The 461,373-nt window shown below is 41.3% G+C and carries 323 protein-coding genes, 1 tRNA gene, 48 pseudogenes and 1 CRISPR repeat array (2 of these 373 only partly in view); of the genes and pseudogenes, 166 read left to right on the top strand and 206 right to left on the bottom strand.

The window, feature by feature from the left end; translation table 11 throughout:
* A protein-coding gene (gene moaC, locus ANSO36C_RS28740; RefSeq protein WP_251957539.1) for a cyclic pyranopterin monophosphate synthase MoaC crosses the window boundary here: on the bottom strand, positions 1-218 show its 5' portion. Its footprint begins 289 nt before the window's first position; the window shows 218 of its 507 coding nt (coding positions 1-218); its start codon is at positions 216-218; its stop codon lies beyond the left edge, outside the window.
* Between the two features lie 34 nt (positions 219-252).
* Between moaC and ANSO36C_RS28735 the strand changes: the two genes are divergently transcribed.
* Positions 253-326, top strand: a tRNA-Arg gene (locus tag ANSO36C_RS28735).
* Between the two features lie 38 nt (positions 327-364).
* On the opposite strand, the pseudogene ANSO36C_RS28730 reads toward ANSO36C_RS28735, so the two are convergent.
* The 3 genes and pseudogenes from ANSO36C_RS28730 to ANSO36C_RS28720 all read right to left on the bottom strand — a co-directional run bounded on the left by ANSO36C_RS28730 (position 365) and on the right by ANSO36C_RS28720 (position 3,634).
* Positions 365-1,613 (bottom strand): annotated as a pseudogene (locus tag ANSO36C_RS28730) (MFS transporter).
* Positions 1,614-1,901: 288 nt separating this feature from the next.
* Entirely contained in the window at positions 1,902-2,915 is a 1,014-nt protein-coding gene (locus ANSO36C_RS28725) for a glycosyltransferase family 2 protein (protein ID WP_251957538.1), read from the bottom strand.
* 14 nt (positions 2,916-2,929) lie between these two features.
* On the bottom strand, positions 2,930-3,634 hold the full coding sequence (locus ANSO36C_RS28720; protein ID WP_251957537.1) for a C40 family peptidase: 705 nt from the start codon (positions 3,632-3,634) through the stop codon (positions 2,930-2,932).
* Between the two features lie 9 nt (positions 3,635-3,643).
* Here ANSO36C_RS28720 and ANSO36C_RS28715 point away from each other — a divergent pair, with 9 nt between their 5' ends.
* Complete coding sequence (locus ANSO36C_RS28715) at positions 3,644-4,576, top strand: serine hydrolase (RefSeq protein ID WP_251957536.1); 933 nt, start codon at positions 3,644-3,646, stop codon at positions 4,574-4,576.
* Between the two features lie 45 nt (positions 4,577-4,621).
* On the opposite strand, the gene ANSO36C_RS35210 is transcribed toward ANSO36C_RS28715, so the two are convergent.
* Together ANSO36C_RS35210 and ANSO36C_RS28705 are read right to left on the bottom strand one after the other, a co-directional pair.
* Entirely contained in the window at positions 4,622-4,864 is a 243-nt protein-coding gene (locus ANSO36C_RS35210; RefSeq protein WP_410174736.1) for a hypothetical protein, read from the bottom strand.
* Positions 4,865-5,015: 151 nt separating this feature from the next.
* Positions 5,016-6,653, bottom strand: coding sequence for a purple acid phosphatase family protein (locus ANSO36C_RS28705; protein WP_251960468.1), 1,638 nt, complete (start codon positions 6,651-6,653; stop codon positions 5,016-5,018).
* 649 nt (positions 6,654-7,302) lie between these two features.
* Between ANSO36C_RS28705 and acsF the strand changes: the two genes are divergently transcribed.
* Genes acsF through ANSO36C_RS28690 form a run of 3 tightly spaced genes read left to right on the top strand, consistent with a single transcriptional unit; the run spans position 7,303 to position 8,816 of the window.
* The gene (gene acsF, locus ANSO36C_RS28700) at positions 7,303-8,379 is read left to right on the top strand and encodes a magnesium-protoporphyrin IX monomethyl ester (oxidative) cyclase (RefSeq protein WP_251957534.1); all 1,077 of its coding nucleotides are present in this window, start codon (positions 7,303-7,305) and stop codon (positions 8,377-8,379) included.
* 47 nt (positions 8,380-8,426) lie between these two features.
* Positions 8,427-8,654 (top strand): hypothetical protein, encoded by a 228-nt coding sequence (locus ANSO36C_RS28695; protein ID WP_251957533.1) that lies wholly within the window; start codon positions 8,427-8,429, stop codon positions 8,652-8,654.
* A 12-nt stretch (positions 8,655-8,666) separates the two neighbouring features.
* A complete protein-coding gene (locus ANSO36C_RS28690; RefSeq protein ID WP_251957532.1) occupies positions 8,667-8,816 on the top strand; it encodes a hypothetical protein in 150 nt (49 codons plus the stop codon).
* Between the two features lie 31 nt (positions 8,817-8,847).
* Here the strand turns inward: ANSO36C_RS28690 and ANSO36C_RS28685 are convergent, their stop codons facing one another.
* The gene (locus tag ANSO36C_RS28685; protein ID WP_190943735.1) at positions 8,848-9,144 is read right to left on the bottom strand and encodes a hypothetical protein; all 297 of its coding nucleotides are present in this window, start codon (positions 9,142-9,144) and stop codon (positions 8,848-8,850) included.
* Positions 9,145-9,294: 150 nt separating this feature from the next.
* On the bottom strand, positions 9,295-10,419 hold the full coding sequence (bchI, locus tag ANSO36C_RS28680; protein WP_251957531.1) for a magnesium chelatase ATPase subunit I: 1,125 nt from the start codon (positions 10,417-10,419) through the stop codon (positions 9,295-9,297).
* Positions 10,420-10,569: 150 nt separating this feature from the next.
* Here bchI and ANSO36C_RS28675 point away from each other — a divergent pair, with 150 nt between their 5' ends.
* The 4 genes and pseudogenes from ANSO36C_RS28675 to ANSO36C_RS28665 all read left to right on the top strand — a co-directional run bounded on the left by ANSO36C_RS28675 (position 10,570) and on the right by ANSO36C_RS28665 (position 16,075).
* Positions 10,570-11,277: a DNA cytosine methyltransferase gene (locus ANSO36C_RS28675; RefSeq protein ID WP_323374529.1), complete on the top strand. Its 708-nt coding sequence runs from the start codon at positions 10,570-10,572 to the stop codon at positions 11,275-11,277.
* Positions 11,278-11,338: 61 nt separating this feature from the next.
* The gene (locus tag ANSO36C_RS34570; protein WP_323374528.1) at positions 11,339-11,587 is read left to right on the top strand and encodes a DNA cytosine methyltransferase; all 249 of its coding nucleotides are present in this window, start codon (positions 11,339-11,341) and stop codon (positions 11,585-11,587) included.
* 478 nt (positions 11,588-12,065) lie between these two features.
* Positions 12,066-13,314 (top strand): annotated as a pseudogene (locus ANSO36C_RS28670) (glycoside hydrolase family 10 protein).
* A 484-nt stretch (positions 13,315-13,798) separates the two neighbouring features.
* Complete coding sequence (locus ANSO36C_RS28665) at positions 13,799-16,075, top strand: DEAD/DEAH box helicase family protein (protein WP_251957530.1); 2,277 nt, start codon at positions 13,799-13,801, stop codon at positions 16,073-16,075.
* 266 nt (positions 16,076-16,341) lie between these two features.
* Here ANSO36C_RS28665 and ANSO36C_RS28660 read toward each other — a convergent pair whose 3' ends face one another.
* Entirely contained in the window at positions 16,342-17,046 is a 705-nt protein-coding gene (locus tag ANSO36C_RS28660; protein WP_251957529.1) for an ATP-dependent Zn protease, read from the bottom strand.
* 179 nt (positions 17,047-17,225) lie between these two features.
* Between ANSO36C_RS28660 and ANSO36C_RS28655 the strand changes: the two genes are divergently transcribed.
* Positions 17,226-17,441, top strand: a complete 216-nt coding sequence (locus tag ANSO36C_RS28655; RefSeq protein WP_251957528.1) for a hypervirulence associated TUDOR domain-containing protein — start codon at positions 17,226-17,228, stop codon at positions 17,439-17,441.
* A gap of 263 nt (positions 17,442-17,704) precedes the next feature.
* Here ANSO36C_RS28655 and ANSO36C_RS28650 read toward each other — a convergent pair whose 3' ends face one another.
* The 9 genes and pseudogenes from ANSO36C_RS28650 to ANSO36C_RS28615 all read right to left on the bottom strand — a co-directional run bounded on the left by ANSO36C_RS28650 (position 17,705) and on the right by ANSO36C_RS28615 (position 26,592).
* Positions 17,705-18,559, bottom strand: a complete 855-nt coding sequence (locus ANSO36C_RS28650) for a CheR family methyltransferase (RefSeq protein WP_251957527.1) — start codon at positions 18,557-18,559, stop codon at positions 17,705-17,707.
* Positions 18,559-19,620, bottom strand: a complete 1,062-nt coding sequence (locus ANSO36C_RS28645; RefSeq protein ID WP_251957526.1) for a protein-glutamate methylesterase/protein-glutamine glutaminase — start codon at positions 19,618-19,620, stop codon at positions 18,559-18,561. The genes ANSO36C_RS28650 and ANSO36C_RS28645 overlap by 1 nt, the downstream gene beginning before the upstream one ends.
* A 140-nt stretch (positions 19,621-19,760) precedes the next feature.
* Positions 19,761-20,093 (bottom strand): P-II family nitrogen regulator, encoded by a 333-nt coding sequence (locus tag ANSO36C_RS28640; RefSeq protein WP_251957525.1) that lies wholly within the window; start codon positions 20,091-20,093, stop codon positions 19,761-19,763.
* A gap of 93 nt (positions 20,094-20,186) precedes the next feature.
* A pseudogene (locus ANSO36C_RS28635) lies at positions 20,187-21,316 on the bottom strand (sodium-dependent bicarbonate transport family permease).
* A gap of 1,287 nt (positions 21,317-22,603) precedes the next feature.
* Entirely contained in the window at positions 22,604-23,908 is a 1,305-nt protein-coding gene (locus ANSO36C_RS28630; RefSeq protein WP_251957524.1) for a methyl-accepting chemotaxis protein, read from the bottom strand.
* Positions 23,909-23,925: 17 nt separating this feature from the next.
* On the bottom strand, positions 23,926-24,396 hold the full coding sequence (locus tag ANSO36C_RS28625; RefSeq protein ID WP_251957523.1) for a chemotaxis protein CheW: 471 nt from the start codon (positions 24,394-24,396) through the stop codon (positions 23,926-23,928).
* Positions 24,389-24,796, bottom strand: a complete 408-nt coding sequence (locus tag ANSO36C_RS28620; protein ID WP_251957522.1) for a chemotaxis protein CheW — start codon at positions 24,794-24,796, stop codon at positions 24,389-24,391. Before ANSO36C_RS28620 ends, ANSO36C_RS28625 begins: the two co-directional genes overlap by 8 nt.
* Before the next feature lie 19 nt (positions 24,797-24,815).
* Positions 24,816-24,947 (bottom strand): hypothetical protein, encoded by a 132-nt coding sequence (locus ANSO36C_RS34015; protein WP_267145343.1) that lies wholly within the window; start codon positions 24,945-24,947, stop codon positions 24,816-24,818.
* The gene (locus ANSO36C_RS28615) at positions 24,931-26,592 is read right to left on the bottom strand and encodes a chemotaxis protein CheA (protein ID WP_251957521.1); all 1,662 of its coding nucleotides are present in this window, start codon (positions 26,590-26,592) and stop codon (positions 24,931-24,933) included. Before ANSO36C_RS28615 ends, ANSO36C_RS34015 begins: the two co-directional genes overlap by 17 nt.
* A 454-nt stretch (positions 26,593-27,046) precedes the next feature.
* Between ANSO36C_RS28615 and ANSO36C_RS28610 the strand changes: the two genes are divergently transcribed.
* The 3 genes and pseudogenes from ANSO36C_RS28610 (at position 27,047) to ANSO36C_RS35205 (ending at position 29,660) form a co-directional block, all read left to right on the top strand.
* Positions 27,047-27,412 carry a response regulator gene (locus tag ANSO36C_RS28610; protein WP_251957520.1) on the top strand — a complete coding sequence of 122 codons (366 nt, stop codon included), beginning with the start codon at positions 27,047-27,049 and terminating at the stop codon, positions 27,410-27,412.
* 6 nt (positions 27,413-27,418) lie between these two features.
* On the top strand, positions 27,419-28,021 hold the full coding sequence (locus ANSO36C_RS28605; RefSeq protein ID WP_251957519.1) for a chemotaxis protein CheX: 603 nt from the start codon (positions 27,419-27,421) through the stop codon (positions 28,019-28,021).
* Between the two features lie 25 nt (positions 28,022-28,046).
* Positions 28,047-29,660, top strand: a pseudogene (locus tag ANSO36C_RS35205) (ATP-binding protein).
* An 18-nt stretch (positions 29,661-29,678) separates the two neighbouring features.
* Here the strand turns inward: ANSO36C_RS35205 and ANSO36C_RS28585 are convergent.
* A complete protein-coding gene (locus tag ANSO36C_RS28585; RefSeq protein WP_251957516.1) occupies positions 29,679-32,246 on the bottom strand; it encodes a dynamin family protein in 2,568 nt (855 codons plus the stop codon).
* Positions 32,247-32,387: 141 nt separating this feature from the next.
* Between ANSO36C_RS28585 and ANSO36C_RS28580 the strand changes: the two genes are divergently transcribed.
* Positions 32,388-33,674 carry a hypothetical protein gene (locus ANSO36C_RS28580; protein WP_251957515.1) on the top strand — a complete coding sequence of 429 codons (1,287 nt, stop codon included), beginning with the start codon at positions 32,388-32,390 and terminating at the stop codon, positions 33,672-33,674.
* A 109-nt stretch (positions 33,675-33,783) separates the two neighbouring features.
* Here ANSO36C_RS28580 and ANSO36C_RS28575 read toward each other — a convergent pair whose 3' ends face one another.
* The 4 genes and pseudogenes from ANSO36C_RS28575 to ANSO36C_RS28560 form a co-directional block, all read right to left on the bottom strand.
* Positions 33,784-35,379 carry an alkaline phosphatase D family protein gene (locus ANSO36C_RS28575; RefSeq protein ID WP_251957514.1) on the bottom strand — a complete coding sequence of 532 codons (1,596 nt, stop codon included), beginning with the start codon at positions 35,377-35,379 and terminating at the stop codon, positions 33,784-33,786.
* Positions 35,380-36,075: 696 nt separating this feature from the next.
* A pseudogene (gene purU, locus ANSO36C_RS28570) lies at positions 36,076-36,931 on the bottom strand (formyltetrahydrofolate deformylase).
* Between the two features lie 20 nt (positions 36,932-36,951).
* Positions 36,952-37,578: a DUF4340 domain-containing protein gene (locus ANSO36C_RS28565; RefSeq protein WP_251957513.1), complete on the bottom strand. Its 627-nt coding sequence runs from the start codon at positions 37,576-37,578 to the stop codon at positions 36,952-36,954.
* A gap of 41 nt (positions 37,579-37,619) precedes the next feature.
* Positions 37,620-39,302, bottom strand: a complete 1,683-nt coding sequence (locus ANSO36C_RS28560; protein ID WP_251960467.1) for a GldG family protein — start codon at positions 39,300-39,302, stop codon at positions 37,620-37,622.
* A 100-nt stretch (positions 39,303-39,402) separates the two neighbouring features.
* Between ANSO36C_RS28560 and ANSO36C_RS28555 the strand changes: the two are divergent.
* Positions 39,403-39,775 (top strand): annotated as a pseudogene (locus ANSO36C_RS28555) (four helix bundle protein).
* A 42-nt stretch (positions 39,776-39,817) separates the two neighbouring features.
* Here ANSO36C_RS28555 and ANSO36C_RS28550 read toward each other — a convergent pair.
* From ANSO36C_RS28550 to ANSO36C_RS28520, 7 genes and pseudogenes are all read right to left on the bottom strand, one after another.
* Entirely contained in the window at positions 39,818-40,630 is an 813-nt protein-coding gene (locus ANSO36C_RS28550) for an ABC transporter permease (RefSeq protein WP_251957511.1), read from the bottom strand.
* Positions 40,631-41,635: an ABC transporter ATP-binding protein gene (locus ANSO36C_RS28545; RefSeq protein ID WP_251957510.1), complete on the bottom strand. Its 1,005-nt coding sequence runs from the start codon at positions 41,633-41,635 to the stop codon at positions 40,631-40,633.
* 188 nt (positions 41,636-41,823) lie between these two features.
* Positions 41,824-42,255, bottom strand: coding sequence for a hypothetical protein (locus ANSO36C_RS28540; protein WP_251957509.1), 432 nt, complete (start codon positions 42,253-42,255; stop codon positions 41,824-41,826).
* Positions 42,256-42,317: 62 nt separating this feature from the next.
* Complete coding sequence (locus ANSO36C_RS28535; protein ID WP_251957508.1) at positions 42,318-43,991, bottom strand: GUN4 domain-containing protein; 1,674 nt, start codon at positions 43,989-43,991, stop codon at positions 42,318-42,320.
* A gap of 604 nt (positions 43,992-44,595) precedes the next feature.
* Positions 44,596-46,332: a diflavin flavoprotein gene (locus ANSO36C_RS28530; RefSeq protein WP_251957507.1), complete on the bottom strand. Its 1,737-nt coding sequence runs from the start codon at positions 46,330-46,332 to the stop codon at positions 44,596-44,598.
* An 80-nt stretch (positions 46,333-46,412) separates the two neighbouring features.
* Positions 46,413-46,925, bottom strand: a complete 513-nt coding sequence (locus tag ANSO36C_RS28525) for a phosphate-starvation-inducible PsiE family protein (protein ID WP_251957506.1) — start codon at positions 46,923-46,925, stop codon at positions 46,413-46,415.
* A gap of 86 nt (positions 46,926-47,011) precedes the next feature.
* Positions 47,012-48,741: pseudogene (locus ANSO36C_RS28520) on the bottom strand (diflavin flavoprotein).
* Between the two features lie 219 nt (positions 48,742-48,960).
* Here ANSO36C_RS28520 and ANSO36C_RS28515 point away from each other — a divergent pair.
* Positions 48,961-49,899: a 1-aminocyclopropane-1-carboxylate deaminase/D-cysteine desulfhydrase gene (locus tag ANSO36C_RS28515; RefSeq protein WP_251957505.1), complete on the top strand. Its 939-nt coding sequence runs from the start codon at positions 48,961-48,963 to the stop codon at positions 49,897-49,899.
* 273 nt (positions 49,900-50,172) lie between these two features.
* On the opposite strand, the pseudogene ANSO36C_RS28510 reads toward ANSO36C_RS28515, so the two are convergent.
* From ANSO36C_RS28510 to bcp, 5 genes and pseudogenes are all read right to left on the bottom strand, one after another.
* Positions 50,173-51,329, bottom strand: a pseudogene (locus ANSO36C_RS28510) (cysteine desulfurase family protein).
* Between the two features lie 5 nt (positions 51,330-51,334).
* On the bottom strand, positions 51,335-51,961 hold the full coding sequence (locus ANSO36C_RS28505) for a restriction endonuclease subunit R (RefSeq protein WP_251957504.1): 627 nt from the start codon (positions 51,959-51,961) through the stop codon (positions 51,335-51,337).
* 145 nt (positions 51,962-52,106) lie between these two features.
* Entirely contained in the window at positions 52,107-52,493 is a 387-nt protein-coding gene (locus ANSO36C_RS28500) for a hypothetical protein (RefSeq protein ID WP_251957503.1), read from the bottom strand.
* Positions 52,494-52,496: 3 nt separating this feature from the next.
* The gene (locus ANSO36C_RS28495; protein WP_251957502.1) at positions 52,497-52,886 is read right to left on the bottom strand and encodes a hypothetical protein; all 390 of its coding nucleotides are present in this window, start codon (positions 52,884-52,886) and stop codon (positions 52,497-52,499) included.
* Positions 52,887-52,949: 63 nt separating this feature from the next.
* Positions 52,950-53,429, bottom strand: coding sequence for a thioredoxin-dependent thiol peroxidase (bcp, locus tag ANSO36C_RS28490; RefSeq protein ID WP_251957501.1), 480 nt, complete (start codon positions 53,427-53,429; stop codon positions 52,950-52,952).
* A 227-nt stretch (positions 53,430-53,656) separates the two neighbouring features.
* Between bcp and ANSO36C_RS28485 the strand changes: the two genes are divergently transcribed.
* The 3 genes from ANSO36C_RS28485 to ANSO36C_RS28475 all read left to right on the top strand — a co-directional run bounded on the left by ANSO36C_RS28485 (position 53,657) and on the right by ANSO36C_RS28475 (position 55,472).
* A complete protein-coding gene (locus ANSO36C_RS28485; protein WP_251957500.1) occupies positions 53,657-54,052 on the top strand; it encodes a hypothetical protein in 396 nt (131 codons plus the stop codon).
* 151 nt (positions 54,053-54,203) lie between these two features.
* A complete protein-coding gene (locus tag ANSO36C_RS28480; RefSeq protein WP_251957499.1) occupies positions 54,204-55,058 on the top strand; it encodes an FAD-binding domain-containing protein in 855 nt (284 codons plus the stop codon).
* 3 nt (positions 55,059-55,061) lie between these two features.
* Entirely contained in the window at positions 55,062-55,472 is a 411-nt protein-coding gene (locus ANSO36C_RS28475; protein WP_251957498.1) for a universal stress protein, read from the top strand.
* A gap of 658 nt (positions 55,473-56,130) precedes the next feature.
* On the opposite strand, the gene ANSO36C_RS28470 is transcribed toward ANSO36C_RS28475, so the two are convergent.
* Genes ANSO36C_RS28470 through ANSO36C_RS34010 form a run of 3 tightly spaced genes read right to left on the bottom strand, consistent with a single transcriptional unit; the run spans position 56,131 to position 57,674 of the window.
* On the bottom strand, positions 56,131-57,189 hold the full coding sequence (locus ANSO36C_RS28470; RefSeq protein ID WP_251957497.1) for a glycerate kinase: 1,059 nt from the start codon (positions 57,187-57,189) through the stop codon (positions 56,131-56,133).
* 30 nt (positions 57,190-57,219) lie between these two features.
* The gene (locus tag ANSO36C_RS28465; RefSeq protein ID WP_251957496.1) at positions 57,220-57,552 is read right to left on the bottom strand and encodes a DUF565 domain-containing protein; all 333 of its coding nucleotides are present in this window, start codon (positions 57,550-57,552) and stop codon (positions 57,220-57,222) included.
* On the bottom strand, positions 57,552-57,674 hold the full coding sequence (locus ANSO36C_RS34010; RefSeq protein WP_267145342.1) for a hypothetical protein: 123 nt from the start codon (positions 57,672-57,674) through the stop codon (positions 57,552-57,554). Before ANSO36C_RS34010 ends, ANSO36C_RS28465 begins: the two co-directional genes overlap by 1 nt.
* Before the next feature lie 571 nt (positions 57,675-58,245).
* Between ANSO36C_RS34010 and ANSO36C_RS28460 the strand changes: the two genes are divergently transcribed.
* Together ANSO36C_RS28460 and ANSO36C_RS28455 are read left to right on the top strand one after the other, a co-directional pair.
* Complete coding sequence (locus ANSO36C_RS28460; protein WP_251957495.1) at positions 58,246-58,878, top strand: hypothetical protein; 633 nt, start codon at positions 58,246-58,248, stop codon at positions 58,876-58,878.
* 134 nt (positions 58,879-59,012) lie between these two features.
* Positions 59,013-60,955: pseudogene (locus ANSO36C_RS28455) on the top strand (ArnT family glycosyltransferase).
* Positions 60,956-61,090: 135 nt separating this feature from the next.
* On the opposite strand, the pseudogene ANSO36C_RS28450 reads toward ANSO36C_RS28455, so the two are convergent.
* A pseudogene (locus ANSO36C_RS28450) lies at positions 61,091-64,334 on the bottom strand (ATP-binding response regulator).
* Between the two features lie 665 nt (positions 64,335-64,999).
* Here ANSO36C_RS28450 and ANSO36C_RS28445 point away from each other — a divergent pair.
* From ANSO36C_RS28445 to ANSO36C_RS28410, 8 genes are all read left to right on the top strand, one after another.
* Positions 65,000-65,581: a circadian clock protein KaiA gene (locus ANSO36C_RS28445; RefSeq protein WP_251957494.1), complete on the top strand. Its 582-nt coding sequence runs from the start codon at positions 65,000-65,002 to the stop codon at positions 65,579-65,581.
* A 104-nt stretch (positions 65,582-65,685) separates the two neighbouring features.
* Positions 65,686-66,000, top strand: coding sequence for a circadian clock protein KaiB (gene kaiB, locus ANSO36C_RS28440; protein WP_251957493.1), 315 nt, complete (start codon positions 65,686-65,688; stop codon positions 65,998-66,000).
* Between the two features lie 80 nt (positions 66,001-66,080).
* Positions 66,081-67,643 carry a circadian clock protein KaiC gene (gene kaiC, locus ANSO36C_RS28435; RefSeq protein ID WP_251957492.1) on the top strand — a complete coding sequence of 521 codons (1,563 nt, stop codon included), beginning with the start codon at positions 66,081-66,083 and terminating at the stop codon, positions 67,641-67,643.
* A 104-nt stretch (positions 67,644-67,747) separates the two neighbouring features.
* Positions 67,748-69,931, top strand: a complete 2,184-nt coding sequence (locus ANSO36C_RS28430) for a TolC family protein (RefSeq protein WP_251957491.1) — start codon at positions 67,748-67,750, stop codon at positions 69,929-69,931.
* A gap of 334 nt (positions 69,932-70,265) precedes the next feature.
* On the top strand, positions 70,266-70,643 hold the full coding sequence (locus tag ANSO36C_RS28425) for a hypothetical protein (protein ID WP_251957490.1): 378 nt from the start codon (positions 70,266-70,268) through the stop codon (positions 70,641-70,643).
* Between the two features lie 155 nt (positions 70,644-70,798).
* Positions 70,799-71,305 (top strand): hypothetical protein, encoded by a 507-nt coding sequence (locus ANSO36C_RS28420; RefSeq protein ID WP_251957489.1) that lies wholly within the window; start codon positions 70,799-70,801, stop codon positions 71,303-71,305.
* A 3-nt stretch (positions 71,306-71,308) separates the two neighbouring features.
* On the top strand, positions 71,309-71,833 hold the full coding sequence (locus ANSO36C_RS28415; protein ID WP_251957488.1) for a GNAT family N-acetyltransferase: 525 nt from the start codon (positions 71,309-71,311) through the stop codon (positions 71,831-71,833).
* 44 nt (positions 71,834-71,877) lie between these two features.
* Positions 71,878-72,657 (top strand): photosystem II S4 domain protein, encoded by a 780-nt coding sequence (locus ANSO36C_RS28410; protein ID WP_251957487.1) that lies wholly within the window; start codon positions 71,878-71,880, stop codon positions 72,655-72,657.
* A 92-nt stretch (positions 72,658-72,749) separates the two neighbouring features.
* Here the strand turns inward: ANSO36C_RS28410 and ANSO36C_RS28405 are convergent, their stop codons facing one another.
* The 8 genes from ANSO36C_RS28405 to ANSO36C_RS28370 all read right to left on the bottom strand — a co-directional run bounded on the left by ANSO36C_RS28405 (position 72,750) and on the right by ANSO36C_RS28370 (position 79,017).
* Positions 72,750-73,526, bottom strand: coding sequence for an SDR family NAD(P)-dependent oxidoreductase (locus ANSO36C_RS28405; RefSeq protein ID WP_251957486.1), 777 nt, complete (start codon positions 73,524-73,526; stop codon positions 72,750-72,752).
* Positions 73,527-73,680: 154 nt separating this feature from the next.
* Complete coding sequence (locus ANSO36C_RS28400; RefSeq protein WP_251957485.1) at positions 73,681-74,610, bottom strand: class I SAM-dependent methyltransferase; 930 nt, start codon at positions 74,608-74,610, stop codon at positions 73,681-73,683.
* Between the two features lie 189 nt (positions 74,611-74,799).
* Complete coding sequence (locus ANSO36C_RS28395; protein ID WP_251957484.1) at positions 74,800-75,339, bottom strand: hypothetical protein; 540 nt, start codon at positions 75,337-75,339, stop codon at positions 74,800-74,802.
* Between the two features lie 630 nt (positions 75,340-75,969).
* A complete protein-coding gene (locus tag ANSO36C_RS28390) occupies positions 75,970-76,575 on the bottom strand; it encodes an exopolysaccharide biosynthesis protein (RefSeq protein ID WP_251957483.1) in 606 nt (201 codons plus the stop codon).
* Positions 76,576-76,656: 81 nt separating this feature from the next.
* Positions 76,657-77,541 (bottom strand): lipid kinase, encoded by an 885-nt coding sequence (locus ANSO36C_RS28385; protein ID WP_251957482.1) that lies wholly within the window; start codon positions 77,539-77,541, stop codon positions 76,657-76,659.
* A gap of 531 nt (positions 77,542-78,072) precedes the next feature.
* Complete coding sequence (locus ANSO36C_RS28380) at positions 78,073-78,249, bottom strand: hypothetical protein (protein ID WP_251957481.1); 177 nt, start codon at positions 78,247-78,249, stop codon at positions 78,073-78,075.
* A 50-nt stretch (positions 78,250-78,299) separates the two neighbouring features.
* The gene (gene arfB, locus ANSO36C_RS28375) at positions 78,300-78,716 is read right to left on the bottom strand and encodes an alternative ribosome rescue aminoacyl-tRNA hydrolase ArfB (protein WP_190944572.1); all 417 of its coding nucleotides are present in this window, start codon (positions 78,714-78,716) and stop codon (positions 78,300-78,302) included.
* A 46-nt stretch (positions 78,717-78,762) separates the two neighbouring features.
* Positions 78,763-79,017, bottom strand: coding sequence for an RNA-binding S4 domain-containing protein (locus tag ANSO36C_RS28370; protein ID WP_251957480.1), 255 nt, complete (start codon positions 79,015-79,017; stop codon positions 78,763-78,765).
* 414 nt (positions 79,018-79,431) lie between these two features.
* Here ANSO36C_RS28370 and dpdE point away from each other — a divergent pair, with 414 nt between their 5' ends.
* From dpdE to ANSO36C_RS28355, 3 genes and pseudogenes are all read left to right on the top strand, one after another.
* Positions 79,432-82,740 carry a protein DpdE gene (gene dpdE, locus ANSO36C_RS28365; RefSeq protein WP_251957479.1) on the top strand — a complete coding sequence of 1,103 codons (3,309 nt, stop codon included), beginning with the start codon at positions 79,432-79,434 and terminating at the stop codon, positions 82,738-82,740.
* Positions 82,741-83,182: 442 nt separating this feature from the next.
* Positions 83,183-86,816, top strand: a pseudogene (smc, locus tag ANSO36C_RS28360) (chromosome segregation protein SMC).
* 199 nt (positions 86,817-87,015) lie between these two features.
* Positions 87,016-88,017, top strand: a pseudogene (locus tag ANSO36C_RS28355) (PRC-barrel domain-containing protein).
* A 203-nt stretch (positions 88,018-88,220) separates the two neighbouring features.
* Here the strand turns inward: ANSO36C_RS28355 and ANSO36C_RS28350 are convergent.
* A complete protein-coding gene (locus ANSO36C_RS28350; RefSeq protein WP_251957478.1) occupies positions 88,221-90,107 on the bottom strand; it encodes a serine/threonine protein kinase in 1,887 nt (628 codons plus the stop codon).
* Between the two features lie 164 nt (positions 90,108-90,271).
* Here ANSO36C_RS28350 and ANSO36C_RS28345 point away from each other — a divergent pair, with 164 nt between their 5' ends.
* On the top strand, positions 90,272-90,760 hold the full coding sequence (locus tag ANSO36C_RS28345) for a hypothetical protein (RefSeq protein WP_251957477.1): 489 nt from the start codon (positions 90,272-90,274) through the stop codon (positions 90,758-90,760).
* A 132-nt stretch (positions 90,761-90,892) separates the two neighbouring features.
* On the opposite strand, the gene ANSO36C_RS28340 is transcribed toward ANSO36C_RS28345, so the two are convergent.
* From ANSO36C_RS28340 to ANSO36C_RS28325, 4 genes are all read right to left on the bottom strand, one after another.
* On the bottom strand, positions 90,893-92,410 hold the full coding sequence (locus ANSO36C_RS28340) for a transposase (protein ID WP_251957476.1): 1,518 nt from the start codon (positions 92,408-92,410) through the stop codon (positions 90,893-90,895).
* Between the two features lie 214 nt (positions 92,411-92,624).
* Entirely contained in the window at positions 92,625-93,032 is a 408-nt protein-coding gene (locus tag ANSO36C_RS28335) for an HNH endonuclease (protein WP_251957475.1), read from the bottom strand.
* Positions 93,029-93,388 (bottom strand): hypothetical protein, encoded by a 360-nt coding sequence (locus ANSO36C_RS28330; RefSeq protein WP_251957474.1) that lies wholly within the window; start codon positions 93,386-93,388, stop codon positions 93,029-93,031. Before ANSO36C_RS28330 ends, ANSO36C_RS28335 begins: the two co-directional genes overlap by 4 nt.
* A gap of 173 nt (positions 93,389-93,561) precedes the next feature.
* The gene (locus tag ANSO36C_RS28325; RefSeq protein WP_251957473.1) at positions 93,562-93,945 is read right to left on the bottom strand and encodes a hypothetical protein; all 384 of its coding nucleotides are present in this window, start codon (positions 93,943-93,945) and stop codon (positions 93,562-93,564) included.
* 208 nt (positions 93,946-94,153) lie between these two features.
* On the opposite strand from ANSO36C_RS28325, the gene ANSO36C_RS28320 reads away from it, so the two are divergent.
* From ANSO36C_RS28320 to ygfZ, 3 genes are all read left to right on the top strand, one after another.
* Complete coding sequence (locus tag ANSO36C_RS28320; protein ID WP_094347188.1) at positions 94,154-94,441, top strand: type II toxin-antitoxin system Phd/YefM family antitoxin; 288 nt, start codon at positions 94,154-94,156, stop codon at positions 94,439-94,441.
* A gap of 9 nt (positions 94,442-94,450) precedes the next feature.
* The gene (locus ANSO36C_RS28315; protein WP_251957472.1) at positions 94,451-94,780 is read left to right on the top strand and encodes a Txe/YoeB family addiction module toxin; all 330 of its coding nucleotides are present in this window, start codon (positions 94,451-94,453) and stop codon (positions 94,778-94,780) included.
* Between the two features lie 106 nt (positions 94,781-94,886).
* Positions 94,887-95,882: a CAF17-like 4Fe-4S cluster assembly/insertion protein YgfZ gene (gene ygfZ, locus ANSO36C_RS28310; RefSeq protein WP_251957471.1), complete on the top strand. Its 996-nt coding sequence runs from the start codon at positions 94,887-94,889 to the stop codon at positions 95,880-95,882.
* A 5-nt stretch (positions 95,883-95,887) separates the two neighbouring features.
* On the opposite strand, the gene ANSO36C_RS28305 is transcribed toward ygfZ, so the two are convergent.
* From ANSO36C_RS28305 to ANSO36C_RS28290, 4 genes and pseudogenes are all read right to left on the bottom strand, one after another.
* Entirely contained in the window at positions 95,888-96,808 is a 921-nt protein-coding gene (locus ANSO36C_RS28305) for a DUF5331 domain-containing protein (RefSeq protein WP_251957470.1), read from the bottom strand.
* A 55-nt stretch (positions 96,809-96,863) separates the two neighbouring features.
* A complete protein-coding gene (locus ANSO36C_RS28300) occupies positions 96,864-97,196 on the bottom strand; it encodes a (2Fe-2S) ferredoxin domain-containing protein (RefSeq protein ID WP_251957469.1) in 333 nt (110 codons plus the stop codon).
* A gap of 105 nt (positions 97,197-97,301) precedes the next feature.
* Positions 97,302-98,278 (bottom strand): annotated as a pseudogene (locus tag ANSO36C_RS28295) (cysteine synthase A).
* Positions 98,279-98,696: 418 nt separating this feature from the next.
* Positions 98,697-98,969: a hypothetical protein gene (locus ANSO36C_RS28290; RefSeq protein WP_251957468.1), complete on the bottom strand. Its 273-nt coding sequence runs from the start codon at positions 98,967-98,969 to the stop codon at positions 98,697-98,699.
* A gap of 238 nt (positions 98,970-99,207) precedes the next feature.
* On the opposite strand from ANSO36C_RS28290, the gene ANSO36C_RS28285 reads away from it, so the two are divergent.
* The 3 genes from ANSO36C_RS28285 to ANSO36C_RS28275 all read left to right on the top strand — a co-directional run bounded on the left by ANSO36C_RS28285 (position 99,208) and on the right by ANSO36C_RS28275 (position 100,162).
* Positions 99,208-99,426, top strand: a complete 219-nt coding sequence (locus ANSO36C_RS28285; RefSeq protein WP_251957467.1) for a DUF433 domain-containing protein — start codon at positions 99,208-99,210, stop codon at positions 99,424-99,426.
* Between the two features lie 69 nt (positions 99,427-99,495).
* Positions 99,496-99,741 (top strand): type II toxin-antitoxin system VapB family antitoxin, encoded by a 246-nt coding sequence (locus ANSO36C_RS28280; protein WP_251957466.1) that lies wholly within the window; start codon positions 99,496-99,498, stop codon positions 99,739-99,741.
* A gap of 85 nt (positions 99,742-99,826) precedes the next feature.
* Positions 99,827-100,162 carry a type II toxin-antitoxin system VapC family toxin gene (locus ANSO36C_RS28275; RefSeq protein ID WP_323374621.1) on the top strand — a complete coding sequence of 112 codons (336 nt, stop codon included), beginning with the start codon at positions 99,827-99,829 and terminating at the stop codon, positions 100,160-100,162.
* A 46-nt stretch (positions 100,163-100,208) separates the two neighbouring features.
* Here ANSO36C_RS28275 and ANSO36C_RS28270 read toward each other — a convergent pair whose 3' ends face one another.
* The 5 genes from ANSO36C_RS28270 to ANSO36C_RS28250 all read right to left on the bottom strand — a co-directional run bounded on the left by ANSO36C_RS28270 (position 100,209) and on the right by ANSO36C_RS28250 (position 105,000).
* Positions 100,209-100,859, bottom strand: a complete 651-nt coding sequence (locus ANSO36C_RS28270) for a tetratricopeptide repeat protein (protein WP_251957465.1) — start codon at positions 100,857-100,859, stop codon at positions 100,209-100,211.
* Positions 100,860-101,026: 167 nt separating this feature from the next.
* Positions 101,027-101,977 (bottom strand): tetratricopeptide repeat protein, encoded by a 951-nt coding sequence (locus ANSO36C_RS28265; protein WP_251957464.1) that lies wholly within the window; start codon positions 101,975-101,977, stop codon positions 101,027-101,029.
* Positions 101,978-102,121: 144 nt separating this feature from the next.
* A complete protein-coding gene (locus tag ANSO36C_RS28260; protein ID WP_251957463.1) occupies positions 102,122-102,376 on the bottom strand; it encodes a tetratricopeptide repeat protein in 255 nt (84 codons plus the stop codon).
* A 51-nt stretch (positions 102,377-102,427) separates the two neighbouring features.
* On the bottom strand, positions 102,428-102,640 hold the full coding sequence (locus ANSO36C_RS28255) for a hypothetical protein (RefSeq protein WP_251957462.1): 213 nt from the start codon (positions 102,638-102,640) through the stop codon (positions 102,428-102,430).
* A gap of 137 nt (positions 102,641-102,777) precedes the next feature.
* Positions 102,778-105,000, bottom strand: coding sequence for a CHAT domain-containing protein (locus ANSO36C_RS28250; protein ID WP_251957461.1), 2,223 nt, complete (start codon positions 104,998-105,000; stop codon positions 102,778-102,780).
* Positions 105,001-105,086: 86 nt separating this feature from the next.
* Here ANSO36C_RS28250 and ANSO36C_RS34005 point away from each other — a divergent pair, with 86 nt between their 5' ends.
* The 9 genes and pseudogenes from ANSO36C_RS34005 to ANSO36C_RS28210 all read left to right on the top strand — a co-directional run.
* The gene (locus ANSO36C_RS34005; RefSeq protein ID WP_267145341.1) at positions 105,087-105,209 is read left to right on the top strand and encodes a hypothetical protein; all 123 of its coding nucleotides are present in this window, start codon (positions 105,087-105,089) and stop codon (positions 105,207-105,209) included.
* Positions 105,210-105,242: 33 nt separating this feature from the next.
* On the top strand, positions 105,243-105,533 hold the full coding sequence (locus ANSO36C_RS28245) for a hypothetical protein (RefSeq protein WP_251957460.1): 291 nt from the start codon (positions 105,243-105,245) through the stop codon (positions 105,531-105,533).
* Between the two features lie 209 nt (positions 105,534-105,742).
* Positions 105,743-106,036: a hypothetical protein gene (locus tag ANSO36C_RS28240; protein ID WP_323374527.1), complete on the top strand. Its 294-nt coding sequence runs from the start codon at positions 105,743-105,745 to the stop codon at positions 106,034-106,036.
* 203 nt (positions 106,037-106,239) lie between these two features.
* A complete protein-coding gene (locus ANSO36C_RS28235) occupies positions 106,240-106,581 on the top strand; it encodes a DUF3040 domain-containing protein (RefSeq protein ID WP_251957458.1) in 342 nt (113 codons plus the stop codon).
* 16 nt (positions 106,582-106,597) lie between these two features.
* Positions 106,598-108,680 (top strand): annotated as a pseudogene (locus ANSO36C_RS28230) (dynamin family protein).
* Positions 108,681-109,163: 483 nt separating this feature from the next.
* Complete coding sequence (locus tag ANSO36C_RS28225; protein WP_251957457.1) at positions 109,164-111,404, top strand: dynamin family protein; 2,241 nt, start codon at positions 109,164-109,166, stop codon at positions 111,402-111,404.
* A 118-nt stretch (positions 111,405-111,522) separates the two neighbouring features.
* The gene (locus ANSO36C_RS28220) at positions 111,523-112,215 is read left to right on the top strand and encodes a DUF305 domain-containing protein (protein ID WP_251957456.1); all 693 of its coding nucleotides are present in this window, start codon (positions 111,523-111,525) and stop codon (positions 112,213-112,215) included.
* 212 nt (positions 112,216-112,427) lie between these two features.
* A complete protein-coding gene (locus ANSO36C_RS28215; RefSeq protein ID WP_251957455.1) occupies positions 112,428-112,601 on the top strand; it encodes a hypothetical protein in 174 nt (57 codons plus the stop codon).
* 305 nt (positions 112,602-112,906) lie between these two features.
* Positions 112,907-113,355, top strand: a pseudogene (locus tag ANSO36C_RS28210) (rhodanese-like domain-containing protein); the annotation flags it as partial.
* Positions 113,356-113,947: 592 nt separating this feature from the next.
* Here the strand turns inward: ANSO36C_RS28210 and ANSO36C_RS28205 are convergent.
* From ANSO36C_RS28205 to trpB, 4 genes and pseudogenes are all read right to left on the bottom strand, one after another.
* Entirely contained in the window at positions 113,948-114,577 is a 630-nt protein-coding gene (locus ANSO36C_RS28205) for a ribonuclease H-like domain-containing protein (protein ID WP_251960465.1), read from the bottom strand.
* Positions 114,578-114,666: 89 nt separating this feature from the next.
* Positions 114,667-115,224 carry a CAP domain-containing protein gene (locus ANSO36C_RS28200; protein ID WP_251957454.1) on the bottom strand — a complete coding sequence of 186 codons (558 nt, stop codon included), beginning with the start codon at positions 115,222-115,224 and terminating at the stop codon, positions 114,667-114,669.
* Positions 115,225-115,527: 303 nt separating this feature from the next.
* Positions 115,528-116,056, bottom strand: a pseudogene (locus ANSO36C_RS28195) (CAP domain-containing protein).
* Between the two features lie 639 nt (positions 116,057-116,695).
* Complete coding sequence (gene trpB, locus ANSO36C_RS28190; protein ID WP_251957453.1) at positions 116,696-117,931, bottom strand: tryptophan synthase subunit beta; 1,236 nt, start codon at positions 117,929-117,931, stop codon at positions 116,696-116,698.
* 326 nt (positions 117,932-118,257) lie between these two features.
* On the opposite strand from trpB, the gene ANSO36C_RS28185 reads away from it, so the two are divergent.
* Together ANSO36C_RS28185 and ANSO36C_RS28180 are read left to right on the top strand one after the other, a co-directional pair.
* A complete protein-coding gene (locus ANSO36C_RS28185; protein WP_251957452.1) occupies positions 118,258-118,602 on the top strand; it encodes a translation initiation factor in 345 nt (114 codons plus the stop codon).
* 141 nt (positions 118,603-118,743) lie between these two features.
* Entirely contained in the window at positions 118,744-118,902 is a 159-nt protein-coding gene (locus ANSO36C_RS28180) for a YqaE/Pmp3 family membrane protein (protein ID WP_251957451.1), read from the top strand.
* Positions 118,903-119,371: 469 nt separating this feature from the next.
* On the opposite strand, the gene ANSO36C_RS28175 is transcribed toward ANSO36C_RS28180, so the two are convergent.
* The 4 genes and pseudogenes from ANSO36C_RS28175 to lpdA all read right to left on the bottom strand — a co-directional run bounded on the left by ANSO36C_RS28175 (position 119,372) and on the right by lpdA (position 123,374).
* A complete protein-coding gene (locus ANSO36C_RS28175; protein WP_251957450.1) occupies positions 119,372-120,040 on the bottom strand; it encodes a carbonic anhydrase in 669 nt (222 codons plus the stop codon).
* Positions 120,041-120,456: 416 nt separating this feature from the next.
* Positions 120,457-120,708, bottom strand: a complete 252-nt coding sequence (locus ANSO36C_RS28170) for a DUF5340 domain-containing protein (RefSeq protein WP_251960464.1) — start codon at positions 120,706-120,708, stop codon at positions 120,457-120,459.
* A 249-nt stretch (positions 120,709-120,957) separates the two neighbouring features.
* Positions 120,958-121,848, bottom strand: coding sequence for an indole-3-glycerol phosphate synthase TrpC (trpC, locus tag ANSO36C_RS28165; protein ID WP_251957449.1), 891 nt, complete (start codon positions 121,846-121,848; stop codon positions 120,958-120,960).
* Positions 121,849-121,945: 97 nt separating this feature from the next.
* Positions 121,946-123,374 (bottom strand): annotated as a pseudogene (gene lpdA, locus ANSO36C_RS28160) (dihydrolipoyl dehydrogenase).
* A 486-nt stretch (positions 123,375-123,860) separates the two neighbouring features.
* Between lpdA and ANSO36C_RS28155 the strand changes: the two are divergent.
* Positions 123,861-125,636, top strand: coding sequence for an SWIM zinc finger family protein (locus ANSO36C_RS28155; protein ID WP_251957448.1), 1,776 nt, complete (start codon positions 123,861-123,863; stop codon positions 125,634-125,636).
* A 188-nt stretch (positions 125,637-125,824) separates the two neighbouring features.
* Here the strand turns inward: ANSO36C_RS28155 and ANSO36C_RS28150 are convergent, their stop codons facing one another.
* Positions 125,825-126,043, bottom strand: a complete 219-nt coding sequence (locus tag ANSO36C_RS28150; RefSeq protein WP_251957447.1) for a hypothetical protein — start codon at positions 126,041-126,043, stop codon at positions 125,825-125,827.
* A gap of 244 nt (positions 126,044-126,287) precedes the next feature.
* Between ANSO36C_RS28150 and ANSO36C_RS28145 the strand changes: the two genes are divergently transcribed.
* The 3 genes from ANSO36C_RS28145 (at position 126,288) to ANSO36C_RS28135 (ending at position 132,200) form a co-directional block, all read left to right on the top strand.
* Positions 126,288-128,084, top strand: coding sequence for a ShlB/FhaC/HecB family hemolysin secretion/activation protein (locus ANSO36C_RS28145; RefSeq protein ID WP_251957446.1), 1,797 nt, complete (start codon positions 126,288-126,290; stop codon positions 128,082-128,084).
* A 391-nt stretch (positions 128,085-128,475) separates the two neighbouring features.
* Positions 128,476-131,112: an EAL domain-containing protein gene (locus tag ANSO36C_RS28140; protein ID WP_251957445.1), complete on the top strand. Its 2,637-nt coding sequence runs from the start codon at positions 128,476-128,478 to the stop codon at positions 131,110-131,112.
* Positions 131,113-131,279: 167 nt separating this feature from the next.
* Complete coding sequence (locus tag ANSO36C_RS28135) at positions 131,280-132,200, top strand: histone deacetylase family protein (protein ID WP_251957444.1); 921 nt, start codon at positions 131,280-131,282, stop codon at positions 132,198-132,200.
* A 113-nt stretch (positions 132,201-132,313) separates the two neighbouring features.
* Here the strand turns inward: ANSO36C_RS28135 and ANSO36C_RS28130 are convergent, their stop codons facing one another.
* On the bottom strand, positions 132,314-132,703 hold the full coding sequence (locus ANSO36C_RS28130; RefSeq protein WP_251957443.1) for a hypothetical protein: 390 nt from the start codon (positions 132,701-132,703) through the stop codon (positions 132,314-132,316).
* A 917-nt stretch (positions 132,704-133,620) separates the two neighbouring features.
* Between ANSO36C_RS28130 and ANSO36C_RS28125 the strand changes: the two genes are divergently transcribed.
* The gene (locus ANSO36C_RS28125) at positions 133,621-134,406 is read left to right on the top strand and encodes a superoxide dismutase (RefSeq protein WP_323374526.1); all 786 of its coding nucleotides are present in this window, start codon (positions 133,621-133,623) and stop codon (positions 134,404-134,406) included.
* 237 nt (positions 134,407-134,643) lie between these two features.
* On the opposite strand, the gene ANSO36C_RS28120 is transcribed toward ANSO36C_RS28125, so the two are convergent.
* Both ANSO36C_RS28120 and ANSO36C_RS28115 read right to left on the bottom strand, forming a co-directional pair.
* Entirely contained in the window at positions 134,644-135,972 is a 1,329-nt protein-coding gene (locus ANSO36C_RS28120; protein ID WP_251957442.1) for a hypothetical protein, read from the bottom strand.
* 204 nt (positions 135,973-136,176) lie between these two features.
* Positions 136,177-136,818: a hypothetical protein gene (locus tag ANSO36C_RS28115; RefSeq protein WP_251957441.1), complete on the bottom strand. Its 642-nt coding sequence runs from the start codon at positions 136,816-136,818 to the stop codon at positions 136,177-136,179.
* Between the two features lie 976 nt (positions 136,819-137,794).
* Between ANSO36C_RS28115 and ANSO36C_RS28110 the strand changes: the two genes are divergently transcribed.
* The 7 genes and pseudogenes from ANSO36C_RS28110 to ANSO36C_RS28080 all read left to right on the top strand — a co-directional run bounded on the left by ANSO36C_RS28110 (position 137,795) and on the right by ANSO36C_RS28080 (position 145,134).
* Entirely contained in the window at positions 137,795-138,223 is a 429-nt protein-coding gene (locus ANSO36C_RS28110) for a hypothetical protein (RefSeq protein ID WP_251957440.1), read from the top strand.
* A 526-nt stretch (positions 138,224-138,749) separates the two neighbouring features.
* Positions 138,750-140,115, top strand: a pseudogene (locus tag ANSO36C_RS28105) (APC family permease).
* 146 nt (positions 140,116-140,261) lie between these two features.
* Entirely contained in the window at positions 140,262-140,921 is a 660-nt protein-coding gene (locus ANSO36C_RS28100; RefSeq protein WP_251957439.1) for an SAM-dependent methyltransferase, read from the top strand.
* A 295-nt stretch (positions 140,922-141,216) separates the two neighbouring features.
* Entirely contained in the window at positions 141,217-142,026 is an 810-nt protein-coding gene (locus ANSO36C_RS28095) for an SDR family oxidoreductase (RefSeq protein WP_251957438.1), read from the top strand.
* Between the two features lie 346 nt (positions 142,027-142,372).
* Positions 142,373-143,776 carry a glycoside hydrolase 100 family protein gene (locus ANSO36C_RS28090; protein WP_251957437.1) on the top strand — a complete coding sequence of 468 codons (1,404 nt, stop codon included), beginning with the start codon at positions 142,373-142,375 and terminating at the stop codon, positions 143,774-143,776.
* Between the two features lie 353 nt (positions 143,777-144,129).
* The gene (locus ANSO36C_RS28085; RefSeq protein WP_251957436.1) at positions 144,130-144,432 is read left to right on the top strand and encodes a hypothetical protein; all 303 of its coding nucleotides are present in this window, start codon (positions 144,130-144,132) and stop codon (positions 144,430-144,432) included.
* A 228-nt stretch (positions 144,433-144,660) separates the two neighbouring features.
* Positions 144,661-145,134 carry a hypothetical protein gene (locus tag ANSO36C_RS28080; RefSeq protein WP_251957435.1) on the top strand — a complete coding sequence of 158 codons (474 nt, stop codon included), beginning with the start codon at positions 144,661-144,663 and terminating at the stop codon, positions 145,132-145,134.
* Positions 145,135-145,185: 51 nt separating this feature from the next.
* Here ANSO36C_RS28080 and ANSO36C_RS28075 read toward each other — a convergent pair whose 3' ends face one another.
* Positions 145,186-145,362, bottom strand: coding sequence for a hypothetical protein (locus tag ANSO36C_RS28075; protein ID WP_410174648.1), 177 nt, complete (start codon positions 145,360-145,362; stop codon positions 145,186-145,188).
* A gap of 123 nt (positions 145,363-145,485) precedes the next feature.
* Entirely contained in the window at positions 145,486-148,494 is a 3,009-nt protein-coding gene (locus ANSO36C_RS28070) for a UPF0182 family protein (protein ID WP_251957434.1), read from the bottom strand.
* Positions 148,495-148,803: 309 nt separating this feature from the next.
* Between ANSO36C_RS28070 and ANSO36C_RS28065 the strand changes: the two genes are divergently transcribed.
* The 3 genes and pseudogenes from ANSO36C_RS28065 to ANSO36C_RS28055 all read left to right on the top strand — a co-directional run bounded on the left by ANSO36C_RS28065 (position 148,804) and on the right by ANSO36C_RS28055 (position 150,110).
* A complete protein-coding gene (locus tag ANSO36C_RS28065) occupies positions 148,804-149,049 on the top strand; it encodes a type II toxin-antitoxin system Phd/YefM family antitoxin (protein ID WP_251957433.1) in 246 nt (81 codons plus the stop codon).
* A gap of 320 nt (positions 149,050-149,369) precedes the next feature.
* Positions 149,370-149,591 (top strand): annotated as a pseudogene (locus tag ANSO36C_RS28060) (transposase family protein); the annotation flags it as partial.
* 276 nt (positions 149,592-149,867) lie between these two features.
* Complete coding sequence (locus tag ANSO36C_RS28055) at positions 149,868-150,110, top strand: transposase (RefSeq protein ID WP_410174619.1); 243 nt, start codon at positions 149,868-149,870, stop codon at positions 150,108-150,110.
* Positions 150,111-150,368: 258 nt separating this feature from the next.
* Here ANSO36C_RS28055 and chlP read toward each other — a convergent pair whose 3' ends face one another.
* Entirely contained in the window at positions 150,369-151,589 is a 1,221-nt protein-coding gene (gene chlP, locus ANSO36C_RS28050) for a geranylgeranyl reductase (protein ID WP_251957432.1), read from the bottom strand.
* A 297-nt stretch (positions 151,590-151,886) separates the two neighbouring features.
* On the opposite strand from chlP, the gene ANSO36C_RS28045 reads away from it, so the two are divergent.
* A complete protein-coding gene (locus ANSO36C_RS28045) occupies positions 151,887-152,903 on the top strand; it encodes a sulfate/molybdate ABC transporter ATP-binding protein (protein WP_251957431.1) in 1,017 nt (338 codons plus the stop codon).
* 293 nt (positions 152,904-153,196) lie between these two features.
* On the opposite strand, the gene ANSO36C_RS28040 is transcribed toward ANSO36C_RS28045, so the two are convergent.
* Positions 153,197-155,980 carry a M16 family metallopeptidase gene (locus tag ANSO36C_RS28040; RefSeq protein ID WP_251957430.1) on the bottom strand — a complete coding sequence of 928 codons (2,784 nt, stop codon included), beginning with the start codon at positions 155,978-155,980 and terminating at the stop codon, positions 153,197-153,199.
* 400 nt (positions 155,981-156,380) lie between these two features.
* Here ANSO36C_RS28040 and ANSO36C_RS28035 point away from each other — a divergent pair, with 400 nt between their 5' ends.
* The 4 genes from ANSO36C_RS28035 (at position 156,381) to ANSO36C_RS28020 (ending at position 158,502) form a co-directional block, all read left to right on the top strand.
* The gene (locus tag ANSO36C_RS28035) at positions 156,381-156,842 is read left to right on the top strand and encodes a hypothetical protein (protein WP_251957429.1); all 462 of its coding nucleotides are present in this window, start codon (positions 156,381-156,383) and stop codon (positions 156,840-156,842) included.
* Positions 156,843-157,175: 333 nt separating this feature from the next.
* Positions 157,176-157,430 carry a YlcI/YnfO family protein gene (locus ANSO36C_RS28030; protein WP_251957428.1) on the top strand — a complete coding sequence of 85 codons (255 nt, stop codon included), beginning with the start codon at positions 157,176-157,178 and terminating at the stop codon, positions 157,428-157,430.
* Positions 157,423-157,854: a type II toxin-antitoxin system VapC family toxin gene (locus ANSO36C_RS28025; protein ID WP_251957427.1), complete on the top strand. Its 432-nt coding sequence runs from the start codon at positions 157,423-157,425 to the stop codon at positions 157,852-157,854. The genes ANSO36C_RS28030 and ANSO36C_RS28025 overlap by 8 nt, the downstream gene beginning before the upstream one ends.
* A gap of 108 nt (positions 157,855-157,962) precedes the next feature.
* The gene (locus ANSO36C_RS28020) at positions 157,963-158,502 is read left to right on the top strand and encodes a hypothetical protein (protein WP_251957426.1); all 540 of its coding nucleotides are present in this window, start codon (positions 157,963-157,965) and stop codon (positions 158,500-158,502) included.
* Between the two features lie 64 nt (positions 158,503-158,566).
* Here ANSO36C_RS28020 and ANSO36C_RS28015 read toward each other — a convergent pair whose 3' ends face one another.
* Entirely contained in the window at positions 158,567-160,660 is a 2,094-nt protein-coding gene (locus ANSO36C_RS28015; protein WP_251957425.1) for a prolyl oligopeptidase family serine peptidase, read from the bottom strand.
* Positions 160,661-160,934: 274 nt separating this feature from the next.
* On the opposite strand from ANSO36C_RS28015, the gene ANSO36C_RS28010 reads away from it, so the two are divergent.
* Together ANSO36C_RS28010 and ANSO36C_RS28005 are read left to right on the top strand one after the other, a co-directional pair.
* The gene (locus ANSO36C_RS28010; protein WP_251957424.1) at positions 160,935-161,738 is read left to right on the top strand and encodes a phosphatase PAP2 family protein; all 804 of its coding nucleotides are present in this window, start codon (positions 160,935-160,937) and stop codon (positions 161,736-161,738) included.
* A 20-nt stretch (positions 161,739-161,758) separates the two neighbouring features.
* The gene (locus ANSO36C_RS28005) at positions 161,759-162,211 is read left to right on the top strand and encodes a vanadium-dependent haloperoxidase (RefSeq protein WP_251957423.1); all 453 of its coding nucleotides are present in this window, start codon (positions 161,759-161,761) and stop codon (positions 162,209-162,211) included.
* Positions 162,212-162,323: 112 nt separating this feature from the next.
* Here the strand turns inward: ANSO36C_RS28005 and ANSO36C_RS35200 are convergent.
* The 5 genes and pseudogenes from ANSO36C_RS35200 to ANSO36C_RS27965 all read right to left on the bottom strand — a co-directional run bounded on the left by ANSO36C_RS35200 (position 162,324) and on the right by ANSO36C_RS27965 (position 173,429).
* Positions 162,324-168,010: pseudogene (locus tag ANSO36C_RS35200) on the bottom strand (response regulator).
* Between the two features lie 98 nt (positions 168,011-168,108).
* A complete protein-coding gene (locus ANSO36C_RS27980; RefSeq protein ID WP_251957418.1) occupies positions 168,109-171,045 on the bottom strand; it encodes a methyl-accepting chemotaxis protein in 2,937 nt (978 codons plus the stop codon).
* A 14-nt stretch (positions 171,046-171,059) separates the two neighbouring features.
* A complete protein-coding gene (locus ANSO36C_RS27975) occupies positions 171,060-171,590 on the bottom strand; it encodes a chemotaxis protein CheW (protein WP_251957417.1) in 531 nt (176 codons plus the stop codon).
* Between the two features lie 13 nt (positions 171,591-171,603).
* Positions 171,604-171,969, bottom strand: coding sequence for a response regulator transcription factor (locus ANSO36C_RS27970; RefSeq protein WP_069073698.1), 366 nt, complete (start codon positions 171,967-171,969; stop codon positions 171,604-171,606).
* 281 nt (positions 171,970-172,250) lie between these two features.
* Entirely contained in the window at positions 172,251-173,429 is a 1,179-nt protein-coding gene (locus ANSO36C_RS27965) for a response regulator (RefSeq protein ID WP_251957416.1), read from the bottom strand.
* Positions 173,430-173,799: 370 nt separating this feature from the next.
* On the opposite strand from ANSO36C_RS27965, the gene hmpF reads away from it, so the two are divergent.
* Positions 173,800-175,560: a pilus motility taxis protein HmpF gene (gene hmpF / locus ANSO36C_RS27960; RefSeq protein WP_251957415.1), complete on the top strand. Its 1,761-nt coding sequence runs from the start codon at positions 173,800-173,802 to the stop codon at positions 175,558-175,560.
* 38 nt (positions 175,561-175,598) lie between these two features.
* On the opposite strand, the gene ANSO36C_RS27955 is transcribed toward hmpF, so the two are convergent.
* The 4 genes from ANSO36C_RS27955 to ANSO36C_RS27940 all read right to left on the bottom strand — a co-directional run bounded on the left by ANSO36C_RS27955 (position 175,599) and on the right by ANSO36C_RS27940 (position 179,045).
* The gene (locus ANSO36C_RS27955; RefSeq protein WP_251955950.1) at positions 175,599-176,195 is read right to left on the bottom strand and encodes an IS630 family transposase; all 597 of its coding nucleotides are present in this window, start codon (positions 176,193-176,195) and stop codon (positions 175,599-175,601) included.
* Positions 176,153-176,545, bottom strand: a complete 393-nt coding sequence (locus ANSO36C_RS27950) for a helix-turn-helix domain-containing protein (protein WP_251955951.1) — start codon at positions 176,543-176,545, stop codon at positions 176,153-176,155. Before ANSO36C_RS27950 ends, ANSO36C_RS27955 begins: the two co-directional genes overlap by 43 nt.
* Before the next feature lie 308 nt (positions 176,546-176,853).
* A complete protein-coding gene (locus ANSO36C_RS27945) occupies positions 176,854-178,062 on the bottom strand; it encodes a 4-hydroxy-3-methylbut-2-enyl diphosphate reductase (RefSeq protein WP_251957414.1) in 1,209 nt (402 codons plus the stop codon).
* A gap of 116 nt (positions 178,063-178,178) precedes the next feature.
* A complete protein-coding gene (locus tag ANSO36C_RS27940; protein ID WP_251957413.1) occupies positions 178,179-179,045 on the bottom strand; it encodes an SGNH/GDSL hydrolase family protein in 867 nt (288 codons plus the stop codon).
* Between ANSO36C_RS27940 and ANSO36C_RS27935 the strand changes: the two genes are divergently transcribed.
* Entirely contained in the window at positions 178,966-179,154 is a 189-nt protein-coding gene (locus tag ANSO36C_RS27935; RefSeq protein WP_251960496.1) for a hypothetical protein, read from the top strand. The two genes, ANSO36C_RS27940 and ANSO36C_RS27935, sit on opposite strands and share 80 nt — an antisense overlap.
* A 31-nt stretch (positions 179,155-179,185) precedes the next feature.
* Here ANSO36C_RS27935 and ANSO36C_RS27930 read toward each other — a convergent pair whose 3' ends face one another.
* Positions 179,186-180,568: an ammonium transporter gene (locus tag ANSO36C_RS27930; RefSeq protein WP_410174734.1), complete on the bottom strand. Its 1,383-nt coding sequence runs from the start codon at positions 180,566-180,568 to the stop codon at positions 179,186-179,188.
* A gap of 578 nt (positions 180,569-181,146) precedes the next feature.
* Positions 181,147-181,269: pseudogene (locus tag ANSO36C_RS27925) on the bottom strand (YnfA family protein); the annotation flags it as partial.
* Positions 181,270-181,518: 249 nt separating this feature from the next.
* Here ANSO36C_RS27925 and ANSO36C_RS27905 point away from each other — a divergent pair.
* Positions 181,519-186,236 (top strand): annotated as a pseudogene (locus tag ANSO36C_RS27905) (GAF domain-containing protein).
* 74 nt (positions 186,237-186,310) lie between these two features.
* Here the strand turns inward: ANSO36C_RS27905 and ANSO36C_RS27900 are convergent.
* On the bottom strand, positions 186,311-187,813 hold the full coding sequence (locus ANSO36C_RS27900; protein ID WP_251957408.1) for an acyl--CoA ligase: 1,503 nt from the start codon (positions 187,811-187,813) through the stop codon (positions 186,311-186,313).
* Between the two features lie 347 nt (positions 187,814-188,160).
* Here ANSO36C_RS27900 and ANSO36C_RS27895 point away from each other — a divergent pair.
* A pseudogene (locus tag ANSO36C_RS27895) lies at positions 188,161-188,364 on the top strand (BMP family ABC transporter substrate-binding protein); the annotation flags it as partial.
* Positions 188,365-188,443: 79 nt separating this feature from the next.
* On the opposite strand, the pseudogene ANSO36C_RS27890 reads toward ANSO36C_RS27895, so the two are convergent.
* Positions 188,444-188,904, bottom strand: a pseudogene (locus ANSO36C_RS27890) (hypothetical protein).
* A gap of 231 nt (positions 188,905-189,135) precedes the next feature.
* Here ANSO36C_RS27890 and ANSO36C_RS27885 point away from each other — a divergent pair.
* Positions 189,136-190,980, top strand: a complete 1,845-nt coding sequence (locus ANSO36C_RS27885) for a tetratricopeptide repeat protein (RefSeq protein ID WP_251957407.1) — start codon at positions 189,136-189,138, stop codon at positions 190,978-190,980.
* A gap of 30 nt (positions 190,981-191,010) precedes the next feature.
* Here the strand turns inward: ANSO36C_RS27885 and ANSO36C_RS27880 are convergent, their stop codons facing one another.
* Together ANSO36C_RS27880 and tftA are read right to left on the bottom strand one after the other, a co-directional pair.
* Entirely contained in the window at positions 191,011-193,704 is a 2,694-nt protein-coding gene (locus ANSO36C_RS27880; RefSeq protein ID WP_251957406.1) for a BsuBI/PstI family type II restriction endonuclease, read from the bottom strand.
* A gap of 254 nt (positions 193,705-193,958) precedes the next feature.
* Positions 193,959-195,311, bottom strand: a complete 1,353-nt coding sequence (gene tftA, locus ANSO36C_RS27875) for a hormogonium tapered terminus morphoprotein TftA (RefSeq protein ID WP_251957405.1) — start codon at positions 195,309-195,311, stop codon at positions 193,959-193,961.
* Positions 195,312-195,452: 141 nt separating this feature from the next.
* Between tftA and dnaG the strand changes: the two genes are divergently transcribed.
* Positions 195,453-197,408: a DNA primase gene (gene dnaG / locus ANSO36C_RS27870; RefSeq protein ID WP_251957404.1), complete on the top strand. Its 1,956-nt coding sequence runs from the start codon at positions 195,453-195,455 to the stop codon at positions 197,406-197,408.
* A 9-nt stretch (positions 197,409-197,417) separates the two neighbouring features.
* On the opposite strand, the gene ANSO36C_RS27865 is transcribed toward dnaG, so the two are convergent.
* Positions 197,418-198,044 carry a YdcF family protein gene (locus ANSO36C_RS27865; protein ID WP_251957403.1) on the bottom strand — a complete coding sequence of 209 codons (627 nt, stop codon included), beginning with the start codon at positions 198,042-198,044 and terminating at the stop codon, positions 197,418-197,420.
* A 115-nt stretch (positions 198,045-198,159) separates the two neighbouring features.
* Positions 198,160-199,500, bottom strand: coding sequence for a DEAD/DEAH box helicase (locus tag ANSO36C_RS27860; RefSeq protein WP_251957402.1), 1,341 nt, complete (start codon positions 199,498-199,500; stop codon positions 198,160-198,162).
* A 208-nt stretch (positions 199,501-199,708) separates the two neighbouring features.
* Between ANSO36C_RS27860 and infC the strand changes: the two genes are divergently transcribed.
* The gene (infC, locus tag ANSO36C_RS27855) at positions 199,709-200,224 is read left to right on the top strand and encodes a translation initiation factor IF-3 (RefSeq protein ID WP_251957401.1); all 516 of its coding nucleotides are present in this window, start codon (positions 199,709-199,711) and stop codon (positions 200,222-200,224) included.
* Positions 200,225-200,711: 487 nt separating this feature from the next.
* On the opposite strand, the gene ANSO36C_RS35195 is transcribed toward infC, so the two are convergent.
* Positions 200,712-200,813 (bottom strand): helix-turn-helix domain-containing protein, encoded by a 102-nt coding sequence (locus tag ANSO36C_RS35195; RefSeq protein WP_410174732.1) that lies wholly within the window; start codon positions 200,811-200,813, stop codon positions 200,712-200,714.
* Positions 200,814-201,213: 400 nt separating this feature from the next.
* On the opposite strand from ANSO36C_RS35195, the gene ANSO36C_RS27850 reads away from it, so the two are divergent.
* Positions 201,214-201,372, top strand: coding sequence for a hypothetical protein (locus ANSO36C_RS27850; RefSeq protein WP_251957400.1), 159 nt, complete (start codon positions 201,214-201,216; stop codon positions 201,370-201,372).
* A gap of 200 nt (positions 201,373-201,572) precedes the next feature.
* Entirely contained in the window at positions 201,573-202,817 is a 1,245-nt protein-coding gene (locus tag ANSO36C_RS27845) for an RNA-guided endonuclease InsQ/TnpB family protein (protein WP_251957399.1), read from the top strand.
* 35 nt (positions 202,818-202,852) lie between these two features.
* Here ANSO36C_RS27845 and ANSO36C_RS27840 read toward each other — a convergent pair whose 3' ends face one another.
* Positions 202,853-203,467 carry a TetR/AcrR family transcriptional regulator gene (locus tag ANSO36C_RS27840; RefSeq protein WP_251957398.1) on the bottom strand — a complete coding sequence of 205 codons (615 nt, stop codon included), beginning with the start codon at positions 203,465-203,467 and terminating at the stop codon, positions 202,853-202,855.
* 297 nt (positions 203,468-203,764) lie between these two features.
* Between ANSO36C_RS27840 and ANSO36C_RS27835 the strand changes: the two genes are divergently transcribed.
* The 4 genes and pseudogenes from ANSO36C_RS27835 to ANSO36C_RS27820 all read left to right on the top strand — a co-directional run bounded on the left by ANSO36C_RS27835 (position 203,765) and on the right by ANSO36C_RS27820 (position 207,616).
* Positions 203,765-205,072 (top strand): HlyD family efflux transporter periplasmic adaptor subunit, encoded by a 1,308-nt coding sequence (locus ANSO36C_RS27835; protein WP_251957397.1) that lies wholly within the window; start codon positions 203,765-203,767, stop codon positions 205,070-205,072.
* A gap of 133 nt (positions 205,073-205,205) precedes the next feature.
* Positions 205,206-206,382 (top strand): annotated as a pseudogene (devC, locus tag ANSO36C_RS27830) (ABC transporter permease DevC).
* An 88-nt stretch (positions 206,383-206,470) separates the two neighbouring features.
* Positions 206,471-207,181 (top strand): DevA family ABC transporter ATP-binding protein, encoded by a 711-nt coding sequence (locus tag ANSO36C_RS27825; RefSeq protein ID WP_251957396.1) that lies wholly within the window; start codon positions 206,471-206,473, stop codon positions 207,179-207,181.
* Between the two features lie 36 nt (positions 207,182-207,217).
* On the top strand, positions 207,218-207,616 hold the full coding sequence (locus ANSO36C_RS27820) for a nuclease A inhibitor family protein (RefSeq protein ID WP_251957395.1): 399 nt from the start codon (positions 207,218-207,220) through the stop codon (positions 207,614-207,616).
* Positions 207,617-207,719: 103 nt separating this feature from the next.
* Here ANSO36C_RS27820 and ANSO36C_RS27815 read toward each other — a convergent pair whose 3' ends face one another.
* Positions 207,720-208,553: a DNA/RNA non-specific endonuclease gene (locus ANSO36C_RS27815; protein WP_251957394.1), complete on the bottom strand. Its 834-nt coding sequence runs from the start codon at positions 208,551-208,553 to the stop codon at positions 207,720-207,722.
* 392 nt (positions 208,554-208,945) lie between these two features.
* On the opposite strand from ANSO36C_RS27815, the gene ANSO36C_RS27810 reads away from it, so the two are divergent.
* From ANSO36C_RS27810 to ANSO36C_RS27800, 3 genes and pseudogenes are all read left to right on the top strand, one after another.
* The gene (locus ANSO36C_RS27810; RefSeq protein ID WP_251960460.1) at positions 208,946-210,142 is read left to right on the top strand and encodes an ABC exporter membrane fusion protein; all 1,197 of its coding nucleotides are present in this window, start codon (positions 208,946-208,948) and stop codon (positions 210,140-210,142) included.
* Positions 210,143-210,230: 88 nt separating this feature from the next.
* Positions 210,231-211,405: pseudogene (gene devC, locus ANSO36C_RS27805) on the top strand (ABC transporter permease DevC).
* Between the two features lie 81 nt (positions 211,406-211,486).
* The gene (locus ANSO36C_RS27800) at positions 211,487-212,224 is read left to right on the top strand and encodes a DevA family ABC transporter ATP-binding protein (RefSeq protein WP_251957393.1); all 738 of its coding nucleotides are present in this window, start codon (positions 211,487-211,489) and stop codon (positions 212,222-212,224) included.
* 413 nt (positions 212,225-212,637) lie between these two features.
* On the opposite strand, the gene ANSO36C_RS27795 is transcribed toward ANSO36C_RS27800, so the two are convergent.
* From ANSO36C_RS27795 to ANSO36C_RS27780, 4 genes are all read right to left on the bottom strand, one after another.
* Positions 212,638-213,312: a DUF642 domain-containing protein gene (locus tag ANSO36C_RS27795; RefSeq protein WP_251957392.1), complete on the bottom strand. Its 675-nt coding sequence runs from the start codon at positions 213,310-213,312 to the stop codon at positions 212,638-212,640.
* A gap of 263 nt (positions 213,313-213,575) precedes the next feature.
* On the bottom strand, positions 213,576-214,151 hold the full coding sequence (locus tag ANSO36C_RS27790; protein WP_251957391.1) for a DUF642 domain-containing protein: 576 nt from the start codon (positions 214,149-214,151) through the stop codon (positions 213,576-213,578).
* A gap of 62 nt (positions 214,152-214,213) precedes the next feature.
* Positions 214,214-215,020, bottom strand: coding sequence for a molybdate ABC transporter substrate-binding protein (gene modA / locus ANSO36C_RS27785; protein WP_251957390.1), 807 nt, complete (start codon positions 215,018-215,020; stop codon positions 214,214-214,216).
* Positions 215,021-215,962: 942 nt separating this feature from the next.
* Entirely contained in the window at positions 215,963-216,043 is an 81-nt protein-coding gene (locus ANSO36C_RS27780; protein ID WP_251960459.1) for a transposase family protein, read from the bottom strand.
* 100 nt (positions 216,044-216,143) lie between these two features.
* On the opposite strand from ANSO36C_RS27780, the gene ANSO36C_RS35190 reads away from it, so the two are divergent.
* From ANSO36C_RS35190 to ANSO36C_RS27660, 27 genes and pseudogenes are all read left to right on the top strand, one after another.
* Positions 216,144-227,093: a non-ribosomal peptide synthetase gene (locus ANSO36C_RS35190; protein ID WP_410174647.1), complete on the top strand. Its 10,950-nt coding sequence runs from the start codon at positions 216,144-216,146 to the stop codon at positions 227,091-227,093.
* A gap of 92 nt (positions 227,094-227,185) precedes the next feature.
* Positions 227,186-227,368, top strand: coding sequence for a hypothetical protein (locus ANSO36C_RS35185; protein WP_410174646.1), 183 nt, complete (start codon positions 227,186-227,188; stop codon positions 227,366-227,368).
* Positions 227,352-228,332, top strand: a complete 981-nt coding sequence (locus ANSO36C_RS35180) for an AMP-binding protein (protein ID WP_410174645.1) — start codon at positions 227,352-227,354, stop codon at positions 228,330-228,332. Before ANSO36C_RS35185 ends, ANSO36C_RS35180 begins: the two co-directional genes overlap by 17 nt.
* Positions 228,333-228,359: 27 nt before the next feature.
* Positions 228,360-232,307 carry an amino acid adenylation domain-containing protein gene (locus ANSO36C_RS35175; RefSeq protein WP_410174644.1) on the top strand — a complete coding sequence of 1,316 codons (3,948 nt, stop codon included), beginning with the start codon at positions 228,360-228,362 and terminating at the stop codon, positions 232,305-232,307.
* A 33-nt stretch (positions 232,308-232,340) separates the two neighbouring features.
* Positions 232,341-236,769 (top strand): annotated as a pseudogene (locus ANSO36C_RS35330) (amino acid adenylation domain-containing protein); the annotation flags it as partial.
* Positions 236,770-236,941: 172 nt separating this feature from the next.
* Positions 236,942-241,171: an amino acid adenylation domain-containing protein gene (locus tag ANSO36C_RS27760; RefSeq protein WP_251957388.1), complete on the top strand. Its 4,230-nt coding sequence runs from the start codon at positions 236,942-236,944 to the stop codon at positions 241,169-241,171.
* Between the two features lie 196 nt (positions 241,172-241,367).
* Positions 241,368-241,613, top strand: a complete 246-nt coding sequence (locus tag ANSO36C_RS27755; RefSeq protein WP_251957387.1) for a class I SAM-dependent methyltransferase — start codon at positions 241,368-241,370, stop codon at positions 241,611-241,613.
* Positions 241,582-242,013: a methyltransferase domain-containing protein gene (locus ANSO36C_RS27750; protein WP_251957386.1), complete on the top strand. Its 432-nt coding sequence runs from the start codon at positions 241,582-241,584 to the stop codon at positions 242,011-242,013. The genes ANSO36C_RS27755 and ANSO36C_RS27750 overlap by 32 nt, the downstream gene beginning before the upstream one ends.
* A gap of 160 nt (positions 242,014-242,173) precedes the next feature.
* Positions 242,174-242,911 (top strand): SDR family oxidoreductase, encoded by a 738-nt coding sequence (locus ANSO36C_RS27745; RefSeq protein WP_251957385.1) that lies wholly within the window; start codon positions 242,174-242,176, stop codon positions 242,909-242,911.
* A 107-nt stretch (positions 242,912-243,018) separates the two neighbouring features.
* Positions 243,019-245,040, top strand: a complete 2,022-nt coding sequence (locus tag ANSO36C_RS27740; RefSeq protein WP_251957384.1) for an ABC transporter ATP-binding protein/permease — start codon at positions 243,019-243,021, stop codon at positions 245,038-245,040.
* 50 nt (positions 245,041-245,090) lie between these two features.
* A complete protein-coding gene (locus ANSO36C_RS27735) occupies positions 245,091-246,218 on the top strand; it encodes a DUF6014 family protein (RefSeq protein WP_251957383.1) in 1,128 nt (375 codons plus the stop codon).
* Positions 246,219-246,390: 172 nt separating this feature from the next.
* Positions 246,391-246,981, top strand: a complete 591-nt coding sequence (locus ANSO36C_RS27730; protein ID WP_251957382.1) for a hypothetical protein — start codon at positions 246,391-246,393, stop codon at positions 246,979-246,981.
* Positions 246,920-247,183, top strand: coding sequence for a hypothetical protein (locus ANSO36C_RS27725; protein ID WP_251957381.1), 264 nt, complete (start codon positions 246,920-246,922; stop codon positions 247,181-247,183). The genes ANSO36C_RS27730 and ANSO36C_RS27725 overlap by 62 nt, the downstream gene beginning before the upstream one ends.
* 432 nt (positions 247,184-247,615) lie before the next feature.
* Complete coding sequence (locus tag ANSO36C_RS27720) at positions 247,616-247,993, top strand: alcohol dehydrogenase catalytic domain-containing protein (protein ID WP_251957380.1); 378 nt, start codon at positions 247,616-247,618, stop codon at positions 247,991-247,993.
* Positions 247,968-248,723, top strand: a complete 756-nt coding sequence (locus tag ANSO36C_RS27715; RefSeq protein WP_251957379.1) for a zinc-binding dehydrogenase — start codon at positions 247,968-247,970, stop codon at positions 248,721-248,723. The genes ANSO36C_RS27720 and ANSO36C_RS27715 overlap by 26 nt, the downstream gene beginning before the upstream one ends.
* 38 nt (positions 248,724-248,761) lie before the next feature.
* Complete coding sequence (locus ANSO36C_RS27710; RefSeq protein ID WP_251957378.1) at positions 248,762-249,028, top strand: pyrroline-5-carboxylate reductase family protein; 267 nt, start codon at positions 248,762-248,764, stop codon at positions 249,026-249,028.
* Positions 249,009-249,584, top strand: a complete 576-nt coding sequence (locus tag ANSO36C_RS27705) for a pyrroline-5-carboxylate reductase family protein (protein ID WP_251957377.1) — start codon at positions 249,009-249,011, stop codon at positions 249,582-249,584. The genes ANSO36C_RS27710 and ANSO36C_RS27705 overlap by 20 nt, the downstream gene beginning before the upstream one ends.
* A 384-nt stretch (positions 249,585-249,968) precedes the next feature.
* A complete protein-coding gene (locus ANSO36C_RS27700; protein WP_251957376.1) occupies positions 249,969-250,748 on the top strand; it encodes a 2OG-Fe(II) oxygenase family protein in 780 nt (259 codons plus the stop codon).
* A 271-nt stretch (positions 250,749-251,019) separates the two neighbouring features.
* Positions 251,020-251,745, top strand: coding sequence for an alanine--tRNA ligase-related protein (locus tag ANSO36C_RS27695; RefSeq protein ID WP_251957375.1), 726 nt, complete (start codon positions 251,020-251,022; stop codon positions 251,743-251,745).
* 238 nt (positions 251,746-251,983) lie between these two features.
* Positions 251,984-252,118, top strand: coding sequence for a microviridin/marinostatin family tricyclic proteinase inhibitor (locus ANSO36C_RS27690; RefSeq protein WP_251957374.1), 135 nt, complete (start codon positions 251,984-251,986; stop codon positions 252,116-252,118).
* Between the two features lie 267 nt (positions 252,119-252,385).
* Positions 252,386-253,377: pseudogene (locus ANSO36C_RS27685) on the top strand (MvdC family ATP-grasp ribosomal peptide maturase).
* A 78-nt stretch (positions 253,378-253,455) separates the two neighbouring features.
* Positions 253,456-254,430, top strand: a complete 975-nt coding sequence (locus tag ANSO36C_RS27680; RefSeq protein ID WP_251957373.1) for an MvdD family ATP-grasp ribosomal peptide maturase — start codon at positions 253,456-253,458, stop codon at positions 254,428-254,430.
* 131 nt (positions 254,431-254,561) lie between these two features.
* Entirely contained in the window at positions 254,562-256,670 is a 2,109-nt protein-coding gene (locus ANSO36C_RS27675; protein WP_251957372.1) for a patatin-like phospholipase family protein, read from the top strand.
* 129 nt (positions 256,671-256,799) lie between these two features.
* Positions 256,800-257,198: a hypothetical protein gene (locus ANSO36C_RS27670; protein WP_323374524.1), complete on the top strand. Its 399-nt coding sequence runs from the start codon at positions 256,800-256,802 to the stop codon at positions 257,196-257,198.
* 271 nt (positions 257,199-257,469) lie between these two features.
* Positions 257,470-259,491, top strand: a pseudogene (locus tag ANSO36C_RS27665) (ABC transporter ATP-binding protein/permease).
* Positions 259,492-259,723: 232 nt separating this feature from the next.
* Positions 259,724-259,879, top strand: a complete 156-nt coding sequence (locus ANSO36C_RS34565) for a rhodanese-like domain-containing protein (protein ID WP_323374523.1) — start codon at positions 259,724-259,726, stop codon at positions 259,877-259,879.
* A 266-nt stretch (positions 259,880-260,145) separates the two neighbouring features.
* Positions 260,146-261,271, top strand: a pseudogene (locus ANSO36C_RS27660) (site-2 protease family protein).
* Positions 261,272-261,324: 53 nt separating this feature from the next.
* On the opposite strand, the pseudogene ANSO36C_RS35150 reads toward ANSO36C_RS27660, so the two are convergent.
* The 6 genes and pseudogenes from ANSO36C_RS35150 to ANSO36C_RS27630 form a co-directional block, all read right to left on the bottom strand.
* Positions 261,325-262,088 (bottom strand): annotated as a pseudogene (locus tag ANSO36C_RS35150) (choice-of-anchor K domain-containing protein).
* Positions 262,089-262,683: 595 nt separating this feature from the next.
* Positions 262,684-264,890 (bottom strand): annotated as a pseudogene (locus ANSO36C_RS27655) (tetratricopeptide repeat protein).
* Positions 264,891-265,266: 376 nt separating this feature from the next.
* Positions 265,267-265,446 carry a photosystem II assembly protein Psb34 gene (gene psb34, locus ANSO36C_RS27650; RefSeq protein ID WP_251957371.1) on the bottom strand — a complete coding sequence of 60 codons (180 nt, stop codon included), beginning with the start codon at positions 265,444-265,446 and terminating at the stop codon, positions 265,267-265,269.
* Between the two features lie 195 nt (positions 265,447-265,641).
* On the bottom strand, positions 265,642-267,630 hold the full coding sequence (thiO, locus tag ANSO36C_RS34560; RefSeq protein ID WP_323374522.1) for a glycine oxidase ThiO: 1,989 nt from the start codon (positions 267,628-267,630) through the stop codon (positions 265,642-265,644).
* A gap of 112 nt (positions 267,631-267,742) precedes the next feature.
* Entirely contained in the window at positions 267,743-268,138 is a 396-nt protein-coding gene (locus ANSO36C_RS27635; protein WP_251957370.1) for a hypothetical protein, read from the bottom strand.
* A gap of 16 nt (positions 268,139-268,154) precedes the next feature.
* A complete protein-coding gene (locus tag ANSO36C_RS27630; RefSeq protein WP_251957369.1) occupies positions 268,155-268,493 on the bottom strand; it encodes a 2Fe-2S iron-sulfur cluster-binding protein in 339 nt (112 codons plus the stop codon).
* A gap of 75 nt (positions 268,494-268,568) precedes the next feature.
* On the opposite strand from ANSO36C_RS27630, the gene cimA reads away from it, so the two are divergent.
* On the top strand, positions 268,569-270,260 hold the full coding sequence (cimA, locus tag ANSO36C_RS27625; RefSeq protein ID WP_251957368.1) for a citramalate synthase: 1,692 nt from the start codon (positions 268,569-268,571) through the stop codon (positions 270,258-270,260).
* Between the two features lie 198 nt (positions 270,261-270,458).
* Here cimA and ANSO36C_RS27620 read toward each other — a convergent pair whose 3' ends face one another.
* A complete protein-coding gene (locus tag ANSO36C_RS27620) occupies positions 270,459-271,784 on the bottom strand; it encodes a hypothetical protein (RefSeq protein ID WP_251957367.1) in 1,326 nt (441 codons plus the stop codon).
* Positions 271,785-271,932: 148 nt separating this feature from the next.
* Here ANSO36C_RS27620 and ANSO36C_RS27615 point away from each other — a divergent pair, with 148 nt between their 5' ends.
* Positions 271,933-272,490 carry a 3'-5' exoribonuclease gene (locus ANSO36C_RS27615; RefSeq protein ID WP_251957366.1) on the top strand — a complete coding sequence of 186 codons (558 nt, stop codon included), beginning with the start codon at positions 271,933-271,935 and terminating at the stop codon, positions 272,488-272,490.
* Positions 272,491-272,581: 91 nt separating this feature from the next.
* Here ANSO36C_RS27615 and ANSO36C_RS27610 read toward each other — a convergent pair whose 3' ends face one another.
* Entirely contained in the window at positions 272,582-273,838 is a 1,257-nt protein-coding gene (locus ANSO36C_RS27610; RefSeq protein ID WP_251957365.1) for a hypothetical protein, read from the bottom strand.
* Between the two features lie 1,045 nt (positions 273,839-274,883).
* On the bottom strand, positions 274,884-275,117 hold the full coding sequence (locus tag ANSO36C_RS27605; protein ID WP_251957364.1) for a hypothetical protein: 234 nt from the start codon (positions 275,115-275,117) through the stop codon (positions 274,884-274,886).
* A gap of 160 nt (positions 275,118-275,277) precedes the next feature.
* Between ANSO36C_RS27605 and ANSO36C_RS27600 the strand changes: the two genes are divergently transcribed.
* On the top strand, positions 275,278-277,416 hold the full coding sequence (locus ANSO36C_RS27600; protein WP_251957363.1) for an NAD(P)/FAD-dependent oxidoreductase: 2,139 nt from the start codon (positions 275,278-275,280) through the stop codon (positions 277,414-277,416).
* Between the two features lie 36 nt (positions 277,417-277,452).
* Here ANSO36C_RS27600 and ANSO36C_RS27595 read toward each other — a convergent pair whose 3' ends face one another.
* Positions 277,453-278,976 (bottom strand): hypothetical protein, encoded by a 1,524-nt coding sequence (locus ANSO36C_RS27595; protein WP_251957362.1) that lies wholly within the window; start codon positions 278,974-278,976, stop codon positions 277,453-277,455.
* Between the two features lie 1,367 nt (positions 278,977-280,343).
* Here ANSO36C_RS27595 and ANSO36C_RS27590 point away from each other — a divergent pair.
* Together ANSO36C_RS27590 and ANSO36C_RS27585 are read left to right on the top strand one after the other, a co-directional pair.
* The gene (locus ANSO36C_RS27590) at positions 280,344-281,129 is read left to right on the top strand and encodes a cupin domain-containing protein (protein ID WP_251957361.1); all 786 of its coding nucleotides are present in this window, start codon (positions 280,344-280,346) and stop codon (positions 281,127-281,129) included.
* 68 nt (positions 281,130-281,197) lie between these two features.
* The gene (locus tag ANSO36C_RS27585) at positions 281,198-282,256 is read left to right on the top strand and encodes a threonine aldolase family protein (protein ID WP_251957360.1); all 1,059 of its coding nucleotides are present in this window, start codon (positions 281,198-281,200) and stop codon (positions 282,254-282,256) included.
* A 62-nt stretch (positions 282,257-282,318) separates the two neighbouring features.
* On the opposite strand, the gene ANSO36C_RS27580 is transcribed toward ANSO36C_RS27585, so the two are convergent.
* From ANSO36C_RS27580 to ANSO36C_RS27555, 6 genes are all read right to left on the bottom strand, one after another.
* Entirely contained in the window at positions 282,319-283,818 is a 1,500-nt protein-coding gene (locus tag ANSO36C_RS27580; protein WP_251957359.1) for an Ig-like domain-containing domain, read from the bottom strand.
* Positions 283,819-283,871: 53 nt separating this feature from the next.
* Complete coding sequence (locus ANSO36C_RS27575; protein WP_251957358.1) at positions 283,872-284,645, bottom strand: TIGR03943 family putative permease subunit; 774 nt, start codon at positions 284,643-284,645, stop codon at positions 283,872-283,874.
* A gap of 55 nt (positions 284,646-284,700) precedes the next feature.
* Positions 284,701-285,756: a permease gene (locus ANSO36C_RS27570; RefSeq protein ID WP_251957357.1), complete on the bottom strand. Its 1,056-nt coding sequence runs from the start codon at positions 285,754-285,756 to the stop codon at positions 284,701-284,703.
* Between the two features lie 773 nt (positions 285,757-286,529).
* On the bottom strand, positions 286,530-287,537 hold the full coding sequence (locus ANSO36C_RS27565) for a WD40 repeat domain-containing protein (protein ID WP_410174731.1): 1,008 nt from the start codon (positions 287,535-287,537) through the stop codon (positions 286,530-286,532).
* Positions 287,538-287,673: 136 nt separating this feature from the next.
* Positions 287,674-287,967, bottom strand: a complete 294-nt coding sequence (locus ANSO36C_RS27560; RefSeq protein ID WP_251957355.1) for a hypothetical protein — start codon at positions 287,965-287,967, stop codon at positions 287,674-287,676.
* Between the two features lie 354 nt (positions 287,968-288,321).
* Positions 288,322-288,492, bottom strand: coding sequence for a hypothetical protein (locus tag ANSO36C_RS27555; protein WP_251957354.1), 171 nt, complete (start codon positions 288,490-288,492; stop codon positions 288,322-288,324).
* Positions 288,493-288,903: 411 nt separating this feature from the next.
* On the opposite strand from ANSO36C_RS27555, the gene ald reads away from it, so the two are divergent.
* Positions 288,904-289,995, top strand: a complete 1,092-nt coding sequence (gene ald, locus ANSO36C_RS27550) for an alanine dehydrogenase (protein WP_251957353.1) — start codon at positions 288,904-288,906, stop codon at positions 289,993-289,995.
* Positions 289,996-290,297: 302 nt separating this feature from the next.
* Positions 290,298-291,628: direct repeats of the CRISPR family, unit length 37 nt; unit sequence ATTGCAATTCAATAAAATCCCTATTAGGGATTGAAAC.
* 36 nt (positions 291,629-291,664) lie between these two features.
* On the opposite strand, the gene ANSO36C_RS27545 is transcribed toward ald, so the two are convergent.
* The 4 genes from ANSO36C_RS27545 to ANSO36C_RS27530 form a co-directional block, all read right to left on the bottom strand.
* Positions 291,665-292,219, bottom strand: a complete 555-nt coding sequence (locus ANSO36C_RS27545) for a Uma2 family endonuclease (protein ID WP_251957352.1) — start codon at positions 292,217-292,219, stop codon at positions 291,665-291,667.
* 31 nt (positions 292,220-292,250) lie between these two features.
* The gene (dusB, locus tag ANSO36C_RS27540; protein ID WP_251957351.1) at positions 292,251-293,306 is read right to left on the bottom strand and encodes a tRNA dihydrouridine synthase DusB; all 1,056 of its coding nucleotides are present in this window, start codon (positions 293,304-293,306) and stop codon (positions 292,251-292,253) included.
* 77 nt (positions 293,307-293,383) lie between these two features.
* A complete protein-coding gene (locus ANSO36C_RS27535) occupies positions 293,384-294,229 on the bottom strand; it encodes an Rpn family recombination-promoting nuclease/putative transposase (RefSeq protein ID WP_251957350.1) in 846 nt (281 codons plus the stop codon).
* A gap of 121 nt (positions 294,230-294,350) precedes the next feature.
* Positions 294,351-295,208 carry an acyl-CoA desaturase gene (locus ANSO36C_RS27530; protein WP_251957349.1) on the bottom strand — a complete coding sequence of 286 codons (858 nt, stop codon included), beginning with the start codon at positions 295,206-295,208 and terminating at the stop codon, positions 294,351-294,353.
* A gap of 172 nt (positions 295,209-295,380) precedes the next feature.
* On the opposite strand from ANSO36C_RS27530, the gene ANSO36C_RS27525 reads away from it, so the two are divergent.
* Complete coding sequence (locus tag ANSO36C_RS27525; RefSeq protein ID WP_251957348.1) at positions 295,381-296,610, top strand: TetR family transcriptional regulator; 1,230 nt, start codon at positions 295,381-295,383, stop codon at positions 296,608-296,610.
* A gap of 85 nt (positions 296,611-296,695) precedes the next feature.
* On the opposite strand, the gene ANSO36C_RS27520 is transcribed toward ANSO36C_RS27525, so the two are convergent.
* Positions 296,696-297,118, bottom strand: coding sequence for a hypothetical protein (locus tag ANSO36C_RS27520; protein WP_251957347.1), 423 nt, complete (start codon positions 297,116-297,118; stop codon positions 296,696-296,698).
* A gap of 123 nt (positions 297,119-297,241) precedes the next feature.
* Between ANSO36C_RS27520 and ANSO36C_RS27515 the strand changes: the two genes are divergently transcribed.
* Positions 297,242-297,622 carry a coiled-coil domain-containing protein gene (locus ANSO36C_RS27515; RefSeq protein ID WP_251957346.1) on the top strand — a complete coding sequence of 127 codons (381 nt, stop codon included), beginning with the start codon at positions 297,242-297,244 and terminating at the stop codon, positions 297,620-297,622.
* A 311-nt stretch (positions 297,623-297,933) separates the two neighbouring features.
* Here the strand turns inward: ANSO36C_RS27515 and ANSO36C_RS27510 are convergent, their stop codons facing one another.
* Positions 297,934-298,860: an AraC family transcriptional regulator gene (locus ANSO36C_RS27510; protein WP_251957345.1), complete on the bottom strand. Its 927-nt coding sequence runs from the start codon at positions 298,858-298,860 to the stop codon at positions 297,934-297,936.
* A 240-nt stretch (positions 298,861-299,100) separates the two neighbouring features.
* On the opposite strand from ANSO36C_RS27510, the gene ANSO36C_RS27505 reads away from it, so the two are divergent.
* Genes ANSO36C_RS27505 through ANSO36C_RS27490 form a run of 4 tightly spaced genes read left to right on the top strand, consistent with a single transcriptional unit; the run spans position 299,101 to position 302,075 of the window.
* Positions 299,101-300,177, top strand: coding sequence for an alpha/beta hydrolase (locus tag ANSO36C_RS27505; RefSeq protein WP_251957344.1), 1,077 nt, complete (start codon positions 299,101-299,103; stop codon positions 300,175-300,177).
* Between the two features lie 46 nt (positions 300,178-300,223).
* A complete protein-coding gene (locus ANSO36C_RS27500; protein WP_251957343.1) occupies positions 300,224-300,724 on the top strand; it encodes a cyclophilin-like fold protein in 501 nt (166 codons plus the stop codon).
* A 19-nt stretch (positions 300,725-300,743) separates the two neighbouring features.
* Positions 300,744-301,259 (top strand): (R)-mandelonitrile lyase, encoded by a 516-nt coding sequence (locus ANSO36C_RS27495; protein WP_251957342.1) that lies wholly within the window; start codon positions 300,744-300,746, stop codon positions 301,257-301,259.
* A gap of 45 nt (positions 301,260-301,304) precedes the next feature.
* Positions 301,305-302,075 (top strand): SDR family oxidoreductase, encoded by a 771-nt coding sequence (locus tag ANSO36C_RS27490; protein WP_251957341.1) that lies wholly within the window; start codon positions 301,305-301,307, stop codon positions 302,073-302,075.
* A 398-nt stretch (positions 302,076-302,473) separates the two neighbouring features.
* Here the strand turns inward: ANSO36C_RS27490 and ANSO36C_RS27485 are convergent, their stop codons facing one another.
* The 5 genes from ANSO36C_RS27485 to ANSO36C_RS27470 form a co-directional block, all read right to left on the bottom strand.
* Positions 302,474-302,824 (bottom strand): DUF5615 family PIN-like protein, encoded by a 351-nt coding sequence (locus ANSO36C_RS27485; protein WP_251957340.1) that lies wholly within the window; start codon positions 302,822-302,824, stop codon positions 302,474-302,476.
* A 3-nt stretch (positions 302,825-302,827) separates the two neighbouring features.
* Complete coding sequence (locus ANSO36C_RS27480) at positions 302,828-303,172, bottom strand: DUF433 domain-containing protein (protein WP_251957339.1); 345 nt, start codon at positions 303,170-303,172, stop codon at positions 302,828-302,830.
* 75 nt (positions 303,173-303,247) lie between these two features.
* Complete coding sequence (locus tag ANSO36C_RS34000; protein WP_267145340.1) at positions 303,248-303,370, bottom strand: PIN domain-containing protein; 123 nt, start codon at positions 303,368-303,370, stop codon at positions 303,248-303,250.
* 10 nt (positions 303,371-303,380) lie between these two features.
* Positions 303,381-303,674, bottom strand: coding sequence for a hypothetical protein (locus ANSO36C_RS27475; protein WP_251957338.1), 294 nt, complete (start codon positions 303,672-303,674; stop codon positions 303,381-303,383).
* A 95-nt stretch (positions 303,675-303,769) separates the two neighbouring features.
* Positions 303,770-305,650 (bottom strand): DUF1565 domain-containing protein, encoded by a 1,881-nt coding sequence (locus ANSO36C_RS27470; RefSeq protein ID WP_251957337.1) that lies wholly within the window; start codon positions 305,648-305,650, stop codon positions 303,770-303,772.
* A 419-nt stretch (positions 305,651-306,069) separates the two neighbouring features.
* On the opposite strand from ANSO36C_RS27470, the gene pqqA reads away from it, so the two are divergent.
* From pqqA to pqqE, 5 genes are all read left to right on the top strand, one after another.
* On the top strand, positions 306,070-306,261 hold the full coding sequence (gene pqqA / locus ANSO36C_RS27465) for a pyrroloquinoline quinone precursor peptide PqqA (RefSeq protein WP_251957336.1): 192 nt from the start codon (positions 306,070-306,072) through the stop codon (positions 306,259-306,261).
* 55 nt (positions 306,262-306,316) lie between these two features.
* Complete coding sequence (pqqB, locus tag ANSO36C_RS27460; RefSeq protein WP_251957335.1) at positions 306,317-307,222, top strand: pyrroloquinoline quinone biosynthesis protein PqqB; 906 nt, start codon at positions 306,317-306,319, stop codon at positions 307,220-307,222.
* 21 nt (positions 307,223-307,243) lie between these two features.
* A complete protein-coding gene (gene pqqC / locus ANSO36C_RS27455) occupies positions 307,244-307,972 on the top strand; it encodes a pyrroloquinoline-quinone synthase PqqC (RefSeq protein ID WP_251957334.1) in 729 nt (242 codons plus the stop codon).
* A gap of 72 nt (positions 307,973-308,044) precedes the next feature.
* Positions 308,045-308,350 (top strand): pyrroloquinoline quinone biosynthesis peptide chaperone PqqD, encoded by a 306-nt coding sequence (pqqD, locus tag ANSO36C_RS27450; protein WP_251957333.1) that lies wholly within the window; start codon positions 308,045-308,047, stop codon positions 308,348-308,350.
* Positions 308,351-308,525: 175 nt separating this feature from the next.
* A complete protein-coding gene (gene pqqE / locus ANSO36C_RS27445; protein WP_251957332.1) occupies positions 308,526-309,623 on the top strand; it encodes a pyrroloquinoline quinone biosynthesis protein PqqE in 1,098 nt (365 codons plus the stop codon).
* Positions 309,624-309,931: 308 nt separating this feature from the next.
* On the opposite strand, the gene ANSO36C_RS27440 is transcribed toward pqqE, so the two are convergent.
* Positions 309,932-311,071 (bottom strand): glycosyltransferase family 4 protein, encoded by a 1,140-nt coding sequence (locus tag ANSO36C_RS27440; protein ID WP_251957331.1) that lies wholly within the window; start codon positions 311,069-311,071, stop codon positions 309,932-309,934.
* 63 nt (positions 311,072-311,134) lie between these two features.
* Positions 311,135-312,301, bottom strand: coding sequence for a glycosyltransferase family 4 protein (locus ANSO36C_RS27435; RefSeq protein WP_251957330.1), 1,167 nt, complete (start codon positions 312,299-312,301; stop codon positions 311,135-311,137).
* A 543-nt stretch (positions 312,302-312,844) separates the two neighbouring features.
* On the opposite strand from ANSO36C_RS27435, the gene ANSO36C_RS27430 reads away from it, so the two are divergent.
* Complete coding sequence (locus tag ANSO36C_RS27430; RefSeq protein ID WP_251957329.1) at positions 312,845-315,226, top strand: NHL repeat-containing protein; 2,382 nt, start codon at positions 312,845-312,847, stop codon at positions 315,224-315,226.
* A gap of 333 nt (positions 315,227-315,559) precedes the next feature.
* Here the strand turns inward: ANSO36C_RS27430 and ANSO36C_RS27425 are convergent, their stop codons facing one another.
* Entirely contained in the window at positions 315,560-315,766 is a 207-nt protein-coding gene (locus ANSO36C_RS27425) for a potassium-transporting ATPase subunit F (protein WP_251960456.1), read from the bottom strand.
* 902 nt (positions 315,767-316,668) lie between these two features.
* On the opposite strand from ANSO36C_RS27425, the gene ANSO36C_RS27420 reads away from it, so the two are divergent.
* Both ANSO36C_RS27420 and ANSO36C_RS27415 read left to right on the top strand, forming a co-directional pair.
* Positions 316,669-318,081 carry a sensor histidine kinase gene (locus ANSO36C_RS27420; RefSeq protein WP_251957328.1) on the top strand — a complete coding sequence of 471 codons (1,413 nt, stop codon included), beginning with the start codon at positions 316,669-316,671 and terminating at the stop codon, positions 318,079-318,081.
* 82 nt (positions 318,082-318,163) lie between these two features.
* The gene (locus tag ANSO36C_RS27415) at positions 318,164-318,955 is read left to right on the top strand and encodes a response regulator transcription factor (protein WP_251957327.1); all 792 of its coding nucleotides are present in this window, start codon (positions 318,164-318,166) and stop codon (positions 318,953-318,955) included.
* A gap of 228 nt (positions 318,956-319,183) precedes the next feature.
* Here ANSO36C_RS27415 and ANSO36C_RS27410 read toward each other — a convergent pair whose 3' ends face one another.
* Positions 319,184-320,416 carry a S8 family peptidase gene (locus ANSO36C_RS27410; protein ID WP_251957326.1) on the bottom strand — a complete coding sequence of 411 codons (1,233 nt, stop codon included), beginning with the start codon at positions 320,414-320,416 and terminating at the stop codon, positions 319,184-319,186.
* Positions 320,417-320,629: 213 nt separating this feature from the next.
* Positions 320,630-321,028, bottom strand: coding sequence for a Nif11-like leader peptide family natural product precursor (locus tag ANSO36C_RS27405; protein ID WP_251957325.1), 399 nt, complete (start codon positions 321,026-321,028; stop codon positions 320,630-320,632).
* A 597-nt stretch (positions 321,029-321,625) separates the two neighbouring features.
* On the opposite strand from ANSO36C_RS27405, the gene ANSO36C_RS27400 reads away from it, so the two are divergent.
* The 5 genes from ANSO36C_RS27400 to ANSO36C_RS27380 all read left to right on the top strand — a co-directional run bounded on the left by ANSO36C_RS27400 (position 321,626) and on the right by ANSO36C_RS27380 (position 327,106).
* Positions 321,626-323,329 (top strand): Nif11-like leader peptide family RiPP precursor, encoded by a 1,704-nt coding sequence (locus tag ANSO36C_RS27400; RefSeq protein ID WP_251957324.1) that lies wholly within the window; start codon positions 321,626-321,628, stop codon positions 323,327-323,329.
* A 36-nt stretch (positions 323,330-323,365) separates the two neighbouring features.
* On the top strand, positions 323,366-324,199 hold the full coding sequence (locus ANSO36C_RS27395) for a MinD/ParA family ATP-binding protein (RefSeq protein ID WP_251957323.1): 834 nt from the start codon (positions 323,366-323,368) through the stop codon (positions 324,197-324,199).
* A complete protein-coding gene (locus ANSO36C_RS27390) occupies positions 324,196-325,404 on the top strand; it encodes a DUF7005 family protein (protein WP_251957322.1) in 1,209 nt (402 codons plus the stop codon). The genes ANSO36C_RS27395 and ANSO36C_RS27390 overlap by 4 nt, the downstream gene beginning before the upstream one ends.
* A 3-nt stretch (positions 325,405-325,407) precedes the next feature.
* The gene (locus tag ANSO36C_RS27385) at positions 325,408-326,490 is read left to right on the top strand and encodes a cyclic nucleotide-binding domain-containing protein (RefSeq protein ID WP_251957321.1); all 1,083 of its coding nucleotides are present in this window, start codon (positions 325,408-325,410) and stop codon (positions 326,488-326,490) included.
* A gap of 205 nt (positions 326,491-326,695) precedes the next feature.
* On the top strand, positions 326,696-327,106 hold the full coding sequence (locus ANSO36C_RS27380; protein WP_251957320.1) for a hypothetical protein: 411 nt from the start codon (positions 326,696-326,698) through the stop codon (positions 327,104-327,106).
* A 10-nt stretch (positions 327,107-327,116) separates the two neighbouring features.
* Here the strand turns inward: ANSO36C_RS27380 and ANSO36C_RS27375 are convergent, their stop codons facing one another.
* Positions 327,117-327,797, bottom strand: a complete 681-nt coding sequence (locus tag ANSO36C_RS27375; protein ID WP_251957319.1) for an SDR family oxidoreductase — start codon at positions 327,795-327,797, stop codon at positions 327,117-327,119.
* Positions 327,798-328,290: 493 nt separating this feature from the next.
* Here ANSO36C_RS27375 and ANSO36C_RS27370 point away from each other — a divergent pair, with 493 nt between their 5' ends.
* The 4 genes from ANSO36C_RS27370 (at position 328,291) to ANSO36C_RS27355 (ending at position 335,380) form a co-directional block, all read left to right on the top strand.
* Positions 328,291-328,545, top strand: coding sequence for a hypothetical protein (locus ANSO36C_RS27370; protein ID WP_251957318.1), 255 nt, complete (start codon positions 328,291-328,293; stop codon positions 328,543-328,545).
* Between the two features lie 217 nt (positions 328,546-328,762).
* Positions 328,763-330,208, top strand: coding sequence for an NHLP bacteriocin system secretion protein (locus ANSO36C_RS27365; RefSeq protein WP_251957317.1), 1,446 nt, complete (start codon positions 328,763-328,765; stop codon positions 330,206-330,208).
* Positions 330,195-332,435 (top strand): NHLP family bacteriocin export ABC transporter peptidase/permease/ATPase subunit, encoded by a 2,241-nt coding sequence (locus ANSO36C_RS27360; protein WP_251957316.1) that lies wholly within the window; start codon positions 330,195-330,197, stop codon positions 332,433-332,435. Before ANSO36C_RS27365 ends, ANSO36C_RS27360 begins: the two co-directional genes overlap by 14 nt.
* Before the next feature lie 2 nt (positions 332,436-332,437).
* The gene (locus ANSO36C_RS27355; protein ID WP_251957315.1) at positions 332,438-335,380 is read left to right on the top strand and encodes an NHLP bacteriocin export ABC transporter permease/ATPase subunit; all 2,943 of its coding nucleotides are present in this window, start codon (positions 332,438-332,440) and stop codon (positions 335,378-335,380) included.
* 464 nt (positions 335,381-335,844) lie between these two features.
* Here ANSO36C_RS27355 and ANSO36C_RS27350 read toward each other — a convergent pair whose 3' ends face one another.
* The 3 genes from ANSO36C_RS27350 to ANSO36C_RS33995 form a co-directional block, all read right to left on the bottom strand.
* Positions 335,845-336,750, bottom strand: a complete 906-nt coding sequence (locus ANSO36C_RS27350) for an amino acid ABC transporter substrate-binding protein (protein ID WP_251957314.1) — start codon at positions 336,748-336,750, stop codon at positions 335,845-335,847.
* Between the two features lie 230 nt (positions 336,751-336,980).
* Complete coding sequence (gene hisC / locus ANSO36C_RS27345) at positions 336,981-338,042, bottom strand: histidinol-phosphate transaminase (protein WP_251957313.1); 1,062 nt, start codon at positions 338,040-338,042, stop codon at positions 336,981-336,983.
* A 208-nt stretch (positions 338,043-338,250) separates the two neighbouring features.
* Positions 338,251-338,385, bottom strand: coding sequence for a hypothetical protein (locus ANSO36C_RS33995; RefSeq protein ID WP_267145339.1), 135 nt, complete (start codon positions 338,383-338,385; stop codon positions 338,251-338,253).
* Between the two features lie 238 nt (positions 338,386-338,623).
* Between ANSO36C_RS33995 and ANSO36C_RS27340 the strand changes: the two genes are divergently transcribed.
* A complete protein-coding gene (locus ANSO36C_RS27340) occupies positions 338,624-338,875 on the top strand; it encodes a hypothetical protein (protein WP_251957312.1) in 252 nt (83 codons plus the stop codon).
* 232 nt (positions 338,876-339,107) lie between these two features.
* Here ANSO36C_RS27340 and aroF read toward each other — a convergent pair whose 3' ends face one another.
* From aroF to ANSO36C_RS27315, 5 genes and pseudogenes are all read right to left on the bottom strand, one after another.
* Entirely contained in the window at positions 339,108-340,166 is a 1,059-nt protein-coding gene (gene aroF, locus ANSO36C_RS27335; RefSeq protein ID WP_251957311.1) for a 3-deoxy-7-phosphoheptulonate synthase, read from the bottom strand.
* A 271-nt stretch (positions 340,167-340,437) separates the two neighbouring features.
* Positions 340,438-340,908 carry a PAM68 family protein gene (locus ANSO36C_RS27330; protein ID WP_251957310.1) on the bottom strand — a complete coding sequence of 157 codons (471 nt, stop codon included), beginning with the start codon at positions 340,906-340,908 and terminating at the stop codon, positions 340,438-340,440.
* Positions 340,909-340,919: 11 nt separating this feature from the next.
* Positions 340,920-341,189, bottom strand: a complete 270-nt coding sequence (gene rpsO / locus ANSO36C_RS27325; RefSeq protein WP_041565894.1) for a 30S ribosomal protein S15 — start codon at positions 341,187-341,189, stop codon at positions 340,920-340,922.
* A gap of 496 nt (positions 341,190-341,685) precedes the next feature.
* Positions 341,686-342,455: pseudogene (locus ANSO36C_RS27320) on the bottom strand (circadian clock KaiB family protein).
* A 170-nt stretch (positions 342,456-342,625) separates the two neighbouring features.
* Positions 342,626-343,900 carry a type IV pilus twitching motility protein PilT gene (locus ANSO36C_RS27315; RefSeq protein WP_251957309.1) on the bottom strand — a complete coding sequence of 425 codons (1,275 nt, stop codon included), beginning with the start codon at positions 343,898-343,900 and terminating at the stop codon, positions 342,626-342,628.
* 732 nt (positions 343,901-344,632) lie between these two features.
* On the opposite strand from ANSO36C_RS27315, the gene ANSO36C_RS27310 reads away from it, so the two are divergent.
* The gene (locus tag ANSO36C_RS27310; RefSeq protein WP_251957308.1) at positions 344,633-345,004 is read left to right on the top strand and encodes a hypothetical protein; all 372 of its coding nucleotides are present in this window, start codon (positions 344,633-344,635) and stop codon (positions 345,002-345,004) included.
* Positions 345,005-345,276: 272 nt separating this feature from the next.
* Positions 345,277-346,389 carry a non-hydrolyzing UDP-N-acetylglucosamine 2-epimerase gene (gene wecB / locus ANSO36C_RS27305; protein WP_251957307.1) on the top strand — a complete coding sequence of 371 codons (1,113 nt, stop codon included), beginning with the start codon at positions 345,277-345,279 and terminating at the stop codon, positions 346,387-346,389.
* 129 nt (positions 346,390-346,518) lie between these two features.
* On the opposite strand, the gene ANSO36C_RS27300 is transcribed toward wecB, so the two are convergent.
* The 5 genes and pseudogenes from ANSO36C_RS27300 to folK all read right to left on the bottom strand — a co-directional run bounded on the left by ANSO36C_RS27300 (position 346,519) and on the right by folK (position 349,509).
* Complete coding sequence (locus tag ANSO36C_RS27300) at positions 346,519-347,109, bottom strand: peptidoglycan-binding domain-containing protein (protein WP_251957306.1); 591 nt, start codon at positions 347,107-347,109, stop codon at positions 346,519-346,521.
* Positions 347,110-347,620: 511 nt separating this feature from the next.
* A pseudogene (locus ANSO36C_RS35325) lies at positions 347,621-347,771 on the bottom strand (IS701 family transposase); the annotation flags it as partial.
* Positions 347,772-348,047: 276 nt separating this feature from the next.
* The gene (locus ANSO36C_RS27290; protein ID WP_251957305.1) at positions 348,048-348,272 is read right to left on the bottom strand and encodes a hypothetical protein; all 225 of its coding nucleotides are present in this window, start codon (positions 348,270-348,272) and stop codon (positions 348,048-348,050) included.
* A gap of 103 nt (positions 348,273-348,375) precedes the next feature.
* Positions 348,376-348,924 (bottom strand): NUDIX hydrolase, encoded by a 549-nt coding sequence (locus ANSO36C_RS27285; protein WP_251957304.1) that lies wholly within the window; start codon positions 348,922-348,924, stop codon positions 348,376-348,378.
* 69 nt (positions 348,925-348,993) lie between these two features.
* Positions 348,994-349,509 carry a 2-amino-4-hydroxy-6-hydroxymethyldihydropteridine diphosphokinase gene (folK, locus tag ANSO36C_RS27280; RefSeq protein WP_251960455.1) on the bottom strand — a complete coding sequence of 172 codons (516 nt, stop codon included), beginning with the start codon at positions 349,507-349,509 and terminating at the stop codon, positions 348,994-348,996.
* A 267-nt stretch (positions 349,510-349,776) separates the two neighbouring features.
* Between folK and ANSO36C_RS27275 the strand changes: the two are divergent.
* Together ANSO36C_RS27275 and psb35 are read left to right on the top strand one after the other, a co-directional pair.
* A pseudogene (locus tag ANSO36C_RS27275) lies at positions 349,777-352,143 on the top strand (transglycosylase domain-containing protein).
* A gap of 182 nt (positions 352,144-352,325) precedes the next feature.
* Positions 352,326-352,553 (top strand): photosystem II assembly protein Psb35, encoded by a 228-nt coding sequence (gene psb35, locus ANSO36C_RS27270; protein WP_251957303.1) that lies wholly within the window; start codon positions 352,326-352,328, stop codon positions 352,551-352,553.
* Between the two features lie 111 nt (positions 352,554-352,664).
* Here the strand turns inward: psb35 and ANSO36C_RS27265 are convergent.
* The 5 genes and pseudogenes from ANSO36C_RS27265 to ANSO36C_RS27245 all read right to left on the bottom strand — a co-directional run bounded on the left by ANSO36C_RS27265 (position 352,665) and on the right by ANSO36C_RS27245 (position 359,022).
* Positions 352,665-353,087 (bottom strand): annotated as a pseudogene (locus ANSO36C_RS27265) (tellurite resistance TerB family protein).
* A gap of 57 nt (positions 353,088-353,144) precedes the next feature.
* Positions 353,145-354,580, bottom strand: a pseudogene (locus ANSO36C_RS27260) (16S rRNA (cytosine(967)-C(5))-methyltransferase).
* A 92-nt stretch (positions 354,581-354,672) separates the two neighbouring features.
* Entirely contained in the window at positions 354,673-356,127 is a 1,455-nt protein-coding gene (locus tag ANSO36C_RS27255) for a glycoside hydrolase 100 family protein (RefSeq protein ID WP_251960454.1), read from the bottom strand.
* A 731-nt stretch (positions 356,128-356,858) separates the two neighbouring features.
* A complete protein-coding gene (locus tag ANSO36C_RS27250; RefSeq protein WP_251957302.1) occupies positions 356,859-357,251 on the bottom strand; it encodes a PspA/IM30 family protein in 393 nt (130 codons plus the stop codon).
* Between the two features lie 419 nt (positions 357,252-357,670).
* Positions 357,671-359,022 (bottom strand): annotated as a pseudogene (locus ANSO36C_RS27245) (NAD(P)/FAD-dependent oxidoreductase).
* 235 nt (positions 359,023-359,257) lie between these two features.
* Here ANSO36C_RS27245 and ANSO36C_RS27240 point away from each other — a divergent pair.
* Positions 359,258-359,482, top strand: coding sequence for an MOSC domain-containing protein (locus ANSO36C_RS27240; protein WP_251957301.1), 225 nt, complete (start codon positions 359,258-359,260; stop codon positions 359,480-359,482).
* Here the strand turns inward: ANSO36C_RS27240 and ANSO36C_RS27235 are convergent.
* The 30 genes and pseudogenes from ANSO36C_RS27235 to ANSO36C_RS27085 all read right to left on the bottom strand — a co-directional run bounded on the left by ANSO36C_RS27235 (position 359,418) and on the right by ANSO36C_RS27085 (position 418,068).
* Positions 359,418-359,633, bottom strand: a complete 216-nt coding sequence (locus tag ANSO36C_RS27235) for an MbtH family protein (RefSeq protein ID WP_251957300.1) — start codon at positions 359,631-359,633, stop codon at positions 359,418-359,420. The genes ANSO36C_RS27240 and ANSO36C_RS27235 overlap by 65 nt on opposite strands.
* A 71-nt stretch (positions 359,634-359,704) precedes the next feature.
* On the bottom strand, positions 359,705-361,156 hold the full coding sequence (locus tag ANSO36C_RS27230) for an aspartate aminotransferase family protein (protein ID WP_251957299.1): 1,452 nt from the start codon (positions 361,154-361,156) through the stop codon (positions 359,705-359,707).
* 26 nt (positions 361,157-361,182) lie between these two features.
* Positions 361,183-361,317 (bottom strand): hypothetical protein, encoded by a 135-nt coding sequence (locus tag ANSO36C_RS33990; protein WP_267145338.1) that lies wholly within the window; start codon positions 361,315-361,317, stop codon positions 361,183-361,185.
* Between the two features lie 56 nt (positions 361,318-361,373).
* Positions 361,374-361,505 carry a hypothetical protein gene (locus tag ANSO36C_RS33985; RefSeq protein WP_267145337.1) on the bottom strand — a complete coding sequence of 44 codons (132 nt, stop codon included), beginning with the start codon at positions 361,503-361,505 and terminating at the stop codon, positions 361,374-361,376.
* A 141-nt stretch (positions 361,506-361,646) separates the two neighbouring features.
* Entirely contained in the window at positions 361,647-361,814 is a 168-nt protein-coding gene (locus ANSO36C_RS27225; protein WP_251957298.1) for a hypothetical protein, read from the bottom strand.
* 18 nt (positions 361,815-361,832) lie between these two features.
* Positions 361,833-361,916, bottom strand: a pseudogene (locus ANSO36C_RS27220) (hypothetical protein); the annotation flags it as partial.
* A 44-nt stretch (positions 361,917-361,960) separates the two neighbouring features.
* Complete coding sequence (locus tag ANSO36C_RS27215) at positions 361,961-362,260, bottom strand: SDR family oxidoreductase (RefSeq protein ID WP_251957297.1); 300 nt, start codon at positions 362,258-362,260, stop codon at positions 361,961-361,963.
* Complete coding sequence (locus ANSO36C_RS27210; protein WP_251957296.1) at positions 362,220-363,587, bottom strand: SDR family oxidoreductase; 1,368 nt, start codon at positions 363,585-363,587, stop codon at positions 362,220-362,222. Before ANSO36C_RS27210 ends, ANSO36C_RS27215 begins: the two co-directional genes overlap by 41 nt.
* A complete protein-coding gene (locus ANSO36C_RS27205; protein ID WP_251957295.1) occupies positions 363,577-363,942 on the bottom strand; it encodes an AMP-binding protein in 366 nt (121 codons plus the stop codon). Before ANSO36C_RS27205 ends, ANSO36C_RS27210 begins: the two co-directional genes overlap by 11 nt.
* Complete coding sequence (locus ANSO36C_RS27200; protein ID WP_251957294.1) at positions 363,894-364,505, bottom strand: AMP-binding protein; 612 nt, start codon at positions 364,503-364,505, stop codon at positions 363,894-363,896. Before ANSO36C_RS27200 ends, ANSO36C_RS27205 begins: the two co-directional genes overlap by 49 nt.
* A 265-nt stretch (positions 364,506-364,770) precedes the next feature.
* Positions 364,771-365,781 carry a condensation domain-containing protein gene (locus ANSO36C_RS27195; RefSeq protein WP_251957293.1) on the bottom strand — a complete coding sequence of 337 codons (1,011 nt, stop codon included), beginning with the start codon at positions 365,779-365,781 and terminating at the stop codon, positions 364,771-364,773.
* 13 nt (positions 365,782-365,794) lie between these two features.
* Positions 365,795-374,748 (bottom strand): annotated as a pseudogene (locus ANSO36C_RS35145) (amino acid adenylation domain-containing protein).
* 19 nt (positions 374,749-374,767) lie between these two features.
* Positions 374,768-375,829: a TauD/TfdA family dioxygenase gene (locus ANSO36C_RS27175; RefSeq protein ID WP_251957286.1), complete on the bottom strand. Its 1,062-nt coding sequence runs from the start codon at positions 375,827-375,829 to the stop codon at positions 374,768-374,770.
* A gap of 17 nt (positions 375,830-375,846) precedes the next feature.
* A pseudogene (locus ANSO36C_RS35320) lies at positions 375,847-377,217 on the bottom strand (condensation domain-containing protein); the annotation flags it as partial.
* A 75-nt stretch (positions 377,218-377,292) separates the two neighbouring features.
* A pseudogene (locus tag ANSO36C_RS35315) lies at positions 377,293-385,066 on the bottom strand (amino acid adenylation domain-containing protein); the annotation flags it as partial.
* Positions 385,067-385,252: 186 nt separating this feature from the next.
* A pseudogene (locus ANSO36C_RS27155) lies at positions 385,253-388,473 on the bottom strand (non-ribosomal peptide synthetase); the annotation flags it as partial.
* Positions 388,474-388,532: 59 nt separating this feature from the next.
* Positions 388,533-389,600 (bottom strand): HAD-IIIC family phosphatase, encoded by a 1,068-nt coding sequence (locus ANSO36C_RS27150; RefSeq protein WP_251957282.1) that lies wholly within the window; start codon positions 389,598-389,600, stop codon positions 388,533-388,535.
* Positions 389,601-389,672: 72 nt separating this feature from the next.
* The gene (locus ANSO36C_RS27145) at positions 389,673-390,857 is read right to left on the bottom strand and encodes an acyl-CoA dehydrogenase family protein (RefSeq protein WP_251957281.1); all 1,185 of its coding nucleotides are present in this window, start codon (positions 390,855-390,857) and stop codon (positions 389,673-389,675) included.
* Between the two features lie 23 nt (positions 390,858-390,880).
* Positions 390,881-391,126, bottom strand: a complete 246-nt coding sequence (locus ANSO36C_RS27140) for an acyl carrier protein (RefSeq protein WP_251957279.1) — start codon at positions 391,124-391,126, stop codon at positions 390,881-390,883.
* A 19-nt stretch (positions 391,127-391,145) separates the two neighbouring features.
* A complete protein-coding gene (locus tag ANSO36C_RS27135; RefSeq protein WP_251957278.1) occupies positions 391,146-392,000 on the bottom strand; it encodes a 3-hydroxyacyl-CoA dehydrogenase family protein in 855 nt (284 codons plus the stop codon).
* A 141-nt stretch (positions 392,001-392,141) separates the two neighbouring features.
* On the bottom strand, positions 392,142-396,422 hold the full coding sequence (locus tag ANSO36C_RS27130; RefSeq protein ID WP_251957277.1) for a type I polyketide synthase: 4,281 nt from the start codon (positions 396,420-396,422) through the stop codon (positions 392,142-392,144).
* A pseudogene (locus ANSO36C_RS27125) lies at positions 396,412-401,113 on the bottom strand (beta-ketoacyl synthase N-terminal-like domain-containing protein). The gene ANSO36C_RS27130 and the pseudogene ANSO36C_RS27125 overlap by 11 nt, the downstream one beginning before the upstream one ends.
* Positions 401,106-406,484, bottom strand: coding sequence for a non-ribosomal peptide synthetase (locus tag ANSO36C_RS27120; protein ID WP_251957276.1), 5,379 nt, complete (start codon positions 406,482-406,484; stop codon positions 401,106-401,108). Before ANSO36C_RS27120 ends, ANSO36C_RS27125 begins: the two are co-directional and overlap by 8 nt.
* 1,138 nt (positions 406,485-407,622) lie before the next feature.
* Entirely contained in the window at positions 407,623-408,966 is a 1,344-nt protein-coding gene (locus tag ANSO36C_RS27115) for an MFS transporter (RefSeq protein WP_251957275.1), read from the bottom strand.
* A 553-nt stretch (positions 408,967-409,519) separates the two neighbouring features.
* Positions 409,520-409,918 carry a DUF1636 family protein gene (locus ANSO36C_RS27110; RefSeq protein WP_251957274.1) on the bottom strand — a complete coding sequence of 133 codons (399 nt, stop codon included), beginning with the start codon at positions 409,916-409,918 and terminating at the stop codon, positions 409,520-409,522.
* Positions 409,919-409,922: 4 nt separating this feature from the next.
* Positions 409,923-411,011 (bottom strand): iron-siderophore ABC transporter substrate-binding protein, encoded by a 1,089-nt coding sequence (locus ANSO36C_RS27105; RefSeq protein WP_251957273.1) that lies wholly within the window; start codon positions 411,009-411,011, stop codon positions 409,923-409,925.
* Between the two features lie 24 nt (positions 411,012-411,035).
* On the bottom strand, positions 411,036-413,663 hold the full coding sequence (locus tag ANSO36C_RS27100; RefSeq protein WP_251957272.1) for a TonB-dependent receptor: 2,628 nt from the start codon (positions 413,661-413,663) through the stop codon (positions 411,036-411,038).
* 507 nt (positions 413,664-414,170) lie between these two features.
* Complete coding sequence (locus ANSO36C_RS27095) at positions 414,171-415,385, bottom strand: RNA-guided endonuclease InsQ/TnpB family protein (protein WP_251957271.1); 1,215 nt, start codon at positions 415,383-415,385, stop codon at positions 414,171-414,173.
* Positions 415,386-415,829: 444 nt separating this feature from the next.
* Positions 415,830-417,935, bottom strand: a complete 2,106-nt coding sequence (locus tag ANSO36C_RS27090; RefSeq protein ID WP_251957270.1) for an acylase — start codon at positions 417,933-417,935, stop codon at positions 415,830-415,832.
* Positions 417,925-418,068, bottom strand: coding sequence for a hypothetical protein (locus ANSO36C_RS27085; RefSeq protein WP_251957269.1), 144 nt, complete (start codon positions 418,066-418,068; stop codon positions 417,925-417,927). Before ANSO36C_RS27085 ends, ANSO36C_RS27090 begins: the two co-directional genes overlap by 11 nt.
* 249 nt (positions 418,069-418,317) lie before the next feature.
* Here ANSO36C_RS27085 and ANSO36C_RS27080 point away from each other — a divergent pair, with 249 nt between their 5' ends.
* Genes ANSO36C_RS27080 through ANSO36C_RS27070 form a run of 3 tightly spaced genes read left to right on the top strand, consistent with a single transcriptional unit; the run spans position 418,318 to position 421,226 of the window.
* Entirely contained in the window at positions 418,318-419,349 is a 1,032-nt protein-coding gene (locus tag ANSO36C_RS27080) for a FecCD family ABC transporter permease (protein ID WP_251957268.1), read from the top strand.
* On the top strand, positions 419,346-420,386 hold the full coding sequence (locus ANSO36C_RS27075; RefSeq protein WP_251957267.1) for a FecCD family ABC transporter permease: 1,041 nt from the start codon (positions 419,346-419,348) through the stop codon (positions 420,384-420,386). The genes ANSO36C_RS27080 and ANSO36C_RS27075 overlap by 4 nt, the downstream gene beginning before the upstream one ends.
* Positions 420,387-420,404: 18 nt before the next feature.
* Positions 420,405-421,226 carry an ABC transporter ATP-binding protein gene (locus ANSO36C_RS27070; RefSeq protein WP_251957266.1) on the top strand — a complete coding sequence of 274 codons (822 nt, stop codon included), beginning with the start codon at positions 420,405-420,407 and terminating at the stop codon, positions 421,224-421,226.
* A gap of 179 nt (positions 421,227-421,405) precedes the next feature.
* On the opposite strand, the gene ANSO36C_RS27065 is transcribed toward ANSO36C_RS27070, so the two are convergent.
* The 10 genes and pseudogenes from ANSO36C_RS27065 to lepB form a co-directional block, all read right to left on the bottom strand.
* On the bottom strand, positions 421,406-422,488 hold the full coding sequence (locus ANSO36C_RS27065; RefSeq protein ID WP_251957265.1) for a response regulator: 1,083 nt from the start codon (positions 422,486-422,488) through the stop codon (positions 421,406-421,408).
* Between the two features lie 2,129 nt (positions 422,489-424,617).
* On the bottom strand, positions 424,618-425,106 hold the full coding sequence (locus tag ANSO36C_RS27060) for a hypothetical protein (protein WP_251957263.1): 489 nt from the start codon (positions 425,104-425,106) through the stop codon (positions 424,618-424,620).
* 228 nt (positions 425,107-425,334) lie between these two features.
* Positions 425,335-425,613 (bottom strand): hypothetical protein, encoded by a 279-nt coding sequence (locus ANSO36C_RS27055; RefSeq protein ID WP_251957261.1) that lies wholly within the window; start codon positions 425,611-425,613, stop codon positions 425,335-425,337.
* Between the two features lie 135 nt (positions 425,614-425,748).
* Positions 425,749-426,414: pseudogene (locus tag ANSO36C_RS27050) on the bottom strand (response regulator); the annotation flags it as partial.
* Between the two features lie 373 nt (positions 426,415-426,787).
* Complete coding sequence (locus ANSO36C_RS27045) at positions 426,788-428,623, bottom strand: GGDEF/EAL domain-containing response regulator (protein ID WP_251957259.1); 1,836 nt, start codon at positions 428,621-428,623, stop codon at positions 426,788-426,790.
* A pseudogene (locus ANSO36C_RS27040) lies at positions 428,620-431,109 on the bottom strand (ATP-binding protein); the annotation flags it as partial. The gene ANSO36C_RS27045 and the pseudogene ANSO36C_RS27040, both read right to left, overlap by 4 nt.
* Before the next feature lie 48 nt (positions 431,110-431,157).
* Positions 431,158-432,270, bottom strand: a complete 1,113-nt coding sequence (locus ANSO36C_RS27035) for an IS630 family transposase (RefSeq protein WP_251957257.1) — start codon at positions 432,268-432,270, stop codon at positions 431,158-431,160.
* Positions 432,194-433,420 carry a cache domain-containing protein gene (locus ANSO36C_RS27030; RefSeq protein ID WP_251957256.1) on the bottom strand — a complete coding sequence of 409 codons (1,227 nt, stop codon included), beginning with the start codon at positions 433,418-433,420 and terminating at the stop codon, positions 432,194-432,196. Before ANSO36C_RS27030 ends, ANSO36C_RS27035 begins: the two co-directional genes overlap by 77 nt.
* A gap of 509 nt (positions 433,421-433,929) precedes the next feature.
* On the bottom strand, positions 433,930-434,715 hold the full coding sequence (locus ANSO36C_RS27025; RefSeq protein WP_251960452.1) for an MOSC domain-containing protein: 786 nt from the start codon (positions 434,713-434,715) through the stop codon (positions 433,930-433,932).
* A 188-nt stretch (positions 434,716-434,903) separates the two neighbouring features.
* On the bottom strand, positions 434,904-435,545 hold the full coding sequence (lepB, locus tag ANSO36C_RS27020) for a signal peptidase I (RefSeq protein WP_251957254.1): 642 nt from the start codon (positions 435,543-435,545) through the stop codon (positions 434,904-434,906).
* A gap of 419 nt (positions 435,546-435,964) precedes the next feature.
* Here lepB and ANSO36C_RS27015 point away from each other — a divergent pair, with 419 nt between their 5' ends.
* Complete coding sequence (locus tag ANSO36C_RS27015) at positions 435,965-437,284, top strand: dihydroorotase (RefSeq protein WP_251957252.1); 1,320 nt, start codon at positions 435,965-435,967, stop codon at positions 437,282-437,284.
* A gap of 674 nt (positions 437,285-437,958) precedes the next feature.
* Entirely contained in the window at positions 437,959-439,134 is a 1,176-nt protein-coding gene (locus ANSO36C_RS27010) for a patatin-like phospholipase family protein (RefSeq protein ID WP_251957250.1), read from the top strand.
* A 1,097-nt stretch (positions 439,135-440,231) separates the two neighbouring features.
* On the opposite strand, the pseudogene tsaE reads toward ANSO36C_RS27010, so the two are convergent.
* Positions 440,232-440,686: pseudogene (gene tsaE / locus ANSO36C_RS27005) on the bottom strand (tRNA (adenosine(37)-N6)-threonylcarbamoyltransferase complex ATPase subunit type 1 TsaE).
* A gap of 73 nt (positions 440,687-440,759) precedes the next feature.
* On the bottom strand, positions 440,760-442,124 hold the full coding sequence (locus ANSO36C_RS27000; RefSeq protein WP_251957248.1) for a gluconeogenesis factor YvcK family protein: 1,365 nt from the start codon (positions 442,122-442,124) through the stop codon (positions 440,760-440,762).
* Positions 442,125-442,298: 174 nt separating this feature from the next.
* Between ANSO36C_RS27000 and ruvC the strand changes: the two genes are divergently transcribed.
* Both ruvC and mtnA read left to right on the top strand, forming a co-directional pair.
* On the top strand, positions 442,299-442,790 hold the full coding sequence (gene ruvC / locus ANSO36C_RS26995) for a crossover junction endodeoxyribonuclease RuvC (RefSeq protein ID WP_251960451.1): 492 nt from the start codon (positions 442,299-442,301) through the stop codon (positions 442,788-442,790).
* Positions 442,791-443,126: 336 nt separating this feature from the next.
* A complete protein-coding gene (mtnA, locus tag ANSO36C_RS26990; protein WP_251957246.1) occupies positions 443,127-444,206 on the top strand; it encodes an S-methyl-5-thioribose-1-phosphate isomerase in 1,080 nt (359 codons plus the stop codon).
* Positions 444,207-445,065: 859 nt separating this feature from the next.
* Here the strand turns inward: mtnA and ANSO36C_RS26985 are convergent.
* A complete protein-coding gene (locus ANSO36C_RS26985; RefSeq protein ID WP_251957245.1) occupies positions 445,066-446,487 on the bottom strand; it encodes an NADP-dependent isocitrate dehydrogenase in 1,422 nt (473 codons plus the stop codon).
* Between the two features lie 273 nt (positions 446,488-446,760).
* On the opposite strand from ANSO36C_RS26985, the gene ANSO36C_RS26980 reads away from it, so the two are divergent.
* The 5 genes from ANSO36C_RS26980 (at position 446,761) to ANSO36C_RS26960 (ending at position 451,167) form a co-directional block, all read left to right on the top strand.
* Positions 446,761-447,489: a GUN4 domain-containing protein gene (locus tag ANSO36C_RS26980; RefSeq protein WP_251957243.1), complete on the top strand. Its 729-nt coding sequence runs from the start codon at positions 446,761-446,763 to the stop codon at positions 447,487-447,489.
* Between the two features lie 28 nt (positions 447,490-447,517).
* Positions 447,518-447,688: a type II toxin-antitoxin system HicB family antitoxin gene (locus ANSO36C_RS26975; protein ID WP_251957241.1), complete on the top strand. Its 171-nt coding sequence runs from the start codon at positions 447,518-447,520 to the stop codon at positions 447,686-447,688.
* A 309-nt stretch (positions 447,689-447,997) separates the two neighbouring features.
* Positions 447,998-449,128 (top strand): ABC transporter ATP-binding protein, encoded by a 1,131-nt coding sequence (locus ANSO36C_RS26970; protein ID WP_251957239.1) that lies wholly within the window; start codon positions 447,998-448,000, stop codon positions 449,126-449,128.
* Between the two features lie 201 nt (positions 449,129-449,329).
* Positions 449,330-449,953, top strand: coding sequence for a Uma2 family endonuclease (locus ANSO36C_RS26965; protein WP_251957237.1), 624 nt, complete (start codon positions 449,330-449,332; stop codon positions 449,951-449,953).
* Positions 449,954-450,387: 434 nt separating this feature from the next.
* Positions 450,388-451,167, top strand: a complete 780-nt coding sequence (locus ANSO36C_RS26960; protein WP_323374519.1) for a Fe-Mn family superoxide dismutase — start codon at positions 450,388-450,390, stop codon at positions 451,165-451,167.
* Positions 451,168-451,247: 80 nt separating this feature from the next.
* On the opposite strand, the gene rsmG is transcribed toward ANSO36C_RS26960, so the two are convergent.
* Both rsmG and ANSO36C_RS26950 read right to left on the bottom strand, forming a co-directional pair.
* Positions 451,248-451,982, bottom strand: a complete 735-nt coding sequence (rsmG, locus tag ANSO36C_RS26955) for a 16S rRNA (guanine(527)-N(7))-methyltransferase RsmG (protein WP_251957235.1) — start codon at positions 451,980-451,982, stop codon at positions 451,248-451,250.
* 119 nt (positions 451,983-452,101) lie between these two features.
* Entirely contained in the window at positions 452,102-452,776 is a 675-nt protein-coding gene (locus ANSO36C_RS26950) for an ABC transporter ATP-binding protein (RefSeq protein WP_251957233.1), read from the bottom strand.
* 306 nt (positions 452,777-453,082) lie between these two features.
* Here ANSO36C_RS26950 and ANSO36C_RS26945 point away from each other — a divergent pair, with 306 nt between their 5' ends.
* The 3 genes from ANSO36C_RS26945 (at position 453,083) to ANSO36C_RS26935 (ending at position 455,041) form a co-directional block, all read left to right on the top strand.
* Positions 453,083-454,039 carry a Sll0314/Alr1548 family TPR repeat-containing protein gene (locus ANSO36C_RS26945; RefSeq protein WP_251957231.1) on the top strand — a complete coding sequence of 319 codons (957 nt, stop codon included), beginning with the start codon at positions 453,083-453,085 and terminating at the stop codon, positions 454,037-454,039.
* A gap of 109 nt (positions 454,040-454,148) precedes the next feature.
* On the top strand, positions 454,149-454,601 hold the full coding sequence (locus tag ANSO36C_RS26940; RefSeq protein WP_069070833.1) for a DUF3531 family protein: 453 nt from the start codon (positions 454,149-454,151) through the stop codon (positions 454,599-454,601).
* 8 nt (positions 454,602-454,609) lie between these two features.
* Positions 454,610-455,041: an NUDIX hydrolase gene (locus tag ANSO36C_RS26935; RefSeq protein ID WP_251957229.1), complete on the top strand. Its 432-nt coding sequence runs from the start codon at positions 454,610-454,612 to the stop codon at positions 455,039-455,041.
* A gap of 37 nt (positions 455,042-455,078) precedes the next feature.
* On the opposite strand, the gene ANSO36C_RS26930 is transcribed toward ANSO36C_RS26935, so the two are convergent.
* The gene (locus ANSO36C_RS26930) at positions 455,079-455,258 is read right to left on the bottom strand and encodes a toxin-antitoxin system HicB family antitoxin (RefSeq protein WP_251957227.1); all 180 of its coding nucleotides are present in this window, start codon (positions 455,256-455,258) and stop codon (positions 455,079-455,081) included.
* 71 nt (positions 455,259-455,329) lie between these two features.
* Here ANSO36C_RS26930 and ANSO36C_RS35140 point away from each other — a divergent pair.
* Positions 455,330-456,543, top strand: a pseudogene (locus ANSO36C_RS35140) (ISAzo13 family transposase).
* Between the two features lie 248 nt (positions 456,544-456,791).
* On the opposite strand, the gene ANSO36C_RS26915 reads toward ANSO36C_RS35140, so the two are convergent.
* The 7 genes from ANSO36C_RS26915 to ANSO36C_RS26890 form a co-directional block, all read right to left on the bottom strand.
* Positions 456,792-457,250, bottom strand: coding sequence for a cupin domain-containing protein (locus ANSO36C_RS26915; RefSeq protein ID WP_251957225.1), 459 nt, complete (start codon positions 457,248-457,250; stop codon positions 456,792-456,794).
* A 160-nt stretch (positions 457,251-457,410) separates the two neighbouring features.
* The gene (locus ANSO36C_RS35135; RefSeq protein ID WP_410174639.1) at positions 457,411-457,677 is read right to left on the bottom strand and encodes a DUF4232 domain-containing protein; all 267 of its coding nucleotides are present in this window, start codon (positions 457,675-457,677) and stop codon (positions 457,411-457,413) included.
* A complete protein-coding gene (locus ANSO36C_RS26910; RefSeq protein ID WP_251957223.1) occupies positions 457,677-457,892 on the bottom strand; it encodes a hypothetical protein in 216 nt (71 codons plus the stop codon). Before ANSO36C_RS26910 ends, ANSO36C_RS35135 begins: the two co-directional genes overlap by 1 nt.
* A 2-nt stretch (positions 457,893-457,894) precedes the next feature.
* Positions 457,895-458,593, bottom strand: coding sequence for a DUF4396 domain-containing protein (locus tag ANSO36C_RS26905; protein ID WP_251957222.1), 699 nt, complete (start codon positions 458,591-458,593; stop codon positions 457,895-457,897).
* A gap of 273 nt (positions 458,594-458,866) precedes the next feature.
* Positions 458,867-460,024 carry a glycoside hydrolase family 15 protein gene (locus tag ANSO36C_RS26900; protein ID WP_251957220.1) on the bottom strand — a complete coding sequence of 386 codons (1,158 nt, stop codon included), beginning with the start codon at positions 460,022-460,024 and terminating at the stop codon, positions 458,867-458,869.
* 10 nt (positions 460,025-460,034) lie between these two features.
* Positions 460,035-461,264: a glycoside hydrolase family 15 protein gene (locus ANSO36C_RS26895; protein ID WP_251957218.1), complete on the bottom strand. Its 1,230-nt coding sequence runs from the start codon at positions 461,262-461,264 to the stop codon at positions 460,035-460,037.
* Between the two features lie 50 nt (positions 461,265-461,314).
* Positions 461,315-461,373, bottom strand: the final stretch of a protein-coding gene (locus ANSO36C_RS26890; RefSeq protein WP_251957217.1) for a cation diffusion facilitator family transporter. It continues 880 nt past the right edge of the window; 59 of the gene's 939 nt are visible here — the last part of the coding sequence; its start codon lies off the right edge, out of view; the stop codon is at positions 461,315-461,317.

The raw sequence follows: 461,373 nt of genomic DNA, 5'->3' as shown, positions 1-461,373 counted from the left end.
ATAATCCCAGCCAATCTTGCAGTTGCTAACACATCACCTTTTGGGACATTTCCGGCTTGAATAGCAGCGAAGGTTGTTGGCAGCATTCGCACATTAGCAGCAGCTACTGCTTGGCGGATGGTGGGTGCTTTATCAGACACGTCTACCATTTGCGCTTGTCCGTGTTGATCTAGATGGGTTAAGTTGGCAAAATTAGATGGAAAATTATCTTGCGCCATTTAGTTAGAACGTGTTAATATAAGTTGTCAGTGGGGGTGTGTAGCTCAGTGGACTAGAGCACGTGGCTACGGACCACGGTGTCGGGGGTTCGAATCCCTCCTCGCCCGTATTTGAAAGTTAAGAGTTGAAAGTTAGGAGTGATGAGTTAAATTTCTTCACTCCTAACTTTTAATTTTTTCAAGGCATAAGCATCTGGAGCTAGACCTAGTGCAAAGCGGAAGGAGTTGGATAGGTTTTTGCTCGACTGGGTGAGGAAGAGGACAAGTGCAAGAGAAGTCATCGCAGCACCATAGCCGAACATATCGCGGTAGCCTACAAGTTCGGCGATGATACCCAGAAGAGGAGCAGCGATCGCAATTCCCAGGTCAAGTCCAGCTATACATATAGCAAAAATTTGCCCCCGTTCTTGCGGCTGAGAGCGGTCTGCCATCATGGTGATCATCATGGAGATGAGTGTACCACCACCAGCACCTTCAGCGATTCGCAGCCAGTAAGAAAAACATCGCGCTGTTAGCCTGCCACAGCAGTATTAACGCTAAAACGTAGCAAAAAATACCAAAAGTAATAAATAAACCACGACCGAAGCGATCGCTTGCCTTACCAGCAAATACCCTGATACTAAAACTAGCAATTGCCGCAGCTGTAAAAAACAATCCGCCATTGAAGTCTACATCAGTGGATTTGAGAAATAATGACACAAAAGTATGTACAGCACCAACGGACAAACCAACCAGTAACATAACTATAGTTGGAACTCTTACCTGTGGACTGGCCAAAACTTGCCAAAAATTACGATTATCTGTTTGTTCCCGTGTTTGCACTGGCGGATTTGTGACTTGTACAATCTGTAAGAGAGCGACAAAACCCAATTCGGCACAGAAGAGAAATAATATCCCGTAACCACTTGTAGCTTCCAAATACCCACCCAAGGCGGGGCCAATTGCTAAACCAAGGGGAGTTGCTAAGGTCATGTAACCAATGATTTCGCCACGAGTTTCGGCGGGAGCTAAATCTGCGACTAAGGCACTGTAGCCAGTGGTAAAAGCGGCAACACTAATGCCGTGAAAAATCCGCACCAAGATTAATAACCCAAGAGATTGAGTTGCCAGATAACCAAAGGGTGCGATCGCAGCTACTATCGTACCAATCAACAAGACACTTTTTCGGCCACGTTCATCAGCTAACCGTCCCAACATTGGGCGAGATAGCAATAACCCAATGGCGAAACTGCCCATAACAATCCCAATTTCTTGCTTACTTGCGCCCACATCATCGATGTAAAGCGGTAGTGTTGGTAAGAGCAAAGACAAGCTCGACCAGAATAATAAACCTGCCGTAAATAAAACAAGCAGGTTGCTTCGTAGTTCGGCGTCAAAGGTATTAAATGCTTTCAAGGTAGATGCAATTTAAATAGTTTTTTGTCCTTTGTCATTTGTCATTTGTTTAGAGTCAATCAATATTTACTCTTAATTATTTAACTGACTTTTCACGGCATCTGGAAAACCTCACTTCTATTTCTCTCTCCCAAAAGGAGAGAGACTTTGAATTTCCCCCTTACCGATGCGGTAAGGGGGTTAGGGGGTTAGGTTAATCGTTAGCTTTTCCACATAACCTGAATTGTCAGAACTATTTACTAATGACCAATGACTAATGACGAATGACCAATAACTACTATTGTTACCTTACTTAACATTTTTTGCTACTACCTCTCGCACCCGATAAATAGGCCGTCCTTGGGATTCATGGTATGTACGCATGAGCAATTCTGCTAAAAGACCGAAGCAAAATAACTGCACTCCTGTTACTAAGAGGAGAACTGCTAAAATTAGCAAGGGGCGATTGCCAATCATCTCGCCTAAAGCCAATTTAACAAAAGTCAAGTAAATTCCGATCGCAGTTCCCGAAAACATTGAAATCAAACCCAACAGCCCAAAAACGTGCATCGGGCGGGTGAGAAATTTTTTCATAAACAGGATGGTTAACAAATCCATCAACACGCGGAATGTCCGCCAAATCCCATATTTGCTTTGGCCAAAGCGACGGGCATGATGACGCACTGGCATTTCAGTAATTCTCGCTCCTTCGATATACGCCAAAGCAGGTAAAAATCGATGTAATTCTCCGTAGAGGTTCATATCTGCCAACAGTTCTGCACGATAGGCTTTCAGCGAACAGCCATAATCATGAATATTCACGCTAGTAGTATTACGAATTAGCCAATTGGCAATTTTAGAAGGAAGTAACCGATTTACAGCACCATCTTGGCGTTTTTGCCGCCAACCACTCACCAAATCGTAACCCTCATCCAGCTTTGCTAATAACATAGGGATATCAGCCGGATCATTTTGAAGATCAGCATCTAAAGTAACGATCGCTTTACCGACTGCATAATAAAATCCAGCAGCCATCGCCGCAGTTTGTCCGTAATTACGACGCAAAATCACCGCCTTTAAATCTGTGCGGATTTGCGCCTCCTTCTTGAGAAAATCCCCGGAACCATCTGTAGAACCATCATCTACACAAATGATTTCATAATTTACCTGACTAGACGATAAAGTAGATGCGATCGCTTCTAGTAAAAGCGGCAAACTTTCCACCTCGTTATGTATCGGCACCACCACCGAAACATCTGGAACGATTGCTGAAATCGCCCCATTTTCCCCCATCACCCCTTGTTCAACCAACCCACTCCTCATATTTCTTCGCGCCCTCAGCGTCTCTGTGGTTCGTAACTCTTAAAAACTCTACCAGCACCCCGCACCTGCTGATAGTAAGACTGACTAACAGCATCCCCCTGTTCCGAAAGAACATCAATCCCAATCCCATCTCGTCCCTGATCTTTTCCAGAACTATGGATATAATAACCATCAGCCAAATAAAGCCCGACATGAGTTGCTTTTTGACTAGTTCCAAAAAATACCAGATCCCCGGCTGCTAATTCTGCAATAGTAATTGTTTGAGTGAATCCTTCCTGTTGATAAGCATCTCTAGGTAGCCAAATACCCACCGAAGCAAACGCTGCCTGCATCAACCCAGAACAGTCGTAATTTGGCCCAACCGTACCACCCCAAAGGTAATAATTGGATTGCTGCATCGCTTTTTGGGTAAAGGCGATAACCTCCGCTAGGAGTTTTTTAATTTCAGATTCAGAAAATATTGCAGCCTGATAGGGTAAAGTAGCAGGTTGTAATGAATCAAAATCTGAAACAGATACCCATCCTGGATAGTCATCTTCACATAAATACACCTCAACTGCTAAATTTTGATAATTTGATGTTACCCATAAATGTCGTCCAGAGGCGGCTTGAGTTGCTAAACGCGTACATTCAGGAGAATCATATAAATTCAGGTTAGCGAAACACTGATACTCCCCTGATTTTGGATTTTGGATTTGTGATTTTAAATTAAAGGACATTATTAGAGAATGGTTTTTTTTAATAAAGACGATCAACTGGAAAATCTTGGTAATGGCATTTTAGATGCAGCTTGGACAGCATTTCCGACCTTAGCGCGTAACCAAATTGCCATAACTTGGGTTGTTTACGATCCCCCAGTGCGAGTAAATACTGGTGGGGCGCTGACTCCTAACGCTTTTTGGGATCATCCAGTTCGTGGTTTTACTTATCGTGGTGTTGAGCGGATTTATCCCGCTAGTGTAGTCAAACTATTTTACCTAGTGGCGGTAAACGAATGGCTAGAAAAAGGCATGGCTCAAAACTCCAAGGAGTTGGAGCGAGCCTTGCGGGATATGATTATAGATTCTAGTAACGATGCTACCAGCTTGGTTGTAGATATTTTGACTGGCACTACATCAGGGCCAGAATTACCAATCGGGCCTTTTGAAACCTGGAAATACCAGCGTAATATTGTTAACCGCTATTACCAATCATTGGGTTGGGAAGAATTGCAGACAATTAACGTCTGTCAAAAAACTTGGGGTGATGGCCCTTATGGGCGAGAACGGGCGTTTGTGGGAGAGTTGCTGGAAAATCGCAATATGTTGACAACAAATGCGATCGCTCGGTTACTGCATAGTATTGTAGGTGGAGTAGCGGTTTCAAGTGCGCGATCGCAAGCTATGATGGCTTTACTCAAACGTCCTCTCAACGATTTGCCCACAGACAGAGAGGAAGATCAGGTAACAGGTTTCTTAGGCGGTGGACTGACTGAAAATGCTCAAATTTGGTCAAAGGCAGGTTGGACAAGTCAAGTTCGCCATGATGCCGCGTATATTGAGTTACCAGAACAGCGCCCTTATCTCTTAGTAGTATTTACTGAAGGTAAAGCACAGGCTAAGAGTCAGGCAATTTTGCCCTTTGTTTCTAAACTAGTTGCCGATGCTATTGGCAGTCTATAATCTACTCCTGTGAACTTAAATGAGATAGCTGATTAGAAACCGTGCCTACGCAGGCAAAACCCACCTCCGTGGGTTCAAACCCTCAATTTTTTTAGTACAGCTTTGCGTAAATCGTAGCGTTTTTAATGCAAGGGGACGCGTTGGCATTGTCAGTCGATGCGTTGGCATTGTTAGTCGATGCGTTGGCATTGTTAGTCGATGCGTTGGCATTGTTAGTCGATGCGTTGGCATTGTTAGTCGATGCGTTGGCATTGTTAGTCGATGCGTTGGCATTGTCAGTCGATGCATTGGCATTGTCAGTCGATGCATTGGCATTGTCAGTCGATGCGTTGGCATTGCCAAATTTAATTCGCTACGAATTAATGAAATGCTGTACTTAGTCAGCAGAGGCGGACTTTGTTTGTGTAGCCGCGAATTCCATTCGCTTTGGTTATTTCAACTATTTCAACTTAAATTCGTCAAACTTCAATACTTCCGAATCAGGCTTACGAGTATCAAAGCGATAACTACTTATCGTACCCGCCCCCGTATCAAAGATACTGAAAACCGTAATATCATTACTCGCAATGTAAGGCATCGGCTTTCCATCTTCGCCCAGCAAAGGGGAAATTGTTGGTACTATCGGTTCTAAACCATTGGGATCACCAACATTAACATAATCCTCTTGATATCCTATTGGTACTTCTCGCTTTCTATCACCCCAAGCAGCACCGTAAGTATTACCTACATTAGATGTTTCTAGAAAGTGCATTCCACTGGGACTAACAAAGCGGTTCCACAAATGGGAATGTCCATAAAATACCAATTGCACATTAGCTGCTTCAAGTATTGGGACAACATCACGAATAATATAATCTGCGTCTTTAGGATATTCGTAACGCACTGCTTTGATATTATTATCATCCCGTTCAATTATCTGTACTGGTTCTGTATAAGCAGGAACTATATTATCACCCAAAGTATGGGGTGGATGATGGAACATCACAACTTTGTATTTTGCTTGTTGAAACTCAGGGCTGTTGAGTTCTGCCTCTAGCCAATTATACTGCTTGCTGCCTTTAGCAATTGGCTCATAAATTACCTGTCCATAACCCCAATTTTCAAGATTATTTAAATCCTTTTCAGCTTCTCGATATCTACCCTTATTCTTTCCATTTAAGCTGGGAGTCCGCCACATATTCGTAGCGTACAGTACCACCAAACGCACATCACCAAAAGTAACTGCATAATACCTTTTTCCACCCTCTTTACTTTTTGGTAAAGAAAAAATTTCTTCGTAAGTATTAGTATTAAAGGAATTATCTATTAAGTTGTCCTGGTAGATTTTTTGGGCAGCGACACGGGGGAACGTATCATCAAATTCATCATTTAAACTTCCCATTCTGGCAAATCGCCCCATAACCTCATGATTGCCAATACAAGTAAACATGGGTGCGTGTTGAATTATTTGTCCGCCAGTGTAGATTGTCTTTACCCCGTCGTGCGTCATTTCATATTTAGCACGACCTTGTAAACCGGGAAATAACGCACCACCACTATTATCATCAAACCATTCTGAGGCGCGATCGCTAATATTAATTAAATCACCGGCAAACCACACCCCATCAACTCGTCCAACTGTTTCTACCACCTTTTGCAGATTTGCAGATGTCATCGGTTTTAACTGATGATCTGAGGTGAGTAAAATTTTTAGTGGTGTATCTAACTTAGGAGTAGCTGCGAGGGTAAAAACATCACTGCTAACACTCTCGTTGTCTTCTCGGACACTCGTAACCCGATAGTTTACCCGCACACCAGGAGTTAACCCAGTTACCTCAGCCTCATGTCGCCAAATATCACGCAGGACGGGTTTTTGATAAATTTGGCCGTCTTTGGTTTGGTTTGCAACTTTTGACTCTTGATCTTCACGCGTGCGAGTCAGTTTGGTAATATTTGCTTTAGCGGTTTGTTTGAAATTTTCCCCGTAAGTTACTGTATGATTAACACCAGCAAACTCAGTAAACCAAACTACTTGCACTGAGGTTTCAGTTGGCAATTGCAAAAATGGGTCGGTGAGCAGTTGGGGTGCTGATGTCATAATTGTTAGCCCAAATGAACGCACAATTAACAAAGTAAAGCATATAACAAGCACAAGCGCAGCTACTGAGGAGATTTTACGGCGGCTTAAGCGTCTGAGCATGAGTAATATACCAAGTTTCTAGGGTATTCACCGACTGAAGGCAATTTTATTATTAGCCATTTCTGCGGACAGGGTTAAAAATTTTCAATGATTATCATCACTAGGAAGTGAACATTTAATTTCCTGAAAGTTCTATGTAATTGCGGTTTTGGTTCATTCTACGCTTAATTCAGGCTTGTCAATATTCAGACTCGTTGCCCTGATTTGACTGCCAATATTGAATTGTTGTTGCAACTCTTAATGTTTTACTTATTAGTTTCTAACCCGCACCTTGGTAGACTGAACTTTATACAATTGGATTATTGTGGGCTGTTATCGGCTTGCCAAAGCATTATTTTTGGCTTTCTGGTTAGACAGTCCAGTCTTCGGAGTTCCCCACGAGGAACTGCCCTTAGTGTAAGGATGAGCCAGCGTGGTCTTTTGACGCAAAAGCGAGAGCGCAGCGTTAGTGAGTCCGCGGGCGACTGGCAAATCCGAAGGGTAGCGACGTAAGAACGTCACCCGAAGAGTTTACTTAAGATAATAAAGACGAAAGAGCAATCCAGACATGGTAGATTCCCTCAAAAAACCAGGCTTTGAAGAAATCCGGCCAGGGATTAAAGTCCCAGCGAAAGAAACCCTGTTAACACCTCGGTTTTATACTACCGATTTTGATGAAATGGCGCGGATGGATATCTCCGTCAACGAAGACGAGTTACAAGCCATTCTCGAAGAGTTCCGCACTGACTACAACCGCCATCACTTTGTTCGGGATGCCGAGTTTGAACAATCCTGGGATCATATTGACGGGGAAACTCGCAAGTTGTTTGTTGAATTTCTAGAACGTTCCTGTACGGCAGAGTTTTCCGGCTTTTTGCTGTATAAAGAACTTGGCCGTCGCTTGAAAGGAAAAAGCCCCGTCTTGGCAGAGTGCTTTAACCTGATGTCACGGGATGAAGCACGTCACGCTGGCTTTTTGAACAAAGCTTTGTCGGACTTTAATCTCTCCCTAGATTTAGGGTTTTTGACAAAGAGCCGCAGTTATACCTTCTTTAAACCGAAATTCATCTTCTACGCTACTTATCTTTCTGAGAAGATCGGTTATTGGCGCTATATCACCATTTATCGCCATTTAGAAGCACATCCCGAAGACCGGGTTTATCCAATCTTCCGGTTCTTTGAGAACTGGTGTCAGGATGAAAACCGTCACGGCGATTTCTTTGATGCGATCATGAAATCTCAGCCGCAAATGTTGAATGATTGGAAAGCACGGCTGTGGAGTCGGTTCTTCCTGTTGTCGGTGTTTGCGACAATGTATCTTAATGACATCCAACGGAAGGACTTTTATGCCACCCTTGGATTAGATGCGCGAGAATACGACATCCATGTAATTAAGAAGACCAACGAAAACGCAGGTAGAGTGTTCCCACTCATGCTGGATGTAGAGAATCCAGAGTTTTATCGGCGGTTGGATACTTGTATAAGCAATAATGAAAAGTTGGGTGCGATCGCTAACTCCAACACTCCCAAATTCTTGCAATTCTTCCAAAAACTGCCGCTTTACATCTCCAATGGCTTGGAGTTATTACGCCTGTACCTGATAAAACCGATTGATACTGTTTCTACTCACGGGGTAGTTCGTTAAGTTACAGCGTATTTCAGGTAAATGAAGTACACGGGTAGGGGCACAACATGTTGTGCCCCTGCGATTACTTGAGTGAAATTACCGCAGCCTACTTGCGCCTCTATGATTCACGCCGCCTTCCCCAAATTGCCGAAGCAGGTGAAAATAGTCGAGCTTGGCAACATGCGATCGCAGTTGATGATGCTTTAATGTGTTGGTCTGAAATTACACCCGCCTTTATAAATCCATCAGTGGTATCCGTAGCAAAGTCTCGCGTGTGGGAGTTGAGCATCTAGAACGCCTTGAAAATGTCTCTTTGCGGCATCGATTTACGCCGCACACCTGGAAATGAATGGTACTGCTTCGAGGTTAATCCTTCGCCTGGGTTTACTTATTACCAACAGTTTACAGGTCAACCAATTAGTACTGCGATCGCTAATTTGCTGGTAAGTAGGTAGGTGGGAAAATTTATAACTATGTAACGAAAATTTAAAGAGCGTACATTAAGTCAGCAAAACCGTAGAGGCTGATGATGAGTAATAGGGATGCTGTTAGTTGGGTAATTCGCGTCTGGGGTGAGGGGGCGATCGCTTCCCGCACTAAGATGGAAATAGATGCTCCAACTACTAAGCTCAAGCCTAAGATTAAATAGGGTCTTTCAGGTAAAATACTAGCTATTGCCAGCATTGCGATCGCTAATAAGAGCATCAATAATTCTACAAACCTGGGCGGGTTATATTGGCTGGATAGAATAAAGCTGTTGTACCAAAAAGACCAAAATCTCATAGTCAGTGTTGAGTTAAAAGTTATATATTCAGCGCTAAATACTGAGTTAAAAGTTAGTAATTATGAGTTATATACTCAGTGCTGAGTGAGGAATTAAAGTTGTGAATTATAGCTTTGCATTCAAAACTTCTAACTCCTCACTCCTAACTTTTAACTCCTAGCCCCTAATTTTTGACCTGTGCCATTTTTTTGTGCAGTATCACTTTCTGGTAATTCAACACCAAAGACGCGGCTAAAAACTTTGGCGACTTTGTAGCCAGAATCAATCGATTCTAAGGGGTCTTTCCGCAGTCTGTGACGCAAGCATAGTGTGATGACGCGAAGGATATCATCAACTGTAACTTCAGTGCGTCCTTCATAAGCTGTTAAAGCTTTGGCGGCGCGGTTACTAACAATGTCACCCCGCAAACCGTCTACATCCAGTTCTGAGCAGACTTCAGAAATTTTTACCCGCAGATCATAGTCAATTTTTACTTCTGGTAAAAGCTGTTGAGCATTGACAATTTGCTGTTGTAATGCTTCTTGTTGGGGTTTGTAATTTTCGAGAAATACTGGCGGATTTTGGTCAAAATCTGCCCTTTGTTCCACGATTTGCACCCGCAACGCTGGTTCTTTTACCGTGTGAATTTCTGCGTGCATCCCAAAGCGGTCAAGCAGTTGGGGGCGTAGTTCGCCTTCTTCTGGGTTTCCAGAACCCACAAGAACGAAACGTGCTGGGTGACGGATAGAAATGCCTTCTCGTTCTACAGTGTTCCATCCACTGGCGGCGGAGTCGAGTAACACGTCTACAAGGTGGTCATCTAGTAAGTTGACTTCATCTACATAGAGAATGCCTCGGTTTGCCTTTGCCAGTAGTCCTGGTTCAAAAGCTTTGACACCTTCAGATAAAGCTTTCTCGATGTCGATTGTGCCACAAACTCGGTCTTCTGTAGCTCCTAGCGGTAGGTCTACCATTTGGACTTTTTTGTGAGCTACAGGAATTTCTGCCCCTTGTTCTAACAGTTGGCGGACTTCATCGCTCATCAAATCGGGGTCGCTAGGATCACTACTGAATGGGTCATTAGCAACCACAGAAATTTCTGGCAGCAGATCGGCTAGCGCCCGGATAGTTGTGGATTTTCCGGTGCCGCGATCGCCCATAATCATTACACCCCCAATTTTGGGGTCAATCACGTTCAATAACAGCGCCAGTTTCATTTCTTCCTGGCCGACAATTGCCGTAAAAGGAAATACTACGCGACGCGCATTTGTCGTGGATTGAGCAGTTGGACTCACTAAATTACCTTAACAATATTTTTCTTATTACAGTTATTTATTGTGACACAGGTAGGGCATGGAATAGTTTCGTAAATTCAAAAGTTTTATTAAACACATTGTTTTACGTGTACATACTAGAATATTAATCATTAAAAGATATATAAAGAGATGAAAGAAAAATATAAAGATGATAAAAAAAGCTCTTCACTTAGAGTTTTAGACCTTTTTGCTGGTTGTGGAGGCTTATCTTTAGGTTTTCACAATGCTGGTTTTAATATTGTAGCAGCGTTTGATAATTGGAAACCAGCTATAGAGGTTTATCAAAAAAACTTTAACCATCAAATCTTTGATTATGATCTTAGTATTTTGAGGAAAAACTATCAAATCTTTAGAGAGATGCGCCCTGAAATTATTATTGGTGGCCCTCCATGCCAAGATTTTTCTAGTGCCGGAAAGCGTAATGAAGATTTAGGAAGAGGGGATTTAAGTATAATATTTTCGGAGATAGTTACAAGTGTACTTCCTCAATGGTTTTTGATAGAAAATGTAGAATTATTTCGTAAAAGCAATAAATATAAAGAGGTCAGAAAAATATTAAAAGCTGCTGGATATGGTTTAAGCGAAATAGTTTTGGATGCTAGTCTGTGCGGTGTACCTCAAAAGCGAAAAAGATTTTTTTGCTTTGGAGAGTTACAAGGAACAGACGAAAGTCTAGAACCTTACCTCAAAAAAAGGTTAGCAGATAAACCAATGACCATTAGAGATTATCTGGGAAAAAAATTAGAAATTCAATATTATTACAGACATCCAAGAAGTTATCAAAGAAGAGGAATATTCAGTATTGATGAACCCAGCCCAACAGTAAGGAGGAGTTAATCGTCCTATTCCTAAAACTTATAAGAAACACCCTAAAGATCCTGTCCCCGTTACAGAAGAATTGCGCCCATTGACTACAATAGAAAGAAGCTATTTGCAGACTTTCCCGGAAACATTTATTTTTGAAGGCACAAAAACAGACCTGGAACAAATGATCGGAAATGCTGTGCCAGTCAAGCTTGCAGAGTATGTGGCTCAAAGTATCCTTGAATATATTAAGGATAGTTTAAATAAATCTATAATAACTACAGAAAAAACTTATTCAGAATTATTTTTAAATAAAAAAAATGAACAAATAAATATTATATAATTAGTTATTTAAAAAAATATAACTTAGTTATTCAAATAAAAAGTGAGATTCTATTTAATAGTTTAAATTTCCCAAAGTGTTTTTAATTCACTCATTAGTTTAACTCATATTATCAAAGTCTGCATCAAGGTATTAGCGAAACTATAATGCACAAATGATTATCATTCCTATCTATTGATGATTTTATTTTTTGAAGTTCCTAAGTGAGATGGAGTATAACCAATGCCCAATTTCCTATTCTCCGTATCTATATCTATTGGGCACTTAATGGCTACTAGCTGCGTCAAGCATCTTATAACTTCGCTAGGTCTGCTTTAATTTCTTTTTCTGGTGCAAAAGTTCCATAAGCAGGGAACGAAAAACTACCAACTCATTAATCATATAGTAAGCATAAATACTTGTAAACTATATGGTTAGTAGATTCAATTATAAAAACGAGCAATGGCGTGTGTAGGTAGTTAATGCATCACTCAAATCTATGAAATCATCTTTTTTTGTTCAAAGTTGGCGGCGTAGATGCATAGCAGCTTGTCGTCAGATATCGCTCAAGTATCTTTTTCCAATTCTCATTTTTATATCCTTTATTACGGTATTGCTAGTAGACAGTTTCACCCCTGTAATTACCGAAAGTGGTGGCTTCAGTGCGATCGCACAGATGCCCCGTCAAGAAATTCGTGGGGTTTGGATGACCAACAATGATTTTGATACCCTGAAAAATCGCGCCACAGTGCAGGATGCAGTCAGCCAACTACGGCGAATGAACTTCAACACCATCTATCCTGTAGTGTGGAATTCAGGCTATGTGATGCATCCCAGTGCAGTAGCACAACGTGCAGGTATTCAACCTTTTGTCTACAAAGGTTCAGATGGACATGATATTCTCGCAGACCTTATTACTCAAGCCCATCGCAAAGGATTGCTAGTAATTCCCTGGTTTGAATTTGGTTTCATGGCTCCCCCAACCTCGGAACTTGCGCTGAATTACCCGGATTGGTTCACACAAAAGCGCGATGGTAGCCAAACTTCAATCAGTGCGGCTGGTGAGGTTATGTGGCTCAATCCGTTCCTCCCGCAAGTGCAACAGTTCATCACTAATCTAGTGCTAGAAACTGTCACCCAATATGATGCCGATGGCATTCAGTTTGACGATCACATGAAGTTTGCCTCACGAATTTGGCTACGATCAATATACAGTTGCTTTGTACACCAAAGAAACGAAGAATCCTCCCCAACTAATTCCAAGATGCGGCATGGGTAAAGTGGCGGCAGATAAAAATTACGGCGTTCATGGTTAAACTTAATCAAGCTGTGAAGCAGAGAAAACCCCAGGCAATTTTCTCTGTTTCTCCTAATTACTATGATTTTGCTTACAAATTTCACTTGCAAGATTGGCTGGGTTGGATACGGCAAGATATGTGGACGAGTTAATCGTGCAAATTTATCGTCCGGATCTGCAAAGTTTTGTGGCTAATATTTCCCGCGCAGAAATTCAAGAAGCGCAACAAATAATTCCAACTGGAATTGGCATTATGACAGGGTTACGAAATAATCCAGTTCCCATGCAGCAAATTAAGTCTCAGGTGCGGGCTGCTCAAGAACGCGGTTTAGGCGTAACATTCTTTTATTATGAAAGCCTTTGGAATGATGCCTTAGAACCTTTAAATGAGCGACAAGCTGGATTTGCTTCTCTGTTTCCATCTCCCGCACTCCGCGCCAGAGTTGAATAACTTTTCTGTTGAATTTGAGTTCAAGGAAGCTAATGAGATTCACTCTCAGGACTTACGCAAAGTAAATCTTTTCTTGCAAGCGTTGACGTAGTCTCTTGAAGAGAAGCAAAGTAATCTCGTCAAAACAGGGATTGTTTCATTTAGGCTACGTTTCGCTTGCAATTTTTTATGGCTAATGGAATTGCATAGACCCTTTACGACTTGTCATCAAATATCGCCAGTTGTCCTGAAAGGCTCAGATTCCTAAACTTCTTCAAAGAAGCTCGGAATCTTGTTGGACACTAACCTTACTTTCAAAAGTGCAAGCGGCTGAAAAAGTATTTATTCATACATTTATCTCTACATAAATATTCTAGTAATTAGTTAGACAGCACATCAGTTCGGGAATACTGGCAATTAGGGTAATGGATTGCTGCAATCTGTTGAGTCAGAAATAGTTACAGCCTCTCCCTTAAAGCACAGTCTTTCTAGGATTTTAGATATTATGACAACTGTTCAAGTTACATACGCAGGTCTAATCAAAGTAACAAGGGGTGAGGCTCCCAAAGAGCTATACTCCCACCAGAACGAAGCAATCAAAGCACTGAATGAAACTAATAAAAATACCTTTGAAGGCTTGCTAGTTCTACCCACGGGTGGCGGAAAAACGTTAACAGCAGTTCACTGGCTACTACGTAATTTTATCAACAACAAGAAAAAGGTTCTATGGATTGCTCATCGTCATGAATTACTTGACCAAGCACTTGAGACACTTCAACTTAGTGCTTATTCATCATTATTGAGCAATGTATCAGGATTTAGATACCGCATTATCTCAGGTCATCCTAAACACGATCGACCTGTAAACATTCAAAAGACTGATGACATAATCATTGCCAGTAAAGATAGTCTAAACAGTGGGCTTGATCACTTGTTGAAAAACTGGGTCGGTGACTTACACGAAGTTCTTTTGGTTGTAGATGAAGCGCATCATGCGACAGCTAAGACCTATCGTAAATTAATTAATGCTGTCAAAAATGGTTTAAAGAAGCGAGATCATGATAACGGCTTTAAAATGCTAGGGTTAACAGCTACTCCTTTCCGAACAGATGAGAGCGAGAAGGGTCTGCTAAAGTTAGTTTTTCCCGATGATATTATCTTTTCAGAACACCTGAGAACTTTAGTTGCTAGGGGAATCCTTGCTGAACCAATATTTGAAAACCTAGAAACGAAGATAGAAATAAAGCAAAAATTGACAGCCCAAGAAATCAAGGCAATTGAGAATTTTGACAGGCTACCACAAGATATAGCTAAAATAATTGCTGAAGATAGTAAACGTAACAATCAAATTGTTGCTCACTATAAAAAAAATCGAAAAAGATATAAACCTCTTTTAGTCTTTGCTATCGATGTTATACACGCAGTTGCATTGAACAAAGTCTTTAAGGATGAAGGAATTAATTCTGATTTCATTGTAGCAGCAGTCAAAGATTTAACTACAGGTACTACAATTGCTGCAAAAGACAATAAAGAAAAAATACAAAAATTTAGAAATGGAGAGCTTGAGGTATTGATCAATGTAGAAATTTTAACTGAAGGAACGGATTTACCTAATGTACAAACTGTTTTTCTCACACGCCCTACTACATCCACAATACTAATGACACAAATGATTGGTCGGGCTTTGCGAGGGCAAAAAGCAGGTGGTACAGAAAAAGCTTATGTGGTCAGCTTTATTGATGAATGGGAAAACAAAATTAACTGGGTTAACCCGGAAAAGCTTCATGAACAAGACGGTGCAGTATTTCCTGAAAAAGACATTTTATCAAATAATAGAATTGCTCGGCTCATATCTATTGAGATGATTGAAGAATTCGCTCGTATCATGGATGATTCAATTGTTACGACTGGTGTGGAAGAACTAGAGTTTTTAAAGAGAGTTCCTCTTGGAATTTATCGTTTTTCCATTCTTGAACCGTCTGAAGGATATGAGCCTAAACCTACCAACTATGATGTATTGTTATATGACGATACAGAAGATGCATACGACAACTTTGTACATGATTTGAAAATTCTATTTCAAAGTATTGATTTACAAGACAGAGAAATATTGACCGAAGCAGAACTTGAATATCTTTTGCAAACTGCAAAGCAAATTTATTTTCCTAACTATCAAACTTTACTTGGTTATAGAGATGAAGATGTAAAAAATATCTTGCGTTTCTATGCTCAGAATGAAAATGAACAAATACCAGATTTTCTAGCCTTCAGTGAGAGGAGGAAGTGTGATGTATCTATCGTAGCAAGATATATCTACGACAATTCATTAGGCGGTAAAGCAAAGTCTGACTACATCGACTCCCTCTGGAATGATGAAACGTCTTTTTGGCAAGTTTTATTTAGCGACGAAAAGCTATATTTCAGGAAACAGTTGGACATTGAAACTCTTAAGATTGAAGGGCTATACCCTAATGCTGTAGTATCAATACAAAATGTAATTCCTGACACTGTACCAATAGAGAAGTTAACTCTATATGAAATCAAAGAGCGAGATATTGTTGAATACAGAAAAATTAAAAATGCTGTATTCGCCAAGCATACAGATGCAAAAGGGTTTATATCTTGTGCAATCAGCGGAGTTAAAAGCCAGATGCGGAGAGATTTTCAAATCGACCACATTAAACCTATGTCTCAGGGTGGTTTAACTACCATCGATAATTTGCAATTGCTGACACGTAAAGCCCATGTAGAGAAAACCCGTATAGAGAATACAAGACGATAGTCTTCGAGGGATATATCTATATCCGTAAGTAATCTAAATCTTTCTGGTTTGGCAAGTTGAAAATATATGGTGTCACTCAAAAGAGACTTATGACCTTAACCTTGAACTTGCCACCAGAATTAGAATAGTATCTTGCACAAGAAGCTAAACAGCAAGGGCTTTGTGTGGAAACATATACTTTGCAGATTTTGCAAGAATATATTTTGCCGAAAGAGAAACAGTCTAAGTTGATATAGGCTGCTTTTCTTACGCTTCCCCTGCTTGCCTCAATTCATGCCACTGTTCTGCAATGCCTTACTCCCTACTGCTAACTCAGCATGGCAATCTTCTACGGAAGTGCGTTGTCGCATAGCATTAACTAAAGCCTCATAGCTAGACCAATTTTCTTCCAGTAGGGTTTTTGCTTGCAGGGCATGAAACCGCAGTTTTTGCTGATAAGCTGATTCAGAAAAGCCCAAAATTGCCAAGACTCCTATCAGCTTGCTTTTATCATCAGTTCCACCTTCAGCATTCTTAAAAACTAGGGTTTCAGCAGCTATACCCGCCATCCAAAGAGTGCAGTAGCGGTCTAGCATTTGGGCACTGATTTTACCCGCCTCTAATTGAGATGCTAATTCGCCATCATTAAAGCTAACACCGCCTTGTCCAGGTTGCCCCTGTTTCCAGGCTTCCCAAGCGCTGAGTGTGTAGCCGGTAACGGGAATACCCAATAGGTAAGCAACCAAAAAATGTCCTGCTTCGTGGTGGACAATGCGATCGCGGTGTTCACTTGAAAAACCAGCAATCCAATCTAAAAAGATAGTACCACCCTTGCCTTGCAAGCTAAAACTATCTAATGTCGCTATGCTTAAAATGGTGAAGGTAGCGATCGCTGGTACTGCTGGTGATAAATTTAAGAATGGCCCCAGCAGTACTGATAGGGTCATGAGAAAGATAGATATTGCAACTAAGTTTAGGCTAGTCTGGCTCATTGAGAGTTTTTTGAAAATCTGCTTAATCTTTCTTCATTATGAAGCAATCTCTACGATGGGCTACGCCTACCCACAGCTTTTGTATCAAGGTTTTCTCTATCACTAGAATGATGGCTGCTTTTGCAGTCGCAGACATAATGTGACGTTAGTAGGTATAAAACATCAAATAAGAGATGGATATGGCTGAACAATTCAAAAAGGGCGATCGGGTTGAATGGAACACTTCACAAGGCAAGACAACTGGAAAAATAGTAAATAAACTTACTTCGCCTACAGATATTAAAGAACATCATATTGCTGCAAGTGAAGATAACCCTGAGTACTTAGTTGAAAGTGATAAGACAGGAAAACAAGCTGCTCACAAGCCTGATGCTCTGAAGAAAATAGAGGAATAAGTAAGGTAGGCATGATTAAATATAAGATGTCATTGCGAATGAAACAAAGCAATCGCAAAGTCTCTGGATTGCTTCGTTTCACTCGCAATGACTACACATATTTTGCATGATTTGTTAACTTCTAAAAAGGCACAGAGTCAACACCCTAGTCTGAATCCCCCACTGATTTATTCTGACTCCTGTTAGCGGTAGCGGGGCGTTTAGCCCATTCTGACTTCTGAATTCTTCTTCAAATTTGTTTATTTAGTAGGCTAATTTTTACCTCAATCGGCAATTTTGACTTCAGGATTGTGCAATCGATAGCAGATAGCCTTGTCAAATAAAACCCGCTTGAATGATTCATCTAGGCTGATAGTCGTTTCACCACTACCCAAAAACAAGTAGCCATCTGGACTTAATTGCTGCTTGATTTTTTTTAGCAAGGCTTTCTTGGTAACAACATCAAAGTAGATTAAAACATTCCGTAAAAAGATAACGTCAAATTGCGGCAGAGATGACCAAGATTCTAAAAGATTTAACTGACGAAAATCAATCATCTGGCGAATGTGTTTCTTTATTTGCCAGTCAGTATCTAGCTTTTGAAAGTAGCGATCGCAAATATTTTTAGGGAGTCCACGATTTATTTCAAGTTGGTTATAATGCCCTTCGCGGGCACGCGCTAAAACCTTAGTAGAAAAATCAGTTGCAATTAGCCTTACCGACCAATTGGTAAGCATGGGAAAATGTTCATTAATTAGTATGGCGATGCTATAAGGTTCTTGTCCATTAGAGCAGGCAGCACACCAAATGTTGAGCGATCGCTCACTTTCTCGTTGTTTAATTAACTCTGGTAGTACGTATTTTTTCAGTGCTTCAAAAGGGTGGCTATCACGGAAAAATGAGGTTTCGTTAGTGACCAGCGCCTCGATTGTCTGGACGTGAAGACTATTAAATGGGTGAGTTCGCAAGTAAGTAACCAAATCAGCGATAGAAGCTAATCCTGCCGATTCGATAATTGGCTGCAAATGTAACTCTGCTAAATAGGTTTTATCACCAAACAACACAACGCCTGAATGATGATGAACTAACTCCCGAAGATACTCAAAATCAGTAATGCTTACACCCATAATCTGTGTCATTACAGGTCTGAAGGAGGAACTTGATGGAAACGAATTCTATGCATAATTTCATCTGCGATTTGGTTAAGTGGAAGAATTTTATTAGCAAGTCCGGCATTAACGACAAAACTAGGCATTCCCCACACGACGCTAGTAGCTTTGTCTTGTGCAATTACCTGTCCACCCGCCTCGCGTATGCACTGACAGCCATGTAACCCATCTTGCCCCATACCTGTGAGGATAACTGCGATCGCCCCAGCCCCATAAACCTGTGCAACCGATCGCAACAGCACATCGACTGAAGGACGACAAGAATTTTCGGGAGATGCTTGATGGGTGGCAAGTCTAACCCCAGTTTTGTCACGTTGCACAATTAGATGAAAATCTCCTGGGGCAATCCAGGCGTGTCCCGGTTTTAGTATCTGTCCAGGAACCGCTTCATCTATTGGGATTTGACACTTGGCAGCTAATTGTTTAGCTAGTAGTTTCGTAAACATTGGCGGCATGTGTTGCACAATCAAAATCGGCACTGATAAATCTGCTGGAAACTCGTTAAGCACTACAGTCAGAGCATTTGGGCCTCCCGTAGAAACCCCAATTGCCACAACCTCCACCTGGTGTAAGCTGCTACGAACGGGAAAAACAACTGGATGGGTAATTGCACTGGGTGTAAAAAATGCACCAAATACCTTAATTTTGGGAATTAAATCATCCCGAATATGTTGATTTGTTGCCTCTACACTTCCTAAGTTACTAGGTTTTGTGGCATAGTCTGAAGCACCTAAAGAAAGAGCTTCCAGCGTTGCGATCGCTCCCCTGTGTGTAGAGGTACTATACATAATTACTGGTAAGCGTGGATATATTTGTCGGATAGCGGCTAGGGTTTGCAAACCATTCATCTCCGGCATCTCAATATCCAGGATGATCACATCGGGATTAACATAGGGAATTTTGGCAAGAGCAATGCGACCGTTAGCCGCGACTCCTACCACCTCCAGTTCTGGATCGCTAGATAAAATTTTACTTACTCGACTTCGTACTACTACGGCGTCATCGACAATTAGTACCCGGATTTTGGGCATTAGGGATTGGGGACAAGGGGAGTGTTTCCTTTGACCGAGATTATAAACTAACAAACACAGTATATGAAAATGATTTATAGAAATACGGCTACAAAAAACCGGGGTCATGCCCCGGCTTTTTAGGTCTGTGTCGTCTCGATTCAGCAGCCGTCTGGTCCACAGAAACTGTGCCCGTACAGTACCTCCGCGTCACAAATATAGATCATGCCAGCAAAATCGAGGAAAAACTTCACTGCGACCTGATCCGCAATATTCTCGGCCATATCCCTATCCTGGGTGAGCACCTCGAATTTTATATTCGCCGTGGTGTCAGAAACGTTGGGTTGTCCCGACGAGCGCACGTTGCGACTGCCTTTACCGCCAGTTTCCAGAACCGTATAACCGGTTGCCCCGGATTCTTCGATAATATTGGCGATCTTTTTCAGCAAAATCTTTTCCGTGACGATGACGAGCTTTTTGGCTGGCTTGGCCATGTTGCTTACCTCCTTACCGTAATTGATCTTATATATTGAGTCACTTGGTCTGCCGGGTCAAGGGAGCGCTGACAGACCGCGACCCGTCTGGGATTAGCCGCCGCCTATCGCCTGGGCAAGCCCGAGGAAGAGGGGTATTCCCACGCCAATCGCAATGGGTGTACCGATAGCTGTGGAGGCACCGATGTAGGCTGAGGGATTGGCCGACGGAATCCCGGCTCGCAACGTGGGTGGACCTGAGATGTCTGAACTGGAGGAGGCGATGACGGCCAGAACCACTACGCCACCCATGCTGAATCCTGTGGTGTAGTGGGCAATCATACCGAGACCGAAGGCGATGAACCCATGCAGCAGCGGTGCCACTACGCTATACACGACGTACCACTGAGCCACCTTACGTAGTTCGCCAAGTCTTGACCAAGCCTCCATACCCATGACCAGCATCAAGATCGAAAGCAAGCCGCGAAAGGCGGGATCGTAGAAGCTTTTATAGACACTTTCCGGCTGGGCTAATATGCCAATAGCAATGCCGAGCAACATTGCCGATAGGGCAGATCCCTGGAGGCTTTCCTTCACGATCGGCCATATTTTGACCCGATTATCCGCAGACTGTTGCTTGCTGAGATACTCCTGCCGGGTGCTGGGATAATCTTGCTGATCGGGATAATCGCCTGCTGCAACGGTCTGCTTGCTGAGATACTCCTGCTTGCTGAAAGACTCGCCTGCTGCACTACGCTTCTTCTTGTTGAGATAAATGTTGGCTATCACAATCGCAGTTACGAGCGCTGGGATATCCATGAAGGGATAGAGTGCGCCAGCCCATGCCTCGTATTGTATTTTTTGTCCATCCAGTACTGTCAGGGCAGCGGCCATAGTAGAGCCACTCACAGCACCAAACAACCCCCCGGTCGCAATCGCATCTACGGTTTTGACCTTCGGCAGCTTGGCCAACGTATAGCGCGCGATGAATACAATGAGAATTCCTAATGCCATAGCAAACGCTACGGGTAACACCATCTCCGTTAGGTTGGAATTGCGGATCGCCTGACCACCGGTCAGACCGATTTTCATGAGCAGCATGAAGACGATGATCTGAGTAATCGCCTCTGGAATTACCAATTCGCTACCAAGGGCGGCAATGACCATACCACCAATCAGAAGCTGAGTGTTGGGGACTGCAACTGCTTAACGAAGTCCGTTAAAAACGAGGACAAAAAATCCATGAATACCTCCTTCTGCCTCCTCTAAAAAAGAATTGTGATAAGTGAGCTTTAAGAAGTAAGGGTGCAGCGCTTCAACCCTGCGGACAGGTGTTCGCGTAACACCTGTCCGCAGGGGGTTCAAAGATGGCCGCTCTCCGAATGGGGCTGGAAGGTGTCGCTGTACCACAGTAACTTCTATAGATCAATATCTATTAAGACCCAAAATTCTATGTACTTAAGTCAGATCCTTAAATTCGCACAAATTTGCGATCGTTTTACATGAATATGCCAAGTAATTTCAAATTCAAACCATAAGTTTTTCTTTTATTTTCAGAAAACCCGTATATCTCTTGTCAGTGTAAATTGCGATCGCAGAATTTTCTCTATACACGAATATTGCACCGAGGACGGTATGGGATCAGCCAAATCGGAAGAGTTGCATGGACACCACTCTTCTAGCAATGACTGAGCTAATCAATCCACATTTCAGGGGGAGCTGTTGACGGTTCATAAGTCGTGGATGGACTGTAACTGGCGAGGTTAAACCACCCCACCGCCAGTAGGAGACCAAACCCACAGCCCAACAAAAAAGTCCAGGCGTGAGACGAGTCGAGCACGCAGAGCAGGCGGCGATCGCCGCTATATACCTGCACTAGCCAGCCTTCGCTGGTGTTGTCAAATTTTGTCCGCACTTTAGTTGAGTCAAACTTGTTCATTGTGTACGCTCCATGCTGATCGAATGTTTGTGGCGGTGGCGGGCACTTGCGCGCTGCGACGGAAACACCTGTCAGAAATTCACCTGTGAATGGAGAATGTCTCAAGGAGAGAAACTGGGTCGCTCAAACCTGATATTTGATGTCGAACAGAAGGCAGACATCTATGCTTTCGCCTTGAACGATATTCTTAAGTTTATATAAGCTCATCAAGAAATCCATGTGCTTAAGTTTATCTAAAAACTCGCACAAATTTGCGATCGCTTTACATGGATCTGCTAAGTAATTTCAAATTCAAATCATAAGTTTTTCTTTTATTCTCAAAAAACCCGTATATCTCTGGTCAATGTAAATTGTGATCACAGAGTTTTCTCTATACGTTCTCAAAACCCCAGCAATTCTCATTTTGGCAAGAAGCTGTTCAAGCACTGGGAATCTCGGTATTGTAATGACATTTGAGAGATCCAAGATCCAGTTCAAAGACTTTTTAACGGAGATAAAAGGTGGATTCACAAGTATGAAAAACTCCCCTTGTCTCCTTTTCTCCCCTGCTCCTCTGCCCCCCTGCCTCTTCTTCAAGATTAGGGACAAAAAACTAATATTTAAACTGATTGACGACTTTCTGCAAATCTACTGCCATTCGAGATAGTTCTGTGGCTGCTTCTAAGGTATTGCTGGTTCCAGTAGTCGTACTTTGAGTATTTAGTGCCACAATTCCAATACTTTTAGCAATGTCTGATGTTCCTTTGGCTGCCTCAGCCATATTTCGGCCAATTTCATTTGTGGTTGCAGTTTGTTCCTCAATAGCACTGGCGATCGTGCTTTGGAAGTCGTTGATTTGATTGATAATACTAGTAATCTGAGTGATGGCTTGAACGGCGCTTTTTGTATCTGTCTGAATTGCTTCAATTCGCAAGCTTATATCTTCAGTCGCACTTGCCGTTTGTTTGGCTAATTCTTTCACCTCGTTGGCAACTACGGCAAATCCTCTACCTGCATCCCCGGCTCTAGCCGCCTCAATGGTAGCATTGAGTGCTAGCAGGTTTGTTTGCCCTGCGATCGCGGTAATGACTTTAATAACTTTGCCAATTTCGATGCTGCTTTGACCGAGTTTGTTAATTGTCTCGTTCGTGCACTCAGCCGTTTTAACTGCCTCAGTCGTGACCTTTGCTCCTTGGGTAACGGTCTTAGCAATTTCTCGAATGCTAGCATTCATCTCTTCCACAGCAGTCATAACTGTATTAGTATTCTGACTTACCTCTTCAGCAGAGGCAGACGCAGAAGTGGCCTGTTTGGCTGTTTGTTCGGCGTTCTCAGTCATTTCTTTGCTGACTGCGGTTAGTTCTTCTGCGGAAGAGGCGACTGCTGTTGCCACTTCTGTCATCTGTCTAATTGAAGACTTGAGGCTGCTAATCATCTGATTTGCATTATCCGTGAGCTGTTTAAACTCTCCTGCATTGCTTGCCTCAATTTGCTTAGACAAATTTCCTTGAGTGACGGCAAGGCTGACCTCATTAATACCTTTTATCTGCTCTTTTAAATTTGTAGACATCTGATTCAAGTTGCCCTCCGATTCTTTCCAACTCCCATCGGCTCCTTTGACAACGGCTTGAGAACCGAGCTTTCCTTGAATACCAATCTCGGATGCCAAGCGATTAACTTCGTTAGCAAAGTTTTGATTTAAACTCACCAATTCATTAAAAACTGAGACAATTTCACCCAGCTCATTATTTTCATCAGCTAAACGGACAGTAAAATCACCGTTTTTTGCAGCTTTAAGTGCTATTAATAACGCTTGCAATTGCACTTTTATTACACTATCATCGGTCGGTTGCAAATCTGCACTATCTACCAAGGGAGATTTAGAATTGGCTGTTTTTCCAGCCCGATTTGTAGTCATTGCAAAGCGCTCCTGAGTTATTCGATAATCTGATTTGTTAAATTAACATTTAGAATTTTCTCGGCATCTAGAACTAACAGAAATCCCTCTGGGAGGGGGTAAGCTCCTGCTAGCATCTGACGCATTCTACCTTTTAACGTTGCGGGTGGGGGTTGAAAGGTGTTTTGTGCAAACTCTAAAACATCTCCCACATAATCGACCTTTAGACTGACTACTTCATGCTCAGAACACACAATCATATTAAATCCCTGCGGTTCATCTACAAGTTTTGTAATTGATTGTGTCTGCGGTTCGCTCATCTCTAATCGACGCTGCAAATCGATGACAGTAATAATTTGTCCACGTAAATTAATCAACCCACAGATATCTGGTGGTGCTAAAGGTACAGGAGTCGTTGCTTGGGGACGAATCACTTCTTGAACGTGTTGCACGTCAATACCAAAGTAAATTCCTTTGAGGAAAAATGTGCAAATTTGTTGTTCAGCCATGAGTTGCTAATTGCAGCAAATGAGGGTTAGCCATGCGAATTACAGTCTCAATGTCAAGAATTTCTGTGATTTGTCCTTGAATTACAGCACAGAAAAGCACACCAGGTCTACTAGGAATACCTTTAATGCTTAGTGGTTCTTCCACAATATCAAGAATGCGATCGACCACTAGCCCAACGCTGAGTTCTGAGTATGGAGAGACAATAATTATCTGGAGCGTTTCGGCAACTGTCGCCAAAGCCTGATCATTAAAGCGATCGCCAACGCCAAATATCTGATAAAGATCAATCAGTGGCAGAATTTGCCCGTAAGACTGGAAGACATCCTGATTAGCCACTTTTTCGACAGCAGAAGCAAGAATCTCTTCGAGCCGAAATGCGATCGCTAATGGAATGCCCATGCGTGCGCCTTGGCGGCCCTCAAAGAGTAAAATTGTTTGGCGATCGTCTACTTTCCTCTTGGCTATTTACAGCATTTTCGCTCAACAACTGCTTTTTGGCGATTATACCAGTTTGCTTTGCCAGACCGACAACATCAATAATTAATGCCACTGTGCCATCCCCTAAAACAGTAGCTCCTGCAAATTAGGGATAGCGCCTTTAACTGTCTTCCTAAAGGTTTAACTACAATATCTTGGATGTCTTCGATTGTGTCTACAACTAGTCCAAAGCGATAATTATCAACTTGCACAATTACCAGACTGAGTGTTTCTAAATTGCTGGCACTATCGTGTTGGAATACTTCATTGAGATAAATCAAGGGTACAAGATTACCCCGCAAGCGATACACAGGCACATCGTATAATATCTCAATATTATTGAGTGCTTCTAGGCGGACTAACTCTTGTAAACTCGCTTGAGGAATGGCATAATAATTGCCTCCACTGGTGACAATCAATGCTGGAATAATTGCCAGTGTTAGGGGAATCTTGATTTTGAAGGTCGTTCCTTGTCCCTGTTGGCTGTGAATTTCAACCGTTCCGTTAATCTTCTCAATATTACTCTTGACAATATCCATCCCAACCCCTCGCCCGGAAAGATGAGTTACTTGTTCAGCAGTCGAGAAGCCGGATAAAAAAATTAAGTTCATCGCTTCTGACTCGCTCATGGTTGCAGTCTGCACAGCGCTCACTAAACCAAGTTGCTGCGATCGCCCTTTGAGGCGTTCTAAGTTCAAACCACGACCATCATCGCCAATTTCAATATTTACTTTGCCGCTTTCGTGAAAGGCTCTGAGAAATAGCCGTCCTACGCTTGGCTTTCCACAAGCAACCCGTTCGGCTGGTAATTCAATCCCATGATCGATGCAGTTGCGTAGTAAGTGCGTCAAGGGGTCTTTAATTGTTTCAATAATACTTTTGTCTAGTTCAGTCTCTGCCCCCTCCATCTCCACCTCAACTTCTTTCCCGGAAGCGATCGCCAAATCGCGGGTTACGCGAGGGAACTTTTGCCAAATGGAACTAATTGGTTGCAGTCGAGTTTTCATCACCCCTTCCTGCAACTCGGCTGTAAGTAGGCTCAGGTGCTGGCAAGTAGCAGCAAAACCATTATCTTTAAATTTTGTACTAAATCCGATTATCTGATTACGAGCTAAAACGAGTTCACCCACTAGGTTCATCATCTGATCTAGCAGATTAACATTGACTCGGATATAAGCGGATTCTGATGTTGTCGTTGATATTTCTGTGAGTTCGTGATTGAGAGCTTCAACAGACTCACTAGCTGCTGTATCTTTTTGTGGCGTTTGTATATTAACAGCCAATTGAGAGGCTTTTGGAGTCTGTTTAGTTTCTGACAATCGCGTTAAAGTCGCGATCAGTGCAGAATAATCGCGTAGGCGCAGCCCGTCGTAGACATCGCCATCCTGCTTTGTAGCTTGAATTTGAGCCAGAATTTGCCGAATGCTGTCAACTGTTTGTAGTAAAGTACTTATAATGTCAGGGGTGATTGCGATCGTGCGATCGCGCAGACACGAGAGCAAATTCTCTCCAGCATGAGCAAGTGATTCTAAATTAGGAAACGGTAAAAAGCCGCAATTTCCTTTAAGTGTGTGAAGTGAGCGATAAATCCGAACTAATGCTTCTCCATTACCAGATGCTTTTTCTAGCTCAATAATATCGCCTTCAATTTGATTCAAGTTCTCATAGCTTTCAACGAGAAATGCTTCTATATCATCGTCAATTTCATTTAACTCCATTGGCTAATCAAGTAAATTTTTATATATCTTATTTTAATACTAATTTAATATTAAACCTCACCAATCTCTATCTAAAGAAAGATGTTTGTCTTTTCTCAGGCTGAAGACATAATATTTCCCTTAATGATATAGTTATAAGACAAACAATATTGATCAAGATATGTGCAACTTCACATTAAATTGGTATAACCGACATCCACCACATAACAGTTTTGCATTGACTTCGGAAAGAAAAGCTTGAACTAAATTGGATTTTCATTATTATTAATAATTTTAGCTCTACAGCATAGCATTATAGTTTCAGCGAGTTTGATAATTTTTCCGAAACTATCATTTAATTTATATTTGTAAAATTATATTGATTTATTATTTAATGAATTCATTCTAATTAATAATATATGCTAATTAACCCAGATCAAGAATTATTAAGCTAAAGCACAAAAAGGCAAAACTGATGGCAATGGTTTTGATTATCGATGATGCAGCTTTTTCTCGCAGAATGATCCGTAAGTTTCTGCAAATCGATGGCTATGAAATTATAGAAGCAACTAATGGGCGTGAGGGATTGGAAATGGTTTATAACTATAAGCCAAATTGTGTATTAGCGGATCTTCTAATGCCAGATATGAATGGCTTTGAATTTCTGCAAGCTATGCAAGATAAAGAATTAAAAATCCCGACCATTATCATTTCTGCCGATATCCAAGAAGGGGCACGCAATCAAAGTTTTAACTTGGGGGCAGTTAACTTTATTAATAAACCACCAAAAGAAAGTGAATTGCGAAAGGCAGTCCAGGAAGTTCTTAGTATTAAGGAATAAGTTTTTATGAATGTGACAACAGAAGAACTGAATGCCCTAGAAGAGTTAATTAATATTGGAGTCGGTCGAGCGGCAAGTCTACTTAATGAAATGGTAGACTCTCATATTCGTCTGAAAATTCCGGTTGTTAAAGTATTAAGTGCTACCGATGTATATCAAGAATTAATAAAACGATTTCATGATGAGACTTTGTCCTCTGTAAAACTAGGCTTTACAGGCTCTTTTCATGGCACTGCTAGCTTAATTTTTCCAACTGATAGCGCATCAACATTGATTGCAGTGCTTACAGGTGAAGATCCATCGGCTGACCTAGATGCGGTCAAAATTGGCACGTTGAGCGAAATTGGTAATATTGTCATAAATGGGGTAATGGGTTCACTCAGTAATGTGCTAAAAAAGCATATAAACTACACATTGCCCGTTTATTTAGAAGATAACCTTGAAAATTTATTATTATCTGCATACGAGAATGATTCAAAAATATTACTGGCACAAGCCAGTTTCACAATTGAGCGCTTAGAAATTATCGGAGATATTATTTTAATCTTTCTAGTGGGCACTTTTGATGCGCTAATCAATGCAATGAAGGACGAAATGGGAATAATCTAATTAATATAAAAATTTTGAGAAGACAATGAATATAATTGAACAAGCTCAGGAAAAATTTAGCCTTTTAGATAAAATTCCTTTAGGAGCTTTTGTTCTACAGTCAGATTATATTGTTATTTTCTGGAACTCCTGCCTAGAGGAATGGACAAAAATTCCCAGATGTGAGATATTGGGAACTTCTATTCATGAATATTTTCCTCATCTGAATCAGCCTCGTTACGCAGCCGTTTGCACCAAATTTTTCAAGGTGGGCCGCCGACAATTTTTTCTTCTCAACTACATAAATATATTATCCAGTACCTATATCTAAAGATAAATACCGTATTCAACATACAACTGTTACTGCCGTATCTGCATTGGATGAAGATAGATTTTATGCTCTGTTTTCAATTGAAGATTTGACAGATTTAACGTTTTCGAGTTCAGGAATATAAAAACCTCCGCGATCAGGCTCTAGCAATAGCAGAACAACGTCAACAGGCAAAAGTTGCTGCTGAAACAGCAAACCGCATCAAAGATGAATTTTTAGCAATTGTCTCTCATGAACTTCGTTCTCCTCTTAATCCAATTTTGGGCTGGACAAAACTACTCAAAAATCGCTCATTAAACGAAGCTACTACTTTGCGTGCCCTTGATGCAATCCAACGAAATGCTGAACTACAAGCTCAGTTGATTGAAGATTTATTGGATATCTCTCGTATTCTCCAGGGCAAACTAGCACTAAATTTAGAAACGGTTAATCTGATTTTTACTATTGAAGCTGCCTTAGAAACAGTGCAATTAGCAGCAGAAGCAAAGTCTATTCAAGTTAATCTCCATTTGGATACACGAATTGGACAGGTGAAGGGTGATAGTAATCGTATTCAACAAATTATTTGGAATCTGCTCTCTAACGCTATTAAATTCACCCCATCTGGTGGACAAGTCGAAGTCTACTTAGAACAGATTAATTCTGAGGTACAACTGAGAGTTAGTGACACTGGTAAAGGTATTAGTCCTGACTCTATGCCATACGTATTCGAGTATTTCCGTCAGGCAGATAGTACTACAACCCGAACTTTTCGGTGGATTGGGGCTTGGTTTTGGCGATTGTGCGCCAACTTGTGGAGTTACATGGCGGTACAGTTAGGGCAGAGAGCTTAGGAGAAGGACAAGGTGCGACATTTATAGTTAGCCTACCTCTGTTTCACATCTGGAATTAGCAAGGGAAGATGACGATCTATCAAACGGCTCGTATCCATCGTGTATGCTTTATGCTCCATTAGAAGGAATACGTTTGTTAGTTGTAGATGATATGCTGATACGCGTGAGTTTCTGGCCTTTCTATTAGAACAGCAAGGAGCAATCGTGACGATCGCAGCATCTGCCAGTGAAGCATTTACTGCAATTATGGAGTCAAAGCCAGATTTGCTGTTAAGCGATTTAGGTATGCCAGATGTTGACGGTTACACCTTGATCAAAAAGTTACGAGCAATGCCCGCCGATCTAGGTGGAGAAATTCCCGCGATCGCTCTAAGTGCTTACGCCGCAGAAACCACACAAAAACAGGTTTTTACAGCCGGGTTTCAACTCCATATCGCTAAACCAGCCGATCCTGACTAAATTGGTGGCTGCGATCGCAGCCCTTGTTAAGAATTAAAGCCTGTAAAGAAGGCGATTAAACAATAGTGCATTTATTAAGAATTACTTCCAGCCCATTCTGTACCTGCTCAAGTTCTTGGCACTTTTGGTAAATCCACATCTTTTCAGCCTCACGTTGTTCCAGAGTTTCGTTGTGAGCCTTTTCCTGCTGTTCTAGGAGATTTTCGTAAAGTGCGATCGCTTGTGCGATGACTCGACTGGCTGACTCAACTCGGCTATTAAAGACTGAGCCAACAATTTCATCTAACTTCTCCGATAATTTATTCGTTGATTCATCAAATTTTTGAAATCCTAATTCAAAAACTTTTCCTTTTATTTGGTCATTTAGTCCATCAAAATCTAGCATTCCAAAACCAAACGAACCAGCAATTGTAGCAGCTAAACTTGCAACAATTACGGCAATAAATCCAAGCCCTGTAAATACTATTAATCCAGCTGCTAAAGCGGTACCTATCCCAACACCACCACCAATTCCTCCCATACCCATAAAGTCATCATTTATACCGTCAATAGACAGTTTAAGCTGTTCGCTAAAATTTGTTTGGATATTCTGGTCTAGGCTATTAAATTCGCCTTGAATGGCATCTAGTTCATAAGCAATACTAGTGTCTAAGTACTTAATATTTTCTTTTAAAATTACCTCCTTAAGTTTCTTATTTCCCCATTCATCTATTTCTTTTGACAAGTCTCTGATAAATTGATTTGTATAATCTATAATCAGTTTGTCTTGGCTCAAAACCAGATTGTGTTCAGAATTCCAATATTGGCTCTTTTGAGCTATGCGATCGCTTAATCCTTCACGCCATTCATCCCAAGATTCAGCAATTTGCTCAAACACTAATTCTATAAGTTGATCTGCCAATAGATGGATTCTGACATCGCGCCCACTGGCTTCTCCTATTTTTTCTAAAATTTTCTGCTTTTCTGATTCAGAAATTTGAATTTTTCCATCTAAAGTATCCTCTGATTGATGTAGCCCATCTAAACCTTTTTCGATGACTCTATTTATTTGACTAATAGAGTGCTTAATTTTTACTATTCCACTATCAAAGGTCAAAAACTTCTCAAGAGACTGGGTAAAGTTTTGGAAGGCTTTCAAATAGTCATCTTCAGTTCCCTGCAAAATTGCATCCAGTGCAGCTTGAGCAGAAATAAAATGAACGCGGTTTTCACCTGCAACTATAGGCTTTTGACCTTGTACAATTCTTTCGATCCTCTGTTGCACTTGCTCACGTCCCTTTTCGCTACGCACTAAATCTATAAAATTTCCTACTACAAAAAGATTGTTAGCAGGTTGATTTTTATTACCATGATTTAGTTGAGTTCTCACATCCTGGAGTAAGTCGCATTCTACCTGAGTTAGAGGACGTAAGGCATTAGTTAGGAATATCACTGCATCCGTATCCTTCAGTAGTTTTTGAGTAATGGCGGTGCGTTCAGGGTGTTCGTTTAATCCTGGAGAATCTACAATTTCTACCCCACTACTACATAACTCTAAATCAGGATGCTCAAAAACGATTTCATCAATTTCATTATGTGCTAGTTCATCACTCAGACATCCAAGTGCTGCATCTTCTGAAATTGTTGCCTTTAGTTGATATTGCTCAAAAGGAATTTCTTCTTCCCGTCCATCTTTATAACGACAGACTACCCGCTTTTGGGTTCCATATTTTAAAACTGTTACCATACCACTACAAGGAATCTCTCTCACAGGTTGAATTTCTTCACCTAGTAAGGCATTAAGTAAGGTTGATTTTCCTTGGCTAAACTCGCCTAAAACTGCTAACCTAAACTGCTGAGATTTTGCTTTTTGAGATATTTCCTCTACTTCCTTTATCAAAGTGTGAGGCAATAACCCACGATTGCTACAGTCTTGAATTATCTGAAATAGCTGATAACAACAATTGTCTAATTGTTTACGATATTCTTGAAACTTTTTCAATTCTCCGTAAGATATATTTCTGTGTGGTTTAGTTATTTTGTGTTTTGCTTTAGTAGGTAGAGCGGCTAACATATCACTTGCAACCTTAACAAATATAGTATCCAGTTCTTGAAAACGAGCAGGGCTGAGTAAAAAATGTACTTCATCTAAAGCAATAGGCTCCACATTTGTTTGATGAGTAAAACCAGCCTCTAAAACTACTAAATGTTGTGGTTTAATGCCTAAGTGCTTGGCGACTATCTCCAAATACTTTTTCTCGCGTGAATCAATTTCGCCATCAGCAGATGAGATTTCATAGCCAAAGCTAATCAACAAAAGCTTTTCTGACTCTGAAAGTGGAGCCGCCAATGCTAGTAAATTATTAACTTGCTTATAAACTTGATTTTCTTTGACTCCTTTAATCATCAAATGTGTCAACTTACGCACATCACTTTCTGGAATACTAAATCGATAAAGGGTTGTCAGTAAACGTTGCTTTTCTGACTCTGCGACTGTGCCATCTACAAATATCACCCCCAGCAGCACCGTAACTAAATTTGCCAGAAATATCACAGGTGGTGTGAGATTCTTTTGAGTCAGTTTTTGCCCGGTAATCTGCGACAATAGCTCAACACTCTGAGAGTTAACTAGTGAAGTATCCATAAACTATGTAAGGCAATAAGTTTTCAGGCTTAGTATGCCCAGATTTAGACAAAATTTATTAATATACCGAATAAATACGGTTATGTTTACTTTTTTATACCAGTTAGGCTCAAGAAAATTAGCTTTTAGCAACCTAAAAATATGCTGTTCCAATTTCCGTCTGCAATTCAAGCCGGTATTGATGCTGGGAAATATCTACAAGTCTTTAGCAATGGAGTACCCTTGAGCATAGCTAGAGATACAGTTACCGGACAATTTGTAGGCCATGCTATTGGTGCTACAGTCAACAACAGCCCTTTATCTCCACTGATAGCAGTTTCTAATCTAGTCACGAGTGGGGCGCAAATGTATCAAACTCAGCAAGGCTTTACAGCAGTACTGAATGGATTGCAAACTATACAGACTAGCTTGGGTGTGCTGCAAGCAACTACAGCCTTGATTGGTGTGGGAACAATCGCAGGTGTAGCATTAACAGCAGTCAATCTGCACCAAACAATGAAACTAAGAAAAGAAGTAGAGCAAATGAGGCTGGAAGTTAAAAACGGCTTTATTGACTTGAAACAAGCCTTAAAAGACCAAGGAGTAGAAATTAGACAAATAATCGAGCAAGTAGCCCAAGATATCAAATTTGAACAACATCGCACGGCTTTAGTGAGGGCGTATGGAGTGTTTATCCAGGCGATTAACCGCTTCCGTTCAGCGATGCAATTGCAAGATTTCAGCCGGAGAAACGCTGAGATTGATGGCGTGAGGGGAATGTTATTTGCGGCTTTAGCAGATTACAGCAATCCGCATCTATTAGAAGAAACTTGTGCAGCAGGTCAACTACGCAGACTTGAATGTGCTTGGGCAATAGAACAGGCGATTGTTGCAACTTATCAAGTGCAGAATGAGGTTTCAGCAGTGAGCGATCGCCTCATCCTACTCCAAGATAAAATCTGTCAAGATGCTCTCACTGTGATTAATCGCTGCGACTCACATGATGAGCTTGATTTTCTCTTTCCCGAAATTATCCGCATTAAAAATCACGATTTAGCAGTATTGGATTCGTGGCAAAATCATGTTGATTGGATGCGATCGCTTTCTTCATCAGAATTAAAGCTTTTAAGTAGCGCTGATTTTAATAGTTCAGATACTTACAACTCTACAATCAACTTAGCAGAACCGCCAGAACAATTAGTCTATGAGAGTTTAGCCGAAAAGTCTCATTTCTATTCGCTTCGTGACCAGCTGTTATTTCTCTTTGAGCCTGAACTACGTCGAGAGTACGAATTTTATATTAGTGAACAAGCTGGAATTACTGGTTATAAAACATTAGTTACATCTAATTTACAACAGGCATCAGACCTAACTGTTGGTAATCTTTATTACTACTTTAAAATCAGAGATGAATCGAAAGATGAGACAGAGTTAGTTTCAGCTAATTAAAACAGCTACGCGCCCTAAGCGTAGCTTTTACGGCAAACTCTGTTACCACCGTAGGCATCGCATCAAAGGCTGGCAAGTGGAGCCAGCCTGATCTAAAAAAGCCTTGAACCTATTGAACCCGCTCTACTTTTCCCTGATTCGGCAACTCAAACGAGACTGTTGATATGATTGGGGCATTTGGGTTAGGCACAGTCGGCCCAGTCTCTGGGGATGGAGCTAGTAGTCGATAGTCACTACGCCAACGCTCATGATTGAGGTCACAAACAACATAACCGCGTTGTCTACCATTAAAATACTTTATCCACGGACTTTCTGGTAAAGCCTTCTCAATTCGGTCACTAGCGCCAAAGCCTGAAGTAATCGATGTGCCAACAAATTCAGTACCGACTGTAGCAGAGTTAGGGTTATTGTAATCAGCTTTCAGGTCACTTACCCAACTAGAGTGTGTGTCACCAGTAAGGACAACTGGGTTGGCTGGCTGACGTTGAGCAAGGAAGTTGAGAATACGGCTGCGGGCAGCTACATAACCGTCCCAAGCATCAATATTAAAGGCAGTCTCAGGGCCTGCTGTCCAGTCGTGCTGGGTAAAGACAACCTGTTGAGCAAGAACATTCCAGCGTGCCCCAGAGCGCTCTAGATTGCGGAACAACCACTGCTCTTGTTCAGTACCAGTCATAGTGGCATTTGGATCAAAAGCTTCTGCACAGCGTGGTTCAATAGTGTCGTTACAAGGTTGGTCGCTACGATATTGGCGAGTATCGAGAACATTAAATTCAACCAAGTTACCGAAGTTTAAGCGTCGATACAGCTGCATATCAATGCCTCTAGGTTTTGAAAAATCCCGCAGTGGCATGTGTTCGTAGTATACTTGGAAAGCAGCAGCACGACGAGCTAGAAAAGCTTGGCGTGATTGTACTTCGGGGTCTTGAGGGATTTCATCCGCCCAATTATTATCAACTTCGTGGTCGTCCCAAGTGACTATCCAAGGAAATGCAGCATGAGTCTGTTGCAGGCTGGGGTCACTTCTATATTGGGCGTGACGGTTGCGATACTCCTCCAGTGTGACTGGCTCTCCATTACCTTCATGAGGTCGGAGTGCATTGGCTCTCGGCGCTCCCTCGTAAATGTAATCACCGAGGTGAACCACCAAATCTAAATCTTCTTGAGCCATGTTTTTGTAGGCGGCGAAGTATCCTTGCTCCCAGTTTTGACAGGAAGCGAAGGCGAAGCGGAAGCGCTCAACGCGATCGCGCGGGTTAGGAGCAGTACGAGTCCGCCCAATAGGACTGACTTCATTACCTACCCTAAATTGATACCAATACCAACGGGCGGGTTTTAGTCCCTGCACTTCTACATGGACAGAGTGTCCAAATTCTGGGGTAGCCATCTGTGTGCCACTGCGGACAACTTGCTGCATCTTTTCGTCGGTAGCAACCTGCCATTGCACTGGAACATTATATGGTGGCATCCCACCGCCATTGAGTGGATCGGGGGCTAAACGCGTCCACAGCACTACATTATCTGGAAGTGGTTCACCAGAAGCCACACCCAGACTAAAGGGATAATTAGAGAATTTGGGTTGGGCAAGAACTTTGTTAGAGAATTGATTAGCGATCGCAAAACCAGTTAAGGCTCCAGTCCCAATCAAAACTTGTCGCCGTCTCAGCCGACTTGATAGCAAGCGCTCAATATTGAGGTTTTGCATATATTTTCATTATTATCGCGTTGGAATCATAACGAAGTGTAACAGCGCAACTTTAATGCTTATTTGCAATTAGGTTAAGGGTTGATTATTCAAACGCAAACCTAATTGTTTTACCTGAACTAATAGCGCGATTTTTGGATATGCTTGAACGCAGAAAATGCTCCTACAATTCCCAAAAGTAACAGACTAATTGTTGAACTTGTTTCGGGAATAGGTTGTATCTGATCAATAAGCAATCCTGAAATTATTGTTGGTTTGAGCATTTACATAAAAATTTACTGCAAAAACTATCTATACCTTTTTTCTATAACTCAAATTAAAAAGCAGAAGGTTAACAAAGTTTTAATTGAATATTAAAAAATAGTAAATTATCCAAAAAACATCCTTAAGATATAAATATGTTTACTTCTGAGGATTGATGTAATTGGTAAAGTTCTACCTACATAGTTAGGAATATAAATTGATATTTTTTGTGCCGAATAGTTAGAAAATTAAAAATAATTAGTAAGTATCCAGAAAAATATTAATTATTGCCATATCTGCATTTTTTTTAATATCAATTTGCTGAAAGTCAGATTCTTCCCCTTGTTACCGCGCTGGCTCCCCTTAAAAACCAGGGGGAGCCTAATCTGAACCTATTGCGCCTATGCGGACTTTGTTTGTATAGTTACAAATTACATTCGTTTGAATACAAAATCATTCAAAGACTACTGTTCTATTACCATATACCAATACACGATTTTGCAAGTGCGATCGCACCGCTCTTGCTAATACAACTCTTTCCAAATCTTTGCCTTTTCGCACCAAATCATCAACTTCGTCACGGTGACTAACTCGTACTACATCCTGTTCAATAATTGGGCCTGCATCTAAATCAGCCGTGGCGTAATGAGCAGTTGCACCAATAATTTTCACACCACGTTCAAAAGCTCGGTGATAGGGATTTGCGCCGATAAAAGCTGGTAAAAATGAATGATGTATATTAATAATTTGTGGAAATTGACTAATAAAATCTGCACTAACAATTTGCATATATTTCGCCAATACAACTAAATCTATTTTGTACTTGCGTAATAATTCTAATTGTTGGGTTTCTTGTTCTGCTTTATTATCTTTATTGATGGTAATGTGCTGGAAGTCAATATTAAATTGCTCTGCAACTACCTTTAAATTAGAATGGTTGCTAATAATTAAAGGGAATTTCAGCAATAAATTCTTTAGCACGTTGTCGCCAAATTAAATCAAATAGACAATGGTCTTGGCGACTTACCCAAATAGCAATACGTGGTACTGTATCAGAAAAACGTATTTCCCACTTAGCACCTAAAGGTTGAGCAATGGCATTAAATGCAGGTGCAATAAACTCTCGCGGCAAATTGAACCCCTCTAACTGCCATTCAATCCGGGTAAGGAATAACCCAGCAGCAAAATCTGTATGCTGATCTGCATGGATAATATTACCACCATTAGAATAGATGAAATTAGCAAATTTCGCCACCAGCCCCCGTTGATCGGGGCAAGAAATCAGCAATGTTGCTGTCGGATTTGTCATAATATCGCCAGATTTTTTAATTATTTCCTGTTTGTCGGAGTTGGGTTAGGAATTGTGAGCGGAGGAAGTTTTTGACTATTATCTACAGGTTGTTTCCACTCTGATAATTCCCGATTCACGGCATTGGCAAAATCTGTAGATACCAACAGCACGTTTATATTTCCATCGGGTTTTGTAGCCGGGTCAGCTTGAGCATATAAGAAACGACCGTTAAAGTTAGATTTACCCAAAATCAACTGATGGCTTTGTCGGTTTTTCAGGGTAATATTAATAGTTGCTTGGGGTTGATCTAAGGCAAATTCTTTAAGGTCTTTTGGTGGAGTTGAGAGAGTGCGATCGCTATTACCCTTGACTAACAAATCCATTAAATAAGAAACAATAGCATCATTTGCTGGGCCCGATATCGGAGATTTGATTAACCACTTGGGGTTACTACTAGATTCAGGGTTACGTTCCAGATTCAGGGTGAGCTTTCTTGTCTTAACAGTTAAAGACTGCACATCATCTTCTGTAAAAGAGAAAATTTTCTGTTTTTGCTCCTTGATTTCTTCTCGCTGAGTTGCACCTCGAATTTCATAAAAGTAAACAAAACCACCTAAACCCAGCGCTAGGAGTATCAGAATTAAAGTCGTTCTCGGCAATTTCATTTTTAGTCATTTGTTATTTGTCATTGGAACTGAGGGAGATTTTACCGTCGTTTCCACCAAATAATAACTGCGATCGCAAACCCAATTAAAGGTAAAACTAACAAAGACGACAATATCAAAAGATTACTTTGGGTAGTTGTCAGGGTTATTCTACGGTTTTTCGGTTCTTTGGGGCGAATAGAAAGGGGTTGTTGATCCTGTTGACTCAGCCAAGTAACTGAGTTGAGGAATACATCTCCATTCAATTGCTGTTGAAATAAGCCATCGGTGGCGAAATCGGAGTTTCCTAAAACCACTAAGCGGGATTCGGTGGCTGTCTGAGATGAAGGAGCGGGGGAGGCAGGGGGAGCAGGGGAGGCAGAGGGAGCAGGGGAGGCAGGGGGAGTGGGGGAAGCCTTGCTTTGAGCGGTTGGTGATGGTAGGGGTGAAGGTGTCGGTGCAGGTTGGGGAGTGGAAGCAGATTTGGGTGTTTGTTTTCTGCTTAAGGCAACGCCCAAGGTTAGAGGCCCTTTTACGTCTTTATCTGCATTAAATTCCAATTTTTCGCTTTGGAGGTCGCTTTCTGCCCAACTGCTGGGATAGGGTTTGGTTTGTAGCAGTGGAGTAGCCTGAACACCAGGCACAGAGGTAATTTCCAGTGGACGAGCAATCGGGTAAAAAGAATTACCGTTATCGAAATCTTTGGTAATCGGATGTTGTCCGTATTCTGTGACTAAGGGCGTAGCAGGGCCAAGTCCCACGCTTCCGCCAGAGACATCGACTGCTAAACGATTATCCAGACGAACACCCCACTCTTGCAGCAAACTGTCAACTTTGGGATCGGTATTGGGATCAATCATCAGCAGTAAGTTACCACCGCGATTAAGATATTCTTGTAAAGCTTTGACTTCACCCTCAAACAGCCCTCGCTTGGGGCCAGCCACTATCACTACAGCCGCATCTTCAGGAACTTTAGAAGTTTCTCCTAAATTCAGGGGTGATGTTGTGAAATTTTTATCGCCTAATCCCTGAACTGCTTGTGATATTGCACCTTTACCAGGTGAAAGCTGGCGTTCGCCATGACCTTGGAGTAAGTAAACTTTGGCTGTGGTTGAATTTGTTAATTGTTGCAGGCGACTAGTTAATTTGATTTCTGACAAGCGCTCATTTTGATTTACTGTCTGCACTAATTGCCGTTTATCGCCAGATTCTAAATAAACTTCCCCGTCATCTTTGACGCCAAACTTTTCAGCCAATCCTGGCCTAGTTTGGGGGTCGATGTACTCATATTTAAATTTTGAGCTTTGCCGTTGATAATTTTCTAGTAATTCTCGGTCTTGGGGATTTTGGCTAATATCAAACACCCACACTTTAACTGGCTGTGGTAGAACCCTCACCAGTTCCCGTGACTGGGGCGCAAGGGTAAACAATTGAGCCTCTGTTAAGTCTGCCCGCCAGTAGTAGCGAGTTCCCAAAAAGTTAATCAATCCTAAAATTGCCAAGACTGCCAGAGTTGCCACTAAGGCATTAGTGCCAGCTTGGGTAGAACGGCGCTTCCACCAGTTAGTTTGGTAGCTTTGCCATGTTATCCCCAACCCACTAATGACAATTCCCGCAATGAGAAATGCTAATGGAATTAATCCCCATTGTTCGGAGACTAACCCAACTGTTAAGCCGACAGCAATTAGGAACGGGCCCAACCAAAATAGATATTTCCACAGTTTGTTTTTTGCAACTATCTTCATATTATTTGTCATTTGTCATTTGTCTAAAAATAGTGACAAGTAAAAATATATGGGCGAAAATTGATTAACTAAAAAGAAGATAAACAATACAACTCAATAAATGGCGACAAGGCGTTTCCAAGAATTACAGGTTTATCAATTATTCAGAACACTTGGCAGATGACATTTGGGAAATTGTTGAGGGATGGAATTTTTTTGCAAAAGATACTATTTGTAAACAGATTGTTCGTTCAGCAGATAGTATTGGAGCCAATATAGCAGAAGGTGTAGGAAGAGGTAGTTTTCAAGAAAATAGACGTTTTGTCAAAATAGCAAGAGGTTCTTTGAATGAAACTCAACATTGGTTAAGACGAGCTTACACTCGTAATCTTTTAACTACCGAACAGATAAGTGCAATCAAAACAATCATTAACGAACTAGCACCAAAACTAAACTCCTATCTAAACTCAATTGGCAATGTCCCAGATGACTAATAACAAGTGACCAAGGACAAATGACAAATGACAAATGAATGACTATTGCCTTTGAAAGCGTAGTGCATCAATTGATTGAGCTGTGAGAAAGATGCCCAAAAAAATGTAACTGGCGAATAAAATTAACCCGCTAGTATCAAAAATGCCTTGAATGAAAGTGTTGTAATGTTTCAGGAATGACAGATAACCTAATGCTTCGCCCACGGGGCCAGGGATAATTTTGGCGATTAAATCAATGAATAACAACAATAAAATTACTGCAAAGGTAAGAACAGCAGACAAAATTGTACTGTCTGTTAATGAGGAAATAAACATTCCTAAAGATAAAATTGCCCCTGCTAGCAAGATTAATCCAAAATGACCCAGCAAGGGAATTGAGAAAGCCATTGGTGGATTTGATCCACTAATAGCGATCGCTTCAAACACTAGCATGGGTAAAACCATCGTGGCAAAAAATGTTAGCACGCCTAATAATTTACCTACAGCTACTGCCCAATTGGTGATTGGTGAGGTGGCTAACAGTTCTAAAGTGCCGCGCTTGCGTTCTTCGGCATAGAGTCCCATCGAGAGAATTGGCAGGGTAAACAACAATAGCCACCCCATACTATCCAAAAATCCCCGGATAAATTCATAGGGGACATCTATCGGCGGTACTGGCACTCCTAGTTGTTGCCCTTGTGCATCTATTGCCGCGACTGTTACCAAAATGCCATTTGGCCCTAGCAAAATCATTACCAAGAATAACCCCGCCATGAACCAAAATATACCTGCGATCGCATAAGCCAAAGGTGATACAAAATAACTCTGTAACTCTCGGCGATAAATGGCAATAATATTACTCAGCACTACACCCATTTACGCTGTCTCTCCTTCGTTGTCTGCTGCTAAGTCTACCTCAGTATCGAAATTTTTCTCTTCTGTGGTTAGTTGCAAGAATACGTCTTCTAAGGTAGCGTTAACTCGCTTCAGTTCATGCAAACCGAATCCTGCCCGTACTAATGTTGTGGCAATATCTTTTCCTGGTTCTTTTCCCGGTTGCGATATCACCCGCAGGTAAGCGCGATTTTCCTGGGGTTGATGGCCTCCGGTTGTCGGAATTGATTCTATCAAACTCACACCCGCGACTTTTTGCAACACCTGTTTCGCTAAGGCAGCTTCTCCTTCTATTTCTAATTCATATCCTGAACCACCTGTCAACTGAGTCATCAGGTTTTCTGGCGTATTCGTTGCTACAACTTTACCGCGATTAATAATGGCGACGCGGCTACAAGTCATGCTCACTTCTGGCAGAATGTGCGTGGAAAGAATAATTGTGTGAGTCCCAGCGAGACTCTTAATTAAATTCCGCACCTCAATTATTTGCCTGGGATCGAGTCCAACGGTGGGTTCATCCAAAATTATCGCCGGTGGATCGTGGACGATCGCTTGAGCAATTCCTACACGTTGGCGGTATCCTTTAGAGAGTTTGCGAATAATTACTCGCCGCTTATCTTCTAAGTTGCAGCGTTCGATGGCGGCTGTTACCTTGTTGGGGCGATCGCCTGCTGATACTCCCTTAATTTGGGCGACAAAATGCAAGAATCCCTCCACCGTCATGTCTGGATATAACGGCGGTGTTTCCGGTAAATAACCAATTCGTTGGCGTACAGCCAACGAATTTTGATGGACATCATAACCAGCAATCCGCGCATTTCCATTGGTTGCCGGTAAATAACCAGCCAGAATCCGCATGGTTGTGGTTTTACCAGCGCCATTGGGGCCCAACAAACCTAAAATTTCCCCAGGTTCGACGCTAAAAGTGACATCGGTAATTGCTGAGGTAGAGCCGTATATTTTACTTAGATGTTCAACTTCGATCATCGGTATAGTGGCGATCGCAATTTATGAGAATACCCAATAATCTTAGATCACGATATTGGGTATGGGGGATTGGCACTAAGATTAGCCGACGACGGGTAAAGTTCCTGAACGATTACTAAAGTACGGTAAACTAGCAATATATTAAAATTATTTCATCGCCATTGGACAAAACGCTGAAAAATGCCAGGCTAAACATACGTTCCCATAGACCGTTTTAATTTTGTCCCAATAATTGATTCCTCTTGAGCCTTGATAATAAATTTAGAATCATTAATTTCAATGACTTCATAATTTTCTGGCGTAAATATAGAATTTAAAGTAGCTACTATATCTGCAAGAGAAATTTTAAAAGCTAGTGGTATCCTAAAATTAAAAAATGATTTTGGCATACTTCTAACATTTAAATGCAATTTATTTTGTCTTACGTACCATACCCCAGTAAATTTATTACCTGTTAGCAGTTCTTTTGGTTTGGAGAAAAGAAGCATTTGAATCCTGGTTTGCTCATAAGTCATATCATCTTTAAATTCAATAGTAATTTTTTCTGAGAACGTATCAAAACGCCATTTTCCTAAAAGTAAAATTTCTATTTCTATGTCAGAATGCTTGCTATTACTCATGTTTATCCTCAAGATTAACTTGAACTTTCATTTTTGTTATTATTTACAAATGTACAAATAACTTACAGTAAAGTTTCACTACAAATTTTTGTCCGAGAAAAGAATAAGTGCATCTGCCAAACTAACCAAGACTTTACCCGCCAAGCTCCCATTGAAAGGTGTTCTGTAGGAGATTTTGAGGATAAGTCAAAGTTCTGGTGGTCATACTGTAACCATTTAGCTGGTAAGTGTCCCATCGGTGTCATGGGGGACAATTTAAAAGTTAGTTGCTCATAGTTTAACCAGTTTCCCTCTTTTCGCCAACCAAGGCGATCGCCAAGTCTTTTTTCTGTTTCATAATCTACTTGACCACCCATTTCGCTCCAAATAGTTTGCTGAATACTGAAGCCGAAATAACCATAACTATATTGCTCCCAAAGTTGATCGATAATGTGGAGGTCTTGACAAGAAAAGTTATCAATATCTTCCTTATAAACCTCGTTCCAATAATTTTTACTCATAACTTTTAGCATTAACTTAGTAGTTTCAATATCAGCTTCTTTCCACTTATGCTGCGCGAGGAGATCCTGCAATTGGCTATAATCAATATCTTTATTGCTGCGAAATTCTTTTGTAAACGTAAAATTGTTATTACTCAGTCCCATCAATCCTGTTTCTTCAACAGCAGAGGTAGAGACAAACGTTACTTCTGCTACATTTAGCACTTTTGTTTGATCAGTAAGTTGCTTGGATATGTAGTTAGATATTAAATCAATACCCTTATCTAAAAATAGACCATTTTCGTTCAAATCAAAATTATGGATTTGCCAATCTAATAATTGAGATTGAATAAAAGCATCTTTTAATCTGGCTTTTTTATCATAACTTGTCACCATAAAATCGAGAAAATTTTCAGAAATTGCCTCCTTATCTTCAAGGTTAAATAAACTTGACTGATGCTTTAAAATATTATCTCCTAAATTTTTAATATCTCCGACAGTGGCGTAAAAATATTCATCTATTTTCACCACTTCATCTATTAAAGATTGAAAGGGACTAAAGTAGTCTTGTAAAGAATTCTCAAAGTTGATTGCAGTGTGGGCAATTTTTGCTATTTCTTGACGAATTTTATAGGCTTTTCTTTGATATTCGTAAATCTCTTGATTGACTTTTAAATCTTTAACTATCTGCTGAATAATCTCTTTTTGCTTTTTGGTATCTTCTACAAGCTTTTTAATCCCTTCGCCAATCAAGCCGATTTTTTCTAACATTAAAAAGTAAGCATTGCTTAACAATAAAACTGCTTTAAAATTTTCTTGTTTTTCCCATTTTAGCTCCTCAATTACTTTCGAATTATTATAATTTTTTAACTCTAACTTTCTTCTTTCCTCTTCTAAATTTTTTATTTCTAAATATTTTTGTTTGAATAATTTTCTTAAGTCAGTTGTCAGGGTTAACAGAAAATTATGATAGCTGTCCTGATAATTTTCTAGAAAATCAATAATATGGCTATAGTCTTTAATAAATAATTGGATTTCAGCAAAAATTTCTCCTTGGCTAATTTCTTGTTTGTGCTTAATTATCCCGCCAAATTTATGATGATATCGAACACCTTCTTTAATTAAAGTTTGACGTTCTCTAATTTGTTTCTGAATTTTTTTTACCCCGCTATTTTTTAGGACGGGTAATTGATAGGTTTGTTCATAAATTGAAATAGCTTCGTAAGTAATTAGTTGTTTTTGCTGTTTTGTTAGCATTACCTTAATTTTTAAAAGTATGAATAGTTTTTAAGCTCTTACCCACTTTAACACCTTCGGATCTTTGTCATAGCGGTAGGTAAAGCCATCATTAGCAGTAATCGACTTCCCAGTTGAGGTAAAAATAGTAGTAAAAAGATTTTATAAAAAAACAATCTGTGGATACTTGACAAAAAGCTATGTTTTATGTGTTTACATCAATCAACTATAGACATCTTGCAAAAGTAAATTTTGCAAGATGTTGGGGAAAGGTTAAAGGTAAAGGGATAGAATTTCCCCTTTACCTTTAACCTTTCCCCCACTTCTGCAAGAAGTCTTATAAAGCTGGCGCTATAATCCAATACGCTTGGGTTAGGCATTTTTTCTTCTCTCTGTTCCGCGCCAGTTGCTACCCTGCGGGAACGCTAAGAGCGAACAAGTCGGGGAACCCGCCCAACGCACTGGCTTCTCTGTGCCTCTGCGGTAGCCTGCGGCAAGCCGTACCCTTCGGGAAGCAAGCTACGCGTAGCGTCTCGTAGGGAAGCGTCTACGTTAAAAAATTTGACTTTGATAAAGAGTTTTAGCCTTAACCGTATTGCGCTACAATTCCCTTTACTAGTAACTATTAATAATAGCTGCCAGATTTACGATGTTCTAAAGCGGTGACACCATCATTTTCCAACACTTCACCGTGATCGATGACGGCATAAATTAACCATCTATCGCCACATTCAAGCTGATTTTGCACTGTACATTCTAAATAGGCTAATGCCTCATTCAAAACCAAACAACCATTAAGAGCAGTTTTTGTAGCCAGATTTGCAAAGGGGTTATCTCCTAAAGTGCTATGACGAGAAAAATAGCGTCGCACATTTCTTCCTTCTTTGAGGATATTCAACACAAATTTATCACCAGGATGATGCATTAAATCTGCATTCTGTTCTTGGGCGATCGCAATCATAATTCCTGGCGGGTTAAAAGTTGCCTGAGATACCCAAGAAGTTAAAACGCCTTTGTGAGTTTCTTCATCACGAGTTGTCACAACACACAAAGAACCAATAATCCGTCCTACAGCTTGTTCAGTACGATCTACATGGGTTTCTGTCACAACTTGCCGGGAAGAACGCAATTTTTTGCTTTTCTTTAAATTTTGAGCGAAAGAAGCACCTGCTTCTTGACACTGCTGGAGAATCTCAGGAGTTGGGCTGAAACGCACCCGAATTGTTTCAAATCCTAGTTGATAATTAGCATCTTTCAGCTTGCTTTCTAGTAAATCAATTGCCTCGCCACTCCAACCATAAGAACCAAACACCCCTGCTAACTTAGTTTTAGCCGTCGCCGAGAGGACTATTCCTAAAGCTGTTTGAATTTGAGTTGGTGCATGGCCGCCTAAAGTGGGTGAACCGATAATAAAGCCATCGCAGGTTTCGACAATGCGGGTAATTTCTGCCGAGTCTGTTAGTTCACAGTTAACTGACTCTACATTAATTCCATTTTGAATCAAACCTTGAGCGATCGCATTTGCCAAAATTGCTGTATTTCCATAAGCAGAAGCATAAAACAAAGCGACATTCAATTCTTGAGATTTTTGCCCTTGACACCATTGCCGGTAATCATAACTAAAACGACTCAGGCTGTAACGAACAATTGGGCCATGTGCTGGGGCGTAACATCTGGCTGACAAAACCGATATTTTATCTAATGCTGCTTCAACTTGTTTGGCTTGGGGCGCATGGAGACATTCAAAATAGTAACGGCGTTCCGCGTCTAATCCCTTCCAATCTTCATCAAATAAGGTATCTTCGCAAATATGAGCGCCAAAAAGTTTATCTGTGTAGAGAATTTTCGTGGCAGGATCGTAAGTACAAAGCCCATCGGCCCAACGGGGAGTTGGTACGGTGACAAATGATAGAAGATGTCCTTGTCCTAAATCTAGAGTATCTTGCGATCGCACCGCTTGGATACGTGATTCCCATTCGGGGAAGGCAGTTTTTAGAGCGTTGGCGGCGGGACGAGAACAAATTAGAGTAACTTGAGGAACTTGAGAGAGCAATACTTCTAAAGTGGCTCTGCGGTTGGGGTTGATATGACCGAGAACAATATAATCTAAGGTGGTAAAGTCTAGATGTTCTGCAAGTTGCTGAAGGTAAATTTCGGTAAATGATTCACCGGGAGGGTCAATTAAAGCCTTTTTATCAGCTTGAATCAGATAAGAATTTGCCGTAGTTCCCCGTTGGCGGGAATACTCTACCTCAAATTTTAGTCGTTCCCAAGTCCGCGATCGCAAAATCAGAGTATTTTTACCAATTTCAGCAACTTGTACATCTCTTGGATGGCTGGTAGTTAAAGTATTTGCAGACATAATAACCTCTGTTAATCATTGGGAATTGGGGATGGGGCAAAAAGATTCTCCTTCCTAGTACAGACGCGATTAATTGCGTCTTAATGACCATTGTTTTGGATTAATTCAGACTTGGCTCGGCTTCTATAACGTTTAGATACTTCTTGTTCTGGGTCGATACCTTCAAAAGTTGGGGGTAGCCAAACTCGGAGGAAAAGTAGTATTCCTAACACTAATAAAAAGGCGCAAGTTGCTAAAACTTGACTCCAACTTGTTTCTAAAACACCTTTTACAATGACTTCTCGCAAGGCGGAAACGATAGAAACTTCTACAGCTACCCCAATAGATACTCGATGTTCTTGCAGGTAAATAATCAGCAGTCGGAATAACTCAACTAAGATAAGTAAAAAGAGAATATCAGCAGTAACAGCATGAAAATCTAGAGGCGGAAGCAAGGAGAGAAACATATCTCTGACCTGAAGCACCATGAAACTAAATAAACCGATACACAAACAAATCACAATTAAATCTTGGATAAATTCCAAGGTTCGCACAACGCGCCCTCGATTGATTTCGTACATGCTAATCGGGGTATTCTCAGCATTTTTATACATAGTTTTTTGTGACTTTGTAGAGACGCGATGAATCGCGTCTGTGAGGAGACAAGAAAAATGACCAATGATCAATGACAAATGACAAATTAGTAATGATTACCAATTTTGCGGTGATGGGCAGCAGTAAGTGCGTGTAGGTTGGCAACTCTTCCAGTTTGGACTGTGCTATAAATTACCCAATGATCGCCACAATCCATGCGGCTAGTAATTTCACATTCCATGTAAGCTAAAGCTTCAGCTAAAACGGGCGATTCATTTTTTGCTGGATATGTTTTTACTCCAGCAAATCGGTCTGCACCAGGAGCAAAACGCTTTAAGAAATGTTTCATTAATCCTTGATATTTGCCTTCTTCTAAAACATTTAAAACAAAGCGATCGCCAACGTGCATCAAGGATTCAATTGCCCGATCTTTGGACACTGCGATCGCTACTCCTAAAGGCTCAAGACTCGCTTGTGTCACCCACGAAGCAAACATTGCACTCTGAATTTCTCCTTTTTTGGCGGTGATAATATACAATCCTGTACTAATCCGCCCTAAAGCTTTTTCTAGTTCGCTATTGATAGATTTAATCTGTTTTATGGTGCGATCGCGGGTTAACCATTGACCTATATCTGTCCCTGCTTCATCACAAAGTTGTTCTGTTGCTTGGGTAGGAATTTCTTTAACTAAGATAGGTGGAAAGGCTTCAATTAATCCCAGTTCTTGAAACTTATTGCGTAAGGGATAAATTGGTTCATCTTCTCCCCCTCCCGACTCTAATAAACCAATTGCTTGTTTCTTGTGAACGGCAGCTAAAATCGTACTTAAAGCAGCTTGAGCCATCACCGAAGATTGGGCTGGCATTCCAATGATTAAACCAGAAGCTTGTGCAACTAATTCTCGAACTTCTTGAGGCTCGGTACTATTGAGGTCTACTAATTCTACTGCCACACCTGTTTTCGCGCATCCATGAGCTATGGTATGGACTAAATGCTCACTATAACCGTAATCTTCAACATAAAATATAGCCACTAATGTCTCTGTTTTTGCTTGTTCTAAACTCCAGTTTTGATACCTTCCAAGCCATTCAGAAACATAGTTTTGTAATAAAGGGCCATGTCCCGTGGCAACTGTTGCTATTTCTAACTTTTCAATCCGTTTTAAAGCTGTCAAAACAGACCGGGCATTAGGCCCCATGAGGCAATCATAGTAATATTTAAAATCTTCCTCTATTAAAGTAATATTTTCATCATAGGTATGGTCATCACAGTAATGCATTCCAAACACATCACAAGTGTAGAGAGTGGAAGTCTTATGGTCATAAGTCAAGATTGTGTCAGGCCAGTGTAAATTAGGTGCAGAGATAAATTCTAATTCGTGTCCGTTACCTAAATCTAATCGCTCTCCACTTTTCACCTGCATTGATTTAAAAGGCTGGTGAACCATATTTTCCAGAAATTGAATAGCTATTTAGCACCAACAACAGTAATGGAAGGAGCTAACTGTAAAATATCTTTTACTAAGCCACTATGGTCTGGTTCCGTGTGGCTAATAATTAAGTAATCTATCTTAGCTGGATCAATTAATCCCGCCACTACCTCAAGATATAGATCCTCAAACTTGCGGTGAGATGTGTCAACTAAAGCAACTTTTTCTCCTTGAATTAAGAAAGAATTATAGGTTGTGCCATTACGTAAACCAAACTCAATATCAAAACGTTCTCTATCCCAGTCGAGACAACGGATAGCTGTGGTTTGAGGAGCAATTTCAACAGTTTGAATCGTCAAACGTCCTGGATTGGGGATAACTTGAGTAACCTGTGTGACTGCAATCATATTTTTCTCCAACAAAATATTATCTGGAGCAAGTGTTATGTTTCTTATATTTACCTGAAATACTCAATTAGTAAAATGCCAATTTCTAAAGCTAATCATTAGAAAGAGTTATTCTTTATTTTGATTGAGCTACCATTGACGTAATTCAATGTTTATCATTAGTTTTATCTTCAATAATGAACGTGAGAGAATGTCAACTATAAGTTATGATTTTTACGGATGTCGTTAATATTTCTTCCTCCTCCTCTACAGCAAATCAATAGCGAAATTGCCCGGAACGCTGATGTTGATTTGTATGTGCTGCGCCTCGATCTGATGCACCCGTGGGTTAACGGCAATAAGTGGTTCAAGCTGAAATACAACCTTTTGGAGGCCAAGGAGAAATTCACGACGCTGCTTACTTTTGGCGGCGCTTATTCTAATCACATCTATGCAACTGCGGCAGCTGGTAATCTTTTTGGATTCCGTACCATTGGTGTAATTCGTGGTGAGGAGAGGCTACCATTGAATCCCACGCTGAGTTTTGCTGTACAGCAGGGTATGCAGCTTGTGTATCTGAACCGCGAGATGTATCGACAGCGCAACACACCAGCCCTACAAGAATATCTGCAACAACGCTTTGGCGAGGTTTTTATCATTCCCGAAGGTGGAAGTAATTTAAACGGTGTGCGCGGTTGCACAGAGATAGTTAGTAATGCAATTGCATTTGATCATCATATATGCGTAGCTTGCGGTACAGCCACCACACTGGCGGGGATTGCGCTTTCGTTGCATGAAGGACAAAGAGCGATCGCATTTCCCGTACTGAAAAATGGCGCATTTCTTGCACAAGAAATCGAAACTTTATTGACAAATTACCTCGGCTCTGGTTTACCCGCACCATATAATTCTCCCGCTTCTTGGGAATTGGTGTGTGATTACCACTTTGGCGGCTATGCAAAAGTGAACGATGAGTTACTACTATTCAGCCAACAGTTCACACAGGAACATGGCGTACCCCTTGATTACGTATATACCGCCAAAATGTTTTACGGAGTGATGGATTTACTAAAGCAAGGATTTTTTAGTAAAGGCGACTCCTTACTGCTGGTACACACAGGCGGCTTACAAGGCAACGTTGGCATGGAAGAAAGGTTGCAGAGATTTTCTAAAATCTGAGTTGCCACTTAATTAAATATCAGTTACCTTTGTATGGAATTTTACTCAAACGAGTGAAATTGACACGCCAATCTTAAATGGTCAAAACCCGATGCGCTTCCAGAAAATGCCCTAACCATTTTTATTGAAGAAAGGGTAAACCTCTTATTAGAGGCTTTGAGGCTGAAGTTAGACGGGATTGAATTTAAGGTTTTTGATATGGGCGATCGCACAGAGAATATCCATTTATAGAAAAGCGATTTTTCAAAAAAGAGGTATTGCTGGTTTTCATGCTTACCGTTTATTTTGTAAACTTTGAATAGTAGCGATCGCATGCTTCGCCACAATATCAATCTCCTCTTCTGTATTAAACCTGCCAATGCCAAACCTTATTGAGGCATAAGCTAGCTGTTGTGGGTGTCCCAATGCTGTGAGAACATAGGAAGGTGCAGTATGTGCCGACGAGCAAGCAGAACCAGAAGATATTGCCATCACTGGCTGCAATCCTAGCAAAAGTGCCGCTCCATCCACTCCCTCAACACTGATACTCAAGTTTCCCGCCAATCGTTTTTCAGCATTTCCGTTGAGATGAATTCCTTCAACTTGCGAAAGCTGTTCCCACAATCTTTGTCTTAATTGGGTGAGGCGTTGGTTTTCTGTTGTTTGTTCAGCTAAAGCGATTTCTACAGCTTTGCCAAAGCCGACGATTTGCGGTGTATATAATGTACCAGAACGCATCCCCCGTTCATGTCCGCCGCCGTGCTGCTGGGGAGCCAGTTGTACTCTGCGATCGCGTCTGCGGACGTATAACGCTCCAATGCCTTTGGGGCCATATACTTTATGTGCTGTTAGCGACATCAAGTCAATTTCATCGCTTGCACATCTAAGGGAACTTTACCAATAGCTTGGGCAGCATCGGTGTGGAAAATAATGTTGTGTTCATGGCACATTTCCCCAATTTCTGCCAATGGCTGTAACACGCCAATTTCGTTATTTGCAGCCATCACCGATACTAAGATTGTCTCAGGACGGAAAGCTTTTTTTAACTCAGTTAAATCAATCAATCCATCTTTTTGGACAGGGAGAATAGTAATTTCAAAACCGAGAGTTTTTAAATAATTACAAGGGTCAATTACTGCACCATGTTCAGTAGCAACAGTAATAATATGTTGACCTTTTTTAAAATAAGCTTCGGCAACACCTTTAATAGCTAAATTATTTGCTTCTGTTGCACCACTGGTAAAAATAATTTCTGCTGGTGTGGCATTGATTGCTGCTGCTAAAATTTCTCGCGTTTGCTTAATAGCAGCTTCTGTTTCCCAACCATAAACATGACTAATACTTGCTGGGTTGCCAAATTTCTCTGTGAAATAGGGGATCATTGCTGCCAGTACCCGTTCATCTACGGGTGTAGTAGCGTGACAATCAAGGTATATAGGACGAATAAACATAATTATTAACTCAAACTTTGACTCAATTTTTTTAATATGCTTAGAACTTGATACAGTTCACTTTTTCGTTTCAACAGCGTAAACTCATCAGACAAGTCATACTTGGGTATATTTTGTTTAGTCAGTTTTACAAAAATGAAATGACTACCATTTGTTACTAATCCAAAAGTAGGTTTGTCTTGATTAGGATTAGCCAACATATAAACAAGTGCTTGAGGTACGGCTTCTAAAAGAGAAAAGCTAGACCTTTTAGATTCAATTACTAACAACCAGAATTGTTCTTGAATAACTAAAACATCAATTCTACCTCTAATTATTTCTCCTTCATCTTCCGCAGAAATTCTTATTGATTCTTCGCCTCTCATATAAAAAGGCTCATCATAAAATCCAGCTAAATTGAGTAAAGAAGATAAAACTACTAATTTCACCGTTTCTTCTGACAAAGGAGGACGCTTAACTAAGCGGAGAAAATGAAGTTTTATTTTGTCTAAATCTTGCTTTTCTAAATCTGTAATTTCCGGTAAATTTTCAAACCATTCTGTGAAAAATGCCTCATCTTCGGCTAGTTGTAGACTAAATCTTTCTTCCAAATAAGCAAGTCCGACATTTTGTGCTTGGATAAATTGAACCATAATTTATGCAACTTTATATACTATCTAAACAAAACCTATAGGACTCATATTTGATTTTTGAAAAAACTCCGTACACTCAAAAAGTCTTTTTTCCTACTCCCCACTCCCAGCCTACGCAAATAATTTCAGTAATCAAACCGGATTTCTATAGTTCTGTTTGGCATAACCCTAACAATTCTTCTGGTGAGTAGACTCTTTGACTTGTATCATATACAACACAAGACCATTTTTTGGCAAACTGACACGCAAACTCTAGGGCTAGTTGTTCACTTCCTGAAGTTTTGCTGACATCAAGTAGAATGTGAGTTTGAGGTTTAGCTGTAAGCTTCTGGGTTATAAGTTCAATTTCATCAGGATTAAAATTTTTTAATTCAGTGTTATCTAAAACAATCCAAACATGAGTATTGTCTCTAGAAATACGTCCATCATATACATTATCTGGATGTAGTAATACTCCAGAATATTGCAGAAAACTCAAAAATTCTCCCGGTTTAATCTCAGCACTAGAAATTAGGGAAATGGGTTCTGGCATCACTTATGCTCCTAGTATGGATAATAATTCTAATAATTCATCTTGACTGGAAACTACATAACTGCCTGTAGCGATGATATCTTGAGCCGGAGTAAATTTATAATTGGGTGCATAGAGAATAACTGGCTTGTTCAAGGGATTCAAGTCAGAGTTTGATATCAACTTTTGAACTTGCTTTAGCTTCCGAGCAGTTTGGGTTGTTACTTCGATGATAGCGTTGCTGGTTTCCACATCGATTTCACCGACTTCGCCATTTAGTCCCACTGTTTTATTAAAACTAACTAAATTAAACCCTGCCTGGATGATAGCATTGGCAACTTTGCCTTCCAGAACTTTTTGAGGATTGACTGAGTTCAATGCATCGGCGATCGCTTGCTCAAATAAGCTGCTCACATCCTGCTTTATTACTATATGATTTACGTAACATTGCTGTAACTATACCTGCATTCAGCCGCGTTATGTGGCTGCTAATTCCCGTAATTTAGTTAAAACTGCCAGAGCATGACCTTTGGTTTTCACATTTGGCCAAGCATAAGCAATAATTTTATCAGGTGAAATTAAGAAAGTTGAGCGAACAACACCCATATATTCTTTGCCCATAAATTTTTTCAATCGCCAAGCGCCGTAGGCTTCGATCAAAATATGTTCTGGGTCACTTAAAAGGGTGATTGACAAGTTATGTTTGCTGATAAATTTACAATGAGATTTACCCAAATCTGGGCTTACGCCTAAGATTTTCGCTCCCAGTTCGCTGAATTCTTGATACAACTCGGTGAAATCTTTCGCTTCGGTGGTACAACCGGGCGTGTCATCTTTGGGGTAGAAGTAGAGGACAACCCACTGACTGCTGAGGTCATCGAGAGTAACTAAATTGTCATTTTGGTCACGGGTGGAGAAATCTGGCGCTGGTTGTCCAACTTGGGGAATGTTGCTCATGGTAGGGGTGTGAGAGATTGCGTAAGCGAAGCCGTCGTAGACATCGCTTTAGAATTGTACATAAGTTGAGCGATCGCTATTATTTATCACTGTCTAAAATTATTGTTTTATCCCCTTTAACCAGTTATCAGTTACCAGTTATCAGTTATCAGTCAAGAGTGATGTGTTTATATATGCTCTAACAAATTTCCGCCCAACAATTTGTAATTAGACACAAGGAGAAAACGATGAGACAATTTACCCTGTTTACGCTACTGTATCTAGCAACGGGAGTTTGTCTAATGGCGATCGCGCTTCAGTATCCTGAGATAACTCCAAACCTGAAAGCAACTCTCTTATTGAACGCCGGACTGTTATATCTTGTTGCTGTACTCAGTACCTTTAGGTTTTGGCGTCAAGCCGCACGCCAAAGCCAAGGTAGACTGCACCAACAGGCAGCTTGGAAACAGAATTTTGTTGCGATCGCACCCTGGCTTGTAATTGCATTGACGCTCGTCACATCACTCTCTAATCTGCTGGCTAACAATTGGACGACTGAAGCCCTCATGAAAGCATCTTCAGGGCTACCACTTATCTTGCTCAGTGCAGAACAACTCTTTATCAGAAGCCAGTTTCGGCAATAAATCCACAGACAAATCATACATCTTTAAAGTTCTCCCATCCGGTTGAGAGCGATGGTTGTGGCAACCCCTACGATGTATGCTTATATTTATCCGTCATAATAATCACTTAATCTACAAGTATTTTTATTTATTCTCACCCTTCAAAGTTCAAATGTCTAAAGATATGCAACGCGAATTTACCAACCGCGATGAGTTGGTAGCCTACCTCCGCGAACAATTCCCAAGTGTAGCAGAACGCGATGACCACATCAGCGAAACTGTGGGGGGACGCCAAGCAGCAGAAAAGGCACTGCAAAAAGTTGATCCAGTAAGCTACGCCAAAACACGTAATTTCTTCACAGGTGCAGTCACGCGTCTTTCGCCTTATATCCGTTATGGCGTTTTGAGTTTGCGAGAAATTCGAGATTATGTCCTTGAACGGGTACAGCACCAAAATGATGCTACAAAATTAATTAACGAGTTAGGTTGGCGCGATTACTGGCAACGGTTATATGTCAAGTTAGGGGATAAAATCTGGAAAGACCAGGAAGAGTACAAAACTGGTTACACTGTGGCTGAATATGCAGCCGAATTGCCGCAAGATATCAGACAGGGAACCACAGGTAGAGTTTGCATCGACGGTTTTAGCCATGATTTAAAAGAAACTGGCTATCTACATAACCACGCCCGAATGTGGCTAGCAGCTTACATTGTCCATTGGCAGCGTATTCGTTGGCAAGCAGGAGCCAAGTGGTTTCTCGAACACCTTTTAGATGGTGATCCTGCTAGTAATAATATGTCGTGGCAGTGGGTTGCCAGTACGTTTAGTCAGAAACCTTATTTTTTCAACCGTGAAAATTTAGAACGCTACACCAAAGGCATTTATTGCCAGAAATGTCCGCTTTACGGTCATTGTGATTTTGAAGGCAGCTATGAAGAATTAGAACAGCGACTTTTTCCCAAAGGGGAATTTAGCAAACAAGCCAATAGCCAAAGTTGGCAGCGTGGAAAGAAAGGTAAAAAGTGAAGAATGAATAAACCAATTGTTTGGGTACATGGAGACTGCCTCAGTCCAAATAATCCGGCATTACAAAAATACCCTGATGCCCCAGCTATCTGGGTTTGGGACGAGGCTTTGATAGAAGAATGGCAATTGAGTCTTAAACGTCTCGCTTTCATCTACGAATGTTTGCTAGAGTTACCCGTTGTTATTCGTCGTGGCGATGTGGCACAAGAAATTTTAGCTTTTGCTCAAGAACATGATGCCAATTTAGTTGTCACAGCCAATAGTCCCAGTCCCCGGTTTGATGATATCTGTAATCAAATGCAGCCTTCTATAACAGTGGAAGTGCTAGAGGTAGAACCATTTTTTGACTATGACGGCTATATTGACCTGAAACGGTTCTCGCGCTATTGGAAAGTGGCTCAAAATTATGTTTGAGTTGCGATCGCATCCAAAAATGCTTTAGTTAATCTTACTGAAAAGATTCTGGATTTTAAAAAATAAACAGGAGTCAGGAGTCAGAATACAGGAGTCAGAATACTCCACCCATGAAGGGATGGAGTTTTAATTAGGAGGAATATTTTAATTCTTTTCGCGCCACTTGCGGGCAAGGTTTTAAGCCAATATTCAGACGCTCTCTACGAGACGCTAAAAGCGTAGCTTGCTTCCCTGTAAGGGTACGCGTACTCGCTCTAAGCGAAGCATCCCGAAGGGTATACGCTGCGCTATCCGCTTTTTCGGTCAGAATACCCAACTGAATTCTGACTCCTGACTCCTGAATTCTGTTAGATAAGCTAATTACAATGATTGTTGCAACGATTTAAACGTTTCTTATACATGAAGAAGCATTTGTTGCAAAGGATCAAGCAATTGCAGCAACTGTTTATATCTTTCTTAGAAAAACTTAAGTCTTTCTTATACATGGAGAAGCATTTGTTGCAAAGTATGAAGCAATTGCAGCAACTGTTTATATCTTTCTTAGAAAAACTTAAGTCTTTCTTATACATGGAGAAGTATTTGTTGCAAACGTTTTAATTTTGACAACTACTGTTTAATTTTAAAAAGTAGGCATAGGGATTATTGTTGCTAATGACTGTCAGTGAAACAGTTTGGCGCGATCGCAATACACTGCACCAAAGCTATGATCGGCATGGATCTCAATCACTAGATCAACCACTGTTGCATCTTTTACCAACGGCTTAATAAATAATTCTGGGTGAAGCGATCGCCAAAAATAATTGACAAATTGCTCTATCTCTGCATTACTCATCCCCGATTTACCCGCAGCAATCATCTGCTGTTCAGCTTGTTTGCGCCACTCCAACGAACAGCGATAATCAGTTGGATATAGCACAATTAAGCTGTCTAATCGCTCCCACAGTGGTAAATAATTGTGGAGGCGAAAATTTATATCACGGGCAAATGCTTTATCTTCATCTGTGACAATTGGGGGTGGTGCAGTATCAAATAAATCTGGGTCGATTGGTCGCACACCCACAAACCAACCTTCAAATAGTACAATATCTACACCTGTTACTATATCTGAAGTCGTGCGATCGCCAGCGCCTCCAAAAGCAGATTTATCAAAGCGCGGAAACATCACTGAGCTTTGCAACTGGCGGATTTGATCTAGTACATTTAAACCTAAATCTACATCGTGGGTTCCTGGTGGGCCGCGCCAAATCAAGCGGGGATCTTCTTGTGTTAAAAGTAAGCGATCGCTGTAAGTTTTATATAAGTCATCCAAAGATAAACTCCCAGTCCGGTATCCCAATTGATTGAGAATCAAGCTGAGAATTTTGCACATTGTGGTTTTACCAGTGCCTTGTCCTCCCAATATTCCTTGAATCAGAGGGCGTTTTAACTGTTGGCGCTGCGATGCTAGCTTGATTCCCAACGGCAGCCACAAGTCCCATAACACCTGTAACATCTTGTGGGGTTCGAGTTGAAAAGTAGTTTGGCAGAATTGGCTAAAAGCTGGGAAGACAGATTTTAGTAAATGCGATCGCTCTTTTATCACCTCATTGACATTTTCCGGCGTAATCCCAAAAGCTTTAGCCCGTAACCGATCTGCCAGCGCTGCTTCTATTGCTTGCTGCTGCCAAGTTTCCCCCACTCCATCCGTTGCCAAAATTTCGTCCAGCCACAAATTCATAACTTACCTCTCCCTGCCCCCTGCCTCTTCTCACGATCCCAGTTTAAAGGCTTCGAGAAACAGGCCGTAGATGAAACCAACTTTGAGCAGATTTAGTGATTCTACGAAGAGCGATCGCTTGGCGAAAAAGTTCTGACTGTAAAATATCCTACTAGTTACTTCCGTTAATACTACTAAAAAACCAGCGACAAAAATATCTAATTCTGCCCGTTGACCGGCTGTAGTGGACGTTACGTTTGCCAGAAAAAAACCGAACAAAAAACTCATGATTAGCAACGATAGCCGCCGCCAAGGATTTAAAAACCATTGCCCCAAGCGTGTAGCAATGGCATCGAATAAGTTATTGAGACGAGTGTTTTGCATTACAAGGGCTTCTGGGGAAAAGTCATGATATCTTGAGATATATCTATCTTAAGAATGATATTGATTTTAGTATCAGCTTGTTTGTTAATATTGTAGATATCTACTGGAATTCCAGTGTTCATTCAAATTTGCCTATTTTATCATCTTCAAGAGAAGTACATTTTCTTAGAGGATGTTTAGAAAATATAAATATTTAGTTTGATCCCCACAAGCAAGCCTAAAAAAGGGGGAAATTGAAGAAGAATTCAGAACTCAAAATCCAGGAGTCAGAATAAATAAGTCGGGGATTCAGACCCGCGACTGATAGCGTAGCGTTAGCGAGTCATACACAAAACATTGCTGAATTCTGACTCCTGACTCCTGAATTCTGTTCGATAACTCAAAGTGCCTGTTTTTAAAGGGAGCTATTTTGTTACACGGGTTTCCTAACTTGTATCCCTATAGTGAAGCAAGCTACGCCTATCGTCTCCCAACAAGAGAAGGGATTAGCGTGGATTTAGGAGAATATTTAAACATTTGCTACCAAGAATTTTCTAAGCATCCTGTTAAAAGGTGGCTTTTGATCACAATACATTTCCTGTTCCTAATTTTAGGAAAGTCTATATTAGGCTAACTTTTGTGATTGACTTTTGGGATAATAGGCTACTATTTGGTCAAGCCTAAACAAAATATTTATTTCTAATAACTATCAATATGAAATCTTTAGTGTATCGTAACCTCGGTGTTACAGCTTGTTGCTTGGGACTGCTTGTTGCGCTGGTGGGATGCTTGGGAGTTAGCGTATCCTTTGAGTCTACAAACCCAGATACATCTTCACAACTGCCAACAAAAACTCAAGAGTGGGAGATAACTTCGTCTACACCTGTTTTACCTGATAAAGATATTTCTGCTAGTCTATCGAGAGCAACTACCCCAGTCAATCAAATAGAACATAGCAGCCAAGAGAATACTCATCCTGTCTTAGCAAATCGTGATAAATCAGCTAGCAAATCCAAGGATCAAGGGACTTTGCGAATGAGCAATCAAACAAATCAGCCTGTGCGGTTGGCTTTATTGGCGCGAGAGTCGGTATCAAAAGGATCTAGTACTAAACAGACTAATTATGATCTACCAGCACATTGGGATTTTGCTCCCCAAGAAGGTAGTGAGAAAGGACTGATTTTATCCCTACCTCAGAATAATTTAAAGCTGGAGAAGGGAGATATTTTAGTTGCTTTTGCACAAGATGGTTCTCGTCGTTATTGGGGGCCCTATGTTGTCGGCGAAACTCAATTACCTAAATGGAATTCTCAAAACAGAGAATGGCAACTAGTGCTGAGTCCATAGTGCATATTTACTAGTACTGAAGAACTAATAGTCGTGTAGAGTACTGAGGAGAGGAAAATTGTTGAATTGAAACTCCCAAGAACAAAAGATAGATAACCAACGACTATTGATTAGTGAATGTTGACTATTGACAAATGAGAATGAAATTGAGTGTTAAGCACACTGTTGATCAGTGGTTCAACGAAATAGCAAAGAATCCAGCCTTGAGTTTAACTGTATCGATTTTGTGGTTGATAGTAGTTGGCTGGATAGCTTTTGGGTGGAATTTGGGCAATATTGGCTTGATTGATGAGACAGAGCCGCTTTTTGCCGAAGCATCCCGGCAGATGTTCGTCACAGGTGATTGGATTACCCCATTTTTCAATGGTGACACTCGTTTCGATAAACCTGCTTTAATTTACTGGTGTCAAGCGATCGCATATTACATGATCGGGGTGAATGAATGGGCAGTACGTCTTCCTTCAGCGATCGCAGCTTTTGGCTTAGTTTGTTTAGCTTTTTACACCATACAGTGGTATTTGGCTAAAGAAGACGAATTACAGCAAGTCTCACATCCTACTCGCCGCTACTTAATATCTTTTATCGCAGCAGCGCTGATGGCACTCAATCCCGAAACCATTATTTGGGCGAGAGTGGGTGTCTCTGATATGTTGCTCACCGGATGCATAGGATCAGCTTTGTTATGTTTCTTTTTAGGATATGCGAGGGAGCAAGGAGCAGGGGGAGCAGGGGGAGAAAGAATAACCAATGCGCCATCACGCCAGTTGCTTCAACGGAGGGAACCTCCGCAACGCACTGGCTCCCCAATGCCCCATAACCTATTCCCGAATAAGTGGTATTTAGCTTTTTATGTCTTGATTGCTGGCGCAATTTTAACTAAAGGGCCAGTGGGAATTGTTTTACCAGGGCTAATTGTTGCCGTATTTTTGCTTTATGTGGGAAAATTTCGAGAGGTGTTGCGGGAAATGCGCCTTCTCGTGGGTGTATTGATACTTTTAGGTTTATCAGTGCCTTGGTATGTTTTAGTAATTTGGCGTAATGGCTGGAATTATATTAATGCCTTTTTTGGTTATCACAACCTGGAACGCTTTACAGAGGTAGTTAATGGCCATTCAGCACCTTGGTATTTTTACTTTTTAGTAGTGCTGTTGGGTTTTGCACCTTACTCAGTGTATTTACCAGCCTCCATAATTAGACTAAAGTTTTGGCAGCGATCGCATTGGCGATCTGTTGAACGTTTTCAGCAATTTGGCTTATTTGCTTGGTTCTGGTTTGCTAGCATCTTTGGCTTTTTCAGCATTGCTGTCACCAAACTTCCTAGCTATGTATTGCCTTTAATGCCAGCAGCAGCAATCCTGGTAGCCCTGTTGTGTAACGACCTTTTTCCAGATACGGAAACACAGCAAAAAACTCCTGTTTCCGCCACTCCGTCCATCTCCTCGTCTTTTCTGCGAATAAGTGGCTGGTTAAATGTAGTATTTTTATCAGTTTTGGCAACAGCATTGTTTAACATAACCCAGATATTAGGTACTGATCCAGCTATAAGTAACTTTCACGAACTAATTCAAAAATCTGGTTTACCAGTAATCGCAGGTTTAATGTGGCTGGTTTGTGCCATTTTGGTTGCGGGTTTCTTACTCACTCGCCGTTGGAACTACATTATTAGTATTAATTTAATCGGGTTTGTGGCGTTTCTAATTTTTGTTTTAACGCCTGCTTCGTTCTTTATTGATCGAGAACGTCAATTACCCTTAAGGGAATTATCTGGGGTCATTCTAGAAGCAAAAGAACCCAACGAAGAATTGATTATGCTTGGTTTCAAAAAGCCTAGTGTGGTATTTTACAGCCACATCCACGTAAATTATTTAAGATTTCCCAAAGAGGCTATAGAGCATATTGAAAACCAAGCTGCTAAAGGGCTACAACCTCGTTCACTGCTGCTATTGGCTGAACAAAAAAGTTTTTACAAATGGAATTACAACCAGACGATTACAAGAGTATATCCACCAAGGGAGCTTATAACTTGGTTCGAGTTCCTTTTAATAAAAAGAAGAGTGAAAAAATAGATATATCGTAATTGGGAATTGGGAATTGGGAATTGGGCATTGGGAATTGGGCATTGGGCATTGGGAATTGGGAATTGGGAATTGAGCATTGGTATTTTTCCCCCTGCTCCCTGCCACCTGCCCCATGCCCCATGCCCCATTCCCAATTAACATTTGCCATTGTAACCATTGACAGCTAAAGCTTGATTAATCTGGCTTAATAGGTCTTCCATTGATATTGATCGCGGTAATATTTGGGTAGCGATCGCACCAACAACAGTTTCTATTGATTCCAAATCATTCTTCTTCTGCTTGTCTTCCTTATAAACCCCAGGCTGGAAATTGCTTTCTGGGCGATTTAATCGTTGATTGAGTACCAAAATTGGTGGCAACTTTAACGGCGAATCTCCCAATGTTTTTACTGCTTTGAGTACATCTTTGTGGATAGCAGATTCTCCTAAACAAATTAGCAGTAAGTCAACACTTTGGTGGCGAATCTGTTGTAACACTTCTGCCCAACAGGGACTCATTGCCGCTTTAAAGCCTGCTGTTTGTAGGTATTGAATTAAAGCTTGGAACCATTCAGATCCCCGTTCAGCAGTTTCAGTACTAATTGAGCAATTTTTTGCTGTCCGATAACCCTTAACTTGCTTGCGTCTTATCTGGGGAAAATCACGCAGCATTGTCAAATCCACGACCAAAATGTTAGGAGGACAGCAAATACCAGAAGCGATTTGCAGTACTGATAGTAAAGCATCTGTTTTCTCGGCGCGACTGTTGTTATCTTTAGCAAATGGTGTTAAGTAAGGAAATACAGATAGCCCCGGTATCTTAGAAGCGATTAAAGTAGTTGCGACATCGCAAGTAACCAGTGGTATAGCCGCTAAACGTGAATGCCCAATTAGTTGCTTTAAATAAATTTGGGCGGTGGTACTTTCGACATCTAGCAAAATGACATCAAACTGCCACACCCGCGCCAAAAGTTCTGCCTGATCTAGATCATCTACTTCAATCACCCGATGTTCTCGAAGTGAGGGGTGCGGATTGACTGATTCCAACTGGGGATTCACTAACCGGAGAATTCGCAGTGGGGTTTTAGTTGGGATAATTGCGCTGTTGTTTAACCCTAGCTGGGGAACTGCTTGTACAGTACATAATTTTTCGAGAACTGGTGCTAATACCTGATGCTCTACTGGCAAGCTTAAAAAACCATCGGCTCGGTGAGCAAATGCTTGCTCCTTTTCGGCTCCCGTTGCGGTAACAATTACAGATATATGACGGGTTGCAGTGTCAGATTTTAGTAAAGTTAGCACATCCCAGCCTGATAGCAGGGGTAGCAACGGATTCAAAAATATCGCTATTGGTTGCAAGCGCCGAGCTTTTTCGACTGCTTCTGTCCCCGATCGCGCAATCACTACCCGATATCCTAAACTTTTGAGTTGTTCGGTCAAGTCTTCAATATATCGGGCTACTGCTTCGACTACCAACACCAACCTTTGCGAACTAGCAGGATGATGCTGTGTGGTTGTAGTAACTTGCTGACGATCTGTTGTGGGAATTTCCCGTGTAGGTTGATATCGTGTTTCTTCATCTTCTCTGATTCCCATATCAGGTTCAGAAAAGCCTGTTTTTGGCGGACTGGGCGGCAGAAGTAGGGTAAACTGACTACCTTTTCCTTCACGCGATAAGAAACTGACATCTCCTCCGTGGAGACGCGCTAAAGCCCTAGTTAATACCAGCCCCAAACCAGTGCCTTCAAATTGGCGGGTAAGGGGATTTTCTAGTTGTTGGAATTTTTGAAATATTAAGTGTTGTTGATGTTCAGGAATGCCAATGCCTGTATCCCAAACTGTAAAGGCAATCCATCCTTCCCAACGACTTACCCGCAACCCAATTTCGCCAGATATTTCGGTGAATTTAAAGGCGTTGGAAAGTAGGTGTACTAGCATCTGGCGTAAGCGCAACTCATCTGCCACCATCTGATCTAAGCCGAGTTCAATGGAAAGGCAGAATTGAGGAGCAGATGAACGAGCATTTGCAGGTGGTGAGGCAGATGTAGTTTTAGTAGTTTGAGTGTGGATAGCTTTGGCTTCCGCTAGGGCGCGATCGCACACGGCACTAATTTTCACCGGAGTCAGCGTCAACTCCATTTGTCCCGTTTCCATGCGGGTCAAATCTAAAATATCATTCACTACACTCATCAGGTGGCGTCCACTTTGATGAATCAGTCCTGCATAACGGGCTTGACGCTCGTTAAGTTCTCCCAACTGCTGATCTACGAGCAAGCGCGATAACCCCAAAACGGCAGTTAGGGGAGTTTGAGTTCATGACTAATACAAGCTAAAACTCGTCCTTCAACCGATTTAGTTGAATTAAATCGGCATTCTTTGCTGCTAGTTCTTTGCAAAGCTGCTGCTGTTCGGTAACATCAGTAGCTAAAATCAACCACAAATCATTGCTGAGTGCAACTTCTGATTCAGCACTCATCGCTTTCAACTCAGGACTATCTAAGGGAATTTTGGCAAATTGCCAGATTCTCTCCTGACCATTTTGCACTTCGACAACGCAGGTACAAGTACCCACTTGACTATCTAAATAGCATCGGCTGTATACAGCATCACCAGATGCTTCTTGCTGAGTCAGTTCTTGTTCAGCACCATATTCATCCCTACCGCTAGGATGAACCTTGATTGCTCGTTGGCTGACATATTCTGATTTTTCGGAGGGTTTAGGAACAAGTATTGCTTCCACTTGTTGCCTGACTCCTTCTGGATCTTTCAAGGCTCCTAATTGCTGCCACCAGGCGGGATTTCGTGCTAACACCTCGCCAGTACCCGTTTGCAACATCAAAGGCCAAGGCAGTCTCTCGAGCAAGTGTACCAGTGGCTGGTGTCCTAAACAATTGGGGTCATTTGTCCCAGCATTATACTCATGGCGGCGATCGCCAGACGAACTGCGGATGCCTGAACTTTGTAACCCAACGATGCGTTCCTGAGCCAGCGATCGCAACAGGCGTGAACTATCCAGCAGTCCCAAATATCTGCCATCAGAGTCAATCAGCGTCCAATCTAAGTTTTGGTATTTTTCGGTTTGTGGATAGCACAAGTGCAAGCTCAATCGCTCTACAGGCTCAGAAGCTAATATTGTCTGTATTGGCTCAATCAGACCTTGACCCCAAGTAGAGAGCGATTGCTGTAAATTTAAATTTTTATTGTCACTACGTGCTAATAATTTTGGGATTAAACGGGCAGAATACAGCAATCCGATCGGACATTTTTGTTGATTCACTATTACCAAGCGATCGCACTGCTCATGCTCAAAAATATCCAACACCACTGCCAGAGAACTTGTTTGCGGGCAGCTAGGTACGGTTGCCTGAAAGTTATAAAGCGGGTAATCTAGCATTAACATAGGGCTTTTGGGGTCATTCTTCCTGTGGAACCCTCCGGCATTTCCATCTGCCAGTTGATGGTCTTTTCGCCTGAAGTCATATCCTCTAAGAAGACTCATATAAGCAACTCTGGTTATTTCAACGCCATTAAAACAACGGGATTTCCCTTCATAGGCACTTGCTTGCGGACGAGTGCATTTTTTCAAAAGGCGACGTTTCTCATTTCTAACAACTAACCTCACCAGTGTCTTACTGGTATTTAAACTCCTCATCGATAGCGACAGCTAAAACAATTATGGCGCTAAAGATTCGCTTTAGAACCTTGAGGAATTATAATGATTTAGAATGCGACAATCCTTTAAGTTCGTTTAAGTATCTTATCAAGGAGCAACATAAAAAAATCTATCTATTTATTTACATACATAAGATGTGTAAGTAATAAGTTAGCAACTGTGTTTTGCTATGCGGATAAATACTTGATGGACGATCTAAAGACTTACTAAGTCCTACCACTCAGTTGCTGCACTGGGTTGTTGAGTGGCTAGCACTCTCTGTTAACACAGAGCGTTGTTTTGCGGTGTAATCACCAGTATACTGCAAACCCAGTATTACCCTAGAAGCGTTAGCCAAACTTATCCGCCACCTTTCTTGGTCAGGGCGATTAAGGAGAGATATTTAAGAATAAATGTTATTACCGATATTGATTCTGCAACCTGATGTTAAAAAATGCTTAAATAATCCAGTTGACTTAGCCAACCACAAAGGTTTGATTACGTGGGTGTGCAAATTTATGGACGCAATTATTGCCCAATTTCGCTACCTACCTGTTGCTGCAACCACCTCTGGAGAAACCAACTCTTTACCCCATTGGCTGCAAGAAAATCAAAGTAGGGCATACACTAACAAATACCTCTATGTATTTGTCAGTCAGATGCAAAAAAGCCAACAGTATTTTCAGGAGATGACTCCGCCCGAAAGACAAGAATTATTAAAACAGCTTAAATCAGATTATAGCTTAATTCTTATAGATTATTTTACTACAGATAAATCACTAAAAGATAAAATTGATAAATTTATCAATACTATATTTTATGCTAATATTCCTGTGCCCCAAATAATCGAAATTCACATGGAGGTAATTGAAGATTTTTCTAACCAGCTAAAATTAGAAGGAAGGAGCAATGAAGCATTACTTGATTACCGCCTAACGTTGATAGATATCCTAGCTCATCTGTGCGAAGTCTATAGGAGTTCAATTTCTAAATAAATTGAATTTAGCAATATTTCACTTCTAACAAGCTACTGTCATTAGTTACTGTCAATGTGCGTTCTCATCTTGTATTCTTATGCTCATGACTAGACATTAATTATATGAAAAAACCCAAAAAAGCCTACGTTCTCAAGCTTTACGTAGCAGGAAACACCCCTACTTCAGTCCGGGCATTAAAAACACTCAAAGATATTTTAGAACAGGAGTTTGAAGGTGTTTATGCTTTAAAAGTGATCGATGTGTTGAAAAGCCCACAACTGGCAGAAGAAGATAAAATATTGGCGACACCAACATTATCTAAAATTTTGCCTCCACCTGTTCGCAAAATCATCGGCGATCTTTCCGATAGAGAAAGAGTACTGATTGGATTAGATTTGCTTTACGAAGAACTGAGTGAAGAAGATTTTGAAGAGTGAAGTTTTAATTATAATAAAATTAAGTTCGCGGCAAATTTAGTCATAAAAAATAGGTTTTAATACCAATTTATTATCAAGCAATGAATGAAAACGAGCAATTAGAATCAAAACAACTACCGAAAATTGTGGGTGTAGAAAAAATTCGGACGATGATCGAGGGTTTTGACGATATTAGTCATGGTGGTTTACCAATTGGTAGAACTACCTTAATTAGCGGCACTTCCGGTACAGGCAAAACTTTATTCTCTCTTCAATTTCTTTATAACGGTATTACCTACTTTGATGAAGCTGGAGTATTTGTTACCTTTGAAGAATCACCGAGTGATATTATTAAAAATGCCAATATTTTTGGTTGGAACTTGCCACGCCTAATCGAAGAAGGCAAGTTATTTATTCTTGATGCATCTCCCGATCCTGAAGGTCAAGATATCGTTGGTAATTTTGACCTTTCTGCACTTATTGAGCGTTTGCAATATGCCATCCGCAAATATAAAGCTAGACGAATTTCAATTGACTCAATAACAGCAGTATTTCAGCAGTATGAAGCAATGGGAGTAGTGCGACGCGAGATATTTCGCCTAGTAGCACGTCTTAAACTACTGAGTGTCACCACTGTAATTACCACTGAACGCGGTGAAGAATATGGGCCCGTTGCCTCTTTTGGAGTTGAAGAATTTGTTTCCGATAATGTAGTAATTGTTCGCAATGTTTTAGAAGGAGAACGTCGCCGTCGCACAATTGAAATTCTCAAATTGCGTGGCACAACTCACATGAAAGGCGAATATCCCTTCACCATTACGAACGAAGGAGTTAACATCTTTCCATTAGGAGCAATGCGGTTGACTCAACGTTCTTCTAATGTCAGGGTATCTTCTGGGGTCAAAACCTTAGATGAAATGTGTGGTGGTGGTTTCTTTAAAGATTCAATTATTTTAGCCACAGGAGCCACAGGTACTGGTAAAACCCTGTTAGTAAGTAAATTTATTCAAGATAGCTGCCTCAATGGAGAACAAGCAATATTATTTGCTTATGAAGAATCACGCGCCCAACTGTCTCGTAATGCTTCCTCTTGGGGAATCGATTTTGAAGAATTAGAGGAGCAAGGTTTACTCAAAATCATCTGTACTTATCCCGAATCAACTGGTTTAGAAGACCACTTACAAATTATTAAATCAGAAATAGCTGTGTTTAAACCAGCCCGCATTGCCATTGATTCCTTATCAGCACTAGCTAGAGGAGTTAGTAATAATGCATTTCGGCAGTTTGTAATTGGTGTAACAGGTTATGCTAAACAAGAAGAAATTACTGGTTTCTTTACCAACACAACTGACCAATTTCTGGGAGCGCATTCCATTACTGACTCTCATATTTCCACGATAACCGACACAATTCTGATGTTGCAGTACGTAGAAATTCGCGGAGAAATGTCGCGGGCAATTAACGTATTTAAAATGAGAGGCTCTTGGCATGATAAGGGCATTCGTGAGTATAATATTACTGCTGACGGGCCCGATATCAAAGATTCTTTCCGAAACTACGAACGGATTATCAGCGGTGCTCCTACTCGCGTTAGTATCGATGAAAAGGCGGAACTTTCTCGCATTGTTAGACGTTTTGAAGACAAACAGAGTTCCGAACCCTAAATTTAGTATCGTAGTATATTCTTTCCTAAGTTTAGTATCGTGCTATATTCTGTGGTGAAGAAAGGTTTTCTGCCGCTAGATTGATTTTCGTGTGAGGGGATGCGGTGAAAGGACAGCAATTATTTTATAGCTTCTTACCTGGTGTAACGGCAGCAGTCTTAACAACTCAGCCTGCTTGGGCTGGTACTGCGAAACTCACTGGGGTACAACTGGCGTCTTCTCCTAGTGTTTTGACTTCTAATTATGGTCAAGACTTAGTTGTGGATACCATGAATACACAACTGCCTAATGGTGCTGTTAGTGTTCCAACTCTAGAACCTACTTTTGGTTTTACTAAACTGAGTGTGAAGCCTTTAAGTAATAACAGTATTCCAGTATTCACGGCTGAAAATACTGGTGTGCGAATAAAACAACTGCTTAAGAAAGATAAAGGTAGATTTTCCGGTTTGGCACTTAACTCTAATTCTTCCCAACAGTTAGATGTCAGCCGTTCCGCTCAAAATAATCAAAAACAGAGTAATTCAAACCCAAATGGGCAGAAACTAAAGAACGTAGTAGTTCCCGACTACACTTCAAAAACCCCTTCTGTCCAAAAAGAAATTTTGTCTTTGTCTTCTGCACAGCAGCCAGTAGGTCAAAAGACAAATACTGTTACTCAGTTGCAAACATTTTTACAAACTTCAGCCACAGGTGGAGCAGCAAAACTGTTGTCAGCGCAGAGGTGTCCACAGGAATTGGGAAAAAGCAAAACTGACTCCTTGGCTGTGCTACTGACTTCAAATAACTGCTTACAACAAAATGCGATTGGTCGGTTGGCTCAGAGTAATACTACGATTCCAACAGATTCGACACCAACTCCGACTGCGCCGGAAACCGTCACTCCTGTACCAGCAGATTCAGTGCAACCTTCTACTGTGCCGAGAAACGTAACTCCTGCGGCTTCAGGGCCAGTACAAATTCCCGATAATTTGATTCCTAACTCAAATCCCCTACAATTTCCTACCCAACCGGAGGAAGTGAGACTTCAGGGAAATGAGGCGATTACTTTGGCACAAGCTCTGGAGCTAGCACGGCGTAACAACCGGGATTTACAGGTGTCTCTCTTGGAGCTAGAACGCAGTCGTTCTGCTCTACGCGAGGCGCAAGCTGCTTTATTGCCTAGTCTTGATGTCAGTACAGATATTACTCGCAGTCGCTCTGCTGCTGGTCAGCTTCAGTTGGAACAAACAGAACGACAGACGGGTATACCACAGTCAGGAAATGAAGCTAGTACATCTTTTAGTGGTCAAGCACAACTTTCGTATAACATCTATACTTCTGGGAGAGTGCAAGCTGACATCAGAGCAAATGAAGAACAGGTACGTTCCAATGAGTTGGCTGTAGAAGCTCAGTCTGAGACAATCCGTTTGGATGTTGCTACAGACTACTACAATCTGCAACAAAGAGATGAACAAGTACGCATTGCCCAATCGGCTGTGCTGAACTCTGAGGCTAGTTTGCGTGATGCAGAAGCTTTAGAACGAGCTGGGGTTGGTACGCGCTTCGATGTGTTGCGATCGCAGGTGAATTTAGCAAATGCTCAACAAGATTTGACTAATGCTAGATCCCTACAAGCAATTGCCCGTCGTCAATTAGCAACTCGGATAAGTTTGCCGCAAGGGATAAATATTAGTGCCGCAGACCCTGTACAATTAGCTGGTCTTTGGAACCCAACCCTAGAACAAAGTATTGTGCTGGCTTTTCAAAATCGTCCAGAACTACAACAGCAGTTGGCACAACGTAATATCAGCGAACAACGGCGTAGGCAGGCTCTTGGGGAGCTTGGGCCTCAAGTTAGTTTGGTAGCCAGCTACAGCCTACTAGACCAGTTTGATGATAGTGTCAGCGTTACTGATGGTTATTCATTAGGAGTTAGAGCAACCCTAAATTTGTATGATGGAGGAGCCGCCAGAGCAAGGGCAGATCAGCAGCAAGCTAACATTGCGATCGCAGAAACTCAATTTGCTCAACAGCGCAACCAAATTCGGTTTGAAGTAGAACAATCCTATTCTACCCAGCAATCTAGTTTGGAGAATGTTCAAACCGCAAATACCGCTTTAGAACAAGCTAGGGAAGCTCTACGTTTAGCACGTTTGCGATTCCAAGCTGGTGTAGGTACTCAAACTGATGTCATTAACTCTGAAAACGACCTTACAAGAGCTGAAGGTAATCGAGTCACAGCAATTTTGGATTACAACCGTGCTTTAGCTCAGTTACAACGGTCTGTTACCCTCAGAGCATTACGCTAGTGCCCCTTTGGGGAAGTCAAAAGTCAAAAGTCATACATTCAAAAGTCACCATGCTTTAATTTTGGGCTTTCTGGCTGTAATGAAATGGGAAGTTGATTTCCGCCGACCTGTACTTTCAATTAAAAATTCTAAAAGCCTCATTTTTCAATAATTACATTGAATAATGAGGCTTTTAGCATCGGTGCAACGCAGTAGCTCAAGCTTCAAAGAGGGATTTTGGATTCTGAAAGCGCCCGGAAAAACCTATTTGTAACAGGAATTTTGTGAAATGATGTAGCATAACTGAGTGTCCGTAGTTTACAGCCGTAGGCATCGCTCGCCTTTTCAAAGACTCATGACTAAAGTAACATCTCAAGAAATTGCACAGTTTCGCTCTCAATTGGCAGATGATCCTAGCGATATGGAAGCGCTAGATTTGATTGAAGACTGTGATGGAGATTTAGAAGATGCGGCGATGACGCTAGCTATCCGGGCGGGACAGCAACCAGAAAGAGCAAATTCCGAGTGGTTAGATGCCTTAGCTAGAAAATGGCGTGCGGTGATTTGCGAACAACAATATCGGGAAGATTTGCTTACTACTTCACCTCAAAAGATGATGGAACGTCTAAAAGCAACGCCGACGTTTCCGAAAATTTTGGCAACACCAGTTTTAATTTATGTCCTCAAGCAAGGCGTGAACAATTTTTGTGAGCCACTAGATTCGCTAAAGTGATCAGATGTACATTTGACTTGGGCGATGCCTGCGACGGGCTATGCCTACGCTATTTGCAGTTAAATTCAACAGGTCGCGCCAATGCAAGATTGATTCGACCAGGACTGATACGCTGTTAATTAAGGCAAAACTTTTTTTGGACAAATTGTTAAATCATGAATTACCTTGTTGCCGTATTACCAGACCGCATTCAAGCCGAAGCTGCTTACCTAGCTTTAGAAGAAGAAGGCATAAACAGTACTATCTTGGGGAAAGGATATAAAACAGCTGACGAGTTTGGCTTAATTGACCCCAAAGACCAAGCCAAAAAGCAAGCGCAACTAATGGCAACTTGGCTGATACCATTCGGCTTTTTTGCAGGTTTTACCTTCAGCCTGATCACTGGTTTAGATACTTTTGCCTGGGCAGGTGAAGTTGGAAATCACATCGTTGGCGGACTGCTGGGGGCTGCTAGTGGTGCTATGGGTGGTGTGTTTGTTGGTGGTGGAGTCGGTTTACTCGTGGGTAGTGGTGATGCTTTACCCTACCGCAACCGCTTAGATGCAGGTAAATACTTAGTTGCCGTTCAAGGTTCTGAAACTCTAACTCGACAAGCAACCCGAATATTACGTCAGTTTGATCCAGAAAATATCCAAGGTTATGCTGACACAAGTAGCGTTTAATCAATGAATCATAGTTTACACATTACAACACAGAGACTTGAGCTACTTCCCTGTTGTTTGGAAGTAGCGCAAGCGGTGATTGCAAGAAATAAATTAGAAGTAGAGAGGCTTTTAGGGGTAAGGGTTCCTGATGATTGGTATGGATCTGAGGTATTAGATATTTTTCCAATGTATGCTCAGATGCTAATAGATGATCCTTCCCAGTTGGGTTGGGGTGTCTGGTTAATGATTCACATTGGGGATTCTGCTTTAATTGGCGATTTGGGTTTTATTGGCAAACCCGATCAGACAGGAACTGTAGAAATGGGTTATGAGGTGCTATCAGCTTATCGCCAGCAAGGATTTGCTTTTGAAGCAGTAGAAGCATTGGTCGATTTTGCCTTTACTCAGCCAGAACTCAAGAGAATTATCGCTCATTCTCCAGAGGATCATGTTGCCTCAATTCGCATTTTGGAAAAACTGAGAATGCAACAAATTGCTAGGGATGAAAACCTGCTGAAATGGGAATTAAAGTTAGAATCAAGATAGTTTTAGCAGATTAATTCTCAATTCATAACTCATAATTTTTAAGAATGTTGCCACGAGAAGAACTTTTAAAAGGTGTTGAAAATCGAGATAGTGTAGCTCGTGCAATCGATCAAGCGGAGCAAGCCATCAAAACTTGGGAAGTAGTTTTGACTGATTTTCTGTCTCCGCCAGAATTGGTAGAAATTCAACGGGTGTTTAACCGATTGACAGAAGTGCAATTAGTTGCTTGGGGCGGATATCCACAAGCTGAACGCCAAAGAATAGCGATCGCTCGTTCAGAACTTCCCTTAGATCAATCTCAAGTCAGCCTTGTCGCCGTGGAAATTGCTGGTAATTTCCTGTTTGATACCGCCTCTCACCGCGACTTTTTAGGCGCAATGTTGGGGACGGGAATTGTTCGGGAAAAAACGGGGGATGTGATTGTCTTGGGAGAACGAGGGGCGCAGGCGATTGTCGCACCAGAGTTGGTGGAATTTTTGGAAATGAGTTTGAAACAGGTGCGATCGGTTCCTGTAAAAACTCAGCGAATTGAGTTAAGTGAATTAAGGGTTCGGGAACCCAAGAAAAAAGAATTAACTACTGTAGAGGCTTCTTTGCGATTAGATGCGATCGCATCTGCTGGTTTTGGTATGTCTCGCAGCAAAATGGTTGATTTCATCGATGCTGGTGATGTTCGTGTCAATTGGAAGGAAATTACCCAAGCTAGTTCTCAAGTCAAATCAGGTGACTTAATCGCTATTCGCTCTAAAGGACGTTTAGAAGTTGGGGAAATCGCCGTTACTAAAAAAGACCGTTACCGAGTTCAATTAACTAGGTATATGTAATAAACGAAAAGTGAGGAATTAAAAGTTAGGAGTAAGGAGTTTTTAATACACTACTTTCTTTAACTCCAAAGTCCTAACTCTTAAATATATACTTATGCTTTAAAGTGTTTTGCCAGCATATTCAGCAAAAGTTTGCGCGGTACAAGCCGAGATAATTTACTTCTAATTTGAGTGGTAGTATCAGAACTAATTACAGTTGGGTAGCCTTTTTCCAAAGCTTCTAAAGATTCCCAAACTACTTTTTCACAAGAATATACTTTATCTGTACTGCTTGCCAGGGCTGGGGGAAAATTAGCTTCTGCAAAAAAATTTGTTTCTATTGGCCCTGGACAAGTGACTAAAATACGGACACCATATTGACGGTTTTCTGCCCATAGAGCTTCACTAAAGCTGAGAATAAAAGCTTTACTGGCAGCATAAACAGAAAGGTATGGTATCGGTTGAAATGCAGTAATAGAGGATACGTTAATAATACTTCCAGAACGACGTTGCCGCATCAATGGTAAAAATTTATGGGTTAAATCTACCAATGCTAAAATGTTTAATTGTACAATTTTAACTTGTTTTTCTCCATTCCCTTCAGCAAAGTCACCATAATAACCAAAACCAGCATTATTAATTAATAAGTCAATAGTTAATTCCTTTGCTTTTGTAGCATTAAATACACTAGCAGCAGCATTCAGTTCTGTAAGGTCTTTGACTATAACATCTACTTGAATTTTGTGTTGTTCTTGTAGTTGTTTAGCTAATTGAATTAGCTTCTCTTCCGAACGAGCAACGAGTACAAGATTTGTCTTGCGTGCAGCGAGTTCTTGGGCAAAGGCTTTACCAATACCACTAGAGGCACCAGTAATTAAAGCAGTTGGCATTCTACATATTCAGATAGATTTTAATCACCATTAAAATCTTAGCTATACTGGCTATAAGTTTTAACTACCAAAAGTGATATACCCAAAAGAATAAAAGCAGTCTTTATTACTAAAGTATTAATAGAGAAAGCTTCCACGCATAATTTCTTCTTCCTTAAGACTTGACTTTTGGAAACGATGTGAATTCTCCAAATACACCAATATGAGAAACTATTAAGTCTTCTTCATCTGTATATTGAATAGACGAGTCGATTTTTTGTGGTAATACTCTGTCTTTGCACAACCACTCAAATACAAATCTAGAGTCCAAATGCTTAAGGTTAGAAAATATTTGCTTCCATTGGCTTCGTCGAATTCGATTTCCCCACCTTGATTGTAATTCTCTCGAATAGGCTTCCTGTGAATAAACAAAAAAATCAAATGGTCTTTCACTTACATTTTTATGATCCAGTAAATGAATGAGATGGAACATAAAACCATCTTCAGAGAGGCTACTTTCAAGATTTTTTAGAAGTGGTATCACATCATCAACTGGCACATGCTCCAATACAGATTTGGAGAAGATGAAATCTATTTTGTCTTTAGTAGGGATTTTTTGAGATAAATCAATTGGAGCAATGTATTCTATGCCCAACTCTTTTAAGGTTTCTACAGATATTTTTTTTAATGAAAGCAGCTTTTTTAAACGTAAGTGGATAATCTCACGATCTTCAAATGTAGATAAACTATCTAAAATACTCCAACCTACAGACTTAGACACAGCTTGAAAAATATTTTCGGGTTGTAATAACGGGTAGAGATCCGTTGCATAAACTTTTTTTGCTCCCATAAGGTAAAATACTAACGAATGAGTCAGTAACCATCCACTTCCAATTTCAAGACAGATTTTATCACGCAGGACATATTTTCCTTTACCAGACTGAAGCAGATAGAGAGCAACTTCATTCGCACAAATATCAAGCCTTTTGCCCGCAACAGCTAGCTTGTGTGAATGTATTTTATTATATAAAATTTGATATAATCCGAATGACCTAATAATCGATTTAGCTTGTTCATTAAGAAGATTTTTTAAAAAAAACTTCATTTTGTATACCTATTTTAAATTAACTTATTGGGAATTTAAAGACAAGACTATTAAATTTATCAATGAGATCACTTTCTGTATAATAAAACTTTTTTCACTTGGGCGAATTTCTATGGAACGCTGATTTTCGGCGATTGACTCTACAAACGACGAAGAGAAGATTTCACGAATAATTTAGAATTACTATAATTACCATTTTTCAGACCAATAGATAATTTCTGAGGCTGAACTATTAATAGCGACACCGTAGCTATCTCCATGATTCCACTTGAAGCCAGGTCTACCTTTGTCATCTGTGTTTAATACTAATATTTCATAAGTAGCTGGAAAAGATTCCGTTGGAGAGTCACTAGTGTAGAAGAAAGTTGTCGGCACACCGTTAGGTTGGTTTATGTGGTTGTTTGTGTTACCACCTCTATATTTTTGCTTGGCAATGCTTCTGTATTGTGAAAGTAATTTTTCTATCTTGTTTGGTGGCTGTTTCAACCTAATTTGAAAAAATTCGGGAGAGTAAGCAATACGAACGTCTTTGGCATCAGTGGGAATGTCATTAGGAAAATGTTTTACTTGGTCATTATCAGACCATAGCTGATTACGAATTTTTTTGTAACGTGATGTATCAGTTATTATTTTCGGTTCGCTAGTACTACTAAAATTCGTTTTCATAAAAAAACTTCCCCCGACAATACTAAGACTAGCAAGGGCTAATAAAAATTGCGATCGCTTCATCAAGTTAAGTGCTGTCTAACGTTCATAGTGATATACCTAACTAATAAACTAAATTGGTACTATTGCGGATATGACATCAGAGATATTAACAGAAACTTTGTGTATACCGATGGAATTCGGGGTAATTGTAAAATTACTATAAAGCTGGTTAATGATTACTTAGTTAAAAACCGTAGGCTATCCTCATTAATACTAGTACTAGCGTTGTAGCTAACGAGATCAATTCTACAGCCATCCATTTTTTTAATTCTTCCTGATGCAGCAAGAACTAAGACGGATATATAAATAGTAGATGCACCTTAATTAAATCATAGCTTTCAGCTTTTAGCTGAGGGCTTTTTTTTGTTGACAATATTCTTATTCTGCAAAATAAATTTGGATGTAAATCTAATTTGCCCGGATATAGCAATTAATAAAGCGGATATATAAATAGTAGATGCACCTTAATTAAATCATAGCTTTCAACTTTTAGTTGAAGGCTTTTTTATTGCTGATATTTTCTGAGTTTTGTAGAAAATAATTTTGTATAAAACTCAGATATTCCCGGATATAGCAATTAGTAAAGCGGATTAATAAATGGTAGATGCACCCTAATAAATTACAGCCCTCAGCTTTTAGTTGGGGGCTTTTTTATCTAAATATAGATGGCAGTAAACTTGGAGCTAACCACATTGCATAACCAAGAAATCCAAATAGTAAGGTAATCAGGGTAGTAATGCCGTAGCTGATGCAAATTAATAGACCGTCTGATTCGATGGTAGCAACAGTTAAAAGTAAAATACCTATAGTGGGAATGGGATTTGTAAAGGGAATTGGTAATATTAGTAATACTGTTAATAAAGAGATGCAAAACCCATTAATTCGCCAAATTAAAGGATTAGAGGCTATTTTTGGCAATCGGGGACGGGCGATTTTTTGGAAAACTTTGGTAACACGTCCCAAATTTTGCAAAAGTAACTGGGCGAAGGGACGAGGAAATTTGTAGTTAGCAATTCTTTTCGGTAGCCAAGGCGATCGCTTCCCTAAAACCATTTGCACTGACAACAGTAAGCAAGCACCACCAAAAGGGCCAGCTAATCCCGGTGGCATAGGAAATAGAAAGGGCAAAACTAATAATGTAATTACTAGGCTGAACCCTCGTTCTGAAGTTTCTGCCAGAATATCACCTAGAGTCAATGGTTCTTTAGCTAGGCGTTGCAACAGGGACTTTATATCTTGAGAAAATCTCAGATGCATTTGGCGTTAGTTGATGCAAATTCCCAATTTGTAATAGAGGGAGATGGAGGAGAATAACTCTTAACTGTTAACTCTTAACTCCTAATTCCTGAGTTGTGGGGGTACTAAAACAGCTATTGCTTTAGGTATAACCCGAAAATGAGCAGGTGTGTAGGTAGTGATTTCACCATCTGTATTGATAGGGCGTGGTTTACGAGTATGCACCTTTATTTCTTGACCTTGAAGAGAACGTACATTCTCCCAATGTATATGTCGCCCTTGTCGCATTGCGGGTAGCAATAATATAATCTGCCACCAGTGTTTTATCTCCAAGCTATAAAGGTCTAGCCTTTGATCATCTATTGTGGCATCGTCAGCTACTGCCATACCACCACCGTAATAGCGACCGTTACCCACAGCAATTTGTACTGTTTTTACGCGAACTGATTGACCGTTAATCACAATCTCCGCAGTAAAAGGTCTAGCTTCCCAAAGTACTTGTAATGCAGTAGTAGCATAAGCAAATATTCCCCAACGACGTTTGACTTCTTTGGTAAGCCGTTGGGTAATTTTTACACTCAATCCCAGGCTGGCAACATTAAAATAGTGCTTGCCATTTACCCACCCCAAGTCTATGCGGTGCAAATTTCTATATGCGATAATTTTGCAAGCTTCGTTGAGTGAATTCGGGATTCCCAAAGTTCTTGCTAAATCGTTGGCAGTTCCCAGAGGCAAGATTCCTAAGGGCAACTGAGTATCAACTAAAGCATCTACTGCGGCATTGAGAGTGCCATCTCCTCCGCCAATAATTACTAAGTCAATTTGATGCTGATAGCGGAGTATGACTTCAGCAAGATGTTTGGGGTCTTCTGTAAACTCCTCAATTAAATCAAAGTCAAGTTCCTTCAAATATTGAATCGCTTCCGACAGACCCTTTTGCCCTTGGCGGGCATGACGATTTACTAACAGCAGTGCGCGGGAACTCATGGTTAGTACCTTTTGTAGTTGAATATCAATTATTCACATCTATATATTCTGCTTTAAGTTGACTACAAAAAAATGTTTAGGCTGTTATAAACTTTATAAACAATTTCTATTGTTAGCATTTAGTAGATTCTCACTACTAAGTTTATAAATTTTTTATTTAGTTTAGTTCTATTAGTTTTCATTATACTGATTCTAAGAAAATAAAGTTCTTACTCTCTAAATAACTACAATTTAGATATTTTTTATAAAATAGAAAATTACTTAAATATAGCGGTTTCCGTATGAATAAGGTAAAGAAAGAAATAATTAACTACAAATAAATATAGTAGGGGTAAGCTAATCGGTATTCAAATTGCATAATTAGGGCGGACAAGATGCCCACCCCACAGGATATTGAGAAAATTTAGCTTATACATCTGTGTGCCTCTATTGGTGTAGCTCTGAATAGATTGAAAATTGTCTACGCTAATGCGATCGCACCTTGAAAACGGCTTTTTCGTTTAAATCCCTATCTTCATTTGAATTTCGCTATTATGACCCTTTCGGGCCGGTGCCGCCACCAATAAGTGCTTGAAACACGTCCTTTAGTAAAAATAAAAATGCCGCAACTAATAATATGATCATTAAATTAGCAAGGGCGGCAAAAGGAGAGATTATAAACAAAACTAGAAGCGCAAATATAAAAATTTTCAGTAATGTCTTATTCATCTTTTTTCCTCTTTAATAACAGGTTGTACTTTATACAAATAGTTGATTCATCAACAATCTGTCACCTGCCCTCTGTTAGATTTAACCTGTCCGCGCTTACTTTTGTAGTCAAGGCGCTTTCTTTGAGAACTGCGAGTCGGTTTGGTAGGTTTGCGTTTTATTGTGACTACAACTGCGCTTTGAATGAGTTCTTGAAGTCGTTTTAAAGCTGACTCCCGATTGTTCTCTTGACTTCGGTGTTCCTGTGCTTTGATGACAACAACTCCGTCCTGAGTGATGCGTCGATCATTTAGCTTTAAAAGCTGTTCTTTATAATAATCGGGTAATGATGAGGCTGCAATATCGAAGCGCAAGTGAATCGCCGTGGAAACCTTATTTACATTCTGACCTCCTGCTCCTTGCGAGCGAATCGCAGTAAGTTCAATATCAGTCTGTGGGATAATAACTTTGTTGGAAATTTGCAGCATGACTCACAAGGTAAAAAGGAACATTTAAATTTCGAATAAAAATCCTTTACTCGGTTTCTTCGGCAAAATTTATTACTACGTCTTGGTCTTCATTGTTGTTCAAATTCACTTCCAAAGTCTGTCCTTGGATTGTCACTTGATCGCCCGGTACTAGTCGCCGTCCTCGTCGGGTTTCCAGCATACCATTTACTTGGACATCGCCACCTTGAATCATCAGCTTGGCTTGACCTCCAGTTGGTACTATACCCATCAACTTTAAAAACTGATTTAATTTAATTGTGTTGTCTCTGATTTTTTTCATACTAAATAAAACTACATTACCTTAATTGTATCGTGGCGGGCGTTATCAAGGTAAAGGGTGAATCTGTGGCGCTACATTAATCCATACTAAATTAAATTAAACATCAAGTTCTTTGTCGAGTTGAAATGGATATTCTTGAAGAGAAGCCTAACCCCAAACAGATATGCTGATTTTGAAAGCTGCTCAGTCTATCAATCGGAAGATGAATTTATACTCAAAATTCAGTAATTTTAAGTATAAATAGAAATCGGCTGAGTTTAAGTAAGCTTTGTATCTTTACAAAAGCATAGCGATCGCTATGAAAAAAACTGTTATGTCAGTTTATTATCTATAATGTTGATCGGCAAAACTGCCAGATGTAGGTGAACAAACTAGTCTGGAAGGTTCTTTAAGTCTGTTCAGGGGACTGGATCTATGATTAAGCTCGGTTTATTGGTACAGTCCCAGAATAACTATTTGGGTATCGGAAAAGTTACAGAAATATCTGATGCCAACGCGGTGGTTGAGTATTTCTGCTCCATAGGGCAACGTCTTCAAAAAACTTTACCTTTAAATTCTCTCTCTCAAGTCAAGCTTGAACCCCAGGCTCGATGCTATATTAAGTCTCAAACTCAGGATAAATGGATAGTTGGCAGAGTTTTTATCTGGGATGAAGATACAGAGATGTATCAAATTGATTTACCAGATAAGAAAACTGCGATCGCTACTGAAGAAGATATTTACGTTCGTTGCAATTTACCCAACACAGACCCCATCGAAACTCTGGGGATGAAGGGTCACGAAACGCCCTATTTCCACGATAAAAGATTGGCTTTCGTCAAATCGTTGATTAAGCAACGCGCTGTGAGTCGCGGGATGACGGGATTGATTTCGGCAAATATTAATCTTTATCCTCACCAAGTTGAAGTAGTTCGGCGGGTACTGGAAGACCCAATTCAACGCTACTTACTAGCAGACGAGGTGGGACTCGGAAAAACCATCGAAGCGGGTGCGATTCTACGTCAATTTCTTCTGGATGAACCGAAAAAAAATGCGGTGGTATTAGTTCCGCAATATTTGCTCAAGCAGTGGCGGACTGAGTTAGAAAACAAGTTTTACATCTCCCATTTTGGCAAACGGGTAGCGGTGCTGGCAGTTGAAGATATCCATAAAATCAACCTGAAAGCGAAGATAGGCTGCTTAATTTTAGATGAAGCCCATCATATTGCAGCAATGGCGACTTCTAAGGATGCAACAGTGCGCCAGCGTTTTCAGACTTGCAAAGAAATTGCTCATAAAAGCGATCGCTTACTTTTATTATCTGCCACTCCTGTTCTCAATCATGAGCAAGATTTTCTGGCTATGTTGCACTTGCTCGACCCAACAACCTATAAAATTGGTGACATAGCAGGTTTTCGCGCCAAAATTGCCAGCCGTCAGGAAATTGGTAAAGTTCTGCTTTCTTTTAAAGAAGATGCAGAACCTCTGGTTCTCAAAAGTAACTTGCAGCAACTACGAAGTCTCTTTGCTGAGGATGAGTATTTACTGAAGCTGGCCGATGATTTAGAAAATTTACCAGCAAATTCTACCGAACAAGAGCAAATCGTCCAAGCGATTCGCGTCCATGTCAGCGATACCTATCGACTACACCGCCGAATGCTTCGCAACCGTCGCGCTGCGGTGGAAGATGTGATATTTGACCGCAATTTTACGCCCAAAGAAGAGTATGATTTAGATGAGCGATCGCTTGATATTCACGAACTACTCAATCAATGGCGTAGTGTTGCTCCTGATGAAAAAGAATATCAGCGAATTTTTCTGTTGTTATTCTTAGCTGCTGGTACTTGGTTAGGCATTTTAGAGCAGGTAATTACCGCCCGATTAACTGGTAAACCTCATGCTAAACTCATCCAGGAGTTTAAAGAAGATGATATTCGCCTATTAACTACAACCCCCAAATTCTCAGGCGAAGAAGAGATTCTGCAATCCTGCTTAAAAATTATTCGTCAACCTCAAGAAGACGGACAACGGACAGAAAGTTTGAAAACCTTGCTGCTGAATCAGTTAGGTACATACTTCAAAATTCCCGCAAACGTTCGCAAGAATCAAAAGGAATTCATCACCAGGATACAGCAAAGAATTAAAAGACCAATTACTGGCGATATTCTGCCCAAATTTATTGTATTTACCAGTTTTGTGCAAACTTGTGGCGAAATTGTCCGGTATTTATCTGATAGCTTTGGTGCAGAGACAGTAGCCAGCCATCAATTTGGGGAATCACCAGATAAAGTAGAGGAAGGCTTAAATAGGTTCCAGAATAACCCCAACTGCTTTATTTTAGTATGCGATCGCTCTGGAGAAGAAGGGCGTAACCTCCAGTTTGCCGATTGGTTAATTCATTTTGACCTTCCTTGGTCGCCTAATCAATTAGAGCAGAGAATTGGCAGACTTGACCGCATTGGCAGCAAAATTGGCATCCAATCCTGTGCCTTGATTGGCCCCTATTTAGAAGATAGCCCTCACAACGCTTGGTATAAAGTCTTAAAAGATGGGTTTGGTATTTTCCAACAATCAATTGCCAGCCTACAGTTTTATGTAGATGAGAAACTTGCAGAATTAGAAACAGTTTTGTTTCAATCAAGTGCTGTTGGACTATTGGAGATGATTCCGCAAATTCAAGAGCAAATTGAAACGGAAATAGTAAAAATTAGCGAACAAAATACTTTAGATGAAATTGACGCTAATGATGAAATCGCAACCCAATATTTTCAAGATTTAGATAATTATGATGCTTGCCATCTAGAAATTAAACGGGCAATTGAAGGCTGGATTTGCGACGCACTAGGATTTAAGGCGCTCAATAACCCAGATTCATCAGAAATGCGACGTTATCAACCAACAACGCGTACCTTAGTTCCCATAAATGAGCTAAAAAACCGTTTTGCGGAGAGTTATTTAGACCAATTTGGTACTTATAACCGCAGGGTAGCAAATCAGAATTCTGGTGTTAAACTCTTTCGCATTGGTGAAGGGTTCGTAGAATCACTCTGGAACTATATAAACTGGGATGATCGAGGTGAAGCCTTTGCGCTGTGGCGCACTGATGCTTCTTGGGATGCAAAAGAAGGTAAGGAGTGGTTCGGTTTCCAATGCAATTATGTAGTTGAAGCAAATTTAAGAATTGCTAAACAAGTTTTAGTGGATAACAAACTAGATAATTCTCAATTCAAAAACTTGCAGAGGCGTGTTGATGCTCTATTTCCACCAATTATAGAAACTATCTATGTTGATGGTCGTAAGGAGCCAATACGTGTTGTTGAAGATAAAGCGCTCTTAAGTATTTTACAACGTCCATACAAAGATAAAAACAATAATCAAGGACGAGATTACAATTTGGCAAAAGAGCGCTTAGGAATTATTGACGATTTTGTTGACCCTAGTAAATGGCAAAATTTTTGCTATCAAGTGCGTAATACTTCTTCAGAATTACTCGCCAACCGTCCCGATTTTATTGAGTTATGCCAAAGTTGTGCTAAGGTTGCCGAAAAGAAATTAGCCAATAGAGTCGAACAATTACGTCTACGTCTAAATCAGCAAAGTTGGGATCAGGCATTAGCGGAAGAATTGAAGATAGAAACTGCTTTAAATGCAGCGATTTTAGAAGGAATTCGTCAGCCGCTTCTGAGGCTTGATTCTGTCGGTTTCATTATTGTATCAGGGCGATCGCTTGGGCAATTTGAGTGAGCTTATGTGCAGTTAAATAATGTTGGTCACTTTACTAACCCCATCCCTTAAACGGTGTGGGGTTTTTTAGGGCTATTAAATCTTGTACTCGTGCTAAGGGACTTCCAAATAAAAAAACATCCCGAATTTTCTTGTGGGATGGGTGTCCCCACCGGTCCTGGATTTAGGGCGGACGAGACGCTGCGCGTAGCTTGCTTCTCCGTAGGAGTATGCGGTTCGTTTTTCTTCCTTGTACTTTAAATATGATTTAGCGCATCTTCATACAGAATTGATATGAGTATTTTTATTTATTTGGAAGTCCCTTACCCCCTCTACGTCTTTGTGGTAGCCTGTGGCAAGCTGCTACGCGTTTACGAGAATCCTTAATTCTCCTCCTTACCCTCTTGCGAATTCTTAATTAGTTGATACACTTGTTCTTCATTAGCCCAGTGAACCAGCGCCTATGGTGCATATCAAGCGCGTGGAACTTACCAACTTCAAATCCTTCGGTGGCACTACCTCAGTCCCTTTGCTACCGGGGTGTACTGTCATATCTGGGCCAAATGGTTCAGGTAAATCTAATATTCTCGATGCACTGCTATTTTGCCTAGGACTCTCCAGTTCTAAGGGAATGCGAGCCGATCGCTTGCCGGATTTGGTAAATAACACTCAAACGGCTAAAGGACGTGCTTCTATTGAGGCTAGCGTCACAGTAACGTTTGATTTGTCGGATGAAATCTCGTACAAAGACACAAAGGCACACAGGGAGGAAGCAGGGGAGGCAGAGGATGCAGGGGAAGAAAATCCAAAATCCAAAATCCAAAATCCAAAATCGGCAGAGTGGAGTGTTACTAGAAGGCTGCGAGTTACTCACCAAGGTAGTTACACGTCGAATTATTATATCAATGGTGAAGCTTGCACGCTGACAGAGTTGCATGGACAACTAAGTAACCTACGGGTTTATCCTGAAGGCTACAACGTGGTGCTGCAAGGGGATGTCACCAGCATTATCTCGATGAATGCGCGGGAACGGCGGGAAATTATTGATGAATTGGCGGGGGTGGCGGCGTTCGATCGCAAAATCATCCAAGCCAAATCAACTTTAGATGAGGTGAAGGAAAAAGAAGATAGCTGTCGGATTATTGAGACAGAATTAACTGCACAACGCGATCGCCTTTCCCAAGATCGTGCTAAAGCTGAGAAATATCAAAAACTCCGCACGGAATTTCTAGCAAAACAATCGTGGGAAGCTGTTTTATCATGGCGATCGCTACAAGCACAACAAGAAAAGTTAGTTCACGAAATTCAAACAGGCGATCGCAATTCTACCGAACTCACTACCCAACTTACAAACCTAAATTCCCAAATCGTTCAAAAAACAGATCAACTTGAACAACTCAACGCCCATGTAAAAGCATTGGGAGAAGAGGAACTTTTGGCGGTACAATCTACCCTCGCCACCCAAGAAGCAGAACGAAAACAACTCCAACGCCAGCTAACTGAATTAGAAACAGCTTCTCAAGAAACTGCCAAACGTCTAGCTCAAACTCAACAAGATATTCAAAAACACCGTCATTCCCTAGAAGAAATTGCCGAAACCCAGCTTGTAGAGACAGGATTTATCGCGTCTTCCCAGCAACAAAGGAACGAAGCACAGCAAGCTTTAGAAAGTTCCCGCGAAGCAGCCGCAGAAATAGCTTCAGCTTCGGAAGCGTGGGTGCAGCAACAAACGGCATTTAACCGTCAAATTGAAACTCTGCTGCAAACTCTGGAACCGCAACGCACCGAAAAAGCACAACTCACAGAACGCAATAATCAATTACAACAGTTAATCCAAGAACAAACCCAGTTAATTGAACGCGACGAACCGCTATTAGCCCAAAAACAAACTGAGTGTAATCAAATTGAAACGGAATTTAACGCCTCTAGCGAACCCATCCAGAATTTAGCTCAAAATCTCTCAGCTACAGAACAAGAACTGCAAATCCAACAGGAAACTCAAAAGCGGTTACTTTTTGAACAACGAGAAAAACAACGCCAGTTGGATAAAATAGAGGCGCAAGCGCAAGCACAGCAAGAAGTTCAAGGAACCCAAGCTAGTAAAGTAATTTTACAATCGGGAATGCCTGGACTTTGTGGCTTAGTTGTGCAGTTGGGAAAGGTGGAACCTCGTCATCAACTAGCCTTAGAAATGGCTGCTGGTGGACGCTTGGGACATATAGTGGTGGAAGATGATAGTGTAGCCGCCGCAGGGATTGAATTGCTCAAACAGAAGCGTGCAGGGAGAGCAACTTTTTTACCACTGAATAAAATTCACGCTCCCAAATTTACTCAAGATGCGACGCTGCGTTTTGCTAGCGGCTTCGTTAACTACGCTGTTAACTTAGTCGATTGCGATCGCCGTTACAAAGATGTATTTAGCTATGTTTTTGGCAACACTGTCGTATTTTCCAGCCTTGAGGCGGCGCGGAAAAATTTAGGATTATATCGCATCGTTACCTTAGACGGGGAACTCTTAGAAACCAGTGGCGCAATGACTGGTGGTAGTAACACCCAGCGTTCGTCCTTGCGGTTTGGCAATGCGGAAGCGGCGGAATCTGATGAGGCGATCGCTTTAAAAACTCGCTTGGTGGATATTGAGCGAGTTTTAGAGCGTTGTACAGAAGCGATCGCTACTTTGTCAGCCAGAACCAAAAAACTGACGCAAGAACTCACAGAAGCGCGTCAGGCGCGGCGCGAACAGCAGTTGCAATTAGAACAGTTGCAAAAAGATATTAAGAATTTGACAGCGCAATTAGAGGGGACGCGATCGCAACTCGCCCAAAACAACGAAAAGTTAGCCACTGCTCAATCCCGTCTGGAAATTTTAGAGCGGGAATTACCGGGACAAGAAAACCATCTGCAACAATTACGACATGATTTAGCAGAGTTGGAAGCATCCCAAACCCCCAGCGAATGGCAACAAATCCAGGCAACAATTAAAATTCAAGAGCAACAATTACAAACAACGGGAGACAGCGTTACGGGAAGCTGAACAAAAATTAAAAAATTTGGAAAATCAGCAACAGCGTTTGCAAGAGAAAATTCAAGAAGGGGAGGAGCGAATTGCCCAATATCATCGTGAGCAAGAGACGCGAAAAAATCAACTAACTTCTCTGGGCACTCAACACTCAGAACTCAGCACTCTAATTACCGAAACACGGGCAACGCTGAGTCTTATGGAACAAAATTTGGGAGAAGAAAAACAAAAACGCGACGCTACAGAACTGGAAGTGCGATCGCATCTTTTGCGCCAACAACAATTGCAATGGGAAATCCAAAAACTCCAAGAAACCCAAGAGAAGCGGCGGGAGGAACTAATTGCACTGCAAAGCCAGTTGCGGGATATGGGAGCAGAATTACCAAATCCGTTACCGGAAGTTCCACATCAGGTAGATTTGGAGGAATTGCAGAAAGAATTGCGATCGCTTACCAAACGCTTACAGGCAATGGAACCTGTTAATATGCTGGCGTTGGAAGAATACGAACGCACTCAAAACCGTCTCCAAGAACTGACGCAAAAATTAGAGACACTAGAAGGAGAACGCACCGAACTACTTTTGCGGATTGAAAACTTTACCACATTGCGGCAACTTGCCTTTAAAGAAGCGTTCGATGCAGTTAACGAAAACTTTCAATCGATTTTTGCCATCCTTTCCGACGGCGACGGCTTCTTACAACTCGAAAATCCCGAAGATCCCTTTAGCAGTGGGCTAAATTTAGTAGCTCATCCCAAAGGTAAACCTGTACAGCGCCTAGCTTCCATGTCTGGGGGAGAAAAATCACTTACAGCCTTGAGCTTTATCTTTGCCCTGCAACGCTACCGCCCATCGCCCTTTTACGCCTTTGATGAAGTGGATATGTTCTTAGATGGAGCAAACGTAGAACGATTAGCTAGAATGATTAAGCAACAGTCACAACAAGCGCAATTTATAGTTGTGAGTTTGCGTCGTCCGATGATAGAATCAGCCGAACGCACAATTGGCGTTACTCAAGCACGAGGAGCCTACACTCAAGTTTTGGGGATTAAGTTACAATCATCCAATACATCTGCTTGAGTTTTTGTTAATAATAGTGTATAGATAAACCACGTAATGTGCGAGTTTCTCTCAAACCTAACCCCCAAACCCTTCCATACCAGGGAAAGAGAGCAAAAATCAAAACCTCTCTCTCTGTGGACAAGAGGTTTGGAGAGGGGTTCTAAGAATAAGTTGCACATCGCGTTAAACCGGATTCGAGATCAGGACTCGGTATAGAATGACCTCCGAACAGATAATTAGACGTTCCGATATATTAAACACTCAGGTGATTACCCGCGACAACGGCAAGCGGCTAGGCATCATCAGTCAAGTCTGGGTTGATATTGATCAAAGAGAGGTTGTGGCTCTTGGTTTGCGAGACAGCCTGATCTCCATTTCGGGCATACCGCGCTATATGTACCTCAACAACATCAGCCAGATTGGTGATGTCATCTTAGTTATGATAACGAAGATGTCATTGAAGATATTGAAGTTGAATCTCTCAGCAATCTGATTAACTGGGAAGTAATTACAGAAACAGGTGAAGTACTAGGCAAAGTTCGGGGTTTCAAGTTCAACGGTGAAACCGGGAAGCTTAACTCCATAGTCATTGCTTCTTTAGGATTACCCCAAATTCCCGATCAATTTCTGAGTACTTATGAGTTCTCAGTAGATGAAATTGTCAGCACTGGCCCCAATCGGTTGATTGTGTTTGAGGGAGCCGAAGAACGGGTAAATCAGTTGACAACTGGTTTACTAGAGCGTTTAGGTATCGGCAAAGCACCGTGGGAACGCGATGCAGAAGAAGAATACGGCTATACTCCACCCCGCCAAGTTGCGCCAGCCAATCAACTGCCTAGTGGAGTGCCGTTGCAACCACCCAGGCAAAAAGTTCGCGCCCCCGAACCCGTTAGCGCGCGAAGAAGAATGGACAGAAGACTATGTGGAAGAAGAAAGGCCACAGCGTCAGGTAATGAAGGCGCGGCAGTATGAATCTATTCAATACGAAGAAGACGAGGAAGAAGATAACTGGAGCGAAGCAACAGGCAGCGACAGGTATCAACAACCGCAGCCGCTAAAGTATAGATGCCACAGCCCTATAGCAAGCCTTATGTTGATGAATACGATGATTATGACGACGATAGAGGGCGATGCTTGGGAAGATGCGCCGAAGCCAGTGAATATTCCCAAGAAAGTCAAGGAAAGACAGCCAGAATACGAAGAAGAAGGCGGATATTAAGTCCACCCTCAATCCCCTCCTCGCCAGCGAGGAGGGTTTTTTTATCCTAAACAGAATTCAGGATTCAGAAGTCAACGCCAAAGGCATAGTAAACATTTCTTTGTGAGCCTGCGCCAAACCCTTTTAACTTCATACAGAATTGATATTAAAGCAAATCTGCTGACTCGTGTTAGCGCAGCCCATTCTGACTTCTGAATTCTTCTTCAAAAGCCACCGTTAGGAGTTTCTGTAGTGGCAGGTTGGTTAGTATCAGGAAGTTTTTGTTGAGTATTTTTCTGACTATCTTGATTTTCTAATTTAGGTAGTGCCTGTTTTGCCAGATTTTCAGCTGCTTGTTTAAATAATGGTTCTATTTTGTTTCGCCAATATTGAGTATTAGGCAACTTTTCTGGATGGTTTCTATAATCTAAAACTTTATCCCATTTACCATCATCTATTGCTTTATTGATCTCATTAGATAACGCCTCCGCCTTAGCCCAATCTTCCTGCCACTGGGCAATCATTTTGCCAGTCTCTTGGATACCAGAAGCAGCATTTGCCGGAATCGTTCTTAAAAGTGCGATCGCTCCAACTATATCTCCTGAGTCATATTTCTGCCTTGCTTGTTCTATAATATTGGCACTGTTATCAGTAGGCTGCGATCGCTCTGTTTTCTCAGCGTCGTCAGTTGAACCCTCCACCTTTTCTGGTAATGGAGTTACTACATCCCTAGATTTTGGTTTTGCCTTGGGAGTCGGTCGAGTAGCAATTAAGCTACTATCATTTACTGTCTTAATTGCAATACCTTTGTCGCGCAGGCAAGATACCCATTCTCCATTATTGGCTATCACATCCGAGTGTGCCCAAGCCAAGCGTCCAGAGTTAAGTTTAACTTCTATCCAACCCCGTTTTGTTTGTTTGCCAGTCACCTCAAAATTGGTACTATCGCTAACTTTTTGCAAAATATTATCAGAATTAATCGAACTAGGTTCAGAACGAATATTAGAATTTCCGGCAATAACAGCCGAGCATTTGTTTGCCAAGCCAGTATCGTTACCTGTAAGATTTAAAGCGAAATTTTTCACATTTGGATATACATTTGCTACCAAAGCAGCCGCACCACCAGCCAATAATATGCCAATTAATAACGGCCATGGGTCGGATTTATGAGAGTCTTGACGCGCAGGTTTAGCGGGGACAGGATTTGCTGGTGCGACTGCAATCGTTTGCAGCCGAGATACTTGAGGTCTAGATTTAGTGGATTCTTTAGGTGTCGAAAGCACAGGTACAGGATTAATCGCGTCTTGACATGCTTGCAGTGCTTCCGTGGCGTTTTGGTAGCGGTCTTTGAAGTGATAACGTACCATCTTAGATAACACTGCCGCTAGCCGATGGTTCACGGTTACTGAATGCCGCCAGATGATTTCCCCCGTTTCCGGGTCTTCTTGCAATTCTGTTGGCTGTAATCCTGTTAATGCTTGAATGGCAATAATGCCAAGGGAATAGATATCACTGTTGGGGCGGGGTTTACCTTGCCCTTGTTCCGTGGGCATATAGCCAGGAGTGCCAATCACTACTGTAGCAGAGGGCTGTCCGCCCACTGTTACCAGTTGTGTACGCAGTTGTTTCACTGCCCCAAAGTCCACTAAAACTAACTTATTATCTGAAGCACGACGGATGATATTATCCGGTTTGATGTCGCGGTGAATCACACCTTGGCGATGGACAAATTCGAGAATTTGCAGAACTTCTTGCAATAGTTGAATGACTTGGCTTTCACTCCAGCGCTGACTAGATATAAGTTCCTCAGCTAGGGTATGTCCTTCAATATATTCTTGTACTAAATAAAATTCTTGGTTTTCGTCAAAATATGCCAGCAGCCTGGGTATTTGGTCATGATTGCCCAGTTTTTCTAAAGTTTCGGCTTCGCTGTTAAACAAGCGTTTAGCAGTATCAAAAACTCTGGGGTCAGTTCCGGGTTTGAGGTGCTTGACAACGCAGAGAGGATTGCCGGGCCGCCTAGTATCTTGGGCAATGTAGGTTTGACCAAATCCTCCCATTGCGAGGACTCGAATTACTTGGTAACGATGGTCTAGTAGCTTGCCTATCATATTCCCTCCCCAGAGTTATTACCTAATTTTCCAGCTGGTAATAAATATCTCCAAATTTTCTTCAATGAAATCCGCTATCTTGAGAAAAGATTTAGATTAAAAACGCAGCTTTTTAATAAACGCAGACTGTTTATTTTTCTTTATAGTGCCCCTGTTTACTACCGATGCCACCTAAAATAACAAACTCACTTGCATGGCAGCAGGCTGAAATCCTCATGCAACCTGCTTTCATTCGCGTTATCGACAATATCCGCAAGCAGCTTGATGAATCTTCCTGGACGGGAACTTACCACGATGTCTTGATTTGGCCGCCTAGCACCACTGATGAAATCAAAGCACTGGTGACTGAGTTATTGCAAGCAATGGAAACTGCAACACCCCAAGAAGCAGATGAAATCAGAGGAACTCTGGCTCGTCTGCCGATGCCCCATCCAGGATATCATCTACGTTTGCAGCGTCAACAGCAAGAAGCCAGTATCGATTTATGGGAACTGTGTTATCAGGTGTGTTTTTTTGAATACAGCCCACAGAAGGAAGCTGCTGATATTGATACTAGTTTAATTGATGAACTGGGTGAAGTGGATTGGCTGCGTTTGGATGCTAAGGCAAAAGAGTTAGTTGAGCAGGCGTTTGCTAACTTGCCAGAGAGTTGAGAGAATTACGTTGCGATCGCACTTTTAGTAAATGTGCCAAATAAGCGATGTCTGGCAACAAAAAGCATAGCTCTCTACGCAAGTCAAATAAATAGCTTAATGAACCACTCCACGCATTTATAATGCGTGGTTTCAGGCAATCCCAGTAGCTTTTCGCCCAGTATTGGCTATCTGGCTACTAACCCCTGAATCAATGGAGACGCACTCAAAAGAAGGATCAAACTTCTTGCTTTCGGACTCGCCTACTCGACTTGTGCGTTGTTGATATAGCTCCCATGCCTCCATTAAGATTGGTTCCAACCTCTTCCACTCAACTTGAGCAGAATGCAATAAGAGCGTATCTCGATCAACGTATCTTGCCAGAAACGCACTGAACAAATCCCGGTGCATCCTAATCCCTGTTACGTCGTAATGAACACGATCTGACAGGGATTTTTTGTAGCGAGTACCATCTAGATGTGTTTGGGATAACGCTGTTTTCTGACAAGAAAACTTAATAACTAACCCATCAGCATTTTCAGCTTTACGAATCAGTTCTGACATGAAAAACCCAGGACTTTTCGCACCTATAGCTTTTCCGTACCGTTTTTGCCATCCTTTGACAGAAACGTTCTCTGTCTTGATGTGCTTGCCATGCCGTAGTATCTCATTAACTAATCTACGATTTTGAGATTTAATATAGGCAGTTTTGCGTCTTTCTAATTCACGTTTCTTACGTGCTAAACGCAAGTATTTTTGAGATTTGCTCCATTTACATTTACCTTTTTTGATAGTACCTTTCTTTTTGACGACTTTATTACCCTTCTTCGCCAAAGAATCAGGATTATAGTTATCAGGATTAGCGGTACGTCTTGAGCGTTCCATTGAGCGCTGAATAGCCTTTATTTCACGCTCAAATGTAGGAAAACTCTCAGCAAAAGGCAACAGTCCCGCTTGATTTTCTGCAACGAGCGCTACATTAGAAACGTTTAGATCAACCCCGATTGCTCCACTAGAAATATAGTTTTGTGGTTTAACGAATGCTTGTCCTTCACAGACCAACTGTGCAAACCATCTGCGTTTACCGTTTAATTCTCTCCACAGTATGCGTACATATTTGATTAGAGAGTTTAAACCATGAGACAGGATTAAATCATCTTCAGGAACAATGGCATCAAGGACAAAATTACCCCAAACTAATTGGTTGTCTTTCCACCTGATTCCTGTTTTATTACTCTTACCCTCTATTGACCGAAAACGTCTTGGGACTTTGTATCTCACCGATGAGGCGATACCAAACAACACTTTTTCACTAGCAGCAAATGCTCTAGTTGCTAACTTCTGCACAGCAGTAGAATCAATTTTAAGTGCAATCCATTTGGATTCTTTGGCTACTATTGCTGCATAGGAATGAAGGTCATATTCTGAATACCGATACTGTTTCCTTGCTTCCTTGAATGTGTCTGTTCTTGATTTGCCCTTTGGCATCTTTTTCGCTTTTTTATAGGCATCAGAGTTTTTCAATAACTCCATCCGTTTAATTGCTTCATTTAAACAGTTGTTATAAAGTTGTCTACCCGCTTGGAATCTTGCTAACAATTCTCTTTCTTGTTCGCCAGAAACTTTGAGCTTTACTTCTGTTATAAATGATAGAGTTTTACTCTTAGCCAAATAAAATCACCTCCTTTGTACTGTCGATATTGGTACAGTATCAAAGAAGGTGATTATTGTCAATTTGTTATTATTTTTCATAGCTGAATAAATTCAGCTATTCGCTTATATCCCCCACTTAAAAGACGTATGAACTACAAAACTTATTGGTTTTGTAGTTCATACTTGGGGGCTTTACGCATCACACTCGTAAACATGAGGATGAATCGTAAACTTAAGAATACTGACCTCCTAAAATCAACCTGTCCCGTTCTTCTAAGCGCTCTGATTGATTAAATTGGAGAATTTCAACAGTTACTCGCCCAACTGATGTCAATGGTGCAATCTCTGCTCCATTCATCTGAAAGTGATCGCTCCATTTTTGAGTCCTTGGATTGAAAAAGGGTGTTAGTTTCCCTGTTTCAGGATCGATTGACCCTAAATCAGTACCCTTTGCACGATTACAGTATGGACAGGCGAGAGCTAGATTTTCTGCTTCAGTAGTGCCACGATGTTTTTCGGCAATAATATGTTCCATTTCAAAACTAAATAGTGCAGCTCTTTGAGGAAATAAGCAGTACTCACACCTGTGGTTCGCTCGTTCAATTACGAGTTTCCGCAACTGGGCTGATACATAGGTCATGGATTTTGGCGTAATTGCTCGAAGACATGAGCTTTTGCCATACGCACAAGATGTTCTATGGTCAGATAGCGTTCTAGTTCAGCTTCACCTTTGCCTGAAAGTGTTCCTGCTTTACTTTGTGCTAGTAAATCACTTACACGACTTTGGAATTCCGGTGAGGGTCGGATTGCCAGAATTTGTTCTGATGTCGGCTGACTAGCTAACAATCCAATAATCTCTTTCTCGTCGAGAAAATTGCCAGACTGTTCGCTCAATAACTCTTGAAGACCGCGTTCTACTATCTCTTGTAAACGGTCTTGGAACGGCTGTAATTGCTGTCCTAGCTCCTCAGATACCTCAACAGTGATTTGCATCATCTAGCTCTGTTGTTTTTTAAATCAATCTATTAGCTATAAGTCTAGCTACAAATCAATCTATTAGTTGAATTTTATAAGTATCGTGTATAACTAGTTACTACAAGCATCTTGCTAGGTTACTAAGTGCTTCAGTATTTAGATTTACTGTTAAGTTTGTGTTATTTAAATTACCTTTATTCGATAGTTTCGAGGCGAAAACGCTTAAATGCTCTAGCTGCTTCCGGAATTAGCTCAATGTACCAATACCCATTCGTTTCATCTACAAACCAATTAACTATTGCAAGTGCTGGTTGCTCAAATTCACCATCTTTTCCTCCAAAAAATTTGCAAAAACTTGCACCTAAATGACCAATTTGCCCAGAAGAGTCACCATCATATCCCGCAGCTTCAGATAACTCCCAAGTACGTAATCTGCGATTATCTTTCATAAAATAACAATGTTGATACAACTTATTTAAGATGGCTTTATGTCCTAGAGTTAATCCCTCATAAATTGAGTGGAACGCCTCCAGATATTTGTCTTCTGAAGGAATATAACGTTCAGTATCTTTCAACACTTTATTTTTCCCCTTGCGATTTGCCAGAATACCAACATCAACGTTATAACAAATATATTAGTACTAAATATTACTTTAAATATTTTTTTAGATTGATGATCCGTTAAGATTTTATTAGACTTGTATCAAGTCCTCTTGATTAATCATGTTTTCCACATCTGTGCAAAAATCTACCAACAAAGAGTAACAGATAAATTAGGAACAAAAAATGTCTAATAAAACAAACTACACCGAAGCTTGCAATAATTTTGAAAAAATTTACGAAGAGGCAATTAGCACTCGTGAACCTGTAGTTGTTAATCGTGAAGGTGCAGAAAGTGTATCCGTCATACCTACTGCGGAACTTAACAGCATCATAGAGACAGCATATTTGTTCCAGTCACCTGAGAATGCAGCACGTCTTTTAGATGCTTTACAACGTGTTAAGGCTAAGACTAATATGCCCCAAACTATAGACGAGTTGCGTAAAGAGTTCTCGCTGTACGAAGAAGAGTAAATAAATTCAATGTCGGATAATTTAGAACCAGAAGCACCTCCACAATCTAAAGATTATCAAGAGGATAATTTAGAACGCAACCTCGTTTTTGACCGGAGATTTCTGGAAGACCTTACCTACTGGGTAGAGACAAATAGAAAAACTGCACTCCGCGTCTTATCTTTAGTTGAAGAGATTAGGCGGAATCCCTTTCAAGGGACAGGCAATCCTGAAAGATTGAGATACTATGATGCAAATATATGGTCACGCCGAATCACTCAAACTGATCGGATTGTTTACGTGGTAAGCGATGACCGAATTGAGTTTATTCAGGCGCGATACAATTATAGCGATCGCTAATTTCAATGGAATCTTGAAGAAAACCGGAGATGCATTGAAGCCGCAAACGCTTATTTGTTAATATTTCCAGTGCGACAACATTGAAACAGGGCAACTTCTCATCACCATGCCAACATCTACAATTGACGATAAAGACGCAGCAGCTATCCAAGCTGCCAAAGTTGGGGTTGCTATATGCGATCGCACCGCCTGGGGACGTATCAAAGTAGCTGGCGACGATCGCCTCAATTTCTTACACAACCAAAGTACTAACAATTTCCAAATACTCAAGCCAGGACAAGGTTGTGATACAGTTTTTGTCACTTCCACAGCTAGGACAATTGATTTAGCAACCGCCTACGTTAGAGAAGATGCAGTAATCCTGCTAGTTTCACCCAACCGCCGCCAATTTCTCATGGAATGGCTGGATAAATATATTTTCTTTGCCGACAAGGTGGAATTATCTGATATCACAGAAGACACTAACACCTTCAGCCTGATTGGCCCAGGAAGCGACGCTGTTTTAGAAAAGTTAGGTATTGGCGAACTCATCGGACAACCTTACGGAAGTCATAAAGTATACACTATTGCTTCTGCCGAGAGTGTACGGATTGCTGTGGGTAGTGGGTTAGCTGCACCCGGATACACCTTAACTTTCCCCAATACTGACAAAGAAACGGTGTGGAATAAATTGTTAGAAGTTGGGGCGGTAGAAATGAGCGATCGCGCTTGGGATGCTTTGCGAATCTTACAAGGCCGCCCCGCCCCAGATGCGGAACTCACGGATGATTACAATCCTCTGGAAGTTGGCTTGTGGCAAACAATTTCTTTTACTAAAGGTTGCTATATTGGGCAAGAAACTATCGCCCGATTAAACACATATAAAGGTGTAAAACAACACCTTTTGGGTATTCGACTCAGTGCCCCTGTGGAAGTTGGAAGTGCGATCGCAGTTGGAGATGAAAAGGTCGGCAAACTTACCAGCTACACCCAAACGGCTGATGGTTATTTTGGACTAGGTTACATTCGCACCAAAGCGGGTGGCGTGGGGTTGAAAGTTAAAGTGGGAGAAACTGAGGGTGAAGTCATAGAAATCCCGTTTGTTTCTCATGAGTACCCATAACTAATTCAAGTCAAAATATCTTCTTTATTCCTAGCGCCGTAACAAAATTCATCTACCCAAGAAGCTATACTACGGGCATTTGTGGTTGGTAAATTTGCTTTGCTGTTAACATCTTCTGGTTGAATATTCGGTTGTTTACCGTTGCTTTTAACCTCAGTAGTAATTGCTAGCAATCGCCCTGGTTTACCATTACTATTAATCTCAGTAGTAATTGCCAATGATGCGCTCACAGGGATTCGGACAGGTGGCGCGTTACTTTTAACCTCAGTAGCTAATGCCACAGATGGCATAGTTTCGGCTTTGCTGTTAACCTCACTAGTCATTGTCGCCGATCCTCGTGAAGGTAACTGACCAGAGTGCCAGCGTACTGGTTGATGTTCCCTTAGCAAACCAGAGGATGGCGTTTTTGCCGGAGTATCTGGAGCAATTTTAGTTGCAGCTACTACCAACTCAGGTTTGCGTGTGCGAACTACTTCAGTCATAGCTGTAATCGATGGCACAAGTTCATCGGCGCGTGCCAAATTGGAATTTAGAGTCTTGGCAAGAGAATGAGAGGCAATATTGCTGGCAGTTACAACCGATGACAGATGTTTATCCTCAGAATTCTCATCTGGCAACTCGCTTTCAACTTGGCTTATAACTGAATGCTCTGATTTTATTAAACCTAACTCTTGATCAGGATTGAAGTTAAGACCTAAAGCAGCAACTATTTTATCTGGATCATTATTCAGATCCAGCATAAAAGCAAGTATTTCATCAAACTGGGGTTCTAAAACAGACAGTGTTGCCAAAATAAAACCGGACAAAGGACGGCGCAGACCATCGTAAGTGCCCCAAATTCGCATTTTGACCAGCCAGGAAATATTTTGCTCGTAGTGACTCAGCCATTTTTGTTTTAAGGATTGACGCAGCTGTTGGATATTCATGGGATGCCTTACTTCAGTCAACAATATTGCAGAGATTGATATTGAAAATTTGGCTTTATTTCTGGGGATGAAACCGATAATAGAGCATCTGTTGGACTCTTTGACCACCTAACAAATGATTTTCTATCAGTAGAGATACTTCATTGGGTTGAACGCCGCTATACCAGACCATATCGGGTAATACCAGCACCATCGGCCCATTGCCGCATTCTCCTAAACAGCTGCTAGCCGTTACCGTTACACCAGGGATTGGCAAAGTTGTAAAAGCTGCTAAAACCTTGGCTGCACCTTGCTTTTTGCAAGTACGATTTTGACAAACCCGCACACATTTATGAGAAGAGGGTTGGTCTATTGTCGAGAAGTTTGATGGTTGAGTTATGTTTGTCATTTTTAACGAACCGCAGAGACGCAGAGGACACAGAGAAGAAGAGAGGCAGGGGAGGCAGAAGAAATATTGATTCATGCCCAATTCCCAATTCCCAATTCCCCATAACTAATCTATTGAAAGTCCTTTTGAGGCTAGCCATTCAGGGTTGAATATCCGCGACTGATAGCGGGAACCACTATCACATAAGATAGTGACAATGGTATGTCCTGGCCCCAACTGCTTCGCTATGGCAACAGCTGCGCCGATATTAATACCCGTTGAGCCGCCCATTAACAACCCATCTTTTCTTAGCAGTTGGTAAACTACCCGTAAAGCTTCTTGGTCATCGATTTGAATGGCATCATCAGCAGGTGCGCCTTCCCATATTGGCTGTGACACGACCATTACCAATGCCCTTCGGTGATGGAATTTCCTTCTGTATTGAGTTCGCCGGTTTTGACATAGCTATAAAGTGCGCTACCCAGTGGATCGGCAAGAACGCATTTAATCGCTGGATTTTGTTCTTTCAAGTACAACGCGACACCAGCATAAGTACCACCAGTACCAGTTGCAGTTGTCCATGCATCTATTTTACCATCTGTCTGTTTCCAAATTTCTAGCCCTGTGGTTTCATAGTGGGCGCGGCGGTTGGCTAAGTTATCAAACTGATTTGCCCAAATAGCGTTTTCCAACTCAGCAGCGACTCTGCCAGATAGTTTGACGTAGTTATTTGGGTCTTTGTAGGGTACGGCGGGGACGCGACGGACTTCTGCACCTAATGCTATCAGCGCGTCTATTTTTTCTTGTGACTGAGTATCAGGAATAATAATTAGGCATTTGTAGCCTTTGGCGTTGCAAATATGTGCTAGTCCAATGCCAGTATTACCAGCAGTTCCTTCTACAACAGTGCCACCGGGTTTGAGTAAACCTTTCTTTTCTGCATCTTCGATGATGTAAAGTGCGGCGCGGTCTTTGACGGAACCACCAGGATTGAGAAATTCAGCTTTAGCGAGGATTTCACATCCTGTTTCTTCACTGAAACTGTTTAAGCGAATCAAGGGCGTGTTGCCAACAGCGCCAACGAACCCATTTTTAATATCCATTTTGACTATACCTGTGTGAGTATCTATAAAAATTTTGGCTTATCGGGGCGGCATAATTTACAACTGATTTGCCTAAAATCCTATATCGCATTTACCCACTCAGCAATCCAATAATAATCATAGTTGCCTGAGCGATCGCATCTGGCAGTGTGATATTGAGAAATTGCATAAGCTGGTTATATTGTCACCAATTAATTAGTGAAGGTTGAAAACCTCGCCCCTGGTGGGCGAAACAGTCTTTGTATCGCAAGGTAGGTAAAAACCCCACCCCTATTGTCGGGCTTAGTTTAATTGCGAATTGCGAATTGCGAATTGCGAATTGGTTTTATACGTTGTAGTTCGGCTTGGGAGCGCTCATGATATTGGTCCTCTATATCTACAGCAGCATATAAAGGCCCAGTGTCAGCAATTACGGCTCTCAAGGTGTGTTTGGTGGCAATGACTGCAAAAACGTTTGTTCAGCTAGAATTTTATTGTGATTTACTGACGTATCTTTAAATCCGCTTCCCTTGGGTGCAGGAGTTAGGCGTAAACCTTGCTTTTGTGGAGGTAAATAACCACGTTGGCTGAGGAATTCTTCGAGGGCATTTTCTACGATAGCGTTAGCAGGTAAGGAAACTTCTTGATCGCCAATGTAAGCACTGAGAGCATTAGCGATCGCATCTGGCAGTGTAATATTGAGGGATTGCATAAGCTGGTTATATTGTCACCAATTAATTTAAGATTAACGCGATTCCCCACTCGGCAATCCAATAATAATCATAGTTACCTAAGCGATCGCATCTGGCAGAGTGATATTGAAGGGCTGCATAAGCTGGTTACATTGTGAGCGATTAATTTAAGAGTAACGCGATCGCATTTCCCCTTCACCAAGCCGACAAATAATCATACTGTGCAACAATAGCTGTAGCTTAGTCGGAGTAAAAACTATGGACTGGCAACAGTACATTCATTCAGACCCCAAAATTCTGCTGGGTAAGCCGACTGTCAAAGGAACTCGTTTATCTGTAGAGTTCTTATTGGGTTTGTTTGCAGCAGGATGGACAGAACAACAAGTGGTAGAAAACTATCCTACTCTAACTCCAGAAGCATTAAGGGCAGTATTTGTTTTTACAGCAGAGTGTATGCGTGAAGAATCTTTTCTATAAGTATGCAATAAGCTTAAAAAAATTATTCAGATTGCATAAATTGTATTTTACACAACCGAGGACAAAGCGATGACCATTATCACAATAGATGATGAACTAATTAATGAAATTATCGCAGTCAGTCACTATAAAAATCCACAGGAAGCAGTCATTAAAATATTATCTAATTACTTGCAGCAGCAAAAAAAAGAACAGCAAAAAAAAGAACTGCCTTTATTTGAGCGACTACGTTTTATAGACGACGAATCTGCTGAAGATGATATCGCCTCGTTGTTTGAACGTGATAGAGACACAGGTAGGAATTTTGAACTATGACTTATCTAATAGACACCTGTGTAATGTTTGAGTTTGTTAAAAAAGCTCCCAACCCCAAGTTAGTCAATGGTTTAATCAGCAACCGATTGAACAACTATTTTTAAGTAGTATTACTATCGCTGAAATAAAAAAAGGGATTTATAAGATCCAAGACTCACAACCTGAACGATATCAAAAACTAAAAATATGGCTGCAAAGAGTAAAAATTGAATTCACTTCTCATATTTTACCGCTAACCGATGATATTTTAGATAATTGGGCAAAATTTTCTGCAAATGCCGAATTGAAAGGTAAAAAATTAGCTGTAATGGATAGTCTAATTGCCGCAACAGCACATCATAAATTAACTTTAGTTACCCGTAATGTTGATGATTTTAAACTGACACCAGTTAAAATTATGAATCCTTATAGTCTTGTGTAAATTATGACCCCCCAACTCGGTATTGAGCCGAGATATTTGCACTCCCTTACTCCCCCACAACCTGACTGCGCTCAAACACCCACCCATCGCCGACAATCTCCTCTAGACGTTGATTAAGTCGGGGGAAGAAATAATCTGGATCATTTAGCCGTTGCTGAACATACCAATTACCAAACGCTTCCTCTGTTTCAATTCCTTGGGCACTTGCCGCCCCTGATATAATCTTGAAACTATGCTCTTGGAGTTCCTCTAACTGGGGATGACCTTCACCTCGGTAGTTGCAAAAGAACATTGCCGTTGTTCCTAGCAAAGCTTCTAGTTCATCGCCTTGAGGCACTCTATTATATAAAGCACCGATTAACCGAATGGTTTGGGATAAAGGGGCTTGAATCCTCAGCGTTAACCACATTGCTTGAGCTAGATAAACCAAACCGTTGCTTTCATCCGTTAAGCCTAAATTACTCAGAACTGTTACCAAATCACTGTATGCACTTATTTGTGAAAGTGTGGAAACAACTTGTTCGTAGAGTGCGATCGCTTTTGGGATGTCCCCTTGGTCGGCGATTACCAGTGCCATGTTGTTGAGGGTAGTGGCTTTACCTTTGACATCGCCAATCTGCTCAGTTATTTCCAAGGATTGCTCCCAGAGTGCGATCGCTTTTGGGATGTCCCCTTGTTGGTAAATTACTTGTGCCATGTTGACCCAGGGTAGTGGCTTTACCTTGTGACATTGCCAATCTGCTCAGTTATTTCCAAGGATTGCTCCCAAGAGTGCGAACTCGCTTTTGGGATGTCCCCTTGTTGGGCGAATACCCCTGCCATGTTGTTGAGGGTAGTGGCTTTACCTTGACATCGCCAATCTGCTCATCTATTTCCAAGCATTGGCTCCCAGAGTGCGATCGCTTTTGGGATGTCCCCTTGTTGGTAAATTACTTGTGCCATGTTGCCCAGGGTAGTGGCTTTACCTTTGACATCGCCAATCTGCTCAGTTATTTCCAAGGATTGCTCCCAGAGTGCGATCGCTTTTGGGATGTCCCCTTGTTGGGCGATTACCCCTGCCATGTTGTTGAGGGTAGCGGCTTTACCAAAGACATTGCCAATCTGCTCGTTTATTTCCAAGTCTTGCTCCCAGAGTGCGATCGCTTTTGGGATGTCCCCTTGTTGGTAAATTACCTGTGCCATTTTGTTGAGGGTAGTGGCTTTACCAAAGACATTGCCAATCTGCTCGTTTATTTCCAAGGATTGCTCCCAGAGTGCGATCGCTTTTGGGATGTCCCCTTGTTGGGCGAATACCCCTGCCATGTTGTTGAGGGTAGCGGCTTTACCAAAGACATTGCCAATCTGCTCGTTTATTTCCAAGGATTGCTCCCAGAGTGCGATCGCTTTTGGGATGTCCCCTTGGTCGGCAATTACCTGTGCCATATTGTTGAGGGTAGCGGCTTTACCAAAGACATCGCCAATCTGCTCAGTTATTTCCAAGGATTGCTCCCAGAGTGCGATCGCTTTTGGGATGTCCCCTTGGTCGGCGAATTGCAGTGCCATGTTGTTGAAGGTAGTGGCTTTACCTTTGACATCGCCAATCTGCTCCTTTATTTCCAAGGATTGCTCCCAGAGTGCGATCGCTTTTGGGAGCAATCCTTGTTGGGCGAATACCCCTGCCATGTTGTTGAGGGTAGTGGCTTTACCTTTGACATCGCCAATCTGCTCATCTATTTCCAAGGATTGCTCCCAGAGTGCGATCGCTTTTGGGATGTCCCCTTGTTGGGCGAATACCCCTGCCATGTTGTTGAGGGTAGCGGCTTTACGCTTTGACATCGCCAATCTGCTCAAATATTTTTTCAAGTCTTGCTCCCGAGAGTAGCGAGTCGCGTTTTGGGATGTCTCCTTGGTCGGCAATTAACCTGTGCCATGTTGTATGAGGGTAGTGGCTTTACCTTTGACATCGCCAATCTGCTCATACTATTCTCCAAGGATTGCTCCCAGAGTGCGATCGCTTTTTGGGATGTCCCCTTGGTCGGCAATTACCTGTGCCATGTTGTTGAGGGTAGCGGCTTTACCAAAGACATCGCCAATCTGCTCAAATATTTCCACAAGGATTGCTCCCAGAGTGCGGATCGCTTTTGGGATGTCCCCTTGTTGGTAAATTACCTGTGCCATGTTGCCCAGGGTAGTGGCTTTACCTTTGACATCGCCAATCTGCTCATCTATTTCCAAGGATTGGCTCCCAGAGTGCGATCGCTTTTGGGATGTCCCCTTGTTGGGCGATTACTCCTGCCATGTTGTTAGGGTAGCCGCTTTTCTTATTAATTCCTCTTCAGGGCAAAAGTCTAAAGCTTGCTGATAATGAGTAACAGCCTCTTGCACAAAACCCAAAACCGCTTCAGCACGGGCAATGGTTCCCAAGATGCGGTAGTCTTGAAAAACTGCCAGAACTTGCTTACACAAATCAAAAGCTTCCACAAAGCGGGAATTGCTCACCCAATTGTTTGCAATCCTATGCCCAATGCTGACAGCAATTTCCTGTTCTCATTGCCAGTAATCCCAAGCGCACAATTTCCAGTCCTTCTACTTCCGTGCGGTTGTCATTTTCCTCCCACCAAACTTGATGGATTTGCCTAACCGCTTGCTGTTGCGGTTGCTTGCCATTCTTCCTGAATCAACACTGTTTCTAGCAACGATTCTAAAATTGTCGTCACCCGATAATTAGCTGACTGAGTGGGGTGAGTGGTGGCAGACTCAACTAAGCTGAGGCTGACAAACTTTTGCAGAAAAGCAACAGAGGGGGAGATGGCGTTAATGATTTCAACAGTAACGGGCAATTGAAACACACTTAACCGTGCAAGAAACTTTTGTTCTTCCGGTTCTAAAGCATCCAGCAGAGTTTGTGCCAAGATATTTTCGCGGAATTTCTGCTCAGTTGCCTCCAGCCGATTCAATAATTCATCCGCCCCTATTCCTGGTTGCTGAATCACCTCTAACAACCACTTCAGCAACCGGGGATTACCATCAGCAATGTGGATAATCCTCTGAGTTTTTAACTGTTGCCTAACTTCTTTATCTAAGGGAAAGCAGATTTTATCAATATCACTGCTGCTCATCCCTGCCAAAGATTCCAAATGCAGACGATGAGGTGGCAAAGTATCTTCTTTCAAATAGCGACAGGTGACAATCAGGCGACTTTCTGCCCCGTTTTCCTCCAATGCCGCACAAATCGCCCCTAAAATCTCGTAAGCTTCCGCCGTCATCCGCAGTGAGCCATCTTTAACGGGGATATTTTGCTCAAAGTCATCCAGCACCAACAGCAAGGGTTGGTTGTGTTTTTTTTCTATTGCTGCAAAAAAGTTTTGCAACCGTCCTTTCAGAGACACCTTTGGTTCGTTCAAAAGTGCGGGCACATCTGCAAACCGCTCAAACTTATTAGAAAGCTTAGTCAGCAAACCTATCTCATCCAAAGGCCCAATCAACACAACTCGCGCAAAATTATCACGCTGCATCTGCACCCGCGTACATAACCGCGCCGCCAGAGTACTTTTCCCCAGTCCCCCCATCCCGGCAATAAACACGCCGATTTGGTCGCTGGTTTCTTGCAAAGCCTTGAGACATCGTTGCAAAGGTCGTCTGCGTCCGACAAATTCAAAGCGACTGGCAACTTTAACTAGATTATTCTCATCCAGAAATTCTTGCTCTGGCGCTGTAAACGTCAGCCTTTCACGATTTTTTGTTCTCAGAGGTGTCACCAGTTGGTTAATAGGGCGCGTATCCCGATACATCCGCAACAGATGCCAGTCGGTGCATTCTTCGTCAATCATCTTCTGCTGCGCCGCTTTGACTGCTTCTTCAACAGTTGCCCCTGTCGCCAAAGCTTGATAAAGTGCCTGTGCTGCTACAATACCCGTGCGGTCATACACCGGACGCGCCCAACCTAAAACTATACCTGCCCCAGCTTTCACCAACGCTTGCGCCATCGATGGTACTGTCCCTTTATTAGCAACCTGTCCCGTATGACAGCCAGAGAGAAAAGTTACACGCGGCCAGCGTCCCCGAAAGGCTCTAGCTAAATCATTGACGGTAGTAAGTTGTATATTCCCCACTTCATCCTCAGTGATAAAGCAAGGTGTATTATCTGGGAGTGTTGCACCTTTTGGCAGCAAAAAGCTGTAATTTTTGGTGTAAATTATCCCGTGTCCCGTGAGGTGAAAGACATCAAAATAGTCTTCTGGATAGGATTTCACCAAATTAGCCAACTCTGCAATCGAGCCGCTTTCCTCAACAATCAACGCCAAGGGTTGATCCTTAGTTGCTTGCAAAATATTCGCTTCTTCCTGCTCAAACCCTAGTGGCGGAACTCTCGGATCTTCGGGTGAAGTCGCCATAAACAGCAAGCGCAAGGGGCGATTTTGCACGCCAATGATTTGGGTTTGACGCTGCTGCACAGAACGCACTGGTAAAACGGAGATATTTTGACGTTGCAGTAAAAACCCTGCACCATCATGTAGCAATTCCCAAGGCAAATGTGCCAAACCCAAGGCCACCCCTTCTGTTTCTGGGTTCAACCCCTGCGCTTCGCTGGTTTTAATCAAATCTAGATTAATCGTTTGCTCATCCGCCTCATCCAGCGCCTTTCTCAACCAACCTTCTTTACCATCCAGCCATTGATAAAGTTGCCGTCCCAACTGGGTGAGATAGGGTAAATAATCTCGTTGTTGAGCATAGTAATTTTGCTCAGACAAATCAATGAGTGCTGCCAACTCCGTTTTATCCAGGCGACGTGAGCCATAATCACAGCGCAATTCAAAAGTTTGCTGTTGACTGAGGGCGAAGGTAAAATTTAGGGGCATGGCTGACAGCAAGAGTTTCCACAGTAACCTTCACCGTATTATCTCCTTTTTCCCGAAATTCTCGTCAATAAGCTAGTACTAATCGCATGACTGGCGAAGATACTGCACTGATGCGATCGCAGTTCAACTATAATAGGACTTACGCAAAAAGTGCTAAAAACCTTAATTTGTCGAACCGCCAAGAACGCCAAGAACGCCAAGAATCGTAGAGTTTGCGTAAGTCCTATATAAAATCTGGACAGATGGTGGCAAACCTTATTCGTTCAGAACGCAAGTCCATTCTGCCAGAACGCAAGTCTATTCTGTCAGAACGCAAGTCCATTCTGTCACAACACAAGTTCATTCTGTCAGAACGCAAGTCCATTCTGTCAGAACACAAGTCCATTCTGTCAGAACACAAGTCCATTCTGTCAGAACACAAGTCCATTCTGTCAGAACACAAGTCCATTCTGTCAGAACGCAAGTCCATTCTGTCAGAACACAAGTTTATTCTCAACGTTTTCTTGTCTAGCATCGTGCAATTACTGAGCTAGCAATCTAATCTTATTAAAAAAAACACCTATTTTTGCAAACTTTACTGAACCGCTACATTGTCCCATTGAGACACTCTAGAAAGATAAAGTTTAGTAAAAAGCATAGATTGATGCCACGCAAACAAAGAAGCTCTTCCGTGCTAGAAAAAACCGAAAAGAGAGTAATCGGATTTAAATCGATTGATTCCAGTCTTGACTTTGGTAATTCTATGAGTTTAGACAATTTAATCCAGTTAACTGGACAACTCCGCAACCAGATAGACCAGTATAATATGATGCTAACTGCCCTTGATTCGGCAAAGGCAAAAATAGAAACCCTTGAAAAGAGCATTTGCGAAACCTCAGAACGCTTAGTTAGTGGTGTGGTGTTGAAGTATGGCAAAGATAGCCGGGAATACGAAATGACAGGCGGGGTACGCAAAAGCGATCGCATTCGTAAAGCCACCATTACCCGGTTAAAAACCACCGCAGACTCAAGAGCGGCTGCTACACAGACAATGTAATGAGCGATAAGTAGGCATCATTACACCTAATACGGTTTGGATAAGATCCCCCCGCCTGCAGCGACCCCCTTTTTAAGGGGGTAAAGATCAAATCGAAATAGTAATTTTACTGGGGTTTTAAAATATTTACGTGAGTTACGATACAGCATGATTAACGAGTAAATGCTGACATCTTTTCTTAGTCTTAGACGGAGCAGATATCGATGACATCTGAAAGTGTAGGCGAAGCCCGCCGTAGGCATCGCCAAAAAGAACTTGAACACCGAGAACGCACATTACGAGAACGAGAAGTTGAATTACGACTTCGGGAAATGGAAACTGATATCCATGCTACCGACGCGGCTTTTCATCAAACCGTGAAGCATCAACCAGATCAGAAACCTTGGATGAAAAAACTAATTCTGGGTGGAAAGCTGTTTGCTCTTGGTGTGGTAACGCTAGTTGCAGTAAGAATAGCCTCAGTATTGGCTGGGTTTATTATTGTTGGTGCGCTGGGATGGATGTCTTACAAACTATTTTTGGAATCTAAAAAAACCAATCTTTAATTAAGGTGTAATTTTTATGAGTTATCAGGCAACAACTGATAGATTTATCCAAGATTTAGAGCGGGTTGCTCAAGTGCGATCGGAGATGTCTGTATGTTTAAGTAAACTGGCTGAAACAATTAATCAAGCTGAGTTGGCTGGAGATTCTTCATCAGGAAAGCTCAGTTTAGAGCGAGATATTGAAGATATTACAATAGCTAGTAAAAACCTCCGCCAAGGTGTATTTCGCCTTTTGGTATTGGGCGATATGAAGCGGGGAAAAAGTACCTTTCTTAACGCTTTGATTGGTGAAAATTTATTACCGAGCGATGTTAACCCTTGTACAGCAGTTTTAACAGTTTTACGCTATGGGCCAGAAAAGAAAGTCACCATTCATTTTAATGATGGAAAAAGCCCACAACAGCTAGATTTTCAAAACTTTAAATATAAATATACCATTGACCCGGCTGAAGCTAAAAAACTAGAGCAGGAGAAAAAACAAGCCTTTCCTGATGTTGATTATGCAGTAGTTGAGTATCCTTTAACGCTACTAGAAAAGGGAATTGAAATTGTCGATAGTCCAGGATTGAATGATACAGAAGCGCGAAACGAATTATCTTTGGGTTATGTAAATAACTGCCATGCAATTTTGTTTGTGATGAGAGCTTCTCAACCTTGTACCTTGGGTGAGCGTCGCTACCTAGAAAACTATATCAAAGGTCGGGGTTTGACGGTTTTCTTTTTAGTTAACGCTTGGGATCAGGTGCGGGAATCATTGATTGATCCTGATGATGTCGAAGAATTACAAGCATCGGAGAATAGATTACGGCAAGTATTTAACGCCAATTTAGCAGAATATTGTACTGTAGAAGGTCAGAATATTTATGACGAAAGGGTGTTTGAGCTTTCGTCAATTCAAGCACTCAGACGACGGTTGAAGAACCCGCAAGCTGATTTAGACGGGACTGGCTTTCCGAAGTTTATGGAAGCCCTTAATACATTTCTTACCAGAGAACGTGCGATCGCAGAACTTCGTCAAGTCAGAACCTTAGCAAGACAAGCTTGTAACCATACCCGTGAAGCAGTTGCAAGGCGGATACCATTACTCGATCAAGATGTAAATGAATTAAAAAAACGGATTGATTCAGTGGAACCAGAGTTTAACAAACTCACAGGTATTCGAGACGAATTTCAAAAAGAAATTATCAATACCAGAGATACTCAAGCAAGAACTATTTCTGAATCTTTCCGCAGCTACGTTTTAAACTTAGGTAATACCTTTGAAAACGATTTCTTACGCTATCAGCCAGAATTAAATCTGTTTGATTTTCTCAGTCGTGGTAAACGAGAAGCATTTAACACCGCACTGCAAAAAGCCTTTGAGCAATATATTACCGACAAATCTGCGGCTTGGACATTAACTGCTGAAAAAGATATTAACGCAGCTTTTAAAGAACTTTCTCGCAGTGCTGCACAATATGGCGCATCTTACAATCAAATCACAGACCAAATTACAGAAAAGCTCACCGGACAAGACGTAAAGGTACATACCACTACTACAGCTGAAGAAGATAACTCTCCCGGTTGGGCAAAATGGGCAATGGGATTGTTATCACTGTCTAAAGGAAATCTTGCTGGTTTTGCATTAGCCGGCGCTGGATTTGATTGGAAAAATATCTTGTTAAACTACTTCACTGTAATTGGTATTGGCGGCATAATTACAGCAGTGACAGGTGTTTTCCTTGGCCCAATCGGGTTTGCATTGCTAGGTTTAGGAGTCGGATTTTTACAAGCAGATCAAGCGCGTAAAGAGTTAGTTAAAACAGCGAAGAAAGAGTTAGTAAAACATCTACCACAAATTGCACACGAGCAATCTCAGGTTGTATACAGTGCCGTGAAAGAGTGTTTTGATTCTTACGAAAGAGAAGTGGGTAAGCGGATTAACGATGATATTATCTCTCGCAAATCTGAATTAGATAATTTAGTCAAGCAAAAAACAAACCCGTGAAATCAATCGTGAGGGTGAGTTTAACCGCTTAAAAAAATTGCAAGAAGATGTAATATCTCAGTTGCAAAAAATCGAGGCGGCTTATAGCAATCTATTAGCTTACTATAGTTGATTACTTTTGTTTCCAGCTTCTAGCTGGGAATGACCTATTGGGAGGCTCTACCTTCCAATAGTATAAATCAATACGTTTCAGTTAAGCATCTCTTTCTTCTCTCTGTGTTCTCTGCGCCTCTGTGGTTAGTTAAAAAAACTAACTTTGACAAAGAGTTTTAGCCTTAACTGAACCGTATTGAAGTATAAGTAGATAAACATAAATAAATTAAAGTTTGTATAGCAGTTCTAAATCATTTGTAAGAATAAATTAACCGCAGAGACGCAGAGAGCGCAGAGAGAGGAATCAAAGATTTATTTTCACCACTCATTTAGGATTGTTGTAGTAACGGTATTTAGTCTTAATAACGTTTACTATCAGTGATTAATTGCTCATTACGAACTAGGATTTTATTGGATGTTGAATTATGCTTAACTACTTCAGAAAGTGAGGCAGTAGCCCTAATGATTTGCATTACCACGCGGAGCCTGGGAACGAAGAACTATGCAACAACAGTATGAAGGTTATAAGGATTTAGCAGATTCTCTCAAATCTGCATCTGGTTTACTGAATTTAGAACGCAAATCACAACTGCATCAAGATATAATTACCATTTGCAATCATTTAGTTAATCCTAGCTTCCGCATTGCGGTATTTGGCCCTTTTAATCATGGCAAGTCTACCTTATTAAATGCCATGCTAGGAAATCGTACCTTACCAATTGATTTAATCCCCACTACAGGCGCATCGATTTCTGTCAAGTATGGCTCTGATGTGCAAACTCGCATCATGTTGGTAGATGGTACAGAAATCTATCGCAGTGGCACAGAAATTCTACAGCAATTTGCAATTCTTGATGGTAATAGGCAGATGCGAAAAGATGTAGCATCTGTGGAAGTTTTTTGTCCGCATCCCTTCTTAGAAACGGGAGTAGAATTTCTTGATTTACCGGGGACTAATGATAGAGATGAACAAGATAATTTAGTCCGGGAACAACTTTTAGGTGCAGATTTAGTTATCCAATTACTAGATGCACGCAAGTTAATGACTTTAGGTGAGCGGGAAAACTTACGAGATTGGCTATTAGATCGCGGTATTAAAACAGTTATATTTGTTGCTAATTTTCTTAACTTACTTGAACTCGACGAGCAAAAACAAGTCCAAAATCGTCTGCTGTTTGTCGCAGAAAGCTTTCGAGCCGAATTACCTCCAGGTTTTAGTAATTTATATCGCGTTGATGCTTTACCTGCTTTAAGAGCTAGATTAAAAGGTGATGTTGCTGCTGCCAATAGTAGCGGGTTAGCGGCTTTTGAAACAGCTTTGCAAAATATTGTGGGGATTTTGCAACCAAATCGTGGTAGTGTGCGTTTACCAAGAGTGGAAGCGATCGCTTCTCAAATCCAATACTCATTAAAAGCTAAAATTGATCCACTTGCTCTTGAAATAAAATCTTTTGATGATAAACAAAATAGTAAAATTGAAATTAAACAAAAAGCAGCTAACTTAATTTATAAAGGTTTCACTACCAGCATCCAAGAATTACGCGATTGGCTAGAGTTACCCAAGCTATTTACAAAATATCAAGCTGATGCGGCAGTTGCATTGGCAGAAAATAAATTTAAAGATTGGCAAACAAATACTCTTAAAAAAGACCTGAATCAATTACAATTATCTGCTGTAAAATGGCTTTATCAAGCTTACGAGTTTTTCCAAGAAGAACGACCGCAAGATTTAATAATCCCCTTTCCTAGCGAACCACAAGTAATATTACCATCAAAGCCAGGCAATACTGATGATTTGAGCGAACCTGGTTCCATCGCAGTTGGTGGTGGTATTGGTTGGTTATTAGGCGGCCCAGTTGGTGCTGCTGTCGTTGGAAGTATTTCTTATTTGTTAAACAAGAATATTCAAAAACAAGACGAACAATTAGCAAAGGAATCTTATCATCAGGAAGTTGCTAAACTTTGTATAACTGCAATTGAAGATTATTTATCTGTCTTCAGCAGTCAAGGGTTATCTATTTTGACGGAATATGAACAGAAAGCAGAAAAAGTAATTTGTTTTGAATTTAGTCAAGAACCGCTAGAAATTACTAAAAAACGTGAAAGTTTACAACAGTTGCAAAACGGTTTTAATCAGTTATTGCAAGAGTTAGAGAAAGTAAAAATATCCTCAAATTATCAACCTTATAAAGAAATACCTAAATATAGCAACACCAATAGAAAATATTCACCACAGCCAGAGAGAGTTCAAACTTCCCCTAAGAAAGATCCTGGTGTTAAGCAACAACAGGAAAATACTGCTAAGAATACTCAGACAAAGGTAAAATCTGTTTCTCCACCGCCAAAAGCTTCTCCTTCTCCACGGAAAGAAGAGGTGGAGGCGAAATTTCGTGATTGGGAACTCAATGAAGAAATAGCGCGGATGAAAGCAGAGATGCGTAGCCCTAATGCTTCTCGTCAGACATCGCCTAGTTCTCAAACTGGCAAACAGCAAAATTCAACTCAAAGTAACAAAACACCCAACCAACCCAAAAGCCAGACGGAAAAAGATAAGATTACCCGCGCCTATAGCATTTTAGGATTGCAAGCTTATGCTTCTCAGGCTGAGGTAAAGCAGGCTTATCGAACTTTAGTTAAAAAATGGCATCCAGATTTGTTTGTGAATCAACCGCAACTGTTAAAACAAGCACAAGAGAAAATGCACTTAGTTAATGAAGCTTACACAACTTTGAGTGATAAATGAACAACAAGAACCTTTACTTATCAAGGAAGTAGGGGTTCTTTAGATTTCATCCTAATTTCATTTCTGGCTGCAAAACTAAGAAGTAAATATAGAATTAGGAAACTGTTAGGTGAGATTTATGCAACTGCTATCTTTGAGAAATGGCTTTTTGGCGTTAACCTTGAGTGCGATCGCTTCAGCCAGTGCGTTAATTACAGGCTGTAGCAATACTGCTTCCCAGAACCAAAGCCAAACGCCAAAAGAAACCACCACTAATGCTAACGACAAGCAGATGATGAACCACGGTGGCATGAATCACAGCATGGGAATGGATTTAGGCCCAGCCGATGCTAATTTTGATTTACGATTTCTCGACGCTATGACACCGCACCATCAAGGGGCTGTGGAAATGGCTAAAGAAGCGCAGGTGAAATCAAAACGTCCTGAAATCAAAAAATTAGCAGACAATATCATCAAATCGCAAAACCAAGAAATCACTCAGATGAAGCAGTGGCGACAAGCTTGGTATCCCAAGGCGGGAGATAAACCAATGGCTTACAACAGCCAAATGGGCCACATGATGGAAATGTCGTCTGATCAAATGAAAGGCATGATGATGAGTCAAGACTTAGGTGCAGCTGATACGGAATTTGATTTGCGCTTTATCAATGCGATGATTCCTCACCACGAAGGGGCTGTAACTATGGCAAAAGATGTCTTGAATAAGTCTAAGCGCCCTGAAACCAAGCAATTAGCCCAAGAAATTATTAAGGCACAAAATACAGAGATTAAGCAAATGCAGGAGTGGCGAAAAACTTGGTATAACAAGTGATAATATTGCCAAAAATATATCTTTAATATTCAATATTGAGGCTCAGAACTTCAACATCCGAGAACCAAGGGTGAACTATGGTCAGCACAATTCGCAATTCGCAATGACGCTCGCGGACTCGCTACCGCTACGCTAACGCAATTCGCAATTAATGCCCACGGATAAATCCGGAGGCTTGAACCCTGCATTGTTTTAAACTTATCTATCCATAAATGAATTTAGGGGCTTGTACCATCAAGGAAGAATTGGTCAAGTATACCACCAAGTTATCTGCAACCCTTTATATACAGGCTCCTTTACGAAAACAATTAAGAGATATTGCTTATGTAATTCTAAGAGTGCGACAGGAAATTAAGGATACATTATTTAGCGATCGCAGATATTGAAAAGGTACGTAATTCTTGTACTAATAGTTAAAATATTTTTAATTTTTATACTGTTTTAGATAATAAATTTAATAAGTTTAAATTTATTCACAATCCGTTAGAATAATTAAAGATCAAAAATATAAAATTAATAAAAAATCCTATAGTCTAATTTGGCTGTATTTCTAATGGATTAAGTGGTAGAAAATATTTCAATTAGCTACTCTATCTCAGGAGATATTTTGAGTAAATTCAGCCCAGAGAAAGAGCAATTAAATATATTGAGTCCGTTAAATTGCTATTAATATCGTCAGTCAGGAATAATTATGGTTAACAATTTAGTAGGCGGCATCATTCCCCAGAACCACCAATAGAAGCACAATCTGATGCTCATGTGCTGAAGTCTCGTCTAGAATGGGGCGAACCAGCTTTTACAATACTGGATGTGCGCGATCGCAATACCTTCAACGAAGGACACATTATGGGATCAATGGCAATGCCAGTAGATGAATTGGTAAAGCGTGCAGTACCTTCTTTGGATAAAAGCCGTGATATTTATGTTTACGGTGCTAATGAAGAAGAAAGTGCCCAAGCTGCACAGCAACTGCGTTCTAATGGATTTGAGCATGTCTCTCAACTCAAAGGTGGCCTTGCAGCATGGAAGGCGATCGGTGGCCCAACAGAAGGTATTGTTGAATCCAGAACTCCCCCAGGTGCAGATGAATACAATGTAGTAGATCGACTAAAAGCTCATCAAGAACATCAACCAAAGGATGGCATTAGCGCGACGGAAGCCATTAAAAAAGGAGCTAGTAACCTCAAAGAAGGCATTCAAGAAGGAGCTAGTAACCTTAAAGAAGGCATTCAAGAAGGAGCCAGTAATCTCAAAGAAGGGATTCAAGAGGGAGCCAGCAACCTTAAAGAAGGTGGTAATGAATCTCAAACTCCTAGAAATACTGATGATTCCAATATTGGATCTTAGGCAAAAATAATTTACCATCAGAGATTGTAGTAAGGACTTTAGTGCTTAGAAAATAAGAAAGAAAGTCCTCACTACAAACTTGCTTTTCTATGAATTTCAACTTGACAGATTACTAAGGTGGATCGAGTAGGAATAAAAATTTATTTTCCCTACTCCTTAAGGTTTACCGAAGAAGAATTCAGGAGTCAGGAGCCAGAATTCAGAATTGAATTCTGTGCGACTGGTGGAGGAATCATGGTCTAAAGCCCCCGACTTCAGTCGTGGAGGAGAAAAAAGTATTCCTTGCTTGAAAAACCCCTGACTTCTCTACGAGACGCTAAAAGCGAACAGACATTGGGTATTCTGACTCCTGAATTCTGACTTCTGACTCCTTTTCATTAATTGATCAGTGTTCAAACAAATCTTTAAATTGCAACAAATCTAACGAAACTATCGTTGGTAGGAATTCAAAACATTCTTGAGCAATTTGCCAACGTTCTTCTCGCTTCAACATTTCTATAAGCTTTTGCTGCACACTAAGTAAGTAGCGCACATCATTGGCAGCATAACTTAATTGAGCTTCAGATAAACTATCGGCGTTACCCCAATCAGAACTTTGAGAACTTTTATCCAGTTCCACTTGCTCTAACTCTTGCACCACATCTTTGAGTCCGTGGCGATTTGTGTAAGTACGGGCTAACTTACTAGCAATTTTAGTACAAAAAACAGGCTTAACCTGAATCCCTAGATTGGCTCGCAAAGTGGCAAGGTCAAAGCGAGCAAAGTGAAACACTTTTACGACATTCGCCGCTTCTAAGAGTTTTTTTAAGTTTGGGGCATCAGCTTGTCCTTTAGCTATGCGGATTGCAGTCACTTTCCCTTCAAAGTTGCACAACTGGACGAGACACAAGCGATCGCGCAGTGGCAATAATCCCATCGTTTCTGTATCAACTGCGATCGCTGTAGATTCTAAATATTGGCTAAGGGCTGCGTCACTAAGGTCGCGATCGCTCACCTGAAAATCTTGTAATATCATCAATTCTTCAAAAATAATAGCAGTGTCCACCAAACAAAAGTCTTGTCAGACACTACATTATTATTGTGCAAAAAAATCAGAAATTAAATCTACCTAGTACGACTAGTGCGAAAAAAAATTTGTGTCAGGTAGACTTCGCCTTGATTATTCGTAGCAACGCCAATTCCAGTAAGGTTGTAATTTCCTTTAAGATTCTTTAAATGTCCCGGACTCTTGATCCAACCAGTAACAGCTTCCTCGACGGGGTTGCTATATCCCCGATTGAAAGCAACATTTTCCGCAGCACTGTTGTAGCGAATAGGGACAGCTTTGACTCGCCCTTCAAATCCCTGATGGCTAAATGGGGTTTTACCTTTAGCCATATTTTGACTATGAATTCTTGCCTGTCTAGTCACATTTGCATTTAGGGTCAACTTTGGTAGCCCTTTAGAAGCCCGATATCGATTAATTTGCTCAAATACTGATTTTTCTAACTCAGTAGTTTTAAAAGTAGGAGTTGATATTGCAACCTGACTAGAAAAAAGTGACAACAGCTTATTACGGGTGGATGTATTCGTAGAAGTATGATTTGGTATCGGAACAGTCGTTAATCCACTAGCAAGGACAAGCGCACTTAAAGCGATGCCAAAAGCAGTTTGTCGGAACATGGAGAATTGCGTAATGTGTAGAGATATAAGACTTATACTCTACCTCATTGTTCCGAAGATATATACTAGAATACTATTAAGTAATGATGAATTTCGGCAATTTGGCTATATCCTTTATAAAGAACACAAATAATCGTGACTTCAATCGGTCAGCTTCATAAAAATCACGGTTAATTTTGCTAAGAATTTAAGATTTTCATGAATTCATAAAAAAATAATCTAGTAGGGGCGCATGGTTATGCACCCTACTAGTAAGCCACTAATAAGGAATTTGAGAAAAAAGCCTAAATTTCACCAAACCAATTATCGAAGAAAAATTTGTGTTAAAAAGACTTTGCCTTTACTAGTGGTAGCAATACCAATTCCTGTCTTCTCATAATTGCCTTTGATATTGGTAAGATGCCCTGGACTCTTGAGCCAGCCTTGAACAGCTGTCGTCGCCGGATCAGTATATCCCTGGTTGTAAGCGACATTTTTCGGCAGCTGCATTGTATGTAATACCGATTGCTTTAACACGTTCTGTAAATCCAGTATGTCCAAAGGCAACTGTACCATTAGCCATATTCTTGCTGTGAATTCTGGCTTGAGTATCGATGTCAGAATTGCGAGTTAGCTTTGCTAGTCCTTGGGAAACTCTGTAGTTATTAATTTGCGTGAAAACCGATTGTTCTATAGCACTACTGTCGATACTAGATGCTGCAATTTCAACGGTAGTATTTGAGAGATGTGAAGATATCGGCATAAAAGTCGAATTTGTTACAGGAGTAGCGATCGCACTGCTACTGAGAATAATAGTAACTAAAGCAACGCCACCAATTGTTGTTTTTATCATTTCTTTAACGTAACTTTTTTGACAATCTAACTATACTGATGTCAATGTGACAACTTGCTTGTAAGTCTATATATTTCTATTTATACCGTTTTTTGTTCAAAAACTACTAATAAGCTTTTAAATGCTCGATATTACGAAAAAATTGCTCCGTTGGTAAAAAACCGCCCTCTGAGTAAGTGGGTGTGAATAATCAAAGCTTTGTAGTAAGGGGTTCAGCCGTTAAAATAAGACTGAAACTGCTTACACAAGCTAGTTTAATTACCTTTACATTGCTTAATATAGTTTTATTTATTCTTGCCCATTTAATTAGAGCTAGGATTATTCTTTCCACAAAATGGTATCAATTTCTTCAATAAAGCCTCTAAGTAACTAGATTTAGTTAAGGGTTTTTACTTACTAATACATCGTCATACAGACAAGAAAAAGTAAATTAATATACTTTTTTTAGCTAGCGACTGATGAAGCTTTTGCGTAATTATACGTGAAAATTGTGGAGAATTTCATGCAGCAAAATATGAGAAACTACTAAGTCAAATAGACATGGTAGTGAAACCCTTGTAGAGACGTAGCAATACTACATCTTTACAAGGGTTTCGGCTAACGAATAATTAATTTTTGGAGATGTTATTTTACGTAGATTTATGCTGGATCTAATAACTTGGCTACCGTTTGTACATCCTTATCACCACGTCCAGAGCAGTTAATTACAATCCGAGGGCTGTCGGTTAGCTGAGGACAAAGGGTTTCAAGGTAAGCGATCGCATGGGCTGTTTCCAATGCCGGGATAATTCCCTCCAATTTCGACAATCGCTGGAATGCAGCCATTGCCTCTGCATCCGTCACACTATAGTATTCAGCGCGACCAATATCCTTTAAATAGCTATGTTCTGGGCCTACACCAGGATAATCTAACCCGGCACTAATTGAGTGTGCCTCAATAATTTGCCCATCTTCATCTTGCAGCAGATAGCTCATTGCTCCGTGCAATACACCAACTCGTCCTTTTGTCAATGTTGCTGCGTGTTTTTCGGTATTGACACCTTCTCCGGCTGCCTCAACCCCAATGAACCGTATAGAAGACTCATTTATAAATTCATAAAATAATCCCATCGCATTGGAACCACCACCGACACAAGCTAAGAGAATATCAGGCAATACACCCCACTTTTCCATTGCTTGGGCGCGAGTTTCTTGACCGATTACTGCATGAAAATCACGTACCATCATTGGGTAAGGATGGGGCCCTGCTACCGAACCTAGGATATAGTGAGTCGTTTCCACATTTGTCACCCAATCCCGGATTGCTTCAGAAGTGGCATCCTTCAAAGTTCCCGTTCCCGCCTCCACTGGACGCACTTCTGCGCCCATCAGCCGCATTCTGAACACATTTAAAGATTGGCGTTCCATATCATGAACGCCCATGTAAATTACGCATTCCAAGCCAAAACGAGCGCAAACTGTAGCTGTAGCAACTCCGTGTTGTCCAGCACCCGTTTCGGCGATAATTCGCTGTTTACCCATGCGTTTCGCCAGCAATACCTGACCAAGGGCATTATTGATTTTGTGAGCGCCAGTATGATTTAAATCCTCACGTTTTAAGTAAATTTGCGGCCCCGTGCGATCGGGTCGGGCATAATGAGCAGTCAGGCGTTCAGCGAAATACAATGGTGTAGCACGTCCCACATAGTCCCGTAACAACTGCTGTAATTCTGCTTGAAAACCGGGGTCATTGCGGTATTGCTGATAAGCTGTTTCTAATTCAGCAAGGGCAGGCATGAGGGTTTCCGGTACATACTTACCGCCAAAGCGTCCAAAGCGACCTAGCGTATCTGGAACCTGAGCAGTTGAACTTGGAGAGAGGGGAGTGATAGTCACAAGCTGTTTTCGATGAGGAAAAGGATTTAATTATTATAGAAAGTCTGGGGCATATCTGGGGACTTGGGAAGAAACAAGGGAGCAGGGAGTAAGGGAGAAAAGTTTTCTCTCCGTACAGTCCCTCATTTCTAAAAATGGCGTGTTTCAGTCGCGGTCAAATCTCCTTTCTGTTACGGTGATAACTGTTTACTTATTTAATACCCAATCCCCAATCATTTTGAATCCCTGGCAATGGATTTGTGATGTTAGCCTAGAAATTGATATCCCAGCAGAATGGTTGCGTAGAAGTTTTCACTGCCTTTGAAATTTTTATTAACAGACATTTTATGCCTTCTTCAAATCCCAAATCTTCCGACAAAAGCTTTGTCTACCGCGAATTTGGCAACGACAATGCCGCCACAGAAAGACCAGTTCCAGAACTGCCCCCACAACAACAAAATCTCAAAGTACAAGCTTCCCGCAAAGGACGCAAAGGCAAAACCGTCACTGTGATTAGTGGTTTTCAAGCCAAACCCGAAACCTTGGCAGATTTGGTAAAACAGTTGAAAAGTCAGTGCGGCACAGGTGGGACAATTAAAGATAACGAAATTGAAATTCAGGGCGAACACAAGCAGAAAATTGTTGATATTTTGACCAAGCTAGGTTACAAAGCTAAAATTAGCGGGGGCTAATGTTAAGTGTGGTTTAGCGCATCTCAACTGTTATCTAGATTGAGTAAGAAAATGTTATCTTTGAGAAGTACAAATATGCTTGAACAGTGGTGAATAAGTTCGCCAACAAGCTGTATTTTGTGAGATGAACAGGAGGTTCAAATGGATTTAGTTCGGATTCTGTGTGCCGTTTTCGTGCCGCCTTTAGGAGTTTTTTTACAAGTAGGTTTTGGTATAGACTTTTGGATTAATATAGTTTTGACGCTTTTCGGTTACATTCCTGGGATTATTCATGCAGTGTGGATAATTTCTAAGAAGTAATTTTCTTGGGGGTAGGTTAGAGGCTCTGCATCCAGTAATAAATTGAGCCAGAGCCTCTATAAATGCATTACAAAAAATTCTTAAAAAAAAGTATTGGTTTATCTAAACAGAATTCAGGAGTCAGGAGTCAGAATTCAGTATGAATTCTGTACGAGTGGCGGATAGCGCAGCGTAAAGCCTGCGGCATGGCTTCGCTTAGAGCGAGTACTCGATCGTCTGAATAAACGGGTTTAAAACCCCCACCAAATTTTCAATTTGGTGGTCTTAAAGACGCTCGATAGCACAGCGTTAGCGACGCAGGAGCGTCTGACTCCTGAATTCTGACTCCTGAATTCTTCTTCAAAAATTGGACTGAGAAATTACAATATTTCGGGGAGAATAACTAATTATTTGATTCTAAATAAAAATTGTCAAGACAAAATTATATAAAGTCTCTAATGCAGGCTTTTGTGTGTCACTAAATACCCGATTAACTCTCATTTTTTAACATGGCATAGAGTCTAAACTCTAGAAGCAAGGGACAGATATGCAATTGCCATTGTACAGTTGATACCTTCAAATCTTTAATTAATCCAGTGCGTATATCTAGTACCCAGCCATGAACCATAGGTGCTTTTCGCTCATGGAGTACCTGACGCATGATAGAAGTTTGGTAAAGATTTTTCACTTGCGCCACAACATTGATTTCCGCTAAACGATTCAGACGTTCTTCTCTTGTTGGTAAAACATCAATTTCTTCTTGTTTCTCTAAATACAGTTCCCGAATCGGATTTACCCAGTTGTCAAGGATTCCGATGGTTCTCCCTTCTAAGGCGGCCTTAATTCCTCCGCAATCGTAATGACCGCAAACAATAATGTGTTCTACTTTTAGGTGTAAAATTGCGTATTCTAAAACGGCTAAAAAGTTTATATCCGTTAGAGAAATTTGATTGGCAATATTACGATGTACAAATAACTCTCCTGGTTCTGTACGGGTAAACCTTGTTAATGCTAGACGACTATCAGAACACCCGATGTATAGGAAAGGTGGTGTTTGTCCGCCAGATAATTCTTCAAAGTAATTTGGGTCTATAGCTAGTTTTTCGGCAACCCAAGCTTGATTATTTTTGAAGAGTTCATCAATGCTGTTATATTTCATCTTTCGTCAAATTGGAGAGGGAATATCGCGGTTATCGTTTGAATGCAATGCACTCTGACCTCTTTCCCTTGTAGAGAAGTAACTGGGTGTTCGGCCTGTATTTGACTAAACTGAGAACCGCTATATCATCAATATTTTAGCTTATCTAGGACTTACGCAAAATATCTCTCAAACTCTGATTTCTCCGTGTACTCTGCGCCTCTGTGGTAGCCTGCGGCAAGCCGAAGCGTCTACGTTATTTCGTAACTCTTGCGTAAGCCCTATTATCTAAAATTTCCTCTCCATCAAGATGAACTTTTTCCATCTATATTTTATTTTTATAAAAATGACATTTTTTTATACAAGACTTTTCTAATGATGGTAAGCTAACTTAACAAAGATGCCAAATCGGAGGTTGAGATATTAAGTTATCAGCTTCAATCGGAGGTAACAACTTTGTTACCATTATGATGGTTGATTGACCAACGGTGATCAATAGTCACAGAAGAAAACTCGCAAATTTCTTCTAGTCGCTTTTGCTGTACAGCAGCTTTACGGAGAGTAATAATTAGCTGATTCACCTGATGCCGTAAATCTGGATTATCATTTACTGCTAACATGGTTTGTCTTTCTAAAAGTTGAAGTATAAGTTCGTAGTGAATAGGTGAAGGTAGAGGAATTTGCTCCATGAAGTTAAGTTTTGATTTCATATTGGGGATTTCGTATTAGTCAAAGTTTTTCTCTTGTTAATGAATTGTTACATAAGAAATAACTAGTTGCTTATGGCTTTTCTTTGATTAGCAATGAAGATTTGGCAAAGTATTGATGATATTTGATAGCAAATTGCTGCGTATCTACGCATAGTATGCCCAATTAGCCAACTATTGTGTACAGTTAGTTGCCCCCTCTAGGCGAAGAGGCGCAGGGGGGAGGTGTTTTCAGAAATCCTTCGGTAATAAATGGGCGATCGCAGCGCCGGGATCTGGTTGTTTTACCAAAGATTCTCCAATGAGTACAGCAGATGCACCTGCTGTCAGCACCAAGCTCAAATCATCAGGGTTATGTAGTCCTGACTCGCTGACAACAAGGATGTTTTTCTCCTGCAATTGGCTACCCCTTGCAGCTAAAAGTTGGCAAGTAGTTTGCAGGTTAACGGAGAAATCTTCCAAATTGCGATTATTGATTCCGACTAAGCAAACCCCATCTAAGGCTAACACACGGTCAAGTTCTACCAAGCTATGAACTTCAATCAAGGCCGCCATTTTCAGGTTGTTAGCAATTTTGAGAAAGTATTGCAAATCTTGATCGCTCAAGATAGCTGCAATCAACAAAATAGCATCTGCACCCCGAACACGCGCCAAGTACATTTGGTAAGGATAGATTATAAACTCTTTGCATAGTAAAGGCAAATCTACGGCAACCCGAACTTTGGCTAAGTTGTCAAAACTACCTTGAAAGAACTTGACATCTGTTAGCACAGAAAGACAAGTAGCACCACCTTGCTGATAAGATAGGGCGATCGCTACTGGGTCAAAATCTTCTCGGAAAACGCCTTTGCTTGGTGAAGCTTTTTTAACTTCGGCAATCAACGCTGGCTTTGTCTTACCTTGGCGCAAGGCGGCGACAAAATCACGGGTTGGCGGCGCGGAAAGTGCTTGATGTTGCAATTCCCGTAAAGGCATCTTTTCCCGCATCTGCTCAACTTCTACTTCTTTCTGCCAGACAATTTCCTCCAAAATGTTGTTTGGTGCTGAATCAGGTATGGCAGACTGGTAACGCAATATCGATACATCAATAGCTGGGTTAGGTGAACGACGGCGGATTTGCATAATTTGTCATTGGGCATTGGGCATTGGGCATTGGTCATTGGTCATTGGTCATTTGCCCTTGTTTATTGACAAAGGACAAATGACAGAGGACAAATGACTAAATTGCGGCTCGTTTATAAGCTTCGTCTAGTACTTCCGAAAGTGTCGGGTGCGCGTGAACTAGATGTGCGAGACTTTGGACAGATTGACGGTTTGCGATCGCAGCTGACGCTTCATGAATTAAGTCTGAGGCGTGCAGTCCAAAAATGTGAACGCCTAAGACTTCTCCGGTGTCTTTGCGGTATATCACTTTGGCAATACCGTCGGCTTCATTTTCTGCCAACGCTTTGGAATTTCCTTTGAAGTAACTCCTACTTGTGGCAATTTCAAACCCTTCGGTTTGTCCCAATTCCTTAGCTGCTGTTTCTGTTAAACCCACATAGCTGACTTCTGGGTGGGTAAAAGCTGCTGCGGGGATGCTGCGATAGTCTACTATTCTTTCCCTCCCAACTATATTTTCTACGGCGATGATGCCTTGAGCAGAAGCCGCGTGTGCCAACATCATCTTCCCATTAGCGTCGCCAATTGCCCACAGATTTGGTACTACTTCACCAGCTGATAGCACTGCCATGCGATCGTCAACGGGAATAAAATTCCGCCGATCAACTTCCACACCCACAGATTCTAAACCGAGATTTTTGGTCGCTGGGATACGTCCTGTAGCCACCAAGCAAGCATCTACTTCGATGACCTCTACATCTTCTTTGGTTTTGAAATTTGCTAACTCAATCACCACAGGCGAACCTGGGATGACTTTTTTGGCGTATATCCCCACTTTGGTTTCAATATCGCGGGGAGTAATCAACACGCGTTCGGCAAGTTTGGCAATATCGCGGTCAAATCCTGGCATTAACTGATCTAGGGCTTCAATCATGGTGATTTCACAACCCAAAGCTGAGTAAATATCAGAAAATTCCAGCCCGATGTAACCACTGCCAATAATTGCTACCCAGTCTGGTAGCGACTCTAACTTGACACCTTGATCGCTGGTAAAGACAGTTTTGCCGTCTACTTCAATTCCGGGAGGGACAAAAGGAATTGAACCAGGGGAAAGGATGATGTCTTTGGCTGTGATGGTTTTTTTCACCACCGTCTCCAGTAACAGAGACTTTTTGCGCCCCAGCGATTTTTCCCCAACCTCTGATGATATCGACTCCTAGACGTTTAAGGCTATTGGTTAAGTCGCCTTGAATTTTGGAGACGAGATTATCAGCATGATTAGCGATCGCTTGGCGATCAAATTCCACGCTACCAATTTGAATTCCCAGTGACTTGAGGTGGTGGGCATTGCGTAACTCCCGCACACGTCCAGATGCCGCCAGCAGCGCTTTAGAAGGAATACAACCCCGATTAACACAGGTTCCTCCCATATCAGCAGCTTCAATAATCGCTGTTTTCAGACCGCAACTTACGGCGTGTAAGGCTGCACCATGTCCGCCTACACCAGCGCCGATAATTACTAAATCGTAATCAAATCCTTGACTCACGTTAGTTTCCCTGTGTGCTTCGCCTATTTATTCTCAACTTGACCGACAATCAGCGCAACCCCTTTAAGGTTCCGGTATTGCTAACTGAAATTATGATTCACTCACGAATGGCGGAAAGATGGACATTTTCAGTAATTATAGTCAAATCTATATACTTATTTTTTTTTATACTCAAAAAAACTTGGGAGTGGGGAGTGGGGAGAGCAAGGGAAGCAGGGGAAGCAGGGGAAGCAGGAGAAGAAAGAATAACTATTAGGACTTACGCAAAATATCTCTCAAACTCTGATTTCTCCGTGTACTCTGCGCCTCTGTGGTTCGTTATTCCGTAACTCTTGCGTAAGTACTAACTATTAATTATTGCCCAATGCCCAATGCCCAATGCCCCATGCCCCATGCCCAAAACTCTAAATTTCTTTACAGCGCGTCAGCCTAGCACCTAAGCTGGATTTAGGATTCATCCAGAGGATTTACACAGGCGATCGCTCGATGTCTATTCCCCAAATTAGTGAATTTACTATCCGCCGTCATGCTAATGCCAAATCTTTCCAACGGGGCGAGGCATACTATGAGGCTGGTGCTGTCAATGGTGTTACCCAACGTGGTAATGTGCTTCAGGCAGATGTTGCAGGCACTCAAGCTAGACCTTATCATGTCAATCTGAGTTTTGATAGCAGTGGGTTAACCTCAGTCAACTGCACCTGTGCTTACGACTTGGAAGGGTGGTGCAAACACATTGTCGCAACGATGCTTGTCTGTGCCCGTAACCCAGAAAGTATTGAGCAGCGCCCCACCCTAGAACATCTTCTAAATCGCCTAGATTATATCGAAACTCAAAGGCTGCTGCAAGAGTTGGTAGCAGAATACCCGCCACTAATTGAGGCGATTGACCGTCATGTAAGCTGGCTGACGAATCCTGCTGACAACCTAACAACCATAAAATCTGTGCGCCGTAGTACTCTTGATCCGGCTCCCTTCCGGCGGCAAGTACGGCAGATTCTCAAGGATACCGTGCGCTACTTTGAGGAGGGGTACGAAGAAGACCCGATTGGCGAAGATTTGCTGAGTGTGGTACAAGTTGCGGTAGATTTTAGCGAACGGGGAGAGGGTGAAAATGCGATCGCTATTTTGTCAGCAATTACCTCCACCTGTGCGGAAAATTGGGATGATGTTGCCGAATACGGCGCTGAAAATGATGAAATTGTCGGGGAATTAAATAATGCTTGGTGTGAAGCAATTCTCACTACCGAACTCACCCCAGAAGAAAAAGTTGATATCCAAATAAATTTAGAAGCTTGGCAAGATGAGTGGAATGTTGATTTTGGTCTAGTTATGGAGGCTTTACGCCAAGGTTGGGATTATCCACCATTGTTACAAGTTCTCCAAGGTAGTATCACAGAAAGGGGAGCTTGGGAAGAAGATGTGCCAGATTATGCAGATGATTTGGCATTAATTCGCCTGAAAATTCTCGAACGTCAAGAACGTTATCAAGAATACCTTTATTTAGCTGAAGCAGAAGGGCAAACCCAGCAATATCTTACAATGTTAGGGCGTTTGGGCAGGGTAGAAGAAGCAATTGATGCTGCTCAAACTCAGATGAACTCAATGGAAGAAGCCTTTGCCCTAGCAAAAACACTAAGCATTCAGGGGGCATTACAGCAAGCGGTAGATATAGCCCAGAGTGGATTAACTTTACCGGGTAATTGTCAGTACGAATTGGGAATTTGGACAAGTGATTTGGCTGTTGAGTTGGGTAATAGTGAAGCTGCTTTATTAGCCATCAAGGCAGCTTTTCAAGCCAAGCCCTCTTTTGTTGACTACGAAAAAATGAGAGAATTAGCTGGGGAAAACTGGGAAAGTGTAAAAACAGACTTGCTGAGAATTATCCGTACTTCTAGCGGTTGGGGAACAGAATCAACCAAGGTGGATATATTCTTGCATGAGGAGCTAATTGATGATGCAATTGCGATCGCTAGTGAACTCAGTTCTTATCATTCAGAGTTGATTCACCGAGTCATGGATGCTGCTATCCCTCACAATCCTGGTTGGGTAATTGCAAATGCTTGTCGCCGTGCCGAAAAGATTATGGATGCAGGTAAAGCCGAATACTACTACTACGCTGTTGAATGGTTGAAAAAGGCGCGTAATGCTTACTTGGAATCTGGTAAAAAAGCTGACTGGTTAAGTTATCGGGGAAACTTGATGCAAACCCACGCTCGTAAACGTAAATTGATGGGAATGTTTAAGCAAAGGGGTATGGATTAAACCAGATACCAAAGGATTAGAGGCTGAAGAAACTCAATAATGCGTGATTTAGCATTCACAAGAGAGGCTGGAGGCAAATTGCGCAGCGTGTCCTAAGAAGTTGTTTGAAAAGTGTTTCGCTGTGACTTTAGGCACTTTAGATCCCCCCTAACCCCCCTTTTTAAGGCTACAGTGTACACACAAGTCTTTTAAAGTTGCTGTGTAACGTAGGGTGGGTTAATTCTTGTAGGTCGATGCATCAAAGGTGCAGGTTGATGCAACAAAGGTGCAGGTCGATGCAACAAAGGTGCAGGTCGATGCAACAAAGGTGCAGGTCGATGCAACAAAGGTGCAGGTCGATGCAACAAAGGTGCAGGTCGATGCAACAAAGGTGCAGGTCGATGAAACAAAGGTGCAGGTCGATGCAACAAAGGTGCAGATCAAGAGACTTGTGTGTACATCGTAGCCTGTTCCACCTCCGGCCTTCTTCACAAAACTTTCTTTGCCTCAAATACCTATCAATGCTTTTAAGTCTGCAATAACCCAATCATCTAGCTTTCAAATTGATATTTACCCAAAATATCAACTTTAGCGACAAAAGATGAAGTAAGATTCACATCTGAAGCATTTCTCATATAATCCCATACCTACTTACAAAAATAGTCCAGTGCGATGATTGATAAATATCCTCAGAATCTTATAGTGTCCGGCTTACCACTGAGTATGCTTCTATTACTCAGCAGCATATCTTCTAGTCCAGTGAAAGCTCAGGCTGTTGAAACTACACAATTACCAACCAGTAATTTCATCCTGTCACAACAACAACTCCCACAACCACAGGATGTCCAACCCCCCTTACCTTCGCCACGTCCCTCACCTGAACTGCCACAGCCACTCCCCCCACCAGCAGAACTATTGCCACCCTCTGCCCCAACTTCCATACCTGAAGAAACACTCCCTGGCAACTTTCCTCAAACTATTGTTGTTCAACGGTTTGAAGTTGTTGGTAGCACAGTTTTCAGTCCTGAACAGTTAGCCCAAGCCACTGCTGAATTTACCAAACGCCCGATCTCGTTGGCTGAGGTGTATCAAGCACGTTCTAAAATTACTGATCTGTACGTCAAAAATGGTTACATTACTTCTGGTGCTTATATCCCACCTCAAACAATCCGCTCCGGTGTTCTCAAAATTCAGGTGGTCGAAGGTAGACTAGAAGGCATCCAGATAACTGGAACTCGGCGGTTGAATCCAAATTATGTCCGCAGCCGACTTGCAATAGCAACTTCAGCGCCTCTCAATCGCCAGCGTCTACTAGAGGCATTACAACTTTTGCAACTTAATCCTTTAATTGAAAACGTGACTGCGGAACTCTCAGCCGGATCGCAGACTGGCGCGAGTCTCTTAGAAGTTAAAGTCAGCGAAGCAAAAACTTTTAGTAGCGAAATAGTTCTTGATAATGGGCGATCGCCTAGTGTTGGTAGTTTCCGCCGTGGATTACGATTGAATGAAGCCAACTTACTCGGATTAGGAGATGGTCTGAGTCTAGGCTACACCAACACTGATGGTAGCAACACCTTTGACGCTAGTTACACATTGCCTCTTAATCCTCGCAACGGAACGCTTACGTTCAACTATGGCACTACGTCGAGTAATGTCATTGAACGTCCTTTTAGTCTTTTAAAGATTGCATCGGCATCTCGCTACTACGAGTTGACATTCCGCCAGCCTATAATCCAAACTCCCACACAAGAATTCGCTCTTGGTTTAACAGCTTACCGGCGCGAAAGTGATATCTCATCGTTGGTACAGAGATTTGGAGGTCGCGCTTCTGACCTTTCGCCTGGTGCTGATGAACAGGGACGCACTAGGGTATCTGCGTTACGATTTTTTCAAGAATGGACGAGTCGTAATAGCCGTGAAGTCATCGCCCTACGCTCTCAATTCAGTTTGGGCATAGATGTGTTGAATGCCACAGTTAATCAAAATGCTCCCGATAGCCGTTTTTTTGCTTGGCAAGGGCAAGCGCAGTGGGCACGCCTTTTAGCTCCTGAAACCTTATTGTTACTGCGTTTAAATACGCAACTAGCATCTAGAGCACTTCTGCCTATAGAGCAATTTGGCTTAGGTGGGCAGGATAGCGTTCGAGGCTACCGTCAAGATTATCTGTTGACAGATAATGCCACTTTTGTTTCTGCGGAAGTTCAAGTACCGATTCTGCGCTTCCCACAGATAGATAGCACTTTACAGGTTATCCCTTTTGTAGATTTTGGTGTTGGCTGGAATAGTTCTGGTATGGAGAATCCTGACCCTAATACTCTAGCTGCTCTTGGTCTGGGGTTGCGTTGGTCACAGGGCGATCGCTTCACCATTCGTCTTGACTGGGGCATTCCCTTAGTATCTGTTAACTCTAGTGACAGAACATTACAAGACAACGGACTCTATTTTAGTTTACTCTATAATCCTTTTTAAAATTTACAGCTAATGCTAACATCTACACGTATCTTTGGTGGTTCAAGTCTTTTAGCAATAGTTTGAATTTTGAATTCTTAATCTGGGTATCCTAAGAAAGACAAGGTTAGATGATATAGGCAAAGGGACATTTATAAATTATGCATGAGTGGAGGAAACAGCTAGAACTTCTACCGCAAAAACTGATTGAACAATTAGCCATCTCTCTCATTCCAGAAGGTCAATCAGGAAGAGAAGGGCTGGTATGCACCCTCATATAAATTTTGCGATCGCATACGAAGATAAATTTGATTAACTAAATTCTCCTAAAAGTGCAGCCGGAAACTCTGAACTTCAAGGAGTAATATTTTTCAGACTAAAACATAAAAATATGAGAATTTGAGGAACAGCCATGCTAGGAAATGAGCGGGAAAAAATACGCCATCTGTTGGTCATTCAAGACCTGGAAGGGCGGCGAACTGTCCCCTTGCGAGAGACTACTTATTCTCTGGGGCGGCATCCCGCAAACACTATTGTTTTGGCTTCCCGGTCAGTATCAATGCAACACGCAATTTTATTGCGAGTAACTGTTCCTGAGACAGACCAATACGGTTTTCAGATAATTGATGGCAACTACAAGGGAAAAGGAAGTACTAATGGCTTATTTGTAAATGGCAATAAATGCTATTCTCATAACCTCAGGCATGGAGATGTAATTGCTTTTGGTAGTAATAAAGCTCAGGCTAAATATTATGCTATTTCTAACATCTCAGAACAAGTCTTTTCTGAATCTTTTGATGTTGAAGACTTATCTGGTTTCTTCTCAGAGCAAGCCAGTCCTGCCAATCCTTTTCAAACTTTAGCTATCGATCCTAGCTTTGAAGCAGCTAGTGAATCTGCCTTAGCTCGCCTAGCATCTTTCCCTGAACTCATCCCCAATCCAATTATTGAAATGGATTTTGAGGGAACAGTTACTTATCTCAATCCAGCCGCAGCCCTCAAGTTTCCCAAACTTCGGGAAGTTGGTACGCAACATCCTATATTAACAGGGCTTTTGAGTGGAGTTAACAATGTAGAAAAAAGTTCTTTTGTGCGGGAAGTGGAAGTAGGCACAGAAGTTTTTGAACAATCCGTTCTCTACCTTCCTCAAAGTGATTTAATTAGAACTTTTATTATTAGGGATATTACAGAGCAAAAACAAGTCACAGCCGAACTGCGTCAGCGCGATCGCTTGTTACAGGCAGTTGCAGAAGCTGCCAATTACTTGCTAGGAGAAATGAATTTTGAAACTGGTATTGATCTAGCTCTAGCTGTATTAGGTGAAGCTGCACAGGCAGATCGTGCCTATCTTTTTCAGAACCATCTCCACCCTGTTACAAAGGAACTAGCAGTCAGTCTCAGGTTTGAATGGACGCGCTCTTTTGTTACATCTACCCACCAGCATTGGCAAAATCTGCCTTATCAAACTTCTGGATTAGCCCGTTGGTATACTGTTCTCTCTAGCGGCAATGCAATTAGCGAACTCACCCAAAAATTTCCCATCGCCGAACAAGAATTTCTGATTCGAGATGGCATTCAATCCCTTCTTTTAGTGCCTCTCCGTTTGGAAAATGAGTTTTGGGGGTATCTTGGCTTGGCAGACTGCACCTTTGAGCGTCATTGGTCAAGGCACGAAGAATCTACCCTTTTGACCATGGCCGCTAGTATCATTAGTACACAGCAGCGTCAACAAGTAGAAGAAAAGATTCGCTATCAAGCCCTCCATGACGTGCTGACAGGGTTGCCCAATCGCCTACTATTCAATGAACTGCTCAGTAAAACTCTGCCCAACGCCACTCGCAAAGGCGAAAGTTTAGCTGTGATCTTCCTCGACTTGGATCGCTTTAAGGTCATTAATGACACTCTAGGGCACACTCTGGGAGATCAATTGTTACAAAACGTCGCTCAAAGATTAAAAGATTCACTCCGAGGCGGAGACACCATAGCCCGTTGGGGAGGCGATGAGTTCACTATTTTACTCCCGCGAGTCAATGATATTCAAGAAGTAACACAAGTAGCACAGAGAATGTTACAAGCCTTAGAGGATGCTTTTCATCTCCAAGGGCATGAACTTTATGTGACTGCCAGCCTTGGTATTGCCTTGCTTGATCAGAACAGTCCTGATGCTGAAACCCTAATTCAACACGCAGATACCGCTTTATACTACGCCAAAGATAAAGGGCGGAATAACTACCAATACTACAGTGTTTCCCTGAGCGCAAAAAATCCCGAACTCCTGACTTTAGAGAAAAGCTTGCGCTATGCCTTAGAACGCGATGAATTTACAGTTTACTATCAGCCTCGTGTGAATATTGCCACAGGAGAAATTACTGGTATGGAGGCTCTGTTGCGTTGGCAGCACCCAGAGATGGGATTGGTTGCACCCAGTGTCTTTATTCCCCTTGCCGAAGAGAGTGGATTAATTATCCCCATCGGTGAATGGGTGCTGCGGACTGCCTGTAGCCAAAATAAAACCTGGCAAGATGCGGGATTGCAACCGATGACGATCGCAGTCAATCTTTCTCTTAAGCAGTTCCGTCAACCTAAATTGGTGGAGATTATAGCCGAAGTTTTAGCACAAACGGGGCTGGAGGCGCACTTTTTAGAATTAGAAATTACCGAAACCACAGCCATTGAGGATTTAGATTTTACCAGAACAGTGTTAGAGAATTTACAGCAGATGGGTATTCATATCTCCATTGATGACTTTGGCACAGGTCATTCCTCGCTCTCCCGTTTACAACTTTTGCCACTACACAATCTGAAAATAGATAAGTCTTTTATTCAAGATTTGACGCGCGATGTCAAAGTAGCTCATATTATCAAGGCTATAGTTGGCTTGGGACAAAGCTTGGGATTGAAGTTGACAGCCGAAGGGGTAGAGAATGAGGAAGAATTGGAGTTCTTGAAATCTATTAACTGTGAGGATGTACAGGGGTTTTTATTCTACCGCCCGCTTTCTGCCCAAAAAGCAACAGAAATTCTCGAAAGTAAACAACCAACCCTCTAATACAAAAGATAAATATTTTCAAAAAAGATGTAGAAACGTAGCAGTGCTACGGCTCTACAAGGATTCTGGATAACGCATAAATTTCACCAGATGTCAAAGCAAAAACTGTTTGTACCAGTGAGGATACAATAACATTCAGTATCCCTCCTGCTAACCTTTTTCGTTCTATGCTACCAGTCATCTATTCCGATGAATTTTTAGATCACAAGACTGGAAAATACCATCCTGAAAAACCAGAACGCTTGATAGCGATCGCAACTGCCCTAAAAGCAGCTACATTCGCAGATCAAATCACTTGGCGATCGCCTACACCAGCATCAGAACAGCCATCACTGATGTCTATGTTGGTTAAAGCTCATAGCCCAGCTTACATCAAAAAACTTTGGCAAATCGCTTCTAGTGGCGGTGGCCCTTTGGATGGAGATACGCCAGTTTCCCCTCGCAGTTATGATGTGGCATTGTTGGCAGTCAGTGCATGGTTGGATGGAGTTGAAGCTGTATTAAAGTCCGCTAATCCAGCTTTTGTGCTAGCACGTCCCCCAGGACACCACGCAGAAAGTGATGCGGGGATGGGCTTTTGCCTATTTTCTAATGCTGCGATCGCAGCTTTATTTGCCCTAGAACAACCCGGAATTAACCGCGTCGCCATCCTAGATTGGGATGTGCATCATGGTAATGGTACTCAGGCGATCGTTGAAACTGAAGCACGCATCGCCTACTGTTCCCTACATCAATACCCATGCTATCCGGGTACTGGAAGATCAACAGAACGCGGTTTTCATAATAATGTATTAAATTTACCTGTACCCCCTGGTAGTGATATTGCAGTATATCAGCCCCTATTTGAAACACGTGTCGTACCGTTTTTAGCTAGCTTTCAGGCAGATTTATTGATTGTAAGTGCTGGTTATGATGGCAATGCCGCAGATCCTTTGGCAAGTATCAATTTGCAGCCAGAAGACTATGCTTTATTTACTGATTATTGTCTAGGAGTAACTCGTAAAATTCTCTTTGGTTTAGAAGGTGGTTACGACTTTGAGACTCTTTCTCAATCAGTTCTAGCGACGATTGAACGCTGTTTAGTTTAAGCTTTTTATGTATACCATTTCCCGAAATACCTGATACAGATACATAGGCAAGGGTGTACATAAATTCCGATGGATAAATTTTTTACTGAACATCACCTTGATCGTTATCATTTTTAGTCAAGAGAATTTTTAGAAGAGAAATTTTTCTTGTTGGGTGAGTACTCAGAGCAGTTTTTCGCTTCTTCCGTGAGAACGACAGAAGGGTTTACCGCACATTTTAGATAATAATTATGGGAATAAAAGCGACAATTTTTACAGGGGACTTTGTGTGAGTGGCTGATGGAAAAAATTATTTTCTCATCTAACAATGCCCGGATTTTCCGCAATATCAGAAAAAAAAATATCCAACCAACCATAAAGCCAACAGGATATAAAAATATCGCTAGATCAGGGATAGCTAATTCATGTGTTTGTGTTTGCTCATTTTTGGCTTCACTTTGGGTTACTTGATCCCAATTACTATTTGCTGCTACAGTTTTTTGCAATATTTGATTATGATGCATATCTCAGTAGATTGAATTTTAATAGTTACAAGCTTTTAATTATAGGTTTAGCAAAATAAAACTTCGGTTATATCTATCAAGAGTTTTGCTTGTTATTTATAGTTATGTACCCAAGGGAATAAATTAAATAATAGACTTATAAATAAATATTTTTATGGTAGAATGCCCGTAAATATATACTCAAATGTTTCTGGGCGTTAAAGCTATGTCAATTTTGAGTTAAATTTATTCCTAAAACTAGTAGTCTGTCAAGCTCTTTTTGAGGGTTTCTTAGTAAGCAGTTTATTACTTAGAAAATCAGGAGTAAAGTTCTGACTACGAACTTACTTATCCATCTATTTAAACTTAACAAATTACTAGTCTTACTCCATTACAGTTCAGTTAATACCAATTCTTTATGAAGCTGCATAGAATTCGATCCCCCCTAGCCCCCCTTAAAAAGGGGGGAATTGAAAGTCCCCCTTTTTAAGGGGGATTTAGGGGGATCAAGATATGTGCAACTTCACTTTAAATTGGTATAAGGCTAAAACTCTTTATCAAAGTCAAATTTTTAACGTAGATACAAACGCGAGATAATCTCCTAAAGAATCGGCTTGCCGCAGGCTACCGCAGAGGAAACAGAGAAGAGAAAAAATATTTAACTCAAGCGTATTGAGGCTTATTTTTATTTGTTTTGAATGCAATTATTTTTGCATTGCTAAATCATTTAATGAGGGTTTTTGCTAAAAATACGGATTTTTGGGTGTGTGAAGTAGCCTCATATATTGGCTGTGATTAATTCTATGATATTGAGTATTTTTGCTTGAATTACTTGAAAACTAAGGTAAGATATGTATTTAACTGGCATGATTGATCTGCAAAACAACAGTTTATGATCAGCTTACAAGCCAATAATACTGATTTTGAGGCTACAATTTATGATAAAATTTTGGCGAAGAAAAATAGTTTTTTTCTTCACAACAATTGTGTTGACAATTGTGCTAATTTCTCATGAACCAGTACTAGTAGCTGAGGCACAATCTTCTACACCAACACCAACGGCTGCTAGGTCGTTTCCTCCTGTAGCTTATCCTAATAGGTCACTAAGCGCTTTTCCTGCACAGCTACCACCATTACCTTACGCTTATGGAGCATTAGGAAAAGCTATTGATGCTGAAACAATGAAATTGCATTATGAAGCACACCATGCTAGCTATGTCAAGAACTTAAATGATGCATTGAAGCAGTATCCAGATTTGCAAAAAAGGAGCGTTGAAGCTTTACTATTGAACTTGAAAAGCGTACCTGAAAATATCCGCACAAAAGTACGTAATAACGCTGGTGGTCATCTCAACCACACGATTTTTTGGCAACTGATGAGTCCGCAAGGTGGTGGAAAACCATCAGGAGCGATCGCTCAAGAAATTAACAAAACTTTTGGCAGTTTTGATGCCTTTAAACAACAGTTTAATGCAGCAGGTGCTGCTCGTTTCGGCAGTGGCTGGGTTTGGCTAGTACGTAATCCCCAAAATCAACTCCAGATTGTCACTACAGCAAATCAAGATAACCCAATTATGGACGGTTCATATCCGATTATGGGTAATGATTTATGGGAACACGCCTATTACCTAAAATATCGCAACCGTCGGGCTGAGTATTTGAATAATTGGTGGAATGTAGTGAATTGGCCACAGGTTAACAGGCGATCGCAACAGCCTGGTTAATACTATCAATAACGTCAAATCATTCATATAAATCTATATAAAGCTACCTCCATAGGTAGCTTTGTCTTACGTGATGTCTAAATTGAATGGCACTAAATAAGTCCAAAGTGTTGTGTTGCCTCGTTAGGAGCCTCATCTTTCTTGACAAGAGGCAGAGCCTCTTAGAATACATTCCCAGTCTTCAGACTGGGAACGAGGTTACACAAGCCTTTCGGCTTTTATTAGTGCTATTCGGGTCTAAATTCCCTTGTGTAATATAGGACTTATGCCCACTCTACGTATTTTTAAAGACCGATTTTTGGAACGGACTACACATATTAGAACAACTAGCAATAAAAGCGCTTTGATCATTGATGGCTCCACTACCTTCTTGACTTCCGTAGGGGTTTTAGGAGTAACATTACACGGAATCTCAATGATCTGTGTGTGATCAGAACCATTACCGTTGGGAGTCAGATCGCATTCACCTTTGCTGTTGAGAGACAAAGGCGTAGGCGTATCTCTGGAAGAAGCAGATGGTTGGCCTGAAGCACTATCGCCGCTCAATAGTAGGAGCAGAATTAAACCAATACTCCCAACTACCATCATTGGCCAGAGTGGAGATGAATCAGGACTGCCTTGTAGCAAAACATCTCCTACAGAGCCAGGGAAAGTATCAAAACCAATTGTTTCTCCATCCAACGGTACTGGATTGTCACTTAGCAAAATATCTCCAGGGATATCTTCTCCCACCAGATGATTGAATTCTTGTGGAATCGCATTGTTAGGCCGTCCGAGTTCCCCACCATCTTCGGAGTATGGAAAGGATAGTAGTTCAAAAATCCTCTGTTGAAGTTGGTTCCGATCTCCAGAACTCAATGCATTCAAGCCTGTAGAGATTTTATCTAAATAAAAATTTGTCATCTCTGGCGACATACCTAGAGACTCAATTTGCTCCTTAATATTGGAAATTTTTGAGGCTTCTTCAAACAACAATCGTCCGTATGAGAATTTCAAGTCTAGTAATCCATTACGAAGACTGACCGAGTTATTAACTCCTGAGTACGGTGCCCAGAAAAACTGCTTGGTTACAAGTCCCAAACCTTCTACTGGATTGCGACCAAAGTTTTGTCCAAGAAGGTATTGAGAGCTATCCATAATTGCATGGGATTGGTTGCTCCAAAAAGAGGCGTAAGGAACCGCAGAGAGGTTGGGGTTGTTACCGTAAAATCCAGCGAAATTTTGGAAGTTTCTTTCCCCACCGGCTGCTTTTATCAGGAGATTTTGATAGTTAGTCCCACCGTTTAACTCTACTAATCGTTGGATTACCGTTCCAGTTTTATTGCAACTTAGACCAAACCCCACATTACAGCCAGGAATGACTCGCATCTGGCTTAAATTCTGGTTATTGATTTGGTATTGGAGATACTCATACTCCAGTCCTTGTTGGATACCGTAGCGCCCAATATTGAGTTGTGCAAAAGCAGACTGACATGTAGTGATTACTACTGTAATAGACGAGAATGCGATCGCCACCAAGCGAACCGCCTTCAACGCTGCAATTCTTTGAACAATTGATTTAGACAAGATGCACCTCCATTAAACGACAGCAATTTAATTGGGCATTGGGGATTATTCTGCCTCTGCTCCGAATGGCACTAATATAAGTCCAAAGTCTTGTGTAACCTCGTTCCCAGGCTGGAGCCTGGGAACGAGGTTACATAAGCCTTTCGGTTTTTCTTAGTGCCATTCCCCTCTACTCCCTTGTTTCTCCCTTCTTTACCCCACAATTCAACTCTTAGGTAAATAAATGTTGATCGTGATTCCGGTACCTTTAAGATTTCCTGATGAGAGTGTGTGATATAAGACCATAGCCCGGTTTGGTTGGTCAAAAAGAAACCCACGACGTGTAGGTTTGATCTTCCCTTCTTTGACTAAGGAAACGAAGGCTTCTAAATATCTACGTATACCTTGATGGTTATCTTGACTAGTATTGATATGATGCTCAACCAGCATCATAAAGAAGTCCAAGCTACGACTATCTTGCCCTTGAATCAGACTACCCTCATCTAAGAAAGAACTTGCTATAAGCCTGTTATCAACTTGTTTAACCTTAAACAGAGTAAAGTAACGCCCTTCTTTTTTCGGATCGTTCGCATAACAGACCCAAGAACCCTCTTGATTCTGTGTAAAACCCTGTTCAGCAAGGTAAGAAAGCAATGAGTTACTTGCTTTAGTTTGTGGTGGAGGTAATAAATCCTCAATGGGATCTAAAGAGCAAATCCTCTGTGTTATTTTTCGTTGAGGAATAGCAGGAGTCTCCTGGATATTGACGCGTAAGGGCTTGTCATCAGAAATTGCCGTGCTAGACATCGCAGCCAACACAGACACTTGGAGAAAGATAGCTCCAAGTAAACGAACAATGATATTCATGTTTTTCCTGTTACTCTTTTAGATTGTCAATAATCGAGTTGTTACTAAATCAGGATTGATCTAGCAGTCCTAAACCAGTTGTTAAATCTAAGTGTTTGCCTCATTTAGTCGAGGGTAACTTAAGCTTTCAGCAATCAAATAGGACTTTTATATATAGCTAACTAAGCAGGAAGAGAATCAATATCTAAAATAAAACACACAATATTAATGTCTTATTGACAATATAAATTGGGCTTTTTGATATTTTTACATATACAAAAAACTATTGACATTGTGTCAAAACTTTTCTATTTACTATTGTCTATTTTTTTTGCTATTGTATAAGGGCTTTATGCGTTCCTAGCTGGTTATAATGATTCGTAAGAAAGGGCTTTTTTAGCTCTTTACTACCTTATCTAAACAGATATTTAAAAGCTCTGTACTTTGTACATCAGTGCTTTTGGTGATTTTCTGGGTGGCTCGAATAAGTTTTTGTTTTTTTGAGGTAGCACACCTAACTAACTGTTTCAGCATGGTTACAATTTGATGTATAAAATAATATCTCCTGACAGTAAAATAATATTACCATGAGCTTGAGGTATGCAACAGTATTGTGGACAGTTATCAAAGTTGTACACGCTGAAGTGTAACTACCTATTCATGAAATTTCATCCCAAATAGTTGAGAGTCAGGGTCGATCTATTTAGACATTACAAACTAATACTATTGTTCTTAAATTAATATATTTTTGTCTTAAATATAACTTACCACAGAGCTAAGATACGTATAAAAACATACTCTGATCGTTAATCTAAGTTACTAGTTATGCTGTCAAGCTAAAGCTATATATTGTCACGACAAAAGAGGTATGTCCTTCAATTTGCTCTCTAGATAGAGAAATATCCTGAGCAAAGCTGATATTTTTACAAGTTAGAGTGGTAACAATTTTTGAATAAACTTAAAAGATTAACCTGATATTTTTACAAGCTTTGGCAGTATGAACGTGGAATTTTTTAACAGGATTCCTTTAGTGCCTTTAGTATTACTCTGGCTAGCTTACACCCTCTTGGGATGGTATCTTGCTGCTAATCATATTATTTGGTTAGTAGGAGCTTTTGTGGCTGCTATGGTTGTAGCTATAGTGCGAAAGAGTATTTTTTGGTTAGAGCGTTTAGTTCAATTTGGCTCTAGAACTTTAGTTGTCATCTTATTTTTAAGTATATCCATTGCGTTAATAGCAACTTGGTCAATATTATTAAGGCTTTTTCTCATACCCTTAGCTACTACGCTTTTAGCTGATTTGGAAATGCGATTATCTGGTTTCAATAAACTAGATTCATTTTGGATTTTAACAATTTTGGCTGTATTGGGTTTGGTAGTAGGTGAAGTGATAGATATTCTACTTTTTCCCAGCATCAGATATTAAAGAATACAGCAATGTTTGAATTGAATGCCCAAAGTTAATCTAAACTTTTGAGCGATCGCTGTCTTTTGTTTCTAAATTAAAGTAAGCACGATTACCCATTATTAGTCAATCATTCTTTAGACGGCTATAAATCTCACTTGTGGGAGAAGTTTTTTTAAATCATATCCTCTATCGTACTTGGAAAACAATGTTGTCCAAAAAGAGAATTTTGTTTGGGCGATGCCCACGGCGGCAAGCTACGCAACGGAGGCTAATCTTAATCTAACCAGATGGATATTACGATTTGAAGACATATAACTGGTAACTGTCACTTTTCCGTCACATTTATTATTAACCATAGAAGATAGGTAAAACAGTGATTCAAATTCGCCCTCCCAAGGGCTAACTTTTGGTTAGTAGTCTTCAATCCAAAAAGTTTTGCTGGATGGTGCGTTCAAAAACCTGGAGTACATAGATAATACCTCTGTTGAACAAAGACTATGAAACAAAGCCAAAAGTCCCAACTCAACACTAGTAAGGAAGTAATGTGAGTAGACGTAAAGACTACACTTTGCTTGAACAGACAACATCAACTAAAGTAGCAGCACCCAAGCCATCTCTGACATTATCAGACGCAGTGGCTCTGATTGTCGGTATTGTCATCGGGGCGGGGATTTTTCAAACCCCGGCTCTAGTAGCAAGTCAAGCAGGCAGTGAAATTGCTGTAATGTTTCTTTGGCTAATGGGTGGTGTAATATCTCTGGTAGGAGCGCTGTGCTATGCAGAGTTGGCGACTGTCTATCCCGATGTTGGAGGTGTTTACTATTATTTGAAACGTGCATTCGGGCGGGGAGTCGCCTTTTTATTTGCCTGGGCGCGGATGACAGTGATTCAAACTGGTTCCATTGCTCTTTTGGCATTTGTTTTTGGCGATTATGTTTCTCAGATATGGCGGTTAGGTACATTTTCGTCTTCTATTTATGCAGCCATAGCGATCGCACTTTTAACTGCTTTGAACATCATCGGTTTGCAGCAGGGTAAGTGGACACAAAACTTGCTGAGTGTTGCGAAAGTTCTGGGTTTATTACTGGTAGTAATTCTTGGGCTTACCGCCATTCCTAATTCTGCTGCTGCCGCCCCTATAGAATCTGCATCATCAGGAACCTGGGGACTGGCGATGGTGTTTGTGCTACTCTCTTACGGCGGTTGGAATGAAGCGGCTTACATCTCCGCAGAAATTCAGGATGGACGACGTAATATTGTGCGATTCGCTAATGTGGAGTATTGGCATCATCACTGCCATTTACTTACTCATCAATCTGGCTTACCTGCGGGGATTGGGATTAGCAAACATGGCTCAGTCAGAAGCAGTAGCCGCAGATTTAATGCGCTCTCTTTGGGGCGAACCGGGAGCCTTGTTTATCAGTGTATTGATTGCGATCGCTACTTTGGGAGCAACCAACGCCACAATCTTTACCGGAGCGCGTACCAATTTCGCACTGGGGCAGGATTTTTCGCTATTTGGTTTTATGGGACACTGGCAGCAACGTCCTAGCAGTCCTACCTATGCCTTATTATTGCAAGCTGCGATCGCCTTAGCACTGGTTTTTTTAGGCACGCTTACCCGCAAAGGCTTTCAAACAATGGTGGATTACACCGCCCCCATATTTTGGTTCTTCTTCTTGCTTTCCGGCATATCGCTGCTGGTATTGCGAATCCGCGAACCCCACATAGTTCGCCCCTTCCGTGTGCCATTTTATCCTTTAACACCATTACTCTTTTGTGCAGTCTGCGGTTACTTGCTTTATTCCAGCTTGGCTTATACAGGTGTAGGAGCAGTTGCAGGTGTTTTAGTCGTCGCAGCAGGTATCCCTGTGTTGTTCTGGAATAACTATCGCCAACGTAGGACTTAATACAATTTTGGACTTTCGGCTACGCTCAGTCGAACGATTTTGGATTGTGCCGCCTAAGCCTCACACTATAAGCAATTCAAAATTCTATGACTATGAGTTGTTTTTCTAACTACTGACCACAACCTACTGAATCAAGGAGAAAATTCATGAACTTCAAGAAAACTCTGTTTTTACTAGTTACAGGCGTTAGTATTACCAGCTTGGGAATTGCTGGGTGTGCGCCGCAACAGCAAGATTTGGAAGCTGGGACACAACCTTCTACTTTAACGGGTCAGACCGAAACCGAAACACCATCTGCAACAACTCCCACAACTCAACCACAAGAACGCCCCGGCGATGTTCCTTATGTACCTACACCACAGCCAGTGGTAGATGCAATGTTGGAAGTGGCAAAAGTGAATAAAGATGATGTGCTTTACGACCTTGGTAGTGGTAATGGCATAATTGTCAATACTGCGGCACAAAAGTTTGGTACGCGCGGTGTCGGCATAGATATTAACCCCGAACGCATCCAAGAAGCTAATGAAAATGCCAAAAAGGCAGGTGTAACCGATCGCGTTAAGTTTGTCCAACAAGATTTGTTCAACACTGATTTTAGTGAAGCAACAGTAGTTACACTTTACTTATTGCCAGAGGTTAACCTCAAACTCCGTCCCAAGCTATTGAGTCAACTCAAGCCTGGTACTCGCATTGTCTCCCACGCCTTCGATATGGGCGATTGGAAACCAGACCAGACGGTGAATGTAGACGGCAAAACTGTTTACTATTGGGTAGTTCCTGAACAAGTACCAGCGAATTTGCGCTAGAACTAATACCAATTCGTCATGGCTCTCGCGGACTCGCTACCGCTACGCTAACGTAATTCGTAATTAAGAGGCTTCAGATTCAAGTTGAGTTTCCATCTCTTGGATCTGTAGCCTGGTTTTGAAAAATTGCTTTAAGAAATTCAAAATTTCAAAGAAAGCCCTATTTTTAATTTTGAACTCCCTCTCTTGGGGGTTGACAGTATTAATTTCAAATTTTGAATTGTAAAGAATAATCTAAAATCCAAAATTGTCTGACTGATTGCAAATTCAAGCAAAGGCAGCTTAGGGAGAAAATATGATAGGCTTAAAAGGAAAGAATGCTTTAATTACAGGTGCAACTTCAGGTATTGGTCAGGCGATCGCAATCAGACTCGCCGAAGAAGGGTGCAACATCGCCATCAATTACCGCTCATACCCCGAAGATGCGGCAGACACGGAAGAGATGGCATTACAAAAAGCCTGCGGAAATATCGAAACCTGTGGTGTTAAGTCGCTACCGGTTCACGGAGATGTCTCCCAAGAATCAGACATTGTAGAGATGGTCAACACCGTAGTAAAGGAATTTGGCAGTTTAGATATTCTAGTTAACAATGCTGGCATTCAAAAAGAAAGTCCCTCGCACGAAGTCACCACAGCAGACTTTGACCAGGTAATTACAGTCAATCTCCGGGGTGCTTATCTCTGCGCCCGTGAAACTATTAAACACCTCCTGTCTAAAAATCGTCCGGGAGTGATTATTAATATTTCCAGCGTTCACGAAATTATTCCGCGACCCATGTATATCAGTTATTCCATTAGCAAAGGCGGTATGGAAAACCTGACCAAAACTTTAGCATTGGAATATGCAAGCCTTGGTATTCGTGTCAACGCCATTGCCCCCGGAGCAACAGTCACGCCAATAAATCAAGCCTGGACAGATGACCCCGAAAAAAAGGCGATCGTGGAAAGTCACATCCCAATGGGGCGTGCTGGCTCCTCAGAGGAGATGGCAGCCGCAGTAGCTTTTTTAGCTTCGGATGAAGCCGCCTACATCACCGGACAAACATTGTTTGTAGATGGTGGATTAACTTTGTATGCTGACTTCCGAGAATCTTGGTCAGCTTGAAAAAGAGGCAAGGGAGGAGAGAGCAAGGAGCAGGGGGCAGGGAGCAAGGGGGATAGAGCAGAGAGGGGATTCGACACTTCGACCCAATTTTTAGAGAGGCTGCGTTCTGAGCATAGCCTTACCGCAGGCTTTATGGCAGAGCTACGGGCAACGCAAAGCTACGTCACCTGTTTCGTTAGCTTCCCGTAGGATACGAACCAGGTGACGTAGAAATCGGCGACTCAGACGTTCTGCTCTGCTTCATAGCATTTCTTGATGAAGTCATTTCCCCCTGCCCCCTGCCTCTCCGTTGTTGCGTACTTTCCACAATTGAGCCGATACATATTACTAGTGGAATTAAACGCCCATGACTAGCGCGATCGATCAGAACAGTCAACTGGAAGCAGAAGCCTGGGAATTGTTGGAAGAGTCGATAATTTATTACCAGGGAAAACCCATTGGTACTGTAGCTGCCCACGATCCGGAGTCAGATGCACTCAATTATGACCAGTGCTTCCTCCGCGATTTTGTCCCTTCTGCCTTAGTGTTTTTGATGCACGGCAAAGCAGAGATTGTCCGTAACTTCTTAGTAGAAACACTGAAATTACAAAGTCATGAAAAGCAAATAGACTGCTTTGAACCGGGAGCGGGATTAATGCCTGCAAGTTTCAAAGTACACTCCAAAGGGAATGATGAATTTTTGGTCGCTGATTTTGGTGAACTAGCGATCGCTCGTGTTTCCCCAATTGATTCTTGTATGTGGTGGATTCTCCTGCTACGCGCTTATGAAAAAGCTACAGGCGATTTAACCCTAGCGCGTCAGCCAGATTTTCAAGCAGGAATCAAGTTAATTTTGGATCTTTGCTTGGTACATCGCTTTTCCATGTACCCAACAATGTTAGTTCCCGATGGCGCGTTTATGATTGACCGTCGCATGGGAGTCTACGAACATCCTCTAGAAATTCAGGTGTTATTCTATGCATCTCTCAGAGCTGCTACTGAATTGCTTTTACCAGATGGGGATGGCGATAGCTACCTCGGCAAAGTCAATAGACGATTGGGATCTTTGAAATATCATATCCGCAACTATTACTGGCTAGACCTGAAGCGATTGGGGGAAATTTATCGTTACAAGGATAACGAATTTGGTAAAGAAATTGTTAATAAATTCAACATCAACTCAGAATCAATCCCCAGTTGGTTAACCGAGTGGTTGCCCGAAACTGGAGGATATTTAGCGGGAAATCTGGGGCCGGGACGGATAGATTTTCGCTTTTTTGCTCTGGGAAATCTGATGGCAATCTTAGCTTCTTTAGCAAGTGAAACAGAATCTCAAAGCATCATGAATTTATTTTCCCAACGCTGGCAAGACTTGATCGGCTATATGCCTGTTAAAATCTGCTTCCCAGCTTTGGAAGGTTTAGAATGGAGAATTGTTACAGGATGTGATTCTAAGAACAGAGCTTGGTCTTATCACAACGGCGGTAACTGGCCCGTTTTACTATGGTTATTTACCGCAGCGGCCCACAAAGCAGGTCGAACAGAACTTGCCCAAGCAGCAATAGCTATTGCCGAAAGACGTTTATCTAAAGATAAATTCCCGGAATACTACGATGGCAACAATGGTCGTTTAATTGGTAAAGAAGCCAGAATTTATCAAACTTGGAGCATTGCTGGGTTGCTAGCTGCTAAAAAGTTTGTAGAAAATCCAGAGTACTTAGAATTAATCAGTTTTGCAGAGGGTCTTGAAGTCGCAGGCTGTAGTCTGTAGGTACTGAATACCCCAATGGCTTTCGTATCTATCCTACGAGAAGCTAACATAACAGAAGGGGTCGTCACTGAGTTTACCGTGAGCGCAGTCTAACAGCGTAGCCAAAGTGTCGAATCCCCTTTCTGTTCTGTCTCCCTTGCTCCCAGCTAAGAGTTCCCCTGCCTCTTATTGACTGCGATCGCACAGCTTCTTCTCTAAGAGAGACTACGCCAACGAGTTACCTTGCGTCTCACTCCCCTTCTCAAATACCCGATAACTGATACACTATATTGTAAGAGGTATCTGAAGTGTCATACTTAGTAATATCACCAGATAGTCTTTGCAGAATTAACACGTTTTAACGTGTATAAAACATGAAAACTAGTTCAGATTTAATTCCAGAATTTGAAAAACTATTCAGACAGAAATTGCAACTCAATAATTGTAAACTCAGAAAGAAAAGACAAGAAAATAATTATGAAATTGTTACTCCAGCTAAAGATGTCTTTTTGATGTATTGGTCTGAATTCCCAGAAGTTAACTTAATATACCAAGCTGTAGGGGTACGCACTCAACAGACTAGTGTTTATGAACGAGCTATCCGCTCCCACATTAGTTCTAGTCTGAGTAGTATTCAAGAGAGTGCTAGCTCTGAATCGCCATTATTGGTGAACTAACCAATACTTAGATAACATAGATAATATTTACTAAGGGACTTCCAAGAAATAAATTATCCAATCTTGTCGGGTGGGCATCTTGCCCGCCTTGACTGTGGGTTCTCGTGTCGCCCATCCCACAATAAATAGTTGTATATTTTTTTATTTGGGAGTCCCTAAGCTCTCGTCAGTTTTGTTATGTAACTGACGAGAGTTAATCAACAAAAATCTGTTGATCAAGAGATAAAAATGCAATCCGAAAAAAATCAAGATCAAGATCAGCTAGATTATAAAGCCTTGTTAGCTAATGCAAAGCAAGCCTTAAAACTTGAATACCATAAATCAGCCGCTTTAGCGTCCCAACTGCAAACCATCAAAACTCAGTTACAGCAAGTCCAGGCTGAAAACAAAACTCTCAAGGAGAGTGCTTATGAGGATGTAATTAAGCACTTTGAAGCACGTACCCAAGCAGCAGAAGCACTAGCACTAAAAACAGAAGTACGCCAGAGATTCCTTGAAGCCAATGGTTGCCAGGATGATGAGAGCTTCGATAATCTATGGGACAGTATTAAAAATAAGATTCAGATTCAAGACGGTGAAGTGAGAATCGTTGCCCAAAATGGTACTCCTAAGTTCACCTTAACGGGTAGTATGATGACTTTAAGGGATTTTATTCAATCCCTCAAACAAGACCCAATCTTTGGAAAATTCTTCTTGAACTAGAGAGCCAAAGAAAACTTCTGGTTAGAAGTGGGCTAACTTTTGTATAAAAAACTACTCATCTTCATCTCCTGGCGGTCGTTCGCTCTCACTTTGTTGGGCGTTCCACTCCAAAACCATGCGTTCCAACATCTCAGACTGCGTACATTTATTAACATCGGCGTACATTTTAATCAACTGCCTCACTTTAGGACTAATGTGGCGAATCTCTAGTTGGTTACTTTGTACCATGTCGATTAACTTTTAGTGTCTATTACTTATGCTGAACTATTAAACTATGTCTGTTGCAATAAATTTTGTTAATAGCGATCGCTCGCTATCACCTGCTATGTAACTATTTAGTCTTAAACTCGCTTAACTTGGCGGGGCTGCTTCTTCAAAGGGACGGATAATCGCCGGGGCTGGTGTAACCTCTGGTTTAAAAATTGCCTGCAATGCTTGTTCTAATGTTTGTGCCATGACAATCCGGTTTTCGTAAGCTACGACTACCCGCACCAAAGTTGGCAGACTATTCTGTGTGGCTTCTAGATAGATTGGCTCGACATACAGCAGCGATTGCTCAATGGGAATTACTAGTAGATTGCCTTGAATGGCTCTTGAACCCTGGCGATTCCACAGGGAAATTTGTTGAGAAATTACTGGATCTTGGTTAATTCGTGCCTCGATTTGCTCTGGGCCATAAACCAGCCTTTCTTTAGGAAAGGAATATAACAATAATTTACCATAGTTATCACCATCCGATCGCGCCGCTAACCAAGCGATTAAATTAGTCCGTTGTCTGGGAGTGTAGGGTAAAAGCAGAATAAATTCCTCAAACGGTACAGTGGGTAGACTAGTAATTAAATAATACGGCTCTACCGGACGGGCTTCGCTGCCATAGATTTCGTTAGGAATCTGCCACTGATCTTCCCGGTTGTAAAATACCTGGGGGTCGGTCATGTGGTAGGTCATCAACCGCTCAGATTGAATTTTGAAAAAGTCCACAGGATACCGGATATGGCTGCGGAGATTAACAGGCATGGCACTGAGCGGTTTGAAGGTGTTAGGAAATATCCTTGACCAAGTGGCAATGATCGGATCGCTCTTATCGGCAATATAAAAATTAACGCTGCCATTGTAGGCATCAATCACTACCTTGATCGAGTTGCGAATGTAGTTGATACTATCGCTACCAGTGTCTGAGTAAGGATAGTGATCGCTTGTTGTATAGGCATCAACAATCCAGTAAAGATAACTGGGATTGCTTGGTAAATCTTGATTAGCAACAGCAGCTACTAAATACGGGTCGCTGTCAAATTTGAGGAAGGGTGCGATCGCTTGAATACGTTGCTTCACATTTCGTCGGAACAACACCCTTGTCTCAGGCAAAAAGTCCCGTGTGAATAACATTTGCCAATCCTTCAAATACATGGCAAAGAGCCAGCGTCGCCATGCTGAACCGATTTGAACACCACCCAGACCATCATAAGAGTTGTAAACATTGTCACTACCACTGGGATAGTCTAGCTCCCTAACTCTTGTGCCAGTCATTACATAAGTATTGGCTATTTCACCGTAATAAATTCGGGGTTGCCCAATGGGAATACTGTCACGAATGGCTTCACTAGAAGTTGTCAGGGCACTACTATCACCGCTAATATCTTTGACAAAATATTCTGGCAGCCCACCCGCCCCAACTGTATTAACTGGGCTAACAGTGAACCCAAAACCGTGGGTATAAATTAAATGGCGGTTAACCCATGTTTGAGCTTCCTGTGGTACTGCACTATAGTTTAGTTCTCGTCCAGCAATCAGTACCTGCCGCCGTTCTGTTGCTTGAGCTGCTTGCTGCTCCGGTTCTGGCGGTTTTTGCGGGGCTGATGGTTGGCGTGAAGTTACATCTGTTTTCAGAGTATACCGATCAATATCGGCATCGGGGAAGCGATAATAGGGCCGGATTTGTTGCAGTTGACGGTTAGTTTGTAACAGTGGCCGCTGATCCCAAAGGCGAATATTCCGAATTGTCAAGTCATTCTTTTGAATATCAGCTTCAGTTAGTGTTCCTTGGGGGTTGAAGGTTCTGGCATCAATTACCTCTAAATCGAATGCTTGGCGAGTTAAAGCTATAGTTCGCTGAATGTAGGGTTGCTCTCGTTGCAACTCATTAGGTAGGACAATTAAAGATTGCACCACAGCAGGTATAACAACATCAGCTGCTACAACTAGTACTAGATAAACTCCTAATCCGTAAAATACTAAACGACGATACTGAGATTTGGGTTTCCAGAAAAACGTTCGCCAAAGTAGGTAAAAGGCGATCGCTCCTGCCACGATGCACAAGATGGTGTAAGCTGGCAACTGGGTTGTCACATCGGTATAGCTAGCACCATAACTGACTCCACGGGTAGAATACACCAGTTCATAGCGACTCAGCCAATAACTCAGAGCCACTACCAGCATCAACAAGCCACCCATACCGGATAAATGACGCTGCTGCTGGGATGAAAAACCAGGGAAAATCCCTTGACTCAAACTGTCAGCCGACAAGAGATAAGTGAGAGTAACAGCGACAAAACCATACAAACATAATCCCATCAGCCAGAGTTCTAGCAGTTCCCAAAAGGGTAAGGAAAATACGTAAAAGCTGATATCTCGACCAAATAAAGGCTCAGTGCTGTTGAAAAGGGTGGGGTGAAAATATTGCAGCACCTTTGCCCAGTTTTGGAATAGGATGAACCCAAAAATGGGACTGAAGAGAATTGCGATCGCAGTTAATAAAAATTGGGGATAGATTAGAATTGCGATCGCTACTCCCCCAATTAAGCCGAGATACCAGACTTGAGAGGAAATCTGCCTCAACAGTTGCCAAATTGTCTCTGGCCGAAATAGGGCAAGAATGGGTTGACTAACTTTATTAACTGGAGAATGCCAGTAAGAAAGAGCAATTTGACTATAGTGAGCCATCATTAACCCGATCAATAAGCTCAGTACGAAAGCTAGGGGTAATAACCAGCGCAATCTGAATGGTTTAAGGGGTTGCGGCGTAAGTGTCCGGGTTTCGTTGCGTGTTTGATAATGAGGACTGAGAAAATTTTTTAATTCACTGCTCAGTTCTGCTTCCTCACGCCTCACTTCTTCAATCTTCAAAGACTGGGGATATTTTAACCGTTGTGCAAGAGCCAGGTTTAGCAGTAGATAGGCAGCAGTTATCCCAGCTACCACTACCCACAAAACACCACGAGTTACCACCCTCAACAGAAATACTTGGAGGTAGCCGACTTCCTGAAACCAAAAAATCTCTGCTCCCATGCGGGAACCCAGATCCAGGAGCAGCCACAGCCCGAAGAATACAACTAATAGTCTAAAGCCCCATTTCCAATACATTCCGTAGCAGCCAAACTATCTGCAAAGTCAACTTCACTGCATTAAGGAAAGTATTTGGTACTTTCCCAGAAGTTATTACTACTTTCCACAATAGCTGAATTTAGCAGCGCCTCAAAGTTTATAGTGGAAACTAAAATAAATGACCCTTGAATCTCGGATGTTGCGGTTCTGAGCATGAAATTTCGTGTTCAAAGGGATTTGTCGTTAGACATCACTCTTCACTCACCATAGTTTACATACGCACACTCCCTACTTACTTGCATCAGTTCGTAGATAAACTAAAGTAAAGTTATCGTGAGTTACAAAAGCATGATGTCTTCGCTTCCCGTCAACGATGCTCAAAATAATTTACAAGAACTGATAGACCAAGTTGCAGAGCAGGGTAAGCCTGTGATCATTCAGGGCGATCGCGGTAATGCGATTTTGCTGGCGGAAAAAGACTGGTCTGCAATTCAGGAGACTCTTTACTTGTTATCTATACCTGGAATGAGAGAATCTATAAAAGAAGGGCTAGCAACTTCGATCCAAGAATGCGATGAGGAGTTGGATTGGTGAGTCAGCGCAGTGATGGAGAGCCACTTCCGAATTCTGAAGAAGTGAGTTGGAAGTTGGTTTACACAAAACAAGCGCAAAAAGATGCCAAGAAGCAGGGTAAGCGCATCTAATTTTGTAGTTAAAATGACAGATTGTTTTGCACAATTGTGATCTTAAAAAGAAGATTTAAGCATTAAAGACATTCAGTAGTAGGCTAATAATCAAAGCATCTATCTAGCATCAGAGGCAGTCTCATGGCATCAGGTTTAAAATCTTCAAAACCAACGATTAAAACCTCAAAAAAATTGAGTATAGCCAATGCGCTAGCACTAACAGAACAGATGGAATTAATTTTTAGCGAAATAGAAGACCCTCGTGTAGAAAGAACCCGTGTCCATTTGTTAACAGATATTTTAATAATTGCAATACTATCAGTGATTGCAGGAGCCAATGGATGGGAGGACATGGAAAATTATGGATTGAGTAAATACGAATGGTTAGAGCAGTTTTTAGCTTTACCTGAAGGCATTCCAAGCGCAGATACATTCCGACGAGTCTTTGAAGAAGAATCCAGAAGTCAGAATGGGCTAAACGCCCCGCTACCGCTAACAGGAGTCAGAATCAATTAGTGAGGGATTCAGACCCGCCACTAATTGTAGACCACTAAATTTTTAATTTAGCGGGGGTGCAAAAACGCCCTTTATTCATTCGCCACTCGCACAGAATTCAATTCTGTTAGCGGATAGCTAAGGTTTAGCCCATTCTGGCTCCTGACTCCTGAATTCTGCTTTGATAAATTAGGGCAAGCTATCCGTCTCCACTGGGGCGTTGAAAATGGATTGCATTGGAGTTTGGACGTTACGTTCAATGAAGATGCTTGCCGCGTCCGTACTGGTCATGCTCCACAAAACTTGTCGTTCCTGCGACGTATAGCACTTAATGCACTAAATTTAGAGCGCTCGCTCAAGCGTAGTAATCGTCAAAAATCAAATCGAGCTGCTATGGATAACAACTATATGTTGACGATTCTTGCTACTTGTTTATCACACCATCATGATGCTTCAAATGCTTCTTGTCAATAGGGTTTGAGATGCGCTTACCCTGATACCCTTCATGTCGCCCCTTCAGGTAAATACCTCATTACTCATTACTCATTACTTATTTAATTTGGTTCACCGACGTTGACACCAATATTCATGAATTGCCCCTACGACATGGATAAAAATATATGTTGTGGGGTGGGCATCTTGCCCGCCCTGATTAATCAGCGTCCAAGATATCCACCCCACAAACAAAATTGAGTAATTTATTTGTTGGAATTCCCAGTCCTTTGCCCTCAATTAAGGTGCAAGGGCATTACCCCGAATTAGACTACCAATAGTTTTGGCAGTAATTTTCAATTGGGTGATGGGATTAGCTGGGACAACCGTCTTATACAGATAGCTATCGAATGTTAGCCGTTGTACATCGAGGTCATCGCACATTTCCACAAACGCCTCGCGGGTAGCGTCGGAACGATAGAACACGCTTTGCAGAATGTCCAGAACTTTGTAAGTGAGTCCGTATCTTTTATCCCAACGCTTCAGGTAAATCTTGAGGTCGCCTTCTGTAGGAATACGGCTACCACTGTTAGATGTTTCTACAATAGTTTCGGCACACATCCGCCCAGATTTAGCGGCAAAATAAATACCTTCACCAGAAGATTTGGTAACGTAACCAGCAGCATCTCCCACCAAAGCGATGCGACCGACAACACGACGGGGACGGGGATGTTCAGGAATGGGGTGGGCTTCTACTTTGATGATTTTACCGCCTGCTAGCTTCTCAGAAGCACGAGCGCGGATACCAGCTTGTAACTGTTTGATGCTGGCTTTATTGACGTGCATCGTGCCAGTACCGACAGCTACGTGGTCATGTTTGGGGAAAACCCAAGCGTAGAAATCGGTAGAAACGTCATCACCGACATACATTTCGGCGAGGTCGTTATAGTAGGCCATTTTGTCTTCAGGTAAGCGAATCCGCTCTTGGAAAGCGATCGCATAATTGTAATCCCCAGCGTCCATTTCTTTAGCAACGCGAGAATTAGCCCCATCGGCCCCAATAATTAAATCCACTTTCAGAGTTTTGGCAATACCCTGTGATATGCCATCTGTATGGTCAATGTAATGGATGGTATAGGGATCAGTATTGTTTCCTGGTATATCAAGTTTATGAACAGTGGCATTAATTAAATTTGCGCCTAGTTTGGCCGCGCGATCGCGCAAAAAGCCATCCAGTACTTCCCGGCGACACATTCCTATATATTCATCTTCATTTACCAGATTAATATCAACCTCACGATTGGAAGGCGAAATCATTTTCATCTTCCGTACTCGGCGATCGATAATCTCTGGCGGTAAGTCAAATTCACTCACCATACATAGAGGAATTGCACCTCCACAAGGCTTTGCATTGTCTAACTTCCGCTCAAACAGGTAGGTTTCAATCCCAGAGGCTGCCAGTGTTTCTGCGGCAGATGAACCAGCAGGGCCTGACCCAATAACAGCAACCCGTAGTGTCAAAGGTCTTTCTCCCAATCTTCACATTTACCCAGAGCATACTACCACGGTCTTTCTAGTGATTTGGCGGTTTACCTCCAGGTTTCTGCACAAATGCAATATTCCTTAATGTTTCGATACGAATTGGGATGCCTCCTGATTGTGATTTTCTAGATTACAGTGGTGCTGACTGTAGCTTTCTCGATTGCGGCAGTTGCGGTAGCTAAATGTTGTTCATCCATAAATAACGATGTATGGTATATGTAAGACACGGTAATCCTAGAAAGAAACTGTAGATTTAGTTGCAGAGGAACAGCAGCAGTGGGTATAGTAGTTGAGAACGTCTCCAAACAATTCGGGAGTTTCAAGGCAGTTGATGAGGTCAGCCTCGAAATTAAGAGTGGTTCGTTAGTTGCGTTGCTAGGGCCATCAGGATCAGGTAAATCTACGCTACTACGGTTAATTTCCGGTTTAGAAATGCCGGATAGCGGCAAAATCCTGCTTACTGGTAAGGACGCTACATACCAAAGCGTGCAACAGCGAAATATTGGGTTTGTGTTTCAGCACTATGCCCTATTCAAGCATCTGACTGTCAAGCAAAATATTGCCTTTGGCTTAGAAATTCGTAAGGCACAGCCAAAGAAAATTAAAGGGCGGGTAGAACAGTTACTGGAATTGGTGCAATTGACTGGATTAGGCGATCGCTATCCATCACAACTTTCTGGTGGTCAAAGACAACGAGTAGCCTTAGCAAGAGCATTAGCAGTAGAACCTGAAGTGTTACTCCTAGATGAACCCTTTGGCGCGCTCGATGCCAAAGTTCGTAAAGATTTACGAGCATGGCTACGCAACCTCCATGATGAGGTTCATGTTACCACGGTTTTCGTTACCCACGACCAAGAAGAAGCAATGGAAGTCTCCGATGAAGTTGTGGTGATGAATAAAGGGCGCGTGGAACAGGTGGGAACACCAGCAGAAATTTACGATAATCCTGCCACGGCATTTGTGATGAGCTTCATCGGCCCGGTGAATGTGTTACCTAGCAACTCGAAGATTTTTCAAAGTAGCGGGTTTAATGCGCCACACCCGCAAGTATTTTTGCGCCCACAAGATGTCATTTTGGAAACTAGTGCCAACGGTACTACTACACCTGCCACAATAAGCCGATTGATACATTTGGGTTGGGAAATTCAGGTGGAATTAACTTTTGATGATGGACAAGTAATGATGGCGCATTTAACACGCGATCGCTTTAATGACTTAGAGTTAGAACCTCAACAGCGAGTGTATGTTAAGCCGAAGGATGCAAAGTCTTTTCCAGTGTCTTATTCAATTTGAAGGAGCAGGAGCTAAATCATTCGTGAACAATGAGATCCCCGATTTCTTTAAGATGTCGGGGATCTTGTTATTGCGATTTTTACAAATCAAATCGCATTGCTATCTGAGATAAACCTCGTCTATCTTGAAACCTGTAGTTCTTCTCTGATGAAAAGGATTTGCCCTCATCCCCCAACCCCTTCTCCCAGATATGGGAGAAGGGGAGCTACAATTTCAAAGTCCCTCTCCCAGATATGGGAGAGGGATTTAGGGTGAGGGCGAAAACTATGGTTCTCAACTTAGATGAGGTTTAATTAGCTGCCCTTGGTTACACTATCTCCAGGCCCGGCGGTGACAATCACCAGATTTTCCGGCTTGATTAAATCTTCAATTGCCTTTTGCATATCAGCCATAGTCACTGCTTGAATCCTTTGGGGAAACTCTCGGATTTCCGAGCGTGAAAGCCCCAAGACAGCATTATCCAAAATGATACTTGAGACATTGCTGGGATTAGCTAAATCCACAGGATAGCTATTAGTAATTGAGCGTTTTGCTGTGTTGAATTCAGCCTCAGTTACTCCTTGTTCACGCAACTGTTTAAGTAAAGCCAGAGTACTGGCGATCGCTTTTTGGGCATCATCAGGAGCAGTCTGCATTTGAATCAAGAACGGGCCGGGATTGATACCGGCGGCAAAACCACTATATATACCGTAGGTTAAACCTTGGCGATCGCGCACTTCCGTACCCAGGCGGCTTGCTAAGGTATCACCACCCAAAATTTGATTTAGCACTAGTGCCGCATAAAAACGCGGGTCTTTCCGAGAGATGCCGTTGTAACCAATGTAAGTAACAGCCTCAGATTTACCGGGAATTACTTTGTTTAGTTGTGTCAAAGTTTGCGGTAATGCCACGGTCGGTATTTTCAGAACAGGCGGCTTACCCGTGGCTTGCCATTTACCAAACACCTGATTTAGCAAAGCTTTTACCTTAACTGAATCAAAGTCTCCAACTATTGCGATCGTCGTGGTATCCGGTCGGTAATGTGTCTGGTAGAAGTTAAGCAAATCATTACGACTAATAGTCTTTAAACTCTCAGCCGTAGGAAAGCTGTGGAATGGATGATTTTCAGGGTAAATTGCCTGTTGAAATACTTCTCGTCCCAAACCACTAGGATCATCTAGTTTTACTTTCAAACTTGTTAGTGCCCGTTGGCGACTCAGTTCTAACTGATCGGCGGGGAAAGTGGCGTTTTTTAACACATCTGCCAAAGTTTGAATCAATATTGGCAGATTTGCCGAAAGTCCCTCGCCGCTAACATTAACTCCCTCACGACTGGCGCTGAAGTTCAAATCGGCTCCCAGGTCTTCTAAGGTTTTTGCTAGGGTAAGAGCATTTTTAGTCTGCGTTCCATTCATTAAGTTGCTTGCAGTCAGATTCGCTAATCCGGCTTTTTGATTGCCGTCAAATTCAGTACCAGCGTCAATTTGTCCACTTAGGTTAATAGTGGGAAGGTTGCGATCGCGCAAGAGCAAAACCTTCAAACCATTATTTAAAGTAAACTCTTCTGGTAATGATTGTTTATTAGAATCTGTCTCTGATGTAGCAGGTGGCAGATATTTCGCCAGTTCTGCTGGATCTACGGGTTTACCAGGGCTGAAATTTTCTACTGTGCGACCAGAGCCAGCGCTAGAAGCCCCTGGTTGACCATCTGGTTGAGTTGGCTCAAAGAAACCGATGGTTTGTTGAGCCGGATTGAGGTAAGTTTTCGCTGCTTGCTGCACTTGAGCAGGAGTAACTTTAGCGATCGCAGCCAGATACCTTTCAATAAAATGATAATCCCCTGCGATCGTTTGGTTATACCCCAGTTGATTAGCTTGACTAGTGATATCTTGGTTCCCCAAAATATACGAGGCTTGCAGTTGCGTCTTCGCCCGGTTCAACTCTTCTAAGGTGACAGGCTGCTGTTGCAATTTTGCTAAAGATTCCTGGAGTACCTGGGCAATTTTCCCCACCTCTTGACCTGGAGCCGCCGTAGCATTAATTTCATACCAACCCGGTTCAATAAGTTCAGCAGCACCACCACTCACTGAACTAGCGAGTCCAGATTCCACCAAAGCTTGATAAAGCCGAGAACTACGTCCACCGGTGAGAATAGCATCCATCACATCAATTACCGGGACATCAGGATGTTTGATATCTGGCAGAGGATATACCGCTTGCAATAGGGCTGCACTTCCAGGTTGCTTGAGAACAATCGGCACTTTTTTCGCAACAGGGTTAGATAGCGAAGCGTCGGAGGAATTATCAATTGCTCTCCTGATGTTCTTTTTTGCTCGTTGCGATACCTTACCAAAAGTTTCTTTCACAACTTTGAGTACAGGTTCTGTAGCAAAATCCCCGGTAATCACCAACGTGGCATTTTCTGGGCTGTAATAGGTTTGGTAATAATTCCGCACCTGCTCAACCGTGAACTTCTCTACATCGGCTTTTGTGCCTCCCACCGATAAACCATAAGCTCGATTGGGGAAAGCAGCCCTCATCACTGCCCGACTCAGACGATAACCTGGTGAATTTTCGTACCCCTGTAACTCAGAAATCACCACCCGCTTTTCACTTTTGAGTTGCTCAGGCCCAATTAAAGAGTTCTCCATGCGATCGGCTTCTAGAGTCAGCAGTGCTTCTAATTTGTCTCGCTGCACAGTGCCAAAGTAAGCTGTTTCGTCATAACTAGTAAAAGCATTGAACTGGCTACCCAAAGCACTAAACAAACGTCCAAACTGTACTGGACGCTCATTTGTACCTTTGAACATCAAATGTTCTAGCTGGTGAGAAATTCCATTTTCTCCCTTAACCTCGTTGCGTGAACCAACTTTATACCAAACCTGCACACTCACCACTGGAGCGGTATGGACTTCTTTGGTTAGCACCGTTAAGCCGTTTTCCAATACGTTTTTTTGCACACCTTGGGTGAATGACACAGCAGATACAGGTGCGGCGGCTGTCGGTGTTGCAGCATTCGTAAAATTGCCCGACAAAGGCACGATAGTTAAAAGAAGGCTGAGAAAAAATCCTATAAGCATATATGAGCGCCGTTTCATAAGCAATGCAAAATTTCCAATTTTTAAATAAAACCCCAGAGGGTATTTCAAAATTTAAATCTAACTCAAGTTGCTAATTATGGAGAGAACCAGACAAAGATGCAATCAAATCCACTCAAAAGAAATGTGGCAGAGGAAGATCATACATAAACTTATTGCTACATTACTTTTTTCCCCTTTGCATATCTGGGTACATTTGTTAAATCCACCCAAGGGCTATCAGGTTTGCAGATAAAATTTTTACAAAATACTAGAAATTATTGCAAATATATTAACAACTATTGCAATGTGTTCCACTTTACACGAACTTGGGAATATCCACTTTTAAAATTAGTTTAATGCCTGTTTTCATCACATTAGAGCGGGCATCTCTGTCAAACTAGCAATAACTTTTTAAGATATGCAAACAAGAAACTTCATTGGATCATTTACATTAGGTATGCTGTTAACAGCAATACCTGTATTATCAGCTAATGCCTCAGAAGTGATACCGAACTTGTACCAGTTTAAAGGCAAGAATATTAGCATTACTTACTCAACGACCAGCTTTATTGGCCAGCCCCTTTTAACTTATCAAGATAACCAACAGACATTAAGCTTTAGAGGTAATAAGGAGATCCGTAGTGTAGAGACAGAAATTGGTACACTCGTGACTGTGACTATCCATAAGACAGTAGATACTGGCAGCACCTCCTTTACTTTGATCTTACCCCGTGTAAAACTGACCCCAGGCAACGAAGTTAAAATAGTCACTAAGGGAATCACAACAACAAACACTGTGATCCCTAAATTCAATCAGGGACAAACACAAACTTATAAAACAATCCATTTAACTGGTACAGCCCAAGCTGTTGCGTTTTAAACACAAGAGGGGTAATACCATTTTTTTGTGAGGCTGCGCCAAACTCTGTTCAAAAGAAAGCTTGCAGCAGAGATTAAAAGTGACTTTTGGTTTGGCGCATCCTTAATATTACTGTCACCTTTTATTAGTTTAATTAGCGATCGCCTTTTATCTAATTCCGCAAGAAGACTCACGCCATAATCTCTCATTTGGCGGCAAGAGTTTGTAGTTTAAAACAACTGGGTAGACGAACTGTGGTTTGCCATTTTGCGTAAGGAATGACATTGAGCGTCTAGCCCCTGAATATAAAGTGGTTATAATAAATGGTATCAATATTTAGTTGCGCTTATCGCTATGGAACGCGAAGCCCTAACAATTAGGTTTCCGGCTGATTTACTTGTCAAAGCTAAGAAAATTAAGGAAGGTAGCGAATCGTTGAATGATTTGGTAGTTGAGGCTTTAGAACGTGAAGTGAGCCGCCGTAGGAGATGGGCAGCCCATCAACGGATAATTGATCGCAGCGAAATCGTGAAAGCCAAAACAGGTATACAACCAGCCTCTACAGATTTGATTCGCAGCCTCAGAGAGGACGAAGGGCGACGTGACTAGAGTTTTGTGTTTAGATACTAGCGTTTGGATTCCTTATCTTGTACCAGAAGTTTATCAACCCCAGTCCAGAAAACTAGTAACAGAAGTCTTAAGTCTCAGTATACGGTTAGTGGCTCCAGCTTTTGCTTGGGCAGAAGTAGCATCTGTGCTAAGAAAGAAAACCCGTATGGGAGTAATTACAACAGAGGAAGCGCTAGGTTTTTTTGAAGACTTCTGCGAATTGCCTATTGATTACATTGAAGAAGAGGCAATTAGAGCAATAACCTGGAAAATTGCCGATAAATACGGTTTATCTACCCTTTATGATGCCGCCTTTCTTGCTTGCGCCCAGAGTGTGTCTGCGGAGTTTTGGACGGCTGATGCTGCACTGGTTAGACAGCTCATGCCCCGACCTATTTATCTCCGAGAAATAGGAGAAATATAGCAGTATAGGGAAGTTTGATTTTTAATACCTATTAATGCAATGTGGGGAGGATTTCAGGGAATCATATAACTGTAGTTTTCAACTCCTGCTTTCTCAGGTAATTTTTTTATGGTTCAAAGTTTATCTCCAGAAACCCAACTCTCGACACCAAAGAAAGAAACTTCTTTAGAAACAAATGGTAATCATCTAAATATTAAATACCTCAAGCTTGTTAATCATACTGCTAGTGGAAGAAAAGACTGGTCTTACAAAGAATATTGTAAAATTGACGCTTCCTTCTATTTGCATTGGGCAATGAACGAAGACAAGAAGAAAGGATTGAGCGAGGAGGAAATTAATAAGATATTGGCACGAAAAAAAAAGGATGCAAACAAACCAGATGAGCGTGATCGCATTCTCTTGTGCCAAAACCATTACAATCATGGTCATCGTGTAACTCATGTGGTGGAAACAGTTAGCTCCACTGCTGAAAAGGGAGATGAAATGTGGACACGCCTAGTTCGGGTAGTTTGGGTTGTTGCACAAGATCCTTGGGAGAAATATGCGCCAGAGCAAGAAAATGTAATTGGCAACTTTTCATTCAAAGGTGGTAACTTAATCAGTGCTAATGCTTCCTCAATTGTTCTGAATTTAGATGCACTGAAATAATTGAGCTTATGGAAATAATGTGGTGCGTTACCTGCGTTAACGCACCCTAGAAATAAATCAATCCCTAAACTTCAACATTCAAAGTACGCACCAAAAAAGCCCATTTATCTGCGGCTTCTTCGATAATTTTAGCCGTGGGTTTACCCGCACCATGTCCTGCTTTCGTCTCAATTCTAATTAGAACTGGTGCATCACCAGCGTGAGCCTCTTGTAAAGCTGCGGCAAATTTGAAACTATGAGCAGGGACAACGCGATCGTCATGATCGGCTGTGGTAATTAGTGTAGCTGGGTAAGCTGTATCTGGTTTGATATTTTGCAATGGCGAATAAGCATAGAGCGCTGGAAACTCTTCTGGATTATCTGCTGAACCATATTCGGAAGTCCAAGCCCAGCCGATGGTAAATTTGTGGAACCGCAACATATCCATGACGCCGACTGCGGGTAAAGCTGCACCAAATAAATCTGGACGTTGCGTCATACAAGCACCCACCAATAAACCGCCGTTACTACCACCTGCGATCGCTAGCTTCTCAGTCTTAGTATACTTGTTAGCAATCAACCACTCAGCAGCCCCAATAAAATCATCAAAGACATTCTGCTTTTTATCCTTCATTCCTGCTTGATGCCATTCTTCGCCGTATTCTCCACCACCGCGAAGATTAGGCATAGCATAGACACCACCCATCTCCATCCACACCAACAAACTCACAGAAAAACCAGGTGTCATTGAAGCATTAAAACCGCCATAAGCATAGAGGTAAGTAGGGTTATTTTCATCTAATTTAATACCCTTTCTGTGGGTAATAAACATTGGTATTCTAGTACCATCTTTGCTCGGATAAAAGACTTGTTTTCTCTCATAATCATCAGGATTAAAATCTACCTGGGGCTGGCGGAAAACCTCACTTTCTCCTGTCACCAGATTGTAGCGATAAATTGTACCTGGTATGGTAAAGCTGGTAAAGCTATAAAAAGTTTCAGTATCATAACGCTTCCCACCAAAGCCTCCTGCTGAACCAAGTCCAGGTAATTCAACCTCTCGAATAAAAGCACCTTTGAGGTCAAAAATTTTGATTTGACTGTGAGCATCTTTGAGGTAATCAACAACAAACTGATTATTAAGTATACCGACACTTTCTAAAGTTTCCGCAGATTGGGGAATGAGTTCTCGCCAATTTTCTGGTGCAGGGTTTTTCGTGTCAATAGCAATAACCCTTCCCCGTGGTGCATTTAAATCTGTGCGGAAATAAAACACGCTCTCATCATTATCGATAAAGCTGTAATCTGCTTCAAACTGGTTAATTAGTTCTACGACTTCTGCATTAGAGTTAGTCAAATCTTTATAGAAAACTAAATTTTTGGAGTCAGTACCCATCCAAATTGCAATTATTAGATAGCGTCCATCTTCAGTAACGCCACCACTAAAGCCCCATTCTTTTTGGTCAGGACGTTGGTAAATTAGTACATCTTCTGATTGAGGTTTACCTAGCTGATGATAGTAGAGCTTTTGATAATAGTTAACATCTTCTAATTGAGTTTTTTCATTTGGTTCATCGTAGCGACTGTAGAAAAAACCTTGATTATCATCTGTCCAAGATGCGCCAGAAAATTTAATCCACTTCAGGTGGTCTTGGAGGTCTTCACCAGTTTCAACATCGCGTACTTTCCACTCTTGCCAATCAGAACCAGAAGACGATAGACCATAAGCTAAAAGTCTACCATCCTCACTAATAGACAATCCCGAAAGAGCAACAGTGCCATCTTCTGAAAGTTTATTAGGGTCGAGTAAAACTTTGGGTTCATCATCAAGGGTTTTCAAAGTGTAGAGTACACTTTGGTTTTGCAGTCCGTCATTTTTAAAATAAAAGTAGCGTTCGGTGGAACCGTCTTGCAGAGATTCACCTTCTTTAAAAGGGATACCGTATTTTTCATAATCCCAAAGTTTGGTAAGGCGCTGTTTAATTTTTTCCCTAGCAGGGATTTCACCCAGGTAGCCAAAAGTAACTTGATTTTGTGCCTCAATCCAAGTCCTTGTTTCTTCAGAGTCAGGATCTTCTAACCAACGATAAGGATCTGCTACTAAAGTACCGTGGTAGTCATCGACTTGATTACTCTTGTGGCTGGATGGGTAGGTGAGAGGTTTTTCAGAAGGTGGCATAGTCTTAGGTCAAAAGTGCTTCTTTACATACTACAAACATAGACCCAAGACGTGGAGCATACACTGACCAAACTTGCGGGAAAATTCCAATAGGAAAGAGTACCCTCTGGGGTACTAGTAACCAGCAAGCAGTCTCGTTAGGCTTTCAATAAGCAAATAAATTCGCAATCGCGCATTTAATTTGCCTCATTTAGAAGCTGAACCTTTAACTGGTCTACTTCTATTTGGGAAAATCGATATGCAATATCTGATACACAAAAAGTTAAAGGATTTTATGATAGACCAAGTTATCAACTGGAACAATGTATATTTACAAGCAATTCGTGTGAACGGTGGCGCTCCTGGGCCAATTGCCCGTACTGGTGCTATATTACATGCTGCAATTTATGATGCTGTTAATTCTATTGAGAAAACTCACAAACCATACTTAGGAATCATCCCCGCAGCCTTCGGAGCTTCTAAAGAAGCGGCGGCAGTTTACGCTGCCTATACTGTATTGAGTAGCGTCAGTGTTTATCCCAATTCTAAAGAGAAAAGCCAAAGCTTCTTCGACACAGAACTTAAAAAAGCCCGTAAAGAACTTGAAAACAGTGGAGTGTCAATGCAGAGCATTGATGATGGTAAAGAACTTGGCATAGCAGCAGCTCAAGCAATTATCCAAAATCGACAAGGGGACGGTTTTAATGACAACACCCCTTATACTCCTGGAAAGCAGCCTGGTGATTGGCGGCCAACAGGTTCTGGTGATGCAGTGACTCCCAATTGGGGGAAATTAAAACCCTTCTCGCCAACACAGATCAAGAAATTTCGTCCAACTCGACCAGCAGGTTTTGACAACAAGCAAGATTTACTCGCTAGCGTTGAATATGCGGCTCAAGTCAATGAAGTAAAACGGCTTGGTTCTGCTACTTCCACTGAGCGCACTCAAGAGCAAACCGACATTGCTCTGTTTTGGGCGAATGATTTAGATGGAACATACAAGCCACCCGGACACCTTTATACCATAACCCAGATTTTGTCTAAATTGAGAGGGTTGAGCTTTTCCGAAAATGCACGATTGTTTGCGCTTGTGGGTTAGCTTTAGGGGATGCGGCAATCTTGGCTTGGGATGCGAAGTATGACACTAATTTGGACTTGTGGAGACCAGAAAGTGCAATTAAATTGGCAGATACGGACGGAAACTCTGGAACTACTGCCGATCCTACTTGGAGACCTCTGTCACCCAATCTTGATGGTACGCGATTTTCGCCTCCATTCCCGGCTTATATCTCCGGTCACGCAACTTTCGGAGCCACCCATTCTGGAATCCTGCGGAATTTCTTTGGTACGGACAATGTTACTTTCACTGCCACATCTGAAGATCCCGCGGCCAGGGGCAATAATGGCATAAGAATCACACGGACATTCAACAGTTTCTCCTCAGCAGCCTTAGAGAATGGACGCAGCCGTGTTTATCTCGGTGTTCACTATCAATGGGATGCAGATGCGGCTTATGTATCGGGCACAAAATTGGCTGACTTTGTGTTTGAAAACTTACTGACACCTGTTTAATTTTTATTTTCTTTAAAAAAAACATCTTGACTTTTCTGAGACAAGGGGACAAGTTTCCCCTTGTCGTTTTCATTGAGAGCAGCGTTGCAAGATGTTTTTTAAAATCGTGAAACTAAGCATTAGTTGGACTGCTAATCAATTTCTCCCCTTTCAACATCCGCGTCGCAGCTTCGAGGAGAGCTTCTTCGAGATAAGGCTTGGTAAAGTAGCCACTAGCACCGAGTTGAGATGCAATTTGTCTGTGCTTGTCTGCACCCCGCGAGGTGAGCATTGCGATCGGTAAGTGGTTGAGGTTAGAGTCTTTTTGGATACGAGAGAGTAACTCTAGCCCATCGCAACGAGGCATTTCGATGTCGCAAAATACGATATCGCAAGGCAGACCGGAGCGGAGTTTATCCCAAGCTTCCTGACCGTCACGCGCTTGTTCTACGCGATAACCTGCCTTATTAAAGGTTAGAGATAGTAATTCTCGGACTGTAATCGAGTCATCGACAATTAGGACTGTCGGGTCAATCTTCGCAGGAGAAGTATCTGGAGTAGCGTTTTGTTGCCAAGAATTACCACCAAGTTGTCTAGAAATTCGTCCCTGGAAGATGTCAATTATTTCCAGCACGTCAGCAATGGGCATAATGCGACCATCACCCAGAACTGTAGCACCAGCTACACCGATGGGTTTGGGCGCTGGGCCTTCAAATTGTTTAATTACAATTTCTTGTTCGCTCAATACCAGATCAATCTGTAGAGCAATTAGGGTATTTGCCGATCGCACCACAACCACAGAAACCATATCATCATCTCTAGTGCCGCCATAGACATTACCGCGACTGATTTGGCGATTGAAGGTTAAAAGTTCCTTCAGAGGTCGGAATGGTAACACCGTATCGCGCCAGGAAATAAACGATTGCCCATTGTCATCGTGCTGAATATTTTTGACTGGTATATCTAGCGTATCTTCTACACCGTCCATCGGGAAAGCAATCCTGGCTCGATCGGAGACGCAGCAGAGAGCTTTACAAATACTCAGAGTCAGTGGTAAACGAATGGTGAAGGTGGTTCCCTTGCCAATAGCAGAATCGGTGTTAACTGTTCCCCGAATTTCGCTGATCTCGGAACGCACTACGTCCATACCCACGCCACGACCAGAAATTTCATCGGCTTGGTCTTTAATCGTAAAACCAGATTGGAACAGCAGATCGTAGACTTCCAGGCGAGACATGGCTTTTGCTTGCGCTTCTGTAATCATGCCAATTTTCACCGCCTTAGCCTTAACCTTTGCAGAATCTATGCCTGCGCCATCATCACCAACGGAAATGATTGTTTGGTTGCCTTGGTGAAAAGCCCGGATAGTAATGATTCCCACAGGTGGTTTACCAGCAGCCTGCCTCTCTTCTGGCGTTTCAATACCGTGAGCGATCGCATTATTCAGCATGTGAGTCAACGGATCGGTGAGATGATCCAAAATCATCTTGTCAATTAAGGTATCGCCACCTTCGATCACCAACTCTACTTGTTTGCCACACTTGATGGCGTTGTCACGCACTCCACGCCGCCAGCGATCGATTGTTTGGGCAAAAGGCACCATTCGCGCTCTAGTTAATCCCTCTTGTAACTGGGTGGTTACTTGACGGAACTGCCTTGCGACGCGCTCGGTTTCTTCGGTAACAAAATCAATGTCACTAGCCGACTCACGAACTCGCACAATGCGCTCAATCATCTGCTGTGAGAGTGTGTGGAAGGGTGTAAAACGATCCATTTCTAACTCGCTAAAACCCCTGTCGGCGTTGGAATCTGGCGCTTGAAAGCCTGGGTCTTTCTTTTTGCGTCCAGCTAACAAAGAGGCTTCTAATAGCGATCGCTCGTACAACTCTTGCATCCTTGCGCCTACATCCGAGAGTTGTTGCACCTGAATCAGCAAGTTATCTAATGATTGTCGCAGCCGCTCATGATCCTGCTCTAAGGTATTGCGATTAACCACCAACTCCCCAACTAAATTACTCATATCGTCCAGTTGCTTAACTGGAACCTTCATGGTTTCTTCAAATCTCGCAGCCCGACGAGTAGAGGGGCGGGTAGCTTTGGTGGTGTTAGATTTTATCGAGGGTGAATGGGATATTGTTTGATCTGCTTCTGCCAGCAACTTCTCCAAATCACCAAATTCATCTTTTATCGCTGGTGATGGAATGGGATTTTTAGCCAAGACTGGTTGAATTTCCAAGGGCTGGCGTTGGCGTAGCCCATCGTAGACATCGCTGTTGTTATCCGTACCTAGCAATTCTTCCAGGGCAGCAAAATCTACTTCTGGTATCTCCTTAGATTTGGGTATAGGTGCTACTTCTTCTCCTAGTAATGCTTCCAAGTCTGCAAATTCATCTTCTGAAGAAACTTCTTCAATAGTTTCTGTGATTGCCAATTCTTCAGTCGGGGCAATGATAGCATTTTCTGCCTCTGACACTGCTGCAACTTGAGATGTTTCTCCTATATTCCACAATTCGGTTTCTACATCTTCCTGAATAACCGTTTGTGTGAAGTCAATTGCTGCCGTATTTTCTTCTAATTCTTCCTGATTTACTTCTTCTATCAGATCCGTTTCTGTAAATAATAAATCGTTTTCAAAAAGTATATTTTCTGTGAATTCAAAGGTTGTTTCTAAATTATTATCAGTATTTAAAACTTCTGAGCTTGTCTGGTGTGAATCTGAAGTTTCTCCAAAACTGATAGTTTCTGATAGTTCATCCACAGAATTATCTGTGGTATCCATTTGAATATGTGTCGATGTTGCTACATCTTCAAATAGCAGTTGCGGATTTTCATCGAAGGAACCGAATAAATCCTCTGGTTGTGCTTCGGCTGATACCGAATCTGAAGTTTCTCCAAAACTGATAGTTTCTGATAGTTCATCCACAGAATTATCTGTGGTATCCATTTGAATATGTGTCGATGTTGCTACATCTTCAAATAGCAGTTGCGGATTTTCATCGAAGGAACCGAATAAATCCTCTGGTTGTGCTTCGGCTGATACCGAATCTGAAGTTTCTCCAAAACTGATAGTTTCTGATAGTTCATCCACAAAATTATCTGTGGTATCCATTTGAATATGTGTCGATGTTGCTACATCTTCAAATAGCAGTTGTGGATTTTCATCGAAGGAAGCGAACAAATTCTCCTGGTTGTGCATTCGACTGATACCGAATCTGAAGTTTCTCCAAAACTGATAGTTTCTGATAGTTCATCCACAGAATTATCTGTGGTATCCATCTCGAATATAGGTGGATGTTGCTACATCTTCAAACAGCTGCTGCGGATTTTCATCAAAGGCATCTAATGAATTAACTTCCAGAGCAACACTAGATATTTCTGGGGGTTGATTAGTAAATTCTGGAGCAAAATCTAAAGCTTCTGGTTCTTGCGGCTTAATAATTTCTTCTTCTGGATGCTGCACGAACGAAGGACTTTCAACCGTAGAGTCATCATTGATTCCAGGGAAAATTGTTGAGCTACTCAGTGCTAACTCATCAAATAAATCATCTCCAGAATCTGATGAGAATATCAAATCTAGCTGCTCTTCATGCTGGAAATTGATATCAAAATCTTCTTCTAGATCAAAACTGGTTATAGCAGAAGGTATGGACTGCTGATTATCGGCAAAAATGTCATCAGCCGCCGCAGTAAACAAACTCTCATTTAACGCCTTTTCCACATTCTGATCAATTAAGGAATCGAATTCGTCCTTTTCCTCTGTGGTTTCTTGGTTCCAGAAGTTGCTCAGATCATTTTCTGATTGAGAAAAATCAGGTGCTGTTGTCGGAGATGTATCAAATAAATCACCTATTTCTGATTCACTTGTCGGCAGTAGTGTCTGTTCTTCCATTTCAGCAAATAGGTTGTCCAAAGACAAGCCTGTTTGCTGGGGTAATTCTATGTAGTCGCTAGGGGTAATTTCTTCTACCCAATTTGCATTTCTAGTTTCTAAAAATAAGTTATCAAAACTATTTTGTTGATTGGTAGATAGTTCCACACTGGCGAACGGTTCAGTTTCTGGTTGAGTTACTTCACCTATTGACAATAGCTCATCATTATCTATTCCCAGTGTCAACAAATCTTCAACTACACTATTTTTATTTTGGACAATCTCACCAGAAGTCTGGTTTGTATCACTAGGAATATCAATAAATTCTTCTAAAATTTCGGAGTAAGAAGAGTCTAAATTTATATCAAGTTCATTAACATGACTTAACTCTACAGTCGTAGTAGCTATTTGTTGATTTTGCGGTTCCGAATTCTCTTTTTCTAAGAAATTGTCACCAAATAACAAGGATAAATCTTCTGCCGCAGTTGTAATTGTTGGGTGCTGCGCGTTGTTTGTGTCTTCCATCCAAGGAAAGTAAATCGGATAACTCGCCATCAGCAGCCTCAGCATCAGTGTTGCTGAAATCAATTCCAAATTCATCGGTGTCAACAATATCTAAGGTTTCTTCTTGATGCCAGCTTTCATCTAGTTCGGGAGTTTCACCTTCAAATAAATCAGCAAGGCTATTTAACTCAGCTATCCTACCTCTGGGCCATTGGGGTCAAGATTGTTACTGACTGGATGTGCTTCGTCGTGTGTGGTGAAGGTAAGACTAGTATGAGTTGCTGCATTTAGTTGTGTTCTTTGGAACTGAAGAGAGGAGCGATCGCCCTTGACGTTATCGTAGTCAAACGCTTGTGGACTCGCTAACGCTGCGCGATCGCTACTATCTTCGTTTAGATTCAGTTCTTCAGTTGTTTGGGCTAACGCCTCTGTGTTAGCAGATATTGGCTCTGATTCTGTCAAAGCCGCAGACTCTTCATCAAACAAATCAGGCGTAAATTCTAATAACTCAATTTCTGCAACGCTCAAAAGTGCTTCTAGTTGCTGACTAATTGCAATTTCGGCTTCTCTACCTTGCAGAACTAATTCTTGAGCTTGTTTAATTTCGGTAATGACAATTTTAGCTAAAGTCAGATAAGTATTTTCGGGATTAGCGATCGCACTACCTGCTGCTTGACACAAACCACACCACTTAGGCAAATTCCAAGTTTCACCAAGTTTGACTAACTGGTGAACAGCATTGCTGGAGGTTTTGCCGAGTTGAGGGGGTTGTGGTTTGCTTAAACTAATTGCAACATTTCCCGCAGTGTTTGTAACACCTGGGCTTGAAACTCGCCCCAATTATTTTCTTTAACGGTAACTGGCAAACGCTGGGATACTACTAAGTCTGGAGATTCCTGATGGACATCTTCTGCCAAACTGGGAATATCTCGCCGTAGGAATATTTCTGTAAGTGTAGAGACATTATCTACAGAGGTTGTATGTAGTTCTGTTGCGTTAGAACTGCTGGCTACTCCACTCTTTCCTTGTTCTACAAGTAGTTCCAAATGCTGATACAGCCATTGAAAGACTGGCTCAGTTTCTGACATCAAAGTGTTAGCTGCATCTTCGGAAAGACCATAAGTCCCACTCAGATTCTCTAACAGCACTTTTAAGGTATCAGATACACCAAGAAATAAAGACTCTAACTTTTGGTCAATCTGAACCGGATTATCTTTAAGAACTTTGAAACAATCTTCCAGACGGTGCGAGGTATGCTGGATGCTAGTCAATCCAAGCATCGCGGCTCCTCCTTTGATGGAGTGAGCCGCCCGGAAGACCTCACTGATCATTTCCGGGTCGTTCAGGGTACCCTCTAAATTCAGTAAGCCCTGCTCAATGGTATTCAGGTGATCCCTGGCTTCTTCAATAAAGTAACCTAAAATCCGCTGTTGTTGTTCCGGCAGCATAGTTTTTTAGTCAAGAGTCATTAGTCATTAGTTATTAGTCATTAGTCATTGGTCATTGGTCATTAGCAAATAACAAAGGACAAAGGACAAATGACAATTTATCTGGTTTCCATAGTTTCCACTCCGAAACGTTCAACGGAGGCAATCAAGTCACGGGATACACCCACTAAGTGTTGTAGGGCACCTGAAACTCGTTGTGCTTCTTGGGAAGTTTCTTGCGCGGTCAACTCTACTGATTGCATTACATGAGCAACGGCGCGGGAAGTTTCCGTTTGTTCTACAGTGTCGGTAGTAATGGAGCGCACAAGAATATCGATGCGATTCGCCACTTGAATAATGTTTTCGAGCGATCGCTTGGCTTCTTCTGCCAATTTTGTCCCTTTAATTACTTGTTGTGTGCCTTCTTCCATCGCGGTCATTACAGAGCCTGTTTCGCTTTGGATTTGCATCACAATTTGTTCAATTTCCTTAAGCGATTTTGCAGATTTATCTGCTAGCTGGCGCACTTCATCTGCCACGATCGCAAACCCGCGTCCAGCTTCTCCCGCTCTTGCCGCCTCAATACTAGCATTGAGTGCTAACAAGTTTGTTCTGGAAGCAATTTGAGAAATCAACGCCACAATTTTAGAAATTTCTTGCGAAGATTCTGCCAACCGCTTCACTTTGCGAGTGGTTTCGGCAACGGTTTCTCGAATTTCCAAAATCCCTGCTACGGTATTTTCTACTGCTTCGCCACCTTTAAGAGCGATCGTACTAGCATCACGAGCAACGGTTTCAGCTTCCCGCGCCGCCTCTGCTACCCGTTGAATCGAGTCAGTCATTACCTGTACAGAATTTAGCGTCACTGCTAACTCTTCTGCTTGGCGCAAAGCATCACTAGATAAAGCTCTAGCAAAAGTTTCAGAGTTGGTTGCACCTTTTGTTACATCCTTCGCCGCCACTTTTACCTGTTGAACGATATCCCGCAGGTTTTGAATTGTCAAATTAAAGGCATCAGCTACGGCTCCTAGTACATCGGCTGTCACTTCCGCTTGGACTGTTAAATCGCCTCTAGCAGCACCTTCCACATCATCTAAGAGACGGATCACCTGACGTTGGAGGTTTTCTTTGGCTTCCTCTTGTTCATCAGCTTTGCGTTGGGCTTCACTTGTGGTTGTGAAAATTACCCGCGCCATTTCATTAAAGCCCGTGGATAAATGCCCTAATTCATCTTCAGAAAACACTGTAGCTTGAGCATTCAGATTTCCTTGACGTACAGCTTCAAACTGAGCTTGGAGATCGTTAGTTGTGCGCCGAATTTGTTTTAGCGCCAGATTTCCCATGAAGCCTGCGGTCGCAAAACCTGCAATTCCAGCAGCTAGTGACATTGCCCAGCCTGTGTTTCGCACTGTTTCTCGTTGTTGGGGTGGCGAAAATGTGGTGGCAACAAAGCTAACTGTGGCTACAACCAGCGCCGAAACAATGCCCACACTGCCAGCAATTAACCATTGTTTCCGTTCAATGGAAGCATTCTCTAACGGTGCTAACCATCCTTGCTCGATGCTGACGTTGGGTTCTAGTTTCGAGACATCTGTTTGGCTAAAGACTGGAACGGCTTCATGGGAACCAGTCATCGAGAATAGTTCCTCTTCGCGATCGGCTGCATTACTGGGAAAAGCCTCCCCGACTTGAGAGCGTCCAGTCTCACTAGTTTCTGCTGGAACAGAATGCATTGCTAGATCGCCGAAGCTAGCATCTCCTTCGAGCATGTCAAACCCTGGAATATTGCCTAAATCGTCAAATTCCTCAAAGTCATCTAAAAACTCAATATTGCTCTTAGAATTTTCTCCATTCAGTATATTGCTTGAGTCTTCATAAGAGCTTAAACCCTCTGAGCCAAAGGCAGACTCAAATGCTTCCATATCGAAATTTTCATCTTCATCAAAGCTAGTTTGACCGATAGATTCATCTGATTTGAACTGCTTTTCTTTGGGAGGTAAATTCTTACTTAAAGATGAAGAATTATTAGATAAATCCGGCTGAAAAGCTTCATCTGCTTCAATATCTGTTGGTTTTAACCATTTATAGGCTTCGGTTTCAGGCAAATTATCTTGACTGCCATGTTCCAATTTGTTTGTTATTGGCGAATCATTTCTCAGTTCTTCTGCAACAATTAGTAAAGTTTCGTCTCCAAAACGAGATTTTTTATATTCTAAATTCCCAATATTAAGCTCTGGAGACTTTGACTGACTCAATAAATCGGAGAAATTATCCTCGGTATTAAAAGTTTGGGAATTAGAAGACGAAGAATTATTATGGATAGTTGAATTTTCCTGAGAAGAATTTATCTCATTATCTGAAAAAGGACTATTTACTAATGATTCTTCCTGACTATCTTCTGACATATCTTCTTGCCAAAAAACAGGTAACTCTAATTCTGTTTTCTCCTCCCAGTTATTATTTGAGTCTTGTTCCTGCAATTCTTCATTCATGGCGAAAGGATCATCGCCAAAAGCTGTAGAAGAATCTGATGTTTTGACTGTTCCAATACTGTCTTCTGTGGCTATATCAAATGGGCTTTTTGAAGATATCTCCTCAATGCCATTTACAGTTTCTTGATGCTCTCCAAAAAAGTTCAAATCAAGGTTTTCGCTGTCAAACTCCTCACTAGCAGCCAAATCTTCTAATTCTGGTTCGCTATATGCCAGTGCATCAGACATCTCTAAGGAATTTATTTGCTCTTGACTTCCGGATGTATCAACCTGCCCACCGAATGACTGTAGATATTGATTGATATTCTCAATTCCATTATTGGCAAAAGCAATAATTTCTTGATCGTTAGTCAAGCCTAATACCTGTTGATATTCTTCTTTTGCTACATCGTACTGCTGTAAAACATAGTAGATGTGACCCCTTAACAAATGGGAGTTGGGGTCATTTGGTAAATCTTGCACCACTTGGTCAACTAAAGTGGCCGCAACGTCATAATTTCTTTGAACATAGGCGGTCATCGCCTGTTGATATGTTGGCTCGTAATTATCAATACTTGCTGCCATTTCCTCCTCCAATTTCATCCTGCCCACCTAGCACTCCGTACAATTGCCATTTGATCGAGCAGTCGTAGACACTGATTATTTTTAGCACCTAATGACCACTCTCCACGTAAAAAAGGAGCCATCGTATCAGGAACATTAGTTGGTGGCATGAGATTTTGGACATCCAGCCAGTCCATACCACCGATTTCCTCTACTGCTAAACCCACTATTGTGTCTTGCTCTTCAATGGCAATCACCGAAATTTCCGCTCTATCCGTGTTTAATGCACTTGCTTCCCCTAGAAATTGACCCAAATCGGCCACCCAAATAACTCGACCTCGTAAATTTAGAGTACCCAAAAGTAAAGGAGAAGCATTAGGAATCGGGGTGATTCTATCAGGACTTAGTTCAATTACCTCCCGGATGCCAGTTGCTTGTAGTGCAAACTCCTGATGCGAGGGAATGTAAAACCTCAAATGTAACTCACCTTCAGGACTTTCTACTTGTAATTCTGGTCGGAAGTGGTCTTGACCGTTGCCACTTAAAAAGTCCGGTTTGCTGACCATGTTGTTTTTATCCTTATCCTCGCAGCAGTTGTTTGACTGTTCCTACCAACTCGGTTGGTTGAAACGGTTTGGCTATGTAAGCGTCTGCACCCTGCTTCATACCCCAGTAGCGATCAAATTCTTCGCCTTTGGAAGAACACATAACCACAGGGACATTTTGGGTTTTTGGATCGGATTTTAATCGCCGACAAACTTCGTAGCCGTTCATCCGGGGCATAACAATATCCAATACCACTAAATCGGGAGGTGCTATTTGGATTGCCTCCAATGCTTCTAATCCGTCACTGGCATGGGTAACTGTTAGGCCAGTTGCTTTCAGGAGGTCTGTAATCATCTCCCTTTGCGCGATACTGTCTTCCACAATCAGAACTGTACTCATAAATGTCTATTTACCTCCTGATTTAGACGTTCCTAGTTGGAACATTCCCTGATTCCTCCGCAAGTATTAACTGTATAAATTAATTTTATGTCTTCACTATTTTCCCGGAGATTGACGTTTCGCTGAGTTAGCTGACTCTGTGATAACATCTTTTTACTCATCTTTTAGTAGATCAACAAATCTTTGATCTCTTTAATATGCCCCATAGATGAGGAAGATGAGAGAGCAGGAAAGCAGGGTAAGAAAAACTATTAGATTATTTATTGCCCAATGCCCAATTTTCATTGGTTGTTGATATATTTTTCCACGAGCATGAGTAACTCAGTGTCTGTAAAGGGTTTTGTCAAATAATCTGTTGCCCCGACCATCCTAGCTTTGACTCGATCAATAAACCCATCTTTCCCAGTAAGCATGATAATCGGTGTGAGCCGAAATGCTGTGGAATGTCGCAGCATGGCGCAAACCTCGTGCCCTTCCAATTTTGACATGGCAATATCGCATAAAATTAAATCCGGTTTGAGTTGAAAAACCAGACTCAATGCCTCTAAAGGATCGCTGAGAGCGATCGCTTCATAACCTTGTGGTTGTAAGATCGAATTTATAGTCTCACCGATGGCGATCGCATCGTCAATACATACTATCCGCCCCTTTGGTTTTCCCTGCAATTCCCAGGTATCAGTGTGAGTATCTAATTTATCTGTCTCTAAATATACTAGTTGTAGCCAACTTTGTTGCACATAAGGGTATATTGCCTTAGCGACTGTCAAAATGTCTCGGTTGAGATAGCGAGCCAGCTGACGCAATGATGTTTTACCATCAGCCCAATGTTGTAGCCTATTCACGGTTGCTTCTGGCAGGGAAGATTGTAGTTGAACTTTGTCAGATAGTACTGGTAATTGTTCTGGAGACTGAATGTGTGGATACAGCTGCTTCCACTCTTGCAGCTGCTTCGTAATTTTTGCCACAAATGGAGCAATCTCGAAAGTGTTTAATTGCGGGGCAAGTGCGACACCTTGATGGAAAATGAAGTTACCTTGGCATAAACTCAACAGGTCAAAGAGAGTTTCATGCACCAAGCCCTGAATGATACTACCAGCTATCTTTGGGTTGATGATATTCCGCTCCAAAAGCGCCCAAAGATAGGCATACTCTGGCGCGTCGGTGGGTAGTAGGGAAGCAATTTGTTTGTCGGTGAGTCGCGTCTCAACTCGGTAATGACGTAAATAATCGTTAATTCTGGATAAACTACTCTCACCTTCTTGGCAATAGATAATTTGACCATTCAAGAAAAAGACGAACCAAGACTCTTGTTTGGGGCGATAAATGCTTGCTCCCTCTCCACCCAATTTGTTGTGATGATGAGAGCTACTAGCTCTCACCCATAATTGCCCGGTTCGTTGTCCCAACTCAATCAATTGCAGGATACTGCAAATATCAATTTCATTTAAATTTCCCTGCATTTAGCTAAAAAGTACTCCTTAAGTACTCCTGAATTCTGACCTCTTGTTTAAGTATTGATTATGGATTATTGGAAAGATTGTTACTCTATTCTTATTGTCATTAGGCAACACATTAAACTATAAACCTTTATCTTTCGTAATACACTTCGATAAAGCTAGTGTTAACACGGAAGTCATCATCACTGTCATCAGTACAAAATATAAAGGCGCGACTAACTCGCTTTTATAAGTATCAAGACGTAATATCTCGCGTCTATAGTTTTGTCTGTCTTGTTTTCCTAAACTTCGGTTCAGTGAGACAAGTTAACAGAATTATTTAAGATATATCTCAAAACATAAACTTTAAGTGCATCAATAAAGGACTAACGGTGTGCTGTATTTAGCAGAAGTACAAAAACAGAAAGGTGGTTTACTCAGTGGCGGAGCCAAAACCGAACTGAAACTGCTAGCTTGTCAGCGAACTGACCAGAATTGGAGTACTGTGTCGGAAGAAGTGATTGCCGCCGAGGAAGCAAGCAAATTAAATGACGGTGCTTTGGTACTGGTTGAACTGAATCCGAATCGTCAAGTGCAACGGGTTCAAGAAGCTGGGCGTCCGCTAGTCAACATTTTGCAGAATTTTTCCCGCCAATTGGAGAAATTTAAGCTCAAGGAAGATGAAATTGATCAGTGGAAGCAATCGCTGACGTTTCAGGCGCAAGAGTTGAATCGCCGGGAAATGGACATGGAAGTGCGCTCAGAACAGTTGCAACAATTGGAGGAAGAGTTGCAACACCTAGAGGAGCAAAAACAGGAAGTTGACACTTCCCGCCAAGAAATTGAACGATTGCAAACAGAAGTTGAGCGCAACCGCCTAGAATTGGAAGGCGCTTGGGAGCATTTACGAGGTGAGCAGCGTCGCCTAGAAGAACGTCTTGCAGATTTTAAATCAGGAACGGTTTTAGATGAGGAGCAAAGCCGGGTAATGAGTGAGTTACTCGATCGCTTGTCTAGTCGTGTTGTTCCTACAGAAAAGGTTAGAGAACACTTACATCTAGCCTTTGAATTGATCGAAAAGCAGCAAGCGACTCTTACCCCGCACTGGCAAAAATTGGAGGAGCAAAAAATTGCGATCGCACAACAGCAAAAAGAAGTAGAGTTATTGTCACAAACTTTTAGCGATCGCCAAAATGCGTGTCAAGAAGCACAAAATTCTTTAGTTCAGCACACAGCCCAATTGCAAATAAATACAGCAGACTTTAACAGCAAGCAAGAGTATGCTCGGATCATCAAAGAGCAGTTACAAAGTCAAGAGGAGTTATATCAACAGATTCACTCTTTAGCTGCAACATCTGGCGACGTAGTTCTCGGCAAGCAAGCTGATGTGGAGGCTTTGGACAAAATGCCTTTAGAAGAACTACAAAAGATAGTCCAAGACTTGCAGTATAAGTTAGAAATAGATGCGAGCTTTGTTCACGATCAAGAACAAGAACTGAAATATAAACAAGAAGCTATAGAAGAACTGCAAACTAAAATAAATAATGCATCTGACCATGACCACATTAATTTGGAACTGGAACTAACAGATGAAAAAGACCTTTATCAGATGCTAAACTCCAGTTTGGTGGGACAACGCCGCAATATGTTGCAGCATCAGAAATTTCTTAAGCAACACCAAGCTGTATTGCTACGGCGACAAGGACATACTGTTGTTGATGAAGAAGAAGGTAATAAAGTTAATTTAGAACCGATTCTGTTACAAATTGAAAGCCAGCGACAACAATATTCACAAGAAATCCAAAAGCTGGAACGTGAGATTGAGCAGATTCGTTCTGGTATTGAGCTAAATCAGGGAATGATTGATAATCAAACTCACGATCTGGATGAAAAGCGCCAAGAATTGAAAGCGATCGAAGAGAACTTGCTATCTCTAAGAAGAACAACTGCTGAATGCTGTGGTCGGGTGAATCTTTATCAAGAAGCGCTACAACCAATTCAGGATTCTCTAGATGGATTACGGCACAAGCTGCAAGGAATTGGAGAATCTTTGGATCAATTTCAGGAAACTGGTGATTCTCAAGTCCAAGCGATCGCTCAGTTGCGTCATACTCTCCAGAGTTTAATGCCTCAGCCACACTTATTAGCATCTTAACAAGTTTGGAGTTTGGAGTTATACAGCACTTCCCGGTGTTATGAGGTACAATAGCAACAATTAGTAAACCAGTTTTTTAAATGTTGAGGATTCATTAAGTCGAGTGCAACTGAGATTACTGTATCAACCATTTCTGTTGTAGTTGGAGCAAAACTGCGTAAAAAAGATTTGAGTTGTGACCACCATAACTCGATTGGATTAAAATCAGGAGAGTATGAGGATAAACAAATAACTTTCGCACCTACAGCTTCAATCATTGGTACAATTGATGCTAGTTTATGGGCAGGTAAGTTATCCATGACGACTACTGCTCCTGTCCATAAATTAGGCGCTAAAAACTTCTCAATGAATACATCAAATGCTTGGCTATCCATTGAGTTATTCATCGTCATTAACGCCACTACTTTTTTAATACTAATTGCTCCAATTACTGTGACTTTTGCACCTCTATAAAATGGTTTTTGGTCGTAAGCTCTTGTTCCTTGTTGCGAACGCGCATGAGTTCTTGCCAGACCTAATAAAACTCCTGTCTCATCTAGGAATACTAAGTTATCTGGATCTATATCTCTGACCTGTTCCCAATATTCTACTCTTAGTTTTTGAACTCTTTCTGTTGCTGCTTGACTACTCCGCAATGTTTTTTTTTACGATTTAATCCTAATTTTTGTAAGGCACGACACATTGCACTTCGACCTACCCAATTACCAGTTTTGTCTGCAAATAATTCACACAACTCTATCAATGTTGCATCTGGATGTGCTTCAACTAATTCTCTTAACTCTATGTCAGCATTTGTCAGATGACTAAATTGTGGTTTTCCTCGCGGCTTTGGTTGTAAATTTCCTTCAAGTTTTTGTTGTTTTACAAGCTTTTGCACTAAACTCTTTGAGACAGAAAATATGTTAGCTACTTTCCTGATTGAGATATTTTTTTGAATATGTGCTGCAACTATTTTTTCTCGAAGCTCGATAGAGTATGACTTCATTTAAAAGTATTTATATTTTAACCTAGTGTACCTTATAACAGGCGGAAGCGCTGTATCATGTTCGACTTAATGCTTATGTCATTGCGTACCGCCAAGGGCGGAACCCGCAGGGTACGGAGCGCAGCAATCCCAAACCCTTGCGATTGTTTCATTCCACTTCGTTGCATTCGCAATGACATATCGTAAGTGATTTACAGAACATGATATTACAACAGATTGCAACAGGCGTGAGGTACAGATAATTGTAGGGGCACAACGTGTTGTGCCCCTACCCATATACTTCGTTTACCTGAAATACGCTGTAACTGTTAAACCAGCGCTGCTGTTGCTTTCATTGCAAAAATTTTCTCAATCACATCTTCTACTACTTTATCTGGCGTGGAAGCACCAGAAGTAATTCCCACCACAATTTCTCCATCTGGCAACCAGTTTTCTGTAGTTATTAACTGCCCATTTAATTGCCGATGTTCTATGGAATCTCCTGATTTAATCCGTTCAACAGTATCAATATGATAAGAAGGAATTCCCCGCTCAAAAGCAATTTGTTGTAATTGAGTAGTATTCGATGAATTAAACCCACCAATTACTACCATAAAATCTAAATTATGTTCCACTAACTCCAACATTGCATCTTGGCGTTCTTGAGTGGCATCACAAATAGTATTGAAGCTTTGGAAATGCTGATTTAACTCAGTGGGGCCATACTTTTGCAACATAGTCCGCTCAAAAAGCTTGCCGATTTGCTCAGTTTCGTCTTTTAGCATTGTAGTTTGGTTAGCAATACCAACTCTTGCTAAATCTTGATCGGGGTCAAATCCTGCTGAACAAGCCTTAGCAAATTTTGTCAGAAATTCTTCACGGTTGCCACCATTCATAATATAGTCAGCAACATATTGCGCTTCTTGCAAATTCAAGACAATCAAATACTTGCCAGCAAAAGAACTAGTTGCAACTGTTTCCTCGTGCTTATATTTACCGTGAATTATTGATGTATAATCGATTTTTTTGTGCTTTTCTACTGTATTCCAAACTTTAGATACCCAAGGGCAAGTTGTATCAACAATTTTGCAGCCTTTATCGTGAAGTATCTGCATTTCTTGAACGCTAGCCCCAAAAGCGGGTAATATGACTACATCACCAGTTCCAACAACAGAAAAGTCTTTATTCTTTCCTTCAATGGGGATAAATTCGACTTCCATCTCTTGCATTCGCTGATTTACAGAAGGGTTGTGGATAATCTCGTTAGTAATCCAGATATGTTCTTTAGGGAAGTGCTGGCGAGTTTCGTAAGCCATTGCCACAGCGCGTTCTACACCCCAGCAAAAACCAAAGGCTTGTGCTAGTCGGATTGTCACATCACCCCGTTGTAGGGTGTAATTGCGATCGCGAATTTCTTGAATCAAGTTACTCTGATACTCAGACTGCAATTGGGTGGCAACTTCTGCTTGATGACCAAACCCCTTGCGATTGTAATTTTCGGAATGTTGCAGACTGCGCTTAAAAGCTTTTGTATCCATTAGATTTGCCTATTTAAACCACTATTTCTTATTTTCTCGCGCCCAGACGCGATTTATACAATAGTTGTATTCAAAGATATTATCAGAGAGGGTAAAGGGAAAAAGATTTAATGCCTTTATCCTTTACCCTTTAACCTTTTCCCCTCTTTTTCTTGCTGGGGTTTTAATTCGATCTCGCCATAAATCTGCAATGCAGAACGCCAAACTATATAGCCTTCAGGACTTAGGTGTAAGCCATCGGTAGTAAATTCGCGGCGGAGATTTCCTTGCTTGTTGGTAAACAGGGGATATAAATCGAGATATTTGACACCTCTTTTGGTAGATATGCTTTGCAGTTGCTGATTTAACTTGCGAATGCGACTATTGGCAACAGCCAGAAGTTTATCTCGTCCTTTCCAGGTTGCTTCTTGCGCTCCATGTGGCAAAATCGATTGGACAACGATTTGTACTGTGGGATGCGTCTTTCGCAGGTAATTGATAATTTGACGCTGATTATCTAAAATTGCCTCGTCGCTTAACCCGCGAATTAGGTCATTAATACCAATCATTACAAAAATCACCTCTGGCTGGGTGCGGTCAAATATCTGCAATCTTTTCAAAAGACCATTGCTAGTTTCGCCAGAAATTCCTTGATTGAGCCAATTTTTACCTTCGGGTAATAATTCAGGGGGAAACCACAAACTCAGAGAATCTCCCGCCAGAATAGTTAAATGCGGAGGACGTTGGTCTGCGGCGACCTTGGCTTCTTGTTTGAGGATGTCTACCCACTCTTGGTAAGTGAGTTGGTGACGGCGACCCAAATCAGGTGTAGCAATTTGGGGTGAACTGTTCAGGTTGATTGGCTCTGGGGATGTTATTATCCCAAAAAAAGCGGCCAATCTCTGCTGTTGCCAAATTAGCAGAATGACCGCCAACATTAGGATGCCGTTGGTTAACAGCGAAAAAAATGCCCAGATAGGAAAGGTTTTAAAAGAAGTAGACACAACTAGCGAAATTTACCAATTATTTGAATCAAATTTTAACGCTAGCGATCGCAAATCAGCCCAATTTTGGATTTTGAATTTAGGATTTTGGATTGAAAGAAAAATCTAAAATCCAAAATTGAAGGACTCAGCACTCTTTACTAAGTGGGACGATCGCCAAACTCCGAATTGTAACCTTCTTCGCCGTGTTCGTTGATATCCAAACCTTGCAATTCAGCTTCCTCTTTGACTCGTAGCCCGACTGTAGCATCGATAACCTTGAGAATAATCCATGTACCAACACCTGCGATCGCATAAGCAATGGCAATTGCTGCTAGTTCAACTCCCAATTCACCAAAATTACCACGCAGTACTCCGTCTTTACCTGCTCCGTTGACTTGAGTTGTGGCAAAGATTGCGGTTAAAATTGCCCCCACTGTACCACCAACGCCATGCACGGGATAGGTATCTAAAGCATCGTCAATTTGTAGCTTGTGCTTGAAACTCACAGCATAGAAGCAAACAAAAGCGGTGATGAAACCAATTAAAATCGCTGATAGCGGTGTAACAAATCCGGCGGCGGGAGTAATGCCCACCAAACCAGCAACGGCTCCTGTAGCTGCTCCTACGGCTGTTGGTTTACCACGTAAAACCCCTTCCAAAATTAGCCACATCAATGCACCCGCCGCCGCCGCCGTATTGGTGGCAACAAAGGCTGTTGTTGCCACATTTGTGACTAAGTTACCAGAAGTTCCACTAGCAACAGATAGGGCACTGCCAGCATTGAAGCCGAACCAACCAAACCATAGCAACCCAGCACCCAGCAAAATAAAGGGGACATTGTGCGGCGGGCTAAGACGATCAGGATGGGTTTTCCGGGGCCCAAGGACGATCGCTGCTACCAGGGCTGAAACGCCAGAACTAATGTGAACGACTGTACCACCGGCAAAATCGAGGGCACCCAATCCACCATACAAACCTAAAAATCCACCTTTTGCCCAAACCATGTGGGCCAGGGGAGCGTAAATAAAAGTTGACCACAGTAGGACAAACAGCGAATAGGCACGGAAACTCATCCGTTCTGCGATCGCTCCAGAAATTAAGGCTGGGGTGATAATGGCAAACATGGCTTGGTAGATCATGAATGCCTGGTGGGGTATGGTTCCGGCATAAGAGACAACTTCCGGTGGGTTTGACCCTTTGAGATAATCGGTTATCTCAAACCCGACACCATTCAACCCGAACCATTGTAATCCACCGATGAACGGCAACCCTGGCGCAAAAGAGAGACTATAGCCCCACAGAATCCAGGTAACTCCCACGATCGCCATTAACACAAAGCTCATCATCAATGTGTTTAGGATATTGCGCGATCGCACAAATCCACCATAAAAGAACGCCAATCCTGGTGTCATTAATAGCACAAGCGCTGCTGAAATCAGCATAAATGCTGTATCTCCAGTATCAGCAGCAGGCACAGCAGCAGTCGGGGTTTGGGCAATGCTTTCGCCCATCAACGGCCCTGCCAAAAACAGTAGGGTCATAGCCCCAATTATCACAACTTTCTTCAACACTTCTTCTTCCTAAGCGTCAATGGTTTGTATACTTGACTACATTTGATTACTTTTAGTTAGACATTTTTGTCTTTAAAGTTACTTAACCTGAATTTTCTTGAAATGTTAACAAAAATATAATCCTGATTGTAGTTGCCAAGATGCAAATAACGGTGTAAAGATGCAATGGCTACATCTTTTATTTTGAAGAAAAATATTTTATTCAAGCGCGATAACAGTCTGAATTTTTAGTTACCTATTGTTACAAATTATAGATACTTCTGAAAATTGACAATTATTCTAAATTACTGCCAAGAATTATCAGTGAATTTGCACAAATATGCCATGAATTCTTTTGATATCTTCCGCATAAATCCGTAGATATCCGTATGGCTGGCGATCGCAGATTTACTACTAAAAAAAACTCCAACTTTGCGTAAGGTTATTACCTGTTTAAAAGGGAATAATATAAAAGTTCTTTGTCAAAAAAAATATAAACAGGAGTCAGGAGTCAGAATACTCCATCCCTTCATGGGTGGAGTTTTAAAGCGAGAATATTTTAATTCTTTAGCAATTCCCCCTAATATGCCCCACCAGAACGGCTTACCTTCACGCAACCACAACCATATCAGGTAGCCACCCCCGATTTCAAATAAACTAGCCCACAAAAAATACAACACAGACTTAATCATTTGACTGATTCTTTAATAACGTCGAACTCAGTGAAATTACGCTAACGCTTTTAACTAAACTATTGCCATTAATTAAAGTAAGTTTGTTGATGTGGGTACTGGTTAATGGGTGCTGAGGAATAGGAGGAAACAAAATAAGGACTTCTTTTTTAATAATTCTCCCTAACTTCCAATCCCCAGTCCCCATTACCCCTTATTCCCAGAGGGGGCACACCTTCCCCAACCCCAGAATGTAGATAAGGCTTAAGGATGAAAGCACCATTACCTGATAACGAAGCCCAGAGAATTGAGGCGCTTTTGCAATATAAGATTCTCGATACACCATCTGAAGCCGCCTTTGATGACCTCACCCGTTTAGCCTCCTATATTTGTCAGACTCCTGTTGCTTTAATTAGCTTAATTGATACAAATCGCCAGTGGTTTAAGTCAAAAGTCGGTTTCCATGTCCTACAAACACACCGAGATTTTGCATTCTGTGCCCATGCTATTCTCCAGCCTGATGTTTTTGTTGTACCTGATACAACAGATGACGAACGGTTTGCTACCAACCCACTGGTAACATCTGACCCATATATTCGGTTTTATGCCAGTGTACCTCTGATTAACCCTGAGGGATACACGCTAGGAACATTGTGTGTAATTGATTATGTACCACGAGAACTTACTCCAGAACAAGTGGAGGCATTACAAAATTTAGGTCGTCAAGCCATCAAGCAACTAGAATTGCGCCGGAATTTAGCAAATTTGGTACTTGTTACTAAGAAAAGTAAACAGTCGCAAAAGGTACGCAAGCAATTTTTAAAAAAGATAGTAGCAGGTTTTGGTTTGGCTTCGGCAATTTTAGTTTTGATTGGCGTGGTTTCTGATCAAAATATAAGAAAATCTACTAATAATCGCACTACTACAGTAAAAAATACTTATAAAAAAATTAACAGTGTAGAAAAACTACTATCCCAAATAAAAGATGCTGAAATTGCACAAAGTAGTTACGTTTTCACTGAAAAAAAACTTTATCTAAAACCGTATAAAGTAGCACTTATTAACGTCAAGCAAGAAATTGCTAACCTGAAGAGGTTAACAGCAAATCAACCAAACCAACAAAAGCAGATTGCAACGCTTGAATTTCTTATAACAGCTAAACTTGCTCAACTAAAACAGGCTATCGACTTGCGCCAAGACAAGGGATTAGAGATGGCGTTGCAAGTACTAATGAGAAATAATGAACAAAATCTCATGGGTGATATCCGCAAGATGATCAATGAGATGGAAAACGAGGAAAGGGGAAAGACTTCAGCAGCAGTCACAAGCAAAAAAGGCTAGCAATCGGAACACAATTCTGGCACTTGCGATCGCCATAAGCTTAAGTTTTATTGTTCTTGCTGTAGTCTACTACTTGATCTATTCGTGAGTTTATTGAGCGTAAGAGAACAGAAGAAGCCTTAAACCAAGAACGCAATTTTATCTCAGCAGTATTGGATACAACCAGCGCCTTAGTGATAGTTCTCGATTCTCAAGGGCAAATTGTTCGTTTCAATCAAGCTTGTGAACAAACAACAGGTTACTCCTTCGATGAGGTGAGAGGTAGATAGTTTCTGGAACTTGCTCCTACTTTCCTGAAGAGGTGGAGCCGGTCAAAGCAGTTTTTGAGCAATTGGTAACTGATCAACTCCCCAATGAGTACGAAAATTATTGGCTAATGAAGAATGGTAGTCGGCGGCTAATCGCTTGGTCAAACACTATTCTCAAAGACTATGAAGATTGTATTGAATACATTGTTGTTACTGGCACTGATATCACCGATGTCTCCGACGAGCTTCGCTTACGCAAACGCGCCCAAAAGCATTTAACTGCACAATATGCTACACACCCGCGTCTTAGCTGAGTCTGCCACGACGAGCGAAGCTACTCGCCAAATCTTGCAAGGGATCTGCGAGAGTTTGGGATGGGATTTGGGTGAAATTTGGATGGTCGATGAGCAAGTGAATGTGCTGCGTTTGCTCGATATCTGGCATAAAGCATCCCTTGAGATGCAAGAAGAGTTTAAATCACTGAAGCGGCAAACCACCTTTGCGCCAGGAATCGGATTGCCTGGACGGGTTTGGGCGAGTTGTGAACCTGTTTGGATCGCTGATATCGTTAAAGATATTAATTACCCTAATTTTCAAATTTCGGCTCAAGTAGGACTACATGCAGCTTTTGGTTTTCCAATCCGCAGTGGTAATAAAATCCTTGGTGTTATTACCTGCTTCAATTGTGAAATCCAGCAGCTTGACGAAGATTTAGTAAAAACGATGAATTATATCGGTGAGCAAGTGGGGCAATTTATCCAGCGTAAACAAGCTGAAGAAGAAATACAACGCCAAAACTTGCGATCGCAACTATTTACCGAAATCACCCTCAAAATTCGCCAGTCTTTGCAAATCGAAGAAATTCTTCAAACCACTGTCGAGGAGGTACAAAAGATTCTCCAGACTGACCGAGTTTTAATCTATCAGCTTTTGCCAGATGAGTCTGCAACCACCGTCATTGAAGCAGTAGTTTCTGGCTTACCAGCAATTAAAGAGCAAAACATTACCCCCCCCTACTTCCAAGCAGAATATCTACAACAACACTATTTACAGCAGTACCGTCAAGGACAGATTTTAGAGTTGGCTAACTTGGATCTGCTGGAAGTCGAACAAAGCTATCTGGAATTAATGCAACAGTTTGGGGTCAAAGTAAATTTGGTTGTGCCCATTCTTGTCAAAGAAGAAGTTCGCGGTTTGCTGATAGTTCATCAGTGTGACGATTCCCACCATTGGTCTAGTTTTGAAACTCATCTTTTGCGGCAAATAGCCGATCAAGTAGGTATTGCCTTAGCCCAAGCTCACCTATTAGCAGCAGAAACTCGTCAGCGACAAGAACTTGAAATAGCCCGTCGCCAAGCCGAATTAGCTTCTCAGACTAAAAGTGCCTTTTTGGCAAATATAAGTCATGAAATTCGCACTCCGATGAACGCTGTATTGGGGATGACTAGTTTAGTGTTAGATACTCCCTTAGACCCAGAACAGCGAGATTTTATAGAAACAATTCGCATTAGTGGAGATGCTCTTTTAAGTTTAATCAACGAGATTTTGGATCTTTCCAAACTTGAGGCTGGAGAGATGGCTCTCGAAACTCTAGATTTTGACCTATCCACTTGTGTAGAAGAAGTGGTGGAATTATTAGCTTCCTCAGCCCATAACAAGGGATTAGAAATTGCTGCACTAATTGAGCATAACGTCCCCACGCAACTCAAAGGAGATAATGGTAGACTGCGGCAAATTCTCATGAACTTAATCAGCAACGCTATCAAGTTCACCAGCGCTGGTGAAATATTAGTGCAAGCCGAATTGCGATCGCTTTCCTCCAATACAGCCACAATCCATTTTGCGATCACAGATACAGGTCTTGGCATTAGCCCTGAAGACCAACGCAAACTATTTATGCCATTTACCCAAGTCGATGCTTCTACAACTCGCAAGTATGGTGGTACTGGCTTAGGATTAGCCATCTGTAAACAACTGGTGACTTTAATGGGAGGAGTAATTGGGGTAGAAAGTGAGATGGGGAAAGGATCTAAGTTTTGGTTTGAGGTGCTTTTTACAAAGCAAATTGAGCCTGTTTTGCCACAATGCGATGATCGCACAATTTTGCGCGATCGCCACTTGTTAATGGTTGCTAACAACGCCACTAATTGCAAAATTATTCACCATCAAGCGACTCATTGGGGAATGGAAGTAGATCAAGCTGACAGTATTGCTGCGGCTATCAAAGTTATTCAGCAAGCTTGTGAGCAAGGCAAATCTTATGATGTCGCTTTGGTTGATATGCAAATACCCCAAACTTCTGGCATGGCAATAAACGAACAAATTCAAGCCAATTCTGGAATTGCCAAGATACCTTTAATTATGCTCGCCTCTACTAATCAACGGGATGAAGTACAGCAAGCGCTCAAAATCGGATTTGCTGCTTATTTAGTAAAACCCATCAAGCCATCACGACTTCTCAATACCATCATGACAATTTTAGAAACTCAGCCGGAATCAGAACAAGAGGCTAGAGGCTTGAGGTTAGAAGCTACTGAAGAAATTCAGAGTACTGAAACTTCAGGCATTCTTACTTCCTCTGCTGCTAACGTATCTGCTAAAGCCAAGTTAAGAATTCTGTTAGCTGAAGATAATTTGGTGAATCAGAAAGTAGCTTTGAAGCAACTCCAGAGTTTGGGCTACAAAGCCGATGTCGTTGCTAACGGCAAAGAAGTTTTACAGCTATTAGAAAAAATTCCTTATGATTTGATTCTAATGGATTGCCAAATGCCAATTCTCGACGGCTTAGAAACCACAAAAGAAATTCATCGTTGGCAAGAGGATGCTTTTGCCCTGCGTCGTCGTCCTATAGTGATTGCGATGACGGCTAATGCGATGAAACAAGATGAAGAAAGATGTCTAAGTGCAGGCATGGACGGTTATCTGAGCAAGCCAGTATTTAAAGAAAAATTGGCTGCGATTCTGGAGCAGTGGACAGGCGTGATCCTCTCCCAACAAAAGGAAGTTGTGCATGAACAGACAGTTTCTACCACAAATAACGGCAAAGTTAACCTAGCAATTAATTGGGAACACTTGCATCAAATATCGGGAAACGATCAAGACTTTGAATTAAATCTATTGCATTTATGCGTTGAAGATATTAAACCCCGTTTAGAGACAATTAAAATAGCGATCGCACATAATGACTTTAGACAAATAGCGCGAGAAGCCCATCACCTTAAAGGCGCTAGCAGCAACATTGGAGACACAGCTATGTATTTAGCAGCTAACAAATTAGAACAACTAGCTAACAATCAAGACCTGAGAGATACTACTAACTTAATTTCAGAATTAGAAGAATTTGTCAACCACATTCAAGACTTTTTAAGCGAAAACAAAGTCTTAACAATTCCCAATTGAAAATAATAGGGATTGGGGATTGGTTATTTCCCCCTGCCTCCCCTGCTCCCCCTGCTTCCCTTACTCTCCACTCCCTACTCCCCAATATTAAGCAATTTTGCGATCGCTAACCGTTGCAGTTTCCCGGTAGCACCACGAGGTAGTTGCTCTAAAATGTGAACTTGCTTGGGAACTTTGAAGTCTGCCAGCATAGTTGAACAGTGAGCTAAAAGTTCTTTTTCGCTAGCTTCTGCTTTTAGCACCACAGCCGCGTGGATATCTTCTCCTAAAGATTTGTGGGGGACGGCAAAGGCTAAGGCTTCGGCGACGGCGGGATGGCGTAGCAAAACATCATCCACTTCTAAGGGAGAAATTTTTTCCCCACCCCGATTAATCAATTCTTTAATGCGTCCAGTCAAACGGAGATAGCCGTCTTCATCCACAGTACCCTGATCTCCAGTGCGGAACCAACCGTTTACAAAAGCTGTGGCGTTAGCTTCTGGGTTGTTTTCGTATCCATCTATAACATTGGGTGCTTTTACCACCACCTCACCCAAGCTTCCCTGAGATAATAAGTTACCTTCAGAATCCATAATGCCCACTTCTACGCCAAACCCATAACCTACAGTACCTGGTTTCCGCACTTTTGGCGGTAGGGGGTTGGTGGTCATTAAGTGAGATGCTTCAGTCATGCTATAAGATTCCACCACTGGAGCATTGAGAGTTGCCTCTAGCTGTTCAATGATAATTGGCGGCAAGGAAGCACTACTAGAGCGAATGAAACGAAAGCGGTTAGCTTTGACAATTTCTGTGTTGCGGCTAGCGCGTGCCAAAATTGTCTGGTGCATGGTTGGCGCTGCGGAATACCAAGTGGGTTTGTAGGTATCTACCAGTTTCCAAAACTCCAAGGCATTAAAGCCATTGGGACAAACTAGTGTACCGCCTGATCCCAGAGTTGCCAGCAAACAGCCCACCAATCCGTGAATGTGGAATAGAGGCATTAGGCAAAGTGTAGTGTCAGCTGCGCTGAGTGAGTAAGCACCGATGAGGTTGCCGGCTGAAGCGATTAAGTTGCGATGACGAATCGGTACACGCTTGGGACGACTGGTAGTGCCGCTAGTATGGAGAATCATCGCCAGATCATCAGACTCAGGCAAGGGAGCTCTTAGCTGGGAGCAAGGAGGAAGTTTCTCTTTGACTAATTCAAAGCTTAATGTGCCGTCAGTATTTACCTTGGCATTAATCAGCATCATATCAGGTGTGACGGCGGCAATGGCTGCTTCTGCCCCCTCAGACAACGTAATCAGTGCTTTTGCCTGGGTATCTTTGTAGTAAAAGGCAAATTCTTCTTGTTTATATTTGGGATTCAAGGGTGCAGCAGTGCCACATAGGGCGGCAGCCAAAAAGGTAATCGCCATTGGTGAACCATTAGTCATGGCAATGGCAATACGTTCTCCTCGTTTCAATCCAAAGCTGTTGAGTTGGGATACTAGCCCAATAACATTCTCGCGCAATTGCTTATAAGTTAGCGATCGCCCTTCGGGTGTGACTAGGGCTGAATGATTGTCTTCCCCTGCTAAAAGTTCAAATAAATTCATGGTTGTTGACTAGTTTTTCCGAACTGTAAACAGATATAGGACTCCGATTTGATTTCTGAAAACATACTGAGACTGAAAAGCCTAATTCTCTACTCCCTACTCCCTACTCCCCACTCCCCGCCTACGCAGATAATTTCAAAAATCAAATACGATTCCTATATTTAGTTAATAGTTTTACCAGTAGTTTCTCGTAGATTATCTGCAATCGGGACATGATACATGATATACTTTCCAAAGTTTAAAAATTAGCATTTTTTTACTTTCAACCCTGCTTCTTTGCATATTTTTCCAGCCACTTCTGGGGGTTGGCGACTCTAAAACAAAAGTAAAAAGCTAAAATTAAGTAAATATCGGCTGATGTGCAACAACTAGTGAATGCAAAGCGCGATGAGTTTATTCAAGGTACTGCACATCCTTTTGATAGGCCAGTGAAAGACCAAAAAGGCGTGGTGCGAGTACCCAAAGGTAAGGTGTTGGATGATAAGCAACAACTGGCGATGAATTGGTATGTTGAGGGAATTGAAGCCTTAATTCCTAAAAGTAAATCCTAGCACTGCTAAACAATACTAGGATTTATCTTTTTTACTTTTTAATTTAGTAATTGGTGTTGTGAAATTAGCAGTAGCAGAGTTATGAATTAAAAATTTTCTTCAAATTTTCTGGCTGCGTTACCGCTAAATATTGAGCCGACATTTCCGGTGTGAGTAGTTCTATCATGACTTTGTTTTCTAGCCAGAACTCAATAACATCAAAAAAGAGTCACGGTTACAACGTAATACTCTCCAACCTTCGCGTTTGCCAATCAACTCAATTTTTTCTTGAGTTGAAGAAACAGAGATTGCTGCATGAGTAGCCGTAAACCCAGAAGGAGTAGCATTTTCTGCAAACATACACTGGTTATCTCCCTCACCAGGCATTAGCTGAGTTTTTAACGGATAAAGTTCAATCCCCGTTCCATGTTCGTCAAGGGGAAAAACCATATAGCTACCTGGATTAGGGAAAAAGGGAAAAGCTTGCCCGTTAATGACTTCAGCCAGAACTTGGGCAACGTGCTGGGGATTTTGCACAGAAATAGATATGTGATGAATCATACTTAATTACCTCATGGTTTGTTTATAAATTGTTTGTTTTGTGGAGTGTTTATCTTCCACAAGTAGTTGATTACTTATCAGCCGATCAATATTATTTTATGCTCAGAGTAAAAACAATTTACTTTTCACGGATTTGGGAAAACCTTGCTGCCATTTTTCTCCTTTAGTAAGCTACTAGTAGTCTGCCAAGACTAGAATTAGAATTGACGTGACATTCTCCTAATAGCCAAAGTGCCAGACTCTCTGCCATTAAGCGATCGCTATCTTGCCTTAATCGATGAAATTGTTGAAACCACCCTCAAGGGCAAAATTAGCTCTGTAGAACAGGTGTATCAAATGCTGCTGAAAGGAATTACTTCCGGTACAGGGGAAGTATTTGAGCTAGCTTTGAGCGATCGCCTGAATGCCCTCCAAAACCAAGTAGATAGCCAAAAAGACGAACTCAAAAAAGCCAAGGCGACTCGGAGCTTGAGAGCCATTAAAACCATTCAAAGTCAATGGCAACGCTGGCAAGAGCAAAACAAAGCCACAGAAGCGATTGTCTTCGCAGCTTCAGAAATTACCACAGCCACTGCTGAGGAGCGTCTGGCGGCATTTATCCGGGTTACTGACCCCAATCAGAAGTATCCGCTAAATTTAAAACAGCTAAAGCAGTTATCAAAAGCATTGCTGCAATTTGCTCAGGTAGATTCTGATTTACAACAATTTTCCGAAGGTATTACCCGTGGTTTAGCTTCTTGGCAGCGATTACAAGACAACTTGCTCAGTTGGATGTACGAGCAAAAAGAATCTCTAGGATTTGGCGGCGTACCAGGAGAACGTGGCCCTTGGGCAAGTTGGGCGAAACAACTCAATAGTGAGTTACCCAAAGCACTGCTTCGCACCTTAGCTAGGGAAGAATCGGCAATTGAGTTTGCCCAACAACAACGGGGCATCACCCTTAGAGATTGGGTGGAAATGGCATTGATTTTACAGTTCTTGCAACGGGGATTAATTAACTGGTTTGACCAACAAGCTTACGATGTTAAAGCCGGGCCAAAGTTGTCCATTTCCACTTTCTTGACCTTTGCAGTGATTTGGAGTCAGTTAGCAAGTGGTTTTGGCAGCATTAGCACAGTATACAGGGATGCCTGTTCTCAAATCATGCTCCAGATTTTGCGAACCTTTGCCCAGCGTCCGTATTTTCCCTTTTACGGCGGGATTTTCGCCTCTTTTACTGGTACTTATTTACGAGATGCCTTAGATTATTTGGATGAACCGCTACGACGAGGCGAGGGAACCCAAGAAAAGGCGCGTATTTTGACACTTTTAGGCTATTCTCAGCGTGCTTTGGGACAATACCAGCGCTCTATTGATTTTCATCAGCAGGCGCTAGAGATAGCTAGGAATGCAGGCGATCGCACCTGTGAAATTGCCAATCTCAACCACCTCAGCCGTACTTACGTGCAACAGCAAAATTATGCTGAGGCAATTAGCAACAGTCAACGAGGATTAATATTGAGTCGGCAAGCAGGCGATCGCACCGGAGAAGCAAACGCGCTGGTAAATTTAGGTTACAGCGAAGTCATGCAAGCTCAGGAACTAGAAAACCTAGAACCAGAAACATACCAAGCTGCAATTAACTATTTGGAACAAGGTTTAAAATTATCAGAAAAATTAGGCGATATTCAAAGTAAAGCCTTATGTGTCAGCAGCTTAGGAATTGCCTATCTAGTAATTGGAGAACACCAAAGTGCAATTAAATATCTTGAAGATGGTTTTAAAACAGCGCAACTTTCTGGTGATTTGTATCTCCAAGGGCGGAACTTAGCTTATTTAGCGGAAGCTTATTATCATCTACAAAATTCCGAAAAAACTGTTTATACTGGCTGCTTGGGAATGTATCTTTTGGAGCAAATTGCTTCTCGTGAATGGCGACAACCAGCAGGGTTGTTAACAATTTTACAAGGACAAATAGGGGCAGAAGCTTTCCAAAAATTATTACAGCAACATCGCCCGAAAATTATTGCAGTTATCGGTGTAGATGGATATGATCACATTCCGCAATTGTTAGAAGAATATAAACAAGATATGTAAGAAAGTAATTTGATTCAGGTTTAACCGCTCTCAAGTATGGTCGCTTTCCTGTTCAGCGACTTCAATTTGGTAAGCCTGCAATAGATATTCACCATTGAAATGAATCAGGTGAGTTGAATCATCAGCAACCCAAACATCTGTTTCCCAAGCAATATCTGCCAGATATCCTACCATTGCCTTACGGCTGAGAAATGTTGTTACCATCACCAGTGGTATTTGGACATCTCGGAATAACACTTCAAGTTCTTTCTTCCGTTTAGGATTAATGGGGCCGTGTGAGGTTACAGCTTCAATCAGCACCAACCAGTTATTTGTTGTGAAGTGAATAATCACATCTGGCATTTTGCCGTGAGAATCAATGTTAACGCCCAAATCTGTCAATGCTGTTTCATCGAAGTGGGCAAACTTTTCATCTGTATCACCAATATAAATAAGCTTTCCACCAGGAGTAAAACGAGGGGCAAAATCATTAATAATTTTTTCAATTAGAATATTCTGGCCACCTGGCGATAAAGTTTTAATTTCTCCGTTAATTATTATGGGAATACGGGATATTTCGCGTTCTTGAGCATATTGCTTTTTTAGAGTTTCAACTGAAGCAAGGTAAGTGCAAATACTATTTTGCCATTCGTCAGTACCGTAGCTTCTTAATAGTTCTAGCGCACTATTTTCAATTTGATATACGGTTTTGGGACTGTTAATAGGGCGGCTTAAATCATCTGGATTAGCAACTATTAAAGCTGCATCCAAAAATTGATGTACTGTCTGTCGGCGAACTGTTTCCCGTGTGTTGGGCTTATAGGTTTTGCCATAATGTTGAGCCATAAAGTTCATCATCGGGGTAATTCCCATCAAAGGGAAAGTGGCTAATTGCCAAGAGTCTGTCGGTTTTAAGTCAAGCAACGCCAGGAGAGTTAAAGCTGAACGTTCGTTAAGCTGTGCCCGTGGAAAGCCCAATTGTGTCAAGATTTGCAGCGCTTCATCAATTCGAGACTTAGTAGCAATTGGATTATTCTCTGACAGATTCGACATACTCATTAGCTTATTTTCAATAAGTTCATCAATTTCCCGCAAAGAAGGAAACTGCTCTTGAAATCCTGTTCCTAAAGACAATAGCTGTGACAAATTAGGGTATTTTAATTTTCGCAAATCTGTTGCATTGACCTGAGTATGCCCATTGAACAACCGAAAAAAAGCATCAACTAGGGTTGAATTGAGATAAATAGCAAGCCCACGAGCTAAGGTAAGGCTGAGTCCACGCCCATCTTTGTGAAAGTAATTCAAGTGATTTTCAAAGCCAACATAACCATAATTAAATTGGTTGGCATTATAAACCACCGCAACAACACGCCTTTTTTCTTCTTTCGATGAAAATCTTTTACATAAGACGTAATGCTCATTTGGTATTAGAAGATTCGTTGTTTCTTCTATATTTACTATCGCTTGAGGCTTTTTAGTTATTTTTGGGTACTCTACATATCCATTCGATAAATTCACTGGATAAATTAATGGAACAGTATTGTTTTCTGGATTTGCCCTTAAATACTCTTTTGCTCGGAAATCTATTACCCTTCCGGTTGAGATTGTTAGCCCTAAATCGCTCAATGTACAGCTTAAAAGTGCCATTCTCTGAACGATTTGCTGGCTAATATTGTCTGGAATAATATGAATAAACTGATCTAAATCATTAGGGTGAACTAGGGCTGTATATGGTACAGAGTGTGACATTATCAAGTCATCATTAGCGCCAGAGCTAGTATTTACGATGACGCTGCGATATTTTTGCCTTTGTTTTGTAGCTTGGATAATGATAGTTTCTTGCAAAACATCATCATCGCTAAATGCTTCTTGCCGCGATTCAAAAAGATGTACTTGCTCTAAAGCCATCATCTCTAAAAACATCTTGCGGAAGTCACGAAAATATGGCCCATTGCAAAAACTGCGCGGGGTAATCGCTACAAACTCCCCACTTGGTTTTAGAAGTTGCGCTGTAGCAGCCATAAAACCAGTATAAAGATTGCTAGTTTCTAAACCGATGGAACGCAGCAATTCGCGCACCTTAGAATTAGCATTTATTTTCAAATAAGGCGGGTTAAGAATAGCATGAGTAAATTCTGTTGCGTAGTTTACCGCCGTAGGCATCGCACTATTCAATAAACCAAGCTTTTGCAGCCTGACTGCATCTTCAATAAAATCAGTCTCACGAATTTCGTAATTGAAGGAAATACCAATATTTTCACATTTCCTCTTACATAGTTCTAGAGTCTGCTGCAAATATCCAATTAGAAAAGGGTCTATTTCATAAGCTACAACGCGCAAACTTGATGTGGGTTTTCGCTGCTGACATACTTTTTCCACAAAAGCCGCAAGTAATGAACCGATTCCGGCTCCAGCATCAAGCAAGGATATTTCAGGCAAATCCAGCCGATTAAACATCTCAGCCATTAATTGAGCTACTGAGGCGGGGGTCAGAAACTGACCCATCGCTCCTTTTTTGGCTTGCTTTAGCTTTAAACTTACTACAGCCCGATGAAGATCCACTTCTGCAAGCAAGTTTCCACTTAATAGTTTGGCGAGGCTGGTAAACTCTAAACTACTGTTATGACTTGCTACTAACGCTCTACTGCCTGATGGAACGATCACGGTCTGTCTTCTTAAATTGCTATCAAGTTTACTAACTTTACGGCATTTTTGTGCTGAAGCAGACCACGTTTGCGATCGCATTGTGCAAAATTTTAGTACAGTTTTGCCTAAAAGCGTAGCGTTTTTATGTCGGGGAACGCATTGATAAGGCAAGCTGACGCATTAACAATGCAAGTCGATGCATTGTTAATGCAGCGTATAACCAATTTAATTCGCTACGAATGAATAAAATTCTGTATTTACTAATTTTGAGGCTTCTCAAGCAATGCTAACTGCTCTAATAACTCACGTAGTGACAATACAGGGATTGATGAACTGGAAAACTCTTGCGTAACTCAAAGAAGTCCTGCTGATTCATATAATCGTTTGAGCATTGCTGAAATTTTTGTACCATAATCCAAATCTGCTGACCACCGCCCTGATAGCTGTTCAATTAATGGCGCAATCCCGCGTGTGACAAAGCGAAATCTTGGATCTACTACTTCTTGTACCAAAGGTTCTAAACTAGCGTAAGCTTTTAAATGTTGAATGTGTGCCCTCACTCCAATTCTGGCACTTGGAAAAGACGCAGCCTCAGAACCGCCACCGATCGCACCTAAGCCTGCAAAGTTATTTTGCTCAGGTCTAATATCACTACCAAACCGTAAAAATCCAGTTTCTACACACATTTGGCAAAAGGAAATATCATAGTTCACTCCTTCTATACCTGCTTCTTCCCGATAAAGTTTGGGAATATCAGGGAAATTTACCAAAGCATTTTCATTATTATTTTTCAAGAATAATTGTAACTGTAATTCGGATGTGTTACCGTTCGACATCACCCGCGAAAACTCACCAGGGCAAACCACCAAATTCGATCGCAAGCTAACAGTACGCGTTGCAGCATCCCAAGTGACTGCAACATTAAAATCTCGCAGTTCGATCGCTTTCACATAAACTACTTTGCGATAGGTAATTCGATTGACATTAGCCGTTTTGGAAAGGTCAATCCGTAAACGGTCTACTAAATCAATGGGAATGTAAGCATTACCATTAACTAAAACTCCTTGCTCTGAGTAATTTTGTCCATTAATATTAATATTAATTGGCGGATAATTTGCTTCCACTGGAGTTCCAGGAGTGGGGTCAATGACACGACTCCAAGTCACTAATCCGTCGGCAATTCCCAAAGCAAAATCACGACGACGACTTTGCAGCAAAGTCCGATCTTCTGGATTGGTAAGAAACCCTACTTCCATCACCAAAGCTGGAAGCGTTGTCTGGCGGCAGAATGCTAAACTGCCTAATCCACTATTTGTATCTGGCTTGGCTCCCCGATTTGGTAATTGGGGTACGCGACGCAACAACCCCACTAATAGTTGTTCAGCATTACTCTTGCGATCGCTATTATTAGCAATGTAAAATACACCCGCCCCGCGCACAGAAGGGCTATTAGCCGCATTAGATTCAATTTCTAGGGCAACATCACCCCGGCGGGCACGAGAATTGATCCAGGTGATAGTTTGGGCGGCGCTCAAGTCATCAGGAATTGCCAAAATTTCCACATTCCGCGCCCTTAGTTCTGTGACAATCAAATCGCGCAGCAGAATCATTTCTTTAGCTTCAGTTGTACCACCTGCGATCGCACCTGGATCGATTCCTCTGGCTTCTCTGCCTCCATGAGCCGCTGATATAAAAATACGTCCCATTTTAAGTATTTCCTCTGATAAAATTAAGTGTAAGCAATTGTATACATCAATCTTGGTCTAGCAACAAGAATATAATAGCTATCAGTTGGGAAACGCACGGCAGTGTTAACTACCAACCCATGAATTAATAAATAGACTAGAATGCAAATCCCCCGCTTGCACCCAGACACAATTGAGGAAGTTAAACTACGGGCTGATATTGTAGATGTCGTCTCGGAATACGTAGTTTTACGCAAACGTGGAAAGGATTTTGTCGGTTTGTGCCCCTTCCATGATGAGAAATCTCCCAGTTTCACCGTCAGCCAGACCAAGCAAATGTACTATTGCTTTGGCTGTCAAGCTGGGGGAAATGCCATTAAGTTCGTCATGGAGTTGGGAAAGCGCTCTTTTGCTGATGTGGTGCTGGATTTAGCACGGCGTTACCAAGTACCTGTGCAAACTCTAGAACCCGAACAACGCCAAGAATTACAGCGTCAGCTATCTTTACGTGAGCAGTTGTACGAAGTTCTGGCAACGTCCGCCCAGTTTTATCAACATGCCCTCAGACAATCCCAAGGGCAAAAGGCACTTGAATATTTGCAATCTAACCGCCAACTCAAAGAAGAAACTATACAGCAATTTGGTTTAGGTTACGCCCCCGCAGGTTGGGAAACTCTCTATCGTTATCTAGTGGAAGATAAACGTTTGCCCGTGCAGATACTAGAAAAAGCGGGATTGATTAAGCCACGCAAGGAAGGAGGCGGTTATTATGATGTATTCCGCGATCGCTTAATGATTCCCATCCGCGATGTCCAAGGACGCGTCATTGCCTTTGGTGGTAGAACTCTGACTGATGAACAGCCTAAGTATCTGAATTCACCAGAAACCGAACTTTTTAGTAAAGGTAAAACATTATTTGCCCTCGATCAAGCCAAGGGTGGAATTTCTCAACTTGATCAAGCTGTGGTGGTAGAGGGATATTTTGATGCGATCGCTCTCCACGCTGCTGGTATTAATAACGCTGTCGCCTCTTTAGGCACTGCTTTAAGCTTAGAGCAAGTCCGGTTAATATTACGCTACACCGAATCAAAACAATTAGTACTCAACTTTGATGCTGATAAAGCCGGAACCAATGCGGCAGAACGGGCAATCGGTGAAATTGCCGAACTAGCATACAAAGGCGAAGTTCAGCTAAAGGTTCTCAATTTACCTGATGGCAAAGATGCTGATGAATACTTGCATAGTCACACCCCAGAAGATTATGCAGAACTGCTAAAAAATGCCCCACTTTGGCTAGACTGGCAGATTCAGCAAATTATTCAAGACCGTGACTTAAAGCAAGCTACTGATTTTCAACAAGTAACTCAGCAAATAGTCAAATTACTTAAAAATATCGCTAACAGCGATACACGCAACTATTACGTTTCCTACTGTGCAGAAATACTCAGCTTGGGAGATACCAGACTTATACCCCTACGAGTCGAAAATCTGCTAAATCAAATTGCTCCCCCTGCGGCTACATACTCTAAACCCGTATCAGCGAAGAAAGCATGGGGAAGTAGCAAATCCCCACTCCCCACTCCCCACTCCCCACTTCCCACCGAACGGAGTCTTTTAGAACATGCAGAGGCGTTATTATTGCGAATTTACTTGCATTGCCCCGAACAGCGTCAATTGATTATTGCCGAACTAGAGGAGAGAGATTTGCAATTTAGCCTTTCCCACCACCGATTTTTATGGCAGCAGATTTTAGAAATTTCATCCGGTGATGAAGAAACGAAAAATTTTGTGTCTCTACCAAATTTAATTTCCCGCCTGCAAGACCAGTTCTTAGAATTTGGCAGCGAGATGGCATTAATTGCCCATTTATTTCATGTGGATGAAAAAAACCAGAAAGAAATACTTCGGACTCCGCAAGTGGTTCAAGCTGCGATCGCTTGCATGGATTTGGTGATGCTGGAAAAACGCTATCGTCACTTTTTGGAACTATGGCAACAAACTGATCCAGAAGCTGAACCAGAGCGTTATCAATCCTATTATCAGGCATTCTACGCTGAAAAAATCAAGCTGCAACAAATAGACCGACAACGGTTATTTTCCATCACAGAGTTATTGTAGTTTCGGAAGCTAGATTTTAAACACTAAATAGACAAAGTAAAAATAAGTTTCTCGGCTTAAAAACTCTATCTGACTGTGAAAACTGCGATAGCGGGTAGTAGGTGTGGGAGACGAATGTGCATCCATTCCTAAACCTCGCGCCATTAATACGGCTCGCTTCAGATGCAATGGATCGCTAACAATAAGAAACTTAGTTAATTGGTGAGCATTCGCTACTTCCAAAGCATTTTTGAGGTTTTGGTGAGTTGTGCGAGATTGAGTTTCAGTGAAAATGTCAGCAGCTTTTACCTGTTGCGCGATCGCATAATTTTTTCCAACTATAGCTTCAGCTGGTTCATTACTTTCGCCAACTCCGCCAGTAAAAATAATCGTCTTAACAGATCCATTTTTATATAAGTTAATGGCGTGATTGATTCGCTCTCTGAAAACAGGAGATGTTCTTGTCCCCAAACTGCGGCTCCTAAAAACAATTGCTGCATCTGCCTTGATATTATTAGTACTGCTGCCATACAAGTAAATACTTAAGGCTGTAGATGCGATCGCCAGCAACAAGGCAGATATCAAAGCCAATGTAACCAAAATTAACCATTTTTTGGGAATTTTGTAATTGACATGGGGCGTTGTGCTATTTTTCATTTCTTAGTTTCAATATCTAAGCTAAGTGCGTAAGTCCTAAGAGCCACATTGCTATTAGGACTTATATTATGTCCACTTAGGGGCGTTGCTGAAAGAGTAACGCTTAAGACGAAGATTAGCGATCGCGTTTCGCAGAACGGCGTGATGCAGACGAACGAGCGCCAGGTTTATCGCCATTAATGGCGGGTGGTGCTGCTTTACGTTTAGCCGATGTCTGTGGTAAAGGTTTAGGAGTCCGAGCCGGACGCTTATCACCTCCGGGTTTGACTCTGTGTTGCCGTCCATTTGGGATTGGTTCGGCATTGGTATCGGAGTTGGGTGCAAAACCAGCTACCACTTCCCTTGGCAAGCGCTGCTCAATTAGTATTTCAATATCTTTCAATAGAGGGTATTCATCAACGGACACCAACGATAAGGCTTCACCTGATGCCCCAGCACGACCAGTACGCCCAATGCGATGAACATAATCTTCTGGTACATTGGGCAGATCGAAGTTGACTACATGGGGCAGTTCACTGATGTCAAGACCTCTAGCAGCAATATCTGTCGCTACTAATACCTGTAAAGTGCCATTCTTGAACTTTGCCAAAGCATGGGTACGCGCTGGCTGGCTCTTATTACCGTGGATTGCCAATGCTTGAATGCGGTCTTCGCCCAACTGCTTAACCAAACGGTCAGCACCGTACTTAGTGCGAGTGAACACTAGCACTTGATACCAATTATCTCGCCGAATCAGGTGGGCCAGTAATTGGCGTTTCTTGTCACGGTCTACCTGATAAATTTTTTGTGCGATCGTGTCGGCGGTAACGTTGCGGCGTGCGACCTCAATCATTGTTGGGTGATTGAGCAGTCCGGCAGCCAGTGCCTTAATTTTGTCCGAAAAAGTAGCGAAGAATAGCAAATTTTGCCGCTTTTTGGGTAGAAGTGAGAGGATACGGCGGATATCATTAATAAAGCCCATATCCAGCATCCGGTCTGCTTCATCTAGCACCAGAACTTCAATATGCGATAGGTTGACTGTGCCCTGCTGTACGTGGTCTAGCAGCCGCCCTGGAGTAGCGACCAGAATATCCACTCGACCCTTCAAACGTTGTTTTTGCAGATTAATGCTGACTCCACCAAACATCACCATTGAGTTTAGCTGCAAGTATTTGCCGTACTCGCGCACGCTTTCTTCTACCTGTGCGGCTAGTTCACGAGTTGGGGTGAGAATCAGCGCCCTGATTTGTGGATATCCATTAGATGTACCTTTGCTTTTGTCGGACGACAACCGATGCAAGAGTGGCAGGGTAAAACTAGCGGTCTTACCAGTGCCAGTTTGTGCCCCAGCTAGCAAATCGCTACCTGACAAAACGGCAGGAATCGCCTGCATCTGAATTGGCGTGGGTTCGGTGTATCCTCGTTCGGTAACGGCACGGATAATTTCATTGGACAAGCCGAGAGTAGAAAAAGACATAAGACTCCAAAAATAACATCGGCCTGTCGCCAATGGCGGCGTCAGTCTTAGGCGGACGAATAAAAATTATTGAAAAGCTGGATGGGCAGTAGCGCAAAGACTGAGAGCGAGTGCCACAGTGCTTAATTCTAGCAGATTGCCATCCATTGTGTAGTTAAAGTTGCTCTGATTCAGTGTTGTGTTAAATTGGCATTATCGGCAAAGTAAAGTGTTAAAGAATTGGGAGAAATTCATTATCGCAATCCAAAAGCAACTGATTAATTCACAAATCAAGTCCCCTAGCGTCTTCTTAATTGACCATGAGAATAATAATCGTGGTCTGATCGACACCAATGAGGCGCTACAGCTAGCTGAAAGCTTAGAGCTTGACTTAGTTGTAGTCTCTCAAGGCAAAGACGCTCCTATCGCGAAGATTCTCAACTATGGGAAGCTTCAGTACCAAAAGAAAAAACGTCAAAGCCAGAGTGCTAGACCCACGGTAAAGGAAGTTCGCTTCGGTCTAAACGTGGGCGTCGCTGATTACAATCTACGCATTGAAAAAGCAGTTCAGTGGTTGAGTAAAGGCGATTCAGTGAAGTTTGCCATCCGTTTACGGGGCCGAGAACATCAATATCGTGACCAAGCAGGAGAACTGCTAGACCGAATTGCAAATGATCTCAGTCAAGTAGGTAAAATCCAGTCGCTGGATAAACGCGCACTAATTGTTCAAGTCATTCCTGCCTAATTAATCTGGCGATCGCTAGAGTATATATTTATGGCAGTTTGTAAAGAACGAAAAAAGCCGGAGGCAACATTGTAGCTTCTATGGAAAAAACTTAACGTTCTGCCCACAGAAGACACCAATGGGTTTTTTCAGTGTGCATCCAGTCGCGTCTGCACAGACGTACACTGGAGATAAAAATGGAACCTTAAACCAGTGGGGGATGCAATAACCCCAAGTGCTGGGACATTCAAACATCCCAGATACTTTCTACGAATATTCATAGAACCAACCCATCTCTGTGGAACTTAAAGCCGCACTAACACTTAAAGGTGCGGCTTTTGTGTTTATGTTGTTGACTGCAAGATAGACTAAGTACAGCTTTGCTTAATGTGACGTGAAATCGGTGGTTAGAAACCGCGTCTACACAAATAAAACCCACCTCCGTGGGTTTCAAAACTTTGATGTTGGGATTTGACAGAGGCACGGGGGATTGGAAATTTCCTTCATTTTATCGCCAGTTAGAAAATCGTTCCACAATATCCTTTACTGTCTTATAACTTAAATGAAACTGCTGGGCGATCTGGCGACTAGAATAACCTTCTCTGCTCATTGTTAAGACTAGAAAGGCATACTTGTCTAATTGTTTTAAATCATCCATTTAATTTTTAGACCTTTTGTATAGGGTTGGATAAAAATTTGTATGATTCTAGATGGAACAATTATTGTAAAACAAGCTCTTACAGTCATTATTCGTAATTTTTTTTGAGTTATGAGAAAGCCTCAAGTTTGTGAATAAATTAGAGAGATGACCGTGGTTAGAGCATATCTAGAAAAATTACTCTTTTTGCCCAATTTATTCTTCTACCTGGTGAAAAAGCTAAGGTAGATAAAGTATGCTTTAATGTTAAGTTGGCTAGCAATAAGGAATACAAACGGATACAGCCCCATGACTGTGAGCCTTTTGGGGCTGCTATAACTGTAGCTTGTGTAGTGATGTTAACGTCAAAGCTTTGCCTTGTCTCCCCCAAGAGCAAGCCTACGGTGTACACACAAGTCGTGAAATCCCACCTGACACTTGGTTTCGTCCTCTAGCAATAGGATTGTGCGATCGCTCTGAAGGTCTGTCATTGCGAACGCGAGTGCGTCTCGTAGACAAGCAATCGCTTTAACCACGGGATTATGTGATTACTTCTCTACGAGACGCACTCGCGTTCGCTCCGTTATCACTGCGCTCGTAATGACAATTTAAGGGGCTTATAACGCCTGAAACCCTTTCAGATAGTACTTGTGTGTACACCGTAGTAAGAGCAAGCGGGGAGGGGTTCTTTTATTATGGGTAATTTGGCAAAGATGATCTCAATCAATCAAGGTGATATCTGGCCTTCTGACAGCATTAGCCATGAAAGCTAGGTATCAATATCGTTTCTATCCGACAGACCAACAGCAACAGAGTTTGCGATCATTGTTTGGTTGCGTTCGCGTTGTGTGGAACGATGCCCTGGCTATTTGTAAACAATCGGAAAAATTGCCAAGTAACAACGACTTGCAAAAATTGGTAATTACCCAAGCAAAGAAAACTGTTGAGCGACAATGGTTATCTGAAGTTTCTAATATTCCATTGCAACAGTCGGTTGCTGATTTAGGCATTGCATACAAAAACTTTTTTGATTCGTTTAAAGGTAAGCGAAAAGGTAAAAAAGTAGGTAGACCAAAATTTAAAAAGAAAACTAATCAACAATCAGCACGATTCAGAATTGGTGGTTTTTCTTTTCAGGGGGAACAAGTTTATTTAACCAAGATTGGTAACGTTAGCCCTATTTGGTCAAGAGTTTTACCCTCTGCCCCTAGTTCTGTTACGGTAATCAAAGATTGTGCTAATCGTTATTTTCTCAGCTTTGTAGTAGAGATTGAACCTGTTTGTATTGATGCTAAACACATAAGCATTGGTATAGACTTGGGTATCAAAACCTTTGCTGTAATGTCAGATGGAACAAAAGCCGAAAGTCCTAAGTATTCAACTTTAGACAGGAAAATTCGTAAACTTCAGAAAAAACTAGCACGTCAACCTAAAGAATCGAAACGTAGAAACACAACTCGCATTAAAATCGCAAAACTGCACAACAGAATGGCGGATACCCGCAAAGACTTCTTGCATAAGTTATCTACCAAGATTGTTAGCGAAAACCAAGCTATTGTTTTGGAAGATTTAAATGTGTCAGGAATGGTTAAAAATCGCAAGCTTTCAAGAGCTATCAGCCTCCAGGGGTGGAGAGAATTTAGGACGCTATGCGAGGGCAAGTCTGAGAAATTTAATCGCGTTTTTCGTGTTATGAGTCGATGGGAACCAACAAGTCAAGTTTGTTCTGAGTGTGGCTACAAATGGGGGAAGCTTGATTTAAAAGTTCGGTCTGTTCAATGCTTGAGTTGTGGAACTGAACACGACCGAGACGAGAACGCCGCCAAAAATATAAGAGACCTCGCCGTTAACGGCGGGGACTATAAAGTCGGGATAGGGCATTGCCACGACTCTAAACGGACGCAGAGACGGGATAAGACTACTCCGGTAGCACCTGTCAACGAAGCGTCAAGAATCACCTCGCCTTCAGGCAGGTGAGTATGTCAACGAACAAGCGCTGGGAAACAGCCAATCTAATCGGCGCATTTATTGATTAGGTGTGTCAAGGCATCAATCAGGCGATCGCTTTCCATTGGTATAATGTCCTCTCCATGCATTACATTTTGAGTAATATGAAAATGCACCAATGCTCCTATGAGAATTCTCGCTGTTGCCTCTGGGTCAGGTATCTTTAATTCAGGAGCCGCTAAGTATTGAGTTAGAGTTTCCGCTACTGGCTTAATCATCGCCCGAACACAAATTTGAGCTAACTCAGGAAAACGCCCAGATTCCCCTATTAGTACTCGCATAAATGCGCTATGTTCTTTGTCGTTAATCATCTGCTCTAATGCTTTGGTTGCTACCTGGTGGAGTATAGCGCCTGGTTCTCCCTCAATAGGTTCTGTGCCAAAAATGGAGTTGTTTTTTTTGCTTGCCAGTTGCTCTAACAGTACTTTAAAAAGTCCTTCTTTATCTTGAAAGTGGCTGTAGACTGTCGCTTTAGAAACACCTGCTGCTACCGCTACCCGATCCATACTTGTGCCAGCATAGCCATGTTGAAGGAATTCTTGCATTGCTCCTTGCAGAATTTGCTCCACTTTATCAACGGAATTGTCTCGATCCACTTCGCCAGCTTTGATGCGTACCATTTATTAATTATCCTTTCTTATAAACAATATTAATAGATGCTGCAAAATGCCCCGGTAGAATATGGCGAAAATAAATAGAGGGGTGGAGGGGATAGGGGGAGCCACTTCTCTTACCCTGCGGGAAGCTGACGCAACAGTTGAGATATTTAACCTTTGCTACTTCTGCAATAACTGCCTTCCTCGATAAAGCTAAAAAGAGTTTAGTTGTATCTTCTTGACTAAACTAGTCCGTTTAGTTTAGCATAAACTGAACTGAACAGTTTAGTACAGGTTGCTACTGGTGGTAAGGGGGAATCTATGAGGGAAAACAGGACTTCAGAGGGTTTAAGCTCTTCTCAGAATCTTTTGCGATCGCCTCTTATACTTGCAATAATTGGCTCTCTAGCCATAGGTGGAATCAGTGTTTATGCGGTGATGAAGCTTCAGGCTACAGCTAGTGAAAAGCAAAAAGTACCCGTAGCCGTTCAGCCTGTAGTAAAAACAGTAACAGCATTAGGGCGGTTGGAACCAAAGGGAGAGGTAATAAAACTGTCAGCGCCTTCTTCTAATGAAGGAAATCGGGTAGACCAACTATTGGTGAAAGAAAGCGATCGCGTCAAAGCTGGGCAGATAGTTGCGATTATGGACAACCGCGATCGCCTACAAGCTAGTTTGATTGAAGCACAAAAACAAGTTCAAGTTGCCAGAACCCGCCTTAATCAGGTAAAAGCTGGAGCTAAACAGGGAGAAATTGGAGCGCGTCAAGCTACCGTGAATCGTTTGCAAGTAGAACTAGAAGGAAACATTAAAACTCAGCAAGCCACAATCAATCGTATAGAAGCAGAACTCCTTGGGCAACAAGGGAGTTTGCAAGCAACAGTGGCTCGTGTAGCAGCCGAGAGACGTAATGCCGAAACTGACGTGCAGCGCTACGAAACTTTATATAAAGCAGGAGCAATTTCTAGCCAGGAAGTTGATAGCAGACGCTTAAGCGCCGAAACTTCCACTCAAGCCTTAATTGAAAGCCAAGCGACTCAGACAAGAACTATAGCTACCCTACAACAGCAGCTTAACGAAGCAAAAGCTAACCAGAATCAAACCCTCGCCAGCTTGCAACAGCAGATTAACGAAGCAAAAGCTAACCTAAATCAAACTGCTGAAGTCCGTCCAACAGATATAGCAAATGCACAAGCAGAGGTAGACAGCGCTCAAGCTACCGTAGATAAAATTAGAGCAGAACTGGCGCAGGCTTATGTTGTGGCTCCTAAAGCCGGTCGAATTTTGGAGATTAATACACGAGCCGGAGAAACTGTTGGCAATGAAGGAATTGTGGCTTTAGGTCAAACCGACCAGATGTATGCAGTAGTAGAAGTCTACCAAAGTGATATCAAGAAAGTGCGTCCCGGACAGGATGTGCGGGTAAGCAGTGATTCCCTACGCAATGAATTAGAGGGAAGAGTGGATTGGATTGGTATGCAGGTAAAGCGGCAAAATCTGATCAACACTGACCCCTCTAGCAATATTGATGCCAGAGTTGTGGAAGTCCATGTGCAACTCAACAAACTATCCAGTCAAAATGCTTCTAGCCTAACTAATTTACAAGTTAAAGCGGTAATTGAAATTTAATTGGGCAATTCAATTTTAGATTTTGGATTGAGGATTTTAGATTGAAATTTAATCCAAAATCCAAAATCTAAAATCTAAAATCTAAAATTCTTACTCCCCACTCCCCTGCTCCCTCATCTCCCCACTCCCCACTATTATGAAATTAATCGAACAAGTGCGGCGGCGAACGCCTTTAGGATGGCTGCAACTGAGTCATGAAAAAGGCCGTCTTTTAGTGGCATTGTCAGGCATTGCTTTTGCCGATGTTCTGATGTTCATGCAGCTAGGATTTCAGAATGCGCTGTTTGAAAGTAACACAATCATACATCGCAGTATGCAGGCTGATATGTTTGTCATCAGTCCCAAAGCACGTAACCTAGCCAAATATGTCTAGCTTTACGCGGCGACGCCTGTATCAAGCAATGGATGTACCAGGTGTAAAATCGGCAGAAGGAATGTATATCAACATTGTTGATTGGAAAAATCCCCAAACACATCAGAAGACGACAATATTAGTTATGGGGTTCAATCCAGATCAGCAAGTGTTTAACTTAGCGGATGTGAATCGCCAGATTGATGATGTTAAGCTACCGGATACCGTTTTGTTCGATCGCGCCTCTAGAGGAGATTATAATGATGCGATCGCTAAAATAGAACAGGGTAAAACTGTCACAACCGAAATAGAACGCCGGACAATTACCATTAGCGGCTTATTTTCAATCGGAGCCTCCTTTATAGCCGATGGTACGTTAATCACTAACGACCAGAATTTTCTACGACTATTTCCCAGACGAGAAGCCAGTGGTGTCAGTGTCGGTTTGGTGCAACTGCAACCAGGCTACGACCCAAAGCAAATGAAAACAACTTTAGAAACTTATTTAGATGATGATGTTAAAGTTTTAACCAAAGCAGAATTTATCGAATTTGAAATAAATTACTGGAAAACGAATACTGCTATCGGGTTTATCTTCAGCCTGGGTGTAGCAATGGGGTTTATGGTAGGCGTGATTATCGTCTATCAAGTTCTTTCTACAGATGTGAATTCTCATATTAAAGAATACGCCACTTTCAAAGCAATGGGGTATAACAATCTTTATTTATTAGGTGTGGTGTTTGAAGAGGCGATAATTTTGGCAATTTTGGGTTTTATTCCCGGTGCGATCGCACCTCTAGGACTTTATCATTTAACTCGTAATGCCACCAATTTACCACTTTATATGACCGTAGGACGGGCCTTAACGGTATTAACTCTAACTATGATTATGTGTGTAATTTCTGGTGCGATCGCTACTCGTAAATTACAGTCTGCCGACCCCGCAGATATGTTTTAGAAAATGGGCATTGGGCATTGGGCATTGGGCATAAAGATACTTACCCAATTCCTAATCTAAAATTTAAAATCTAAAATCTAAAATTGGTATGCCTGCTGTAATCTCTGTTAGAAATCTCGACCACTATTTTGGTAATGGTCAACTCCGCAAGCAAGTTCTTTTTGATATCAACCTGGATATTAACGCCGGTGAAATTATTATTATGACTGGGCCTTCTGGTTCTGGTAAAACTACACTTCTCACCTTAGTCGGCGGTTTACGTTCTGCCCAATCTGGTAGTTTGCAGATATTGGAACAAGAACTGTGTGGCGCTAACAAAGGCCAACTTACCCAAGCGCGACGCAATAACGGTTATATTTTCCAAGCACATAACTTGCACGGTAGCCTGACAGTACTCCAGAACGTCAGAATGGGCTTGGAAGTACATAATAATATTTCCCCGGCAGAAATGAAAGCCCGGTCAGCGCAAATGTTAGAGGAGGTAGGATTAGGGCATCGCCTGAATTATTATCCTGATGATTTATCTGGGGGACAAAAACAACGAGTTGCGATCGCTCGTGCATTGGTTAGTCGTCCTAAAATTGTCTTAGCAGATGAACCTACCGCCGCCCTTGACAGTAAATCGGGACGAGATGTGGTCAACCTCATGCAACAATTAGCAAAAGAGCAACATTGTACCATTCTTTTAGTCACTCATGATAACCGTATTCTCGATATTGCCGATCGCATCGTCCACATGGAAGATGGCAAGTTAGTAAATGACGATACTGTTATTGCAGCAGTTAAAACGAGCGGGTGATGATACAGTATGAGCGGTATCAGAAATTAATGACTCATGAGTAACAAAATTACTGAAAAATTAAAACAGTCTTCTGCTGATTTATTAATGATGAGCGAGTCAGACTACCCTTTTGAGGTTTTTTTATGGACTGGTGAAGCGAACGGTCTGACAACTCAAAAACTACTCCAGTTAACAAATCATCCCCAAGACTCACCGATTGAGGAAGTGGCTTTAGATTATTTATTTCGGAATTGTGCCTATGAACAAGAGTGGCATGACGAAGAACAGAAACAAAATGTTAAAAAATTTCAAACACTTGTCCAGATTCTTAAAGATAACCTCAATGAAATTAAAGTTTATCGGATCGGTACGATAGATATTGATGTTTATATTGTTGGCAAAACTCCATCTGGAGATTTAGCAGGTATTTCTACTAAAGTTGTGGAAACTTAGTAGCTAATTCGTAATTAATTTATAGATTAACTCAATCTCTGGATTGAAATTAACAAACTTATTAATTACGAATTATATTAAATCTTGTGTAGTTTTGATTTATCTACAAATTATCAACTCTAGATTCAATCACAGATTGAACAGATGTTGACACATTCGATAATAAATTTAAGCCTGTTTTAACTTCAATTGAGTCAACAGAAACTCGATATATTTTCCAATCGTTATTTCTTATGCCTTGAATGTTAGGCATATCAACACTAATAACCCGCGTGCTAGTCGTAACCCCAGATTCTGGGTTAAATATAATAGTTTTCCAAACCCTAGTCGGAACTTGAACATTGCCATTAGCAATTGTATATTTTGTGCCATTCGATCCAGTTCCACCAATGCCGTAAGTGCCAGAAATAATACATAGTTCATTCCCTTGGCTCACTAAGCTTCTGGAGTAGTTTTCTAGTGAAGCCCATGGCCCCTGATTATTATCCGGTGACTGTGGCACGATATTCGTCATGAGAAAAGTTGCTGAGTTATCGGTTACTGTCTTTGTTCTGTCAGCAGAAGGTGTCATGTGTCCTCTATCAAACCCGCTACCAGAATAGTCAGAGCTACTTACCCGATACCACCCACTAGGGAGAGCAGTATCAGCACGGAAGTTGTCTTGTCTGGGTGTGGAACCTAGCCACGAGGAATTTAGCTGCCAAGACACCCAATTTGCAATCCCTTTATCGCGGCTGTAACTCAGCGCATATTGAGGTTTTACTAATAAATAGTTGTTTGGAGATGAGACATTTGTTGTTGCATTACTTGGATTGCCCACGCACAGATGCACACTTGATGATTGTGCTTTAGTTGGGCGTAAAGATCCAATCAAAGCTAGAGGTAGGGCTACAGCTACACAAGGCAACAGAAATTTAAAAAGCCTAGTTTTTTTCATGTGTTTAGTATTTAAATACACAATTAGTGTCTATGGCTTATGTCTCGGAGATCAAGTATTCAGGGATACAAAAAGTATAAAATTTGTAATCTGATTGTTGGCGCTGTTACAACCTGCAATTTGAAAACAGTCTACTATACCTGAGTACTTTCATAAAACAAAGGTAGTTTGCCAAGAACATAAATATCTCATTCAGCAAAGATATCTGTTGTTCTCCTCGCTAGCTAAATAACTTTATTTAAGTAAAATCTCAACAATTTCTAAATTATTCTATGGGCTTTTAAGTGATAAATCAACAATAACGGACTAAAGAAGTAAGAATTAGCAAATAAATACTGAGAAAAGCCTAATTTATTCTTTTTTCTGCGCCACTAGTTAAGAGGTAATCTATGGTGCGAAACTCAAAACTAGGGTACAGAATGTTCCCTAAGTCTATTCTGCGTCCAGCTGTTGCTATAGGTATAATTGCATCTTTATTGGTTGGCGGAATAAGTTTTTATATAGTAAAACGCTGGCAAAATTATGCAAATTCAGAGGCACAAATTCCAGCAAGACAATTGCCACCGTTAAAAACGGTAACAGCTTTAGGGCGGCTCGAACCAAAGGGAAAAGTAATAAAACTTTCTGCTGCGGTGTCTCCGGAAGGAAGCCGAGTAGAAAAGTTGTTGGTGAAGGAGGGAGATAGGGTAAAAGCAGGACAGGTAATTGCAATTTTGAACAGCCGCGATCGCCTGGAAGCAGCATTAAAAGAGGCACAGGAACAAGTGAAAGTAGCCCAGGCTAACCTAAACCGCACCCAAGCAGGTGCTAAACGCGGTGAAATTGCTGCCCAAAAAGCCGCGATCGCTCGCTTAGAAGCCGAACGTCAAGGTGATATTAATGCCCAAGTAGCGACAATTGAGCGATTCCAAGCTGAAGTGCGTAACGCCCAAGCAGAAAACGAACGCTATCAGCAGTTATATCAACAGGGGGCAATTTCCGCCTCCCAACGGGATAGCAAGCGTTTAAACTGGGAAACTGCCCAAAAAAGCTTGCAAGAAGCTCAAGCACAGTTAAATCGTATCCAATCAACAAGTCAACAACAGGTAAAAGAAGCGACAGCAAAACTAGATGAAATCGCTGAAGTGCGGGGAGTGGATGTAGCAGCTGTCCAAGCAGAAATCAATCGTGCCGTAGCAGCCATGAATTTGGCAAAAGCTAATTTAAAACAGGCTGAGGTGCGATCGCCTCAAAATGGACAGGTATTTGAGATCCATACCCATCCTGGAGAATTAGTATCAAATGATGGCATTGCAGATATTGGACAAACTAACCAGATGTATGTGATAGCCGAAGTCTACGAAAGCGACATCGGCAAAGTACATTCAGGGCAGCAAGTGCGAGTCTTTGGTGATTATCTCCCCATTGAATTGCAGGGAATCGTAGATCGCAAAGGCTTGCAAGTGCGACGGCAGAATGTTATCAACACAGATCCCGTAAGCAATATCGACAACAGAGTAGTAGAAGTTCATATCCGACTAGATGAAGCCTCCAGCCGAAAAGCTGCCACCTTAACCAATATGCAAGTTAAGGCGGTAATTGAATTGTGAAATTTGTCATTAGTCATTTGTCATTGGTTATTAATTCTTCTTCGTTACTCCCTTACTCCCTTGTCCCCTCATCCCCCCACTCCCCACTATGATGGGATTGCTCAAACAACTGCGACGACGAACCCCTTTAGGATGGCTGCAACTGAATCATGAAAAAAGCCGTCTTTTGGTGGCATTGTCAGGCATTGCCTTTGCGGATCTTTTAATGTTCATGCAGCTAGGTTTTCAAACTGCGCTGTATGACAGTAACACCAGACTACATCGTAGTTTGCAAGCAGACATTGTTTTAATGAGTCCCCAGGCTCGTAATTTGCCAAGCTTGTCTACATTTTCTCGTCGGCGACTTTACCAGGCAATGGATATACCAGGGGTAAAATCGGCGGAACCAATGTATTTCAACAACACAATTTGGAAGAATCCCCAAACACACCGTGAGGCGGGGGTGTTAGTTATCGGCTTTAACCCAGACAAGCCAGCGTTTGACTTACCGGATGTTAATCAGCAATTGCAAGCGATCAAAATGCCGGATACCGTTTTGTTTGACCGTGGTGCAAGAGGAGATTATCAAAAAGCGATCGCTCAAATTGACCAAGGTAAAACTCTAACCACCGAAATAGAACGGCGCACAATTACCATTAGTGGATTATTCAAAGTTGGTGCTTCCTTTGGTTCTGATGGCAACTTAATTACCAGCGATCAAAACTTTTTGCGGCTATTTCTGGGCGACAGTCCAGCAGTGTCAGTCTAGGTTTGATTGTTCTTAAACCAGGTTATGACCCGAAAAAAGTAGCAGCAATGCTCAAAGCCTACCTGAAAGATGATGTCAGAGTTTTAACCCACACTGAATTTATTGAATTTGAAAATAACTTTTGGAGAACAAATTCCCCAATTGGGTTTATTTTCAGTTTGGGTGTATCGATGGGTTTTGTGGTGGGGGTAATTATCGTCTATCAAGTCCTCTCCACTGATGTTAATGCCCATGTTCGAGAATACGCGACCTTCAAAGCAATGGGATATCGCAATTACTACTTGCTAGGTGTAGTGCTTGAAGAATCGTTGATATTGGCAGCGCTGGGCTTCTTCCCCGGATTGGGAGTGTCTTTAGCACTTTACCAACTGACTCGCACTGCCACAAATTTGCCTATGTACATGACTGCAATTCGCGCCTTGCAGGTATTGGTGCTAACTATCATTATGTGTACAATTTCTGGTGCGATCGCTACCCGCAAACTTCAAGCCACTGATCCTGCTGATATGTTTTAAATTTGTCATTTGTCATTGGTCATTTGCAAAGGACAAAGGACAAATGACCAATGACGAGCGTTACGAGTAATCGATCTATTTATGACTAGTCAATCCGTCATCTCCATCCAGAATCTCGACCATCATTTTGGTCACGGCTCACTCCGTAAACAAGTTTTATGTAACATTAACTTAGAGATTAACGCTGGTGAAATTATTCTCATGACCGGGCCTTCTGGTTCTGGAAAGACTACCTTGCTGACCTTAGTGGGTGGGTTGCGTTCTACCCAATCTGGTAGTTTGCGGGTGTTGGGACGAGAACTTTGTGGTGCTAGTGCTGAACAACTAATGCAGGCACGACGCCGTAATGGTTATATTTTCCAAGCACATAACTTGCATGGTAGTTTAACAGCACTCCAAAACGTCCAAATGGCTTTGGAATTGCACCAACATCTTGGGTTAAAAAAGATGCAAGCTAGGTCAGCCCAAATGTTAGAGCAGGTAGGATTAGGAAATCATTTGCATTACTATCCTGATAAACTGTCTGGAGGACAAAAACAAAGAGTAGCGATCGCTCGTGCTTTAGTCAGTCATCCTCAAATCATCCTCGCGGATGAACCCACCGCCGCCCTTGATAGCCAATCGGGACGAGATGTAGTCAATCTCATGCAAAAACTGGCAAAAGAACAACGCTGCACCATCTTGATGGTTACTCATGACAACCGTATCCTAGACATTGCCGATCGCATCGTTGACATGGAAGATGGCAAACTCAAGTCCAAAGTAATACTACTGTTTTGTATAACTATACTGTGGCAACTAGGGACAGCGATCGTCTAGCAATTACTAATATTTCTAAGATACAAGGTTGGGTTTGGGTGCATCCCAGTTTTTATTTAGCAACTAAAGAATAACCGTCATTGCGAGGAGGAACGACGAAGCAATCGCATAGTTTTTGTTCTTAGGATTTGTGTAAAAATAACCTGAACAATTTTTATGTGAAAGCTAGATACGCCAGGCTATTTCAAATAAATTTGTACAACTTATTTTTACATGATGCCTTAGTGCGAGATTTTGCGATTGCTTCACTCCACTTCGTTGCGTTCGCAATGACATTCAAAAAAATGGGATGCTCCCGTTGGGTTTCACTTTAGTGCAACCCAACAAAGGCTGAAAACGTTGGGTTTCGTTCTTGTTGAACTATCGGTTTAACTTTCTATTACTAGCTTTTAACAATTGTTTCAGGATTATTTTTAGCTAGCTATTCGCTTTCTTTTAAGCCAGATTCCCAATAAACCTGCAACTGCTGTTCCTCCAATAAACGATGGTTCAGGTACAGGTTTTACACTCACATTATCTAAGTATAAGAATGCATATCTATCTACATTCCCAAACTTTAATTCTGTAGATGATGCGTCTGCCGTGAAATTGAACTTATATGGCGTGTAGTGTTGGTAAGAAATATTTTTTTGATCAAAAATCTTTTTTCCACCTACAAATGTCTGAAATTGATTATCAAGATCAGGTGCTTCATCTATAGATGCTAAATAGTAACTAAGTTGGTATTCTACACCAGGTTCTGTAGAAAGCGTCTGTGATATGTAACTAAGGTCTAAAAATCCTCCAAGTGATAAGCCCTGATTACCACTTTGAGGAAAATTGCTAATTCTTATCCCTGATGTATCCATCGGATCACCATATTTAGTCCATCCTGTAATATTGGGGTTTGTAGTGTTAGGATTATTAGGATCAACAAGTGAGTCAAGTTCAAATCCTCCATTAAAAACAAGGTCTTCAGGATCTATAACAGAGTTGGGATCGTATTGTGCTTGCGCTACTGGAATATAAGTCCCAGTCATCACAGCAGCACTAGCTAAGGTAGTAGTAAAACTAAAAACAATAATTGAAAGTTTTTTAGTTAACTTCATGAAACTTGACTCCAAATTACGACAGTTAAAACAAGTTTGTAGTTCCATCCTGGCTCTAAGTAGTGTCAATAAAGTTGAACATTTGATTTTGGTTTATAAGAGTTAGCTATTGATATGAATAATGATTCATCTACTCAAAACAATCTCTCTTGGTAAACCGATAATGGAGTTCTTTAATCAAATGAATTTCAATGGCATTATAGACACTACAGACAGAGCCAGATATTACTCAGGCTTCAATTTGTTATAGCTTTTTCCTGATGTTAAGGTATAGATTTGACACTGACATTATCCAAAAACAAAAAGGAATTTTTGGCTATAGAACCAAATTTTATCTCTGTGGATTCTCCTTTCGCTTTGAAATATATGGTGTATTTCCTATAAGGTTGAAAAGGAGTATTATTACTAACAAAAACCTTCTTGCCACTGATAAAAACCTGAAATTTATTCTTCAGGTCAGGTGGCTCCTCTATAGATGCGAAATAGTAAATAAGTCGGTAGTTTTGACCCTTAACTGTAGGGATAGTCTGTGATATGTAGCTAATGTCTGAAAATCCACTCAGTGATAAACCTTGATTACCAGTGTTAGGAAAGTTACTGATTCTAATACCTGATGTATCCATCGGGTCGCCATCCTTAGTCCATCCTGTAACATTAGGATTTGGAGCGTTAGGATTATCAGGATCTACAAGATCGTCGTTTTCAAAGCTTCCGTTGATAATCAGTTCTTGTCCTTCTGCTTGTGCTACTGATTTGTAAGTGTTGGTAATTACAGCAGTATGAAGGATAGCAGTGGTTAAACTACAAACAATAATTGAGAGTTTTTTAGTGAACTTCACAAGACATGACTCCAAATAGTTCAAAATTCACGACAAGGATTACTTGATTTACTTTGTGGTGATTAAGGTAGGACAAACCCATAAGTGTTTTTGAAGATATTCTGGGCAGTACTACTACTTAAGTAGTTAGAAAAGCTCTGCGCTGTCGATAAAACTCTAGTTCTGGTGAGTATACCCAGTGGATAGACAATAGCCTCATTATCCGTTGTGAGAGCAGTATCTACAATTCTTACCTTCTTAGAAATAAGAGCATCAGTTCTGTAAACAAAACCTGCGTCAATAGTCTTGTTTACATTGCTAACTGCAAGAGTTTTGTTTTCAACAGCAGTTAAAACGTTACGCACATTGCTTGCACGGTACAATTTGGGACTGACAGTATTGAAAATACTTCGCTTAGTGAGAACTTGTTTGGCATAATCTCCTGCTGGTACAACTGGTGGAGTACCTGTATAGTCACCTATGGCAATGCCTCTAATATTGGCGTTGGTCAAACCATTGATGCTGTTGAGAGTAGCACTACCAGCATTAACAGGAGATGTTGTAGGGGTAATCAAAACTAGACGATTTTTGACAATGTTTTTACGGCTACCTGCAACCAACTTACTTGGACTCGAATTCTGCAAAACATCTATTTGGTCGTTGGCAGCAGAAATAAAAATATCTGCTGGAGCTCCTGCTTGTATCTGACTAAGCAAAGTACCAGAAGCACCAAAGGTATAAACAACGCTGATACCTGGGTTAGCGTTTTGGTACTGAGTCTTAATACTATTCAGCGCATTTGTTAAGCTGACAGCCGCATACACGTTAAGGGTGGTTGCAGATTTGGCTGGTGATAAATTGACAAACTGTAAGCCTATTACCAGTATCATGCTGGTAACTGCCGTCGTAATCCAAGCAAAAAATCTTCTTTTGTTCATAATTTGAGAAAAATGTTACCTAGGATTTGAGCATTCGCATAATCAATACTGAAAATAAACAACCCATCAGAATTGGTAGAAGCCTTTCTGATGGGTTGTTTATTCCCCAGCAGGATTACTTAAATGGAAAGTAAAAAGTATAGAACTCTGAAATATTACCAGTTTAATAGGTATTTACCAACAAAAATGGTAATAGAATCTTGACAAAAGCAATTGTTAAGGGAGAGCAATTAAACTGCTCCCTATAAAGAAATAGCCTAAAGTTGTTGCTATAACTGTCTTTTCAATGGACAAAGAGCAGAGATGATTGAATAAAGGACTATATATTTGCACAATGATATCTGCAATAAATACCAACTTTACGAGTAAAAATATAGAGAACTAAAATACTTGCTACCAACTAAGTGATAAATTTTAAAAAAAGTAAAAAGCGATGAACTTAACACCCAGTGATTTAGAACGCCACAACTTATCTACTTACTTAGCACTATTTGTAGCAAATATGACATTTTATGCTTTCGTCACAGCGATCGCTTCGCTTCCCTCTTGAAGTTGGAGATGCTCTATTGGTATTAATTACTTATAATTAAGCCCTGTCTTATTAAAGACCACCTTTAATAACAAATAATTCCTTACTTTTGAATAGCATCCTGTGGCTTAATTCGCATAAGGTATATAGTATATTTAAAATATCTATATGCTTAACTTTCTTAACTTTCCTAACTTTCTTAACTGTTTTATTAAATATATTCTTAAATGTCTTAACTAGTCTTGCGTTTTATTTAGAAAACTGGGATTATCTATCTGATATATCTACTGGATGATTAAAAATAAATTATGATCTTGCTTACAAAATAATATTTTTAACTAACAGTAGGATTGTAGTTTTAGCATCTAACGATGTGCGCGACTGTGGTGTAGGTCAAACAATAACCCTGCCACATCAAAGGTAGGATAACACTTGAAATAGAACAATATGAAAAATAGCCTGAAAAGTTTTTTTAGTAGTAAAGACTCTATTCGTGCCTTATTTGTATTTTTATAACCAAGATTATCAGGATTTTAAGGAGTTTTAATGGATAGAATTATAAGAAAAAGTATTCCACTCTCTTCTGGTCAAGAAGCAATGTGGTTTATCTACCAAATTGCTCCAGAGAGCGTTGCTTATAATATATTTATTACTGTAAAAATCAATTCTTATTTAAATATTTCTGCCGTCAATCGTGCATGGGAAAAAATTATTGAACATAATCCTATTCTCAGAACGACATATACAATTTATGAAGGCAAACCTGTACAGCAAATCAACCAACAACATAATTTTAATCTTGAAGTAACAGATGCCAGTAATTGGAGTGAAGATCACTTAAAAGATAAAATATTTGCGATAACTGACCGCCCTTTTAACTTAGAAAAAGATTCAGTTTTGAGAGTTAATTTATTTAATCGTTCAGCAAAAGAACACATTCTCTTGCTAACAATGCACCACATTGCAGGTGATATGTGGTCTTATGATTTACTTATCACTGAATTTCAAGCTTTATATACCAAGGAAATTGAGCAAATTAACCAAGAGGAGACACAAGCTGCCCCAGATTTTTCAACTAACAATAAATCTTATCTAGATTTTGTCAATTGGCAATCAGAAATGCTCTCTAGTTCTAGGGGAGAAAAACAGTGGCAATACTGGGAGCAACAATTAGCTGGTGAGTTGCCAATTTTAAATTTGCTCGCAGATAAACCCCGTCCTATTACCCAGAATTATCAAGGAGCATCACATATTTCCAAGCTAGATAAACAACTAATTGAAAAACTCAAACATCTAGCTTTATCTTCAGGAACTAGCCTTTATCAGATTCTCTTAACAGCATTTTATGTGCTACTTTATCGCTACACCAATCAAACAGATATCCTTATAGGCAGCCCGATGAGAGGTCGGTGGGGTGGAAGTTTTAAAGAGATTGTCGGCTACTTTGTTAACCTGATAGTTTTACGAACTGCTATACAGGAAAACGCCACCTTTACAGAATTTCTGGCTCAAGTTAGCAAGACAGTTAGAGAAGCCCAAAAGCATCAAGATTACCCTTTTTCTCTGTTAGCAGAACAACTCCAGCCACAACGAGATCCCAGTCGTTCTCCTTTATGTCAAGTTAGTTTTACTTGGCAAGCACAACGTTGGTGTGAAGCAATAGAGAATTCATTGCCCAATGGAGAACAAGTGCTTCAGATGGAGCCATACTTGCTTGGACATCAACGAGGTGCAGACTTGGATCTGAATTTAATGGTGATGGAAGCTCAAGGAGTTTTCCAGCTATGCTGGCAATACAATACTGACTTGTTTGATAGCAGCACCATTGAGCGGATGACAGGTCATTTTGTGACGCTGCTAGACGCAATTGTATCTAATCCGATTCAGCCCATTTCCCAACTACCTCTGCTGACAGAAGTTGAGCAGCAGTTACTAGTTGAATGGAACAATATCCAGGCGGATTATCCTCAAGACAAGTGTATCCATCAGTTATTTGAGGAGCAGGTAGAGCTTACCCCAGATGCTATAGCAGTTGTTTTTGAAAATCAACAACTGACTTATCGGCAATTGAATAGTCGCGCCAACCAATTGGCACACTACTTACAAACTCTGGGTGTAAAACCAGATGCACTGGTTGGTATTTGTGTAGAGCGTTCCTTAGAAATGGTGGTGGGAATATTGGGGATTCTCAAGGCGGGTGGGGCTTATGTGCCACTTGATCCTGAGTATCCTGCTGAACGCCTGAGCTTTATGTTAGAAGATGCCCAAGTTCCAGTACTGCTCACACAACAGCAACTCCTAGAAAAGTTGCCTCAGCATCAAGGGCAGGTTGTATGTTTAGATACTGACTGGCAATTTATTTCTCAGTCCAGCCAGGATAATGCGATCACCGAAGGTGGGCGGAACGCCATCGCACTTGTGCAAGTCACTAACTTAGCTTATGTGATTTACACCTCTGGTTCTACAGGCAAACCTAAAGGGGTTATGATCTCACATGGCGCGATCGCCAGTCACTGCTGTATTATTCAACAAACTTACGAACTTGTACAGAGCGATCGCATACTCCAGTTTGCCTCAATCAACTTTGATGCCTCATTAGAACAGATATTTCCTACACTAATAGCTGGCGCAACCTTGGTACTCCGAGGCTCAGATGTATGGACACCAACAAACTTTCAAAAAATAATTTCGGATTTTGGACTCACTGTTGTTAATCTTCCAACAGCCTATTGGCAGCAACTAGCTCAAGAGTCAGCCAAAGCAAAAATATTAGATAATGCAAACAGCCAACTGAGACTCGTGATTGTTGGTGGAGACATAATGTTGCCCGAATATGTAGCTCTTTGGCAACAGAGCTTAATGTCTAGTGTTCGTTTGCTCAACGCCTATGGCCCCACAGAAGCAACCATCACAGCAACCCTATTTGAAATTCCTTCCCAGTTTAGCAAAGACACCAATTTGAAAAAAGTTCCTATTGGTTGCCCTCTGGCTAACAAGAATGTATATATTTTAGACGAGCATTTACAACCTGTTCCCACTGGTGTGCCAGGAGAATTGCACATTGGCGGTGCGACATTAGCACAAGGCTACCTCAACCGTCCTGAGTTGACACAAGAGAAATTCATCCTCAATCCGTTTGAGGAGGCAGGAGGCAGTAGATTATATAAAACTGGGGATTTAGCACGTTATTTAGCCGATGGCAACATCGAATACCTGGGACGAATTGACAATCAAGTTAAAATTCGTGGCTTCCGTATTGAATTGGGCGAAATCGAAACAGTGTTGAGCCAATATCCCTATGTACAAGCATCTTGTGTCATCGCCCGTGAAGATATTCCTGGAAATAAAAGCCTAGTTGCCTACATTGTGTCTCAAAAAGAGCAGACAGTTACAATTAGTGACCTGCGCTGCTTCTTAAAGTCAAAGTTACCAGAGTACATGGTACCTTGGGCAATAGTCATTCTAGAAGCTCTACCGTTTACCCCCAGTGGCAAAGTAGACCGTCGCGCCCTACCCGCACCTGATTTACACAGCCAATTATCGGACAAATATGTAGCCCCACGTAGCCCAAATGAAGAACTACTAGCACAAATTTGGGCGCACGTCCTGAAAGTAGAGCAAGTAGGCATTTATGATAACTTCTTTGAACTAGGGGGACATTCGCTACTAGCAACGCAACTAGTTTCACGCATCCGCAACATCTTCAAAGTGGAACTACCATTGCGTGAGTTATTTGCTGCTCCAACGGTGGCTAAATTGGCGCATTTGATTGGGCAGTTACAGCAACAAAACTCAGAACAGTTTGCACCACCTATTTTACCAAGGGCTGAGAATGCAGAATTAGCACTGTCTTATGCTCAACAGCGTCTGTGGTTTTTAGACCAATTTGAGCCAGACAGTCCCTTCTACAATATGCCTTTAGCTTTGCATTTAGCAGGAACTCTTAATGTTGCTGCCTTAGAACAAAGCTTACAAGAAATAATTATTCGCCACGAAGCCTTACGCACTAATTTCATTACAGTTGATGGAAAGCCTTCACAAATCATTCAAACAGAAAGTAGTTGGACAGTATCTATTGTTGATTTGAAGCATTTATCTACAACTGAACGAGAAATTGCCACCCAGCAATTAGCGCAACAAGAAGCGATTCAACCCTTTAATTTAGCAACACAAGCATTAGTGAGAGCGATATTAGTGATGCAGTCTGAGACAGAACACGTCTTATTACTGTGTATGCATCACATTGTCTCTGATGGCTGGTCAATGGGTGTGTTTGTTCAAGAGTTAGTAGCACTGTACAATGCTTATTCTCAAAGTCATCTGTCACCATTAACGCCACTGCCGATTCAATATGCAGATTTCGCACTGTGGCAAAGACAGTGGTTGCAAGGGGAAGTACTACAAAGCCAATTGACTTATTGGCAAAAACAATTGGCTTCAGCGCCAGCCTTATTGTCGTTACCCACAGACCGACCCAGACCGGCTGTGCAGACTTACAATGGGACACATCAATATTTTGCACTTTCTCTTGAACTAACTAGTAAGCTGACAAAATTGAGCCAAGAGCAAGGGGTAACTTTGTTCATGACGCTGTTGGCAGCTTATGATACCCTGATTTACCGCTACACAGGTACAGAAGACATTTTGGTGGGTTCGCCAATTGCTAACCGCGATCGCAGCGAAATAGAAGGGTTAATTGGCTTTTTTGTCAACACTTTAGTGATGCGGACTGATGTTTCAGGCAATCCCAGTTTTAGCGAATTACTAGATCGTGTCCGCGACATGGCAATGCAGGCATACTCTCATCAAAATTTGCCTTTTGAAATGCTGGTAGAGGTATTGCAGCCAGAACGGGATCTCAGTTATACACCACTATTTCAGGTAATGTTTGTCCTTCAGAATGCGCCCATGTCTCAATTAGAACTGACTGGGTTAACTGTTAGGGAATTGCCAATAAAAGGTATAACTTCAAGGTTTGATTTAACTTTGATCATGCAGAACACTGCCAATGGAATGGTAGGGTTGTGGGAATACAACACTGACTTGTTTGATAGTAGTACCATTGAGCGAATGACGAGTCATTTTGTGACATTGCTTGAAGGTATTATTGCTAACCCAGAACAGCAAATCTCACAATTGGCTCTACTGAGTGAAGTTGAGCAACAGCAGTTATTAGTTGACTGGAACGATACTCAGTCAGATTATCCACTACATAAGTGCATCCATCAGTTGTTTGAAGAAGAGGTGGAACGTACACCCAATGCAGTGGCAGTTGTATATGAAAATCAACAACTTACTTACCAGGAATTAAACAACCGCGCTAACCAGTTAGCGAATCACTTGCGGTCTTTGGGTGTAGGATCTGATGTCCTGGTAGGTCTTTGTGTAGAGCGTTCTTTAGAAATGGTCATCGGACTATTGGGGATTCTGAAAGCGGGTGCTGCTTATGTGCCACTTGACCCAGAGTATCCAACTGAACGTTTGAGCTTTATTTTAGAAGATACTCAAGCTTCAGTATTGCTAACTCAACAGTCACTTATTGACATACTGCCCCCAAATCAAGCAAAGATTGTTTGTTTGGATACTGACGCTGGACTAATTTCTCAGTGCAGTCAAGACAATCTTATCTCTGGTGTACAAGCGCATAACTTAGTTTATATAATTTATACTTCTGGTTCTACAGGTCAACCCAAGGGTATAGCCATGACTCAGCTTGCCCTTTGCAATCATATCTTGTGGCATGGGGAAAATCTGAAAATTGCTCGTGGAGCAAAAACGCTGCAATTTGCTTCGATTAGCTTTGATGTCTCCTTCCAAGAAATCTTCACTACTTGGTGTTCGGGTGGCACATTGTTCTTAATTGGGGAAGAATTACGCCAAGATGCCTCAGCTTTGTTAGGTTTTCTCCAAGAAAAAGCAATTGAGAGAATGTTTCTCGCCTTTGTTGGCTTACAGCAATTAGCTGAGGTTGCTGTAAGTAGTGAATTAGTGAATACTCATTTGCGGGAAATCATTACTTCTGGGGAACAGTTGCAAATTACTCCCGCCATTTCTCAATGGTTTAGTAAACTAACTGATTGTACATTGCACAATCAGTATGGGCCATCAGAGAGTCATTTAGCTACCAGTTTTATTCTGAATAATTCAGTAGAGACTTGGCCGCTACTTCCTTATATTGGTCGTCCTATAGCCAATACACAAATTTACATCCTAGACAAGTTCTTACAGCCTGTACCCATTGGTGTACTAGGAGAATTGTATATAAGTGGTGTACTTTTAGCGCAAGGTTACTTTAACCGTCCTGAGTTAACACAAGAGAAATTCATACCTAACCCGTTTCAAAGAGGCAGATGGGCAGAGGGCGGCGAGCAGAGGAAAGGATCTTCTCCCCTGCTCCCTGCTCCCTGCTCCCCTGCTTCTTCAGAGCGTCTTTATAAAACAGGGGACTTAGGACGCTATTTACCAGACGGGAATATCGAATCTTTAGGACGTATAGACAATCAAGTTAAAATTCGTGGTTTCCGCATCGAGTTGGGCGAAATTGAAGCAGTACTGAGTCAACTTGATGATGTGCAGGCATCTTGTGCGATCGCGCGCGAAGATATTCCTGGTAACAAATATCTAGCCGCTTACGTTGTACCTCAAAAAGAGCAGACACTTACAGTCAGCGTTGTGCGTAGCTTCCTAAAATCAAAGTTACCTGAGTATATGGTTCCAAGTGCAATAGTTATCCTAGAAGCCTTGCCGCTTACCCCCAATGGGAAACTAGATCGCCGCGCCTTACCGGAACCTGATTTACACAGCCAATTATTGGACAAATATGTTGCCCCACGTAACCCGATTGAAGAAATCCTGTCACTAATTTGGGCACACGTCTTAAAAGTAGAGCTTGTGGGGATACATGACAACTTCTTTGAACTTGGGGGACACTCGCTACTAGCAACGCAACTGATCTCTCGCGTGCGTACCAGCTTAAAAGTAGAACTACCATTGCGTAGCTTATTTGCTGCGCCCACAGTTGCCCAATTATCACAACATATTCAGCGATCGCAGCAACAGGATTTAGAATTAACTGCACCACCCATATTACCAAGAGCAAAGAACGCAGAATTACCACTGTCTTACGCTCAACAGCGTTTATGGTTTTTAGACCAGTTAAACCCGAATAGCGCCTTTTACAACTTACTTATAGCTTTGCGTCTAGTCGGAACTCTTAATGTAGCTACTTTAGAACAAAGCTTAATTGAAATTCTTCATCGTCACGAAGCATTACGCACTAACTTTGCGATCGTTGATGGAAAACCTTCTCAAGTTATTCAAACACAAAAGAATTGGACAGTATCAGTAGTTGATTTACAACATCTGCCAACAAGTGAGCAAAAAATAGCTTCACAGCAATTAGCGCAACAACAAACGATTCAGTCCTTTGAATTAGCAACGCAACCATTAGTGAGGGCAACATTAGTAGTCCTTAATGAGACAGAACACTTGTTGTTAGTGTGTATGCACCACATTGTTAGTGATGGCTGGTCAATGAGTGTGTTTGTCCAAGAATTAGCAGCCCTATACAATGCTTATTCTCAAGGTCAAACGTCACCATTAGAGCCATTACCAATTCAGTACGCAGATTTTGCACTGTGGCAGAGACAGTGGTTTCAAGGAGATGTACTGCAAAGTCAATTGAGTTATTGGCAAAAACAACTCAAAGATGCACCAGCTTTATTGTCGCTGCCTACAGACCGACCCAGACCATCTGTGCAGACTTTTGCCGGGGCATACCAACATTTTGCACTTTCTGAAGAACTAACTACTAAGCTGACACAACTTAGTCAGCAACAAGGTTGTACCCTCTTTATGACGCTGTTGGCAGCTTATGATACATTACTTTACCGCTACACAGGTGTAGCAGATATTCTGATTGGATCTCCTATTGCTAACCGGAATCGCGGTGAAATAGAAAGGTTAATTGGCTTTTTTGTCAACACCTTAGTGATGCGGACTGATTTATCAGGCAATCCTAGCTTTAGCGAATTACTCACTCGTGTTCGGGAAATGGCTCTAGGAGCATACTCTCATCAAGACTTGCCCTTTGAAATGTTGGTGGAAGCATTACAGCCAGAACGTAACTTAAGCCATACACCACTGTTTCAGGTAATGTTTGTCCTCCAGAATGTACCCATGTCTCAAGTAGACTTGACTGGGTTAACTGTCAATCCATTGCTAGTAGAAAGTGCAAGTTCTAAGTTTGATTTAACTTTAGCAATGGAAAACACTGCGGCTGGACTGGCGGGAGTGTTGGAGTACAATACCGACTTGTTTGATAGCACTACTATTGAGCGGATGGCGGATCATTTCGTGACATTGCTGGAAGCAATTGTGGCAAATCCCCAAGAGCGAATTTCTCAATTACCAATGCTGACAGCAGTTGAGCAGCAGTTATTAATTGACTGGAATGATACAGGAGTAGATTATCCTTCTGATAAATGTATCCATCAGTTGTTTGAAGAACAGGTAGAGCATACACCGGATGCTGTGGCGGTAGTGTTTGAAGAAAAACAACTCACTTATGCTCAGTTAAATAGTCGTGCGAATCAGTTGGCACACTACTTGCGCTCATTGGGTGTGAAAGACAATACCCTAGTGGGTATTTGCGTAGAGCGTTCTTTAGAAATGGTTGTGGGATTACTTGGAATTCTCAAAGCTGGTGGTGCTTATGTGCCACTTGACCCAGAATATCCAACTGAACGTTTGCACTTTATTCTTCAAGATGCTCAAGTTTCACTACTGCTAACTCAACAGCAACTCATTGAAAAACTACCCCCAAATCAACCAAATCTTGTATGTTTAGATACTGATGCTCAAGTTATTTCTCTCTCCAGCCAAGAGAATCTGATTACTGCTAACAAAGCTCTTAACTTAGCTTATGTGATTTATACTTCTGGTTCGACAGGACAACCGAAGGGAGTATTAGTTACCCATGATGCACTGCTAAATCTCGTATTTTGGCACAACAAAGCTTTTGAAATCACGGCTTTAGATAAAGCCACTCAGGTAGCTTCCACAGCATTTGATGCTGCTGTCTGGGAATTGTGGCCTTACCTAACCGCAGGGGCAAGTATTTATTTAGTTAAACCTGGAATTATTGCATCACCAATAGATTTGCAAGATTGGTTGCAAAGGCAAAATATTACCATCAGTTTTCTGCCAACGCCAGTAGCAGAGCAATTATTGTCTTTGGAATGGAGAGAAAATACAGCTTTGCGAACTCTGCTAACTGGGGGAGATAAACTTCATCGATATCCATCAAGTTTACTTCCTTTCCAAGTTGTGAATAATTATGGCCCAACTGAAAATACTGTTGTTACAACTTCAGGGATAGTAGTTGATGATGGAGTCGTTGATAATATCTCACCATCTATCGGTCGTCCTATTGCTAACACGCAAATATACATTTTAGATGAGTATTTACAACTAGTTCCTGTTGGTGTGCCAGGAGAATTGCATATTGGTGGTGCTTCCTTGGCGCAAGGTTATCTTAACCGAAGCGAGTTAACACAAGAAAAATTTATCCCTAATCCGTTTGAAGAAGTAGAAGGGAGTAAATTATATAAAACTGGAGATTTAGGACGCTATTTACCCGATGGCAACATTGAATACCTGGGACGCATTGACAATCAGGTAAAAATTCGTGGCTTCCGCATTGAATTGGGAGAAATTGAAGCATTACTAAACCAAAATAGTGATGTGCAAGCATCTTGTGTTATTGCTCGTGAAGATATCCCAACAGAGAAGCGCTTAGTTGCCTACGTAGCACCGTATCAGCACTGTACCCTTGCAATTAGCGAACTGCGCCACTACCTGAAAGCAAAACTTCCTCCTTACATGATGCCCCAGGCTTTCGTGATATTGGAGTCAATGCCATTAACTCCCAACGGGAAAGTAGACCGCCGTGCATTACCAGCACCGGATTTACATCATCAACTCAAAGACAAATATGTTGCCCCACGTACCCCCGTTGAAGAACTGTTGGCACAAATTTGGGCAACAGTGCTAAAAATCGAGCAAGTGGGTATTTATGATAACTTCTTTGAACTTGGAGGACACTCGCTACTAGCAACGCAACTGATATCACGTATCCGCTCTAACTTCCAAGTAGAACTACCATTGCGTGAGTTGTTTGCTACAGCAACAGTTGCCGAATTAGCGCAATCGATTCAGGAGTTACAGCAACAAAAATTACAACTTACTGTCCCACCCATCTTACCAAGGTCAAGGAATGCAGAATTACCACTCTCTTATTCTCAAACACGGCTGTGGTTTTTAGATCAGTTTGATCCCAACAGTGCTTTCTATAATATACCCATAGCTTTACGTCTGGTTGGAAGTCTCAAAGTTGCTGCTTTAGAAGAAAGCTTGCAAGAAATTATTCATCGTCACGAAGCCTTACGCACCAATTTCATCACAGTTGATGGAAAACCTTCTCAAATCATTCAAACAGAAACAAATTGGACAGTATCAGTTGTTGACTGGAAGCATTTATCTACAAGTGAGCAACAAATAGCTTCACAGCAATTAGCGCAACAACAAGCGATTCAGCCCTTTGAGTTGGCAACACAGGCATTAGTGAGAGCAACATTAGTAGTGCTGTCCGAGACAGAACACATATTGTTAATGTGTATGCATCATATTGTCAGTGATGGCTGGTCAATGGGTGTTTTTGTCCAAGAACTAGCGGCGCTATATAGTGCTTATTCTCAGGGACAAACCTCTCCTTTAGCGCCACTGCCTATTCAGTACGCAGATTTCGCACTGTGGCAGCGACAATGGTTGCAAGGAGATATCCTGCAAAAGCAATTGAGTTACTGGCAAAAACAATTGGCAGATGCGCCAGCTTTGTTGTCGCTTCCCACTGACCGACCCAGACCTGCTGTACAAACCTTCGCTGGTGCAACTCAACAGTTTGAACTGTCAATTGAACTAACTAGTAAGCTGACAAAATTGAGCCAAGAAACAAGGGGTAACTTTGTTCATGACGCTGTTGGCAGCCTTGATACTTTGCTTTACCGCTATACAGAACAAGAAGATATTTTGGTGGGCACACCGATCGCTAACCGAAATCGTGGTGAAATAGAAGGGTTGATTGGCTTTTTTGTCAATACTTTAGTTTTGCGGACTGATTTATCAGGTAATCCCAGTTTTAACGAATTACTGGGTCGTGTTCGGCAAATGGCAATGGAGGCATACTCTCATCAAGACTTGCCTTTTGAAATGTTGGTGGAAACATTGCAGCCAGAACGTGACCTCAGCCATGCACCACTGTTTCAGGTAGATTTTCTCCTCCAAAATGATCCTTTATCGGAAGTAGAACTAGCTGGGTTAAATATCACTTCTTTGCCAATAGAAAGCGCAACGGCAAAGTTTGATTTGACTTTAGCAAGGGCGAATCGCTCCGACTGGAATGATGGGTGTGTGGGAGTACAACACAGACTTGTTTGATGCCAGCACGATCGCACGCATGGCAGGTCATTTTGTCACACTCCTAGAAAGCAATTGTAGAAAAACCACAACAGCAAATTTCTCAATTGCCAATGTTGACAGCAGTTGAGCAACAGCAGTTATTTGTCCAATGGAATGATACTCAAGCAGATTATCCCCAAGATTTATGTATTCATCAGTTGTTTGAGGAGCAGTGTTTGAGTACAACCCGATGCGAGTCGCAGTCATATTTGAAATCAACAGTTAACTTATCAACAGTTGAATACCCAAGCTAACCAATTGGCGCACTACCTACAATCTCTAGGTGTGGGGCCAGAGGTTTTAGTGGGGATTTATTTAGAGCGATCGCTATCCGTTATCGTTGGATTGTTGGCCGTCCTCAAAGCCGGTGGCGGTTATGTCCCCTTAGACCCTGATTATCCCCAGCAGCGATTAGCTGACATATCCCAAGATTCACAATTATCTGTGCTGATTTCAGAACAGAAATTGCTCAATTCTTTGCCAGTGCAAGGCGTAAAAGTCATTGTCTTAGATGCAGAATCTGGGGTACTGACGAATCAAAGTCAAGAAAATCCGGTGAGTGAAGTAGAGCCAGAAAACTTGGCTTGTATATTGTATACTTCTGGGTCTACGGGCAAACCCAAAGGCGTGATGCTTGCTCACGCGGCTTTAGTTAACCATAGCAGTGCAATTAGTGAAGTATTTGGTTTAACTAACTGCGATCGCGTTTTGCAGTTTGCATCCTTCAGCTTTGATGTGGCTGCTGAAGAAATCTTCCCCACATGGTACAAAGGTGCAACTGTGGTCTTAAGACCCGCGCAAATGTTCCCTGACTTTGCCAGTCTTGCCCAATTTATTGCCCAACAAAAACTGAGTGTCTTAAATATCACCCCAGCATATTGGCATGAATGGGCGGTTGCGGTGTCAAAATCTGATGCAACAGTGCCAGAAAGTCTGCGCTTAGTAGCTGTGGGTGGGGATGCAGTTCTACCGGAAACAGTGACAATCTGGCAGCAATTAGTAGGCGATCGCGTCAATTGTCTAAATGTCTACGGCCCCACTGAAGCATCGGTGACAGCGATCGTCCACGATCTGCTGCATCCCAAATCAGAAAAAACCAATTCTGTATTGATTGGTCGTCCCATTGCCAATACCCAAGCTTACATCCTCGAATCGCCATCTCCAACCAGTACGCAATCGGAGTCAAAGGCGAACTGCATATCGGTGGTGTTTCGTTAAGCAAGAGGTTATCTCAACCTCAAAGAATTGACAGACGAAAAATTTATTCCCAATCCGTTTGAGGATAGCGCAGCGTATACCCTTCGGGATGCTTCGCTTAGAGCGAGTCCGCCAGCGTCGGCAGGAGGCAGGAGATTATATAAAACTGGGGATTTAGCGCGTTATTTACCCGATGGTAATATTGAATGCTTTGGACGCATCGACAATCAGGTAAAAATTCGGGGATTCCGCATTGAGTTGGGAGAAATTGAAGCGGTACTCAACCAACATTCCCATGTGCAGACATCTTGTGTGATTATCCGCGAAGATGCGATCGCCAACGGTGGGCGGAACGCCATCGGGGAGAAGCGCCTAGTCGCTTACGTAGTACCATATCATGAGCAGATTCCCACCATTAGCGAACTGCGTCAGTTCCTCTCTAATCATCTGCCCCTTTACATGGTTCCAAATACTTTCGTGGTGTTGGAGTCCCTACCGCTAACACCAAACCGCAAAGTAGACCGCCGCGCCCTACCAATACCAGATTTATACAGCGAACTCAAAGACAAATATGTAGCTCCACGCACTCCAAATGAAGAAATGCTGGCACAAATTTGGGCGCAAGTTTTGAAAGTAGAGCAAGTAGGCATTCATGATAACTTCTTTGAAATTGGGGGACACTCACTACTAGCAACACAACTGGTTTCACGTATCCGCAACATTTTCAAAGTAGAACTACCTTTGCGGGGCTTGTTTGCAGCAGCAACAGTCGCCCAATTAGCTCATCTGATTGGGGAGTTGCAGCAACAAAACTTAGAAATAATAGTACCGCCCATCTTACCAAGAGCAGAGAATGCAGAATTATCACTGTCTTATGCTCAACAGCGTTTATGGTTTTTAAACCAGTTACAACCCAATAGTGCTTTATATAACATCCCCATAGCTTTGCGTTTAGCAGGAACTCTTAACGTTGTTGCCTTAGAGGAAAGCTTGCAAGAAATAATTCAGCGCCACGAAGCATTACGCACTAACTTCGTTACAGTTGATGGAAAAGCTTCTCAAGTCATTCAAACACAAACGAATTGGACAGTATCAGTAATTGAGTTGCAACATCTGTCAACAAGTGAGCAAGAAAAAGCTTCACGGCAATTAGCGCAACAACAAGCTATTCAATCCTTTGACCTCAGAAGTACATCTCCACTCAGAGCAACATTAGTAGTGCTTAATGAGACAGAACACTTACTATTAGTGTGTATGCATCACATTGTTAGTGATGAGTGGTCAATGGGTGTGTTTGTTCAGGAACTAGCAGCCCTATACAATGCCTATTCTCAAGGTCAAACGTCACCATTAGCGCCATTACCAATTCAGTACGCAGATTTTGCAATTTGGCAAAGACAGTGGTTGCAAGGGGATGTGCTGCAAAGTCAACTGAGTTATTGGCAACAACAACTCAAAGATGCACCAGCTTTATTGTCGCTGCCCACAGACCGACCCAGACCTGCTGTGCAAACCTTCGCTGGCGTATATCAAGAGTTTGCACTTTCTGAGGAACTAACTGGTAAACTGACACAACTTAGTCAGCAACAAGGCATGACTTTGTTTATGACGCTGTTGGCAGCGTTTGATACATTACTTTACCGCTACACAGGACAATCGGATATTTTGGTGGGAACACCAATTGCTAACCGGAATCGTAGTGAAATAGAAGGGTTAATTGGCTTTTTTGTCAACACCTTAGTGATGCGGACTGATTTATCAGGCAATCCTAGCTTTAGCGAATTACTCACTCGTGTTCGGGAAATGGCATTGTCCGCTTATGCTCATCAAGACTTGCCCTTTGAAATGCTGGTGGAAGCATTACAGCCAGAACGCAACTTAAGCCATACACCACTATTTCAGGTAGCGTTTGTGTTTCAGAATGCGCCTGTGTCTCAAGTAGAACTGACTGGGCTAACTATAAGTGATTTACCAACAGAAAATGTCACTGCCAAGTTTGATCTTACCTTGGCGATCGGCAACACTGCGACTGGATTTGCGGGAGTGTTGGAGTACAATACCGACTTGTTTGATAGCAGCACTATTGAGCGGATGGCGGATCATTTTGTGACATTGCTGGAAGCAATTGTGGCAAATCCCCAAGAGCGAATTTCTCAATTGCCAATGCTGACAGCAGTTGAGCAGCAACAGTTATTAATTGACTGGAATGATACTCAAGCAGATTATCCCCAAGATAAATGTATCCATCAGTTGTTTGAAGAACAGGTAGAGCATACACCGGATGCTGTAGCAGTTGTATTTGAAGAAAAACAACTTACTTATGCCCAGTTAAATAGTCGTGCGAATCAGTTGGCACACTACTTGCGAGCTTTGGGTGTAGGAGCCGATGAGTTAGTAGGTATTTGTGTCGAGCGTTCTTTAGAAATGGTTGTAGGACTGTTGGGCATTCTCAAAGCTGGTGGTGCTTATGTGCCACTTGACCCAGAATATCCAACTGAACGTTTGCACTTTATTTTTCAAGATGCTCAAGTTTCAGTACTGCTAACTCAGCAGCAACTCGTTGAAAAACTACCCCCAAATCTAGGGTTGATTGTATGTTTAGATACTGATGCTCAAGTTATTTCTCTCTCCAGCCAAGAGAATCTGATTACTGCTAACAAAGCTCTTAACTTAGCTTATGTGATTTATACTTCTGGTTCGACAGGACAACCGAAGGGAGTATTAGTTACCCATGATGCACTGCTAAATCTCGTATTTTGGCACAACAAAGCTTTTGAAATCACGGCTTTAGATAAAGCCACTCAGGTAGCTTCCACAGCATTTGATGCTGCTGTCTGGGAATTGTGGCCTTACCTCACCGCAGGGGCAAGTATTTATTTAGTTAAACCTGGAATCATTGCATCACCAGTCGATTTGCAAGATTGGTTGCAAAGCCAAAATATTACCATCAGTTTTCTGCCAACGCCAATAGCAGAGCAATTATTATCTCTGGAATGGAGAGAAAATACAGCTTTGCGAACTCTGCTAACTGGGGGAGATAAACTTCATCGATATCCATCAAATTTACTTCCTTTCCAGGTTGTGAATAATTATGGCCCAACTGAAAATACTGTTGTTACAACTTCAGGGATAGTAGTTTGTGATGGAGTCGTTGATAATATCTCGCCATCTATTGGTCGTCCCATTGCCAATACGCAAATCTACATTTTAGATGAGTATTTGCAACCAGTTCCCGTTGGTGTGCCAGGAGAATTGCATATTGGTGGTGCTTCCTTAGCGCAAGGTTATCTTAACCGAAGCGAGTTAACACAAGAGAAATTCATTCCTAATCCTTTTACCGATGAACCACATTCCCGTCTCTATAAAACTGGAGATTTAGCACGCTACTTAAGTGATGGAAATATTGAATTTCTCGGTCGGATCGACAATCAGATAAAAATTCGTGGCTTCCGCATTGAGTTGGGAGAAATTGAAGCTGCAATATCTCAGCTACCTGAAGTCCGGGAAGCAGTAGTCGTTGCACGGGAAGACCAACTGAATAACAAACGCTTGGTAGCTTATGTTGTACCGCAACAAGAAAATTGCAATGTAAAAAATAATCACTCCGATAATTTAGCTCAATCTTTAAGAGCTAATCTTAAGAAACTCTTGCCCAGCTACATGATCCCTTCCAGCTTTGTGCTGCTAGAGAACCTGCCTTTAACACCAAATGGCAAGATAGACCACCGTGCGCTGCCAACACATGAGCTAACTCTTCTAAATGAAGCTGATTATGTCATGCCAAATACAGAAGCAGAAAAAATCATTGCTGGTATTTGGCAAAAAGCACTGCAAGTAGAAAAGGTAGGTATTCACGATAATTTCTTTGAAATTGGAGGACATTCCCTGATAGCTACTCAGGTAATTTCTCGATTGCAAGAAGCTTTTGGAACTTCGTTACCATTACGCTATATCTTTGAGTCACCAACAGTTGCCCAGTTAGTGAGGCGATTTTAGGTGAACTGGAAACTGGTTTAAGGTTGGCCGTTCCTGCGATCGCTACGCCCGCCGCAGGCATCGCACCCGCTTTCTAAAAACGCAGACATACCGCTATCTTGGGCGCAAGAGCGTTTTGTGGTTTGTGAATCAGTTGGAAGGTGAAAGCAGTGCGTACACAATAGATTTCACCTTGCGTTTAATAGGGAATTTGAATGTCAAAGCTTTAGAACAAGCCTTTGCAGAGATAGTACAGCGCCATGAAGTTCTACGGACTCATTTTGAGATCAAAAATAATCAGCCAGTACAGGTAATAGATCCCAATATGACGATCGCGTTACCAGTGGTCGATCTCCAGAATTTACCAGACCCTTGGAAACAAGTGGAGCATCTAGCAACAGCAGAAGCCTGCAAACCATTCGATTTAGCTAATGGCCCTGTGCTGCGAGTCAAGATGTGGCAAGTTGCAACTGATGAGCATATATTGCTATTCGCAATCCACCATATTGCTGCTGATGGTTGGTCGATGGGTATTTTGATCGGTGAACTGTCAGCCTATTACCGAGCCTTTTCAACGGGTAGTTCTGTTGAGTTACCAAAGTTACCCATCCAGTATGCCGACTTCGCTGTATGGCAGCGCCAATGGTTCACGAATCAGGTATTAGAGCGTCAGTTAAACTACTGGAAGCAACATTTAACGGGAGCGCCACCTTTATTAGAATTACCCACAGACCGCCCCCGCCCAGCCATACAGACTTTTCGAGGCGGTACAGAGCAACTTCAACTAGATGCCTTGCTAACGCAGCAGTTGAAAAAGCTATCTCAAGAGTCTAGAAGCACGCTGTTTATGACGCTGCTGGCTGGTTTTGTCGTTTTAATGTCTCGCTACAGTGGACAAACAGATTTGGTCGTAGGTTCACCGATCGCAAATCGCAACCGCACAGAGATAGAAGGGTTAATTGGCTTTTTTGTCAATAGTCTGGCACTGAGATTTGATTTATCTCAAGAACCGACCTTTGAAGGATTACTAGCGCAGGTGCGACAAGTTACCCAAAATGCCTACGATCATCAGGATTTACCCTTTGAGATGTTAGTGGAAGAGTTGCAACTTGAGCGAAACCTCGATCGCAACCCGTTAACGCAGGTGGTGTTTGCCCTCCAAAATGCTCCCACCTCACCGTGGGATCTGCCTGATGTCAAAGTTGAAGGGATGCCTTCGGGACTTGATTCAGTTCGGCTTGACTTAGAAGTTTACTTATGGGATGCACCAGAAGGGCTTGGGGGCTTTTGCTCTTACAACCGGGATTTATTTGATGCGGCAACAATTACCCGCATGATGCAACATTTCAAGACTTTGCTTGCGGCAATTGTTGATAATCCACACCAGCCAGTGTCATTACTGCCATTGCTCATTGAACAGGAACGTCATCAATTATTAGTGGAGTGGAATGATACTCAAGTAGACTATCCGCAGAATCAGTGTATTCATCAGTTATTTGAGTCACAAGTAGAGCGGACACCTGATGCCGTGGCGGTGGTATTTGAAAATCAACAATTCACCTACCACGAGTTGAATTGTCGTGCTAACCAGTTGGCGCAATACTTACGGTCTGTGGGTGTGGGAGCAGATGTACTAGTTGGGTTGTGTGTGGAGCGATCGCTATTAATGGCGATCGGGCTTTTGGCAATTCTCAAGGCGGGTGGTGCTTACGTGCCCCTTGACCCGGAATATCCTACTGAGCGTCTGAGCTTTATGCTAGAAGATGCTCAAGTTTGGGTACTGCTAACCCAACAGCACCTTTCTGATAAACTACCAAAAAATCAAGCCAACACAGTCTTTTTAGACGAAATCTGGTCAAAAATTGCCCAAAATAGCCAAGAAAACTTTTCTAATGGGGTGACGGCTTCTCAATCTAGCGAATGTGATTTACACTAGCGGTTCCACAGGTAAACCGAAAGGGGTGATGGTTGAACATAGCGGATTATGCAACCTAGCTCAAGCTCAAATTCAGACTTTTGGCGTGGATTCTGATAGTCGCGTTCTCCAGTTTGCCTCCTTCAGTTTTGATGCTTGCATCTCAGAAATCTTGATGAGTTGGTCATCAGGGGCAACTCTTTACCTGGGAACAAAAGACTCTCTCATGCCGGGTACGCCATTAATTGAACGATTACGCGATTATGATATTACCCATGTCACCCTACCACCATCAGCATTAGCAGTTCTACCACAAGAAGAACTTCCCGCACTGCAAACAATAATTGTCGCCGGAGAAGCTTGTGCTGCTGAACTCATCAAACAATGGTCTATTGGGAGAAACTTCTTTAATGCTTACGGGCCAACAGAAGCTAGTGTCTGTGCCACAGTTGCGAAATGTACTCTTGAAGATGAGAAAGTTACTATTGGTCGTCCAATTGCCAACAAACAAATCTATATCTTAGACTCGCACTTACAGCCAGTGCCTATTGGTGTACCAGGAGAATTGCACATTGGTGGTGTCGGGTTAGCAAGAGGCTAATCTCAACCGTCTGCAATTGACACAAGAGAAATTTATCAACAATCCCTTTAGCAATGAGCCAGATTCTCAACTTTACAAAACTGGGGACTTGGCGCGTTATTTACCAGATGGCAACATTGAATACCTGGGACGCATCGATAATCAAGTCAAGGTGCGTGGCTTCCGTATCGAACTGGGTGAAATTGAAGCAGTTTTAAGCCAACATCCCTTAGTACAAGAAGGTGTCGTCGTCGCCATTGATAATACTGGTGATAAACAGTTAGCGGCTTACTTAGTTCCTGCACTCAAAAACAAAGTATTACCCCAACAGGTTGCTCAATGGCAGAGTGAGTACGTTACTGACTGGCAAATGCTGTATGAACAAGCATACAGTCAACCTCAAGTATCCACAGATGATCCCACATTCAATATCAGTGGTTGGAATAGTAGTTACACAAAAGAAGCAATTCCTGCTCAAGAAATGCAGGAGTGGGTTGAGAGTACAGTAGATCGAATTCTATCTCTATCACCGCAGCGAGTATTAGAAATTGGTTGTGGTACAGGGTTGCTGCTATCTCGCGTTGCTCCCAACTGCCTTGAGTATTGGGGATGTGATTATTCTAGCGCCGCAATAGCGCACGTTGAGCAAATTTGTAAAACGGTGTCAGGTTTAGATAATGTGCGGCTACTACACCAAATGGCGGATAACTTTACAAGTATCCCCAAAGGAGAATTCGATACTGTAGTTATTAACTCAGTAGTGCAGTATTTCCCCAGTGTGGAGTATTTATTGCAGGTACTTGAGGGAGCGATATCTACGATGGGCTACGCCAACGCAACAATTGGCCAAAAGGGAACTCTATTCGTGGGGGATGTTCGTAGCTTGCCTTTGCTCGAACCATACCATGCAGCCGTACAGTTGTCCCGATCTCCTGAAGATAGAACTGTTGAGCAATGGCAGCAGCAGGTACATCAGAGTGTCGCCGCCGAAGAAGAATTGGTCATTGATCCGAGGTTTTTCATTGCCCTGCAAACACGTTTTCCGCAAATTACTTGGGTGGAAATTGTGCCCAAACGCGCTAACAGTCAAAATGAATTAACTCAATTCCGCTATGATGTCACCCTGCATATCGGTACTGATGTCCAAACAAAAGTAGTTCCTTGGTTAAATTGGCAACTAAACAAGCTCTCATTGGCACAAATTCAAAATCAACTGCACAAAGAACAACCAGAACTTTTAGGAATTAGGGGCGTTCCTAATCAACGGGTGCAGCAAGCATTACAGATTTGGCAATGGTTGGAAAATTCCCCTGCTGTCGAAACAGTCGGGCAAATGCGGCAGTTGCTAGCAAAACAGCCAGAAGTTGGGATCAATCCTGAAGAATTTTACCAGTTAGGGCAGTATTTGGGTTATACAGTCCATCTGAGTTGGTGGGGGAGTAGCCAAGATGGTGCATTCGATGTGGTATTTTGCCGCAATCAAGAACAAAAAGCGATGACCTGCGGCGGGCTTTGCCTACGCGTTTTGGGATAATTCAACCATTACTACCAAACCCTGGACTGACTACACTAACAATCCCCTATACGGCAAGTTAGTCCAAAAGCTAGTGCCACAAGTGCGGGAATTTATCCAACAAAAGTTACCCAATTACATGGTTCCGCAAGCTTTTGTCCTCCTCAATACCCTACCTTTAACACCTAATGGTAAGGTGGATCGTCGCGCCCTACCTGCACCAGATACAGCTACTAGAAATCTTGCCACTGGCTTTGTTTCACCTCGCACACCAATTGAAGCTCAACTGGTACAAATCTGGAGTGAAGTCTTGGGAACCGAACGCATTGGCATCAATGACAACTTCTTTGAACTTGGCGGACATTCTCTACTAGCAACCCAAGTAATATCTCGTTTACGTAATATTTTCTCAGTGGAATTGTCCTTACAAAATTTCCTTGAGTACCCAACAGTAGCTAACTTAGCCCAAATCATTGAAGTAGTTTCCATAGCACAAGATGGTCAACTATCCATTACAAAAACACAAGAAGATTACGAAGAAGGAGAATTATGAAAAGCTTTTTACCAAATAGATTTTTTGATTTTTGAAACAACAACATACGCAATTTAGACCTGATTAAACGACAAATTTGGGAAGCAATTGGCAAATGAAAGTAGTAGAGTTTTTATCTTATTTAAATAGTTTAGATATTAAAATTTGGCTGGAAGAAGAAAAGCTACGATATCATGCTCCCAAGGGAGCGATGACAACAGAAATTAAGCAAGAAATAGGCACAAAAAAACCTGAAATTCTCGCTTTTTTAAAAGAAGCGAAAACGCCCTCTAGCTCTGTTGAATCAGCCATTACTCCCGTCCCACGAGATAAAGATTTACCCCTCTCTTTTGCCCAGCAGAGACTCTGGTTTTTGCACCAGCTTTCACCCGAAAGTCATTCTTACAATATGCTGGAGGCTCTGCGGCTAGATGGCTCACCCAATATAGCTGCACTCTCTCAGAGCCTGAATGAACTCGTTCGCCGCCACGAAATTTTAAGAACCAGTTTCCCCACGGTAGATGGAAAACCTATCCAGCTAATTGCCCCGGACACTGCCTTAAATTTGCCAATCCATGACTTGCAGGGGTTGTCAGCCGAGGAACAAACTGAGCGCATTCGAGAAATGGCGAAGTCTATTGCGTCCCAGCCCTTCGATTTGGCTGTGGGGCCATTAATAGAATTTACCCTACTGCAACTGAGTGAACAGGAGTATGTACTGCTGTTGAAGATGCACCACATTATTTATGATGGCTGGTCTTTGAGTATCTTCTTTGGTGAATTATCTCAGTTATATACAGCTTTCGCTCAAGGATTGCCCTCGCCACTACCTGAATTACCCATCCAGTACGCCGACTTTGCCTTTTGGCAACGCCAGTGGCTGACAGGCGAAGTTCTCGATCGCCAACTCAATTATTGGCAAAAACAGTTAGCGGGTGTCCCTCCTGTATTAGAATTGCCTAGCGATCGCCCCCGTCCCCCAGTCCAGTCTTTTCAGGGTGCAGTTGAGTCTTTTCTACTAGATAGCGACCTCACACAACGCCTTAAGCAACTGAGCCAGGAGTCAGAGACAACTCTGTTTATGACCCTACTAGCAGCTTTTTTGGTCTTGCTCTCTCGTTATAGTGGTCAGTTAGATATTGTTGTTGGCTCACCCATCGCTAACCGCAACAGCAAGAGCGTCGAGCAGCTAATGGGATTTTTTGCTAACACCCTAGCATTAAGGGGCGATCTCTCTGGAAACCCCAGCTTTGCTGACTTTTTAGCGCAAGTGCGGCAAACCACTTTGTCAGCATACTCCCACCAAGACTTACCCTTTGAAATGTTGGTGGAAAAATTACAGCCAGACCGAGATTTAAGTCGTAATCCCCTGGTACAGGTGCTGTTCTCCCTCCAAAATACCCCACAGTCTTCTAGCAATTTGCCAGGTTTAACTATCCAGAATATGTCCTTGCCAGTTGATGTAAAAGTCAGATTTGACCTAGAAGTAAACTTCTGGGAGGTTCCCTCCGGTCTAGAGGGTGTTTGGTGCTATAACACTGATTTATTTGATGCCGCTACAATTACCCAAATCGGCCAACATTTTCAACCTTTAATTAAAGCAATTGTCGCCAATCCGAAAGCGCGAATTTCTGAATTATCACTGTTGAGTGCAGCAGAACGCCATCAATTGTTAGTGGAGTGGAACCACAATCAAGCAGACTATTCATCTGATAAATGTATTCATCAGTTATTTGAGGAGCAGGTAAAACGCACACCTGATGCAGTGGCAATTGTATTTGAAAATCAACAACTGACTTATGATGAGTTAAATTGTCGTGCTAACCAGCTAGCTCATTACTTGCGGTCTTTGGGAGTGTCGGCAGATGTGCTAGTTGGGTTGTGTGTGGAGCGATCGCCAGAAATGGTTGTGGGAATGTTGGGAATTCTCAAGACGGGTGGAGCATATCTGCCACTTGACCCGGAATATCCCCAAGAGCGTTTAAGCTTTATGCTCGCAGACACTCAGGTAAAAGTACTTTTGACTCAAAAGAAATTGGTAGAGTCACTTTCTCAACATCAGGTTCGTGTCATCTGCTTAGATGCATTGCAAACCGTCAATCAAGACAATCTCAACAGCACAGTCAGTTCGGAAAACTTATCCTATGTAATTTATACCTCCGGTTCTACAGGGAAACCCAAGGGAGTCGCCGTCACTCATCAGGCTGTAAATCGACTGGTGTTAAATACCAACTATATACAGTTATCTTCTAGCGATGCCTACGGCCGTAAACTACGCATTGCTCAAGCTGCAAACATTGCTTTTGATGCTGCAACATTTGAAATTTGGGGAGCATTGCTACACGGAGCCATGCTAGTGATTATTCCTCAATCTGTATTACTTTCACCTCAAGAATTTGCTGTAAATATCCGCTCCCATGAAATCAGCGTCTTATTTTTAACCACAGCTTTATTCAATCAGTTAGCCAGTTTTGTACCACAGGCATTTAGTTCTCTACAATATTTATTATTTGGTGGTGAAGCGGTTGATCCCAAATGGGTGCAAGAAGTATTAGACAAAGGCGCTCCCCAGCAACTGCTGCATGTCTATGGGCCAACAGAAAATACCACTTTTTCTTCTTGGTACTTGGTAGAGGAATCACCAACTACAGCCAAAACTATCCCTATTGGCCGTCCCATTGCCAACACGCAAATCTACATCTTAGACGAGCATCTGCAACCAGTACCTGTGGGTGTGCCAGGAGAATTACATCTTGGTGGTGCAGGATTGGCACGAGGCTATTTCAACCGTCCAGAATTGACCAATGAGAAATTCATCCCCAATCCGTTTGAGGAGACAAGAGGCAGTAAATTATATAAAACTGGGGATAAGGCTCGGTACTTGAGCGATGGCAACATCCAATACTTAGGACGCATCGACAATCAGGTAAAAATTCGGGGCTTCCGCATCGAATTGGGAGAAATTGAAGCAGTATTGAGGCAACATAGCGATGTACAAGTATCTTGCGTCATTGTCCGCGAAGATACCCCAGGTGAGAAGCGCTTAGTCGCCTATGTAGTGCTGCAAAAAGAGGCGACACTTACACCAAGCGAACTGCGCCAGTTTCTTGCTGATAAACTACCCGCATACATGGTTCCTAATGCTTTTGTCATCCTAGAGTCCCTGCCTCTAACTCCTAACGGTAAAGTAGACCACCGCGCATTAAGAGCAATTAATAACATCAGTAACTTCAAAAAATTTGTCGAACCCCGTAACCAATTAGAACTGCAACTAGTACAAATCTGGTCAAAAACTCTTAAGGTTGACAAAGTAGGAGTACAAGATAACTTTTTTGACCTTGGCGGTCATTCCCTTTTAGCTGCCTACTTAATGGATCAAATTCAGCAGCAGTTTGGTAAAAATTTGCCCTTAACAACCCTTTTTCAAAATCCAACTATTGAACAGTTGGCAACAATTGTGCAAACAGACTCCGATTACTCTAATTCGTCTTGTTTGGTAGCACTTCAGCCCAATGGTTCAAACTTACCTTTCTTCTGCGTTCCTGGCGCTCCTGGTAAGCCTTTCTACTTCTATCACTTAGGGCGTTATTTAGGGCTAGACCAACCATTATATAGTTTTGAAAATAATCTCCACGAATTAAAGCCCAACCCCCGGCTTGAAGATATAGCGAGTCATTATATTCAAGCCATGCAAGCTGTGCAACCCCAAGGGCCATACTTTTTGGGAGGGCATTCTTATGGAGGTAACGTAGTTTTTGAAATGGCCCAACAGTTAGTTGCTCAGGGAGATGAGGTTGCTCTACTAGTCGTAATTGATGCATCTGCATCAACTTATAAAGACAAGCAATTCCTGGCTGATTACATTGATTGGGATGATGATATGTGGCTAGCTGAGGTGAGTAAAGGAATAAAACTTTTTTTAGATAAAAACGTTGATATTTCCTACGATACTCTCCAAAGTTTGACTACGGAGGAGCAACTAAAATATGTTTTACACTATTTCAAAATGGCAAATATGCTGCCTCCTAATGCTCAAACTACGGAACTTAAAAATCTCGTACAGGCTTATAAAACTAGTTGTTTATGTCTAGTTGATTATCTACCAAAACAGATTTATCCAGGTAAACTTACCATTCTACGGGCTAACGAGGATTTGTCAGATGACCCTAATAGTCATTTAAATTCTGAGGATTCACAGGATTTATCCTTGGGCTGGAGCGAGTTTTGTACCGAAACAGTAGATATCCATTTTGTACTAGGCAACCATATCACGCTTATGGCTGAACCCCATGTGCAAGTTTTAGCCGAATATTTGAAAGATTGCATCAAGAAAGCATGGAAATAGGGAATTGTGGGAATGAAGAAATAACAAATGACAAAAGAAATGTGAGGAATAATGGATAAAAGCGAATATATTAACCAATTTGACAGTTTAATTTTAAATCCGGGGACTAGAAAGATATTCGGACAAGAAGAGTTTTTTAACGTAGGTTATTGGTTCTCTGATACTCAAAATCAGCAGTCAGCCTGTTTTTAACCTGATGGAAAAACTTTTAATGTTTATTGGGGAAAAGAAGGGCAATATTCTTGATGTTGGTTGCGGTTTGGGAGCAACTACCAGTTATCTACTCAAGTATTACTCACCTGCTGAAGTTTTTGGTATTAATATTTCTGCCAAGCAACTCGAAAGAAGTACAGTTAACGCACCAGGCTGTAGCTTAATTTGCATGGATGCCGTGCAGATGGAATTTGAAGATGATTTTTTCGACAACATTATATGTGTTTGAAGCGGCATTCTACTTTGATACTAGGGAGAAGTTTTTCAAAGAGGCAGCGCGGGTATTGAAGCCAGGAGGTAATCTGATTCTTTCTGATATAATCTTTGAAAATATACAGTATTTCGGTGATTGGATTGTTACCCCCAAAAATATTGTCAAAGATATTGATGAGTATAAACATCATTACCAACAGGCAGGATTACAAATTTTAGAAGTTGTAAATGTCACAGATGATTGTTGGGAAAACCATTACCGCTATCTAAAATCTTGGCTTTTAAAGGAATTAGCAGCAGGAGATATAGATGAAGAAGCTTATCAGTTGAATGTGGGAGCTATAGATGGTTTGCTAAATACTTCATCTATTGATTATTTGTTAGTTTCAGCAAAGAAGCCTGTAAAAAATATTTGATAAATAACAGTTTTTTTGATTGAAACAGGACTTGCGCAAAATTATGAAAAAACGAACCGCAAAGGACGCAAAGGACACAAAGTAATAAGAGTTTGAGAGAGTTTTTACGTAAGTCCTATGAAAAATAGATTGCATACTTTTTACTTTTATGAGCAAAACAATGTTTCAGTCGCTATCAGGCAAAAAAGTGGTGATTATTGGCATCAGTTCAGGGGTGGATCTGGCGATCGCTCAAAAAATGGTAGAGGTGGGCGCGAAGGTTATCCTTTGCCACTCATCTCAAGAGAAATTAACTGAGGCGATCGCGTTGATCTCTGGAGAGATTCAGGGCAAAACTGTTGATGTGGTGAACGAGGATTCAGTCAATGCTTTTTTTGAGCAGATCGGAAGCTTCGATCATTTGATTGTAACGGCTATGGGTGACAGAAATATGCCGCGATCGCTCTTAGCAGAAATGACCACACAAACGGCTCAAGGTGCGATGGAGAAATTCTGGGGTACGTTTTTTGTTGTGCGTGCATCGCTAAAAAATATCGCGGCTGACGGTTCCATTACTCTCACATCCAGCGTTACTATCTTTAAATCTTCAAAGATGGGAGGAATTTCAGCGATCGCCGCCGCCAATGGCGCAGTTGCAACTTTTGGGCGATCGCTGGCGTTAGAAATTTCACCAATTCGCGTCAATGTAATTGCCCCTGGATTAATAGAAGATACAAGTATTTGGAGCAGTCAAAGCGAGTCTGAACGCTCAGACTTAACAAAGTGGGCTGAAACATCCTTACCTGTCCAGCATCTTGGTAAAGCAGAAGAAGTGGCGCAAGCAGTGTTCAGTTTAATCACTAATCCCTACATAACAGGGGTTATTTTGCCTGTGGATGGCGGTGTAACTTTGCTGTAATCACCATTTACTCAAATTATAAATTATGAAAAATAATTTTTTTAAATTCAGCATTTAGGATTCATAATTTTATTTGATGATCAGAGATTTCAGTTTATTTATAAAATATGCCAACCCAAGTTATTCAAGCTCAACCCCCAACAAATATTTTTTCAGATTTGGCTCAATTCTGGAAAGATATAAAAGCGATCGCAGGCCCTTACTGGTATCCAACAGAGCCAGGTAAAAGAGCATTTCCAGATGTTCTTCGCGCCTGGGGAATGTTGATTATGCTGATATTACTAATAATCGCTCTTGTAGGTGTAACTGCTTTTAATAGTTTTATTGGTCGCTATTTGGTTGATACCCTTATTCAAGAAAAAGATTATTCTCAGTTCATTAAGATATTATCAGTTAATATTGTTGGGCTGGTAGTGGTAACTTTTTTAGTAGGCTTTTCTAAATTTGTCCGAAAAAAGATTGCTCTAGATTGGTACAAATGGCTAAATAATCAAACTTTAGATCAATATTTAAGCAATCGTGCTTATTATAAAATTAACTTTAGAGCCGATGTAGATAACCCAGATCAGCGTTTATCTCAAGAAATTGAACCTGTAACTAGTAGCGCTTTGAATTTTTCAGCTACTTTGTTAGAAAAAGTACTGGAAATGGCAACATTTTTAATAATTATGTGGTCAATCTCCCAACAGATTGCTCTTATTCTTGTTGGTTATACGATCGTAGGTAATTTAATTGCTGTTTACTTAAATCAAAAATTAAATACAATTAATCAAGATGGGCTTGTATTTAAAGGTGAGTACAATTATGCTTTGAGTCATGTTCGAAATCATGCTGAATCAATAGCCTTTTTTCAGGGAGAAAAACAAGAATCAAATATAATTCAGCGTCGATTTAATAATCTGATCAAAAATATAGAAAGTAAGATAAGTTGGGAAAGAGGTACAGAAATTTTTAGCCGAGGATATCAATCTGTTATCCAAATATTCCCCTTTTTAGTACTTGCACCTTTATATATTAAAGATGAAATAGATTTTGGACAACTTGGACAAGCCGCTTTAGCTTCTAATATGTTTGCTATTGCTTTGGGAGAATTAATTAATGAATTTGGAACTTCAGGAAGATTTTCTAGTTACGTTGATCGTTTAGCGGAGTTTTCAAATGCTTTAGAAGAAGTAACTAAAGAACCAGAGAATGTAAGTACTATTAAAACAATAGAAGAAAACCATCTTGCTTTTGAGCATGTCACATTACAAACTCCCAACTACGAGCAGGTGATCGTTGAAGATTTGTCATTGTCTGTCAAAGCAGGAGAAGGTTTATTGATTGTTGGGCCGAGTGGTCGAGGTAAAAGTTCTCTGTTGAGAGCGATCGCTGGTTTGTGGAGTGCAGGAACTGGTCGGCTGGTGCGACCTCCATTAGAGCAAGTCTTATTCTTACCCCAGCGTCCTTATATAATTTTGGGAACTTTACGCGAACAGTTACTCTATCCTTATACAACTCGCAAAATGAGCGATCGCGAACTCGAAGATGTTTTGCACCAAGTCAACTTGCAAAATCTGCTCAGTCGAGTCAATGGCTTCGATACAGAAGTTCCTTGGGAGAACATATTATCGCTAGGAGAACAACAACGCCTAGCTTTTGCCAGACTGTTAGTTACTCGTCCTAGCTTCACCATATTAGATGAAGCAACCAGTGCTTTAGATTTGAAGAATGAAGAAAGTTTATATCAACAGTTACAAGAGGCAAAAACAACATTTATCAGTGTTGGACATCGAGAAAGTTTATTTAATTACCATCAATGGGTTTTAGAACTTTCCCAAGATTCTAGTTGGCAACTTGTAACCGTACAAGATTATCAACGGCAAAAAACAACACAAATTGTCCCTAATCCTCCCGACAATGCTCAAATCAAAATAGATGATTTTTCTAATAATCAATCTCAAGCAGAAATAGGGGTAGTAAAATTCACTATGGAAGGGTTGTCTCATAAAGAAATGCAGGCATTAACAGACTATTCTCTTGGAAGTATTAGAAGTAAAGCAAGCCTTGGTAAGTCCATTACTGCTAACGATGGGTTTAACTACTACTACAACAAAGACCCCAAAGTTTTGAAATGGTTAAGAGTTTAGTGATTACTTATGCTTTTTAGGTAACACAATTTCAATATTAGGCATAAAAAATGACAACAATTTTTGTAGATAAACAAGAATTAGCTAAACAAATAGTCCAATTTATTGAGAAAAATGAAATTACCATTGCTGTCAAAAAACTTCGTCAAGAAGCAGCACACTCTTGTGAACTTCCTCCAGCTTGGTTACTCAAAACAGCAGATGCTTTAGAAAATAACGACTGGAGTATTTTGTCTGAAGACTTTATCAATCTGGATTTTATTGGTAAAAATGGTTATTTTTTGATTGTTGCACCTTACCAAGTAAATCGACAATGCCAAAGCCAGATAGCTTTAAGTGCAATTTATGGCAAAATGCATGATAATTCTCAGCCATCTATTGAACAACTAGAAAATCTCAGTCGGGAAAAATTTGGAACATTAAGCCAAGCAATTCCTAGAAATCTTTCTTTTACTGAAATTGCTAGTTGTGGTAATACCAGTGGTGAAAGTGGTGAAGCTTTCATTGTCCCAAATGGATGGCCTTTTCCTAACAGTGTTTGTGGCCCAGCATTAAATAATGCTAGCCAGCAACAACGACGTTTTTTAGGTTCTAGCCGCCAATGCATTCAAAAAGTATTTGAATATGAAACAGCTAATTTATTATTAGGCCCTTTAGAAGACGAAATCAATGGTGAACGTTATCGCCATATCGACACTCAAGTTCATGAAGCAGGACATGCAAGTGGTTTGGGATTTGACTTTAAGGTAAAACACAACCTTTTCCAAAACTATTACTATGCTGGTGTAGAAGAATGGCGATCTGATAGTCTAGGATTTGAGTTTGCAGCTTGTATTTTAACTGCACAAGAAGCTGGGAAGTTGGTAGCTGTAAATTTCTGTATTCGCTTTGGCTTAGATGCTCACCGTTTAGGGGGCATAGAAAAAGATACAGATGTATATGCTAGTCTGATTAGCTTAGAATATCTTTTTCAAAATGATGCTATATATGTTACTAAAAATGGTCAATTAGCTTTACGTAATTTAAGTTATTCAGGTTTACTTCAAGCTGTGGAAATTCATCGTGCCCAAGCATTATCTCTGACTCGAAGAGAATTAAATCTTAAAAGTCCTACAGGTATTTTTTATCTGTACAAAATAGATATTCATCCATCAACTCAATCGATTTTCAGGGGCTAGTTATGGAACGCTGTCAAGGGATTTGGGCACAGTTACAATAATTTAATATTATTGCGATCGCAATAATATTGTTAGTATTTTAGGTAAATAAAATGGACAAATTAAAAGTTTAGTCTGCATTACCTAAATCTTAAGTTGGCTTAGTTTAAATTTAAATGTAAGGAACTGAATCATGACTACTTCTAATCAGATTAAATCGGCACTTTGGGAAAACAAGCAAGAGTATCCTCTAACTAGAGAATCTTTAAAAATGCTGCTTGAACACCGAATTCCTCTGATTCGGCTGAAAGATTTTGCAACACCCGAAGAGTGTGAGATGTTATATGCTCAATCTCAATTGCTCAATTTTAATGCTTATCAAGATGTGAGTCCTAAAATTGAAAAAGTTGGTATCACAGTATTTGAATATAACAACATTAGTAAAGGAGATTATTTTAAAGGAGTAGAACAAGCAACTAAATTAAGAGACTCCATTACGGCAGCCTCATTCAATCCATTGGAGCGCATAATGGCAAAATTCCGAGAGTGTGGTGCGAATGTGCGAATTGCTTCGGAACCATTCTACGGTAGTTATTATGCAGGACTGATCAGAAAAATAGAGGCATGGTACTCAACTTCATATAGATTTTGCCCCATTGGAACAATCGGAATGGGAAGTTTGTACAATTACTGCTCAACTTTCTTGGACTTTGTACTTAAAATTGTCTCCCAACAGTCATGGCAAAACGTGTATTTACGATCGCCAGTGGCAACCAGAAGATGAGCAATATAAGCTAGACTCCTACGGATATAGTGATAAAGTGCTTGGAGACGCAGATGCGATCGCTTTCCAGCCTTATGTCGGAGATGTATTGCTTTTCAATACAACAAACTTTCATTATGTTGAGCCGATGCATGGACAACGTGTAGCTTTTACTTCCATGATCGGATTACTTCCTAACGGTGAAATTATTTTCTGGTCTTGAAGTTGATAAGTAGGAGACAAAAGCTAATCAAGATAATTAATAATTTTGTCTACCTACTTATGATTGTTTTGCCTACTAAAGAAATCCTAATTTAGTATTGCTAATACAATTTCTTTATGAGGACTGCGCTAAACCTTTTTAACTTCTTTCTTCTCTGCGAGACGCTGCGCGAACGTGTCCTTTGCGTCCTTCTCTGACGAGACGTTACGCGTAGCTTGCTTCTCCGTAGGAGTATGCGGTTCGTTTTCTTTTTTGCTTCTTGCACTTAAATATGATTTAGTGCATCTTCATACAGAATTGGTATAACAATACCGAGAAGGAAAGCTTTATAGGATAGTTTTTAGCTTGCTTTTTCATGCAATTAATTGAATAGAATTTTTATAGCTAGGTAAGACAATTGTCAATTTAGAAAATAAAGTGAGGAAGCGATTCATGCCCTTAGCAGCTGTGATGACTGCACCGAACCAACCAGTTGAAGTGCAACAATTACCATACCCGATTCTAGAAAAGGGTGGAATCATTATTGAAACCTTATATTCTGAGGTTTGTGGAACTGATGTACATTTATTGCGTGGGCATTTAGAGGGAGTACCCTATCCAATTATTCCCGGTCACTTCTGTGTTGGTCGTGTGGTAGAAAACAGGAGGGCAGGTTACGATGTCAATGGTAAGTTAATTCAACCTGGAGCGATCGCTACTTTTTTAGATGTTCACGAAACCTGTTACAACTGCTGGTATTGTCTAGTAGCTAAAGCATCCACTCGCTGTCCCCAACGCAAAGTTTATGGTGTCACCTACTCAGGCGAATGATGGCTTACTGGGCGGTTGGTCTGAACTAATTTACCTCCAACCAGGGGTTAAAGTTTTAACTTTACCCGAAGAAGTCTCACCAAGACAATTTATTGCTGGGGGATGTGCTTTGCCAACTGCACTACACGCTATCGATCGAGCGCAGATTCAAATTGGTGATGTTGTTGTGGTGCAAGGTTGTGGCCCTGTGGGTTTAAGTGTGGCAATTCTAGCTTTGCTATCAGGTGCGGGTAAAGTAATTGTCATTGATAAATTTGAGAGCCGATTAGTAACTGCAAAATCTTTTGGAGTCGATGAAACTCTTGTAATTCAAGCTAACGATCCACGGCAACATCTTGAGCGGGTTTTGGAACTAACGCACGGACATGGTGCTGATGTGACTATTGAAGCAACAGGCATTCCCATTGCTGTCAAAGAGGGCTTGAATATGACGAGAAATGGAGGCCGTTATGTTATTGTCGGGCACTACACAAACACCGGTGAGATTCTCATCAATCCCCACTTAGAGATTAATCTCAAACATATTGATATTCGCGGAACTTGGGGAATTGATTTCAGCCATTTTTACAGAATGATTGAATTACTAAAACGTCATAGTGATTCCAGCAAAAATATTGCTTGGGAAAGTCTAATTAGTCGTTCATACACGCTACAAGAAATTAATCAAGCCCTAGCAGATGTAGAAAAAGGCTCTGTATTAAAAGCTGTAATTGTTCCCAATCTATCTTGATAACAATAATAAATTGATTTGTGTAATAGGGAGAAGATATGCTGGGAGATTTAGAAATTGCCTTTATCGGTGGTGGGACGATGGGTGAAATGATCATGACTAGATTGTTATCAACGAAGATTGTTCCAAAACCCGATCTAATTATTGTCAGCGACCCACTTTCTGCGCGATGTCTTCATTTGGAAGAAAAATATGGAATCCGTACTACAACCAGCAATATAGAAGCGGTAAAAGGCGCATCCATTGTGGTATTGGCGGTGAAGCCGCAGGTTTTAGGATCTGTTTATGGCTATGCTGAAGGATAAAATTTCACCTGAAGCTTTAGTAATTAGTATTGTGGGTGGGGTAAGTATTGCATCTCTGTGCCAAGGGTTGAATCATGCTGCTGTTGTCCGTACAATGCCGAATATTGCAGTACAAGTTGGTCATGGGACTACAGTATGGAGCGCATCATCAAGTGTGACAGAGATACAGCGATCGCATACCCAAGTCATTTTACAAGCATTAGGCAAGGAATTTGCTACCCAAAGTGAACATTACCTTGATATGTCAACGGCGCTGAGTAGCGCGGGTACTGGATTTGTGTTTCTGTACATCGAAGCGATGATTGATGCTGGGGTTCAGATGGGTTTAACTCGCATTCAAGCTCAAGAGCTAACCTTGCATACTATTGCTGGCAGTGTAGAACTTATGTTGCAGACTCATGAACATCCAGCCGTCTTACGAAACAAAGTAACTAGCCCTGGGGGAGTCACTGCTGCTGGTCTTTACGAATTAGAAAAAGGTGGTATGCGAACTATCATCTCTAATGCAGTACTTGCTGCTTTGAGCCGCACTCAACAAATAGGCGATATCAGTTAAAAAAGTCTGCCCGATTACAAAGATAGTTCCGAGTTATAAAGTATTTTTCTTTTGTATGAAGTAGAAAGCTACTGGTTTTGAGGCAGGGAGTAAGAATTAGAAACTCTTTATATCTGATTTGTAATCTGGCATTTTGTACCTTATTTGCTTACAAATTGCTGTATCTAAGTACTGATAATAAGTTTCTTATTCGATATTTTTTGCTGATTACTTAGTACTAAATATTTCTAAATTTAATAAAAAAGGTTAGGTTAATTCCAAAATATGCAAACCACAGTTGTTTAGCAACTAACAAAAGTTTGCTTTTACTCTATAAATGTTTTTATTTATTCCCTCTTTTGACAACATTTTAATTTACAAGAAATTATGAGTGAGAAATTTCCCATGCTAAGAACAATCAAGTGGCAAAAATTAAATGACTGTGAAATGAATAATCAAAATTTCCAAGCATTGCTGAGAAATGAGATTCCGTCAATTCGCATTTCTAAATTTGCTTCATCAGAAGAATGTAATAAATTAGCTCTAGCAATTGAAAAAGTTGGCTTTGATTTTTATAGAAATGTGGAACCACCAATAGGAAGAATTGGAGTTACTCAATTTGAATATAGAAATAGGGATAAGTTAGGATATTTTGATGCAGTTAAAAAAGCCAACGCAACTTATAATCAGGTAACTTCTTTATCTTTTGACCCGCTAAAACGCTTGGCAACAACTCTGCGCCAGAATGTCTCAGGTAAAGTCCAAATTGCTTATGAAGATGAAGCTTATGGGGATTATTTTGCAGGATTAATCCGTCAGATTAATATCGCCTTGTTACACATAGACTTTGCTCAATTAGATGCTCCAAATTGGGGAATAGGAAATGTTACCTCACAGCTAGTATGGAATCTTTATGTCAAAGCACCTAGTCAAGGAGGTATCTGCAAAGTCTACAACCGACAATGGCAGCCCGACGATGAAAAATATAAAATTCCTGGTTCCTATGGCTACGATTCTTCTTTAGTAGCTAACTCAGAAGTAAAACATAATATTCCACTCATCGGAGATTTAGTCATTTTCAACAGCCGGAATTTTCATGAAGTCTTACCAGGCATTGGTGAACGTATAACAATTAGCTCTTTTATTGGAAAAATGCCGGGGGGTGATTTAGTTTTTTGGTCGTAAAGGCAATTTATAAACCTGTAAAAAGGTGTAAAGGTAGCTATTGCTGCTTTTAAGAATGAATGCCTTTTAATGGTAATAACCGAAGCGTATTTTGATTGTTCTATATTGTTTGATGTAGCGCAGGTAAGAAAGCTTGCGCTCGAAATACCTAAATGCTAAAATGAATTAATTTATAGGACTCCGATTTGATTTTGAAAATAAAATCTGGACTGTCATCAACTTTGTTAAATAATCGTTCTCAAAGTCAAAAGTTAACTAGAGAGATTTATCTATGTCTACAGTACTTGCTTATCTTGAAGACACATATAAATTCACTGATAATGCTCACATTGAGTATGTTGCCGATGATGAACGGGGTTCTTATTGTGTACTCGATAGCACTGTCTTTTATCCGCAGGGTGGTGGTCAGCCCTCAGATATAGGCACTATAGAAGCAAAAGGAGTTCAGCTTCCAATCAGTTTCGTAAGCTTTGTAGATGGAGATGTTCGTCATTATGGAGATTTTTCATCTGTACCTTTAGAAAAAGGCGAAGAGGTAAGTTTATATGTTGATGAAGCCCATCGTATGCAAAATGCTAAGGCTCATACAGCTGGACATCTTATGTACACCATAATCGAATCTCTAGATAAAAATCTAATCGCAGTTAAAGGGTATCATTTTCCAGATGGTTCTTATGTAGAGTTTCAAGGAAGCCCTTCGTTTGAAAATACAGAGATATTTATTGCTGAAGTTAATACAAAAATTAGTCAAGCTTTAAATGAAGCTGCTAGTGTAGAAGTTTCACTGATTACACCAGAAAAATTAGCAGTGCGTTGGTCTAACATACCCAATAATTTACCTCCAGGAAAACCTTTGAGAGTAGTGACAATTGACAATTTTCATCCAACTCCGTGTGGAGGTACTCATTTAAAATCACTTAATGAATTAAAAAATGTAATAGTTACTAAAGTAAAACGTCAAAAAGGAAATCTCAAGATCAGTTATAAATTTGAGTAGACGAATGCCCTACTTCTTCAATAATCAAATAAAATTGCTATAGTTTGATATTGATTACTCAACACTTATAATTTTTGAATAAATTTTTCTTATCTGTATGCTTAAGTTTCTTAAGTTTCTTAAGTTTCTTAAATACCTGAACAGAATTACTTGTTAAGTGTCTTAACTGACCTTGAAAATATATTTTATTACTGATATATCTGTAGTTGAAAACCCAATTTACTTTAAGGGAAATTCTATGCCTGCAAACACAGTCAAAACAGTGGATGTCGTAGTCGTACCATTCTTTGCGCGTTTCTTGGAAGAGCAATCTACTGAAGGAACAGAGGTTCCTTGGACTTACAAGTATCCTTCAGATTTGGAAGATAAATAATTTGTTTATTCTTTTATATCTGAAAGTTACTTTTTGATCGGAAAGAAACCTTTTAATTGACTGAATCATAATTTAATAGAGTAGGAATTACCAAGTAACTGAAAACTACTCATAGAAACGCGATCGCTTTCATATTACCTTTTCCAAACATGGAGGTGATTGCTTTTTCTAGTCCCCTAAATTCTTCAAAATTTTTTGGGTATCGAAAGCAACTTGTTTGCTATTGCTTAATAGCTACCTCCTAAAATTTTCAAAAAACTATATCTTATGCACCTGTCTCGTGATGTTATTTTATTAATTACCCACAGTGGTGATTTCTTCACAATAGATAGAGTGGCAGAAGCCTTATCAAAAAAAAGGGGTGCAACCATTTCGTCTAGATACTGATAAGTTTCCTCTAGAAGTGCAATTAACAACACATTTTGATAAGTCTAAAAGCTACCACACTATAGAATATAACAACCGCTCTATCAGCACAGAGCAGGTGCAGGCTGTATGGATGCGTCGTATTTGGGAACCACAACTGAGTCAAGAATTAGCGCCAAAGTTCCGAGAAGCTTGCATTAGAGAATCAGAAGCAACTTTAGATGGTTTTTGGGACAGTCTCAAAGAAGCTATGTGGGTAGATAATTTAGAGCGGATAGATTATGCAACTAACAAGCTGCGTCAACTACGGATTGCATCTGAAGTAGGTTTTGTTATTCCCAAAACTCTTGTCACCAACAAAGCCCAAGCAGCACGAGAGTTTTTCGGGCAAGTTAACGGCAAAATGGTGAGCAAGCTCTTAACTGCTCTTTCCCGCAGTATGGAAGCAAACTCCTCGTTTTTTCTGTACACCAGCACCGTCAAGGAAGAAGACTTAGAAGATGCCGAATCACTGCGCTATTGCCCAATGGTTTTTCAAGAGCAAATTCCAAAGCAACAGGAATTACGGGTGGTGTATGTGAATGGTAATGTATTTGTGGGGGCACTAAATGCAGATATGTATGCAGCAGCCATTGATTGGCGTAAACCTGGTGTTGAGGTTGGGCGCATGGCAACATCACCAGCTTACTGATGAAATAATTCGTTGTCTTAAAGCCTTTATGGGGAAATTTGGGCTGTTGTTTGGAGCGTTAGATTTCATCGTCACACCATCAGGCGAATACGTCTTTTTGGAAATCAACCCTCTGGGGGAGTGGGGAATGCTAGAAAAGAATTTAGACTTACCTATCGCAAGTGCGATCGCAGATGCTCTACTTCAAAGAAAGAATGAATAATCAAAAATTTAATATTTGATATTAGCCTGTGGCAAGCCACCCAAAAGGTGTCTACATACTTCACACTTCATACTTTTTATGACCGTATTAATAGTCACGTTTAGTAAAGACAACGAAAGCATTCCTCTAGTCATCAAAGAAATTGAGGCCAGAGGAGAAAAAGCATTTCGGTTTGACACAGACAGATATCCCACTGAAGTCAAGCTAGATATTTACTCTGGTGATACTGAACGGGTAATTATTACTGATGGCGAAAAACTAGATTTGAGTGAAGTCTCCTCAGTTTGGTATCGGCGGATGCGCTACGGACAAAAAATCCCCGACTCAATGGACAAGCAATACAGAGATGCGTCAATTAATGAATGTCGCGCCACAGTCAGGGGTATGATTGCTAGCCTTCAGGGATTTCACTTTGATAAAATGTCCAATGTAGATCGGGCTAATAATAAGCAACTACAATTGCAAGTTGCACGCGAAGTTGGTCTTGTAACTCCACGTACTCTAACTTCAAACAATCCAGAAGCAGTCAAGCAATTTGCTCAAGAGTGTAGCCAAGGTATAGTTACCAAGATGCTTTCTTCCTTTGCTATCTATGATGATCAGGGGCGAGAAAACGTTGTATTTACCACTCCAGTTACAAATGATGATCTGGAGAATATGGAAGGACTGCGTTTTTGTCCGATGACCTTTCAAGAAAATGTGCCCAAGGCGCTGGAGTTGCGGACAACTATTGTCGGACACCGCGTATTTACTGCCTCAGTAGATTCCCAAAGCTTAGAAGGATCTACTTACGACTGGCGCAAAGAGGGGAGAGCCTTAGTTAAAAATTGGCAACCCTACGACTTGCCAGAAGATATCGAGAAAAAACTGCTCAAACTAATGGCTTATTTTGGCTTAAACTATGGGGCAATTGATATTATTGTCACTCCCGATGGTCAGCACGTATTCCTCGAAGTAAACCCAGTCGGGGAATTTTTTTGGTTGGAGATATATTCACCACACTACCCCATTTCGCAGGCGATCGCAGAAGTGTTACTGACTAATAAAAATTAGAGTATTGAGCCTTGTGTATTTTTCTTATCTTCTATTTTGAAAGGTATTAGTGAGATTTCACTATTAAGTTTATTAATATTAAATTCCTTATTTAAAAGTACGAATTATTGATATTTGGAGATTAAATTCTTGTGATAAATCTAGTAAATACACAAACAGTTTTAACATTTGATGGGGTAGATGATTATATAGATTTTGGCAGAAACGATATTGGCGGCGTTTTCGCTCAAGGGAGTTCAGCTTTTACGGTTTCAGGATGGGTAAATCCATACGAACTAACAAATAAAGCCACTAGTTACGGGACACGCAATGTATTTTTTGCCCGTTCTTCAGAGAGATTCAGCGATAATTTTGAATTCGGCATCAGTGAAACAGGAAGCCTAGATGTCTACATTGATGAAACTGTTAGCAAAAATATCAAAACCTTTGGGCAAGGAGAGTTAACTATAGGAGAATGGCACTTTTTTGCTATTGTTTTTAATAGTGGTCAACTAGCTGTGTATCTTGACGAGCATGAATATAACGATTCTCTTAGAGGTTCATCTTTAAACAAAGCTACAAGTTCTATCACTCTGGGAGCAACGTTACATAAACAGGTCTATTTCAAAGGACAATTAGCAAATATTAGCGTTTGGAATTCTCCCTGTACTCAAGCACAAATTCAGAATCATCGTTGTGGGCAAATAGTCGGAGATGAAGAAGGATTAGTGGCCTACTGGAGATTAGACGATGGGCAAGGGACAACTGTCAAAAACCAAACTGGAAAAAACCAAACTGGAAAGTCCTATCAAGGAAACTTTCGTGGTAATCCTATTTGGACTTTAGCAGAAATTCCATTCGCAACGCAATCATCAAATCCAGTTCCATTTGCAGTAGAACCATCCAATCAAGAAGATATTCAAGAAGAGATCCAAATTGAGACAGCAGTTATTCCTGAAGAAAATATCTCACCACTAACCACAAGTTTATTAGCAACAACGGTATCGTTAGTAAGCGACGAAGATCAACCAAAGGAAATTCAACAGACAGAAACAAACAGCGAAGAATCCGAGATTATTCCAACTGCGATCGCTCTCGAACCATACGAGGAGGAAACCAAAACAGATCAAACTGAAGATCCCCTCAATATCCAACAAGCACAAGTATTAATTCAGGAGGAATTGCCAGAACCTATGAATACAAAAGCCCGTCCCAAATATAAAATACTTTCCATTGATGGAGGCGGTATTCGGGGCATTATTCCGGCATTACTCCTAGCAGAAATTGAAAGACGGACACAAAAGCCTATATTCAGTTTGTTTGATTTAATTACTGGCACTTCCAGTGGCGGAATTTTGGCACTTGGACTAACTAAACCCCGATTAAGTTCCGATGGATCTGATAACTTGCCAGTAGCTGAATACACTGCTGAGGATCTCCTACAGCTATTTCTTGAGTATGGGGTAGAAATATTTTATGAGCCGTTGTTTGAAAGACTACTTGGCCCATTAGAGGATATATTTCTCCAGCCAAAATATCCTTCCGAAAGCAAAGAAGAAATTTTCAGGCAATATTTTGGTAACGCCCTTATAGAAAATAATCTCAAAGAAGTTTTTGTAACGAGTTATGATATCGAGCAGCGAATTCCGATATTTTTTACAAACCAACTAGAAAAACAGCAAACAGAATCTAAGAATTTTCAGAAGTTATGTGGCGGTTTTTCGCTCCTAGATGCAGCATTAGCAACTAGTGCCACTCCGACTTATTTTGCTCCTCATCGGCTTGTAAACCCCCACAATAGCGGCATCGCCTATACTTTGATTGATGGTGGAGTATTTGCTAATAATCCATCCCATTTAGCTATTTTAGAAGCACAAATTAGTAGTAAACGAAAAGCACAAAAAGTCCTTGAGACAGAAGATATTTTAGTAGTTTCTTTAGGTACAGGTTCGCTGACCAGTGTTTACCCTTATAAAGAAGTGAAAAATTGGGGACTCTTGCAATGGGGAAGACCGCTTTTAAATATTATGTTTGACGGTAGTAGTGAAGTGGTAGCTGGAGAATTAGAACAGTTGTTTGAACCTACTGATAAAGAAGCTCAAAGTTTTTATTATCGCTTTCAAACATTGTTAGATAGTGAACTAGAAGAAATAGATAATACTAAACTCCAGAATACTCGTCAACTACAAGCTATAGCCCATCGACTAATATCTAACAAAAGTCAGCAAATTGATGAACTTTGTAGTCTTTTGTTGGGCTAAATCAGATTATCTTACATCTTGCACCAGTTAGCTGGTGCAAGATGTAAGATTTTTAATTTCTTCACAAAAGAAATTAGTAATGACTCTCTTAGTCATGTTTTCACTTTATAAGGATTGTAGGTAAGTACAATGGATGAACTCGTCAAAAAAATTTCTGGTTTAGGTCTTCCTGGCATACTTTTCGTGATAGCAACAGGTGCATCAGGGGGTAATGTAGCCGCCGTTGTCGCTATGCTTTCAACGCTGGGCGGGCCTTTGGGCCTCTTAGGAGGTTTAGGCTTACTTGGGCTGGTAGCCGTTCTAGGGGAATATATAGCGGGATTTGGAATTGAAAACATTCTCAAGCTCGTCTATACAGAACGTAGCAAAACTGAATCTGTCAGATTTCTTCTCAAAGAAATTCAAGAATTGCCCATTTCAGATGAGTTAAAACTCAAACTGAAACATCATATTAGCCCAGTAGTTGTTACTGAGCCTGACCAGGCCCTTTTCCGAGAACAGTCGAAATTGTTGATGAAGAACCATTAACTTAGTGCATTCGATTTGATTCCCCCTAGTTCACGCCAGTTTCTACCCTGCTTTAAGGCTGACAGCATAGCTGGCTCCCCTTACAAAAGGAGGAAATTTAATTAAAGTCCTCCTTAAAAAGGGGAATTTAGAGGGTTTAGAAATCTCGAATACAACACCATAAAAGTTTTCAGACATTCTCTAAAGGAAAAATGACCTTTGAGTCTAACTTAATTCTCAAAGGTCATTTCAAAATTCCTAGTGTAATTAGTAACGGCTACATTTTTAGAATATGCAAACTCCATCTGTGCGTGAGCAAAATACAACAAATCCTTTTTCAACCTTGATTCAATTTTGGCAGGATGTGAAAGTAGTTGCCGGGCCTTATTGGTATCCAACAAAAGCAGAAGGAAGAGCATTTTCAGATGTGATTCGCTCATGGGGAATGCTCGTTTCCTTAGTATTATTAATAGTTGTAATTGTCGGTGCAAATGCTGCAAATAGTTACTGGAATCGCTATGTAATTGATATCGTTATTGAACAGAGAAACCTTGATAAATATAATAGTACTTTATGGTTTTCCAGTTTCATTATTGTCGGAATGGTCTTGTTAGTAACTCTTTTGAGATATGTCAGAAAAAAAATAATTCTTGATTGGTACAAATGGCTAAATTTTCATGTTTTAGAAAAATATTTAAGTAATCAAGCTTATTATAAAATCAATTTTAAATCTGATATAGATAATCCAGATCAACGCTTATCCCAAGAAATAGAGCCAATTACTAGTATTGGTTTGAGATTTTCATCTTCTTTACTAGAAAAATCTTTAGAAATGGGAAGTTCTTTGATAATTCTCTGGATAGTTTCTTCGCAAATCGCAATTTATTTAGTTATTTATACAATTATAGGTAATTTAATAGCCGTTTATTTGAATCAAGCAATAAATAAAGTTAACCAAGAAGAAATTGCATTTAAAGCAGATTTTACATATTGCTTAACTCATGTTCGTAATCATGCCGAATCAATCGCTTTTTTCCAGGGGGAAGATGAAGAATTAAATATAATTAAGCGCCGATTTAATAATGTTTTAAAAACTGCTGAACGCCGCCTGAATTTAGAGAGGGGGCAAGACGCTTTTGGCAGAGCATATCAGTCTGCCATTAGCGTATTCTCGATGTTTATTCTTACACCTTTATTTCTTCAAGATCAAATTGATTATGGACAAATTAACCAAGCTAGTTTTGCTTGCTTTATGTTTTCTAATGCTCTAGGAGAACTAATATCTGAGTTTGGGAATTCTGGACGATTTTCTGGCTATGTAAAGCGTTTAGCAGAGTTTACAGATGCGCTACAGGCTGCTAGTAAACAACCCGATAGCGTCAGTACTATTCAAATTCTAGAAAAAGAACGTTTAGCTTTTGAGAATGTCACTTTACAAACGCCAAATTATGAACAGGTGATTGTTGAAAATTTGTCATTTGCTGTTGAGCCAGGCGAAGGGTTATTGATTGTTGGCCCTAGTGGTAGGGGTAAAAGTTCTTTGTTGAGAGCGATCGCTGGTTTGTGGAATGCGGGAACTGGTTGTCTAGTGCGCCCCCCTCTAAAAGAAGTATTATTCTTACCGCAACGGCCTTATATCATTTTAGGGACTTTGCGCCAACAGTTGCTCTATCCTCACACAGATAGAAAAATGAGCGATCGCGAACTTGAACACATTTTGCAACAAGTTAACCTGCAACACTTACTTACTCGCGTAAATGGCTTTGATACAGAAGTTCCTTGGGAAAATATATTGTCTTTAGGAGAACAACAACGCCTCGCTTTTGCGCGGCTATTAATTACACATCCTAGTTTCACTATCTTAGATGAAGCAACGAGTGCTTTAGATTTAAATAACGAAGGTAATTTATATCAACAGTTGCAATCAACGAAAACAACTTTTATCAGTGTTGGTCATAGAGAAAGCTTATTTAATTATCATCAATGGGTGTTAGAAACTTTCACAAGAATCTAATTGGCAACTTGTTTTTCTATACAAGATTATCAATTGCAAAAAGGAATTGCTGTTAAACCATCACAAAAAGAGCAAATTACGGTAGACATTTACCCAAAAAATGAACTCAAAATAAAACTAGAATCAGCAGTGAGCGCCACAATTATAGGACTTTCTCATAAAGAGCTTCAGACATTAACAGACTATTCTCTTACTACGATTAGAAGCAAGGCTAGTCAACAAAAGTCTGTGACTACTAAAGATGGTGTAACCTACCGCTATAACAAAAATCCGGAGGTATTGAAATGGGTAATATATTAAGACTGTGTGGTTAAAGTTATCTCATACCAATTTAATGTGAAGTTGCACATATCTTGATCCCCCTAAATCCCCCTTAAAAAGGGGGACTTTGATAGATGTTTTCCGGTTCCCCCCTTTTTAAGCCAGCGCGGTCTTGGGGTCTCCCCAAGTGGAGCGACTGGCGTGGGCTAGGGGGGATCGAATTCTATGCATCTTCATAAAAAATTGGTATCAGATAGCATAAGTTTACCTAGTGGGACTCAGACCCATGCTCCCTAGCGATCACGGGCAGAGGGCGAAAATAGTATTCCAACTGAGCCTCCTGCCTTTCTTGTTGAAATATTTATTGGGCTATCCCAATGTTCGCAATTATGATGGCTCTTGGAATGAATGGAGTCATCTTGTCTAATAGACATCTCCAGAAATTAATTATGCGTTACCTGAAACCCTTGTAGAGACGTTGCATTGCAACGTCTCTACATTCATTTTCGGAGATGCCTAATGTAGCAATCGAGAGTTAGTGAGAGTTCTTAGACAATATTACCAATAACCACACCTTTACGGACGGACACCACTACCGCCATCAAGATTAAAATCTCTTAACCTTTCGTTACACTAGAGACATCGAGAAGGAAGAAAGCAAACTTCTCAAAGCTGAAATCAAAGGTGAACGACATGAATGGCACAATTCGCGTTGGTAATCTCTTCGGAATTCCCTTCTATATCCATCCGTCATGGTTTTTAGTTCTGGGTTTGGTGACTTGGAGCTATAGCAGTGGACTGGCGGCGCAATTTCCCCAATTGTCTGCGGGATTAGCTTTGCTACTAGGATTGATGACAGCGCTGATGTTATTTGCCTCTGTCGTCGCCCATGAATTAGGCCACAGTTTTGTTGCGATTGGTCAGGGAATTGATGTCAAATCCATCACACTGTTTATATTTGGCGGTTTGGCGAGTTTAGAAAAAGAATCGAAAACCCCAGGTGAAGCTTTCTGGGTTGCGATCGCTGGGCCACTGGTAAGCTTATTACTCTGCGGTATCGTTACAGCGATTGGTGTTACTACTGCTGCATCAGGGCCGTTAGCTGCAATCCTTGGTGTTTTAGCTTCTGTTAACTTGGCATTAGCTCTGTTTAACCTGATTCCTGGCTTGCCCTTAGATGGCGGAAATATACTGAAAGCTCTCGTTTGGAAAATTACAGGCAATCCTTATAAAGGTGTGACCTTTGCTAGTCGCGTTGGGCAAATCTTTGGTTGGGTAGCAATTCTTTCAGGTGTACTTCCTCTAGTATTATTTGGTAACTTCGGTAACTTCTGGAATTTGTTAATTGGCTTCTTCTTGTTGCAAAATGCTGGTAATGCGGCTCAGTTTGCCAGAGTGCAAAGAAAAACTCACAGGTTTGACAGCCGAAGATGCAGTAACTCATGATAGCCCGATTGTCTCTGCTAATCTTACCCTCAGAGAGTTTGCTGATGAACGAGTCATAAATGGGCAAAACTGGCATCGGTTCTTAGTGACTGATGATGATGGACAATTAGTAGGTGCGATCACAGTTGATAATTTGCGAACCATCCCCACAGCACTGTGGTCAGAAACTCAAGTAAAAGGAGTTATGCGACCAATTACTGAATCTACCACAGTTCAATCAAATCAACCTCTGCTGGAAGTTATGCAGCTACTTGAACAACAAAAGCTATCTGTGCTTCCCGTGATTCGTGAGAATGGCGTGCTAGTTGGAATCTTAGAAAAAGCTGCAATTATACAGCTACTTCAAAGCCGAACCCAACCGAACCCTGCATAGTTCTCTCAAAAAACGGTAAACCCGTGTAGAGACGCGATTTCTTATCGGCGTCTCTACATTTTTTTGTTCTTAATAGTTCTTCTCCCAGAATTCTTACGAGATATCAGGTATATCCCTAACAGCGATAAACCCACAACTGGCGAAGATTCGGGTATAGTTTTGATTTTCGCATAAAACAGCTGTGGTAGTTGTGGCTCCTTCAAGGGAACTTAATACTTTTCGGACTAACGTCTGGATTAAAACCAGTTAGTTCAAGCGTATAGTTATTACCTTCAAAGGTGAAAATACGATTACTCAAATTTGTGTCTATAAATACAAAGTCTGCATTGTCTTCAGGATCTGCCGCCTCGATATTAGGTGTATTAACTAGATACAATTTGAAGTCAAAAACTTCGCTGATTCCCACAAGAGGGTTAAAGGATACATTGAGATTTAAAGGTACAGATTCAAACGGCTGTACCTTTAAGTACTGTTCCGTTAAAGTAAGTTAAATCACCTATTTTGAATTCAGAATCAATGCTAGTTGAAAATGAGTTTCCATTAAAGTTCAAGTTTATTTGAGCCTGTTACTTGACACCCATTAGAAATATTTGCACTTGGTAGACATACATTAGGATCGCCCCAAGTAAATGTGTTATTTCCCACACCTGTGTATACGGCATTAGTATCCGTGCTTTCCGGAGTAGGTTCTCCCCATGTCCCACTAGGAGATGCCAGCAAAAGTTAAAGCGTGTGCTTGATCAGAGAAACCAAATCCTGTGGTAACACTTACAAAAACACTAGATATAGCAGTCGCAAAAACCAAACTTAGTTTCATAACTTAGGTTTCAATTCTCATCCTGGAGTTTTCTGTCAATTATGTCTCCAGTCTACATTAGTAAATTTACGGAAATAATGCCAACATTTTTATCATATTTTTTATAAAATCTTTCTATATTTTTTAAAAAAATTATTGAAGAATTTACATTTATTAAGCTTGCTTTATGTCTAAGTTAAAAAGTTTTATTAGTTTGTAATTACTAAAATAGTAATTGCTTAGGCATAGCCCTTTGTAGACATCGCTACTTTACTTGCTTTCCTAATTAAATGTCAAGTTGATATCAGGTTAATTATTTTTTGACACTTCCCACCCTATCGGTCAAATTGAAGGATCACGCAAGGGATAAAAAAGGAAGTAAGTAAGTGGGCGGGGAAATTTATCACTATGTCATTGCGAACGGAGCAACGCGGAGTGAAGCAATCGCAAGGCTTTTAAGCAATTTACCTTTTGTAATATAGTTAGATTTATTTGTGCTTATCTACTTAATATCAAGCTTTTTGAAGTCAAGTTGAATTATAGTGGCACATCAATTTATTTGAGAAGCCCCTAATCAGGTTCATGCTCAAAAGTTTTTCGCAATATATATATTTATTTATAACTTTGGCAAAATCTCTGGCAACAATTGACTAGGAACTTTAGATAAAGCCAGATTTTGCCCCTGTATTCCTAATTCATTATGAAAAGTACGAATAGTTTTCACCACATAAGTGAAAGTTGTTTGATAAGCTTCGGATTGTTTACTGAATCCGTTTAAGGCTTGTAGATGGTTATCTAATGCTAGTTCTAATTGTTGAGAACGTGTTGCTTTGTCACCATTAAAAGACTTATCTATTGCTAGCTGATAATGTGCTAGTCCCAAATTATTATAAGAAGCAAGCAAATCAAAACTTAAAGAACTACTGCTAAGTGAGTGAGCCAAAGCGATTGCTTCTTCATAAGCACTGATGCATAATTGCAGATACTTTTGCCGTGCCTCTTTAGTTGTCTGAGATAGGTTTGCTAAATGCCAGTAGGCAGTACCCAAATTATTTTGTGTAGCGGCGCAGGCACTGGGAACATTAGCCGGAGTGCGATACTTGAGAGCTTTGCTGTAGACATCTATAGCTAGCTGAAGATTTTCGGCAGGTTGTTCGTATTGTGCCAGATTCCAGCAGGCAGTACCGATATTGTTTTGAATCATGCCATATTTGAGCGGTTCCTCTTCGGGGTTGTAGTGTATAAGTGCTTCATTGTAAGCTGCGATCGCTTTCTTTAAATGCACAATTGGTTGATTGTATTGCCCTAAATGCCAGTAAGCAGTACCTAAATTATTCTGACAAGCCGCATACTTTAATGAATCCATATCGGCTGTACGGTAGCTGAGTGCTTCACTGTAAGCTAAAATTGCTTGCTGCCAATTTTCAGATGGTTGAGAAAAACGAGCTAAATCACCATAGGCTGTCCCCAAATTATTTTGCACACGAGCGTAAGTTTCTGAATGTGTCTGAGGCGAAATCATGTTTAACGCCAACTGATAAAACTCTATTGCCTGCTCTATATAAGTTTGTCCTTCCTCAGAATTGGGTGGTGTGCGGCATAGCATCCAGTAGAGTGTACCCAAATCATTCAAGATATCTGGGAGTTGCGGTGAAGTTTCGTCATAACTAATTGCCTCCTGATAAGCAATAATTGCCACCATCAGGTTTTCTAGGGTTGATTCTTGCTCAATGCGAAGGCGGTACAAAGTGCCCAAGCGATGATAAGCTTCTGCCAGAACCTCCCCTGGTGCTTGCTTTTCGTGTAATTCTTCAATTTCTAATAAAATCTGCTGCGGTTGTAAATAATCCTCAGTATTTTGAGTAATACTTGTGTTGATTGTTGCTATTACTAGCTCTATTAACTCGCTGCTAACATAAGATAAAGATGACAGCGATTGATTAGTACTCGAACTACCAGACCTATTAGTAGATTCCTGCTGCTGTGGCGCAGCCTTCAATAAATCTGCTGTTGACGGTGAAACTTCCTGAATTTTATCTACGCCATTCCCTTGCATCTCTACTGGGAAATCGGACTTATTCTCAAACTCAAACTCGGTAGCTGCGGTTCTGAGTTCTGCTTGAACTGATTCATCTAGAATCGACTGCTCAATATTCCCTAAATCTAAGCTTCTGGAATTAGAAGAACGTTCTGGATAGCCCAAATTCTGAATTGCTGGTGTGGGTTCTCCAGCAAACACAAATACGCCTGTACGCGATCGCCAAAACTGTGGTGCTGATTGCTTGATTGCAGATAACCAAGGACGGGGTATCCACAACAGCAAGTTAGATTCTAAGAATCTGCTGGATTCTTGTGTCGAGAAATATTGTTCGCTTAAACGGAGATAGTGCAAAAATAAGCGTTGTGTAGCAACTGGTTGCTTAGTGAGATGCTCCACACCGACAATCTGGAATACTGGTACTGGAAAAGGTTTTCCAGGAGTATCTTTTGATGCCCCAACAATTGGCGGTGGATAATTAGCCAACCATTGATTAATTTGGGTTATGGGATTGGGATCGTTTAAATTCAAACGCAACGTAACCAATCGCGGATAAGCCGGAGTGCTATTTTCCTGAGCATTTGATGACTGATATAGCACTTGTCCAACAGGATAAGCCAATGTAGAGTGCAAACGGGCTGCTACCTGATTTCTTAAGTGTAAATTATCACATACTGCTAAAAAATTTGTCGTCGTAAGCCAAGACTTAGGGCAAGTTTCAGGCGGTGGTATGCTTGCCGATTCCAAGTAGAATTATTGTTGTGTGCAGTATCATTCACGCTCATAGCGGCTAAAGAGCCAAAACGCAGTATCTATCACCTTTCTAGATGCATCTAAGTTGGCTAAACTCATAATAAAAATGATTTTTAAGTAAATGTTGTGCTGTTCAGAATAACTTCAGCCTTTAGGTTTAGTAATATGTCTAGCTAGTTTTCAGGATTTGTAGCAAGAACTAAAGTCCTGACTACCAACTTGCTTACTAACAAATCAAAATTTAACAAACTCCTGGCAAGAAAAAAGTATAAAAACCTATAATTATACATTATTAAATTGCTAATTCAATTTTAACAAAAAATAAAAAAGCAGGCTCCTTTTAAAATCGGAACCTGAAAAACTATAAAGATGAAATTTTATTAAAATGTATTACGCCCAAGAGAAAGATCAACTGGCGTTAGAAACAAAGAAGGCTACTAAAATCAAGCCACCAACCAAAGCTGTAGCAGCGATTCCAAGGAAAAGATAGGTTCGCTTTTGTCCTTCTGTGGGGGGTTCTGCTTGGTAAATCTTTGGTTCACGGGCAAAATTATTTAGAAGACCGCCTTCTTCATTTGTATAGGGCATGAATTAATTCCTTTATCTTTATCGTTCATTTAATGTTACATAAATGCTAAATCCGGTCTTAAACTGCTAGACAAATCGTTACATTTGGGTATTGGGCATTGGGCATTGGGTATTGGGCATTGCTTATTCCGCTTGTCCCTGATGTCTTCGCTGTTTCCATTGTCCATCTCTTCTCTATGCCCCATGCCCTAATCCCTAACTAGTAATTGTCCCAGTCAGAGGTGAACTAGGACTGGCGTAATCTTTGATGGGCATCCTGCCAGCAACGTATGCTAGACGACCGGCAACTGTTGCTAAATTCATGGCACGAGCCATTGCTGCTGGGTTTGGAGAAAGAGCGATCGCACTATTAATCAATAAAGCATCTGCTCCCAATTCCATTGCTTGAGCGGCTTCTGAGGGTGAACCAATACCCGCATCTACCACCACTGGCACACCTGCATTTTCAATGATAATTTGGATATTCGCAGTTGTTTTTAAACCTTGTCCAGAACCAATTGGCGATGCCAAAGGCATTACTGTCGCACAACCTACCTCTTCTAAGCGCTTGGCTAACATGGGGTCAGCATTGATATAAGGCAATACTGCAAAGCCTTCTTTAACTAGTTGTTCTGCTGCTTGTAGCGTCCCAATTGGATCTGGGAGTAAATACTTAAGATCAGGTATTACTTCTAACTTTATAAAATTATTATCTTCCTGTCCCAACAATTTCGCCATTTCTCGCCCCAAACGCGCCACCCGAATCGCCTCTTCAGCAGTTTGGCAACCTGCGGTATTGGGCAACATCCAGATTTTCGTCCAATCTAAGGCTTCAGCTAAACCTTCATGTCCGGGGGCTTTGGTTTGTACTCGTCGTACTGCTACGGTGACAATCTGGCAATCGCTGGCGGCAATGCTTTGCTGCATTTCCTCCATGCTGCGATACTTACCGGTTCCTGTCATCAAGCGGGATTGAAAGGTTTTGCCAGCAATAATTAGTGGGGAGTGGGGAGTGGGGAGTGGGGAGTGGGGGGATATAGCAGGCTGATGCCCGTTGGAGAAATTGGCAGAGTTAGTCAGCATGGGAGTAGAGGTAGATGGCTGGGACTGGAAGCGCGAATAGTGAAAATCAGCAAGTAGGGGGTCAGATTTTTGTTCTAAGATTAAATCGGCAATCAATGCGGCTGTTACGGGCGCAAGTAGAATTCCGTTGCGGTAATGACCAGTAGCAAAGGTTAAATTTTGACAGTGGCTAGTGCCCAGGATGGGCAACTCATCAGGGGTAGTTGGGCGAAATCCCCACCAGAATTCTTGGATGGGATAATGCTTTAGTTGAGGATATAGACGGATGGCAGCTTGTAATAATTTTTGAATGCCTTCTGGAGTGTTGCCGGGGATGAAGCCAACATCTTCGCTTGTTGCCCCAAAAACCAAGCGATCGCATCTTGGTACGATATAAATATTCTCCCCAAACAAAACCCGCTTTAAGGGCAATTCCGGCACAAATTCTGGTATCTGCACACTCAGCATTTGTCCTTTTCTGGGTAGCACAGGTATTGGTAACAATTCATTTGACCAAGCACCTGAAGCTAAAACATAGTGCGCGGCGCGAATCGTTCCAGCATTGGTTTGTACCCCAACCACTTGTCCTTGCTGCTGTAAAAATGCTTCTACTGTAATGCCGTCTTTGAGTTCAACACCAACAGATTCAGCCGCCGTCCGCAATACGTGAGCGAGAGCTTTATTATCAACTTGTGCGTCTTCAGGATACCACCAGCCACCAACTACCTCGGCTCCCAATCCTGGTTGATATTGATGAATTGCCTCTTTGTTTAACCAGTAAGCAGGGGAAAACTGGGAAGCAGACAGAGAAAGTTTCCCCCTGCCCCCTGCCCCCTGCCCCCTTACCTCCTCAAAGACGGGTGCTAGGATACCACAAGCCCTATAGCCAGTATTTAAACCTGTTAGTTCTTCTAATTTGCGCGTCCAGTCGGGATATAAGGCACGCGATCGCCAACACAAAGAGCGCATTGCCTGATTCGAGATATTTTCCGCATCTGGTGCTAACATTCCGGCGGCGGCATGGGTAGCGGCAGCCTGGAAGTCACGACAAAGCACGGTGACGTGTGCCCCGCGCAGTTGGAGTTCAATGGCGATCGCTAAACCAATAACGCCGCCACCAATAATTACAGTCTCACTAGTCATTTGTCATTTGTCATTTGTCATTTGTCATTTGTCATTAGTACATAACTCATAACTAATAACTCGTAACTCATAACTTATAACTTATAACTCGTAACTAAAGACGAATCTATCTTTACCACAAGGCGCGAATTGGTTCATTGCCTTGATTTATATCGCTTGATGGTGTGTTTTCGGAAGAATCTGTATTGCCGTCTGTTGTACTGTCAGCAGGTGATGTCGAGTCATCAGAAGGATTCTGAGCAACACTACTCCTGTTGTCAGGTCTTGGGGCTACAATGCCGCGTCTGTTTTCGTTTGTTTCAGTTGTTTCATTTCCTTCAGTTGCAGTTTCATCATTCTTGCTGCCTGCACTGCTATTAACATTGATATTAGCTGGCAAAACTTTTGCTGCTTTGCCACCGGGAGCGTTAGCGGTTTGTACGCCCATAGGAAAGTTGATGCCTAGTAATGTACCAAGCAGAATGGCTAAACCTCCAGCCATCAAAATTAAGGGTGTCCATCTACCCATCTTGTCTTACTCCTTTTTAACCTTTTGGTGTCCACACTATTCGAGAACCTTGTCCCCAAAATCCATCAAACTTTGTCACTTTTACATCGCCCAAAATCTGAGTTTGACAGGCTAAACGTAAGTCTGTTGTAGGAGAATGGGGAGGAAGCGAACGCCGTGCTCGATCACGCCAATTCGCTGCTGATACTTCACCCTCTACCTTAACCGCGCAAGTTCCGCAACTGCCAATGCCCCGACAGTTTATTAACTTAGCACCGTCATTGTAGAGGTCAATACCATTTTGCAGCAAAATTGTTCGGAGATTGCTTTTACTTACACATTCAATTGTTTTACCTTGAGCTATTACTTTAGGCATTTTTAAATTGCCAAGCTGGCTTTTTGTTGTATATTGACACATTGCCTCGAAAGTTGTCTCGTCGGTCCCAGTTTTATGACCACAAATTCTTCACCTCAACTTTGGCTCTATGACACTACATTACGCGATGGCACTCAGCGCGAGGGGCTATCTGTATCGATAGAAGATAAGTTACGCATTGCCCGTAGACTCGATCAACTGGGAATTCCCTTCATTGAAGGTGGTTGGCCTGGTGCTAATCCCAAGGATGTACAATTTTTCTGGCAACTCCAAGAAGATCCGCTAAAACAAGCTGAAATTGTGGCTTTTTGCTCGACTCGCCGCCCCAACTCCACTGCTGCCACCGAACCGATGCTACAGGATATTTTGGCTGCGGGAACTCGCTGGGTAACGATTTTTGGCAAGTCTTGGGATTTACATGTGACAACAGGACTCAAGACGACATTAGAAGAAAATTTGGCGATGATTAGCGACACAATTGAGTACCTCCGTTCTCAAGGTCGTCGGATTATCTACGATGCTGAACATTGGTTTGATGGCTATAAGCACAATCGAGATTATGCTTTACAGACATTAGAGGCTGCGATCGCATCTGGTGCTGAATGGCTTGTCCTCTGTGATACCAATGGTGGCACGTTACCCCATGAAATTAGCCAAATTGTTCAAGATGTAGTCAAAGTGACTGGGGAATGGGGCATGGGGCATAGGGCATGGGGCATGGGGAAAGAATCTACTCAATCACCAATGCCTAATGCCCAATCCCCAATGCCCCAAATTGGAATTCATACTCATAACGATTCAGAAATGGCGGTTGCTAACGCAATAGCTGCCGTTATGGCAGGGGCAAAGATGGTACAGGGCACAATTAATGGTTACGGTGAACGTTGCGGCAATGCTAACCTCTGTTCGCTAATTCCCAATTTACAACTGAAGGCGGGTTACAGTTGTATCACAGAAGACCAGCTCACACAACTTACAGAAGTGAGTCGTTTTGTGAGTGAGGTGGTCAATCTTGCGCCAGATGAACATGCCCCCTTTGTCGGACGTTCGGCTTTTGCCCATAAAGGCGGTATTCATGTATCAGCCGTAGAACGTAATCCCCTAACTTACGAACATATCCAACCGGAACAAGTCGGGAATCGCCGCCGCATTGTAATTTCTGAACAGTCTGGCCTTAGCAATGTTTTAGCCAAAGCCCGCAGTTTTGGTATTGAATTAGATCAGCAAAAGGCTGAAGCGAGAGAAATTCTCCAGCGCCTCAAAGATTTAGAGAGTGAAGGATTTCAATTTGAAGCAGCAGAGGCCAGTTTTGTGCTGTTAATGCACGAAGCTTTGGGAGATCGCCAGAAATATTTTGAAGTCAAAGGTTTTCAAGTCCACTGCGACTTGATTGAAGGGAAGGAAACTAGCAATGCCCTAGCTACAGTCAAAGTCGCTGTTGACGGGAAAAATATTTTGGAGGCGGCGGAAGGTAACGGCCCTGTGGCAGCTTTGGATGCAGCTTTACGCAAAGCTTTGGTGAACTTTTATCCCCAAATTGCAACTTTTGATTTGACAGATTACAAAGTGCGGATTCTCAACGGACATACGGGCACTGCGGCAAAAACCCGTGTGTTGGTAGAATCAGGCAATGGTCGTCAACGCTGGACGACGGTAGGCGTTTCCACCAATATTTTGGAGGCTTCCTATCAAGCGGTAGTGGAGGGATTGGAATACGGTTTATTGTTGCACTCTCAAGCAGAAGCGGTGGTGAAAGCTTCTGCTTGACAAAATTGCTATTTAGTGCGTTGAAAGTTTGTGTTTTTCCATGAGGAGGGGAAGCGATCGCCAAAGTGCGATCGCTTCTTAATATAATTAAGCCAACACGCTTGGGTTTGCGATCGCACCTGTGATATGTATGATACTCGCGCAATTAAGCATAATACCCGGAACCTCTCACTGCTTTGAGAAACCGAAGATTTGACCCTATACTTGGAAACCTTGGATATAAGACTTAATCGTGGGTAACGCTGTCATCTTTTCATAAAAGAAATTGTTGACTATTTTCATAACTTCCGCCTGGGCTACATCTACTTCAGAACCAAGGGGAGTTCCAGACTCTTGGCGGCACAAACTCCGGTACAAGCGCAACAGATGACGCACGATTTCTAACTCTTCTTCCCCCTCCAAGACTTTGACGACCGAGATGATCAGCTCATCCGTCTGATTGAGAATTGTGTCGATATCAAAGACAGTACTCTTGTCCCTGGCTTCTTGGACAGTTCGCACTAGCGCATGGACTTGATAAAGCAGCGACGCAGGTTCATCGAACAACTCACGCAAAAAAGCTGCTTCCTCATAACGCCCATTCAGTCGAAAGATGTTGTACAGGCGCTTGGCTGCTTTGCCATAGTTGAGGTTATCGCCTTTGACGCATTTTTGAACTTCCTTTTCCAATCGCGCCACATAATCATCCATGACATCAGTGGAGACTTGCTTCACCAGTTTGGCAAAGATTGGGGCTGATTCAGCATCCAAGTAAACCTCCTGGAAGTAGCCGTCCAGATAGCCGTCTAGCGGAGTGATGACACCATCTGGTGCTTCCCAGGTGACATCCAACATATTACCAGCATTGGATAACTGACCGCGTACTGTATCGGCTATTACCCAATCTAGCTTGCACCAACCTGGGTCGTGTGCTATAGAATCCCAGGTAATGACTACAGGATTTCCCTTTTGGGCGATCGCTTCAATCTGACCAGCAGTAATATCATTGGGATACCAAGTAATTGGTGAACCAGCTTTCATAGTCTGTTCTCCCCGAATTACCTCTTGGGGGTAGCTACCAAACTTCACTTCAAGTAACTGGTAATTACTCCCAGACAAGGTATTGAGCGCCTTATCGCGCATGATTTTAGCAAGAATCTCGCAAGCTTCAGTGCGAGTAGGTGCAATGATATTCACTCGCTCGAAGTAATCACAGTCGCCGGGGTAAGTTTGAATCTTGGATTGAGCCGCTGAACCAGAAAGTGCTAATGCAGTTTCCACTACACCGGGGATATCTTCAAATTCGACAATTTTGCCAATGGCGCGAAACCTTGCCAGTTCTTGCGGGTCAAAATCCAACATGCTGACTTTGTGCCCAAAAACACCTGTGTCTTTATCCACGACAATATCACTGTCACCTGTCGCCTCGGTGATGGAATTCATCCAGCGTTCCAATTCTTGCTCATTAAGTTGAACCCCTAAGCGATTAGCAGATTCCACGATCCGGTTGCGTGCATCTAAAGTTTGATCCTGTGATTTTGTCATCGTTTATTCCTGATTTTGAAAAACTTTTTCCAGGCTTGTGTAACTAATGCCTTTCGCTATGCATAACGACGAAAACCCGTGTATTGGTAAAATTAGCCAATGGTCATCAACGCTGAAACATACTGATAAAAGACAGGCAGGATAAAAGGTGACAATCGAAATCTACGTCAGCACTGATATAGAAGCGGATGGCCCTATCCCTGGGCCCCACTCCATGCTTAGTCTTGCCTCAGCTGCGTATACCGCAGACAAAAAATTAGTTGGAACTTTTACAGCTAATTTAGAAACCTTGCCAGGGGCACAAGGACACCCCAAAACCATGAAATGGTGGTCAGAACAGCCAGATGCCTGGGAAGCGAGTCGAGCCAACCCACAGCCCCCTGTGGAAGCCATGCAGTCTTACCACTCCTGGCTTGTGGCGTTACCAGGTAAACCAATCTTTGTTGGCTATCCAGCCGCCTTTGATTTTATGTTTGTCTACTGGTACTTGATAAACTTTGTCGGCGATAGCCCATTTAAATTCTCGGCATTGGATATTCGCTCCTATGCGATGGCATTCTTGAAACAAAACTACAGTGAATCTGGCAAAGATAGTCTGCCTACTGCATGGTTAGAAAATCTTCCCTTGGCGCACATTGCCTTGGATGATGCCATTCAGCAAGGGAAGTTATTCTGCAATCTGTTGCAAGCGAACCTAGAGCGTTAAACACGCATCTTTGATATTTTTTAACAGATTTCCGATCGCAACGAACCATTATTCGTTGTTATCGGAAATCCCTCACTGCTTTGAGCTTGCTCTATGCCTGAGTACCTTCGATATAAGCCTTAATCGTGGGTAATGCCGTCATCTTTTCATAGAAGAAATTGTTGACAATTTTCATCACTTCCGCTTGGGCTACTTCTACTTCAGAACCAAGGGGAGTGCCAGACTCCTGGCGGCACAAACTACGATATAAGCGCAGCAGATGACGCACAATTTCTAACTCTTCTTCCCCTTCCAATACCTTGACGGCTGCCACAATCAGTTCATCTGCCTGATTGAGAACGCTATCAAGATCAAACACACCACTGTTATCCCTGGCTTGCTGTACAGTTCCCATCAAGGCGTGGACTTGATAAAGTAGCGCCGTTGGTTCATCGAACAACTCACGCAAAAAGGCTGCTTCCTCATAACGCCCGTTCAGCCGGAAAATGTTGTACATCCGCTTGGCTGCTTTGCCGTAGTTGAGGTGTTTACCTTGTTTGACATATTTTTTGACTTCCTTTTCCAATACCGCCACATAATCATCCATGACATCGGCAGAGGCTTGCTTCACCAGTTTGGAAAAGATGGGAGCGGATTCAGCGTCTAGGTAAACTTCTTGAAAATAGCCGTCCAGATAGCCGTCTAGTGCTGTGATGGTTCCATCTGGTGCTTCCCAGGTAACATCTACCACGTTGCTGGCGTTGGATAATTGAGCGCGTATTGTGTCGGCAACAACCCATTCTAGCTTACACCAAGACCAGTTGGGGTCTTGGGCTACAGCATCCCAGGTCAGCACCAGAGGATTGCCCTCTAAATCGCTTACCTCAATCTGACCGGCAATCACGTCATTGGGTTGCCAGTTAATTGGCGAACCAGCACGTCTGGTGTATTCTCCCCGAATCACTTGTTGGGGATAGGCACCAAAGTTTACATCAATTAACTGATAATTGGGGCCGGACATAGTGTTAAGTGCCTTATCCCGAACCAGTTTGCCAAGAATCTGGGAGGCTTCGCTACGGGTGGGTGCAATGATATTCACCCGCTCAAAGTAATCGCAGTCACCAGGATAACTTTGAATCTTAGATTGAGCTGCTGAACCAGAGATGGCCAACGCGGTTTCTACAACACCAGGAATGTCTTCAAATTCAACGATTTTGCCAATAGCACGAAACCGTGCCAACTCTTGCGGGTCAAAATCCAACATGGTGACTTTGTGTCCAAAGGCACCCGTGTCTTTGTCCACGACAATATCGCTGTCGCCTGTCGCCTCGGTGATGGAATTCATCCAGCGTTCCAATTCTTTGCTCATTGAGTTGAACCCCTAAACGATTAGCAGATTCTACGATGCGGGTGCGTGCATCTAGAGTTTTATCTTGTGCTTTTGTCATAGTTCATTAATTATTTAATTTTGTGATTATACTTTATAGATGATTCTAAATAAATTGATTTTTGTGTTCATAATTTAAAAATATTTATTAAATATTAAGTTTGATCAAAAGGCAGATGAACTCACAGTCAATACTAGACTAAAAGTAGCTAAAGCTTTGCCTAGTAAAAGGTTTACAATGAAAGATTTCGTAATATATTTGTTTTGCATGGGTTTCAATAAATAACTTTTAAGAAAGAAAAATAGCTAGTCAGAAATATCATAGAATTCCAAACCTATTCTCTCCGTGATGCATATTATGTTAAATAAAAAATAAAGTCTAAAAATCTAAGCGGCAGTTGATAGATAGTAATTTTCAGAATAAATAGTTGCTAGTCGGCATAAATAAAGTTAACTATAGGAATCGTATTTGATTTTTGAAATTATCTGCGTAGGCGGGGAGTAGGGAGTAGGGAATTAGGCTTTTCAGTCTCAGTATGTTTTCAGAAATCAAATCGGAGCCCTATATAATAGTCCTATTTGAGTTCTAAAAATTATAGAACTGCCTTCTGGTGCGTCGGCTTATGCCAACGCGCAGCGTTTGACACAGAAGCCGCAGTATGTAACATAGTTATCTTTATTTCCACTCACGCAGTTAGCGATCGCTCAACTGAGTTGTATGCCAAAAACATTTCCCTAAATAGCTAATCTAAGGGTAGAGATTCATCAACAAAGAATACCTCTGGAGCAAACTAGAGGTCTTTCCGTGTGAGAACGTTGTAAAATCTATGAGCAACGTAAAACGCTGATGTGTTTAATTTACTGACTTTTGTGCCATAAATGCAAAAATAGCAAACTAATTGTCAATCCCATACTGACAATTATTGTTACTCCTACACCGAAAATGCGTAGGCGCAGCCATCGCTAATATTTAGGTCTGTACCTAAAAATCTCATGTTGTGACCTAAACTTCATCATACACAAGGTTTCAGGAGAATTTTTCCCAGGATTGGGCAACTAATTGGCTCAACCAACGGCGTTGTTGCTGATCTAGCAGTGAATCATCTGCTAGCAACTGAGCGGTTAACTCTTCCAAAGATTGACCTTGAGCGCGGACAACTTTAATTACTCCAGCGATCGCACTGGCAACTAGTTCTTCATCAATCGGCTGTTGTCGCAGGGCAAAAATTTCTTGAGGACTGTCTGGAATGGGATAATTCATGGCGTGGGTTTACAGAAATACAAAATGAACAATAAATTTGATAAACTCTTAAAATTTCTTCACTGAATCTTTATGGAACTAATAGGGCGGAGCTTACATTACTTTGTGCCTTAAGAAAATCTGTCTTAGTGAGTAGATTGATGGGAAATGTCAGGAAAAGATGAAAGAAATCCTTTATTTAGAAGTTCCAACTCCAGATATAGAAACTGTGCGTAGCTGGTTACAAACAGATTTTGAACCTGGAAATGGAGAAAAAGTGCTTACCTCCGAAGGCTTTCGCCTCACAATTTCCAGTACTACTACAACTACTGGTGTGGCTCTTGCGGAAAACTTGCCTGCGGAACTTTCGGTATTTGTCTGGTCGGTGCAACGAACCACCTATCTAAAAGTGTTTCGTTGGGCAGAACAACCCTTTCCCAGTGAGGGACAAATCCTGCAACGCCTAACCAAGGAAATCAGAAGCCGTTTTCCGCATCATTACCCAGAACCACCAGCAATTGATTTATCCCAGCAATCAATTTTTGCCGCGCTAGCCTCTGCTTACCCCCTCACCGTCAAATATTTTCAGAAAATGCCCAACGGTGAATATGACCTCACGCGTGCCTATTGGTGGGAACAGCGATGGCGTGAAGGGGTAATAAATCCGCAGCAGCCGCGTCAAGTGGTGTTTTCTAGTCAAGGGAGCAGGGAGCAGGGGGAAAATTTCTCTCCTCTGCACCCTGCACCCTGCTCCTCTGCCGCTTCCTCCTATGACATCATCTACATCGGTGGCGCACTAGGTGCAATCCATGCAGCACTGATGGCAAAACTCGGATATAAAGTCCTGCTGGTGGAACGAATGCCCTTTGGCCGGATGAACCGAGAATGGAATATTTCGCGCGACGAGATTCAAAGCTTAGTTAACCTGGGTTTAGTCACCCCCGCTGAGTTAGAAACCATCATTGCCAGGGAATACAAAGACGGATTCAATAAGTTTTTTGATGCTAATAATCCAGCCAAACTGCGATCGCCAGTCCTGCACACACCGACAGTCCTAAATTTAGGTTTAGATTCCGAAAAATGGCTGCAAATGTGTGGGCAAAAACTGCAAGCGGCAGGCGGTGATATCTGGGATGAAACAGAATTTATCCGTGCAGATATTGATATATCACAAGTTATTTTGAAAGTCAAGCACTTACCCAGTCAAATTGAGAAAGAAGTAAGTGGACGGCTGCTAATCGATGCAATGGGAACTGCGTCGCCCATCGCTTGGCAATTAAATGGTGGTCGTACTTTTGATAGTGTCTGTCCGACAGTGGGAGCGGCAATTGAGAGCGGATTTGAGCCTGGGGTATGGGATTCCCAATATGGGGACGTTCTTTACAGTCATGGGGATATTTCGCGGGGAAGGCAGTTGATTTGGGAATTGTTTCCGGGAGCAGGTGATGAACTGACGATTTATTTATTTCATTACCACGAAGTCAACGCTGAAAATCCTGGTTCCTTGCTAGAGATGTACGAGGACTTTTTCACGATTTTGCCAGAGTATCGCAGGTGCGATATGGACAAATTGGTGTGGAAAAAGCCGACATTTGGGTATATACCGGGACATTTTAGTGTCGGAAGTAGCGATCGCACAGTTGCCTTTGATCGATTGATTGCGATCGGTGATGCGGCATCACTCCAGTCTCCCCTCGTTTTCACCGGTTTTGGTTCCCTAGTTCGCAACTTAGAGCGCTTAACAACATTGTTAGATACTGCACTCAAACATGACTTGTTGAGTTTTCGACATTTGAACCAAATTCGCGCCTATCAAAGCAACGTTTCAGTGACTTGGCTATTTTCCAAAGGGATGATGGTTCCCACGGGAAAATTCTTACCACCCCAGCGCATTAACTCCATGCTCAACACCTTCTTTGGACTGTTAACAGATGAACCCCAAGAAGTAGCAGATAACTTTATCAAAGATCGGTGTGATTGGTTAACCTTTAACCGCCTAGCACTCAAAGCCGCTAGTAAAAATCCCGCCTTACTTTTATGGATTTGGGAACTGGCCGGGCCAAGAGATTTGCTGAGATGGCTTGGTAGTTATTTCAACTTCGGTCGTCATGCCCTAGTTAGCGCTTTGTTGAGTCCGTGGTTCCCGCACTTCTTAAACCGGGTAGGTTTTTGGCTGGAACCCCGGAATCCGCCATTGTGGTTGTGGTTATTAGCGATTAATTATGCGATCGCCACAGGCAAACCGCGATCGCGCGCTCAAGTAGCAAAAGCCAACTCAGAAGCCATAATTCCCAAGTCAGAAGTAAGAATTAGTCATTAGTATTTAGACAAATGACTAAGGACAAATGACAACTAACTATTGACTCTTGGGGCGGAAATTCGGCAGTTCCACAGATGCCAATGATTTACGCCCCTTGGGTGGGCGCTGCGGATAAACCACTGGTGAGAGTGAATTTGCATCATCTGTGTTATCGCCTGATGATGGCGACAATTCCAACTGTGTCAATTGGGAAACTTCTGACCAGTAGTCTTCAGTTTCTCCAACAGGAGTTTCAATGTGAGGTGAAGTAGAGGAAACCGGTAAGTTATCGGCTGGTGGAAGCACAGAATCCGTCGTCCAAGAAGTAGAGGTAGTTGCAGGAGGATTAATTTCTGTTTCTAACTGCTCCTTTTGGGGATTTTTTAGTTCCTCATCGTCTTCTAAGATTGTTGCTAATGTCTCCCAGATAGGTGCATCGCCTACATCTGTTTTCGCAGCAGGCGGTGGTGATACAGATGCAGACTGGGAAGTAAAAAACATTTGGATTAGACTATCTAATTGCTGATCTAAATTTGATGAACCCGGCGGTGAAACAGCTTCCACTGTTTGTGGGGAATCATCAACTTCTGAAAATGGCGTGGGTTCTGTTGGGTTTGGCGTGTCTTTCTTCACTGTCCAGTTCCAAGGAGATGATGGCGGTGGAGTGGCTTCATCTCTTTGGAAAGGGATTGGTGCTGAGGGTTCACCCCAAGAATTATCTAGATCATCAGTCAAAGATTCTGGTTCTGCTGACCAAGGTTGAATTGGCTGTGCGTTAGGAAACAAAGATCGAGCTTTTCTAGAGAATCTTCCTTGTCCACTAGTTATGTCTTTAGGATGTTTTGCAGTATCCTCTAAGGAGTCAAAGCTAGGAACCGATGTATCTAGACATTTTTCTAGAGCTGCTTTGAATTGCAACGTCTGGCGTTGTTGCCGCATCAGTCTAGTACGTAATTCCCGACAAGTATTTTCTGATTGCAGTATCTGCTGAGACTGTTCATTGTTGTTAGTGTGTAGCAACGTGCATTCTCGCTCTAACTGGGCAAGGCGTTGTTGACTAATTTGTAGCTGTGCTTTATGAGTATCAATGGAAATTTCCTGGCGTTGAACAGTTTGTACAGCAGTTTCTAATTTTTGAAATAGGGACTTTATTTGTTCTTGAGCGGCAGCTAGTTCTTGAGTATGTTGGTTGAGCATCGACTCACTAACACTAGAACGCGTTTTCTGCCACTGCAAAACCTTTTCAGACTCAGCTAGGTTGTCTTTTAGCTGCTCCACTTGTTCATACAAGTTATTGTTAGCCGCACGCAATTCTTCGTTCAATGCCAGCAGGTTTTGAAATTCTGAGTCAATAAGTGCTTGCTTGCCGCTTTCAGGCTCTGCAACCCAGTCCTGCTGGGTGTTATCTTGTAAAAATTGTGTATCTTCAGCTGGCATAAGGAGTGGCAGTTGTTTAACTGCCATGTTTTCATTAGGCACAACTGAGTAAAAGGGACAACTCGCCTGCTCTGATTGTGGCGAATTAGCAGAATTTAGGGATTCCATCACAGCCCCCTTGTTTGAGGTGTTAGCTTCATTCATCACTCTTGACTCACCTGCTTAAAAATATTCAGCAGTGCTGGCATTAGCATTGCTTATCAACTGTGTCTAATCAGGGTTTGCTCTAGAAGCTAAGTTTAACTTTCTCCAAGCACCAGCAATTAATTATCAATTGGTGTTCCCCATTTTGTGTTTAGACTGATGCCGTTATAACACTATGATGCTCTGCCCCGTCAAGAAGAGGCGCAAGGATGAAAAGGAGTCAGAAGTCAGAATTCAGGAGTCAGAATACCCCATGTCTATTCGCTTTTAGCGTCTCCAAGAGTTGTCAGGGGTTTCAAGCAAGGAATACTTTTTCTCCTCCACGACTGAAGTCGGGGGCTTTAGACCATGATTCCTCCATCAGACGCACAGAATTCAATTCTGTTAGCGAATAGCTAAGGTTTAGCCCATTCTGGCTCCTGACTCCTGAATTCTTCTTCGGTAACTCTATCCACCTTTGGGCATAGGCGGGAGAAAGAAGAAATCCTGTGCTTAAAAACTAAACTTATTGGCTGATGAAATATTCATATATGAAAAAACTGCCTTAGCATATACTTTATTTTCTATAATCGCACCTGTCGCAAGGCGTAAATAAAAAATGTTTTCTGCAATACATTTTTATACTGGTTCTTTAATACCTAGTATATATGTCAGTACAAGTATCTAGTATTCATTGATAATTATGTAATTTTGGGCGATCGCTATCTAAGGAACTTCCAGTCAAAAAACACCCTATCGTAAGGGCGCACATCTGTGTAGTCTCTAATCTCAGCAAACAACTAAGAGCTTCTACTTATAACTGCAATGTTAATGAACCCTGAGAAATACGAATAAATACTTATAAAATTCAGTTAAAGAAGTAATAATTTCCCTAAGTAAATTAATAAAACTTTTTTAAAGGTAATCTCAGCGTTAGTACGGGCTTTTTTCGGGGTAAATACGTTACTAGTAAGAAATTTCAGGTTTAGTTAGTTATAAGCTTTTACATTAACTTATCTTCAAAACATCAAGTTTGTTTAATGATTAGGAAAAAATTATTTTAAGTATACTTAGCTACTTAATTATTTTATTACAATGTATTGTAAATTACAGGATAAATATCTAAATTCAGAATTACTACGGATACCTTTTTTAATTAATTTATTAAAGAATAATGGGAATAACCGAGTTTTCAACTAGGAATCAAGTAATTATAAAGACTATGATTACTGGCGTTTAAGATGATGACGGCGCGAAACAAAGTGTGATGAAAATTAGGCTTTGTCACGGATCAGTATATCTATTTCGATTGTAAATGCTTGTCATAAGCAAGAAATCGATTTTTTCCGAGCTATTAAGTAAGACAACACAAATAATACAAATAGATTATGCAACACGTAACCGAAACGCCACTACAAAAACAAGCCCAAAGCATTTCTCTGGAGTCCGAACTATTTGGTATTAATACACAAAACTATCAAAAGTTTTACTGTCAGCGATTCCTAGAAGCGACAAAACTTGATTACACGATGGCAGGTCATCCATCGAGTGCTTTTTGGGTTATCGATTCTATCAAAGTTAATGAGAGCGAAAAAGACACGCACTTTCTATTTGTTTCCGAGGGCGAAGTTACCCTCAAAAGCAGTAACGGAGAGTTCTTATTGCGAAAAAACTGCTTTGCCGCAATTCCAGGGAACTTTTCTTTAGATGGTTCAGCCCAAGTGTTAGTTGCAACGCGGCTCAACTACACTGGACTTTTCACAATTGGGGGGCCTATTGAACCATTAGGGCGATTGAATTATATTGATGGCTGCTCTTCAACGGTTTTGATTAATCCTTTAAGACGTGGAGAACCGTGCTTGAATTTCCTCTACGTTCCTCCAGGAGTATCGCAAACTCCTCATACCCATCCCTCATTGCGGATTGGGCTTGTCGCGGAAGGTAGTGGAACTTGTCAGGTGGACGAAGGAACGTTCAAAATGGAGGCGGGAACGGTCTTCTGTCTTCCAGAAAACAAGTTACATAGCTTTAGTGCGATCGATGATTCCTTAAGAATCATTATCTATCATCCAGATTCGGATGTAGGGCCAACTGATGATTCCCATACGATGCTGAATAATACTTTTGTGGGAGAAAAGTCAGCCAAAGTTCTGGATGCCATTAGAACAAAATAACCACGCTCATCAGGCTTGCCTTTTCATTCAAGTATGTAAACTACTATATACCTGCTCTAGGAGTGCTGATGATTTTGCTCACAAGCGATACTGAAACAAAGCCAACACAGGCCATGCGGCAGGCGATCGCCACCGCCGAAGTTGGAGATGAGCAAAAAGGAGAAGATCCCACCGTTAACCAACTACAAGAAAGGGTGGCAGATTTACTAGGCAAAGAAGCCGCTCTTTTCTTTGCCTGTGGAACCATTTGCAACTTTGTGTCAATCAAAGCCCATACTCGCCCTGCTGATGTGGTGCTAGTAGAACAAATGGCACACATTATTCGAGCTGAATCCGGGGGTGCAGCGATGACTTCTGGTGTACTGATGGAACCGATTGCCAGCGATCGAGGAATTTTTACAGTCGATGCTCTAGCTCAATCGCTTGAAAGAGTCGCCACAGCTCCTTACCTTTACTCTGCAATTCCCCGCTTATTGTGTGTTGAGCAAACCCACAATTTTGGAGGGGGTTCGGTTTGGCGGCTCAATGAACTACGTGAGGTTTGCGAGTTCTCCCGTCAAAAAGGTTTAGCTACCCACATGGATGGGGCACGGCTTTTAAATGCAGTTGTTGCATCTCAAACCACAGCCAAGGATTTTGCTGCTTGTGTTGATTCTGTCTGGATTGACTTTACTAAAGGACTTGGCGCACCAATCGGTGCTGTTCTTGCGGGTACACGGGAGTTCATTGCTGAAGCACGTCGATATAAACACATTTTTGGTGGCGCAATGCGTCAAGCGGGCATTGTAGCCGCAGGTTGTCTCTATGCACTTGACCATCATGTTGAACGTCTACAAGAAGACCACGACAACGCCACTTATCTGGCAGGGCGACTGAGTGAAATCGAAGGAATTACAGTTCGAGATCCAAAACCTGAGACAAACATTGTTTTCTTTGATGTTTCCAGACTAGGACTCGATAAGGCTATGTTTCTCACTCTGTTACAGCAGCATGGTGTGAAAATGGGAGCCGTTGGTCATTCTATTCGGGCAGTCACTCATTTAGATGTTTCACGGGCTGATATCGATTTTGCGCTTGATGCTATTTTCAAAGTTGCGAAATCATCGTTGCACAAGATAATGGAGTAGCATTCCCCTACTAAAAATTCTTAACCATTCTGTTTCATCTCCCTTGCTCCCTTGCCTCTATTTCAAGGTAGCCACCGGGGACGAAATCCGGCTAAGGGTAGTTGTTCTGGTCTAATTTCGACAGTTGCAGCATCCGCGATGGGTAACAGAGGCATTAACCACAGGCTACTAGTAGCGATCGCATCTCCATCATCAGTCTTCAAAGTGTTTGGGGGCAATGATGCTGTTGTGTTTGTCTGCGGTACTACTTGGTCAAATAACAAGCCTAAACCGTCGGCAGATAAACTCATTTGTACATTCCGTTGCGCGGGAGGCAGTACTAGGAGTGGTTTCTGTTGTCCTGTTTTCAGATCAATTGCCACCACATAAGGCTGTTCTATATATTGTTCCTTGGATACTAGCTGTGTCAGCAAGCAGTAGAGGGTAGGTGAGGCGATGTCAAATTGGCAGCTGACAATTGAGCCTGTTGTTTTTAATAGTTGTTTTTGCACACCTTGGTTTGTCACTAAAAACAAATCTCGCGTGTAATCTGTATTAAACTTCACCATCGCTGCTTGAGAGCCATCTTTGGAGAAAGCCTGTACTAAACCAAACTGCGGCAGAAAATCTAAAGGTTTACTGGCATCACCTTCCAGTGGTAAAATCGCTGCTCCCTGTCCTTGGGCAACTGCTACGGCTTTACTATCTGGCGTAACCATAAAATCTCCCCCAGGTTGGCTTTGTAGACGTTTGGGGATGGGTTTTTCTCCTGAAGCATCGCTGGTTGCTGGCATAAACCATAGTCCAAAGTCGCCGGGATTTGTTTTGTTTCCCCGTTGGATGACAATAGTTTGCCCATCAGGTGATAAGTCAAATTTCAGGTTTTGATAATCTTTACTATCTAAAGTCAGGTCAACTCTGCCTCCTGGTTCTACTTCTTGTCCAGATTTACCAGAAATGCCTGTTGTCACTGTGTACAGTTGAGCTGAAAGTAAATCTTGGTTCTTGCTGGTGCGAGCCGAAAATAAAATTTTCTCTCCATCTGGAAACGACTCAAAGTCCATTACTATCAGGTCTTTGGGGGTAAGTACCGTTTTTTGCTCTTGAGTTAAGTTGTAAAGAACTAAGCGACCCTGTTCTTCTTGATCGGTTCCGATGTAAAGAATAACGCGATCGCGTGTGCGGAAACTACCAGCAAAGGGTTGTATTACCCGATTTTTGCCTTCTTGCTCCGCAAACTTATCTTTAGCTCCCTGTAACTGCACTTTATAATTCGTGCCATAAGGTGCTGGTGTCACCAGTGTATAAACCATCCGCCGCCCTGCCCAACTGAATTTACCTGCTAGGGGTGGCTCGATTTTTAAGTTATCCTCAACGCTTTTTACTTCCATTGGGCGGCTGAAGGTGAGCGTAAAGGAATTATCTTCTGCGCCAATTTGTTGATTTTGCCAAGTAAATTCCCGGACACGAGCAGTTATCACATCACCTTGCAATATGAGTAACCCAATCAGCACACTCAGTATTAGCATGAGTGCGATCGCTATGCGATCTAGTGGTTGGATAAATGCTTTTGATTTAGTCATTAGTTGTTAGTCATTTGTCATTTGTCATTAGTCATTTGTCATCAACAAATAAACTAATAACTATAAGGATTTTGGGGTTGAGGAATCTTTTTGAGAGAGGTAGCGGCAATGGTAAGTTGGCGTTTACCTGCCAAATTTTCTGTCACCATTTGCCCTTCGACTTCCAGCCAGGTATCGGGGGAATAACGCTCTTGATTATTTTGTAGTTTGACAGGCAATCCTATAGGGTAAGCATCTGCTGCACAGCAAGTTAAGACAAATCGTGCTAAAAACAAATATTCTTTTCCTATATCCGGTGGGTGAATGACAAATCCTTGCACCTTGGCTTTTTGCCCTGTATATGAATCTGGTTCTGGATAGACATTGACGGTGCGTACCCAGTCTACAAGCGATCGCTCTTCTGGGCGAACAGTAGCGCGAAAGGCTTGGGGTTTAACGCGTGTGCTTCCTAATAAATCAGCCGTCACGCCTCTTTGGAGTGCTTTATCACTAGCAAAAACTTGCGGTGTAATAATAAAACCTAGAATCGCTGTAATCAACAACAAAGCACTGCCCCAACCAGGGGGAAATAAACTAATATGCTGCATGTTTGGCGTAACATCACGGCGACGCCGTTGCCAAAGTTCCTGCATCTTGAAGAAACCAATAATGATGAAGCCGATACCACCCACAATCACCAACCCAAAGAAATTTGGGTGAATCAATAGGTTCAGCTTGTTAGTTTGCCAATATCTCAACATCAAAACACCCCAAGCTGTAATTGCTAGGGCATCCAGCCAAGGGAATAAAAGATTTACGATTTTAGATTTGGGATTTTTGTTAGCCATTAATCATTAGTCATTGGTCATTAGTCATTAACAAAGGACAAAGGACAAATATTTGTTAAAAAACGTGTAAGTTCAGGAAGAGAGTGAACAAAAATGTTAATTGTCCTGCTAAAGCAAATAAGTAAAAGATAGTTTTGGGTTTAAAGATAGATAACATCAAACCAACACTTTTGATGTCAATCATTGGCCCAAACACTAGAAATGCCAACAATGAACCACTGCTAAAGGTTGAGGCAAAAGATAAGGCAAAGAAAGAATCGACTGTAGAACAAATCGATACCACTACTGCTAATATCAGCATGACCAGAATTGAGGTAATGGGGCCAGCTCCCAAACTGAGAATTAATTCACGGGGAGCTAGGACTTGAATAGCAGCAGCGATCGCACTTCCTAAAATCATTACTCCGCCTAATTCTCGCAATTCTTGGATGCTATTATCCACAACTAGGCGCAGTTTATCTATAAGCGGTTTATTCGGATTAGAAACTGCGGTAGTAGCCTGTACCAAATTAGGATCTATCCGCATAGGTATACCTGCTTTTCCTCCTAAGATATAAGTCCCGGATTGTAACAAATTCGGTACTGTTGCTTCCTGTTCTACTTGATAACGTTTACCACGGCGTTTGGTTTGTGGCTGTGCGGGTGGATTAAACTTCATATACCGAGCGATCGCAGGTTGGACTATGGGGTTTAAGTCCTTTTGAAAACTGAAAACAAAACCGATAATTGTGGCAATTGCTAGAGAAAATACGACTCGTAAGACCACTATTTCTGGCTGATCTCGAAATGCTGTCCAAGTTGCCCAAATTACAATTGGGTTAATTGTTGGTGCTGCTAGCAAAAAACCAATTGCGACTGGTGTGGGTACTCCCTGCATTAGGAACCGCCGCGCTACCGGTACATTCCCACACTCACACACCGGAAATAAAAAGCCGATCATGCTGCCAACTAAAGCACCCAGCAACGGATTTTTGGGCATTTTTTCTACTAATTTGCGCTCATCAACAAAAAACAGCAGCAAACTGGAGAATAAAACCCCAAGAAGCAAAAAAGGCATCGCCTCGACTAGCAGACTTAGAAATATTGTAAAACCATTGTTCAGTTGATTCATGGGCGTCGCAGTCAAAAGCGGTTTTTAGTTTTAGGGTTCTGCCTAGCCATTCTATCGAAATGGGGATCAAAAGCAGTTCGGGAAAATTAAACATTATTTAAGTAGCAAGTTGTCTTCCGTTTCAAGTAGCGTTTAAGCCCTATAAACCTTTGCTTCAGCCAAGATAGTGATATTTACCTGAGTGCATTTACTGAAGATAACCATTTCTAAGATTGTCTAAGTTCAGAAATTGTTCCGATCTAGAGGGCAAGTAGCTGCACAGATAATAAATTACCTATGTTTATACTTACAGTAATTTGCTGGATATGATATTAGTTGGGCTGTATTTTCATCAAGTATTCACAGTTATTCAACATTTGGGGTAGGCGTAGCGCATCGTAGACATCCCTCTTGGTGCTAACATCATTCATTTTGGCTAGTTCTAGCAAAATTTGATCTGAGCTTTGGTTGATTTTCTACTACAAAACCTCTAAAAAGGCAAGACTAAATTTTAGCAAACAATCTAAAAAGCACCATTAGGCTATAAACGTGGGCGGTAATCACTACAACAGTGAGGTCGCGCAGTGAGCCAACACATTTTGGTAAAACCCTATGAGCGACCAGCATTAGGTTTCCCAATTTATTATTAAATAGTTTGAATAATTCTTAATACTTGAAGAAAGTAAATCACCTGCACTATTGTGAGGCGATGCCTACGGCGGTAAACTACGCACTCACGATACGTCATTCAGTTCCTCGACTACTTAAAGTAGTTGGGTAACTAGTGTTCGCTGTTAATTACGTTTTACTGGAGTTCCCCAAATTTTAATTTGTTGATCAAATCCACCACTGGCAAGAATTTTGCCATTTGGACTAAAAGCGATCGCACTTACCCAGTCTGTATGTCCACTCAGTGTATTTATTAACTCGCCTGTAGTTAAATCCCATAATTTAATCCCATCTCTACCAGCACTAGCAAGGGTTTGTCCATCGGGATTAATTGTGATCGCATTTACCCAGTTATTATGTCCTGTCAGGGTGCGGACTAATTCTCCAGTATTAATATTCCACAGTTTTACTGTGCGATCGCGGCTAGCAGTAACTAATGTTTGCCCATCTGGTGTAAAGATAACAGCGTTAACACCATTAGAATGAGCTACTAATTCATTAATTAATTTACCAGTACTCAAATTCCACAACTTGATTACACCCTTATTATCACCACTAGCCAAGGTCTGCCCATCAGGACTAATTGCCAGGGTATAAATCAAATTATCAAAGCGTACTAGAGTCCCTAGAGGGCGCTGCTGCAATAAATCCCATATACGAATCCCATCCAAAGCTCCACTGATGAGGATTTTACTATCAGGAGACACCGCTAAAGATAATACGTTACTGGTATGTCCGACAAAAGAGCGGCTAAATTTAAAATTATTCAGGCTCCAGAGATTAATCGTATTGTCATCACTACAACTAGCGAGGGTTCGACCATCTGGCGAAATCACTAAAGATTCTACGGCTGCTTTGTGTGCTTTGTTAATATTCCCCAACTTTTTGCCGTTTACTGGATTCCACAGGCGAATTACACCTTCGTTTTCTGCACCTCCACTAGCAAGAATTCTGCTATCTGGGCTGAAAGCGAGGGATTTAACAGTTCCCTTATGCCCTCTGAGTGTGTAAAGTAGTTGAGCATTAGCAAAGCTATTAGTAGCTTGGGAGCTTGGTATTACTTCAATTGCAGCATGAGCTTGATGAATATGAAACCCTTCCCAGGTAGCCACTGGAAGGGCAACAGCTGCCATAAATCCCAAGATAAAATACGGGCGTAGAAAATTACCCCGACCTTTTCCCTCACTACTCACTCTTTTTCCTCACTTTTTATAGATACATTTACCCCAATAAGTTTTGCAGAGTTATCAAGTAATAACTCTGCACTTTTTAAAGAGGTGATTTTTTCTTAGAAACGCTTAACATCGGTAAAGGCGCACTAGAAGAACGAGAGGGCAAATAATGTTGCACCACAGGCTCCTCTACTACAGGACGACGCTGTTGAAAACGCCACAACTTAAAGGCTAGAGCTATCCCTGCCGTTCCCAAACCAAAAGCGAACAATGACCAGCTATCATTCAATCCGCCAATCAGGGCATCTATAGCGCCCATCGTCATCAATACACTGATTATTGGCTCTTTTCGGTAAGTTGACTTCAAAAAACGAGGTAATACAGCATTCATCACAGCTTGGTTAGTTCCAGTTCAGCTTTTGTGTATATTTACCAAGAATACCTCACCCGTAATTCGCCTTTCTCATTCAAGGCAGACACTAATTATAATTTTTTTATTAGTAGGGGAGGAAATTTACTCATTAATCGTCTTGCATATACTACTTGCAAATCTATGATATTTCAATCACTAATAGGTATTTTGATTCCTCTCTTACTTACATTCTAGGACAATTATTTATTAAAGTATGTAGGACGAAGTACTTCACTATCATTTATTCAAAGTCAAAACCAACTGGTTGTTCCAGCTGGTTGAAACTCTTTTAATTACTAGCTTATAACTTCCACCTTCTGCTGATTGGTGGCACTACTTCAGACCTAGCCATGATAACACCCCTTGATTGGTTGTATATTCAATCACTAGCGTTAAAGCGAAGCCAATCATTGCCGCTCGACCATTTAAGCGTTCGGCATATTCGTTAAAGCCAAACTTCGGCTCCTCTAGTTTAGGGGTAATTGTTGGTTGTGTTTGTGTCATTTTTAAGAAACCTTTTTTGGCAAACGGGACTTAATGTTAAACTTCTCGCAGAAGTCGGTGAAAGTAGGGATAAGCGACAAAGGTTAAAGGAATCGGCTCGTTCTTCCCTTAACTTTTACCTACACTTAGTAGCTTAAAAGCAGATTGCAGTGCATAAATTCAGCAAAAGCATCCTAGTAGGCAGCACAATCACTCTTTTAATAAATTGTTACTATTCTTTATATATTGTATAAATACTGCGCCAATAGTCAAGGGCAAGAGTTTGGGGCTACTCAGATTAAATTGAGAAACTTAGAACACAGATTAACGATCTCTAATACAGCTATTTGTAATAGGTCAGTAGCAAGACGAAACTAGCAAGCTGGAAATTGGCAGGCTACAGTTAAACAAAAAAATTATCAGAGGCGATATATGGAAATTGGCGTTCCCAAGGAAAGTAAAGATCAAGAATTTCGGGTAGGTTTAAGTCCTTCTAGTGTGCGGGTGCTGCGAGAAAATGGTCATAGCATCTTTGTCCAGACGCAAGCAGGTAATGGTGCTGGATTTTCAGATGACGACTACAGAAATGCTGGAGCCGAGATTGTCCCTACATCAGAAACGGCTTGGAATCGAGAATTGGTTGTTAAAGTCAAAGAACCTCTGACATCTGAGTATAAATTTTTGCAGAAAGGGCAGATATTATTTACTTATTTACATTTAGCAGCCGATCGCAAATTGACAGAGAATTTGATTGATTGTGGCACAACTGCGATCGCCTACGAAACTGTAGAACAACCAGGCGCTAACAGACTACCCTTGCTCACCCCCATGAGCGTGATTGCTGGTCGGCTAGCAGTACAATTTGGGGCGAGATTTTTAGAACGTCAGCAAGGCGGTAGAGGAGTTCTTTTAGGTGGTGTTCCTGGAGTCCAACCAGGTAAAGTAGTAATTTTAGGTGGCGGTGTTGTTGGCACAGAAGCAGCTAAAATTGCTGTAGGTATGGGTGCGATCGTCCAGATTTTAGATGTGAGTGTCGAGCGCTTATCTTATTTAGAAACTTTGTTTGGCTCTAGAGTCGAATTGCTTTACAGCAACTCTGCTCATATCGAAGCCGCAGTCAAAGAAGCCGATTTGCTCATCGGTGCAGTTTTAGTATTAGGACGGAGAGCGCCAATACTAGTATCCCGTGAATTGGTTAAACAAATGCGTCCTGGTTCTGTAATAGTTGATGTAGCCGTTGACCAAGGTGGTTGCATAGAAACCTTGCACCCGACATCACACACAAATCCGGTGTACGTTGAAGAGGGCGTGGTGCATTATGGCGTTCCCAATATGCCAGGAGCAGTACCTTGGACAGCAACCCAGGCACTCAATAATAGTACATTACCTTATGTAGTCCAGTTGGCGAATTTGGGAATTAAGGCACTGGAAGTTAACCCAGCATTAGCTAAGGGTGTGAATGTGCAGAACCATCGCTTAGTGCATCCAGCTGTGCAAGAGGTATTCCCTGATTTGGTAAATTAAGGTGTGTAAGGATTAGGCGATCGCTTATTTTAATATGAGGTAGCGATCGGTAATTAGGCTAATTTCCTTGCCAAATGCGCGGATGGGTAGGTGTACAAAATGAGAAGAGGCAAAAAAGGCTGTATGCTCCTTCTATACAAGACTTTGAGGGCGATAGTACTTTAAAACCATCCGCGCACCTTATAGAGACTGCTTTCCAGCGATTTACATTTTGTGGTATAACTATTCACTGTGTTATGATTTCTTCATTCGCGCAACTGTACCTTGAAAACCAAATACAGCAGTGCTTTCAGACACCAGCGATTGCAATTCAATAAAATCCCTATTAGGGATTGAAACGAGATGACAACATCCAATTGCTTCCGCGGGGACTTCCATTGCAATTCAATAAAATCCCTATTAGGGATTGAAACAACTCTTCTGGAATGATATCTGAGTAGTCTTTAGATTGCAATTCAATAAAATCCCTATTAGGGATTGAAACAATGCATCTTTGTGCATCGTAATAAAGCCATTGCTGTATTGCAATTCAATAAAATCCCTATTAGGGATTGAAACAGGGCTTTTTTAAGTCCTTTATCTTTGATTTTTAGATTGCAATTCAATAAAATCCCTATTAGGGATTGAAACAACAGGTTAACCCCTATGGAACTACTGTAAAATTGCAATTCAATAAAATCCCTATTAGGGATTGAAACGCTATATACATTAACTGTGCTACCAGCAGCAAAATTATTGCAATTCAATAAAATCCCTATTAGGGATTGAAACTTATGACCCTAGGGAAGGATTAGACGACAGTACTTATATTGCAATTCAATAAAATCCCTATTAGGGATTGAAACAAAAACTCAAAGGGTACGCCTTGGGACTCGCAGATGACATTGCAATTCAATAAAATCCCTATTAGGGATTGAAACATCCCATGTGTAACCGCAGGTTTCTAAGAAGTAATCGGATTGCAATTCAATAAAATCCCTATTAGGGATTGAAACCTAACACGAGCAGGAGCCTCCAATCCATCACTATTGCAATTCAATAAAATCCCTATTAGGGATTGAAACATCCCAGTCAATACGACCGTTTATAAGACAGTAAAATTGCAATTCAATAAAATCCCTATTAGGGATTGAAACTTTTAATCAGGGCACGGATAGAGTCACTTACAGAATTGCAATTCAATAAAATCCCTATTAGGGATTGAAACAGGTGAGAGTTTAATTAACTCCCACCTCTGCAATTGCAATTCAATAAAATCCCTATTAGGGATTGAAACGTTTTGAGCGATCGGCTTTAAGTCGAGCGGCTAGATTGCAATTCAATAAAATCCCTATTAGGGATTGAAACTTTATAAACCTTTAACACCGAGGTATAAATATCATATTGCAATTCAATAAAATCCCTATTAGGGATTGAAACAGAAGATTACCTAAATGATCCTTGAAATACCCATAGATTGCAATTCAATAAAATCCCTATTAGGGATTGAAACAGTGCCTCAATTATCAAAGCTGTGAACATGATGAAATTGCAATTCAATAAAATCCCTATTAGGGATTGAAACGGCAACTCCCTTGATGTAGCTACGATGGGCAGATTGCAATTCAATAAAATCCCTATTAGGGATTGAAACTTTTTGACTCTCTGAAGTGTAAGTCCTAATTCATTTTCAAGCCAAAAATTCGTCTACAGCTACACTAAAACCCAGTAATACTCTTTGAGTACTAACCACATCACCAGCTTTAAACCCTAAAACCTGATTATCAGTCATTACAAAAACTAACCGACTTTCAGGAAATACTAGCCAAATTTCTTCGCAACCAGACTGCAAATACTCCTGGGCTTTGAGAAATAAGTCTTCAGCTAAATCGGTGGGTGAAACTATTTCAGCAATTAGTGGAAAACTCTGTGGCAAAGTGGGAACATCACCAAACTCAGCTACCAACTGAGGTGTCAGATAAGCTACGTCAGGACGGCGACCTTGTTTATATGTGCGACAAGGTACTTCAGTATAAACTTTCCCACCTTGTTGAATGGAGTTGATATAACTTCTCCAATAAAAACCAATATTAAACTGAATTTCGCTGTGTTTTAATGTCATCCCTGTTTTTTCTACTAGTTGCTCGTCTACCCACTCCATGCCCTCTGGAGGATTTGCCATGAAGTCTTCTAAAGAGAGGATTTTGGGGACGGATACAACATCGTTGTGTTTAGAAACTAACATTGTGAGCCTCCACTTTGGCTAGTTAAAGATATTAAAGCATTACAAAACTACCTTGTGCTTCTTCTTCAAGTTCATAACCATTAGCCAATTTTTCAATTGCTTGGTCAATCATTGCCAAACCTTGATCTACTTTTTCAACCAAACTTAGCTGTCCTCGGAGTTCGGCAGCACCAACGAAACCTTTAGCATACCAAGTCATGTGCTTACGGGCTTGACGTACACCGCGATCGCCTTTATACTCCCACAAGGCTTGTAAATGATCTCTTGCACATTCCAAGCGCTGAATCGGGCTAGGTGTTGCTAACATCTCCCCAGTTTTCAGGAAATGATCAATTTCTCCCACCAAAAACGGATAGCCTAAAGTCCCACGGGAACACATCACACCATCAGCGCCAGTTTGTTCTAAACATTTCACCGCCGCTTCAACGGAAAAAATATCTCCATTTCCAATCACTGGGATAGAAAGCACTTCTTTTACACGAGTAATCCATTCCCAACGGGCATTGCCATTGTATCCTTGGGCGCGGGTGCGTCCGTGGACTGTGATCATTTGTGCCCCGGCATCTTCCATCCGCTTGGCAAAGTCGAGAATAGTAATTTCGTTGTCATTCCAGCCAATACGGGTTTTTACTGTCACAGGTACATCAACAGCTTTTACCACTTCCCGCACAATTGCCTCTGCTACTTCTGGTTGCCGTAACAACGAAGAACCACCACCATTTTTAGTGATTTTATTTACCGGACAACCCATATTAATATCAACAGTATCAGCACCTTCGGCAACTGCCTTGATTGCTGCTTCTGCCAAGAAATCTGGACGGCAATCAAATAGTTGAACACTAATTGGGCGCTCATTAGGATCTACCTCCATAATTTTGGGTAACTGCTTGACATAATGCAATCCCGTAGCATTCACCATTTCGGTATACATCATTGAATCTGGTGCATAGCGACGCACCAGACGGCGAAACACCATATCTGTCACCCCAGATAGAGGCGACTGGAGAACGCGACTTTTTACCTCAAACGAGCCAATTTTGAGGGGTTGGGAGAGTCTAGCTTGGAGAATGGGAGAGAGGGAAATCATATAAAAAATAAAAAATTAATGGCAATGGAAAATAGCAGGAATATTTAGAGGTATCTGTGATGAGTGCTAATTGTAAGTTACGTATCCTGAGTTGGAGGCTGTTTTTGCATTTCTTGCTGAATCTCTTCTAGGCTCAAACCTAACTCTTTCGCTGTTTCTTCAAAACTCAATCCCAATCTCAAGAGCAAAGGTATCATTCTAAACTTTTCTTCACGCGCTCCTTCTTGTTTGCCTTCTTGCTTGCCTTCTTGCTTGCCCTCTTGCTTGCCTTCTTGTTTGCCTTCTTGATAAACTCGTGTTTGTTTCAAATCACTTAACCCAAACATACTTTCAATCTCCTCTCGACTCATCATCGGAAACTTATAAACCAAAATTGTCTCTATCAATTCTAATAACTGTCGCCGTTGTGGTTCAATGTTGATTTCTTGCTGGGTTCTGTCTATTAACTGCCTAGCGGCTGTAATTGCTGTATCCTCTTCATCGACAACTAGTTTCATGGTAGCAATTCCAACTGGTAACGATGCAGTTTCACCTAATTCATTAAGATAGATGCGACTGACGCGATCGCTGGTAAAAAATTCACTGTAATTCTTGATATCTGCTGTATCTAGACTGCGATTGGGATAGATAACTACTCCTCGCCATGAATTTTTAGGTTTATTTTGACGTAAGTATAAACAAATCTCGGAAATTAGGCGTGAATAAATTTCTGTGTCGGTTTGAAACTGGACTTCAACAAAGTAAATCGGATTTTCTTCCCCTTGTGTTGGGAGAAAAACACCATCTATACGGAATGCAGTTTGCTTTATTTCAATTGAGGAGAATTTATAACCCTCTGCTGTTTGAGGTGGATTACCAATTAATTCAAAAAAGACCCCAGGAAGTTCTTGAAAAAGGCGGTAAAAAATACTGTCAGTTTTCACACTTGATGTATTGCGGTGATTTAAACCGTTAAATTTTACCGTAAAATACTACTGATAAAAATTAGTAAGCCGACTGCGGGAAGCAATCGGCATAACAAATTCATGATAATTTAGTTGCAATTTAGCCGTGAGTTGCACCTTGAGGGGGACTTGAAACAACTTTTTTGGCTAAACCTAAAGTCTGCAAAAGTTGGATGCTCCACCAAGTAACATCAATCTCCCACCAAAACAACCCAGATTTCGCCATGTGGGGATAAGTATGATGGTTATTGTGCCATCCTTCTCCATAAGTTACGATGGATACCCACCAAAGATTACGAGCGCCATCATCAGCATCAAAGGTGCGATAACCCCACAGATGTGATGCTGAGTTCACAAACCAGGTTGAGTGCCAAAGCAGTACACATCTGAGAAACACTCCGTAGAATACGAAAGGCCATCCTCCTAAGACGTATAGCAGCAGCGCAAAGGGTATTTGCAACAGCAAGAAGTAGCGATCCAGCCAGCAATAAAAGGGTTGTCTTGCTAAGTCAGGAGCATATTTTTTATAGGTGTCATAGTCAAAAAATTCTGGGCGCGGGTAGAAAATCCATAGTATATGGCTCCACCAAAATCCTTTTTGGGCGGAATAGGGATCTAGGTCAATATCTTCCGTGTGGGCGTGATGCTGGCGGTGTCCACCTACCCAAAAAATTGGCCCACCTTGCAAAGCCAGCGCTCCAATAAGGGCGATCGCATACTCTAACCACTTAGGAACTTGGAAACTCTTATGGCTCAGTAGTCGGTGATATCCCAAGCAAATACCAATGCTCCCGAATAACCAGTGCAGAAACACTAGTAAACCTAATGCTGACCAAGAGAAAAACCAAGGAGACAGAAGTGCTAAGGCATGGAATACACCAAAAAATACCACATTTATCCACCTGAGTTGAGGTGAATTGCCTCTCTCAGGGGCGATCGCCCCAAAATTTGCGGTCATAAAAATTCCTGTTGATGGATGATCAAGCGATTTGCTTTTTCTTAGGCATAATCCCACAAGGATTTCCCCGCCCTGTATACTAGTCCGTTACAGGAGAGTAAAGCAAGTATCACTTACATTTGTTATGCTAGCAGAAATCTGATATCCGTGCAAGTGCCACTTGCATTTATTTATGTCGTCTCAACTCATTTCTACTCGTCAACGCCTAATTCAAGCTGCACTTGAGTTGTTTTCTGCTCACGGAGTCAGCGCTACCACAACCCGCCAAATTGCTGAAAAAGCCGAAGTCAACGAAGTGACTCTATTTCGGAATTTTGGCAATAAGCATGGACTGCTTTTGGCTGTGCTGGAAGAGTCCGCAGCTTTTAAAGATTTAGGTGAATCGCTGGTGCGGCGGGCAACGCCTCCGGGCAATGTCTACCAAGCTCTTAAAGATTATGCAAGTGACACTTTACATACATTAGAACGAGTGCCAGAGTTCGTCCGGTCTGTGGTAGGGGAAGCCGACCAATTTCCGGCAGAAAATCGCCGCGCACTAGGCAGGGGAGTAACAGAGGCAAATCGTTATGTAGCTCAGTATTTAGCTACTGTAATCCAGCAAGGACACCTAAACACCTACTTACCGGCAGAAAAATTAGCCAGTTTGCTGAATGGGATGATCTTGGGATATGCCGTAATTGAGTTCACTAGCGAATTTCACGAACTTTGGGAGGATCGGGATGATTTTCTGGAAAATTTGGTGGAATTGTTTTTACATGGAGCTATGTCATCTACAGCAGAACTAGCAACAAACTCCTTACAAGGGGGCTTGACTACCATAGAAGTAGCTGATTTGCCTGCTACTTTAGTTCACCAAATTCTGCAACAAGCCAGGAAATGGGGAGTACGGGATTATGCCTTGGCTTATGTGTTATTTGGGGCTGGGTTATCCGCCACAGAAATAATTAGCTTGGAGCGATCGCACCAAATCTACGATAGTCAAGGGCACTTCTTGCAAATCACAATTCCCGGATTTGTCCGGCAAGTGCCTGTGAATCAGTGGATTTTGGGCAAACGCTACGGTTCTTTTACCAATAATCCCTTAATAAAATGGCTGAAAAGTCGTAAAGATGCTCAAACAGCTATGTTTCTGAATGATACAGGCACACCCATGACAGAATCAGAGCTTGAGGCACGTTGGCAACTATGGAGTGAGGGATTGTTAACTCCCCAAGGACAAGCGCCAGCGATCGCTCAGGCACAACAAACTTGGCGCGTAGAAATGTTGATGCGGGGGATCACCTTAGAAAATTTGAGTATTTTTACAGCGTGCGATCGCACCCAATTACAACCTTATGTCCGCCGAGCCAAAGAAAAAGCCGCCCTAGAGCAAGCGACTCGTTTGGATCATAAACCAGGATAAGGAGTATCAGATAGCGTTCTGCGAGGCAGAGGCAGTGACAGAATAATTCGTAATTAAGAATTTATTAGCATGATGCGGTTAAACATTAAGGTAAAACAACAGAGGTTTGTTTACCATTGTTGTTTGCACCATTCAAGATTGTAGCTGTACTCTCAGATGGGGATTGGGTATTGCTCGAACGGCGTGATAATTTCTTGCGTGGCTTGCCTCCCGCCTGGATATATTGCAAACTGTCTTTGCCATAATGGGTTGCTACACTCATTAACATCTTTTCAGAGTAGCCGCGCAATTCTTCTTCAATTAGAGAGAGGCGGCCTGCCATTTCATCTATGCTAGAGAGTAAAGTGTTGTAGGTGGATAGCTGAGTTTGCAAGGTTTGGATGCGGCTGTCGTAGTCTATCAAACTTAATCCGTTGCCAAATTCTAGCGTCGGGCTAATTGATCGCATTCCTGCAATTCGACGGAGAGCCTTTTCTAAATCTGGTGAACTGCGTTTTAGTCGTGCCATGAGATGCGCTCCTGAAGGAAGTTATAGGATTACTGCACATACTCTAGCCAAGACAACAATAAACTTCTCTGAGAGATAATTCGGAAAAATTAAAGCAAATTAAGATCGACCTAATTATTTTTAGTGGATTATACTGAGGTATTTATTAAATCTGTCAAAAAAGTTACTTTAAATCAGCGACGGATACTTCAAAGTCGTATTGAGGTACTTCAAAGTCGTATTGAGGTACTTCAAAGTCATGTTGAGGTACTTCAAAGTCGTATTGAGGTACTTCAAAGTCATGTTGAGGTACTTCAACGTCGTATTGAGGTACTTCAAAGTCGTGTTGAGGTACTTCAAAGTCGTGTTGAGGTACTTCAAAGTCGTGTTGAGGTACTTCAAAGTCGTATTGAGGTACTTCAAAGTCGTGTTGAGGTATTAGATGATGAGTTTTCTTGGCTTAACCCGATTTACGGCGAAGGCGATCGCGCTCAAAAGTATCATAAATATAATTCAACTATTTAATCCAGTCAGAACTCAAATCCCAACTTATGATCCTAAGTTGTGGAAAATATTCAAGGTTAGTGACGCTGCTTACAACCACGAGAAAATAATACTTTTTGCCCCCCATTACACGAAATGGCTCATAGGTGGAACACACGCTTAGAGTGAGGGGTCATTAATCTTGTATTAAGGATTGAACACTTTTAATTCTGGAGAATTAAAGTGTTGATGTACAGTCCCCTTGTTCTTCACGATAAACACTCACAAAGAAAATCGGCGTTTCACCCTCTTTTTGCACCTAAAGGGATGCTCCCAATAAACCTGTCCAATTCTTATTGCCCTAAATTGCTGCGTAGCTTGGCGATGTCACGATGCGGGGGAATACCAAATAGTTTTTTATATTCCCGGCTGAAATATGAAGGGTCTTCATAACCGACGCGGAAGCTGGCGATCGCCACGTCCATGTTTTCGCCAAGCATCAGACGGCGCGCTTCCTGAAGCCGTATTTGTTTCTGGAACTGCAAAGGACTCATCGCCGTGACGGACTTAAAATGTTGGTGAAAGCCTGACACGCTCATGCCAATCTCGCGGGCTGTATCTTCGATTTTCAGAGGTTGATCAATGTTCTCGCGGATTTGCTTGACCACCCTGGAGATGCGCTGTGCGTCGCCTTCGGTAGTGATAAGTTGACTGAGGCGTGCGCTCTGTTTTCCCTTTAAAAGCCGATAGATGATCTCGCGGATGATGAGCGGCGCGAGAAACTTCATTTCGTCCGGCGTATCAAATAGTTTCACCAATTTGACGACTGCTTCCAGCAAATCGGCATCAACCGGGCTGACATCCATCGCTTTGACTCCAGTGCCGCTTTTTTTAGTTTCGATGCCAGATTCAATCATCACCACAGCCACAAGTGCCGGATCGAGGTCTATGCGAAGATTCAAATAAGGTTTTTCCTCGGACGCTTCGACGACATTACTCATAATCGGCAAATCAAGCGTCGAGATTAAGTAATGACCGGAATCGTAGTGAAATAATTCATCGTTCAAAAGCACATCCTTGCTGCCCTGCGCGATGACGCAGAAGGCGGGCTTTAATACGGATATCTGGCTCTCAGTCGGTTTCGACGATTGATATATGAAAATGCCCGGAAACACTTCCAAAAGACTGTTTTGGGGAGCGATACGAATCATTCTTTCGATCAGATCCTCCCGATTGATCTGCATCTTTCGCTTTTCAAATTCTGCTTCTTTTGCGTTCATAAATTTATATTAAACATTTTGTTTCTGTTCAGCACGTTGCATAGCGATTTTTTGGAGAATTGTCCGGTTTTTTTCAATGAACGTCCTAACGCTATCCGTTTTCACGCCCGCATAATTGAACTCATACAGCAAACGGTAGAAACCCTGCTGATAAAACCAGATTGATATTTGGAGAAATTTAAGATTAATAGAGCAACAATTTCAATCTGTAAATCTCACAATCAAAAGGGGAGAAATTATATGAGATATATATTAATTTTAGCGATGATAGCTCCTATGATCAGCGGGCAAGCTTACACACAAACAGAACAAAAAGGACAATCAAAACCAACAAAAGAAATGGAACAAATAACACCACAGGGATATACAACTTTTAAGGTAAGCGACAACGTTGCAATGTATAAGGTTACTTTTAAAAACCAATACAAAATGAATGTTACGGGACATCTATTTATTCCCAAGAATTTAGATCAGAGTAAAAAACATTCGGCGATCATTGTTGGGCATCCTATGGGAGCGGTAAAAGAACAAAGTGCCAACGTGTATGCTGCAAATATGGCTGAACGAGGGTTTGTGACTTTATCTCTTGACTTGTCTTTTTGGGGAGAGAGTGAAGGCGAACCACGCAACGTTGTTGCGCCTGATATTTATTCTGAAGATTTCAGTGCAGCAGTTGACTTTCTTGGGACGCGTCCATTTGTTGACAAAAACCGAATCGGAATAATTGGAGTTTGTGGTAGCGGAAGCTTTGTGATCAGTGCCGCTAAAATTGATCCGCGAATGAAAGCAATCGCAACTGTCAGTATGTACGATATGGGAGCAGCCAACCGAAATGCACTTAACCATTCGCAAACCCTTGAGCAGAGAAAGAAACTTATAGCTGAGGCCGCGGAGCAGCGTTACGCAGAGTTTACCGGCGGCGAAACCAAATATACGGGCGGGACTGTTCATAAGTTGGATGAAAACACTCATCCTATTCAGCGTGAATTTTATGATTTCTACCGCACTCCGCGAGGTGACTATACCCCAAAGGGAGGGTCGCCGGAACTGACGACGCATCCGACATTGAGCAGTAACACTAAGTTTATGAACTTTTATCCGTTCAATGACATTGAAACGATTTCTCCTCGTCCGATGCTTTTCATTACGGGTGATAAGGCTCATTCAAAAGAGTTTAGTGAAGATGCTTACAAACGCGCAGCCGAACCGAAAGAACTGGTTATTGTTCCGAATGCCGGACACGTTGATTTATACGACAAAATCAATCTCATTCCTTTTGACAAGCTGGAAGGCTTTTTCAAAACAAATCTAAAGTAATCAGGAAGCAGAAACCAACAAGTCGTTTCACTTTCAAAAAAGACGAATGAGCAATATAAAATTCTTAATCGTAATGATGTTTTCAGCAACATTTCTTTTCGGCAACTCCGTCGGTTGCAGTCAAGACCAATCGGGATTTGCTGGTAATACGAATATTAATAATCAAAGCAGTAATGCTGCCAACGAGACTAAAGGCAATAAGATGATAAAGATTAAAATCGGGTCAAAGACTTTCAACGCCACACTCTTTGACAATGCGACGGCAAACGCTTTCAAAGCGATGCTGCCGTTGACGCTGAAGATGGATGAACTGAACGGCAACGAGAAAAAATATGATTTCTCGAACAATTTGCCGACCGACTCTTCCAATCCCAAAACAATCAACAAAGGCGATCTGATGGTTTGGGGAAGCAATACCTTAGTGCTTTTCTATAAAACATTTCCGACGCAATACAGTTATACAAAACTCGGACGGATGGACGATCCTTCAGGGCTTGAAGCCGCAGTAGGATCAGGAAACGTAACGGTGACGTTTGAATTAGAGTAATCACCGGGAGAATAAAATTATGAAAAATATAACAATCGGATTGATATTATGCGCGGCACTTTTTTTAGCCGTTGGATGCAGCAATCAGCAATCGGCTAATACGGAGCAAACAAAAATGGAAAAGGCGGAAAATAAAACTGAAAACACGATTTTTCCGAAGGGCGAAAAAGCCCCGGCGGAAACTTTTACGGGAACGGTTTATGTGCAGCCACTCGCTCCAAAAACCGAAAACAATAATTTTTCAATCGCCAGTGTGACCTTCGAGCCGGGCGCACGGACAAACTGGCACAACCATCCGGCAGGACAAACTATACTCGTGACGATGGGCAAAGGGCTTTATCAAGAAAAAGGCAAACCCATCAAAACGATTAACAAAGGCGATGTAATTCTTTGCAATCCCGACATTGAACACTGGCACGGCGCATCATCCGAATCTCCGATGACGCACGTTGTAATTACCAACTACAAAGGCGACAGTCAGGTGAATTGGCTCAAGCCTGTGACGGACGAGGAATATAAAGCTGACGCGAAATGACGGCTTTCAGAAATCTTGATTGGAATAAAAGTTAGGAGTTAAAAAATGACAACGAACGAGAATGGAAACTATATGGGAAAGGTTGCGTTTGTAACCGGAGCAGCGAACGGCATCGGTCGAGCTACGGCGCTGGCGTTTGCCCGTAAAGGCGCTAATGTGGTGGTCGCCGACGTTTCAGAACAGGGCAATCAAGAAACGGCGCGCATGATCGAACAACTCGGGGGACGAGCGATCGCCGTCAAGTGCGATGTGACGCGAAGCGAGGACGTGAAGGCGGCTCTTTCCAAGACCATCGAAACCTTCGGGCGGCTGGACTTTGCCTTTAACAACGCCGGTGTGGAGCAGAAGAATGCAGCAACAGCCCAAATCGAAGAGTCAGAGTGGGATCGGATCGTCAACATTAACCTGCGCGGCGTTTTTCTGTGCATGAAGTATGAAATTCCGCTGCTACTCAAGCAAGGGGGCGGCGCGATCGTGAACACATCATCGGGTGCCGGGGTCATAGGCATCAAGGGTGGAGCCGCATACACCGCCGCAAAACACGGCTTGATCGGACTCACCAAGTCGGCGGCTCTCGACTACGCCTCGCAGAACATCCGCATCAACGCCGTCTGTCCTGGCTATATCGACACGTCGATGATGGATCGCTTCACCGGTGGCACTCCTGAAGGACGAGAACAGGTAATCTCAGAAGAACCGATTGGAAGGATGGGACAGCCCGAAGAGATCGCCAATGCCGTGGTCTGGCTGTGTTCGGATGCGTCTTCCTTCGTTGTTGGGCACGCCTTGGTCGTTGATGGCGGTCAAACGGTGTAGTGATGGTCAAAGCAAAAGAACCTGACTCATACCATTTCTTTGTGAAGCTGCGCTAAATAGAGTTGTCGGGAAATAGGACGATAAATTTCTGAAAGTCTTATATAGTAAGCGTTTATAGTAGTTCCTACAGGAATGGCTGTAACCTTTAACTGGTAATCTTTACAGCCATTTTTTTGTTATTACCCGACAAGTCTAATCTCTTAATTTCTTATTTATTGGCGTACTTGGCGCTCTTGGCGGTTCGTTCTTTATTTCTTGCACTATATATAGGCGCATCTTCTTTCTATCTGCTGCGTGCAGCTTTGACAATTTTTTCAACATTATTGAGAGTGATTTTATGAAGCGATCGCTCTCTTAAAGCAACTGATTTCATTTTGACCCGAGATCGCCAATGACAATTAAGAAAAGGGAATGAAAAGGATCTGACCTTCATATTCACCAAACTTAGTGCAACGAACGAATAAATATAAGTCGTCAATAACCTGTCCGATCGGAGCCGTTGCAATAACTTCAACAACTCCAGGCATAGACAAACCTTTGTTGATTCGCTCATAAGCATGGACAGTAATCGTTGCTATATCATGGGTAAGCAAGATGCGTTCTTCATTGGCTGCCCACTCTAAGATAGTGGAATCATCAGTATGGATTAGACCTACATCTTGGACACGAACAATATCCAATCCAGGTAAACGTCTGATCAAGCCCCGCAATATCGAGCCATTGAAGTTCTCATCAGTCAATAGACGCACTGGCTATAATTCTCCTTGGGGCTGATAGCGATCGCGCAAGCGCTGCCTAAGATTAGCTAAATTATACTGCTGGACAAATTGATTTCGCTGTTGTTGAGCTTTTTTGCGACGCTGCTCTAGGTAATTGTCGATTTCTTGGCGATGGGTGAGATAATATGCGATCGCTGCGTATATCTCCCCTAAACAGAGAACGGGATACTGAACAGCAATTTCTTCAGGTGTAGAGCCGTTATGGTATGTTGCTAGCAAGCTATCGAGAGTAACGCGGCTTTGACCGATGCGAATACCTCCAGCTTCATCCCAACGAAACGGTGGAGCGCTAACCTGAAATTCGATTTGAACGCTCATGGGGGCAATTCTTGGATTTGTAGTATTTCTGTCTTCAGTTTACTTTAGCCGTTAAAGAGCGATCGCCAATGACAATCAAAAAAAGGGCATGAATAGTGCCAATTCCTGACCACTCAAAAGTGGCAAGTAAGGGTCGGCATAATCACTACCTTTGAGGATGAAAGAAGCGATATCAGTATCAATCAGGAGAAGACTCATGGTAGTTTAGTTAGATAGCCTCTTGGCGCTGGTGTCGCAAGAAGGTGAGAAAATCCTCGATGGAGTCTTCTTCAGGCCAAAAGTCAGCAGCGAGATATTTGAGGTTATGAACGGTGATAGGGGTCTGGGTGGCGAGTAGCTGCTTGAGCGTAGTGTCTTGCCAAAACTGATTACTGAGATTTTTAAGATCGGTTTGAGAGTGTGAGGATAAATTGCTTTGGGTAAGGATTTGCAGCAGTTGTTGACGTTCTGTAGATGAGAGCAGTTGGATAGCAGCGATCGCAGCTTTGAGTTGTGGAGTCATAGTACGGTCTTGTGGTTATCTGGTTCTATGCTATTTGAATTTAGGGGCAATCAAAGCGTGAAAGTATCCTCCACCTATTTTGCCCTATGCCCTACTCAATTCAACGGTTCCATAATGACTCTTAAACCATTGCTAGAAAGTATTTTGAGCATTTCTTTAGCGTTATATTCACTGCTAAATACTCCTGCTTGCATAACTCTTTGACCTTCCCAGACTGTGGGAAATGCACCAGGAGCAAGCGATCGCACTAAATCTTGGTCTTTATCAGTGAAGAGTGGAACTACTACGCGATAACGTACACCAAATTGTGTCGCAGAGTTACCACTATAAGGAATACTTGCAGAACTTGTTTGCATATTGCGAGTATTAGCAATGGGGATATTGTTCTCAGGAAGTGGTAAAAGTGCTGAAGCACCTGGGGCAGCAGTTTCTAGTCTTGCTAACGGCTGCTGTATTTGCTCCCTCACGCTTGTAACTGGTGACTGTGCAACTGAATTGGATGGATACTCAGGGGCAGTAAACTCAATCGTATTAGGATCAATCCGCACATAATTTAACTGTGGTGTATTAGGCGGCTGTGCAACTTGAGTGTCAGTTGTTATTTGTCTTCCTGCTAAACTGCTAGGAGTTGGAAATCCGGCGACTTTAGGGGTGGGTGGTTGTTGATTGGATGTAGGCGGGGACACTTGTACATTGGCTGGCATTAATGGCAGCAATTGGCTGTTTATTTGTGCAGAAACAGGATTATTTGCGGAAATGCTATTGCTAGTTTCGGAGATTTCAGGAGCCGAAAAGGTTATTTCACCGTTTGCTGGTATTTCTCGTAAAACATTATTGGCAGCAGGAACAGGTTGAGAATTTTCGGTTGCTAGTGCTGTTGTCGCGTTAATATCTACCTTACCAGTGATGCGATCGCTCACAAGGTTATTGCCAGCAGCAGGAATCACCTGTTTGGCAGCGCTGGCGTTAATGTCGTAGCGGGCATTATTTTTAAATTGATTACCCCCAGGCTCGGATGCATTACCCAAATCTGGCATTGCTTGAGCGATCGCAACTAGACCATCTTCTTTATTATCTTGAATAGAATTATTCCGTAAAATGGGGCGAGCTTTTGCTTGCACTATAATTCCCGATCTATTGTTGTGAATTTGATTGCCTATGATGATCGGAGCGGCATTTTGGGCAATATTGATGCCAAAACCCGTTTGATGAAAGATATTTTCTTTCACCTCAGGACTGGAGTTACCGCCAATTGTGATGCCATTGGCTCCATTGCGTTCAAAATAATTCTTGCTAATGCTCGGTGCAGCATTACCACTGACGGAAATTCCATCTTGGGTACTGCCAGTAAATGTATTTTCCGTAACTACCGGATTGCTAGATTCAATCCATAAACCGTAACCACGGCGATTAGGGTTCGTCACCGTCACCCCAGTGAGCAAGGCTTGATTTGCCCCTACAATTGTGACATTTTGACCGCCAAAGCTCCGACTCAGGTAATCACCGCCTCCCTGAATGATAATATCTTTACCTCGATTGCTAGGGCTGCCTTGAATTGAAATACCCGGTTTCAGCATTAAGGGAAATTCTTCTCCTGTCTCGGCGCTATAAGTGCCTGTGGAGAGCATAATTACAGTATTGGCGTTAGCTAATCGTAACCCTTGGGTAATGGTTTTTATAGGGGTGGATTCGCTGCCATTGCCTGTGCTGTCATCTCCAACACTAGGGTTGACAAATAGCACGTTAACCTGAGATGTTTGCCCACCTGGAGGCGCTGAATCTGGTGTCAATGGAATCTGAGCGATTGCACTATCTAGGCTTGTACCTAAGAACGCCATACTTGCCGTTCCCATAGCTAAAGTAAAAGATAATACTGAAAAATTAAAAAATAAAAGCCTTGCTGATTTCAGAAACTTCAGGTTTACAAGCATAATATCTACTCTACGGTACTCAGGAAACACACGAGGGAGAATCATATTTAACACTACTCCTTAGAAATAACAATAAATTCTTATACTCTTTAGAGAGTATTCTGTCGATAATATTACAGGGAATGTTGGGAAGTTTGAAAGCCCCTAAAGAACAGGTACACAGTACCGTATTCTGTCCTTTAGGTAGGGGATGAAAAACGACTCAGTGTGGTTTTAAACAACGTCAAGATTGATGCTTTGGCACAAATATATCTAGTTACCGACTTTGCAAACCCCTTTTGCTGACACGTATAATAAAAAATAGTAAAAGAGCAGTAAAAATACTGTGTGTTTCTTGTTTAACCCAGTTTAGTCTAAAGCAAAGATATTTTGAGCCAGCAAAGAAGACAAATAGTAAGTAAAATTACTATAATTAATTGCAGGCCAAATTACAAACTGAACATTTATTTCCAGAGGTGTCCCTAATGATTCGTGAAACAAACAATCACTCTATGCAAGAGCCAGAAAGCAATAGCTCAAAATTAAGTGAGGATGTATCTTCTAGAACCTCATTTCATCCTCCAAATATTAAGTCAGCAATTGATTGGGAAAAACCAGATTTTGATGAGTTTGATTTGTGTATGGAAATAACCACATACATTCTTCATGGGCAATAGTTGTAAATATTAAGTTTAATTGCCCAATTAAAACCTCTACCTGCTTTTTGTTTTTATGTTCCTAAAAATTCTTGGTACTGCCGCAGGTGGTGGTTTTCCCCAATGGAATTGTAACTGTCCTAATTGCCAAGCAGTCCGCACAAATCGTGCAGGTGTAAATTGGCTAAACCAGTCATCAATTGCAGTGAGGAAAAATAATCAGCCTTGGTTTTTGGTCAATGCCTCTCCAGATGTACGTCCGCAGTTAGAAAAATTGCGGGAAGGACAACCGTCTACAATTCGGTCAAGCCCGATCGCAGGTGTCTTGTTAACTGATGCAGAAATTGACCATACCACCGGGCTGGTTATTCTCAGAGAATCTACAGAAAAACTGCGCGTCTACGGTACAGAAACAGTACGTAAGGCTTTGACAGAGGGTTATCCTCTGCTGTCTACTTTAGCAAGCTATTGTGGTGTCGAATGGTCTGTACTTGAACCTCATGTACCTATAAACCTGGGGTTAAATGGAGCAGATGGTTTGGAAGTGGAAGTATTTCCCCTAGCAGCCAAACCACCAAAATATATGCGCCACAAGGCAAATTTAGATGGAGTTTGGGTTATAGGTTTGACATTTCGCGATCGCACAACTGGTAAAGTTGCTACTTATGCTCCAGGTTTAGCTGAACTTGACGAAAAAATCTTAGAGCGGTTTGAGTCTAGTGACTGCATTTTAGTAGATGGCACTTGCTGGGAAAATGATGAATTATTGGCTTTAGGAATATCCAAGCTGCAAGCCCGCGATATGGGACACTTACCCCTTAACACTAGTTTAAAAAGCCTTGCTAAACTAAGCCGTCCTCGGAAAATTCTTGTTCACATCAACAACACTAACCCAATCCTTTTACCTGATTCAGAGGAACGCAAAATTGTTGAAGCCGCAGGCATAGAAGTTGGTTACGATGGTCTGACCATAGAATTGTAATTTTGAGGTGCAAAAAAAAGCGTGTTGGAATTAGTTAAAGAACCTCTCCCGTGGACTCAGATAGAACTAGAAGCGGTATTGCGATCGCAACATCGCCGCTATCATCATCTGCATCCATTTCATGCAAGAATGAACAGTGGTGATTTAACGCCAACAGAAGTACGACGCTGGGTAGCAAATAGATTTTATTATCAAAAAAGTATTCCCCTTAAAGATGCTGCTATATTGTCAAACTGCGCTGATTTAGAAGTGCGGCGAGAATGGATTCAACGCATCATCGATCATGATGGTCAAGCTGAGGGCGAAGGTGGTATTGAGGCATGGTTAAAACTCGGTAAAGCTGTAGGATTGTCTCGTCAAGAACTCTTAGAAGACCAGCACGTACTACCAGGAGTTCAATATGCAGTGGATGCCTACGTTAACTTTTGTCGCACTCGACCTTGGATTGAAGCAGTAGCTGCATCACTGACTGAACTCTTTGGCCCAGATGCAATTCGAGTCCGCTTAGTTGCCTTAGAACAGCATTACCCGTGGATCGATCCTGCTGGATTTGACTACTTTCGGGCACGTCTTCACCAAGCACCCAGAGATGCTCAATATGCCCTCAATCAAGTCCTCAAACACTGTCGGACTCGTGATTCTCAAGAGAAAGCAGTACAGGCTTTAGTATTCAAGTGCAATTTATTATGGAGCCAGTTAGAAGCGATTGAACAGGGCGATACTAGACCTCAAGAAGAGCATAGAGAATAAATTAAATACGTGCATGGGCATTGGGTTCTGATTTTGCTAATTACGAATTACGAATTACGAATTACGAATTAAATGAGTACTATAGAGAATCATGCTCGACCGCGCCTAGTTCGTGGTGTGCGTTTGCGCTGGGATGACCTAAGAAAGCAGCATTGGCTCCTGGTTCCAGAAGGGGCACTAAAATTAAACTCCACAGCAGCAGCAATTCTAGGACTTTGTAACGGTGAGCGAACTCTGAATGCGATCGCAGCAGAGTTGGAGAAACAATACCAGGGTGAAAATTTGGTAGAGGACGTGCGCCATCTGCTCTCTCGAATTAGTAAACGAGGACTATTAATTGTAGAAGGTAACAAGCAGGAGGTAAAAGTTAGTTTATGAGGAGATTTCACTCCTTGTATTAATTAGGACTTACGCAAGAGTTACGGAATAACGAACCACAGAGGCGCAGAGTACACGGAGAAATCAGAGTTGGAGAGAGATTTTGCGTAAGTCCTATTAATTACGAATTACGAATTACGTTAGCCAAGCGGGGCGAAGCCCATTACGAATTAGTATGACAATTGATAGACCTTTAAGCTTAATAGCAGAATTAACGTATCGCTGCCCACTGCGTTGTCCGTACTGCTCCAACCCGCTTAATTATGGCGATCGCCAATATCGTCAAGAACTTTCCACCGATGATTGGTTGCGAGTGATTCAGCAAGCCTCCGACTTAGGTGTGTTACAGCTTGGCTTGACTGGCGGCGAACCACTGCTACGAAAAGATTTAGAATTACTTGTGGCCGCAGCAGCTAAAGCCGAACTATATACCACTTTAATTACTGCTGCGACGCTGTTAACTCCAGAACGAGCTATACAGCTACGTGATGCCGGACTCGATCACGTACAAATTAGTATCCAAGATAGTCGTGCTGCTGAGTCGGACTATATTGCTGGAACTCCCTGTTTTGAGCAAAAACTAGAGGCAGCAAGATTAGTAAAAGCTTTGGGTTTTCCACTCACACTTAATTTTGTTCTGCATCGGCAAAACCTAGACAGGATTGATGAGATTTTAGAACTGTGTGAGGTTTTAAAAGCAGACCGAGTTGAATTAGCGAACACTCAGTATTATGGCTGGGCATATCGCAACCGTACTGTTTTACTACCCACCCGCCAGCAACTAGAACGAGCAGATGCCGCAGTAGCATTAGCTAGAGAGCGCAACATCTGCCCAATGGGGATATTATATGTGCTTCCAGACTATTATGAAGATTATCCCAAACCATGTATGGGTGGCTGGGGTAATCAAGCTTTAGTTGTCGCTCCTAATGGCGATGTGTTACCTTGCCAAGCCGCCAGTTCGATTCCAGAACTAGAATTTGCTAACGTCCGCAACCATTCACTAGATTGGATTTGGTTTGAATCACCTGCTTTTAATCGCTTCCGGGGAACAGAATGGATGCCTGAACCTTGCCAAAGTTGCGATCGCCGCCAGCTTGATTTTGGTGGTTGCCGTTGCCAAGCGTTACTTTTGACAAACAATGCTGCTGCCACTGATCCTGTTTGTCATCTGTCACCAGACCATCATCTGATTACTACAGTCACAAAGCAAGCTAATCAAGAAAACTTGGATTCACCCTTACCTTTGGTTTATCGCTCCATGCAAATGTAATAAGTTAAACTACCCCACCCTACTATTATTCTTAACCCAAACGTATTGCCTTAAAGGTAGTAATCTGTCTTATTAATTTTGAGGGATAAGAGAACGAACCGCAAAGGGCGCAAAGAACGCAAAGTATAAGAAGGAAAGAAGAGAAGTTAAACCAATTCGCAATTCGCAATTACGTTTTGATAGGTAAATTAGCTTTAAATTCCTCTTCTCTAACTCTTAACTTCGCGTTCTTTGCGTCCTTTGTGGTTCGTTTCTCAACCCATCACAATTAATACGATAGACTGCTAGTAGACTTTTGCCACAGACAACTATAATCTGTGGGACAACAGTTGAGCAATTTGCTGATTAATAATTGCAACATCAAAACGCTCACTAGCAGTAGTTCGGGCATTATTGGCTATACTTGCAGTTATTTCCGTCTCCTGAAGACAGGTGATAATTACTTGTGCAAGTTCCTGGGGTTCTCCTGGTGTTACTAAAAAACCATTAAGTCCATGTTCTATTAATTCCATTACACCCCCAGCTTTGGCTGCAACCACAGGTTTTCCACATAGCATTGCCTCAACAATCACTCTACCAAAGGGTTCTGGAGAAGTAGAGGTATGTGCCACCAAATCACAAGCTGCCATTAACTGAGGAATATCAGAACGAAATCCTAAAAATTTGACGCGGTTTTCTAGCCCCAGTTGAGCAACTTGCTGGTGCAACTTTTGAACGTAATCTTGTTCGCCAAACAGGGCATCACCTACTAAAATTGCTGTAACCTCTGGCGGACATTTGGCAAGGGCATCAATTAAAATATGCTGCCCTTTCCAAGGCGCAAGACGGCTAAAGTGTCCGACTACAAATTTCCCTTCTAATCCTAAGCTTTGCTGTAATCTATGAATCTCAGACTCATCAGTTTGATAAGCTTTTGGATCAAAGCCATTATAAACAACTTCAACGATGTTTTGCCGTCCTCCTGCTTGCACAAAGGCTGTTTTACTAGCTTGAGAATTAGCAATTACTAATGATGAAAAATGATTAGCTAAGTTAACAGCAATGCTAAGATTAGTTTGACTAAAATGTTCTTGAGAAAGAATATCATGTAAATGATAAACTAAAGGACGACGACTGAAAAGACTTGCCAATGCTCCTACAACTAATGCTTTTTGGGTGTTAGCGTAGATTAGATCGTATTCACGCGCTATTTTAACTACTTTAGTAATCAGAGGTGCAAGTTGTCCCAGACTCTTTAATCCTTGTAGCAAACTGCTTTCTTTGCGAACTTGGATTGCTTGAGTTGCAAGAACCTCTACCGGAATATTATTTTGCTGTAGTAAATCTTTAAATGAGCCATCTGCAAATAAACCTACTAAAGCGCGATTACCATACGGTTTAGCAATATCTATTAAACATAACTCAGCACCGCCTGGTTTACCACTTTGGTCTAAAAAAAGAATTCTCATTAAGCCTCTATTTTATCTAATTTTGCCTACGTAGCACCCCGAATATCTGTTACAATCACTTGTTTAAGCTAATAAAACATTTCGTACTTGTTGCGCGATTTGATTCCAGTCGTAGTGTGTCGTTGCGTATTGGCGACAGTCTTGTCGTGAAGGTATAGAGATATTTCCTAAAAGCGCCTGCTCTAATTTTTCAGCAATAGCTGAGGCTTCTATTGAAGTAGTAATTAAATCAGGTGAAAATTCTGATAAAATTTCTGGCATTCCTCCAACTGGGGTACATAAAACAGGAGTTCCACAAGCTAGAGATTCAACTATTGCTAATCCAAATCCTTCAAAAGATTGACTAGGCATGACAGTCAATTCGGCAGCTTGGTAAGCTATAGGTAATTGTTCATCAGGTAGAAAACCTAAAAATTTAACATTGTCCTCTAGCCCTAATTCTTTAGCTTGTTGTTGTAGTGCAGCTTGGATGTGACCACGACCTGCGATCGCTAGCCAAACATCTGGTATTCTGGGCTTAATTATAGCTAGAGCTTGCAATAATTTGCCAACCCCGGTTCGATGTACTAAGCGGCGTGATGTAAATATAATCCGGCGATTAGTTGGCCAGCCTAGCTTTGTACAAGCCTCTTGAGGTGATAAATTTGGTTGAAACCAATTAATATCAACTCCGCCAGGAATAATATTAATTTTGCTCCACGGTACTTGATATTTATCATGTAGAATATTACCAAAAGCTTTGCTTAAAACAATGAAGCGATCGCAGCAATTATAAGTATTTTTTTCTATTAGCCAGTGTTTGATCAAAAGACTAAAATTTTTATTAACTACCTCTTGCTGACTCTCAGAAGCCCAAGGGCCATGAAAGTTAAAAGTAACTGGTACGCCTTTTGGTAAAATATCTAAAATCGGAAAGCTATATAATGCAAAGTGCAAATTGATAGCATCTGGTTTGCTTGTCCTTGTTTTCTGAAAGTTAGTCCGAATCGACCATAATCTTTGCCAAATCGCAGTATCAGGAGAAGCCAAGTTAGTTAGCTTTATCGGTGAATTTGGTTCACCTTCTGGTAAACCAACTCCGCATAATTCAATTTGGTCTTTATTTGCTGCTAATTTATGAGTTAGCTCATAAATATACCTTTCCAATCCTCCAGGATTTTTGGGAAACCAGCCTAACCCCAAAGTGAGAATAGATGCGGATGTAAAACTTTTTTCTTTATTAATTTTCATCGATATGTTTCCTATAAAATTATTAAAACTGTAAAGTAAATTCAAGAAGTAACTCTACAGTATCTTGCATCCCATTAATTACTATAATTTTCCAATATCCATTACCAATAAAATTTTTGATGCGACACTATTTTATAAACTATTTATATGCCAACGTCAATAATGAATTAAAATCTGTATTTTTCTTAACTCAATAACACCGACGACGATATATATAATACCTGCAATTTAACAAGCTGAGTAGTAGACAGGGAAAGGAAAAAATCACCGATACACAACTAATACTGTATTAACATTTACAATGTATATCTATATTTAAGTAAAAATTAATACATTTGAAATGTTATTTTATATATTGACTAAAACAAATAAATAATTATGTGACTTTTATAAATTTTATGTAAATAGTAAGTTTTTCATCCCGATGATTTTTCTTGATATCTCATTAGATACCCTGCTTCTAGGTTACTTTGAGAATAGTTATATTTTGTGCTGATTTCATAAACTTTAATTGTATATAAATAATTAAAAGCTGAAAAATATATGATAAATAGATTACTGATGGAGTTAGAACAACTCCGTCAAAAGCTCAATCAGCACATCAAAAAACTATCTAAACCTAGATATTTGCAAAAAAGTAAAACTTTTAACTTTTTACTCAGTCTGACTGTTGCAGTTATTGTTACTGCTTTTGGAATTACAACAGACTGGACAACAACAGAAACACCCACACTTACAGACAAAGTATTGTGGACGGGTAATAGTGTTGACAGTGGAAATCTGCGGGTACAAAACAATACTGAAATACCCACGCTTACAGACAAAGTATTGTGGGCAGGTAATAGGATTGACAGTGAAAATTTGCTGGTACAAAACAATACTGAAACACCCGCACTTACTTACAAAACATCATGGATAGGTAATACTGTTGGCAGTGGAAATCTGCGAGTACAAAACAATATTGAGGCAATGTATGTTGCACCAGATGGCACAGTTTATACCAACAGCCATTGGGATGAGGCGGGAAACGAGGCAGGAATATATAAAGATGGTAAGGTTATTGGTTCCCTTGAGGATACTCACGGCTGGAGTCGTGGTGGTGGCAAAGCGGTAACAGCCAGCAGTAAATATGCTTATATTGCCATGACTCAGGGAGCGGGCGGTAATAAAAAAGAAGATTACCCACCAGAAGGAACAACCTGGTATTGCGTTAGACGCTATAACTTGTTAGGGAAACCTGCGCCATTTTCAAATGGGCGTGGCAGGGATAAAAGTATGGTGATTACCAGTACTAAAAGTGAAGTCACTGGATTAGCAACTGTAGAAAATGAGTTGTATGTGAGTGATTTTGCTGCTAACCGCATTCGTGTCTATGATACTGATACGATGAAAGAACTCCGCAGCTTTAACGTTCCAAATCCGGGAACAATAACTATTGATCGACAAAAAAATCTGTGGATTATTCAAAGCAAAAAGGGTGGTAAGCCTGCGAAAATTTTACATTATTCCCAAAATGGCAAGCAATTGCCGCAACAGATTGCAGATGTCGTTGAACCAACTGCGATCGCTATTAATCATCAAGGTAAGCTGTTAGTGGCAGAAAATGGCCCACGTCAGCAAATGTTGATTTACGATATTAAAAGCCAGCCAGTACAGGTGGGGAGTTTTGGTTCTAAAGGTGGAATCTATGCAGGAGTTCCTGGTGAAGTTCGAGATTTGAAACTTTATGGACTTACCGGAGTCGGTACAGATGCTTCAGGCAATATTTATATAAATAGTAATGGTTTCAACAGATCAGGAACAGATTTGCGGAAATTTTCGCCATCGGGAAAACTAATATGGCGATCGCTGGGATTGATATTCGTCGATAATGCAGATGCAGATCCTAAAACTGATGGTGTAGATTTATTCACCAAACAAGAACATTATTTGATGGACTACAGTAAGCCTGCTGGTAAGCAATGGACTTACAAAGCTTACACCTTAAATGCTTTCAAATATCCTCAAGATCCACGTCTGCATACATCACCAGATGGAACCTTTTTTCGCCGCATCCAAGGGAAGCCGTTTTTATTCCTCACAGATATGTATAGCAGCTTTCTGCAAATATATCGTTTTAATCCAGCCACAGATGGTAAAATTGCCATCCCAGCCGGAATGTTTGTTGGTACTAATGGCGATAAAAAATCAATAACTGGAACTTGGCCACCGCATCAACCAAAACAAGGGGAATGGATTTGGCGCGACGGTAACGGTAACGGTACTTTTGAAAAGAACGAATATGATATCAGCAAAGATTATCCCTATCTTGGCGGGTGGTGGGTAGACAGCAAAGGAGATGTTTGGAAAGCTTTGCGAACACAAGATGGCACTGGCATCCGGCACTATCCTTTACAGGGAATAGATTCTAAAGGCAACCCCATCTACAGCTACAGTTCGATGGAAAAGCAAACTACTCCCAGCATATTTAACGACTTGCGGCGGATCGAATATTTCCCTCAAACAGATACTATGTATTTGTCAGGCTTCACAGTAGATCACCCCGCCTTCGGCGACGATACAAAAGTTGCTGGATCTGAAATTGCTCGTTTTGACAATTGGAGTCAAGGAAATCGTACTCCTCGCTGGCGGATTGTAATTCCTTACGACACCACTGGCAAACGCGAAGTAGCTACGGCTGCAATAAGTGTGGCGGGAGACAATGTATTTGCCGTGACATTTAAAACCGCAGAGGTATATGTCTACAATGCCACGACAGGAGCGCAAGTAGACAAGTTAAAACCAGGCCCAGAAGTTGGAGGCGAAAGTGGCTGGATTGATATACCTTATGGTATCCGCGCTTTTCGACGTTCAAATGGTGAGTATTTGGTATTTGTGGAAGAAAATTGGAAAGGAAAGGTGATTGTGTATCGCCTGGCGGGGTGAGTGACAATACTTCTCGCTTTGTGCATTTTTAACTCGGATCGGGTTTGGGGTAAAGGGTAAGGGTTTTTTCTTTCCCTTTCCCCATTTTGATGCGATCGCTATTTAGAAGGCAGAAGGGAACCCACGTTTAAAAATATACAATTTTTTGCTTCAAGTGCAAAACTCATTAATTAAAGGATGTTTGAAAAGTCCTACTTTTGGTAGCAAAAAGTTTTAGATCCCCCTAAATCCCCCGATAAATTGGGGGACTTTGAATCCGGTTCGCCCCTTTTTTAAGCATAGGGGGATCTAAAAGTGCCTAAAATCACAGTCAACCACTTTTCAAACAACCTCTTAGAATTTCTCCGGTACAAACATTACAAAAAATAAATAGATAGAAAGCCCTAGTGTTACAAGTCCTAACAGCCCCAATCCCCAAGATTGACTGCGGGAAAGTTGTTCACCAGTAGCTGCATAGACCATAGGTGCAACCACTAGGTTGAAACACATCGCCAAGAACAAATAGAGTGGCAGCTTTTGTCTACGCCATTGACACCACATTTCAGTTATTTCTTCTAATACTTGGGATATAGCGATGCTTGCGGCGAGCTTCTCTTCGAGAGGCTTCTCTTCGAGAGGCTTTGCCAACGCCAACGCTAACGCGCGTCGGATATGAACTGGTTTCATAGTAAATTAAGACAAATGTATTGGCCACTTATGATTACCATTTGAGTCTTGGCAATAAAGTTGAGTTTATAATCGCCTATAAGCCTTGATTTTAAAGGAAATTTTGGGGTTTAATTAAATTTTTAGCATAACACCTACCGAAGAACCAAGTTTTTTCCATCTTGTTCGGGATGATACATCTGAAACTCCAAAGGCGGCGAAAACGAATCTCTATTTTTCTCTCGCTGTGCAGCCCGAAGTTTTATGCCAAACAACTATTTTAGTTACAAATCTTTACATTTCTCAATGCAAGGAACAAGCTTCTAATAGGCAATCCCAAGCAAAAATCTGACTTTTGCTTAAAAAACTAAGTGAACTTTTGTAACTAAAATCCGATACTCGCATAAAAAAAGTTGCAGTAGACAAGAGAAAGAATAAAAGCTGTATCGAAAATACATAGATTATGACTATAAAAAACTCTACCCACAAGGGAATAAAATTTTTCGGCATGGGGAATCGGGAATAGGGCATGGGTAAGAATTACCAATGCCCTATGCCCAATGCTTTAAGCGATCGCTATCCCTTTCCATCCACAAAGGAATAGAGTTTACCAGCGCTTTTGATGAATTCGAGAAAACAAAGCCTGACTTAAAGGATTGAAATGCTTTCATAAGTTTGCAGAAAGCGGTAATTCTGGTTCGATTCGACAAAAGTCGTATTAAACCAGATGCAACCGACAGCTTAGTGATGAAAAGTCATTTTTTAAAGCTTATTCAGTAATTGCAGTGAATTGAACTATGGTTATTAGCAACCGCATTTTAGAGCAAAACAACTTTCCAATCAGACTGTTACTAGAAAAGGAGTTACAGCATACTAAATCTGTAATTATTGATATGGAAGATGCAGTTTTTTGGGTAAAGCCAGATGCGGGGTTTCTCTACGCCAATGATGCAGCGTGTAGTTTGGTGAGATATTCTCGTGAAGAGTTACTCTTTATGACTATGCACGACATCAAACCAGACTTTTCGCCAGCAGTCTGGTCAAAGCATTGGAGAACTGTTAAAGAGCAGGGCTATTTATACTTTGAATCTTTATATGGAACTAAAGAAGATCAGATTTTTCCCGTAGAACTTACTATTATTTATTTGGAATACAACTCTAGCGAATATGCCTGTATCTTGATTCGCAATATCAGTCAACGCCAGCAGACATCTATCGTCTTACAAAAGGTTAATGAAGTATTAGAGTGCAAAGTTCAACAGCTTACAGCTGAATTAAGAGACGCTAATCAGCAGTTATGCCGAGAGAAAGTTTTGCGCCAGCAGGTAGAGACGGCTTTAGAACAAGAAAAACTACTCACCGAACACAGAGCGCACTTTTTCTCTATGCTTTCTCACGAATTTCGCACTCCGTTAAATATTATCTCACTGTCCGCTAGTCTGCTTAAACGTCATCTTTATCGGTGGACTGAAGAGAAAAAATTACAATACTTGCAACGCTTGGAAGTAGGAGTTGAACAAATCAGCCAATTGATGGATGCAATTTTCCTCAACAGTAGAGGAGAAACAGAAAAGCTCAAGTTTGAACCAAAACCACTTAACCTGCTCGAATTGTGCGGTGACATATTGGCAGAAATGAATTTGAATCAAAGCAATGCCACTTGCTTGATGCCGGGAGAACATGATGACAGTTCCTCGTGGAAAGAACCACGCCAGTTACCACTACCAAGGGAATCTCCCCGTAAGGAAGAAGTTTCGAGCAAAGAAAGTCTCTGCTCAAACAACTCTGGACAACACGATCGCTTCTCAATATCTGCGTCACCAGAGACTCCTGACTACGCAGTTACCTTAATTAGTCAAGGTGATTGTACGGTTTGTGTAGATCAAAAATTGCTACAGCTTATTCTCAGAAATTTGCTCTCAAATGCGGTCAAATATTCTCCAAACGGCAGCACGATTGATTTGATAGTTTCTCGCCGAGATGAACAAGTCATCTTTCAGATTAAAGATCGAGGAATTGGCATTTCTGTAAGAGATCAACAACGACTATTTAAGCCATTTCATCGCGGTACGAATATCGGCAATATCGCCGGTAATGGATTAGGATTAGCACTTGTCAAAAAGCTTGTAGACCTGCATGGTGGTGAAATTTCAGTTGCCAGCGAGGTTGGAATAGGTACTACATTCACGATTGCCCTACCAGTGCAGTGACAATCTCTGCAATAGGACAACCAAGCCAAAAAAAAAGTCTATGTAAAACTCATAATTCATCTGACGCTTACAAGGGGACACTATGACTAAAATTCTAGTGATTGAAGATGAGCCAGAAAGCCGAGATATATTTTTGGACAGTTTAAAAGCAGAAGGGTTTGAAGCGATCGCTGCGGAAAATGGTCTTGTTGGTATTCAGCAAGCACAAGAACACTTGCCTGATTTGGTACTGTGCGACATTATGATGCCAGAACTAGATGGTTATGGTGTTTTGAATGCATTGCGCCAAAACCCTTTAACAGCAACAATTCCCTTCATTTTTCTCAGCGCCAAATCTACAAAAACTGAGGTTCGTCAAGGGATGAATTTGGGAGCTGATGATTATCTTACCAAGCCCTCGACAGTAGAGGATTTGTTGGAAGCGATCGCTACCCGACTAGAAAAACAAGCAACCATGCGTCAGTGCTATGTTGCTCAGTCCCCGCCAGTGCCAGAATCCCAAAGTACTGACGCAGACACATCGGCAGATTCCCAATCAATCTTGCCTACTTGCCCTCAACTTAAAGAGGTTTTCGACTTTATCGAAGCCAATTATCATCAATCCATTACCCTGTGCGACGTAGCCCAAGCAGTAGGTTATTCAGCAGCTTACCTAACCGACCTAGTGCGACGCCAGACAGGAAAACCAGTGAATCATTGGATTGTCGAGCGCCGGATGGCAGCAGTACGTACCTTACTTTTAGAAACTAACCAGTCCGCAAATCAGATTGCTGAGGCTGTGGGTTATCAGAATGAGGGTCATTTCTTTCGTCAGTTTCGCCAGTATCACGGGACTACCCCCCAAGCTTGGCGGAAAGCGCAGCAAATCGAGTAGTTAACCCAAGTTGCTAGTTACTCTGATGGGCGATCGCTTTGAAACAGTTAAGCAATAAAATGCCCTCCAAGAAGAAAATTAGGAGGGCTATATGCTAAACGAAATAATTGCCATATATGCTATCAGAGACGATTTGTTAAAGGCGATTGGGCATTAGTGGATAACCCGCAACTTGGATTAGTTAAAAGCTGAACTAGCACCTCAGTAATCGGAAAACCCGTTTGCTGCTCAAACTAAAGGCTTTGAAGCCCCACCTCTGACTGGGCTTAACCATAGTCTTGAACTTCTGCTAAAGGGTTTCAGGCGCAAACCAACAATTAGAACACCAACACCTAGCAAGCCTAGAGTTGCAGAAGGTTCGGGGACTGGTTTGGGTTCCACACCCAGTGCAACAATAGCATCGTCTGCCTGGATCAGTCCGAAGCCAAGTCTGGAGTCGAAGCCTAACGAAGGGCTGTCAGCCGTATCTCTTAGAGCATCATAGATTTCAGTAGGTGTTGCGCTTGGATCGCCCTCTAGTAACAGTGCTGCAACTGCGGCTGTGAAAGGAGCCGAGGCCGAGGTACCTAAGAAAGTGTAGAAGTCGGGGTTGGCATCAAGAGGGGAACCTCCACCTAAGTTAAAGGAAATTGCTAGCCCATCTGGAGCCACAACATCCGGCTTGAGAGAATCTGGGTTGCCTTCCGAAGAGAAGGGTTCTAGTTGCCCCTGTTTTACAACAACATCGAACGTTTTGCTTGAGTAGGATTCCGCGTTGCCGTAGTACACTGCTCCAACGGTCAGCGCATTTGGGTTATTTGGATGCCCGTATATTGGAACACCAGGCACTTGGCTATTGGGTGGAAGATAATTATTATCAGCACTAGTGAAGTAAGAAATCCCCTGGTTAAGTACCGCGTTAATCGCCTGGTTAATTGACCCGTTCGGAGGCTCCAAATCTAGTAGGTTTAAAGGTGTATCAGGAGGAGCAATGGGAGGGTATATGTAACCCCAATCATCCACAATTATGTCTGCCCCAGCAGCCGCTAGAGCCTGAATGCCTTGACCGAAGGTATCCGTGGTGTTCAAGCTTGTGTGAAACGCTAAGTTAGCTCCTGGAGCCACAGCATGGATGATCTGCAATAAAGCGCGACCCTCATCCGTGGTACCAGTCTTAGCATAGTCGTTTAGCACGTTAACATTAGATGGTAAGTAGCCATCGGCTATGTTGGTGGCATAAGTATCCAGGTTGTTAGAGGCATCGAAGGTCTTTGCTGTAGCGAAGCTATCTGATAGTACGCCGATGGTAATTCCAGTGCCATCTAGACCGTAGCGATCGCGCAAAACATCAACCCCTGTAGCTTTGGCTGCTGCTTCAATTGGTAGGGTGAAAGTAGCCGCCTGAACCTTGGTAACAAAGCCCCCAAGTGCAGCAGTTGTCACAATCACCCCTGACGTAACGATTGTTTGCAGGAGTTTCAAATCTCTCGGAAAGGTTTGTATGGTCTGTCCAAAATCGCTAAACTTTCCTGATCTGAAGGTAATATTTTTTTTAAGATTCATTGAGAAAAACTTTTACTTCCAAAAGTTACGTTGAGAGTAAAGAGCAGCTAAACAAGTATACTTAGCTGCTCTTTAGCTTTGGTTATTATTTAGAAGCCTACCAGAGTAGAACTACTACCTGGGTTGATGGAGCTATGCTGGGCCTTGGGCACCACCGACAAATCCACCAACAGCCCCACCAACAGCAGCTGGAACTGGATCAGTCCCGCTGAGCACTGCGGTTACTGCCCCACCAACAGCCCCACCAATACCAGTTGCGGAACCAACTAGAAGAGCACCTGGTCCGGTTACTGCTCCTAGTAATCCTCCAGAAACTGCTTCTAACTCAGCCTCACTTAGACTGTTACTAATAGCTGCTGCTTGAATAATTTGATTGAGCAACTGCTGAGATTCTTCTGGAGTGAAATCATATCCTGCCGCTCTTATAGCTACAGCACGTTCCTCATTAGTTTTAGGGCTTTGAAGTTGGCTTCGGAAATTATCATTTGTAAGTACCGCATTAAAAAACGCCTTGGCATTTTGGATAGACATATCTTTCTCCTTAAGTAAATAACATTCAGTTTGGTTACAGATTGAGCTATTAACTCTAAGTTGCATTTTGATCACTGTTCGTGATTTTCAGCAAACTTTGCTCAGACATTTCATCTTTTTATGCTTTAGCAATCAAGTTAGAAGTGCTGAACCTGTAAAAAGACTAACTGAGTTTTGAAGGTAATTACCATACACTATCTTTTGATGGAACTAATAATTTTTTTGATGTCAAGATAAAAAAAATTGTTAGTCACACATAAATATTGTGCATTGTATTTAAATTTTGTATCTCCTAATTTGTTTAGATATCAATCCAAAAATTCAGTTGTTTCAAAGGAAAATTGATAAATTTAATGAAAACAAGCATCTTGATTTTGAAGAAATTTTTTACCAACTCAAGTTGAGTTAATGGTAATTGGGTAACTCAAGCTTCTCTTCTATTGAATGAAGCGATCGCATTGAATGGTTCTTTCTGGTTGGCAAAATCGGCGAGCCTTTTTAAAGGTTCTTGTTAAAGCGAAGCAGTCCCTGGACATGGCAGAAATTACTGCTACTCTGTGGGATTGAGGCAACTGATTTAATAGCCTCTTAAAATGTATGTCTGTTGAAAGCGCACAAGCCTTTTATGAGCGGATAGCTACGGATGAACTGTTGCAAAAGCAACTCCAAAACGCTGTCAGTGATGAGCAACGCCTAGAAATTATACTAGCTGGTGGCTACAGTTTTACACTGCCAGAATGGGAAGCTGTTTTAGCTAAAATCTCAAAGTCAGGTGATAGTATCAGTGATGCAGAGTTAGATGCGATCGCAGGTGGGCTAAAGGTTGTCCCTTATCAGCCACCCACCACAGTATGGTCGGGTTTAGAGCAAATCGGCTCAATTACAATTAAACTCTTGCGTCGGTTATTTAACCCCTCTGCCTGGTCTATCAGAACAAAAATCTCGGTAGCACTGCTTGCAGTTGCCCTCATACCGATGAGCTTCACCACCTATCACAACCTCCAAGAAAGCCTAAAGAGTGCAGAGGACAGCGAATACCGCAAACTGGAACTCTTAGCCACCAGTAACGCTAGTCGCCTCGACCAGCTAATTATCGACATCCGGCGTGTTGCCGTCCAAGTCAGCACTGATAAGGATGTGGTGGGTTTGCTGGCTGCTACTAATCCTCAAAAGCAAACAGCCTTCCGCTCCTCGATGCAACGAACGCTAGATAACGTCTTTCGCTCCAACCCTGACTATGATGTTGTCTACATCATAGATACAAAGGGGCGCTGTCTTGCTGCCACTGACCCCACATTCGTTGCTCAAAACTACGCTTTCCGTGAATACTTCCGCTTTAGCATTCAGGGACGCCCTTACGTCTCTAGCATTATAGTTGGTACAACGAGTGGACGAGCAGGCATCTACTTCTCCAATCCTGTACGGTCTGAGGGCGGCAAGATTGTCGGTGTGGCGGTTTTAAAAATCAAGGGAGAAGACATCTGGGCGATTGTAAATGCGTTGCAGGCTGGCTCTCAAAGTTATGCCTTCTTGGTTGACGAGCGTGGCGTAATCATTAGCCATCCTGATAAATCGCTAATTTATAATAGCTTAGTCCCCTTGCCAGCTAATAAACAACAGCAGAGCGAAACCGATAGGCTTTATGGTGTCGATCAAATCAAAAGCTTGGACGTTCCAGAGTTAGCAGCTGCGATCGTGGGAGCTAAACAGACAAGTCACACCAGCTATTATTCCCCAATTGAGCAGACGCGCCAAATGGTCGGCTTTGCTCCTTTACAAGAGCAACCTTGGGTGTTAGGGGTGAACAAAGCCCACGCACAGTTTGATGCTCCCTTGAATGAACTCATTTGGCAGAACAGCTACAGCTTACTCGCAGTAGGAGCGATCGCAACAATCATCGCCTTGATTTTAGCGCGGAGTATTGCCAAACCGATTCGTGCCCTAACAAAAGCAGCACAATCACTTGTAGAACAGGATGATTTTGATACTCATCAGTTAGCTAAAGTGTCTGACGCGAATGATGATATTGGTCAACTGGTGCGCGTTTTCCTGCAAATGGCTGAAGAAGTGAAGGCGCGAGAGCAAAAGTTGAAACAGCAAGTGATGGAATTAAACGTTGAAATTGACGAAGCGAAAAAGGCACGTCAGGTAGCTGACATCACACAGACAGATTATTTCCAGGAAGTGCAACAAAAAGCGCAAAAAATCAAGGGGCGAACGGTCAAAGATGATGAAACAGAAACCGATTACTTCCAACAATTACACCAAAAAGCACAAAATCTTAAAGGTCGCGCTAACTGATAACTGATAACTGATAACTGTTCGGAGTATGGCATTATGTCCAAAATTGTATCTATTCATTCGTTTCGTGGTGGTACAGGAAAATCAAATTTAACTGCTAACTTAGCAGCTACTATTGCACGTCTTGGAAAACGTGTAGGTATTATTGACACCGATATTCAATCACCAGGAATTCATATTATTTTTGGTTTGGACGAGGAAAAGATGAATCGCTCCCTCAATGATTACTTATGGGGGCGCTGTGTAATTAAAGATGCTGCCTACGATGTTAGTCATACTTTAAATGCGGAAGGGGAGACATCTAGAGCAAATGGCAGCCTCTACCTGATTCCTTCCAGTATTAAAGTAGGGGAAATTTCTCGAATCTTGCGCGAGGGTTATGACGTAGGCAAACTCAACGAAGGCTTTGAGGATTTAATCCGCTATCTCAAGCTCGACTATTTGTTGATTGATACTCACCCTGGTTTGAATGAAGAAACCTTACTAGCGATCGCTATTTCTGATATCTTAGTCGTCATCCTGCGTCCAGACCGCCAAGACTTCCAGGGGACTGCGGTAACGGTGGAGGTGGCGAAAAAATTAAAAGTGTCTAAAATGCTGCTGGTAATTAATAAGGTGCTACCAGCAATGGATTTCAACGCTCTGCGAGAACAAATGGAGACAATCTACAACACCCCAGTGGCTGGTATTGTGCCTCTTTCAGAAGAGATAATTCAGTTAGCCAGCAGTGGTTTGTTTTGCTTGCGTTACGCTGACCATCCATTTAGCCAGACGGTGCAAGAAATTGCTCGGCAGATTATGGATCAAGTTGAGTTAAAAGAGGCATTAGTGGGAGGCGATGTCTACGACGGGCTACACCTACGCCCATGAGTAATCAACACCAACTTCGTGCCAATGTACTTGCTTCCTATGGTGCTACTGCCTTAGAGACAGAAGAATTGCTTGCCTACAATCAAAACATCTTTGATCGCAGTTTTTCAACACTCCCCGCTAAGTTTCCGCTTCCACCCGAACCTCATGTAGCCGCTTGGGAAGAATACGCCACTTTTGCTCAAGAGGTAGGAGTTTTTCAAGCTTTATCAACCAAGTTGGTACAGTTAAAGTTCCCCATACTCCAAGGTATTATCCAAACAGAGGCATACCGCTTTGCTACTCGTAAGGGTGCTTCAGTGGATGGGATGATTGAGGCGACTGGTTTGATTTTGCAGCAACCCGAACAACTTCAGTTGATGCTACATCAAAGCTTGGCTGGAGTCATCCCGGTTTTACTCACCAGGAACCGAGAAGATTTTGTTTCTTTGGTACAGGCGCTAACAATGCGGAATGAACCACTACCAGTCCCCGCTTCTATGGGAGCTTGCATGGTTACTGGTTTCAACAACTGGGATCGGGTTCGCCAGTATCGCCAAAAATGGTCAGATAAAAATTTTGGTAATTGCTCCGAAAGTAGTTGGTTAGAAGAATTTGGGCGACTAATCCCGCAAAAGCAGCTTTATCAAGATCGGTTGATGATTTTGAGCGACGGTTTTTATAGCAATGTTTCAGCCAGCGACATCGGACTTTCGGAAGTAGAATGGCGGCGTATTTCCCTAAATATTCGGCTAGAACATGAATGTACTCACTACTTCACACACCGGTTATTTGGCTCCATGCGGAATAATCTACTCGACGAACTGATTGCCGACTACAGAGGTATTGTGGCAGCTATCGGTCACTATCGGGCTGATTGGTTTTTGCGTTTTCTGGGGCTGGAGTCATTTCCAGATTACCGAGAAGGAGGGAGATTGCAAAATTACCGAGGTCAACCACCGCTTTCAGAGGGCGCATTTAAGATTCTGCAAGCATTGGTGAAGTCTGCTGCTGAGAATTTGGAACGCTTTGATGCTGAACATGGAGGCGAGTTAAGAACTATCAATAGTCAACCAATTATGTTAATAGTTTTGACTTATTTGACATTAGAAGAATTGGCTGACTCTCAGGCGCATTCCTACATCCAAAAAATTTTAGACCAATTGCCGACAACTCTCACAGAGGGGCAAGCGGAGCATCCAAAAACTGAACTTAAATTTATATGAGTTATGACAGAAGTTCTACTTAAGGAATTGAATAATAGCGACATCAATTGGATGATCGCTACGGGTCGTAAAAAGGAAATACCTGCTGGCACTATCCTTGTGCAGCAAGGAAAAGCCCTGGATATCCTACACATCATACTGGATGGAACATTCACAATTACTGTTTCGCAGGCTACAAACAATCCTCTGGATCGAGCTTTTGCAGCGATGGAGGATAGCGAAACATTAGGACGAGAGATTGCGCGGATTTCAAGTGGTGAGATAGTAGGAGAAATCCCGTTTATTAATGTCCGTCCAGCTGCTACCACTGTTGAAGCAATTGAAAAATCGGTGGTAATATCGATTTCTCGGCACCAATTGACCGCAAAATTGCAGCAGGATATTGGTTTTGCATCTCGATTTTATCGAGCGATCGCTATTCTACTTGCAAACAGAATCACTCAACTTGGTCATAGCAAACTTGTTAAGAGCAATACGCTCAGAGATATGCTATTTGTTTTAGAACAATTGCATGATAGCGACATCGATTGGTTGATTGCTACAGGTACTAGCCAAAAAATTGCCGCTAACACAGTACTCATCCGTGAGGGAGGGCCTGTGGATGCACTGTATATCCTCCTGGATGGAACAATGACAGTTTCTGTTTCTGAGGATGAACGTAATCCTTTAACTCGCGCCTTTGCAGCTTTAGAGGGTGACGAAACTAGAAGTAGAGAGATAGCAAGATTATCTAAGGGCGAAATCGTCGGAGAAACAGCTTTCATTGATACCCGTTTGCCTTTTGCAACTGTCAGGGCTATTGGAGACTCGCTTGTATTGTCAATTCCTCGACAACAATTAGCAGCAAAATTACAACAGGATATAGGTTTTGCTTCTCGATTTTATCGGGTGATTGCTACCTTGCTTGCAAATCGATTACAGGAAATGTTCAGTAGGCTTGGTTATGGCAGACGCATTTATAGCAAAGGTCAATCACTGGATGAAAATGTTGAATATGAGGATGAACTGGATTCTAATATATTAGATAACATGGCACTGGCTGGAACAAGATTTGATTGGATGTTAAGCCGTTTAAGAAAAAATTAGATTTATTTTGAGACTGATAACTAATATAGGACTAATATTTGATTTATGAAAAAGCTCGGTACAGATCGAAAAGCCTAATTCCTTATTCCCTACTCCCTACTCCCCGCGCACACAGATAATTTCAAAAATCAAATACGATTCCTATATAATTGATAACTGTTTTAACAGTGCTGTCTGTTTGTCCCATCTCCTGAAGATGTACACTATGAAAATTGACCGATTGCAGGAACTGAAGCAAAAACTGACGGACGTTGCAGACTTGTCCGATATTTGGTTATTTTATATGGATCATTTTGCGGATAAGCCAGAATTCACTGACCTGGGTGAGCCTGCCTATAATGAATATCTAAATGCTGTCCTCCACAAAACTTGTCAGCAGATGTTTGGCAGGGCAATCAAGATTACTGACTTTTTCCTGATTTATATAGCTCCGTATCATTTATTTCATGGAGCTTTCCAAGTTGAAGGGCGTATTGGGGGTGTGATTTATTTCCAGGATATAAAAATTGGGTTACTTGCAGTGTCGGCGGATTATCCCCCTACCGATGCAGTTAAATATTCACGTTTTTCTGAGATAATGCAACTGCCGACACCTAATCGCAACAATCGCAATTGAGATTCACTCTTTAATGTATAGTCAAAGTAATCCCGTTATCTTCAGGTTTTAATTTGAGAATAAATGGTACAGCTTTCAATACCCAATCGGATACGGGTGTATAATTAGCAGCTTCTTCTCCAAAGCTAATAGAGAGCATATCTGTATGAATAATCCCTGGATTGAGGGGTATGGCTGCCATACCAGTCGGCAATTCTTGTGCCAAAGAACGAGTTAATCCTTCTATTGCCCACTTGGAAGCACAGTATGGTGCAACTTGGGCTGAAGTAGAACGTCCCCAGCCAGAACTAAAGTTAACAATAATACCCCGTTTGTTTTTCACCATTGCTGGTACGAAATGGCGAATTATATTCGCTACTCCTTTGATATTGATATCTATTAAATCAGAAAATTCTTCCGATGGAATTTCCCACAAAGGTGCTGGGTAATTAATAATTGCCGCATTATTAATCACTATATCTGGCGGTGCATATTTATCAAGTATGTGTTCTGCCCATTTTTTTACAAGCTGTTCATTTGCCACGTCTACAGATGTGAAATCATTAGTAGCACTAAACTTTTGGCGTATTTTATCGATAGCATCTGATGAACGGGCGCAACCAATAACAGTATGTCCCTGTTGAATAAAACCCTCGGTCATCGCATAACCTAGACCTTTGCTTATGCCTGTAATTAAGATGAGTTTAGTCATATTGTTTTGCTATTACTGTGCTGAATAAATAATTTGTTGGAAAAATAACCACTATCTCTTACTGTCAGAATAAATCCTGGGTTATTGGGATCTGATTCTATCTTTGTCCCCTTTTCTATAAATATGCACATCTACCACACGGGTATCTGTATGAACCTCTGGTAGAAAACCCCGCAATTATAACATTTATAATCGCAAAAAATCTTTTACGAATGATTTACTAACAACTCTAATAAGCTAAACTCCACGCCTGTCAGCCGAAAATAGGTTTTATTTTAAACATATTTTTTTACAAGAATATATAACAATCTATCCATTGCTATTAAAAAAATAAACCTAAAAAAATGCTAGTCTTATCAAAAAAAAATAGATTGTTTTCAGAGGTTTTAATACTTACACTTTTAAATAGAACAGGTACTAATGAGAAACAGAAAATAACCCTTCTAAAAAACTCATTAAACCTGGAATTGATTGAATACAAGGAGAAATAAAAATGGAAAATATTGAAGAAAAAAACTTGCCAATTTCCGAACAGCAATCTGAAGCTTCAGATGAGCTAAATACTGAAGAACTAGAAGCAGTTGCCGGAGGAGGAAATCCTATTGTAGAAGGCGTTAGAGATGCAGCGCAAGGATTGTCAGACGGGCTTAGTGGTGAAAATAGTGGGGAGTCAAACTTGAACTACCTTGGCGGTAACATTGTCGGAAAAGCTGTAGACACTGTGGGTGGTTTAATAAGCGGCAAGTAATAGCGCATCTTAGAAAGTGATGTCTCTTTTGCTGACAAAAGTCCTGGGCTTCACTTGCACTGGCGGCACTTGATAAACAACCCTCTTGTTGCCGTCAGTTTTTTAATGCAAGCCATTTCACTTCAACACTAACCATAGCATTTGGTGACAGGTCTGAATCCTCCACCAAATTTTTCAGTCTCCAGTTCAAGCAGAAGTGATTGTCGAGGAATCCTAAATGGTCGAACAAAAACAAAATTTATTCCGAAAAGAGTCATTAGAGCGTTTATCTTCACCTGAAAGATTAGACCAATTAATGCAAGTAGTTAGCCCTAAAAGTTGGCTGCCTTTAACAGCTTTGGGTTCCTTGGTAGCCGTCGCTGTAGTCTGGAGTATTTATGGACGGATTCCCATCACTGTAGAAGGTCAAGGGGTACTAATTTATCCACGCAACGTTTTGCCGTTGCAATCCAAAGGCGCAGGGCAGTTACTGGCTCTAAATGTCAATGTTGGGGATGTGGTCAAGAAGGGAGATGTACTGGCAACAGTTGACCAAGTTGATTTGCGTAAGCAATTACAACTAGCGCAAGCTAAACTAGTCCAACTGGAGGATCAAGATCGCAACGCTAGTTTGTTACAAGGGCAGCGTCAGCAGCTTGACACAAAAGCAATCCAAGAGCAACGCTTAACTCTTGAGCAAAGACTCAAGATTGTGCAGGATTTGACACCCGTGTTGAGGGAGAAAGGGCTAGTGTCTATTGGGCGCGATCGCCTCAACTCACAACGACGCTTGCAAACACTCCAAGGGCTGCTTCCTACTCATAAAAAGAGACTAGAAAACCGCCAGAAGCTTTTGAAAGAAGGCGCAATTCCTGATGATGTAGTCTTGGAAGCGCGGCAACAATACGACAATGCGCGTGCAAGCATCGATGAAGCTGAATCTCAGTTGAAGCAATTAGACCTTAAGGAAGCAGATGCACAACAGCAATATCTTTCAAATCTGAACGAGATCAAAAACATCCAAGCTCAGTTGCAAGAACAGAATAGTAAAGTAGCTACTCTCGCTCAAGAAGACCTGCAAACTACAACTACCCGCAAAAACGAGATTCAAGAAGTCAGGCGAGAGATTGCCAAACTAGAACAGCAATTAGGCAATAACAGCCAGATTATTTCTCAACACTCAGGACGTATTCTCGAAATCACTGTGACAACAGGGCAGGTGGTTGATGCTGGAACCCGTTTAGGGAGTATAGATGCAGAAAATCCATCTATCAAAATGGTTGGCATCACCTATTTTCCTGTTGGAGAAGGCAAGAAAATTCAACCAGGTATGACGCTGCAAATTACACCCAAAACCGTGAAGCGGGAACGCTTTGGTGGTATTGTCGGTAAAATTACCACTGTCTCAGCATTTCCGATTACCAGAGAAGCAGCCGCTAGTGTAGTGGGTAATCCTGAAGTGGTTGCAGGTTTGGTGGGGGAAAAGCAAGAGGCATTTATTCAAGTATTTGCTGACTTGAAGCCAGATTCTACCACCTTTAGCGGCTACGAGTGGTCTTCTTCCGATGGGCCGCAGCTGAAAATCTCTTCTGGAACGACTACATCTGTGCGAGTCAAGGTGGAAGAACGATCGCCAATTACGTTTGTTTTACCTATTCTGAGGTCTGTCAGTGGTATCTACTAATCCATCATTAGTGGCACCGATTAATCCTTTGCAGTACCTGCAAAACCTGCTAAAAAATCCAGGTAAGCGGGTAAAGACACCTACGCTTTTGCAAATGGAGGCAGTAGAATGTGGTGCCGCAGCTTTAGGAATTATTTTGGGTTACTATGGTCGGATTGTGCCTTTGTCAGAACTGCGTGGAGAGTGTGGAGTCTCCCGCGATGGCAGCAAAGCTTCTAACGTCCTCAAAGCTGCCAGAAGCTATGGACTCCTTGCAAAAGGCTTTAAAAAGGAACTGGATCAACTTCCAGACCTCAGCCCTCCCTATATTGTGTTTTGGAACTTCAACCACTTCTTAGTAGTAGAGGGATTTAGTTCTAGTTGGGTTTATCTTAATGACCCAGCCACTGGGCCGCGAAAGGTGTCCCGACAGGAATTTGACGAGGGGTATACCGGAGTTGTGCTGGTTATAGAACCAGGGGCGGAGTTTGAAAAAGGGGGACGTAAACCTAGCCTAATTTTATCGCTGTGGTCACGGCTAAAGGGTGCTACTGGTGTCTTAATTTACTGTCTGCTGGCAGGATTTTTGTTAACACTCGTTGGGCTGGCAGTACCAGTATTTAGTCAAGTGTTTGTAGACGAAATCCTAGTGCAAGGGCGGCAGCACTGGTTGCGTCCGTTGTTATTGGCGATGGCGATCGCAGCAGTCCTCCAAGGAGTATTAACACTACTGCGGTTGCGATATCTGCGTCGCTTAAAAGTCAAGCTGTCTGTGGGAATGTCCAGTCGTTTTCTGTGGCACATCCTGCACTTACCCGTTAACTTCTACGCTCAACGGTTTGCAGGTGAAATTAGTAACCGCACCAGTCTCAACGACCAAGTTGCTGATGTGCTTTCGGGGCGATTGGCAACTACAGTCATTGATGCGGTGATGGTAATTTTTTACGCTTTACTCATGCTCCAATATGACTGGGTACTGACTTTAGTTGTAGCTAGTTTTGCTACTGTGAATGTCTTAACCTTGCAGTGGATCTCCCGTCAGCGCGTCGATGCTAATCAGCGATTAATTCAAGAGTATGGTAAAGCGGCTGGCGCATCCATAGCGGCTCTCCAAAGTATAGAAACTCTTAAAGCATCAGGGTTAGAATCAGATTTCTTTTCGCGGTGGTCAGGGTATTACACCAAAGCAATCAATTCTCAGCAAGAACTAGGGGTGACAAACCAGACTTTCTCAATATTACCTACACTTTTGTCTTCACTCTCATCAATGGCTTTATTAATTGTAGGTGGTTTAAGAGTGATGGATGGACACCTCAGCATCGGAATGCTTATAGCCTTTCAAGGACTGATGCAGAGCTTTTTGCTACCTGTTAATAATCTTGTTAGCTTCGGCAGTACCTTGCAAGAAATGGAAGGGAATTTGATTCGCCTAGATGATGTGTTGGATAACCCGATTGATGAAGCAGGGGGAGCAGGGGAAGAAAAAATCTCTTTGTTTCCCTCATCCCCTCTGCCTAGATTACAGGGGTACATCGAATTAGAGAATGTGACATTTGGCTATAGCCGCTTAGATCCACCTCTAATTGAAAATTTTAGCCTGTCAGTTAAGCCTGGACAACGAGTAGCTTTAGTAGGCGGGAGCGGCTCTGGTAAGTCTACTATAGCCAAACTGGTAAGCGGACTCTACGAACCTTGGGAGGGAGAAATTTGCTTTGATGGTCAACCTAGAAAGCAGATTCCGCAATCGATATTAACTAACTCCGTCGCATTGGTGGAGCAAGATATTTTGATGTTTGGCGGAACTGTTAGAGAAAACTTGACTTTATGGGATACCACAGTACCAGATAAAAATCTAGTGCGGGCTAGTAAAGATGCTGCTATTGATGATGTCATTTTCTCCATGTCTGGCGGGTTTGATGCAGAACTAATTGAAGGAGCGGCTAATTTAAGTGGAGGTCAACGACAGCGATTAGAAATAGCCCGCGCCTTAGTTAATAATCCTTCAATCCTGATTATGGATGAAGCTACCAGCGCCCTAGATTCGGAGACGGAAAAAATTATTGACCAAAATTTGCGGCGACGTGGGTGTACCTGCTTAATTGTTGCACACCGATTAAGCACGATCCGCGATTGTGATGAAATCATTGTCCTTGAACGTGGAAAGGTAGTGCAACGAGGTACTCACGAGGAATTGTGGCAAGTAGAGGGGGTGTATTCACGGTTAATTAGCAGTGAAGAGGGAGCTTAATTATGGTCATTAACCAAGTTAGGATTGAAGATTTGCAGGGGCAACTATACAGCCTTAAAGGAAATGAACCAATACTGCTAGACGACCCGCAGACCATTTGGGTGGTGCAGTCCGGCTCTATAGCGTTGTTTGCTGTCACCATTAAAAATGGTATCACGGAAGGAACTCGCCGTTATTTGTTCACTAGCAATCCTGAAGAGGCTCTTTTCGGAACAGCTTCTGACTGTATTCATCAGCACCGCCAACTTTTAGCAGTGCCGATGGGAGAAACAGAATTGCTGAAAGTAGACCGAGAATACTTTGAGGAGTTAGTTGTTGATGGGGATACTAAAATAGTTGCTTTGGTTGAGGGTTGGGTCGAGCAAATCAACACTACACTTTCCCATATCGCCACCCCAGCAATTCAAGTCCAGGCAGCAGGAGAAGCGCGATTTTCTCTAATTGATGGTCAAACTCTCCAGGCGGAACCAAATGCGTTGACGCAAAGCGGCTTGTCGCAAGACATCGCTTGGGTACAAATTCAGCAAGGAAATGTCCGATGGATGGGGCTTGAGGAACTAACTCTAGATCCGGCATCGGGAATTTTCCCCCTCAGCGAGGGTATATGGTTACAAGCTGTAGGGGAAGTTCAACTTGCCACTCAAACCACAAGCACCATCCGCAACGCAGATATCCTACTTGAGGGACTTTCCCAGTTTCATACTCAAGTGCTGCAATATATCAACTTCCTAGAACAGCAGGAAACCCAAGAAGAGCTACAACGGCTGACTGATCGGGAACGTCTCAATCGTCAGGTGACAGCAGAAGCTCTGGGCGAACTAGCATCTTCTTTAGGAAATCAAGAAGCAACCTTTTTTCTAGAAGGTGCGCCGTTGTTAGTTGTTACTGGTGCTGTGGGCAGGTCTTTAGGTGTGAAAATTCGCCCCCCAGCTAAGTCAGAGAACCTGAAGCGGGTGAAGGAGCCATTGGAGGCAATTGTTAGAGCTTCGCGGTTAAGGATGCGACAGATTTTATTGCGGGACAACTGGTGGTCAAAGGACTGTGGCCCTTTGGTTGCCTACACCCAAGAGGACAACCGACCAGTGGCACTCCTCCCCGTTTCTGCCACTCGCTACGAAATCTTTGATCCAAGCGTTGGCACTCGTCATCCTGTAGATGCCCTTGTTGCTTCTACACTAGCGCCCGTTGCTTATATGTTTTATCGGTCTTTGCCCAATAAAGTTCTTAACGCTAGCGATTTATTTCGGTTCGCGCTTAAGAATCATGGCAGAGATATACTAATAGTTTTTTTAACTGGGATTGCCGCGACACTGCTGGGTATGCTCACACCCCACGCCACAGCCATTTTAATTGACAACGCCATTCCAGATAGCGATCGCGGATTATTACTACAAGTTGGTTTGGGGTTGCTGGTTGCAGCTTTTGGGACAGCAGTATTTCGGCTGGCTCAAGGATTCGCACTTTTGCGCGTGGAAACAATTTCCGATGCTTCCACCCAAGCTGCTGTCTGGGATCGGCTGCTAAACTTGCCAGTATCCTTTTTCCGGCAGTACACCACAGGCGATCTTCAGTCCCGTGTGACATCAATTAGTACAATCCGTCGCCTACTAAGTGGCACAACCCTAATTACTTTAATCACTGGTTTTTTCTCATTATTAAACTTGTTGCTCTTGTTTTACTACAGCTGGAAATTAGCTTTAGTTGCCGTGGCTGTAGCAGTAGTTATTGTAGCTGTGACTACACTTTCTGGTATGCTCCTCGTCCGCAAAGTTCGCCCACTGCTGGAAATAAAGGGAAATATCTTTGGGCAGACAGTACAACTAATCAATGGTATTTCTAAACTGCGTGTGGCTGGAGCAGAGGAGCGCGGTTTTGCTTCTTGGAGTAAAAACTACAGTCGGCAAATAAAACTAGAACTTAGCACCCAGAACGTTGAAGACGGTGTTGCCCTTTTCAATACAGTCATGCCCACGGTAACTTCTGGCATCCTGTTTTGGTTTACCATCCAACAGCTTCAGGAGGCCCAGACGACAGGTGCGATCGGACTAACAATTGGGACTTTTCTAGCTTTTAACAGTGCGTTTGGTACTTTTATTAAAGGTGCTACAGACGTAAGCAATACAGTTACCGGCGCTTTGCAAGTTGTCCCTCAGTGGAAACGCGCGCAACCAATTTTAGAAACTATACCAGAAGTGGATCTGTGCAAAGCCGATCCTGGTAAGCTTATGGGCAAAATCGCTGTAGATCATGTCACATTCCGCTACCGACAAGATGGCCCTCTGATCCTAGATGATGTGAGTTTGTATGCCCAGCCTGGGGAGTTTATTGCACTTGTAGGCGCTTCTGGGAGCGGTAAATCTACTATATTTAGATTGCTATTGGGTTTTGAGACTCCTGAAGATGGCACTATCTATTATGATGGTCAAGATTTATCTGGGTTGGATGTTGAGGCAGTACGCCGACAGTTAGGTGTCGTCCTGCAAAATGGCCGGATTATGTCAGCTTCTATTTTCGACAATATTGCTAGCGGCGCTCAGATTACACTCGATGAAGCTTGGGAGGCTGCGCGGATGTCTGGGTTTGCTGACGATGTTGCAGCCATGCCCATGTCTATGCACACCGTGATTAGTGAAGGAGGCGGCAATCTCTCTGGAGGACAACGACAACGGTTATTAATTGCCCGTGCTTTGGCATTAAAACCTCGTATTTTGCTATTCGATGAAGCTACCAGTGCGCTAGATAACAGAACCCAGGCGATTGTCAGTGAAAGCTTGGATAAGTTACAAGTTACCAGAATTGCGATCGCTCATCGACTTAGCACCATCCGCAACGCTCACCGTATTTATGTACTGCAAGCAGGCCGGGTTGTACAGCAAGGAAATTTTCAAGAATTAGCTGTTGTTGATGGGCTATTTGCCCAGTTAATGGCTCGGCAAATGGCGTAGTTACTTGAGATTAGCGCCTGAAGGGGTGACTTTTGAAGAAGAATTCAGAAGTCAGAATGGGCTAAACGCCCCGCTACCGCTAACAGGAGTCAGAATCAAGACGCTCGCGGACTCGCTAACGCAACTCTTAGAGACGCTAAAAGCGAACGCTATCAGTCGGGGATTCATACCGCGCAGGAATTGAAGACCACTAAATTTTCAATTTAGTGGGGGTGCAAAAACGCCGGTTATTCAGACGCTCGAGTACTCGCTCTAAGCGAAGCATCCCGAAGGGTATACGCTGCGCTATCCGCCAGTCGCACAAAATTCATTCTGAATTCTGACTCCTGACTCCTGAATTCTGTTCGATAAATTATTTTTTTAAATCTAGATTCCGAGGTGCGTAGACGATGCCTACCGCAGGCATCGCCAATGCTGTATTTTTGAAAATTGGCTTAAATGATTTTGTGGGAAAACTGATTATTTCACAGGTCATTTTTAGGAACTTCCTCACGAAATTCTATGATTAATTGCATAGTTTCCACTACCAAATCACGTAAATCCCGATTGAGCACTACAGGGCTTTGAGGGCCAAACCAACGGTCAAAAATAGCGACATATCGCGGATTTCCATTGACGAATCCTTGCATGAACTTGACCAGAGAATAGTTGACTGTATCCAAGAATTTCGAGTTATTTTCTGGCACCATGCAAGCGATACCTTCTCGTGAATAGGGGCGATCGGGTACGATCGCAAAATCATCTGGATTTTTTTGCTGTTGCAACCATCCCTCTAAAAGAACGCTATCGGATGAGAAAGCATCAATATTACCTTCTTGCAAAGCTGTGTATCCCTCTGCCCTAGTTTTAAAATACACCAGTTTAGCTTGCGGTTGTACACGAGCGATCGCCTGCTCATTTGTGGTTCCCGCCAGCACACCAATTCCCTTACCAATAAGGGATTCAGGGGAACCTAGATTACTTCCTTTCTTAACTAATAATTGGGTTCCAGTCAAACCATAACTTACAGAAAAGTCTACTTTTTTATCTCGCTTCCATGTAAAACTACTAGCATCACATACAATATCAACTTGTTGATTAACTATTTTGGTAATCCGCTCAGAGGGGCTAAGACCAACTAATTGTAGTTTAATTTTTTTTCCTAGGTCTTTTTCTAACTGCTCTTTAATCAGAGTCAGCATATCTACAGAATAGCCATTTAACTTTCCTTGACTATTCACATAGGCAAAAGGTAGCGCATCTTTACTAGTCCCGGCTGTTAACACCCCTGTTCTGGCTACTTTTTTCATCACAGTCTCAGCAGATACCACATTGGGTATCAGCGTTGCAAACATGAGGCTTAAAATCGGAATAGCAATTTTTTTATACATAAGCTTTAAGAGTAGGTCATTTTTTCAAAAATCAAATCTGTCAAACTCAGGAATTTATCACTATCGAGTGCATAGTAAGCTTATCAGTCACTATTCTTTACATTAGTGAGCTTTCATCAATTTTTTGCTGTTTTAGTGGATTTGGAAGATGTTGTTACAGACGAACTATCCTTACCATTTGCCCATTTAATTAGTCACTGCGGTAAATGACGCTTTTTGACCTCGATGCGCTACTGTTGAGTCTCTAACAAATAAATTAATGCCTCTATTAAAGTCTGATTCTGTTCATCAGTACCAACGGTAATTCTTAATTTGTCATCTAGTCCAGGCTGCTTAAAATAACGGATTAAAATTCCCCGTTCCTTCAGTTTTTGATAGAGATATTCTGCATTTCCTTCTTTTGGTCGTGCCAGCAAAAAGTTAGTTTGAGAATCCCAAACATGAAAACCTAATTGTTTTAATTCTGTTGCTAACTTAGCCCGTGATGCCTTAATCTTTGCTACACAAGCATTTTTATAAGCTTGGTCGGTGATGGCAACTGTACCAATTGCACAAGCGATCGCATCAATGTTATAGCTATCTTTAACCTTAAACAATCCCTGCAAAAGTTTGGGATTCGCCACACCAAAGCCCAATCGTAATCCTGCCAACGAATACCCCTTAGAAAGTGTCCGAATGACGATCACATTTTCGTATTCTTTTACCAAAGCCAATGCATTCTCTTCGGTAAAATCTATATATGCTTCATCAATCACCAATACTCCAGATAACTGGCTGGCTAATTTTCGCAAGTCATCTGTTGCCACTACGTGCCCTGATGGACTATTGGGCGATGCCATGAATGTCACCGCTCCATTAGCAACAACTAGTTCTTCCAAGGGTAAGCTGTAGTCCTCATTGTAGGCTATCTCAGTAATTTCCGCAGCTTGCATTTCTGTTAACGTGCGATACAGCACGTAAGTTGGAATCGGGTAAACTACTTTTTTCCCAGGTTCTACACAGGCTCGAATGATCACGCTCAACAATTCGTCACTACCATTTCCCACAATTATCCAATCACTTGGAACTCCTAAAACTTTACTTGCAGCTTGCCGGAACTCCCCACCGAAAGGTTCTGGATACCGCCGCAACCATTCACCATCAATATTTCGCAGCACAGCTAATGCCTTAGGGGAAGGAGGATAAGGGTTTTCATTGCTGTTAAGTTTAATTATCTGTGTACCGCGTTGGGGCTGTTCACCGGGAACATAGCTAGCCATTGCATCAACATTGGAGCGAAAGTATTTGGTCATAGGGCATTGCGTGGGATGTCTAAGAGGGGCTACCGTATCTTAAGCAAATTCCAAGGGGTTTCCGGGACTGGGTACTAGTTACTGGGGACTGGGAAATAGTCTTTTTTCCAATTTGCTTGCGGTTTGAATGCCTATCAAAATTGTCTCAGTCCCCAGGTCAACCCACAATTTATGACAATATCATTTTGTCTGGAGTTTAGACTAACCTCTAGTGACCTACGCCTAGCGTTGCTGATTGGCGTTTTTGCTGGTCGTAACGGAAGTGGGTGGTGATGTTGTAACCGTATATTAAGGCGTTCTTCTTCGTCGTAGGTAATGCGTTCTCGTCTCCAGGCGATCGCATTCTACTTTAAGCATCCCTGTATCATTCTTTACACCCACTTATTCACAGCAATACGTTTTCTAGAAAAACTCCAGTTTTCAAGATGGATGAGGTTTATGACATTAGTCACGCTTTAACTAATTACCTTTTTCACTAGTGTATAGCTCTTTTCAATCCTACTATTTAGTTGTCAAAGGGATTAATAGTTTGCAAAATATTAATCCCTGCGATGTCTACATAAGAAAAGGAAAGTTTGCGAATGAATATTAAAATGATGCTTGCTAGTGCAGCGCTGATTTTACCAATTGCTGTTACCTTTATTCCTTCCCAAGCCGATGCTCAAATCAGACGGTCAGTTAGGCGACCGGTTCCAGTTAGAATAATCAGAAGACCATCGCCAGTTAGGGTTCGTACTCCTGTTCAAGCGAGAAGGAGGATATTGGTTCCTGGACGTTGGGTGCAAACAAATCGTGGCCGCCAGTGGATACCTGCTCGCTATGTATATAGATAAGAATACTTGCAACTGCAAAATATTGTCCATCAATAGTGATTGCAGAGTTCTTTTTTCATAGCTTTAGTTAGTGTTTAAAAATCCCCTTTAGAAGATTTCTAAAGGGGCATTATTTCACATTTATAATAAATAGTTAGGCATAATTAAACATACAAAAAGATTAAAGTTTGGGTTCTTCGGTTACTACAAACTTTAATTTATTTTATGCCTAGCAACAAGTTGCAACAGAATTTTAAGCTAAAGCCACGGCTGGTTGCTGCCAGCGTCCCACTGCCTTACCAATTACTGCTAATTCTTGCATTAAGTTATCGAAACGGTCTGGTGTGAGAGATTGGGGGCCGTCGGATAAAGCTTTGGCAGGATTGGGGTGAACCTCTATCATCAGGGAATCTGTGCCAGCTGCGATCGCAGCCATCGCCATTGATGGCACAAATTCAGACCAACCTACGCCGTGGCTAGGGTCAATCATAATTGGCAGATGAGTCAGCTTTCGCAAAACTGGCACCACCGATAAATCCAGTGTATTTCGCGTATACTGGCGGTCAAAGGTGCGTATTCCCCTTTCACATAAAATCACATTGGGATTGCCAGATGCCAAAACATACTCGGCTGCCATCAACCAATCCTCAATAGTAGCCGCCATTCCCCGCTTCAAGAGAACTGGTTTCGGCTGCGCTCCCACTTTTTTGAGCAAGGAGAAATTCTGCATATTCCTTGCCCCCACCTGGATCACATCAGCAACTTCTGCTATTTTATCCAGGTCAGCGGCATCCATCACTTCTGTAATAATACCTAGCCCACTGACTTCCCGCGCCTTCGCTAACAAATCCAAAGCACTCTCGCCGTGTCCTTGGAAAGCGTAAGGTGAAGTCCGAGGTTTGTATGCCCCTCCGCGCAGAAATGAGGCTCCAGCAGTCTTGACGCGCCGCGCCGTTTCCACAATCATTTCTTCATTTTCTACCGAGCAGGGGCCGGCAACGACCACCAAAGGGTGGTGTTCACCAAATACCACCGCTCCATTGGGAGTATTAACCACCACTTCCGAAGCTTCGCCGTGACGGTACTGGCGACTGGCTCGTTTGTAAGGCTGTTCTACGCGCAATACCTGTTCAATCCAAGGGCTAAGTTCTTGAATTTGTAGTGGATCTAAACTGGCAGTTTCACCTACTAGACCAATAACTACTTTGTGTTGACCAACAATTTTTTCTGGAGTTAGCCCCCAGCTAGTTAGTTCCTCATCAATGCGCTTTATCTCCGCCTCTGGGGAACCACTTTTCATTACTATAATCATCTTAAAAGTTCCTGATAATTGAGTAAAGTTTTCTGTAAATGAGCTAACTTTATTCTTGCCTATTGGTCTAATTACGAGTAGTTAAAAATAAAATTTGTTTACAAAAACATAGATAAAATGTAGCGCTCAGTCTGTAGTTTTACTACTAAATAACTGGATATAAGGAATATATAACTTTAATTAGCAATGTTGAAGTTATAAAATTTCAACTTCAACATTCACTTCTCAATTTACCCAATACCGCAGTTACTTAATCTCTGAGCGCCGTTCATTATGAGTTTTTTTGCCGAGTTTCGCGCCAAACTTCCACCATTCGTCCCCAATTGGTGTTGAATTCACCCAAACCCAGCAAACTTCCGACTTTTTCTTCATCCCAAGAGGCAGAGAGAACGCCATAAGTTATCCCTAAGACCCCTAAACCAAATAGTCCCATGTTCACCAATAACACGGCGATGGGAGGTAGTTGGATGTCCGAGTAAGTAGCAAGCAAATAGCTAACTACCAGAGCGCTAATACCCAAAGCCGTTGGTACACCACAGAACCCAGCTACCCGTCGAATCATCCTCTGGCTGACTACTTGGGGAATTGCCATCTCTTGTTTGGTATAACGCGCTTTTTTCTCAGCCTGTTTGGTAGATTCTTGTGGCTTTGCTGCGGGTTTACTTTGAGCTTTTGCGGGTTTTTGGCGCTTTTTGTTTGGTTCAAAGGGCAAGCGACTGCGTTCAGATTCTTCAGCAGACATAAGCGGTAATCCTATCCACGAATACCGAGGCGAGCAATCAATGCTTGATATTTTTCCCGGCTTTCCTGCGATATATAAGCTAGAAGACGCTTGCGCTGACCAATTAGCTTCAACAGTCCCCGGCGGGAAGAATGGTCTTTTTTATTTGCCTGGAGATGTTCGCTGAGGCGGTTAATGCGCTCAGTTAGCATGGCAACTTGGACATCGGCCGAGCCAGTGTCGGTTTCATGAACTTGGTAGTTGGAAATTATTTCTTGTTTCCGCAGTTGCGTCAGGGCCATGATCGATTCAGTTTCTAGTTTTTCTAATTGTATGCAGCAGTCTCCTATAATATCACAGCCCTCAAGCTGGATGTGGAATATTATAGTATGTACACGCGCTATCATGTTAAATTAATACACCAAATATACGTGTATGCCAGTTTCAATCCCTAATAGGGATTTTAGTTAATTGCAATGCTAAATATCGGGGATTGCAGATATACTTATTTCCATTTCAATCCCTAATAGGGATTTTAGTTAATTGCAATTTGCCGATGTCTCAAAGTCTTGTGTTATTTGGTTTTCAAGGTTTAATAGCGGGAATGGAGAAATCATAACATAAGGAGTGGCAATTTGGTAGATGTAAATAGCTGAAAGTCAGTCTAGATAAGGTGCGCGGATAGTTTAAAGATGATGCAGCCATGAAATCCTTGAATATAGGGCAATCTAGCCATTTGTGTGGTTACCCCTTCACCAACACCTACCCATTCGCGCACTTGGCAAAAAACTAGTCTGATTACTTAAAATTTTCCTTAGCAGCTAACATTTGTAAAATCTTTTCTACATGATCTAACTCTCCAACGATTCGCCGAATTGGGTGAGGCCAAACCTTCACAAGGGTAGGAGTTGCAGAAACCTGATTGAGTTCTGCTTGTTCTGGATGACTTAAAACATCAATTACTTTCAGAGTATAAGGATGTCCGAGCGATCGCTCTAACAATTCGTGTAAATTCTTAAGGATGCGTTCAGTAGTACTGCTATGTCCAGCAACAAACAATCGCAGAACATAGCCTTGGGTGATCGCTTCTTTTTTTGTACTATTACTGGTTGGTGGTATTTTGGCACAGGTTCAGAAAGGTCTAGACGGACGATTAAATCGTGATCTTCCCAAAGCTGCCCAAATGACGAACGATAAGTTGTTAACACCATGCGATCGCACAACCCCTCCTGCCAAGGAGCTGCTTGCCATACTAACTCCCCTGTGCCAAAAATGGTATTGAGCAAAGCTTGATGTCTAATTACAGCCGGATAAGCTTCAGCAAAAGTTCTCACTTGTTGAGTACGCGGATCTAACCAGTTGTCAATAGTTGCAGTATAACAAGGCACTAAAAAGTGCGGTGGATCTGGTAAATCTAATATTTCTTGCAAAGCCGAGCATAAATGCAAATGCCATCGACCTTGCTTGCTAGGGTCGATGCAGTAAATTAAATCTCCTCCAGGTGTAAATAGGGCAATGCCTTTAAACAACTGGGGTGTAGATAGTTTATTTGTCGTCAAGTTATTCACAGAGGCTAGGAAGCTAAAAGTAAAACATTCTCTCTTTTACCTTTTACCTTAGCTATAACCGCAACCAGGATGACAAAGATATTTGGGATTGGGGAGATGAGAGGGCAGGGGGAGCAGGGGGAGCAGAGGAGAATAATTAATAACCAATGCCCCATGCCCCATGCCCAATCTTAAACTCGACCTCGGAGAAACTGTGCCATTTCGTTAGGAGTTGGCGACATTTCTAAAGCAGTTTCTTCAGTAATACGACCGTCTTGATAGAGATTGAGCAACGACTGATTCATCGTAACCATGCCGTCAAAGCCAGCTTGTTTCATCAACTCGCCAATTTCATCATACTTACCGTCTTTGATCCATTCTTTAATCGCCTCAGTATTGATCAGCACATCGTGGAAAGCAGCCCGTTTCCCGTCAGTTGTGCGGCACAAACCTTGGGCAATTACTGCCACCAAAGACTCAGAAATTGCCACCCGCATTGCATCCTGTTCATCACCAGAGTAGAGATTGAGAATCCGCTCAATAGTTTTAACAGCACTATTGGTGTGCAGGGTTCCCATAACTAAGTGACCAGTCTGAGCGGCTTTTAGAGCAGTGTTAACTGTTTCTTTATCCCGCATTTCTCCCACCAGAATCAAATCTGGATCTTCCCGCAAAGCTGCTTTCAAAGCGTTGTCAAATTTCCGGGTATGCATTCCCACTTCCCGTTGTTTGACTAAAGACTTGCGGCTTTGATGGATAAATTCTATCGGGTCTTCAATGGTGATGATATGCTTGGCCATCTCCTTATTGATGTAGTCAACCATCGCCGCCATTGTAGTGGACTTACCAGAACCAGTCGGCCCTGTCACCAAAATTAAGCCTTTGTGATGATGGCAAATATCCCGAAAAACTGGGGGTAATCTTAACTGTTCCATAGTTAAGATTTTCAGAGGAATTAACCGCAACACCATTGCAGGCCCTTTAAGAGTGCCAAAAACATTAATCCGCACGCGAGCAAAGTCATATTGAGTTGCTCCGTCAAATTCTAAATGTTCTTCAAAGCGCTGAATTTCTCCCTCATTCATTACCTCCCGCAACCAACCCATAAAAGCTTCTTTATCTGTTTGTGGATAATCCCATGATTGAATTTCTCCTCGGGTGCGGAAGCGTGGTACTTCACCTACACCCAAGTGCAAGTCAGAATATCCCTCATCGTAAGCTTGCCTGATTAACTTCTCTAACGTGGGCCCTGCACTACTGTTTTTAGGGAGAGCTGAACTAGGTATTGGCGGTGGACTAACAGGACGATGACCTGCAACAGGCGGGTTACTGCTTCTATCCATTGACATATCCAATGTTTGCGTCATCTGCCGTTGTGTACTAAAGGTTGGCGGTGGCGGCGGCATTGGTGGCAGGTTACGTCCAGCAGCAGAGTTAGAATTTAATGGAGACTGTGATTCTGTCATATATCTTCACATTTGGCAGTTAAAAAGTTGAATTAACGAGAAGTCAGGTTACTTGCTTCGATGATTTTTGGAGAATGCTTACCTGCAAGCCGTAGCGGTGATGGGAGGCGATTAAAACTCTATAACCAGGGTCAATTCATTTTATGCACCTTAGTTGGTATCTTTTTTTCTAAGATTCCATAACTCAGAATATTTAGAGAAATTATTTAACTTATCTAGACTGGTTTAACACACTCAATAGCTCAGGGTGCCTCAGTAAATATACAATGGTTTTTAAGTGATTATTATTGCTTTAAGTATGAGCATGAATATTCTCAGGGCTTAAATGAGAAATTTATCTCAGACATACAGACGAATTGCCAGCAATTAACAGTACAAATACTAGCAGTTCATTTATTCAGACCATCGATAAATTATGAGAGCCACTACTCTTTTTTATAAGAAATGTTAAGTTGAGTAGGAGCAATGTCCTGGGGATCAAGGTTAAAGGGTTATGAATTTTAGGTTATATGCCTGAAGGTAGATGTAGTAACCAAGCTTTTTTAATAGATGTAAACTTGACTTTATATCCATAATTACAAAAGATTAACTGTAAACTTTAGTAAACAAATGCTCATTTTCCCAATTAGTTTTTATATACTGAATTTCACTGAGAAACGAAATCAGTTAACTCGTGAAAAGCGAGATTAGTCTGAAATTAAAATTTGTTGTGTATTTTTGGGAGGAAAAGTCATGGTTTATGCTGAAAGCTCTAATCTAGGAAAGACCTACTCCTTGTTGATGATTAAAAGCTTTTTAATATGGACTTTTACATTAGCAGTATGTTTGTTAGTTGTAGGTTTTCCACTAGTTGTCTTGATGGCTACGGTCGGATGTTTGTTGTCGATTATCTTGCAATCTGTGATGCCTGTTAGTGCAGTTTTGCTTGTAGCAGGCGGCTTAATAATGTTTAATGTCATGGCAGTTGTATTGGCTGCTGGTGTGCTAACTCTCAAAGGAGTTCATCCTAGTGAAGTTAAATGGTTAAGCTGGCTGCATGGAGAGGCAGACAAAATGCAGGCTACTGTTTACGCTGCTTGCCCTTTAACTTGTGAGATTAAGTAATCGTTACAAGTGAATTTGACAAACAGTGCGTCTGCCCGGTTAAGCCGGGTTTTTTCATGCTTTTATAATTTAAATTTGTGAGATCAAGATGTAGTTATTACAGTTAAATTCGATAAACATTACATTTACCCGGTTAAGCCGGGTTTTTTTATATTTTCTATGATTTATCGATTTATATTTATGGTTTATGTGATGATTGACTGCCAACTATTGACTATTGACCTTAGACCATTGACTATAACCATTGATAAATGATGAATGGCTAATGACGAATGATCAATCAAAAACGCGTTTGCATTATTTTAGGTACTCGCCCGGAAGCGATTAAACTAGCTCCAGTAATTCAGGTTTTTCAGAAGTCTTCAGCTTTTAAATTGCAAGTAATTTTAACCGGACAGCATCGAGAAATGGTTGAGCAGGTTATGCAACTGTTTAATATCAAGTCAGATTATAACTTGGAAATTATGCAGGTTCAGCAATCTTTAAATGATATTACCTGCCGTAGTTTACAAGGTTTAGAAGCTTTATTTAAGGTGGAAAAGCCAGATTTAGTAATCGTGCAGGGAGACACTACCACAGCTTTTGCCGCAGCTTTGGCAGCTTTTTATCAAAAAATCCCTGTTGGTCATGTAGAAGCAGGGTTAAGAACTGATGATATATTCAATCCTTATCCAGAAGAAGCTAATCGGCGGTTGATTTCTCAAATTACGCAGTTGCACTTTGCGCCGACTCCTTGGGCTGTGGAAAATTTGCATCGTTCTGGTGTTTTGGGTGAAATTCACATGACGGGTAACACGGTAATTGATGCATTGTTAAATGTAGCTGCAACCCAAGCAGTTTGCAATGTACCAGGACTAGACTGGGATTCATATCGGGTTTTGCTAGCAACAGTTCATCGCCGGGAGAATTGGGGAGAACCCCTGTTAGCGATCGCTCAAGGCTTTTTACAAATTTTAGATAAGTTTCCTGATACAGCAATGCTCTTACCATTGCACCGCAATCCGACAGTGCGAGTCCCGTTGCAGGAACTTTTGGGGAATCATCCCCGAATTTTCTTGACAGATCCTCTAGACTATGGCGAATTGGTGGGAGCAATTGGGCGATCGCATCTTTTGCTCACTGACTCTGGTGGTTTGCAAGAAGAAGCCCCTAGCTTGGGAAAACCAGTACTAGTTTTGAGAGACACCACCGAAAGACCAGAAGCTGTTGCAGCTGGTACAGCCAAACTTGTCGGTACTACGAGCGAGAACATTTTTACAGCTGCTGCTGAATTACTCAGTGACCAAAGTGCTTATGAAGTAATGGCAAATGCAATTAATCCTTTTGGGGATGGTCATGCATCAGAGCGCATTTTAGAGATTGTAAAAAATTATATGGATGGTTAAGCAAGTTTGTAGTAAAGACTTTAGCCCTTATTTTCTAAGCACTAAAGTCTTTACTACAAACCTTCAAAACTAGCTTAGACATTGTGCTAGCTTTACTGAACCACAAAATTTTCAAAGAGTGGCTTCTGGCTAAATCCCCAAAGCTGCTCGAGTTTGGGGGCCGACAACACCATCTACAAGTAGACCTCTACTTTGTTGAAAGCTTCGGACTCGGCTAACAGTTTGTTGACCGTAAACTCCATCAATTCTGAGATTACCTAAAGCTGTTTGAACATCTCTGACAAGCTGACCTCTAGAACCAGGAGTAAGAATTACCGAACCACCAACACCACCAGGTCTAGTTACAGGAGCATAGTTAGGTCTATCACCAATCCATCGGGCATAAACATATCTACCAGTAGAAAGCCTAGCAAAACCATTTTCATACCTTTCAATCGCTGGAAGTGTTGTGCCATTTGATATACAGTCAACATAAGAGTAGTTGGTGCTTGGCCCTGTACGGATACGTAGACAACTGCCGTTAGTTTTTACATAAGCAGCCGAACTCATTTGAATTTGGGTGAGAGCAGTAAGTAATACACCAACCCCAGCTAAGGCTAACCAAGCCGAAGATTTAAGCAGCTTTTTCCAATTGAATTGAGGTTTAGGGAGATTATATTTAGTATTTCCAGATGCTTCTTCTTGAGCAATAAACATGTGAGAATAAGCAAGATATTCCATAATGCACTCCTTAATATATGAAAAAATGAGTAATCACAGAGAATAACCAAATAATCCTCTGTGTTTATTCTTAGTATATTTTATATCACTGTGTTTTTAAAAGGTTTTTATTGGTAGCGAAATTAAAAAAAAATAAAATTAATCAAAAGATTCCCGAAAAAATGGGATATCTACGACAAACTAGCCCGTCGTAGATATCCCATTTTCAAAATAAATAAAATTTAGCTTATAGCTTTCTTCCTTACTGGTTTCTCTCTTCTCTTATTCAAATATGTCAACCGTATTGTTCGAGTTCAGTTAAACTAGCAACCGTAGCAGAGAACTCATCTATGTCTATCGGCTTGCATCGGTATATGTCATAACCTGCTAATAGGGCACGTTTCCAGTGTTCCTCAAAAGTAGATGCTGTCAGAGCAATAGCTGGAATCTTTCTCCCTCGCTTTGCTTCCAGATTTCTGGCCTTCAACAGTAGTGAGTAGCCATCTTCATCGGGTAAGCAAATGTTACTAATTAGTATCCCTCCTACCAAATTGATGATTTTCTCTATTATTTTGAATAAATCTTTCGGTTCATATCTCTCTCTTAATAAAAAGCGATTTACGCGCTTCTTGTAAAACATCTCCCAATATCTCTGCCAACCTACTGCACTCCGCAAACTTCGGCCATATTTTTGTTCTCATATTCTAATTTTTAGATGCGAACTGACTAGTAGTCCATTGCGATCGCACTAATCTAGATGTTAAAACTTTGGATGTATTGACTTATACGCAAATTACCCAACTTCCACTGTGATCGCACACATTCAACCTAGGCTGTTGACTTTGATAAAATTTGGGCGTTTTTGACTCATACTATTTTTGTGTCAGGCACGTGTTACCCGATATCTCACCAAATTCTTTTGGCGTGTGAGTACGTACTTGCCAGCTGCGGTGAGAGAATCAAACAAGCTCATGTGCTACTGATGACCAAGCTGGGGCTAATTCTCTTGCACTCCTTTTCACTGCCAGACGCTCTATCACTTGCTCGAATAACTTCGCAAATAGATGAGCAGGCAAGCTATTGAGCCTTTGTGACAACGCTTGCTTACTCACTTTTGTTGCTTTCACCCACATTAATCCCTCTATTTCTAGCGATCGCAATACATCTGTAAGATAAAGTAACAAATAGCGCCTCCCGTTTGAATGAGAAGCGCTAAGTACTTAGATATAATTAATGAGCCAAAAACGCCCAAATTTCATCAAAGTCAACAGCCTAGCATATTGGTCATTAAATTAAAAACGGACGCGCCAGAAAAAAGCTAGAAACTGATTTAGCATCTACCATCTCTCCCCCCAGAATCGCTTTCTCTAATTCTTCGGGAGTCAAAAACACAGTTTCGATATCCTCGTCTCCATCTTGTGGTGGTGGTGTCTCCAGCTTTTCTAAATCTCGCGCCAGAAAAGCATAGATAATTTCATCAGAATAGCCAGGAGCTAAGAAAAATTCCCCTAATTTGTCCCATTTATGGGCACTATAGCCAGTTTCTTCGGCTATTTCACGCTGTATTGTCTCTAAAGGTTCTTCCTTTCCTTCCAAAGTTCCCGCCGGAAATTCTAATATCCGTCCCTGAATTGCAAAACGATATTGGCGCACTAGTATAAGTTTACCCTCTGGCGTTACTGGCACAGCTAGGGCACCACCAGGGTGACGAACACATTCCCATTCTCCTTCGGATTTATTCGGCAAACGCAAGCGATTCACTTCAAAATCAAACTTGCGTCCTTTATAAAACAAGCGTTGTTTTAGTAGTTGTGGTAATTCTCTACCTAGTGGCATAGTATAATTCTGATTATCTGTGAATACAGAGGCCAAATCAGCGTTCTTCTGCGTTTAAGGATGGTAATTTTAATTGCCTATCCATAAATGTACATCTGAACAGTCTACCTCTTTCAGCAGTTCTTTAATAACATACCCGGAAACTGGTTCTACCCAATCTGGGGCAATTTCTGCCAGTGGTACTAACACAAAGGCGCGATCCCGCATTCGTGGGTGAGGAATCTGGAGATTTGGTGTATCCAAAATAATGTCATCAAATAATAACAAATCCAAATCCAGAATTCGTGGCCCCCAGCGTTCCTGACGCACACGCCCAAATTGTTGTTCAATTCCTAACAAAATATCTAATAACTGGTGAGGTAGTATTTCTACCTGCAACGTGACGCAGCCATTGAGATAATCTGGTTGTGGTGGCCCGACGGCTTTGGTTTTGTACCAATTGGATCTGGCTTCTAAGGAAATACCTGGGGTTTGGGCTAAAATCTGTATAGCTGCTTCTAAAGTTTTCTGCGAATCTCCCATATTACTACCAAGAGCAAGGGCACTTCGTCTTAGCTCTGCTTCGGCGTAGCCAGCAACAGGCATCGCACTCTTATTAAGTAAGCCTTTTTCGGGCTGTCTTTGCGGATACTTCCCTGTACCTGTCCCAGAAAATGTCAATAGTTTTTTATATTCCCAACAGTTATTATTGCAGTGGTTTTACAAAACTAAATTCAATAAATCTAAAAAACATTATTTTATGATGAATTTAGTTAATTATTTATAGGATATTATACTAACACGAAGGTAGTGCTATAACCCCAAAGTTGATTGATGGTAGTTATAGTTACTAAATTTTAGCGAGGAACTGACGTGGGGAAGCTTACCTCCTGGTTCAAGCAAAGATCAACCAACTTGAGTGACTCTGGACAAGGAGGAACAAATGAGAAGCTTACCACCAGCACATCTGGCGCAGGCGAGGCAGTTACTGAGCAAATGAAAATTTTACCATCGAGGATTAAAGCCAATCAGACAACTGGCGGTAAACCACTCTATCGTCGCTTATGGTTTTGGGCAGGCTTGGGTGTGGGTGGTGGGATAGTTGCCTTCATCTACGGCATTGGTTTAGTAGATCGGACTTTGCCAGATCAGGCTCAGTTGAATGCCGTGGTTAGAGAACAAACACTGACCATCAAAGCTGCTGATGGCACGATATTACAACAACAAGGTGAAGCGGCCAGAGAACAGCTAAAGCTGGAACAAATACCAGATAATTTAAAAAAAGCTTTTATTGCCTCAGAAGATAGAAGATTTAAGCAACACAATGGAGTTGATCCGCAAGGGATTGTCAGAGCAAGTTTGAATAATTTGCGATCGCAAGGTGTAGTAGAAGGTGCTAGCACTATCACCCAACAGCTTGCGCGGATTCTATTTTTGAAACAAGAACAGACAATCTGGCGCAAACTCAAAGAAGTCCGCCTTGCACAAAAAATGGAGCAAGAATTAACCAAAGATCAGATTCTAGAGCGTTACCTAAATCTGGTTTATTTGGGAGGTGGAGCCTACGGTGTCGCAGATGCAGCCTGGGTATACTTTAGTAAATTGCCAGACCAGCTTTCTCTCGCGGAAATGGCAACGATTGCTCGGATTAGCCCCTGCGCCTAGCTTATATGCCCCAGACAAAAATCCCGAAGCGGCAATCCGGCGGCGTAACTTAGTATTGATCCGGATGCAAGAAGATAAAATAATTACGCCAGAGCAAAGGCAGGCAGCCGTTCAGGAGCCATTAACGCTCAAAAGCACCTTACCCAAGCGAATGGAGGTAGAATCACCCTACTTTACCAGCTACATCAAAAAGAATTGCCGAAGTACGTTTCTCCTGACGTGCTAAAAAGTGAGGGATTAGTAGTAGAAACTACGCTGAACCCAACTTGGCAGAAAGTCGCAGAAGAGGCGGTTGCCAAAACGCTGCGAAATCAAGGAAGGTGGGAGAACTTTAAGCAAGGATCAATGGTAGCCATTGACCCCGTAACGGCGAAATTAAGGCAATGGTTGGGGGAAAAGACTTTAGTAAAAACCAGTTTAATCGAGCTACCCAGGCACAACGGCAGCCAGGATCGACATTTAAAGGGTTTGTATATGCCACTGCGATCGCTAGCGGCAAAAGCCCTTACGATAGCTACCAGGATGCGCCCTTTGTTGTAGATGGCTATGAACCGAAAAACTATAGTGAAAGGTTTCGGGGTGCAATGAACATCCGAGATGCCCTCACCCGCTCTATTAATATTATTGCGGTGAAGCTGCTGATTGATGTCGGATTTACGCCAACGATTAAACTTGCCCATGATATGGGGATAAAATCTGAACTCAAGCCCACCTACTCCTTAGCTCTCGGCTCGAATGAAGTCAATCTGCTGGAATTGACCAGTGCCTATGGCAGTTTTGCAACTCAGGGATTACACATAGAACCTCATGGTATTACCCGCATCCTCAACCGCCAAGGTAAGGTGATCTGGTCAGCTAATTTCAAGTCTAAACGTGCCCTTGATGCTGACAGTGCCGCCATCATGACTTGGATGTTACGCAACGTCGTCGAAGCGGGAACTGGTGCTGCTGCTCAATTAGGTAATAGACCAGTTGCCGGCAAAACTGGTACTTCCGACGAAGCGCGTGACTTATGGTTTATTGGTTACATTCCCCAGATGGTGACAGGGGTCTGGCTAGGTAATGATGACAACCGCCCAACATACGGCAGCAGTGGTAGTGCGGCTTACACTTGGCACGAGTTTATGGAAAAAGCAGTAGAAGGGGATGCCTGTAGAAAAATTTCCCAAACGACCCAAGTTAGAAGGTCGTAAAGGTACTATCAAAGCCCAGTCCATCAAACCCAAACAAGTTCTAAATCGTTCGATTTCCTCTAATGATGACTCAGAAGGGGAAAGTGCGAGAAATTCTGAGGAAAGTGGTTCATCTCGGAGACGTAGGAGGAGGAGATATTCTCAAGAAGAACAGCAATCGGCCGATTCTACCCCAAGACGGAGAAGGCGCGCTCGCAGCGAAGCATCAAGTTCCAGTAGCTCTTCTTCAGAATCATCTCGTTCCCGGCGGCGCTCTAGAAGAGTAGAATCAGATTCTCCCGCACCTCGAAGAAGTCGGCGATCTTCCTCTCCCGGAAATAGTTCCGGTTCTTCATCGTCACAGCCTAGCTGGCGAGATAGACTTAGACCTCCTCAAGAATGAGGAAGTGGGCATGGGGCATGGGGGATTGGTTATTATTCTCCTTGTCCCCCTCATCTCCTCATACCTCCTGCCCTTTTCTCTGTAATATGATATTGCTCAAACTAAACTCCGGGGGGATGTTAAATGATACGCTCATTCTATAGTGTGTAAAGTAGTCTTATTTAACATTGGAGAATATACTCATGCATATATTGATGCAGGCAGCGGATTCAATCGCAACAAATGGTACTCATTTTCCTTTGGCTTTCACCTTGGTGTATGTCGTTGGTTTTATTGCTGCTGTCACCATTGGGTCAATAGCTTGGTACAACTCGAAACGCCCCGCAGGTTGGGAAAGCAAAGAGCGTCCTGATTTCGTGCCTAAGGTTGATAAAGAAGAAACTCCGGGTCTGGGTGAACCGAAGTCATAAGCAGTAAGAGTCATGAGTGCTGAGTTTAATTGCCAAACTTAAAAATCATCTATCTAAAGACATAATTTTTCGCGTCTTGGCAACTCATAACTCATAACTCATAACTCTTTGTTAATTTTGCACTTCAACCCAACGGCGATAAAGCTTTTGAATTTGTTTGAGAAGCAGAGTGTGAGCTGGTTGAGTTGACTCATTCTGCTTAGTTATATCTTGTAATTCCGTCAGGAGTCTAGCTTCTTCGACGGCAACTTCGCCATCGCTATAAATTAACCCACTGATAGCTTCAATCAAATTTTCACAATCTTCAAGGCTGGGCGATCGCCTAAATACTCCCGCACCCAGTCATAACATGCTTTTGGCTCTACAGGAACTAATTCGTATAGCCAAGGCTTAATTTCTGGATCCGTTAGCCAAACCTTTTGCTTGAGCTATTTCGCGGAGATATTGCCGTTCTTCTGGCTGGATTTTGCCATCGATCCAGGCTGCTCCAATCAGGATTTTAACTAAGTTTTTCACATTGGAAGGGGAAACCATTGCTGCCTCCTCTGGTAGATTCAGGCCTCTACCAAATCGTACAATCCCAAACAGTATTCACTCGGAATTATTGGTTTTTCTTAAGCGCACCATAAAAAAGCCATCCATGTCCTGTCGATGGGGCCAGACTTTAAACCAACCTTGAGGCGTGTTACAAGCAGAATCAGGTAGCTCAACGCCGCTTGGAGACTCAATTTGCCAATCAGGTGACTTAGCTAGAAATGCCGAAATTACTTGTTCATTTTCTGCTGGATGCAATGTACAGGTGGCATAAACTAGTACACCACCAGCTTTGACAAAAGTTGATGTATGTGTTAATAATTCTTGTTGCAATACCGAAAGTTCGCGGACAGATTCTGGTGTCTGTCGCCAACGCGCATCAGCGTGACGGTGCATGGTTCCCAAACCAGAACATGGGGCATCGAGTAATACACGGTCTGCGGTGTTTTGAAATTGGTTGAAGTGGCGGCTGTCGCCAGTGTAAATTTGAATAGATTGTAAATTTAGCCGTTGAGAATTTTCTTGGAGTTTGCGAAGACGAGAAGAAGTGCGATCGCAAGCCCAAATTTTCCCTTTATCCCCCATTAACTCAGCAATGTGGGTTGTTTTACCCCCTGGTGCAGCACAGGCATCAATTACCACCTCACCCGGTTGGGGGTCGAGCAAATGACCTACTAATTGGGCACTGCTATCTTGTACAGTCCACCAACCTTCTCTAAAACCCGGTAATTTTTGAATTGAGCCAGCACTACCAATCAATCGTAAAGCTTGGGGTAAATAAGGAATGCGTCTTACTAAAACACCAGCAGATTGCAAAGCTGTCTCAACTTCCTCAATTGAAGTGCGAAGTGGGTTGATGCGTAAGTCAATTGTTGGTGATTGGTTCATCCATTCACACAGTTTTTCTGTGTCAGCCAAACCCAATTGTTCTAACCAAACTTGAATAATCCAGTCAGGAAAGCTGTGTAAAATACCCAAGCGTTCTACTGGGTTTTCTGGAAGCTGTAACGGATCAACATTGGGGGCTGGGGACTGAGGATTTTTCTCCTCTGCCCCTCTGCTCCTCTGCCCCCGTGCTCCCCCTGCTTCCCCTGCTCCCTCATCTCCCCCTGCTTTTCTAAGATACTGACGTAATAGACCGTTAACAAAACCGTGAGTCCAGAAAAACCGTTTTCTTTAGCGAGTTCGACGGTGGTATTAACAGCAGCTGAGGCGGGAATACGCTGTTGATAACGCAGTTGGTAGAAGCCTAGATGTAAGATGGTGCGGAGGTCTTGTGGTTGCTGATGAGATTTCTTTTTGGCGAGTTGGTCAATGAGAGTATCAAGAGTGCGCTGCCTTCTGACGCTCCCATAAACCAATTCTGTCACCAAGCGGCGATCGTTATCGAGCAAATTAACTTTTTGCAGCACTCTATCTAGGGCAACATCAGCATAAGCCCCCTTATGAACATCTCGCAGGGCGATAAAAGCTAGTTGACGGGGGTTTGTCATGGAAAGAAACAAGATTCAGGAGTCAGGAGGCCTTTGTATTCTAACTCCCAACTCTTGTACAGACGCGATTAATCGCGTCTCTCCCAACTTCCCTATCGAGTCAGATACGGATCTACACTGGCAATTTCAAACTCACATGCTCTAGAAACTTGTTCTGCTGATAATTTTCCAAAGCTGATTAATGGTAAATATGTGGGGTTTGCCATCAATTCTTTTGCCAATAAGAACCCAGTAATTGTCCAAGTTTGATATTTTCTAGCTTGTTTGCCAATCAGTCGCCCTTTCTTACCGTCGTAATATTCTGGCCATTCATCTGTACTGAGGCGTCCTTGGGCAACTTGAATCGCCTTTTGTGCAAGACTTGTTCTATTAGTTTTCACCGCCGCCGCCGCCAACATCCACATTAAAACTGGCCAACTACCAGCATTATGATACGACCAAGGTATATTTTTGGGGTCACATCCAGTTATAATTCTGTATTCTTCATGTTCTAAAGCTGGGAAACATATTTTCATTGGCATATCTCCCACTAAGTCATCCCATCGTTCCTCAATGAGAGTCATAATCGCTTGTGACTGTTCTTCGGTGGCTAAGTCGGAAATGATTGCCATTAAGTTTCCGAGTGAAAAGAAGCGAGTATCTAGCTGCGAGGGGCCAACATTACCTGCTAGATAACCACCTTTTTTTGGCAGCCATTTATCTAATTCATAATAGGGAACAGAATCTACATATATGTTGAACAGATTAACAGCAGCCTTGCCATATTCTTCACTTTTGAAGCGATAAATTGTATTCAGACGATTAATATCTATCCAATAATGCTCACGGATATGAGCGCATAAAAGAGGCAAACGGTTATCAATGGCTTCAACAATATCAGAATTACCTTGACAAACTAGCAGTTCACGAGATGCACGTAATGCCGTGTAAAAGAGGACTTGCAATTCTAGAGGATGTCCATAAATGCCCATACGACGGTCAATCATACAAGCACCATCTGGAACCAACAGCGTTGGGTACATATCAAAACGATTTGCCAAGCAGATTTCCATGATTAACCTAATTCCATTTTGGAATTCAGGTTGATAGGCGAGAGAAAAATCTTCTGTGGCGATTACATAAGCACGCAACAAAATAATCCACCATAGGCAAGAATCTACAGGTGTAACTCTAGCGATCGCATGTTCACCAAAGTCTGCTTCTAAATATTCGTGCCCATTGTCTGATACTACTTTAAAGCTAGCGGGTATTAATCCTCGTCCTGGTTTATAGGCATCTAATGCCTTTTCTTTAGGTTGTAACTTTAAGGTTTCTTCTAAGAAATTACGAACAATATCTGTTCTACCTTTGATCAGAAAAATTAGAGCAGAAGAAACAAAATCTCGGACAAAGCACTGATCGTAATTGAGCGCTTCTACAGATGCATCATAAGCGGCTACCGTCCCAACAGGACGGCCTTGATAGTAGAGAATTGATTTTTCGAGTGCTTGCCATGCTTCATCCACTTCTTTTAAATTCTCAGTAGTTTCTAATTCGTTTATGTGCATCGCCAGAATAACTCCATTTGGATTTTGAATTTGTGGTAGAGGCGTCTTCATTTATTATTTTTGCTATTTTCAGGATAACAAAAACCATTCTTGGAATAGCAAATATAATTGTCCGATAAATTAATCAATTAACAAAAAATAAATCTGCTGACAGTTATACAGATTTATTGCTAGTTAATTTCCTTATAATCAATTACTCTTTTGATGAATTATAGTTGTTTTTTTCATCGCAAGTAGTAACACGATTCTCGAAAACAGTCACACAAGATATATTTTTAAATGATTTATTGTTCCGTTGTATGACCGGAATCTTCCCTTTACCAAAAAAATATATCTTCAGTGCTGTTTGTGGTTTGTGTGAAGTTAAAACTGGTTGCAGTATATCTACTTGCACGGGTCAGTTTTTGACACGAATAGGTCAGATTATTCCCCTATGATCTAATAATTTATAACGTTTTTTTCAGAATATGCAAGATGAATGCTTAAAAATTTTAAGATGTCAATACTTCTAAAGAGTTGTATATTTTAGCCTGCGGACAGATGAAATGGGAGGATTAGAGGAGTAATTCCAAAAATAGTAAAGCAAACAGAATTAATACTTATAGCAATTTCTTATATAGGAATCGTATTTGATTTTTGAAATTATCTGCGTAGGCGGGGAGTGGGGAGTAGAAGTTTTAGGGGTAACAAATTCTGATTTTTCCTTGAATTCAGCCTTAAGTGCTTGTAACTCATCTTTCCACTCCCAAAACAGCAAATTTTTGGTTGAGATCCTCACCAGATAAAAATGCTTCTAATTCCATCACTGCTTCTGAATAAGCATCCATCAGCAAAACTTTCTCTTCCATTCGCTCAAAAAGCTGTGTTGGAGTTTCGCTAATTTCAGATTCATCTAACAGTTTGGCAATACCATAAGCGGCGAGTCCCACTACTGCACCAATTCCCGCCATCGGTACTGCACCAATGCCAAACGCCAGCCCTACTTTAGGTGCGACTAAACCCATACTACCGACGACGCTATACACACCAGCACCGCCGACTGCACCAACTCCCATTGTAGCGATCGCCGCGGCATCTCCTTCTGTTATGGCTTTAAAAGCGCTATAAGCAGCTGCACCAGCCACAGCGCCACCACCAACTACAGGAGTTGTACCAATACTGCACCAAATCCACCTGCTAGTCCCATCCCGCCTACCGTTGCGGAAACACCAGCAGCTGCAATAAATGCTGTGCCTATTTTAGAGTTTTGTGTCACTGATTTTTGTTTTTGAAGTTTCTCCTTTACATTAGCTTTGCTATGGCCAACTGTCTCGATTTTCCTTTATCCGCCCAAAGGCTGGAAAAGTAAGCACTTGCCTTTGTTTGCTCCTATTCTTGAACTGTTGCGGTGTTATCTGCAATCGCCTAGCTTGTGAGTACTATCGAGCATCTTTGTACGGGTAAGATGGTCAGATTTGGTAGTGCTGAGTGTTCTGTCGGATTTACCGTAAGTTTTATCGTCAACGGCTTGTAGCATCGTTGACGAATGCTATGATACCTGAAATTACATAAGTGTTCCAGAAGGCTGTTGCACGTTATTGTTAACAGTTTTTGGTTCTACAAAAGCTTCTCTACCTGTAATCAATCTAGAGCGACGATTACGAGTGATATAATTCCACGCCCACTGAAATACTACTAGTAATTTAGTGTCAAACTCGATTAAGAAGTAGATGTGAACTAGTAGCCAAAATGCCCAAGCAAGAAAACCTGTGAGTTTGATTAAGCCTAAATCTACAACAGCTAAATTTTGCCCAATCATCGCCAAACTACCCACATCGTTGTAATGAAATTCTGGCAAAAGTCTTACCTTGAAGCCGTCGTTGAATTAATTTACCTACATACTCTCCTTGTTGTTTAGCTACGGGTGCAACACCAGGTAAAGGTTTAGCATCTTGATGGGAGAAGTTAGCTAAATCTCCAATTACAAAAATGTTGTCATAACCCTCGATAGACAAGTCAGGTTCTACAATTACCCGCCCAGAGAAATCGCACTCTACACCTGTAGTTTCTTTTAAGACTTTCCCCATTGGGGAACCTTGAACACCTGCTGCCCACAAGATAGTTTTTGAGGCAATTTCTGTAAATTCATTGTCTTGCTTGAAAGTAACAATATCACCTTCAATATTTGTCACCCTGGTGTGAGTGTGTGAGTTCTATACCCAACTTTTGACAAAGATACTGCCTGCTGATATCTGATAACTCTGGCGCCATGTGTGGGAGGATGCGAGGGCCCCCTTGTAATAGTAAAATTTTCGTTTCTGAAGTGTCGATGCTGCGGAAATCTTCTTTGAGAGTTTTGTATGCCAATTCTGCGATCGCACCTGCTAATTCTACCCCAGTCGGGCCACCCCCCACAATCACAAAACTCAACCAAGCCCGGCGTTTTTCTGGATCAGTTTCTTTTTCTGCTGCTTCAAATGCGCTAAATATCCGGCGACGCATTTCTATCGCATCTTCCACAGTCTTCAAGCCAGGAGCAACTTTTTCCCAGTTATCCTTACCAAAATAGGAATGGTTTGCACCTGTAGCAACAATTAATGTATCATAAGGTACTACTTCATCACCCAAAATAACTTGCTGCGCTTTTGGATCAATCTCATTTACTTCTCCCAGCAACACCTTTGTATTCTTGCTTTTGCTGAATACAGAGCGCAATGGTGCAGAAATATCAGAAGGTGATAGCGTACCTGTGGCAACTTGATATAAAAGCGGCTGAAATAGGTGAAAGTTACGTTTATCAATGAGAGTAACATTTACATTCCCTGCATTCAAAGCCTTTGCTGCATACAGTCCACCAAAGCCACCACCAACAATTACAACCTGATGTTGTGCATTATTATTAAGTGAGACTGCCATAAGACATATTTCCTTGTGTTAAGAACCTGTAACTATTCTTAACAAAGATGTAACAGCATTATGATAGAGGTTGCTGTTTATTTAGAACAATTGAAAAAATAATAAAAGTAGCCAAAGTTATTTTGGTAGAGCGGATGAACAATCCAGAAGTAATTTAGAATTAGCATTAATTTAAGTATCAGTCAAAGCACCGTCTACAACTGGAATCTTTAAAGAGCCAGTTAGCGATCGCGTCATGGTGCGATTGCTTAATTTAGACGGTGATGGACAGGCTGATTTAACCGTTCATGGAGGAGCAGACAAAGCAGTCTATATATACCCCTTCGAGCATTACGATTACTGGCGAGGTGAATTGCCTGACACAGAGTTGCCGCTAGGCATCTTTGGTGAAAATTTTAGGTTGTTTGTGCCATTTTCTGACGTAGACTTAAAGGTCTCATATCTGTCCAAACTTCCTTAATATATTCAAGACATTCTGATTTAAGTCCTGATTTGCCTACATCTTTCCAGCCAAGAGGATTTTCTTTTTCAGATGGCCAAATTGAATATTGTTCTTCGTGATTGACTACAACTTTGTAAATAGTGGTGTCTTCTTGATCGCCTTGATACATTGTAATCTCCTTTGAATTAAGTAAATGTATATGACTTAAACTGCTTTCGCACTGCTCAGAGTTTGAGGGTATTAAGGTAAAAATTCACCCTCTCGGAGTTTTGATATGCTATTTTTAACAGCCTGAATAATTTGATTAATATCTTCATCTGTATGGGCTGTAGATAAAAACCCTCCATTACCCCTCAACATAATTCCCTGGTCAAGCAGATGATAATAAAGTAAATTATAAGCTAAGGAAATCTCGGAATTACCAGCATCTTCTTCGTTATCATTTTCTGAATAAACAGGGCCAAAAAGTGAACCAAAATTTGTGAGTTGGATAGGTAATCCTTCTTGATCAAAGTAAGTATTCAAGGTTTTTATAAACTTGGTTGTGCGTTGATTTAACTCAGTTTGTAGAGTAGAACCTTGAGTTTTTAAATGTTGTAAAACTGCTTTAGCTGCTGCTAAAGCTAGGGGATGCTTGCAGTAAGTTCCCGCAAAAAAAGTAGTTTTTTGGTGAGGAGATGATAAATCTCCATAATCCCACATTCCACCATCGATCGCATCCATAAAATTAGCTTTGCCTGCAATGATGCCGATCGCTATTCCACCACCAACGATTTTACCATAGGCGGCAATGTCTGCTTCTATGCCAAACCAAGCTTGAGCGCCACCTGGATGAATGCGAAAACCTGTTACCATTTCATCGAAAATTAAAGCTATTCCCGATTCTTTAGTTAATTTTCTCAGTTGCTGAAGGAAGGTTTGGGGTTGTAAATCTAAATTTTCTTTCTGAACTGGCTCAACCAAAACCGCAGCTATATCTTGAGCATTATTGGCGATCGCTTCAAGTGATTCCTGTTCACCGTATTTTAGAACTAAAATATCTTCAACAAAATTTGACGGTATTCCTAGTGCAATTGGTACAGTTTGTAACTTATCATCTGTAATTTTAACTTTCCCTAATGTACCATCAAAATGACCATGATAAGAGTTAGAAAATATGACAATTTTATTACGTCCTGTAACTGTTCTTGCCATGCGAATTGCTGTCATTATGGCTTCTGTGCCTGTGTTACTGAATGCGACTCGCTCCATTTTTGTGAGTTCGCAAATCAATTGAGCAACTTCACCAATAATTTCTGATTGAGAACCTAGTTGTATACCTTTTTCTAGTTGCGCGGCTAATGCTTCTTTGATAAAAGGTGGATTATGACCGAATAGATTAACACCAAATCCCATCACTAAATCTATATATTCGTTACCATCTACATCCCATACCTTGCAGCCAGAAGAATGTTTGGTAACAATAGGATAAAAAATTTCTTTAAGAGGAATATCGAAATCAACAAAGGTTTTATTATCAGCTAAAAATGTACGATTAGCTTGGGCAAGCTGCTTTGATATTTTGGTCTTTTGATTATAACGGGTAATAAAATCTTCTAAATATTCCCGTTGATGTGTAGTTAGATTGATAGTAGATAATATTTCACCGATTTTTTGCGTATCGGTTAAAGAGCTTTGTTGGGCAATGAACATATATTTTTTGCTGTTATTTAAATATATTATTTATTTTGTGTCAGACAAAATAGTGCTACAATAGCATCGTCTGTTCCTGTGAGGATATCGTCTTTGTTGTAGCACTCTACTTTTTGAAATCCTACACTTTTGAGAGCAGAATAACGAGTTGATGAAAGCATAATTTTTTAGGATTTAAAACGCAAAGTGACGCTAAGGTAAACGCAGAGTTTTATTGTTAGCTATGGTTTGAGGGATGTTCTAAGAAACCACTGCGAATTAGATAAGAAAGATAGGTGGTTAACAATTCTGTATCTAGTGGTGGACAAATAATTGTAGTTTCTGCTAATCCAGTGAGGGTATTTTGCATATCAATTTGCTGGGTTGCAGAATCTTCAATACTGGTGTTTTGAGATTCTTGATTAGTAAGTGTTGCGACTAGGGAGATAAGGGATTGTTAGGCGATCAGCTCGAACTTCTTTTAGTAGTTTTGAAACGCCATTGTGTGTAGTCAATTTGTTGAAGTGGATAGACCAAAAGAGACGATTGAGTTAACCACTTCTTCCCAAGGTAAAGGTTGGGGATTGATTAGGTGAAAAACTTTGCCTAATGAGGTTGGTTGTTGTGATAAGTAAATTATGGCTTGACTGGCATAATCTACAGGGGTTAAGTTAACCATCGTGTCATCTTTGGGAACGCTACCGAGTTGGATACACCCGCGAATCATTCTGAAGGTATGATCATCGATATTGCAAACTCCTGTTTTACTATCTCCAGAAATCCGTCCTGGTCGATATATAGATATGGGGATTCCGCGATCGCCTGCTATGGTGAACTAATTTTTCTGACTACCCATTTACTTTGGGTATAGCCACTACTTATTTTTGCACTGTGATTAATCGGTGTCTCTTCTCGGATGATTTCTAAAGCAGAATCAGCAAGCACCAACAACACCAATGGTAGAAATAAAAATGTACTGGCTTTAACTTTAATTTGTGCCGCTAATCTTAAAACTTCTTGAGTTCCCAAGACATTTGCGGCTTTGAGTTGGGAATAAGGATAGGTGAAATTGACGAATGCACCGTTATGATAAATTACATCGATTTGAGCAGCGATACGCTGCAAATTTATCGGCTGAAAGTCCTAAGAGTGGTTGAGCTAAATCTCCTATTAAGGGAATAACGCGTTGATTAAAACTTTCATCCCACAATAAATAAGATTTTAAATGATTTTGTAGTCGTTTTGTAGCAAGTTCAGTTGTTTTCGCCCGAATCAAACAATAGATATCTCCTGTTGTCTGTTGTAGGAGTTCGTAAAGTAAAAAAGCTCCCAAAAAACCTGTCGCACCTGTTAATAAAATAGCAGCAGGTGGAGTTGTTTTCTGTACATATTTAGTTGCAGGAACAATTTTTGGGTCTAAAACAGCTTCGGAATCAAGATTGATATCTGAAGTAGCTATCTGTGTGTTGTCTATTTGTGCGGCTAAATCAGCAATAGTAGGTGCATCAAATAAAAGCTTTAAAGGAAGTTCTACACTGAAGGCTTTTCGGATTTTTGCCAGTAGTTGAGTGATGAGTAAAGAATGTCCACCCAACTCAAAGAAATTATCATAAATTCCTACTTGTTCTAAACCTAGGATCTCTGACCAAATTTCTGCTAGTTGTCTTTCCAAGCCTGTACGCGGTGCTACATAAAGTTGTTCTAATTCGGGGCGACTTTGTTCGGGAGTTGGTAGTGCTTGATAGTCAATTTTACCATTAGCTGTTAGTGGTAATGCTTTGAGTAATACGAAAATAGAGGGGATAGCATATTCTGGCAATTTATCTAAACAAAAGCTGCGGAAAACACTGGCGATCGCCTGATAATTTTGATTAATCAGGCGAAACTGAGGGCTAATAACTATATATGCTACTAAACGTTTGTTACCTAGTGTTTCTTCTGTGGCTCTAACTACCACTTCTTGCACACCTGAATGTTGTTTAAGTGTTGTTTCAATTTCCTCTAATTCGATACGAAAACCTCTGATTTTTACTTGGCGATCGACTCGTCCCAGAAATTGCAAATTACCATCATTTAAATAGCTTACTTTGTCACCTGTTTTATATAAACGTGCTTGAGAATCGGATACAAAGGGATTTTGAATAAATCTTGCGACTGTAAGTTCTGGTTGATTTAAATAACCTCTGGCTAACCCCGCACCACCGATATACAATTCACCCGGTACACCTATTGGTACAAGTTGCAATTGTTCGTCTAAGACGTAAACTTGAGTATTAGCTAAAGGTTGTCCCAAGGGAACAGTAGATGGTAGTTGTTGTGTTGGTTGAGTGATGGGATAAGTTAACACTCCTACAGTTGTTTCAGTCGGGCCATAATGATTAAACATTTGACATTCACCTGCTAATTCTTGGAGTTGATTAACTAGTTGCCAAGTGCTAGCTTCACCACCCAAAATTAAACTCCGTCGCGGTAGAAATTGACGAGGTTGGAGACGCAGCCAAAAGCGCAGTGAGATGAGAAGGAACTATTTTGAGATAGTCTATCGGATGGCGCTGGAAATAGTCAGCAAGTGCTTGAGGATCGGATGCTGTTTCTTGAGGAATAATATGCAAACATCCGCCTGTACACAATGCGGGAAAGATGACTGTATTGCCTAAATCTGCTGCAAAAGTCGAAACTGTAGCAAAGCTAGCACCCTTCACTAAGTCTAATCTGTCTATGATTGCGTAAATATAGTTAACAAGTTGACGATGTTCGACTAAAACAGCTTTTGGTTGACCTGTAGGAACCAGAAGTATAGATGGCATATATCTAAGTTGTTTGGCTGTACCTTACTTGAACAATCTTCTGGATTTTCTGCGTTAATTACTTCCCAATCGGTATCTAGACAAATTATTTGTGCAGTATTAGCGGGAATTTTACCAACTAGCGATCGCTGTGTCTTAAAAGGACTGATACGCCAGCATCTTGTAAACGATAAGCTAAGGCATGCTGCTGGTAGTGCTGGATCTAGGGGTAGGTAAGCACCTCCAGCTTTGAGAATAGCGAGCATTGCAACTATGGTATCGAGCGATGCCTTCGCAACGTCTTCGAACGAACGCTCTGTATATAAACCTACCAACACTTCTGGTTCAACTCCTAACCGCCTTAAGTAAGATGCTAGGCGATCGGCTCGTAAATTCAACTCTGCATAAGTTAATTGTTGTTCTCCGAAGATAACCGCAATTTGATTAGGAGTTTTATTGACTTGTTCCTCAAATAGCTGATGAAAGCATTTATCTTGCGGATAATTAGTCTGAGTGTTATTAAGTTCTACTAATAACTTATGGCGTTCTTGACGATCAATAATTTCCAAGCTTCCTACAGACACTTCTGGGTTAGTAACAACACTTGTTACTAAAGTCTGAAATTGTCTGGCTAAAAGTTTAATATTTTCGGCTGCAAATAGATAAGGATCGTAATAAAATTCTGTAATTAGACAATCTTGCTGTTGAATGCAATTCAGTTTAATTTTAAATCTTTCCTGGCAGACAAATTTTTGATAAATAGAGAAAATTACCCCACCACGACTGTAATTTTCAGGTATTTCTTCAAATTCAAAACCAATTGGTATTAAGCAGTGATTGTGGCTATTTTTAATATCTGCTTGTAAGAAATATTCCTGATATTGTTCCGCTTGGCGATGATGTTACGCCAATAGAAGATAAAACTTCCCTAAATTTAAATTCTTGAGTAATCGGACAACTTAAAGGCAAGAATTTAGCTAATAATCCTAGAGTTTCATGTAGTTCTTCGTATTTTCTACCATTATATAAATTATGTATAACAATTTCTGGTTTTTTAGTTAAACGCCATATTAGTATATACCAACACGACAAGAGAAAATCATGATAATTTGTATGATTTTTCGTAACAAACTCAGTTATATTCTTGGCTAAATCTGTGGGTAAATTTAAAGAGTGAATATCTGGATAAAAATCTATTTGGCTATGATTACTTAATTCAAAAGGTAGTTTTAAAGGCTCTACATCTTTGAATTCTTTTTTTTGCCAATAGCCTGTGCCAATTTTTGCATCTTCCTCTGCTAAAAGCTCATTTTGCCATTCCGAAAATTGCAGATATTGTACGGGTTCATCCGAAAAATCTTGCCTTTGTAAACATAAAGCATAACTGAGGCTAATTTCTCTAACTATATTTTTTAGTGTCCATGCATCTGCACACAAAGATGGCAAACTTACAATTAAAATATGTTGGTTGTCAGCAAGAGATAGTAACGAAAAACGCACCAAAGCTGCTTTTTCTGATTGAGAAACTGAGCATTTTTCTTCCTGAAGTAACTCCGCAATCTTTAGCCTTTGTTCCTGCTGATGAAAATTTTTCAAATTGATACAGCACCATGATACAGTGCTTGCTTTATCTATAATCTGAAGAGGAAACTTAATTCCTGGTCGGCGGTGAAAACTTGTCCGCAGAATTTCATGACGATGAACAACTTTTTGCGTAGCCGCTTGCAAAACTTCTATATCAAGTATTCCTTCCAAAAGGATAGCAACTTGAGAGACATAGATATTACTATCTTGTTGCAACAACCACAGACGCTTTTGCTGGGGAGAAAATTGAAAACCTTCGATAACTTCACTTTTCATGGTTAACTCCTAATTAAACATCTACAGAATTCATCATTTCTCCCATCGCTACCACAATTTTTCGTGGCCCAATATAAGGAAAGCGACCATGAGCAGTTAACATATTGTCTAACATTAAGACATCTCCTTGCTGCCAAGGAAAACTGATAGTAGCTTGTTGATATACTTGATTAATTTCTGCCATCACTGCATCTTCAATCGCAGAACCATCACCGTAATATACATTACGTGGCACATTTGTTTCACCAAATATTGATAATAAAGATTCTCTGACTGTGGCTTCTAAACATGAGATGTGATGTAACTGAATTTGATTAAAAAATACCTTTTCTCCTGTGTATGGATGATTGACTATTGCGGGTCTTATTTTGCGAGTTCGTAAATTATTGTTTGGTAGCCATTCAAACTCAATCCCAGCTTTATGGCAATAATTTTCTACTACTGTTTTATCGCTAGTATGAAAAAAGTCTTGCCAACTTACATCTAACCCTTCAATGTAATTACGTACATACATTAATTGTTTTTTCTCTAAAGTTTCTCGAATTTGAGAATTAAGGAGTTGATAAAGTTTTCGACAGTCTACAATTGGTGTTTCTCCGCCTTGTTGTGCTGGTTGCAAACAAAAAAACCAGATTTTTAGCGGCCAGCAGTGCATATGAGAACTTTCGTTATGAAATAGAATTGCTTGGTCTTCTGGATAAGGTGTAGAACCATAAACTTTACTACCTATTTCTTCCCTTGGTAAATCACCATACTCACCAAATAATTCTGGACAAATAGCTTGAGCTAATTTTTCAAATGTGGCTACAGAATTAATGTTGCAATCACGAAAAAGAATCGCGCCGTGATGTTTTAGCTTACTGCTTAAAAATTCTCTATTATTTTTAGCCCAATCAATAATATCAATATCGTTAATATTTGGCTTAATTACCAAAGGAAGTGTTTGTTCCGGTTGGAGATAATCATTTTTAATTAACTCTCCTGCTGGTAACTTAACAGATTTTGGTTTAATCCCAATAAACTTCTTCAGCTTAATTTCTTCATGTTTTGCTTCTACCATATTTTTTTGTTGCTTTTCAGTGTCGGTAAGCATATCTCAAGTGTTGATGCGTTCATCAGGATGGTTAACAATGCTATGCAGCAGCGCTTGAAAGTTTTCTGCCATCCGAACGATTGTAGCTGCATCAAAAAGATCGGCTTTGTAACAGAAAGTAGCGGCAATTTCCTGCTCTGTTTCTGAGACGAACAGAGTTAAATCAAATTTAGCTGATTCATTTTTTGTCTCTAAAGGAAGCAGTGTTAAACCTGGAAGTTCTAAGTTAGCTGTGGGAACGTTATCCATTACAAATAACACCTGAAATAAAGGTGTATGGCTTAAACGTCGCTCTGGTTGTAGTTCCTCCACCAACTTTTCAAAAGGAAAATCTTGGTGAGCATAAGCTCCCAAAGTTACTTCTCGTACTCGCTGCAAATGTTCTCGAAAACTGGGGTAGCCACCAAGGTGAGTGCGTAGCAACAGCAGGTTGACAAAAAAGCCAATTAGTCCTTCCGTTTCGGCTCGGTTGCGGTTGGCAACATCAGTACCAATAACAATGTCATCTTGTCCGGTGTAGCGGTATAGCAGTGTTTGCAAGCCAGCTACCATTGTCATAAACAGAGTGACATTGGCCTCACGGCTGAGTTTCTGAAGTGCTGTAGACAGTTCTGTAGATAATTTACAGGTGTAGATACCTCCACTGTTGGTGTTTGCGGAAGTCTGGGAGTAGGGTAAGTTTAGTACTGGTAAAGAGACACCAAGCTGCTGCTTCCAGTAGCTAAGTTGGGTTTCTAGCATTTCTCCTTGCAACCATTGTCTTTGCCAAACTGCAAAGTCTGCATACTGAACAGGCAATTCTGGTAAGGGTGTATTTTGGGGAAGCAAGCTACTCGTAGCGTCTCGCAGAGAGGGTTTGCCATCCAAGTAGGCTTGATAAAGAACTGTCAATTCTCGAATCAGTATCCCCATTGACCAAGCATCAGAGATAATATGGTGCATTGTGAATAGCACTATATGTTCTGTGGTGTTTAGTTTTAGGAGAGATATCCGTACTAAAGGCGCTTGAGTTAAATCAAATGGCTGTTGAGCTGCTTGAGTAATTAGCTTTTGTACTTCTGCTTCTTGCGCTGTTGCTGAAAGGGTTTGCAGGTCTATTAATGGTAAATTTAATTGCAAGGCAGGGACAATCACCTGCATTGCTTCTCCATCTACAGCAATAAATTGGGTGCGTAATATTTCATGTCGTCTAATAATTTCGTTAATGCTTTGTTTTAGTGCTGTGAGATTTAGTGAACCTTTCAGGCGGATAGCGTCGAAGATATTGTACGCAGAATTACCAGGTTGCAACTGATCGATAAACCACAGTCTATTTTGAGCAAAAGATAAGGGTAATTCTACCTGGCGCGAACAAGGGAGAATGGGGTAATTTTGCCAGTTTTGACCCTGCATCACCATTGTTTGAATTACTGAAGCTAGTTCAGCAATAGTGGGAGCTTCAAACAAACAGCGCAAAGGCAATTCTAAATGCAAAATCTGGCGAATTCGGGAAATTAGTTGCGTAGCGAGTAATGAATGTCCACCCAAATCAAAGAAGTTATCATGAACGCTTAATTGATCAATTCCTAGTACGTCAGCCCAAATACTAACTAGCATTTGTTCCACAGGTGTAGAAGCAGGAACAAAATTTGACTGTTGTATTAACTGTGTGCGATCGGGTGCTGGCAAAGCTCGACGATTTACTTTACCATTTGGTGTTAATGGTAGTTTCTCTAAGATCACAAAAGCCTTTGGCAGCATATAGTTGGGCAACTTGGACTCTAAAAAGCGGCGCAGTTCAGTAATTTCTAGTGTTTGCTGTGGCTGGGGAACTATGTAGGTTACTAAACGTTGAGTACTTTTATCCTCCCGCATCAAAACTATATTTGTTTCAACTGCTGGATGCTGGTTAATTATTGTTTCAATTTCTCGCAGTTCAATGCGGAAACCACGGAGTTTAACTTGATGATCAATCCTTCCCAGAAACTCCATTGTTCCGTCTGGTAGGTAACGAGTTAAATCACCTGTTTTATACAAACGATTAAATTGGGAATTATTAAAGGGATTAGGTATAAATTTTTCTACTGTCAGTTCTGGGCGGTTTAAGTAACCACGAGCCAAACCAGCACCCCCAATATGTAATTCACCGGGTACTCCTATGGGAAGCAAATTTTGATGTTGATCCAGGATATAAAATTGGGTGTTGGCGATCGCACGACCAATAGTAACAATCGCATCTGTTTGTTCTCCAACCATCTGCACTGCTGACCAAATGGTGGTTTCTGTCGGCCCGTAGAGGTTCCAAACTTCCTGAGAGCGTTCTAGTAATTGATGAGCCAGGGAGCGATCAAGGGCTTCTCCTCCACAAAGAATTTTTAAGTGTTTAGTACCACTCCACCCAGCCGTTAGTAGCATTCGCCAAGTAGCTGGTGTTGCTTGCATGACGTTTGCTTGACTGGAAACTAATTGTTTTAACAATTGGCTACCATCAGTTGCTATCTCACGGCTGACTAAGATTAAACGCGCGCCAACAATCAGTGGTAGATAGATTTCTAGTGCTGCAATATCAAAGGATAGGGTAGTGACTGATAAGAAAATATCTTCGGGAGTTAACCCCGGCTTTTGTTGCATTGCACTTAAGAAATTAACCACAGCCTTGTGTGTAATTTGCACTCCTTTTGGTTGACCTGTCGAGCCAGAAGTGTAGATTACATAGGCTAAGTTTTCAGTACTTGCTGAGTTAATGAATTGATTAATACTTTGTTGGTTAATTTTTTCCCAATCTGTATCTATGCAAACTACTTGAGCTTGATGTTGCGGCAACAAGGCTGCTAACTTTTGTTGGGTAAGCAGTACTGACACCTGAGCATCTTCTAACATGAAAGCTAAACGCTCTGAAGGATAAGCTGGATCAAGCGGTAGGTATGCTCCCCCGGCTTTGAGGATGGCTAAAAGTCCAATCACCATTTCGAGCGATCGCTCTAAGCAAATTCCTACTAATACTTCTGGTTTGACTCCCAATGAACGCAGGTAATGAGCGAGTTGGTTAGCTTTGGCGTTGAGTTCCCGATAAGTTAATTGCTGATTGTCATAGACAACTGCAACTGCTTCAGGTGTTCGTTCTACTTGTTGCTGAAATAGTTCCTGGATACATTTATCTTGGGGATACTCAGTATCAGTATGATTCCACTCTACTAATAACTGCTGCTGTTCTGATGCTGTTAACAGTGGCAAACTCGACACACTTTGCTCAGGTTCCGCGACTATTGCGGCTAACAACACCTGAAAATGTCCCAACATCCGCTCAATTGTACTCGCATAAAATAAATCAGTGCTGTACTCGATTGTTCCAGCCAGCCCTTGTTCTGTCTCTGCCATTGTAAGGGTCAAATCAAAAATTGCTGCCTGTCTCTGTTCTGACAGCAAACCCAAAGTTAATCCTGGTAGTTGTAACTCTTGTGCAGGAGCATTCTGGAAGGTAAACATGACATCAAATAAGGGGTTACGATTAAGATGTCGTTGTGGTTTTAGTTCTTCTACTAGCTGCTCAAAAGGTAAATCTTGGTGCGCGTAAGCCCCTAATGTCACTTCTCTAACTTGCTTCAGCAATTGACGAAAACTAGGATTACCACCCAAATTAGTCCGCAGCACTAAAGTGTTGACAAAAAAGCCTATTAGTGGTTCGATCTCAGCCCGATTGCGATTGGCGATCGCAGTTCCCACTGCAATGTCATCTTGCTGACTGTAGCGATGTAGTAGAACTTTAAAGGCTGTCAGCAAAATCATAAACAGGGTGACACCTTCTTGCTGCGCGATCGCCTTAAGACCTGTACTTACAGACTCCGACAGCAAAAAAGATTTTGTCGCACCTTGATATGTGAGAATCGGCGGACGGGGATAATCGGTGGGTAAATCAATTAAGGTCGCACTGGCTAGCTGCTTTTGCCAGTAAGATAGTTGTGTTTTGAGTACTTCTGCTGTTACATATTGTCGCTGCCAAACTGCAAAGTCTGCATACTGGATGGGAAGTTCTGGTAGGGGTGAAAGCTGGTAATTAGCAAAGGCTGTGTAGAGTGTGGCTATTTCTTGGACTAAAACTCCCGTTGACCAACCATCAGAAATAATGTGGTGCGTAGTAAATAAAATTACGTGTTCTTCTGCACTCAGGTGCAGTATGGTGACTCGCAATAATAGCCCTTGCTCTAAGTTAAAGGGCTGTTGGGCTTCTTGTTCGGCTAGTTTTTGTACTTCCTGTTCTTGAAGCTCTGTAGAAAGGGTTTGTAAATCTACTATTGGTAATGTCAATTCAACGGCTGGATTGATGACTTGGACTGGTTGGGCGTTGACTATGGTAAAACTTGTGCGTAAGATTTCGTGTCGGCGAATGATTTCCTTCAGGCTTTGTTCTAATATGGCAATGTTGAACTGACCAGTTAAGCGTAAAGCAGTAGGTTGATTATAGAAAGGATTATTCGGCTCTAACTGGGAAAGAAACCATAGTCTTTGTTGAGCAAATGACAAAGGGAAATAGTTAGAGTCTCGGCTTTGGCGTTGGATTTGGGAAGGCGCAATTGTTGATTTTTTCTGATTGAGCCGTTGTAGAAGCAACTCGCGTTTTTCAGGAGACAATTGGGCAATGCGTTGGTTTAAGTCGCTCATAAGTCTGCTCCTTCCTTTACCAAAACTTCTTGGCTTTCTTCCTGTGCCTCTAACTCTGCTAACATCTGGGCTAACATTGCCTCATCTGTTTGTTCTGCTAAGTTTTGGGCTAGCATTACCCCTAAATCAGCAACGGTGGGGGAATCAAAAAACTGACGCAAAGGCAACTCTACTTGTAAAGATTGGCGGATGCGAGAAATCACTTGTGTTGCTATTAGGGAATGTCCTCCTAACTCAAAGAAATTGTCGTGAATTCCCACTTGCTCAACAGCGAGAACTTCTGCCCAAATTTTGGCGATCGCTTCTTCTGTTTGGTTGCGGGGAGCAACAAAGGTGGCGGCTAATTCTGGTGGAACTTGCTCTGGTGCTGGTAGTTTTTCTCGATCTATTTTACCGTTAGCTGTTAATGGTAAAGTCTTCAACATCACAAAGGCTGAAGGAACCATATATTCAGGCAGTTTTTCTCTGAGGAAAGCACGCAAGTCTGTTGATTGGGGATGGGGAATGGCTGATTTTGGCTCGAAGACGATATAAGCGACTAAGCGTTTGTCACCTGGTACATCTTCTCGACTGCAAACTATCGCCTGTTGCACCGCAGGATGTTGCTGGAGGGTGAGCAATATTTCTTCTAATTCGATGCGAAAGCCCCGAATTTTTACCTGATCGTCAACTCTTCCTAAAAACTCTATATTTCCGTCTGGTAAATAACGGGCTAAATCCCCTGTTTTATACAAACGATGAGATTTTGAATTGTTAAACGGATTAGGAATAAATTTTTCGAGTGTGAGTTCGGGTAGGTTTAAGTAACCCCGTGCTAAACTATCCCCTCCAATATACAGTTCTCCCGGTACACCAATCGGTACTGGTTGCAGATGAGAATCTAGCAAGTAAATTTGTGTGTTGGCGATCGCTTTTCCAATCGGTACGGTTGCAGAATCAGTCCGACTCTGATCTATTGGGTAAGTCAGCACGCCAACAGTGGCTTCTGTTGGCCCGTAGTGGTTAAAAATCTGACAATCGGGTGCTAATGCCTGAATTTGCTCAATTAACTGCCAACTACAAGCCTCACCGCCTAAAATTAAGCGTTGCCGAGGCAATATTTTTTGAGGTTGAGCAGCTGTGAGTAAAGCTGCAAGATGAGCCGGAACTATCTTCAGACAGTCAATGCTGTGTTGATGAAAATACTCTCCCAGTGCTTCGGGATTAGTAGCCCGTTCTTGGGAAATTATATGCAGACATCCACCGCCACACAAAGCGGGAAAAATCATTGTGTTGCCTAAGTCAGCTGCAAAGGTGGCAACATGAGCAAAGCTACGACAGGTAGAGAAATCTATTTTTGCGCGTATCCCGTTGAGGTAGTTGAACAATTGGCGATGCTCAACCGCAACTCCTTTTGGTTTACCTGTAGAACCGGAGGTAAACAAGACATAAACTAAATTCTCCGGCTTGACTTCAGTTTCAGGATTTTCATGACTTTGTTGAGCGATTGTTGCGGAATCTGCATCTAAACATATTACCTCTGGTGGATGCTGGGGAAGCTCTTTGAGTAACTGCTGTTGAGTTACCAGCACTTGTACTTGAGCATCTTCTAACATCTGCGCTAAACGCTGGTGTGGATAGCTTGGATCTAAGGGTATATATGCACCGCCAGCTTTCAATATTCCCAGCAACCCGATAATCATTTCTAGAGAACGTCCAACATAAAGCCCTACCAAGACTTCCGCCCCAACTCCTCGCTGACGTAAATGATGGGCTAGTTGATTCGCTCGTGCATTTAACTGTGAATAGGTTAATTGCTGCTGCTCAAAGACAAGGGCAATTTCATCCGGTGTGCGTTTGACTTGTTCTTCAAATAGTTGGTGAATACATCTATCTGGAGGATGATGTACACTCGTATTATTAAATTCTACAAGTAGTTGTTGTAGCTGGCGATCGCTAAGAATATTTAGCTGACTGATGCCTGCTTCTGGATTTGCGATCGCATCTTGTAATAATGTCTGAAAGTGTTCAGATAATGTTTTGATATCCTCCAGCTTATATAATTGCTCATCAAAATGAAGCTCGGCAATTAAAGCATCTCCTTGATGCAGGCAAGTTAATTTAATTTTAAATTTATCAATACATGAATATAGCTTAGATAAAGAAAACGATAAGTCTGCCACAGCATAATTTTCGGAGAATTCGGCAAACTCAAAAGCAACTGGACAAAAATCAGCAGATTTTACAGTTTCTTCCCAAGTAAAATATTCTTGCCATTCCCAGGCATTATTTACTGACTCATGTATCTGTTGTAAGATTTCGCTAAATTTTATTTCGGGTTTGAAATGACAAGCGATCGGTAAATATTTTGATAATAGCCCTAATGCTTGGTATAATTCCGCATATTTTCTGCCATCGCCAACAATTCCCACACATAAATCTGGTTTTCTGGTAATCTTACCCAGCAGTATCAACCAACAAGCCAGCAAAATATCGGCATTATTGATCTGATATTTTGAAGATAATAATTTTATTTTTTTAACTAAATCATTATCAATATTTAAAGATACACATTGAGGCTGAAAATTGCCATTTTCAATTTGTTTATTCTCAAACCACAGATTAAAATCATCAACAGTATTAATATCTTGATTGCGCCAATATTCTTTTCCTAATTCTGAATTATCTGATTCTAAAATTTGATTTTGCCATTCTGCAATATCTGCATATTGTAGTGGTTCATCATCCAGGTTTTGACCTTGCAAACAAGCTGCATAGGAAACAGTAATTTTCTTTAACAAATATTTGAGAGTGTAAGTATCTGCAACTAAGGCAGATAAAGTTAACATTAAAATGTGTTTATCTGAAGATAAAGTGATTATATATACGTCTATTGGTGGTTTTTCTTCTAAATCAAAAGGTATTTTTTTAAGTTCATTAAATAGCTCATTAAGACGGTTCTCTTGCTCTTCACTAGCCAAACTACAAAAATTTAATTCAGTAATCTCAATTTTATAATTATCTGCAATTACCTGTAATGGTACTTCCATTTCTGGTAGTTGATAAAAAGTAGTACGAAAAATCTCGTACTGATTGACTACATTTTGTAAGGCTGTTCTTAAAATCTCAATATTTAGTTTACCTATGATAGAAACTGCACATTGAATCCGCAATGGAGATACATCACTATTTTCTAACAACCATAGCCGCTTTTGCTGTGGAGATAATCTAAAACCTTCAATCTGTTTTGCTTGCATATTAACTACACCCTGATGATTAATATTCTGGAGAATTATATTCTTCAGCCATCCCGACTACAACCTTGCGGGAACCTTGAAATGGCATTCTGCCATGAGCAGATAACATATTATCTAATAACAATACATCTCCTTCTTGCCAAGGAAATATAATTGCTTCTTGCTGATAAATTTCCCGAATCTCTTCTAATATAGAATCTTCAATAACCGAACCATCGCCATAATAAGCATTACGTGGTAAATCTTCTTCTGAGAAATTAGCTAACAATTGTGTGCGAACACTTGGCTCTAAGCTTGATATATGAAATAAGTGAGATTGATTAAACCAAACTATTTCTGATGTTTGGGGATGCTTGGCAACAGCTTGGCAAATTTGACGAGTTCTTAGGCTAAAACCAGAAGTTTCCTTATCTCTCCACTCTAATTCAATTCCTGTGCGATCGCAATATATTTCTACATCGAGCTTATTATTAGTATTAAAGACACTTTGCCATGATAAATCTAATCCTACTCCATAGTTTCGCACATACATTACTCCTTTTTGCAAAAACTTTTCTTTAATTTTTGTATTTATTCGAGAAAAAATTTTGCGGCTGTCAGCAATTGGTGTTTCTCCGCCTTGATCTGCTTTTTTAATGCAAAAAAAGGCAATTTTTAAAGGCCAAGTACGGGAGTAAGACATTTCATTATGTAGAGGAATGAAATGAGTGGCAGGATATTCTGTAGAAGTATAAATATTCCCACTAACATGATTACGGGGTGTAGAACGGTAAGAATATTCTAGCAAATTTCCAGAGAGAGCTTGGATAAATTGCTGAAACTCTGCGACATCTTTGATATTAAAACTGCGAAAAAGTATACCTCCATGTTGTAATATTTGGTTTTGAATCCAAGAGCGATTATTTTGAGTCCAAATTGCTAGATTTAAGTTATCTAAATTTGGCTCAACAACTAAAGGTAGAGAGCTTTCTGGTTGTAAATATGATGTCCGAACTAATTCCTCTGACGATATATTGACAGATTTACGAGTGGTTAAACCTAATTGTTTAATATTTGGTTTTGTTGTTTGGGGATGTTCCATAGTATTTATTCCTTTTTTCAAATGTCTCGAATAGCTTTGCGTTTAGTCATTTTTAATTTTTGGCGTTCTGTTGCTTGTAGTTCAGATTTCTGAATTAGCTGTTGTTGTTTATCAACGGCTGTCAATTTTTCTAGTAACTGCTGAATCTCAAAATGAGGACTGCTACTAATGTCAGACAACAGTATTTGTAAATGTTGAGTTATCCGCGCGATAGCTCCTGCATTCACCCGTTGAGAACTGGTTTCGCTCATCCACAGAATTTGTATTGACAATTCCGCTCCAGGTAAAACTCTTAAAGTCAGAGGATAATGGTTTCTACTCCAGGAACGCACATTTTTAATTTCCAAACCCATGTTTTCTGACTCTAACGCATCATCAACAGGATAATTCTCAAACACCACAATGTTATTAAATAAAGGTAGTCCTTTAGGTATCTGACTCCATTCTTGAATTTTGACTAATGGGCTGAACTCGTACTCACGTGCTTCAACTTGGCTATGCTGAATTTGTGTTAGCCAAGGAAGGAATAAATCTTTTTTTGATAGTTTTACTCGGACTGGGATGGTATTAATAAACAGCCCAATCATTGATTCGGCGGCTGTGAGGCTAGGGGGACGACCAGAAACAGTAGCCCCAAACAAGATATCTGTCTCGCCGCTATAGTGACTGAGTAGTAATGCCCATACACCTTGCATTAAAGTGTTAAGTGTCAGTTTATATTGACGAGTTAGGGATGCTAAGGCATTAGTTGTGGCTTGGGATAGCGGAATATCCTGTTCATAAGAATGGCTTTCTTCTGAGGACAACTTGTGAGAGGTTTGTTGTAGAGGTAGTGGTGTTGGTGTGTAAACACCTGCAAGTGTTTGTCGCCAGTAAGCCTCTGCCGATCGCAAATTTTGTTGTTGTAACCAAGCAATATAATCTCGATAAGGACGGCTTGCTGGGAGTTGCATCGGTTGGTTGTTTGACAATGCTTTGTAAAAACCAAAGACTTCTTTCAACAGCAAAGGTAAAGACCATCCATCGAATAAGATATGATGACAGTTCCAAATTAAGTGATAAGTATCTGGGCTTAACTGAATCAAAGTCAAGCGAATTAAGGGTGCTTCATCCAAATTAAAGCCTCGATCTAAATCTGCTGGGAGAAATTCTGCCAGACGAGTTTGTTGTTCACTTGCAGAGAGATTTTGCCAATCCTGCTGCTGTAAATAGAGTTGGACTTGTGGTAGTACAATTTGCAGAGGTGTATCTAAACCTTCCCAAACAAAAGCAGTACGCAAAATTGAGTGACGCTCTATAACTTTATTCCAGGCTTGCTCAAATGCCCAAACATTGAGATTACCCTGCAAAGTACAACTTGTTTGGCACAAATAAGCTGATGATTTGGGATCATAAAGTAGGTGGAACAGCATTCCATACTGCACAGAAGAAAGGGGATAAATATCTTCTATTTGCTGTTTACTGTTGACTAATCTATTTAATGTTTGCCAATCCAGTTTTGCTAGAGGAAAATCAGAAGGAGTGTAGCTTTTAGACTTAAGGGACTGACAGTGAGCAATTAGCGATCGCAATACTTGAACAAAATTGAGAGCTAGGTTTTCGATTGTGCTGGTTTGATGGATATTTTGGCTATATTTCCAGTTCACCTGTAACTGACTTGCAACCACAATCGCGTCAATTTCTAACAAATATTGGCGATTTTCCTGGAGGCTGCTTTCAGAACCGCTAGATTCTGTTGCTGGTTGAAACAGAGACGAATCAGACAATACTTGGTCTATCTGACCTAGATAGTTGAAAATCACCTGGGCTTGAGGAAGTTGTTGTAGCTGGGCGATAATGGAGCGATCGCTACTTAGATAGCGTAGCAAACCGTAACCAATACCACGATTGGGGATTTGGCGGAGTTGTTCCTTTACCATCTTTAAGGTTTCTCCGATGTTGCTATTCTCTTCGACGCTTAACACAATCGGAAATACAGTAGTAAACCAACCAATTGTCCGTGAGATGTCTATGTCTGAAAATATTTCTTCCCTACCATGTCCCTCCAAGTCTAATAAAAGCCTAGTTTGTCCAGTCCATTTAGCAAATACCTGTACAAGTGCTAAGAGCAACGCATCGTTGATTTGAGTTCGGTAAGCAGATGGTACATCTTGCAACAAGGCTCTGGTTTCTTCAGCATTCAAGGTGACTGTCACGCTTGCAGCAGAACTAACTGTATTATCTCCTGCGGGATAATCTACAGGTAAAAATGAGAAGGACTGACGCAGTGTTTGCACCCAATAATCCATTTCTTCTTGTACTGCTGGTGATTGAGCATATTCTTGCAACTGGTAAGCCCATTGTTTGAAAGAAGTGGTTTTTGGTGATAATTTGATTGTTTCACCTCGACTTAACTGTGCGTAAGCTGTTTGCAAATCTTCCAGTAAGATTCGCCAAGAGACTCCATCCACAACCAAGTGATGAATAACAATAAACAAGCGGACTGTGCTGATTAACACCAAGATTAAATAAAGCTACTTGTAGTAATTTTCCAGAAAATAGATTGAGGCTGGCTTGGAGTTCACTGCAAGTCGTAGTTATGGCGGTACTTTGGCTTTCTGGAGGTAATGCAGATAAATCTATGACTGTAATGGGTGCTACAGATTCAAATTCCGTAATTCTTGCTTGCCAACCTAATGATTCTTGGATGAATTGCGATCGTAGTAGGTCGTGGTGTTGTAGCAAAGAATTTGTGACTTGCTCCAGAAAAATTGGATCGAGTGTTTGTTGTACCTCTAATAAAACAGCCTGATTGTAATGATTAGAGTTAGCATTTTCCTCGAAGAACCAGCGTTGGATAGGTGTTAAGGGGAATGAGCCAGTAACTAAACCTTGTTCGGCTAAAATTGTGTGTTAGTACTAGTAACAGTTGCTAGTTCAGCAATAGTTTGATGTTGGAACAATTGTTTGGGTGTGAGGTGCAGTCCTGCTTGATTGGCTTTGGATATTACTTGAAGGCTGAGGATAGAGTCTCCACCCAATGCAAAAAAGTTATCGTGGATGCCAACCTTTTCTACTCTTAAGACTTCTGACCAAATCGCCACTAACTTCTCTTCTATCAGTGTGCGAGGAGCAATAAATTTATCTTCACTACTTTGAGAAAATTCAGGTGTTGGTAAAGCGCGGTAGTCTACCTTGCGGTTGGGAGTCATCGGTATACTTTCCAGCACCATGAACGCTGCCGGAATCATGTAATTCGGTAGTTTCTGCTTGAGGAAATCGCGTAATTCATCGATGGTTGGTGGCGATACTTGAGGTAAAAAATAAGCCACAAGTCGCTTTTGTCCTGGGATATCTTCATGTGCGATCGCCACAGCTTGCGATACTTGTGGGTGTTGTCTCAATACTGTCTCAATTTCGCTCAACTCGATGCGGAAGCCACGAATCTTCACTTGATTGTCAACTCTACCCAAATATTCCAGATTGCCATCGGTGCGGAATCTGACTAAATCCCCAGTTTTGTATAGCTTGAGTGTAGGAGAAGAAACCTCAATAAATTTCTCCGCCGTCAGTTCAGGACGTTGCCAGTATCCTCTTGCTAATCCTGCTCCACCAATATGCAACTCTCCTGGAACTCCAATAGGTAAAGGTTGCAGATATTTATCTAAAACATACACCTGAGCATTGCTGATGGGTCGTCCAATGCTCACAGAGGTAGCTGCTGGGGTTAAGCATTCTAAGGTAGTGACAACTGTTGCTTCTGTCGGTCCGTAACTGTTAAATAATTGCGGCGGTTGGGAAAGATGAGCAACACAACTATACCAATGCTGCACTTTTTCTAGTTGAACTTCTTCACCACCAATAATCACAGTTCTCAAGCCTTCAGGAATGCGTGAATCTCCGGTATTAAGTTCTGCGACTAACTGATGCCAATATGCGGTAGGCAGATCCACAACAGTTAATTGCCATTTTTGGCAACACTGCCAAAAATCTTCGCTGGAGTTGAGCATTTCTTCAGTACGTAACACTAAGGTTGCACCGACGGAAAGACAAGGAAAGATTTCTTCAATAGATGTATCAAAGCAGATTGAGGCAAATTGCAGAACCTTATCGCTAGCATTGATTCCATATTTATCAATGGTAGTAATGACAAAATTCATCACTGAGCGATGTTCAATCATTACCCCCTTAGGTTTACCCGTAGAACCTGAGGTATAAATAATATAGGCCAGATTATTCAGATGAACGTCGCTAATTGGGTTAGCTGTGTTGTGGGTTGCAATTAATGGCCAATCCGTATCTAAAGAAATTGTTTTTCCAGTATAAACAAGCAGTTTATCAAGGAATTGCTCTTGCGTTAGCAAAAAGCCTAGTTCAGTATCTGCGAGAATATCAGCGATTCGCTCTTGAGGATAAGCAGGATCTAAAGGTACATAAGCTCTACCAGCTTTAAGAACTCCCAATAATGCAACAATCATCTCAATAGAGCGATCAACACAAATACCAACTAGCAGGTTTTTATTTACTCCCTGTGAACGTAAATAATGAGCAAGTTGATTAGCTTTGGTGTTGAGTTCTCTGTAAGTTAATTGCTGATTTACTCTTCTCCTGTCGGAGACGCTACGCGAACGAGAAGCAGGGCTTTGCCCGTCTACATAGACGACTGCTACTGCGTCGGGTGTGCGTTCTACCTGCTGTTCAAATAGTTCATGAATACATTTATCGACAGGATAGACAACTTCTGTGTTATTCCATTCTCTTAATAATTGATGCTCAGATGCTGTTAACAGTGGTAGCTGGGATAAACGCTGCTGAGAATTTACCACAATTCCTTCAAGGAGCGTTTCTAAGTGACCAGCCATCCGCCTGATTGTGCTTTCTTGGAATAAGTCTGTATTGTATTCTAAACTTCCGATTAACCCTGACTCTGTTTCCGTCATGTCTAGGCTTAAATCAAATTGAGCAGTACCACTATCACTTTCTAAAATAGTTAAGGTCAAATTCGGCAACTCTAAAGCTGACATCGGTGCATTTTGCAGCACAAACATCACTTGAAATAGCGGTGTATGGCTTAAATCTCGCTGGGGTTGCAGTTCTTCAACTAACAACTCAAACGGTAAATCCTGATGGGCATAAGCTCCCAAAGCAACTTCCCGTACCCGTTTTAGCAGTTCAGCAAAAGTAGGATTACCAGCTAAGTTAGTTCGTAGTACAAGAGTATTGATAAAAACACCAATTAACCCTTCGATTTCTGCGCGGTTGCGATTGGCGATCGGCGAACCGATCGCAATATCTTCGCTACCAGTGTAACGGTATAGTAGGCTTTGGAAAGCTGCCAGCAATGTCATAAACAAGGTGCTTCCCTGTTGCTGGCTTAATTTATTCAGCGCCAGCGAGAGTTGATGCGATAAGTTAAATGAGTAGGTTGCACCCCGGAAAGTTTGAATTGCAGGTCTGGGGTAGTCAGTAGGTAACTCTAATACTTTTGGCGCGTCTGCTAACTGTTTTCGCCAGTAAGCCATTTGAGTTTCTAACACTTCTCCTTGCAGCCATTGTCGTTGCCAAGCTGCAAAGTCAACATATTGTATTGGTAGCGGAGGTAATGGTGATAGAAGTTCTCCGTTACAAAAAGCTTCATAAAGGGTTGCTAACTCCTGTACTAATATACCTGTTGACCAACCATCAGAAACGATGTGCTGCATTGTCAAAAGTACTACGTGCTCTTCTTCGCCAAGACGTAATAGTTTTACCCTGAGCAGTAAGTCTTTTTTCAGGTCAAAAGGTGTTTGGGCTTCTTGTAAAGCTTGTTGTTTGACTTCCGCTTCGAGTTGATTTGCTGGTAGGTTGCTAATATCAAATATTGTTAATATGAAAGGTGCAGCTTCACTAATAACAGCTATGGCTTGCCCTTCTATGGTGTGAAAATTAGTTTGCAACGCTTCATGACGATTGATAATTTCGTTAAAACTTTGTTGCAATACTTCTACATTCAATTGTCCCTGGAGATGAACAGCAATGGGAATATTGTAAGATGCACTGTTTGGTTCTAATTCGGCAAGGAACCACAATCTTTGTTGTGCAAATGATAATGGTAAATGTGGCGATCGCTCAATTGGTTCAATCTTTGTTAATTCAACTCCCAAGTTAGCTTTGGAGGCTTTTTCAATATCTTTAGCTAACCCAGCTATTGTTGGTTTTTCAAAGATGCGACGTAAAGGCAGTTCTATTTGAAAGACTTGTCGTATTTGAGCAACTAGACGAGTTGCTAGTAAGGAGTGTCCTCCCAAATTAAAGAAATTATGATGAATGCCTATATTTTCAATTCCTAATATCTCTGTCCAGATATTTACTAGCATTTCTTCAATTGCTGTTGAAGGCGCAATAAAATCTGATTGGGATAATAACTTGTGTTGCTTCTGGTGCTGGTAATGCCCGCCGATCTAACTTTCCATTAGGTGTTATTGGCAATGCTTCTAGTGCGACAAAAGCAGCAGGTATCATGTATTCAGGAAGCTTCTGCTCTAGAAATTCACGTAAGTCTAGGGCTAATTGACTGTGTTGATTTATTTGAGCAACTTGGGAATTATGTACAAAGTATGCAACCAAGCGTTGATCACCAGGAACATCTTCTTTTGAAATGACCACAGCTTCACTCACATCTGGATACTGCTTGATAACTGCTTCAATTTCTCCTAATTCAATGCGGAAGCCACGAAGCTTAATTTGATAATCTAGTCTTCCTAAAAATTCAATATTACCATCTGCTAAATATTTGGCTTTGTCGCCAGTTTTATATAATCTTTTTTCCCCATTCCAGATAATGAATTTCTCTTTTGTTAAATCTGGTCGATGCAAATAACCTTCGGCTAATCCTACGCCGCCGATATATAATTCTCCTGGAATACCAACAGGAACTGGTTGTAGATAGGGGTCTAATATATAAATTTCTGTGTTCGCAAACGGACGACCGATTGGGACTAGTCCGTTCTCAGATAAGTTAACTTCTGTAAATTCAAAATATGTACTATCAATAGTAGCTTCTGTGACTCCATAGGAATTAATCAAGCGTGTTTGCTCACCACAAAAACGTTGAAATTCTTGATATTCTTTGACATATAAGGTATCTGAACCAACTACTAGCAAGCGCATGAAGTGAAGATTTTGCCCAGTTCTTTCTAGATATTGAACCAAATTCTTCAATACAACGGGAACAAACTCGGCACTATCAACTTTTTCTGCGAGCATTAGTTGATATAAATTTTCTGCTTCTAAAAGCCATTCACGAGGACACAAGACTAACTTAGCACCACTACAGAGAGCGCGAATTAAATCTCCTGAAAAGACATCAAATGCAAAACTTGCCATTTGCAAATGACTAGTTAGAGAATCGAGTTGATAGGCTTTTGCCCAAGCATAAAATTTATTTACTAAACTGTGATGGGCGATCGCTACTCCTTTAGATTTGCCTGTAGAACCAGAGGTATAAATTACATAGGCTAAATCATCTGGGCTGCTGTAAGTGTCTGGATTTAGCTGGCTTTGTTGAGAAATTATCTCCCAGTCCCTATCTAAACAAACTACAGGGACATTCTCAATTGGTAAGCTTGATACTAAGCTTTGTTGAGTCAGCAATACTGAAACTTGTGAATTACTCAGCATGAAACTCAAGCGTTCTTCTGGATAAGCAGGATCTAAAGGTACATAAGCTCCACCAGCTTTGAGAACTCCCAATAAGGCGACAATCATTTCAACAGACCGTTCTACACAAATACCAACTAGTACGTTTTGGTTTACTCCTAATGAATGTAAGTAATGTGCTAGTTGATTGGCTTTGCTATTTAATTCTTGATAGGTTAGTCGCTGTTGTTGAAATACTACCGCTACTGCATTTGGTGTCCGTTCTACCTGAGTAGTAAATAGTTCATGAATACATTTATCTATAGGATAAGAAACTTTGGTATCGTTCCACTCCCGTAATAATTGATGCTGTTCAGATACCGTTAACAGTGGTAACTGGGATAAACGTTGCTGTGGATTTGCCACAATTGCCTCAAGCAACGTTTCTAAGTGACCAGCCATCCGTTTGATTGTGCTTTCTTGGAATAAATCTGTATTGTATTCTAAACTTCCGATTAACCCTGACTCTGTTTTGGTCATGTCTAGGCTTAAATCAAATTTAGCAGTACCACTATCGCTTTCTAATAAACTCAAAGTCAAATTCGGCAACTCTAAAGCTGACATCGGCGCATTTTGCAGCACAAACATCACTTGAAATAGTGGTGTATGGCTTAGATATCGCTGGGGTTGCAGTTCTTCAACCAACAATTCAAAAGGTAAATCCTGATGGGCATAAGCTCCTAAAGCAACTTCCCTTACCCGTTTTAGTAGTTCAGAAAAAGTGGTATTTTCTGCTAAGTTAGTTCGTAGCACAAGGGTATTGATAAATAATCCAATCAGCCCTTCTAGCTCTGCTCGGTTGCGGCTACCAATTGGCGAACCAACAGCAATATCTTCGCTACCAGTGTAACGATATAGTAAGGTTTTGAAAGCTGCCAGCAATGTCATAAACAAGGTGCTTCCCTGTTGCTGACTCAACTGATTTAAAGCTACAGATAGCTGTTGGGGTAGCTCAAAAGTATAGGTTGCACCTCGGAAGCTTTGAATCGCCGGACGGGGAAAATCTATTGGTAACTCTAATAATTTTGGTGCGCCTTCTAACTGTTTTCGCCAATAAGATATCTGCGATTCTAGCCTTTCTCCTTGCAACCATTGCCGTTGCCAAGCTGCAAAATCAACATATTGAATGGGTAACTCTGCTAATGGTGCAGGTTGTCCCTCACAAAAAGCTTGATACAGAGTGGCAAATTCACGCATTAAAATATCTGTTGACCAAGCATCAGAAGCGATGTGATGCATTGTCAAAAGTAATATATGTTCTTGTTCGCTCAGGCGTAGTAATTTGACTCGCAGTAAAAAACCTTCGTTTAAATCAAAAGCCTGTTGCGCTTCTTCTCTTGCTTGTTGTTGAACTTGTAATTCCTGTTGATTTGCCAGCAAATTACTAATATTTAATATTGGTAATTGTACTGCTGCTGGTGGTAAGATAACCGCCACAGGTTGCCCTTCTATTGTGTGAAAATTAGTTCGTAAAGCTTCGTGACGGCGTAAAATCTCATTGAAACTTTGTTGGAACGCTTTTACATTCAGTTGTCCCTGTAAACGCACGGCACTGGGCATATTATAGGAAGAACTGTGCATTTCAAACTGAGCTAAAAACCAGAACCCCTGTTGAGTAAATGATAATGGTAAATGTGGCGATCGCTCAATTGGTTCAATCTTTGTTAATTCAACTCCCAAGTTAGCTTTGGAGGCTTTTTCAATATCTTTAGCTAACCCAGCTATTGTTGGTTTTTCAAAGATGCGACGTAAAGGCAGTTCTATTTGAAAGACTTGTCGTATTTGAGCAACTAGACGAGTTGCTAGTAAGGAGTGTCCTCCCAAATTAAAGAAATTATGATGAATGCCTATATTTTCAATTCCTAATATCTCTGTCCAGATATTTACTAGCATTTCTTCAATTGCTGTTGAAGGCGCAATAAAATCTGATTGGGATAATAACTGTGTTGCTTCTGGTGCTGGTAATGCCCGCCGATCTAACTTTCCATTAGGTGTTATTGGCAATGCTTCTAGTGCGACAAAAGCAGCAGGTATCATGTATTCAGGAAGCTTCTGCTCTAGAAATTCACGTAAGTCTAGGGCTAATTGACTGTGTTGATTTATTTGAGCAACTTGGGAATTATGTACAAAGTATGCAACCAAGCGTTGATCACCAGGAACATCTTCTTTTGAAATGACCACAGCTTCACTCCCATCTGGATACTGCTTGATAACTGCTTCAATTTCTCCTAATTCAATGCGGAAGCCACGAAGCTTAATTTGATAATCTAGTCTTCCTAAAAATTCAATATTACCATCTGCTAAATATTTGGCTTTGTCGCCAGTTTTATATAATCTTTTTTCCCCATTCCAGATAATGAATTTCTCTTTTGTTAAATCTGGTCGATGCAAATAACCTTCGGCTAATCCTACGCCGCCGATATATAATTCTCCTGGAATACCAACAGGAACTGGTTGTAGATAGGGGTCTAATATATAAATTTCTGTGTTCGCAAACGGACGACCGATTGGGACTAGTCCGTTCTCAGATAAGTTAACTTCTGTAAATTCAAAATATGTACTATCAATAGTAGCTTCTGTGACTCCATAGGAATTAATCAAGCGTGTTTGCTCACCACAAAAACGTTGAAATTCTTGATATTCTTTGACATATAAGGTATCTGAACCAACTACTAGCAAGCGCATGAAGTGAAGATTTTGCCCAGTTCTTTCTAGATATTGAACCAAATTCTTCAATACAACGGGAACAAACTCGGCACTATCAACTTTTCTGCGAGCATTAGTTGATATAAATTTTCTGCTTCTAAAAGCCATTCACGAGGACACAAGACTAACTTAGCACCACTACAGAGAGCGCGAATTAAATCTCCTGAAAAGACATCAAATGCAAAACTTGCCATTTGCAAATGACTAGTTAGAGAATCGAGTTGATAGGCTTTTGCCCAAGCATAAAATTTATTTACTAAACTGTGATGGGCGATCGCTACTCCTTTAGATTTGCCTGTAGAACCAGAGGTATAAATTACATAGGCTAAATCATCTGGGCTGCTGTAAGTGTCTGGATTTAGCTGGCTTTGTTGAGAAATTATCTCCCAGTCCCTATCTAAACAAACTACAGGGACATTCTCAATTGGTAAGCTTGATACTAAGCTTTGTTGAGTCAGCAATACTGAAACTTGTGAATTACTCAGCATGAAACTCAAGCGTTCTTCTGGATAAGCAGGATCTAAAGGTACATAAGCTCCACCAGCTTTGAGAACTCCCAATAAGGCGACAATCATTTCAACAGACCGTTCTACACAAATACCAACTAGTACGTTTTGGTTTACTCCTAATGAACGTAAATAATGGGCGAGTTGATTGGCTTTGTGGTTTAATTCTTGATAGGTTAGTCGCTGTTGTTGAGATATTACCGCTACTGCATTTGGTGTTTTGTTTACACAGTTATCAAATAACTGATGAATACACTGATTTTGTGGATACTCAACTTGGTTATTGTTCCACTTCCGCAGCAAATCATTTTCTGCGGCTTTTGTTAGAAGAGGTAATGAGGCTATTGGCTGCTTTGGATTAGCAATAATTCCTGCTAGCAAAGTTTGGAAATGTTCTGCTATGTGGGTAATAGTATTTGCATCAAACAAATCACTGCTGTATTCAAATGTACCTATCAGTTCCTCTTGCCGTTCTACCATATCCAGGCTTAAGTCAAACTGAGAGGTTGCACTCTCAGCCTCTGATATGGTCAAAGTTAGTTCCCCTATTTCTAAAGCTGGCATGGGGCTGTTATTTAGGGCAAACCATACTTGAAAAATGGGGTTATGGCTGAGGTTACGTTCTGGCTGAATTTCTTCTACTAACTGCTCAAACGGTAAATCCTGGTGAGTATAAGCGTCTAATGTCGTCTCTTTAACTCTTGCTAATAAATCTAGAAAACTAGGATTATCACTGACATCAGTTCGCAACACTAAAGTATTGACAAAAAAACCGATTAGTTTTTCAATTTGAGGAAGATTGCGGTTAGCGATCGCAGTCCCAATAATGATGTCATTTTCTTGACTATAACGATAAAGCAGTATTTTAAAAGCAGTCAGCAAGGTCATAAATAAAGTAGCACCTGCTTGCTGACTGAGCATTTTCAGTGCAGTAGTTAAATATTTAGGAATGGTAAAACAATAATTGTTCCCCTTGTAAGATTGCACCGCAGGGCGAGGATAATCTGTTGGGAGTTGTAATACTGGTAGAGCGCCTCCTAATTGTCGCTTCCAGTAATTTTTTTGTGCAGTGAGGGCTTCTCCTTGCAAGTATTCTTGTTGCCAAATAGCAAAGTCTCCATACTGAATTGGTAGTTCAGGTAATGATAAAACCTTATCATCACAAAAATCTTGATATAGTGTTGCTAATTCATATATCAATACACCTATAGACCAACCATCAGAAACAATATGGTGCATTATAAATAATAATATATGTTCCTCTGGATTTAGCCGCAGTAACTTCACTCTTAATAACAAGTCACGGCTGAGATCAAAAGGATGTTGTGCTTCTTGAGATGCTAGCTTTTGTACTTCTGCTGCTTGTTGATTTATAGATAATTCACTAATATCCAATACTGGTAACAGTAATGACTTTGTGGGATAAATAAATGCTACAGGTTTATCTTCTATAGTTTTAAAATTACATCGCAAAGCTTCATGACGGTTGATAATTTCTTGAAAACTATCTTGCAGAGCCTTAAAATTTAATTTTCCTTTTAGACTAGCTACAGCAGACACATTATAGAAAGGGTTATCTGGCTCTAACTGTGCAAGAAACCATAACCGTTGTTGAGCAAAAGACAAAGGAACAGGATTATCCTGCGAACGACGGGGAATAAATTTTTGTTGATTATCTGCCTTTAATTCACCCCGCAAGCGTTTTTCTAAAAGTGCTTGTTTTGCAGGTGATAACTGAGAACGTCTAATACAAATGTCATTTTTTTTGTTATTCATAGTAATATCTTGATAATTTTTAAAATCTGGAATGTTTCTTATTCATTACCTCTAAAAAATTAACTAGCCTGAAATTTAATATATGAAGGTACAGGCTGAATCCGCGTTAAATCATTTTCCATAACTATCAAGTCGTCATTTTTGCCAATTTCTTTAAATCCAGCAAACTTATAGGATATATACATCATGCGATTACGATTATTGGATACAAATTCTGCTAAGAGGCGGACATTATTGCTTTTAGCTAAACTCATCACATAATTCAACATGATTGTTCCCACGCCTCTGGACATAACGCGACAAGACATCAGTAAAAGCTTTATTTTCCAAACGTCAGCTTGGCATTCAATTAGTAATAAACCAATTTTCCCGTAGCTTCCATACTTATCTTCTAGACTAGCAATTAGCAGTTTATGGTTTTCGGAAGTGCGAAAATGATTGAGTTCATTATAGGAATATGTGTAACCAGTTGTATTTAATTGGTTAGTGCGTAAAGTTAATTCTTCTGCACGTTGTAAATCTTCTTCTTCTGCCAAAGATATAGTGAAATTCATGTTAAGGGTAGCCAAGAATTCGTCTGTCGTTCCGACAAAATCTTTCTCCGCATTTTGACGATAAATATCGCTAAGATACATTAATCTTCTTATGCGTGAATCTTCTGTAAGAAAACGGGGATTCATCACAGGCATATCTAGAATATTGCCGATTTCATCAGCATTTATACAAAGAATTTCTGATGCAGAAAATTTGACTTCTTCGAGTTCAAATAATTGATCATCAACAAAGGCGATCGCATCTAGACCAATATTCAATAATTTAGCAATCTCTTTCACAGAAGACGCTTTAGAATTCCAATTGATTTGTGGGTATAGAAAATATTCTTTTAACCCATATTCTTCTAATTTAACTATTGCTGCTGCATAATCATTTTTGCTAGCAATAGATTGTAATATACCACGATTATCTAAAGTATGAATAATATTTATTATGTCTTTCCGCAAGGAAACTTTCTCATCTTCTAATAATACTCCATGCCATAAAGTATTATCTAAATCCCAAACTATGCATTTAATAACCTTTTTATCTTCTTGCTGACTATTTATGTCTTGCTCTGGAGTAATAATCATAGTTAAGTTTTTCAATTTTCCAACTATACAGTTAATTCAATAATTTGAAAATATATAGGTGATTACTATATATTAAAGTTTTTCTGTTAACTTTCTTTCCCAACCAGGAGAAACGCTGGAAATAAAATAATCTTGATATGCTGACTCGGCAATAGTAATTTCTTGAATTTGAGTACTACCTTCAATAATTTCCATAATCTTAGAATCTCGTAAATACCGTTCCACGGGATACTCACTACTACAGCCATTTCCACCATGAATTTGTACAGCATCATTAGCTATTTTGTTGGCTGCTGTAGATGCAAAATACTTGGCAACAGAAGTCTCTATAATCGAGTTAGGATGGCTAATATCTTTGAGATAACCAGCTTGATAACATAACAATCTTGCTGCTTTGATATTAACTATCATCTGAGTAATTTTTTGGCGAATTAATTGATGTTCTTTGAGATATACATCAAATTGTTTGCGATCGCTAGTATACTTGATGCAAGCTTCTAAACAAGCTTGAGCAATACCTACACAACCAGATGCGACACTATATCTACCATAATCAAGTGCAGAAGCAGCAATGTAAGAAAATCCAAAACCTAATTTACCTACTAAATTTTTTTCAGAAATTTGACAGTTATTAAACTGCAATTCTGCTAGCATTGAAGCTCTAGTACCTAATATACCAGACATTGGTTTTATTGAAAAGCCTGGATTATTTTTTTCAACTAAGAAAGCAGTCGGTTTACCCTCGCATTTAGCAAACACCAAAAATATATCTGCTATTTGTCCATAGGTAATCCATTTTTTTTGCCCATTTAAAATATAAGCATCTCCCACAAATGTTGCTGTTGTTTCTACACTTTTAGCATCGCTACCTACATTGGGTTCGCTTAATGCAAAAGCAGCTATAATTTCTCCCAGTGCAAGTTTAGGAAGCCAATAGTCTTTTTGAGTTTTATTTCCCCATTTGCATAAAGCCTGGGAAACCATGTTATGAACTGTGAGCAAACTCCGTACAGAAGAACATCCCCGTCCAATTTCTTCGTTGAGAATACCGAAAGTAATCATGTCCATTCCTTTACCAGCATATTCTATTGGTAATATGGCACCCAGGAAACCACGTTGAGCAATTTTTTTGATTAGTTTAGGAGGAGTAAATTCTTTCTTATCCCATTCACTAGCATGAGGATATATTTCCTCATTTACAAAAGCTCTAATTTCAGCTTGATAATTCTTTTGTTGCGAAGTTAGTTCTATTCTCATAATACTATTTTTGTCATAGATTACTATACGGGCAGAGCAGTTTTACGCTCAATTAGATTGGTGATAGAGTTAATTGTCCGAAAGTTATCAAATTCCAAGTCTTCGTTTTCAATGCTGATTTGAAACTCTTGCTCTATAAATAAAACAAGTTGCATGGCAAACATGGAATTAACAAATCCTAAAGCAAAAATATCTTCATCAGCTTGCAAATCATGATTACCAAAAAATCTGGAAAGAAAAGCTTTAATTTTGGTCTTAATTTCGTTCATTGTGATTAATGATTCCTATTTATTGATAAGCATAAAAACCTTTGCCATTTTTCCTACCATACAATCCCGCATCCACCATTTTTTTAAGTAAAGGGCACGGTCTATATTTACTATCGTTAAAGCTTTCGTACAAAACTTCGATAGAAAATAAAATCGTGTCTAACCCAATCAAATCTGCTGTTTCTAAAGGCCCCATTTTGTGACCAAAACAGCCTTTAAAGATTTTATCTATATCTTCTGCGGTTGCAACTTGGTCTTGCAACAGAAAAACAGCTTCGTTAATAGTTAGCATTAAAACGCGGTTAGAGACAAAACCAGGTGAATCATTAACAAGTATGCACTCTTTACCCATTTGAGATAGCATTTTTTTGGCTATCTCAATTGTTGTCTCTGACGTATGGTAGCCGCGAATCATCTCTACCATTGGCTTCATTGGTACAGGATTCATAAAGTGAATCCCCACAACTTTATCGGCACGTTTGGTAGCCGAAGCAATGCGAGTAATAGGAATTGCTGAGGTGTTAGCGGCAAATATACAATCTGCTGAACAGATAGGATCAATCAAAGCGTATACTTGTTTTTTAGTATCCCATTTTTCGGTAACATTTTCTATAACAAACTCTACATTTTCTAAAAATTTGTAGTTTGTAGAAAATTCTATTCTATGAAGGACTTCTTCTAGATTTTCTGGTTGGTCTTTTCTCTGAAAGAAAGATTGAAAGCGAATATTATTCTTGATTTCTTGTTTGGCTTTATCGAGAATTTCTTCTTTAATATCTACTAAAATTACATCATGACCTGTTTGTGCAAGGTTTTGGGCGACTCCTATCCCCATGACACCTGCACCAACAACACCAACAGTTTTTATATTCATAAATTTTATCCGGAAATGAGCAATTTTTGTGTTTTATTTTTTATTTAGTTAACCACCAAGATACGAAGATGCAGAAGAGATAGATTAACTTTCTTGTAATTTATTAGTAGCATTTTTGTACAAAAACACTACTAATAATTGTTATTTTGACAGTTGCATATCGGAAATACTAGATGTTTCTTCTAATTCTTCCAATTCTTCTATAAGAATTTCTTCAATCACTAACGCGAATTCAGCGATAGTAGGAGCTTCAAACAGAAGACGTACTGGTAATTCCAATTGAAAAATTGTGCGAAGTTGAGAAATTAATACTGTTCCTGTGAGTGAGTCTCCCCCCAATGCGAAGAAGCTGTCATGAATACCTATTTGTTCAATACCTAGTAACTCTTGATAAACTTCAACCAGTTTTTGCTCTAGATCGTTAGTAGGAGGAGCATAGGCATTTTTTAAATTCGGTCTGGAATGGTGAGTAGATAAATTGGCTTTAGTAACAGTATTTTTCTCAGTAAATGCTGCTGAGGCAGTTGCTTGAGCTAGAATTACATGGTCTGTAAAAGGTGCAAATTCTGAGAACCCTATCACTTGTTCAAAACCATGAGATTTGAGTTCCTTTTCCCATTTTTCTTTAGATAAAAAGGGATTACACATATTACGATCGCTTTGTGAATCTTCTATCGGATTCATCAGCAGCGCGTCAATAAACTCAAATTCTAACTTGGGTTGAGTTGTTTCCCAAAATAATAGTAAACCTCCAGGCGCAAGTAAAGAACGAAGACGATCAAGAGTCTGTCCTATATTCTTAGCAACGTGCAGCACTTGGAAGGCTACAATCACATCAAAGCTGTAATTTGAGTATCCCTGTTCTTGTGGCGATCGCTCAATGTCTAATAACTCATATTCAACAAATCGATAATCGCTAAACTTCTTTTTAGCTGTGTTGAGGAAGAAACTGCCTACATCGGTAAATGTATATTTTGCCCTCTGTGGTGGCAGGATGGGTAATAAGTCTGCTGTACCTGTACCAGTTCCACCACCAATTTCCAGAATTCTCAGATTTATATCTGATGGTAATGCTTTTAACAGATGTTCTAAGCATATCCGCATGATTGAGTTATAGTACTGATTTTCAGGTAATTGTTGAACTGAAAATTCCCCTTCTTTTAATAAGGTGGAAACATGAAACTCTAATGGTTCTTTTTCCCCTGTTAGCAGCGCCACCATATTTTCGCCATAGAGTTGTAATAGCTCTATTTGTTGTGGTGTGTCTCTCCATTTGGCTTTAACTTCTACCAGCAAATGCTTAACAAAGTCTGCTGATATTGGTACTAAATTGGTAAACAATTCTTGCTCTTGATTTAACTTACCTTGTTCTACCAATATTTCTAGCCATCGACTTAATAACTCTTTGTAGGGAGAGGTAATCTGACATTGTTCAAACAATTCCTCTAAGGAATATTTTTTATCAGGATGGCTAAAAGCTCCTAATTGCGATATTGCCAGATGAATATAAGCAACGCACAGGCGATCGCGCCACTCTTTTTTCTCTTGAAAAATTTGCTCGTCAAAGTTTGCAGCACCGATACTAGCTTGGAGTTGACTGGCTTCTACCAGAGATTGCCAAAGTCCTGATGAAGATGGAGTTTGAGGAGTTATTTGTATAGGTGATGATTTTTGTGCTTCAATCCAATATCTTTGTCGCTCAAAGGGATACGTCGGTAAGGGAAGGCGATATCGACGCTCATGAGTATGAAATTCTGACCAATCAATCTTGACTCCCTCCAGCCATAGCTGTCCTAATGTATTCAAGATGAAAGCAATATCTGACTGTTGCTCATAGGCATAGCGGAGGGAAGATAATACAACTAAGTTATCTCCAGCAATATTATCTAAACATTGCCTTGCCAAGCTGCTTAATGCTTGTCCCGCGCCTACCTCCAATAAAATAGGACTGTGTTGTTTCCACAACTGTTGTAATCCATCGGCAAATCGGACAGGTTGACATAGATGCTGTGTCCAATAACTGGGATTTGTGGCTTGCTCGGTTGTGATCCAGGTTCCCGTGACGTTGGAGAGATAAGGAATTTGCGGTGGTTGGAGATTGATAGTTTGTAACAGTTGAGTAAAAGAGTCAGCGATCGCTTCCATCATGAAAGAATGAAAAGCATGGGATGTCTGCAACTGACGACAGGCTAAACCCTTGGCGCTCAACTCCCGTGACAATTCCTCTACAGCCTGGGTTGTTCCCGCCACAACACATTGAAATGCGCCATTAACTGCTGACAAGGAAAGGTTTTCATTTAAGTAAGGTTGTACTTGTTGCTCTGTTAAGGGAACCGCTAACATGGCTCCCCCTGGCAACTTTTGAATCATTTGCGCCCTAGCAGCCACCAGAGCGATCGCATCTTCTAGAGATAATACTCCTGCTAAGGTTGCTGCCACATATTCACCAATGCTATAACCAATCATCGCCGCAGGACGAATACCCCAGGACATCCATAATTGAGCTAAAGCATATTCAACGGCAAATAATGCTGGCTGAGTCAAATAAGTTTGGTTGAGTTTCTCTGTGGCGGGATCTATTGGTTGAGGATCACGCCCCAACATTTGGCGTAAATTGATACCTGTTTTCCCATTAGTTGCTGCTGGATTGGATGCTGAAGAAGAAGGATAGATAACTTGTTTTAGGTCAACACCCAAAAGAGGTTGGAAGAGAGCAAAACAACGGTCTAGATGTTCACGGAAAATTGGCTCTACTTGATAAAGTTCCTCAGCCATATTGATGTACTGAGTCCCTAAACCAGTAAACATAAAGGCAATAGGGCGTTGATTCGTCTCTTGAGTGTTAGTCAAAACTCGTTGGAGACTCTGAAGGGCAATTATGGCATCTGGAATATCTTGACAAACAACCGTGCGCCGATGAGTAAATGGGTGACGACCAACTTGTAATGTATAAGCTACATCTGCAAGATTCAGTTCTGGATGCTGTTGCAGATGATTGAGCAAATTTGCAGTCGCCGTCTCTAAAGCAGATTCAGTTTTAGCAGAAAGTACTAACAGGTGTAAGGCACGTTCATCTGTATTTTTTGAATTTTGAATTTTGAATTTTGAATTTTGAATTTCTCCAGGTGCTTCTTCCAATACAACATGAGCATTAGTCCCACCTAAACCAAAAGAACTGACTCCTGCGCGGCGGGGTATTCCGTTTGTTTCCCATTCGCGGAGTTGGGTATTGACGTAAAAAGGACTGTTGGCAAAGTCTATTTCTGGATTGGGTACTTCAAAATGCAAGCTGGGAGGTATTTGTTGATGTTTTAAAGCTAAAGCAGTTTTAATTAAGCTCGTTACACCAGCAGCCGTATTCAAATGGCTGACATTAGGTTTGACGGAACCGATCGCACAAAAACCCTTCTTACTGGTTCCGGCACGAAATACTTTATCTAACGCTCGAATTTCGATTGGGTCGCCCAAGGCTGTACCAGTGCCATGAGTTTCAATATAAGTAATGGTATCAGGATCAAAGGAGGCGATCGCTTGAGCTTGGGCAATAACTTCTGCTTGTCCCGTAACACTTGGTGCTGTGTAACTTACTTTTACTGCACCATCATTATTAATAGCTGAACCTTTAATTACTCCATAAATATAGTCACCATCTGCTACAGCATCTTCTAATCTTTTGAGGACAACGACACCCGCCCCTCTACCAAAAGGGCCACCAGTAGCTCTAGCATCAAAGGCACGAGTGTGAGCATCACAAGAAGCCATTCCTCCAGCTTGATAGAAATAACCCTCTACTTGCGGAACTTGGATCGCAATACCCCCAGCTAGTGCCATGTCACATTGGTAACTCAATAATCCTCGGCACGCTAGATGAACAGCTACTAACGAAGTGGAACAAGCTGTACCAACATTCACACTTGGCCCTTTCAAATTCAATTTGTAAGAAACTCGTGTAGGAATAAAGTCTTTATCATTGCCAAGCGTAACTTGCAAATTTAGCGATTTCAGAAGGTCAGGGTGTGAAGCGAGATTATAGAACAAGTAAGTACTTAAGTTTCCCCCTGCATATAAACCAGTTAAGTTGTTGTCTGCTTTCGGATTATAACCAGCATTTTCCAATGCTTCCCAAGCACACTCCAAAAAAACTCGCTGTTGAGGATCGAGAATTTCAGCTTCTCTAGGAGAAAAACCAAAAAATTCAGCATCAAACATCTCGATATCTTCTAGCACAAATCCAGCTTTCACGTAGTTAGGATCGCGCAAACAAGAAGGGTCTACCCCTGAAGCTAACAACTCTTTATCATTGAAGTACGAAATAGACTCAACACCATCACACAAGTTTTGCCAAAATTTAGCTACGCTTTTAGCTCCAGGAAACCGACCTGCCATGCCAATGATAGCTATGCCTTTTAATTTATTGTGCATGTAATCTCCTTCTTTGCTTCATCAACTGTATTTCTTCTTCCATTGCTGTTTCTTGCCTCTTGGCACGGTCTTGTGCTTGCTCAAAACCTTGTTGTTCATTATTTTGTCGGCTGAAATATTCTGATAAGTTACTAATGGTAGGATATTCAAATAACTCAGCTATAGAAACATTACAATTGAAAGCTGCTTGCAACCTACTCCGTACTTGCACCATGAGAAGCGAATCACCCCCCAACTCGAAAAAGTTGTCGTAAACCCCGACTTGTTCTGTGCCAATTAGTTCTTGCCAAACAACCGCTATCTTTTGCTCGGTTTCATTTCTAGGAGCAATATAAGGATTTTGTAAGTTAGGTCTGGCATGAAGTAATAAATTGGGTTTTTGGCTAACCGTTTCTTCTTGGAAAGTAGCTAAATCGACCCATTGATTAATTCTTGTTTGTAGGTCTGCGGTAGATACAACAACTTGATTGATCTTATGACTACAATTCAAAATTCTTTGGAAAACTTCTACACCTTCGTTTGGTTTGATTGCCAAATCTGCCAGCCCGGTAGCAAAGTATGATTGATTTTGCTGCTCTATTTTTACAGTTTGCCAAGCATCCCAATTAATACTTGTCCACGACGTAGCACTACTTCTATTATGTTGATGCACAAAAGCATCCATAAAACTATTAACCGCACCATAGGAAATAAATCCTAATCCTCCTAAAATTGAAGATAAAGAAGACATTAATACACAAAAATCAAGTTTTTTATTATTTAAAACTTTTTTTAATACTAATAATCCATATACTTTTGGCGTAAATTGAAGCTCACAGTCGATTTTACTGGTCTGTTCAATAAATGAAAACGATTTTTCCTCAGTTATACCAGCAGCATGAATTACACCATTGATTTGACCATATAGTAATTCTGCTTGAACCAAAACTTCTTGCATTTGTTCAAAGTTAGCGACATCAGCACTGATTGTCAAAATCTCAGCACCTAAACTCTCTAAATATTGCAAATTCTTAATCTTGCAGCTAATTGGATGTTGTTCATCATGAGTCCTTAGCCATTCAGACCAATCATCTTTGGGAGGAATTACTGCACGTCCGATCAAGACTAGTTTAGCTTTAACTGTTTTTGCTAGATATTCCGCTAATATAAGTCCAATTCCTCCCAGACCACCTGTGATGAGATAAACTCCTTCTTCTCTTAATCGTGGTGTTTCTTTTTGAGATTTATGTAATTGTATAGGTTCAAACGTTTGTACCCATCGATGATTACCACGGTAGGCAATAATTGAATCAGCACCAGGACTGATAATTTCTTCTAGGATAAGATTTGTTAGCTTATCCTCCTGTGAACTTCCTGGCAAGGGAATGACAATATCAATGTTCCGACATCGGATATTGGAATACTCTTGAGGGATAACCTTAATTGCTCCGAATAAAGTAGCCTTTTCAGGACAGAGATCCTCGTCTCCGGTCACTGCTTGCATGTTATTAGAAATAATCGTAATTTGTAATTTATTTGAAATATTTAGTTTACTTATAGCTTGAACTATAAATAGCAAACTATAAAATCCTTGCAATTGAATTTCTTCCAGCCATTCTAATTCTGAAACTGTGTAATTATTTAACTTAACGCTCCACAAATGAACAATTTTTGTTGGTAGATTATTTTGTGCCTCAAGTTGCCGAAATAAAAGATCGTAGTCACTACTATGTTTAGGATTGATGCTGTATTGATTACCATTTAACTTCGTGAACTTTGTGCCCACTCTCACAACAGTTACATTTTGATTGCGAGTTTCTAGTTGTCTTACCAACTGAGAACTTAAGCTCAACTCGTTAGTGAAAACTAAAGTGCTAGATTTCTGCAACGTCAATTCTGGCTGTTCTATAAGAGGTGGAGATTGCTTCCACAAAGGTAGATAAAACCAGTCTGTAATGTTTGATTTTTTGCCAAATGATGCGGGTGCAGCTTTAGTAATCTTATTTTGCCTATGTTTATAGTCTTCAATCCAATAACGCTGCCGCTCAAAGGGATAAGTTGGTAGGGGAATACGATAACGACGCTCGTTGGAATAAAATCCCGACCAATCTATCTGTACTCCATATAACCAAAGTTTACCCAGCGTATTTAGTAAGAATGCCACATCTGACTGCTTTTCCTGGGGATGGCGTAATGAACATAATCCTGGGGAATCAGAATGTTTTTTCGCCAAAGTAGACAAGCTACGTCCTGGCCCCACTTCTAGCAGAATAGGATTTGATTCTTGCTGTAATGCAGAGATACCTGCTGCAAACTGCACAGTTTGCCGTAGATGTTTTGCCCAGTAGTTAGGATCTGTGGCTTGCTCGGCTGTTATCCAGGTTCCTGTGACATTGGAGATAAAGGGAAGTTGGGGAGGATTTAGTTTGACTTTTTTAACTTCCTTAATAAATGGTTCCATAATTGGTTCCATCATCGCCGAATGAAAGGCATGGGAAGTATGCAGACGGCGAGATTCTACACCTAATGCTGTAAGTTTTTGATGAATTGTATCTACAGCTTCATGGGTTCCAGAAACAACGCACAAGGAAGGAGCATTATTAGCAGCTAAAGATAAATTTTCATTTAGTAAAGTTTTAATCTCTGCTTCTGATTGAGAAACTGAGAGCATAGCGCCTGCGGGAAGTTGTTGCATCAGTCGCCCACGCATAGCAACCAAAGCCAAAGCATCTTCCAGGGAAAATACACCAGCTAGACTTGCTGCAACATATTCCCCAATACTATGACCAATCATGGCGTTGGGAGAAATTCCCCAAGACATCCACAACTTAGCTAAGGCATATTCAACTACAAATAATGCAGGTTGGGTAATGGCAGTTTGTTGAAGCTTTTCGACTGCGGCTTTTGAATCAGATTCGTTCGGATAAATAACTGTTCGCAAATCCAACCCTAGATGAGGTTGCAGCAATTCACAGCACAAATCAATCTGCTCTCTAAAAATCTGCTCAGTCTGGTAAAGTTCTTTACCCATATCTACATACTGAGCGCCCTGTCCGGGGAACATGAAGACGATGGAGCGATACTCCTGCGGAGTCACTTCTCTACGAAAGGCTGCGCCAACGTGAACGCCACTTTCAACTAAGCGAGTGGCAGTTCTTTCGGGATCTCGTAGTTGCAAGGCTTTAGCTGCATCCTTAATATCTTGACACACTACCACACGACGATGATTGAATTCAGCACGCCCAACTTGCAATGTATGGGCAACATCCGCTAAGTTTCGCATCGGGATGTAGTTGCAGATAATTAGCCAGATTTGCTGTAGCAGTTTCTAGAGCTGATTCAGTTTTGGCAGAAAGTAACAACAACTGCCAAGGACGAGAAGGGCTAGAAGCTTTCAATACTGGTGCTTCTTCTAGAATGACATGAGCATTAGTGCCACCAATACCCAGAGAACTCACACCGGCACGTCGGGGTGCGTTACCAGATTTCCATTCTGTCAGCTTGGTATTAACGTGAAAGGGACTATTTGCAAAATCAATTTGAGGATTGGGTTGCTCAAAATTTAAGCTGGGTGGTATTTGCTTGTGTTTCAGGGCTAAAACTGTTTTAATCAGTCCAGCAACGCCAGATGCAGCATCTAAATGACCGATATTTGTTTTGACTGAACCGATCGCACAAAAGCCTTTTTTGTTGGTACTGCTACGAAATACTTGAGAAAGTGCGCCGATTTCAATGGGATCGCCCAAAGTTGTACCGGTACCATGAGCTTCGATATAGTTGATTGTCTCCGGCTCAACACCTGCGAGCATCATTGCTTCGCCTATCACCTCTGCTTGACCATTCACGCTAGGCGCTGTGTAGCCAACTTTCAGCGAACCATCATTATTAATGGCTGAAGCTTTAATGACAGCATGAATACAATCACCATCTGCTAAAGCATCACTCAATCGCTTGAGAACCACAACTCCTACACCATTACCAATAGTTGTGCCCTGGGCTTTAGCATCAAAAGCACGACAGCGACCATCAGGAGAGAGCGTTCCTCCCTGTTCGTACAAATAACCTGCTTTTTGGGGAACATGAATAGAAACCCCACCTGCCAAAGCCATATCGCATTGATAATTCAACAAACTTTGACAAGCGAGTGTGGTGGCAACTAATGAGGTGGAACAAGCTGTTTGGACTGTAATGCTTGGGCCTGTGAGATTTAATTTGTAAGAAACACGAGTTGTAAGGAAATCTTTATCGTTACCAATTACTGTTTGATAACATTGGGCTGAACCCATGCGATCGCGGTTTAAATCTACAGAATAATAGTTATTGAGGCTAGAACCAGCATAAACTCCAATCCGACTTGTATATCTATGAGAATCATAGCCAGCATTTTCCAAGGCTTCCCAAGCGCATTCTAAAAAAAGACGGTGCTGAGGGTCAGTAACCTCTGCTTCTCTATGATTAAAGCTAAAAAATGCCGCGTCAAATAAATCAATATCTTCTAATATGGCACTGGCTTTGACATAATTGCGATCGTCCACAATCGCTGGACTTATCCCATCCGATATCATTTCTTCATCGGTGAAAGTGGAAATCGACTCTATCCCATTTCGTAAATTCTGCCAAAATTCTTCAAGATTTTTAGCACCAGGAAAACGCCCTGACATACCAACTATGGCGATTCCTTCTAAAGCATCATTATGTATAGTGCTAACCATGATTTTTTCTACCTTGTTTGCTCAATAATTGCTTTTGGCGATTAATAGCCTCAATTTGCTTATTCGCGCGATCGCGCGTGGGTTCAAAAATAGATTTATCTTCTGTCTTTTGACTTAAATGTTGCGCTAAAGAGTAAATAGTTGGGTTCTGAAACATAGTGACTATGGGTATATCTTGCTGAAAAATAGCACGCAGTTGATTATTAACCTGAACTATCAGCAAAGAATGACCACCAAGGTCAAAGAAATTATCATTTATGCCCACATTATCTACGTGCAATACCTCTTGCCACACTCTGGCGATCGCTCTTTCCATTTCAGAACGAGGAGCCACATAAACTTGTTCTAACTCTGGGCGATCACCATCTGGTACAGGCAATGCTCGACGATTTATCTTGCCATTTGTTGTCATCGGCAGCGTCTTTAGCTGTACAAACGCCGACGGCAACATATATTCTGGTAGTTGTTCTTTGAGAAAGTTCCGGAGGTTGCTAGTGGTTGGCGCTGTCTCAGTGTTGGCAACAAAATAAGCCACTAGACGCTGATTGTTTGGTACATCTTCCCACATCACCACAATTGCTTCTTGAACTTCTGGGTGTTGCCCTAGTAAACCTTCAATTTCTCCGATTTCAATACGATAACCACGCACTTTTACCTGATGGTCAATCCGCCCCAAAAATTCTAGATTTCCATCTGAACGATAACGAGCCAAGTCTCCGGTCTTATACAATCGAACTCCCGGCTCACTACTAAAAGGATGTGGAATAAATTTAGCAGCCGTAAGTTCTGGTCGATTCAGATAACCCCGCGCTAAACCAGCACCGCCAATATAAAGTTCACCTGGAACTCCAATCGGCACTGGCTGGTGACATTGATCTAATACGTATAGCTGAGTGTTAGCTATTGGCTGACCAATAGGAACTGAGCTTGACTCAATTTCATCCTTGGGTACTCGATAAATACAACAACCTACTACAGTTTCTGTTGGCCCATATTCGTTTACCAACATTGTGTTAGGTGCAAATCTCTTCCAAAAGCTGATGCTTTCTGTCAAGAGGTTTTCTCCTCCAATAATGAAAGCTCTAGTTATATCTGCTACTTCTTTTGACGATAATTGCTCAGAGAGTAATAATAATTCGGCTGGTGTGATTTTAACCAGACTCAAGCTTGACTCTTGACGAAGTGCATTACCCAAAGACTCGATGCCTTGCTCTTCGGGAATAAGTTCTACCTGACGCCCAACCAGTAATGGTGAGAACAGACTAGTGATAGTTAAATCAAAAGCAAGAGAAGAATGAACGGTAGTCCCTTTTCCTCGCTCAACTGTATATTCTTTAGTACACCAATTTAAGTAGTTGATTAATCCCTGATGAGGAATTAATGTTCCTTTAGGTTTACCAGTGGAACCAGAGGTGTAAATAACATAGGCAAGATTGGCGGAATCTGTCTTGCAAATGGGGTTTTGTGAAAAGTTTTGAGCGATTCCTTCCCAATCTGTGTCTAGACAAACTACCTTGATGTCATCAGTTGGCAATTTCTCTACCAACTTCTGCTCAGTTAGTAGTATTGGACTCTTGGTGTCTTCTAAAATGAAAGCTAAACGCTCTTTAGGATGTGCAGTATCTAAGGGCAAATAGGCTCCGCCAGCTTTTAAAATACCTAGCACTGCTACTAGCATTAAGGGCGAGCGCTCTATACAAATCGCCACCAAAATCTCTGGTTTGACACTCAATTTTTGTAAGTAGTGTGCTAATTGATTGGCACGGTTATTTAATTCTCTATAGGTTAATTTTTGGTGTTCAAAGGCGACTGCGTTCGCGGAGCGTGCGCTTAACGCAATCGCATCTGGTGTTTTTTCTACTTGTTCTTCAAATAGCTGATGAATACACTTATCTTGCGGATAATCTGTTTTGGTATCATTCCAGTCAATTAATAACTGTTGGATTTCCGATGGCGTTAATATTTGCAATCTTGAAATACATTGTTCAGGATTGCTAACTATGTTTTCTAACAAAGTCTGGAAGTGTCCCAGCATCCGGTTAATGCTATCTGCATTAAATAAATGCGTGTTGTACTCGCAAGTTGCAATTAACCCTCGCTCACAATCTTCCATAAACAACGTCAAATCAAACTTAGATGTGCCGTTGTAACCTTCCTCATAACTAACTGACACATCCGTTAGATTTAGATTGGGTTTTGGCAGATTCTGGAGAACGAACATTACCTGAAATAGTGGATTGTAGCTCAAGTCTCTGCTTGGCTGGAATTCCTCTACTAACTTTTCAAAAGGTAAATCTTGATGAATGTAAGCTTCTAAAGCTGTTGACTTCACCTGTGCTAACAACTCCTGAAAACTCAGGTCGCCAGATAAATCTGTACGCAGTACTAAAACATTGACAAATAATCCTATTAATGATTGGATTTCTGCTCTGTTACGATTGGCTATCGGCGAACCAACTATAATATCAGCCTGACCTGTGTAGCGATAAAGCAAAATTTTGAAGGCTGCAAGCAAGGTCATAAACAAAGTTACTCTCTGCTGACGGCTCAAATTTTTCAATTCTTTTGTCAGAGTTTGGGAAAGAACTAATTTGGCTTGAGCGCCTTTAAATGTTTGAATAGGCGATCGCGGTCTGTCTGTTGGTAAATTCAGTACAGGTAGCTCACCCCGCAACTTTTGTTTCCAATAGGTCAATAACGGTTGGATGCGTTGGTAATCAAGCCATTTTTGTTGCCAATTGACAAAGCTTCCATACTGAATTGGTAATTTAACAAGCGGTGACGGTTTGCCAGCAGAAAAAGCTTCGTATAGTGTAGTTAGTTCTTTGATGAGAACACCAATAGACCAACCATCTGCAATTATATGATGAAGAGTAAGAATTAAATAAGAATTTTTATCATTTATTTGCAAAATTTTAGCGCGTAAAAGTGATTGAGCAGATAGGTCAAAAGGCTGCTGTGCGAACTCACTAGCTAAACGTTGCACTGTGCGATCGCGTTCTGTTTCTGGTAGCTCCCGCAAATCTTCAACTATCAAATTTAAAGATTCAACTTGGTTGATGACTTGAACGGGTTGTTCATCTACTACTGTAAAACTTGTGCGTAACACTTCGTGTCGTTTAATAATCTCGTTAAGACTATCCTGTAGGGCTGTTAAGTTAACACAACCTTGGAGGTTAATAACTATAGGAATATTATATGTAGGAGTATTAGGAGTCAGTTGATTGATAAACCATAACCCTTGTTGGGCAAAGGATAGAGGATGAATAGATGTATTGATTTGTTGTTGGGTAAGCGATAGTGACGGTAGTTCATCTGTCCCCATTTGAGCCAGTATTTTGGTGACAAGCGATCGCACACTCATCCCTTCAAAGAAGTCTGCTACGGATATATCTACTTCTAAGTCGACTTCAATGCGATTCTTTATTTCAAATACTTTTAAAGAGTCAAGCCCTATCGTACTTAATGGTTCTTGAGGATTAATATCATCTGATCTAACTGAAAATACTCTTGCCAAGAGTTTAATTATGTATGCTTCTAGAGTCGTTTGACATTCCCTTGGAGAAAGTACTAAAAGTTCAGAACGTTGTAAATGAGTTTCATTTTGGGTGATATTGCTAATTTTAAGAATGTTACTTTCAACTACATTCAGTTCGCCATTACAAAATTGAGAGTGAGTTGTACGCCGTTGAATCTTTCCGCTGGAAGTTTTCGGGATAGTACCTGGTTTAATTAAAACTACTGCATAAACTTGTACCTCATGCTCTTCCGTCACCGCTTGGCGAATGGCATTCACTACTTCTGCTAAATTAGGTTTGGCGCGAAATTCTAATTCTTGTACTATTACTAGTTTTTCTTCGTTGTCAACTTCAACTGTAAATGCTGCACTAGCGCCAGTACGTAAGGATGAATGACTGCGTTCAGTGGTTAATTCTATATCCTGTGGGTAAAGATTGCGGCCTCGAATGATTATTAAATCTTTAGCTCTACCTGTAATAAAAAGCTCTCCATCCTGCAAAAAACCTAAATCTCCCGTCCGCAGGAAAGGCCCTTCTCTTGTATCTGATAAATAAGCACGGAATGTCTCTTCTGTTTCTTGAGAACGATTCCAATAGCCTTGACCAACACTCAATCCGGATACCCAAATTTCTCCAATTTCATCAGGTTGACAAGTCTGAAATGTTCCTGGATTGGTAATAACTACCTTCTGTTCTGGGATGACTCGACCGCAACTCACAAAATGATATAGATTCTCATCCGTAAGTGATGATGCAACAACTCGATTAGATTCTAATGCAGATTTCTGAATCGCTTTCACTCGCGGTGAGGTAGCCTTATCTACACCTGATACCATTAGGGTTGTTTCAGCCATTCCGTAACATGGATAAAAAGCCTCCCTACGGAAACCACACTCTGCAAACGCTTCTGCAAAACGCTCTAAGGTATCGTAACGAATCGGTTCAGCACCATTAAATGCTACACTCCAGCTACTCAGGTCAAGAGTCGCTTTTTGTTCTGGAGTGATTTTTTGAGTACATAATTCATAAGCAAAATTTGGGCCTCCACTTGTCGTCCCTTGATATCTGGAAATTGCCTGTAACCAACGATATGGACGTTGGAGGAAGGAAGTTGGAGGCATGATAATGCAAGGAAAACCCCCATACAAAGGTTGCAAGATGCCACCAATTAAGCCCATATCATGGTACATCGGCAGCCACGTCACGAATTTACTGTCTGCGGAATGCTCCATAAATTGGCAAGTTGTCTGAGCATTGTGCAGTAGGTTTCCGTGACTAATCATTACACCCTTGGGTGTACCTGTAGAACCGGAGGTATATTGCAGAAAAGCTAAGGTATCTATATCAATATCGGGTTTTTGCCAACTTTCTTCTATTCCCTGTGCCAGATTATCAGTAGTCAGCCACTGCAATGATCCCAGATCACTGTTTTCTGTCATCAAAGGCTGCACTGTTGACAAAATTTCTGTGGTTGTTAGAGCGATCGCAGCTTGTGCATCTATGGCAATTGCCTTTATTCTTGGTGTATTGCGTTGATTTCTGGGAGGATATGCAGTGACTGCCACAACTCCTGCATATAAGCAACCGAAAAAGGCAATTAAAAAATCCAGTCCAGCAGGATAAAGCAGTAAAGCCCGTTCGCCTGTTAAACCCAATGCTTGTAACCGAGCTGCGACTCGACGCGCTAGCTGATCTAATTCTTGATAGGTTAGGGTTGATTGTTCTGTTTCCCCATCTAACAAAAAGGTGAAAGCATCTCGAGTTGGTTGGGTAGAACTTCTCAAACGTAAGAGTTCTACAACAGTAGAACAGCTAGGATAGCTTTGAGCAAAGGAACGATTGGATTGACTCATTTTTATTTTCGACAACTACATACACCTGATAAACTGGTGATTTTTTTCGCTCTCACCACGGAAAAATGGGCAGGAAATCCTTAATATCTACAGAAATTGCGGCTGGCAATCAAAATATACCTGGAAGCGTTTATTTTGCATTTGATTTATGACACTGTGGAGTATTTTCATCATCTGCCTCCTATGACTACTGCTTATCATCAACAAGATTTACTTATCTCAAAACTTCCAGCCTAGTAGTTAACAAAACCTTAGTTTGCGAGTCGAGTTAGAAAAGATTTTTGTTTACTTAACTGTAGGTCTAGACGATTGATTATCAGTTTAGCCAACCACTAGTCCTGTCAAAGTCATAAGACTTAAGGCTTATCTATGAAAATGTTATCACTATTATTGCAAATCATTTTTATTTAGCTTGAATTACTTTAACGAGAATTAGTAGCTTTAAGCAATAGATTTTTTATGACTAAAACTTATAGTTTTTTATACTTATATAACTTATGCATATCTTTTAAGAGATAACTAGGACTTACGCACTGTACAAATTAATCATGGTATGAATTCACGAAAATAGGTCGTTTCCGGCTTTGATTAATTATTCTTTGATGGTACATAAACCCGCGCTATCGGAGGGTACAGCACTGCTGTGCCCCTACGACATATCTGGTTTTTCAAAAATTCATATTTTGTATTTTGTGTCAATGCGTAAGTCCTAATAACAATGCCTCAAAGGTATTCGTTCACGGGAAAATCCCACAATCAAGTATGAAAGTAGCTTTTTACTAGAACACCGATTCATTAAGAGTACTCCAAGTAAAAAAATGCTCAATTGTCATTGCGAGCGAAGCGAAGCAATCTTAGCCCTTGCGATTGCTTCGCTTCGCTCGCAATGACGGGTTTTGGATCATTTATTTTTGGAACACTCTAACAAAACATAAGGCATATAAACCCTGTTTTAACGTCTTCTACAACCAAAAATTTCTTGTTTCAGCCGCAATAAACCCAGTTTTTGGTCATGATTCTGAATACTGAATCGGTGTTCTAGTCCCTAGCCCCTATTTTCAAGACAATTTCAATGGAGAGTGTAAGTTCGACTCATCAATGCTGTATCTGCTTATAACAACAAGCGATCGCTAAATTTCTATTTTTCACCATTAAACTGTGCATATTGAGTAGTATCATGATCCGGTAAAATTTTCTCCATATCCCGCAGTTGGGGAATATAAAATCCAGCACACCCAACCAATAACATACACATAGCACAGATTACATATAGCAGTGCGATCCCTGCACCTGCGTTAGTACCAAATATTCTTCCAAAAATCTCAACATTACCATCACCTGCGGCTAATGTAGGGGTGAATATATTATCTGCTAAAGGCCCTGCGATTAAATAAGCTGCTGCTGACCCAAATTGCACAACTAATGAATGGGCTGCAAATACCCGTCCCTGGATATGGGGAGCAACTTTAGCTAACCAAATGGCGTTATCGGAACTACCGTTGAAAGGGAAATTGAAAGAAGAACAAAACTGTGCAGGTATCCAAGTCCAAGGCGTTCGACCTAAACCAAAGACAATTTTACTTAATCCTGCGCCAATCATCCCCAATAAAACACCGTTGATTTTCTTTTTGAAACCACCCCAGGTACTGATTATGATGGCTCCGGTGACACCACCAAAACCAGCTGCTGCGGCTAAACTGCCTAATATCACAGTATCATTTCCGGTTCGAGATAAAATCATCGCTGAATAGAGAGAATCTCCAACATCATGAGCAAACCAAAACAAAAAGGTGATTATTAAAAGCGCAAGTAAGCTTTTACGAACAAAGATGTAGCGCAGTCCAAATCCTAAACCTTGCCAAATATGGGAGGAATTTTCATGTTCATTGGTTGGTAGTGGTTTAGGGATGTGGGCAAATAATAAACTACTAATAGCGATCGCAAAGCTAGAAATATCAATCAGCCAAATTCCCAATAGACCAATAACTTGATAAAGATATCCTGCTAAGGCGGGAGCAATAATATTACTTCCATAACTTGACAAAAATTGAAAACTGCTAGCACGGGTATAGTTTTGCTTGGGAACTAATAATGATAGTGATGCAGAGTAGGCTAAAGATTGAAATTGATTAAACGTCCCGACTATGGCGCTAGTTAGATATAGATGCCAAATTTGCAAATGATTGGTGAGATACAGCAGCATCATTATTATTGTCATCAAGACTGCTACTGTGTCACCCACCATCATCAGTAATTTCCGATTGAAACGGTCAACAATTGCACCACTAATGGAGGCAAGCGCTATGCTGGGTAGCAAGCTAAAAAAGCCCACTAGAGTCAGAGTCGTTGCCTTACCTGTAATTTCCCATGCCCAAATTGCGATCGCAAAGCTACTCATGCTACTACCAATGGTAGAAACCAATTGACCTGCCCAGATAATCAAAAAATTACGCATACTGCTGAGATTTGGTGATTGTGACATTTAAATTCCTATTACCGAACTTATAGCAGTATCAAAGGCGATCGCAAAGCCTATTTTGTGGAGAATCACTGTTTTTCTACTCTTACATCTTGTACATAAGCATTAATATTAATTTGTATGGTTTTGAATCAAGATATATATTTTTGAAGAAGAATTCAGAAGTCAGAATGGGCTAAACGCCCCGCTACCGCTAACAGGAGTCAGAATCAATTAGTCGGGGATTCCGACCCGCGACTGATTGAAGACCACCAAATCGTAGATTTGGTGGGGGTCTTAAACCCGGTTATTCAGACGCGACGCTCGAGTACTCGCTAACGCTACGCTATCGCGGACTCGCTCTAAGCGAAGCATCCCGAAGGGTATACGCTGCGCTATCCGCCACTCGCACAGAATTCATTCTGTTAGCGGATAGCTAAGGTTTAGCCCATTCTGATTCCTGACTCCTGAATTCTGTTTGATCAATCAAACAATAAATCAGTATTTAAGAGCTTACATATATGTTTTTTCTATAGTTTTACTCTTATATGGCATCTGATTTTTACGAAGTATTGAATCAAGGCTCAGGAATTTCCTGATTAATTACAGAAGGAATACAGGCCAAAAACGCAGAGTCCAACTGTATGGGGAGTTCGTCCCAGTCAACTGCTCCCTGACGATGACTAATATACATCTGTGTAAATTCAAGTAATGCTAAGGCATTTTCTTCGTCAGGAGGCAAATCGCCAAGTAGATATGTCGGTTTATCCGGGTTAGAAACAGCAACAACACAACCACGGTTACAAGCCCATAGACATTCGACAGTCTGAATTTCTAATTCTGCTGCTGCGAATTTTTCAGCAGATAAAGTGGTGATTTTATCTAAGAAAATACTGCCGTCGCAAGGCTGATTTTCTGATAACTCTTCTGATGAACGGCGACAGGATTTGCAAACGAATAGAGTATGTTTAGTCATGGATTTAGGTGTGTGAAAGTAAAAGTGAGGGTAGTTGTTCTAATATCAGAGAATTAGCAATAGGTGCGCCAATTACGTCACCCCAGAGGGTGTAGTCTACAAAGTAAACTCGTCCTTCTTTCCATGCTCTTGAATTGTGCAATAGAGGATTTTTAGCCCATTTTTGCTGGAGTTCTTGGAGGGGTACTTTGTAAGTAGATTCACCATTCCAGGTATCTAGCCAGGTATTAACAATGAAAATATCTGCGTCGAGTTGAGCAAGGGTTTCTAAATTAATCTGTGATCTTAACCCTAGTTTTCGTTCTGTACCTGGCAGTAATACAGTTTGAAATCCAATTTTTTCCAGAAGTTCAATTGTATATCCGTTGTATTTCACCTCTATATAGTTCATTGATTGACTGCAAGTAATATTTAACACTCGCGGATGGGTATTGACGAGAGGGGCTAATTGAGTGCGGACTTTAGCTAGTTGTTGCTGTTGTGAGGTGATGATTGATGGAATGTTTTTCTGACTATCCAGTGCTTTGGCGACAATTTTAATGTTGTCCTGCCAATTTTGCTCATTATCTATCAACACAGTAGGCGCGATCGCTCTTAATAACTGATTGTCCTGAGAATTTAAGCCCAGAATCAAATCTGGTTTGAGTAGAGTCAAACTTTCCAGAGACGGACTAGAGCGATCGCCTAAATTAATCGGTTGACTGGTGACATACTTACCCAAGTAGGGAATTTGTTGGCTAGGTTTGTCAAATTTAGGCGATCGCACTAAATAAGCATCGGCGTAAGCAGCAGGTTGCACATCGAGAGCTAAGATCAGACTCAGCATCTTAGGTTCGAGAACTGCGATTTTTTGAGGTTTACCACAAATCTTGGTTTTTCCTGCTGCATGTTCCACGACTCGACAATCAGCAGAAAGCGATCGCTCACTTTCTAAACGGAGGTTTTGGGGATTACCACCATGACAAGCTGTAATTAAGATGGCTGTCACCATAACCCAGCCAATATATTTATATAAGAAAGCGATGGCTACGCCCCCCGTTCGTGGAGCGTCTCGTAGAGAAGGCATCGCGTTGCAGCAAGTTTCCCAGAACATGAGTAGACTCAATAAAAATCAAGGTTATAACTGAATTGAAAACGAGCCGATAACAGTGAATGGTGCGCCGGGATAGATTATATTTCTGCTTTGAGATGTCTCATAATAAGTTTCATTGAAAAGATTTCGGAAATTCAGTGCTAATCTCCAGTTCTCTTGTTTGTAATAAATGGCTGAATCTGTTCTGAAATAGCTAGGCAAAACGCTTGTATTGTTCAAATCAGCGTATCTATCTCCGGCATAGTAAAGCCCCAAACCAAAGCCCAAACCTTTTAAATCACCGCTTTGCAGTTCATAGCTTGTCCACAAACTCGCAGCGTGTTCGGGTACATTAGTTAGCCTATTACCCACGGTAATGTCGTTGTCTTTCGAGGTAATCGCGTCGGTATAAGTGTAAGACGCAATGAGATTCCAACCTGGCAGAATTTCGCCACCAATATCTAATTCAATCCCTCTGCTTCTCTGTTCTCCCACCTGTATGGACTCATCGGGATCGTTGGGGTCGCTTGTAATAACGTTGGCTTTGGTAATCTTGAAGGCTGCTAGAGTTGCCGAAAGTCGTTCACTGATATCTGCTTTGATCCCCACTTCATACTGCGTTCCTTCTGTTGGCTTAAAGGGTTCGTTTGTTGCCGAACGATCGAAAAATCGATCGGGTTGAAACGATTGAGTGTAGCTGGCATAGAGGGAAATTGGTTGAATTGGTTGATAAACGATCCCAACACGGGGATTAAAAGCACTGAGGGACTCTTCACCCGTTGTTTCTCCGAGTTCTGTATCTTTTCGTTGGAAGGTATCAAAGCGACCACCAACTAATACCTTGAGATTATCTGCAAAAGTAATTTGATCTTGGAGGTAAATCCCCAAAGTGTCTCTACGAGTCGTGTAAAAGTAAGCTTCATCAGGTATGGGAGGTAAATCAACATCATAATTGGGATTAAAAATGTCCAGCAGTATGGGTTCTGCCGCATCGAATGAGGTGTATTCCCAGGTGTTTCGTCTTAACTCCACCCCAATTAAAGGTTGATGGACAATCGATCCCGTCTTGAACTTTCCGACTAGTTCTGTTTGAAAGGTATAGATTTTTCGTGTGAATTCTTCACGACCTACAGATATTGGGGAAAACTGGTTATCAACTAGTGGTCTGCCACCAGTGGCATAAGCATCAGAAGATGATTCACCAGAAACAAAAGAAAATGCATTACGAAGCTGCCAGTCTTTGCTAAATTCATGCTCAAGTCGATAACCAAGCCGAAGACTGCTATCGTTATAAACACTTTCCGGCAGACCGATAAACCGACTAATGGGGATGGGGGCGGGTCTGTCTCCAATGGAAGGAAGTCCACGATCGAAGAGGTAATCATTGTTTAGATATTCAAGGTCGAATGTTAATGAAGTGCGATCGCTGATATTCCAAGTAATTACAGGTGCAATAAAGACACGTTCGGTAAAGTTAAAATCTCGAAAACTCTCAGAGTTTTGATAAGCCACATTCAGCCGATATAAGACCGAACCGTCATCTGTAAGAGGGCCAGATATATCAAAACTGGGGCGATAAAACCCATAATTTCCGACATTCAATTCAGCTGAATAATAGGGAGTACTAAGGGGTTGTTTTGTAACAACATTGACAATTCCTCCCGGTTCAGCCTGACCAAATAGAACAGAAGCCGGCCCTTTGAGGACTTCGATTCGCTCGATATTTGCTGTATCTACCGAGGAGTAAAAGTCACTGTCGGAAAATCCATTGCGGAAATTTCCATCTTGAGCAAAGCCCCGAATATTATATCCACCGGCATCTGAGCCTCCGTAGTTACCTTGTTTGCGTACACCACTGACGTTTTCCAAGGCTTCTTGTATACGCGTCGTCTTTTGGTCTTCTAAGATTCGACGCGGGATCACTTGAATCGAACCCGGAATATCTCGCAAAGGTGTATCGGTTTTGGTCGCAGTGGTCGCAGTCGGTACGCGATATCCGTCTTGCTCTCCCGTTACCACCAATTCAATTGGTTCGTCCTGCTGCGCTGCGGGTTCTTCTGGGGGTGTCTGGGTTGCTGGTTGTTCCTCCGTTGGTGGTGTTTCTGGTGGTTGTGCTGCTGTTGTTGTAGTTGTAGATGCAACAGCCAAAACCAACCCTGCATCATCATCAAATAACTCAACCACAGGTAACACTTTTTCCCCGACTATCGTCACCCGCACAGTATTTGCGTCAATATTCGCAACTGTTATCTCAGTAATTCCCTCTGTAGGTTTTTCTGATCGGTATGTAAAACCATCTCCATTAGGCAACTGTAACTGCCCACCAGTAATATCTCCAATAAAATTATTACCAGTACTGCGATTGGTGATTTGCAGTTGCTCCCCTTGCTTGGTTTCTAAAATCACCTCCAGCCCTTTTTCAGTGGAATTTGCCCTTACTCCTGTAATAGTTATGACATTACTATCTTGAGTTGGTGTCTGTACCAAAGTGCCAGCATTCGTATTGGGAATTTCGATGTCACTCAGTTGAGAAATTTTTTTACTAATTTCATCCTTTGCTAATTCCTCAGCTGTGGCGGGGATGGAGAGTAAAACGGCAATAGTAGCAAAGCTAACTGCTAAAGGCATCGTACTTTTCAAGAGCAAGCTGGGAAATAACTTATATGGCTTCATTTTTGATGTTTGGCTTCTTACCAATGGACTGCGGCAATTGTTTGTTGTTTAAAGGTATTTATCAATTTGATCGGTCGATGGTGATAGTTGCACACATAAACCTTGTTCATCTTCCAATGAGGGGATAGATGATACTTATTTTTGATTGGTGAAATAAGGTGCGTTTGCTCTGATACTAATCACATCAGCAAAATCGCTCCTTCCTATTTGGCTTTAGATTTTGGATGACAAAACCCACAGGAATGTTGGTAAAGTTTTAACCATCTACTTTCCTGCTCGCAAGTTTAATTAATTGCTCTTGACATTAAAATTGCATTATTGCTAACTATTATCAGTATGATTATTACACGATAATGCCTTTTAAATCAATCTTAGTCAAAAAGAATAGTATTTTTTGTCAATAAATCTCTACTTCTTAGTGCCTGAATTTATCAGTAGGGCTAATTTACAAGTTTGGCTGAGAACGCCTGGGGGTTAAGAGAATAGACAAGTTGACACTCCCCACGGCTAGAAGCCGGGGGATTCTTGCTTCAAAGGGATTCCAATGAATTTACCCTCAGCAAGCATCTTGACCGTATGCCCTACGGCTGCAAGTCCTCTAGCTAGAACTACTTGTGCGGCGGCAACATCCCTATCAGTCGTATAGCCGCAATTTGAGCAAACATGAGTACGTTCTGAAAGCTCTTTTTTACCTGTCTCAAACAAACAATTGGGACATATTTGGCTAGTTTTGCGGCTATTTACTTTTTGGAAATAGACACCACGCTTAAAACAAGTCTGCTCAAGAATGTTGAAGAATTGCCCAAACCCCGCGTCTAAACAATGTTTACCCAGCATCCCACGAGACAAGCCGACTAGGTTTAAGTCTTCAACAAATACCATTCCAGTATCGGTACAGATTTGATAAGACAGTTTTCTATGCCAATCTTTACGACAGTTAGCAACGTACTCATGGAGTTTTGCAACTTTATGAAGTGCTTTCTTCCAATTGTTCGAGCCTAAGCGTTTTCTCTTGACACGCTGTTGCAGCAATTTCAGCTTGCGTTCGGCATCTGTAAAAAACCTCGAACGTTTGACCAAAAGCCCGTTGGAAGTTGCAATAAAACTGGTTAGCCCTACATCAATTCCTACTCCTTCCCCATGAGGCATTGGCTGAGGCACAGATACATCCCACTGAACAGTTAGCATCACGTACCACCCAGAAACACGTCTGACTACACGCGCTTGCTTGATTGTCCCGCCATCAGGAATATCCCTTGACTGACGAACTTTGACCGCACCAATAACAGGCAGTTTCACATACCCATTGCTTAATGGTTTTGCTCCCAACTGTGGGAAAGAAAAAGACCGCATTCGCCCAGATTTTTTGAATCTTGGGAATCCGTGATTTTGCTCCCACATACTTACAAAAGCCTTTTCAAGTCGTCTCAATGTTTGCTGCAAAGACTGAGCATTAACACGTAACAAGAAATCACTTTCTTTACGTGCAGCAGTTAAAGACTTGCACTGACTAGCAAATGTTGGGCGGGGAGTATCGGCAGAGATGATGTATTCAGATTGAAGTGAACAAGCATTAACCCGACAGCTACGAGATTTATACCAATCCTTGCGCTCTGCCAAAGCATAGTTGTACACCCGTCTATGGGTTTCTAGCCATTCCTCAAACATCGCAATTTGGGTTTGTGTTGGTTTTAATTTAAATTCGTAAGTTAGGTTAAACACTTGTATTACCTCCTTACTAGATTATACATAAATTCTACTAATCGTGTAATTGATTTTTAGGACTGCGGATAAATCCGCAAAGCGCACTACACCCCCATGCCTGAAGTCAGGGGCACTGTGCGCGTTTTTCGGTAGGAATCGTCAAAGGTTAGAAAAGATTCCAGAATCTTCTTTAGCTCGACTTTATCCATTTTTCCCTAAAGGTAATCACCAATGTAGGCGATCGCATGATTCATACTTTGATTCAGCAACGCCAGAAATAGTAAATTTACGCTAGTGCGATCGCTGTTCAAAATAGTCGTTATGCGATGTCTGCGACGGGCTATGCCTACGCCCCAGACATTTGCAGAAACTAAGCTTAAGTCCAGACAGTATAAGGCTTGTAGACTAATTATTGTCCCTGAAAAGTTTGTGGGCGAGATCGCAAGCGCTAAAATATTGACCTCAGAATATTTTACGCTCTTCTAGATGGGCGAGAATATCTGAGCGATCGCGCCACACAGTCCGCAACTTTTTGTTAGCGAACATCTGTAACTGATCGCCAATGTGAGGCGATCCGGGTTGAGATGCGTTACCGTAGCTGGTGAGTGCCATTGCCCGTACAGGGTTAGAAAATTCAATTGCAGCGACATAGGAATCACCTGCAACGGCTTGAAATTGCCCATTTTCTCCGGGAGCGGAATTCAGTACCCGAAAAATTCCTAGGCTATCATCCCCACCATTAGCAGGCAAATCCATATCACCCAAACGTAGCCGAAAAACCTGCCCCCACGGTATATCAAGCGCCCCATAAGTCTTTTCTATCTCTGCTGCAACTGCTTGCAGAGTTGCTACCGCACTTTCAGGATTAGCTAAACCATCGGGTGTGGTGCGTGGAGAATTTTCATTCCAGGGTTTACTAAATGTTTTATCTAAGTCCATCTGTTGCACCCAAAAGGCAAATAGTACTGCTCCTTGACTGTCTACATTGGCTTGCCGATCCCAGGCTTCTAAGACATCAGCTGCTTTTTGTCCTAAACCCTGGCCATATTTGCGTGCAGCCGGAATTAAATCATCCAAAATCCGATCAGCCAGTTCCATGCGGGTAGAGTGTTTGTATGCAACCATTTCATCAAAAGAAATTTTGTCATCCTCAGCCAACATTCTTACAGAACGTTGAGAGCGGAAATCCATGAAACGAGGTGCCATGTAAGGCGGGTAATTATCTGCTTTAATGGCGGCTGGAAATGTAGTTGTCCAAGGTGGGTCATTGCTATTTTGCAACCAGCCACTCTTCGGGTCAACTATGCGCGGTAAATCTTTGTAAGGATGAATTTTTGTCCACAAGGTTTTAGATGTATTTCCTGGGATTATGCCTTCCCAGTATGCAAAATCACCACTAGACCGTACTGGAACTTGGCCGTTGAATAGGTGCATAATATGCCCTTCTCGATCCGCATACATCACCGTAAACATTGGTAATTGCAAGCGCTGGAGTGTCTTTTCAAATTGGGCAAAGTTTTTTGCTCGTGCCATATCCCACCACTGCTGGAGTACACCTGGTCGGTCAAGACCTGCAACTCTCAGTGCCACGGCTTTACCATTTTTCTCGGCTACCACTGGCCCGTGGATAGAACTTTTCACTACTAATGGTTGCTCTTGCAAGGAGCCATCTTTTTGCTTCACCTTTAAGGAAAGAGTTTTTGTCTGAAAGTTACGAACTTTGTCATCAAATTGGTATCCATTACCTGCCAATGTAAGTTCGTAAACATCCCAACCATCATAAGTATTAACGGTGTGAGTCCAACCTAAGTTGTTGTTAAAGGCGATCGCTAATACGGGAATACCTACAAGTGTTGCCCCATAAGCATCAATCCCTGGTGCGGTGATTTGAGCTTCGTACCACAAAAATAAATCTGACCAAGGTAGATGTGGGTTTGCCAACAACATGGCATTCCCATCAGCAGAATGACTTGGTGCGATCGCCCAACCATTAGATCCTGCTTGCAACTTTTCTTTGCTCAGGTCTAATACTTGCTCTGGATTGACCACAAAGGTGAAATTGAGTACCCGATGTAAGTGAGCCATGACATCTTCTGCCTTGACTGGTAGCACTATCTCAACTTGATCCTCAATTAACTTTGGATTTTGTTTTGCATAAGCATTGATCCCAGCAGCAAAAGCATCGAGATAACTACGAAAATTTGGACTCTGTGCTTTGTACCAAGTACGAGCGCGTTCTGGTACTCCCGCAGTCTGTACCCAACGATCTGACTCTAGGTATTCCTCTCCCCAATATTCGGCCGCGCGTCCCCGCGCTTGACCATAGAGACGCAAAAGTAAATCTCCATGACTCTGCATTTGTGCCCAACCAAAGGCATAAAATGCACTCTGGTTATCTTTGCCGTAGATGTGCGGCACACCATAAGTATCCCACAATATCTCTGTGGATTTTGTTGGTACAGCCACAGCGCGGCTTCCGACAAACAAAACCAGTATCAAGCTGAGTATTAAAGGTAAAACGCGTATTGATTTTCGTTTGTAAACCTTAAGTAAACTATCAATCCTCATGAACACCACCATTTACAGATGTAACACCTGGTGACTGAAACTGCTTATTGGGCATTGGGCATTGGGCATTGGGCATTGGGCATTGATTATTATCCTGTGCTTCCCAGTCCCCAGTCCCCCTCTTGGCACGCAAGTGACTTTTACAAAGCAAATTTAAGTTGATCTAACAATACCACTTTGTTGAGAAATTATATCAAAGCTATAACGGTATGCTTTATTCCGTTTAAAAAATGGGGAAAAGGCTACACAATCATGTAATCTATATATTTATCAAGAAAGATTATCAACTTTCATGATCAAAAAGCTGTTAAATATTGAGAGTGCCCATTGAAAAAACAACTAACCAGCAGAGCGTAATATTTTCCAGTCACGGCAGAATCAGATGATAAAAGCGACTACACTCTCACCCAGAGAATTGAAAAGGCCACAATTGTCAGCCTTATTTGGTCTGATTTTGGGACTATGTATGCTAGTGATTTGCTTGCTGTTCAGTGTGACGCTAGGTGCAGCAGAAATACCTCTAGGTAAGATTTTGACATCTTTTATAGCCTTTGATGGTTCTTACGATCACTTAGTTATTCAGACTGTGAGATTACCGCGATCGCTAATTGCTATCCTTGTAGGTTCAGCCCTTGCTGTATCGGGAGCATTGATGCAGGGTTTGACGCGAAACCCCTTAGCAGATCCAGGTATTTTGGGTATTGAATCGGGAGCCGCCCTCTTTGTGGTTGTGGCAACTTTTGTTTTTGGCAGTTCATCCATAGGTGTTTACGCCCTTGTAGCCTTTTTGGGTGCGGGAGTAACAGCAGTGTTAGTTTACATCCTTGGTTCGTTGGGACGAGGAGGAGCTACCCCATTAAATTTGACGGTAGCAGGAGCAGCCTTAACTGCTTTGATTTCTTCCCTCACCACCGGTATCCTCATTGTCAGTCAACAAACACTTGAACAAGTCAGATTTTGGTTAGCTGGTTCATTATCTGGTCGAGATTTTAATTTATTCTTACAACTGCTGCCTTTCGTCGGTATGGGATTAGTAATAGCTTTTGCCCTCGGCAGACAAATTACTACTATGAGTTTAGGTGAAGATGTCGCCAGAGGCTTGGGTCAACAGACAGCTTCGATCAAAATATTTACCGCTATCAGCGTAGTTTTACTGGCAGGAAGTTCCGTCGCTCTTGCTGGGCCAATCGGCTTCATTGGTTTAGTAGTTCCCCATATAGTGAGATTTTACATTAAAGCCGATTATCGTTGGATATTACCTTATTGTGCAGTTTTGGGGGCAATTTTACTATTAGTCGCAGATATTGCCGCCCGTATATTGCTCAAACCACAGGAGTTACCTGTAGGTATAATGACAGCAATCGTTGGCGCTCCTTTTTTTGTCTACCTGGCTAAGTCAAAGGTGAAAAAATGAAGGTTGATTGGCTAGTCATTCGTTCCCAAGCGATATCTTTCCGCATCGAGCGACGTGTACCAATCATACTGTTATGTTTGGCAGTAGCGATCGCAGTGGCGATGGTGATAAATGTAGGGCGGGGTGAATATCCAATCTCGCCTTTAGATATCGTGAAAACTATATTGGGTTTAGATACAGGAAACCCAGACCATCTATTCGTGATTCAGAATCTGCGTCTACCCCGCACCCTGGTAGCTTTTATGGTAGGGATGGCGCTGGCAATTTCTGGCACTATCTTCCAAGGGTTGACACGGAATCCATTGGCAGACCCCGGTATTATCGGCATCAATGCTGGGGCGAGTCTGGCGGCAGTTACAGTAATTGTACTATTTCCTTCAGCACCTATTTATACCTTACCTGTCTCAGCTTTTGCTGGTGCTTTGCTGATGGCGATTTTAATTTACTCGCTAGCTTGGAATAACGGTAGTTCCCCGATTTTATTAATTTTAATGGGTGTTGGCTTATCTGCGATCGCCAGTGCTATAACCAGCTTGATGATTACCTTTGGGGAAATTTCTGACGTTAGTAATGCCTTGGTTTGGTTAGCTGGGAGTGTCTACGGCCGGACTTGGGAGCAAGTCTTTTCTCTATTACCTTGGTTAATTGTTTTTGTGCCAATGGCTTTGGCACTAGCAAGGCATTTGAACGCTTTAAATTTAGTAGATGATGTCGCCAAAAGTTTAGGTAGTCAAGTGGAATGGCAACGTGCTTTACTCGTGCTGGTGGGTGTAGCTTTAGCAGGTTCAGGAGTCGCCACCGCCGGAAATATTGGTTTTATTGGTTTAATCGCACCACATTTAGGACGACAGTTGGTAGGTGCAACCCATGAAGGCTTGATTCCTACTTCCGCACTCTTAGGGGGAGTGATTGTTGTGATGGCAGACTTGCTAGGAAGAACACTGTTTGCACCTATCGAACTTCCTTGTGGGATTGTAACTGCTGCTATTGGCGCTCCTTATTTTCTTTATTTATTAATTCGTAACCGCAAAAAATAAAGCTGGGAAATATCACTTATGAAAGGACTCTCAACCAAAAGTCTGTCTTTAGCTTACGATGGTGCATTGATTATCCGTGACCTGAATTTGGCAATCCCCACTGGACAAATTAGTGGTTTAGTTGGTGCTAATGGTTGTGGTAAATCAACGTTGCTAAGAGGTTTAGCAAGATTGCTTAAACCCCGTGGCGGTACGGTATATCTTGATGGAACATCTATTTTTAATCTTTCCACCAAAGAAGTAGCACAGCAGTTAGGTATTTTGCCCCAAGGGCCAGTAGCACCGGAAGGATTAACGGTGCAAGATTTGGTAGCACAAGGACGTTATCCTTATCAAAATTGGTCGCAGCAGTGGTCGGCAAAAGATGAAAAAATCGTGCAGCAAGCACTAGAAATTACAGATTTGTTGAAATTAGCAGATAGAGCATTAGATACTTTGTCTGGTGGACAACGACAAAGAGCTTGGATTGCAATGGCGTTGGCGCAAGATACAGATATTTTACTTTTAGATGAACCGACCACTTTTTTAGATTTGGCGCACCAGATAGAGATTTTGGATTTGTTGTATGAGTTGAACCAAAATCAAGGGCGGACAATTGTGATGGTGCTGCATGATTTAAATCAGGCGTGTCGTTATGCTGATTACTTAGTTGCAGTTAAAGATGGTCGAATTTTTGCTGCTGGGGAACCAAAGCTAGTGATGACTCAAGAAATGGTTCAAGAAGTTTTTGGGTTAGAGTGCCGAATTATTCCTGACCCAGTGATGGAGACACCAATGTGTGTACCGATAGGACGTAAGGGAAAAGTAGTAAATAACAAACAAATGTACTTAAATTCCTGATTCGATTTAAAATCGCCTCTTCCGTTTCAATATTTTGGGGTAAAAATAATCTGTAAACCTAGCTACAAAATTAGATGCATTTACCCTGGGGTCTGGCTGAATTACACTTTTATCCAGGCTCGTCCATCTTTAGATGCGTTTGTCCTGATTCTTAAGTGAAGCTTTTTTAGACTAGGAAATTAAACAATATGTCGAAAGATAACTTTTAATAAATCTCCTTGTTTAAACGGCTTACTTAAATAGCCTGATGCTCTGACCATCTTAGCTTTAGCTCTATCTATAAATCCTAGTTTTTCTGACACCAGAACCACTGGTGTATTTTTAAAATGTGAGTGTTTCCGCAGCAAAGAACAAAGTTCATATCCATCCAAATTTGGCATCGAAACATCTAACAAAATTATGTCAGGTTTTATCCGGACAATCTGCATTAAAGCTTTTAAAGAATCGGTGGCTCCGATAACAGAAAAGGTTTGCTCATCTAAATAACTTTTAATAGTATTCAATACCGTAGGACTATCAACAATACAAAAGATTGTGTAGATTTTTTTGTCAGCAGGTGACTGGATGATTTGCTGACCCCTATGTTCATTAGTATTAATAGAGTAAACTGCTGGTTTATAGCTGTTTATTCTAGGCAACTTTGGTGGAGTTTTGGCTTTAGGTTGCAGCTCATTTATTTGAAAAAATTGTGAGGCGTGCGATTGAGAACTTGATGATGTTTGATAATAACCTGCTTCTCTCTGGGGCGTTAGACATCGTTCAACTAGCAATCGGAGATTTAGATGACAAAACTTTGGCATGTCATCCAGAAAGCTTTCAGGAATAAATTCATAACTCCCCTCTTCTAAGTTCAGAAATGACTCCAGAACTTCTAGCGCCAATTGCTCTATCAGCATTGCCGCTTGAGAGGGACTGATATATTTTTGATTTACTAACCAGCAAATAGCCAAATAATCTGGATTTGGTATTGCTTGATTTTCAATACCAGTTTCAAATATCGCCCGCAACTGGTCTTTAATTCCGTGAGGAAGAGTAGAAATTTGCTGACTCAAGCGTTGCAAATTTCTGTAAAGCGGTTCAAACATTTTCTCTGAGTAGCACGCATAAATTAATTTACCCTCGTCCACATATATTGACCAAGAGCCTGATGTGCTAAACACTTGCAAGCAACCAGTAACCGACTTACCAGTGATTTTTTTCAACAAAGGTAGGGGCTGAAGCTTTTGGAAAAATCTGTATCTACTAATCGGAAGTGTCTTCATTGGCATGGCTTGGGAATAGAATTAACATTTGCAGGCGAAATTAGTGAATTACCTTTTCGGAATTCACTGCGACTTTGTTGGAAGCACTGTCAGATAAATATAGCGGTCACATTCGAGTTAGTACAGAGATTCCATACCCCCCAACTCTTAATTCACCAATCTTTGTTAAGCTGTAATGCACGAGTTACAACTAAACCAATTTATGCTACTGACCAATAGCAAAACTGCCTGACTAGTTGCCAGGATATAGTATTTCAAAAATGAGATTGGTTTTCTGTATCTTTAGCTAATCTAGCCAATCTAACAATAGCTCAAGTGTCACGCATAGACCATTGGCTCTCGCCCATCAGTCACAAAAGCATCATTGTTATCCGTATTTGGCAGTTTAAAATTATAGATACTTTAGCTCGATTGCAAAAGTTTTGTTGCCCCTAATGCTAAAATCTAGAGCGACTAAAATTTACTGTTATGTAGACGTAAATTGCTCTCAAATAAGGCTTTTAGCTATTAAGTTCGCGCTGACGAACTAGGTTTTTATCGCCTTGACAAGAGTCGTCGGGTACTTTTCCAAGAAGTTTGTTCTTGAGGGAAACAGCATTAAGAGAAAAAGTATGATTAAAAACTAAGCATTCAAAAACTTCAATGTCTTACTTAGGTTTGTGATTGTAGAGCAACCCTCAATATTTTGCGTTGAACAAAAGGCAGAGGAGTAGGGAGCAAGGGAGATAGAAAAGAATTGGGATTCGACACCTTGTCTACGCAGTCCGACTATGCTCACGGTAAACTCAGTAACCACCCCGCGTTAGCTTCCCGCTTTTTTACGAGAGCCACTGGTAGAGAAGTGGGATCAGACTCATGTTGTCTCTGGTAATAGCCTCCTTCCCCTTGCCTCTTCGTTGAAGGTTGTGAAACTAAACAAAGCCCTGAAAATGTTGGGTTTCGTTCCTCAACCTAACCTACACCAAAGTGATTTTCTAGGCAAAACCTAAGCAGTATTGGAGCATCTGTTAGTGTTGGGATTAGGCAGAATTATCACTTGCACAACAAGAATGGTAAACCTCCGGCCAAAGATGAGTTAACTGACAATTGCCGCCATGATGGTGTGTGGTGAAATGCACAGACGACAAAATCAGCAGAAGTGAATCTCTTCATAAGTAATGGAAACGGGTTCTAATGTTATGTGGAGAAAATAGTCACCCTGCACAATTTGGAGCGACAAATTCAAGAACTTACAGCTAAATTCTTGATTACATAGTACGTGCCTGCAAAATAGCTATTTTCAGCTAGATGGTAGATAACATTCAGAAGACAGAAGAAACTCAAGCACAAATACGTGTGGTTTAGGCTGTGAGTGGAAGTTTTGTATCGCATTTCGTGCCGCTACGCTAATGCGTTGTACATCTCGATACAATTCTTCTTTTTAAGCTGTGGTTCTAAACCCAGAACTAAAGTTTTAATTATACTTCTCTCCTGTCGCCCTCTGCCCTCTCCCAAGGGGAGACGCTAAAAGCGATCTGCCTCCTGCCTTTTCTTGTAACGTACTCACTAAAACTCAGGTTACTATAATTTTCAAAAGAAGTTAGCAGAAATATATAAACTTCATGAGAAATTAGTAAAGTAAACATGAAAACTAATTAATAGTATCTTCCAGACAATTGTCATAAATATTTATTTTTTTAAATGTCCGGAAAGGTGGAAAATTTCCAGTAAAAAATAATTTTAGATGCTTATTTAATTGCACTTAAAAAATCAGTGAATCATTTTATAAGTAGGTAGGCATAATTAAATATAAGATGTCATTGCGAGTGAAACGAAGCAATCCCAGAGACTTTGCGATTGCTTCGTTTTACTCGCAATGACAGAACATATTATATTTATTTACGCCCATTTACTTAGTAGCAATTTGTCCGAAAAATCTCAAGTTTTAAAAATTACAAATATAAATACAAAATTGACCACGCAGCCTGCCACAGGTATCTGTTAGCGCAGCAGGAGCATCAGTTTTAAAGACAAGTATTGTATTTATTAACCCATAATCTATATGTAGCAAAAAGACGCAAATAAATTATTTGCGTCTTTGGCGTGAGATTTATAAATGGACATTATCACCGTTATAGTTCTCCATTTACTTAAACTTGCTCGCGCCAGCACCAGTTTAAAAGTGTGCCACATGCTACGAGCTTAATTAATTCCAGTAACCAATAACCACCATGTAGTAAATTCATTGTTGATGGAATAGCAGCAGCTTCAAATAGGTTGAGTTGAACTCCTGTAGCACACATCTGCGGAGTTAAGAAATAGGTATCAAGCATAGCTATAGTTAACAACAGCCCAGATAAAACAATACTGCCAATACGCCAGTGATATTGGGTTTTGCCTAAAGCTAGTGCCCCAGTTAATACCACAGCAGCAGATAATAATTCCATCCGATTGAAGTTCCAAAAAATCGTATAGCCTGCTGTTGTAAAACCAGCTTGGCTCATCATTCCAGAAAGATAAAGGCTAGGCATAATTACCCAGTCTAAAACTAGACTAGCACTGAGCCAAAAGCCCAAAGTCAATATGATGGCGGTTTGCCAAATTGGTCGTTTGAATTCAAGGTTAGAGATAGCAGTCATAAAATAATTGCGTGTGTTGTATTTCTTTAGTTTCTAACTTCACCAGCAGTTTGACATGAAATATCAACTAACCTTTACAAAGCGATCGCTCTTAAATTATGAACTCAATCGCAAGATTTTTTCAACTTGATTAAGAAATATTAATATTTTTTAAAAAGTATTTTAAACTTCCATAAAAATGCCCAATTGCTTAAAGACAAGGAAGAAAAGAAGTAAATTTCTTCGTTATCAATACTGAATTTTGGATACAATAATAGCAATTAATACTGCAAGACCTAGCGCTCTGCGAAAATAATTGACGCCTTGAAATAATTCTAGCCATGCCCAAGTATATAAGGAACCATTTGCCACTACGTCTAAGACTGTATTGATTTTGCCACTTGTAAAAATCAGACTAAGGATACTAGCTACTATCCAAAGAATAAATGGTAGGTTTGGCATCTGAGCCAAAACAATTTTACCTTCACTGTCACGAAAGGTTTTATCAACTAATGTATTTTCTGTCATTTGAAATTGCCATTTAGCTAAAATTTATTAACTTACAAAAAACACTGAGTATTCTATTGAGAAAAGGCTGACATTTTATTGCAAGCTATTTAATAAAATTAAAACATTCAGGCAAATCTTTTTTCAAGCATCATCTTTAGCTATTTCCTGAATTTTTGGTGTGGGTTTGGGATATTCTTGTTGATAGACTTCAATGATATTCACTAGGTCTTGTACATATTGACCAGCATATTGGAGATTTCCATAAATGAAACTGATAGGGTTGTTAATCTCATGAGCTAGCCCAGCGACTAATTGCCCCAACGCCACCATCTTTTCGTTCTGAATCTGTTTAACTTGAGAGGCTTGCAAGTTATCAAGAGCCTGTTGGAGTAAAAAGTTTTTTTCTTGCAGTTTAACTTGGAGCAAACGTAAATTAATCTGATTTTCAATTCGCAATACCACCTCTGCCCCATGAAAAGGTTTTGCAATATAATCTACACCTCCAACATCAAAAGCTTTTACCTTATCGACAACATCATCCAGGGCGCTAATAAAAATTACTGGGACTTCAGAAGTTTTATCGTCAGCTTTTAGTTGTTGACAAACTTGATAGCCATCCATCCCTGGCATATTGATATCTAGCAGAATCACATCCGGCAAAACCATTTGACACGCAGTCAGTGCCATTTTGCCGTTTAAGGCTTTGCGAACTTCAAAACCTTGTGCAGTCAACATTGCCGATAAAAGCCGCAAATTATCTGGGGTATCATCGACTACCAAAATATTTTTTTTATGATGGTTAGTTTGATTAAAATACATTATTATCAAAAGCTAGGCGTATAGTTATTGAGGGTAGTAAATTCTTCTTGGAAATCACTCTGAAGTTTATTTATCATTTTTACCAAAATACTTATATTTATAGTTTAACTCCCACGGTGTCTAGAGAGTTTTATATAGGACTTATATTTGATTTTTGAAAAAACTCCGTACACTCAAAAAGTCTTTTTTCCTACTCCCCACTCCCTACTCCCCACTCCCAGCCTACGCAAATAATTTCAGTAATCAAACCGGATTCCTATAGACTATCAAAGCTATTGGTAAGTGATGAGCTTTGTGAACCTAATAGCCTGCTTCTGGGCGTATAATGCATAGCCGAGCGTCAAAAATGAAATCCCCAGGTACTATTTAATAGCTACCATTGAGGTGATGCAGCAAGCAATTCAAGAACTAACTGTTGTTCTATTGGTCGAGAAAACAGATATCCTTGAGCAAAATTACAGTTTAAACTTCTCAATTGATCTAACTGTTCTTGTGTTTCGACACCTTCTGCGATCGCACTCATCCCCATTGAATTGGCAATGCCAATCATTGCTGGTACTAACCCCATATTCTCTTTGTTATCCTGCATCCGGTTGACGAAAGATTTATCGATTTTAAGTGCATTCAAAGGAAAATTATGCAGGTAACTCAGAGAGGAATATCCTGTACCAAAGTCATCCATAATCAACTTTATTTTTCGCTGTTTTAGTTGTTGAAGAGTTATTTTAATTGCATTAGTATTTTCCATAATTACACTTTCTGTAATTTCTAGTTCTAAGTATTCAGGATTTATTTTATTTTCATAAATGATTCTGTCAATTTGTTCTACAAAATTCGGCTGTAAAAATAACCTTGCACTTAAATTAACACTAATTGTTAAGGGTTCTGGTGTCACTGGATGATGTTGCCAGATGCTTAATTGATGACAAGCCGACTGTAATACCCAAGTATTGATGGCATTAATCAAACCTGTTTCTTCGGCCACAGGAATAAATTCTATAGGAAAAACCATACCACGAATCGGATGTTGCCACCGCACCAAGGCTTCAAACCCAGAAATTCTGCCTGTAGCCAAGGAAACAATTGGTTGATAGTAAACGAGGAATTCTCGCCTTTCAACAGCTCTTCGCAGATCATTTTCTAACTCTAAAAGCTGAATAGCTTCCTGATGCATTGCTGGATTAAAAACGTGATATTTAGCTCTTCCTTGAGCTTTAGCCCGATACATTGCCGTATCAGCATCCCGCAGCAAATACTCTGGGCGCTCATAATCTTTATTGCCCCAACTAATACCAATACTGGCATTCATAAATACTTCATATCTTGACAGCTTAAAAGCAAGTGATAGCTGTTGTATAATCCGTTCGGCAACTTGGATTGCTATGTTAATATCTGTGATATTTTCTAGAAGAATACCAAATTCATCTCCGCCTAATCGTGCTAAAGTATCAATAGGTATCAGACAAGCTTGTAGGCGGCGAGCTATGGCTATTAGTAATTCGTCTCCCACTGGATGACCAAGAGAATCATTGATAACTTTGAAGCGATCGCAGTCCAAGAAAAGTACAGCAAACTGATAACTAGATTCTTGCTTTGCCCGATTGAGAGCATTTTCTAGTCGTCTAATAAATAAAACTCGGTTTGGTAATCCCGTCAGGGAATCATGAAGTGCTATATCTAGCAGTTTACTTTGCAATTTCTGGCGGGAATTAATTTCTTCTTGGAGCTTTTGTAAAGTTTTTTCTAGCTCCCCAGTCCGTTGTTTTACCCGATGTTCTAATTCGACATTTAGTTTCAATATTTCTAATCGCGCCGACCTCAATGCCAGTTGATTTTGCACGCGCACTAAAACTTCTTGAAACTCAAAAGGTTTGGTGATGTAGTCTACGCCACCCACCTTAAAAGCTTTAACTTTATCAATAACATCATCTAAAGCGCTAATAAAAATTACCGGAATATCGGCTGTTAAGTCCCAAGCTTTAAAAGTCTGACAAATTTCATACCCATCTACTTCTGGCATCATAATATCGAGCAAAATCAAATCCGGTAATAGTGTTTGAGTTGCCGTCTGTGCCATTTGCCAGTTCAAGGCTTTACGAACGTTATACCCTTCCCTTGTCAATATGGAGGATAAAACCCGGAGGTTGTCTGCCATATCGTCTATGATCAAAATATCTTTTTTATTAGGGTCTAAATGATCGTAATTCATTCTACGTTTGTTATAGTCAATTCCATTATTTTCTCAAACTGGTAGTTATTTGCTAAATCCTTAAGAACTTGGGAAAGTTGATAATTTTCTGATGGAATTTGCTTAAGTAACTCTAAAATCAGTTCATCGCTACAGCTGGCTGCGGCATAGTGAATCTTGTGGAGCCACTCAGGTGGCATTTGTGATAAATGGCTCAGGAGTTCAGCAACACTGACAAAAATCTGTGTAGGTTGATCGATAACTGCTGTGTTTGTGGTTTCTATTTGGTTGGTATAGTTTAAACCCAGATGTTGGCTCAGTTTTTCCAATAATACTTCTTGTCTGAATGGCTTGCGAATAAAATCATCACAGCCAATGGACAAAATTTTCTGGCGTTCTTCTTCAAAGGCGCTAGCTGTTAGGGCAACAATGATCGTATGTGTATTGGAGCAATCTTGTGTTGCTTCAGAGAAGTCGGAAGTGGGAGCCAAGATTTTTGGCATCCACGATCGCAAACTGGATGCACCAGAAACATCATTTTCCATAACAGCAGTTGCTTCTTCTGTGGGAGAGGCTTTGCATACAACTTCGAAAACCTCGCAGTTGCCGGAATCGGTTACTCCTGGCGCAAAGTAGTGCCCCCCCGATGATGCCAGTTGTTTGAATTTTGGGAACCTCCGCAACCTATTGACTGCCTTATGCCCTATTTCTCTAGCTTTAATTATTCTTGTAGCTTCGTAACCGTCCATAACTGGCATTCGCATATCCATAAAAATCAAGTGTGGTTGCCAAGATTCCCAATTTGCGATCGCTTCAGCGCCATTTGTAGCTTCCATGACTTCAAAGTCTAGAGATGTAAGAATTTTAACTAGCAACAAACGGCTTTCTTTGGAGTCGTCAACTACTAAGATACGGTATGTTTTGTCAGTAGGTGCTAAAGTTAGGGTTTTGGATTTAATTGGATTTATCGGGATTTCTCTGGGGCAGGTTAGAGCAATCTGAACATCAAAGGTAAACGTACTACCGACACCAAGGATAGTGGTGACACTAATATCTCCTCCCATCAGTTCTACATATTTACGGCTAATCGCTAAACCAAGCCCCGTCCCTTGTTGGAATTTCCTGCCGATTTCGGTTTGTTCAAAAGCCTCAAACAGCAAGTTAATTTCTTCTGGGGCAATGCCACAGCCAGTGTCTTCTATCTCGAAGATTAAGGATGGGGGAATGAGGACTGAGGATTGGGGATTGCTTATTAATTCTTCTTCCCCTGCTCCCTGCTCCCTGCTCCCCAGTCTCACCCGTAATGTCACCCTCCCGGTATCAGTAAATTTGATGGCATTTCCCAAGAGGTTGATCAAGACTTGAGACAGTTTATTTTCGTCCGTTTCTATGTACTTAGGAATATCTTGTGCATATTCAAACACTAATTCTAAATTTTTAGATACAGCACGCAAGTGCAACATTTCTTCTAAGTTCTTTAACAAATGAATTAAGTCAAAGCTGCTGCAATTTAATTTGATTCTGCCAGCTTCGATTTTAGACATTTCTAGAATGTCGTTAATTAAGTTGAGTAGATGTTCGCCTGCACGATTAATAATTGCTAAGTTTTCTTGATGTTCCGTGGATAGTGAATAATCTCGGCTCATGACTTGGGTAAAACCAAGAATGGCGTTGAGTGGGGTACGTAGTTCATGGCTCATGTTAGCAAGAAATTCGCTTTTGGCGAGGTTAGCAGCAGCGCTTCGTGCTGCTTCCCGAATGGCTGCTTGTTGTTCCTGGGCAGCAATTTTTTGCGATTGAATCAGTTCTTCTTGGGTGGTTTGCAGTTGCTCGATAAGTTGCTGAAATTCTTCAGTACGTTTTTTTACTTGATATTCTAAGGTGCGATTGTATTCTGCTAATAAATTTTCTGTTTGTTTACGTTGGCTGATGTCAAAAAATGTAGCCATTGCAAATGCCAGATTCCCCGATTCATCATAGATTGGCTTTCCTAAAACTTCAATGGGAGTAATCTTGTCATAAGAGCGAATTTCCATATCGTCAATTCTGGTGCTTTGTCCCAGTAATGCTCTTAAAATCGGCAAGCGATCGCTGGGGTAAAATTGATCTGTCCCCGCAAGATAAGCTTGATACACTTCTGACAATTTTTCGGAACTAACTGCGATCGCTCCTTGACCAAGAATTTGCTGCCCAATTTGATTTGTATAATAAGGTTCACCTTCAGCATCAATAATAAATACACCTACTGGCATAGCTTCTAAAAATTGATTTAACCGACTTTGGCTGTGAGATAGTGCCTCATTTAAGACTTGCATCTGGGCATTCTTTGCTGATAAAGCACTAAAAGATGCTTGCAGTTGCTTTGCCATAATTTCAAATGATTTGGCTAGTTCCCCCAGTTCATCGGAACGCTTAATTTCTGGTGTTTGCTCCCATTCACCTTGAGCAATTTTCTTCGCTGACGTGTTTAATTGTAAAATCGGCTTAATAACCCAGCGAGCAGTCAAAATCCCAATTCTGGTAGCGACTAAAAAAGCAACTAAGCTGTTGTGCTTTTAATTTGCACAAACAGCATTTCCCTTATTTTTTATTTTTCTTCCCCATTTAATAATAAGCTCTCCATCATTTAAGAGTTTATTTAACGTAGATTTTAGTTCACATACTGATTGAAATAGTCGATGAGCTATATATTCTTTACATGAATGCCAAACTAATTCAATTAGATTAAAGTCAGGGCTATAAGCAGAGAGATATTCAAGAATAATATTCGGTAGATTCTTTTCTATTTGGGTGCATATATCTTTACGTTTATGGTAACTTGCATTATCTAAAAATATAATTATTTTTGGACCATGTTCGTGAAAGCATTCTTGACTATTCCCTAAAGACAACCATTCTTTTAGTACAAATTCGTGTAGTTGTTTGAGCTGCTCATAAAAAGTTTCTGAATTTCCTCTTTCAACAAAATAACATATCCGCTTTTTATCAGATAGCCTTAAACCTCCCATCATGTTTACTCGACCTCTACTACGTTTCCCAGTAACTTTTTTTCTTTTTCCTTTTTTACCCCAAGTTTTCCTTCTTAACACTCGTAAACTAAAACCACTCTCATCCCAAAACCATATCTGATAAAGCTTTGGGTTCTCTTTTACTATTGATAAATAATTTTGAAACTTTTCTTTAAATTCTTTTCTTTTCTCTGCATTTTGTCTGTCCTCTAGACTATACTTTGCCCAAAGGTAAACATACTTTTTTCTTTTTAATATCTTCCTTACTTGAGAACTGCTTATTTTTAATCCTGTTTCTTTCTCTAGGTATGTTGATAATCTTTCTGCTGTCCATCGACCAAATTCATAACCTAACTCACTTGGTTCTTTTTCTACTATCTCTAATAGTTTATCTATATAAACTTGATTAACTTTTCTATATTCTCTTTTTCTTCTACCGTCTTCTAAGCTTTCTATCGTATCTGGATCTCCATGTACGCACCAATATGCTACTGTTCTACGAGAACAACCGATTAATGCTGCTATTTCTTCTTGCGTTCTACCATCATTCATCAATAATAGTATCAAAACTCGCTCTCTCATCTCAGAGCGATCGCTCTGTTTTAAGAATTTTTGTAGATTCTGCTTTTGTTCCAAGCTTAGAAACCCAATAGCCGGCATAGCAACCTGTACCTGAAGTTATATTCATATCTATTATATGCAAATTATAAGCGCAACAGCTTATACACAGCAAAATAGTGATGTGGGTGTTGGCGTTTATTTGCTCCATAAATTCGCCTTCGGGAATCACTGCCACAATTAGCCAATCTAAACCCAGTTGATCATTCCAGCTTTTTACCTGCACAAAATAACGCATTCCATCGGCAGTAAAACTTAGCTGTTGCTTCTCTACAACCAGCTTAAGATTGCCAAAGCGTTTGATCAAAGACTGTGTTGTGAGTCTAATTAAAGGATTTTGACTATTTAATGCTGATAGACGTTTACCTTTACCATTAATGATGGTATATGGTGGCTCGCTTGTAGAAGAAGCCACTATTAACCCAGAACGCTCTAAAATAAAAGTTTTACCCGACTCTTTAACTTTTAAGCTGGCTAAAAAGTTGCCGATTTGTGATAAGAGCAAATCAACACTAATTACCCCAACAAATTTGCGATTTTTATCGTAAATAGGATAGCTGGAAGATATGGATAAAATTTCTGGTTTATCTTCCCATTGATAAATTTGACTCCAGACGGGTTTACCTATCTTGACTGGATCTGCATACCAAGCTTCTATGCGGGGATCGTAATTTTTGACTTCCTGAAAATGGCGGCGATTTCCTTGGTTGTCTGTAGGATAAACATAAAGTTTACCGATACCATTCTTTTCGCTAACTTCATTAATCAATAACTTACCATTATCTAAACGTTCAACACCGATAAATTCACCTTTGGGATTGGCAAAGCTGTTGTAGCCAACATTGAAAACTTGCATTTGCTTCCAAAAGTAATTGCCGGTGGTTTTAAAATCGGAAAGGTTAAGCAAACCTAGCTCAATCGCATCTGAGTTGATTTGATTGATTTGTTTCGGGGTTGTTAAATAGCGATCAAGATGCTGTTCAATGCGATCGCAGATTTCATTTTCTAATTGCGTAGCAAGTTCTCTTACCGCTTTTTGGCCATTTTGATACGAAAGATAGCCCACAAGTCCAACCGCCCCACAAATTTGCAATATAAAGGGCACAATCAGAACATACTTCAGGGGCATCTTGGCATAAACTTTGCCAACTAAGCGATTAATAAATCTGGCGGGCTGAACTTTGGATAACATTGTTGTCTAATTCTTCCCCAGCATATTCTAGGTGCATTCTAGCTATATCAGCTACGCTTAATATCAATATAATTACGGTATTTATCATTTTATTTATGACATTTTTTATGTTTTTGGTACTAAAAAGCGAGTTCCTCCAACGCCTAATTTTCCAAATTTACGTAGGCGTAGTCTGTCGTAGACATCGCCTATACCTTGCAAAGACCCGATCACGCCTGAATTTGCTCAGTTTTCTCTGGCAATATGCCAACAGATGTTCTTAGATAAACTGATATTTAATCGATAAGCTCCAGTATGCCATTCTAAAATTCAGGTCGCCATTAGCACCTAATCCTAAATTTAATTTTTAATTGCTGATTCCTTCATTTTCCGGTCTTAAAAGCTTTGGGCTTGCACAAAAGCTTATTTTTAAATACAACAATTTTAAAATTGTCATGCAAAGACACAGTAAAAACAAAAAAATCAAAAAAAATTTACTTAATATTTTTTATTTTAAATAAATGTTAATTTTATTGTTGAATTATGTCAACCTCATCCCCGATTTGTAAAATTTTTCCGGCTGAGGATAGGGGCAATTGGGTATTGACACTCAATCTGTAAAAGTGATTAAAAGGCGATGAAGTAACCCAATTTGGTAGAGTTGCTTGTCGCTGAGTTGTAAAGATTTTTTGGAAGTTTGGATAAGCTTCCCCTAAATAAGAATCGCGTGTTGGGACTATACAACGCTGACACGGGTTAACCCCAAAAAAGTGTACATCTCCCACTCGAAAGGAGACTAAATCACCTTGTTTACTAAATAGTTGATCTTCCCAGAATGCTGGTACACCATCAATTTCGATATTGGCACGCATTCGACGGCGCATTTCATCTACATTTAAACCGGGAAACCAAGAAGCGACCTCTGCCAATGTTGCCGTACTAATTACCGTTGGGCCAAGTGAATGTGTATCGTCAGGAAAACCCATCAGAGAGTTTTGCTTTAATGTGACAGCAAACCCAAAAAAGTCACTCAAAGTTGCTTCTAATCCTTGCCGTTCCTCATCTAGATGAAAAATTTTTTGGAAGTCGCTATCTGGGATTTGCAACGAGATAGTTCTATTTAAGAGTGCAAATTGCGCCCTTAGTGAATGGATTTTAGCATGACGCTTGCCATTGACAAATCTACCCTGTTCGTCAACAATGGCAAACTCGCGGTCATGCTGTAGTGCCCCACTAGCAAGAACTCTAGCGTTCTCAACTTCAACACTATCTAGAGACTTAACTGGATACAGTAAAATTTTTGCTAAGTAAGGCATCATAGCAATTCTGGATTTTAGATTTTGCGAAAAGCTCTGAAGTCGGCTTGCGGCGATTTGTTAACGCAGCAGCAGCGTCACTTTTCAAGACGGATTTTGGATTAAAAATTGGTAATTTAGCAATCCCTCACTTTCTTTTCTGAATTCTAGATTCTGAATCCTTCTTCAACTTGATTAATATTCTTAACTTACGGATATACTGGCGACTTATCAATTCCGCCCACATGATTTAGGGGCCAGAAGCGAACTACAGCACGTCCAATAATATTTTGGCGGGGGACGACGCCCCAACAACGGCTATCGTAACTACTGTTACGATTATCACCTAGTACTAAATATGAATCGGGTGGTATAGTCTGGGGTTTTGCTAAAAAAGGTGGTTGTGGCCCTGATTGGCAAACATCAATGACTGTACTTTGCCCAGAACTAAGGTAATTGGCTTCTGGGAGGGGTTTGTTATTGATATAGACTTTGCCATCCTTAAGTTGTATTTTTTCTCCAGGTAAAGCAATAATACGCTTAATAAAAGCGTCCTGGTATTGTTCTTTTTGTAGCTCTTTAGTAGGTGAAAATACTACGATGTCTCCCCGTTGTGGGTCGGTAAATTTATACTTCAATTTATCGACAATTATTTTATCTGCCTCCCACTGGTTAGGCGTACCATGCAGAGTAGGTTCCATTGATCCAGAAGGAATCCAGCGTGCTTCAGCAACAAAGGTGCGAATTCCCAGAGCGAGAACAATGCTCAATACAATTGTTCTACCTAGCTCTGCGATCCAAGAATTATCGGGTTGTTGACTAGAGTTGTTATCAGGCACTTGATTTTGCATGAAATTACTTAATTTAACAAAATATGTAGGTAATCAACCCACCTAGTGAGACTTTATCTGTTAATCTTAACGAGAAAATTTTAATTTCTTAGTCATGTTTGCATCTTGACTACCAATTTTAGATTATAGATTTTAGATTTTGGCTTAAGATGTTTATTCTGGGTCATGACTCGCCTCTGGCGGGCGAAATCGATCTCAAATGAACAGGCTGAATCCCTTTTAGGATAAGATCAATCCTAAATCCAAGTTGTGCTAGAACTAAAATCCAAAATTGATTGGCGGGGTTCTTCATAAAATAAAAATAAACTTTTTTTTAAGGCACGGCAAAAAAAAATTGGTTACTCTGATCGCGAATAAGTTTAACCTAAAAGCATGGTTACTTGTAATACATAGTCCTCTATCAGAACTTGGTTATCCCTATGTCATCTCCAAAAACTTTACTGATTCGCCGCGCTCGTATAATCTTACCCAATGGTGAACTGATGATTGGGGATGTGTTGACGCGCGATCGCCAAATAGTCGAAGTTGCACCAGAAATATCGCCAACGGCACTAGCCACTGAAATTGACGCAGAAGGCTTGACTTTGTTGCCAGGAGTTATTGATCCGCAGGTGCATTTCCGGGAACCTGGACTAGAACACAAGGAAGATTTATTCACCGCCAGCTGTGCCTGTGCTAAAGGCGGAGTCACTTCTTTTTTAGAAATGCCCAATACGCGCCCCCTGACAACGACACAGCAGGCTTTAGACGACAAGCTAGAACGTGCCTCACACAAGTCGTTGGTTAATTATGGCTTTTTTATTGGGGCAACAGCAGAGAATTTACCAGATTTGCTTTTAGCAAAGCCAACACCGGGAATTAAGATTTTCATGGGGTCGATGCATGGCCAACTGCTAATTGATGGCGAAACTGCATTGGAGGCGATATTTGCTAAAGGCGATCGCTTGATCGCCGTTCATGCCGAAGACCAAGCTAGAATCAACCAACGCCGCCAAGAATTTGCCAACATTCACGATCCAGCCGTTCACTCGCAAATTCAAGATAATCAAGCGGCATTGCTTGCAACCCAATTAGCATTAAAACTTTCTCAAAAATATCAACGTCGTTTGCATATTCTGCATCTGTCAACTGCCGAAGAAGCAGAGTTGCTGCGTCAAGAGAAACCTAGCTGGGTGACAGCTGAGGTTACACCACAGCATTTGTTGTTAAATACTAGTGCTTATGAAACAATTGGCACATTAGCACAAATGAATCCACCTTTGCGATCGCCCCACGATAACGAAGTTCTCTGGCAAGCTTTACGCGATGGCGTGATTGATTTCATCGCTACAGATCACGCGCCGCACACCTTAGAAGAAAAAGCTCAAGAATACCCCAATACTCCTTCGGGAATGCCTGGGGTAGAAACTTCTCTAGCTTTGATGTTAACTGCGGCGATGCAAGGAAAGTGTACTGTAGCTGAAGTTGTGAACTGGATGTCTAAAGCTGTAGCTGTGGCTTATGGTATTCCGAATAAAGGAGCGATCGCACCTGGTTATGATGCCGATTTAGTGCTTGTGGATTTAAACACATACCGTCCAGTACGGCGCGAAGAACTTTTAACCAAATGCCATTGGAGTCCCTTTGAAGGCTGGAACCTCACTGGTTGGGCTAAAACCACCATTGTCGGCGGTGAAATAGTTTATGACAAAAGCCAGGTAAATACGCAAGTGCGGGGTCAAGCTTTAACTTTCTTGTAGCAAATATTTATTTAAGCTTACGTAGTAGACGAATAACTATACATCAAAGCCATACTTGAACTGGCAAGATTTTCATCTATCCAGAGTCAGACTAGACCAATGCGATTTGGTTAAAGCTAAAAGGCGAAAATCCTTGTTTTTCCTCTTTTAGCCTTTTAATCGAATAGCACTAAGATAAGTCCAAAGTTTCGCGTTGCCTCGTTCCCAGCTTGGAGGCTGGGAACGCATTCTGGCAGGCTCCGCCTCTGGTCAAGAAAGAGGAGGCAGAGCCTCTTAGAATACATTTCCAGTCTTCAGACAGGGAACGAGGCTACATAAGCTTTTCGCCTTTTTTTAGTGCCATTCCCTCTTAACCAAAGAGTATTGACTTGTTTCTGTATCAGGAATTGCAACTTGAAACCCTGAATTTATTTGTAAGTGTTTCAAGTCAAATCTTCAATAACTACTCTCTTCCCGTTATAAGATTACCTATTTATTGTTTTTCCCTGCTTGACTTCCTTCTCTAACGAGATGCTGCGCGTTGGCGGAAGCCTCTCACAGAAAAGGCAGTTCGTGAAAACTTAGGTATCTTCCACCAGGATAAGAGTAAACAAGCTAATGGAACCGTATTGCAATGCATTCCATGATGCTTGTACCCAGAAAGATAACCATAGAAATAATCAAAGAGAATTGCTATGTCCTTCAAAATTTTAGCTTTAGATGGTGGTGGCATTCGTGGAGTCGTTGCAGCACGAATACTTCAACAAGTAGAACAAGAAATTAGAAATCAGGGGAAAGGAGAGTTTTTACACGAATACTTTGACCTAATTGCTGGCACTTCTACTGGTTCAATCCTAACAGGAGGGATTGCTGTAGGAAGTACGAGCGATCAACTAATTAAAATGTATCAAAATCGGGGTAAAGATATATTTCCGACAGCTAGAAAAGAGCGCTATAAAAACTTTCCTTCCTTCATTAAACCAATTCTTGATGTCTTCTCAGCATCTAGATATTCTCATGATGGAATTATTAGCGTCCTCAAAGATGCTTATAAATCTATAAGAATAAAGGATATTGAAAAACCTATTATTTTGATTCTTGCTTACGATACGCTATATCGCAACACAACCTTTTTTACAAATTGTCATCCCGATTTAGGAGACAGATGGTACGATGACTGTTATTTATGGCAGATATGTACCGCTTCTGCTTCAGCACCTACTTTTTTTCCACCATATAAATTGGAACCTGTAGATAAAGAAAAATTTGGTGATTGGGAATTCCCTCACATTGATGGCGGAGTTTCTGCTAATAACCCATCTCTGGCAGCTTTAAGTTTAGTTATGAGGGTTAGTCAGTCTTCAGTCTCTCCAACAATCAAGCAAAAATATAAACTGGATAATCTCCGACTGGAAGATATTTCTATCCTTTCTATTGGCACAGGTCAAACTGGTGAACCATATAAATATGAACAAATAAGCAATTGGAGAGGCTTAGATTGGGTTCAAAATCTTACTAATATTTTTATGGAACCGTCATCTGAGATTGATAGTACGATTTGTCGGCAAATCATGGGTGGCTATGAGTCTAAACGTTATTTACGTCTTCAGTTTGACTTAAATGAGACATTTAAACCTAAACCAAAAGAGACTTATAAAGATCCTCGCATTGTATTACCTCCAGAAGATCGAAAAAACAAATTTACAAATGAAAAAATCACTGAAGAAATAGATAACGCTAATTTTGAGATTGTTCAGCAGTTAATAGATACTACCTCTGCATTTATTGAGCGAGGTCTGACGTACTATACCAGAGACGACTCTGGTTCTCCGATAAAAAAGGCGATCGCCTCCTTTATTAAAGATAACTAATGACATATAGCATTAGTTATGAGGCAATACGCTTGGGTTAAGGGTAAAAGCTAAAAGTGGTGTAGGTTGGATTTCGCTATTGCTCAACCCAACCTAATATTTTTCACAAAGCCAAGCGTAAGTAAATGGGCGTAAATAAATATAATATTTTCCATCATTGCGAGTGAAGCGAAGCAATCCCAGAGACTTTGCGATTGCTTCGCTTCACTCGCAATGACATCTTATATTTAATCATGCCTACCTACTTATTGCACCAGTAGTGCATCCACGTAAGCATACTAACTTCAACTTATAATAAAACGTTTCGTACTTACAAATGAAATATCGTATAAACACGAGACGTTTTTAGTTATTTATTTTTAAATATCAGTGCTAATTACAGATGTGAATCTAAAAATTTATTGCTAGTTAAAATTATTAAAACTAATTTTGCAAATTTATAAAATAGTTTATTTTTTTGGATAGATTGTGAACTTAACTTGGGCATACTAAGTGTAAGAAAAGTTAAACATTATACAGAATTTGCTTATTGCTTAACTTTTTTACTAGCATTCGCTGCTAAATAATCTAGATTGCTTCTCCGAACGAGGTAGGGAACTAATCGGTTTCAATCGAAGTTGACTAAGTTCTCTCAAAATTCTTACTGAACCCAACAACAGTTTATTTACACTTGCTTGATTCGTACACCAACCATCTAAATCAGTTTTTAACTGTTTATTACAGCAATAAAGCTAGTAGATGCCAATATATCCTGTTTAGTTAAGAATCACTTTAGGTTCAATACTATTCGGATACGATAACTCCGCCTGGATTTAAGGGAGTGAAGGAAAAAGTAGTCTCCCTTAAAAAAAAAGCCAGTGCATTGCAAACTTTCCAAATCTCTAAGAACAGACGGCGGCTTGCTGACTGCCATTTTCGATTGAAGAAAAGCTGATTCAATATTTTTTGGTTGAGATAACAATGTTAGTAACTGACAGTGGCGAACGTGGTAGTGGCAGATAGAACGAGTGTAAAGTTCTTCCTCGACTATTTGCAGTAATTTTTTAGTATTGCGATCAAAAAAGTGAAATCTCTCGTACTTCAGTCGGGAGATGAGCTTAAATTGCGGCAATAACTTTGCTAATGGCACAATTGAATGGTATGAGTTCGACTTGACGAGTGCCTTCATGCCCATAAGTTAAACTTACACTCAGATAACTATCTGGCTTGTAGGGTAATCGTTCTGCCCATTCAACTGCGACAATTCCTGGTATGACTTCAACACCTTCCCAATAGCTTTCCAAGTTCAGGGTTGTAACTTCTTGTGGTTCTAAGCGATATAAATCCAGGTGGTAAAGGGGAAAGCGCCCTTCTGTGTACTCATTAATCAGTGTAAAAGTGGGACTGACAATAGTTCAGTAATTCCTAAACCCTTGCCAATGCCTTGAACTAGGGTAGTTTTACCAGCACCTAAATCACCTTCTAGTAAAATTACACTGCCAGGAGTTAGGGATTCACCAAGAGTAATACCTAAGCGTAGCGTCGCTTCTGTATCTGCAAGAAAAATTTTCATACTTAATTATTTAGTTATTAGTCATTAGTCTAAACAAAGGACAAGTGACAAATGACTAATGAAAAATTTATCTTCAGTGATTAACTCTACCGTACCACCGCAATAACACTTGTGCTAGCTTCTGCGGATTGTGACGAATAACACCCGTTTCATCTTCAAACAAAACATTAGCTGGAACAATCCTTCGTCCTAGCTGAGTTACGGCTTCTCTATCTAAGAAAACGGGATGGGAGTTTTGTTGGGCATAGCGGATGAGTGATTGCTCTGAGGGGGATTTTTTGTGTATTAGTACAGCATCGAATAGCCGTCTTTCTCCACAAGCTGCATCAATTGCTCTGATGTGGTCTGCAACAGTGTAGCCTTCCGTTTCTCCTGGTTGAGTCATTATATTGCAGATATAAATACGGGGGGCATCTGTTTTAGCGATCGCATCGGCAATTTCTGGTACTAATAAATTAGGAATTAGGCTTGTATAAAGGCTACCTGGGCCAATAATAATGTAATCAGCTTCTTTAAGTGCTTTAATAGCTGCTGGCACTGCCGGAGGATTAGCTGGAATGCAGCCAATTTTAACTATTTTACCGCCAGCTTTCGGAATGCTAGACTCCCCATCAATGCGGCGACCATCGGCTAATTCTGCCCAGAGGCGAACATCACTGAGAGTTGCTGGTAGTACTTGTCCCCGTACCGCTAGTACTTTAGAACTGGCTGCAACTGCTTGTTCTAAATCTCCAGTAATATCACTCATTGCCGTTAAAAATAAATTACCAAAACTGTGACCAGTTAAACCATCTCCAGCTCGGAAACGGTATTGAAACAATTCTGTTAATAACTTTTCTTCATCTGCTAGTGCAGCTAAACAATTGCGAATATCCCCTGGTGGTAGCACTCCAAATTCTTGACGCAACCGCCCAGAAGATCCACCATCATCGGCAACAGTGACAATAGCTGTAATATTAGCGCTGTAGGTTTTCAGTCCCCTCAACAACGTAGAAAGTCCTGTACCACCACCAATTACTACTATTTTTGGGCCTCGGTACAATCGACGATGAGCCATCAAGACATCAATGAGTTCCTCTCCGCCTTCTGCTCTCAGTACCTTAGTAATTGAGCCGACAGTGCGAGTTTGGCCCCAAAGCACTAACAGCAAGCCGCCAAGCAGCACCAAAGGCCCACTGATATAGTTCGGTAAGAGGTTGGTGATGACTCCCAAGAAACCTCTAACCAACTCAATCATCCAAAAAATTGGGGTTAGCTTAATCCAAATAGCTAACCCCAAGCTTGCCAGCAGTACACCCCCAATACTGATCAACAACCAACGTTTTACCGATAGTCCAGGGGATAACCATTTGAACCACTGGTTAACCCGATAGGAAGTACGGGAGCGCGACTGCTTTTGCAGGGCGTTGAGGGCTTGTCTGAGAAAACCATTTGACATACCTGATTCGGAGCAGTGCTACAAACAATAGTTAACAGGAAATTTACACCACTTGGTTTAAAACATTAGGCGTGAAACTATTATATTTGTCAATCCCATTAGACTAAGAGCAAATCGTCAAGATTGCCAGCATTTCTAATTAAACAATATCCTGCCTTGGTAAAAGTGAATTTAATGGAAAAACGAATTTTAGGATTAGATCCAGGATTGGCAATTTTAGGATTTGGGGCAATTAGCTGCACACAAAACCTCAACAAGATACCAGAGACTACAGTAAATATGCTGGATTTTGGAGTAATTAAAACGTCCGCAGATGTGGAAATGGGACAACGCCTATGTACCTTGTTTGATGATTTACACACCGTGATGGAAGAATTTAAACCAGATTTGGTTGCGATCGAGAAACTATTTTTTTATCGGATGTCAAGTACAATCCTGGTTGCACAGGCGCGGGGTATAGTTATTTTAGTGTTGGGGCAGCGTCGTCTTCCTTATGTAGAGTTTACTCCTGCTCAAATTAAACAGGCTTTAACCGGATATGGTAATGCTGATAAATCGGAAGTACAAGAAGCTGTGGCGCGGGAGTTGGATTTAGATGAGATCCCTAAGCCGGATGATGCTGCGGATGCTTTGGCAGTGGCTTTGACGGCTTCGTATCAGTTATAGTGTCGTAAAACGAGAATAAAATTGGAAACTAGAGAATAAAGTTGGAAAGCAACTGGCACAGATAGGAACTTGGATCAAGAAATCAGAATTTCAAAATTTATGTAAAATTCTGATTTCAAGTAAATAGATAGACTCAACTAGCTTCGCTTTTAGGGCGGATACCAGAAGCGATCGCTCGCAATCTGAAGTTGCTATGATTATTGCCTACTTTCCCAAATAGTCTCAAGATTAGGAAGAAGTAGGGGAAGAGGTGAAAATGTCCAATCCTCAATACCCAATATCTTCCTATGACTTTTAAATTTTGAATTTTTAATTTTGAATTCGGAGCAAAGCGACGTGACACCTTCTACAAACCAGGTTTATCCCGTTATTTGGCACAACGACTCAGTGTCACTAATTGACCAAACCCGCCTACCTAACGAATATACATTTGTCGAAATTCACCGCAGTGAAGATATGGCGCGGGCAATTAAAACGATGATTGTGCGAGGTGCGCCAGCAATTGGTGTAGCTGCGGCTTATGGAATGTATCTTGGTGCAAGGGAAATTGAAACTAGCGATCGCACCGAATTTTTGCAACACTTAGATAAAGTTGCCCAGTTGTTGCGTTCTACTCGTCCGACGGCGGTAAATTTATTTTGGGCAATTAGTCGGATGATCAAAGCTGCCTACGAAACGCTGGGAACAGTAGAAGATATTAAAGAAACCCTTTTCCAAACAGCCCAAGCAATTAATATTGAAGATTTGCAAACCTGTCAAGCGATCGGCGATCATGGTTTGGCAGTGTTACCTAATACCCCAGAAAAGCTAAGGTTACTTACTCACTGCAACGCCGGGGCATTAGCTACTGCTGGTTATGGCACTGCTTTAGGTGTTGTGCGTTCTGCATGGAGGGAAGGACGTTTGGAACGTTTATTTGCCGATGAAACCCGTCCTCGTTTGCAAGGTGCAAAACTCACCACTTGGGAATGTGTGCAAGAAGGTATTCCAGTTACATTAATTACTGATAATATGGCAGCCCATTGCATGAAACAGGGTTTGATTCATGCTGTAGTTGTGGGTGCTGATCGCATTGCTGCTAATGGTGACACTGCTAATAAAATTGGTACATATAGTGTGGCGATCGCAGCTAAGGCACATAATATCCCCTTCTTTGTCGCTGCACCCCTTTCCACCGTTGATTTTGAATTAGCCGATGGCAGCCAAATTCCCATCGAGGAACGCGAACCAACAGAAATCTATCAAGTTGGCGATACCATTCTCACACCTGAAGGTGTAAATTTTTACAACCCAGCTTTTGATGTGACTCCGGCTGAGTTGATTACAGCCATCATTACAGAGAATGGAGCGATCGCACCTGATAAATTAGCAAAATCACAGGTAAAGCAATTACCGATTGCGTTAAATCCGAATTAATGGAGAACTTGCGCCGAGTTCTCGATAACTCTAAATCCGAATAACGGAAACTTTATAGGGCAATACAGTTCAGTTAAGCATTTCTTCCTTCTCTTCCTTTGTGTACTTTGCGTACTTTGCGGTTCGTTAAAAAATTGACTTTGACAAAAAGTGAAGCCTTAACCCAAGCGTATTGCTTTATAGGGAATTGCCCCAAAACAAAGTCCCCGACTTTTTAGAAAAGTCGGGGACTTTGTTTTTTGACTAGTTTTAAATCTGACGCAATACGGTTCGGTTAAAGCAAGAGACGCGATAAATCGCCGTCTCTACAATTAACGGCGTGTCATCAAAAAACCTTATCCAAACCGTATTGAAATCTAGCAGATCAAAATTTATCAGTAATTTTTTCAATAATTTTATCTAAACTTCATATTTTGACTAAATTTAATAAGCAAAATCCGCAATTACTTTCTCAAAATAAGCTTTGACTTACTCAAACCCCAGTTTGCTTTCCCATTTTGGTGTTTTCCGCAAGCAAAAGCAGCTTTGACTTACTCAAACCCCAGTTTGCTTTCTCATTTTGGTGTTTTCCGCAAGCAAAAGCAGCTTTGACTTACTCAAACCCCAGTTTGCTTTCTCATTTCAGTGTTTTCTGCAAGTAAAATAAGCTTTTGCTTTCTCAAAATGCCATTTGACTTACTCAAACCCCAGTTTGCTTTCTCATTTTGGTGTTTTCCGCAAGTAAAATGCCATTTTGCTTACTAAATTAGTTACAAAAATTAAAGTTTAACTTTGTCCCTCTCCGACTCGGAGAGGGACAGGTTTTGCGTAGTAAAACCAGGGAGAGGTCTTTTGATTCGACTAATTAACCCTAGTAAACTTAACCAAAATGCTGAATAATTGCGTCGGCAAATTCAGAACATTTTAAGGGTTCAACTGGTGGTTCTAGCAACCGGGCTAAATCGTAGGTGACTTGACTATTAGCGATCGCATCGCTTAAACCTTTCTTAACTAGGTCTGCGGCTTCTTGCCAACCCATAAATTCCAGCATCATCACACCAGACAAAATTACTGAACCAGGATTAATCCGATCTAAGCCGGCGTGTTTGGGTGCTGTGCCGTGGGTAGCTTCAAATATGGCACTAGAATCACCAATATTTGCTCCTGGCCCCATTCCCAAACCCCCAACAATGGCAGCCGCCGCATCAGATAAATAATCGCCGTTCAAGTTCATCGTCGCCAGAATCGAATACTCATCCGGTCTGGTTTGAATTTGTTGAAAAATGCTGTCAGCAATCCGGTCATTCACCAAAACTTTCTCTTTCCATTTGCCATCGCCGTGGCTTGCCCAAATTGTGTTAAGAACAGTTTCAACTTCCTTGACAACTTGCGCTTTCTTGTCTGGAGTAAGATTATCAAACCCAGGCTCAATCTGGCGGGCGTTTTCTTCCAAGGAAATATTGGGATTTTTTTCCTTGTTACTCAAAATCCAAGATTCTTGTTCAGTGACAGTTTCTTGGCGAAATTCACTGGTTGCTAGTTCATAACCCCAGTCGCGGAAAGCGCCTTCGGTGTACTTCATGATGTTGCCCTTATGCACCAAAGTCACTTGTTGCTTGTTTTTGGGCAATAGCAAAGCGTGTTTGATGGCGCGTCTAACTAGGCGCTGAGAACCAGTTTTGCTGATGGGTTTAATGCCAATACCAGAATCAAGAGGAATGCGTTTTTTCCCATGTTCTGGGGTGGCGGGGATTAATTCTTCATTGAGAAGTTTAATTAAGCGATCGCCAATTTCGCTACCTTGTCGCCACTCAATGCCTAAATAAATATCTTCTGTGTTCTCCCGATAAACAATTACATCCAGCTTTTCGGGGTTTTTGTGGGGTGAAGGCGTACCTGCATAGTAACGGCAAGGACGCACGCAGGCATACAAGTCAAAAATTTGTCGTAGTGCCACATTTAAAGAACGGATTCCTCCCCCAACGGGAGTAGTCAAAGGCCCTTTAATAGCCACACCGTATTCTTCAATTGCCGTGAGAGTGTCCTGAGGTAAATACTGATAAGTCCCGTATAAATCACAAGCTTCATCCCCAGCGTAAACCTTGAACCAGCTAATTTTACGCTGACCCTTATATGCTTTGGCTACCGCAGCATCAAGAACTTTTTGGGTAGCAGGCCAAATATCGATACCTGTACCATCGCCGCGAATAAAGGGGATAATTGGATTGTCCGGTACGATTGGTTCACCATTTTTGAAGGTGATTTTTGCTCCGGCTGCGGGGGGGGTAATCTTTTCGTACATCGTTCACACACTCCTAATCGATACGCTGCTATTCAAAAAATCTTATGTGGCAGGCTTGTATATTTTGCTATGTCTTTTGTTCACCAAGCCATAAGGCAAAGATTTTCCCCCTATTCTCCTTGTACATTATTTGGGGATTAAGTGTGGGATTGAGTGAAGCGATCGCAATTTTGTACGATCAAAAATAGTAAACTACTTTTCGCTATCAATGCTTTTCCAAGGTAAAGCGCGATAGCTTACCACTCTTTCACTGACCGTTAAAACAAGAATGGCATGACAGACCCAATGATTTTATCAGACCCTGCAAATGACATCGACTCCCTCCGACAACCGTTAATCGCCGGGTCTGAAAAAGTCCAACAACAGATAATCCCACAATTAGCTGAGTTAGGTAATGAGGGATTAGACGTGTTGATGGAATTTTTACTGAAACGACGTGAAAACCCAGCGACTTGGATTGATGGCAAAGCTTACCAAGTCCTCTATAACTCTGATGCACCTCAAGCCAAAGAATTTTTGCGCTCTTGTTTTCCTGAGGGAATTGTACCTCTAAAATCAGAGTGCGGGATTAACTACAATTCTTTGCAACAGCTACTTGCTGTTCAAGACTTCCAAGCAGCCGATCGCGTCACCATCGAAAAAATGTGTGAACTGTCAGGGCCAACGGCTGTACAACGAAAATGGTTGTACTTTACTGAGGTAGAAAATACCTCGGCTGTTGACTTGCAAACCATTAACAACCTCTGGTTAGTCCACTCTGAAGGTAAATTTGGTTTTTCAGTGCAGCGAGAAATCTGGTTAAGTTTAGGTAAAAATTGGGAGAATTTCTGGCCGAAAATTGGCTGGAAAGCAGGTAACACCTGGACGCGATACCCTAACGAGTTTACCTGGGATTTGAGCGCGCCTAAAGGTCACTTACCCCTTTCTAATCAACTTCGGGGGGTACGAGTCTTTGCTTCTTTACTTTCTCACCCAGCTTGGTTGAAGAATCCAGAAAAATAATGATTTTGAGCTTACGGACAAATAGATTATGATCAATCCCACCAAGCGAGAATTCTACGTCATCATTGAACGGGATGAAGATGGCTACTATGTCGGAGAAGTCCCTCAGCTAGAAGCCTGTTACAGTCAAGGAGAAACAATTGATGAGTTGATGGCTAATATTAAAGAAGTAATTGAACTTTGTTTAGAGGATGTGTGAGAAGTTAAAAATATCATGCTACCGTCTGCGATCAGAGTATGACTTAAAGAGCCTAAAAGTCAGAAAGTTTGGTTCTGAACGAAAAAGCTTTGGTAAGACAGAAATTCGTTTAGAACCTTATTTTGCATAGGTTTTTTCCAATGCCATGCAGTGAATGAGGCTCTAAAATTTCTGATTAGAGTTGTGCAGGATAACCAAGTTTCTGCATTTATAAAGTAGTTTCACAGTTTCTCCGAGGGTGCGGATAAAATCTTTTAGTACTTAGTTGGAAGTGCCGCAGATCCCAAACTGAAAATATCAAATCAGATAATGGCAAACGTTCGTCTAGAAGATATTAAGCGTAGATTCAATAACGTTACCGCGATCGAGGACATTACCTTTGAAATTCCTGATGGCGAATTTTGGGTTTTAGTCGGGCCATCGGGTTGTGGTAAGTCTACAATTTTGCGAACGATCGCAGGTTTAGAAACTGCCACATCAGGTAAACTCTATATTGGCGATCGCTTGGTAAATAATATCCCAGCCAGACAACGCGATGTGGCGATGGTATTCCAAAACTACGCCCTCTATCCTCACATGAGTGTGGCAGAAAATATCGGTTTTGGCTTGCAAATGCGGAAGGTTGACCGAAAAATCATTCAAGAACGAGTGATGAATGTGGCGCGATCGCTTTCTCTAGATCACTTGCTGGATCGTAAGCCGAAACAACTTTCCGGGGGACAGCAACAACGGGTAGCATTAGGAAGAGCGATCGTTCGTGAACCACAAGTGTTTTTACTTGATGAACCTTTATCTAATTTAGATGCCCAATTACGCGACGATACCAGGGCAGAATTGAAACAGTTACATCAAGAATTAGGAATTACCACAATTTACGTCACCCATGATCAAGTTGAAGCAATGACTTTGGCTGATAAAATTGTTGTGCTAAATCGTGGACGAATTCAACAAATCGGCGATCCCCAAAGTATTTATGCAAGTCCTGCTAATCAGATGGTGGCAACTTTTTTAGGCAGTCCGCCAATGAATATTTTGCCTGCAATCTATGAAAATAAGGGTTTTGATGTGAGTGGGCAATTATTAACGATTCCAGCAGATGTGAAAAAATTACAGTTGCGTCAGGGACACAGTTACGATCTGGGGATTCGTCCTGAGCATATTTTTATTAACGAACCGCCCTCCGGGTTCACAGTCACCTACAGCGCTGATTCACCAAGTCGCCAAGAAGAAAATGAGAGTCAACTGGTTGTAGAAGTTAAAGTAGTGGAACCTTTGGGAAGGGAAACTTTGATTCGGGCTGGCTTACCTGGTTCGGCGGTGATGTTGAATATTCAAGTGGGTGGGGATGTGCGTCTGCGTCCAAGCGATCGCCTTTCTTTACAACTTGATTTAAATCACTTGTTTGTATTTGATCCCAAAACTGGCGACAGAATATTATAAGCGTGTAACTTTGACCTTGCGTCGTGCGATCGCGGTCATTTGTTAATTAAATAGCGACAATTTGCTGTATCTATTGCTGAGTAAGAACCTTGGTGCGTCCATGCCGAATTACTTTCAGCTTTGGCCACTACACCCCGTTAACTCTTAATTTTCAGGTTACAGCAGTGAGAAGTAGTTTATATCCATAATCAGGATGAAATAATGATTCAATCACTACAAAAACTATTTACATTTGATGAATATTTAGAGTTTTTAGAAACACAACCGGAAAACATTCGTTATGAATTACACGATGGAGATATTATTCAAATGCCGCCACCATCGGGGAAACACGAGCAAATAGTAGCATTTTTAACAATGATATTAGGGTACGAGTGTCTTCGTCTTAAACTTAATTACGGTATACCTAAAACCGCCACAGTGAAGCCAGAAAATAAAATGTCAGGGTACTATCCTGATGTTTTGTTAATGAATTTTTCTAACTTGGGTAATGAACCATTATGGGAGAAACAATCTATCCTTAGTAAACCAGATTCAATTCCATTAGTGATTGAAGTCGTCAGTACTAACTGGAGAGATGATTATCATAAAAAGTTTGCTGACTATGAAGAAATGGGTATTCAAGAATATTGGATTGTAGATTATGCTGCTTTGGGTAGCAAGGAATTGATAGGCGACCCCAAACAGCCAACAATCACAATTTACTCTTTAAGTGATGAGGGTGAATATCGTGGTAAACAGTTTAGAGGAGACGACCGTATAAAGTCGCCAACATTTCCAGATTTAAATCTAACTGTTGAACAAATTTTTTCAGTGCGTTATTGATAAACAGGCATTTCCCGACATTTCACCAAAAATACAAAACACCAAACAACTAAGAATTACACTTACCCCCAGGACTTTATCAGCCTATATTTGATTTTAAGCGAGGAAAAAATAAGAAGAAAGTATAATGTGGGTGAAATGCCTGACGACCTCGATTAACTACCCAATACCCCACAATTCCCTTAACACCCCGTAGCGTCTCTTGTGACGATAGGGTTTATTTTTGGTGGTTGGGTGCGAACCTATGATTAGTTGTAAAAAGATAGTTTAAGTAAAAATACATAATATATTATATATTAGTATTTAATATTACAAATCTTGTAAATAGTTTCTTAAACTGCCAGAAATAATCACAACTAACAATTTTTTGTAGCCAAAATCTAAGAAAATAAAAACGGCAATAAAGACTTAATGGATTGGCTGCAAAAACTTATATGACTATTAATCGACGTAATTTCTTGTTTTTATTCACAGCAGGTGCGGGTACTTTTGCATTAAATGCTTGTGCATCGGCAGAGACATCTCCTGAAAGAAACACTGCAACTCCTGAATCAACACCAAACACAATAGCAAATACAACACCAAATAAACCAGGTACTATCCAACTACCGCCTTTACCTTACGCATACGAAGCACTGGAACCACACATCGATGCTAAAACGATGCAATTTCACCATGATAAACACCACGCAACTTATGTAAAAAACCTAAATGCAGCGTTAGATAAACACCCAGAACTCAAAGGCAAAACTATTGAAGAACTGTTGCAGAAACTTGACATTGTACCACAAGATATTCGCAGAACAGTACGCAATAATGGCGGTGGTCATGTGAACCACTCAATGTTCTGGCAAATTATGAAGCCGAAAGGTGGGGGAGAACCAACAGGAAATATAGCCTCCGCAATTAATCAGAATTTTGGCTCTTTTGCAGCTTTCAAAAAACAGTTTAACGAAGCTGGTGCTGGCCGTTTTGGTAGTGGTTGGGTTTGGCTAGTGCGTAACAAAGGTGGCAAGTTGGAAGTGACAACTACAGCCAATCAAGATAGTCCCTTAAGTGCAGGCAAATATCCCATTCTAGGTAATGACGTATGGGAACATGCATATTATCTCAATTACCAGAATCGCCGTGCCGATTATTTAAATGCTTGGTGGAACGTGATTAATTGGGATGAGATTAACAAGCGTTTTGCAGCAGCCAGTAAACTTGCTTAAACATTGAGATGTTGATATTCTATCCCTATCAAAGTAATTCGTAATTACAACAGCTTGCACTCTTTCTAATTACGAATTAGTCAAAGAGGCTTTTGAGTAGGTACACCAACAGCACGGGGAAACTGAACTGGTGTAGTGGCTACTTTACGCAAATAGACACAGTGCCGGATGCTGTGACTCAGGGGTGTTGTAAATTTTTCGATTGATTCAACAACGCCACCCAACAGCTTCACAGCATTCTGCAAAGCAGTTGTTTCATCCTCTGTCCAATTACCGCGATAAATTATGGCTAAACCTCCCTGTTTGAGCAGTGGTAAGGTATATTCTGCACAGACCGAAACTGCCCCTACAGCACGGATCAATGCAATATCGTAAGCTAGTCGATGCTGCGGGTGATGGCCGATTTCTTCAGCCCTACCAACAAGAGTTTTGGCATTGGCAAGGGCAAGTTCAGTTAATATATTGTCGATAAAAGCAATTTTTTTCCGAGTTGAATCGAGAAGAGTAATTGTGCAATTAGGTACAGTACTTGCCACTGGAATACCCGGAAAACCTGCACCAGTACCAATATCAATGATATTAGGGAAAGCGGGGGAGAAATTTGTTGATAAAAGAGGTGCAATTCCTCGCAGAGAATCCCAGAGATGTTTTTCCCAAAACTCTTGAGGGTCAGTGATCCGAGTTAAATTTAGTTGGCGATTTCCTTCTAGGATTAACTCATAAAGCTTTTGAAATTGGGCTTTTTGTTGACTGGTTGGTTGCCAATTAAGAGTTTGCTGCCAGATTTCTGCCATCTCAGGCAATAAGTTTGTCATTTGTCATTTGTCATTTGTCATTTGGTATGAGACATGGGGCATAGTTTTTCTCTTTGTCCCCTTGTCCCCTTGTCCCCTTGTCCCCTTGTCCCCTTGTCCCCTTGTCCCCTGCTCTTTTCTCACACCGTTGGTAGAGGTTCTTTAATTTTGGATTCTAGTGACTTTGGATCTACTGATTCTAGTTCGCCGTGATTGAGTGTCCAGCAACGGTCTGCGATCGCTAACAGATCCCCAGCATCATGTGTCACTACCAACAGCGTCCAATCTTGTTTCAGTTTCGCTAATAAATTTACCAGCTGCCGACGCATTGACCAATCTAACCCAGCTGTGGGTTCATCCAATAAGAGTAAATTTGGCTGGCGAATCAATTGCACTGCCAAAGCCAAACGTCGTTGCTGACCACCACTCAAAGCATGAGGAGCAGCAGAGAGCGATAAATGCTCTAATCCCACCTCAGTAAGGGCTTGTCTAACTCGTTCTGACCCTAACTCAGGATGTCCTAAACGCAATTCTTCTAAAATTGAACTACCACAAAAGTGCCGCTCTGGAAACTGAAATACTAAACCGGCTAATTGTTGTAGCTGTTCGGCTATAAGTTCTTGTTCCCGCCAGAAGAGTGCGCCAGTAGTGGGTTCGGCTAGTCCTGATAAAATTTCTAGCAGTGTACTTTTACCTGAACCACTTGGGCCAATAATCAAACCTAGCTGCTGGGGTGCTAATTCCAAGTTGATCGATTTGAGAATCGCTGTTGGGCAAGCTGTGGGGTGATAATTTACATTTCGGAGATAAAGCATTTGTTAAGATTACCAAAAAGTCAGCAAATTACTGATTAGCTACACTGAGAGTATCTGGAAAATTCTGAAAAAATTTATAGCGCATTACCTGGATTAACACCTTAATCTAGCAGCAAGAATCATCTACTTTTTCTCCATTGTGGCAGACTAAGCCTTAAACAATGGCTAGAGTAAGCCTGGAAACATTGAAAGATTACCAATATATAAGAAAATTTTGGTTGAAGCAGAGGCAAGTTAAAATTGACCATTTTTGCATTCTAAGTAACACATACAAATATTTCAACCGCAATTATTCTAAGGGTAAAAATGATTAAAAGGTTTTTTTCGCGTCAATTAGTAGTGTCTGCTAAACTCACTACCCTTGCTCAGACTGCTTTTGCAGTTGCGATCGCCTTTGGCGTTGCCCCTTGGGCAATCGCACTTAATCTGTGGGTAAATCCTTCATTGGCTGGCGATCCGTTTCGCAATCGTGAACCTCATCAAATTGGCGATCAAACAGAAGCCGCTTTTAAAGCGATGTTTCAACAGGGCAACTATCCAGCAGCAGAGCGTTATCTAGAACAAGCAATATCTAAAGAACCAAATGAACCTCTAGCTTATGCCATGAAAGCATCTTTAGCATACGGAAATAAAGATTGGTCTAAACTCGATACCTATAGTCAGAAAACTCTAGAAACTGGACAAAAACTGATTACTAGCGATCCATTGCGTGGTAATTTATACACTGCTGTTGGTCATTTTTTAGAGGGTGCAGTAGTTCTCACTCGTCAGGGTACAGTTAACGGTATACCGCAAGCCTTTAGTCGGCTGCGACAAGTTTATGAATATTTAGATAAAGCGGAAGCAATTTCTGCCAACGATCCAGAATTGAATTTAATCAAGGGTTATATGGATTTATTGTTGGCGGTCAATTTGCCTTTTGCCAGCCCAGATCAGGCAATTGGACGATTAGAACAAAATGCTTCTCCTCAATATCTAGTGGATCGGGGTATTGCTCTTGCTTACCGTGATTTAAAACGGTATCCAAAAGCACTAGAGCATGTCAACCGGGCGATTAAAACCACATCAGATAATCCAGAAATTTATTATCTCAAAGCCCAAATCCTGAAAAACCTGGGGCAAAAAGAAAAAAACCAGCAGATGATCCAGGAAGCGATCGCTAATTTTGACAAAGCATTAACCAAAAAATCCCAACTCCCAAGCGATTTAGTCAAACAAATTGAGCGTGAACGCAAAAATGCTGCTAGCCTTAACAATCCTTAGCCCCAATTCCCAATGCCCAATGCTCAATGCCCAATGCCCAATTCCCAATTCCCTATGCCCTACTTTGATATGCTTATTTGCAGAACAGTAATTGAGATACTAGACCAAAATGGAGATTCAGTTCCGCGAAATTAATCCTTTTGATATGTGGATTTGGCTGAAATTCAGCACAAATCCTTCTGCGCGTGAAAAGCAGTATGTAGAAGAAGTTTTCAATTCCTGGTTTTATCTGGGTAAATTGGGTGCATTTAATGCAGAAAATCTTCAGGTGCAGGACACTGGACTAGATATTAGCTACATGAATTATGATGAGCAAGGGTATGACAAAAGCTTGCTAGCACTGATGCACAACATTGGGGAGTTTGAATATGAGGGCCAGTGGGGACGTTGTTGGTTTGACTTAGGAACCAGTGATGCGATCGCATTGGATATTTTAATCAACGCCCTCACACAGCTAAGTCAGGAATATGTCACCATTGAAGAATTATACATCGGTGGCGAAAATCCAGATTGGCCTATTGAGGATAGCGAAAGTCGTCCTCAGTCTATTTACGATAATTAGTTACAAAAATGAATAAAGCAGGCGAAATTCGGGTAATAGCCTTGGGGCTAATTCGGAATGGCGAACGCATATTTGTTTCTGAAGGCTACGATCCCGTAAAACAAGAAACATTTTATCGGGCTTTAGGCGGTGGTGTCGATTTTGGCGAAACCAGTCGCGCCGCCTTAGAACGGGAGTTTCAAGAAGAAATTCAGGCAGACTTAACGAATATTAAATATCTAGGTTGTATAGAGAGCTTGTTTACATTTAATGGTAGGCAAGGTCATGAAATTATTCAGCTTTATCAATGTGACTTTGTTGATTCCAAATTTTATCAACTGGAAAGTTTAGTTTTTTCAGAATCACAAACTCATAAACATAAAGCGTTATGGATGGATATCTCCCGCTTCAAATCTGGGGAATTCAGATTAGTACCTGAAGTATTTTTTGAATATTTATAAAGAATATGGAAGTTTACTAAGATTGCTTTGCCGTTAATTATGCTACTGCACTCAGCAAAGACACAATATACTGATTGAGACTAACGCCTTCCCGTTCAGAAGTCTCAGCTAAACGTCGATGTAAAGATTTCGGTATCCGTACTAGTAGTTTACCGCTATAGCTATCATTACTACTTGGTAAGGGAATATTATCATCGGCTTCATAAGGGACTTGCAAGAAAATAAAATACCAGCCATTCTAGAAGAGAAGAAGCGGTGAACTGTCCGCGCCTAGTTTAAATATCTAGAATGGGAATCCCTCAATTCATGCTCACCGACACCATCAAATCGACCTTTAAAGATGCAGCACAGAAACTGACTAGCAATCGCAAACGAGATTTCATGGCAAAAGTTACCGAAGATTACTTCGATAGTTCAGCACGCATTGCAGAAACCGTTATGGGATGGAATCGCCAGAGTGTGCAACTCGGCTTGCATGAAAGGCGGACGGGGATAGTCTGTGTAGAGAATTATCAGGCAAGGGGACGACACAATAGTATTGAGGTATTGCCCAACTTAGAAGCAGATATTCGTTCATTGGTGGATGCTCAAGCTCAAGCCGACCCTAAATTTCAATCGACCTTTCTGTATGCCCGCATTAGTGCCAGAGCAGTAAGAGAAGCATTAGTAAGTGTTCATGGCTATAACGAGAGCGAATTGCCATCTCGTCAAACTTGTGGAGAAATTCTCAATCGCTTAGGGTATCGCCTAAAAAAACACAAAAAACGAAACCCTTGAAAAAGATTCCGCAAACTGATGCCATTTTCGAGAATGTGTTCCGGGAGAATCAGGCATCAGATGAAAACCCCAAATCGTTGCGAGTGTCTATAGATACTAAAGCTAAGGTGAAGATTGGCAACCTTTCTAGAGGCGGTAAAGCTCGGACAATGGAGGCGAAAGCTGCTGATGACCACGATACACAGTGGTCATCAGTCTTAGTTCCCTTTGGCATTCTCAATACACATAATGACCAGCTATCGATTTACTTGGGTCAGTCGGCGGAAACCAGTGATTTTATCGTCGATTGTTTAACCGCTTGGTGGCATGAGAATCAACACAATTACCTGGAACTTGATGAGTGGGTGATTGATCTTGATGGCGGTGCCGCTACTCGCAGTAACCGCACACAATTTATCAAACGCATGGTTGAGTTGTCTTGTGCAATTAATTTAAAAATTCGACTGATTTATTATCCCCCTTACCATAGCAAGTACAATCCAATAGAGCGGTGTTGGGCTGCCTTGGAGAACTATTGGAATGGTGCGATTTTAGATTCTGTTGCCGCCGCAGCACAATGGGCCGCCAATATGACTTGGAAAGGAATTGCTCCCATTGTACATCTGGTTCAAACCACATATCACAAAGGAATCAAGGTTCTCTCGCAAGAGTTAGAACAATACCAACCCCAATGGCAGCGTTCTGAAACATTACCCAAATGGGATATTACTATTGTCCCTGTTTAGCTGGTACTTTATTTTCTTGCAAGTCCCTAAGCTGTCTCAATCCACAATTCCCGCGCCTCATTGAGATTTGCCATTGTCTCTTCAAAATGAGAATTGCTGGGTCACAACATCTTATGTTTGAGCATAATTCCTCATTATCTCATGCCAGAAACTTTCTTTACCCCTCCCCCAACCGCTATATGCGCCCTGATGCTTAATAGCGATCGCCCCGTCGGAAGCGATCGCTCGCTACTAATCCAAGTTGCTAGTTACCTAAATCGACACGATTGCTCTATAGTGGGAGTCTCTTCGAGTTGTACTATTATCAGAACAGCTGGTGCATCGCCTACTGTTCCAGATAAGTGACCTTTATGACCTTGCGCGTCTGTTTTCGTACCTTGATCTTCTCCAAAGGAAATTTCGCCTTCCCCCATCTCGACTCGCTGTCCGTCCATAGTCTCGACAAACCAGCGTCCCGACAAAGGTATGACCCACTGGGGTTTCGGGTTCTCATGCCAGTTGCCAACCCATCCCACGGGTAGCACAGTAAAGATGATTGTAGCACCAGACTGCTTCAAATTAGAAAGCCACTGCGGTGAAGTATCCGGGGCTATGCCTTTTTGCATGAAGTCTGCAATTTGACAACGGGATTGGTGGCTTATACCGTCTTGGTCAGTCCAGACGTGCCAGTATTCAATTGTTGGTTTGGGTGATGAGTTATTCTGCATAATAATGGCTCTTTTTGCTCTGAAATAGTATTGAAAGGCGATCGCTATTATTGGATAATTCCTGGCTGTACTGGTCGAACTCTGACTTTACCTGTACAAGCGTTAATTGTTTCTGGCAGGGTAAAGCGGTGGTAGGCATTTGGAGGGGTGATGAAAATTTTCACAGACGTTGGACAGGTCTGACCAACATCTCTAATATGGTTGTAAGCAATCTCAAATGAGGCTTGCTCATTGGAGCTAGAGTTATATTTCCGGGAGATTGCTGTTGTGGGATTGGGGTACGAATGACTTTCACGCCCTTGAGAGGCTGATTTTGGGAGTTTAGCAAGACAAATCCCGGATAACCATAGAGGTTGCAGGGTGAGGAACGTTTATTAGTAAAAGCGTAAATAATGTAAATAATAAAGACACTTCCCGCGCCCAGCATTATGTAGAAGCTTTCCGTACTGATAATTGTTCAGTGTGGCAACGTGGAAAGTTAGCAGCCGAGTTTGTTTCAGGGCTATAACTTTCTCTAGTCGTTGGCTTTGGTTGTTGTTTAGTGGCTAAGGAGGAATTTGTACAGCCAGTTATTAGTGCTGCACAAGTTAAGAAAATACCACCACTATAAACTTTGGTAAAAAATTTGATTTTATGTTTCAAAACTACATCACTTCCTTAATTTCTTTACTAAGCAGCCACCAATTTACTGGGTAACTAGTGAGAAAGCCACATACCATCCCAATTTGCATCATCAACCAAAAAACGGGATTATTTGGGCGTAACGTTTCTGGCGAGAAAAGAATAAAAAGTGCGATCGCCATCCAGCCATACATCCCAACTTGCCAAGCTGTTAATGAGAGGGTATCCGCTTTCACCGCAGCTTTCAAACCCTCACTCATCGAAACTCCCCGCATCGGTTTGATGGTGAAATATTGAAAAGCAATCCCCAAAATGAACGCAACAATATAATCTAATACCCAAGTCCCAAGAATGTGACTACCAAATATCACAATTGGCACGAAGAATACAAACCATTCAGCAACAATATCTCCTAAAGTGCAACCACTACCGCAATGACTTGCTCCAACAGCAACGCTTTGCCAAAATGGTTTTTTCTTATTTGGGGGTTTTTCATCTCGTTCCTTTGCTCTTTGAACTCGTTGCTTGGTACTTAATCGACCTACTTTGTAATAAGCATAAAGTCCCAATGGCCCTGACCATAAAGCTGTAACTGGCCAAACTATTTGCATAATCCACATATTTTGTGGATTTTTAGTAAAGATATCAAGCGCAATTATCAAAAAGCAAATACCAGCAGTGATTAATGAAATAATTGCTAGATTGTAAAGCCATTGGGGCATATAGATACCTCCGGTGAGAATAAAGTTTAATACCAATTCTTAATTGAAAAAGTTAGATTTAACTTAATACTTCTAGTTACAGCACTTCCGGCAGCTATGAGGTACATCCTCAAAGCTAAAAGCTATGTTAGGAGAGAGGCAATAAGAAAAACTGTATTGCATAATAGCGGGAAGCGCTGTAAATCTATCTATGACTGAATTTGAGAGAATTGCTCTGAGATTAATTAACAATTAATTGTCTTTGATGAAAAGATGAAAGCTAATGGCTTACTGCTATCCAACCTCAACCGTATAATTACGTTCTTCCCATTTGCTGCTATCAATCCATAAAAAAGTAAACTTTATTGGTCTTTGCTGATTATTAGAAATAGAGATATCTACAAAGTTTACTCCTAATTTTGTAGAAGTAGCAGGTGTATTTTTTACGGTTTGCCAGTTATCATTTGACCAGTGCAACTGAAAAGATGCTAAAGCTTGAATTCGCAATGTATGACTTTTTTTAACTTTGTCTACTTGACGATTAAACTTCCAAATTTCTAATGATTTACATTGCTTTCTTTCGCCTAAATATCGATTCGCTACCTCTGGAATAAAATCAAATACCCGACCATCATGAGTTGACCGCAGCAGTTTGATATACTCGGCGTGCGCCCACATTAAAGGCATTGCTGAACCTGTTGGTTTTCCTAAGTACAAGTGGGCATCAGGTTTATCTGCTTCATCCCAAATTTGTTCTGGTAGCAAACAAGTGTCTGAAGCAAATCCTTCCATTACCTTGATATATGTTTTGACATCGCCGCCAACAGCTAATTCATAATGTCCCCGTTCTCCTGTCAAAAGAGGCCAAGCGCGTCCCTTACCCCAGCCAACATAAGCACTTCCGTCTTCTTGCTGTCCGTAGCCGTCATGGTTGTAACGATGCCAACAAGGGCCAACGGGTGTATCTACTTTTAAAACGGCATCAATCACTTTGACAGAATCAACGATAATCGAATCGTCTGGTTTACGAATTCCGTAGCGCACCAATTGCAGAAATCCGCCATCAACAATTTCCTTCGCTGGAAATTCTGCTGGTTCACCAGGTGGCTGACTACTGATGAAAAGAGTTCCTTGGTTGGGATTTTCGTGAGGTTGAGGATTATTGATATCTGTAGGAGTAATGCGGATATAATGCCGTTTGATGCCCGGAACTAGAGTGCCTTCGGTAGTTACTGTCCACTCTTCAATGTGACATTCTAAAAAATCAGCGTATTCTTCGATGAATTGTGCTGTTGCTTCATCGCCACGTTCACGAACAAATTGAGCAGCACAAATTAAAGCAGCAATATTAGATGCTAATGTTGATGGTGAATAACCACTATTTTCTTCCCAGCGTTCTTGTTGGGTTGCTGGGCCGTGACGAATTAAATAACCTGCCGCCCGTAAAATCATGGGATAAATATCAAAGTTTTAGTGGTACATTTTCCTGGCGTAACAACCATGCTAGAAGAATGGGAAATGCTACTTCATCTAGTTGAATACCTTTCCAATAGGGTTCGCCATCAACCCAGAAATTTTGGGGAAAACCGCCATCTTCCTGCTGACTAGTTGCAAGATAAATTAGCGATCGCACTGCTGTATCTGTTTCCCCAGCAGCCACTAAACCTGATACACTGCTAACCATATCCCGCGTCCAGACAAGGTGATATCCTCCTTGGTCTTGGTCGTCTTTGGCTTCTCCCCAAGGGATAGCCATAGATGCAATTAAAGCACCGGGATAAGTTTTGTCTTCGTGTGCCAACAACAAGCTAACACTGTTGTGGTACAACTTACCCTCATCATAAGAACTATTTTCTAATGAATGGATACTGTCACGCGATCGCTTCCACTGTTCGTTATATTGCTGCTTCTGCTTTTCAAAAGGAATATTGAGTGACTGAAACAGTGTAGAAATGGCATTGTGCAGATTTGTCCCAAATGCCAATCCTAAAGTAAACTCTTTAGTGCTATCTAAATTTAGTTCTCCAGTCAGAGCAAGGTTGCCATCTATAGCACTGTCAAACTCCCAATCCATCTGAAAATTATCAGCTAAATCTGTCCAACCATCACTTTGTCCAACGTAGCCACAGGAAAGACGAGTAAAGGGAATTGTTGCACCCAGCGCCAGCCATGTTCCTTCTTTCTCGGCCGTTAGAATACGATGTCCAGCAACTTCTACAGCATAACCATTATTACCTCTACCTCCAACTTCCAGATGTGGCGCACACAAAGCGTATAGCTGGAGTTGGGAAATAAAATCACTATTTCCTGTTAACTTTGTGCGTTGTAAAATACAGGATAAATGCGGGTCAGCAATTACTTCTTTGATTACAGCATAACGCCCTTGTGGATCGGAATTAGTGATGCGATATCCTAAACCGTGAGTCCACATCGGTTCAACTTTTGATTCGAGATGGCGTTTCTCTTCGTGAAAAAAGCTTTTTCCATCAGAAATTAGATACTGTAAATCCCGAACTTGTGGTTTATCTACTGTAGGATGATAGATTTCAGTAACAACACCATTCCAGATAGTAAACCAAATTTTACTAGAGGTAGAGTAAGCTGTTCCGACTCCATCTTTATTAGCATGAGTCCATCGAGGATCGATACCCGGTGAACCAAAAGCCTGTCTTTGACTAAGAATTTTTACCATAATTTGTTGTACAGTTCAGGACTGTAGTTGATATTTATTTGATTAAAAAATTATTGAGAATTTTGAGAATATTTGCGAGATGCAGTTAATGATTTAGCTTCAATAAAAA

It is taken from the genome of Nostoc cf. commune SO-36 (assembly GCF_023734775.1).
Taxonomy (GTDB): domain Bacteria; phylum Cyanobacteriota; class Cyanobacteriia; order Cyanobacteriales; family Nostocaceae; genus Nostoc; species Nostoc commune_A.
This window is presented reverse-complemented; position numbering and strand designations above follow the sequence as displayed.

What these genes read in the sequence shown, in the direction of transcription:
- ANSO36C_RS28725 (WP_251957538.1), bottom strand. Translation starts at nt 2,915, where the DNA reads ATGAGGAGTGGGTTGGTTGAACAAGGGGTGATGGGGGAAAATGGGGCG.
- ANSO36C_RS28720 (WP_251957537.1), bottom strand. Translation starts at nt 3,634, where the DNA reads ATGTCCTTTAATTTAAAATCACAAATCCAAAATCCAAAATCAGGGGAG.
- ANSO36C_RS28715 (WP_251957536.1), top strand. Translation starts at nt 3,644, where the DNA reads ATGGTTTTTTTTAATAAAGACGATCAACTGGAAAATCTTGGTAATGGC.
- ANSO36C_RS35210 (WP_410174736.1), bottom strand. Translation starts at nt 4,864, where the DNA reads ATGCATCGACTGACAATGCCAACGCATCGACTAACAATGCCAACGCAT.
- ANSO36C_RS28705 (WP_251960468.1), bottom strand. Translation starts at nt 6,653, where the DNA reads ATGACATCAGCACCCCAACTGCTCACCGACCCATTTTTGCAATTGCCA.
- acsF (WP_251957534.1), top strand. Translation starts at nt 7,303, where the DNA reads ATGGTAGATTCCCTCAAAAAACCAGGCTTTGAAGAAATCCGGCCAGGG.
- ANSO36C_RS28695 (WP_251957533.1), top strand. Translation starts at nt 8,427, where the DNA reads ATGTTGTGCCCCTGCGATTACTTGAGTGAAATTACCGCAGCCTACTTG.
- ANSO36C_RS28690 (WP_251957532.1), top strand. Translation starts at nt 8,667, where the DNA reads ATGTCTCTTTGCGGCATCGATTTACGCCGCACACCTGGAAATGAATGG.
- ANSO36C_RS28685 (WP_190943735.1), bottom strand. Translation starts at nt 9,144, where the DNA reads ATGAGATTTTGGTCTTTTTGGTACAACAGCTTTATTCTATCCAGCCAA.
- ANSO36C_RS28675 (WP_323374529.1), top strand. Translation starts at nt 10,570, where the DNA reads ATGAAAGAAAAATATAAAGATGATAAAAAAAGCTCTTCACTTAGAGTT.
- ANSO36C_RS28665 (WP_251957530.1), top strand. Translation starts at nt 13,799, where the DNA reads ATGACAACTGTTCAAGTTACATACGCAGGTCTAATCAAAGTAACAAGG.
- ANSO36C_RS28660 (WP_251957529.1), bottom strand. Translation starts at nt 17,046, where the DNA reads ATGAGCCAGACTAGCCTAAACTTAGTTGCAATATCTATCTTTCTCATG.
- ANSO36C_RS28655 (WP_251957528.1), top strand. Translation starts at nt 17,226, where the DNA reads ATGGCTGAACAATTCAAAAAGGGCGATCGGGTTGAATGGAACACTTCA.
- ANSO36C_RS28650 (WP_251957527.1), bottom strand. Translation starts at nt 18,559, where the DNA reads ATGACACAGATTATGGGTGTAAGCATTACTGATTTTGAGTATCTTCGG.
- ANSO36C_RS28645 (WP_251957526.1), bottom strand. Translation starts at nt 19,620, where the DNA reads ATGCCCAAAATCCGGGTACTAATTGTCGATGACGCCGTAGTAGTACGA.
- ANSO36C_RS28640 (WP_251957525.1), bottom strand. Translation starts at nt 20,093, where the DNA reads ATGGCCAAGCCAGCCAAAAAGCTCGTCATCGTCACGGAAAAGATTTTG.
- ANSO36C_RS28630 (WP_251957524.1), bottom strand. Translation starts at nt 23,908, where the DNA reads ATGACTACAAATCGGGCTGGAAAAACAGCCAATTCTAAATCTCCCTTG.
- ANSO36C_RS28625 (WP_251957523.1), bottom strand. Translation starts at nt 24,396, where the DNA reads ATGGCTGAACAACAAATTTGCACATTTTTCCTCAAAGGAATTTACTTT.
- ANSO36C_RS28620 (WP_251957522.1), bottom strand. Translation starts at nt 24,796, where the DNA reads ATGGGCATTCCATTAGCGATCGCATTTCGGCTCGAAGAGATTCTTGCT.
- ANSO36C_RS28615 (WP_251957521.1), bottom strand. Translation starts at nt 26,592, where the DNA reads ATGGAGTTAAATGAAATTGACGATGATATAGAAGCATTTCTCGTTGAA.
- ANSO36C_RS28610 (WP_251957520.1), top strand. Translation starts at nt 27,047, where the DNA reads ATGGCAATGGTTTTGATTATCGATGATGCAGCTTTTTCTCGCAGAATG.
- ANSO36C_RS28605 (WP_251957519.1), top strand. Translation starts at nt 27,419, where the DNA reads ATGAATGTGACAACAGAAGAACTGAATGCCCTAGAAGAGTTAATTAAT.
- ANSO36C_RS28585 (WP_251957516.1), bottom strand. Translation starts at nt 32,246, where the DNA reads ATGGATACTTCACTAGTTAACTCTCAGAGTGTTGAGCTATTGTCGCAG.
- ANSO36C_RS28580 (WP_251957515.1), top strand. Translation starts at nt 32,388, where the DNA reads ATGCTGTTCCAATTTCCGTCTGCAATTCAAGCCGGTATTGATGCTGGG.
- ANSO36C_RS28575 (WP_251957514.1), bottom strand. Translation starts at nt 35,379, where the DNA reads ATGCAAAACCTCAATATTGAGCGCTTGCTATCAAGTCGGCTGAGACGG.
- ANSO36C_RS28565 (WP_251957513.1), bottom strand. Translation starts at nt 37,578, where the DNA reads ATGAAATTGCCGAGAACGACTTTAATTCTGATACTCCTAGCGCTGGGT.
- ANSO36C_RS28560 (WP_251960467.1), bottom strand. Translation starts at nt 39,302, where the DNA reads ATGAAGATAGTTGCAAAAAACAAACTGTGGAAATATCTATTTTGGTTG.
- ANSO36C_RS28550 (WP_251957511.1), bottom strand. Translation starts at nt 40,630, where the DNA reads ATGGGTGTAGTGCTGAGTAATATTATTGCCATTTATCGCCGAGAGTTA.
- ANSO36C_RS28545 (WP_251957510.1), bottom strand. Translation starts at nt 41,635, where the DNA reads ATGATCGAAGTTGAACATCTAAGTAAAATATACGGCTCTACCTCAGCA.
- ANSO36C_RS28540 (WP_251957509.1), bottom strand. Translation starts at nt 42,255, where the DNA reads ATGAGTAATAGCAAGCATTCTGACATAGAAATAGAAATTTTACTTTTA.
- ANSO36C_RS28535 (WP_251957508.1), bottom strand. Translation starts at nt 43,991, where the DNA reads ATGCTAACAAAACAGCAAAAACAACTAATTACTTACGAAGCTATTTCA.
- ANSO36C_RS28530 (WP_251957507.1), bottom strand. Translation starts at nt 46,332, where the DNA reads ATGTCTGCAAATACTTTAACTACCAGCCATCCAAGAGATGTACAAGTT.
- ANSO36C_RS28525 (WP_251957506.1), bottom strand. Translation starts at nt 46,925, where the DNA reads ATGTATAAAAATGCTGAGAATACCCCGATTAGCATGTACGAAATCAAT.
- ANSO36C_RS28515 (WP_251957505.1), top strand. Translation starts at nt 48,961, where the DNA reads ATGTCGTTAATATTTCTTCCTCCTCCTCTACAGCAAATCAATAGCGAA.
- ANSO36C_RS28505 (WP_251957504.1), bottom strand. Translation starts at nt 51,961, where the DNA reads ATGGTTCAATTTATCCAAGCACAAAATGTCGGACTTGCTTATTTGGAA.
- ANSO36C_RS28500 (WP_251957503.1), bottom strand. Translation starts at nt 52,493, where the DNA reads ATGCCAGAACCCATTTCCCTAATTTCTAGTGCTGAGATTAAACCGGGA.
- bcp (WP_251957501.1), bottom strand. Translation starts at nt 53,429, where the DNA reads ATGAGCAACATTCCCCAAGTTGGACAACCAGCGCCAGATTTCTCCACC.
- ANSO36C_RS28485 (WP_251957500.1), top strand. Translation starts at nt 53,657, where the DNA reads ATGAGACAATTTACCCTGTTTACGCTACTGTATCTAGCAACGGGAGTT.
- ANSO36C_RS28480 (WP_251957499.1), top strand. Translation starts at nt 54,204, where the DNA reads ATGTCTAAAGATATGCAACGCGAATTTACCAACCGCGATGAGTTGGTA.
- ANSO36C_RS28475 (WP_251957498.1), top strand. Translation starts at nt 55,062, where the DNA reads ATGAATAAACCAATTGTTTGGGTACATGGAGACTGCCTCAGTCCAAAT.
- ANSO36C_RS28470 (WP_251957497.1), bottom strand. Translation starts at nt 57,189, where the DNA reads ATGAATTTGTGGCTGGACGAAATTTTGGCAACGGATGGAGTGGGGGAA.
- ANSO36C_RS28465 (WP_251957496.1), bottom strand. Translation starts at nt 57,552, where the DNA reads ATGCAAAACACTCGTCTCAATAACTTATTCGATGCCATTGCTACACGC.
- ANSO36C_RS34010 (WP_267145342.1), bottom strand. Translation starts at nt 57,674, where the DNA reads ATGAACACTGGAATTCCAGTAGATATCTACAATATTAACAAACAAGCT.
- ANSO36C_RS28460 (WP_251957495.1), top strand. Translation starts at nt 58,246, where the DNA reads ATGAAATCTTTAGTGTATCGTAACCTCGGTGTTACAGCTTGTTGCTTG.
- ANSO36C_RS28445 (WP_251957494.1), top strand. Translation starts at nt 65,000, where the DNA reads ATGTTATTACCGATATTGATTCTGCAACCTGATGTTAAAAAATGCTTA.
- kaiB (WP_251957493.1), top strand. Translation starts at nt 65,686, where the DNA reads ATGAAAAAACCCAAAAAAGCCTACGTTCTCAAGCTTTACGTAGCAGGA.
- kaiC (WP_251957492.1), top strand. Translation starts at nt 66,081, where the DNA reads ATGAATGAAAACGAGCAATTAGAATCAAAACAACTACCGAAAATTGTG.
- ANSO36C_RS28425 (WP_251957490.1), top strand. Translation starts at nt 70,266, where the DNA reads ATGACTAAAGTAACATCTCAAGAAATTGCACAGTTTCGCTCTCAATTG.
- ANSO36C_RS28420 (WP_251957489.1), top strand. Translation starts at nt 70,799, where the DNA reads ATGAATTACCTTGTTGCCGTATTACCAGACCGCATTCAAGCCGAAGCT.
- ANSO36C_RS28415 (WP_251957488.1), top strand. Translation starts at nt 71,309, where the DNA reads ATGAATCATAGTTTACACATTACAACACAGAGACTTGAGCTACTTCCC.
- ANSO36C_RS28410 (WP_251957487.1), top strand. Translation starts at nt 71,878, where the DNA reads ATGTTGCCACGAGAAGAACTTTTAAAAGGTGTTGAAAATCGAGATAGT.
- ANSO36C_RS28405 (WP_251957486.1), bottom strand. Translation starts at nt 73,526, where the DNA reads ATGCCAACTGCTTTAATTACTGGTGCCTCTAGTGGTATTGGTAAAGCC.
- ANSO36C_RS28400 (WP_251957485.1), bottom strand. Translation starts at nt 74,610, where the DNA reads ATGAAGTTTTTTTTAAAAAATCTTCTTAATGAACAAGCTAAATCGATT.
- ANSO36C_RS28395 (WP_251957484.1), bottom strand. Translation starts at nt 75,339, where the DNA reads ATGAAGCGATCGCAATTTTTATTAGCCCTTGCTAGTCTTAGTATTGTC.
- ANSO36C_RS28390 (WP_251957483.1), bottom strand. Translation starts at nt 76,575, where the DNA reads ATGCATCTGAGATTTTCTCAAGATATAAAGTCCCTGTTGCAACGCCTA.
- ANSO36C_RS28385 (WP_251957482.1), bottom strand. Translation starts at nt 77,541, where the DNA reads ATGAGTTCCCGCGCACTGCTGTTAGTAAATCGTCATGCCCGCCAAGGG.
- ANSO36C_RS28380 (WP_251957481.1), bottom strand. Translation starts at nt 78,249, where the DNA reads ATGAATAAGACATTACTGAAAATTTTTATATTTGCGCTTCTAGTTTTG.
- arfB (WP_190944572.1), bottom strand. Translation starts at nt 78,716, where the DNA reads ATGCTGCAAATTTCCAACAAAGTTATTATCCCACAGACTGATATTGAA.
- ANSO36C_RS28370 (WP_251957480.1), bottom strand. Translation starts at nt 79,017, where the DNA reads ATGAAAAAAATCAGAGACAACACAATTAAATTAAATCAGTTTTTAAAG.
- dpdE (WP_251957479.1), top strand. Translation starts at nt 79,432, where the DNA reads ATGATTAAGCTCGGTTTATTGGTACAGTCCCAGAATAACTATTTGGGT.
- ANSO36C_RS28350 (WP_251957478.1), bottom strand. Translation starts at nt 90,107, where the DNA reads ATGATAGGCAAGCTACTAGACCATCGTTACCAAGTAATTCGAGTCCTC.
- ANSO36C_RS28345 (WP_251957477.1), top strand. Translation starts at nt 90,272, where the DNA reads ATGCCACCTAAAATAACAAACTCACTTGCATGGCAGCAGGCTGAAATC.
- ANSO36C_RS28335 (WP_251957475.1), bottom strand. Translation starts at nt 93,032, where the DNA reads ATGACCTATGTATCAGCCCAGTTGCGGAAACTCGTAATTGAACGAGCG.
- ANSO36C_RS28330 (WP_251957474.1), bottom strand. Translation starts at nt 93,388, where the DNA reads ATGATGCAAATCACTGTTGAGGTATCTGAGGAGCTAGGACAGCAATTA.
- ANSO36C_RS28320 (WP_094347188.1), top strand. Translation starts at nt 94,154, where the DNA reads ATGTCTAATAAAACAAACTACACCGAAGCTTGCAATAATTTTGAAAAA.
- ANSO36C_RS28315 (WP_251957472.1), top strand. Translation starts at nt 94,451, where the DNA reads ATGTCGGATAATTTAGAACCAGAAGCACCTCCACAATCTAAAGATTAT.
- ygfZ (WP_251957471.1), top strand. Translation starts at nt 94,887, where the DNA reads ATGCCAACATCTACAATTGACGATAAAGACGCAGCAGCTATCCAAGCT.
- ANSO36C_RS28305 (WP_251957470.1), bottom strand. Translation starts at nt 96,808, where the DNA reads ATGAATATCCAACAGCTGCGTCAATCCTTAAAACAAAAATGGCTGAGT.
- ANSO36C_RS28300 (WP_251957469.1), bottom strand. Translation starts at nt 97,196, where the DNA reads ATGACAAACATAACTCAACCATCAAACTTCTCGACAATAGACCAACCC.
- ANSO36C_RS28290 (WP_251957468.1), bottom strand. Translation starts at nt 98,969, where the DNA reads ATGCAATCCCTCAATATTACACTGCCAGATGCGATCGCTAATGCTCTC.
- ANSO36C_RS28285 (WP_251957467.1), top strand. Translation starts at nt 99,208, where the DNA reads ATGGACTGGCAACAGTACATTCATTCAGACCCCAAAATTCTGCTGGGT.
- ANSO36C_RS28280 (WP_251957466.1), top strand. Translation starts at nt 99,496, where the DNA reads ATGACCATTATCACAATAGATGATGAACTAATTAATGAAATTATCGCA.
- ANSO36C_RS28270 (WP_251957465.1), bottom strand. Translation starts at nt 100,859, where the DNA reads ATGGCACAAGTAATTTACCAACAAGGGGACATCCCAAAAGCGATCGCA.
- ANSO36C_RS28265 (WP_251957464.1), bottom strand. Translation starts at nt 101,977, where the DNA reads ATGTCAAAGCGTAAAGCCGCTACCCTCAACAACATGGCAGGGGTATTC.
- ANSO36C_RS28250 (WP_251957461.1), bottom strand. Translation starts at nt 105,000, where the DNA reads ATGCCCCTAAATTTTACCTTCGCCCTCAGTCAACAGCAAACTTTTGAA.
- ANSO36C_RS34005 (WP_267145341.1), top strand. Translation starts at nt 105,087, where the DNA reads ATGACTGGCGAAGATACTGCACTGATGCGATCGCAGTTCAACTATAAT.
- ANSO36C_RS28245 (WP_251957460.1), top strand. Translation starts at nt 105,243, where the DNA reads ATGGTGGCAAACCTTATTCGTTCAGAACGCAAGTCCATTCTGCCAGAA.
- ANSO36C_RS28240 (WP_323374527.1), top strand. Translation starts at nt 105,743, where the DNA reads ATGAGTTTAGACAATTTAATCCAGTTAACTGGACAACTCCGCAACCAG.
- ANSO36C_RS28235 (WP_251957458.1), top strand. Translation starts at nt 106,240, where the DNA reads ATGACATCTGAAAGTGTAGGCGAAGCCCGCCGTAGGCATCGCCAAAAA.
- ANSO36C_RS28225 (WP_251957457.1), top strand. Translation starts at nt 109,164, where the DNA reads ATGCAACAACAGTATGAAGGTTATAAGGATTTAGCAGATTCTCTCAAA.
- ANSO36C_RS28220 (WP_251957456.1), top strand. Translation starts at nt 111,523, where the DNA reads ATGCAACTGCTATCTTTGAGAAATGGCTTTTTGGCGTTAACCTTGAGT.
- ANSO36C_RS28215 (WP_251957455.1), top strand. Translation starts at nt 112,428, where the DNA reads ATGAATTTAGGGGCTTGTACCATCAAGGAAGAATTGGTCAAGTATACC.
- ANSO36C_RS28205 (WP_251960465.1), bottom strand. Translation starts at nt 114,577, where the DNA reads ATGATATTACAAGATTTTCAGGTGAGCGATCGCGACCTTAGTGACGCA.
- ANSO36C_RS28200 (WP_251957454.1), bottom strand. Translation starts at nt 115,224, where the DNA reads ATGTTCCGACAAACTGCTTTTGGCATCGCTTTAAGTGCGCTTGTCCTT.
- ANSO36C_RS28185 (WP_251957452.1), top strand. Translation starts at nt 118,258, where the DNA reads ATGCCTTCTTCAAATCCCAAATCTTCCGACAAAAGCTTTGTCTACCGC.
- ANSO36C_RS28180 (WP_251957451.1), top strand. Translation starts at nt 118,744, where the DNA reads ATGGATTTAGTTCGGATTCTGTGTGCCGTTTTCGTGCCGCCTTTAGGA.
- ANSO36C_RS28175 (WP_251957450.1), bottom strand. Translation starts at nt 120,040, where the DNA reads ATGAAATATAACAGCATTGATGAACTCTTCAAAAATAATCAAGCTTGG.
- ANSO36C_RS28170 (WP_251960464.1), bottom strand. Translation starts at nt 120,708, where the DNA reads ATGGAGCAAATTCCTCTACCTTCACCTATTCACTACGAACTTATACTT.
- trpC (WP_251957449.1), bottom strand. Translation starts at nt 121,848, where the DNA reads ATGCAAATCCGCCGTCGTTCACCTAACCCAGCTATTGATGTATCGATA.
- ANSO36C_RS28155 (WP_251957448.1), top strand. Translation starts at nt 123,861, where the DNA reads ATGTCTATTCCCCAAATTAGTGAATTTACTATCCGCCGTCATGCTAAT.
- ANSO36C_RS28145 (WP_251957446.1), top strand. Translation starts at nt 126,288, where the DNA reads ATGATTGATAAATATCCTCAGAATCTTATAGTGTCCGGCTTACCACTG.
- ANSO36C_RS28140 (WP_251957445.1), top strand. Translation starts at nt 128,476, where the DNA reads ATGCTAGGAAATGAGCGGGAAAAAATACGCCATCTGTTGGTCATTCAA.
- ANSO36C_RS28135 (WP_251957444.1), top strand. Translation starts at nt 131,280, where the DNA reads ATGCTACCAGTCATCTATTCCGATGAATTTTTAGATCACAAGACTGGA.
- ANSO36C_RS28130 (WP_251957443.1), bottom strand. Translation starts at nt 132,703, where the DNA reads ATGCATCATAATCAAATATTGCAAAAAACTGTAGCAGCAAATAGTAAT.
- ANSO36C_RS28125 (WP_323374526.1), top strand. Translation starts at nt 133,621, where the DNA reads ATGATAAAATTTTGGCGAAGAAAAATAGTTTTTTTCTTCACAACAATT.
- ANSO36C_RS28115 (WP_251957441.1), bottom strand. Translation starts at nt 136,818, where the DNA reads ATGAATATCATTGTTCGTTTACTTGGAGCTATCTTTCTCCAAGTGTCT.
- ANSO36C_RS28110 (WP_251957440.1), top strand. Translation starts at nt 137,795, where the DNA reads ATGAACGTGGAATTTTTTAACAGGATTCCTTTAGTGCCTTTAGTATTA.
- ANSO36C_RS28100 (WP_251957439.1), top strand. Translation starts at nt 140,262, where the DNA reads ATGAACTTCAAGAAAACTCTGTTTTTACTAGTTACAGGCGTTAGTATT.
- ANSO36C_RS28095 (WP_251957438.1), top strand. Translation starts at nt 141,217, where the DNA reads ATGATAGGCTTAAAAGGAAAGAATGCTTTAATTACAGGTGCAACTTCA.
- ANSO36C_RS28090 (WP_251957437.1), top strand. Translation starts at nt 142,373, where the DNA reads ATGACTAGCGCGATCGATCAGAACAGTCAACTGGAAGCAGAAGCCTGG.
- ANSO36C_RS28085 (WP_251957436.1), top strand. Translation starts at nt 144,130, where the DNA reads ATGAAAACTAGTTCAGATTTAATTCCAGAATTTGAAAAACTATTCAGA.
- ANSO36C_RS28080 (WP_251957435.1), top strand. Translation starts at nt 144,661, where the DNA reads ATGCAATCCGAAAAAAATCAAGATCAAGATCAGCTAGATTATAAAGCC.
- ANSO36C_RS28075 (WP_410174648.1), bottom strand. Translation starts at nt 145,362, where the DNA reads ATGGTACAAAGTAACCAACTAGAGATTCGCCACATTAGTCCTAAAGTG.
- ANSO36C_RS28070 (WP_251957434.1), bottom strand. Translation starts at nt 148,494, where the DNA reads ATGTATTGGAAATGGGGCTTTAGACTATTAGTTGTATTCTTCGGGCTG.
- ANSO36C_RS28065 (WP_251957433.1), top strand. Translation starts at nt 148,804, where the DNA reads ATGATGTCTTCGCTTCCCGTCAACGATGCTCAAAATAATTTACAAGAA.
- ANSO36C_RS28040 (WP_251957430.1), bottom strand. Translation starts at nt 155,980, where the DNA reads ATGAAACGGCGCTCATATATGCTTATAGGATTTTTTCTCAGCCTTCTT.
- ANSO36C_RS28035 (WP_251957429.1), top strand. Translation starts at nt 156,381, where the DNA reads ATGCAAACAAGAAACTTCATTGGATCATTTACATTAGGTATGCTGTTA.
- ANSO36C_RS28030 (WP_251957428.1), top strand. Translation starts at nt 157,176, where the DNA reads ATGGAACGCGAAGCCCTAACAATTAGGTTTCCGGCTGATTTACTTGTC.
- ANSO36C_RS28020 (WP_251957426.1), top strand. Translation starts at nt 157,963, where the DNA reads ATGGTTCAAAGTTTATCTCCAGAAACCCAACTCTCGACACCAAAGAAA.
- ANSO36C_RS28015 (WP_251957425.1), bottom strand. Translation starts at nt 160,660, where the DNA reads ATGCCACCTTCTGAAAAACCTCTCACCTACCCATCCAGCCACAAGAGT.
- ANSO36C_RS28010 (WP_251957424.1), top strand. Translation starts at nt 160,935, where the DNA reads ATGATAGACCAAGTTATCAACTGGAACAATGTATATTTACAAGCAATT.
- ANSO36C_RS27980 (WP_251957418.1), bottom strand. Translation starts at nt 171,045, where the DNA reads ATGGCAGCAAGTATTGATAATTACGAGCCAACATATCAACAGGCGATG.
- ANSO36C_RS27975 (WP_251957417.1), bottom strand. Translation starts at nt 171,590, where the DNA reads ATGGTCAGCAAACCGGACTTTTTAAGTGGCAACGGTCAAGACCACTTC.
- ANSO36C_RS27970 (WP_069073698.1), bottom strand. Translation starts at nt 171,969, where the DNA reads ATGAGTACAGTTCTGATTGTGGAAGACAGTATCGCGCAAAGGGAGATG.
- ANSO36C_RS27965 (WP_251957416.1), bottom strand. Translation starts at nt 173,429, where the DNA reads ATGCAGGGAAATTTAAATGAAATTGATATTTGCAGTATCCTGCAATTG.
- ANSO36C_RS27950 (WP_251955951.1), bottom strand. Translation starts at nt 176,545, where the DNA reads ATGAAGTCATACTCTATCGAGCTTCGAGAAAAAATAGTTGCAGCACAT.
- ANSO36C_RS27945 (WP_251957414.1), bottom strand. Translation starts at nt 178,062, where the DNA reads ATGGATACAAAAGCTTTTAAGCGCAGTCTGCAACATTCCGAAAATTAC.
- ANSO36C_RS27935 (WP_251960496.1), top strand. Translation starts at nt 178,966, where the DNA reads ATGACCGCCAACATTAGGATGCCGTTGGTTAACAGCGAAAAAAATGCC.
- ANSO36C_RS27930 (WP_410174734.1), bottom strand. Translation starts at nt 180,568, where the DNA reads ATGACCCTACTGTTTTTGGCAGGGCCGTTGATGGGCGAAAGCATTGCC.
- ANSO36C_RS27900 (WP_251957408.1), bottom strand. Translation starts at nt 187,813, where the DNA reads ATGAATTTATTTGAACTTTTAGCAGGGGAAGACAATCATTCAGCCCTA.
- ANSO36C_RS27880 (WP_251957406.1), bottom strand. Translation starts at nt 193,704, where the DNA reads ATGCGATCGCAAACGTGGTCTGCTTCAGCACAAAAATGCCGTAAAGTT.
- tftA (WP_251957405.1), bottom strand. Translation starts at nt 195,311, where the DNA reads ATGGGACGTATTTTTATATCAGCGGCTCATGGAGGCAGAGAAGCCAGA.
- dnaG (WP_251957404.1), top strand. Translation starts at nt 195,453, where the DNA reads ATGCAAATCCCCCGCTTGCACCCAGACACAATTGAGGAAGTTAAACTA.
- ANSO36C_RS27865 (WP_251957403.1), bottom strand. Translation starts at nt 198,044, where the DNA reads ATGAAAAATAGCACAACGCCCCATGTCAATTACAAAATTCCCAAAAAA.
- ANSO36C_RS27860 (WP_251957402.1), bottom strand. Translation starts at nt 199,500, where the DNA reads ATGTCTTTTTCTACTCTCGGCTTGTCCAATGAAATTATCCGTGCCGTT.
- ANSO36C_RS35195 (WP_410174732.1), bottom strand. Translation starts at nt 200,813, where the DNA reads ATGAGCAGAGAAGGTTATTCTAGTCGCCAGATCGCCCAGCAGTTTCAT.
- ANSO36C_RS27840 (WP_251957398.1), bottom strand. Translation starts at nt 203,467, where the DNA reads ATGGTACGCATCAAAGCTGGCGAAGTGGATCGAGACAATTCCGTTGAT.
- ANSO36C_RS27835 (WP_251957397.1), top strand. Translation starts at nt 203,765, where the DNA reads ATGAGGGAAAACAGGACTTCAGAGGGTTTAAGCTCTTCTCAGAATCTT.
- ANSO36C_RS27825 (WP_251957396.1), top strand. Translation starts at nt 206,471, where the DNA reads ATGCCTGCTGTAATCTCTGTTAGAAATCTCGACCACTATTTTGGTAAT.
- ANSO36C_RS27820 (WP_251957395.1), top strand. Translation starts at nt 207,218, where the DNA reads ATGAGTAACAAAATTACTGAAAAATTAAAACAGTCTTCTGCTGATTTA.
- ANSO36C_RS27815 (WP_251957394.1), bottom strand. Translation starts at nt 208,553, where the DNA reads ATGAAAAAAACTAGGCTTTTTAAATTTCTGTTGCCTTGTGTAGCTGTA.
- ANSO36C_RS27800 (WP_251957393.1), top strand. Translation starts at nt 211,487, where the DNA reads ATGACTAGTCAATCCGTCATCTCCATCCAGAATCTCGACCATCATTTT.
- ANSO36C_RS27795 (WP_251957392.1), bottom strand. Translation starts at nt 213,312, where the DNA reads ATGAAGTTAACTAAAAAACTTTCAATTATTGTTTTTAGTTTTACTACT.
- modA (WP_251957390.1), bottom strand. Translation starts at nt 215,020, where the DNA reads ATGATACTGGTAATAGGCTTACAGTTTGTCAATTTATCACCAGCCAAA.
- ANSO36C_RS35190 (WP_410174647.1), top strand. Translation starts at nt 216,144, where the DNA reads ATGGATAGAATTATAAGAAAAAGTATTCCACTCTCTTCTGGTCAAGAA.
- ANSO36C_RS35185 (WP_410174646.1), top strand. Translation starts at nt 227,186, where the DNA reads ATGTTGACAGCAGTTGAGCAACAGCAGTTATTTGTCCAATGGAATGAT.
- ANSO36C_RS27760 (WP_251957388.1), top strand. Translation starts at nt 236,942, where the DNA reads ATGAAAGTAGTAGAGTTTTTATCTTATTTAAATAGTTTAGATATTAAA.
- ANSO36C_RS27755 (WP_251957387.1), top strand. Translation starts at nt 241,368, where the DNA reads ATGGAAAAACTTTTAATGTTTATTGGGGAAAAGAAGGGCAATATTCTT.
- ANSO36C_RS27750 (WP_251957386.1), top strand. Translation starts at nt 241,582, where the DNA reads ATGATTTTTTCGACAACATTATATGTGTTTGAAGCGGCATTCTACTTT.
- ANSO36C_RS27745 (WP_251957385.1), top strand. Translation starts at nt 242,174, where the DNA reads ATGTTTCAGTCGCTATCAGGCAAAAAAGTGGTGATTATTGGCATCAGT.
- ANSO36C_RS27740 (WP_251957384.1), top strand. Translation starts at nt 243,019, where the DNA reads ATGCCAACCCAAGTTATTCAAGCTCAACCCCCAACAAATATTTTTTCA.
- ANSO36C_RS27735 (WP_251957383.1), top strand. Translation starts at nt 245,091, where the DNA reads ATGACAACAATTTTTGTAGATAAACAAGAATTAGCTAAACAAATAGTC.
- ANSO36C_RS27730 (WP_251957382.1), top strand. Translation starts at nt 246,391, where the DNA reads ATGACTACTTCTAATCAGATTAAATCGGCACTTTGGGAAAACAAGCAA.
- ANSO36C_RS27720 (WP_251957380.1), top strand. Translation starts at nt 247,616, where the DNA reads ATGCCCTTAGCAGCTGTGATGACTGCACCGAACCAACCAGTTGAAGTG.
- ANSO36C_RS27715 (WP_251957379.1), top strand. Translation starts at nt 247,968, where the DNA reads ATGGTGTCACCTACTCAGGCGAATGATGGCTTACTGGGCGGTTGGTCT.
- ANSO36C_RS27710 (WP_251957378.1), top strand. Translation starts at nt 248,762, where the DNA reads ATGCTGGGAGATTTAGAAATTGCCTTTATCGGTGGTGGGACGATGGGT.
- ANSO36C_RS27705 (WP_251957377.1), top strand. Translation starts at nt 249,009, where the DNA reads ATGGCTATGCTGAAGGATAAAATTTCACCTGAAGCTTTAGTAATTAGT.
- ANSO36C_RS27700 (WP_251957376.1), top strand. Translation starts at nt 249,969, where the DNA reads ATGCTAAGAACAATCAAGTGGCAAAAATTAAATGACTGTGAAATGAAT.
- ANSO36C_RS27695 (WP_251957375.1), top strand. Translation starts at nt 251,020, where the DNA reads ATGTCTACAGTACTTGCTTATCTTGAAGACACATATAAATTCACTGAT.
- ANSO36C_RS27690 (WP_251957374.1), top strand. Translation starts at nt 251,984, where the DNA reads ATGCCTGCAAACACAGTCAAAACAGTGGATGTCGTAGTCGTACCATTC.
- ANSO36C_RS27680 (WP_251957373.1), top strand. Translation starts at nt 253,456, where the DNA reads ATGACCGTATTAATAGTCACGTTTAGTAAAGACAACGAAAGCATTCCT.
- ANSO36C_RS27670 (WP_323374524.1), top strand. Translation starts at nt 256,800, where the DNA reads ATGGATGAACTCGTCAAAAAAATTTCTGGTTTAGGTCTTCCTGGCATA.
- psb34 (WP_251957371.1), bottom strand. Translation starts at nt 265,446, where the DNA reads ATGCCCTATACAAATGAAGAAGGCGGTCTTCTAAATAATTTTGCCCGT.
- thiO (WP_323374522.1), bottom strand. Translation starts at nt 267,630, where the DNA reads ATGACTAGTGAGACTGTAATTATTGGTGGCGGCGTTATTGGTTTAGCG.
- ANSO36C_RS27635 (WP_251957370.1), bottom strand. Translation starts at nt 268,138, where the DNA reads ATGGGTAGATGGACACCCTTAATTTTGATGGCTGGAGGTTTAGCCATT.
- ANSO36C_RS27630 (WP_251957369.1), bottom strand. Translation starts at nt 268,493, where the DNA reads ATGCCTAAAGTAATAGCTCAAGGTAAAACAATTGAATGTGTAAGTAAA.
- cimA (WP_251957368.1), top strand. Translation starts at nt 268,569, where the DNA reads ATGACCACAAATTCTTCACCTCAACTTTGGCTCTATGACACTACATTA.
- ANSO36C_RS27620 (WP_251957367.1), bottom strand. Translation starts at nt 271,784, where the DNA reads ATGACAAAATCACAGGATCAAACTTTAGATGCACGCAACCGGATCGTG.
- ANSO36C_RS27610 (WP_251957365.1), bottom strand. Translation starts at nt 273,838, where the DNA reads ATGAGCAAAGAATTGGAACGCTGGATGAATTCCATCACCGAGGCGACA.
- ANSO36C_RS27605 (WP_251957364.1), bottom strand. Translation starts at nt 275,117, where the DNA reads ATGAATTATCCCATTCCAGACAGTCCTCAAGAAATTTTTGCCCTGCGA.
- ANSO36C_RS27600 (WP_251957363.1), top strand. Translation starts at nt 275,278, where the DNA reads ATGAAAGAAATCCTTTATTTAGAAGTTCCAACTCCAGATATAGAAACT.
- ANSO36C_RS27595 (WP_251957362.1), bottom strand. Translation starts at nt 278,976, where the DNA reads ATGAATGAAGCTAACACCTCAAACAAGGGGGCTGTGATGGAATCCCTA.
- ANSO36C_RS27590 (WP_251957361.1), top strand. Translation starts at nt 280,344, where the DNA reads ATGCAACACGTAACCGAAACGCCACTACAAAAACAAGCCCAAAGCATT.
- ANSO36C_RS27585 (WP_251957360.1), top strand. Translation starts at nt 281,198, where the DNA reads ATGATTTTGCTCACAAGCGATACTGAAACAAAGCCAACACAGGCCATG.
- ANSO36C_RS27580 (WP_251957359.1), bottom strand. Translation starts at nt 283,818, where the DNA reads ATGACTAAATCAAAAGCATTTATCCAACCACTAGATCGCATAGCGATC.
- ANSO36C_RS27575 (WP_251957358.1), bottom strand. Translation starts at nt 284,645, where the DNA reads ATGGCTAACAAAAATCCCAAATCTAAAATCGTAAATCTTTTATTCCCT.
- ANSO36C_RS27570 (WP_251957357.1), bottom strand. Translation starts at nt 285,756, where the DNA reads ATGAATCAACTGAACAATGGTTTTACAATATTTCTAAGTCTGCTAGTC.
- ANSO36C_RS27565 (WP_410174731.1), bottom strand. Translation starts at nt 287,537, where the DNA reads ATGGCAGCTGTTGCCCTTCCAGTGGCTACCTGGGAAGGGTTTCATATT.
- ANSO36C_RS27560 (WP_251957355.1), bottom strand. Translation starts at nt 287,967, where the DNA reads ATGAATGCTGTATTACCTCGTTTTTTGAAGTCAACTTACCGAAAAGAG.
- ANSO36C_RS27555 (WP_251957354.1), bottom strand. Translation starts at nt 288,492, where the DNA reads ATGACACAAACACAACCAACAATTACCCCTAAACTAGAGGAGCCGAAG.
- ald (WP_251957353.1), top strand. Translation starts at nt 288,904, where the DNA reads ATGGAAATTGGCGTTCCCAAGGAAAGTAAAGATCAAGAATTTCGGGTA.
- ANSO36C_RS27545 (WP_251957352.1), bottom strand. Translation starts at nt 292,219, where the DNA reads ATGTTAGTTTCTAAACACAACGATGTTGTATCCGTCCCCAAAATCCTC.
- dusB (WP_251957351.1), bottom strand. Translation starts at nt 293,306, where the DNA reads ATGATTTCCCTCTCTCCCATTCTCCAAGCTAGACTCTCCCAACCCCTC.
- ANSO36C_RS27530 (WP_251957349.1), bottom strand. Translation starts at nt 295,208, where the DNA reads ATGACCGCAAATTTTGGGGCGATCGCCCCTGAGAGAGGCAATTCACCT.
- ANSO36C_RS27525 (WP_251957348.1), top strand. Translation starts at nt 295,381, where the DNA reads ATGTCGTCTCAACTCATTTCTACTCGTCAACGCCTAATTCAAGCTGCA.
- ANSO36C_RS27520 (WP_251957347.1), bottom strand. Translation starts at nt 297,118, where the DNA reads ATGGCACGACTAAAACGCAGTTCACCAGATTTAGAAAAGGCTCTCCGT.
- ANSO36C_RS27510 (WP_251957345.1), bottom strand. Translation starts at nt 298,860, where the DNA reads ATGAACGCAAAAGAAGCAGAATTTGAAAAGCGAAAGATGCAGATCAAT.
- ANSO36C_RS27505 (WP_251957344.1), top strand. Translation starts at nt 299,101, where the DNA reads ATGAGATATATATTAATTTTAGCGATGATAGCTCCTATGATCAGCGGG.
- ANSO36C_RS27500 (WP_251957343.1), top strand. Translation starts at nt 300,224, where the DNA reads ATGAGCAATATAAAATTCTTAATCGTAATGATGTTTTCAGCAACATTT.
- ANSO36C_RS27495 (WP_251957342.1), top strand. Translation starts at nt 300,744, where the DNA reads ATGAAAAATATAACAATCGGATTGATATTATGCGCGGCACTTTTTTTA.
- ANSO36C_RS27490 (WP_251957341.1), top strand. Translation starts at nt 301,305, where the DNA reads ATGACAACGAACGAGAATGGAAACTATATGGGAAAGGTTGCGTTTGTA.
- ANSO36C_RS27480 (WP_251957339.1), bottom strand. Translation starts at nt 303,172, where the DNA reads ATGAGCGTTCAAATCGAATTTCAGGTTAGCGCTCCACCGTTTCGTTGG.
- ANSO36C_RS34000 (WP_267145340.1), bottom strand. Translation starts at nt 303,370, where the DNA reads ATGAGTCTTCTCCTGATTGATACTGATATCGCTTCTTTCATCCTCAAA.
- ANSO36C_RS27475 (WP_251957338.1), bottom strand. Translation starts at nt 303,674, where the DNA reads ATGACTCCACAACTCAAAGCTGCGATCGCTGCTATCCAACTGCTCTCA.
- ANSO36C_RS27470 (WP_251957337.1), bottom strand. Translation starts at nt 305,650, where the DNA reads ATGATTCTCCCTCGTGTGTTTCCTGAGTACCGTAGAGTAGATATTATG.
- pqqA (WP_251957336.1), top strand. Translation starts at nt 306,070, where the DNA reads ATGATTCGTGAAACAAACAATCACTCTATGCAAGAGCCAGAAAGCAAT.
- pqqB (WP_251957335.1), top strand. Translation starts at nt 306,317, where the DNA reads ATGTTCCTAAAAATTCTTGGTACTGCCGCAGGTGGTGGTTTTCCCCAA.
- pqqD (WP_251957333.1), top strand. Translation starts at nt 308,045, where the DNA reads ATGAGTACTATAGAGAATCATGCTCGACCGCGCCTAGTTCGTGGTGTG.
- pqqE (WP_251957332.1), top strand. Translation starts at nt 308,526, where the DNA reads ATGACAATTGATAGACCTTTAAGCTTAATAGCAGAATTAACGTATCGC.
- ANSO36C_RS27440 (WP_251957331.1), bottom strand. Translation starts at nt 311,071, where the DNA reads ATGAGAATTCTTTTTTTAGACCAAAGTGGTAAACCAGGCGGTGCTGAG.
- ANSO36C_RS27435 (WP_251957330.1), bottom strand. Translation starts at nt 312,301, where the DNA reads ATGAAAATTAATAAAGAAAAAAGTTTTACATCCGCATCTATTCTCACT.
- ANSO36C_RS27430 (WP_251957329.1), top strand. Translation starts at nt 312,845, where the DNA reads ATGATAAATAGATTACTGATGGAGTTAGAACAACTCCGTCAAAAGCTC.
- ANSO36C_RS27425 (WP_251960456.1), bottom strand. Translation starts at nt 315,766, where the DNA reads ATGTGGTGTCAATGGCGTAGACAAAAGCTGCCACTCTATTTGTTCTTG.
- ANSO36C_RS27420 (WP_251957328.1), top strand. Translation starts at nt 316,669, where the DNA reads ATGGTTATTAGCAACCGCATTTTAGAGCAAAACAACTTTCCAATCAGA.
- ANSO36C_RS27415 (WP_251957327.1), top strand. Translation starts at nt 318,164, where the DNA reads ATGACTAAAATTCTAGTGATTGAAGATGAGCCAGAAAGCCGAGATATA.
- ANSO36C_RS27405 (WP_251957325.1), bottom strand. Translation starts at nt 321,028, where the DNA reads ATGTCTATCCAAAATGCCAAGGCGTTTTTTAATGCGGTACTTACAAAT.
- ANSO36C_RS27400 (WP_251957324.1), top strand. Translation starts at nt 321,626, where the DNA reads ATGTCTGTTGAAAGCGCACAAGCCTTTTATGAGCGGATAGCTACGGAT.
- ANSO36C_RS27395 (WP_251957323.1), top strand. Translation starts at nt 323,366, where the DNA reads ATGTCCAAAATTGTATCTATTCATTCGTTTCGTGGTGGTACAGGAAAA.
- ANSO36C_RS27390 (WP_251957322.1), top strand. Translation starts at nt 324,196, where the DNA reads ATGAGTAATCAACACCAACTTCGTGCCAATGTACTTGCTTCCTATGGT.
- ANSO36C_RS27385 (WP_251957321.1), top strand. Translation starts at nt 325,408, where the DNA reads ATGACAGAAGTTCTACTTAAGGAATTGAATAATAGCGACATCAATTGG.
- ANSO36C_RS27380 (WP_251957320.1), top strand. Translation starts at nt 326,696, where the DNA reads ATGAAAATTGACCGATTGCAGGAACTGAAGCAAAAACTGACGGACGTT.
- ANSO36C_RS27375 (WP_251957319.1), bottom strand. Translation starts at nt 327,797, where the DNA reads ATGACTAAACTCATCTTAATTACAGGCATAAGCAAAGGTCTAGGTTAT.
- ANSO36C_RS27370 (WP_251957318.1), top strand. Translation starts at nt 328,291, where the DNA reads ATGGAAAATATTGAAGAAAAAAACTTGCCAATTTCCGAACAGCAATCT.
- ANSO36C_RS27365 (WP_251957317.1), top strand. Translation starts at nt 328,763, where the DNA reads ATGGTCGAACAAAAACAAAATTTATTCCGAAAAGAGTCATTAGAGCGT.
- ANSO36C_RS27355 (WP_251957315.1), top strand. Translation starts at nt 332,438, where the DNA reads ATGGTCATTAACCAAGTTAGGATTGAAGATTTGCAGGGGCAACTATAC.
- ANSO36C_RS27350 (WP_251957314.1), bottom strand. Translation starts at nt 336,750, where the DNA reads ATGTATAAAAAAATTGCTATTCCGATTTTAAGCCTCATGTTTGCAACG.
- hisC (WP_251957313.1), bottom strand. Translation starts at nt 338,042, where the DNA reads ATGACCAAATACTTTCGCTCCAATGTTGATGCAATGGCTAGCTATGTT.
- ANSO36C_RS33995 (WP_267145339.1), bottom strand. Translation starts at nt 338,385, where the DNA reads ATGCGATCGCCTGGAGACGAGAACGCATTACCTACGACGAAGAAGAAC.
- ANSO36C_RS27340 (WP_251957312.1), top strand. Translation starts at nt 338,624, where the DNA reads ATGAATATTAAAATGATGCTTGCTAGTGCAGCGCTGATTTTACCAATT.
- aroF (WP_251957311.1), bottom strand. Translation starts at nt 340,166, where the DNA reads ATGATTATAGTAATGAAAAGTGGTTCCCCAGAGGCGGAGATAAAGCGC.
- ANSO36C_RS27330 (WP_251957310.1), bottom strand. Translation starts at nt 340,908, where the DNA reads ATGTCTGCTGAAGAATCTGAACGCAGTCGCTTGCCCTTTGAACCAAAC.
- rpsO (WP_041565894.1), bottom strand. Translation starts at nt 341,189, where the DNA reads ATGGCCCTGACGCAACTGCGGAAACAAGAAATAATTTCCAACTACCAA.
- ANSO36C_RS27315 (WP_251957309.1), bottom strand. Translation starts at nt 343,900, where the DNA reads ATGACAGAATCACAGTCTCCATTAAATTCTAACTCTGCTGCTGGACGT.
- ANSO36C_RS27310 (WP_251957308.1), top strand. Translation starts at nt 344,633, where the DNA reads ATGGTTTATGCTGAAAGCTCTAATCTAGGAAAGACCTACTCCTTGTTG.
- wecB (WP_251957307.1), top strand. Translation starts at nt 345,277, where the DNA reads ATGATCAATCAAAAACGCGTTTGCATTATTTTAGGTACTCGCCCGGAA.
- ANSO36C_RS27300 (WP_251957306.1), bottom strand. Translation starts at nt 347,109, where the DNA reads ATGGAATATCTTGCTTATTCTCACATGTTTATTGCTCAAGAAGAAGCA.
- ANSO36C_RS27285 (WP_251957304.1), bottom strand. Translation starts at nt 348,924, where the DNA reads ATGCCACTAGGTAGAGAATTACCACAACTACTAAAACAACGCTTGTTT.
- folK (WP_251960455.1), bottom strand. Translation starts at nt 349,509, where the DNA reads ATGCCTGTTGCTGGCTACGCCGAAGCAGAGCTAAGACGAAGTGCCCTT.
- psb35 (WP_251957303.1), top strand. Translation starts at nt 352,326, where the DNA reads ATGCATATATTGATGCAGGCAGCGGATTCAATCGCAACAAATGGTACT.
- ANSO36C_RS27255 (WP_251960454.1), bottom strand. Translation starts at nt 356,127, where the DNA reads ATGCACATAAACGAATTAGAAACTACTGAGAATTTAAAAGAAGTGGAT.
- ANSO36C_RS27240 (WP_251957301.1), top strand. Translation starts at nt 359,258, where the DNA reads ATGGTGCGATTGCTTAATTTAGACGGTGATGGACAGGCTGATTTAACC.
- ANSO36C_RS27235 (WP_251957300.1), bottom strand. Translation starts at nt 359,633, where the DNA reads ATGTATCAAGGCGATCAAGAAGACACCACTATTTACAAAGTTGTAGTC.
- ANSO36C_RS27230 (WP_251957299.1), bottom strand. Translation starts at nt 361,156, where the DNA reads ATGTTCATTGCCCAACAAAGCTCTTTAACCGATACGCAAAAAATCGGT.
- ANSO36C_RS33990 (WP_267145338.1), bottom strand. Translation starts at nt 361,317, where the DNA reads ATGCTTTCATCAACTCGTTATTCTGCTCTCAAAAGTGTAGGATTTCAA.
- ANSO36C_RS33985 (WP_267145337.1), bottom strand. Translation starts at nt 361,505, where the DNA reads ATGCAAAATACCCTCACTGGATTAGCAGAAACTACAATTATTTGTCCA.
- ANSO36C_RS27225 (WP_251957298.1), bottom strand. Translation starts at nt 361,814, where the DNA reads ATGGTTAACTTAACCCCTGTAGATTATGCCAGTCAAGCCATAATTTAC.
- ANSO36C_RS27205 (WP_251957295.1), bottom strand. Translation starts at nt 363,942, where the DNA reads ATGCCATCTATACTTCTGGTTCCTACAGGTCAACCAAAAGCTGTTTTA.
- ANSO36C_RS27195 (WP_251957293.1), bottom strand. Translation starts at nt 365,781, where the DNA reads ATGAAAAGTGAAGTTATCGAAGGTTTTCAATTTTCTCCCCAGCAAAAG.
- ANSO36C_RS27175 (WP_251957286.1), bottom strand. Translation starts at nt 375,829, where the DNA reads ATGGAACATCCCCAAACAACAAAACCAAATATTAAACAATTAGGTTTA.
- ANSO36C_RS27150 (WP_251957282.1), bottom strand. Translation starts at nt 389,600, where the DNA reads ATGATTATTACTCCAGAGCAAGACATAAATAGTCAGCAAGAAGATAAA.
- ANSO36C_RS27145 (WP_251957281.1), bottom strand. Translation starts at nt 390,857, where the DNA reads ATGAGAATAGAACTAACTTCGCAACAAAAGAATTATCAAGCTGAAATT.
- ANSO36C_RS27140 (WP_251957279.1), bottom strand. Translation starts at nt 391,126, where the DNA reads ATGAACGAAATTAAGACCAAAATTAAAGCTTTTCTTTCCAGATTTTTT.
- ANSO36C_RS27135 (WP_251957278.1), bottom strand. Translation starts at nt 392,000, where the DNA reads ATGAATATAAAAACTGTTGGTGTTGTTGGTGCAGGTGTCATGGGGATA.
- ANSO36C_RS27130 (WP_251957277.1), bottom strand. Translation starts at nt 396,422, where the DNA reads ATGCACAATAAATTAAAAGGCATAGCTATCATTGGCATGGCAGGTCGG.
- ANSO36C_RS27120 (WP_251957276.1), bottom strand. Translation starts at nt 406,484, where the DNA reads ATGAGTCAATCCAATCGTTCCTTTGCTCAAAGCTATCCTAGCTGTTCT.
- ANSO36C_RS27115 (WP_251957275.1), bottom strand. Translation starts at nt 408,966, where the DNA reads ATGTCACAATCACCAAATCTCAGCAGTATGCGTAATTTTTTGATTATC.
- ANSO36C_RS27110 (WP_251957274.1), bottom strand. Translation starts at nt 409,918, where the DNA reads ATGACTAAACATACTCTATTCGTTTGCAAATCCTGTCGCCGTTCATCA.
- ANSO36C_RS27105 (WP_251957273.1), bottom strand. Translation starts at nt 411,011, where the DNA reads ATGTTCTGGGAAACTTGCTGCAACGCGATGCCTTCTCTACGAGACGCT.
- ANSO36C_RS27100 (WP_251957272.1), bottom strand. Translation starts at nt 413,663, where the DNA reads ATGAAGCCATATAAGTTATTTCCCAGCTTGCTCTTGAAAAGTACGATG.
- ANSO36C_RS27090 (WP_251957270.1), bottom strand. Translation starts at nt 417,935, where the DNA reads ATGAGGATTGATAGTTTACTTAAGGTTTACAAACGAAAATCAATACGC.
- ANSO36C_RS27080 (WP_251957268.1), top strand. Translation starts at nt 418,318, where the DNA reads ATGATAAAAGCGACTACACTCTCACCCAGAGAATTGAAAAGGCCACAA.
- ANSO36C_RS27075 (WP_251957267.1), top strand. Translation starts at nt 419,346, where the DNA reads ATGAAGGTTGATTGGCTAGTCATTCGTTCCCAAGCGATATCTTTCCGC.
- ANSO36C_RS27070 (WP_251957266.1), top strand. Translation starts at nt 420,405, where the DNA reads ATGAAAGGACTCTCAACCAAAAGTCTGTCTTTAGCTTACGATGGTGCA.
- ANSO36C_RS27065 (WP_251957265.1), bottom strand. Translation starts at nt 422,488, where the DNA reads ATGAAGACACTTCCGATTAGTAGATACAGATTTTTCCAAAAGCTTCAG.
- ANSO36C_RS27060 (WP_251957263.1), bottom strand. Translation starts at nt 425,106, where the DNA reads ATGACTGCTATCTCTAACCTTGAATTCAAACGACCAATTTGGCAAACC.
- ANSO36C_RS27055 (WP_251957261.1), bottom strand. Translation starts at nt 425,613, where the DNA reads ATGACAGAAAATACATTAGTTGATAAAACCTTTCGTGACAGTGAAGGT.
- ANSO36C_RS27045 (WP_251957259.1), bottom strand. Translation starts at nt 428,623, where the DNA reads ATGAATTACGATCATTTAGACCCTAATAAAAAAGATATTTTGATCATA.
- ANSO36C_RS27035 (WP_251957257.1), bottom strand. Translation starts at nt 432,270, where the DNA reads ATGCCGGCTATTGGGTTTCTAAGCTTGGAACAAAAGCAGAATCTACAA.
- ANSO36C_RS27030 (WP_251957256.1), bottom strand. Translation starts at nt 433,420, where the DNA reads ATGTTATCCAAAGTTCAGCCCGCCAGATTTATTAATCGCTTAGTTGGC.
- ANSO36C_RS27025 (WP_251960452.1), bottom strand. Translation starts at nt 434,715, where the DNA reads ATGCCTTACTTAGCAAAAATTTTACTGTATCCAGTTAAGTCTCTAGAT.
- lepB (WP_251957254.1), bottom strand. Translation starts at nt 435,545, where the DNA reads ATGCAAAATCAAGTGCCTGATAACAACTCTAGTCAACAACCCGATAAT.
- ANSO36C_RS27015 (WP_251957252.1), top strand. Translation starts at nt 435,965, where the DNA reads ATGTCATCTCCAAAAACTTTACTGATTCGCCGCGCTCGTATAATCTTA.
- ANSO36C_RS27010 (WP_251957250.1), top strand. Translation starts at nt 437,959, where the DNA reads ATGTCCTTCAAAATTTTAGCTTTAGATGGTGGTGGCATTCGTGGAGTC.
- ANSO36C_RS27000 (WP_251957248.1), bottom strand. Translation starts at nt 442,124, where the DNA reads ATGTCAAATGGTTTTCTCAGACAAGCCCTCAACGCCCTGCAAAAGCAG.
- ruvC (WP_251960451.1), top strand. Translation starts at nt 442,299, where the DNA reads ATGGAAAAACGAATTTTAGGATTAGATCCAGGATTGGCAATTTTAGGA.
- ANSO36C_RS26985 (WP_251957245.1), bottom strand. Translation starts at nt 446,487, where the DNA reads ATGTACGAAAAGATTACCCCCCCCGCAGCCGGAGCAAAAATCACCTTC.
- ANSO36C_RS26980 (WP_251957243.1), top strand. Translation starts at nt 446,761, where the DNA reads ATGACAGACCCAATGATTTTATCAGACCCTGCAAATGACATCGACTCC.
- ANSO36C_RS26975 (WP_251957241.1), top strand. Translation starts at nt 447,518, where the DNA reads ATGATCAATCCCACCAAGCGAGAATTCTACGTCATCATTGAACGGGAT.
- ANSO36C_RS26970 (WP_251957239.1), top strand. Translation starts at nt 447,998, where the DNA reads ATGGCAAACGTTCGTCTAGAAGATATTAAGCGTAGATTCAATAACGTT.
- ANSO36C_RS26965 (WP_251957237.1), top strand. Translation starts at nt 449,330, where the DNA reads ATGATTCAATCACTACAAAAACTATTTACATTTGATGAATATTTAGAG.
- ANSO36C_RS26960 (WP_323374519.1), top strand. Translation starts at nt 450,388, where the DNA reads ATGACTATTAATCGACGTAATTTCTTGTTTTTATTCACAGCAGGTGCG.
- rsmG (WP_251957235.1), bottom strand. Translation starts at nt 451,982, where the DNA reads ATGACAAACTTATTGCCTGAGATGGCAGAAATCTGGCAGCAAACTCTT.
- ANSO36C_RS26950 (WP_251957233.1), bottom strand. Translation starts at nt 452,776, where the DNA reads ATGCTTTATCTCCGAAATGTAAATTATCACCCCACAGCTTGCCCAACA.
- ANSO36C_RS26945 (WP_251957231.1), top strand. Translation starts at nt 453,083, where the DNA reads ATGATTAAAAGGTTTTTTTCGCGTCAATTAGTAGTGTCTGCTAAACTC.
- ANSO36C_RS26940 (WP_069070833.1), top strand. Translation starts at nt 454,149, where the DNA reads ATGGAGATTCAGTTCCGCGAAATTAATCCTTTTGATATGTGGATTTGG.
- ANSO36C_RS26935 (WP_251957229.1), top strand. Translation starts at nt 454,610, where the DNA reads ATGAATAAAGCAGGCGAAATTCGGGTAATAGCCTTGGGGCTAATTCGG.
- ANSO36C_RS26915 (WP_251957225.1), bottom strand. Translation starts at nt 457,250, where the DNA reads ATGCAGAATAACTCATCACCCAAACCAACAATTGAATACTGGCACGTC.
- ANSO36C_RS35135 (WP_410174639.1), bottom strand. Translation starts at nt 457,677, where the DNA reads ATGCTGGGCGCGGGAAGTGTCTTTATTATTTACATTATTTACGCTTTT.
- ANSO36C_RS26905 (WP_251957222.1), bottom strand. Translation starts at nt 458,593, where the DNA reads ATGCCCCAATGGCTTTACAATCTAGCAATTATTTCATTAATCACTGCT.
- ANSO36C_RS26900 (WP_251957220.1), bottom strand. Translation starts at nt 460,024, where the DNA reads ATGATTTTACGGGCGGCAGGTTATTTAATTCGTCACGGCCCAGCAACC.
- ANSO36C_RS26895 (WP_251957218.1), bottom strand. Translation starts at nt 461,264, where the DNA reads ATGGTAAAAATTCTTAGTCAAAGACAGGCTTTTGGTTCACCGGGTATC.